Origin of the sequence: Flavobacterium cheonhonense (assembly GCF_035671315.1) — a bacterium.
Classification (GTDB): Bacteria; Bacteroidota; Bacteroidia; order Flavobacteriales; family Flavobacteriaceae; genus Flavobacterium; species Flavobacterium cheonhonense.
Window position 1 is genome coordinate 115,344 of sequence record NZ_JAXAVY010000002.1, and the last position, 461,373, is coordinate 576,716.

Genomic DNA, 461,373 nt, shown 5'->3' on the forward strand with positions numbered 1-461,373 from the left:
TTAGTGTCAAGTGCACACAAGTTCCACGGACCTAAAGGCATTGGTTTTGCATTTGTACGCAAGAGTTTGGTTTTGCAACCGTTGCTTTTCGGCGGCGAGCAAGAAAAAGGCTGGCGTGCCGGTACCGAAGCTGTACACCAAATAGCAGGAATGGCGAAAGCGTTGGAATTGGCGCATGAACATTTAGAAGAAGAAACCCGCTATATCACTGATTTAAAAACTTATTGCTTAAGCCAATTGCAAGCGGCTTTTCCCGATGTAAAGCCTAACGGTAGTAATACTTTTTACAACATCTTAAACGTAGCTTTGCCTTTTTCGCCTGAAAAAACAGCGATGATTTTATTCAATTTGGATATGAAAGGGATTGCGGTTTCTCGTGGTAGTGCTTGTCAGAGTGGCAGTATCAAACCGTCTCACGTTTTGGCTGAAATGCTTTCGGATGCCGATTTGGCTAAACCGAGTTTGCGTATTTCTTTCAGTCACTACAATACTACAGCAGACATCGATTATTTAATTAAAGCTTTACAGGAAGTTTAACTTCCGGTTTGATTTGTTATATTTGAGTTACTTAAACAATTAACTATGAGAAAAATATTTTTAACAGCAGCGTTAGCTTTAGGTTTCACCGCTGTAGTAGTTGCCCAAAAGAAAGGCGATGTTGAGTTTGGTCTCAATATAGGATATAACAATTCAACGATTTCCAATTCGGATGTTTCTGCCGATTCGGCTATTGGATTTAACGTTGGTGGTTCTGTGGATTATTATTTTTCAGATCGTTGGAGCATTAAAGGAAAGTTGATTTACGATCAAAAAGGTTGGGACAACGGTTTTATTGAAGACAGCGATGGATTTAGTTATGTAACCGATTTTAACGTTAATTACTTAACTGTACCGGTAATGGCCAATTGGCATTTCGGAAGCAAGAGAAATTGGTTTTTAGAGTTTGGTCCGTACATGGGATTTTTGTTAAATGCTGAAGATGTTCGTTTCGGAACTGATGTAACGGATGGTTTTAGTTCAACCGATTTTGGTTTGGCATTAGGTATAGGCGTAAAGATTCCGGTTTCCGACAAACTTAAATTGTTTTTTGAATACGAAGGCCAAGGCGGAGTAAGTGATATTTTTAAAGTCAATGAGTTTTCGAGAGTTACTAATAGCCGCTCGAGTTTGAATGTTGGGCTTAACTTTTTACTGAAGTAATCAGCATTATATATTAAAAAAAAATCTGCTGTAGGGCAGATTTTTTTGTTTATGATTTTCCGGCAGCTGCTTTCTTTTTGGCTTTTTCCTTTTTTTTAAAATAACCGCGGAATAAGAAATTACTTTTCAAAGCTTCTAAATTTTCATTTAGTTTTTGACTGGCTTGGTTGATGTTGGTCATCGTCGAGTCGATTTGCTTCACCAGTTTCGGATTGTTAGACAAATAATTGATGGCGCCTTTTCCGTCTTTTGCATTGGAAATTGTAGTGTTTAAATTTGCCACAACTTTAGTAATCTCTTGGCTCGATGAATCTAAATTGGTCACTATATGTCTTATTTTATTGCCCACTACGGTATCTTTTAAAACGCCAATTACATTGTCTTTATGATCTAAACCGGCTATTTGTCGGTTCAGATTATCCATGGTTTGACTGGTTTTTTCGCTGGTAATTTTCAGGTTGTGAATGGTAGTTTTCAAATCGTTTGCCATAGCCGAGTCGCGAAGCAGCACGCCAATAGTTCCTTTGCCTTTATTAATGTCGTTGGTAATTTTGAGTAAATCGGCTGTCAGTTGTGCGGCATTTTCGTTGGTGACGTTTAAGGTACTCAACATGTCGTCGGTGCGGATTCGGTTATTGGATTTGATGATGTCTCCGGGTTGCACCGGAAGTGCTTCACCTTTACCGGGAATGATGTTAATGATAACACTGCCTACCAATCCATCGGAACCAATAGTGGCCACCGCATTTTTTTTGATGTGCGGAAAAACAGTTCTGTCAATTTCCATCTCAACATTGATGGTAGAATCGTTTACAATTTCAATACCTCGTACCGTACCGACATTAATACCTGAATACCGAACATTATTACCCAATTGCAAACCGGATACATTGTCAAAAACAGCAGTTAAGGGTTCGGTTTTACCAAACATTTGTTGCTTGCTGCCAATAAAATAGATGGTCAATACAAATAAAGAAAGACCAATAATAACGAACAGACCAAGGCGGATTTTTTGAGATGCTGTTTTTTCCATAGGGCTAATTTACTTAAAAAAGGCTTTAATTTTCGGATCTTCTGAAGCGGATAGTGTTTCAAAAGTACCTTCGGCATAATTAATACTGTCTATTAATAATATCATACGGTTGGCAATCACCCGCGCACAATCAACATCATGGGTAATAATGATGGAAGAGGTGTTGTATTTTTTCTGAATCGACATCATTAATAAAATAATTTCTTTGGAGGTTATCGGATCTAATCCGGTAGTTGGTTCATCATATAAGATGATTTTCGGCTGTAAGATTAAGGTCCGAGCCAAAGCAATTCTTCGTTTCATTCCTCCGGATAATTCGCTGGGCATTAAATCGATGGCGTGCGCCAAACCTACATTCTCCAAAGCTTCCATGACCATAGGAGTAGTATCTTTGATGATGCCGAATTTTTTGGTATGACGGCGAAGCGGAAACTCTAAATTTTCTCTCACCGACATGGAATCGTATAAAGCACTGCCTTGGAACAAAAATCCGATTTCAGTTCGGAGTTCGTCCAATTCGGCTTGCTCTAATTGGTTGATGTTTTTCCCCATTACGGTTATGGTACCGCTGTCGGGTTCTTCTAAGCCAATCAAACATTTGATCATGACCGATTTTCCCGAGCCTGATTTGCCCATAATCACTAGGTTTTCACCTTCGTATAATTGCATGTTGAAACCATCGAGGACACAATTGTCGCCAAAACTTTTGTGAAGGTTTTCAATAGTGATGATTGGTTTTTTCTCCATGGTTTAACTGTAAAAAATATTAGTGACAAATACAGCAATAAAATCAATGATAAACAACAACATTGAAGTGTATACCACGGCAGAATTGGCCGCTAAACCAACGCCGGCGGTTCCTTTTTTACAATTGTATCCTTTGTAGCAACCTACCAATCCGATGGCAAAGCCAAAGAAGAACGTTTTGAAGGTTGTTGGGATTACATCGCTGAATTGCAAACTGTCGAATACCTGATTGAAATAGAGCAGGAAAGAAACATTACCTTTCATATTTTCTACCATAGCTGATCCGAAAATGGCAATGGCATCACCAAAGAAAACCAAAATAGGTAACATAACTGTGGTGGCTAAAATTCGGGTTACCACTAAATATTTATAGGGATTGGTACCTGAAACTTCCATGGCGTCAATTTGCTCGGTTACGCGCATCGAACCTAATTCGGCGCCAATCCCCGAACCAATTCTTCCGGCACAAATTAAAGCGGTGATAATAGGCCCGATTTCTCTAATAATAGAAATACTCACCATAGAAGGCATCCAAGATACGGCGCCAAATTCTTCCAAGGTTGGACGAGATTGCAGCGTAAATACTAATCCGATGATAAAACCGGTTACACTCACCAACAATAACGAGCGATTACCCATGTTGTAACATTGGCGCCAAAATTCTTTGAATTCGAAAGGAGGATTAAAGAGCTCTTTGAAAAACCGAGCCGTGAAATAGGAGAGTTCACCAATTTCAATTAAAAAATTTTTAAATGAGGTTACCACTTTGGAATCGTTTTCCATAGATTGAAATTAAGTAAAGTCCTTATCAAATATAGCGAATTATACTGATAATGACTACTTATTATCCGTAAAAAAAATCCACTCTCTCAAAATGATAAAGTGGATTTTTGATGTTGGTTGAAACGTAGCATTTATTTTTCTAAAACCAAATATTCCCAAGGTTTAAGGGTAAATACATCATCGCCATTCAAGGTAATTTTTTTCCCTGAAAAAACCTCGGTATAATCGCCTTTCAAGTGATTGGAGTTGAGTTTTACCGTTACCGGTTTGTCACTGTAATTGATAATAGGAATGACCCTGTCTTTGTCTTTGGTTCGTGAAAAGGAAATCACTTGTTCCATTTTGTCGTTGTAAATCCTAACCATAACGCCGCCTTCTTTACCATTCCATAAGGCATGATTGCGGTGTTTTACATCGAAAAGTTTTTTAAATAAACCTTCATAAGGCATTTGACTCCAATCGATTAAATCTTTTTCGAAAAAGGCAAGCGAACGATCTAAACCGGCTTCTTGTCCGCCATAAACCAGAGGCATTCCGTTAACAGTTCCGGTTAAAACGATAGAAGCTTCCAAGCCGTTTCCGAAATTATAAACCATGTTTTTGTTCCATGAATTCATATCATGGTTGTCGGTAAAAAGCATGCGGTAACCATCACGCGGGAATGTGCTTACATCGTGTGCCATGTATTCCACCAAACCGCTAATGCTTTTTTTATCTCGGGTTACAGCGGCCATTTTGTCCCAAAAAGTCCAGGAGTAAGTCATATCGAAAGCTTTTTGATGCAAATCTCTTGATTCCCATTCAGCCAACATAAAAACGGGTTTAACTGAGTCCATTTCTGCTCTGGCATTGTTCCAAAAATCGGTTGGAATAAATCCAGCCGTATCACAACGGTATCCGTCTATATTGAAATCTTTTACCCAATACACCAAGGCTTCGGTCATGTATTTTCGAATGCCGGGCTTGTCGTAATCAAAGTCGATTACATCATCCCAATCATACCATGGTGTAGGTTGAAAATTTCCTTCTTCGGTTTTGGTGTACCAATCCGGATGCTCTTTGGCCAACGGATTATCCCAGGAAGAGTGATTGGCAACCCAATCTACAATGACATACATACCCATGCTGTGGATTTTATCTACCAGGTGCTTGAAGTCGGCTTTTGTTCCAAATTCAGGATTGATACCGTAATAATCTTTCACCGAATAATAACTGCCTAAAGTACCTTTTCTTTTTTCAAAGCCTATCGGATGAATCGGCATGAGCCAAATGATATCGATTCCCATTTTTTTTATTCTGGGTAAATGTGCTTCAAAAGCTTTAAAAGTACCTTCCGGGGTAAATTGTCGCACATTCACTTCGTAAATGGTAGCATTTTTGCTCCATTCAGGATGTTTAACTTCAACGAATTCTTTGGGTTGGTAACGATCTTCGGCGTTATCATTGTTTTTTTCTTTAAAGCAACTCACCAGAACTAAACTAAGCGCAAGAATTGAAATTTTGTGAATAGGTTTCATTTATAAGGGATTAGGAAACTAATGTAATAAAAAAAACAAAACAAAAGTTTTGGTTTATATAATTTTCTTAATGACGCGCAATCGATGGGTGTGTCGGTTTTGTTCTGCGTTATAAATTCCTAAATGGTCTAAGCGATCAATTCTGACTTTCCCGCTGGCGTGGATGATGTAGTTGTTTTCCATCATGATGCCGACGTGGATGATTTTGCCTTCATCATTGTCGAAGAAAGCCAAATCTCCGGGTTCACTTTCTTCAATAAAACTCAGCGCATCGCCTTGACCGGCTTGTTGTGAAGCATCGCGAAGCAAATGATAGCCGTTGAGTTTGTATACCATTTGCGTAAAACCGGAGCAATCAATTCCGAATGGCGTTTTGCCGCCCCAAAGATAAGGCGCATTTAAATATTGGTAAGCTGTGGTGATCAAATCGGATTTGGGTTTGATACCACTGGTTTTTAATCCTTCAAACTGAAAGCCTTCTGTATTGATTTCGCTGTGGTTTAAAAACGATAGCGAAGCGCCAAGCGGAATCGGCAATAGCATGTTTTTGGCATTGGTGACGTATTCCACCAAATCAGCATTTAAAATGATGGCTTCTTTGGATAAATCGTTGAAATTCTTCTCTGAAATAATTTGGTATTGTTTGGAATCAACCCAGCCTTCATAACCGTCGAACTGCAACTTGATTTTAGCCCATTGGTTTTGTCTTTCCAAGATTTCAAAATGCTCACCAAACAACACCTGCGAAACGATTTCGCTTCGATCACTAGACTCGGCTCGTAAAGGAATTATGGCAAGGTTACAAATGGCAAACATCTCAATTAATTATGAATTATAAATCACGAATTATGAATTGTTTCGTAATTCATAATTCGTAATTCGTAATTTTTTTAAGCTCTTTCGATTACAATAGCAGAAGCGCCACCGCCACCGTTACAGATAGCTGCTGCTCCGATTTTAGCATTGTTTTGCTCTAATACATTAATCAGAGTTACAATAATTCTGGCTCCTGAACAGCCCAGCGGATGTCCTAAAGAAACAGCACCACCGTTCACATTGATTTTATTGTTGTCTAAGCCTAAGATTTTAGCATTAGCCAAACCAACCACTGCGAAAGCTTCGTTGAACTCGAAATAGTCTACATCGGCTATCGAAATTCCGGCTTTGTCTAAGGCTTTTGGCAACGCTTTGGCTGGTGCGGTGGTAAACCATTTTGGTTCCTGAGCGGCATCAGCGTAGGATTTGATATAAGCCAATGGTTTTAAGCCTAAAGCTCGTGCTTTTTCTTCGCTCATTAAAACTAAAGCTGCAGCACCGTCATTAATAGTAGAAGCATTGGCCGCCGTTACAGTTCCGTCTTTAGTAAACACAGGATTTAAGGCCGGGATTTTATCTAATTTCACGTTGGTGAATTCTTCATCTTTAGCAAATACAATCGGCTCGCCTCGACGTTGCGGGATTTCCACCGGAACTACTTCGTTGTCGAACTTACCTTCTGCCCAAGCTTTAGCAGAACGCTCGTAAGATTGGATAGCAAAAGCATCTTGTTCTTCTCTGGTAATACCATATTCTGAAGCGCACAAATCGGCACAAACCCCCATAGCATTGTTGTCGTAAGCATCGGTTAAACCGTCTTTCTGCATACCGTCAACCATAGTGGTTGGACCGAATTTCACGCCGTTTCTCAAATGCACATAATGTGGAATCAAACTCATGTTTTCCATACCACCGGCCACAACGATTTCGGCATCACCGGTCATGATGGCTTGTGCACCTTGCATTACGGCTTTCATGCCGGAAGCACATACTTTATTTACAGTAGTAGTAGGAACAGTATTGGGCATACCTGAGAAAATAGCGGCTTGAGTAGCAGGAGCCTGGCCAACGCCGGCTTGTACTACATTACCCATTAATACTTCATCTACTAAAGTTGGATCTAAATTGATTTTATTTAAGGCGCCTTTGATGGCAGCGGCACCTAATTGTGTGGCAGTCACAGTGGATAAACTTCCCATAAAACTTCCGATAGGAGTTCTCACAGCTGATACGATAACTACTTTTTTACTCATGATGTTTAGTTGTTTGTCTCTCGGCAAGTGTGAACTTTACCTAGAGTGTTTGCCTTGCAAATCTAAACTTTTATTGTAAAATAATGAATTGTAAGCCCAATAAATCTTTGTGCGCAACGCTTTGCAAGAATTATCGATTTTGTAGTGCATTGATAGTGAAGTTATTTTGGAATAATTTACTTGAAATGCTAAAAAAAGAAATGAAATAGTTGTAAATTATAGAATGATAAATTACATTTGCAACCGCTTAAAGAAAATGTTCTTTTACAATATTGGAAATTATAGGAGAGGTGCCGGAGTGGTAACGGAGCAGATTGCTAATCTGTCGACGGGTAACCGTCGCCAGGGTTCGAGTCCCTGTCTCTCCGCTCTCGGGGTGTAGCGTAGCCCGGTCATCGCGCCTGGTTTGGGACCAGGAGGTCGCAGGTTCGAATCCTGCCACCCCGACAATTTTCAAGACATTTTCTTTGCATGGTCTCATAGCTCAGCTGGATAGAGCAACTGCCTTCTAAGCAGTAGGTCGAAGGTTCGAATCCTTCTGAGATCACGAATAAAACAAAAAACCAGAATAAAAATCCAAGTTTACTTGAGTTTTTATTCTGGTTTTTTGTTTTTCAATCCCGAAGCTTCGGGCGTAGCTTTGAAGGATGTTGCGCAGCAAAATACTAACTGCTAAACCCTTCAGAATTGCTCATTTTCTTCTTCTCTGAAAATAAAAATCACAATTCCTGCATCTTTTTCGAATCTTTCCGGTCTTACTGATAGAAACATTAAAAATTTAATTATCATGAGAACAAAAAAATCAAATAATTGTGGATGTGCTAACGGCGGGACATGTAATTGTGTTAACTGTCAATGTACAAATTGTAGCTGTCAAAGTTGTAAATAAAAAGCAACCCAACCTCTAAAAGGGTTGGGTTTTATTTTGTATCTTTATTTACCAAAATCATTATGAAAACAACAAAAGACATACCAACATTATTGACTTCAGAAGAAGTTTGGATTAGCTATTCAACCGAAGTAAAGCGCTACATCAGAAGCAAAGTCAAAGATTCGGAAATGACTAATGATTTATTACAAGAAGTATTTATCAAGGTACATCTCAATCTGCAGAAAGTACAAAAAACAGAAAGTTTACGCTCTTGGATTTTTAGTATAGCTTACAATACGGTAATGAATCATTTTGCAAAACCTACCAACATGTCTTTGTATGGCAATTTGTCTGAAGAAGCTACCACTGACGAACACCACAGTCCGATGAGTTGTTTATTGCCAATGATTAAAAATTTGCCGGAATTGTATCGGGAACCCTTAATCCAAAGTGAAATTAACGGAAAAAAACAGGCAGAAGTGGCTGAAATTCTTAAGATGACATTACCGGCTGTAAAATCTCGTATACAAAGAGGAAGAAGATTGTTGCAGGAGGGTTTTATGGAATGTTGCCATTATCGGTTAAATGACAAAGGCTTTTTAGTAGGCGAGCATCAGGAAAAAGAGGATTGTCGAATTTGTGGAAAATATTAGTTATTGGACTTCTTTTCCTTTATAATAATTCACCAATAAATCCACAAATTTACTATAGCTGTCAATGCCTTCTTCTTGTTGGTTTGACTTTAAATATTGGTCGTAAAAAGCATGAAAAGCCTTGTCAATAAAAGTATCGTATTGTTGCCAAAAGGTTTCGCTTTCTTGGTAATTTTTAATGATACCCGGATTGATTTTTACCTTTAATCGGTCGAATTCTTTTTCGTTTTTCATTCCTATGTTCGACATACAGTAACGTAAAGCATTGGATAAAGCCGAGTACTGAAAATACAAATCTTCGTTTTTAACGCCGGCTAAAAAACCAATGAAGTTGCATTCGCTTTCGCTGCCAAAACCAATTTGATGCGCCATTTCGTGGCAAACTACATTCGGAAAACCGTACATCGGCAACTTGTCATTGACTTGCGCTTCGTTGGTAAACGGATTCAAGTAACCGCCAAATCCCATGTAGGTTAAGGGTAAACTCAACAGCGATTTTTTCTGACTGGGAATTTTATACTCAAAATAGGCATGTTCTTTCGCCAGTTGATCGTAACCGTTTTGGGTCAGTTTAAAAATGCTGTCCTGACTGTAAGGATTAACAACCTTTTTTAAACGGTCTTTGGTGATGGCTTTGTGAACAGCATTCGTTTGGGTAATCAATTTTTCTGTGAACAACACCAATTCTTGTTCGGTGTATTCTCTTTTGATTTTCATCTTTTCAAACAACGGTACTCGGTAGTAATTGAATGCCCATAGCAAATGAAATAAAAAGTAGGCTACCGACACAAAACTCAATATCGACCAAACCTTGACTTTCCATTGTATTTTCCGATTTTTATACAGCCAGTATAACGCATAAAACCCCACAAAACTGTAAACAATATCGCCTACAGAAAAAGGAATACTGCCTAATATCCATCGCGAACATTTTGATAGCCATAGGTATAACCCATTGCTGTAAAAACGTTCTACTGATTCCGGAAAAAAGGCTAATATTTTCAGCAGTACCAGCTGAATCAACAAAAACAAAGGAAGTATATATTTACGTTTCAAAGTATCTTTTTAAAATGTAAATATAATCACAATTCAATTTCTAAAGTAGTTAAACTTTGTAACTTTGCGGTACTGAGTCGCTGAGTGACTGAGTCGCTGAGTAACTAAGTTATTATGTGGCTTATAACGAGGCTAAAAAACTCAGTAACTCAGAACCTCAGTAACTTAGAAACTTAAAAAATGAGCCAAGACATCAGAAACCTGGAACCCAAAGTCCTTTGGAACAAGTTTGCCGACTTAAATGCGGTACCGCGTCCGTCTAAAAAAGAAGAGCGCGTCATAGAATTCATGAAAAATTTCGGAAACAGTTTAGGATTAGAAACTTTTGAAGATGATATCCGAAATGTCATTATCCGTAAACCGGCTACTCCTGGTATGGAAAACCGTAAACCTATCGTATTGCAAGGGCACTTAGATATGGTACATCAAAAAAATAATGATACCGAATTCGACTTCTTAACCCAAGGCATCGATATGTATGTAGATGGCGATTGGGTACGCGCTAAAGGAACTACTTTGGGAGCCGACAATGGTTTAGGTGTAGCTGCGATTATGGCGATTTTAGAAAGCAAAGATATTCCGCATCCTGCTATTGACGCCTTGTTTACCATAGATGAAGAAACCGGAATGACCGGTGCTTTGAACTTAAAAGGCGGTATTTTACAAGGGGAAATTCTACTGAATTTAGATACAGAAGAAGACGATGAAATCGACATCGGTTGTGCCGGTGGTATCGACGTAACGGCTACCAGAACTTACCATGAGGAAGAAACTCCGGAAGGTTCTGTGGGTTACACCATTACCGTAAAAGGCTTGAATGGCGGTCACTCGGGTATGGACATTAACAAAGGATTGGGGAATGCCAATAAAATCATGAACCGTTTGTTGTTTGACGGATTTGAAAACTTCGGATTGCAAATTGCTGAAATAAACGGTGGCAGTTTGCGCAATGCGATTCCGCGTGAAAGTGTGGCCAAAGTAATTGTAGCAGGTATGTACGACGAGGCTTTTGTGTTTGATATGCAGGAAATTATCAACGATATCAAAACCGAATTCAAAACGACAGAACCCAACTTAACCATCGAAATTGTAAAAAGCGATTTACCGGCGAAAGTCATGGATCTAGGCGTGCAAGAAGGTTTGTTGCGTTCGATTTATGCTGCTCATAACGGCGTATATCGTATGAGTGCCGATATGGCTGATTTGGTAGAAACCTCCAATAATATTGCCAGAGTAGTGGTGAAAGACGGACAAATTTCTATCCAGAATTTGACGCGTTCCTCAGTAGAAAGTTCTAAAATGGATTTGGCCAATGGCTTGCGTTCGGCTTACGAATTGTTTGGTTGCGAAGTAGAATTCGGCGGTAGCTATCCGGGTTGGACACCGAATGTGAACTCTGAAATCTTAAAAGTTTTAGTCGACATTTACGAAAAACAAAACGGCAGTAAACCCAATGTAGTGGCTTGTCACGCCGGATTGGAATGCGGTATTTTAGGGACTAACTACCCTGGAATGGACATGATTTCTTTCGGACCAACGATTCACGGTGCGCACAGTCCGGATGAAAGAGCGTCGATTCAATCGTCTCAAAAATTCTGGAAATTCTTTTTGGAAATTTTAGCAAACATTCCTGTGAAAAATTAGATTGTTAGACATCTTAGAATATTAGATTATTAGCAACCCGTTCCATACTGAACGGGTTTTTTAATTTATCATTTTTCGAAATTCACTGGGCGTCATACCGGTTTGTTTTTTAAACAACCTGATGAAGTAAGCATAATTTTCAAACCCCAAATTATCAGCAACTTGATTAATCGTTTTTGAAGCGTCAATTAATAGCCTTTTGGCCTCCAAAATTATTCTTTTGGCAATCAGCTCAGTGACGGTTTGGTTCAGTATGTCTTTGCAAATTCGATTGAGGTGTTTGAGTGTAATATTCATTTTTTCGGCATAAAAAGAAGGCGCTTTTTCGGTAGTAAAGTATTGCTCCAATAGTTGCTCAAAATGCTGAATTTTATAATTGTACGAATGTGAGGTATGATTGGATTCGGCTAAGTATTTTCCGGAAATCTCAATGTGAATGCAATCCAGTAAATTCAGTAGTTTGTCTTGTTTATTAGAATTTGCGCTTTGACTTTCCTGAATCATCAGGTCGAAATACGGTAGTAGCGTTTGCAATTCTTCTTTTTCAAAAACAATAGCCGGTTGGTTTCTTACCGATTGGTAAAAGGGATAATCCTCTATTTTTTTCTGTGCAAAATAGATATTATACACTTCTTGCGAGTAAAAGAAGATATAGCCTTCAATATCCTCGGAAAGTTCCCAATGGTGTATTTGTCCCGGTTGTAGTACAAATAAGCTGCCCGGTTTTATGGCGTAATTGGTAAAATCAATTGCATGATTTCCGCTGCCATTGGTGAATAAAACCAAAAGATAAAAGTTATGTCGATGTGGTTTTTCAATAAAACTGTGCGCTTTTAAATGATTTTTAAAAGTGTTGATGTACAGCTCTTTCTTCCCAAAATCGGCTTTAAAATTGTCAATATTGTAAACCGGATTCTTTTTCAAAATGTCCTAATTGTGCTATTATTAGCGAAGATACTAAACTATTGATGATGGCAAACTATTTATCTTTGTCAAAAATTGTATCATGCTACAAAGTCTCTATCATATTTTTCGTAACGAATGTCCCAATTGCCACAAAGGCAAAGTGTTTGCCGACAAAAGTTTTTTCTTCAGTTTGGGTTTCCCGAAGATGAACCAATACTGCAGTCATTGTAACACTAAATTTGAAAAAGAACCGGGTTATTTTTTCGGCGCTATGTTTGTGAATTACGGTTTAACCGTAGGACAAGGAATCATTACTTACGTTATTGCGAGTACGTTTTTTGACAAAACCTTTGATTTGAGAATCATTCCGATTATTGCCACTGTAATTGTTTTGCTCAGTTGTTTTAATATCCGATTGTCGCGGATGATTTGGATTTATCTGTTCAAAAATTATTCGCGTTAGACACCGCTTTTATTGCGCTTGCCGTACCAAATTAAAAAACCGGTCACGGGTAAACTCGCAATCAACAAACTAATCAAAAAGGCAAAAACTTTTCCGGGTAAACCCAATATAGCTCCGGTATGAATGTCATAGTTCATTCGGATGAGTTTATCGGAAGCTGTAGCGTTCGCTAACTTTCCGTAAATGTGTTTCACCTCTTTTTCTTTTAAAGTATATTGATCAAAATAACGATAGTCGGTTTTCCAATAAGTGCCTTTGTCTAAGTTCGCGTTGGCAGCTATCGAGCTCGAATCGGTTTCGGGCGGATGCACTTCAATTGATTGGGCATCGGGATAGTCTTTTTGCATCATGAACCACACTTTATCCAGCGGTTTCTTAATGTCAGAAACTGAGATTTCTTTTTGAGATATCGGATCTTCATAGACCAATGATTTTTCGCCGCCGATTAAAGTATAATAGCTGTAAGCAAACCACGGAAATCCCCAAACTAATCCTGTAATGGCAAAGATTAAAGCGATAGCCATTACGTAAAATCCGGTAATATTGTGCAAATCATAGTTTTTACGTTTCCATTTTATCCCGTCTTTCCAACGAAACCAAAAGCGTTGTTTGGCGGCTTTTTTGTTTTTGGGATACCAAAGAATCAAGCCTGTAATTAACATTAACAGAAAGATTAAGGTCGCCGAAGCAATTACTGTTTGCCCGATTTCATGCGGTAGCCAGAGGTAAAAATGACCGTCCAAAACCCAACGGAAAAAGCCCGAATACATATCGGCTACTTCCAAAATTTCTCCGGTGTACGGATTGAGGTAAATGATGTGGTAATAATCGTTTTGTTTGTTTTGGTCGTCGTGACTGAAAAAAATGGCTTCGGCAGACTGACTTTGGCCATTGTATTTGATGGCGTGCAGCGATTCCTGCGGCAATTCGGCACGGGCTATTTTTTCTAATTCTGAAGGTAGGAGGAAAGCTTTGTTTTGCTTTTCCACAAAGCGATAGGTTTCGGTGATGTTCTGAATTTCTTCCTGAAAGGCGTACAAACAGCCTGTAATAGCGATGATGAAAACGATACTGCCCGATGCCAATCCCAACCAAAGATGGATATTTCTGATGATTTTTTTAAAGCCTACTTTTTTCATTGACTAAGATTAAAAACTCCTCACCGAAATGAGGAGTTCCATTAAACAAACAAAAACCAAATTTTAATCAGGATTAAAATTTATACGTTAATCCGGCGGTTAAACTTCGCAAACGTTGAGGCGTAACGGTTGACCAACCGGTATAATATTTTTCGTTGAACAAATTGTTCACTTTTAAAGTAATATTGAATTTATCGTTGTTATAGGATAGCGCCGAGTTCAAAATAGTGTAATCCGGTAAGGCAAAAGTCCCGATATTGGCTCTGTTCAAGGTTTTGTGCTCGCTCGCATGGTTTCCGCCGATACCCAAACCGAAACCTTTCAATTTTCCTTCGGTAAAGAAATAATTCGCCCACAAATTCACTAAGGTTTTCGGACCGGCTTCTTCCGGACGCAAGCCTAAATAGCCACTATCGGTATTGTCTTTGGTCACTTCGCTGTCATTGTAACTGTAGCCACCGATGATGTTGAAACCTTTAATCGGATTTACCGTTACACTTAATTCAACGCCTTTGCTTTCTACTTCGCCACCTTGTACAGAAGCGTTCGGGTTGGTAGCATCGGCCATTAATCGATTTTTTACATTGATATCATAATAGCTCAAGGAAGCCGAAATGATGTCTTTGTACAAATTAGTTTTCAAACCGAATTCGTATTGGTTTGCTTGTTCCGGATCGAAAGTGGTGGCTACGGTATTGGTTGGTCCGTCTGCTCTTTGTCCGGGTTCAATATTTTTAAAACCATTCATATAATTTCCGAAAACCGAAACTTTATTTTCAATAATTTGGTATACGGCTCCGAATTTTGGTGAAACCGCAATCTGACTTTTGACTTCTTCAGCGGCGTAAGCCGATGTTTTTCCTCTGAATTCATCCACACGCAAACTCGCTATCACCGATAGTTTATTGGTAATATTGATGACATCTGATACATAAGCACTCACCACTTGCGATTCGGTATCCGAATTGGGTTCGAAAGTACCGGCTAATAAGTTATCGATACCGGCTTGGGTTAAATTGGCTGCACCCGAATCGGTTTGGTTTACCAAAGAAATCGTTCCGGCGCCCACCCAGTTATTACTGGCGTTTAGAATATTTTGGGCGTAATAATCGATACCGATAACCATGCGGTTTTTGAGGTTACCGATTTTGAAATCGCCGATAAAGTTTTGTTGGATATCGGTGGCAAGGGTTTGTCCGTTTCGTTTAGAGATAAAACGCGTAAACTCGTCGCCATTAGCTGAATCCCACAAATAGGAGTAATAGCCATTGGTTTTGCTGTTGCTTCTGGATAAAACGGTTTGTGAAGTCCAGTTGTCCGACAATTTGTAAAGCATTTGCGCTTGTAAATTGAAGGTCGGATTGCTGATGGTTAGCTCGTTTGAAGTGTATGATTTTTTATAATTCTGTTCAAATAAGTCGATCGAATTGAATGATAAAGGCGAATAACGACTCAAGAAAATCATGGGTGCATTGGCCGAAGTTCTGTTAGTGAATTCCGTATTAATTAAAAATGATAACTTATCGTTTACTTTATAACTTAGTGATGGCGCTACGAAAATGGATTTAGAAAATCCGGCATCTTGAAAAGAGTTTTCGTTTTGGTAAGCCGAAGTAATGCGTACCGCAACGTCTTTATTCAGCGGCACATTGACATCGGCTGTGATGCGATCCATACCGTAAGTTCCGGCATTGTAACCGATTTCACCACTGAAGTTTTGGTGCGGTTTTTTGGTTACGATGTTGATTAAACCGCCGTATGAAATTAAACTGCTGCCAAATAAGGTTCCCGATGGACCTTTGATAACTTCAATATTGTCGACATTAATTGGGTCTATGCTTCCGTTATTGATGCCCGGTAATCCGTTCACCATAGTTGGCTGTACCGAAAATCCTCTCATGGTATAAAACTCGGCACCATCGCCGCCACGACCGGTAGATTCCCATAGACGCGTTACTCCGGTTGCGTTTTTCAAGGCGTCGTTAAAGTTGGTGACTACTTGTTCTTTGAGTAATTCGCTCGTAACGGTATTGTACACTTGCGGATTCTCGATGTTGTTGAGTGGCATTTTGGAGACTGTAGTACTTTTTTCTCGTTTGTACTTGTATTTGTTGTTGTTGATTTCAACTTCTTTTAAAGCATTGATGGTATCTTTTTTGGTTTCTTGTCCAAAAGCTGCCATCGACACTAAAAAAGCAGTAGCTAGGGTTGTTATGGTTTTCATCCTTATTTAGATTAAATTAAAATAATATTGCAAATCTATAAAGACGAAAACAAATAACAAAACTTATTTAGACTAAATATAAATAATATTTTTTACCGAATTGATTTACTTACGTTTAGACATAAAAAAATCCCGCGGGTTAGGCGAGATTTGATGAGATTTATTAAGAATTATTGGGTTATTTCTTTTGCATCGGATAACTTTCGGTACTTGGTTTGCCTTGTTGTTTTCCGGAAATGGTGGCCACTAATGACTTTTCGTTGACCTTTTTATAAACAATTTTTTGAGGATAATCATGTTTCGGATTTTCGAAAGTAAAGTTGTTTTCTGCTTCTGAAGTGAGTTTAAAATCAACCGGTTCGTCGTTGTTTTGTCCCTTTACAGTTGGGCGATAAATCAAGTCATCATTGACTTGAGTCAACACTATACTTTCGTTGTGTACTGTGTCTTTTTTATTGATAATAAAATAGGTTTGACCCGAAAAAGTACTGTCATTGGTTTTGGTCCAGGTTTCAGTTAAATAACCTTCCGGAGTAGTATTCTCCCATTGGCCAATAAGCCAATTCATTTTTTCGAGTTTCTCAAATTGTTTGTCGGATTTGTTTTGGCAGGAACCGAATACAACAATAGCTATAATAAGGATTGATTTTTTCATAATAGTGCATTAGTATTGCAATAGTACAAAAAAAACGCAAGAGTCACTAGCCCTGATGGTAGCGAAAATCCTTTTTGCCATTGGTCATGTTGTAACGCTTATGGTTTAACGTTGTGGCAAAAAGATTGCAGCGTACAGCAGGGCACGAGCGCAGCGACTGGCGCAGCAAACAGCTCCAAAAAAAATAAAATTTATTGCTTTATTTTGCCTAAATTTGCACACTTTTAAAAGAAAACTGCAACAATGTTAGAGAGATTACAATATGTAAAACAGCGCTTCGACGAGATTTCGGATTTGATTATTCAGCCCGATGTAATTGCCGATCAAAAGCGTTACGTACAGTTAAATCAGGAATACAAAACCTTGAAAGCCCTTATGGATAAACGTGAGGAGCTGATCAACGTGACCGGAAATATCGATGAAGCCAACGAAATTATAGCCGATGGCTCGGATGCCGAAATGGTGGAAATGGCCAAAATGCAGTTGGATGAAGCCAAAGAGCGTTTGCCGCAATTGGAAGAAGAAATCAAGTTCATGCTTATCCCGAAAGATCCGGAAGACGCCAAAAACGTAATGGTGGAAATCCGTGCCGGTACCGGTGGTGATGAAGCTTCCATTTTTGCCGGCGACTTGTACCGTATGTACACCAAATACTGCGAAAGCAAAGGCTGGAGAACTTCGGTTGTGGATATGAACGAAGGTACTTCGGGCGGTTTTAAAGAGGTTATTTTTGAAGTGACCGGAGAAGATGTTTACGGTACTTTAAAATTCGAAGCCGGTGTTCACCGTGTGCAACGCGTACCGCAAACGGAAACCCAAGGAAGAGTGCATACTTCAGCAGCCACCGTTATGGTGTTGCCAGAAGCTGAAGAATTCGACGTGCAAATCGATATGAACGATGTGCGAATCGACTTTTTCTGTTCCTCAGGACCGGGCGGACAATCGGTAAATACTACCAAATCGGCCGTGCGTATGACGCATATTCCTACCGGATTGGTAGCCCAATGTCAAGACGAAAAATCACAACATAAAAACAAAGACAAAGCCTTAACCGTATTGCGTTCGCGTTTGTACGAAATGGAATTGGCCAAAAAGCAAGAGGAAGATGCTAAAAAACGTAATTCTCAGGTGAGTAGTGGCGACCGTTCGGCTAAAATTCGCACCTACAATTATGCGCAAGGCAGAATTACCGACCACCGAATCGGATTGAGTATTTTCGACCTTGACGGCTTCATGAATGGTAACCTTCAAAAAATGATTGATGAACTTCAATTGGTTTCCAACACTGAAAAATTAAAAGAAAGCGAAGTTTTCTAAGATACCGGGCCTCATTCATTGAGGCTTTTTTTATGTCGGAAGCGAATGGCTCGGGCTTTATCCGGAATGGCAGTTCCCGCTGTCCGCGCTACCCCGAAGGTTCGGGGGTAGCTGCTCCCATCGGGGCTAAAGAGGGAACTATCGGAGGGCTTGGGTGATTTTTTACAACCAACATTGCAAAAACTTTGCGAACTTTGCGCACAAACAAACTATAATGACAACAACACAACTTATTCAACAAATTCAAAACAAAAAGTCCTTTCTCTGCATAGGTTTGGACGTCGATTTACAAAAAATACCATCGCACTTATTAACGCTGGAAGATCCGATTTTCGAATTTAACAAAGCCATCATCGACGCAACGCATGACTTATGCGTTTCCTATAAACCCAATATGGCTTTCTATGAAGCCCACGGATTAAAAGGCTGGACATCGCTCCAAAAAACCATCAACTATATCAACGAAAACTATCCTGAAATCTTCACCATAGCCGATGCCAAACGCGGTGATATCGGGAATACCTCTACCATGTATGCCAAAGCCTTTTTGGAAGACTTAAACTTCGACAGCGTTACGGTTGCGCCTTACATGGGCAAAGACAGTGTAGAACCTTTTTTGGCTTTCGAAAACAAACACACCATATTGTTAGCGCTGACTTCCAACGAAGGCGCTTTCGATTTTCAAACGCAAAATGTAAACCACGAAGCGTTGTACCAAAAGGTAATCAAAACCTCAAAAACTTGGAAAAACAGTCAAAATTTGATGTATGTAGTTGGCGCCACCAAAGCCGAATATTTTGCCGAAATCCGAAAAATTGTACCCGATAGTTTTCTGTTGGTTCCGGGTGTAGGCGCGCAAGGCGGTAGTCTTTCAGAAGTTTGCAAATACGGCATGAACGAAGCCGTAGGTTTATTAATCAACTCCTCCAGAGCTATAATTTACGCTTCTAATGGTGCTGATTTCGCCGAAAAGGCTAGGGAAGAAGCATTGCTATTGCAACAGGAAATGGAAGGAATTTTAAAAATTAATTTATGACCAAACGCGATTTATTTAGAATCTTAATTAAGGCATTCGGACTCTACTCCGGAATTTTAACCATTTTTACAGTCATACCTTCCAATACAGTTAATTTAGTGTATCAGTTTGATACTCTTTTATTGTTGGTAATATTGAGTGCCGTTTTGGTTTCATTGGGTCTATTTATCACTTTGATTTTTAAGACAGATGCTATTATAAGGTTTTTTAAGCTCGACACTGGTTTTGACGATGAGAAGATAGATTTAGGAAGTCTTACTAATGAGAGTATTTTGAAGTTGGCTGTTGTAATTATTGGCGGGTTTCTTATTATAGATAATGTCCCCGATGTGCTTTATTACACTGTGGCTGAATTCAGAAATAGGGTTAATCAATTTGAGAATACCGCTTTTTCTGTTAATTATGTGAATTGGATTATCAGTGTGATTAACGTTGTTATCGGGTTGCTGTTTGTTAGCAACTATAAAAAAGTAGCTCTTTTTTTAAATAAGGATTAGCACTGTTCATGACCGAAAAGACTCTTACCGATCAAATAGGAACTTCTCATACTTTCAAAAGCACGCCCAAGCGTATTGTTTCGTTGGTGCCTTCTTTAACGGAGTTGTTGTTCGATTTAGGATTAGAAGAACAAATTGTTGGGATTACCAAATTCTGTGTGCATCCGTTTCATTTCAAATCGACCAAAAAAATCATTGGCGGGACTAAAAATGTCCATGTTGAAAAAATACGTTTGTTGCAACCGGATATCATTATCGCTAATAAAGAAGAAAACACCCTCGAGATAGTGGCACAATTGGCTGAAATTTGTCCGGTTTGGGTTACCAATATCATCACTTTGGAAGATAATTACCAAATGATAACCGACTTCGGACAGTTGTTCAACAAAAGAACCGAAGCGCAGAAATGGAACGATAAAATTCAGTTTGTACAGCGTGATTTTCAGCAGTTCATCCAAGACCAATCTTCGTTTAAAGTCGCCTATTTTATCTGGGCGAATCCTTATATGGTAGCCGGTGGCGATACCTTTATCAACGAAATGTTGCGTCTGAATAAATTTCAAAACATCTACGAAAACAACCCTAATGTTACAGGCAGATATCCTGAGGTTGAAATTAAAAAAATCCGTTTGCAAGGCGATCCCGATTTGGTCTTGTTGTCTTCGGAACCGTTTCCTTTTAAAGATGAACACGCCTTTGAATTAGGCCGATTTACGCATCACGCCAAAACTTTTTTTGTGGATGGCGAAATGTTCTCTTGGTATGGCAGTCGCTTGGTCAAAGCCTTTACCTACTTCAAAAAACTACGTGATAAATTAGCATAAAAAAAGCCGATGCTTTCCCAAGCACCGGCATTTTTTAACTAACCTAACCAAATAATAAAAAAACCAATTTTATTACACTACAAAGATAAGTCTCGATTTCAAGTCCTTGTGTTAAGGTTTTGTTATTCTTATGTTATTGATTTCTAAAAAATTAAGGTTTTTTGTCTTGTAACGCAAATACTTTCTTCAATAATGGAGAAGTTCTGGCACTCAATTGCGTTCTAATGTCTTTCTCTTCCAGGGCAATCATTGTAAACACGCCTTGTAGGGCTTTGTTAGTCGTGTAATCTGTCAGATCGGGATTAATCTTGGTAACCAACGGAATACTGTTATACTTTTTGATGATGTTAGCCCAAACTTTATCGGCACCCACTTTGGCTAACGAACTTTGAATCACCGGACTGAATTTGGCATACAGCGGATTAGTTGTAGTGGACTGTAAATAAGTGGTAGCCGCATTTTCATTGCCCATTAAAATATTTTTGGCATCGGTAAAGCTCATGTTTTTAACAGCGTCTACAAATATCGGAGTTGATTCTTTTACGGCTTCTTCAGCGGCGCGATTCAATAGTAAAATGCCTTCATCGGCCAAATTACTCATGCCCATTTTGCGGAGTGTTTTATCTACTTTTTGTAATTCTTCCGGTAGTAAAATTTTGACCAATTCGTTTTTGTAAAAGCCGTCGGTTGCGGTTAATTTGCTGACTTGCTTTTCAATGCCTTTATTCAAAGCTTCTTTCAACCCTTTGGAAATATCGGTGGACGTGAGCGAACCTAAACTTTGTGAACTTTTAGTAGGTACCTTTTTTTTGAAATCGTCTAAAATTTTAATTTGGGAAATTCCTAAAAACGGAACGAGTAGGAGTAGCGCAACTTTTGTTTTCATAAGCAGTTTCTTTTTTTCAAAAGTAAGCAATCTTCGTGCCGAAAAATGGCAAATAAATGTTAATTCAACGTTTCTGGATTTGTCGCATTTAGGCTTTTTATTTTTCCGATTTTAAATGGGAAATTTTTAATAATTCTGTAAATTGCACCCTCAAAACAGACACTTATTTAACAATGGTTCAAGAACAGCCCTATATTCCTAAAAATAAAGTAAGAATTGTTACTGCAGCTTCCCTTTTCGATGGTCATGATGCGGCCATCAACATTATGCGTCGTATTATCCAAGCCACCGGTGTAGAAGTAATACATTTAGGTCACGACCGCAGTGTAGAAGAAGTGGTAAATACTGCCATTCAGGAAGATGCCAATGCGATTGCAATGACTTCCTATCAAGGTGGTCACAATGAGTACTTTAAATACATGTACGATTTGTTGAAAGAAAAAGGCGCCGGACACATCAAAATTTTTGGTGGTGGCGGAGGCGTAATTTTGCCTTCGGAAATTTCAGAATTGCACGAATACGGCATTACTCGAATCTATTCACCGGATGACGGCCGCGCCATGGGCTTGCAAGGCATGATTAACGATTTGGTAAAACAAGCAGATTTTCCGGTAGGTAACGAACTCAACGGTGAAATCAATCACTTAGAGGAAAAGAATCCTACGGCGATTGCCCGTGTAATTTCTTCGGCAGAAAATTTTCCTGAAGTGGCTAAAGAAACACTAGATGCCATCCATAAGAAAAATGAAACGACTCACATTCCTGTTCTGGGAATTACCGGAACCGGCGGTGCAGGAAAATCGTCTTTGGTAGATGAATTGGTGCGTCGATTTTTAATCGACTTCCCGGAAAAAACCATCGGATTGATTTCAGTTGATCCGTCAAAAAGAAAAACCGGAGGTGCTTTGTTGGGCGACAGAATTCGAATGAATGCCATCAACAATCCAAGAGTTTATATGCGTTCATTGGCAACACGCCAGTCGAATTTGGCCCTGTCTAAATATGTAAACGAAGCCATTCAAGTATTAAAAGCTGCTAAATACGACATCATTATTTTAGAAACATCGGGTATCGGACAAAGTGATACGGAAATATTAGAGCATTCGGATGTTTCCTTATATGTAATGACCCCTGAGTTTGGTGCCGCCACGCAATTGGAGAAAATCGATATGTTGGATTTTGCCGATTTGGTGGCGATTAACAAATTCGACAAACGCGGGGCGCTGGATGCGATTCGCGATGTAAAAAAACAATACCAACGCAATCATAATTTGTGGGATGTGAATCCGGATGATATGCCGGTTATCGGAACCATTGCTTCACAGTTTAATGATCCGGGCATGAATACACTCTATAAAAAAATCATGGACAAGATTGTAGAGAAAACGGGCGCCGATTTACAATCGACTTTCGAAATCACTCGTGAAATGAGTGAAAAGATATTTGTCATTCCGCCACACAGAACAAGATATTTATCGGAGATAGCCGAGAACAATCGCAAGTACGACGAAACGGTTTTAACGCAAGTGGAAGTGGCTCAAAAGCTTTATGGCATTTACAAAACCATTGAAAGTGTGGCCAAAAAGCAACCGCAAATTGACAAGTCGGGAATCGAATCTAACAGTTTGAATTTCAATGATGATAACAAAGAGTTTTTAAACTTATTGTTGAAAGAATTTGACCGCGTTAAAATGAACTTAGATCCGTTCAACTGGGAAATCATCCACACATGGAACGACAAAGTCAATAAATACAAAAATCCGGTTTACAGCTTTAAAGTACGCGACAAAGAAATCAAAATTCAAACGCATACTGAAAGCTTATCACACTCGCAAATCCCAAAAGTAGCTTTGCCAAAATACCAAGCTTGGGGCGATATTTTAAAATGGAATTTACAAGAAAACGTGCCGGGAGAATTCCCGTTCGCTTCCGGTTTGTATCCGTTTAAAAGAGAAGGCGAAGATCCAACGCGCATGTTTGCCGGAGAAGGCGGACCGGAAAGAACCAACCGTCGTTTCCACTATGTGTCATTAGGTATGCCGGCCAAGCGTTTGTCAACGGCTTTTGATTCGGTTACCTTGTACGGAAACGATCCGGATTTGCGTCCGGATATTTACGGTAAAATAGGTAATGCCGGTGTTTCTATTTGTTGTTTGGACGACGCTAAGAAATTGTATTCCGGTTTCGATTTGAGTCACCCAATGACCTCGGTGTCTATGACCATTAACGGTCCGGCGCCAATGTTATTAGGATTCTTCATGAATGCGGCCATCGACCAAAACTGTGAAAAATATATTATTGAAAATAACCTTCAAGTAGAAGTAGAAGAGAAAATCAACGAAATCTACAAGAAAAAAGGTTTACCAAGACCAAGATATAACGGCGAATTACCACAAGGTAACAACGGCTTGGGATTGATGTTGTTAGGCGTAACCGGTGATCAAGTGTTGCCAAAAGAAGTGTATGACGACATTAAAATCAAGACTTTGACGCAAGTCCGGGGTACTGTTCAAGCCGATATTTTAAAAGAAGACCAAGCGCAAAACACTTGTATTTTCTCTACCGAGTTTGCACTGCGTTTGATGGGTGACGTTCAGGAATACTTTATCCAAAAGAATGTCCGCAATTTCTATTCAGTTTCGATTTCCGGTTACCATATAGCCGAAGCGGGAGCCAACCCAATTACGCAATTGGCGTTTACTTTGGCGAATGGTTTCACTTATGTAGAATATTACCTAAGTCGCGGCATGAACATTAACGATTTCGGTCCGAACTTGTCGTTCTTCTTCTCGAACGGAATCGATCCGGAATATGCCGTGATTGGTCGTGTAGCCCGTAAAATTTGGGCGAAAGCCATGAAAAACAAATACGGCGCTAACGAAAGAGCACAGATGTTGAAATACCATATTCAAACGTCCGGTCGTTCGTTACACGCTCAGGAAATTGACTTTAACGATATTCGTACCACGTTACAAGCCTTGTATGCGATTTATGACAATTGTAATTCCTTGCACACGAATGCTTACGACGAAGCCATTACCACGCCAACGGAAGAATCAGTGCGCAGAGCGATGGCCATTCAGTTGATTATCAACAAAGAATTAGGATTGGCTAAAAACGAAAACCCAATACAAGGTTCTTTTATTATAGAAGAATTAACCGATTTGGTAGAAGAAGCTGTGTTACAAGAATTCGACCGCATTACAGAACGCGGTGGCGTTTTAGGCGCTATGGAAACCATGTACCAAAGAAGTAAAATTCAGGAAGAAAGTTTGTACTACGAAACCTTGAAACATACGGGTGAATTTCCAATCATCGGTGTGAATACTTTCCTCAGTTCCAAAGGATCGCCAACGGTAATTCCGGCCGAAGTGATTCGCGCTACGGAAGAAGAAAAGCAATTCCAAATAGCCACGTTGCATAACCTTAAGCTAGCAAACACCGGCAAAGAAGAAGAGCAAATCAACGGGTTGCAAGAAGCGGCGATTAACAATAAAAATTTGTTTGAAAAATTAATGGAAGCCACGAAGTATTGTTCGTTAGGACAAATTACTTCCGCTTTGTTTGAAGTTGGTGGTCAGTACCGACGTAATATGTAAGCTGAACTACAATTATAAAATGATAAAACCTCACTATTAGTGAGGTTTTTATTTATCATCCGGATTTTGATTAAATTTTCGCACCATCGATTTCAGCAAAGCAGCGCGTTCGGCTTTCTTAGCTTTTTCCTTATCTTGTGCTTTGTGTAGCTTGTCGTTATAGGTTTTTATATTTTTAGCATTCTTTCGGCTCATGGGTCAAAGTTATAAAATTATCTTAAATTGAAAGTTTGGCATTAATATTGAACTGCAGAAAATATCATCAACCATTTAAATTATTATGTTATGAAAAAAATTACCCTTGTTTTAGCTTTTATCGGGATGATAACGCTACAAAGTTGTACTGTTAATGAAGACACCGGAAACGGTATAGATAACGACACCATAGGTGAAGTTTTTGAGTATACTAATGTTAACTTTTTACCAAATAGTTATACGGTAGTATTGGAATTTCCACATAGCATTTACAGTTCTGATATGGTTTTGGTTTACAGGCTAACCGATGTTTTTCAAGGGGAAAATGTTTGGAAGTTATTGCCTGAAAGTTATTACTTCAATGATGGAACTTTAGACCATAGATACGATTATAATTTCACTAGATTTGATGCTGAAGTATACTTAGAAGGATATGATTTGGCTGGTTTGTCTTCCGCTTCACGGTTAAATCAGAGATTGCGAGTGTTAGTAATTCCTGCTGCTTTTGGAAAGAATGGCACCATTGATTACAACGATTATAAGTCGGTTGTCAACGCTTACAACATAGATGAAAGTAAAATCATCAAGATCCAACAATAAATAATTTTACAGCATAAAAAAACCATCCGGTTTAGGATGGTTTTTTTTATGTTTATCAGGTATATTCTTAAGAAACTTCAATCGAAGTAACTTCTGTATTATGCCATATTCTCAACATTAGCTTCAGCCAATTTAGCATAAGTTCCGTTCACCAATTTTTCTCTAATAGCCTCAAAAGCCGATAACGTTTCATTGATATCTGCTAAAGTATGAGAAGCTGTTGGAATCATACGCAACAAGATAATGCCTTTCGGGATTACCGGATAAACTACAATTGACAAGAAAATACCATAGTTTTCTCTTAAGTCGTTTACCATCACCATGGCTTCCGGAATGGAACCTTCTAAGTATACCGGTGTTACACAAGTGTTGGTGTCGCCAATATTGAAACCTCTTTCTTTTAAGCCGTTTTGCAACGCATTTACGTTTTCCCAAAGTTTATCTTTCAAGCTGGGATTGTCTCTCAACAATTGTAAACGTTTTAAAGCACCAACGGTTTGAATCATTGGCAACGCTTTGGCAAACATTTGCGAACGCAAGTTGTATTTTAAATAATCGATAATGTCTTTATCTCCGGCTAAGAAAGCGCCGATACTGGCCATAGATTTGGCAAAAGTGGAGAAATACACATCAATACCGTCTTGACAGCCTTGTTCTTCTCCGGCGCCGGCTCCTGTTTTACCCAGTGTTCCGAAACCATGAGCGTCATCTACCAACAAACGGAAATTGTATTTCTTTTTCATTTCCACAATTTCTTTCAATTTACCTTGTTGACCACGCATTCCGAATACGCCTTCGGTGATGAATAAAATACCACCGCCGGTTTCCAAAGCCATTTTGGTTGCACGTTGCAAGTTTTTCTCCATGCTTTCCAAATCGTTATGTTTGTAGGTAAAACGTTTACCCATATGCAAACGAACACCATCAATAATACAAGCGTGTGCATCAACGTCATAAACGATAATATCATTTTTGGTGACCAAAGCGTCGATAGCCGACATGATACCTTGGTACCCAAAATTCAATAAGTAAGCAGCTTCTTTTTGTACAAAAGCAGCCAATTCTCTTTCTAATTGTTCGTGAGCATCGGTGTGACCACTCATCATACGAGCGCCCATTGGGTAAGCCGCGCCGTATTGTGCAGCAGCATCGGCATCGGCCTTACGTACTTCAGGGTGATTAGCCAATCCTAAATAATCATTCAAACTCCAGTTCAAAATGTCTTTGCCGTGGAATTTCATTCTCGGCCCTAACTCGCCTTCCAATTTTGGAAATACATAGTAACCTTCTGCTTGTGAAGCCCATTTTCCTAAAGGACCTTTATTGTTTTGTATTCTTTCGAATAAATCTTTTACCATCGTAAATGTATTTAAAAACGAGGCAAAAGTAGGCATAAATTTAGTTTACTCCTAATCATAACAGGGGTAAATTTTGAACCGTTTATTGTTGAAAAGCCAAATATTATCTAGCTTACCAATAATTTTACGATTTCGAATAAAGTGTCTTTGTCAACGGGTTTCGACAAATATTTGTTCATCCCGATTTCGATGACGCGCGTTTTGGTACTTTCCATCACATCGGCGGTTAAGGCGATGATGGGAATTTCTTTTTTATGTTCGCCGGCTTCTCCGTTTCGGATGGCAATAGTGGCTTCGTAGCCGTCCATCACCGGCATTTGTAAATCCATCAAAATAATGTCGTAATCGTTTTCGGTTAGTTTTTTCAAGCCTTCTTCACCGTTATTGGCAAATTCTACGGTAGTATTCAACCATTTTTTGGTAATCATTTTGATCACCATTTGGTTCATGGCATTATCTTCGACTACTAAAATGGTTTTTCCTTGCAGGTCGTATTCCAATTCGTTGCCCGGAAGCGAAGCTTTTTTAGGCACTTCGACGGTTTCGTAGGTCAGCTCAATTTCGCACACCGTTCCTAAGTCGACTGTGCTGTCAATTTTGATTCGCCCGTTGTGCAAGTTTATCAAATGCTTAACGATATATAGGCCAAGACCTAAACCACCAAACTTTCTTTTATTATTGATACCTTCTTGGGAAAAAGAATCGTAAATGCTGTTGATTTTTTCTTTAGAAATTCCAACACCGGTATCGCTTATCGTAAATAGGAAACTCACTCGATTGTCTTTTTCTTTTCGGGTTTCCAATTTGAATTTGACAAAACCTTCATGGGTAAATTTCAGAGCATTACTTAATACATTGTGCAAGATTTGATTTAATCTGGCAACATCACCATTCACCATTTCAGGCAAATCTTCACCTTTTTGGAAAGAGAAGTCGAGGCCTTTGTCGGCTGCTTCTCTGGCAAAATTATTGGCAATATGTTCAGTGGTTTTAACCAAATCAAAGTGCGCTAATTCTAATTTGATTTCGTTTTTCTCGATTTTGGAGAAGTCTAAAATGTCGTTGATGGAACTCAGCAAACTATGCGTTGAATATTTAATGATTTGACTGCCGTTCTGAATTTGCTCGTCTTTACAGTCTTTAGCCATAGATTTGGCGGTGTTCAAGATGGCATTTAAAGGTGTTCGCAACTCGTGACTGATGTTAGATAAGAAAAACGATTTGAGTTCGTTCATTTCTTCGGAGCGTTGGAGCGCCAAAGTTTGCAATTGCTCGCGTTCGTTTTTGAGATTTCGGATCAAGTTGGCCATTGAAAGCGAAAGAAAAATGACTTCCATTCCGGTACCTAATTTCGAACCGTTTTCTGTCCAAAAATTAAGCGGCAACAAACTGAAGTTTTTCAGAATAAAAACAACGAAACCGGAGACTAAAAAGAAAATACCTGTAGCAAAAAAGCGATCTAGCTTTTGGGTTTTTCTGTAAATGGCAATTTGTGACGCGATGATTAAACTGAGCACAATCAGACCCAATCCATTGGCAATAGGATAGGAGTGTTCAAAGGAGTTCGGAAAGATAAAAAGCGATAAAAACAAAGTTGCATTCAGCACATAAAGTGTGTAAAAGGCATAGGTAATGGTTTTGTTGTATTCCTTAATCTTTAAGAAAACTTGGGCATACCTGCCCAAAAAGAAATTGGCAATGCAAGCAAAAATAATTACAGCATGCAATGAAAGCCAGCCGGATTCCGGAGTAATTAATTGGTAAAAATAGCCGTCAATAGAGAACTGCAACAGACCGATAAAAACCACATACATGCTGTAATAAAAAAAAGTTTTATCGCGCATCGCAAAGAAGAAGAACAAGTACAAAATGGCGGCTATGATTAGAATACCATAGAAAAAGCCAAAAACAAACTGCTCAAAAGAAGTGGTTTGAATTAAAGCTTCCATAGAATAGAGAATCATGGGCATCGATAACATTTCGCCATCACTTTTTACATGCAAATAGAACTGTTGGTGTGTTTTGGGTTCCAATACAATTTTAAAAATCGTCTTGCGATGATCGAAATTTCTTTCGTGATAGGGAATGGCATCACCGCTGCGATATTTTCGTACTTTGTTAGAGGAGTCAATCACAAAAAGTTCTGCTACATCGGTTATTGGACGAGCAGTTTCGAAGAAGTAGACCTCTTTTTCCTCAGTCGTATTTTTGAGTTGGAATCGAACCCAAATGTGATGTGTAGTAAAACCAAAATCAGTATTCTCGTTGGGCATTGGAATAAACTGTAAGGTTTTGGATTGTCGCACTTCTTCAAAACTGAGTGCTTGGTTTCCTAAATCAACATATTGGGCTAATTGATGTATAGATTGTTTACCGGAATCGGTTGCTTTTTGTAACAAATACTGGCTGTAGGCTGAGTTTGTGTTCAAGCACAAAAAAGCCAATAGCCATAAGTATTTGAAACAATGAAAGATTGGGCTGTTTCTCGTCATTGTTGGGTTTTGTTTTTGTTTGCGAAACTATGTACGCAAAAGATTGTTTTTTGGTTTTTGGTTTACAAGTTTATTTTAATAAAATGACACTTTAATGGTTTTTCTATTTTTAAAATTGATGGCTCTATAAATTAAATACCTTTGTCATTTATAAAAAGAGATTATCATGCAACTTGTTTTCGCTTCAAATAATGCCAATAAAATCAAAGAAATTCAATTGTTATTGCCCGAAACCATTCAGGTTTTGAGTTTGGAAGACATTGGTTGTTTTGACGATATACCGGAAACGGCAAATACCATTGAAGGCAATGCAATTTTAAAAGCGAATTATGTGACCGAAAAATTTGGTTATGCCTGTTTTGCCGATGATACCGGTTTGGAAGTGGCCGCTTTGAATGGTGAACCGGGCGTTTTTTCGGCGCGTTATGCCGGTGAGCAGAAAGATTCGAATGATAATATGGACAAGTTGTTGGCGAATTTAAAAGGCAATAACAATCGAAAAGCACATTTTAAAACGGTGATTTGTTTGAATCTCAATGGCAAGCAACAGTTGTTTACCGGCATCATTAACGGACAGATTACTACAGCAAAAAAAGGCAATAACGGATTTGGTTATGATCCGATTTTTATAGCCGATGGATATACCCAAACTTTTGCCGAATTGTCTATGGCGGAAAAATCAGCTATCAGTCACCGTGGCTTGGCGGTAAAGCAGTTGGTGGATTTTTTGAGTCACTGATTCCCGTAGAAAAGATTAGTTCCTTTAGCCCCGACAGAAGCAAACTACCGAGTAGTGCGGATGGCGGGAGCAGTGGTGCTGAGAAAAGAAATGGTTCCGCTCCTAAACCTTAAAAATCTACTCAAAATAGTGGCCCAACTCAGTTACTCAGCGACTCAGAAACTCAGTTACTTTGTTAAGCAAAAGTTAACTTATTAATTTTCAGTCACTAACAAATTAGCGTATATGGTTTTTAAAGACTACCTTTGCCCCAAATTTTAAAACTTTATATGAATAAATTTGAACAATTAGGTCTGAATGAATCGTTACTGCTGGCGATCAAAGATCTAGGATTTGAGAATCCGTCAGAAGTCCAGGAAAAAGCGATTCCGGCACTATTGGAACAAAACACAGACTTGGTTGCCTTAGCGCAAACAGGAACAGGGAAAACCGCCGCTTTTGGTTTTCCGCTTATTCAAAAAATTGATGCCGAAGACAGAAGTACGCAAGCGTTAATTTTATCACCAACGCGTGAGCTATGCTTACAAATCACCAACGAGATTAAACAATACTCAAAATATGTAAAGGGTTTACATACAGTGGCAGTTTATGGTGGTGCAAGCATTACGGAACAAGCCAGAGAAGTAAAGCGTGGCGCACAAATTATTGTGGCCACACCCGGTAGAATGCAAGACATGATTAATCGTGGGCTTGTGAATATTAAAAACATCAATTACTGTATTCTTGACGAGGCAGATGAGATGTTGAACATGGGATTTTATGACGATATCGTTTCGATATTATCAGATACTCCAGATGAGAAAAACACTTGGTTATTTTCGGCTACTATGCCGGCAGAAGTGGCGCGTATTGCGAAGAAATTTATGGCCAATCCGGTAGAAATCACCGTAGGACATAAAAACTCAGGTTCTAAAACCGTGTCACACGAATTTTATGTAGTGAATGCTCGTGATCGTTACGAAGCTTTGAAACGCTTGGCCGATGCGAATCCGGATATTTTTTCCGTAGTATTTTGTCGTACCAAACGCGATACGCAAGCGGTAGCGGAAAAATTAATTGAAGACGGTTACAACGCAGCTGCTTTGCACGGCGATTTGTCGCAAGCACAACGTGACGGTGTAATGAAATCGTTCCGTGGCAGACAGATTCAAATGTTAGTGGCCACAGACGTTGCGGCTCGTGGTATTGACGTAGACAACGTAACGCACGTAGTAAACTATCAATTGCCGGATGAAATTGAAACGTACAATCACCGTTCAGGCCGTACCGGTCGTGCCGGAAAATTGGGAACGTCTATTGTAATCATCACTAAAAGTGAGATTCGCAAGATTCATTCGATTGAAAAAATCATCCAACAAAAATTTGAAGAGAAGACTATTCCAAGCGGCATCGAAATTTGTGAAATCCAATTGTTACACTTGGCTAACAAAATCAAAGACACTGAAGTAGACCACGAAATAGATAACTATTTACCGGCTATTAATGAAGTTTTGGATGGGTTGACCAAAGAAGAATTAATCAAGAAAATGGTGTCGGTTGAATTCAATCGATTCATTAATTACTACAAAAAGAAACGCGATTTATCGGGTGAGAAATCAGACAGAGGTTCTTCGGAACCAAGAGAAATCAGAGCCGGCGATCCGGTACGTTATTTTGTAAACATTGGTGCTCGTGACGATTTCGATTGGATGCAGTTGAAAGACTTCTTGAAAGAAACGTTAGATTTGGGTCGTGATGACGTATTTAAAGTAGATGTAAAAGAAGGTTTCTCTTTCTTTAATACCGATGGGGAACACACTGATAAAGTAATGTCGATTCTCAACGGATTTGACCTTAACGGCCGTCGCATCAACGTTGAAATTTCGAAAAATGAAGGTGGAAGTCGCGACAGACGTGACCACAACGGAAGAAGTGGTGGCGGAGAAAGAAGAAGCTCAGGCGGATTCGGAGGAAGAAGCGGTGGCGGAAGTTTCGGACCACGAAAAGAGGGCGGTTTCAGAAGTGACAGAAGTTCAGCTCCAAGAGAAGGTGGCTTCAGAAGCGAAAGAAGTTCAGACAGATCAAGAAGAGAACCCGGTTCTTTTCAAAGAGAAGGCAGCGCACCAAGACGTTCTTCTGAAAGCAATTCCGACAGACCGGCAGGACGCTCGTTTGAAGCGGCTAAAAACCGTAGACCGAGAAGAAGCTAGTATTTTACGAATTTCTTATTAAAATAGACAACTCCGTTTTGCTTTGGTAAAACGGAGTTTTTTGATTTTACCCTATTGAAAATTGCGGTGAAAATACTTTTTTCTGAGGTGTTTGGTTGTATTTGTTAATTTTCTTCTAATTCTGTGTCGTAACCGTCCGTTTTCTTAAAAGAGTTTCATACTTTTAAACCATCAAAAACAGCTATGAAATACTTTTTACTTTCTATTCTTTTTTTACTAGCCTTTACCACTTCGGCTCAGGTTAATACGGTGTCTCAAAAAGTTTCCGGTACCATTGTGAACGATAATAGTTTGTTACCGATTCCGAATGCTAACATCATTAATATCAACAAAGTCAAAGGGGTAACCACTAATACCAGCGGTTATTTCGAGATGGAAGTCAGCGTTAGTGACACTTTGCACATCTCTATTTTAGGCTATCGCTCGTTGCGCGTTCGTGTGACCAACGATTGGATTAAAAACGGTACGGCTAAAATTTTAATGACCGAAAAAGCCATTGCTTTGGAAGAAGTGATAGTACGCAAATATGATTTGACCGGTTACTTAGAAGTCGATTCTAAACTCATTCCTGAAAAAGAAAATTACCGTTACAGCATTTCCGGATTGCCGCAAGCTTATGAAGCCGGGGAAAGTTCTCCCAATGCTTTTAGTCGCGTATTGGGTTCGATTTTCAATCCCGCCGATATGCTGTACAATTTCTTTGGCAACAAACCCAAAGAGCTCAAAAAGCTGAAAGCGATGAAGAAAGACGATACCGTTCGGAATTTATTGGAATCGAAGTTTGACCGCGAAACCATAGCAGTACTTTTGGGTGTAGATAAAAAAGACATAGCCGAGATATTGCAGCGTTGTAATTATTCGGAATCTTTTATTCAAACGGCCAACGATTTACAAATTATGGACGCTATTAGTTCTTGTTACGAAGAATACAAAGTATTGTCGAAAAAACACGAAAAATACATCAAGGAATAACTATAGTTCTGCGTAATAGCGCTCTTCAATGCGCTTGATGTCTTTGATCGAATTTTTAGCCCATAGCAACCTTTTTTCCAGAATTTCTTCCGGACTTAATTCCCAGTTCAAATCCGATTGGCGAAGGCGAGTGGTGATGTCTTGAATGATGATAGCCGCTGAAACCGAAATGTTCAAACTCTCCGTAAAACCGACCATAGGAATTTTTAAGCAACCGTCGGCTTGTTCAATTACCTCGGGAGATAAGCCTTGTTTTTCTGTTCCGAAAAAAATAGCACTTTTTTTAGTGATATCGAATTCGTGTAAATAACAAGAATCGTTGTGCGGTGTAGTGGCGATGATTTGATAACCTTTGTCTCGTAGGGAATCGATACAGTTTTGCATCGAGTTGTATCGGTTGATGTCGACCCATTTTTGAGCGCCCATCGCAATTTCGGTGTCGATTCGTTTGCCGAATTTTTGCTCTACTACATTGAGTTCCTGAATCCCGAAAACTTCACAACTTCGCATAACCGCACTGGTATTATGCAGTTGATAAACATCTTCCATAGCAATGGTAAAGTGATTGGTTCGGTTTTTTAATACTTCTAGAAAGCGTTGTTTCCGACTGTCGGTTAAAAAGCCTTCGAGGTATTTCAAGTAATCAAGGTCAATCATAAAAATTGTTTTGCCAAAAATAGCAAAAATGCGTAGCTTTAAAATCAAATAATCCTTCAAAATAATTTTAAAACAAGATTGTGGAAAAAAAGAAAGTAGTGGTTTTAACCGGTGCCGGTATTTCTGCCGAAAGCGGTATCAAAACCTTTCGCGATGCCGATGGTTTATGGGAAGGTCATGACGTGATGGAAGTGGCTTCGTATGACGGTTGGCTCAACAATAAAGCGTTAGTGCTCGATTTTTACAACCAACGTCGTCGACAATTGCATGAAGTGAAACCCAACTTAGGTCATTTTACTTTGGCTGAAATGGAAGCTGATTTCGACGTTCATATTATTACCCAAAATGTCGATAATTTGCACGAACAAGCCGGCAGTAAAAAGGTTTTGCATTTGCATGGTGAATTATTGAAGGTCCGAAGTGATCATTCGCACGCTATTGAAATCATGGATTGGAATAATGACTTAACAATTGGCGATGTCGATTCGAAAGGCTGTCAGATGCGTCCTCACATTGTTTGGTTTGGAGAAGCTGTTCCGGCCTTAGACGAAGCTGTCAGTATAGTAACGCAAGCAGATATCTTGGTCGTTGTCGGCACTTCGTTGCAAGTGTATCCCGCGGCCGGGTTGATACATTATGCTCAGAGTAACATTCCTGTTTTTTATATCGATCCGAGACCGGCCACGATTTATGATTTACCCAATCCGTTGGAAGTTTTTTCCTTGAATGCTACCGAAGGAGTTCCTTTAGTAAGAGATAAATTATTGCAAAAAACTCATGACTCATAACTCATAACTTACAACTAATAACTATTTTTGCACCTTGAAACAACAACATACAACTACATGTCATTAACTACTTTAAACGCCATTTCTCCTGTAGACGGCAGATACCGCAAAGCCACCAAACCGTTAGCTGCTTTTTTCTCGGAAGAAGCCTTGATTAAATATCGTGTTTTGGTTGAAATTGAATACTTCATTGCTTTGTGCGAAAGTGATTTACCACAATTAAAGAGTGTAAACAAAAGCAATTTTGAAGCACTGAGAGCTATTTACCAAAACTTTACGACTGAAGATGCTCTAGTCATCAAAGAAACTGAGAAAACAACCAATCACGATGTAAAAGCCGTAGAATATTTTATTAAGGATAAGTTTGAAGCGCTTGGTTTGAGTGCTTATAAAGAATTTATTCATTTTGGTTTGACGTCTCAGGATATTAACAATACCGCTATTCCGTTATCGACTAAAGAAGCTTTTGAAAAAGTGTATATGCCGAGTTTGATTGCCTTGATTGCCAAGTTGAAAGAATTGAGCATGGAGTGGAAAGATGTGCCTATGTTGGCCAGAACGCACGGTCAGCCGGCTTCACCAACTCGTTTAGGTAAAGAAATCTTGGTTTTTGTAGAGCGACTGGAAGAACAATTACGTTTGTTATTCAATATTCCATTTGCCGCCAAATTTGGTGGTGCGACCGGAAATTTCAATGCGCATCACGTGGCTTATCCTAATGTCGATTGGAAGCAATTCGGGACTTCATTTGTGGAAGAAGTTTTAGGATTGCAACATTCTTTCCCAACAACCCAAATTGAACATTACGACCATTTTGCTGCTTTTTTCGATGCTTTGAAACGAATCAATACCATCATCATCGACTTAGATCGTGATATTTGGACGTACGTTTCTATGGATTATTTCAAGCAAAAAATCAAAGCCGGAGAAATTGGTTCGTCTGCGATGCCGCACAAAGTAAATCCAATCGATTTTGAAAATTCAGAAGGGAATTTGGGTATTGCCAATGCCATATTCGAACACTTATCGGCCAAATTACCTATATCCAGATTGCAACGTGATTTAACCGACAGTACGGTTTTAAGAAATGTAGGCGTTCCTTTCGGTCATACCATTATTGCTTTCGAAGCCACTTTAAAAGGCTTGAATAAATTATTATTAAATGAATCTAAGTTTGCCGAAGATTTAGAGAAAAACTGGGCCGTAGTAGCCGAAGCCATTCAAACCATTTTACGTCGTGAAGGCTATCCGAATCCTTACGAAGCTTTGAAAGGTTTAACACGAACTAACGAAGCCATGACAAAGGAATCCATTCATGCATTCATCGGCACATTGAATGTGTCTGAAGATATTAAAGGCGAATTGTTAAAGATAACACCTAGTAATTATTTAGGGATTTAGATTTTAGTATTTTGATAAAAAAAAGAAGGCATAAGATTCAACTTATGCCTTTTTTGTATTAACGAATCAGAATTTCAATCTCATTAATGTTTTTTGATTTCTGGCTTCGACCCAAAATGACTGAATTTAATCGGTTTAAAATTGAAAATGGAAACAAATCAAACACTTCCAATATTGAATCCTTAATTATTATGTCTTCATAATTATGGGCTGTAATTTTGAATTTGCCATATTCATTTATTTGGAATTCATAGAATTTTACTGCTTTCTTCCCGTTTTTAAAATCTCGAGCTTTGGGCCATTTTTCAGTTAACTCAATGTCTTCACCTGTAGTGATATTTTCAATTTGCATGAAAAAATCAGGATTAGTTTTAACATGATGACCGCCAAGAATATAAATAGTATATAAACCGTAATAAAGTTCGGTTTCAATGGTTTGATTGATATTAAATCTTAATTCCATTGATTTACCTCGAATAATTCGGTGCTTCTTTAGTAATCGTCACATTGTGCGGATGACTTTCCCCAATACCACTGGCAGTGATGCGAACAAAGCGACCGTTTTCTTGTAAATTCGGAATGTCTTTAGCACCACAATAACCCATACCGGCTCGTAGTCCGCCAATAAATTGTTGCATGCTCTCGTTTAATTCGCCCTTGTATGGAACGCGTCCTACAATACCTTCCGGCACTAATTTTTTAATATCGTCTTCCACATCTTGGAAATAACGGTCTTTCGAACCTTCTTGCATGGCTTCAACAGAACCCATTCCGCGGTAAGACTTAAATTTTCTACCTTCAAAAATAATGGTTTCACCAGGAGATTCTTTGGTTCCGGCGAGTAATGAACCCAACATAACACTGTCGGCTCCGGCAGCAATGGCTTTCGGAATGTCACCGGTGTAGCGGATACCGCCATCGGCAATTACCGGAATTCCGGTACCTCTTAAAGCAGCGGCGACTTCCAAAACAGCGGAGAATTGCGGAAACCCGACACCGGCTACTACACGTGTGGTACAAATTGAACCTGGTCCAATACCAACTTTAACTGCATCGGCTCCGTTTTCAACTAAGTATAATGCGGCTTCAGGAGTAGCTATGTTTCCAACCACTACATCTAATTCGGGGAATTTGGCTTTGACTTCTTTTAAAACACTCACGACGCCTTTGGTATGTCCGTGAGCAGTATCGATAATTACCGCGTCAACTCCGGCATTAACAAGTGCAGTGGCTCTTTCAATGGCATCGGCAGTAACTCCTAAAGCGGCGGCAACTCTTAAGCGACCGAATTTGTCTTTATTGGCTATTGGTTTTTGAGTGAGTTTCGTTATGTCACGGAAAGTGATTAAACCAACCAATTTGTAGTTGGCATCTACGACCGGTAATTTTTCGATTTTATTTTGTTGCAAAATGCCTTCTGCTTCTTGTAAAGTTGTACCAACAGCCGCAGTAACTAAGTTTTGTGACGTCATCACTTCTGTGATTGAACGCGAGTTGACTTTTTCAAAACGCAAGTCACGGTTGGTAGCAATGCCTTTCAAAATTCCGTTTTCATCTACCACAGGAATACCACCGATACCAAATTCTTTCATCGCCATTTTAGCATCGCCAACAGTTGCGGTTAGGGGTAAAGTTACCGGATCGAGTATCATCCCGGCTTCGGCACGTTTTACTTTACGAACTTTAGCGGCTTGTTGCTCGATGGTCATGTTTTTGTGTAACACGCCAATACCGCCTTCTTGCGCCATCGCAATCGCCATAGCACTCTCGGTTACGGTGTCCATAGCAGCAGAAACAATAGGAACATTCAACGTAATGTTCTTCGAAAATTTCGACTGTATGTTAACTTCGCGTGGTAAAATTTCGGAGTAATTCGGAATAAGCAATACATCGTCGTAGGTTAAACCTTCCCCAACGATTTTGGAGTTGTGTGCTTTCATGTTGCAATTTGTAGTTGTAGTTAAATTGCGAGCAAATATAGTAAAAAATCTCTATACTTTAACGGCTTAGTCTTTCAAAAATGAAATGATGAATTCGGTCATTTCTCCTTCTATACTTTTGATGTTCAGTTGCCCTTTGTTGTTGATTAAAAACTGTTTTACTAACAGTAATCCGAGTCCGGTTCCTTCTTCCATAGAAGTGCCTTTTTCAGAGGAAAGACGGCGGTTAAAACTTAAAATTTCTTCAATTTTTTGTTGATTGAGTCCATTACCAAAATCTTTGATGTGTATTTTTTGGTAATGGTTATCAGAAGAATAAAAAATTTCGATATGGCTGTTTAGCGGTGCAAATTTTACGGCATTGGCAATGATGTTTTGTATGATGATGCGCGTTTGACCTATATCGGCTTTGATAAAGATGTCGTTGTTGTAACTGTGTTCGAACGACACTTTTTTCTTGGCTACTTCGGCATAAAATGAACTGATGGATTCTTCAGCAATTTGGTTGAGAGCTATTTTTTCAAAAATGATACTTGTTCCATCAATTTGTGAATTGGCCCATCGCAACAAATTGTTCAAAACCAATGCGGTGCCTTCCACTTGTTTTTGCAGTTTTTCAAAGACAAACAATTGTTCTTCTTTGGTTAAATCATTTTGTTTGTTGAGTTCAATGACTTGAATCAGTGAGTTAATAGGCGTTTTCAAATCGTGTGATAAGATTGAAAAAATTCTGTTTTTGGTTTGATTCAATTCTTCCAACACTATATTTTGGGAAGTAATCAACGATTGTTGGCTTTGAATTTCCCGATTTTTGATATCGATTTCTTTGTAGAACTTTCCTCTTTGTTTGTTGTACTTGTAGTAGTAATAGGTGAAGATGGAAAGCGATAAAAACAACAAGATGATACATCCTACAAAAATTCGGATATTGTTGAGTTTTTGCTGTGCTGTTTCTGCTTTGGCTTCTAATTTTTCATTTTCAGCTTCTTTGGCTTCTAATTGCAAAATGTTGACTTCCCTGATTTTGGACTCGGCAAATAATAAATCGTTGTATTTTTTGTTGATCATTAAATAGTGATACGCCGATTTGAAGTTTTTTTGCCGGAAGTAAACTTTTGATAAAATTTCAGAAGATCGAGCAATATCCCATTTAGCACCAACCATTTTAGCCGCTTTAAAACCTCGCAAGCCATAATCTTCCGCTTGGGTATAATTTCCCGCTTTAAGATATGTTTCCGATAGTCCGGATAAAGCAAATGCTTCTTCCCATAAATTCGGCTTTTGGGAATCGTTTATTACTTTTTGATAGTAATATGTGGCAGAATCTAAGTTGTTTTTGATGAAATGGATGTTGGCCAATTTGTTTCGAGCCATTTGAGAATCATTCGTCAGTTGGTATTGTTCCCCTAATTTGAGTGATTCCAAGAAACTGCGGTAGGCTTCATCAAATTGACTTAAATTGCTTTGTGAAATACCAATGTTTAATAGGTTTTTGACGGTATACTGCGCATCGTTTAGGACTCTGCAAATGGCGATTGATTTTTTAAAATTTTTCAAAGCTTCTTTGTCTCTACCATACACTTGCTGTATTAAGCCTTGTCCCATTAAAGCTTTTGCAAGTCCGAGTTTGTTGTTCTCTGTTTCACAAATAACAGCTGCTTTGATATAGTTTTTTAAAGCGATATCATAGGAACCGTTAATGTAATAGTTAGCGCCCAACTGCAGCATTACATTAGCAATACTGTTTTTGTCTTGGGCCAATCGAGCTATTTTATCGGCTTTGTACAAATAAAGTTTGGCTTTTTGAAAATCGGTGTAAGAATATTTTTTGGATTCTTGTAGGTAATAATCAATAGAGTCTTTAGGTGAAAAGGCAGCAAATACTTGGTTTGGGTAGGCCAACAAGTATATCAATAACGCTATCGAAAGTTTTATGATTCGAGGCAAAGTGATTATTTTTAGGATTCGGGTTTATAAAAATACAAAAAACATTGACATAGCCACTATGAATCAATGAAATTTCCCAAATAGTTTTGTAGCCTCATTATAAGCACTTTCAAAACTCATGGGACTGGTGTTGGTGTTTTCTTTTTGAGCCGTAAAAAACGAGAGTAGTTTTTCAGTAGGCATATTCCCGGTCAAGTCGTCTTTAGCCATCGGACAACCACCAAATCCTTGAATTGCACCGTCAAATCGACGACAACCGGCTTTGTAAGCCGCATCAATTTTTTCATGCCATTTTTCGGGCGTAGTATGCAAGTGTGCGCCAAATTCGATTTCAGGGTATTTCGGAATCAAATTTGAAAACAAATAATCAATTACTTCCGGGGTTGAGCTACCAATGGTGTCGGATAACGATAAGATTTTGACGCCCATTTTTGCTAGTGTTTCGGTCCATTCGCCTACAATTTCAACATTCCACGGATCACCATAAGGATTCCCAAATCCCATAGAAAGATAAGCCACCACTTCTTTGTCTGCGGTATTGGCAATGTCCAAAATTTCTTGTAAGGTAACCAAACTTTCCGCTATGGTTTTGTGTGTGTTCCGCATTTGGAAGTTCTCCGAAATAGAAAACGGAAACCCTAAATACTGTATTTCTTTGTGTGCAGCAGCCATTTGTGCGCCTTGCGTATTGGCAATAATGGCCAATAATTTGCTGGTGGTTTGGGATAAATCTAATTGAGCCAAAACATCAGCTGTATCTTGCATTTGCGGAATGGCCTTAGGCGATACAAAACTCCCGAAATCTATAGTATCAAAACCCACGCGTAGTAACGCCTGAATGTAGTTGACTTTCTGTTCGGTTGGAATAAAAGTCTTAATGCCTTGCATGGCATCGCGCGGACATTCTATGATTTTTATGGGCTTCATATTCGTTTTCAAAGATACTAAAACCGCTCTCTTTTCAAAAGAAAAACCGCTAAGATTACATTATAAAATCAAGGCAATCCAAAAAATTACGATTTGCTTTTTTCCAATAGTTTCTGATTGATTTCCTTAATCAATGCCGGACCTTCATAAATAAATCCGGTGTACAATTGCACCAAACTCGCGCCGGCTTCCAGTTTATCTATGGCGTCTTGAGCAGAATGAATACCACCAACACCAATAATAGGGAAGGCCTTATTGCTTTTTTCGGATAGAAAACGAATTACTTCTGTCGAACGTTCGGTTAAGGGTTTACCGGATAATCCGCCGGTTTCTGATTTGTTTGCCGATTGTAAACCATCGCGGGAAATGGTAGTATTGGTTGCAATAACGCCCGCAATTTTAGAATCGTTTACAATGTCAATAATGTCTAACAATTGCTCGTCGGTCAAATCGGGTGCGATTTTTAATAAAATCGGTTTTGGATTTTGGTGTAATAAGTTGTGCGATTGCAAGGTGTTGAGCAGTTCGGTTAACGGTTCTTTTTCCTGCAACGCTCTTAAATTCGGTGTGTTTGGCGAACTTACATTGACCACAAAATAATCTACGTAGACAAACAAAGCGTCAAAACAAAGTAAATAGTCTGCAGTAGCATTTTCGTTCGGCGTCACTTTGTTTTTACCGATGTTGCCGCCAATCAAAACGCCTTTGTTTTGTTGTAAACGAAGTACAGCTGCTTCCACACCGCCATTATTGAATCCCATTCGATTAATAATAGCGCTGTCTTCTTTCAAGCGAAACAATCGTTTTTTCGGATTGCCATCTTGAGGTTTTGGCGTTAAGGTGCCGATTTCAATAAATCCGAAACCAAAATGCGATAACTCGTTATATAACTTGGCATCTTTATCAAAACCTGCGGCCAAACCAACGGGATTTTTGAATTTTAAACCAAAGACTTCTCGCTCTAAGCGTTGGTCTTCGACTTCGTAAATCGACTTAAAAAGCTGAGGCACAAAGGGAATTTTGCAAAGAAATTTAACTAACGAAAAAGTGAAATAATGCACTTCTTCCGGATCAAACCAAAAAAGGATTGGACGAATAAGTAGTTTGTACATGGGTTGTGTTGTTGTGCTGCAAAGGTAATATTTTATTTGATTGTTAGAAACGCCCTTTGGGCTTTAGACATGCTTCGCTCTTAGATAATTAGAAATGTCAAAATTTCTAACAATCTAAAAAGTCTAATAATCTATTAATCTAAGAGGCACAGCCGTATCTAAAAATATATTATTTTAGCCAAACAATACCAATTCCATGATTTCAGAAGCACAATTCCAAAACGAACTCAACTTAATCATTCAAAATGGCATCCGCGAAGACATTGGTCCGGGCGATTACAGTTCACTAGCTTGTATACCGGATACGGCGCAAGGAAGCGCTAAATTGCTTGTTAAAGACACCGGAATTATCGCCGGAGTTGCCTTTGCCCAAATGATATTTGAAAATGTAGATCCAACGTTGCAAGTCGAAGTTTTTATTCAAGACGGAACGCCGGTCAAACATGGAGACATTGTTTTTCACGTTTCAGGCAGTTCACAATCCATTTTAAAAGCCGAACGTTTGGTGCTGAATTCCATGCAGCGCATGTCGGCTATAGCCACAAAAACCAACAGTTATGTACAATTGTTGGAAGGTACAAAAACTAAAATTTTAGATACACGTAAAACCACACCGGGTTTCCGCGCTTGCGAAAAATGGGCGGTCAAAATCGGCGGTGGCGAAAACCATCGCTTTGCGTTGTACGATATGGTGATGTTGAAAGACAACCACAACGATTTTGCCGGTGGTATAACCAATGCCATCAACAAAACCAAAGCCTTTTTGAAGCACCATAACCTCGATTTAAAAATCATAGTCGAGGCCAGAAACTTAGCCGAAATTGAAGAAATTCTCCAAAACGACGGCGTGCATCGCATCTTAATTGATAATTTCAATTTTGAAGACACTAAAAAAGCGGTAGCCCTTATTGGTAATCGTTGTCAAACTGAATCTTCCGGTAACATCAACGAAAAAACCATTCGCCAATATGCCGAATGCGGCGTGGATTATATTTCTTCCGGTGCTTTAACGCATTCGGTTTATAATATGGATTTAAGTCTGAAAGCCTTTTAAGATGAGCATCGAGATAGAGGACAAACTCAAAAAAATACCCATTGTCAGAACTTTGGTGTTGCTGTTGCAAAAAATTCCTTTGCCATGGCTACATGGTTTGTCGCTTTACGATTTGATTGAACATTATATCATCGGAATTGTCGAAGGCGCCATTTCCTATCGTGCGGCAGCCATTGCTTGGAGTTTCTTCATGTCGCTGTTTCCGTTTGCGCTTTTTATCCTCAACTTAATTCCGTACATTCCTATTCAAGGTTTTCAAGATGATTTTCTCGGGTTTGTGCAACAAAGTGTGCCGCCAACCACTTACGAAGCCATTTATAAAATCATCAATGATATTTTGCACAACAGTAACTCGGGTTTAATTTCGACCGGATTTTTTATGGCGATTATTTTAATGACCAATGGTGTGAACGCTATTTTAGGAGGTTTTGAAAATTCACACCACATCGATTTTTCACACAAGCGCAAGTTCCTGCGCCAGTATTTGGTTTCGTTGGCGCTTTCCATACTATTGGCATTTTTGTTAATTGTAACCGTAGCCGCCATTGTAATTTTTGAGGTAATTATCCAAAAAACCAAAATTCAAGATGTGCTTTCCGACAACATTCCGCTCATCGAAATGGGGCGTTATGCTTTTGTGATTTTAATGATTTTGTTTGCCACTTCGTTGTTGTTTAAATTCGGCATCAAACGTGATTCGAGACGTTCATTCATCTCCATAGGTTCCGTTTTTACCACCATTTTGATTATACTATCGTCTTATACTTTCGGGATTTGGGTAATTAAATTTTCTAAATACAACGAATTATACGGTTCCATCGGAACGCTGTTGGTGATTATGTTTTACATTTGGATCAACTGTATGATATTATTGTTAGGCTTCGATTTAAATGCCTCGATTAATAAAATTAAACGCCAAAAAGAAAAAGAATTAGCGTCAGAATGAAAACTTATTTTATACTCGGATTTTTATTGATTTCACAGAGCAGTTTTTCCCAAACAATTTTAGGGAAATGGACAACTATTGATGACGAAACCGGAAATAAAAAAGCGGTTGTTGAAATTTTTGAGGAACAAGGAAAGTTATTTGGCAAAATCATTGAAATCCTTGAAGCTGACAAGAAAAAACAAAGGTGTACTAAATGTGAAGGTGCTGATAAGGACAAACCCATTTTAGGATTAACGATAATCAAAGGTCTGATTAAGAATGGAAGTAGTTATGAAGGCGGAGAAATAACCGACCCCAAAAATGGTAAAACATACCGTTGTAAAATTAGTTTGGAAGGTAAAGATAAATTAATCGTCCGTGGCTATTTAGGTATTTCTCTTTTTGGCAGATCACAAACTTGGGTCAGACAAAAATAATTATCCTTGATGAATTATTATATTGAAGTTATTATTCCGCTTTCTTTACCTAAAACCTTTACGTACAGGGTTTCGGAAGCCGAATTTCAATACATTCAAAAAGGCATGCGCATAGCCGTACCATTTGGCAAAAACAAAATTTATACGGCTTTGGCTATCGACCTTCATCAAAACGCTCCGACACTCTACGAAGCCAAAGAAATTCACCAAATACTCGACGAACAGCCGATAGTTAACGAATTTCAAATCAATCATTGGTTTTGGATAGCGTCTTATTATATGTGCAACATCGGCGATGTATACCGCGGTGCTTTGCCTTCAGCTTTGTTGCTGGAAAGCGAAACCATCATTTCCCAACAAAAAGATACGGTAATCAACGAAAGCGAACTTACCGACGACGAGTTTTTAATCTACGAAGCCTTGCAACACCAAAGCTCGTTGAAAGTACAAAATATTATGGATATACTGAATAAGAAGTCCGTTTTGCCCGTCATTCAAAAGCTTATTCATAAAAACATTATCACATTAGAAGAAGAAATTCAGGAAGTTTACAAGCCTAAACTCACGCGTTACATCAGGTTGCATTCGCACTACCAATCCGAAGAAAATTTGATTGCCTTGTTGGATACTTTCAACAAAAACGCCGGCAAACAAAAAGAATTGGTGCTGCAGTATTTTCAACTGCAAGCCCAAGAACGCAAACCTATTTCGGTGAAACAACTCACCGAGACAGCCAATATCTCTGCCGCCGTCATCAAAGCATTGGTAGATAAAGGTGTTTTTGAAACCTATTACATACAGGAAGACCGCGTTAATTTTGCTCAAAACCAAAAGGAAAACCAACTCGACTTAAGTGAAGCCCAACAAAAAGCACACGATCAAATTGTAAATACATTTGCCGGTAAAGACGTTTGTTTGTTGCAAGGGGTTACTTCTAGTGGTAAAACCGAAATTTACACCAAGCTCATCGAACAATACATAGCGCAAGGCAAACAAGTGTTGTATTTATTGCCGGAAATTGCTTTAACTACACAATTGGTTTCGCGTTTGACCAAACATTTCGGGAATAAAGTCGCTGTTTTTCATTCTAAATACAGCAATAACGAAAGGGTAGAAGTATGGCAAAATGTTTTGCAGCAATCTGAGAAAGCGCAAATTGTTATAGGAGCGCGTTCGGCTTTGTTTTTGCCTTTTGCCAATCTCGGCTTAATTATAGTTGACGAGGAACATGAGCCGACTTTCAAGCAACAAGATCCGGCGCCTCGATATCATGCCCGTGATGCCGCTATTGTTTTAGCCAATGCGCATCAATCAACCCGAGCCAACGGCGAATTGGGCGGAGCCAAAGTCTTGTTAGGTTCGGCTACGCCTAGCATTGAGACCTATTACAATGCGACTTCAGGGAAATTCGGTTTGGTTGTTTTAAAAGAACGTTTCGGCAAAGTGCAAATGCCTGAAATAGAATTGGTGGATTTAAAGGACAGTTATTTCCGCAAAAGAATGAAAGGCCATTTTAGTTTGACACTGATAGATCAAATCACCGAAGCTTTTTCCAATAACGAACAAGTAATTCTATTTCAAAATCGTCGTGGCTTTTCACCGGTATTGGAATGTTTAACTTGTGGTCATGTGCCGCAATGTCCACAATGCGATGTAAGTTTGACGTACCACAAATACAAAAACCAGTTGCGTTGTCATTACTGTGGTTATAATATGGCTAAGCCTACGAATTGCCATTCCTGTTCCAGTGTCGATTTAGAAACGAAAGGTTTCGGAACCGAGCAAATAGAGTTAGAATTGGCTTCTTTGTTTCCCAACAAAAACATCAAGCGCATGGACCAAGACACCACGCGCGGCAAATACAGTTTCGAAAAAATCATTGACGGTTTTAAGAATCGGGAAATCGATGTGTTGGTGGGTACTCAAATGTTGGCCAAAGGTTTAGATTTTGACAATGTTTCTTTGGTAGGTATCATGAACGCCGACAATATGCTATACCATCCGGATTTTCGCGCTTTTGAAAGAAGTTATCAAATGATGACGCAAGTGGCCGGACGTTCCGGGCGTAGCGAAAAACGCGGGAAAGTGGTGATTCAAACCTATAATCCGTTGCACAATATCATTCAGCAAGTGACGCACAATGATTACGAAGGCATGTATAAAGAACAACTATACGAAAGAAAGATTTACTATTATCCACCGTTTTATCGTTTGATTCGCTTGACCTTAAAACACCGTGATTTTGAAAAATTGAAAGAAGGTTCAATGTGGTTGTATCAGGTGTTAAAACAAAACTTATCGATTCCTGTATTAGGTCCGGAAGAACCGGCGGTGAGTCGCATTCGCAATGAATACATCCGTACTATAATGGTTAAAATTCCGAGTGATACGTCGTTGCAAGGCACAAAAAAAACTATCCAGAAAGTACTGAATAGTTTTGAAGTGGTAGCGCAATACAGAACCATAAAGGTTACTGTAAACGTTGATTTTTATTGAGTAAATCTAAGCAATAGCTAACGCTTTAATTAAATCTTCTTTCTTGTTGCGACTCAATGGAATTTTAGTCATTCCGATTTCAGCAAACTTACTATTGAAGCGTTCTACTTTATCTATATTAATAATATAGGACTTGTGTACGCGAATGAATTTCTCTTTCGATAAATCCTGTTCGAAAGATTTCATCGTAGAAAGCACCAAATTACTGTCGTCTTCCGTAACTACTTTTACATAATCACCATAGGCTTCAATCCATTTGATTTTATTAGTGTAAACCTTCAATTTTTTGAGGTTACTCTTAATAAAGATGTGTTCACCTTCTTCTTCCTGGTTTTCTTTCTTAAGCATATGGAACTCCATAGCTCTTCGAACAGAAGCATTGAAACGATCTAACGCGATAGGCTTTTGTAGGTAGTCTGTAGCGTCATAATCAAACGCTTTCATAGCATATTCCGCCTTGGACGTGATAAAAATAATTTGGGGTTTTACTTTTAATCCGTCTAAAAAATCAAATCCACTGATGACCGGCATCTCGATATCGAGAAAAATCAAGTCAACCGTGTGTACCGACATGCAATTCTTAGCTTCGATTGCATTAGAAAAATCACCTACTAAATGTAAATTCGGGTGATTATTTACTAGCTTTGCAATGATCATTCTTTGGATCGAACTATCATCAACAACAACACAATTTAATTTCATACTTTTTATTTATTATAGATTTGGTTTGGTAAAAATAGATAGTTTTTTTTTATCCACCTAACATTTCGTCGATTTTTTTTGCTTTTAAACGATATTTTTTACATTTAGACGATTTGTGATGTTTTGCGATTGGTTATTGAAAAGTATTTTATATCTTCGCGCCCAATTTAAAATTTAACAAAATTTATTATGAATCATTACGAAACTGTTTTCATCTTAAATCCCGTTTTATCTGAAGTTCAGGTAAAGGAAACAGTAAGCAAATTTGAAGATTTTCTTACTACAAGAGGAGCAAAGATGGTATCTAAAGAGGATTGGGGCTTAAAAAAATTAGCTTACGAAATCCAAAACAAAAAAAGTGGTTTTTACCATTTGTTTGAATTCCAAGTAGCTCCGGAAGTCTTAATTGCTTTCGAAACTGAATTCAGACGCGACGAAAGAGTGATGCGTTTCTTAACTGTTAGTTTAGATAAACACGCAGTAGCTTGGGCTGAAAGAAGAAGAGAAAAATTAAAAGTAAAAGCGTAAGTAGTATGTCAACAATCGAACAATCTGCAAAAGGAAAAAAAGACGGAGATATCAGATATTTAACGCCTTTAAATATTGAAACCAACAAAACTAAAAAGTATTGTCGTTTCAAAAAATCAGGAATCAAATACGTAGACTATAAAGATCCTGATTTCTTATTGAAATTCGTTAATGAGCAAGGTAAAATTTTACCACGTCGTTTAACAGGAACTTCATTAAAATACCAAAGAAAAGTGTCTGTAGCTGTTAAAAGAGCTCGTCACTTAGCTTTAATGCCATACGTGGCCGATTTATTAAAATAATATTTAAACAATAGTTGTTGTCTCGTTGTGTTGCAACGAGACTAACTTCTCTAATAAAGGACAACAACATGGAATTGATCTTAAAACAAGATGTTCAAAATTTAGGTTTTAAAGACGATGTAGTAACTGTAAAAAACGGTTACGGTCGTAACTACCTAATCCCGCAAGGTTTTGCTGTTTTAGCAACACCGTCTGCTAAAAAAGTTTTAGCTGAAAACTTAAAACAAAGAGCTTTCAAAGAAGCTAAAATTGTTGATGATGCTAAAAAATTAGCGGAAGCTTTAAAAGCATTAGAAATTAAAATTTCTGCTAAAGCCGGTGGCGAAAAACTTTTCGGTTCTATCACTAACATTGACATTGCTGCTGCTTTAGAAGCTGCCGGTCAACCAATCGATAGAAAATTCATCACTTCAGGTGTGGTAAAACGTACCGGTAAATACGCTGCTAGTGTAAGATTACACAGAGAAGTGGTTATCGAATTGCCATACGAAATTGTAGCTGAGAAATAATATTTCGATATACAGTATGAAAAGTCCCGATGTAAGTCGGGATTTTTTTTTACTTCGTCAGTTCGCTTCGCTCGTGTGAAGCTTTTTCCCGCTATACGTTGCAATCTTTTTATTTTTAAAAAAATAAAAAGGATTTCCACTGCAAACACGAAGTGTTCATCGAACTCAGATAAAAAATAAGAATATTGTGAGATAATCGGGGCTAGGCTATAGCAATAAAACAAAACCTCAGTAACTCAGCGACTCAGTCACTCAGCAACTCAAAAAAAATGAAGTACAAAAGACTCACCAAAGAACAATTCGAAGCCTTACACCAAGAATTTAGCAACTTTTTGGCGACGCAATCTATAGACAAAGCCGAATGGGATTCGATTAAAACCAAAAATCCCGAAGTAGCCGAACAAGAATTAGACGTGTTTTCCGATTTGATTTGGGAAGGCGTACTTGCCAACGCGCAGTATTTAGAGCATTTTTCTAAAAACCACATTTTCCTTTTTCATTGCCAGGAAACACTAATTCAATCGATAGTCCTAAAATCCTTAGAACCGGAAGTTGATTTCATGCAAAAAGAAGGATTACAATGGCTAAGCGACAACCTATTTACCGATGCAGTAGAAATTCATCTCGGCAAAAAAGAATACGAACAGGAGCGCAATATTGCCATATTCGATTTAATCACCCAAGGCGCTATCTTGAGTGACGGACAATTGTATTTGCAAATCAATGGGATAATTCAGTCGTAAACCCTACTGTTTTTCCAAAATATTGGCTATTTTAGTGCGCATTATTTGCCACTAGTTTAGCCAATTTTTTTATGGATGTTCACAAAATAATACAAGACTTACGCGACGAACTCAACCAACACAATTACAACTATTATGTGTTGGACAATCCTACCATATCCGATTTTGAATTCGATCAAAAACTCAAGCAGCTTCAAGAATTAGAAAGCCGGCATCCTGAATTCTTTGACGACAATTCGCCCACGCAACGTGTTGGCGGAACCATTACCAAAAATTTCCAAACGGTTGTACACGATTATCGCATGTATTCGTTGGACAATTCCTATTCCAAAGAAGATGTAATTGATTGGGAAAATCGCATCCAAAAAGTATTGGGTAACGTACCGTTGCAATATACTTGCGAACTCAAATACGATGGCGCTTCCATTTCCATAACGTATGAAAACGGCAAACTCAAACGCGCGGTCACACGTGGTGATGGTTTTCAAGGTGATGATGTGACCAATAATATCAAAACCATCAAGTCAATTCCGTTGCAATTGAAAGGGAATTTTCCGGAGCGATTTGACATTCGGGGCGAGATTGTCTTGCCGTTTGAAGGTTTTGAAAAGATGAATCAAGAGCTTATCGAAATAGGTGAAACACCATATTCGAACCCAAGAAACACGGCATCGGGAAGTTTGAAATTACAAGACAGTAGCGAGGTTGCTAAACGACCTTTGGAATGTTTGTTGTACTTTATAGTGGGCAATAATCTCAATATCAAAACCCAATTTGAAGGTTTGGAATCGGCCAGAAATTGGGGATTTAAAGTCCCGAAAGAAGCCAAGTTAGCCAATTCATTAAATGAAGTTTTCGACTATATTAACTATTGGGACGAACATCGCCACAAGCTTCCGTATGAAACCGATGGTGTGGTAATTAAAGTCAATAGTTTCCAACACCAAGATGAATTAGGTTATACAGCCAAATCGCCGCGTTGGGCTATCGCTTATAAATTCAAAGCCGAACAAGTTTCTACCCGGCTTAATTCGATTTCCTATCAAGTCGGTCGAACCGGTTCGATTACGCCGGTAGCCAATTTAGAGCCGGTACAATTGGCCGGAACTATAGTAAAAAGAGCTTCGTTACACAATGCCGATCAAATAGAAAAGTTAGACATCCGAATAGGAGATACTGTTTTTGTAGAAAAAGGAGGAGAGATTATTCCGAAAATAATCGGTGTTGATTTGGCTAAACGAAATGAGGAAGCCTTGCCAACACTATACATTACGCATTGTCCGGAATGCCAAGCCGAATTGGTGCGCAACGAAGGCGAAGCGAATCATTATTGTCCGAATTTTTATGGCTGTCCGCCACAAATTATTGGTAGAATTCAACATTTTATCACCCGAAAAGCGATGGATATTGAAGGATTGGGTGGAGAAACGGTTGCTTTGCTTTATAACAATGGTTTGGTAAAAGATTATGCTGACTTGTACGAGTTAACAGTTGACCAAATTCTACCCTTGGAACGAATGGCTCAGAAATCGGCTGAGAATTTAGTCAACGGTGTCCAAAAATCAAAAGAGGTTCCATTTGAAAGAGTGTTGTATGCTATCGGAATTCGCTATGTGGGTGAAACGGTGGCGAAGAAGTTAGCTAAACATTACAAATCGATTGACGCGATTCGTAATGCCTCCCTGATGGATTTGATTTTGGTGGATGAAATAGGAGAGAAGATTGCCCAAAGTGTTATCGAATTTTTTGATAATCCAGAAAACGTCCGAATCATTGAGCGCTTAAAACAATACGACGTTCAAATGGAATTGGTTGAAGTGCATAATCCAAACGCTACCAACAAATTAGCCGGAAAGACCTTTGTAGTGTCCGGAGTTTTTGAAAAATTCTCTCGCGATGATTTGAAGAAGGCTATTGAAGACAACGGTGGCAAAGTAGGCAGTTCCATTTCAGCCAAAACGGATTATGTAGTAGCCGGTGATAATATGGGGCCGGCAAAATTGAAAAAAGCCAACCAATTAAAAATTTCTATCATTACGGAAATTGATTTTTTAGCCATGATTTCAGACTAATATTTCTTACTTGTTTGTAATATTGTTAAAAATTTTAACAATAAATTATTGAGTTGTGAAATATTAGTTTAATTTTATTTCTCTAAAAAGCAACCACTTAAATAAACAGATGGGTAGTAACGAGTATTTGAAGCGATGGAGTAGTAATAAAATTGCCAGTATAATATTGACTACTTTTTTTATTGTTTCTTTCATAGAAATCACGGCTGAATTCAATGAAGATAAGGTGCTGGTTTGGCTAACAAAACCACTTATTTTACCGCTGCTGATCGGGTATTACATTAGACGTTCAAATAAAATCAATCCCTATTTTTTGATAGCCTTCTTTTTTTGTTGGATAGCCAATTTGCTTTTTATTGATAATACTTGGAATTACATTCTTTTCGGAGTAGCTTGTTTTTTAGTTTACAGAATATTGGTCATCATTATAGTGTTGAAAAAAGTAAAGATGCCTGATTTACTGCCATTGTTTTTGGGCAGTATCCCATTTGTTTTTATTTATGCATCTGTTGCTATTTTCACGTTTAGTACCATTGGTGATAGTTTATATCTCTTCCTGATTCAAGGGGTTTTTACTATTTTTCTGGGAGGTTTGAGTCTGGTAAATTATGTGTTGACTTCCAATAAAGCGAATAGAATTCTCTTTGTCAGTACCTTGTTATTTGCTATCAATCAATTCGTTTTTATACTGCGTTTTTATTATGAAGAGGCTAATTTTTTGCAAGCTATAGCCATGGCATTTTTTGTTTGGGCTCAGTTTTTACTAACGCAATATATTCTCTATACAGAAAAGCAACGAAACCGCTATCTTATTGTTAATAAGTTAAATGAAGTTGTTTAATCTAAAGTGATAAAGTCTCTATGCTTCAAAAAGGAAAAATAGTACAATACTTGACGATTGGCTTCTTTGCTGTAGGCATACTTGAAGTTGTTTCAGAGTATCTACAGAATAAATTACTTATTATTAGTTTAAAACCACTGATTCCACTCTTATTAATCGTAATATATACTATCGAATCTGAGTACAAAAACAAACTATTCGTGTTAGTCTTGCTTTCTTCCATGCTAACCAATATACTGTTTATTCCAAAATCCACCGAATATTTGCAATACGCTTTAGTAGTCTTTACCATTCACCGAGTTTTGGTGGTATCAATGGTGTTGCGTTTGCAAAAAATCAAAGATTATATTCCTTTTTGTATAGCAACATTGCCCTTTCTGTTGGTCTTTTTTTATCTGTTTATGGAGACCGCCGAAATTCCGCAAAGAAGTTATCTATTGTTGTTAACCCAAAACATTTTGATTTCCGTATTCTCGGGTTTGGCTTTGTCCAGTTATGTGATGAACGACAATAAACAAAATTCGGTATTGTTGATTGCGGTTTTGCTTTTTGTGATGTTACAATTCACAGTCTTTATCGAAAAATACTTGTTGATTAACGAGTTTACGAATATTTTCCGACCATTAGCCATGACTTTTAATGTGTTGGCTTTTTTCTCCTTGTACAAATATGTGGTAGTGGCCGAGCAATCAAACTACAATTGATTTTCCATTGGAAATTACAGCGGTATCATCATCAAAGTAAAAATCAATTCGGCCCAAATTAATCCCGTAGCATCCAACTTGATTTACCAATACATCTTGACCAACACTATTTTTCAAAACAGTTGGTTTGTCTAAAAATGTATGTGTATGACCGCCAATGATTAAATCGATATCTTTGGTTAATGTGGCTAATTTAGTATCGCAAATTTTGTCCGGTTCGTCTTTGTATTTATAACCCAGATGCGACAAACAAATCACCAAATCGCATTTTTTTTCTTGTTTTAAAAGTCGGGCCATGTCTTGAGCAACTCCCACTGGATCTAAATAAATGGTCTCTTTATAGTTTTTCTTGTCTACCAAACCGTCTAAGCCAACGCCTAAACCAAAAACGCCGACTTTAATGCCGTCTTTGTTGATGATTTTATAAGGTTTTACGTGGCCGTTCATGACCGTATTTTTGAAATCATAATTGGCCGACACAAATTCGAATGACGCATGCGGTAATTGCGCGTACAAACCTTCAATACCGTTGTCAAAATCATGGTTGCCGATGGTGGCTAAATCGTATTGCATCATACTCATCAACTTGAATTCCAATTCGCCGCCGTAATAATTAAAATAAGGCGTTCCCTGAAAAATATCTCCGGCATCCAACAGCAAAACGTTTGGATTTTCTTTTCGGATACTTTCAATCAAAGCCGCTCTTCTGGCCACGCCGCCCATATTAGGATTTTTGGGATGATTCGCCGGAAAAGGGTCTATATAACTGTGCACATCGTTGGTATGCAAAACCGTCAAATGTTTGGTGTTTACTGATTTGAAACTGCTCAATGAGAATCCTCCCAATCCTAACAATGCTGATGTAGCAGCCGTTTTTTGTATAAAATCTCTTCTTTTCATTTTACAATTCTTTGCTGATTCGTTGGTCTTTCTCGGCTTTGATTACTTTATTGGCTTTGAAATAGTCAATAATAATATTGCGAAGCTTATATTCTAGGTCGTAACGCTCGGTCGCTTTTTTAAAGAAAATCATGTTGTCACCGCCGTTCACTAAATAGTCTGAAGTCACTACATAATAGATTTTGGCATTTTCTAAAGGTTGTCCATTAACCAAAATGTCTTTAGGTTGGTTGTCTTTGCCGATAGTAAAAGTCAATCCTTTTAACGGATGTGGTTTTTTCTCGGATATAATGTATTTTGCCATCTCCAAAATCTCTTCGCCTTTCAAGCCTACCACTATAGCAGAGTTTTCGAACGGCATAATCTCGTAAGCATTGCGAGCAGTGACATCACCTTTGGAAATAATGGTACGAATACCACCGTGATTGAGCAAACAAATATCAATCGATTTGTGTTCTCTTTGCTTAAAAACAATGTTGGATTTTTCAAAGGTAATGTCTGATAAAAAATTACCCATAGGGGTTTGCCATTCTCCTGATTTATCAATGGTTTCCGGAGCATTGGCCAAAACCATACTTAAATCTTTATCAATGTTGTCACGGTAAGGTTTGATGAAATTTTCAATTTGCTGAGCCGATTGTCCGGCAGTAGCATTCGCTGTTTCAGCAGGTTGGGTAATTCCGATTTCTTTGCCTTCAATTCGGGTGACGTAGAATTTTTTTTCAGCACAAGATGTAAATGCGGCAAATGTTAATAATAAAACAAAAAGTTTCGTTACAACGTTATAGTTTTTTAGATTTACCATCGCTTTTGGCTCTTATTTTTAGTAATATTGCAATTCAAGTAAAAGTAGTATGTTTTTAAATTACTTAAAGGATTTTTCAACAAAAAAAATAGTTAAAAAAAGGTTATCAAATGTAAAGCATTTGACCTCAGAGGGTAAAATAAAAACGGTTGGAATTATCTTTGACGAATCGTATTTTAAAGAGCGAGAAGCTTTAGTTCAGGAGCTAATCCAAAACGGCATTGCTGAAAACGCGGTTAAAGTATTGGTTTTTAAAGATAAAATCAAAAAAAACGAATCGTTCGATTATCCTACTTTCAGCTACAAAGATTTGAGTTGGCACGGGACAGTTGATAAGAAAGAAGTTGAGGATTTTATAGCTGAACCGTTTGATTTGTTAATCAACTATTACGATACTGAAAAGGTAGCACTGCTGTTGGTGTCCAACCTATCAAAAGCTATTTTTAAAGTTGGTTTTGCTTCCATCGATAAAAGGCTTAATCATTTCATGATCAATACAAATGCAGAGAATTATAAAGTCTTTGCTGAAGAAATGTTCAAATATTTAAGAATTCTAAACAAAATTTAAAATGCAATCATTAATTGGTACCGGAGTTGCGTTAGTTACCCCTTTTAAAAAAGATTTTTCTGTAGACGTTGAAGCCTTAAGAAAGATCGTGAATTTTCAAATTGACAATGGCATAGATTATCTAGTGGTTTTAGGCACTACAGCAGAAAGCGCTACTTTGTCTAAAGAAGAAAAAGAATTGGTAATCAAAACCGTAGTCGAAGCTAATAAAGGAAGATTGCCTTTGGTATTAGGAGTGGGCGGAAATAACACGCAAGAAGTCGTGGCCGAGTTGCAATCAAGAGATTTTAGTGATTTCACTGCTGTACTCTCCGTGTCGCCTTATTATAACAAACCAACGCAAGAAGGGATTTACCAGCATTTTAAAGCAGTGGCTGAAGCTTCACCTGTTCCTGTAATTCTTTATAATGTTCCAGGTCGTACAGCAAGTAACATGTTACCTTCAACAGTAATACGTTTGGCCCAAGATTTTAAAAACATTGTGGCCATCAAAGAAGCTGCAGGCGATATAGTACAAGCCATGAAGTTAATCCAAAACGCTCCTAAAGGTTTCCTGGTGATTTCAGGGGATGATATGATAACATTACCAATGGTGTTAGCCGGTGGTGCCGGAGTAATTTCGGTTATCGGAGAAGGTTTTCCGAAACAATTTTCAGAGATGGTTCACTTAGGATTGAACAGAAAAGTAGACGAAGCTTACCAACTTCATTACCTTTTAGCGGATTCTATCGATATGATTTTTGAACAAGGTAATCCGGCCGGTATAAAAGAAGTTTTCAAAACCTTAGGTTTAGCAGAAAACACAGTTCGTTTGCCTTTGGTTAATGTGGATGAAAATTTAGCCATCCGACTCAAAGATTTTACCAACAAAATCTCGAGTATGTAGTTTTTGCTCACCCAAAAAAAATATTTTTTCGTAAACAATTAATAACTAAATTTGTCCCCTATTTCTGGGACTGGTTTAAAGTCGGAAATGACTTAAATATCAGTAATCTTTTACATACTAATGAAGAAATTTTTAGCCCTTATAGCCATTGTTGTTTTCTTTGCTTCTTGTAGTGAATACCAAAAGGCATTGAAATCCGAGGACATCGCGGTAAAGTTTACCATGGCAACCAAGATGTACGAAGCCAATAAACACAACAAGGCCATTCGATTGTTTGAACAAATAGCGCCTAGTTATAAAGGGAAACCTCAAGCGGAACGCCTATTTTATATGTACTCACAATCGCTTTACAAAACCAATCAATTTTATCTGGCCGGTTACCAATTTGAAAGTTTTTCTGCCGGCTATCCAAAAAGTGAAAAGGTTGAAGAAGCTTTGTTTTTAGGTGCTAAATGCTTTTCAAAACTATCTCCGGTGTACAGTTTAGATCAGGTTGATACTTACAAAGCCATTGATAAGTTACAAAACTTTATTGATGTTTATCCTAATTCAACCTATCTGGCAGAAGCCAATAGCTTGGTTAAAGTCCTTAGAGAAAAATTGGAAAAAAAGGCTTTTGAAAATGCCAAACAGTACAATACTATATCGGATTATAAAGCGGCTATGGTAGCTTTTGATAATTTTATCATTAATTATCCCGGAACGCCTTACAAAGAAAAAGCATTATTTTACAAATTTGATTCGGCTTACAACTTAGCCATCAATAGTGTTTCTACTAAAATGGAAGAACGATTAAACGCCGCTATAGCTGCTTATCAAAGTTTAATTAAGTTCAAACCGGATACCGAATACAAAACTAAAGCTGACGAAATGTTGGCTCGTATTGAAAACGATTTAAAACAATTTTCTAAATAATAAGTCATGGATTTAAAAAAGACGAATGCACCGGTAAACACAATTACCTACAACAAAACGGTAATTGAAGAGCGCACCGGTAATGTTTATGAGGCAATTACAATAATGGCTAAAAGAGCAAATCAAATCAATTCTGAAATCAAAAAAGAATTGACTGAAAAATTAGAAGAGTTTGCTACTTACAACGATAGTTTAGAAGAAATCTTCGAAAACAAAGAACAAATCGAAGTATCTAAATTTTACGAGAAATTACCAAAACCTCATGCATTGGCCGTTCAAGAATGGTTAGATGACAAAATTTATTACAGAGATACTACAAAAGACTAATTCCTATGTCTGTTTTAAGCGGTAAAAAAATACTACTCGGTGTCTCCGGAGGAATTGCTGCTTATAAAACGGCGACATTAGTCAGATTATTTATAAAAGCCGGTGCCGATGTCCAAGTGGTCATGACACCGGCTTCTAAGGATTTTGTTACACCGCTAACCTTATCCACACTTTCCAAAAATCCGGTTCATTCTACTTTTTACAACGAAGAAGATGAGGACGCGAAATGGAACAATCATGTTGAGTTAGCACTTTGGGCCGATTTAATGCTGATTGCTCCTGCAACCGCCAACACCTTGTCTAAAATGGTTAATGGGAACTGCGACAATCTTTTAATTGCTACATATTTGTCTGCCAAATGTCCGGTTTACTTTGCTCCGGCCATGGATTTAGACATGTACAAACATCCGTCAACATTAGCCAGTTTTCAAACCCTGAAGCAATTCGGCAATACTATTATTCCGGCAGAAAGTGGTGAATTGGCCAGTGGTTTATCCGGAGAAGGTCGTATGGCGGAACCGGAAAATATAGTAGCTTTTATTCAACGCGATTTGGAAAACCAATTGCCTTTGAGAGGAAAGCAGTTTCTAATCACAGCCGGTCCAACTTATGAAGCTATCGATCCCGTTCGGTTTATAGGCAATCATTCTACCGGTAAAATGGGCTTTGATATTGCAGAATGTGCCGCACAACTCGGTGCAACCGTAACCTTGATTTCCGGTCCAACAACTTTACAAGTTCAGAGCAAAAATATTGCTTTGGTTCGAGTGACTTCGGCTGCCGAAATGTATGCGGCTTGTCATCAATATTATCCTGAAGTTGATGTAGCCATCTGTGCTGCTGCTGTAGCCGATTACAAACCTAAATTTGCGGCCGATCAAAAGATTAAAAAAAGCGAAAATACACTTACTTTAGAACTCGAAAAGACGAAAGATATTTTAGCCTCGCTTGGACAAAGTAAAGAAAACCAGTTTTTAATCGGATTTGCTTTGGAAACTGAAAATGAAATTGAAAACGCTAAGTTGAAAATTCAGAAAAAAAACTTAGATTTGATTGTTTTAAATTCGCTGCAGGATAAAGGCGCCGGTTTTGCTACAGCAACCAATAAGGTGACATTTATCGATAATAATTTCGATATTGAAGCCATGCCTTTGAAGTCGAAAGAAGCTGTAGCGACCGACATCATCAACAAAGTAATATCGCATTATGAAAAAAATAGCTAGTTTTCTTTTTTTGTTTTTTATCGGTTTAACCCAAGCGCAACAACTGAATTGCACTGTTCAAGTTATTTCCGATAAAGTAACCAATGCCAATACCCAGATTTTTAAGAATTTGGAAAAGTCTGTCAGCGAGTTTGTCAATAAAACCGATTGGACCGGAGAAGAATACAAGCAACACGAAAAAATCAACTGTTCAATGGTAATTACGGTGAACAGCTACGACTCTAATCAGTTCAACGCTACTTTGCAAATCGAATCTTCGCGTCCGATTTTTAATTCTTCCTATGCGTCACCGGTTTTTAATTACAACGATAAAGACTTTAATTTTCGCTATATAGAGTTTGAGAATTTAATTTTTAATCCGGCCAGTTTCGACTCGAATTTGGTTTCCGTTTTGGCTTTTTACAGCTACATGATTTTGGGTTTTGATGCCGATACCTACGCTTTGAATGGCGGAAGATCATGTTTTGATACAGCCCAACAAGTATTGTCGGTAGCCCAACAAAGTGGATACAAAGGTTGGTCTCAGGCCGACGGTAACCAAAACCGTTACTTTTTAATCAGTGATTTGTTGTCCGGAACTTTTGATGCGTTCAGAGAATCGATGTACCAATACCACAGAAACGGGTTAGACACTATGACTAAGGATAACAAGGTCGCCAAAGAAGCAATTATTACCTCCATCAATACGCTAAGCTCTATTTACAGTGTGCGTCCGAATGCTTTCTTGACTCGCGTTTTTTTTGATGCTAAAGTGGATGAAATTGTATCCATACTTTCCGGCGGACCAAAAGTGCCGGTATCGGATGCCATCGATACTTTGAACCGAATTTCACCACTTAATTCAGCCAAATGGGCTACAATTAAGTTGTAATTTTTTGTTGCCATACCTTATCCTCATTCCGCTATTATGATTACGTCACTGTCGATTGAAAATTTCGCTTTAATTGAAAAATTGAATATCGATTTTTCCAAGGGTTTTTCAATTATTACAGGAGAAACCGGAGCCGGAAAGTCAATACTTTTGGGTGCTTTGGGTTTGGTTTTAGGAAAAAGAGCCGATTTGTCTTCCTTGAAAAATAAAGAGGAAAAGTGCATAGTGGAAGCCAATTTTGAGATTGGCGCCTACAATTTGCAATGGTTTTTTGTTGAAAATGATTTGGATTATGAGCAGGAAACCATCATCAGAAGAGAAATTTTGCCTTCGGGAAAATCAAGGGCATTTGTCAATGATAGTCCGGTTAATCTGCAGCAATTACAAGATTTGAGTCAGTTTTTAATCGATGTGCATTCCCAACACCAAACCTTAGAGTTGGCTGACGAAGCTTATCAGTTTAAGATTATAGATGCCATTGCTTCCAACCAAGAACTTATTGCATCTTATGTTACTAAACTGAAGCAATACCGCACGGCTAAGTCTGATTTAGAGTCAAAACAATCGTCCTTGTCAAGCATCTTGAAAGAGAAAGATTATAATGAGTTTCTTTTTAATGAATTGCAAGCAGCCAATCTGAAAGCAGGAGAATTAGAAGGGTTGGAGAAAAGTTATGAGGCTTTAAACAATGTCGAATTGATCAAAGACAACCTTTCCATGTTATTGGCTTTGGCTAATGATGAGCAATTCGGATTGTTGAAAAACTTAAAAGAATTTAGAGCCGTACTTCAAAAAAACAGTGGTTTTTCTGCCGAATACCAAGCCTTGTCCGAAAGAACGCAATCGGTTGTTATAGAGTTGGATGATATAGTCGCCGAGTTGGTAAAAGAATCCGATTCCGTTTTTAGTGATCCCGAAAAGTTAGAGCTCGTCAACCAAAAGTTACAGCTCATTTATACTTTACAAAAGAAACACCAAGTCCTAACAGTAGAGGAATTAATTGCTATCCAAAATGAACTGGAATCTAAAGTAGTTTCTGTGGTTAATTTGGAGGAAGAAATGATTGCTTTGCAAAAAACTATTGAGGATATCGAAGCGGAATTGGATGTGATTTCTGTCCAAATTTCCTCAAGTAGGAGAGAAGCTATTCCGGGTTTGACCCATCAATTGGTTCAAATTTTAGCCCAATTGGGCATGCCTAATGTCCAATTTAAAATAGAGATTTCTGCTTCCGGCAGCTACCGTAATAACGGTAAAGACGATTTATTGTTTTTATTTTCGGCCAACAAAGGCACTGATTTCGGAGTGTTGAAAAAAGTGGCTTCCGGAGGTGAAATGTCCAGAATCATGTTGGCAGTGAAGTCGGTTTTAACACAATATTCAAAATTGCCAACCATCATTTTCGATGAAATAGACACCGGTGTATCAGGTGAAATTGCCAATAAAATGGGTGAAATTATGCAACAAATGAGTAAAACCATGCAAGTTTTTGCGATTACCCATTTGCCACAAATTGCCGCCAAAGGAATTTCCCATTACAAAGTTTACAAAACCGTTTCGGGCGAAAGTACGGTTTCAGAGTTGAAACTGTTGTCTGCAGAGGAACGCATATATGAAATTGCAGAAATGCTTTCCGGTAAAGACATCAGTGATTCGGCATTGAATCATGCCAAAGCTTTACTAAACTAACCGTTTAAATTTGTTACTTTTGTGCCACTTTTAATTTAATACAAGAACTTAATTACTACAGCATATGATTATAGAACCAAGAATGCGCGGCTTTATTTGTTTGACAGCTCATCCCGATGGATGTGCTCAAAGCGTTAAAAATCAAATCCAATATGTGCAATCAAAAGGTGCCATTGATGGCGCAAAAAAAGTTTTGGTCATTGGAGCTTCAACCGGTTTCGGATTGGCTTCTCGTATCACCAGTGCTTTTGGCTCAGGTGCCGCTACTATTGGCGTTTTCTTTGAAAAAGAGCCGGCAGAAGGTAAAACAGCAACTCCGGGTTGGTACAACACAGCCGCTTTTGAAACAGAAGCTCACAAAGCCGGACTTTACGCAAAAAGTATCAATGGCGATGCTTTTTCTAATGAAATCAAACAAAAAACAATCGATTTAATAAAAGCCGATTTGGGTCAGGTAGACATGGTGATTTACAGTCTAGCATCACCCGTACGCATGCACCCGATTACTGGCGTTTTACATCGTTCTGTATTGAAACCCATAGGCGGTACTTTTACCAACAAAACGGTTGATTTTCATACCGGTAATGTAACTCAAGTTTCGATTGAACCTGCTAATCAAGAGGATATTGACAATACAGTAGTCGTTATGGGTGGAGAAGATTGGGCTATGTGGATGGAAGCTTTGCAAAAAGCCGGAGTGTTGGCCGAAGGAGTTTCCACAATCGCTTACTCTTACATTGGTCCTGAAGTTACCGAAGCGGTTTACAGAAAAGGAACTATAGGAAGAGCCAAAGATCATTTGGAAGCCTCAGCTTTTGAAATAACCGATAGTTTAAAATCGATTAACGGTAAAGCTTATGTTTCGGTTAACAAGGCATTAGTAACCCAAGCCAGTTCGGCTATTCCGGTTATTCCGCTTTACATTTCATTGCTTTACAAAATCATGAAAGCGGATGGCGTACATGAAGGTTGTATTGAACAAATTCAACGTTTATTTTCAGAAAGATTGTACGCTGGTAAAGATGTGCCAACTGATGAACAAGGCAGAATTCGCATTGATGATTGGGAAATGCGAGAAGATATACAAGAGAAAGTTAAGGCTTTATGGGCTACAGCTACTACGGAAAATCTTCCTGAAATTGGAGATTTAGCAGGTTATAAACAAGACTTTTTGAATTTGTTTGGTTTCGGATTTGAAGGTGTTGATTACAATACAGAAGCAAATGAGATGACTTTGATCCCAAGTATTATCAATAGTTAAAATCATTTCATGTTTTTAATTTAATTAAACTCACAAAAATTTGTGGGTTTTTTTATTTTTTATATCTTTATAGCAATTAACTTTAATCTTTAACAAATGAAAAAAATTACTCTATTGCTGATGTCTTTTATCAGTTTTGCTGCTTTTGGGCAATTTCCTGCGCCCTATTGCGGACCGATGACTTTCACGAGCAATGTGGAGCCAATTACTTTGGTCAATTTTGCAGGTATTAACAATACCAGTTCTGCAACAGTGGGTCAAAATGACGGCACTACCATTATTGCTCATGAAGATTACACTGCGCTAACCGGTAATGTGTTAGCAGGAAGCACTTATCCAATTACACTCAAAGGAAATACGGATGGAAATTTTACCACAAGGTTGAGAGTGTTTGTAGATTGGAATGCTGACAATGATTTTGATGATGCTGGAGAATCTTACGATATTGGAAATATTGTTAACTCTACCGGAGAAGACGCTATCGAATTAGTAGGCAGTATTACTGTACCTGCGAATGCATCTGCAGGTTCTAAAAGAATGCGCGTAGTGAAGCGTTTTAATGCTTTCGGTACGGCTTGCCAAACAGGAGCCGGTTACGGTCAAGCAGAAGATTATACTCTAAGTGTTTCTTTGCCTGCTTGTGCTGTTCCTACTGCTGGTGTTGCAACTGTTACTTCTTCAACTACAGCTGATTTATCTTGGACTTCAGGCGGTGCTGCTAATGCAGAAGTAAAAATTCAACCTGCTGGAACCGGAGTTCCTGCAACCGCTAATGATACAGGTGTAAACGTTTCTGGAAATACTTATGCTGCAACTGCTTTGTCTCCAATGACTGCTTATGAGTTTTATGTAAGAGATGAATGTTCAAGCGGAACTAGCTTTAGTACTTGGGCAGGACCTTTTACCTTCAATACTACTATTGCTCCTGGTTGTGCTAGTAATTTAGTGCCTGTTAATGGCTCAACAACTGTTTCACCGGGAACTGTAACTTTCTCTTGGGATGCTCCAACAACCGGTGACCCTGCAACCTCTTATGATTTATATTATGGTTTAACAGCAGGTAATGCTACTATTTTAGTTGGTAATTTCACGACTACTTCAACACCTATTAATATCACAGGATATAACACAACTTTCTATTGGAAAGTAGTTCCTAAAAATGCCGGTGGTTCAGCAGTAGGTTGTGCTGAATCAAGCTTTACAACAATTGCTCCTCCTGGTTATTGTTTAACTTCACCAAACGGTCAATGGCCGGGTGGTACGGCTGGTTATACTCCTGGAACTTGTGATGGTCTTACAGAGAATACAATTACTACAGCCGGTTATGCTGGTGAATATTCTTTGGTAAATGTTGTTTCAGGTGAAACTTATACATTCAAAAGTTCATTCGCAACTGATTTGATTACTATTAGTGCTGACGGTGGTGCTACTGCTGCTGCTTTCGGAACAACTCCTGTTACTTGGGTTTCAACTCTTACCGGTCAAGTACGTTTTTACACTCACGCTGATACAGATTGTACTGATAACACTGATAACAGAACTAGAATTTTAATTTGTGGTGTTCCTTCTACAGATTCTCCTGATTATGTTAGTTTACAATGGCCACCTACAGCCACTATTACTCAAGGAGGTACTGTTACTGTTTACGGTCAAGTTTACGAAGGCGGATTAACAGATGTTGCTCCAAATATCGACGGTCAAGCTCCTGGAATTAATGCATGGGTAGGTTATAGTACTACTAACACCAATCCAAATACTTGGACTACTTGGGTTGCGGCTACTCACAACGCCAATTCAATTGGAAATAATGACGAATACGAAGCCAATATTGGTGCTACTTTAGCACCGGGTACTTACTACTATGCTACTCGTTTTAACTTAAACAACGGTGCTTATGTATACGGTGGTATTAACCAAAGTTCTCCAAACAATGGTAACTTCTGGGATGGCACAACTTTCGTAAATGGTATTTTGACAGTAACTCCTCCACCGGCTCCTGCTAATGACGAGTGTAGTTCAGCTACAGCTTTAACTGTTGGAGGTACTTATTCAGCTCAATTAACAAATGGTACAACCATAGGAGCTACTGATTCAACACAAGCTGCACCAGCAACTTGTTTCGGATTTGATGGAGGTGATGTTTGGTATAGCGTTGTAGTTCCTGCCAGTGGAAGTTTAACAATTGAAACCGGAGATTCAACAACTGGAGCTACAGGTTTAGATACTGTAATCACTATCTACTCCGGTGATTGTGCCGTGTTAACTCAAGTTGATTGTGATGATGATGGAGCTTCAACAGGAGGTTACTCTTTCAAAAGTTTAACTAATTTAACTCCAGGTGCAACCTTATACATCAGAGTTTACGAATACAACAATGACAATACTGGTGGTTTCGGTATCTCTGCTTACGATGCTTCTTTGAGCAATGGTTCATTTGATAATGCCAACTTTACTTATTATCCAAACCCGGTTAAGAATGTTTTGAATCTTTCTTACAACCAAGAAATTACTTCAGTTGAAGTATTCAATATGGTAGGACAAAAAGTTAGTAGCAACAACTTGGATGCAACTTTGGGTCAAGTAGATATGTCTCAATTGCCTAATGGTGTTTATTTGGTAAAAGTAGCAACAGCTAACAACCAATCAAAAACTATCAGAGTAATCAAAGAATAGTTTTTCTATAAAATTAAATATTGAAAGGCCACCTAAATTTAGGTGGTCTTTCTTTTTTATAATATCCTATCTTTGTTAAAAATTACCAGATGTTTTTTTCAATCATTATACCGGTTTACAATCGTCCCGAGGAGATAAAGGAGTTGCTGGATAGTCTCTTAGCGTCTAATTACACTAAACCTTATGAAATTGTTGTGGTAGAAGATGGTTCATCCATTCCGTGCCAAGATATAATCGAGTCTTTCCGCTCTAAATTAACTATTTCTTACTATTTTAAAGAAAATAGCGGCCCAGGTGATTCTAGAAATTTCGGAATGAGGAAAGCCCAAGGCGATTACTTTCTAATCTTTGATTCGGATTGTATTATACCTCAAAACTATTTGTTGGAAGTGGAAGCGGAACTCGAGACAGAATTTACAGATTGTTTTGGCGGTCCTGATGCTGCATTGGATTCTTTTTCTAAGATTCAAAAAGCAATCAATTTTGCAATGACCTCTTTTTTAACAACCGGTGGCATCAGAGGTGGCTCTGAAAAAATAGGAAAATTTCAACCCCGAAGTTTCAATATGGGGATTTCTAAAAAGGCGTTTGAAGCCTCCAATGGCTTTGGGAATATTCATCCCGGTGAAGATCCGGATTTATCCATTCGATTATGGAAAATGGGATTTCAAACGCGATTGTTTCCTAAAGCTTTCGTCTATCACAAGCGCAGAATTGATTGGCAAAAGTTTTCTGTTCAAGTATCCAAATTCGGGAAAGCACGACCTATTTTAGACAGTTGGTATCCTGAATACCAAAAACCAACTTTTCTCTTTCCTACACTCTTTATATTGGGATTTGTTTTCTCCATTGCAGTGTTACCGTTCGGGTTTGTTTTCCCTATAGCTTGTTATAGTATTTACTATTTATTGCTCTTTATTTCTGCAACTATTCAAAGTAAAAGCATTGAAATTGGTTTTTTGGCATTGATTGCAGTAACCAAACAATTTTGGGGTTACGGACTCGGATTCTTGCAATCATTTATCAAAATCAAATGTTTGAAACAGCAACCGCAAAAAGCTTTTCCTGAACTTTTTTTTAAAGTGAAATCATGACAAAAATCATCGGATTAACCGGCGGCATCGGAAGCGGTAAGACTACTGTGGCTCGGTATATAGCGGCGCAAGGCATTCCGGTTTATATTGCAGACGAGGAAGCTAAAAAAGTTATGAATACTCCTGAAGTGCTGTCTTTAGTTGCCAAGACTTTCGGAGACAGTGTTATCGAAAAAGGGGTTATCAATCGACAAAAGTTAGCCCAATTGGTTTTTAATGCTCCTGAAAAATTGCAAGAACTCAACAACATCATCCACCCAAAAGTTAAACAAGATTTTGAAAATTGGGTTAAAAAACACCACAATCATCCGTTTGTAATTAAAGAAGCTGCAATTTTATTCGAATCGGGCAGTTATCAATTTTGTGATAAAATTATTACCGTTACAGCTCCGGAAAATGTTAGAATACAAAGGGTTATGCAAAGAGACAGTGTCACGGAAGACCAAGTGCTTGCCAGAATGCAAAACCAATGGAAGGAAGATGAGAAAATTGCACTAAGTGACTATGTAATCCAAAATGTCAATATCGAACACACTAAAATTCAAGTAGATAATATTCTTAAAACATTGAAAAAAAATCAGTAATGACATAAGTTGTTAATGTTTGGTTAATGTATTTATTGTCTAAATGTTAAAATGCTAAATTTGTTTAATGAATAAATTGTTTTTCCGAATTCTTGTAGTCTTAATGAGCTTGTCCCTGATAGGTATCATTTTGGTACAAGTTTATTGGTTCGACAAGTCTTTTGAAAACAACGAAGAACAATTTAAATTTCATGTAAAGCAAGTTCTGGGTAATGTAGCTAATAAACTTCAGAAATACGAGGCTTATACTTTCTACGAAAAATACAATCACGTTAAAGACAGTATTGGAAAAGCCCCTGAAAAAAGTGATTTTTTGGAATTTGGTTATTTTCAAAGAGACTCCAGAACTAACGAAACTATAGTGTATTCTAACAGTATAATTTCAGAAGATTACGGAATCTCACCTTCGTTCTTTGATAAAAAACTCGACAGTTTAAAGGGAATTAAAAATTTTTCAGCCAATCGGAAAACTGAGGTGTACTCTGATGGTGTCGATAATTCATCCATCAAGCAAAACAGTTCTCCTGATGTGAAAATTGAAAAAACAGGTTCTTTAGATTTGTTGAACAACTACCAATTTGAAATGTTTTTTCGTGATATCGCCGCTATGCGACCAATACAAGAAAGAATTTCAAATGAGATGCTGCAGAAGATGTTATCAGAAGAGCTAAAAGAATACGGTGTAAAAACACCTTTTGAGTTCAACGTTTACAGTAACGGATTAGCGACTAAAGTAAAATCGGAAAATTTTAAATACGATAAAGCTTCAACTTATTCTATACCAATCTTTATTGATAACGACGGCAACAATAAGTACCAATTGCTCATCACTTTTCCGCAAAAGAAAAAGTTTTTGTTTTCCGAGTTGATTGCCATCTGCGTGTTGTCCATCATTTTTACGTTAATCATCATCATTGCTTATTCTAGTGCTTTGAGTCAATTGATCAAGCAACGTCAGATTTCAGAAATCAAAACTGATTTCATCAACAATATGACGCACGAGTTCAAAACACCTATAGCTACGATTAACTTAGCGTTAGATGCGATCAAGAATCCAAAGGTGATTGAAGACAAAGAAAAAGTTCACCGCTATCTGCAAATGATTCGCGACGAAAATAAGCGAATGCACGCTCAAGTAGAAAACGTATTGCGCATTTCAAAGTTGGAGAAAAAAGAGCTTGACATTAGCAAAGACAGCAACGATATACACGGAATTATAGAAGACGCTATCGAACACGTTAACTTGATTATCGAAGACCGTGAAGGTAAAATTACCACGCATTTCGATGCTACCAGAACTACGGTATTGCTCAATGATGTTCACTTTACCAATGTTATAGTAAACATCCTGGACAACGCCATCAAATATTCGCCTTTAGCGCCTATTATTGATGTCTATACCGAAAACGTAAAAGAGTTTGTCATCATTAAAATAAAAGACCAAGGCGCCGGAATGTCAAAAGTCGCCCAAAAAAGAATTTTCGAAAAATTCTATCGCGAGCATACCGGTGATTTGCACAATGTTAAAGGCCACGGCTTAGGTCTGGCTTATGTTAAACGAATACTTGACGACCACAACTGTCAAATATTTGTAGAAAGTGAAAAAGGAAAAGGAAGCACATTTATAATTAAAGTCCCACTCATAAATTAAAATAGACTATGGAAACAAATAAAAAAATACTTTTAGTAGAAGATGACCAAAACTTCGGTATCGTATTAAGAGAATATCTCACCCTTAACGATTTCGACGTCACCTTGGCCAAAAATGGGATGGAAGGTTTTGAAAAATTCAAAAAAGACAATTATGATTTGTGCATTCTAGACGTCATGATGCCTTATAAAGACGGCTATACTTTGGCCAAAGAAATCAGAGAAAAAAACAAAGATGTGCCTTTGATTTTCTTGACCGCCAAGTCCATGAAAGAAGATGTAATGAAAGGGTACAAAGTTGGTGCCGATGATTATTTGAACAAACCTTTCGACTCCGACGTTTTATTAATGAAAATCAAAGCCATCATCCAAAGAAAGGCGACTGAAAACAAAAACGAACCGGCCAAATTTGAATTCCAAATCGGCAAATTCATGCTCAACTCAAAGTTGCGTTTCTTGAAATTTGAAGATCAAGAGCCTATCAAATTGTCGCCAAAAGAATCCGATTTGTTGAAAATGATGGCCATCTACGAAAACGATTTGATGCCGCGTGAATTGGCTTTAACCAAAATCTGGAGAGAAGACAACTATTTTACTTCCAGAAGTATGGACGTTTACATCGCCAAATTGCGTAAATACCTAAAAGACGATCCAAACGTGGAAATTTTAAACATCCACGGAGAAGGTTTCCGCTTGGTGGTAAAGAAATAACTAACATCCCTGTCATTTGACGGGGATTTTTTTTAGGAGCTAGTGTCCGGCTTTACGTTCCAATCTTTTTAAATTGCCGAGGCAAATTAAAAAGGATTTCCTCTGCAATCCGGGCTAGGGTAGTAGTGTTTATTGAAAGTTAAGTTGTACCGCACAACAAATTTTGTCATTGGCGGTAAGGGTAAAAGTAGTAGTAGCCTCAGATTCGTTTTTCCCAATAGCTACTGCATCGTTTAACGAAACTTCCTTTAGGTAATTAATTTCAAAACTTTTAAGTTGTTGCTCCAGCAGTAGTTTTGGCGCTACATTATCCAAACACCATTCTAAGTATTTGATGCTATTGGCGTGATTCACTATATCCAAGTCTGATAACAATACCTTTTTTTCAACAACCAATTCGGTCGTTAGCGTAGTGTCAATTTTAGAAAAGCTTTCTGCAGTGGCCGACTCTTTCGGATATTTTTCAAAATGCTCGTGTGGTAAGGCCAAAGCTTCCGGTCGGCGACTTTTAGTATTAAAAACAGCCCAAAACGTTTCGCATCCTGCCAACTTTTCATCACCTAAATACAATTCCAAACAACGAATCGACCGCGAGTTTTCTAACGATTGAATCCAAGTTTTTACCGTAACTACATCACGCCATTTGGGTAAACGGTTTACTTCTACACGTATTCGGCTCAACACCCAAGCCTGATGATGTGCCTGCATATCGCTAAAACTAATCCCGCCCAATTCGGCATGTAAGGCAGCCGTTAATTGCAAAATGTTACACAAATCGGTGTATTTTAAATAACCGTTCGGATAACACTGCAAAAAGTTGATTTCCCAGTCTTGGGTTAGTTTAGAAGTGAAATTCGGTGCAATGGGCATTTTTACAATTATGAATTATGGATTATGAATTGGCTTTCTATGTGTTCAATAATGGCTGTTCTGTCGGTTTGATAGTCAAACCACTTAGCGTTTTCTGTTCTTTTGAACCAAGTAATCTGGCGTTTCGCAAAGCGTCGTGTGTTCATTTTAATGTTTTCAACGGCTTGGTCTAAAGTCACTATACCGTCAAAATACTCAAACAGTTCTCGGTATCCAACGGTTTGTAGTGCATTCAATGCTTTGTGCGGATATAATTGTTCGGCTTCTGTCAATAATCCTTCTTGTAACATTAAGTCAACACGTTGGTTGATTCGGTCATACATTACTTCTCGTTCGGCTTCTAATCCAATGACAATAGGAGTGAAGTTCCGACAGTTTTTCTTTTGTCCGATAAAGCTCGAATACGGTTTTCCGGAACCGATACTCACTTCTACAAAGCGTTTCATCCGCTGAGGATTTTGCAAAGTTTGCGGATTTTCCAGGCTTAGTTTTTGGTAATAATCAGGATCATGTTTTTTTAACTCTTGCTGTAGATAAGTAATTCCAAATTGCTCAAAGTCAGCGTTAATTTGTTTCCGAACATTTTCATCTATCTCCGGAAAATCATCAAAACCTTTCAATACGGCATCTACATACAAACCGGAACCGCCAACCATGATTTGGATGTTACTTTTTTCGAATAAGCTATCGAGTTTGGCAATGGCTTCTTGTTCAAAATCGCCTACCGTATACGATTCAAAAATGGATTTGTTTTGGATGAAATGATGTGGTGCTGATTGTAGCTCGGTTGCTGTTGGCACTGCAGTTCCAATGCGCATTTCTCTAAAAAATTGTCGGCTATCGCACGAAAGAATATCACAACGGAAATGTTGGGCCAAAGTGATGCTTAAGGAAGTTTTTCCTATAGCAGTTGGTCCTATTATGGTAATTAAGTAGTTCAATGCACTATATTTTAGCCCCGATAGTCCCGAAACTTCGGGAGAAATCCTCGAAGAGATTGGAACGAATAGCGGGAAACGGCTTCAAATTAAAATTTTATAATTCGTATGACCTTATGTCGGCGCAAATAGCCTTGAATAATGGTTCGTGTATCGCGGTTGTTTTGCATCGGTATGATGATGTTTTTCAGGATTTCAATATTGTTGATTTGGTAATTCAAATCGAAGAAACAATAGCCTTTGTAAACTCCATTTTCGATTAGAACCGCACTGCGTTCGTTGACACTTCTGCCTCGGTCGATAATGACCATATTGTTGTTGTCAAACTTCATTTCGCTGATGAATTCCTCCACGCGTTCGTTGTATTCTTCCGTAGGTTCTTGGTTCAAACAAGCGCCTTTACATTCTTTGATTTTGAGTTGAAAACAACCGTTTTTGGTTTCGTATAAGCCATTAATCTTCTGACACAATTGGTATTCGGCGGTGATTTTATGCAACAAATTTTTACCTTCTTGGATAGAAGTAAAAGAGGTGATTTCCTTTTTACGCCCGTCGGCTTTTTGGACTCTCAACGCTAAATAACCATTGGCATCTTTTTCAGCATACAAGGCATATTGGAAAATAGTTTTGCGTTGGGCTCGGTTGTAAATGGGTTTGTTGATTTTGATTTCTTCACTTTCTTTGAGCAACGCAATCAATTCGCTACCGGTTTCTTCATAGGTTACCGCAAAAACATCGCGTTGGATTTTTTTGCTTTTGCCTGAAGTTCCTGTAAAATGTTGGTTGATACGCTTCTTGATGTTCTTGCTTTTGCCAATGTAGATCAAATCGCCTTTTTCATTGTGGATGTAATAGATTCCGGTTCGTGTCGGCATACTTTCAACAATATCCAGCAGTTTAGGCGATAACCCTTTTTTGATTTCGGCTTTGATTAAACCGATTAGAATTTCTTTGGAAACATCTTTGTCCAAAATCATTTTGAACAACTTTACGGTGGCTAAGGCATCGCCGCTGGCCCGATGTCTATCGGTTACCGGAATCCCGAGCGAGCGAACCAATTTTCCCAAACTGTAAGAAGGTTGTCCCGGGATGAGTTTCTGCGACAATTCAACCGTACAAAGCGTTGGTCGAACAAAATCGTAGCCTAGGCGACTGAATTCCGTTCGCAAAATGCGGTAGTCAAACGAGGCATTGTGCGCTACTACGATACAGTTTTCGGTAACTTCAATAATGCGTTTGGCTATTTCATAAAACTTCGGAGCCGAGCGCAACATGGCATTATTAATCCCGGTTAACTTCACCACAAAAGGCTGAATCGGTTTTTCGGGATTGACCAAACTGATAAACTGATCCACCACTTCATGACCGTCAAATTTGTAGATGGCAATTTCAGTGATGCCTTCTTCGTTGAATTGGCCTCCGGTGGTTTCTATGTCGAGTATGGCGTACAAATAAGTGAATAGTAATTAGTGAATAGTGATTAGCTTTTTATCTGCTTCCAAATATACTACTTCCAATGCGAACCATAGTACTACCAGATTCTATAGCGATTTGGTAATCGCCGCTCATGCCCATGGATAGGGTTGTTGGTTGTAAGTTTTGAGTTGTAGGTTGGTTTTTTAGAGCATCAAATATCTTTTTTAAATGATTGAATTCTCTTTTGATTTGGGCTTGATTATCGGTAAAAGTTGCCATTCCCATTAAACCAACGATTTTGATATTATTCATTTCCTTGAATTCATCGGAGTTCAATAAGGTATCGAGTTCATTTTCATCTAAGCCGAATTTGGTTTCTTCCTCGGCGATGTGAATTTGCAACAAACAATTAATGTTTTTTCGCCAGCGAACGGCTTGACGGTTGATTTCTTTCAGTAATTTCAAACTGTCCACGCCGTGAATTAACTTTACATAAGGTACCATGTATTTCACCTTGTTGGATTGTACATGGCCAATCATATGCCATTCGATATCCTTGGGCATTTGTTGCCATTTTTCGGTCATTTCCTGGATTTTATTTTCACCAAATATGCGCTGACCGGCTTCATAAGCTTCCATCAAATCAGACACCGGTTTGGTTTTGGAAACCGCGACCAAGGTTACGTTATCCGGTAACGAAGATTTTATATCAAGAAGGTTTTGTGCTATAGACATTTTCAAATTTTCAAAATTGACTCATTTTCAAATCATAGTTCATAAACCATCAATCCGCTGCGGAATTTAGGTTCTATATAAGTACTTTTTGGCGGCATGATCAAATGGTTATCGGCCAAGGCTTTGATTTCGGAAATATCCGAAGGGTAGAGCATAAACCCAACTTCAAACTCGCCTTCGTCAACCAATTCTTTGATGGTCGCTACCGATTGTTTTCCGGGAATATACTCAATGCGTTCATCGTTTCGCAAATCTTCAATACCTAAAAGCGGTTGCAACACTTTATCGTATAGAATTTGAGCATCTAAATTCTCTAAAATGTCCCTCGACTGCGCTCGGGATGACAATTCGCTACTGTTGGTTTGCTTGTAAAATAAGGCATAAAAATTCCCGTCGAGATACATGCCAAATTCGAATTTGCTTTGGGGTTTCCACAATTCTTGTTCTTTGTCTTTGATGATGAAATACTCGGCCAGTTTTTCGAGAAAATCTGCTTTGGTGTAACCGTTTAAATCGCGGATAATGCGATTGTATTCGTAGATTTTTACGTTGCTTTCCGCAATCAGAAAACTCATGAAATAGTTCAAATTTTGATTGCCCAAATGTTGGTCTTCGTCGAATAACAATTCTGCCGAAGCCGAACGGTGGTGGCCATCGGCTATATACAACTCGGGTATGTTCTCGAATTGTTGTGTCAGCCATTGGATTTCGCTATCGCTCTCAATTTTCCAAAGTTGGTGCTTTTCTTTATTGGTAGTCGAATAGTTGTATACCGGTGCGCTTTTTTTCTTCTCGGCTATCCAAGCATTCAGGGTTTCGTTATCAGGGTAAGTAATTAAAACCGGTTCGGTATTGAAACCCGTTTGGTGTAGATAATCCTTGAAGTATTCTACGCGGTATTGCAAGGTGTCTTCGTGTTTTTTGATGACGTTATTCTTGTAATCTTCAATTGAAGTTCCTGCCACTATACCGGTGAAAGACTGTGTTTTTGTTTGGATTTCATACAAGAAAAAAACCGCTTTTTCTTCCTGCATAAAAATACCATCATCTTTAAAATCCTGGTACTTGTGGGCAACACCTTTAAAGCGTTTGTCTAAAGTAATTTTTTGCGAATACATGTAGGCTGGATGAATCACGTGCAAGAACGAATACGGATTAAAACTCAACCAGGCGGCAAGCTCAGCTGAACTATAATCGTCGTAATTGCGGCAAGTCACCAACGCTACTTTATCCGGCGTAGGACGAACGGCTTTGAAAGGGATTATTTTGCTCATTTTTTTGGGGTTGTATGTTGTGTGTTGTGAGTTGTAAGTTGGCTTAGATCTAACTTTGAACTTACAACCTGGAACCTACAACTTTTAGATAAACTGCTTCGAAACTTTCTCTGCTTTTTTAGATTCTGAATAGTCGTAAAAACCTTCACCTGATTTTACGCCTAGTTTTCCGGCCATCACCATATTCACTAATAGTGGACAAGGCGCGTATTTCGGGTTTTTGAAACCGTCGTACATTACGTTAAGAATAGACAAGCAAACGTCTAATCCAATAAAGTCGGCCAGTTGTAATGGTCCCATCGGATGTGCCATTCCTAATTTCATTACAGTATCAATTTCGCTTACACCGGCAACGCCATTGTATAAGGTTTCGATGCTTTCGTTAATCATCGGCATCAGGATTCTGTTGGCCACAAAGCCCGGATAATCGTTAACTTCTGTTGGGGTTTTACCCAATTTAACCGATAACTCCATGATGATTTTGGTTACTTCATCGGAAGTATTGTAGCCGCGAATGATTTCGACCAATTTCATAATCGGCACCGGATTCATAAAGTGCATTCCGATTACTCTTTCCGGATGAACTACTTGAGCAGCAATTTGTGTGATGGAAATTGAAGAAGTATTTGTGGCTAAAATCACGTTGTGGTCGCAAACCTCACTTAATTGTTTGAAGATGTTCAATTTTAAACCTACGTTTTCCGTTGCCGCTTCAACTACCAAGTCACAACCAACCACACCGTCTTTGATATCGGTATAAGTAATAATGTTGCCTATGGTTTTGTGTTTGTCGTCTTCGGTAATGGTTCCTTTGGTTACCATTCGGTCAAGGTTAGCAGCAATCGTTGCCATACCTTTTTCCAACGATTTTTCAGAGATGTCAATTAATTTTACGGTAAATCCGCTTTGTGCAAAGGTATGGGCAATTCCGTTACCCATAGTTCCGGCACCAATTACAGCTATTGTATTCATTATATTGGTTTAGTGTTTGTTTATTTTCCTAGTAAATTATAGAATTCCAGATAACCTAAATAACTTAAGGTTAAAAATACGGTATCGATTAATCCGTGAATAATTATGTTGACCCAAATATTTTGGTATTTGCTGTAAATTAATGCAAATGCAATTCCAAATAGAAATGTCATGATCAATCCGGAAAGTCCTTGGTATAAGTGAGGCAATGAGAATAAGACAGCGGAAAGCAAAATAATCAAACCTTTTTTATCGCCAAATATTTTTTGGAACTGAAAAAAAGCATAGCCCCGAAATAAAAGTTCTTCCCCAAATGCAGCACTTATCCACATATATAACAAATATTTGAAGTACATTCCGATATTGCCTTTAATGCTCTCAAATGTAGAATAATCAGCTGGTTCATTACATAACCAACTCACTGTTGGTTGGAATAGAAAATCCATTACGAGTTCAAGTCCTACATACACTAATAGTATAGCTTTTAACTCTTTTAAACCTAACTTTTTAAAATTTAATCTGTTTAGATTACCCTCTTGAAGATAGGTTGTGACAAGGATAAAAAGGACTATAACACAAAATGTATACGGAAATTTGGTCAACGGATTATATATCAAAGAAAAAGCGATTGCTAAGAAAAGCAGTGCAAACCATTTGTTGTTGAGTATGTTGATTGTTTTATTCACTCTAAAAAAATAAGATTTTATTATTTTTCCATCGAATCAATAATCATATAAGCTACTCGTAAGGCTTCCGTTCCGTCTTCCAAAGTTACTATCGGTGTAGTATTGTTATTGATAGCATTGGCAAAAGTTTCTAATTCGTCCAATATGGCATTGTTAGGTGCTACATCAGGATTGTTGAAATAAATTTGCTTGCGTTCGCCTTCGGCATTTTGCAGAATCATATCAAAATCGCCCGGTACTTCGGGAGCGTCTTTCATTTTTACGACTTCACAAATCTTATCGAGATAATCCACCGAGATGTAAGCGTCTTTTTGGAAGAAACGCGATTTGCGCATGTTTTTCATGGAAATGCGACTCGAAGTAATATTGGCCACACAACCGTTTTCAAATTCGATACGGGCATTGGCAATATCAGGTGATTGGCTCAACACCGAAACTCCGCTGGCGTGTACCGATTTCACCTTCGATTTCACTACACTTAAAATCGCATCGATATCGTGTATCATTAAATCTAAAACCACCGGAACGTCAGTCCCGCGCGGATTGAATTCGGCCAAACGATGCGTTTCAATAAACATCGGATTGTCGATTTGATTTTTTACGGCAATGAAAGCCGGATTGAATCGCTCCACATGACCCACTTGACCTTTTACATTATTTGCTGCGGCCAAAGCGATGATTTCCTCCGCTTCTTCCACAGTAGTGGCAATCGGTTTTTCGATGAAAACGTGTTTCCCCGATTTGATGGCTACTTTAGCACATTTGTAATGAGAAAGCGTTGGCGTAACAATGTCAATCACATCAACAGCATGGATCAACTTAGCAATGGTGTCAAAACGCTTGTAACCAAACTCGGCTGCAATTTTTTCGGCATATTCATGGTTTTCATCGTAAAAGCCGACTAATTCATATTTTTCAGATTGTTGTAATAATCGCAAGTGTATTTTTCCAAGGTGACCGGCACCTAAAACGCCAACTTTTAGCATAAAAATAAATTTTATCAAAAGTAGCATTTTAGTTTAAAGTTTAAAAGTTTAAGTCCCGAAACTTCGGGATAAAAATTTATCGGGAATCAGAATTTGTTTATTGGATTTTTTACTTCTATTTTTACCCGATAAATCATTACCCCAATTGAAAGATACCGCTAAACATCAAGGATTGCGAAATAAACTGGCCAAGTTGCTGGAAGAAAAGGGCATTACCGATAAAAATGTATTGGAAGCCATAAAGCGTATTCCTCGACATTTGTTTTTGAATTCCGGTTTTGAAGATTTTGCGTACCAGGATAAGGCGTTTCCCATTGCCGCCGGGCAAACCATTTCACAGCCTTATACCGTGGCTTTTCAAACCCAATTACTACAAGTTAAAAAAGATGATAAAATTTTGGAAATCGGAACCGGTTCGGGTTATCAAACTGCCGTTTTGGTGGCTATGGGCGCCAAAGTATATTCGGTAGAAAGACAAAATGAACTCTTTAAAATTACTTCGGCTTTGCTGCCTAAGTTGGGCATTCGCCCGAAGCATTTGTCTTTTGGTGACGGTTATAAAGGGTTGCCTAATTTTGCGCCTTTCGACAGCATCATAGTTACAGCCGGAGCACCAATTATACCAAAACCTTTAATGGCGCAATTAAAAATAGGAGGCAGGTTGGTGATTCCTTTGGGCGAAGGCGAACAAATTATGACGATGTTGATTCGCAAAAACGAAACCCAGTTTGAAAAACACGAGTTTGGAGAATTTCGTTTTGTTCCTTTATTGGAAGATAAAAATTAGAAGGATTTTTTGATTCGGTCTAAATCACGCTTTACATCTTGCTCTTTTAAACTTTCTCTTTTGTCGTAGGTCTTCTTTCCGCGGCAAAGACCTATATCTAATTTGGCCAAACCTTTTTCATTGGTAAACAATTTTAAAGGAATAATGGTCAATCCTTTAGTATCAATACTTCTCTCGAGTTTTCTAAGTTCTCTTTTGTTGAGCAACAGTTTTCGTTCGCTCTTGGCTTTGTGGTTGAATTGATTCCCATAAAGGTATTCATCAATTTGGGTATTGATGGCAAACAATTCTCCGTTGTGAAATTCACAGAAACCTTCTGTGATATTGGCTTTTCCTAAACGAATTGATTTGATTTCCGTTCCGGTTAAAACAATACCAGCCGTATAAGTTTCGATTATTTCGTAATCAAACTTGGCTCTTTTATTAAATATGTTAACGGTTTTCAACATAGGATGGCAAATGTATAAACAAAAGCGGAAATGTAGTAGTGAAAAAGGGTGAAATTATCAATAAAAAAAATGTTTAAACTATGATTTATATCAGTTTTTGGCTGAATTCTTCCCCTTAATTTTGGGGTATAATTTTAAACTAACAATCAAAATGAAAAAATTATTATTAGTAGCAGGATTAGCATTTTTTGGTTTAACTGCTCAAGCACAAGAAAAAAGTAAAGGATTAGAAGGCGCTTGGTGGGCCACTTCACAGTTTGGTTACCAACAAACTAAAGAAGGTGATACAAAAGGAACCAATTTAACCGTTTTACCTTTGGTTGGTTATTTCGTTTCTCCATCGGTTACTGTTGGTGCCGGTGTTGGTATAGTAAACATCAAATCTGAAACAGGTTCTACTACAAATGCTAACACTAATTTAGTAGTGGTTGAACCATTAGTAAGAAAGTATTGGAATGTAGCCGGTAACTTCTATTTCTTTGGTCAATTAGCAACGCCAATTATCACAGGGAAAGAAAAAGAAGCTAACACCAAAGTAAACCAATTCGGAGTGGCTATGTCAGGAGGTTTTGACTACTTTGTGACTAAAAACTTTAGTGTTGAGTTTTCATATAACTTGGCTAGTTTTACCTCTACTACTATTAAACCTGATGGTGGAGATAAAAAGACCATCAATAACTTCTCTGTAGCTCATGTTGCTTCAGTAGACCCAGCTTACATTAGTGCTTTGGGCGGAAGTGCTCCGAATTTAACTACACCATTATCATTCGGATTTAAATTTGTGTTTTAATTTTATAGTTAATAGTTATAAGTTAGTCCCGATTTAATCGGAGTTTAAACCGCTTGTGTTGTGACAGGCGGTTTTTATTTTTACCTTTACAACATGAAAAATAAACAACCCAACAATCCGCTACACGGCGTTACCTTACAGCTTATGTTAGAGCAGTTGGTGGCGTATTACGGTTTTGATACTTTGGGGGAATTAATCAAAATCAGGTGTTTTAACAATGATCCCAGTATTAAGTCGAGTTTGACTTTTTTGCGCAAAACCGAATGGGCTCGAAAACAAATAGAAGCGCTTTATATTAAAACCTTGCCTAAGTTCTGATAAGTTAAGGTTTGAAGTTTCTTCTTAGCAACGAATAGATTACGGTATCCCAAAACTTGCCTTCCCACAATTCGTTTTCCAATATATGTGCTTCTTTGACGAAGCCGTTTTTCAGTAATACTTTTTCTGAGGCTACATTTCCGGGATCAATTACGGCTTCTATGGAGTGTAAATTCATCTGCTCGAAACCATAAGTCACTACCGCTTTTATAGCTTCAGAGATGTAACCTTTACCATTGTATTCGGGCAGCGACATATAGCCGATTTCCGCGCGATGGTTTTCGGGTTGGATGCGATAATGACCAATGATGCCCATAATGGTCTCTTCACCTTTTACCGTGATGCCCCAGTTGATGCCGGTATTGTTGTCGATTTTTTCATTAATCATTGTAATGTGCGCCAAGGCATCTTCTTTGGTTTGAGCTAGCGGACGAGGAATATATTGCATCACTTCCGGATTACTTCGCATGGCGAATACTTCTGCTACATCGTTAGGATTTAGACGACGTAATAATAGTCGTTCGGTTTCGAGGTTTTGGAAAGGATGGAAATTGATGGTAAGCATGACAATCGTTTTTTGGTAAATTTATACAATTTCTATACTAAAACTAATTTCTTTTTCCGAATTAGCTTCCAATAGCGTAATGCCTTCTTTTTCCATCAGATTTCCATTAGCGGCAATGGTGTCGGCATAACCCAACCAAGGTTCTAAGCAAATGAATGGCGCACCGACTTTCGTCCAAAGCCCGAAATGAGGAAAATCACGGTATTTGAAATTGAGAATAGGCACATTATTTTCCAGGAGTTGTATTTGTTTCGATGTCATACTTTTAAAGACTAAAGCATCTTTTTCAAATAATGCATAACTTAATGGTAGTAGGTTTTGCTGTAGCGGCACAATTGCTGTTTTATCCGAAATCAAGTCGTTATCTAAACTATAACTAGTTAAATTTTTTTCTTTTTCGAATCTCAAACTATAGTCGGTAAAAGCATTTTTTAACGCAAAAGCCGGATGCCCGCCAATGGAAAATGGCATGGTCATTTGGTTGTTATTTCGGATCAGATAACGCACCACCAATTCATTTTTAATTAAAGTGTAACCGACTTGCAACTCAAAATCAAAAGGATATGCCGCTAGTGTTGCCGCATTTTCTTGTAAAGAAAAAATGACTTTATCCGATTCTTGACTTATAACTTTAAATTCATAATCTCTCGCAAATCCGTGACGCGGTAAAGTATAATTTTGTCCATTGAAACGGTAAGCGTTGTTTTTTAAAGTACCCACAATAGGGAAAAGAATAGGGGAGTGTTTGCCCCAGTATTCGGGGTTTCCTTCCCAAATGTATTCGCGTTTGGTTTGGATGTTTTGGATAGAGATGAGTTCAGCTCCTTTGCTGTTTATGCTGACAGATAGTGTTGAATTTGAGAGTGTTGCAATCAATTTGTAAAATATTTTTTTTGTTTTTTTCTTGGAAGGCAAAGATATTTTATTACTTTTAATCTACCCATAAATCTATTCACTAACTTAACACTAATAGTATGAAGCCAAATTTCGAAACTATTTCCAAAGAAGTTATCCATCTTCTTTCTTTTCCACAAGCTGATGTTTTAGCCACTCGTGAAGAAGTGCAGCAACGCCAATTAGAATTGGACAGGGCATTAGCGCTTGGTAATTTAGAACATTCAAAAATCAGAATTTATTTTGAAGACAATGAATCCAAAAAAGTGGTAGAAACTACTGTTTGGGCTGTTACTGACCAGCGGGTTATATTAAAACAAGGTCATTCCATCCCGATTAACAGAATTTATAAGTCGGCTTAAACTATTTCGACTCTTTGAAAAACCACTCCGATCAGAGTGGTTTTTTTATGCCTTAAAAAAACATCGACGAAATGCAATAATGTAGGAATATATCTTATACAAAAGAATAAAAAGTGTATTTCATCGATTTTATTTGTATTTTAATCGGTGTTTTTGGTAATATTGTTTAACCAAATCAAACAATACGTTCTTATAATAAAAATATATAAAGTGTTTGCCCCACATCTACTTTATTTCAATCTGTCATTATTAACCAATAAAGTGTTTGCCCCACATCTACTTTATTAAAAACTTAACCTACTACTATGAAAGCAAAAATGTTTAGAGCATTGTTGCCGTTAGCAATTCTGTTCACTATGGTATCTTGTTCTTCTGATTCCTCAGAAGCCGCTGCTGAAGACAAACAAGTTGTAACAACCTACAATTACAACGAAACCGAGTCGAAATTGATTACCCTAATCAACGATTACCGTCAAAGCAAAGGATTAAACCCGTTAACAGTTATCAATCACATCTCTTACAAATCGGAAGAGCACAACTTTTACATGATTGACAACAGTGTGGTGAACCACGATTACTTCCAACAACGATCTGACAACCTGGTACGTGTACTGGGCGCTGAAAAAGTAGGCGAAAATATTGCTTACAACTATCAAACGGCTGAGAGTGCCATGAGCGCTTGGTTAAACAGTCCGTCGCACAAAGCCAACATTGAAGGTGATTATACCCACCTAGGTATCTCTGTAACCATTAACCCTGATAACGGAAAAAAATATTACACCAACATGTTTATAAAAAAATAGTTTGATTATTGTTTTGTTTGATTTTGACAGATCTCGAAAAACCCGGCTCTAAACCGGGTTTTTTACTTTTTATAGGGTAATGACATTAGTTTTAACTACTGCAATTTTTCCTTTGAAATGAAGGATTCTAGCCCGGATGGAAACGGCATCCTTTTTTACGCTTGTGGCGGTTTTTCCGCGGCAAGCGTGAAAAAGATAGAGTGGACAGCCGGAATAGCTTCTTGTAAAAACTGCTTAAAAATTGTGGATAACCCGTTTGATAAAATGTGTGCAGTTTTTTGGTAAGCCCGATTATTACGCTTACATTTGCTTATAATTCAAAAAATTCCGGAAAACATGTTTGAATTTCAACAGTATCTAGGTTTCTTAGCTTTCTTGACAATCTTAACCATTGGTTTTTGGTTGATGATTTTCTTGATTACTGCGATTATCCCTTATTGGGTTTTTGGTGGTGTAAGAGAGTTTTTGCAAGAGAAAAAAGCTAAAAGAGAAGCCGAGCAAGCTGAATAATTTTTTCAGTTTGTTGTAAAAAAAAGCCTCGATATTTCGAGGCTTTTTTTATGCTTTGATTATCCCGGGAAATCACCGCCGTCATCTTGTTGACCGCCTCGATTTCTTCTCTCTTTTTCTCTTTCGTTTTTCTGTACGTTGAAGCGGTAGGTGAACGAGAAGTTGATTTGGCGTTCTCTCCACTGCATTTCTCCGTAAGAGTCAACAGCCCCAGCAATATAAGTTTCCATCAATCGCTTTCTGGAATTGAGTAAGTCACTCACGTTTAAAGAAAGCGTTCCTTTGTCTTTTAAAATGTCTTTGCTGAAAGCCAAGTTCATACTAAAAACCCCTAAACTGCGACCTTGCGCGTTTCTTTGTGGTCCGTTGTAAGTGGCATTGGTTTGCCAATCAATTTTATAAGGTAGATTGATTTTTGAAGTCAAACGTGTAAACCATGCTATGGTACTGTTATCAAAATTTTGAACAACCTCATTTCCATTGAAATCCGTATAAGTAAAATCACCATCCGTTTCATTGTAGAAGAAGTTAAAGTTACTGTTCAATTTCCACCATTTGTATGGAGAATAATTTAAAGTGAATTCGAATCCTGTTCTGTACTCGGTAGCCAAGTTGATAGGTGAACTGATAATAATTGGAATACCGTTTTGGAAATCGCCGCTTTCTCTGCGCACAAATTGGAACGCACCGGTAGTTTTGTTTCCGTACAATGACGTGTTAAAAGTGAGTTTGCTCCAACGTTTGATGTAACCAATATCGACTGCATCGGTAAATGCCGGATCTAAATCGGGATTCCCTACAAAAATATTTACGTTACTTGATAGGTTGTTGAACGGATTCAATTGACGGCCTCTCGGGCGTTGGATACGGCGACTGTAACTAATAGACGCGCTGGTTTGTTCACCCAATTCGTAAGTAAAAAAGGCACTCGGAAAGAAGTTGTCGTATTTTTTGTTGTTGAAGTCGCTGGTAGCCAATTGGTTGACTTCGATATTAGAATCTTCCCAACGCATACCTAACAAGAATGAGAATTTTTTGATTTTAGTACCGTAGCTGGTGTATAAAGCATTTACGTATTCTTTGTATTCCAATATGTTGGTGAATTGCGGAAACGGAACACCGTTGGTTACCACACTGTAGTCGCTGATATTTTTTAAGAATTCGCCTTTGTAACCAAACTCAATCTGACTTCCTTTGGCAAACGGATACACATAATCGGTTTGGATCAAATTACGGTTTTGTTTTTGCAGGTTAGTGGTTTCATCTAAGGTTACGATAGGCGTATTGGTAGCAGCATCGGTAATAAAGGCGATGTTTTCATCTGTATTTTTAGAAAACGAACCGTCAATGGTAAGTTTGTGGCCCTCTTTTTTGAAGTTTTTAGTAAAGTTGGTGGTGTATTCTATGTTTTTGCTCTTACTGTCCTCTGCGTTGATACGATTTCTTTCGTATTGGTAGGCAAAGTTTACATCGTAGTATTTTTGTAATACATCGTCAATGTTATTTCCGCTGTTTCTTCTGTAATTTACAGTATTGGTCCAAGTTAGGCTTTCGCTTAAAAACCAATCAAATCCGAAATTTCCGTTATAAGATTTGTTAGCTCTTTCATTTTCGCGGGTTTCGTACATGTAATCACGAGTAGAATTGTCATCGTTTAAATATCTCGAATTGGTTAAGGCATTTCCGGGATTTTCTCTCTGGCTGTAACCTTGCGTAGTAAACAAGTTGAACTCTTTGGTTTTGTAGTTTACAGTACCACTTACCCCATTGTTTTTAGGATATCCTGTAGTTCCGATAAAGGTTCCGTTGATGCCTTGGTTTTTACCTTTTTTCAAGATGATGTTAAGCAAACCGCCACCACCTTCAGCGTCGTAACGGGCAGATGGATTGGTAATTACTTCTACTTTTTCAATAGCATCGGCCGGAATTAATCGCAGTGCTTCGGTAATGTTAATGGCACTGGAAGGACGACCATCAATTAAAATTCGAACGTTGTCATTGCCTCTTAAACTCACGTTTCCTTCTACGTCAACAGAAACAGAAGGAATGTTATCTAATACATCACTAACCGTTCCGCCTTTGACCATTAAGTCTTGTCCAACGTTGTAAACTTTTTTATCCAGTTTAATCTCTACGGTAGTTTTTTCGGCTCTAACCACCACTTCGTTGAGTTGGGTAGCATCTTCCTCCAAGGCGATAGTTCCTAAATTGGTACTTTCGTTGAGGCGTTTTTGTTTGATTTCAGTAGGTTTAAAAGAAATGAATTCGATGATGATATCGTAGACACCGGCACTGGCTTCTACATTAAAGTTTCCTTTGTTGTCGGTAATTCCACCAAAAACAGCTTTTGGATTTTGAGTGTTTTTTAAGGTAATTGTTGCGTATTCTAATGGAAGTTTACTGGTTTTTTCCACCACATTTCCGGTAATGATTACTTTGGCTTTTCCGGCATTGGGTTGGGCAAAAGTGGCCATAGAAAGACAACATAAAATTAGGGCAGTGATAATTTGAATTTTTTTCATCTAAATGTTTTTGATTCATGCTTTAGAGTGCAAAAATACGCTTTGGTTTAAGTGACAATTCCCAAATCTTTGTTAAAAGTAATGCGATTTTTCAGATGAATTTTTGTAGCTTTTCAAGGTCTCTTCCAATGATAGCTTCATTGTTTTTAATCACAATTGGTCGTTCAATCAGAATAGGATGCTCGCTTAGGGCTTTAATTATTTCGTGGTCTGTAAGCGACTTATTTTTATAGTTTTCAATCCAAATCGTTTCTTTTTGGCGAACCAATTCTAGCGGATTTAAGTCGAGTTTTTGTAACAACTCTTTGATTTCTGCTTCTGATAGAGGGTTCTGTAAATAAGAAATAATTTCAAAATCTTGGTTGGCTTCGGTTAAAAAAGCCAGACAGTTTCTCGATTTTCCGCAGCGTGGATTGTGAAGGACTTGTAACATATTTTTTGACGCAAAGTAATAGATATTTGTATAAATGAAGTAATTTAGGCGAAATTAAAATTTTAAGATTTATGTTTTTAGAAAACAAGGATAATGTTTCTAAGTCGGCACTCAAGTACTTGTTGGGTTTTGTCGTAATCAGTTTGTTTTACATTTTAGGTCAGATTCCGTTTGGCGTTGCTGTAGTGACTAAGGCCATGTCGTCCGGTAAAGGTATGCCAACTACCGAGGCCGATATGATGAACGTCTTTAGTCCCAATGTAACCTTGGCTTTGATGCTACTCATTTTTGTCAGTACCATGATTGGAATCATCTTAGTGGTGAAATACATTCACAAATTGAGGATGATTGACATTACTACTACTCGAGCTAAAGTCGATTGGAAACGTATTTTTTTCAGTTTCGCATTGTGGAGTGTTATGAGTGCTGTTTTGACTATAGCTTCTTATTTTGGAAGTCCTGAAGATTTTGTGGTTAATTTTAAACCGATTCCTTTTCTGATTTTAGTGTTTATTTCTTTTACATTGTTGCCAATACAAACCAGTGCAGAAGAATATATTTTCAGAGGGTATTTGATGCAAGGATTAGGATTGTTGGCCGGTAACCGATGGTTTCCTTTAGTTATCACTTCTGTGATGTTTGGCTTGATGCACATTATGAATCCCGAAGTAGAGAAAATGGGTTACATTATTATGATTTATTATATCGGTACCGGATTTTTCTTGGGTATTGTTACCTTGATGGATGAAGGTATGGAGTTGGCGCTTGGTTTTCACGCGGCTAATAATATCGTTACGGCTTTGTTGGTGACCTCAGAATGGTCGGCGCTGAAGACCGAATCGGTTTTTAAAGACATCTCGACGCCTTCTGTTGGCTTTGAAGTTTTGGTGCCTGTGCTGATTATTTTTCCTTTGGTATTATTTGTTTTCAGTAAAAAATACAATTGGACAGACTGGAAAGGAAAACTTACCGGAGATATCCAAACTCGAATTGTTCCATCCTCTATAAATTTTGATGATCATGTATAATCCAACTTACGAAAATGTTCACAACCAGTTCAAGTTGAATGGCTTTCATTTGAACCGAGAAGACTTGTGTCGTGTGGCTTACAGCTTTATTAAAGAAGGCGAAGATTTTGAAAAACCGGTAGGTGATTTTTTATTGGATTGGTTCGATGACAAGCCCTATATCGAAATGCAAACCTCCGGTACTACAGGAACGCCTAAGTTAATATCTGTCAGCAAACAAGCTATGGTTGAGTCTGCTTTAGCTACCGGTGATTTTTTTGAATTGCATCCCGGCGATAAAGCTTTGCAATGCTTACCGGTTAAATACGTGGCGGGAAAAATGATGCTGGTTCGTGCCATGATTTTGGGATTGGATTTAGAATTTGTAGCGCCAAGTTCACATCCGTTAGACCATGTTGATATGGACTTTGATTTTGTGGCTATGGTGCCGTTGCAAGCTCAAAATTCGTTAACCGAACTCAAAAGAGTTAAAAAGATGATAGTCGGCGGTGCTGCTGTGAACAAAAACTTAGAAAAACAATTGCTGCAATTACCGACTCAAGTTTATGAAACTTATGGTATGACTGAGACAATTACGCATATTGCTGCCCGAAAATTAGGAGAAAAGGCCTTTACGGTTTTACCTGGCGTAACCATTTCTTACGATGACCGAAACTGTTTGGTGATTCACGCACCGCGTATTTCCGATGAAGTAATAGTTACCAATGATTTAGTAGAATTGCTCAACGAAAATCAGTTTGTTTTTGTGGGTAGAGTCGATAACGTCATCAACAGTGGTGGCATTAAATTGATTCCGGAACAAATAGAGGAGAAGTTGTCGCACCAATTGACACAACGATTTTTTATCGCTTCTAAACCCGATACAGAATTGGGAGAGAAAGTGATCTTGGTTATAGAAGGCGAGGCTTTTGATTTGGCCGATGACCTTTACAAAAACTTAGACAAATACGAAAAGCCCAAAGAAGTTGTTTTTGTGCCTAAGTTTAAAGAAACGGCGACCGGAAAAATCATGCGAAAAGAATCGCTTCAATAATAAAAAACGCACTATACCAGTGCGTTTTTTTTATGGCTAAGTTTCCGTATTATTTTTGCATTTTGAAGTAATAATCGGCTGAGTGTTTGCCGCTGCCGTAAACCGTGTAAAACATACTCAGTCCTAAAGTTAAGGTTGACAGCAAAAGATTCAGCGCATTCATATCGCCTAAAAAATTAATCAATACGGCTCCGACTAAAATTGGCAATTGCGCAAGTAAAGCCCATCGCGTCAGCAATCCGAACATAATCATAATGCCGCCCATGATATGCGCCGAAGCTACATAGTGAAACGCAAACATACCGCCTAAAAAATTACTGGCCGGTGCTATCAAATCTTCAAACGCTCCGCTGTTACCAATAAAGGTAGTCCCTTTATAAAATAAAAAGGCGCCCAATAAAATTCGGAAAGCATCAAACCAAATGGTAGAATGAGCATTGGCCCATTTGTTCAAACCTTTTACTGAAGTATCCATAATAAATATGTTTAAATTTTAATCTAATTTACTAATTATTAATGAGATACGGTTTTGTTTTTGTTTTTTTTTACAAGAGTTTGTATTCAATATAGAATTGATTGAGCTTGGGAGCCACTTCTGTGATGTTCTTTACCTTCACTTTTGTGGTTGTCCAAGTGCTTTTGGGTTGGATTCTAAAGGTTTTATTTTGATAGGTTAGCTCAATCGGCATGGTAAAATTATCATTTACATTGCTCCATCTGGCAGCTAATTTCCCTTTCACAGTTTTTAATTCCAATTTCGGAATGGTGGTTTTTTGCAAATAATGATTAAAAATCGGTGTTAAGTTCTGTCCGCTTTCTTTGTTAAAATAAGCGATAACGGTTTCTGAATCTATGATTTGATGTTTGAAGGTATTGGCATAATCCAACAACAGTTTCCACCATTTGACATCGTCATTAATCACATGTCGTAGTGTGTTTAATAACAAAGCGCCTTTCGGATACATATCACCCGAACCTTCATTATTTACGCCGTAATTCCCAATAATCGGACGATCGTTCTTAACATTCTTCTTTAAACCATTGGTATAAGTCATGGCTTTTTCATAGCCTTGTTGGCATTCCACATAAACGATTTCGGAGTATTGGGTAAATCCTTCGTGTATCCACATATCGGCGATGTCTTTGGAAGTGATGCTATTGCCGAACCATTCGTGACCGGTTTCATGGATGATGATAAAATCGAAAGACAGTCCAACTCCGGTCCCGGACAAATCACTTCCTAAATAGCCTTTGAGGTATTTATTTCCGTAGGCTACAGCGCTTTGGTGTTCCATACCTAAATAAGAAGTTTCGACTAATTTGTACCCGTCGCTTTTAAAAGGATATTCTCCAAACTTACTTTGAAAGCAATCCATCATCGGTTTGACTTCTTCAAAATGAATTTTGGCTTTGGCTTCATTATCTCTTAATACATAATAATCCAAATCCAAACCTTTGTAGTTTTCATGCAGTAAAACATAATCACCTACATTCACCGTAACGTCATAAGTGTTGATAGGATTTTTTACTTCCCAATCCCAGCGGGTGTAACCGTTTTTCAAATCTTCTGAGCCCAAAAAACGCCCATTGGAAATATTCATCAGTCCGTTAGGTACAGCAACTTTTATAGTAGCGCCATAGTCCGGTTCGTCGGTTTGGGTATCTTTCACCGGATACCACAAGCTGGCTCCGGTACCTTGAACAGCAACTCCAATCCAATCTTTACCGTTATTATCCTGTTTAAATACAAAACCGCCATCCCAAGGCGCATGACGTGCAATTGTAGGTTTTCCGGAATAATAAAAACGAATGGATTTTTCCGTGGTCTCTTTCTGAATTGGATTTGGAAAGTTGATAAAAACCGCATTGAATTCTCTTGAGTAGTTGAGTTTTTTATTTTGATAAATGATACTGTCAACTTGCATGTTTTCAAACAAATCTACTTGAATGGTCGAAGTCCTTTCCACAGTTTTGAAAGTGATGTCGTTGTAACCTGTAATTGATTTTTCTTTCGGATTTATAGTGATGTTCAAATCGTAGCGCAATACATCATACGCAGTGCGTTCAGGCCTTAATCCGCCTTGCAGACTGTCTTTACGGCTAAAATTTGCTTGTCCTGATATAGTTTGGACAAAGCCGATAAACAACGCGAAACCGAGAATTTTTTTCATAAATGGACATTTTGAAATGGGTTGAGCAAAGCCCAATATTGTTTCCTACTCAAAATCAGCCGCCACAGTCACCGTTATGGATTCTTTTGAAACAGGATGATTAAAAGTAATACTTTCGGCGTGCAAATGCAAACGATTGGCTTTGGTTCCATATAAATCATCACCAACAATAGGAGAGTTTAATCCCAATTGGTGTGCAGCATGTACGCGAAGTTGGTGCGTTCGACCGGTAATCGGGTAGAAGTGTACCAAGGTTTGATTACCTCTTTTTTCCAACACTTCCCATTCGGTTTTGGCGGGTTTTCCGTAATCAAAGCAAACAATTTGGTTTGGGCGATTGTCTAAATCTACGCGCAACGGTAAATCGATTACACCTTTGCTTTCGTTTACATTACCATCGAGTAGGGCAACGTAGCGTTTTTTGACTTTTCTCTGTATGAATTGGGCTTGCAGGTTTTTGTATACTGTGGCCGACTTAGCAATCAGCAACAAACCGGAAGTCGACATGTCTAAACGATGCACGATTAATGGACCGCTCGCATTGGGATAAAGTAATTTAACGCGACTCCAAACGGAATCCGTAATGTCTTTTCCCGGTACCGATAAAAATTCGGCGGGTTTGTTCACCACAGTCAAATAGTTATCTTCATATACAATTTCCAAAGTTTTCCCTTCCGCCGGATTGGTTTTAAACGGATTGTCTTCTAACGGAATATCTTTGAGCATGTGTCTTAGTATCGGTTCGCATTTTCCGGTACAAGCGGGATAAAACTGTTGGTGCTTTCTAACTTCGGATTTAGGCGATTGTCCCCACCAAAATTCGGCCATCGCAATGGGTTTTAAGTCGTTTTGAAAAGCGTAGTGTAGGAGTTTTGGTGCTGCGCATTCTCCAGCTCCGGCAGGAGGATTGCCATTAAAAATTTCTCCTAAGCTTTTCAGTTCTTGGTACTGATTGAGAAAGGCGTATTGTTCAAAAAGTTGCTGTTGGAGTTCCGCCGATTTTTTACGGCGTTCTTCTTTGAGTTGGTTAATTGTCGAAGTAAAATCAGCCACAGTTTCCTCAGCAGCGGTGATGTGATGTTTCCAATACAGCGTCATTTTTTTGAGTAAGATGCCTTCTTCCTGACTTTCTTTGTTAAGTTGCTCTACATCGGCTTCCGGATTGTTTTGACGAAGTGCTGCTCTGCGTTTTTTGCCGATTTTAATCGTTTCTTTTTGCGCCTGAATTTCTTTTTCTGCTTGGATTTTGGTTGCGCTTAATACTTGAATTGACTTTAGGTAAGTGTAATCATTTTCAAGTAGTTCAATTTTTTTATTATAATTATTTAAGATAACTTCTTCTTGCTTGAAAAAACTTTTTTCTTCCAACATGTCAAACACAGTTGGCACAAAAAACGGGTGGTGGTTGCGCTCTGCCAGTTTACCCGAAAACGCCCAAAGATAACCCAATCGACCTTCAGTATTTTGTACTACTAAAACGCCGAACATTTTGCCTATGGCTAAACCGTCTTGTGTATCATCTAAGCCGAAGTTATGTTCGAAATCGGTTTGTGTTTCGAGATAATCCTGCAACGCTTTAGCTGCTATTTTACTCAAATCGTGCGGTTCGTAGTAAAACGGAAAAGTGAATTTTTCCGGTAGGGTAATACCTGAAATGTCTTGTTGAAAAGCGATAAAATGAGCGGCCTTTTTCATCGCTGCAAAGCTATAAAGGAAAAGTAAATTATTGGCTAATTAATGATTTTATTCCTTCAATAAAAACTTCAAGTTTTCTATGGTACGAATTTCAGATTTGTAGAATTGAAGTGCTGTCGGCACCACTTTGTCAGAAGTATCACGAGCCGATTTTTTGACAATACGGGCGGTAGTTCCACTGAAATTCAAGGTATATTCTTGGTTTAAGTCGGTCGCCTCTGTGGTGAACTTTATAATTTTATTTTCAACTTTCCATGTACCTTTTCCCTTTTTATGGGTATCGTGATTACCTCGTATATCAACTACTCGGTTAAAACTTGTAAAATCAAACGTTTGATCGGCATTGAGTTGTATTATATAGTCAAGAATACTTCCGTCTTTACCTTCAATTAAAAAGAAATAGCTTCCGGTGTAATCTTCGGCTTGGGCATTGCCTTTATAACTACAAAGTAAAATAAGGAGAAAGATAAGCTGTTTCATAGATGACCATTTAAACTTGTATTACTCCCAAATTAAATGGCTTTTCAATCGGCGCGTGATTAGCAGCTTCTATTCCCATAGAAATCCAAGTTCGGGTTTCCATCGGATCAACAATCGCATCGGTCCATAATCGGGCTGCTGCATAATAAGGGGAAACTTGTTCGTCATAACGCGCCTTGATTTTATCAAACAACGCTTGCTCGGTTTTTTCATCTACAGTTTCGCCTTTGGCTTTCAAAGAAGAAGCTTCAATTTGGGCCAATACTTTAGCAGCTTGGGTTCCGCCCATTACCGCGAGTTCGGCACTTGGCCAGGCAAAAATCAATCGCGGATCGTAGGCTTTACCACACATAGCATAGTTTCCGGCGCCGTAGGAGTTGCCGACTACTACTGTAAACTTCGGTACAACCGAATTGGAAACAGCATTGACCATTTTGGCACCATCTTTAATGATTCCGCCGTGTTCACTTTTAGAACCTACCATAAAACCGGTTACGTCTTGCAGAAAAACGAGCGGAATTTTCTTTTGGTTACAGTTGGCTATGAACCGCGTGGCTTTATCGGCTGAATCTGAATAAATGACACCACCGAATTGAATTTCACCTTTTTTGGTTTTAGAAACGGTACGTTGGTTGGCTACAATACCCACAGCCCAACCGTCAATTCGGGCATAGCAAGTGATGATGGATTTACCATAATCCGGTTTGTACATGTCCATTTCGGAATTGTCTACCAAACGCTTGATGATTTCCAGCATGTCGTATTGTTCCGCTCTGGATTTGGGTAAAATACCATAAATATCTTTTTCGTCTAAAGCCGGTTTTTGTGGTTTTTCGCGATTAAAACCTGCCTTTTCATAATCGCCTATTTTCCCGACTATACTTTTGATACGGTCCAAAGCATCTTTATCGTCTTTGGCTTTATAATCGGTTACCCCGGAGATTTCACAGTGTGTTGTGGCACCGCCGAGAGTTTCATTATCGATATTTTCTCCAATAGCGGCTTTTACCAAATAGCTTCCGGCCAGGAAAATACTTCCTGTTTTATCCACTATCATTGCTTCATCACTCATAATAGGAAGGTAAGCACCACCGGCTACGCAACTACCCATCACAGCGGCAATTTGAGTAATACCCATACTGCTCATAATCGCGTTATTTCTAAAGATACGACCAAAGTGTTCTTTGTCGGGGAAAATTTCGTCCTGCATGGGCAAATACACTCCGGCAGAATCCACCAAATAAATAATAGGCAATCTATTCTCTATAGCGATTTCTTGTGCTCGTAAATTCTTTTTAGCCGTAATCGGAAACCAAGCACCGGCTTTTACGGTAGCATCATTGGCCACGACTATGCATTGTTTGCCTTTGATGTAACCCATTTTAACCACCACGCCACCCGAAGGACAACCGCCATGTTCTGCATACATGCCGTCACCCACAAAAGCGCCGATTTCGATACTTTTGACTTTGTCATCCAATAAATAATCAATGCGCTCGCGTGCGGTCATTTTTCCTTCTGCATGCAATTTTTCAATGCGCTTTTCGCCACCGCCCAATTTTACTTTAGCCAATCGTTGTTTTAATTCAGATAGTAAAAGTTTGTTATGATCTTCGTTTTTATTGAAGGTAAGGTCCATAAATTTGTAGGGTATATAACGATTGTGTGAATTGGTTGCTAAACTACGAAAACGTTTTCAATAACTGAAATCAGATGTACAATTGACCATGCTAATTTTATGTTAACAAATTGTAAATTTCAATTCAATTGCATCAACTATATTTAATATTCACTTAACATTAGAGTCATACATTTGCATCAAATTTTAACACTATGTCTATCAACAACATTTTCCAGTTTTTAGTTCCAAAAGATAAAAAATTCTTTCCTCTTTTTGAACAAGCCACCTCAAATTTAGTGATTTTAGCTGAAACCCTTCATGAAGCTGTCAATGCCCCAAAATCGGAGCGTGAGGATTATTTCAGAAAGATTGAGGAATTAGAAGCCACCATTGAAGAGATTACCCATAAAACACATTTGGAATTAAGCAGAAATTTCATCACTCCTTTTGATAGAGAAGACATTCACGCTTTGGTAAAAGCCATTGATAACGTAGCTGATTACATGCACGGTGCTGCCAGTAGAATGCGTTTGTACCAAGTAGAAAAGATTACAAAGTCCATTCGTAAATTAACAGAAATTAATTTAGAAGCTTGTCAGTTAATCAATGCCGGTGTAAAGCAATTGAAAGACATGAAAGACCACAAGGCTATCAAAGAAACTTGTAAAAAAATCAACAAATTAGAGAGCAAAGCGGATTCGGTTTTTGATAAAGCGGTTGCTGACATTTTCGAAAATGAAACCGATGTTAAAAACATTATCAAGTATAAAGAAGTACTTTCTGCTTTAGAATCTGCTTCAGATAAATGTAAAAGTGTTTCCAACGTAATGGAACAAATTTCAGTAAAACATTCATAAACAGTTTAATATAAATCAACTTTTATGGATTTTACTTTATTGTTAATCATCATATTCTTAGCGCTGGTATTTGACTATATCAATGGTTTTCACGATGCAGCCAACTCCATAGCAACCATAGTAGCGACTAAGGTATTGACGCCTTTTCAAGCGGTATTGTGGGCAGCGCTTTTTAACTTCATGGCTTATTGGGTTTTTGGTTTCGGTGTTGCTGATACTGTTGCCAAAACCGCACATACCAGTAGTATTGACCTAACGGTGATTTTGGCCGGGGTCATTGCAGCGATTATTTGGAATTTAATTACTTGGTGGAAAGGTATTCCATCTTCATCTTCCCATACCTTAATTGGTGGATTTGCCGGAGCAGCCATTGCACACGGTTTTCGCGATGTCACCGATCCTGAACATGCCGGATTTAAAATTGTAAACTGGTTAAAAGAAGCCAAAGAGGGAGAATTATTACCATCGGGTGTCTTTATTGTCATCTTGTTTATTGTATTCGCACCATTGTTGGGTATGATAATCTCTTATTTCATTTCGCTTTGGTTGATGTACTCTTCAAAGAAAAATGTTTGGCCTAAAGTATTAACTGTAGTGTTGATGTTGTTGGTTGGATGGTTTTTATACTCCGTTATGGTGCCATACGAAGACATCAAAAAACCAAGATTTGAAAGTGAATTTTGGAGTGTCGTTACAGAGCCTCATAATATAAAATGGTTCTTAGTTGCTTTTATTTTCTATAGTTTGGCCATATTCAATTTATTATTCAGCAGTTTCTCTACTGCAAAAGCTGAACGAGTATTGAAAAAAATGCAATTACTGTCTTCCGCAGCCTTTAGTTTGGGGCACGGTGGAAATGACTCCCAAAAAGTAATGGGAATTATTGCCGCGGCTGTAGCGGTTTATATCAAATCCAATCCTAACATCGATTTATCAGCGGGTTGGTTAGATTTGAATGTAGTCTTGCCTTCCGAAAAAGACGGCGTTAAAATAGACGGTGTTATGCCGGGATGGATTCCGCTTACCTGTTACACCGTAATTGCATTAGGAACCTTGAGTGGCGGTTGGAAAATTGTAAAAACAATGGGTTCCAAAATTACCAAAGTAACTGCTTTTGAAGGCGTAGTAGCCGAATCAGCCGGAGCGTTAACCTTGTTTTCTACAGAGCACTTTAAAATTCCGGTTTCAACCACACATACCATTACAGGTTCTATTATTGGGGTAGGCGTAACCAAAAGGGTTTCAGCAGTTCGCTGGGGTGTTACGGTTAAATTATTGTGGGCTTGGATTTTAACCATTCCAGTTTCAGCAGTTTTAGCCGCCTTAGTATATTATTTATTGAAAATATTTATCTAAAAAAAATAATTTTACAAAAGCCGACTGTTAAGGTTGGCTTTTTTTATAACTACTTTCTAATCGTTAATAAAAGGTTTTTTTAACATCAAAAAATCATTAACAACACAACACACAACTACAATGAAAAAACTATTACTAATAGGTGCTTTACTGGCATCAATTTCAATATCCGCACAAATTACAATTGAGCAAACCAAACACGATAACGATGTTAAGTTGTCAGCCTTGCCCTATTATAGTTTTGGTAAGGGAATTGGTATGACTTCTCCTGATAGTATCTTCCAACTCAATATCCGCTTTCGCATGCAAAACAGAGCAACCTATTTGGATGAAGATGGTGAAGCAGGCGCTTATGATGGTCAAGTGCGTCGTTTGCGATTGCGTTTTGATGGTTATGTAGGGAATCCTAAATTTCTATATGCTATTCAACTTTCTTTCGCACCGGGCGATGTGGGTGAAGTGAAAGAAGGTGAAAATATCAACATCATTCGCGATGCCGTCGTTTTTTACCGACCGAATAAGCACTGGAATATCAGTTTTGGACAAACCAAATTACCCGGAAACCGTCAACGCGTTAACTCGTCCGGAGGTTTGCAGTTAACCGACAGAACCATTAATAATGCTAAATTTACTATTGATCGTGACTTTGGGTTTCAAGTGCACAATATGAATGAGTTTAAAGACAAATTCTCTTATAACTTCAAAGCGGCATTATCGGGTGGAGAAGGCCGAAATCAAACCGGTAAAGCAGATGACGGTGTAGCTGTAACCGGTAAAATAGAAATAATGCCATTGGGTGCCTTTTCTAAAGATGGTACTTATTTTGAAGGCGATATTTTACGCGAAAAGAAACCTAAGTTGTTATTGTCCGGGGCTTTTCAACAAAATAACCACGCGCAACGTACGCAAGGACAATTGGGGAATGATTTGTTTGAGAGACGAACCATGAAGTCGGTTTTACTTGATGCTATGTTCAAATACAACGGTTGGGCAGCCATGATGAGTTATATGTCGAGAACGACAAATGAAAACGCTATCACCGTTAATCCGGAAGATGTTACCGAAAGTAATTATGTATTTGTCGGAAACGGGTTTGATTATCAAGCGAGTTATAATACCAAATCGAACTACGAATTCATCGCTCGTTATTCTATCCAGAATGTTGGAAATGATATTGCAGCTTTGGCGCCTAATGTCCGAGAATATTCTGTGGGCATAACCAAATACATTTGGGAACACGCTTTTAAACTGCAAGCTGAAGTCAACTACGATACTCTAAATTATTTTGACGGTACTTCCAAGAACAATTGGTATGTACGTTTTCAGGTTGAAATAGGAATTTAACATAATAAAATTCGGATATTTTTTTTTTGTTTAGGGAAAGAATCTATTTTTGCGATTCAATAAAATAATCACAATGAAAAAAATCCTATTACACACCATTTTATTTGTTTCACTTCCAATCTATTCTCAACAAATAGGGAACGGAATGTCAATTATCACTGCCAAACAACGCCTTGATCTTTCTAAAGGCAACGACGTTGACGAAAAGAATATTGAAGGAAGTCCATATTTTACAACAACATTTTTACCCGCTACTGTTACCGGTTATGAAGGAATGTTTTTACTTCGATATAATGCTTACAAAGATGAGATGGAATTTCAAAGCGAGGGAAAAATCCTTTTTGTGATAAAATCAGACAGTATGGAGGTTAATTTTACCAACAGCAAGAAAAACTACAAATACACACTATACAACTCTGATAAAGGAAATGTCAAAGGATTTTTGGTAAAGCTATCTACCGGAGAAAAAGTTTCTTTATTCAAGAGAGAAAAAGTGAAACTAATTCCAAAAGTAGAACCTGCGAATAGTTATGCTAGTGAAGTTCCTGCTCACTATGAATTTCAGAAAGAAACCTTTTATATAAAAAAAATGGACGGAATAGTTACATTCCCGAAAAACAAAAAAGAATTGGTAAAAATGTTTCCTGACAAAGAAAGCCAAATAGTAGATTTCTTAAAAAACAACAGCATCTCTTTTTCAAAGGAGTCTGATTTGGTTACCCTTGTAACGTTCTTAAATTCAATTTAAGCTTCATAGTAGCTTGTTTTTCTATTTCAATTTTATCTCAATCCGTTGAGAAAATATTAAATATGATATTAAATCATCCAATATAACTAAAACCTCTTCGGAGGTTTTTTTATTTTTTTAACGTTTGTTCCGATGCCGATTAGTTAATTTTATATCAAAATCACATTCTATGAAACTCAAAACAATATTTCTAGTAACAATTATGTCCGGTCTGTTGACTGGCTATGCACAATTAGTACCAATGGATTACAAAGACGGTGAACAAAAGCTCAGTGGCTTCGGTGTAAAACCTCAAAACGGACTCAAAGAAAAATCGGGTGTACTCATTTTACCGGCCTGGATGGGCATTGACGAACATTCTAAAGAAAGTGCTGCCGAACTCTCCAAACTAGGCTATTATGCTTTTGTAGCCGATATTTATGGTGTAGACAAGCGACCGAAGAATGCTGCCGAAGCCGGAAAAAATGCCGGTTATTACAAACAAAACTTTGCCGATTACCAAAGACGCATTCAATTGGCTTTAGACCAGTTGGTCAAGCTTGGTGCCAATCCGGATAAAATTGTAGTCATGGGTTACTGCTTTGGCGGAACCGGTGCTTTAGAAGCTGTTAGAGGCAACTTAAAAGTGCAAGGAGCCGTTTCTTTTCACGGTGGTTTAGGGAAAGACGCTTCTCGTGCGGTAAACAAAATCAACTCCAAAGTTTTGGTGCTTCACGGTGCCGATGATCCTTATGTTCCCAAAGCAGAAGTCGATGCTTTTCAAGAAGAAATGAAAAGTTCTGGTGCCGATTGGCAAATGGTGTTCTACGCCAATGCCGTTCATGCTTTTACGCACAAAGATGCCGGGAGCGACAACAGCAAAGGTGCCGCTTACAATGAACTAGCCGAGAAACGTTCGTGGATAGCTTTCAAAAATTTTTTGAAAGAGGCTTTATAAAATCCAACTTTCTTCAAATAACAAAGCCCAAAACAGTCCGCTGCTTTGGGCTTCGTTATTTCTATAAAATACAAAAGCCGACCTGGAGCGATCGACTTATGCGGTGAGGTGTAACTTCCTTTACGGAATCCTCGTGGCAAATGTAATTGTAAATTCTCAATAGTAAATGGTAAATTGAAATTATTTTCAAAATAATTCATCATTCATCATTCTTCTGTCCCATCATCATCAAATAGGCTTTCAAAAACTCGTCTAAATTCCCATTCATTACGCTATCAACATCACTGGTTTCATATCCTGTGCGAACATCTTTTACTAATTTATACGGATGCATTACGTAATTGCGGATTTGCGAACCCCATTCGATTTTCATCTTTCCGGCTTCTATATCGCTGCGCATTTCCTGACGCTTTTTCAACTCAATTTCGTACAACTGCGATTTCAACATCTGCATCGCCCTTTGACGGTTGTCTTGCTGTGAGCGCGTTTCCGAACACTGAATCTGAATCCCGGTAGGTTTGTGAAATAACTGTACTTTGGTTTCTACCTTGTTTACGTTTTGTCCTCCGGCGCCGCTCGAACGAGAAGTTATGATCTCTATGTCGGCCGGATTGATTTCAATTTCTATTGTATCATCGGCTAAAGGATATACATATACAGAAGCAAACGAAGTATGGCGCTTGGCATTGCTGTCAAATGGCGAAATACGCACTAATCGATGCACACCGTTTTCGCCTTTTAAATACCCAAAAGCAAAATCGCCTTCAATTTCCAAAGTCACCGTTTTAATACCGGCCACATCGCCTTCCTGAAAGTTCAGCTCTTTAACCTTATAGCCTTGGTTTTCCGCCCACATCAAATACATACGCATCAACATCGAAGCCCAATCACAGCTTTCCGTACCACCGGCACCGGCTGTAATTTGCAATACCGCACTCAAACTGTCACCTTCGTCCGAAAGCATGTTGCGGAATTCCAGATTCTCAATATGTGTATTGGCCAGTTCGAACTGATGGTCAAGTTCTTCCTCAGTCGCATCACCTTCTTTAAAAAACTCGTAGGTAATTTGCAATTCTTCGGTTAAACTCTCCGCCTTGTTAAAGTCTTCCACCCATTTTTTCTTAGAGCGCAGGTTTTTCACAATAACTTCAGCTTCCTTGGCGTTATTCCAAAAGTCGGGCGCAAAAGTTTTTTCTTCTTCGTTGGTAATTTCAATCAGTTTGGCATCAATGTCAAAGATACCTCCTCAACGCACCAAGGCGTTCTACAATACCTTTTATTTGTTCGGTATTTGTCATAAATAATGTAGTTTTGTGTTTTAATTTTTAGAAGCTGTTTCCCGTCTCGTCATACTGACGAGAGGGCTAGCCTTAATTGCAAAAATAGACTATCTGACTTTCATATGGAAATAAATTTAATCAGCGATACCGTTACCAAACCGTCACCCGAAATGCTGCAAGCCATGTTCAACGCCAAAGTAGGCGATGACGTGTTCAAACAAGATCCTACCGTAAACGCTTTTGAAAAAATGGTAGCCGATTTGTTTGGTATGGAAGCCGCGTTGTTTTTCCCATCCGGTACTATGGCCAACCAAACCGCTATTAAATTAAATACCAATCCCGGTGACCAAATTATTTGCGATAAATGGTCGCACATCCATCTCTACGAAGCCGGTGGAGCATCATTCAATAGTGGCGTGAATTTCAATTTGCTCGATGGCCAGCGTGGTATGATTACCGCTGAGCAAGTCGCCTCTGGGATTAATGATCCCGAGTTCTATCACGCCCCTTTATCCAAAATGGTCAGCATAGAAAACACCACAAACAAAGGCGGTGGCGCTTGCTATGACATAGCCGAATTACAAAAAATCAAACAAGTTTGTGTTGATAATAATCTCAAATACCACTTAGATGGTGCGCGTTTGTGGAATGCTTTGGTAGCCAAAAAGCAACATCCGAAACAATACGGCGTTTTGTTTGATACCATTTCGGTTTGTTTTTCTAAAGGATTGGGCGCTCCTATTGGCTCAGTTTTAGTGTCTGATGCCGAAACCATGCACAAAGCCTTGCGCATCCGAAAAATATTTGGTGGGAATATGCGCCAATCCGGTTATTTAGCGGCGGCCGGAATATTCGCTTTGCAAAACAATATCAATCGATTGGAAGACGATCACCGTAGGGCTAAAGAGTTGGGACAGCTGTTGCAACAATTGCCTTGGGTTGCCAATGTGTCGCCGATAGAAACCAATATTGTGATTTTTGAAGTCAAAAAACCACTGACCGAGAAGCAAGTCATCGACACCTTAAAAGCCAAAGGCATACTCATCAGTTCCATGGGACAAGGCAAATTACGCATGGTAACGCACCTCGATTACAAGCAAGTTTTACACGAATATGTATTGGAAAATTTAGGTAAAGTGCAGTTCTAAGTCAAAAACTGTTTTCCTATAGAAATCAAGCCAATAAGTAAAATTAAAACCAGTGAAATCATCCTGAATTTCACTTGTGGAATGTAGTCTAACAATTGTTTGCCCAAATACGAACCTACCAAACCGATGACAAAGAGAAACGGCACGTAAACCATATCGTGTTGGTGGATAAATCCGTTTTGGTAATATACAACGGTTCGGGTCAAATCAATCATCATATCGATGGCCGCCGAAGTGGCAATAAAAACGCTTTTTTCCAAATTAAAGGCTGCCATAGTTAATCCTCTAATAGCACCGCCGGTTCCTAACAAACCGGCTGAAAAACCTGAAAAAACGCCACCTAATGTGGCATTTTTTTTATTCGGTGGAATGATTAAATCTTTTTTGATCAGGAAAACCAAACTCATAGCCACCAGGAAAATACCTAAAAGTATTTCCAGCCAATAGCTTTGTAAGTATTTTGATAGTATGCCACCAAGAATAACAAATAGGGCAGAAGGTAGTCCGATATAAAGCAATAACTTTTTATCTAATCCTTTTCGGAACAAGGCTATTTTACTGAGGTTACTCGACAAATGAAAAACGGCTGTCAATCCAAGTACCGAATGGAAATCGAAATAAAAATTACCTATCGGCACAAAAAATACAGAAGAACCAAAGCCACCGACTGTACCAATAATTTCAGCCAATAAGGCCAAGAGTAAAAATGGGTAGCTGATGTTCATGTTTTATTTAAATAAATCCATGCCCGGAATATTCGGCATGCCTTCTTTGGCTACAGCAGCCAACTCAGCCTCGTTAACGTTCGTAGCCTTTTCGATGGCTTTGTTTAAGACCAAAATCAGGTAATCTTCCAATTGTTCTTTGTCTTCTAACAAACTTTCATCTATGGTAATCGAACGAATTTTTCGATTGGCGGTGATGGTTACATGTAGCAAGTTGTCGTTGCTTTTTTCGTCAATCAATACGGTGTCTAAACGTTGTTTTGTAGCTTCAATTTTTTGCTGGGTTTCTTTGAGTTTGCCCATCATGTTCATCATGTCTCCAAACATAAACTATCATTTAAATTAAAGTGCTAAGGTAACAAATACTGTTAATTTCTAAGTGCATAACTTCCGAAGTTTTGTCAAAGTTATGCAGGCATAATACTTATTTTTGTGGATAATAATTTTACGATACTAATGTCAAACGCCATACAACCACCTAAAGCTAAAATAATTCCCAAAATTCTGGAAAAGCACGGTCATTCGAGAACCGATAATTACTATTGGTTGAATGAAAGAGAAAATCCTGAGGTGATTGATTACCTTAACCAAGAAAACGACTACTACCAAAAATCGACTGCCCATACTAAAGATTTCCAAAACAGTTTGTTCGAGGAAATGAAAGCCAGAATTAAGGAAGACGACGAATCGGTGCCTTATTTTTACAACGGTTACTACTACATCACCCGTTTCGAAAAAGGCAAAGATTACCCAATCCATTCCCGAAAAAAAGGCAGTTTGGAAGCGCCCGAAGAAATCATGTTTGATTGCAACGAAATGGCAAAAGGACATGCCTATTTTAACTTAGCCGGCTTGAGTGTAAGTGAAGACAATGTTTGGGCCAGTTTTGGTGTTGATACGGTTTCCAGAAGACAGTACACCATTCAAATCAAGAACTTGCAAACCGGAGAAATTCTGCCGATTAAAATAGAGAATACGACCGGTGGCGCGACTTGGGCAGGTGACAATCAAACCTTATTTTATTCACGTAAAGATGAACAAACCTTGCGTCCGGATAAAATTTACAAACACAAATTGGGGACAAGTCCCGATAAAGACGAATTGGTTTTCTTTGAAAAGGATGAAACTTTTGATGTTTCGGTTTACAAATCGAAATCGAAAAAATATATCATTATCAACTCCAACAGTACCATGACCACGGAATACCGTATGGTTTTATCGGCTACACCGGATGCGAAGTTCACAGTTTTCCAAAAACGAACTCGAGGTTTGGAGTATTCGATGTCGCATTTCGGAGATCATTTTTACATCGTAACCAATAAAGATAAGGCAACCAACTTTAAGCTGATGAAAACGCCGGAAAACACGACAGGCAAAGAAAATTGGGTAGATGTGATTCCGCACCGCGAAGAAGTGTTGCTGGAAGATATTGATATTTTTGCGGCGTATTTAGTGGTTACCGAGCGATACAATGGCCTGAATCAAATTCGAATCATGCCGTGGAATGGGGAAGGAGACTATTATTTGCCTTTTGACAGTGAAACTTTTACGGCTTATACAACTACCAATTTGGATTTTGATACCGAAATACTGCGTTATGCTTTTCAATCATTGGCTACGCCTTCGTCGGTAATCGACTTTAATATGCGAACCAAAACCAAAACGGTTTTGAAAGAGCAAGAAGTTGTTGGAGGTACTTTTGATAAAAACAATTACACTGAAGAACGCGTTTGGGCTACAGCGCAAGACGGAACGCAAGTACCTATTTCGATGGTGTATCGCAAAGGTTTGCAGCAAAACGGGAACAATCCGACTTTGTTGTATGCTTACGGTTCGTATGGGGTTACTATGGATTGCTATTTTTCAACGGTTCGCTTGAGTTTGTTAGACCGTGGCTTTATTTATGCTATTGCGCACATTCGAGGCGGCGAAGATTTAGGTCGACCGTGGTATGAAAATGGCAAACTCTTAAAAAAGAAAAATACTTTTACGGATTTTATCGATTGTTCGAAATTTTTGATTGACCAAAAATACACGTCAAACCAACATTTGTATGCTGAAGGCGGTTCGGCTGGTGGTCTTTTAATGGGCGCTATTGTTAATATGGCACCGTCTTTGTACCACGGCGTAATCGCACAAGTACCTTTTGTAGATGTAGTGACCACGATGTTAGACGACAGTATTCCGCTTACGACCGGTGAATACGACGAATGGGGTAATCCGAATGTGAAGAAGTATTACAATTATATGTTATCATATTCGCCTTATGACAATGTTACGGCTCAGGCGTATCCGCATATGTATGTGTCTACGGGTTTACACGATTCACAAGTGCAATATTGTGAGCCGGCCAAATGGGTGGCCAAACTCAGAGTCTTGAGAACAGACAACAATCAATTGTACTTGGATACTAATATGGACGCGGGACACGGCGGTGCTTCTGGAAGGTTTGAAGCCATCAAGGAAATCGCCAAAGAATACAGTTTTTTGTTAGATTTAGAAGGAATAAAAAAATAGTTTAAAATATTTTATTAAATTTGCAACGTTTGGTAGTCTGTTAAAATGACTTCATAACTACGCCTTGACTAATTTATTTTATGAAAGAAGATATAAAAGCTTACGATAATGTATTAAGTTTAATAGGGAATACTCCGCTGATTAAACTCAACAGAATCACAGAATCTTTACCTGGAAACTTCTACGCTAAAGTGGAAGCTTTCAACCCGGGTCACTCCACTAAAGACAGAATTGCATTATATATTATTGAAGAGGCTGAGAGACAAGGAATTTTAACGCCGGGTGATACCATCATCGAAACCACTTCCGGAAATACCGGTTTTAGTTTGGCTATGGTAAGTATCATTAAAGGATACAACTGTATTTTAGCCGTAAGTTCTAAATCGTCTAAAGATAAAATAGATATGTTGCGCAGTTTGGGCGCGAAAGTATACGTTTGTCCGGCTCACGTTTCTGCCGATGATGAGCGTTCTTACTACAATGTAGCCAAGCGTTTGCACGAAGAAACCAAAGGTTCGGTTTACATCAATCAGTATTTCAACCAATTGAATATTGATGCTCATTACAAAACGACCGGTCCTGAAATTTGGGAACAAACCAACGGGAAAATCACCCATTTAGTGGCTTGTAGCGGTACGGGCGGAACCATTTCCGGAGCAGCTAAGTTTTTAAAAGAAAAAAATCCGAATATCCGAATATTAGGGGTTGATGCTTTTGGTTCAGTTTTAAAAAAATACCACGAAACCAAAGAGTTTGATGCCAACGAAATTTATCCATATCGCATAGAAGGTTTAGGGAAAAATTTAATCCCAACGGCTACTGACTTTGACTCTATTGATCATTTCATGAAAGTAACCGATGAGGAAAGTGCACACACTACTCGTGAGATTGCCAAGAAAGAAGGCTTGTTTGTAGGTTATACTTCCGGAGCGGTTGTGCAAGCGATCAGACAATATGCTGAAGAAGGAGAATTTAACGAAAACAGTAATGTTATTGCTATTTTCCCGGATCACGGATCTCGTTATATGAGCAAAGTATTTAGTGATGATTGGATGAATGAGCAAGGTTTCTTTGACAGTGTTAATGTAGAAGAAACACAAAAAGTGGAATTTATTAAATAGATTGTTAGATTTTTAGATGGTTAGACTTCTTAGAAAGTTAGACTATTAGATATAGAAAACGCCGAGTTTTGCTTGGCGTTTTTGTTTTTATGCTATCGCGCATCGTTTTGTTAATGTCTTTTTCATCATGCTTTGCCTTAAAACGTTTGAGATTGTCGAGATTGATTTCGCCTTTAGCGTCAATTACTTTTTCTTGAATCAATAGGGCGATTAGGAAATCCCATTTTTGTTCGCTGAAGTTTTTGGATTGAATGGTAATATTTTGTTGGGCAAAAATGATTTTCTTGCTGTCGTCGACTTTGCTCTCAGTCTTATTGTTGTCTACAACTATGTTCAGTAATTCTTCTTTTAGTATTGAGTTTGTAAACATACAATTCTTTACCCATCGACTTTTTGGCGAAGTTAAAAGCCGCTGTTTACCCATAATTGATTAATATTGTTTTTTAATTTCACTTCTTGTGCGACGATTGTTGTTGCGGTTAGAAGTAGCGCTGCTATATAGTGTAGAGGTTTCATGGACTTGTAATTTGTTACTAAGTTATGAATTTAATAGGTAGGATTGCAAATTCATGCTATCTAGTCGGATTTAAACTATACTTTAATATATTTTTCTATAATCATATACGGCATTTCAAAATTGTATTTTACTTGTTTGATTAGATTATCCTGCTCGACACGAAATTCTCCCCATTCTTCTTTAATTATTTTTTCTATAAATTCCTTGTGTTCAATTAATTTATCTTGGTCTTCTTCTCGAACGATATTTTTAACACTAAACCTAAAATTTAAGCTAATAAAACCATCACAATCAGGTAACCTACCAGATAGAGAATGACCTTCATGATGAAATTTAATTTCAGAATTTTTTTTCAAATATTGTTTTAATTCCCTTATTGTAAAGAACTCGTAGTTATTATTCTTTTTTGTTAATGTAATAGGTAAATTATCGTCAAAAAAGTTGAATGTTAACAATAGACCTAAATGACTTAATGTATATAAGTTTTTTGCAGGACTTGATTCAATATAAAGTCTCTGCTGTTCTGCCCATTTTTTAATAACATCATATGGAATTAATTTTGAGAATGAATCTCGTTTAATTGAGATTACATCATCAGTGATTATGTAACCAGCAAAACTACCTACTTCATTAATACGAATGCCGTTTGAGAGCACGACAGAAGTTGAGGACAAACCAATGTTTCCGATTTGAGGAAGTATCGTTAATTTGCCATAAAGCCTAAAATCATCTTTGATTTCAAATAATTTAAGATCAAGGGTTTTAAATAAATTTATTATGCCCGTATGGTCTATGTTACTTTCTTTAATAATATGAATATAGTCTATGAAATCATCAAAATTTAAATCATCTATCGCGTTAGGTTTAATTGTATTGATTTTTCCATCCAATTCTTCAATAGTTATTTTAACGTTAGGAGAAGGAATGAAATACTTTACCAATGAAAATAATGTATTTTCATGAAATTGAGAATTGCCAATAAAACCATTCAAAGAAAATGGGTTCTCACTAATTTTAATTGTTATAGAAGTTCCTCTATCAATTACTAAACTTTTTTCAATTTCAGTTGGCTCTCTTAAAATTGGATTTGAAGATAATCCATCATAAAAGTCTAAGGTTTTCATATTGCTTATGGCTTCACCAAATTTCCAAGAAGTAACCGTAATTTTTTTACCTAACATAAAAGTTGAAAAAAAACCAATTCCGAATTTTCCAATAGATTCAAATCCTTTTGTGTGAATACCTTGAAAATCATATTTAAAACGATTACTTTTCCAATATGACCCTCCAAAATCAAGAAGCTCATTTGTCATAATTGTTTGACTCATTCCAATACCATTGTCTGTTATTGTCAAATAAAAATCATCTTCACTCTTTTTTATTGATAATTTAATCTCACCAACATTAGTATTGTTTTGTCCTGTATGAATGCGATACAAATTAATTGCATCTAAACTATTTTGAATTAATTCCCTTAATGCAATATTTATATTTCCGTATAGTTTTATTCCTCCTAATTCAGAAGCAATATGTACAGGATTTGTGACTTTAATTTGAGTGTCAATAGAGTTCCATCCAATTGTTCTAATATATTTTTTTCCAAGTTCAAGTGTGTCGTTAATTGATTTAACACCTCTTGCTGAAAAACCTTCCAACTGATTTACATCAAAATATTCGTTAGCATTTTTCAATTCTTTATCCAATACCTGTAATGCTTCATAACAAAACCACCAAGCTTTTTGTTCAGTTGAAGAAAATGGAGTGTTTGTAGAATACATTAATAATCCATCATTCGATAATTGTGGAAAACCTAATTTCTTTTGAAAAGTCCAATGCTCTTTTGATATACCTTGAATTTCAGAAATCATTCTATTAGTTTTGGGAGTTCTCAAATTATCAATATGAGCTGCATCAGCAGTTCGTAATATAAATGATAGTTTTTGACAGTCTATTGACCAATCTGTTGGAAAGTTGGGATTTGAATACTTAGGGCCGAATTCTCTTTCAATATAATTAATGTTACAAGTATGGCTTTTAGCAATTTTACCTATAATTAGCCCTAATTCCTCTCTTAAATTTATATCAGAAATTAGATATTCACCTTCACGCAGTGAATCAGTTGCAATGCGTAATGCAAAGTCTCCATGCCTTTGTCTAATTGTGTAGAATAAAGCTTCATCTTTAACTGCAGGTGAGTTTTCATTCTTAATAATAAAATCAGTATAAAGTGGGTCTTTTTCTATTTCATTTTGATTATTTAGAACAGAATAACACATGCCTGCATCATGTACTAAAAAGACAGTGTGCAAAACAAATGCCTCTAATGGATTTATAAAATCTTTTTTTTCGCCGATAATTATACTAGCATAGTTCCATAACATTCTTGAATGAACAATAGAATGATCAGTTAAATATGGAAAGTCATCAGTAATACTTTTTAAATAATTTTGGATAGTATATTCTATTAAAGTAAGATTTGACTTTAACTCATCAATCTTAGTTTGATTTTTCCATATTGAAACATCAAAGGCATTATTAAAAAGTTGATTTTCTATTGTCATTTTAAAAAATTCACAGTTTTGATTACGATCTCAATTTTATGCATTTAATATTTATAATAATACTTGCATAGTAAAAGTAGCAAAATTCCTCTTACAAAAAAAACGCCAAGCAAAATGCCCGGCGTTTATATTTAAAATTTGATATCGAATATCAAATATTACTCTTGCATGGTGTGGTAAACGTTCATCACGTCGTCGTCTTCCTCAATTTTTTCCAATAGTTTTTCAACATCGGCTATTTGATCTTCGGTCAACTCTTTGGTGATTTGCGGAATTCTGTCAAAACCGGAAGATAAAATCTCTAAACCGCGGTTTTCTAATTCTTTTTGGATGGCACCAAAGCTTTCGAAAGGCGCATACATCACGATGCCGTCTTCCTCATCGGCAAAAATTTCTTCTACACCGAAATCAATCATTTCCAATTCTAATTCTTCTACATCTTGTCCGGCAGCCGGAATACGGAAGTTACAAGTGTGGTCGAACATGAATTCTACCGAACCTTGCGTTCCCAAAGTACCGTTACATTTGTTAAAGTAGCTTCGAATATTGGCTACTGTACGGTTATTGTTGTCGGTAGCCGTTTCGATTAGGACAGCGATTCCGTGTGGTGCATAACCTTCAAACAATACTTCTTTATAGTTGGCTGTATCTTTATCAGTGGCTTTTTTAATGGCACGTTCTACGTTTTCTTTCGGCATATTGACCGCTTTGGCATTTTGCATAACAGCTCTCAAACGTGAATTAGCTTCCGGGTTTGGTCCGCCTTCTTTTACTGCCATCACGATATCTTTTCCGATACGAGTAAACGCTTTGGCCATAGCTGCCCAACGTTTCATTTTTCTTCCTTTTCTAAATTCAAATGCTCTTCCCATTGCTGATAGAATTTGTTTTAATTTGAGTGCAAAAATAAGGTAATAATCGATTAATGCAAATGATAGTCGTTACAAATTATCCCACCGGAACATGACTTGAGATAAAGGTTTCTCCCGTGTTATTCCACTGGTCTATTATGGCGTTTTTTTCTTGAAAATTGGCCGAATTGGTTTTGTTATAGGTGTCGATTTCTTTGTTTACCTGTTTTACCATAGTGTTGTAATTATCGATTTCCTCTTTGGTTCGGTCTTTATCGGATTTGGATTCAAGCGATTTTTTAGCTGCTTCAAATTTTTCGTTGAACATCATAAAAGCCACTACTTTCGGGGCGAATTGTTCTCCTTGTTTTTTGTAGAATTCCAAAGCTTTTTTAGTAATCAAAACCATCGAATTGTCCGTACCGAAAGGTTTTACAGTTTTCAGCTTTTCCAAGCCTTCATTGGCATATTGTACCAAAGTAGCTGCATTTTGTTGGATGCCGCCGATGTCGTTTTTTTCTATCGCATTAGACAAATACAAATCGGTTACATTCGCTTTAAAGAAGATTAGGTATAGCTCGGTATGGTAGGCAAAAACTTCGTTAGAGATTTTGATTTTTTGTCCCAATTCACTGGTGTTTTCCGACAGTGTAATGTTGTATTTAGCGCAGAAATTCTTTTGGGCTAACTCGGCTTTCTCGTTTTCGGCATCAATTTTTTTATTGACCAAATCACGTGTCATGATGTACGCTTCCATCGCATCATAGGATTGCTCGGCCACTTCTTGCATGTCGATAATTTTATCGTATTCTTCGTTGATGTTTTTTTCTGAAATACTTAAGTATTCCAAAATTTGGTTGCGGTATTCCACATCGCCTTGGTAGCCGTCTTTTAAACCGGCAATTTTTTTACTGGCCGTTTGGATGCTTTTTACCAATAGTTTTCGGGTGTTGTCAATGCGACGTGCGCTTTTGGAATGTGCCACGGCCGAAGTGTATTTCCACATGCTTCTGGAAATGTTTTCTTGTTCTTTGCCGATATAATTCAAATAGTCTACCGGTGTTTTAAATTCCTGTGCTTGCAAACTGATGCTGGCAAAAAACACTAAAGTGATAAGCAGTCTTTTTTTCATAAGTTAGGGTTTAAGGGTAAGGCAATCGGATAAAATGTTCAACGCTTCGGCGATGTGATAATTTTGTTGAATTTCTTTGCTTCTTTCCAGGTTGGTACTTTTCAGGTATTCGTCAAATTTTTGATTTTCAAGATCGATGGAGTTTTGAACGATGGTAATGTCTTGCGCTGTTTCTCCGGTCTCTTTAATAGTTTTCCAAAGCGCATTCATTTTATTGACATCTTCAAAAACATTCGAGAATTGTAATGTTATTGGCGGTAAATCACCTTCATACAATGGGTTGATTTTGTTGTTAAGTGCTATGACTTGCTTTGCATAAACATTATTTTGAATGCGAATTTGACTCTGTTGGATCACTTTTGATTTTGACCCGTCTTCCGGTAAACGATTGTATTTTAGACTAACGCTGAGCACATCGTTTTTTAAAGCCGTTTTATTGCTGTCTTCTCGCGGCATTTGCTTGTCGAATAACAGCGGAATTTCTACATCGGGTGTAATACCAATGTATTGATTGCTCTTTCCGGTAATGCGATAGAATTTTTCTAAAGTCAGCTTTACGAACTCCTGATTTTCTTCATCAATAGGAATAATGCGCTGCATCGAAGCTTTGCCTAAAGATCGATTGCCTATAATGATCGCTCTGTTATAATCTTGCATGGCATTGGCAAAAAATTCGCTGGCCGAAGCCGAAAAGCCGTTAATCATCACAATCATCGGTCCGTTGTAAATGGTACCGCGATTTTGATCTTTGAGTATTTCACGCTTTTGCTTGCCATCGCTCATTACGGCTAACGGACCAACATCGATAAATAGTCCACTTAAACGAATGGCTTCTTCCATCGAGCCGCCGCCATTGTTTTGAATATCGATTATAATACCGCTAACACCATCTTCTTTAAGTTTATAGACCTCTTTGGCTACATCATTACTTACGCTGGATTTACCATTTTCAAACGTCGCATAAAAACTCGGAATTCGGATGTATCCAAAATAAGCTTCGCCTTTTTTGAGTTTGAAACTGTACACGTTATTCTGATAGTCTTTCATGACTTTTTTCCGTAAACGAACACTGTAGATTTCTCCGCTTTTTTTCCTAAAGGTAAAATCAGCTTCTTGGTATTCTTTGGAATTGATGATTTCCTCGATTTTTTTTAACGAAGAACAGGCAATATGGTATTCGCTGTTTTGATGGGCGACTTTAAGCAGTTGATCGCCTTTGTCGATTTTTTCACTGAAATAAGCCGAACTGCCGGGTATGATTTCTTCCACAGTCATTTCATCTTTGTCAGACATCGCCATATAAAAACCGAAAGTCATGTTATCGGAACTAACCGTAGCATAGAAAGACGATTTGTCACTTTCGGAAAAATAATCAGTATGCGGGTCAAAATAGGAGCAGAAGGTGCTGAAAAACAAGCTGTAAAATTCACTTTTCGTTAAAACGTAACTTTCGGATTTACACTCGTATTGCTCCATTACTTTGTCTTTACTTTCGTTGGCTAACTTGTCAAAGTGTTGTGTAAGCGAATCTTTGTTAGTGCTCAATTCGGCCACTTCTCGCAACACATTGAACAGCAATCGCTTTTTGTAAAGATGTTGTAATTCTTTTTCGTCTTTGGCATACGGGAAAGCCTTGCGGGAAAATTGCACTTGTTCGTTGCTGCTTAGTGGAAATGGTTCTTTTTTAATAGCTTCCAATAGCCTTTTGTAACGCTCAGTTGTTTTGGTATAAGCCGAATAAAAGTCGGTTAAAAACGCACAATTATTATTGTTTAAATAATCGTCAATTTGGTATTGATGCTTTTCTAAAGCTTTGATTTCAGGCGCAATAAATAAGCGATTGTCTTCGTCTAAGCGACTCAAAAAAGTTTTAAAAACATAAACCGATAAACTGTCGTCTATCGGTTTAGGCTTGTAGTGAAAATCCTGTATGAGCTTGTTGATTTTTGCCACTGTTTCACATGGATTCTTTTCGGTTTGCCCAAAGAGAAAAAAAGGAAAAACTAAAGCGGCTAATAAGGATTTGGTCACACGGTTATTTTTTGTAGAAAGGCATTTTAACTACTTTGGCCTTTACTTTATTATTTCTGATTTGGATAAAGATTTCCGAGTCAACGCCGGCAAATTCGGTGGCAACATAGCCCATACCGATACCTTTGCCCAATGACGGCGCCATAGTTCCGGAAGTTACAATACCGATGTTGTTTCCGTTGGCATCCACAATTTCGTAATCGTGTCTCGGAATACCTCTTTCGATTAATTCAAAACCGATAAGTTTGCGCGTTACGCCGGCTTCTTTTTGTTTTTTCAGATTTTCCGAATTGGTGAAGTCTTTGGTGAATTTGGTAATCCAACCTAAACCGGCTTCAATAGGCGAAGTCGTGTCGTTGATATCGTTGCCATACAAGCAGAATCCCATTTCCAAGCGAAGTGTATCGCGTGCTGCTAAGCCAATTGGTTTGATACCGAATGCGGCTCCGGCTTCAAAAACTTTATGCCAAACTTGTTCTACTTCTGAGTTCTTGCAATAGATTTCAAATCCTCCCGAACCGGTATAACCCGTAGCGGAGATGATTACATTGTCGATTCCGGCAAATGGTCCGACTTCAAAGTGGTAATATTTGATTGCTGCTAAATCAACATTGGTTAAGGATTGCATAGCTTCAACCGCTTTTGGTCCTTGGATAGCCAACAACGAATAGTCGTCGGATAAGTTGCGCATGTCAACACCCAAATCGTTGTGTGATGAAATCCAATTCCAATCTTTGTCAATATTAGAAGCATTAACGACCAATAAATATTGATCTTCTTTCATGCGATACACAATCAAATCGTCTACAATACCGCCATCATTATTGGGCAAGCAAGAATATTGTGCACGACCAATTTCCAAAACCGAAGCGTCGTTTGAAGTCACTTTTTGGATTAGCGCCAAAGCGTTTTCACCGGTTAGTAAAAATTCTCCCATGTGGGAAACGTCAAAAACGCCAACACCGTTTCTAACGGTTTCGTGTTCGGCGTTCACACCTTCATATTGTACCGGCATATTGTAACCGGCAAACGGCACCATCTTGGCACCTAAACTCTCATGAATGTGTGATAAAGCTGTATTTTTCATTGTTATTAGTGTAATTTATTTAAAATTTAGTTGTTGTTGTTGTTGTTGTTTTATTTTCTTTTTGTTGAAAGGTTATTTTCTAACGAATGGTGGTAGAAGCTTAGTGCTCACTTCACCAAAACCAATACGAATTGAACTGTTTTGACAATGGCCTTTGATGGTTACCGTGTCATTATCGTTGATGAATTTACGTTCAGTGCCGTCACTCATAGTTAATGGATTTTTGCCACCCCAAGTCAACTCCAACATAGAACCGAAACTGTCTGGTGTCGGACCCGAAATAGTTCCGGAACCCATCATGTCACCCGAATTTACCCGACAACCGTTGGAGGTATGATGCGCCAATTGTTGTGACATTGACCAATACATGTATTTGAAATTGGATTTGGAAACCAATGTCGGTTGAGCGTTTTCAGGTTCTATATAAACTTCCAAGTTGATATCGAAAGCGTGTTTTCCTTTTTGTTGCAAATAGGGCAGTGGTGTTGGTTCTTGAACCGGACCTTTGCATCGGAAAGGCTCTAAAGCATCCATGGTAACAATCCATGGAGAAATGGAAGAGGCAAAGTTTTTGGCTAAGAACGGTCCAAGTGGCACATATTCCCATTTCTGAATGTCGCGCGCACTCCAATCGTTAAGCAACACCATACCAAAAATATAATCTTCCGCTTCTGTAACCGGAATGTTTTCTCCCATTATATTGGCATCTGTAGTGATGAAAGCCGTTTCTAATTCGAAATCGACTAAACGTGACGGACCGAAAACCGGAGTTGATTCGCCATTTGGTAAGGTTTGTCCCATTGGTCGGTGCACCGGAATGCCAGACGGAATAATGGTTGAACTTCTACCGTGATAGCCAACGGGAATGTGCAACCAGTTCGGCAACAAAGCATTGGCAGGATCACGGAACATTTTACCCACATTAGTGGCGTGTTCTTTACTGGAGTAAAAATCAGTGTAATCACCAATTAAAACCGGCAATTGCATTTCTACTTCATCCATAGTGAAGATGACAATTTCTCGGTGTTCCTTATTGTCTCTGAGTTTAGGATTGTTGCTGTCGAAAATATCACCAATGCGATTTCTTACCAAACGCCAAGTTTTTTTGCCGTCTGAAATAAAATCGTTTAAGGTGTCTTGCATGAACATATCATCGGTCAAATCGATGCCTTCGAAATAATTCAATTGTTGTAAAGCGCCTAAATCGATAGCGTAATCACCTATACGGGTTCCGATGGTAATGACATCATCTTTGGTTAGAAAAACACCGAACGGAATATTTTGAATAGGGAAGTCACTGTTCTCGGGAACGTTAAGCCATGATTTTCGATTGGGATCGTTGGTTGAATTTGGCATGATGCTGTTGATTTAGTTGTTGAAAAATTAGCAATCAAATATATCATTAACTATTAATTTAACAAACGATTTTCGTAATTTTGACCTCAATTTAACGAAATATATTGAAATGCAACGCGACGAACAAATTTTTGACTTAATCCTTGAAGAACAAGACAGACAAATTCAGGGAATTGAACTCATTGCTTCTGAGAACTTTGTGAGTGATCAAGTAATGGAAGCCGCCGGTTCTGTGCTTACCAATAAGTATGCTGAAGGCTATCCCGGAAAAAGATATTACGGTGGTTGTGAAGTGGTAGATGTGATTGAGCAAATTGCCATCGACAGAGCCAAAGCTTTGTTTGGTGCCGAATATGTAAATGTACAGCCGCACTCCGGTTCACAAGCCAATACTGCTGTTTTTGCTGCTTGTTTGAAACCTGGCGACAAAATTTTAGGATTCGATTTGTCTCACGGCGGTCACTTAACACACGGTTCACCGGTAAACTTTTCCGGAAAATTATACAGTCCGGTATTTTACGGAGTAGACCAGGAAACCGGTGTATTGAACTACGACAAGATTCAGGAAATCGCCACCAAAGAACAACCTAAAATGATTATTGCCGGTGCGTCGGCGTATTCTCGTGACATGGATTTTAAACGATTCCGTGAAATCGCAGACAGCGTTGGTGCTTTATTGTTGGCCGATATTTCGCATCCTGCCGGTTTAATTGCCAAAGGATTAATGAACGACCCAATTCCACATTGTCATATCGTAACCACTACAACGCACAAAACTTTGCGCGGTCCAAGAGGCGGAATGATTATGATGGGGAAAGATTTCGAAAATCCGTGGGGATTAACCACTCCGAAAGGAGAAATCAGAATGATGTCGCATGTTTTAGACATGTCGGTTTTCCCGGGTAACCAAGGCGGACCTTTAGAGCATATCATTGCTGCCAAAGCAGTTGCTTTTGGTGAAGCTTTATCAGATGAGTTCTTCACTTACGCTTTACAAGTACAAAAAAATGCCAAAGCCATGGCGGAAGCTTTTGTAAAAAGAGGTTATAACTTAATTTCGGGTGGAACGGATAACCACATGATGTTAATCGATTTGAGAAACAAAAACATCACCGGTAAAGAGGCTGAAATCGCTTTAGGTAAAGCTGAAATCACGGTGAACAAAAACATGGTGCCTTTTGACGATAAATCACCTTTCGTTACTTCCGGTATTCGTGTTGGAACGCCTGCCATTACCACTCGTGGTTTGGTAGAAAGCGATATGGAAACGATAGTCGATTTGATTGACCGCGTTATCAACAATGCTACCAACGATGAAATGTTGGAATCTATAGCTGATGAAGTAAATGAGATGATGAGCGAAAGAGCGATTTTCGTTTACTAAACTGAGATTTAAATTTGATACTAAAAACCTTCAAGAGCTATTTTAAAGGTTTTTTTATTTGACCACTATATCGTATTTCTCCAACAATCCTTTTAAGCCATCTGTACTAAAGATGGCTTTTTTGATTTTGTTTTTTTCCGGATCAAAAGCATAATCATAACTGGTCGAAAAATCGGCTTTGTTGGCAATGGTGTCGATAAATACAGCTCTTCTCAAATTACAGTTGTCGAATAGTACTTCGGTCAAATCACAGCCCATAAAATCTACGGCTATCATACTGCAATTGATGAATTGCATTTTGCGGAGCTTTAACGCATAAAATTTTGCATAATCCAGTAAACAATCCTTGAAGTGAAATTCATAAATCACTTGATCTGTCATAGCAAAATTGACATTGGTAAAATTGCATTTATTGAACCAAACTCCTCGCAGAGAGACGTAGTTGATTTTAGCATCTTTGAAATTACAATCGAAAAAAGTACAATCGACAAACGAAATGGTTTTGAAAGTGCAATTCGTAAAGTCGCAGTGACGAAACGTACAATTCTCAAACTCTTTGTATTGGGTATTGTCGTCATCAAAAATGTCAAACTGAAATTCTTGATCCAAGATATAATCGGAAGCCATAATGGAAATTTTAGCGGTAAATCTACTAAATAAAATACCAAATCTCAGCTAACCAGTGTTGATAAAATTTAAGCGATTGCTTTCGTTTTTAAACCAATTCAGAAAAGATAATAGTACATTTGGTTGCCTCCAAAACAATAAAGTTTTCTCTAAAATTTAATCATGACAGCAGGTACTAACTTTTTTAATTATTGTCCGAGTTGCAGCTCGACAAATTTTGAGTACAACAACAATTTCAAATTTTATTGCTATGATTGCGACTTCGTATTGTACCACAACATAGCGGCGACAGTTGCCTTGGTTTTTACATTCGATAATAAAATTTTGTTTACGGTCAGAAATGTCGATCCGGACAAAGGCAAGCTCGACTTACCCGGTGGCTTTATCGACCCGAATGAAACTGCAGAGGAAGCGGCTTGCAGAGAAATTGCAGAAGAGTTAGGGTTAAAAATCAAGCCAAGTGATTTAAAATATATAACCACTTCACCAAATAATTATTTGTATAAAAATGTGGCTTATCGAACGCTGGATATTTTTTATGAATGTCGATTAACTAACGATGCAATTACCATCAATGCCAAAGATGAAATTCAGCAGTTGGTGTGGTTGAAGCGTGATGCAATAGATTTGGATGCCATCGGTTTTATCTCTATCCGAAAAGTTATACAAGACCATTATCTTATAAATTAATAGTGATTTGACACACTATTTCTTTTAAAAACTTATTTTTGATGACAATAATCCATCAATCATTATGTCATCTAATCAAAACAAACTCTTCAGGCTTTTTAAACTTATTAAGCAATCGCTCAAAGGAGAAGAGCACGATTATACCCAAGGCAATGTAAAAACGGCCATACTGTTGCTTGCTGTTCCTATGATTTTGGAATTGAGCTTGGAATCGGTATTTGCGGTGGTTGACATTTATTTTGTTGGGCATTTGCCTAATGCCGATGTTGCTGTGGCTACCGTAGGTTTAACCGAAGCTGTAATTTCTTTGGTGTATACTTTAGGTATTGGGTTGAGTGTGGGAGCCACTGCTATAGTAGCACGTAGGGTAGGTGAAAAAGATTTTACAGAAGCTTCTAAATCAGGAGCTCAAGCCATATGGGTTTCTATTTTGATTGCTATAGCGGTTGCTTTAGCCGGTGTTTATTTCGCTGCTGATATTTTAGCTTTAATGGGAGCAAAACCGGAAGTAATCTCGGAAGGAAAAGTATTTGCTCAAATCATTTTTGCCAGTAGTCCGGCGATTATTTTGTTGTTTTTAATCAACGGAATTTTCAGAGGTGCTGGCGATGCTGCTATGGCTATGAGAAGTTTATGGTTGGCCAGCATTATTAATATTATTTTATGTCCGCTTTTAATTTACGGTTACGGTCCGTTTCCCGAATTAGGATTGAAAGGTGCGGCCATCGCTACTGCAGTAGGCAGAAGCATCGGTGTTTTATACCAATGTTACCATTTGTTCTTTAAAAACAGAACGATACAAATTTACCGTCATTATTTTAGGCCTAATATGGAAATTGTCTCATCACTGTTGGGTATTTCGATGCCGGCTATGTTGCAATTTTTTATCCAAAGCGGCAGTTGGATAGTACTCACTTATATCGTTTCAATCACCGGCAGTACTGATGCTAGTGCCGGTTATCAGATAGCGATACGAAATGTGGTATTCTTTATTTTACCGGCTTGGGGTTTGAGCAATGCGGCAGCCACTTTAGTAGGTCAGAATTTAGGCGCTCAGCAGCCGGAACGTGCCCAGCAAAGTGTGATGTTAACCACCAAATACAATGTGATTTTTATGAGTGTGGTGACCATACTTTTTGTAGTGTTTTCAGAATGGATTATCAGTTTTTATACTGCTGATGAAGTTATATTGGCTTACGGAAGCAAAGCCTTACGGATTATCGGATTTGGATATGTTTTTTATGGTATCGGAATGGTAATGATACAAGCATTAAACGGTGCCGGTGATACCAAAACCCCTACATGGATTAATGTATTTTGTTTTTGGATGATACAAATTCCGTTGGCTTGGTTTTTGGCGGTTTATTCAGGATTGGGTCCGGTAGGTGCATTTATTGCCATTCCAACAGCCGAAACAGTATTGGCATTATTGGCTTATTATTTTTTCAAAAAAGGAAAATGGAAAGCCGTTAAAGTGTAGTAGCTTTAATAACCAGTCAGTTGCAATTTTTTGTCATCTTTTTTGATTTTTAAATCATTTTTGATTTGCAAGTTTATCAAATATCCCTATATTTGCACCCACAAAAAGGCCTCGTGGCGCAACTGAATAGCGCATCTGATTACGGCTCAGAAGGTTACAGGTTTGAATCCTGTCGAGGTCACAACAATCATCCCGAAACACTTCATTTACAAGGTTTCGGGATTTTTTGTATCTGTAATGAAACAACAATTAATTATCCAATGCTTTACAGGTTACATAATACCGCCAAGCCAATATAGCCAATTGCCATTTTTTAGCTTTGGCCGGATCTAATCTTTGTTTGGTAAAGCTGGGTAAGAGGATTTTATTTAATTTGGCTAAGACTTTATACATGTGGAAATATTTGTTGCAAAAATAAAAAAAACCGCCTTAAGCGGTTTTTATCTTCTATACCTTTTGTGTTTTCAAACTCGATTTGGTTTTTTTGAGTTCTTTTCGGGCTTCTTCTAATTCTTTTTTGGCTTTTTCCAGTTCTTTTTTGGAATCTTCTAAATCCTTGTCGGTTGACTCTTCATTTTCCAACTTGTTGTGTTTCATCAATCGGTCAATTTGTTCTTGCATTTTTTTCATTTGCTCCGCCATATCGTCATTTCCGTTGAAATTAAAACCGGGAAATTCTCTTTTCGAAAACAAGTCATTTTGGTTATTTTTCTGAATTTCATCTAATTCTTCTTGGGTATAGTCTTCGCCGCCTTCAATTACTTTACCGTCTTCAATTACCAGTGGCTTTTTGTCATCTCTTAAGATTTTGATTCTGGATTTCATTTGCCCGAAAGTTTGTTCTTCCGGCATTTTGAATTCAAATTCATCTACCGATAAACTGTCATTGTCAAAATTGAATTGGAATTTTTTCATCAAATCATCGCCTGAAAAACTGCTGATGAAAGGGGTATTGCCAAAACTATTTTCAGGATCACCAAATCCCATAGTTTCACCTTGTTTGTAGAACTTAATGGTTGGTATCGGTTTGGGCGAATTGTAACTCAAATTCCCTTTACTGCCGCTTTGGTCTTCAAAAGTAACTTCTATAGCGGTGATCTCGTTTTTATCATTGCGCTTGACATTATTGTATTTAATGGTTACACCATACTCTTTTAACGCTTTGATATCGTCTTTCATTTCTTGCTCGGGCGTATTTTTGTTCCAAGTCATTACAACATTGTCTTTAGCCGTTTTATCGCTTAAAGAAAATGATTGACTTTTGGTTTGAGCTACAGTAAATAAAGAAGTTAACAACAACAGGGTTATTAGATTAAACAACTTTTTCATACAGTTTAAAAATTTATTTAATGGTTAAACGATTTTAAATCAAACTTATAAACTTGTGTCATTCAAGCGGACGAGATTGACAAAATTTTAACTTTTTTGACTGGTCTTTTTCAAATCAGCTTTGGCTTTTTCCAATTCGGCTTTGGCCTTGATCATTTCTTCCTTGGCTTTCAGCATTTCTGCTCTGGCCTTTTCCATTTCGGCTTTCGCTTTTTCCATATCGGGTTTTGACAATTCCATTTCACGACGCGCTCTTTCCATTTCCGGTTTGGCTTTTTCCATTTCCTCTCTGGCACGAAGCATTTCTTTGCGCACAAGTGCTCTGCTTTTGATTAATTGTTGGCGCATTTCCGGTTTCATTCTTTGGATTTGGATTTGTGCGTTTTTCATAGCATTGCCTCTGATTTTGGCTATGTCTTCACCATTGATGAATACTTGTTTGTCTTCGCCGTCGCCATCAGTTTCAATCTTGATATTAAATTCGCCTTTAGCTTCCGCTTCCTCAATGGCTTTTTCAATTTCACTATCATCAGAAATCACTTTGCCATTGATGATAACCAAAGGTTTTTGGGCACCTTTGCGAATTAAGATATTGGCTTTATCCACATCGTGCCAAGCAAAAGCTTCCGGTAATTCGGGCATTTCGGGCATTTCCGGAAATTCAGGATGCTCAGGCATTTTGAAATCGAAGTCAAAATTAAAATCACTCACCTCGGCCAAGCTATCACCGTCAAAGTGAAATACAAAAGGTTCTTTGTCATCCGTCTTCATCCCGGGAACATTGGCATATACGCGCATTCCTCTTGGCTTGCCAAATCCGATTGCATCCTCGTTTTTATAAAAATGAATAGGACTAATAGGTTCATTTCCGGCTACTTGCGACACCCCTTTGTTGCCCTTTTTGTCTTTGAATTCGACTTTAATTCCGGTAATTTCACCATTTTCATTGCGTTTGATTTTGGAATATTTCAAGGTTACACCGTGCTTTTCTTTTAAGCGTTGGGCTTCTCTTTTAAGGTCGGCATCAGAGGTGTTTTTGTCAATTACCAAACGCACTTCTTCTTTAGGATTGGTTTGGCTTAATACGGTATTACCCATTTTTTCTTGGGCAATGGTTTTGATTTGGAAAAGCATCACAAAACCGATTAAAACGGGTAAGATGATGGAATATTTCCAGACATTTCTTTGTTGGGATTGATTGGTGTTTAACATAACGATTCGTTTTTTGATTAATGATTGATAAAAATTATTGGTAATTGAGAGGCAATTTTGATTAGAAATTGCTTTGAGTAATGCCATTTGATACACTTTAGGATTTTCCAATTGCTGTACAGCTTTGTGGTCGGCTATGTATTCCAAGTTTTGGATAATGGCTTTTTTGTAAAGCCAAACAAAAGGATTGAACCAAAAAATGATACAGAACAATTTGGCCATCATAACATCGAAGGAATGCTTTTCTCGACTGTGTACTTTTTCGTGCAACAGTATGCTTTGCAATTCTTCGGGTGTGTACAGTGAGGAGTTGTAAACAATGTAATTGAAAAATGAAAAAGGGGCTATATTTTGGTTTAAATCAACAAGGGTAAAATCTTCTTTCTTAGTTTTTTGCTGATTGTATAGCATTCGAAACAATGAAGTAAAATTGATTACAATTCGGGCCAACAAAAACAAAGTAATGGCCAAATAACCAAACCAAACTAACAACATCCAATCGAAAGGTTCAGGAGTTGCAACTCGTGGTGTAGCCACCATATTTTGAGAAGAATAGGCCACTAAATCAGCTAACGCCATTTTAGGCTTTTCAACATAAACTACTTTGGTGATATTAAACCAAGGCAGTAGGAGCGCAGTAAACAAGCCGGTCAACAAAAACCAACGATTGCTGTTGAAAAAAGTCTCTTTGCGCACCAAAAAATGATAGGCCAAATAAAAAGCAGCTATCAGTGCGCTCGACTTTATAAGGTTGATGAATAAGGTTTCCATATCATTTCTTTTGTTCGATGATGGCTAAAATTTCTCTGAGTTCCTCGGCCGAAATTTTTTCTTCTTCCGCAAAAAAGGAAACCAAGTTTTTATACGAGCTGTTAAAATAATTTTCAATCGCCGTATTCATAAATCGTTTTCGGTACTCTTCCATTTTTACGATAGGATAGTACTGGTGTGTATTGCCAAAAGCAGTATGGCCAACAAAACCTTTGTCTTCTAAGTTTCTGATAATCGTAGAAAGCGTGTTGTAGTGCGGTTGGTCTTCGGTGATTTCGGCTAAGACTTCTTTCACGAAAGCCTTTTTCAGCTTCCACAAAATTTGCATGATTTCTTCTTCCTTGTTGGTTAACTTTTGCATAGTTATGGTTTTAATCGTTTTATCAAATGGACAAAACAAACCTATAACTATTTTTGTAGTTACACAACTAAATTTATAGTTATTTAACTAAATTTTAAGTTTTATAGTGAATTTTAGGGAGAAAGTGATTGATTTACAATGGTTTGTTTTCAGCTTGAATGAGTTTGTATACCCAAAAACCACAGGCCGTTCCCAGCAATCCGAATGTTCCCATGTAGAGCCAATTCATTTGATAGCCATCGGTTTTATAGTATTCAATAATTTCCATACCAACTTTGGCACTGAGGATGTGAGCCAAACTGAAACTCATGGTATAAATGGCCATATAGCGGCCTTCGTGCCCCTTTGGAGCGCGACTCAAAGCTACCGAATTGGAGAACGGAAAAGCAAACATTTCTGCGAAAGTCATAAACAACATCATAATAGTTAATATGCCAACCCAAGTATTGATAAGCATCAAAAACATACTGATGGCCATAAGCAAACAACCTAAAGTAACCATCTTTACTTTGTTGATTTTCTTTCTCTCTACATAACTTACTATCGGCATTTCGCAAAAGAAAACCAGTAAACCGTTCATGGTGAGTAATAATCCGGTTTGGAATTCGGACAAATTAAATTGTTCTCGGTGGTAGAGTGGAATAGTGGTAAAAACTTGAAAAAACAATATCCCCGAAACCAAGCAAGTAAACAAAAACAACCAAAAAGGTTTGTCTTTAAAAACCGAATGGGTCAATATTTCTCCCGGATGTTCTTTGTCGGTGAAAGCCGATTTTTTCTTCTCTTTTACTTTGAGCCAAAAAATTGAAATGGCTATGATACAGCTCAAACCGTCGACCCAAAACAAGCCTTTATACCCAATACTCATTATGATTAAGCCTCCTAAAGCCGGACCGGCAGCGAAACCTAAATTAATGGCCAAACGAACTAAAGTTAATGCACGTGTACGATTTTCCGGTTTGGCATAAGCTCCAATAGAAACAAACATCGCCGGTCGGTACATATCGGCAACCGACATGATTACGAACATACTGATGCAAAGTCCGATAAAACTGGTGACAAACTGTATCGCCAAAAACAACAAACCGCTGGTGAGCAAACTGAAAATCATGATTTTATAGAATCCGATTTTATCCGAAAGTTTGCCGCCCAACCAAGAACCTAACATCGAACCAACGCCAAAACAAACCATAATCCATCCGACTTGTCCGTAGCTAAATCCTAAATCTTCCTTTAAATATTTAGACAAGAAAGGCAAAACCATGGTTCCGGCTCGATTGATAAAAGTAATCAAGGTTAGTATCCAAATTTCTCTGGAAAAACCTTTGAAGTTATCGATATAGCGTTGGAAAGCCGTTTTGAGCATGAGAATCGATTGATGCTGTAAAGGTACGAAGTTCCTGCTTTTTGGAGCCAACAACTTTCTGAGTTTCCCAACATTTTTTGTGTTATTTTTGTTGAAAAGTGTCCGATGAAAAAACTACTTTCTTTTTTATTGTTAATGTATGTTTCTTTGGCGATGTCACAAGAAACTGCTGAAGAATTTCAAGCCAATCTCAACAAAGAATTTGCCAATCGCGAGGAAAGTCCGCTCACCGATGAAGATTTCAAAATATTCCAATCGCTGGATTTTTATCCTATTGATGAGAAGTTTACAGTAGAGGCTAAATTTGTCAGTACGCCTAAAGAAAAGGTTTTCAAAATGAAAACGTCAACCACTCGTTTACCGGAATACAAGAAGTATGGCGAATTGTTTTTCCAGATTGACGGAAAATCATTTAAGCTAAATGTTTACCAAAACATCGAATTGAGTAAAAAAGAAGGCTATGAAGATTATTTGTTTTTGCCATTTTCTGATTTAACCTGCGGCAAAGAAAGCTATATAGGCGGTCGCTACATTGATATGCGTATTCCCAAAACCAAAACAGTGACTATCGATTTTAACAAAGCGTACAATCCGTATTGCGCTTACAATCATAAATATTCTTGTCCGATTGTGCCTTTGGAAAACGATTTGACTATCGAAATTTTAGCAGGCGTTAAAAAGTTTCACGACTAATGTTTTACAACTTACATACGCATCGCTTCACTAATGATTCGGAAATAACCGAATTGGTAAACCAATATCCTTGGGATTTTGTAGCAGACATTCCGCAATATTCTATCGGGATTCATCCTTGGTATATAGTGGAAAACCGATTGGAAAGCGATTTGCAATTCATGGAAAAAAAGTTACAATTACCCGAATGTTGGGCATTGGGTGAATGTGGCCTAGACAAGCGAATCGATATTCCTATGGCCTTGCAAACCGAAGTTTTTAAAAAACAAATTGCCTTGGCTGAAAAGTACCAAAAACCTTTAGTATTGCATTTGGTCGCGGCTTATCAGGAATTGATTGCTATTCATAAAAAACGACCTATCAAAGTACCGGTTATTTTACACGGATTTTCTAAAAATGAGCAAACCGCAAAGTCCTTATTGGATTGTGGTTTTTATTTGTCTTTTGGGAAATATTTGTTGCGGAATCCCGAATTGGTAGCTGTGTTTCAATCGGTGCCCAATGATCGCTTTTTTTTGGAAACAGATACCATAGAGGAAACATTAATGGAAGTTTACGATAAAGCTTCAGTCATTAAAGCTCTTAGTTTAACTGAATTGAAAAAACAAGTTGCTTCAAACTGGAGCAAAGTTTTTAAGTTATAAATCTTTTTTACAAAGACATTCTACTTTTTACACTACGTATTTTTCCTTATTTTTGCCGCTTTAAAATCGTATTTCATTAATTCGCATTACAATGGCAAAGTGGCAGGAAAGAGCTGAACTATTATTTAAAGAAGAAGGATTAAATCGTTTAAAAAAAGCGAATGTTTTGGTAGTTGGATTGGGTGGCGTTGGCTCGTTTGCAGCTGAGTTTTTGGCCAGAGCCGGTGTAGGAAACATGACCATAGTAGATGGCGATGTAGTTGATATTACGAACATTAACCGACAATTACCCGCTTTGCATTCTACGGTGGGATTGCCCAAAGTGAGTTTGATGGCTGCGCGTTTGATGGATATTAATCCCGAGTTGAATTTAACTCCCGTACAAGAATTTCTCTCTCCCGAAAGAGCCAACGAAATAGTTACCGCCGATTTTGATTACGTATTGGATTGTATCGATAGCGTAACGCCGAAATTGAATTTAATCATGGCGGCCAAAAGAAAAGGCGTAAAAGTCATCAGTAATATGGGCGCCGGTGGCAAATATGAAGCTTCTAAGGTAAAAGTGACCGATATCCGTAAAACCGATTATTGTCCGCTGGCGAAAGTGGTGCGAAAACGTCTTAAAAAAGAAGGCATTTCGAGCGGCGTGAAAGTTGTTTATTCTTATGAAAGACCTGATGAAAGCAGTGTAAAAATGACGGATGGAACCAACTTCAAAAAATCGTTTTACGGAACCAACAGTTGGATGCCTTGTTTGTTTGGATTGCATGCTGCTGAAACCGTGGTGAAATATTTGCTTAAAAAAGAAAATTAAATGGCAACCTCAGACCGACCGATTCTAAAACTTTCCTTGACGCCTTTCGACCGAAGTGTTGAAGTGTTAGGATTGTTGGTGTTGATTGGCTTTTGGATTTTTACCATTAATTATTATGGGTTACTTCCTGAAGTCATTCCAACCCATTTTGGCGGTGGCGGTAAACCCGATGGCTTTGGTTCCAAAGAAGCTATTTTAGGATTGCCTATAGTGTCAACAGTTTTATATGTGATGTTGACTGTTTTTAGTCGGTTTCCACACAAAATGAATTATACGGTAACCATTACCGAAGCTAATGCTGAAGTACAATACCGAATCATGACCAGAATGATTAGGGTATTAAAAGTGTTTGTCTTATTTGTCTTTTTTACATTGGATTACAAAACAGTACAAATCGCTCTAGCTTGGCCGGATGTGTTGGGAAGATGGTTTTTGCTCTTACTGTTTGCAATGATTTTCGGTCCACTATTTTATTTTTTAATCCAATTGTCTAAAAACTCTTAACCCGATTATCTCAGCTCCTCAGAACCTTATCATGATACATACTGTAATTTTCGACATGGATGGCGTAATTGTAGATACCGAACCGGTACATCATTATGCCTATAACCAACATTTTAAAAAGCTAAATATTGAGGTTAGCCCCGAAATGTATGCTTCGTTCACGGGTAATTCGACTAAAAATATTTTTGAGCGTTTGAAAGTAGCATTCAATCTGCAAGAAGAGGTAACTACTTTAGTTGAAACCAAGCGCGAATTATTTAACGCAGCTTTTGATCAAAAGGAAGATTTGTACTTGTTGGAAGGCGTTGAGGATTTAATAAAAGAGTTATATGCCAATGGAATGCAGTTGGTTCTGGCTTCCTCATCGGCTACCGTAACCATCAACAGGATTTTCAATCGATTCGGATTGCATCAATATTTTTCCCATATTGTTTCCGGAGAAGATTTTCCGAAGTCGAAACCCCATCCGGCCATATTCCAACACGCAGCTTTTTTAGCGCAAACACCTGTGGAAAATTGCATAGTGATTGAAGACAGTACTAACGGAATATTAGCAGCCAAAGCAGCCGGAATTTACTGTATCGGTTACGACAGTTTTCACTCCAAAATGCAAGATTATTCTAAAGCCGATAAAGTAATAAAACACTTTAACGAGCTGAGTTACGACAGTATTAAATCGATTACAACCAGTTAGTTAACTTTATTCTCTATCAGGCAAAGTATGTTTGGTTAAAACCCTTTTACTGTCTGACTTTACAGAGGCTTCTTTTCGCATACCCCAAAAAAAATCGGATGATTTCTTTCTGGCTTCTTCTAAGTTAACAATCGGTAACGGATAGTTTTTACCCGGTATGAACTCATGAAAAACTTGCTCAATGGGTGTTAACTTCCAGGGTTCATGGACAAATGGAGTAGGCAAGTGAGCCAATTCAGGAACCCATTTTTTGATAAATTCACCTTCCGGATCGTGTTCTACAGCATTTTTTACCGGATTGTAAACACGTAAAGTATTGATTCCCGTTACGCCGGCTTGCATTTGAATTTGCGGATAATGAATGCCGGGTTCAAAATCTAGGAACTGTTGGGCAAGGTGTGGACTGCAATTTTGCCAAGGTTGAAACAAATGATGGGTGTAAAACGAAACTACCAAAGCGCGCATACGAAAGTTTAAATAACCGGTTGTATTGAGGCAACGCATACAAGCATCTACAATTGGTACTCCGGTTTTACCCATAGCCCAAGCCACATGCCAATCTTCACGAACGAATTGCTTTAAGTTTCGGTAGCCTTTGTTCACCGCCACAAACTCCATTTCACATTCCATTTCAAACTTCTGAATAAAATGAGCTTGCCATCGTAAACGAGAAGCAAAATTGGCAATTTGACGTTTGTTTTTACCGCTTTTGGCTTTTAAACCGGCAGCTTGGTATACTTGTCGTACCGATAAATTCCCCCAAGCTATGTAAGGTGAAAGTCGACTGCAACCTTTGCGAGCTGCTTCGGGTTTGGAGATGTGTCGACTGTAGTTTTCAACGCGTTCTTCTAAAAACGAGGTCAAATAACGCCAGCCGGTTTTAGTACCTCCTTTTTGAAAAGGTGAGTTTTTGTCTGTTTTTAAACTCGGTATGGTAAAGTAATTTTCTATGGCTTCTAATTCGCGATATTTGATAAAACTTCGGCTATCGGCTTTGAACGGAAAACAAGGTTTCTCCATAAAATCGTACCAATCTTCTTTCCAGTGTTTGCGATTTTGCAATCCGCGAATTACGCCGTTTGTTATAAATTCATGCCAAGGAATACCATGTTCTTTCAATATCTCGGCTACAGCCAAGTCTCGATCATAAGTAACTTTAAGACCGGTTTCCTGATGAGAATAAACACCGCGAACAGAAAATGATTCAATTAATTTTTTGAACACGGTTTCGGCTTCTTCTTCTACTATAAGTATTTGGGTATGATAAGGCAACAGTTCGGCTTGTAATTCTTCTAAAGATTGTTTGATAAAATCAAAATGCCGCTGACTGTAATGCGAATCGTTTTGCAATGAGGGTTCCAAAATATAAAGTAAAAGAGCTTTCCCCGGCGCCTCTAAGGCACGGTACAGCGCTTCGTTATCGTGCAAGCGTAAATCTCTTTTGAACCAAACTATATTCATTAGCCGACAGCTTGTTTATAAACAATCAAACATTTTTCTCGGGCTGTTTTATGGTCAACTACAGGTTGTGGATAGGATAAACTATTCAGTTCCGGTATCCATTTCTTGATGTAAAGCAAATCTTTATCAAACTTTTTAATTTGTTCCGTCGGATTGAAAATTCTGAAGTATGGCGCGGCATCAACACCACTGCCGGCTGCCCACTGCCAATTGCCTACGTTGCTGGCTTGTTCGTAATCCAATAGTTTTTGAGCAAAGTAAGCTTCGCCCCAGCGCCAATCAATAAGTAAATGTTTGCACAAAAAGCTGGCAGTAATCATTCGCACACGATTGTGCATGTGACCGGTAGCGTTGAGTTCACGCATGCCGGCATCTACGAATGGATAACCGGTTTTGCCTTCACACCATTGTTGGAATAAGGATTCATTATTATCCCAGTGAATTTCATCGTATTTCGGTTTGAAACTTTTATTGACTGTATGTGGAAAATGCCACAGAATTTGCATGAAAAATTCACGCCAAATCAGTTCTTTCAAAAAAGTTTCATTTTTGCTTTGCAATGCTTTGGCGACCATTTGACGCACCGATACAGCTCCGAAGCGCAAATAAATTCCAAGATAAGATGTCTTATTCATTGCCGGAAAGTTGCGCGTAGCTTCGTAGTTATCGATAAGCGATTCGGAAACATCAAAAGGAGTGACCGCAATACTTGATGGCTCAAAACCAATCTCATCCAAACTTAAAAACGGATAGGAGTGAAGTGCTATTTTTTGTAAATAAGCTTCAGAATTGTAATGGGTTAAGCTTATTTTTTTGAAATTTTCCTTCCACTTATTAGAGTAAGGTGTATACACTACATAAGGTGTTCCATCGTCTTTTACGACTTCGCTTTTCTCAAAAATAACCTGGTCTTTGCTGGTTTTGAATTCGATATTGTATTCTTTGAAAAGTTGATACAATTCTAAATCGCGCTTCCTGGCATAAGGTTCGTAATCGTGGTTGGTATAAACCTTTTTTATACTGTTTTCAGACAATATCCTGTTGTAAACTTCGAACGGATCGCCGTAAAAAACCGCTAATGATTTGCCGATTTTTTGAAGTTGACTTTGTATTTTCGATAGTTGATCATGTATGAATGTTACTCTCGCATCGTTTTTAGGCAATTGCGAAAGTATGTTTTGATCAAAAATAAAAATAGGCAACACTTCCTGATCGCTTTGTAAAGCGTGAAAGAGTCCGGCGTTATCCTCTAATCGCAAGTCACGTCTGAACCAGAATATATTCATTAGCTTAATCTTGTTAAACTTTAATTATTTACCAACAAAGTCGACATACCGCCATCAACATGGAAGATTTGTCCGGAAATCCATGAACTGTCTTCGCTAAGTAAAAATTTGGCGGTTTTGGCCATGTCTTTGGCAGTGCCAACTCTTTTTAACGGATGGCGTTGGGCCGATTTTTCTTTTTTTTCTTCGTTACTTAGGAATTTTTCAGCCAATGGCGTATCCGTTAACGAAGGTGCTATGACATTCACTCTGATTTTCGGAGCGTACTCGGCTGCTAAAGCTTTGGCAAAACCTTCAATAGCTCCTTTGGCCGCGGCAACACTAGTGTGAAAAGGCATTCCTATTCCGGCTGCCACTGAACTAAATAAGACAACACTCGATTGGTTCGCCGCTGATAAATTAGGCAATACACTTTGAAGCACTTTGATCATACTTATAAAATTAATTTGCAAATCGCTTTCAAAAGCTTCCGGTTTTAATCCGCGAAACGGGCGTAAATTGATACTGCCCGGACAATATACAAATCCGTCAATGACTTCAGGTAAAACTGCAGTATCAAGAACATCAGTTGCTGCATCAAAAGGAATGTGAGTAACATTCATATCGCTTATCGCTTCGTTAGTTCTTGAAGCGACGAACACTTTGTTTTCGTATTGCAATTCTTTAGCAATCGCTAAACCGATTCCGTAAGAACCACCTATGAGTAAAATATTTTTCATCTTATTGCGTTTTGTATTCTCCAAATAGTTCAACTAATTTTTTATGACGGTAATCGAAGATTTCCTTTAACTTGGGTTTTACCAAAAACGGATGTAACAATTGTCCGATAAAGCCCATCGGTACTTTGTAATCCACAATATCTTCCATCTCTACACCACCCGGAATTTCTTTCAAAAAGTGCTTGTGATGCCATAGTGCGTATGGACCGAATCGTTGTTCATCAACAAAATATTTTTTGTCCACTACATGTGTAATTTCGGTTACCCATTTCATTGGAATACCCAAAACCGGTGTAACTATATATTGAATTATTTGACCCGGAAACATGGGTCTGTCATCACCTGATAAGGTTTTGAATCCCATATAATCCGGCGTAATGGTTTTTAGATTTTTTGGGTCGGATAAAAATGCCCAAGCTTCGTCTAAAGAAATGGGCAAGTTTTGTTTGGTATGTAAGGTATAAATTTTCATGTTGATGTAACTTTGGTGTAAAAATACAAATTGTTTAAAGATAAAAGATAAAAGTTAAACAAAAATAATTTCATTTAAGTTTTAATTAACATTTGAAACTCACACAATTTGTAAATTTGAACAAACTAAATAAAACATCATGAGAAAAATTATTTTAGCATTGGCTGTATTGATAGCCAATTTTACGATTGAAGCCCAAGTGAAAACGCCGCAACCAAGTCCTAAATCTACTTTAAACCAAGTAGTTGGTTTGACTGATGTTACGGTAGAATATTCCAGACCAAGCGCTAAAGGAAGACCTGTTTTTGGAGATTTAGTACCATTTGGTCGTCTTTGGAGAACTGGTGCTAATCAGAATTCAATAGTTAGTTTTAGTGAAGATGTTGTGATTAAAGGCAATACTTTGAAAAAAGGGAAATATGCTATTTTCACAACACCAAAAGCTGACATGTGGGAAGTGGTTTTCTATACCGATACAGACAATTGGGGAACTCCTGAAAAATGGGATGAAAACAAAGTCGCTTTACGAACTAATGTAGATCCGATTGCTTTGGGTAACAACGTAGAAACTTTTACCATAGCCATCAATAATTTAACCAATGACAGTGCAACTTTAGATATTTCATGGGAAAAAACAATGGTTTCCGTTAAGTTTGAAGTGCCAACGCAAAAAGCCGCTATGGCCAGTATTACTAAAGTATTAGCCGGTCCAACAGCTGGCGACTATTTTTCATCAGCTCAGTATTTATACCAATCAGAAGGCGATTTAAACAAAGCTTTAGAGTATGTGAATAAAGCAGTATCTATGGCTAAACCGGATGATATTCCTTTTTGGCATTTGCGTTTAAAATCGTTAATCCAAGCTAAAATGGGTAACAAATCAGGCGCTATCGAAACCGCTAAATTATCATTAGCCGGTGCGGAGAAAGCTAATAATGCTGATTATGTTAAGATGAATAACGACAGTATTAAAGAATGGGGTAAGAAATAATCGATACCAAACTAAAAGATTAACCACGAATCCAATAGAATTCGTGGTTTTTTTATGCAGTTATTTTTTGTTTGCTACGACTTAAAGTTTGCAACATTAATGAGAGTACTATGGTTAATGACGCACCAATAAAGTTAAGCCATAAATATCCCAGTTTTTCCTGTCCGGTAGGATAAATATGAATCGCATAATAGTAAATGAAAAATATGGTAGTCTGACTGATTACAGCGCCGTAAAAAATTGCATTGGCTTTGACATATTTGATGTAGAAACCAACCAAGAAAACGCCTAATACCGTACCGTAGAAAATGGAACCGACAATGTTAACCAACTGAATAAGGTTTTCAAACAAGGTGCCGACACAAGCAAACAAAATAGCAATTACACCCCAAAGCAAGGTGAAGTATTTGGTCGCATTGACAAAGTGTTTCTCCGATTTTTCGGTTTTGATATTTCGTTTGTAAATGTCAATCGCCGTAGTGGATGCCAAAGCCGTTAACCCTGAAGCGGAAGACGACATCGCGGCTGACAGAATTACCGCCAACAACAAGCCAATCAATCCGGAAGGCAGATAGTTTAAGATAAAATATATGAAGACATAATCTTTATCGTTGGTTTCGGCCTTACTGTCAACTTTCGCAATAATTTCTTTGGCTTGTTCGTGCAAATCTTTTTCCTTGGCAGAAAGCGAAATCAATTTGTTTCTCAAAATCGGATTGTCATAATTTTGATTGAGGTGATCTATGTATAACAAATTAAACTCTTTCTTTTCTTCGGAAAGTTGTGCTAATTGTTTTTCTAACGAATTGTATTCTTCGGCGTAAATTGACTTTTCAACGGCATCTTTGTTTATTGGATTAAAATGTAACGGTACCGGATTGAACTGAAAAAACACAAAAACCATTACGCCGGTTAGTAAGATGAAAAACTGCATCGGTACTTTCAAAAAACCGTTCATGATTAATCCCATCTGACTTTCGCGATCTGATTTTCCGGACAAATAACGTCCTACCTGTGATTGATCGGTTCCGAAGTATGACAGCATCAAAAAGAAACCACCGGTAATGCCACTCCAAAACGTATAGCGGTTTTCAGGATCGACGGAAAAGTCGAGTATGTTCATTTTGTCGTTCGCCCCGGCAATGTGCATGGCGTTTGAAAAAGTCATGTCGTTAGGCAACAAATGCAGTATCAGAAAAAACGTGATAAACATACCGCTCATGATGATAAACATTTGCTGTTTTTGGGTAACGTTCACTGCTTTAGTCCCGCCGGCAAAGGTGTAAATGATTACCAAAATCCCGATAATGATATTGAGCAAAGTCAGATTCCAACCCAAGATAGACGATAAAATAATCGAAGGAGCATAAATGGTCAACCCGGTTCCTAAACCTCTTTGAATTAAGAAAAGTATGGCTGTGAAGGAACGTGTTTTTAAGTCGAATCGCTGTTCGAGGTATTCATAAGCGGTGAAGACTTTTAAGCGATGGTAAATCGGGATAAACGTCATCGATATCACCACCATGGCAATCGGTAAACCGAAATAGAATTGCACAAAACCCATTCCGTCATGATACGCTTGGCCGGGTGTAGAAAGGAAGGTAATCGCGCTGGCTTGCGTAGCCATAACCGACAAACCAACCGTCCACCAAGGCGTTTGTTTGTTGCCTAAAATATAATCTTCTACATTTTTACTGCCCTTGGTTTTGTATACGCCGTAAATAACAATAAAAAGCAAGGTTACCGATAAAACAATCCAGTCGAGTTTTTGCATCTTAATAAAACAATTGCATTAGTAAAAAGAAGATTAAAATGTAGATGCCGTTTGCCACTAAAACCCAAGTGTAACTGTTTTTCCAACGGTCTTTGTTTTCTGTTTCCATATTATTTTCCTAAAGCTATAATGTTGGCTAGTAATCTGAAAGCACCGGGAACACCTTCGGGTAATTCTCTGAAGAAACTTAAACCGGTGTAAACATAATTTCCTTTCCCGTATTTGGCTACCAATAACGCTCCGTTTTTTGGTTTTTCACCTTGGTCGTTGGCGGAAAGAATAGGAGTGAAGTTGGCATCCCACTCACTTGGATAATATAATCCTTGCTCTTGTTTCCAACCTTTAAAATCGTCAGCAGTTATTTTATTCGGATAATTCAGTACAGGATGATTGGGTGCTAAGAATCGGACTTCTGCATTTTCTTCGGTTACACGATCGCGGGAAATTTTGAGTGGGAAAGGAGACATGTCTTTGGTAACCAACTCGTCCATAGTGTTGTATTGAACAATCATTGTTTTGCCGTTTTGAACAAAATCCAACAACAATCTTTGTTTGTAAGCCAAGGCGTTAACTACATTGTAGGCTCGGATTCCGGTCATCACTACATCAAAATTCTGTAAGCGTTCGGCGCTGATTTCTTCCGGTTTCAGAATGGTAACTTCGTAGCCCATTTGCGTTAAGCTTTTCGGTACTTCATCACCGGCGCCCATGAGGTAAGCGATTTTCTCGTTTTTGGTTTTGATTTTAACGCGAATGGCTTTGGCTTCGGCCGTTTTTAAAACCATTTGCTTGTATATGTGAGAATAATTAATGTCGATTTTCTCTTTGTCAAATTCCCGGTCGCCTATTGTAATTACACTTTTGATACTGATTTCAGAAGCTTCGGAAGAAGGCGTGACTGTAAAAACCGCCACAGTTTCTTGTCCTTTTTTATCGATGGTGAACGGTATTTCTGTCGGTGTTACCTTCCAATTTTGCGGTACTTCTAATTTGGCATTACCACTAATATTGTCCTTTCCGGCTTTGATTTTTACCGAAACCGTTTTACTTCGGTCGCTATTAAAAATGTAGACTTTCTCGGCTACAGAAGATGTAACTAACGGCACGATGTCCAGAGGTTGGTAGACTTCGCCTTTTACATCATCGTTGAATTTGTAAACTACATTGCGTTCATAAGGTATGGTAACATCATTAATATTGATCCAAAAACCAACTTTTGCATAACGAATCACATCGGGCAATCCAATATTTTCTTGGTTGTCAACGCGGTACATACCGTTCGTCCCGGTTTGATTCAGCCAATACGCATTGGTCAAATCGAAATTATTCGGAAGATCTAAGGTAATGGTTTCGGTTAATGAAACGTTGGTTTGTAAAGGTCTGATTTTTTGTTCGCCCTGATGTTTGTAAACCGGAACAGCACCTATTCCCTTTAAATTCATAACAATGTCACTTCGGTTGATGGCTTCCCATTTGACTTTTAAAGTGCTACCGGGTGTGATTTCCTGTACATCGGTTACAGCTTCAAGATATAAACCGGTGCAAGCGGCAATGATTTCCTTTATTTCTTCTAATTTAACAAACTTCCAATGTTTGTCTTCTAATGTTTCAATCAAACTGTAAGCTTTGACTAGTTCGGCTACGCTAGCTGCTGGATTCTTGAAATCGAAGTTTTTTTCCACGGCATATAAAATATCTCCAATGGCTTTCCCGCCTTTGATGCGATTCCAAGTTGTGTCGATGCCTTCAAACAAATTAGTTTTGTCTTTGGGCATTTCGCCTTTTAAAAACTCGATATATTCGTCTTCTTCACCACGTGTTCCGGTGGAACCGAAGCCTTGCGATTGGTGACGACTTCTGCTCAAGGCTGCAATTTCCTGATTGGACTTGCCCAAAGCAGCATAGTAAGTGCCGATTTTGAGATTGATTAAATTGGTTTTATCTGCGACTTTAAACTTCTCTTGACTACCGTAAAACCACCATGAAGTATTAAAAAAAACTCGTTTAGGTTGCCAAGTGGAAACGTATTGTAATTGATTTTGAAATTGATTGGCATCACTAGCCAAATCGAAAGCTTCCATACTCAACATAGCCGAAGCGGTGTGATGACCGTGTGTGGTTCCAGGTGAACGATGGTCAAAACGATTGATAATGATATCCGGTTGGAATTTTCGAATAGCCCAAACCACATCACTCAATACCTGATTTTTGTCCCATATTTGCAAGGTTTCTGTCGGATTTTTGGAAAAACCAAAATCGTTAGCCCGAGAGAAAAACTGCTCTCCGCCATCAATTTTTCGAGCCTCAATGAGTTCCTGAGTTCTGATAACCCCCAATAATTCTCTAAGATCCGGTCCGATTAAATTTTGTCCGCCATCGCCGCGAGTTAATGACAGGTAAGCTGTCCGTGCTTTTTTATCGTTGGACAGATAAGAAATAAGGCGAGTGTTTTCGTCATCCGGATGCGCCGCTATGTACAATACCGAACCTAAAAAATTAAGTTTTTGGATTTGATGGTAAATGTCAACTGAATTAGGTTTTACGGGTTGTTGGGCCCAAACAGATTGGGAAAACGCTATGAAAAAGGATAAAAGAAGTAAGTAAAGCTTTTGCATTTTTTATGGTTATAGCAATAGCTTCAAATATAAACATTATATAAAACACAATGTTTTATTTAATTCGTTTTTAACAAATGAATAAACTCAGCATTAATCAGCAGAAGCTGTTGTATTGGTGTTGAATCTTCCTTTTGAGTTGTAGGGAAATCTCTTTTTGTGAATTGGCAATAATTCATAAGGTCTTTCATCATCAAAATCATTAATTACTACTCTTACTTTATTGTAAATTGAGTAACCTCCATAATTTACAGGCAATTCAGGAGCAGTAATCCATTCACCGCTTTCTTTAAAATAGTAAACCATATTTAAGTTGTCAAAATAGGCCTGTAAATTCGGATAATAATAGTATCGAATATAACAATTCGTTTTTTTATCGATAGGCAAACTTTCTTTTTTTGGTGGGGTTTCTTGTGCGTAAGTTTGTGAAACTAAAAGAAACACCATCACCTTAAGTAGTGATTTAAGTGTCTTCATGATTTTGTAAATTTGGGGTTAACAAAACAATCATCAAATGATAATGATACAAATTTAGTAAAAAATTATCTATTAAACGAAAATTTAATCGGTGAAATGCACTTAAATGTCTGTCAAACAGTTTTTTTTTAAATTTAATTGGTCGTTTTCTATAAAACAAAAGACTAAGTTTAATACTTAGTCTTTTGTATGTTAATCGTGTTCTTTTCGGTGACCTTTACCGCGGTGTCCGTGAGATTTGCCTTTGTAATAATGGTCTTTTTTCCATTTTCCGTTGCCTTTGTATTTTACCCTATGTGTTTTGTAATAGGAGTAAGGTCGGTCACCACGATAATCGGTTAAATAAACAGTTCTTCCGCGTCGTAAGTCATAACCCCTGTAAATTCCGGGTAAAGACGCGGAACGAATCCATCTTCCGTTGCTCAAATAAATGTAGTTTCTAGCCGGAACATCATAATAAACTTCAATATCAGGAAGATAATAAAAATGAACTTCAGCCGGAGCATTAGGCGCCCAAACCGGTGGAGTTCCAACATTGATGTTAACCGATACTTGTGCTTGGGTCTTCAACGCTAACCCTATCAAAGCGCTAAGCAGTACTAATTTCATTGTTTTCATAATTACTGGGATTAAATTACTATTAGTCTGATTAACTAACGTAAAAACAATGTCAAGCTGTATCCTGAAAACAAAGTTTACCAAATAATTAACAGTTTAGAGTCTTACTGTTTTGGGAAGCTAATCGGTGAATTCTTGGTCTTCGAACCTAGGTTTTACAATAGAAATACCTTTTTGGAGTAGTAGGTTATTCGGATAAACCAAACGTTCTCCTTCTTTGGTAATTAAATCAGTGTGAAAGGCGTTAATATCTATAATCTCACCTTCAAATGGAAAATCCTTGTCGTGTACTTTAATCACGTCACCAATTTTAAACGGAAAAGAAAAAAACAGTATAACTCCGGAAGTGATGTTGCTCAAAATCGACCACTGAGCAAACATTGCTACACCGACTACAGTAGCAATAGAGGAGAGTGTAATCATGATGTCATTTTTTTGAACACCCCAAATTACAATCAAAGAAATGACTGCCAAAATGTTAATCAACAAATGAATGTATTTAATGACTAAGTTGGTTCTTTTCTCAATTCCGGTATGCGATTTGGAATACTTTTTAACGGCTTTGCTAACAATAACGCGCAACAAGATGACCGTTAGAAAGACTAATCCGGTCGCAAATAATTCTTTGGTATACAATTCAAAAAAACGCATCATTCAAAAATTATAAGTTGGTTAAGTATTCAAAAACAACATCGGTTGGCATTCCGACTACATTAGTGTAAGAGCCTTCAATTTTGGCAATGCCGATTAACCCAATCCATTCCTGTATGCCGTAAGCACCGGCTTTGTCGAAGGGTTTGTAATTTTCTAAATAATGATGAATTACTTCGTCTGACAGGTTTTTAAAAGTGACTTTGGTGACTTCAAAAACGGTTTCTGTTTTCCGATTGGTTTTAAAACAAACTGAAGTAATAACTTCATGTGTTTTACCCGACATGGCTTTCAGCATTGCAAAGGCATCTTCATAATCTTTAGGTTTTCCCAAAGCTTTATTTTCAAACCAAACAATGGTATCGCTGGTTAGTAACACTTCTTGGTCTTCAAGTGTGCCTTCAAACGCATTCGCTTTGAGTTGTGCTAAGTAGTTCGTGATTTCTACACCTTGCAAATGATCAGGGTAAACTTCAGCTACCTCCTTGAGTCTGATTTCGAAATCGAACTGTAAGTCTCTCAAAAACTGTTGCCTTCTGGGCGAACCGGAAGCCAAAATGATTTTATGAGTGCAAAATTGATTACCCATTTAATTTGATGTTGTAATTAATGACTACGACTGATAATACTCCGAATAAAATAACGTATTTCAATACTTTGCTTAACAAAGCAAAATCTTCTTTGGTTTTAGCATTCCAAATTTTAACCAAGAAAAAAATCATAGGACCAATCACAAGAACCAAACTGTAAATTACAGCAGGATAGAGTTGGTTATTCATCAAATGGTCGTTGATATACCAAGCTAAAAGTCCTATTGCAATTAGCGCTAGACCGAAAATAACTTTGGTGGTTTTTGCGATACCGATGATTACCGGTAAAGTACGGATGTCCTCGGTTTGATCGCCTTCAATGTCTTGAGCATCTTTTACTAATTCTCGTATCAGGTTAATGACAAAAGCAAAAATGGCATAATCGGTTATAATCGATAAGATAATTTTCATATTGGCCCAAAGTTCCATACCGGCATAATTCATCATAGGAAGTACATCAAAAAGACCAACAACAATGACTGAAAACGCCAGAACCAAAGCCACTATAATGTTGCCTACTATGGCGATTTGTTTTAAACTGGTAGCGTACAAATACAATAGTGCAGAACTGATTATAAAAATACCGAAGAACGAGGTTTTGTTCACAAAATCTGCCAAATAATACCCCAACAACATTCCCACGATATTGAATCCGAAATACCAATTGTAAGCCACTTCCTCAGTAATGCTTTTGCCTACCACAACTTTTTCGGGTTTGTTGATGGCATCCGTTTCTTGATCCATGATATCGTTAATCACATACCCGCCTGCGGCTATACAAAGAGTAGCTAAAATCAATAGCCCGAATTGCCAATCAGATAAGGTAAGCGGAATGTTTTGAAATTGTAAAAAACCGTATCTTAAAACCAGTTGCATTAAGGCAATGAGTAGTAAATTTTGGTATCGAATAAGTTTTAAGAATTTCATAAGTCTGGTTAAAGTTTGTAAAAAGGTTAGGTTTAATCGTGTTGTCCGTTGTAGTACAAATGCCATTTGTTTTGCACTTTCATCACTTGTTCTATCACTTCACGAACAGCGCCTTTTCCGCCGTTTTTATGGGAAATGTATTTGGAGATGGCTTTGATTTCCGGACTGGCATCTTGCGGACAAGTGGGCAATCCTACCAACTGCATTACGTGATAATCCGGGATGTCATCGCCCATATATAAAACTTGCTCCGGCTTGATGTTATAAGACCCAACATATTCATTGAAAGTAGCCACTTTATCCGGTGAAGCCAAATGAATATCAGTTATTCCTAAGTTTTTCAAGCGGATGCGAACGCCTTCGTTGTTGCCACCCGATATGATGCAAACATTATAGCCACTTTCAATAGCTGCTTTCATGGCAAAACCATCACGAATATTCATAATTCTCAACATTTCACCATTAGGCGCCACATGAACCGAACCATCGGTTAAAACACCGTCAACATCAAATATGAAGGTGGTAATTTGATTCATGATTTCTTTATAACTTTTTTCCATGGTCGATTATAGATTTGGTCAGCAATTTATAGATTTCTTTTTGGTTTTCCGCGGTCAAAAATGCTAAGTGTTTGTTAATGGTTTGGGTGTCTTTGCGTTTGGCCGGACCGGTTTGTGCAGCTTCAGGGCTAAGTGTTGCTATTTTTTGAGCCGTTTCCTGAATCAAAGGTTTTAGGATATCAAACGGCAGATGATTTTCAATACAAATCTCAGAGCCAATTTGGTACAAATGATTGGTGAAATTACAAACAAAAACCGCCGCAACATGTAACGCTTGTCGCTGTTGTGAGTTGACAGCATATGTGTACTCTGAAATCGATTTTGCTAAAGTTTCCAAAATTTGGAAATCATCCGCTGTTTCTGCTTCTATACAAATAGGAACGGAGCGGTAGTCGATGGCTTTGGCTTTGGAAAAGGTTTGCAAAGGATAAAAAACGCCTCGACGGTTTTTGTCGTTCAAAGCGCTAAGAGCAACGCTGCCGGAAGTGTGCACCACCAACTGACAGTTTAGCGGAATGTGTTCGGAAACGTTGGCTATAGCATCATCAGATACCGCAATGATTATAACATCAACATTTTTTAACAACGACCAATCCTCAATCACTTCGACGTTCGGATTCGTTGTTTCAACGGATGTTTTTTTTCGGGCAAATACTTGAACCACTTCTACTTCCGAAGACGCACCGAAAGCTTTCAGTAAATGATGTGCAACATTTCCCGAACCAATGACAGAGACTTGTACCATGGGGCAAAATTATTGAAAATAACTGTTACAATCCGCATTTTGAAACAAAGAAATCCACAAGTCTTAAAAATGTATTAAAACCCCAATTTTATCCATCATATATCTATTTATTTACCCTATTTTTGTATCGCTTTTTTAAAAAAACAATTCCAAACTCATGGAAAAAAAACTATACGCTTTTCTATCTTCCACTCGTTTAATGGCTTTCTTATTTATCGCGTTTGCTGCGGCTATGGCTGCGGGAACCTTTATTGAAAGCAATTACAATACAGATACTGCCCGAATTATGATTTACAACGCATGGTGGTTTGAAGCCATCATGTTGGTTTTTATGATCAATTTCATCGGCAACATCAAACGATACCAATTGTACAAAAAAGAAAAATGGGCTACTTTATTGCTGCATTTGTCTTTCATTTTTATCATAGCCGGTGCTTTTATCACGCGATACATCAGTTACGAAGGAATGATGCCCATCAGAGAAGGCGCGACTTCCAACCAGGTTTTTTCTGAAAAATGCTACCTGACTGTTTTTGTAGACGGCGATTACAAAGGTAAAATGATGCGAAGAATTTTTGAAGAACAGCTCTTGCTTTCTCCGGTAACGGATAATCATTTTGCCATCAACGAAAAGTTTGCCGATATTCCGTTCGAGATTGAATACCAGAATTTTATATTAGATGCCAAAGAAGTTATCAAAGATGATCCGAAAGGCGACACTTACCTGAAATTGGTAGAATCCGGTGACGGCACACGCCACGAACATATGCTGAAAGCCGGCGAAGTACAAAACATCCACAATGTTTTATTTGCCTTAGACAAACCAACACCGGGCGCTATTAATATCGATTCCAAAAACAATACTATTTCGGCGCCGTTTGATGGTCAGTTTATGCGAATGGCCGATAAGTTCCAAGGTAAAGTAGTGAAAGATGTGGCCCAACCTTTAATGTACCGTTCTTTATACAACTTGGGCGGCAGTCAGTTTGTATTGCCCGAATTGCCTAAAAAAGGAATTAAATCTTACCAATCAAGCGGCGATTTCAAAGCCAAGAAAGGCGAGGATGCTTTAGTACTTAAAGTGAAAACCGGAGGCAAAGAGGAAACCATTACTTTAATCGGCTCAAAAGGCAAACAAGGTGAACCTAAAGCTTTTAAATTAGGCAATTTAGAGTTTACTTTTACTTATGGTTCTAAAGTATACGAGTTGCCCTTCAGTTTAAAACTCAACGATTTTATCGCTCAAAAATATCCTGGAACGGAAAAGAGTTTTTCCTCTTTTGAAAGTCAGGTTACCCTAATCGACGGCAATGAAAAGAATGACCATCGTATTTATATGAATCATATTTTAGACCACAAAGGATACCGCTTTTTTCAAGCTTCATTTGATCCGGACGAAAAAGGAACAGTACTTTCGGTTAACCATGATTTTTGGGGAACTAACATTACTTACATTGGTTACTATTTGCTGTATTTCTGTATGATGGCGATATTATTTACTAAAAATACTCGTTTTGCCGACTTAAAGAAAAAGTTAGCTAACGTGAAAAAGAAGAAATCTCAGCTAGTTGCTCTTTTCTTTTTACTGTTTTCACTACACGGTGTAGCTCAACATGGTTCGCACCAACAAGCCTTACCAACGCAAAATCAAATCGATTCCATCATCAACAAATACAAAGTGTCTGAAAAACACGCGGCTCAGTTTGGCCGATTGATTATTCAGGACGATGGCGGACGTATGAAGCCTATCAATACGTTTTCATCTGAATTGTTGCGAAAAGTCAGCAAAAGCGATACCTACAAAGGCTTGAACTCGGATCAGGCGTTTTTATCGATGACGCAGTTTCCAACGGTTTGGTTTGAAACACCTTTGATTTACATCAAAAAAGGCAACGACAGTATTCGCAAGATTATTGGCATTGAGGCTGATGCCAAATACGCTACGTTTCGTTCGTTTTTTGATGAAAGAGGGAATTATAAGTTGTCACCTTATTTAGACGAAGCCTACAAAGCGGCTACACCCAACCAGTTTGAGAAAGATTTTATAGAAACGGATAAAAAAGTGAATTTGTTGAATTCGGCACTTAGCGGAAAAATCCTCAGAATCTTCCCAATACCGAATGATCCGAACAACAAATGGGTTTCGTTTTTAGAAATCAATCACGCTACCGGAACGTCATTAGATACTATCAAAAGTGCTTTGCCGGTGTATTTAGATGCGCTCTTGAAAGCTTCTGACAGTAAAGATTATACTCGTGCCAATACCTATTTAGTTGGTATCGAAGATTATCAAAAACTATATGGTAAAGCTGTCAGACCTACCGATGATAAAATTGATTACGAGATTTTATACAACAAATACGACGTCTTCAAAAACTTGTTTTGGTTGTACATGTTAACCGGTTGCTTGATGTTGACTCTAGTGATTGTTAACATATTCTTCGACAAAAAGTTACTTCGTTTTGCCATCAATATTTTCCATATTTTTATTGGATTACTGTTTGTTTTTCACACCTTAGGTCTGATAGCACGCTGGTATATTTCCGGTCACGCGCCTTGGAGTGATGCTTATGAGAGTATGATTTACGTAGCTTGGGCGACAATGTTCTTTACTTTAGCTTTCGATGTTAAATCAAAGTTAACCGTAGCTTCAGGCACTTTTGTGGCGTCTATGATTTTGATGATTGCGCATTGGAATTGGATGGATCCTGCCATTGCCAACTTACAGCCGGTGTTAAATTCGTATTGGTTAATGATACACGTAGCAGTGATTGTGGCGAGTTACGGTCCATTTACTTTAGCGATGGTTTTGGGTATCGTTTCCCTTATTTTAATGTTGTTTGTGAACGACAAAAACAAAGCGAAAATGGACCTCAACATTAAAGAAATCACTTATATCAACGAAATGGCGCTAACTATTGGTTTGGTGATGTTAACCATCGGAAACTTTTTAGGCGGTCAATGGGCTAACGAAAGTTGGGGAAGATATTGGGGCTGGGATCCGAAAGAAACTTGGGCTTTAATCAGCATTATGATTTACGCTTTTGTAATTCACGCTCGTTTTGTTCCGGCTTTGCGTGGGAAATGGGTTTACAATGTAATGGCCGTTTTTGCCTTCTATTCAATACTTATGACGTATTTCGGAGTGAACTTTTACTTGACAGGTTTACACTCTTATGCCAGTGGTGATAAAGTAGTTACGCCTTCGTTTGTGTATTATTCGGTAGCCATTATTTCAGTATTGGCAGTGTTGTCTTATTTCAAACACAAAAAATATTTAAGCAAATAAACATCGCCAATTCACAAGTTATAAACCTGTATGAGATAATTTTTGTTTCTCCGAGTTGTACAAAATAAAACACCGCAAATTCTACTAATTGTAAGCGAATTTGCGGTGTTATTTTTTTATGGAATCTTTGTGTTATACTTTTCCTAAAGTATACAATTTTTCGAGCGTTGGCGATTTGCTTCCGCCTGCCGGTTCTAATGTGATTCCGAAGGCTTCGGCGCCTGCGTTATTCTCAACTTTAAAGATAGCATTATCAGCCGTAAAATTCTCCAACAAACCAATACTTGTAGGCGTTAACGGATTGAGTTTTAAAGCCCAAACTTGATACACCATACCTTCCGGTGGTTTCGGTAAACCTGCGGCGTCTACATAAACCGTTTGTTGCTCTTTGTTCCAATATACTTTAGCCGAAGCTGTAGGGTCTATAGCTTGACCGGCCAATGGAATTACACTTGTTTTGGTATCTCTGATTACATTTAAAACGGTTGTAGTTTCTTTGTTCTTCGATTCTAATTCAACCACTGTTTGCTCCAATTTTGATTTTTGAATTTCAATAGATTGGATTTGGTTTTGGGTGTTGCTCAGTTTGTTGTATTGGAATCCGATGCCAATTAACAAGGCTGCAGCGGCGGCCCAACCTATGTAAGTAGCTGTATTACTTCTCGATTTTAGGTCAACTACTTTTCCGTGTTTTAACTCCAATTGCGCTTTAATTTTTTCAAACTGACTGTGCGAAATAAAAGGAGCAAAACTACTCGACAAATTGATGATGGCTTTTTCAATTGACACAATTTCGGCTTTGACTTCCGGATGTTTATTGGCCATGGCATTTACCTGATCGTTTTCTGCTTCGCTCAGCAAACCATACACATAAAGCTCTAAGATGCCTGATGCTATATATTCTTTTGTTTCCATTATACTTTCAAAAAATTTCTAAGGTCGTTCATACACATTCTGTTTTGGGTTTTAACGGTACCCAAAGGGATTTCCAATTCTTCAGAGGCTTCTTGCTGTGTATAACCTTTAAAAAAGAGTAAGTCGATAATTTGAATACATTTCGGTTTGAGTTTTTTGACAAACTCTAAAATTCCGATGGTATCAATTCTATTGGTCAGTTTGCTGTTGTCGTCTAACAGATGTACGAAATTATCAGCTGAGAGGTTTTTTTGACTGTTGTTAAAACCTTTCGAACGCAGTTTATCAATGGCTGTGTTTCGGGTAATGTTGAGCATCCAAGTATACAATCTGCCTTTGCTTTGATTGTAAGTATCGATGTTCTTCCATATTTTGACAAAAACTTCCTGAAGTACATCTTCGGCTTCTTCTTGGTCTTTGATCAAATTGGTGATTACGCTGAACAAACTCTTGGAGTACATATCGTACAGCGCAGTAAAAGCCCTTTCTTCCTTCCTCAAAAGCAAGGGCAACAATTCTTCTTGTGTCATACCTAATTTTTTATAATCGTAAATTTAACGAAACAATTTCCATTTTAACCAACTATTTAAGTAGAAATACCAATTTCTGTAAATCCAAAGCCAATCTTCTTTCGTATATGCAAACAGGGAAATCAAATTTGAGATTTGATTTAGGTTTTTTGTTTTGATAACAGAATAGTTTTCTGTTATGTTTGTTGAAAGTCCGACGATGTTATGTTGTCGGGCTTTTTAATTAGTAAAACTTTAGGAATTGTATAACATCAAGCTGATCAATAATGATTAATTTTATAAAAATTTAAAAGAATGAAGCACTATTTAATTTTAGCCTGCAGCGTTATGTTGCTGGTGAGTTGTCAAAACAATGCGCAAACGAAAACCGTTGCCGTTAATACTAATACTTCAACTATGACTACAGTAACCAAACAGGAATCCATACATCAATTTAAAGTAATTGATTTGTACGGTAAAGAATTTGATTTTTCGACCTTAAAAGGAAAGAAAATCTTAATTGTAAATACCGCTTCGGAATGTGGACTGACGCCTCAATACAAAGATTTGGAATCCATTTACAGCAAATACAAGGATAAAAATTTTGTGATTGTTGGTTTTCCGGCTAATAATTTTGGCGGACAAGAACCGGGCAGCAACCAAGAAATTGCCAAGTTCTGTCAAATGAACTACGGCGTGTCTTTCCCAATGATGGGTAAAATATCCGTAAAAGGCAATGATATGCATCCGTTGTACCAATTTTTGACACAGAAGAATAAAAACGGTTTACAGGATAGTGAAGTAGAGTGGAACTTCCAGAAATACTTGTTGGATGAAAACGGACATTTGGTAAAAGTGCTTTCGCCCAGAGTATTGCCAACAGATGATGCAATTGTGTTATGGATTAACGGAAAATAAACCCGATTACTCTTTTAAAATAAACAAACCCGGTGGAGAAATTCATCGGGTTTTTATTTGAAAAACATCGACCAACTTCACGTGTCACGTGGTTTAAAGATTTTTTTTTCCGTTTAACGATTTTAAAATGTTAGCTTAACAATACTTCTTAGTTTTGAAATGAATATCAAATACCACAATGATAATTTATGAAAAATAACATTTTCAATCCACTATACCGAGAAGACTATATTGAAGGTTATTCTAACGGTTCAAATCCACACCTAAAATTAGTGGAAGAAAAAAGCGAAGCCTATAACTTCGGTTTTGAACAAGGAAGAGCCGACTACGAACGAATGAACGGAAAAATAGCGTATGGAATTCCACAATTAATAGTCACCAACAAAGTATTAGAAGATTTTTTACTCGCCGGTATGTTGGGGATGGATATCGATTCGGATGGTTATAACTCCTTTCAAATTGACGTCATCCAAAAATGGTATCAAAGCGGAGTCGAAAAATATGATCCCAGCCAAAGCAGTTATCTGCACTCTATTTTAGAGGAAAATGGCATTGAACTAGCCTGACAAATACCCCTGAATATTTGGTAAAGACTGATGGAAACATTGGTCTTTATTTTTTTATTCTAAAACCAATTGCATGAATTGCGAATGCAGCCAACGATTGAATTTAAATCCGGTTTCTTTTAATAGGCCAACTGTCTCAAAACCGAATTGCTCGTGAAAAGCAACACTGCTTTGGTTTTCTGAATCAATCACAGCAATCATCGTGTGTAATTTTTGTTGCTTGGCTAAATCGATTAGTGCTTGCATCAGTAATTTACCTATGCCTTTTCCGTGACAATCTTGGGCTACATAAACCGAATGTTCTACTGTAAATTTATAGGCTTCCCGAAAACGAAATTCACTGTAATATCCAAAACCAATCACTTTACCGTTTGTTTCCGCAACTATAACCGGAAATCCTTTGTCGATTTTTTCCTGAAAAATAGTCTCTTGTTGCGCTACTGTTCTCGGGTGATAATCGTACAAAGCCGTCGAATGAAGTATGTTGTAATTGATAATGTCAACGATGGCCTGACAATCTGCAATTTGATAAGGTCTGATTTTGATTTCCATGGCATTAAAGTGTCTTCAAAAGTAATAAAACTATCTTAAAGTGTTGAAAAACCTACACAAGTTTGTACATTTGTAAGACATAAAAAAAGACAATGCTTTATCCTAAAATACCTTTGGCGCAAAGCATCATAGAAATTTGTAATGCCAAAGGAGTTCACGATATTATAATCTCACCCGGTTCCAGAAATGCACCGCTAACAATTGGTTTTACCAATCATCCGGACTTTACGTGTTATAGTATAGCCGATGAGCGTTGTGCCGGTTTTTTTGCGCTGGGTATTGCCCAACAAAAGCAAAAACCGGTTGCCGTAGTTTGTACTTCAGGGTCGGCCTTACTCAATTATTATCCGGCTTTGGCAGAAGCTTTTTACAGTCAGATTCCTTTTGTGGTAATCTCTGCCGACCGACCGCATGATAAAATTGATATAGGCGACGGGCAAACCATCCGTCAGGAAAATGTATTTCTGAACCACTCGTTATACAACGCCAATTTACTGGAAGATGCTTCGGAAGAAAACGATGTCTTTATTAACGAAGCCATCAATGTGGCCATTGCTCACAAAGGTCCGGTGCATATTAATGTGCCTTTCGAAGAACCTTTATACCAAACCACGAATAAATTAGCTGTAGATGTTAACGTAACCGGACTTTTTAAATCGGAGTCATCCGTTAGGGTAGAAGACATCATTGCGTTTTCTACGTTGTGGAATTACAGTCAGAAAATATTGGTATTGGTAGGCGAGTGCAGGCCGAATACTATCGACCAACAGTGGATAGACGAATTGGCTTCGCATCCTTCGGTAGTCGTGTTGACCGAAACGACGTCTAACTTGCACCATCCTGATTTTATCAACAATATAGATACACTAATTACGCCCTTTACGGATAAAGAGTTTGCCGAGTTGCAGCCTCGCGTTTTAATTACGTTTGGTGGTATGATAGTGTCTAAGCGAATCAAAGCTTTTCTACGAAAATATAAACCTCGCCACCATTGGCATATTGATGAGTTAAGAGCTTACGATACGTTCGGTATTTTGACCAAACACTTTACGGTAGCTCCGAATCAGTTTTTCAAGCAGTTTTTACCACATGTAAAACAGGTTGAAAGCAATTACAAAGCTTTTTTTAAAGCCATTCAAGAACAAAGGAAAAGCAAACACAACGACTATTTGGCCAAAGTTCCGTTCTCAGATTTAAAAGCTTTTGAAAGTATTTTAGCCGCTTTGCCCGGGAATACGCAGTTGCAAGTTAGCAACAGTTCTGCCATTCGCTATGCGCAATTGTTTGACATCAATCCGTCTGTAGAAGTTTTCTGCAATCGCGGGACAAGTGGTATCGATGGCAGTACTTCAACCGCTATCGGCGCTGCTGTAGCCAGTAACAAACAAACGACCTTAATTACGGGCGATATCGGATTTTTATACGATAGTAATGCGCTTTGGAACAATTACATTCCGAAGCATTTCAAAATCATTCTAATCAACAACGGTGGAGGCGGCATTTTCAGAATCTTACCCGGTCATCAGGAAAACGAAACTTTCCATACTTATTTCGAAACTTCTCATTGTTTGACCGCTGAACATTTGGCGAAAATGTATCGTTTTGACTATTTGACGGCCGCGGACGAAACCACTTTAAAAGCCGGTTTGAAACAATTGTTTGCTAACAACGACCAACCTGCTATATTGGAAGTTTTTACACCTACGCGCGACAACAATAAACTGTTGTTGGACTATTTCAAAGCTTTGGTGTAAATTTATATCTTTACCAAAATCGATTTTACTGTGAGTCAAACCAATAAATTAAAAATATTCAACGACCCGATTTACGGATTTATTACCATTCCGAATTCGTTGGTCTACGATTTAGTGCAACATCCTTATTTCCAGCGATTGCGACGCATTTCCCAAATGGGATTGTCGTACTTAGTCTATCCGGGAGCGCATCATACACGTTTCCATCACGCACTTGGCGCTATGCACATGATGCAACAAGCAGTGGAAGTATTGCGTTTTAAAGGCGTTGATATTTCCAAAGAAGAAGAAAATGCACTTTACATCGCTATTCTTTTGCACGATATCGGTCACGGTCCGTTTTCCCACGCCATGGAACACAGTATAGTGGAAGAAGTCAACCACGAAGCCATTTCGCTGTTATTCATGAACCAATTGAATCATGAGTTTAACGGACAATTGAGCTTGGCGATACAGGTTTTTAAAGGCGAATACCATCGCAAGTTTATGTTGCAATTGATTTCAAGTCAGCTCGATATGGATCGCATGGATTATTTGAAACGCGACAGTTTTTATTCGGGCGTAGCCGAAGGAAATATCAATTCTGATCGTTTGATTCAAATGATGAACGTGGTAGATGATGTTTTGGTGATGGAAGAAAAAGGCATTTATTCGATTGAAAAATTCCTAATGGCACGACGATTAATGTATTGGCAAGCCTATTTGCATAAGACGAGTTTGGTGGCCGAATTGACTTTAACCAAGACATTACAACGTGCCAAAGAGTTGCTTCAAAAAGGAATTTCCATAGAGTGCAGTCGTCCGCTAAAATACTTTATGGAGCACAAAGTGACTCTTGAGAATTTCTCCACTATCGATTTAGATACTTTTGCGCAATTGGATGATTTTGATATTATTAGCTCTTTAAAGAATTGGCAATACCACTCCGATTTTATTTTGAGTAGTTTGAGTAAAATGATCATCAATCGTGACCTGTCAAAAGTCAGACTCAACAGTGAAAAATTTCCGGCAGAAGTACTACAGGAAATGTCGGCTGCCTTTGCCAAAAAGCACAACATAAGTTTACAGGATACTAAGTATTTTATCTTTAAAGGAAAAATCAAGAATCAGGCTTACAGTAAAGATGCCGAACCGATTCGAATTCTGAAAAAAGACCGAACCATAGAAGATGTAGTGGAAGCTTCCGACCAGTTGAATTTGAAAGCCTTATCGAAACCCGTGACCAAGTATTTTATTTGCTATCCAAAACAACTTTCGGAAATTTAACATTAAATCTTTTTTTTATACTTTTGTCGCAATGAAACCAGCTAATACTCTTTTGATGCAATTACCAAAAAATGACTATAGTGACTTTCATCTTAAGTTCATTTCTAATAACTAACACTAGATGAAGTTTACAGCAGCTCAAATAGCAGGAATTTTAGAAGGCGAAGTGGTGGGAAATCCCAACGCCGAGGTATTCAAATTATCTAAAATTGAAGAAGGCACAGAAGGTTCGTTGACCTTTTTGGCCAATCCTAAATATGTCAATTATATTTATTCGACTAACGCTACCATTACCATAGTCAATTCGACTTTTGAACCGGAGAGTGAGTTAAAAACCACACTCATTAAAGTGGAAGATGCTTACCAGTCGTTTTCTAAATTATTGGAATACTACAACCAAGTAAAGTTAATGAAATCAGGCATCGAGCAACCTTCGGTGATATCTGAAAATGTTACTTACGGGGAGAACCTGTACTTAGGAAGCTTCTGTTACATTGGTAAAAATGTAGTGATTGGTAAAAATGTAAAGATTTATCCGAATTCATTTATAGGTGATAATGTGACGATTGGTGACGATTGTATTTTCTTTGCCGGCGTCCGAATTTATTCGGAATCCGTTATCGGCAATAATTGTGTGATTCATTCCGGAACCATTATCGGTTCAGACGGATTTGGTTTTGCACCGCAAGAAGACGGAACATACAACAAAGTGCCACAAATTGGTAATGTTATTTTAGAAGATAATGTAGAAGTTGGTTCATGTACAACCATCGATAGAGCAACCTTAGGTTCAACCATTATCCGAAAAGGTGTAAAACTCGACAACCAAATTCAGATTGCACACAATGTCGAAATTGGCGAAAACACTGTAATTGCCGCTCAAACCGGTGTTGCAGGTTCAACCAAAATCGGTAAAAGCTGTATGATTGGCGGTCAGGTTGGTATAGCCGGACATTTGACTATCGGAAATAATGTTCGTGTTCAGGCGCAGTCAGGCATCGGAAGAAATATTCCGGATGGCGAAACCTTACAAGGTTCTCCGTCCTTCAATTACAGCGATTGGAACAAGTCGTATGTGCATTTCAGAAACTTGCCGAAAATTGTAGCAGAATTAGAAGAATTAAAGAAAAACAAGCCCAATTCGTAATCGGAATTCCTACTGCGAATTTGTAATAAACTAAACTAAAAAAGCATACCAATGGTTAAACAAAAAACCATCCAGAACGAAGTTTCCCTTACCGGTGTTGGTTTACATACCGGGAAAGAAGTAAAAATGACTTTCAAACCGGCGCCAATCAACAATGGCTACACTTTTGTCAGAGTTGATTTAGAAGGCAGTCCAATCATAGAAGCCGACGCCAATTATGTGGTAAATACCCAACGCGGTACCAACCTTGAAAAATTAGGCGTTAAAATTCAAACCTCAGAGCACGTTTTAGCGGCTTTTGTAGGTTGTGATGTAGATAATGTGATTATCGAGTTGAATGAATCAGAACCGCCTATTATGGATGGTTCTTCGAAGTTTTTTGTGGAAGCTATTGAGAAAGCAGGTATTGTAGAGCAAGATGCCGAAAGATGTTACTACGTGGTAAAAGAAGTGATTTCTTTTATGGATGAAGCTACCGGAAGTGAAATCTTAGTGATGCCTGCCGATGATTACCAAGTAACTACTATGGTTGATTTCGGAACTAAAGTCTTAGGTACTCAAAACGCTACCTTAAAAAATATAGCCGATTTCAAAACGGAAATATCCGATGCCAGAACGTTTAGTTTCTTGCATGAATTGGAAACTTTATTAGACAACGGTTTAATTAAAGGCGGCGACTTAAACAATGCTATTGTTTATGTAGACAAGGAAATCTCCGAAAAAACCATGAACAATTTGAAAGTGGCTTTCGGTAAAGAAAAAATTTCGGTGAAACCTAACGGTATATTAGACAATTTGACTTTGCATTATCCTAATGAAGCAGCGCGTCATAAGTTGTTGGATGTGATTGGTGATTTGGCTTTAATCGGTACTCGCATTAAAGGAAAAGTAATTGCCAACAAACCCGGACATTACGTAAACACACAGTTTGCTAAGAAATTATCCAAAATCATTAAGATAGAACAACGCAATCAAATTCCGGTGTACGACTTACACAAGGAACCTTTGATGGATGTGAATAAAATCATGGCCATGTTGCCGCACCGTCCGCCATTTTTATTGGTAGACAAAATTTTGGAAATGTCAGACAATCATGTAGTAGGTTTGAAAAACGTAACCATGAACGAAGACTTTTTCGTAGGACATTTTCCCGGCGCACCAGTGATGCCAGGCGTTTTAATCGTAGAAGCGATGGCACAAACCGGAGGAATCTTAATTTTAAGTTCGGTTCCGGATCCGGAAAACTACCTGACATATTTCATGAAAATCGACAACGTAAAATTCAAGCATAAAGTCTTACCAGGAGATACCTTGGTATTTAAATGTGATTTAATTTCACCAATCAGAAGAGGTATTTGCCATATGCAAGCCAATGCCTATGCCAACGGTAAATTAGTTGCGGAAGCAGAATTAATGGCACAAATTGCCAAAAAAAATTAAATAGTTACTTATGAACCAACCATTAGCCTATGTACATCCCGGAGCGAAAATCGCGAAGAATGTCGTAATAGAACCATTTACAACCATACACAATAATGTAATTATCGGAGAAGGAACTTGGATAGGTTCTAACGTAACCATCATGGAAGGCGCGCGTATCGGTAAAAACTGTAACATTTTTCCGGGTGCTGTTATTGCTGCAGTACCGCAAGATTTGAAATTCGGAGGCGAAGATTCCTTGGCCATTATCGGCGATAATTCTACCATACGTGAATGCGTAACCATAAATCGCGGGACTATCGCATCGGGTCAAACCGTAATCGGTAAAAACTGTTTGGTGATGGCTACGGCACACATTGCACACGACTGTCATATTGGTGACAATGCCATTATAGTAAACGGCGTAGCTTTGGCCGGACACGTAACAGTTGGTAATTATGCTATCATCGGTGGTTTGGCGGCGATCCATCAATTCATACACATCGGAGATCACGCTATGATTTCAGGTGGTTCATTGGTTCGTAAAGACGTTCCGCCTTATACCAAAGCGGCAAAAGAACCGCTTTCCTATGTTGGGATTAACTCTGTAGGCTTAAGACGTCGCGGATTTACTTCTGAAAAAATCAGAGAAATTCAAGACATTTACCGAATTTTATACCAAAAAAATTACAACACTTCCCAAGCGATGGCCATCATTGAAGGCGAGATGGAAGCAACACCGGAGCGCGATGAAATTTTAGATTTCATCAGAAACTCTTCGAGAGGAATTATGAAAGGTTATTCAGGGTCTTACTAAGAATTAACAATTCACCACAAATCATAAACAATAAATATAAAAACATAAATTACAATGGCATCTACAGCAGATATTAGAAACGGATTATGCATTAAGTTTAACCACGATATTTATAAAATTATCGAATTTTTACACGTTAAACCGGGTAAAGGTCCGGCTTTCGTTAGAACCAAATTGAAAAGTTTAACCAACGGTAAAGTATTGGACAATACTTTTTCTGCCGGACACAAAATTGATGTGGTTCGTGTTGAAACGCATACTTTCCAATATTTATATGCTGAAGGGAATGATTTCCACTTTATGAATACAGAATCTTACGAACAAATCACCTTGAACAGAGACGTATTAGATGCTCCGGATTTGTTAAAAGAAGGGACTAACGTAATGGTTCAAATCAATACCGAGACTGATATGCCGTTAGCGGTAGACATGCCGGCTTCTATCATTTTAGAAGTAACTTACACAGAACCGGGTGTAAAAGGAAACACCGCTACCAATGCCACCAAACCGGCTAAAGTAGAAACAGGAGCTGCGGTAAATGTTCCGTTATTTATCAATGAAGGTGACAAAATCAAGATTGATACGGCTACCGGTAAATATATGGAAAGAGTTTAAATCCAGTTGGCAGTATTCAGTAGTCAGTATGCAACGACTACTGAACACTGAATACTGAACACTGATCACTAAAATATGAAGTTCCCAGGTATACATTCTCTTAAAGAAATTGCTGAAATCATCGGGTGTCACTATGTTGGTGCCGATGATTTTGCGGTTCATGGCATGAACGAAATTCACGTGGTTGAACCGGGTGATATTGTTTTTGTTGACCATCCGAAATATTACGATAAAGCCTTGCAATCGGCGGCAACTATTGTTTTAATCAACAAAGAAGTAGATTGTCCGGAAGGCAAAGCATTATTGATTTCCGACGATCCTTTTCGCGATTTTAATGTGCTAACGAAGCATTTTCGCCCGTTTGTAGCGGCCAATGTCAGTATTTCAGCTTCTGCTCAAATAGGCGAGGGAACAGTCATTCAACCCAATTGTTTTATCGGAAACAACGTGAGCATCGGCAAAAACTGTTTGTTACACGCCAATGTAATTGTTTACGATAATACGGTAATAGGTGATAATGTCATCATTCACTCCGGTACTGTATTAGGAGCAGATGCATTTTATTATAAAAAACGCCCGGAAGGATTCGACCAATTGTTGTCCGGTGGACGAGTAGTGATAGAAGACCATGTCGGAATCGGAGCATTGTGTACCATTGACAAAGGTGTTACCGGAGATACAACTATCGGTGCCGGTACCAAAATCGATAATCAAGTGCACGTGGGCCACGATACCGTAATCGGTAAAAAATGCTTGATTGCGTCCCAAACCGGTATTGCCGGTTGTGTGGTTATTGAAGACGAAGTTACCCTTTGGGGTCAGGTCGGTACCACCAGCGGCATCACTATCGGCGCCAAAGCTGTGGTGTTGGGACAAACCGGAGTAACCAAATCTATCGAAGGTGGTAAAAGCTATTTCGGTACGCCGGTGGAGGAATCTCGTGAAAAATTAAAACAATTGGCCAACGTAAAACGTATCCCTGATCTATTAAACAAATTGAAATAAGTTATGGGCGCTAAAACTATCGTTCAAAATTTTTACAAATCCGATGTTTTACTGGAATCGGAAAAAGTTAATGCTTTATTGCATCCCGAGGTTATCTTAGAATGGCACAGCACCAAAGGCTTTTTAAAACTCAACAAAGATCAAATGATTGAGTTGAGCGAAGGTCTCAGTAAAGCCTACGTTCGCTCTAAAACCCGAATAACACATATTCTTTCAGAAGGTAATACGGTGAGTGTTCGTTATTCACATTATGTAAAAACTATTGAAAATCCGAGAGAGGAAATGTTACTAGCCCATTTTATGGTGATTTGGGAAGTTAAAGACGATAAACTGTATCGCGGTTACCAAATGAGCCAACTATAGTAATTTTACAAAAAACTGTAAACGGAACACGAAACACTGAATACTATTTCATACTTTTGCAACACATAAAATAAACACAAAAAAACAAACACAAACATGAGCGTTTTAGTCAATAAAAATTCAAAAATAATAGTTCAAGGTTTTACCGGAAGTGAGGGAACTTTTCACGCTTCTCAAATGATTGAATACGGTACCAATGTCGTTGGAGGTGTTACACCGGGAAAAGGTGGTTCTACGCATTTAGACCGTCCGGTTTTTAATACCGTTAAAGACGCCGTTGAGCAAGCCGGAGCTGATACTTCAATTATTTTTGTACCACCGGCCTTTGCTGCTGATGCTATTATGGAAGCTGCCGATGCTGGCATCAAAGTAATCATTGCTATTACTGAAGGTATTCCGGTGGCGGATATGATTAAAGCATACAACTTTGTGAAAGGAAAAGACTGTCGTTTGGTTGGTCCTAACTGTCCGGGTGTTATCACTCCTGAAGAAGCCAAAGTGGGTATCATGCCGGGCTTTGTATTCAAAAAAGGAAATGTAGGTATTGTATCTAAATCGGGTACTTTGACATATGAAGCTGCCGACCAAGTAGTAAAACAAGGTATGGGAATTACCACTGCAATCGGTATTGGAGGTGATCCAATTATCGGAACTACTACCAAAGAAGCAGTTGAATTGTTGATGAACGATCCTGAAACTGAGTGTATCATCATGATTGGTGAAATCGGAGGTCAGTTAGAAGCTGATGCTGCCAGATGGATTAAAGCTGACGGAAACCGTAAACCGGTAGTTGGTTTTATTGCCGGTGAAACTGCTCCTAAAGGAAGAACTATGGGACATGCCGGAGCTATTGTTGGTGGTTCAGATGATACCGCTGAAGCCAAAAAACGCATCATGAGAGAATGTGGTATCCACGTAGTAGATTCTCCTGCTGAAATTGGTAAAAAAGTAAAAGAAGTAATGGGATAATTTAATCCTCAAGATATATTATAAATGAAAAGCCTCGAGAAATCGGGGCTTTTTACTTTGGCACTTTCTTTGCTTCATTATGTAGCAATAATACTGTAGCATTTTAAATTGCTACAAAAAAAATGCTACAGATGAAAAAAAGCACCTACCTCAGAAATGAATTGAATCTTACGCAATGCGAAATGGCTGAGTTATTTAACATTACCCGAAGTCAATTGTCACTTTTTGAATTGGGATTGCGAGAATTACCAACAACTGCTTTGATAAGAGCATCACAAATAGGAAACTTTATGGCCACAGCTAAAGTACCTGAAGCAAAAGATTTTCCTCAAATTGCTGATTGGGAGGAAGAAAAAGAAAAATTTCTCGAGAAAGCCTTAGCCGATTGTAAACATTATCAGTCGACCATCATTCGGAAGTTACCCAAGATGGAAGAAGCATATCAAGCCACACTAAAAACACTCCAACTCATTGACTATTTAAAAGAGCAGGCTCATAAAGAGGACGCATTACATCAAGGAGCCATATTCATTTTGGAAGATAAAGCAAGGAAAAGTTTGAAAAAATGCGGTCCGAAGGAATTAGTAAAACAGCAGTATCAACTATTACTATTGCAAAAACAAGAAGAGTGGTTAAACGATTTGATAGCGAATGATAGGATAGAATAATAAGTGTTGGTATACTATAAAAAATAAAAAAACTCCCGAGATTATCGGGAGTTTTTGTTTTAATTCGGAAAAGGATTAGACCATTTCACATCGGTATACACATTGGTCCCGGATAAAGTCCTTAGAAAGGCAATCACAGCATTCACTTCTTGCGCATTCAAATGCAATTGTTGACCAAAACCATTCGGACGTAATTTAACATCTAAATTGGTATTGCCCGGCGCTAAATTGATGGTGCCGTAATGACCAACAGCTGCTTGCAAAGTAGTTATCACTCCGGTATGCATCATCGGTCCGTTGGGTGTTCCGTCAGTTTTTACTAAATCGCGTAAAGATGGCGCGCGAGTGTTGGTAATGTCTATACCATTGCCATTTATGGTGCCTATAATACCATTATTACCGCTTAGCGGATTGATATCAAATTCCGGTGCCGCATGACAACCGGCACAACCCAATCCACCGGAAGTTCGGTTTCCGGTAGCGTCAAATACCGGAGGCGAGAGAAATAAATTTTTACCTTGATTTTCCTGAGTTGTAAAGTTTGGAAATGGCTGTCCGTCATTAGCTACCTGCGCTCTGCCAATATCGTACTTACTGTCAAACGACTGTATGCTGCGAACGAATTGTGCCAAAGCCAATTGAATTTTGTTCTCTGTAATTTCCTCAGAACCGTAAGCAAACATAAAAAGCTCTTTGTAATATCCAATGTTGCTCAGTTTTGTAATTAAGTCGTTAAAGTTTTGATCGCCATTGGTACCGCTGAAGCCCATTTCACCGTGGTCTTTGATAGGCATAGTGGTTTGGGTTTCTAAATTTACAGCGCGTTCATCCCAGAAAAAGCGCGTCTCATTAGCAAATCGAGTGTTAATCAATCGCATCGAATGCCTGCCTGTAGTGCCATTAACTCCTGTACTGGCAATATTCGTATCTCCAAAAGCATTCGCTTGTTGGTGACAACTGGAGCATGAAATAGTATTGTTGGATGACAAATTTTTATCATAAAATAATACTCTGCCCAAAGTGGCGCCTTTATTTGTAATTGAATTGGCGGCAGTATTGTCTTTGGTAATGTAACCGGGAATAGTTTGATTGGCGTAATTGTACAAACTTTCCGGATTGATGTTGCCCCCGAAAGTTGCGGTTATAGCGGCATAAGGATCTATTTCAACATAGTTGGAACTATCATCGCTACTGCAAGAATAGGCAATTGCCACAAGGAACAAAAGGCTGGCTTTTTTATACATAATTTGGTTGGTTTAGGTATTGGTTAATTATTTTGGATAGTGACTTTTTTTATCTTTCTTCATGTCTTGGTCGGTGTGGTCTGGGAGCAAAAATTCTCGACAATTCTGTTGTCAGTGCCATAAAATCTTCTTGTTGATTAGGCTTGCAAAGCTTTTTAATGTCTTCAAAATGCTTGAAATGCGTTTCTTCTACTTGTTTTTGGTAGGCATTTAAAAGTGCAATCAAACTGTCTTTGGTTTTGATATTGAGGTTACTTTCTGATAAACCCGAATACAATTTATTCTTGGTTTGCCGAATGGAATCGTCCAATTGATCAATTTCTTCTCGGTGCCAACGAATTAGTTTTTCGTACTCCTTTTGTTGGTTAGCATCAAAGTGCAATTTTTCTATGATGATTGTTTTGGGTTGTCGTCTTCCTTCGTGTGGCATTTCGCCCGGTTTGGGACCGTTTAGAAAAAGAAAACCTAAAGTTGCCAGGTTAATCAAAAACAGTCCAATGACCGTAATCGTTAATAATTTTGTTCGTTCCATGATTAATAAAGCTGATTGCTTTGGTTTAAAGTGTGTTCTAAATAACTACTGGTGGAATTGACTCTGGTTTTAGCTTTTTGAAGCAGCGCAACATTTAAAGTCAGCAAAACTGCAATGGATGCGGCAATCCACCAAACCGTAGTTGGTGTTACTTTTTCCTGCTGTTTGATTTTCAGCTGAATTATAGCCAACAAATCGTCACTCGGCGTCACTGCTGATATTCCGTTGGTACTGTTCATTACAGTCTGAATCCATTGATCTTTTTCCATAATAGCTTAGACGAAGGTTATTTTTATTTCTTGCGGTACTCGTTAAATTTTTTTGACAATTTTTCCTGAAGCGAGGCTTTTGCTCTGAAAATCAACGATTCAACTGCTGAAATACTCATTTCCATGATTTCGGCAATTTCGGGATTGCTCAAGCCATCCAGTTTTGATAGGAGGAAAGCCGTTTTTTGATTTTCTGTAAGTGTATTTATTACCGAAAACAATTGGGCGGCTGCTTCTTGGTTTTCCATCAAAATGCCGGGATGTTCAAAGTTTGTCGTGTTTAAGTACTCGCGTTCGTTTTCGCTTTTTTGGCCAAAGAGATAGAGGCGTTTCCGACTGTTTTTCTTCTTGGTAAAATCCAAGCATTGGTTGATGGTGATTCGGTAAATCCAAGTCTTATAAGATGATTTTTGTTGAAATTGTGCTAAAGAATGGTAGACTTTAACAAAAACATCCTGAGTCACTTCTTCCGCATCTTCAATATTTTGCAAATAAAGCAACGCCAAATTGAAAACCATGACTTTAAATTCATGATAAATGGGTTCGAAAATGACGTTTTGTTTTGGCATGCTGGAATTTTAAGATTTCTTTAAGACATTCAAAAATTGAAATGGTTTAAATGTAAAAGTATCTTTTTTCAACCTGTAAAATATTCCTATATTTGACCTTTCATTAAACATAGGAAGATTACTGTTGGAAGCAACAGTACCAAATTATTTAATTTTTACACCATGAAATTATTAGAAGGAAAAGTAGCCATTATCACCGGAGCCAGTAGAGGAATTGGAAGCGGAATTGCTAAAGTTTTTGCCCAACACGGCGCTAATGTAGCTTTTACATACAGTTCTTCTGCCGAAAGTGCTTTGGCATTGGAAAACGAATTGTCAGCTTTAGGCATCAAAGCCAAAGGATACAAATCAAATGCAGCTGATTTTAACGAGGCCCAACAATTAGTAGATGATGTTATGACTGATTTTGGTAATGTTGACGTTTTAATTAACAATGCCGGTATCACCAAAGACAACCTTTTAATGCGTATGAGTGAGGAAGATTTTGATAAGGTAATCGAAATCAACTTGAAGTCGGTTTTCAATATGACCAAAGCCGTTCAAAAAATCATGCTGAAAAATCGCAAAGGTTCAATCGTAAATATGAGTTCTGTTGTTGGAGTGAAAGGAAACGCCGGTCAAGCCAACTATGCCGCCTCAAAAGCCGGTATGATTGGATTTACCAAATCGGTTGCGTTAGAATTAGGGTCGAGAAATATCCGTTGTAACGCTATTGCACCGGGATTTATTGAAACAGAAATGACTGCCAAATTAAACGACGATGTGGTACAAGGTTGGAGAGATTCTATTCCGCTAAAACGCGGCGGTACTCCGGAAGATGTAGCCAATGCTTGTTTGTTCTTCGCTTCAGACATGAGTGCTTATGTTAGCGGACAAGTATTGAATGTTTGCGGAGGAATGCTTACTTAATTAGCAATTACGAATTAGGGATTCTAATCGAGACACTTAAATGACGACAAACACTATTTTACTGATATTGCTTTCATTAGGAATAGCGTTTGCTGTGTCATTTTACCAATATTTATATAAAGCCAAAAGCCGGTCGAAAGCGACTTTGCTTTTGGCTTTTTTGCGTTTCTTTTCGGTTTTTGCCTTGTTGCTCTTGCTGATTAATCCGATTATTTCACGGAAGACGATAGAAACTATTAAAACGCCATTGCCTATTGTTATTGACAATTCCGCATCTATGGCCGATTTAAAGTCGGATAAACTAGCTTTGGAATTGTTTGATAAGCTTAAAAACAATTCGGCTTTAAATGAGAAGTTTGAGGTTCAAACGTACCAATTTGATGCCGATTTTTTACCTTCGGATACTATCGACTTCAAAGGGAAACAATCCAATATAGATGCGGTGGCTAAAAACCTGAAGAACATCTACAAAAATCAAACGTTTCCAACGGTTTTAATTTCGGATGGTAACCAAACTTCGGGTGAAGATTATGTTTTCGGATTCAACCCTGCCAACAAAGTTTTCCCTTTGGTGGTAGGCGATACTATGACTTATTTGGATTTGAGAATAGCGCAACTCAACGTGAACAAATATGCTTTTCACAAAAATAAATATCCGTTAGAAGTGTTTCTCAATTACGCCGGAACCAAAAGCCTGAATGCTACTTTTAAAATTACCCAAGGCAATACGGTTTTAAATGAACAAACGGTCGCTTTTTCGCCTTCCAAAAAATCGGCTACTCTGAACATCTTGTTGCCGGCAGACAAAGTAGGACTCCAACTTTTAAAAGCGACTGTATCTTCCAAAGAATCGGAAAAAAACAGTTACAACAACACCAAGAATTTTGCGGTTGAAGTCATTGACCAAAAAACAGCCATCGCTTTAATTGCTGATATGGCTCATCCGGATTTGGGTGCTATTAAAAGAAGTATCGAAACTAATGCACAACGAAAAGTAACGATTGTTAAGCCGAATCAAATCAGTAGTTTAGAAAATTATAATGTTTTGATTCTATACCAGCCAACTGTCGCTTTCAAATCGGTTTTTGAGAAGAATGCCAATGCAAAAATCAGTACTTGGATCATCACGGGTAATGACACAGATTTTAATTTTCTGAATCAAAATCAATCGCAATTTGCGTTCAAAATGAGTTCGCAAAAAGAAGACTATTTGGCTTCGTTTGAGACACAATTCAATTTGTTTGCACTCGACAACATCGGTTTTGAACAGTTTCCGCCTTTGGAAAATCCTTTTGGAACTATTACAGCTAATGGCAATAGCAATGTGTTATTGTCATCAACCATTCGTAACATTCCAACCAATCAACCTTTATTAGCTTTTAACGAAACCCAAGGCCAACGTTCGGCCTATTTGTTTGGTGAAAACATCTGGAAATGGCGCGCCGATTATTATGTGAACAAAAAAGATTTTGTTGATTTCGATATTTTCTTAGACAAAACCATCCAGTTTTTGGCTTCAGATAATGCGCGAAAGTCTTTAGTAGTCAACCATGAACGTTTTTACAATTCGGGAGAAGCTATCGAAATTACTGCGCAGTATTTTAACAAAAACTACGAATTAGATGAAAAAGCCCGCTTGACTATAGCGGTAACCAATACCAAAACCAAACAAGTTAAGAACTACGATTTGTTGCGTACTTCCAATGCTTTTCAGGTGAATTTAGACGGCTTGACAGCCGGTAATTACAAGTTTACAGTGAAAGAACTCAATTCGAATGCCTCGTACTCCGGTGGTTTTGAAGTATTGGATTTCGACATTGAAAAACAATTTGTGAATCCAGATTGGAATAAGTTGAATCAATTGGCTATCCAAACCCAAGGGAAAGCTTATTTGGCCAATCAAACAGATGCCTTAGTAAAACAATTGCTTGATGATGAAAGCTATAAAGCGATTCAAAAAACCATAGTTAAAAAATCACCTTTAATTGATTGGATTTGGTTGTTGGTATTGTTGGCGGCTTCATTGGCCACCGAATGGTTTGTGCGTAAGTACAATGGCCTATTGTAATTGTTTCGGTTTGTTGAAACGATTTTCTACTATAATTACGATTAGTATACCGGAGATGTATGCCAGCATATCTTCCCAAGAAAATGAAGTTCCGATAACCGTTTTAGCCACAGTATTGTGCTGTAGCTTCATTTTTTCGACTAGCTTGAAATATTGCAAAATTTCTATGCAGAAAGCAAAAAGTAAAACCCCGAGAGCTGCCTTGTGAACCGAGATTTTGACCAACGATTTGACAAAGCAGTATATCAGAATTACTACTAAAACATCTCCCAAATACGGCCGAATAAATTGATCTTTGATGAAAAGCGCAATGGCTACTTCAATCAAAAATAAAATCACCGTTATTATGAAGTAAGTCTTGTTGAAATGCCACATATATGTTAGTGTGTTTTACGAGTAATGGAGAAAAACTTTAAGCGAAGGTAATCGTAAAACAAGGCTATAATCAATACAAAGGATGCGATTAACAAGGTCTTGATTTTAAGATAGCCATAAGCAAATCCACCCAAAACACAGCCGGTAAAGAAAAATGAAATGATGGATAAGCGCAAGTAAATATTCGACTTCAACTTGATTTGTTGTTCCGGTTTTTTGTAGAAAAACAATTGAGAGAGTTCGATGCCTAGATCGGTAAACAAACCGGTCAAATGCGTAGTTCGGACCGTAGATTGCGATACCTTGGTTACCAAAGAATTTTGCATTCCCATAGCAAACAGCAACAAAAAAGCTTCCGTTTTCCCATGCCAAGCATAAATATCTGAATTACCGAAAAACAAGGCAACACCAACTAATATCAGTACTTCTATGGCAATAGGAACTACGTGCGCCAGTCTCGGACGCTTCTGCAAAACAATTTCAACCACAGTATTTGCAGTAAACGATCCCAAAAGAAAACACAAAGTAAAAACCAAGAAAGTAACGGCAATAGCATAATCTTTCCTCATTATTTCTTCGGCAAAGTAGGCAAAATGACCGGTTACATTGGTAGTAAGTGTTTTCAAAGCCAAAACGCCCGTAATGTTTACAATTCCGGCTACTAAAGACAATAAAGCTGCCAAGCGCAGGTTGTGTAAAAAAGTTCTTGCTTTTCCTTGGTGTCTAAACATACCTTAAAAGTAAGGATTATTACTATAGCTAACCATTCGTAAATACTTTTTTTTTACAACCAAAAAAACTTTATAAAATCCGTTAAACAAACAGTATATCATAGGGTTAATTCGGCTATATTTGGCGAAAAATAACCTAACCATGAAAAAAATACTCCTAGCATCTTTTTTGCTTATCGGATTAGCGGCTTCAGCACAGTCAACCGACTTAGATCCGTTTGACATTAATTATTCTTATGTCAACTTACCTTCTAAACCAATTGTAGACAAAAAAAATCGTACTTATTCTTTTGTGACCAACATTGATCGCAATTTGCAGTATAACAAACCCCAATATTTTATTGAAAACCAAGTTACCATTAACGGTTTTGAAAAAAAACAAAAAAATGGATATTTGAGTGTTGAAGTAGTATTGCAAAATCCTGCAATCACCAAAAAAGAAATCACCAATCGCGTGAGCTCTTCTAAAGACAAAAACGGCAGAGTAACTAACAAGTACTATTACACAGTAGTGTATTCGTACACGCAAGACGGTAATGCGAAGGTAGTGAGTAGTGATGGTAAAGTGAGTAAAATAATCAATTTTACCGCGCAACGCAGTGCCAAGAGTCAGGAATACGAAAACTATTCCCAAGCGGAAAGCTTTCAATACGGTATCCAAAATTTAATCAGAAACAATTTTACTACTGAGGTAATCAACACTTTGAACAACGAGTTGAATGATGAATTTGGTTATCCCGTTAAGTCAGGTACTGATAAACTATGGATTTTAGCCAACAAAAAACACCCGGAACAAATGGCAGAATACAACGCTTATTTGACGGTGAAAAATGCTTTTGACAAAATGAACTTTGCGGAGCCTACGACTGATATTGCGAATGAAGTTAAAGACGCAATTGCTTATTTCGAATCGTTGCCGACAAAATACAATGAAGATGAAAAAGCACATCGAAAAATCAGATACAGTGCTTATTTTAACTTGGCTAAAATTTATTATTTGTTAGACAATCCGGCCAAGGCCAGCGAATATTGTCAGAAATTAATCGCCAACGATTATGATAAATCAGATGGCGAAACTATGTTGAAAGCCAACAATGAATTACAGTTGCTTTTGAAAGCTAATCAACTTACCAATCGCCATTTTGCGGTGGAAACCAAGAATTTCATTTTTGAAGAAAAGCAACCGGTTTATTCCGGATCTACTTCGAGTGCGCCTGCAACCAATGCACCTTACAGTATAGAAACTGACCAAAACTATATTTTGGCTTATATGTTAACTGTTAAGAAAGATACCATAGCCGGTTATTTACACAAAAGCAGAGCCATGAATTTAAGCGAAGCCGTTACGGTTACCGTAAAAGATTTCCAAGGAAAATTTTCAGAGAGAAATATCAAAGCCAATGAGGTTTCAAGATTGATTTTAAGTAATGGTGAAGAATATGCTACTGTTTCTTTTAAATTGTCAGTTGACAACGGCGGTATGACTATTGCTGCTGCCAGCAAAAAGTTTGTTAAAGAAATGTTTGTAGGCAAAAAGATTGGCGTTTACCAGTATTTTAACGGCGAAGTTATTCTGAAAATGGCCAATGAGTCTGAAGGAAAATCTAACGCCTCAGCCAGTTGGATGTTAGGTCCGAAAAAACGCTTTGAAGAAATGGCCAAAGGTTGTCCTTTGTTATTGGAAAGGGTCGAGAAGAAGGAATTTAAAAATAACCTCGAAAGCATACTTTCCTTTGCTGAAGCACTGGAAGCTTGTAAATAAAAAAAAGTCTCTCATTCGAGAGACTTTTTTTTATCCTTTATTTATTGAGTTTTTTAGTCTTTAATAAGTGAGCCGCTGTTTGATAATAGGCAATGGTTTCGTTTACCAAAACGGTATTCAGTTTTGCCATCGGCTGTTCTTTGTAATGGATTTCAAATTCGGGTTTCAAACCGTTTTTCTTTTCCTGAATCAGTTGGTATTGTTTGACTTTCTTTACCGGAGAAATTAGGGTCAGCACATTATCTTTTATCAAACCTAAATCTTGATAAGTAGCCACAAAAGCTCTTGGTTCGTAATTTGGACTGAATACATCCTGACCGTAAAACTTACTTTCATAAGAAAAATGCAATAGGCCCATAACGGTCGGCATTAAATCGATTTGCGACATTAAAGTCGGAACTTGCTTTGGTGTCACAAAGCCAGGCGCATAAACCATCGCAGGAATGCGGTACTTTTCCAAAGGCAATTCTGTTTTACCCGAGCTGGAAGCACAATGGTCGGCGACAATCACAAAAACAGTATTGTTAAACCACGATTGCTTTTTGGCCATAGCAAAGAATTGTTTCAAAGCATAATCGGTATACTTTACGCCACCGCTTCTGGATTTTGACTTTCCTGAAATATCAATTTTACCTTCAGGATAAGTAAAAGGACGATGATTACTCACCGTCATAATGTGGTTGAAAAACGGACGATTTTGAGTAGCTTCAGCATTCATTTCCTTAATGGCCTTGCGATACATATCTTCATCACAAACACCCCAGATATTTTGAAAGGTTATTTCGTCCTTATTAAAAGCTTTTTTATCTACAATGTCATAACCGTTTCCACCAAAAAAATCTTCCATATTGTCAAAAAAGGCATCACCACCGTAAAAGTATTTCACGGAATAGCCTTTCTTTTTGAAAACAGAACCCGTAGAGAATTTATTCTTGTTGTCTTTTCGTTTTACGACACTTTCAGCAGCACTTGGCGGTAAACACAAGGTTACCGCTTCTAAACCTCTTACGGTTCGGTTACCCACAGCATAAAGATTAGTAAACTGTAAGCTTTTTTGGGCTAACGAGTCCAAGAATGGTGTGATGTGTTTTTGATTTCCATACTCAGTCATAAAATCGCCACTCAAACTTTCTACGGTAATCAATACTACATTTTTGGCTAGGGCAGTACTGTCGCCGGTAATTTTTCGGGTTGTACTTTCACCTTTAGTTCCTGAAATTTTATTGTTTAAAATGGCAAAGGCTTTATCTTCAGGTAAGGTTTTGTAATAGGTGTCAAAATCCAATTCACTGCTTTCAAACGCTACTACAAATTTATAGATACCATTCGCCTGCAACTCGTTTGCAAATACATTATCACTATTGGCCTTTTGCGCCAAATACGGAATCCCGAAAAGTGAAATAAGAAAGGCAAAGCCATAAATACCGGTACTTTTTAGTTTTTCATTGAAATCCGGTAGTTTGTCCAAATAGGATTTAGTTCGTTTTACAATCCAATAGGTAATACCTATGGTAATGATGCCAACGCCTAAAAATAAAGGTACAACTGGATAAGATTCCATAATGTTTCCGATAACAGTATTGGTATAAACCAAGTAGTCTACAGCAATAAAGTTGTAGCGAACCCCAAACTCATTCCAAAAGAAAAATTCGCTCATTGCATTTTGCACTATAATCAATACAAACAAGAAGACCGTGAAGGAATATAAACCCAATCGAATTTGCTTTCGGTGTTGTGGTAAAAACAATAACAAACCAAAACAAAGTGTTTTAATGGCTATAAAGGCGATGCCAATCTCAGGCAAAGAACCGCCGTATTCATCCAAAATTGTATTGAAAAAGGAAACATAAATCAAGAGCAAAACCAATACAGCAAAGACAATATATCCGTTAGGTGTTTGGTATTTTTTATCAGATAAGAACAAAAGATACAGCCATAAAAAAGCGCTGCCAACCACATATATCATTATGTCAGACAAACCGCCCAGCGCATACATTTTGATAATTTCTGCAATGTTGAATTCCGATTGTGTAATAGGATGGAACAGTAAAACTGTTCGTAAAACGGCATTGATGACAATAAATAATAAAAGGAGTTGAAGAAACGGAGAATTCTTTTTAAACAATTTCATAAATTAAAATTAGTATTTTTATAACAGATTATTCCTAAAATACCCTAATTGCCTATAAAGTTAAGATTTCCTTAAGAAAAAAAAACAAGTTAAAAGGAATCTTTAAAACTATAATTTTACAAAGGCGTAGGGTACACTTCCGTTTAATTGTTTTATCAGAAAAAAAACACATGAAAAAATCCATCACAATAACTTTCTTATTCTTGTCCTCATTGGGATTTGCACAGAATTGGTCGACTAATATTGAAGAAGCCAAGGCCAAAGCTACGGCTGAAAACAAAACCATAGTGTTGGTTTTTTCGGGTTCGGATTGGTGTGCTCCGTGTATTAAATTGGATAAAAATGTTTGGCAATCAGAAGAATTCAAAGCGTATGCCGCTGAAAAATTAGTTTTGGTACGTGCCGATTTCCCGAAAAAGAAAGCCAACGTTTTACCTGAAGCGCTTCAAAATGCTAACAAAGCTTTAGCTGAAAAATACAATCAAGAAGGCTATTTCCCATTGGTGGTAGTGTTGAATGCACAAGGAAAAGTAATCGCCAAAAAAGGCTACGAAAACCAAAATGCGGCCAAATACGTAGCTGAATTACAAGCTTTAATCAAGTAAAATGAAATCATTCCTTTGTTTGTTGGTGTTAACTCTTGGTTTGTCGGCTAACGCCCAAATCATTCACAAACGCAAGTTGAGTTTGTTGGGCAGCCCTTTTGAAATAACAGTGGTAGCCAAAGACAGTCTTGAAGCCAATGGATATGAAGATTTAGCTGTGGCCGAAGTGAAGCGAATAGAAAACTTAATTTCGGATTGGATACCAACCACTCCTTTGTCTGAAATCAACAAAAATGCCGGAATAAAACCGGTAAAAGTACCTCAGGAATTGATTGATTTGATTGAACGTTCTATTAAAATATCGAAACTAACCGACGGTGCTTTTGACATCAGCTATGCGTCGATGGACAAGATTTGGAAATTCGACGGCAGTATGAAAGAAATGCCATCGCCTGAAGCCATCAAGAAATCGGTAGCTAAAGTTGGATATCAAAATATCATCATTGATCAAGAACAGCAAACTGTTTTTCTGAAATTAGATGGAATGAAGTTGGGTATGGGTGGCATTGGTCAAGGCTATATCGCCGATAAAATCAAAGCGCTTTTGCTTTCAAAAGGATGTGTTGCAGGTTTGGTCAACGTTTCCGGTGACATAAGTACATGGGGCAAACAACCCGACGGTAAACCTTGGAAAGTTGGGATTAAAAATCCGATGAACAAAAATAAAATTTTCGCCACTTTTCCTCTTGAGGATACTGCGGTAGAAACCTCAGGGAGTTACGAAAAATACGTTACCTTTAACAGTGTAAGATACTCTCATATTATTGATACCAGAACCGGTTATCCCGCTACAGGTTTAATTAGCGTGAGCGTTTTTGCCAAAACAACTGAACTGGCAGATGCCCTGGCTACAGGTGTTTTTGTATTGGGTAAAGAAGTCGGAATGGACTTAGTAAACCAATTACCCGGTATAGGTTGCATTATGGTAGATGAAGAAGGAAAAGTAATTACCTCAAAAAATATAGACATTAAAAATTATCAAAATGAATAAAGTTTTTAGCCTTATTGCGGTGTTGTTCGTTTTGTCTTCTTGCACAGCCGTGAAAGAATACGAAAAAGAATACATCAACGATCCCGAAATGAAATTATCTGCCAAGACAGCCGAACGCTATGAAGTAACCTTCCAAGTGTATCGTGAAGCGGCAGCCGGCGCTAACGGCGGAAAAACCGGTGGTGGCTGCGGATGTAATTAAAAAATCAAATGAAAAAGTACCTATTTATATTTGCCTTACTCAGTGCTTACCAATCTTTTGCTCAACAGAAAGATTCAACGGCGACCTTTAAAAAGAGAGTTTTAGAAGCCACAGAAGTCGATTTTTTAATCAGTTATTACAAACAAGACGGAGTACATTCTGCGGTCTCCGGCGGTATGGGTTCGGAAAAGTTAACCGACCTTGCCTCCAATATCGTGGTGAGTATGCCCATGAGTGCCGATGCCATTTTAACCGTGGATGCCGGACTTTCAGCTTACACTTCAGCCTCTTCGAGTAACATTAATCCATTCAATAGCAGTGGTGCTTCAGGTGGCGATGACGACGATGACAAGGCAGGAACTGAACCTTACGGAACGCCTTGGTTGGCCTCCTCAGGAGCTTCAGCGCAAGATGCCTTAGCTAGTGTGGTAATCAACTACAGTCACAGTTCCGATGATCGAAATTTTATATGGAATGCCGATGTGGCTTTCTCTAACGAATACGATTATACTTCTATTGGTTTTGGTGGAGGCGTTGCGAAATTGTTCAATCAAAAGAATACTGAATTGAGTTTAAAAGCCAACGTTTATTTAGACCAATGGCGTCCGATATTGCCAACAGAATTGCATGAGTACGATAAATACGGAAGCTCATTCCTGAACAACGGATATTTCAGCGGAGTAACGGTTTATGACCAAAACGGATTGGCTTCTAATGCTTATTTGCCATCACAATTTAAAGACATTCAATCGGTGAACAGAAACTCTTATTCATTGTCTTTTTCGTTCTCTCAGATTTTGACTAAGAAATTGCAATTGTCCTTATTTTTTGATGTTTTGCAACAAGAAGGATTATTGTCAACGCCTTATCACCGAATTTACTTTGCCGACAAAGCTAACTATTACATAGGTCAAACCCAATACATTCCGGTATATGAAACCACTGAAAATGTTGGTGTTTACCGATTGGCTGACGACATCGAGCGCTTGCCGAAATCGCGTTTCAAATTACCGATAGGGGTGAGATTGAATTATTATATCAATGAAACTTTCAAGTTACGCACCTATTACCGTTATTATACTGACAATTGGGGAATTTCGGCGCATACCGCTAACATTGAAGTGCCTATCAAGTTAAACGATAACTTTACAGTCTATCCGATGTATCGTTATTACACACAAACGGAATCTAAGTATTTTGCACCGTTCGAAACCCATGTGTCAACTGAAAAATATTATACCTCTGATTATGATTTGTCCACCTTCAGTGCTAATCAGTATGGAATTGGAGCAACGTATGTAGATATTTTTACCAAAGCACGTATATGGAAATTCGGCTTGAAAAATATTGATTTCCGTTACAATCATTACGACCGTAGTGATACTTTGAGTGCCGATATTGTTTCATTGGCCTTCAAGTTTGTCATGGACAAATAACCTAAAATCTGAATATTAAAAAAGCAATCTTAACGGATTGCTTTTTTATTTTCTAAGAATCTTTTCTAAGGCTTTTCCTTTGGCCAATTCGTCTACAAGCTTGTCGAGGTAGCGAATCTTTTGCATCAGCGGATCTTCAATTTCTTCTACACGATAACCGCAAATGACTCCGGTGATTTTGGAAACATTAGGATTAAGTTGTGGTGCCTTTTCAAAAAAATCCTCGAAACTGGTTTTGTTGTCCAACAGTTTTTGTAAAGCAACAACGTCATAACCGGTTAACCAAAAAAATACGGCTTCAAGTTCTTGTTGGCTTCGCCCTTTTGATTCCACTTTTTTCACATAATGTGGATATACACTGGCCAAGGGCATGGCGAATATCTTTTCTTTTTTCATTTTGAATGTCCGGTTTAAAATGGATTCTATATTTTCTTTTTACTTCAAAAGAACCAATTATCTTATAAAACTAAGCAAATTAATTTTCACTTAAAACCCTATCTCGTTCGAGAACTTAAAACGGAAAAAGTAGTACCTTAGCTATCGTTAATTACAAAGTTATGAAACATCTTTTAATTGTTGAAGACGAAGAAGGCATTGTTCAATTTTTGAAACAAGGATTGGAAGAAGAAGGCTATCAAATAACTGCAGCCACTAACGGTAAAGCGGGTTTAGAGGCTTTTAACGACGGAAAATTTGATTTGTTATTGCTCGATTGGATGTTGCCCAAAATGACCGGTTTAGAGTTATGCAAAGCCATCCGACAAATGAATACCAAAGTCCCGATTTTATTCTTAACCGCCAAAGATACCGTCCAAGAAACGGTGGAAGGTTTAAAAGCCGGCGCTAACGATTATATTAAAAAGCCTTTTAGCTTTGACGAATTGGTAGAACGCATCAAAGTGCAATTGAGAGACCAACCTGAAGAGGAAATCTTACAGTTAGGCCCCATTGAAATCAACCTTCAGAAACACCAAGTTACGGTCGACAAAAAAGAAGTTTCCTTTACCCAAAAAGAGTTTGATTTATTGCATTATTTGGTCAAAAATAAAGGGAAAGTCTGTTCAAGAACCCAAATCATTCAAGACGTTTGGGATATTCATTTTGAATACGATACAGGAGTGATTGATGTATTTATGAATGCCATCCGAAAAAAACTTAATTTAAAAGTCGAAGAAGATTTTATCAAAACCATTCGTGGCGTAGGTTATATAGCCAACGATGAATCCTGATTATGCAACAACTTTCGTTTAAAAACAGAATAGCTTCTAACTATATCATCACCACAGCTTTATTAATTTTTGTGGTATTTTTTGCTATTTACTCAATTGTAAAATTCAGTATTTACATTAGGGTAAACAACGAAATTAAAAAAGAAGTTACCGAGCACTTACAAGAGATTGAAGTCATTGAAAATTGTGTACTCCTAATCGAAGAAGAAGAGTGGAAACTGAGTCAGTTTAATAAAGTAGAAGTCAGCCCGGCCTTTATACAGTTTGTTGACGAATTGGGAACTATGGTAGAAAAATCACCTAATTTGAAGCAAAAACAACTGGTTTTCAAACCCGATGCGCCGGTTAATGAATTGTTCGATACCAAATTAGAAAACATTTCAGTCAGACAAATACAAGTACCTTTATACCAAGGCACCAAAATTATCGGATACTTAATTGTAGCGATGTCTTTGGAAGATTCCGTTATGGTATTGAACAACTTGTTTAAAATTATGTTGTTGGCCTATCCTTTAATTTTGTTGGTATTGTTTCTCATTGCCCGTTTCATAGCCGGAAGAAGTATAAAACCCATCAGCGCTATTATCGAAACTTCCAATGTTATCACAAAAGACAATTTAAAATCGAGGATTCCGCTACCGCAAAACAGAGATGAATTGTTCATCTTGTCTAAAACCATCAATAATTTATTGGATAGGGTAGAAAATGCCATCGAAAGAGAGAAGCAATTTACTTCCGATGCTTCACACGAACTAAGAACACCATTAGCTGTTATTAAAGGAACTTTAGAAGTGCTTATACGTAAACCTCGTGATCCTGAAGAATATAAAGAGAAAATTGCATTTTGTGTAAGTGAAGTCAACCGACTGAATCATTTGGTAGATGAGTTGTTGTTGTTGGCGAGATTTGAAAATCAGAAACAAACCTTAAAACTGGAAAGTGTTTCGCTAAACGCCGTGTTTTTAGATGTTATCTCGAGAAATTCAACAATAATAGCAGAAAAGAAATTGAAATGTCAGGCTCATTTTGCCAAAGATTATTACGTTACAACTGATACTTATTTGTTGGGAATTATCGTCAATAATATTCTGACTAATGCTGTAAAGTATTCCAAACCCAACGATACCATTGTTTTTGAAATTGCCGAAACACCGTCGGGAACAATCTGTTCTATTGCGGATAACGGCATTGGAATCGCACAAGAAGATTTGCAAAAAATATTTGATCAGTTCTATCGCTCAAAATCTAACCAACATCCTGAAATAAAAGGAACAGGATTAGGATTATCTATCGTAAAAAGATTATCTTTATTACTCCAAATAGAGCTTCAAATTGAAAGCGAAGAGCACAAAGGAACTAAAGTAATTTTAAAATTTTCTAACTAAAACCAATAACATATGAATGATGCACATTTACACATGGTAGTGAATCATTTTCCTATCATCGGAACCATTTTAGGAGCCGGAATTTTATTAGCAGGAATCTTATTCAAGAACAATACAGTTAAAAACGTTGCCTATGTTCTTTTTGTAGTGGCCGCTGTTTTTGCAGCCGTTAGTATGGCAACCGGAGAAGGTGCTGAAGAAATGGTGGAAGATATGCCAACCGTTGGGCACGACATTATTCATGAACACGAAGAGATAGCCGAAAAATTAGCCTTATCACTTTATGTTTTAGGTGTGGTTTCGCTTTTCGGGTTGTATGCCAATATCAAAAAAATCAGTCAGGCTAAATTAGCGGCTATTTTAACCTTAGTTATTAGTGTAATAGCTATTTATTTTGCGCAATTAACCGGAACAACCGGAGGAGAAATCCGTCACACTGAAATCAGAGACAATGCTACGGGAGCTGAAGCAACAACCAATGCGGCTTCAGAAACTAAAACAGATCACGAAGATTAAAAACACCATACTTAAATTAGGTAAAGCCCGATAGTATTTATCGGGCTTTTTCTTTTTAATTCTCTTAAAGCTATTGATTTCCGATTACTTATCGACTATCTTTACGAATCATATAATTAATTTTCTCTAAATCCTACTAGATTTTTAGTTCAATAATATGGGTAAAAAGACTTATGCACGCCACAACTTTCATTCCCATACTTTTTGTATTTGGAAAGAAGTGCCTTTTTCAGCGATTAGTGAATTAAAAGTAAATTACACTAGTCAATCCGGAAGCCAATATATTTTTACCGCAGCGGGTTTGTATCGCATATCCAATCATTGGGGAAGAGTAGCCAATTGTCATTGGCGTTTGGTTCCGTTAGCCGAGTTCAAAAACCAATATACGACGGTTGCCTATGCAAATTGGACCGATTTTTATTCCAATGACGATACCGCAAAACTCTTTTTTATTAAAGTTGATTGGTTGACTCGAGAAGTCAACTTTTATCACAAACAAACAGCTGATTCCAACGAAAAGGTAATTTTTCGCAATGCTAAAGAAGTTGCCAAAACCATTCGTACCATAAAAGAAGTACTCAGTCAAGAGGATTGGGCCAAGTATTTGAAATATGACGATTTGGAATCTTTAAGAGAAAAAGTAATAGCAGAACTAGTTGGTACTTCTAAAACATTTTTAGAAGTAAAAAAGGCCTATTTGTAGTAAGTTAATCGTTCACTTCTATCAGTTGCAGCTGACTTTTCAAGCGTTCAATCAACATATTCATCATTCGCTTGTTTAAATTGGAGGAATTCTGAATGTATTCGGCGTATTCTTCTAAAGTAAAAAAAGCAATCACCATACCTTTGAGCGAGTTTCTGAATTTGATATCTCTTTGAATAACATTTTCAATATAAACCAATTTCTTTTCAGGTGTCAACGAAAAAAACACTCTTTTTTGCTTGATGGCATAGTTGATGAAAACCTGAACAAACAAATCATTTTGCAACTTTAGAATAGGGCGTAGTGTACGGTTTTGAAATATTTCTTCTGAGGAAGACTGACTGCTAATTGTTCCTAAAGTTTCGCCTCTCATTTCAAGAACGGTATTGTCTCTGGTTTCCATGTGGTTGTCGATTAAAGATTTTGCCTAAAAACAGTAGTGAATTACAGTCAGAAAAACAGCTTCTCTGACTTACTTTAAATGTATAAAAAAACCTCTGTCGTGAAACAGAGGTCATTTTATAGTTATTAATAATCTAATGTTAATTAGTCAACTTGAAAACTACTTTGCGAACTAGGCGTTTAGCGTATTCAGAGTTTTTGTCCACTGAACTGTCAATACCGGCGCCTTTAGCAGTAAGTCTGGATGGATCAATACCGGCTTTTACTAAGATGTCCTTGATGTTTTCAGCTCTGGCAGCGGCCAATTTTTGATTTTTAGTATCATTTCCAACTTGATCTGCATAACCTGAAATTTCAACTTTAGCAGTCGGATTGTTTCTTAAATAATTTAAGATAAAACCAATATTATCAGATGAACCCGGTGTTGGTAATGAAACTGATTTGTCGAAGTATGCAGCAATATAACCGTCATTGATTAATTGCTCAATCATGCCTTTCGACATTACAGTATTGTTGTTATTGGTTATGGAGGTATCGATATACTTCTCTAACTCGTCAGGTACACCATTGTTATTTTTGTCAACCATTCTACCTTTTGTATCAACCGCTACACCTGCTATAGAATTGTTCTCCACATCAAGATAATCTGGCACACCATCTTTATCAGCATCATTCATTAAAGTCTCAATCTCACCGATTCTGCTGTTTAGCGCTTCTATTTCTTTGTCTTTCTTATCTTTTATGATAGCCCAATCACCATGTATTTTTTCATTTCCAAATGAATAGGAAATACCGAAAGTTGTCGTTATTAATTGACCTGATAAATTTTCTGATCCAACAGCATAAGAGCCATCCCAATTTAAGTGCTGTTTGAAATTATTAAACACACTTACATCTAACAAAAGTGAAATGGAATTCGAGATTCTGTATTGAGGCGCAAAACCTACTACTAAACCACCGTTAAGCTCATCTTTATTTACTACATCTGAATGCATTCTTGCCATTTGAACACCACCATGTAAGAGCAATCCAAATCGACCTAACGACTCTTCTAATCCAAAAAGACGAACGGCATTGGCAACACCTTGCAATCCTACACGGTATTGATAAGTTTCAAATGGTAAACTACCACTACCGCTTTGTTCCGTAAATTTATCATAGTTTAAATCAAACTTAAAACCAAACTTAGGGCTTAACATGTAACGCGCAGCAGCACCAAAAGAATTTATTTGAGCACCAAAGTACTTTGTGGGGTTACTGGAGTAGTAACCTGTGGCATATGGTTTAATTCCTTTTGCTTGCCCTGCATAAACATCTATAGTCCATCTGTTAAAACCTTCGCCCAGTGTTCCTGTTGTGTCAACGGCAACTTGCGCATCGGCAGTGTAGACAGCAAATAATGTTAATAATGATAGTAGGCCTTTTTTCATATATGAAATATTTGTTTACTAAAAAGAAATGTTAAAACTATGCAAATATAGACGTTTACAATTAATAATCAACTTTTTTGACCATTAAAACAGCTTGTAATTTCACCTGAAAAGACTACATTTTTTTAAGCAATCGTTTTCGGTTAAGAATATATTAAATCAATGTAATCAATATAATTATGATGTAACTTTGAATTCAAATTTTTAAAAATATGCGATTCCATACCAGAAAATGGGTCAAACCGGAAGATTTGAACCCTAACAGCACTTTGTTTGGTGGCAGATTATTGGCTTGGATTGATGAAGAATTGGCTTTGTATTCCATCATCCAACTCGAAAATCCCAAAATTGTAACCAAACACATGTCGGAAATCAATTTCAGAAGCTCGGCCAAACAAGGCGATATCGTAGAAATTGGAATAGATGTGGTGAAATTTGGTCAAACCTCTATTACGCTGACTTGTCAAGTAAGAAATATGATGACACGAGATATTATCATCAGTATTGATACGATTACTATGGTAAGTTTGGGTGCAGACGGAAAGCCAAAAGCGCACGGCAAAACCCAAATAGAATATATCAAAGACCGATTGGGCGATTAGTTTACAAAATCGTTTTTACCGGACGGCATTTCGTAAATTTCTAAATCGAAGTAAGGAATAGCGGCAAAGATATGATCAAAAATATCGGCCATGATGTATTCGTAGTTTTCAAATCGTTTGTCATTGGAAAACGTATAAATCTCCAGCGGAATCCCTTGCGGCGTTGGTTGTAATTGTCTACAAAGTAAAATCATGTCCTTGTTTAAGCCGGGATACTGACTCAAATACTGCGTAATATATTTTCGAAACAACCCGAAATTCGTCATGTTCCGACCATTTATTAGCAGACTTTTATCGATGTTGTGGCCAACATTAAACTTAGTGATTTCTGATTGACGGTTCTCAATGTATTTGGCAATTAACTGAATTCGTTTCATTTCATCCAATTCGCTTTCCTTTAAAAAACGAATACTTTGTGCCTTAATCAGGATGTGTCTTTTAATGCGTCTTCCTTTGGAATCTAACATACCGCGCCAGTTGCGGAACGAGTCGGAGATCAAGCTGTAAGTTGGAATGGTAGTGGTTGTATTGTCAAAATTGCGCACTTTAACGGTAGCCAAATTAATTTCAATCACATCTCCGTCGGCACCAAATTTGTCAAATGTAATCCAATCGCCAATCCGCACCATGTCGTTCAAAGAAACTTGAACACTGGCCACAAATCCCAAAATGGTATCTCTGAAAATTAAGATAATAATAGCCGAAACAGCTCCAAAAGTTCCCAACATTGCATTGGTACTGATGTCGAATATTTTAGAAACAATGATTATAAATCCGAATATCCACAACACTATCATAATAACCTGAATGTAGCTGTCGATAGGCTTGTCGCTAAAGGACGGATTGGTTTTTAAATGATCTCGGAACGCATGTAAGATGGTTTTGATGATCCACAGCCCCAAAAGCACAATGTAAATGGCAATCATCTTCCCAAAAACACCTTCCCAATACACAAAGTTTTCCAAGATAATAGGTACTGATTTGTAAACAAAAAGTAGCGGGATAAGGTGCGAAATATATTTAGCGGTTTTGTTGGATACCAGTAAATCGTCAAAGCGGGTTTTGGTTCTTCGGGCTGTAACAATCAAGGCACGCACCAAAACGTATCGGAATACGGTAAAAATAAAATAGGCTAAAATAGTCAGCAAGATGATGTTAATGGCCAAGCTGGCATATGCCGACAAGGTTTCGCCAAAGTCCCATTTTTGGAACATCGGATAACTCCAACCGAATATTTTTTCGACAACTTTATGCATTCGTCACATATTTTTTCTCTACATAAAAGGTTGCGAACGGCAATAGAGAAGCCAATTGAACTATGATGAAATCTTTCCATTTCCATTGTTGGTCTTCGCGTATGAGTATAGCCAACAACACATAACCCATAAATAATAATCCGTGAGCCATGCCAACCGGAAACAATAAGGCTTTGTATAACCCTAAATCGTTTGGCTTGATAACCAGCATGTTAAAAAATAGAACCAAATAGGAAATGCCTTCTGCAACGGCAACGAATTTGAATAATCTTGTCATAAGTAACAGCAATTTTCCACAAAATTAAGCAATAACAATTTAAACCACCCAAAAAGAGGTTACATTTGTTTTTTATCCCAAAGATGAGTAAAAGAGATTTAAAAAAATACCTATCCGAATTATCAAAAGAACAATTGGAAGATCAGCTGATAGCCCTTTATGACAAGTTTAGCGATGTTAAAGTGTATTACGATTTTGCATTCCATCCCAATGAAGACAAACTGATACGAGAAGCCAAATTCAAAATCTCCAACGAATATTTTCCCGTTAGAGGCAAAAAGCCGAAAATGCGCCGGTCGGTAGCTCAAAAATTCATCAAACACTTCAGAACGTTAGGCGTAGATGTTTTTTTAGTGGCCGATTTGATGTTGTATAATCTTGAAATTGCCCAAACGCTATCGGCAGAAAAACCTATCAAACAAGAAGTGTTTTATAAAAGCATGCTTTCGTCTTTCCAACAAGCTGTTGCGTTTCTGATTGAACATGGTATTTTAAGCGATTTTCACGATAGAGTAGTGGCTGTTAAAGAAGAAACTGTGACTCAAAATTGGTTCAATCAATATGATTTTACGGCAGTTACAGAACGACTCGAATATTAAATTTTAGTTATTTACCGTAATTCATGATGTGATAACTCTTTTTTAGCTGTACTTTTGCAAAATTGTACAAAATGCTATGTCTCAAAAAGATTTAAAGGTAGAAATTGAAGAAAAAAAGGAGCTTTACGACTACCAAAAGGGAGATATTGACAAAATTTTTGAACGTTTGGATAACGCGCCAAACGATTATCATTTGTTGTACCAATTGCCAACCGGCGGCGGAAAGACAGTAATTTTCTCCGAAATTGTCCGACGCTATTTGTCCAAACACAACAAAAAAGTTGTAGTACTGACGCATCGAATTGAGCTTTGTAAACAAACTTCTAAAATGCTCAAAGGCTTCGATGTCAAAAACAAAATCATCAACAGTAATATAAAAGAACTACCGGATCAAGACGAGTATTCTTGTTTTGTGGCGATGGTGGAAACGCTCAAAAATCGCTTAAACGATGAAAAGTTGATGATTGATAACGTAGGCTTAGTAATTATAGACGAAGCGCATTACAATTCCTTCCGAAAATTATTCAGTCAGTTTAAAAATTCTTTTATTTTAGGCGTTACCGCAACGCCATTGAGCTCGAATATCAAGTTACCGATGCATCAAAATTACAACGAATTGATAGTGGGCGACACCATACAATCGTTAATAGATAATGGATTTTTGGCCCGAGCTACCACGTACAGTTATGATGTAGGATTGACATCACTTAAAGTCGGAATTAACGGCGATTACACCGTAAAATCGTCTGATGATTTGTACATGAATATGGTCATGCAGGAAAAATTGTTGCATGCTTATACTGAAAAATCTTTGGGTAAAAAGACTTTGATTTTTAATAATGGTATCAATACTTCTTTATATGTTTATGATACTTTCAAAGAAGCCGGATTTCCCATTAAACATCTGGATAATACAACGTCAGCCGAAGACCGCAAAGATATTTTGCAATGGTTCAAGAAAACACCGGATGCGATTTTGACTTCGGTAGGTATTTTAACCACCGGATTTGACGAACCTACGGTAGAAAGCATTATATTGAATCGCGCTACCAAATCGCTGACACTTTATTTTCAAATGATTGGACGTGGTTCTCGTAAATTGCCGCATAAAGATGAATTTACAGTAATCGACTTGGGTAACAATGCCTTGCGATTCGGTTTGTGGAATGATCCGGTCGATTGGCAACACATTTTCAAATCGCCCGAATATTACTTAGAAAGTTTGCGTGATGATGTCGAGATTGAGCTGAATTTCAAATATACTATGCCAGAAGCCATTCGTAAGATGTTTGCCAAAACAGCCGACGTCACGATGGATATTGAAGCCGAGTTTAAAAAAATAACAGCTCAAAATTTGCGTTCCAAAGAAGTCATCGAACGCTCTATAAATCAGCATGCGTTAATGTGTGTTGAAAATGCTGAAGATTTATATGGCGCCAAAATGTTGTCAAAATTATTAAACGATGACATTGAAAGTCGCGTAAAACGTTATGTGAGTTGTTTGGGCAAAACCAGCAAAAACTATCGTGAATGGTTGATTGACGATTACAAGACCAAATTAAGTTTGGCTATCGGTAAAAAATTCAGAGCGTTAAATTTCTAAAACAAAACTTCATTTAGTTTAATTTAAGTAGTTGTTAATCATTAGTTTAACATTAATTTACTTATTTATTAATTATTATTACTTTTTAAACTATAATTTATATTATGTAAAATAGATTTTTTCAAATTCTGTTACAAAAATATCCTAATTTTTGTTTTCAAATCTTTTTAACAATTGCCCTATCATGGAGAAAGCTTTAGTATTTTTGTAACGGTATTTGTGTTTCCTAAAAATGTTTTTATGAGTAATTCTGTCGCTGAAAATATTGCTAATTTTCTAAGAGAATATCCGCCGTTTAATTATTTACGTCACGACGAATTGATTCAAGTCGCGACCAGTATTGGCGTGGTTAGTTTGGACAAGCACAAAACTTTATTCAAAATCGATGATAAATTACACGATAGTTTTTACGTCGTTGCATCCGGAGTCATCAATCTTTCTGTTATTGCCGATGCTGAAGAAACATTGCTTAATAAATGTTATCCGGGAGATGTATTTGGTTTGCGTCCTTTCTTTGCCAAAAACAACTATATGATGACCGCCAAAGCGCGCGAAGACAGTATAGTATATGCTATTCCAATTGCTGTTTTTAAACCTTTTGTTGCTCAAAATCCACAGGTTTTAGACTTCTTATTGGAGAGTTTTGCTACCAATACACGCAATCCGTTTGATAAAGAAAATCGCAGTAAACTTATTACTGATAATGTTTACACCGAGAATCAATCGAATGAAATTCAATATTTTCAGTCGTTGTCCTACAACAAAATGCCACTAAAAGTAACCGCCAACACAGCTGTTAAAGATGTGGCGCAACTCATGACCGAAAATCTGATAGACAGTGCTATCATTATCGATCAAAACTGTCCGGTAGGCATTGTAACCGATACGGATTTCAGAACCAAAATTGCCAATGGTCGCTTTCCTATTACTGTTGCAATTGATAAAATCATGTCAGCTCCGGTAATTACAGTTCCCGAAAATGTATCAGTAGCCGAAGCCCAATTGTTATTACTGAAACACAATGTAAGTCACCTTTGCGTTACTACCGATGGCTCGGATAAATCTGAAGTTAAAGGTATCATCTCGGAGCACGATTTGATTGTAGCTCAAGCCAATAACCCCGGTGTATTAATTAAAGAAATCAAACGTTCTTTATCGCCAAAAGAATTAAAATTGGTAAGAGAAAAGTTAACCGATTTGATTCAGAGTTCCATTGCTAAAAATATACCGCTGCCTCATATTTATAATATTACCGGTGAAATTATTACCGCTATAATCAGACGCTCAGTAGAATTAGCAATTTTGGATTTAGGTTCTCCTCCATCTCGATTTGCTTGGTTGAGTATTGGTAGCCAAGGGCGAAAAGAACAACTATTATTAACGGATCAAGACAGTATTCTGATTTTTGAAGATGTCGCTCCGGAAAAATACCGTGATGTTAAAGATTATTTCTTAAAATTAGCAAAAAGAACCACGACCATTTTAGAAAAAGTTGGTTATCAATTTTGTCCTAACGGCCACATGGCCAGTAATATGCTTTGGTGTAAATCGATGAGCGATTGGATCAAACAATACAACAATTGGATGAAAATGCCGGGTGAAAAATCTAACGATATCAGTAGTATCTTTTTCGATTACGAAATCGCTTTTGGAGAAGGAAAAATTGAAGATACTATTTCGGATTTGATTGTCAGCAATACCAAAAACAATGCGCTCTTTTTTGACTATCTCGGCAATGACACTTTGCGCAAAAATCCGCCATTGAATTTCTTTAAAAAATTCAATGTGGAAGAAGAAGGCGAATACAAAGGAAAATTCGATATCAAAAATAGAGGCATCATGCCTTTGGTTGACGGTGCAAGACTGTTTGCGTTGAGTTTAAATTTACGCGGTATCAATAATACTCATGCTCGATTCAAACAATTGGCTTTGGTAGATCCAAAATTTTCTGAGATTTACTTGAATTGTGCCGATGCCTTTCTGATTTTGTCCAAGTTCAGAACATTGGAAGGCTTGAAAAACGACAATTCGGGCGACTTCATCAATATTGAAGAATTGAATAAAGCTGAACGCGAACGACTTAAAAATGCTTTGTCTCCGATGAAGGATTTGGAAGAACTGATTAAAGATAAATTTCAATTAACACAATTCTCCTGACATGCTGGATTGGATTAAAAATATCAATAAAGAATACCCGGATTTTTGGAAAGCCTATTTGGCCAAATTTGAAACCAAATCTAATCGTTATGTGGTTTTAAGCACTGAAACTACCGGTTTAAACCCAAAGAAAGACGTTGTCCTATCTTTTGGCGCTTTTGGTGTAGTGAATGATGTGATTAAAATTGGTGACAATTTTGAAGTGGTGATTTTACAATACAAATATTTACACGATAACGGTTTGTCGAACGAGTTTTTGATTGAAAGCAAATTGCCCAAACTGGCCGAACCTCAGGCGATGCAGGCATTAGTAGAATACATTGGAAACTCGGTTTTAGTTGGTCATCGCATTCATTTTGATATTGAATTGATTAATGAAGCCCTAGAAAAAATGTCGTGTGGCAAGTTAAAGAATGAAGCGCTTGATATTGAAATCATGCACCAAAAGTATTTGGATGTGACCAATAAATCGTTTTCTATTGAAGATATGGTAAAGCATTACAAACTGCCCTTAAGCGAAAAAAACTCTGCCTCCGATGATGCTTATGCCATCGGTTTGCTGTTTTTAAAACTCAAAACCTTATTAGGATTCAAATAAAAAACCCGGTTTAGAGCCGGGTTTTTCGTGATCTGTCAAAATCAAACAAAACAATAATCAAACTATTTTTTTATAAACATGTTGGTGTAATATTTTTTTCCGTTATCAGGGTTAATGGTTACAGAGATACCTAGGTGGGTATAATCACCTTCAATGTTGGCTTTGTGCGACGGACTGTTTAACCAGGCGCTCATAGCACTCTCAGCCGTTTGATAGTTGTAAGCAATATTTTCGCCTACTTTTTCAGCTCCCAGTACACGTACCAGGTTGTCAGATCGTTGTTGGAAGTAATCGTGGTTCACCACATTGTTGTCAATCATGTAAAAGTTGTGCTCTTCCGATTTGTAAGAGATGTGATTGATAACTGTTAACGGATTTAATCCTTTGCTTTGACGGTAGTCGTTGATTAGGGTAATCAACTTCGATTCAGTTTCGTTGTAATTGTAAGTGGTTACAACTTGTTTGTCTTCAGCAGTGGCTTCTGAGGAATCAGAAGAACAAGATACCATAGTGAACAGAATTGCTAACGGCAACAATGCTCTAAACATTTTTGCTTTCATAGTAGTAGGTTAAGTTTTAATAAAGTAGATGTGGGGCAAACACTTTATTGGTTAATAATGACAGATTGAAATAAAGTAGATGTGGGGCAAACACTTTATATATTTTTATGCGTAAGAACGTATTGTTTGATTTGGTTAAACAATATTACCAAAAACACCGATTAAAATACAAATAAAATCGATGAAATGCACTTTTTATTATTTTGTATAAGATATATTCCTACAATATTGCATTTCGTCGATATTTTTTAAGGCATAAAAAAAACCACTCTGATTGGAGTGGTTGTAACTTATAATTAGTTTTTAAAATCTTTAAGGCGATAACCTATCGATTTGCCAACTGTAATCTTCCGATAATTTATAACGTATTCTGTCGTGCAGGCGGTTTGGACGACCTTGCCAAAACTCTACTTCCACCGGGCGAACCAAAAATCCGCCCCAATAGTCAGGTCGTGGTATCGGTTTGCCTTCGAAAGTTTTTTCCAATTCCTTTAATTTTTCGTCTAAATAAGCTCTGGAAGGGATGACTTCGCTTTGCGCTGAAACTATGGCGCCTAATTTACTGCCATCCGGACGGGAATCAAAATAATTATCAGATACAGTTTCCGAAGTTTTCTCGGCTATTCCTTTGATAATGACTTGACGTTCCATGCTGTGCCAGAAAAAAGACAAACAAATGTTGGGATTGTTCAAAATGGCTTTCCCTTTTTCTGATTGGTAATTGGTGTAAAAAATAAATCCTTCCTCGTTGAATTTTTTGAGTAGCACTACCCTACTCTTCGGGAAACCGTCGGAACCGATAGTTGACACCGTCATGGCATTGACTTCCTCGGTGGTACTGAATTCCTCCATTTCGTAGAACCAACGGTGGAATAAATTGATAGGATCTTCAGTAAGGTTTTGCTCTAAAAGCTCACTTTTCTCATAAGATTTTCTGTAATCGCTTAAGTCTTTCATAGCATGAAGGATTGATTGGGTAAAGTTACTAAGTTTTCAAGATAAAACAGGCATTGCCATCACTCATAAATTCAAAGTCTTTCTCCCCTATTCAAAATCAAAAACTTTACCGTCGTCACCCAATAAAACACTCGGAAAAATAGTTTCGGCTTCTTGTTGGAATAATTCAATACTGCTGTAACGCGTGCTGTAATGACCCAAAACCAAATGCTTCACGTTGGCCAGTTTAGCAATAGTGGCGGCTTGTTTGGCGGTGCTGTGCATAGTTTTCTCAGCTTTGTCAGCCTCTGATTCCAGAAAAGTAGCTTCGTGGTACAACACATCTGCGTTTTGAATAAGCGGAACGATGGCTTCGTTGTAAATGGTATCGCTGCAAAAAGCGTAACTCTTGGTTGGTTCGGGATCAAAACTGAGTTCAGCATTGGGAATGATTTGACCGTTATCCAGTGTAATGTTACCGCCGTATTTGATTTTTCGGTAATAAGCTTTATCGATTTGGTACTCTTCAACGGCTGCTACATTTAGTTTGCGTTCTTTGGGCTTTTCCTGAAATAAAAAACCGTTGGTATAAATTCGGTGTTGTAGCGGAATGGTTTTAACGATTACTTTATCGTCTTCAAAAATAACTTCGCTTTCTTTTGATTCCAGTTCGTGGAAATACAAATTGTAACCGGTAAACGAATTGGAATAGCGCAATTGCAGTAAGATGATTTCTTTGATACCTTTTGGTCCGTACACGTGCAAATCTGTTTGGCGATTGAGCAACATAAAAGTAGAAATCAATCCAACTAATCCATACATATGATCACCGTGCAAGTGCGAAATAAAGATATGGTTGATTTTGGAAAACTTGAGTTTGTTTTTACGGAGTTGGACCTGAGTTCCTTCGCCGCAATCGATAAGAAACATGCGGTTGCGAATTTCCAACACTTGTGACGTTGGATTAGTAATGGTTCTTGGCGTGGCTGCATAGCAACCCAATAGGGTTAATTTCATAAAACTAGAATCCTAAATCGCGCTCAATTTCTTCCATTTCAATAATATCGTGTGCTTCCAAAATTGTAGGCACCAAAATAATATTCTTTGGTATAGCATTAAAGTTAACACTATTGGCTACCAACACAACCGATTTCTTTTGCTTTTGGTGTAGCTTGATAAAGTCGGAAAACGATTTAACGGTTTCTAATGTCAGACTTTGGTTGTGAGACAAATCAAGTATCAAATTGCTGTTTTTAAAACTATTGTGTTCGTGGGTGATTTTCATTAAAAACGAAGCCGTATCACCTTGGGTGTCTTTGAGAATGGCTGTATGGCCTTTGTGTTCAACTTTCATGGTTAGGGGAACTGAATTAATTCGAAGCTAATTTAGGAAGATTTTGGCATTTTTTGGTCATACAACTACTCTTTCTCGAATTGATGTTGCAGTTCACAGAAAAAATTGGTTTTTCATCGATGAAATGCACGTTTTTTTAACATTTCATAGACGAACTGCACGAAAAAAACGCTGAAACCCCCCGAATTCATTGAATTTGTCGATTAAACGACTTTTGAGGTTAGTTATCGAAAAAATTTCAGTCACCCACACTCTTGAAGTAGTTTTGACCCAGAAATAACAACGAAACCAAAATTTAAGATATGACAACAAATAACTCAATAGCTCAAAAAAATGTAACTAACGTTAGATTATTTGTTTTATTCGTTTTATTAGTTTTATCAAGCAACGGAGTTTTTGCTCAAGCTAAAGAAACTGCTACTGCTCCAATCGCTACTACTGAGGTTTCAGTTGTTAAAGAAAATGCTATCGAAGTTACTACTGTTTCTTCAGTAGCTTCAATGGATTTCGCTATCTGGTTTATGGGAACTCAAAAAACAACTTCTGAGTCTCAATCAAAATCAGCTTCTTTCAGCAAAAAAGCGTTAATCAACTCAGGTATTAAAACCAACAGCGTTTTAATCCGTTCTATCTTGAAAAAAGTAAGTACTCAAGAAAGCAGCGTAGCATAATTATCCCAAGAGTTAAGTTAGGATTACATTATAAATTAGGTTAGTTTTGAAAAAATAAAAGTCCCGAGTTAATCGGGACTTTTTTATTTGGTGTTTTGTTTGAAGTAAACTTCTGTGGCGCCTTGCCCGTATTTTTGATAATTAGCGTCTTGAAACGTTAGGTTCTCATAGCGCCCCAACATAAAGTCGAGTTCCGATTTCAGTATGCCTTCTCCCACGCCATGAATAAAAACAATTTTCGGGATTCGATTTCGAATCGCAAACTCGATGTGTTTTTTGGCAGTTTCACTTTGTAAAGTCAGGATTTCATAATTACTCATCGATTTGTAGTTTTTGACTAACTTTTCGATGTGTAAATCAAACTCGGGTACCGGAACTTCTTTTTTCGACTTCTTTTCCTTATTAATATAGTTAGGTTTTTTGACTTCTTTCTCGGCAATAATGTGGTTTTTATTGAAGTCGATTCGCAGTTCACCTTGATTCATTTTCAACAATTCACCGGGTTTAAAAGTGAGGTGAAAACCATCGGTGGTTTCAATCGTGATTTCGTTGGCCTTAACTTCGATTACTATACCGTCGATGGCGTCGTCTAAAACGGTTACTTTATCGCCTTTATTGAGTGTCATCTTGGTCTCTATTATCGTTTTCTGAATCTTTACTTGGAATTTTTTCGCTGAGTTTCATCAAACCAAACATCAGCAATACCATAGCGGCTATTAATTTAAACACATTGGGTTGGTCTTGGGCTTGTTCGTAAATTCCGACTGCAATAGCCAAAACCATTATCAAAAGGAAAACTTTTTTCATAAACTAGAATTGTCTTTTCAAAATTAAGGAAGTTTAGCCGATTTACACCACAAAAAAAAGCACCTTCTATGGAAGATGCTTTTTTAAAGGTTTTATATCAATTATCGCATAGCGCTAAATCCGATTACCATTACAATGGCAGCCAAAATATAAAGTGAAATAATAATGATGGCCGCAATCCCTAAAAATTTATGGTGCGATTTTAAAGCGCCAAAAGCGTCCGTCAATAGAGCAGAATCTTTTGCATAGGTAGCCTTTTTGGCATTGCTGGCGTATCGATACAAATAATAAACAGGAAATAAATAAACAAGAGCAATCACTAAATAAAAAATAGAAATAATTCCCTTTACAGCGCCGAAAGGTCCGGGCGTATCAGGCATAGCCGACATTACCGAAGTCATAATAATGGCCATAAGAGCCAAAAATCCGACGCCAACAAATCCGAGTATGGCTAAAAACATTGACCATTTAGCACTTTCGCGCAAATAATCTAAAGCAGTTTGGTTTAAATGCAATTCAAATGAATCAAATTGCGATTGGTTTTCGTTTTCCATAAAATAGTTTTTGGTTGGTTATTAATTGGTTTGGTTACAGTTCAAATGCTTTCAGCGTATTGATGATAATGGTAATACAATCGCGTAATTGTTCTTCTGTCATCACTAATGGTGGTGCAAAACGAATGATATTTCCGTGCGTTGGTTTGGCCAACAAACCATTTTCGGCCAATTTTACACAGATGTTCCATGCAGTTTCACTGTCTTCAGTATCGTTAATCACAATAGCATTCAGCAATCCTTTACCGCGAACTAAGGTAACAATATTGGAAGTTTCGATATATTTAGCCAATTCGGAACGGAAAATTTGACCTAATTTTCGAGCGTTTTGTGCCAAATGTTCGTCGGTTACCACATCCAAGGCTGCCATAGCCACAGCGGCTGCCACCGGATTGCCGCCAAAAGTGGAACCATGTTGTCCGGGTTTGATGACATTCATAATCGGATCATTAGCCAATACGGCAGAAACCGGATACGCGCCACCTGAAATAGCTTTTCCTAAAATTAAGATATCCGGAGTTACATAACCGTTTTGTTTTTCACAATGATTTTCGCAAGAACAATTCCCGCAAACCGCCAACAACGAACCTGTTCTGGCAATTCCGGTTTGAACTTCATCGGCTATAAATAAGACGTTATTAGCTTCGCACAAGGCTTTGGCTTTGGTCAGATAATCTTCGCTTGGCACATATACTCCGGCTTCTCCTTGTATAGGCTCTACCAAGAAACCGGCTATGTTTTTAGAAGCGCTAATGGCTTTTTCCAAAGCCTCAATATCATCGTATGCAATTTTGATAAATCCGGCGGTGTACGGACCGAAGTTTTTACGTGCATTTTCATCGTTAGAGAACGAAATGATAGTGGTTGTTCTTCCGTGGAAATTGCCTTCGCAAACAATAATTTGAGCTTCGTTTTCCGGAATTCCTTTCTTTTCATAAGCCCATTTACGACAAATTTTTAAAGCCGTTTCCACTGCTTCTGCTCCGGTATTCATCGGTAATACTTTATCAAACCCAAAATACTTAGTGATGTATTCTTCGTAAACGCCTAACTTATCATTATAAAAAGCACGAGAAGTTAAAGTTAATGTTTGGGCTTGCGCGATCATAGCGCCTACAATTTTAGGATGACAATGTCCTTGGTTTACGGCCGAATAAGCGGAAAGGAAATCGTAGTATTTTTTGCCTTCGACATCCCAAACGTATACGCCTTCTCCTCTATTCAGTACTACCGGTAGCGGATGATAATTGTGTGCACCGTATTGGTCTTCTAAAGCAATGGCATCAGCGGAAGTTAATTTTTCTAAAACTGACATGAATGTTGTAATTTAAATTCTGTAATCTCAATTCCTTCTTAATGGAGAGAAATCATCCTAAGTGACAAATGTACGAAAAGCAAACTTCAGTTTATAATGCGCTATTATTTCTTTATCCGTTCCAAAATATCATTCATCATTTCAATTTGAACTTTCTGTATTTCAATCAATTCTTGTTGTTGGTGCATGATTAAATGATCTAATTTTTCATCGAGCATTCTAATTTCCAACTCCGATTTTAAATTAATCATATAATCTTTCTTGGCGCGTTCTCTATCCTTTTCTTCCTGTCGGTTTTGACTCATCATAATCACCGGCGCTTGCAACGCTGCAATACAAGACAATATTAAATTGAGTAAAATAAACGGATACGGATCGAAACCTTTGTTCAATAATATAAATACATTAGAACCTATCCATAGCGCAATAAAAATAAAGAAGGCTATGATGAAAGTCCAACTTCCGCCAAAAGCCGCCACTTTATCGGCAACTACTTGGCCAATGGAACGGTTATCTTCCTCTTCTTCTACTTTAGCCACAAAGGATTTGTCATCGTTGAGAGCTTGGATCACATTTTTTTGGAGTTTGGACAGTTGGCTGATTTCAGTATTCAAGTATTTGGAGATGTATTTTTCTCGGTAAACATTCAACTCAGCATTAGCCAAACAATGTTCTGCTGAAAAATCGGGATGTTCTGTTTTGATCAAATTGAAAATAGGCAAACGAATAGCACTTCCGTTGACTTTTTCTTTGACAGGAAACTCAACTCCCGACACATCGCTTTTAAAGGTGTTTTTTGAACTCATTTTAGGATTTAATATTTTTTGAAAAGAGCAATCAGTTAAACATCTCCAACAATTTATTGACCGTATTCCAATTGCGCGTGGTAGAAATCACGTTCATGCTTTTTTCTATCCATTTATTGTCTAGTCTGGTTTTGGCCGGCGAAATGTCGTACTTTAAATAAATTCTTTTACCGTCAAGTTGTATTTCATCGGGCTTGATGAAGTTTAAGTTGAGTTGGGTAATCATATTCTCCGGTAATTCGGATGAAATAAATGATACGTAGAGTTTCTTCAAATCGACTCCTTCATCGTTAAGAAACAAATTTCGGTCTAAACATGCTTGTAAATCTTCTTTTCCAATCACAATAACCGGAACATCGTGACCAAACTGTTTAAAAATCTCTTGCTTGATTAAAAAACCAACTTTACCCGGACTTTCTTCTTCTGTATCAACAAATACATTGCCCGATTGGATGTAAGTTACTACATTGGTAAACCCAATATTTTCCAAGGATTTTTTCAACGCTTGCATATTAATCATTTTATGTCCTGAAACATTAATACCGCGAAGAAGTGCTAAATGGGTTGGCATAGCTATAATTTTCCACTAATTTATATTTTTTTCTTAAATCCCGTTTAAGTTTTAGCCAATAGTTTATTTTTGCGCTATGGGAAGAAAACAAACCAAGAAAGTTATTTTTGAAAATATTACCGTCTTAGATGCCGGCGCCAAAGGTGTTTCGGTAGCCAAAGCACCCGAAGGCCAAGTGATTTTTATTCCGAATGTGGTACCTGGTGACGTAGTAGATGTACAAACCTTTAAAAAGCGTAAAGCCTATTTTGAAGGGAAAGCCATTAAGTTCCACCAATATTCGTCAGATCGTGTTGCACCGGTTTGCCAACATTTTGGTGCTTGCGGAGGTTGTAAGTGGCAAAACATGCACTACGACAAACAGTTGTTTTACAAAAATCAGGAAGTTTATAACAACCTGAAACGCATCGGTAAAATTGAATTACCGACCTTCGAGCCCATTTTAGGTTCGGCCAAACAGTTTTTTTACCGCAACAAAATGGAATTCGGTTTCTCAGATTCGCGTTGGATGACTGATGCTGAAATTCAGTCCGGTACTGAAATCGAAAACAAAAATGCTTTAGGTTTTCACATTCCGAAAATGTGGGACAAAATTCTCGACATCTCCAAGTGTCATTTACAAGAAGATCCGTCCAATGCCATTCGCAATGAAATCAAACGATTTGCTACTGAAAACAATATTACTTTCTTCAACGCCAGAAACCATACCGGTTTGTTGAGAACACTTATGATTCGTACGGCTTCAACAGGAGAAATTATGGTATTGCTGCAGTTTTTTCAAGAAGACAAAGCGCAACGAGAATTGCTCTTAAATCATATCTACGCTACTTTCCCGCAAATTACTTCATTGTTGTATGTGATTAATGGCAAAGCCAATGATACGCTGTACGACCAAGACATCAAATTGTATCAAGGACGCGATTATATTTTGGAAGAAATGGAAGGCTTACATTTCAGCATTAATGCGAAATCATTCTACCAAACCAATTCCGATCAAGCTTACGAATTGTATAAAATCACCCGTGAATTCGCCGGATTAACCGGAAATGAAGTGGTTTACGATTTGTATACCGGAACGGGAACTATTGCCCAATTCGTTTCCAAACAAGCGCAAAAAGTCATAGGAGTTGAAGCCGTTCCTGAAGCCATAGCCGATGCCAAAGAAAACGCCAAACGCAACAACATCAGCAATTGTGAGTTCTTTGTAGGCGATATGAAAAACGTGTTCAACGACGAATTTATTGCTCAACACGGCCAACCGGATGTCATTATTACTGATCCGCCGCGCGATGGTATGCACAAAGACGTAGTCGAACAAATCCTAAAAATAGCCCCTGAAAAAGTGGTTTACGTAAGCTGCAATTCGGCTACCCAAGCCCGCGATTTGGCTTTAATGGATGAAAAATACAAAGTTACTCGTGTGCGACCTGTCGATATGTTTCCGCAAACGCATCACGTGGAAAATGTTGTACTTTTGGAAAAAAGATAAGCCAGTAAGATTTGAAATCTATGAAAAAAATAATATTGCTTCTTTGTCTCGTTATGGCATTTTCCGGCTGTGAGAAAGATGATATTTGTGTGGACGAAACTACACCGCAATTGGTGATAGAGTTTTACGATATCTCTAATCCTGCCGTACTGAAAAACGTGGTTAATTTAAAAGTTACCGGCGAAGGCATGACCGAAGCTTTGAATACCTTTAACGGAGTAAGCAAAATTAGCCTTCCTTTAAAGACTAATGAAGATGTAACGAAATATCATTTGTTGCTCAACAGCAATAGCAGTACGGCTTCTAATGAAGATGTATTGGAATTCAATTACACGCGCCAGAACGTTTATGTTTCCAGAGCTTGCGGTTATAAAACAGTTTTCGAATTAAATACCGCTAACGGTTTTGATTTAACAGATGCCACCATAACCGACGGTTTATGGATACAAGATACCAACCTACAAACCAATTCAATTATTACCGAAGATGAAGTACATCTCAAAATTTACTTTTAGCATAGTGTTGGTATTGCTTTCGTTTTCAGGCAATGCCCAAGAAGCTAAATCCGCAACAAAAGACAGTGTAGCGCCTAAAACAGAGCGTTACGGATTGCGTGTTGGTGTTGATTTGTTCAAACTTACACGTTCTTTTTATGAAAAAGACTATCGAGGTATTGAGTTGGTAGGCGATTATCGTTTGACTCGCAAACACTATTTGGCAGTTGAATTGGGTAATGAAAACAAAACGGTAGATGACGACCAAGTCAATTTTACCACCAAAGGCAGTTATCTTAAAGTTGGTTTTGATTTCAACTCATACCAAAACTGGCTCGACATGGAGAACATTATTTCAGTTGGATTACGTTACGGTGTGAGCAGTTTTAGCCAAAGGTTGAACAGTTATGAAATCTACAACCCAAATCAGTATTTCGGAGAAAATCCTGTTGTAATTGCCAGTGATGAATACAGCGGCTTATCGGCACAATGGATAGAAGTCGTTGCCGGTATGAAAGCCGAGGTTTTCAATAATGTTTTTGTGGGTTTCAGTTTCCGTTTGAACCGATTGGTCAATCAGAAACTGCCGAGTAACTTTGACAACCTATACATTCCGGGATTTAACAGAACTTATAATGGTGATTTCGGCGTTGGTTTCAACTATACTGTTTCTTATTTCATTCCGATTTACAAAGCCACAGTTAAGGCGAAGGCTAAAGCAGAAAAATCCAAATCTAAGTCGAAAAAGAAATAATTACACTTCTCTAATCCCTTTTAAAAACAACCATTTCATAAATACTTTTTCACCTTCTTTGGTGTTCACGGCTTGGAATTTAGGGGCTAATAATGTTCCGATTACAAAAGCAGTCAACGGTAACCAAAATCCGGTTAAGTGCGTGTAAATCACCAACAAAAATCTGACAGCAACAAAAATGGCCGCAAAACAAAAAAGGTTGTATAATAAGGCTTTAGTCTTTTTACTCATAGGTTGAATTTTATGCTCCAAATATAAGTATTTCGGTAAAGTTTAAAGCTATTAAAAGATTACAAACTCAATTCTTTTTTAGATACAATTAACACCGCTACTATCGCTCAATCAACTGCAAAACAGCTTTTTAGAACAAAAAAGCCTACAATTGTTAATAAAAGGTGGCTATGTTTTTGTTAATTAACATTTATTTTAGTTCATAAAGTATACCTTTGCTTTACCCAAGTTTACAATAAATTAAAATACGATCGCTATGGAGAAGTATTTCAACTACAGCATTCATTTAAAAAATGAAGGCACCAATCGTGAGACTATAGTGCTCAAACAAATTTCAGAAAGTAATACGATTAACAACATTCTGGAATTCCCTAAATCAGATATTGATATGGTTATCGAAACCCTCTTCAAGTCCAAAAAGGACATTTTTGATGAAGAAATCGATTTACCGAACGAGCAGGAAATCAACCCTATGATTTTAGATACTTTGGTTGAGTTGTTTTTTTCCGGAATCAGTATAGCCGACTTAGCGACGCAATACAATTTACCGGAATCTATGATCAAGCAAAATTTAGAACGGAAAGGCATCGTGTTGTTCGATGAATTTTAAACAAAAAACACCTCATTAACGAGGTGTTTTGTTTTTTAAGGAAAGTTTAAAAATCGACTTCATACAGTTGGGAAAAATAGATTATTTTTGAAATCTTAAATCCATAAAATTGACGTATGAAGAAAGTATTGATTGCTTTAGCCTTGTTTCTCTCTTCTTTTAGTACCCAAGCACAATCGGGTTACGAAATTACTATCGATTTAAAAAACTGTAACGATACTTTAGCGTATCTTACTTTTTATCGCTTTGATAAAACCCTAATCAAAGATACTTGTACGACTATCAAAAACGGTCGCATTATTTTTAATGGTAAAACCAAACTTCCCAAAGGTATTTACTCTTTGGTAAGCCAACAAAAATCAATACTTTTTGATTTTTTTATAGATGATGATACTCAAAAGCTACAATTAAAAAGCGAGTATGGTCCTAATATCAGTAAGGATTTGACGGCTTTAAATTCGGATCGCGAAAATGAGTTCTTTAATTACATACGATTCCTGGGCGATCAAAACAAAGCTTTTATGGAATACAAGCAAAGCCATCCCTTAGCCACTAAGAAAGACTCGCTGGATTTGACCGACAAACAAAACGAGTTGGAACAACGTATAGCCGATTATGAAAATCAGTTCATTAATCGTTTCAAAGGGACTTTCATAGCCGATGTGGTCAATTTGAAAACTGAGAAAAAGCAGAAAGACATCCCCAAAAAAGCTGACGGAACGCCCGATTATGACGTTTCCTATAAATATTACAAAGACAATTTTTGGCGCAATGTTGATTTAAAAGACGAAGGCATGGTGCACAATCCGTTTTTATTCAACAAATTGAAGACGTATTTGGATAACGTGGTGGTCAAACACCCGGATTCTGTATGTGTTGAAATTGATAGAATTCTGGCTAAATCCAAACCGGAAACCTTGATTTATAAGCTTATGTTGGCGCATTTGACTTATACTTACGAAACCTCTAAAATCATGGGATTCGATAAAGTGTTTGTGCATTTGTCTGATAATTATTTTAAAACCGGAAAAGCTAAGGGAATTTATGAAGATGATGATGTAGTGCAAAGAATCATCAAACGAGCCGACAAACTCAAACCCTTATTGATTGGTGCTAAAGCCATTGATCTATCTATGATTCGCGCAGAAGACTTTCCGAAAATGAAGGCAATGGGATTTGAAGACGCCAAAAACAGTGAGGAAATGACCAAAGTGTTTTATAAAAACGTCAACGAGGTTAACAAAATGTGGGTTAAATTAAGCGATGTTAAAGCCGAATATACCATTTTGGTTTTTTGGGATGTGGATTGCGGTCATTGTCAGAAGGAAATCCCTAAATTGGTTACCGCCTACAACGAAATGACCCATGAAAAAAAGGATGTCAAAGTCTTCAGCGTTTACATGCAACATGAAGGTGATAAGTATTTGAAATATATAGCCGATAACAAATTGCCTTTCATTAACGTTTACGATGGCGCGCACTATAACAATGCTATCGAAAAATATGATGTCTACTCTACTCCGGTGATTTATATTTTAGACAAAAATAAAGTTATTAAGGCCAAACGAATCGAAGCGGAAAAAGTGAAAGAAATTATACAATCGCTTGAGAAAGAAGCCAAAAAACAATCTTAATCCTTCATGAAAAAAATTACCATTCTCCTTTTGCTGGGCTTGAGTTTATCGGTTTACAGTCAGGATAAATTCGGCGCTTTCACCGGATTCAACTATTCTTATTTTACCGATGGCATAGCCGGTCAAGTATTGGCCGAAGAATCCTTTGGTTTGCAATTGGGAATTGTGTATGAAAAAGAACTATCGGCTAAAGTACATTTTCGTCCGAAATTGGCTTTTTCCCAACAAGGCGACCGAACCCAAACTGAAGGTGTAATCAATTTTGATCCGATTGTTGGCGGCGATTTTGAAATAGATCAAATTGACACTAAACTGACTTACATCAACTTGCCGTTGGATTTTAAGTTTTGGAATAAAATTTATGTCATAGCCGGACCGCAATTGGGATTTCTGGTACAAGAAACGCAAATGAATCAGTTTAACCAAAAAGCCAAATCGAGTGTTGATTTCGGATTTAACTTAGGCGGTGGATTTACTGTTAATAAACTCTTTTTTGAAGTCGGCATTTACCAAGGTTTTACCGAAGTATATCGCTATAACTATTTCTACACCGGCAACAGTGTGAAAGCGCACAATGGCTTCGCAAAATTTACGGTTGGCTATATGTTTAAATAAACTTATTGGCCTTAATCACGTGGGTTGAACTTGGTTCGCTTGCTGCCTTCGTACATTTCGTATTTCACCAAACGCGCTTCTAAACTTCCGTTAAAAAGCTTTATTTTTCGCGATGGTCGCAAGCCCACAAACTTCAAGGCTTCTAAATTGGCTGTGATAAACCAAGCATTCGTATTCGGATAGTTGTTCTTTAAGGTATCGCCTAATTCGCGGTAAAATCGTTCCAAATCGATATCCAAACGTTCACCGTAAGGCGGATTGAATACCATGTGCAACGGACCAACAGTTTCTTTTTGGGTATCGAAGAAATTCGCTTGGCTAATCGTTACATAGTCTTCTAAATTAGCATTAACGATATTGTCTTTGGCTTTGTTAACCGCACTCGGTGCTTTGTCGTATCCGATGATTTTATAGTGAAACTCTTTGGTGCGTTTCATCAATGAATCGATAATTTGGTCGAACAAATCGTTGTCCCAATCGTTCCATTTTTCAAAAGCAAATTCTTTGCGATTGATGTTAGCAGGAATGTTACAAGCAATCATCGCTGCTTCGGCTAGAATTGTTCCTGAACCACACATCGGATCTAAAAAATCAGAACTGCCGTCCCAACCCGAAAGCAACAACATGCCGGCGGCTAAAACTTCGTTAATCGGCGCAATATTGGTGGCACTGCGATAGCCTCTGTGGTGTAAAGAAGCGCCCGAAGTATCTAAAGAAACCGTACATTGGTCACGGTCGATGTGAATGTTGATTCGCAAGTCCGGGAAATCTTTATCGATGCTTGGTCGTTGGCCGAATTTTTCTCGAAACTGATCTACTATAGCATCTTTGGCTTTTTGCGAAACAAATTGCGAGTGTTTAAAATTGTCGGAATGAATGGTCGTGTCAATCACAAAAGTCTGACTGGCATTGAGGTATTTACTCCAATCGATACCCTGAATACCCTTGTACAAACTTTGGTCGTTAAACGCTCTGAATTGGTAAATAGGTTTTAATATTTTTAAAGCAGTTCGCAACGACAAATTGGCCTTGTACATAAAACCTTTATCGCCTTTAAAACTAACGGCGCGCGTTCCTATTTCCACGTCTTGCGCACCCAATTGCTGTAATTCTTTGACTAATATTTCCTCAAAACCAAAAAAGGTTTTGGCTACCATTTTAAAATTTTCCATTTTCAATACAAATTGTAATCACAATATCAATATCGGACATTGTCATAAGTTCGGCAAAAATACACTAATTTTGCGGGTGAAGAATTCATTTGAAAAGAATAAATGGCCGAAAGTTTACATCCCGAAACCCACAATACAAAACCAGTGAACGATACTTGGTACGCCTCTTGGTTTGACACGCCTTATTATCACATACTGTACAAAGACCGCAATTACCGTGAAGCACAAATTTTCATGGACAATTTGACACATTATTTGAACTTGCCTGAAAAGGCCAAAGTGCTTGATTTGGCTTGTGGCAAAGGCCGACACGCTATTTACCTAAATCAGTTAGGTTATGATGTGATTGGTGCCGATTTATCGGAAAACAGTATAGCCGAGGCCAATAAAAATGCCAACGAAACGCTTCATTTTGTGGTTCACGACAAACGCATACCTTTTGAAGAAAAGTTCGATGCGATTTTTAATTTGTTTACCAGTTTTGGGTATTTTGAAGCAGAAGAAGACAACTTAAAAACATTGATTGCCATCAAAGAAAGCCTTTCGGATTATGGCTTTGCGGTAATCGATTTTATGAATGTACATACCGTATTGGAAAATTTAATTCCGGAAGAAACCAAAGAAGTCGACGGTATTGTTTTTCACATCAAACGCTATTTGGCAAATTCCTTTATCATTAAAGAGATTGATTTTGAAGACCAAGGTCAAAAATACCATTTTGAAGAAAAAGTCAAAGCCTACACCTTGGATGATTTTAAAAGCATGATGGACCAAGCCGGTATTTATTTGTTGGACACTTTCGGTGATTATAAATTGAAGAAATTCCACAAAAACACCAGCGAACGATTGATTATGATTTTTAAATAAGAGTAATCCATCTCAAGATTTTCAAAGACTTTATCCATTCAACTTTCCCTAAAAATGAACTATATCCTTCCTTTATTATCGGTTTTAATAGGTTACGCTATAGCGTTGATTATAAAGCCGAAAAAGAAGAAAAATTTAAAGCTTTTATTGGCTTTTAGCGGTTCTTTTTTGTTATCGTTAACGGTGATGGATTTGTTGCCCAAAGTTTACGAAAGTCACAACCATAGCATTGGTCTTTTCATCATGGTTGGGATATTATTTCAAATAATTTTAGAGTTCTTTTCCAAAGGTGCTGAACATGGCCACGTTCACGGACATGACAAAATCAACAGTATGCCTTGGCTATTGTTTGTTAGTTTGTGTATCCATGCCTTTTTGGAAGGATTTCCTGTAGGCCATCACCATGATTTAGCCTACGGCATTGCAATACACCACTTACCTATCGCCATCATCTTAACAACATTTTTTTTGAATGCAGAGCTGAATAAAACCGCACTATTTGTCTTTATGGTTTCTTTTGCTTTGATGACACCACTTGGGACATTGGTTTCCGATTCGGCACCGGCTTTTACACAATATTTTACGGAGATAACCGCTATTGTTATCGGTATTTTATTCCATATTTCTTCCACTATTATCTTTGAAAGCAGCGAAGGTCACAAATTTAATATTGCTAAAATCTCGATGATTATTTTCGGAATTTTATTGGCGAGTTTTATTTAAAAATCTGAAGGAATCTCAGTATCTTAGCCACTCAAAACCTTAGCATCTTTAGCATGTCTTTCACCAAAACAACGGAGCAATCCTCACATTATGATCGTTTGGAACAAATGTCGGTCCACGATTTACTAACCAATATCAACAACGAGGACAAAACCGTCCCTTTGGCCGTTGAAAAAGCCTTGCCGCAAATTGAAGCCTTAGTGACACAAATAGTCCAAAAAATGAAAAATGGTGGTCGACTGTTTTACATAGGCGCCGGAACTTCAGGAAGATTAGGGATAGTCGATGCTTCGGAATGTCCGCCTACTTTTGGTGTTCCGTTTGATTTGGTCAACGGTATTATAGCCGGTGGCGACAAAGCGATTCGCAAAGCCGTAGAATTTGCCGAGGACGATAAAGCTCAAGCTTGGAAAGATTTGGTTGCCGAAAATATTTCCGATAAAGATGTAGTGATTGGCATTGCCGCTTCGGGCACTACGCCTTATGTAATTGGTGGTTTAGAAAAATGTCACGAAAACAATATACTTACCGGTTGTATAACCTGTAACGAAGGAAGTCCGTTAGCTTTAACAGCACAGTTTCCTGTGGTAGTGGTAGTTGGTCCGGAATTCGTAACCGGAAGTTCTCGCATGAAAGCAGGCACCGCTCAAAAACTGGTGTTGAATATGATTTCTACTGCTACTATGATTCAACTTGGTCGTGTTAAAGGCAATAAAATGGTCGATATGCAGCTCAGCAACGTTAAGTTAGTTGACCGTGGTGTGCGAATGATTATGAGTGAAATACCGGTGAGTTACGAAGAAGCTTCGGCTTTGTTGGAACAAAACGGTAGTGTGCGTAAAGCAGTAGAATCATACAAAGGATAAGATGAAAAAAGCGATTCAAATGTTTGTATTGTTGTTGCTGGTTTCCGGTCTGGGCTATTATACTTATAGAAATACCGCAAGAGCTTCTGTAATTACATATGAATCAAACAGAAATGCTGCTGACTATCCGAAAACATTAGATAGTATCCGACTAATCAGAAAAGCATTGCACAGGAAAAGTCAAGCTGAAATCGCCAAAACCTTTACCCATCAACTCACTGAAAACATCTTTCCCTATTGGTACGGCACCAACTGGGATTTCAACGGAACAACTCAAAAACCAAACGAAGGCAGTATTGCTTGTGGTTATTTTGTGACTACAACTTTAAGAGATTTGGGAGTGAATATAAACCGTGTTAAATTAGCACAATGTGCTTCGGAACAAATGATTAAGAGTTTGGTTTCTGAAGTTAACATTGAAAGGTTTTCAAATAAAAACATACAAGAATTTGAACAAGCTTTAAAAACAAAAGGCAATGGACTTTATGTGGTTGGACTAGATAATCACACCGGATTTTTACATATAGCTGACGAAGGTAACTTCTTTATTCATTCCAGTGGCGCTCGTCCGTTTAAAGTAGTTAAAGAAAAATTCTCTGAATCTGCTTTATTAATAAAATCAAAATACCGAGTTGTGGGTAAATTATCGGCAGATAAGAAATTACTAAACAATTGGACCAAAATATAAAAGCATTACAATGAAGAAATTACTAACCTTAAGTTTATTACTTGTATCACTTCTCTCCTATTCCCAAACTATGACCTTGGAAGGCAGTCGTTTTTATATTGACGGAAAGCGTTTAGAAACCCGCGAAGCTCGTCAATTATTGAATACTAATTATCAATCGGCTTCGCTCTTCAAAGAAGCTAAAACAAAGGAAGCTGTGGGAGGTTTTTTGTTAGGTTTTGGTATCGGGCTCACTGTAGGTGACTTGGCTGTTGGATTGTTTTCCGACGCTAAATACCCCGGAGTTATGACTTATGTTGGTGTAGGCTCAATAGCTGTTTCAATACCTGTGCTGTCCGGAAGAAAACAACGCTATTTGAAAGCGGCTGAGATTTACAATAATGACCATAAAAACGGTAAATTAGGAGCTGTACAATCCAACTTAGAACTGCAGCTTGTTTCCAACAAAAACGGTATGGGCTTTCAACTCAAATTTTAAGTTTATGGCCATCAATAAAACCCTGTTAGACAAAGGAATTAAATACTTGCTTTACGCACTGCCTTTAATGTTTATCGGACCGAGTGTAATGTATAATGCTTTCATCAACAAACAAAATGTTTGGCATTGGTTGGTTTTAGCTGTAGGTATAACACTTTCCGGTTTTGCTGTTTATTTTATGTTTAAAGGAGTCAAAGCCATAACCGATGCTTTGTTTGAAGATAAACCTTAACAAAATAATTGGCGTATTGAATTATAGCCGATCTATCATTTATATCATTAAAAAATGAAAAATATAACATTATTTTTAGTTGCTTTATGCTTAGTTTCATGCTCTCAAAAAGAGCGCAAATGCACCGATTTTAAAACTGGTACTTTCGAGTTTGTGCAAGAAATTAACGGAAAGAAATTCACTTCTACCTTTACCCGTACCGAAACGCTTCAAATTGAAACCTTTAACGGAAAAACCGATACGGCTTCGGTTCGTTGGGTAAACGATTGTGAGTTTGTGTTACAAAAATTGCATCCCAAAACCATGAATGAGCGCAAAGCAATTAGCATGACCATATTGTCTACAGAAGGAAACACTTATACTTTTGACTATTCCTTTGTAGGCGATGCTAAAAAACAACGCGGTACTGTAACTAAAATCAATTAATCCCGTACAACCGATAAAATTTAATTTATAATCCATGGAAGTATTTTTAAATCCCGATGCTTGGGTAGCGCTTTTAACCTTAACCTTTTTAGAAATTGTATTAGGTATAGACAACATCATTTTTATCTCTATCGTTACCGGAAAATTACCGGTAGAAAATCGAAAAAAAGCCACACAAATTGGTTTGTTCTTAGCCATGTTTATGCGTATTGGGTTGTTGTTTGGCATCACCTTATTAATCGCAATGAAAGAACCACTATTTAGTATCGATTTCGGTTGGTTTAGTGCTAACTTTACCGGACAAGCTTTAATTTTATTGTTGGGAGGAATCTTCCTGATTTACAAGAGCACCAAAGAAATTCACGAAAAAGTAGATCACAAAGGCGAAGAAGAAAAAGACTTAAAAACTTCGGCTGCCAAGTCTTTTGGGAATGTGATTGTGCAAATTCTTTTAATTGATTTGATATTTTCAATTGATAGTATTTTAACCGCTGTAGGAATGACCAACGGTGTTGAAGGTGCTTTGTATATTATGATTACTGCTGTGGTAATCTCTGTTGGCGTGATGATGTTGTTTGCTGTACCGGTAGGTAACTTTGTCAATGCTAATCCATCGATACAAGTACTAGGTTTGGCATTTTTAATCTTGATTGGATTTATGTTAATAACCGAAAGTATGCACTTGTCGGAAGCACAATTAGCCGGACAACATGTTGGTGTTGTGCCTAAAGGTTATTTGTATTTTGCTATTGCTTTCTCTTTGGCAGTGGAATTCATCAATATGAAGATGCGCAAGAAGAAATCTTAAAGCGCATAATTCTCAACAAAAAACTCTCCAAATGCGGGGAGTTTTTTTATTGCAAATAATTGGTAATAAGCAAGCTGTGATTTAAATCCCTATACATGACGATTATCATATTTATGCTCGATGCTTTACAATACCTTTGTCTCAGTTATAGAGGTATGGCTAATTGTAAATCGGGGGCTTATGGAAAAAAAAATTACTTTCTTAAAAAGATTTTCATCTTTTAAAATTGTTCTAATCTACGCTGTGGTTAGTGCGGTGTATATTTTCACGTCAGATTATTTTTTGGAACTTTTCATTCATGATTCGGGTTTGATTTCTAAACTTCAAACTGTAAAAGGCTTGCTATTCATTGTAATTACTTCGGTCTTGTTGCATGTTTTGATGACTATGAATATCAATAAATTATCCAATTATTATAGACAAATTATTGATTTTAAATTAGTTTCAGAGGAAAAATCAAAGCTGTCAAAACAAGAGTATATCGACCTTTTTAATCATAGTCCGGTTCCTATGTGGATTTTTGATGCAGATACATTAAAGTTCTTATTAGTGAATGAAGCAGCTAGCAACCATTACGGATTTTCCCAGGAAGATTATCATTCGATGACCATAAAAAACATTCGCCCAAAAGAAGATTTGGCAATGTTTGAAGAATTTCTCTCCTATTCTTTGCTAACAGACAGTTCGTTATCGACCACATTACGACATCAGAAAAAAAATGGTGATATTATTAATGTGAAAATTAAAACTACTTGGGTGAATTTTGAGGGTAGAAAAGCTCGACTAGCTTCGGCTGTTGATATTACAAACGAAATGAATACCCAAAAAACCTTACTTGAAACCAATACACGCTTAAAAATGGCTTGTGAAATTGCTAGTATGGGTTATTGGACTAATGATTTGAATACTTCGGAAATCATTTGGTCTGATGAAATGTACAAAATCTTTGAAACCAATCCTGAAACTTTTGCATTGACTATGGATAATATTAAGAGTCGATTTCATCCTGAAGAACGGCATAAGTTAAATACAGCTACCTTTTCAAATTTCGAAATCAATGAAATCGTCGAAAGTGAACAAAGAATCATTACCGAATCCGGTAAAATAAAATGGATTTTAGAAAGAATTCATCTTATAAGAGATGATAACAATTTGCCGATAAGATTAGAAGGTATTGCTGTTGATATTACTAACAGAAAACTTCATGAACAAGAAATTTTTGAAAGTAATGAACGGTTCAAAATATTAGCCAAAGCCACTGTTGAAGCTATAATTGATTGGGATCTTATCAACGACACTATTTTTTACGGAGAAGGATTTAATACCATGTTTGGCTATGAAACGGGCGTGGCCAACAAAAACTTATGGCTCAAAAATATTCATCCCGATGATAGTAAAAGAGTAAAAAGGGATTTGAGGAAAGCCACGAAAAACGCCCAAAAAGAGTTTTTTAATGCCGAATATCGTTTTGTAAAAGCCAATGGCGATATGGCTTACATCCAACATAAGGGAATCTTTATTCGTAACAATGATGGTGAAGTTGCCCGAATTATAGGCGCAATGGTTGACCTAACCGAATCACTCGAAAATATGAATACCATTGAGCAACAAAACAAAACTTTAAAAGACATTTCTTGGACACAATCGCATGTGGTTCGTGCACCACTGGCCAACCTCTTAGGCTTAATCAATTTACTGAAAGACAATAAAAAAATGGGGTATACCGATGACAGATTGATAGATTACATAGGCGAATCGGCGACTAAACTGGATCATATCATCCACGAAATTGTTAAAAAGTCAAGTCTAAAAGACTTAAATTGAGTTTATCCTTTTTGCACATCTCAAAGTATAACACCTATTAAATCAAACACAATAATCAAAAAAATCTCGCTCTTTCGGGCGAGATTTTTTATTTACTTTAAAACAATTAAAAGTTATATAGTAAGTTCCATTATTCTAAACTCAACGTTATTTGACCGTCATCATCGGTTTCAGTTTGGATGTCTTCGGTTAGGTTGCTTTCACCGCTGACTTCCATTTCTTCCGGCTCAACTTCTTCCGGTTCTTCAAACGGTAAAGGTTCGAGTAAGCTAATTTGTTTTAATTTGTCTGCTGTCAATTGGTTACCAAGTGCTTTAATCCCTTTAACGGCTATAAACTGTTCCAAGTCGACTGTAATCGTATCTTTTTGAACACCTCTTACTTTGGCAAAAACCACTTCAGCTACAGGACGCCAATCGGTTGATACAATCTCCAATTGCGATTTTTCGTGTTCGGTAATGAAAATCTCTTCTTTGTTTTCGTTTTCCACCAAAAAGCGTTTGATGAAATAACGCTCTTTTTCGCCATCATAATAAATGGCTGAAATTGGTTTCTTCGGATACCACTTTTCCAGTACAATCATGCCTTCCTCGAAATGCGTGGTCAATTCCGGAATAATCGTTTTCAGTTTACCGTTTTGGTTGATAATCAACAAGCGATCGTTCGGACGGAATTCGCCTAACAATTCGCCTCTACCATCTACATTCAAGCGTTGCACGGTATCGTCGAACCAAACTTTACGCGGACGCAAAGTAGAAATGCCTTTTTCCTTTAACTCTATTTTCTTAATCGGATATTTAGTCACCGTATTTCCGCGCGAAGCTCTACCTTTAATAGCAATTTCGGAAAAATCAACATCCCATTTCAGTTTCTTAACACTGCCTATTTGACGGAGTAAAATAGTAACTGTTTCCGCTTCTCCATTAGGATTGGCTGAAAAATATAAGACTTGACTACCGGCTTTTTCTTGTGTTAAATCGTAAAATTTATCACGAGTAATTCCGGATACGTTGAATCGTTTGATAAAAGCGGAACCGTTTTTACCATCGCGATAAATCATATTGTAAATCGTGCGTTTGTCGTTTTTGTCGAATACGGCAATGTGAATAATATCTTTGCCAACAAACTTCTTTTCGTCAACTTTAGAGACCATCATTTTACCATCTCGTAAAAATACAATTACATCATCGATATCAGAACAATCGGCTACGTATTCGTCTTTTTTCAATCCGGTTCCAAAGAAACCTTCTTCCTTATTGACGTATAGTTTAGTATTTCTCAAAACCACTTTGGTGGCTTCAATAGTATCAAAACTCCTCAACTCGGTCAAACGTTCTCTGCCTTTACCGAATTTGTCTTTCAAATTTTGGAAGTAAGCAATGGAGAAGTCGATAATGTTGTCCAAATGGTGTTTCACTTGCTCCATTTCAGCTTCCAATTTAGCAATGGCGTCATCGGCTTTGTCTGAGTCGAAACGCGTGATACGAATCATCGGAATCTGCGTCAGTTTTTGTAAATCGTCGTCGTTAATCTCACGCACAAAGGATTTGGCAAACGGTTTGAAACGGTCGTACATATAAACGTTAAGCGATTCCCTGTCGGAATACAACTTAAAGTCGATGTACATCTCTTCTCGAATAAAGATTTTTTCCAAAGTCGAAAAATGCCATTTGTTTTCCAACTCATCCAACTGGATTTCCAATTCGCGTTTAAGCAAGTCAACCGTTCTGTGTGTGGAAATTTTCAACATATCCGAAACCCCGATAAAACGCGGTTTGTGGTTTTCAATCACACATCCTAAAGGTGCTACCGACGTTTCACAAGCCGTAAACGCATACAAAGCATCGATGGTTTTATCCGGGGAAACACCAGGCGGTAAGTGAATTACAATTTCCACTTCGGCAGCAGTGTTGTCCTCTATTTTTTTGATTTTGATTTTCCCTTTTTCATTGGCTTTCAGTATACTGTCAATGAGTGTTGAAGTATTAGTTGAAAACGGAATTTGGGTAATCACCAAAGTTTGTTTGTCGAGTTGGCTGATTTTAGCACGTACTCGAACGCGACCGCCACGCATACCGTCATTGTAATTCGACACATCGGCTATTCCGGCTGTCGGGAAATCGGGATACAGGGTAAACGGTTTGTTTTTTAAGACTTTAATCGAGCAATCGATGAGTTCAATAAAGTTATGCGGCAATACTTTTGTCGATAAACCAACAGCGATTCCTTCAGCGCCTTGGGCTAACAATAGCGGAAACTTCACAGGAAGGTTGATCGGTTCTGCCCTACGGCCGTCATAAGAAACACCCCAAGTGGTAATTTTAGGCGAATAGAGAATTTCGTGTCCGAGTTTAGAAATGCGCGCTTCAATGTAACGCGAAGCCGCAGCACCGTCTCCGGTTAGGATATTTCCCCAGTTTCCTTGCATGTCGATGAGCAAGTCCTTCTGCCCTATTTGCACTATGGCGTCGCCTATGCTCGCGTCACCGTGCGGATGGTATTGCATCGTATGCCCAACAATGTTGGCCACTTTGTTGTAACGACCGTCATCCAACTCTTTCATCGAGTGCATGATACGGCGTTGTACCGGTTTAAAACCGTCTTCTATGGCGGGAACGGCGCGTTCCAAAATTACATAAGAAGCGTAATCGAGAAACCAATCCTTGTACATACCGGTTACTTTGGTAATAGTGTCTTCGGGATTCTCATCGTTTTCATAAAAATGACTGCCGGTGGAAGGGCGAATGACATCGTCAAAACCTTCGTCATTGTTTTCATTTCCTGAAGCGTTATTTAACTCGTCGTTGTTTTCGTCTTCGTCTTTCATTTACTAGGTATGTTAGAAGCTGAATTTTTCTCTACAGATATGCTTGCTTTCCTGAACCACATTTCCGCTGGCGTCTTTGGTTATTGTAGTTTCTGTAGAACATTCTTTATGATCGTTTGAATAGCGAATAAAAAATAACCCTACAATGGTAAAAACAATTACAATGCTAACGGAATAAATACTTTTTTTCATAATTAAACTTATTACTGTCGCCTTATTCTTCCACCACATCCAATTCCACTTTCAAGTTGTTGATGATGAAATCTTGTCGGTCAGGCGTGTTTTTGCCCATATAAAACTCGAGTAAGGTTTCGATAGACGTTGCTTTGTCTAACATTACCGGATCTAAACGGATGTCTTGTCCAATAAAATGCTTGAACTCGTCCGGTGAAATTTCTCCCAATCCTTTGAATCGGGTGATTTCCGGTTTGGGTTTGAGTTTTTCGATAGCGTTTATACGTTCTTGTTCGGAATAGCAATAGATGGTTTCCTTTTTGTTACGCACACGGAATAATGGTGTTTGCAAAATGTATAAGTGTCCGTCTTTGATTAGCTCCGGGAAAAACTGCAAAAAGAATGTGATTAACAACAAGCGAATGTGCATACCATCGACATCGGCATCGGTAGCGATTACAATGTTGTTGTAACGCAAATCGCCCATGTCTTCTTCGATGTCTAAAGCCGCTTGTAATAAGTTGAACTCTTCGTTTTCGTAGACAATTTTTTTGGTCATGCCATACGAGTTTAACGGTTTACCGCGCAAACTGAAAACCGCTTGGGTATTCACATCGCGTGATTTGGTAATCGAACCCGAAGCCGAATCTCCCTCAGTAATAAACAAAGTGCTTTCTAAGCTTCTCGGATTCTTAGCATCAGTTAAATGCACGCGACAATCGCGGAGTTTTTTGTTGTGTAAACTCGCTTTTTTTGCACGCTCTTTGGCCAATTTACGGATTCCCGATAATTCTTTACGCTCGCGTTCGGCTTGGAGAATTTTGCGTAGAAGTAAATCGGCTGTCTCCGGATTTTTATGTAAAAAGTTGTCTAATTTAGTTTTGATAAAATCGTTGACAAACGTTCGCACCGACGGACCATTCGGACCAATCTCAGTAGAACCCAACTTGGTTTTGGTTTGCGATTCGAATACCGGCTCTTCTACTTTAACCGAAATAGCGGAAACGATGGATTTACGTATATCGGAAGCTTCAAAATTCTTGTTGTAAAACTCTTTAATCGTTTTAACAATAGCTTCTCGGAAAGCCCCTAAATGCGTTCCGCCTTGCGTGGTATTTTGACCGTTTACGAACGAATGGTATTCTTCGGAATATTGTGATTTACTGTGTGTGATAGCCACTTCAATATCGTCACCCAACAAATGGATGATTGGATATTGCATGTCTTCTTCAACGATGGTTTCTTCTAATAAATCTTTTAAACCATTATCAGAATAATACTTTTCGCCGTTGTAATAAATGGTTAATCCCGTGTTGAGATAACAATAGTTTTTGAGCATGCGAACCACATACTCGTTACGGTATTTGTAGTTTTTAAAGATGGCATCATCAGCCACAAAGGCCACTTTGGTTCCTTTGCGTTTGGTAGTTTCTTGTACGTCTTCTTCTGAAGTTAAATTACCGGCTGAAAATTCGGCAGCTTTCAATTGGTTGTCTCGCACCGATTCGACACGGAAATAATTGGATAAAGCGTTTACTGCTTTGGTTCCGACACCATTCAAACCAACGGATTTTTTGAAGGCTTTAGAGTCGTATTTTCCACCGGTGTTCATTTTGGAAACGACATCAACCACTTTCCCGAGCGGAATACCACGACCGTAATCACGTACGGTAACCATTTTGTCTTTGATGGTCACTTCAATGACTTTACCGGCGCCCATAACGAATTCGTCGATACAGTTGTCGATTACTTCTTTGAGTAAGATGTAAATTCCGTCATCGGGTGAAGAACCGTCGCCGAGCTTTCCGATGTACATTCCGGGACGCATTCGGATGTGTTCTTTCCAATCGAGGGAACGGATATTGTCTTCGGTATATTGATTTTGTTCGGCCATTTTAAAAATAACGATTTTCCGCTAATATAGTGGAATTCGGCTGATTTTTAAAAGGATTTTCGTCAAAGTTATTAAGAATGATATTGACAAAAAATAAGTAGAAAATGGGTTGAATTATTATGAAAGCAAAACACTTTTTTTCGATTTTACAGGCGTTACTTTGAGAGTTAGAATGACGCTTAAAAATCTAATCGATATCTTTCAGCATATCAATTTTTAAAGGTTTATTAAAGTAGTTTTTAACGAACGGATATTGCATCGAACGTTCTACATCATGCTTGTTTACAGAAGAACTCAACATAGCTATAAGACATTGTTGTTGGCTGATTTTGGGAAAATGAATTGCTTCGTTTAAAAATCCGAAACCATCCATTAAAGGCATAGCAATATCTAAGAAAATGAAATCAGGAAAATTTTCAAAATCATCTTTCAATGCATCGAGGTATTCCAGGGCTTCGATGGCGGAAGTCATGGTTGTGATTTTATCTGCCACTGCCGCTTTGGTGAGGACATGATGGGTGATAAAATTGTCAATATCATTATCATCAATCAGCATAATGTGTCTTTTTTTCATAGCTATTGTGTTGAAAGTGAATTGATCATGTTTGGAATTTCAATATCAAAAGTAGTCCCTTGATTTTCCTCAGAGGTTACTTTGATAGAACCTTTTAACTTTTGAAGTGTTTCTTTTACAATATACAAACCTAATCCGGAGCCATTTGACAAAACGGTTGCTCGGTAAAACATATCGAAAATCTTGTCCAATTCGGATGCCGGTATACCAACGCCATTATCTTCTATTTTAATGTTGATGTTTTCTGAATCGCCAGCCAAGGTAAACTTGAGGAATGATTTTTCTTTGGTAACATCACAATATTTGTAAGCGTTAGACATGATATTATTGAGTATGACTGTGAGTCTTTTGGCATCGGTTGCGACTTGAGTTTTCATGTCATCTTGCACAATCAGTTCAATCGTTTTATTCGCATTTGAATATGCAAAATTAGCATGTATCTCCTGAATCAGATTCTTAAAATCGATTGCTTCGTACTCTAATTCCAATCGAGCATTACGGGAATAATTGAGAATGTCTTCTATAAAATTATCCAATTTGGTTACGCTGCGATTTAGCATTTGAAAGCGATGAATCAAAACGTCTTTTTCACATTCATCAGCCTCATTCAATTCATTTTCTGTGATGTCTATTAATCCGAGCATCGATTTTAACGGCGCTCTCAAATCGTGCGAGGCACTGTAAACAAAACGATCTAACTCGGAGTTGGCTTTTTGCAATTCTTGATTGTAATGGATTAAATCATTTTCAAATTTTTTACGATCGGAGATATCACGCATAATTTTTGACGCTCCGATTATACGTCCCGAATAATCTTTAATAGGTGAAATAGTCAAGGAAACATAGATGACTTCTTCATTTTTTTTCATGCGCTGCGTCTCGTAATGGTCAACTGAATTTCCTATTTTAATTTGACTCAAAATTCTTTCCTCTTCGCCTTTGAGCATTTTCGGAATCAACATAGAAATATGATTACCGATAGTTTCTTCCGGATTGTATTGCAGCAACTTTTCGGCGCCTTTATTCCAAGATGTGATAATGCCGTCCAAAGATTCACTGAGAATAGCATCATCAGAAGTATTGACAATGGAAGCCATAAAGGCTTGCTGTTCTTCTAATTGTTTTCTATCTGTAATATCACGGTAATTGATGATTATGGATTGGATGTTATTGTTGTCTAATAAATTAATTGCGGTACCTTCAACCCAAATGATATTGCCCAACTTATCAATGATGCGAAACTGATTGTTAATCGGTTCATTGGGCGAGTTTAGAACAATCTCTAAAAATTCTTTCGCTATGTCATAATCTTCCGGATATACAAATTCGGCTATTTCCCTAGATTCAACTTCTTCAAAACTATATTTAGAAATTTTTTCGGCAGTTGGACTATGAAAAGTAATTTTTAATTTTTCATTAATCAATATGATAGCATCACTTATGTTTTCAGTAAGTGCTCGGTATTTTTCCTCACTACGTATAATTTGTTCTTCTACTTTTTTTCGTTCGGTGATATCAGTAGCAAAGATTAAAATATGGGTTACGATTCCGTTAGTTTGAAGCGGAACCATTCGGGAACGTGCATAGCGACCATAAGTGAGTAAATTTTCTATCTCTTGTTTTTCACCGGTTTTAAAACAAATATCTAAAGTGTCCTTTACAAGCGTTCTTGCTTCTTCAGGCAAGATACTGATACAATCAAGTCCGACTAAATCATCTTTTGATCTGCCATCAGGTGTTCCTCGATTAATGGCTTCTATTTTATAAAACTTGTTGATGTATAAAATAGTATCCGGAGAATTTTCGAATTGGTTTTTGAATCGCTCTGTGGCTCTTTTACGCTCGGTAATAATTTCGGTAAAGATGATAATACCACCAATTTCATTAGAAGCTTTGTACCATGGATGTACTTCCCATTTCAGCCATTCTACTTTGCCGTCATCTGTAATAAAGAAATCTTCTTCACTTTTTTCAATAGCACCTAACATACAACGTTGATGCACTTCCCGCCATTCTTTACTTACATTAGGAAAAATGTCGTAATGTATTTGATTGTTAACATCTTTTCCTATCAAATTGTAATCTAACTTCCATTGCTTACTGGTGGCTATATACCGCATTTCTTTATCAAACATAGCCAGAGCAACAGGACTGTTTTCAATAAAAAGATTCAATTGTGCTTCCCTCTCGATGAGTTTGTTTTCGGCGGTTACTTTTTCTGTCACATCGTTTGCCAGTGATAGAATTGCTTTACGGTCATTGTAAAGAATCTTATGAGAAGCTATTTCCATAAGCATTTCTTCACCGTTCTTTTTAAAATGACGCCAATACCTTTTGGCTATGGGTTGATCGCTGTGAAGCATAAATTGCGCGAATTCTTTGATTTTATCGTATTCTTCTTTCGGACGATAATCCAAAACAGTCATTGTCTTCCATTCTTCCGGACTGTAGCCGTATTTTTGAAGAACTGTGTCATTGATTTCTAAGATTTTAAGCGTTTCTAAATCCCAAATAATGATGAAGGCCGGGCTATTATTAAACAGATAACGGTATTTGGCTTCGGATTCTTTAATCAGCATTTCATTTTTTTTGCGTTCGCTGATATCTCGAACTATAGAGAAAAAACCTTTATCCTCCATGATGCGTTTAGTGATTTCGACCTCAATCAAACTCCCGTCTTTTCGCATCATTTTTCGATTGATAATGGCAATTTTGTTCTTTTTGACATTTGTAATGTTGTCACGGTGATTGTTAAAATCATTAGGAGCAATTAATTTGGAAGTTGAAAGACCTATAAGTTCGCTTCTTTGATAGCCGAAAAGCTTACAAGCTAATTCATTTACATCAACAATCTCGGTTTTTTCATTGAGAATTAAAATGGCTTCGCCGGCATATTCAATGAGATTGCGGTAGTTCTCTTCGGTTAAGTGTAATTTGGTACGACCTAAATTAAAGTTTTTAATAATTCTGGAATTTTTTCTGATTATATAATAAGAAAATGGCAAAGTCAGCACCAGAACAATAAATAAAGTTGAATAAAAAATTTTGAGATGTCCTTTGTAAACTTCTATGTTGGACAGATAGTTTTTTTGACCGATTTTTACTTGTAAATCCAGTAGGACGCTCACTTTTGCTTCAAGTACTTTCAAATCCTTGAGCAAATTATTCACATGCAATTGACTTAATTTAGTTTTATCGGTTTGGATCTGAGCTAATTCTAAATCGGTTATGGCTAATGATATTTTTTGTAAAAGTGGTTTTACCTGATTTATGATTTCAATTTCTTCAGCGGTTAGATCCGTTTTCAAATAGTTAGCCCAATTCAAATTAATCTTGTCGTGAGCAGCTTTAATTTTGGTAAAAGGTTCACTAAGAATTATTTGATTTTCTTTGGCTTGATGAAAGGTAGCACTAATTAAAGAGGCATTATAACGTACATCACTCAATTGATCCATGGGAATCAATTGGTTGTTGTAAAGTTCTTTGGATTTATTGTTTATTACCTTAATTTCTGTTATAGTGTAAAACCCTATACCGATAATCAAACAAGACAAAACAAAAATAAGCGAGGTAAGTTCTAAGGATGCTTTTATCTTATTTACCATAAACAGCTATCTTAACTACGGTTAGGTGAAAATGCATAATTTGCATTACGCTCAAATTTAAGAAAATTTTAGGAAAATTACATTAAATAATCAAAGATGTTTTTTTTTAAACCATAATCGGTTTCATCCCAAATTAAGTTAAGAATCCTGGTGTTATGTAGTTCGTTATATTTGCTGGCAAATATTGAAAAAAAGCCTACTTGTAAATAAACCAAAAATCATATTAAACCGAAGTTTTGAAGTGTTTTCTTAACTTCAAATTGAGTTCTTTAGGATTAAATGGTTTTAAGATGTATTCGTTAATTCCGATAAGCATGGCTTTTTCTAAATAGCCGTATGATGCTGAGGCAGTTAAAGCAATAATCGGAACGCTGATATCACGGAAACGAATATTGATGGTCGCTTCATAACCATCCATAACCGGCATGGCTAAGTCCATTAAAATGATATCGTATTTGCCGGACTCGTACATTTGTGTGGCGATTAAACCATTTAAGGCAACTTCCACATGAACGTTCCATTGCGAGAGTATTTTTTCGGCTACTTTTACATTGATTAGATTATCTTCTACCAAAAGAACACGCAAACCATCTAAGTTTTCCTCTATGTAGTCATGGTAAAGCATATCATTATTTACAGTACTATTATCAGATAAATAAGGCACACTCAATACAAAGCTGAAATTTGATCCTTTCCCTACTTCGCTTTCCAATTCGATATCGGAATCCAAGAGTTTTAGTAGCTTTTTTGAAATCACTAAACCTAATCCGGTGCCGCCAAATTTTCGGGTAGTTGTATTCTCGGCTTGTTCAAATTTTTCAAAGATTTGCTGGAACTTTTCAATGGCTATGCCAATACCGCTGTCGATGACTTCAATTTTAAATTTAGAATGATATTGGTCTTGTTCCAGTTGCGTGACTCTGACTTTGATAGTACCTTCTCGAGTGAATTTAATACCATTTGAAATCAAATTGGTTAGGATTTGCCCAATTCGCAATGGATCGCTGACAATATTGCCTTTAAAATTTTTATCTATTTCAATTTCGATGGTGTCATTATTTTCTTCAGCTTTGATGTGAAGCGACTTGACAATTTGTTGGATTAATTCCGGCAAATCGAACGGAATATTTTCGAGCTCTACTTTACCCGCTTCAATCTTACTGAAATCAAGAATATTGTTGATTAGAAGATATAGATTTTGTGCCGAATACTTTAATACTTCAATGTTTTCCTGGAAACTCGACAACGTATTTTCTTTTTCCATGATGTAAATCAGACCGATGATGGCATTGAGCGGTGTTCGGATTTCATGACTCATCACTGATAGAAAATCTGATTTGGCTTCATTCGCCTTTTCTGCATTGGATTTGGCCAAATACAACTGACGCTGGAATTCCTTTTTTAAGTCGATTTCCTGATTTAAAACATTGAGCAGTTCAATAAGGTTACCATCTGCACCAACTTTTACTTTTTTGTCATTGAGTTGGTTAATCGCATAGACTAATTTTTGATGGATTTCTTCTTTCTTAACTAATTCAGCCTTTAATTTTTGATTGATTTCCGAATACTCAATATCGTTTAAACGAGTCGACTGCTCCACCAATTCGGCATCTTTCTCATAATTCTGATAAGACAGATTGACGACTTCAATAAACTTTTGAAGCTCCGGATGGTCAGCCACTAAGTTTTCCGGCAAATATTTGCTGATTTGTCTCTGAAGCTGTCTGTGAATCGTAGTTTTATCCATGATCATCAAGATTCGTAAAGTGTTGTTATCGTCATGGTTTGATTGTGTAATTCACAAGCCACATTGTTGAGTGTCGGAGAAATTTCACCGTAAGAATAAAAGCCACAAACCAATAAATTCGGACCAAAAACTTCTTTTACAGCCTCGATTTCTTCTTCTATTCGATTGCCTAATACTATTTTCCGACCAACACAACTAACCAATAGTGCCAACTGCGGGTTTTGTTGTTGTTGTTCTTTAATTTCATGAGCAGCTTGGTAAGACGCATCAACCAATTTATCAAAGTTGCCTTTCATCAATCGAACTTTGGAACCTACAGGTATATTCCCGGCAAATGTCATGGATTTACTTTTTTCATCTATTGAAAGTATGGTTCTGACAACAGGTTTTGAATGACTATTTTCCTTCATCGATAGCGGAAAATACAAAGAAGAACCCGGCAATTCATCGGCATACTTACCCAAATATTCTTTATAAAGGTCTAAGGCGAAACGGTCGCCAATTTTATACAACACATTTTTCTCGGATTGGGTCACTTCACGTTCCGGTCCGAAATCGCTCCAGCCGCCTTCTGAAGCAAAACCAAAATGAATGTGTTCACCGTAAAAGCCGATTACTACAATTTTACCTTGAGAGGCATCTGCATTGAGTCCGACTATGGTTTTTTCAAAATGATACTCGTCGCCTGCTAAACCGCCGAAAATCGGAACAGCATTGTTGGTTTGCCGAATCAACTCGGTAATCAATTCCGTTCCGTTAACAAAACTACCTTCAGAAATAACCAAAATTGATTTCAAATCATCTGAAAACAATTCAGATTTAATGGTATTGCCTAAAGATAGAATATCACTGTTTAGTTCAATATCGGCTTGAGCGGTTTTGATGGCTGTTTTTTCAAATGACAAGCCAGTGACTACCAAACTATTTTCTACCAATCCGCAATTGGCCATTTGTCCGGATGTGGAACAAATAACAATCGTACTGTTGGGATATCGCTTTTTTAAAAACGAATAAGGTTGGTTATTTTCTAAAAAAGTTCTTTCGCCAAAAGCCAAGACCAAATTTGCCTCACTTTCTTGAAATCCATCCGAAGTAAAGAGCAAGCTTGCTTCACCTTCGGGATTTAAAGTTAATTGTTGAAGTTTCATAGTATACTGATTTTGGGCTAGTTAAAATAAAGTCTTTTTTTTGTAAATAACAAAAAAAAAGCTACTAAAATTACTTAGTAGCTTTGTTTATATAAGTTATAGCGTAAGATGCTACACGTTAAATCGGAAATGCATTACATCTCCATCTTTAACCACGTACTCTTTTCCTTCTACTCTCAATTTTCCAGCTTCTTTAACTTTGGCCTCCGATCCATAATTTGCAAAGTCTTCGTAAGCGATAACTTCAGCACGGATAAATCCTTTTTCAAAATCGGTGTGAATTACTCCGGCAGCTTTAGGCGCGGTATCTCCAATGTTGATAGTCCAAGCACGAACTTCTTTAACACCGGCAGTAAAATAGGTTTGTAATTTTAATAACTTATAAGCAGCGCGAATCAATACAGAACTTCCCGGCTCAGTCAACCCTAAGTCCTCCAAAAACATTTGACGTTCTTCATAAGTCTCTAACTCGGTGATATCGGCTTCAGTACCAACAGCTAATACGATTACTTCTGCATTTTCATCTTTTACCAATTCACGCACTTGGTCAACGTAAGCATTTCCGGTAGCAGCGGCTTCTTCATTTACATTGCAAACGTACAATACGGGTTTGGTGGTAATTAATTGAAAATCTTCCATTAAAGCTTCTTCCTCGTGGTTTTGAGGTACAACAGTTCTGGCTGATTTGGCTTGTAAAAGAGCTTCTCTAATTCGGTCTAACAAGGCTTTTTCTGTTTGTGCTTCTTTGTTACCGGTTTTGGCAGCGCGGTTGACTTTTTCCAAGCGCTTTTCAACTGTTTCTAAGTCTTTTAATTGCAACTCTATGTCAATAGTTTCTTTATCGCGAATCGGATTTACATTACCGTCAACGTGAACGATATTATCGTTATCAAAACAACGCAATACGTGGATAATGGCGTTACACTCTCTGATGTTGGCCAAGAATTGATTTCCTAAACCTTCTCCTTTACTGGCGCCTTTCACCAACCCGGCGATATCAACAATATCAACGGTGGCCATTTGTACGCGCTCCGGTTTAACCAATTCTTCTAGTTTGTTGATTCTCGGATCAGGAACATTTACCACTCCAATATTGGGTTCAATGGTACAAAACGGAAAGTTTGCACTTTGTGCTTTCGCATTAGACAAACAATTAAATAAAGTTGATTTCCCTACGTTTGGTAATCCTACAATTCCTGCTTTCATGAATGAAGTATTTTAAAAGTGCGCAAATATAGCGCAATAAAACCAAGTAACAAAGTACAAACTAAGCTCAAGGTTTTCGATCCTGCAAGTCATTAATGATGGTTTGCTCTTCATCCGTAGTACTCAACCCGGAAATATCCCAATAAGGAGACAGAATGACATTTTTCTTATTGTACAATGTTTTATCTTTAAAGACTTCACTTTCTTTATAACTGTAATTTTGATTGCTGAAATTGGTGGTTACAAAATAATTTCTGACTTCAATATCAGTGGTTTTATTTTTTTCAACTCGCTCAAAACCAATTTCTTCTTTAGAACTGACTAAATAATAATTTTCACCTTCCAAACGGTAAATCGCTTTGAAAGTCGACTTATAAATATTCTTGGAACCAACCGCTTTTTTCTCTTTTACATTGGATAATGTTGTTGGCGATACTGTGGTATTGATTTCAATGATGATTTTCTTCTTCCAATCATAAATAATCTTGAAATCATCCCGCAATGATTTTGTATTATCGATTGGCGTAACAATCATGATGTTGAAATCTTGATTGGCTGAATACGATTTAATAACGTAGTCGTATTTCTTTTTCCCGCCAATATCTGTAATGGGATCTATGTATTTGAAATTATAGTAATTCTCCATGATATCGTTGAGATTGTATCCCAAAACATCACTGTTAATTTGATCATAAACCAGACCGAAAGCCCTGTTTTGCTCAACTAGAATATTGCTTTTAAAGTTTTTATCTTTTCCAAACAATTGAAAATTCATCAATCCGTCGTTGTAATAGGTGTAATTCCCATCCATTTTAAAAAACTCTCTCGTATAGACTTTCAAGCGCGCCGGAACGGTTAACTTTTTTATAGAATTATCCACCAAATTCTTCAATATCTTTTGCGGATGTTGTTTGGTCACAATAATTTCATCCAAATCATTTACTGTACTTTTTAAGTAAATAACATTGTCTGTTTTGAGCAAGGCTGATGACCGTACAGTCACTTTAGCATAGGAAGAATGGGTAACCTGAATGTTAGACGAACCATTTAGAACGAAAGTCACTTTACCTTCGCTGTTGCTCAACAATGATTGCTTGGTTTTTAAAACGAAAACGGTAGCGTCTTCAACCGGTAAATTGGTATCGGCGTCTTTGAGTATTATTGCTATCTCGACGTTTTGTGCCGAAACTGTCCAACCAAAAATCAGCAAAAAAAGAAGGTAGTAATGTTTCATTCTCAGATTGGGTTTGAGCAAATTTAATCAAAATTATTATATTTTATAAAAACCTTTATTTGTTAGTTAATTTGTTAAAATAGTTTTAATAAAAATGTTAAAAGAGCAACTTAAAAACTGTAAATTGCAGCTATTAACCTCTAACCAAACTCTTATGAAAAAAATTACCCTTTTATTATTCTCACTGCAATTTGGGTATTTGGCGGCGCAAGACAAACCTAGTGCATCGTCAAACGACTCAACCAAAGTGAATCAACTCCAAGAAATTAAAATTGTAGGTTCACGAAATTCCAAAAGAACGGTAGTGAATTCGGCGGTTCCCATTGACATCATCGATGTTAAAAGTGTAACTACGCAAAGTGGTAAGTTGGAAATCAATGAATTGCTACAATATGCGGCACCTTCGTTTAATGCCAACAAACAATCAGGTTCTGATGGCGCAGACCACGTGGATCCTGCTACGCTGCGTGGAATGGGACCGGATCAAACGTTGGTGTTAATCAATGGCAAAAGAAGACACCAATCGTCTTTGATTAACTTGTTCGGAACTCGTGGTCGCGGTAATACCGGAACCGATTTGAACGCTATACCAGCCAGTGCCATCAAAAGAATCGAAATCTTGCGCGACGGGGCAGCGGCTCAGTATGGTTCTGATGCGATAGCCGGAGTTATCAATATTGTTTTGAATGACAACGTAGACGAATTGACCGGAACCATAAGTTACGGGGCATACAGTACCAAAGCTGACGGCAATTTCCCGGCAGGCACACCTAACACCGGAGACAACTTTTTAGACACCAATGCCGATGGCAATAAGTTAGCCGACGGCAGAAGTTTTGACGGGAATTCCATCAAAGTAACCACCAATTACGGAACTAAAATTGGTGATAACGGAGGGTTTGCGAACTTTACCGCCGAATACATTAACAAAGACAAAACCTTGCGTCCGGGTTTTGATTTCAGAAGAGGTTTTGGAGAAGCGGCTATCGAAGGCTTTAACTTCTTCGTCAATGCAGCTATACCGGTTTCCGACAAGGCTAAATTCTACGCTTTTGGTGGAAGAAATTTCAGAAACACTGATGCTTATGCGTTTACCAGAAACAATCCTTCACCGAGAATTGTTACCGATATTTATCCTAATGGATTTACGCCAAGAATTACTTCCTTAATTGTTGATAATTCGATTTCTGCCGGATTCAGAACCAAAACTGCCGGCGGTTGGAATGTGGATATCAGCAATACTTTCGGTAAAAACAGCTTCCATTATTTCATCAAAGGTACTTTGAATGCTTCATTGGAGGAAGCTTCGCCTACCGAGTTTGATGCGGGTGGCCATACGTTGAGTCAGAATACGGTAAATTTGGATTTATCTAAAAACTACGACAGCATTTTAAACGGTTTTAACTTGGCCTTTGGTGCCGAATACCGCACGGAACAATTCACCATATTTGCCGGTGAAGAAGGTTCGTATGCCACGTATGATGTAAACGGTCAACCTATCACTGATCCGCTTAACCAAACCATCCCAACCGATCCGAATACCGGCGATCCAAGACCGGGCGGTTCACAAGGATTTCCCGGATACAGTCCGGATAATGTCGTAAACAGAAGTCGTTCCAATGTTTCTTTGTATGCCGATGGCGAGTTGGATGTGAGCGATAATTTTATGGTATCTTCTGCTTTACGCTTTGAAAACTACAGCGACTTCGGAAGTACTTTAAACGGAAAAATTGCAGCTCGACTAAAAACAGGCGGTAATGTTAACTTTAGAGGTTCTATCAGTTCAGGCTTTAGAGCACCTTCTTTGGCGCAGATTTACTATAACTTAAGATTTACTAACTTCTCCTCCACCGGTGCTTCAGAGATATTATTATCTCCTAATAACAGTCCGGTTACCCAAGCTTTCGGTATTGGCAAGCTTAATGAAGAAAAAGCCATCAACGGCTCTTTGGGTTTTACTGCTAGTTACGGAGATTTCACCGCAACAATTGACGGTTATATGGTGAATGTAAAAGACAGAATTGTATTGACCGGCTATTTCGATGCTTCGGCTTTGAACATTGGCGTAGATCAAGCCCAGTTCTTTGTGAATGGCGTTGATACCAAAACAACAGGATTGGATGTGGTAATTGCTTGGAAGAAAAAAATCGGCGATAATTCTTTTGGTGCTACTTTAGTTGGTAACATTAACAATATGAAAGTAGACGCGGTAAATAATGGCACTTTAGACGAACAGACTTTTTTCGGTGAAAGAGAAAAAGCTTTCCTTTTAGCTTCTGCACCGGACAACAAATTCAGCTTGAATTTGAATTATGCTCGCAAATGGTTTGACGCCGGTTTGGCATTTACCCGTTTCAGTGAAGTAAAATTGTTGGATTACCAAATGTATGAAGACGTAGCCGATTACGGTTCGTTCGCCAACCAAATCAAAGCGGCTACCGATACTTATGGTGTGAAAATTGTAACCGATTTGACTTTGGGATTCAATTTATCTAAAAACACCAAATTGATTGTGGGAAGCAACAATTTATTCAATGTATACCCTGATCAACAAGACGACTGGGTAGAAGCCGGTGGCTATTGGGATGCGGTACAAATGGGATTCGGAGGTGCCTTTTATTACGCTCGTATGAATTTCAGATTCTAAAAACCAAAAAAAAATCCTGAGTTTAAGCTCAGGATTTTTTTTATTCGTTATGCAAGAAAGATTGACGATTTAATAAAGTCTCTTCACTTTCTACATGATTGTCATCAGGAACACAACAATCCACCGGACAAACCGCGGCACATTGTGGTTCTTCATGGAAACCCTTACATTCTGTACACTTTCCGGGTACGATGTAATAAATATCATCGGAAATAGGAGTTTGTGCAGCATCAGCATCTACTTCGGTACCGTCTGGTAAAACAACTTTCCCTCTTAGCTTAGTCCCGTCTTTGTAGCGCCAATCATCGGCACCTTCATAAATTGCGGTATTCGGACATTCCGGTTCACAAGCCCCGCAGTTAATGCATTCGTCAGTTATTATGATAGCCATCTTTTTGTAGTTTGGAGTTTGTAGTTCAGAGTTCAGAGATTTTTGAGCGAGGCGTTTTAAAATTACTCCCAACCCAACACTTCCTACTCATTACTTTTTCACTAATTTTGCACAAAATTACAATCAAAACCATTCATAAACAAGTCACTCATGTTACAAATCGAGAAAAAAAATTGTTTTATCGCATTAGGTCAGTTTTTGAGTCAATTTAATGTAGACCAAAATCAAAAAAAAGAAGGCGTATTGCACAACGATTTGTACTTCGATGCGTTTGTGGATTTGATTCAATTATCCCAATCACATAACGGTTGGTTTACACCGGAACAAGTGTGTCATGCAGTGCAATCTTGGGCCAAAGCCTTAACAGAGGACAATTTAAATACTTGGTTGTCACGATACGATTTCTCTACCATCCAACCTAAAACTGTAGGTTTGATTTTGGCCGGAAATATTCCGCTGGTAGGTTTTCACGATTTCATTTCGGTTTTGATATCAGGACATAAAGTGTTGGTCAAAACTTCTTCTAACGATCAACATTTGATAAAGTTTTTAGCCCAATATTTGGTAACTGTATCACCGGAAATGGACAACTACATCACTTTTACCGACGGAAAATTGGAAAATTTTGATGCCGTAATCGCTACCGGGAGCAACAATACTGCCCGTTATTTCGAATTCTATTTTAAAGACAAACCGAGTATCATTCGCAAAAACCGCAATTCGGTAGCGCTATTAACCGGGAAAGAAAGACATGAAGATTTAGTGCATTTAGGCGAAGATATTTTCCGATACTATGGCTTAGGTTGTCGCAACGTTTCCAAACTTTTTGTACCGAAAGACTACGATTTTCAGCCTTTTTTTAAAGCCATATACGAATACAAAGATGTTATTTTTTACGAGAAATATTCCAATAACTACGACTACAATAAAGCTGTTTTCCTGATGAGTAATTTTAAATTACTCGATAACGAATTCCTTACCTTGAAAGAAGACAGCAGCTACGCCTCTCCTATTTCCTCTGTTTTTTATGAATACTACGATGATTTAGAACAGATAAAGCTGAGATTGGAAAATGATAAAGAGCAAATTCAGTGTGTGGTTTCCAATGGTTTGACGCCTAACAGTATTCCGTTTGGAAAAACCCAGCAGCCGGAACTTTGGGACTATGCGGATAATGTAGACACTTTACAATTCTTGATTAAATTATAGTTTTTTCTTACTTTAATAAAAATGTTTTTTAAATTTGATTTAAAATCAATTTTTTATGAAAAACATTTGGTTACTACTATTTTCACAACTCATTTTTTCACAATTACAAGTGAGTTCCTTTTATCCAACTTTTGGTGCAAGTGGCAATTATTTTGGCCGGAAAGTTGAGATTAACAACAATGATGTAGTTGTATCAAGTGGCTATAACAACTCCTTTAATCAACTTGGTAAAGTTTATGTATTTGACTTTACTGATAACAATTTAATACAAACTGATGTATTAATCGAGTCAGATGTTAGTGGTCCGGATAAGTTTGGAAGTTCAATTTCTAAAGAGAATGATAAAATAGCTATCGGAGCACAAAACCAAGGAGCAAATAATTCAAATTTAGGCGCTGTTTATCTTTACAAAAAAATAAATGGAAATTATCAGTTTCATCAAAAAATAACATCTGTAAACAATACAGCTAATGATAATTTCGGCCGCTATGTAAAATTATTTAATAACAGGCTGTATATTTCATCTAAAAATAATGTTTACGTGTTTGATTTGGACAATAACGTTTGGACCTTATCACAAACGTTATCAGTAGCAAATGAAACCGACTTGGGAACAAAAATTGAAATTGCTAACAATCAGTTATTAATTTCTTCCGGACACTACAACGGATATAATAGCACCAAAATCTATAGTTTCAATATGGTAAATAATCTTTGGAATTATCAAAGTACCTTTAATTATAATCCAAATCAAATATTCAATTTCAAATTATATAATTCCCAATTGTATATTGTAGATGATACATCCGGCTTGGTATCAATTTATGATTTCAGCGATAATAATTGGGTTTTAAACTCTTCGTTTCAAATACCTTTGAATGACCAAATTTATGATGAAATTGTTGTAAACAATGAGAATATATTTTTAGGTTCCAACACCTACATACTTCAATTGAGCAGAAAATTTGCATTGCTACACTATAAAAAAGTTAATGGTATCTGGACGAGTCAAGCACCAATCTACAGCAATGAAACTAATGCTCAGATTGACGATTATTTCGGTTCTTCTTTGGCATTGGAAGGCAGTAACTTAATAATAGGTTGTCCGGGGGAATTTAGCCCAGGTCCTACACAAACCGGAAGAGCTTACTATGCTGACACAACTTTGAGTTTAGAAGAAAACTTTTTGAATTCATTTTATTTTTATCCCAATCCAACAAAGGACATTTTACATATAGAAAATGATTTTATTGACAAAATAGAAAACGTTTCTATTTTTCAAATTGACGGAAAAAAGATAGCTACAATTAAATCCAATTTTGAAACAATTGATTTAACAAATTTAACTAAAGGTGCTTATTTTTTTAAAATTTTATTTCATAATAATGAAATAATCACAAGGAAAATAATTAAAAAATAGCTTTTAGGTAATTATCAACTAAAACGTTTTCGTTAATAACATCACCTTATTATTGCGGAATTCTAACCGCTTATTTTAACCCTATTTCCGAAATTTGCGCTTTAATTTTTTGGAAATGCTATTATGAAAAAACACAACTACAGCGCCGGTCCTTGCATATTACCTCAAGAAGTTTTTGAAAAATCGGCTCAAGCCGTATTAGACTTTAACCACTCGGGGTTGTCTATCTTGGAAATTTCCCACCGCAGTAAAGATTTTGTAGCCGTTATGGAAGAAGCCAGAGCTTTGGTTTTGGAACTTTTAGGCTTGGAAAATAAGGGCTATCAAGTGTTGTTCTTACAAGGTGGTGCGAGTTTGGAATTTTTGATGGTACCATACAATTTGATGAAGACGGATGGCAAAGCCGCTTATTTGGATACCGGAACTTGGGCGAACAACGCCATCAAAGAAGCTAAATTGTTTGGTGAAACGATAGTTGTTGCATCTTCTGCAGCTCAAAATTACAATCACATCCCAACAGATTACAGCATCCCGACTGACGTGGATTATTTTCATTGTACCAGTAACAATACCATATTCGGAACCCAAATGAAATCGTTTCCTAAAACGGGTGTTCCGGTGGTTTGTGATATGAGTTCAGACATTTTTTCACGTACCTTGGATTTCTCTCAATTTGACTTGATTTATGCCGGAGCGCAGAAAAATATGGGCGCCGCAGGAACAACCTTGGTTGTAGTCAAAGAAGAAATTTTAGGCAAAACCGGTCGTGCGATTCCAAGTATCTTAGATTATCAAAAACACATTAAAGCCGAAAGCATGTACAATACACCATCGGTTTTTGCAGTATACACTTGCTTGTTAACCTTGCAATGGTTGAAAAACCAAGGTGGCATTGCCGCCATTGAAAAAGTAAACGAAGCGAAAGCCAATTTGCTCTACAATGAAATAGACAGAAATACCATGTTTAAAGGTACCGCTGCGGTAGCTGACAGAAGTTTTATGAATGCGACTTTCTTGTTGGAAAATCTGGAACTTCAGGAATCATTCGACAAAATGTGGAAAGCAGCCGGCATTTCCGGAATTACAGGACACCGTTCGGTAGGCGGTTATCGCGCTTCGATGTACAATGCACTGCCGCTGGAAAGTGTTCAAGTGTTGGTAGATGTGATGAAAGAATTTGAATCGGTTTACAGCAACCAGTCGCAGTTAGCACAATAGCCCTAGCCCGGATTGCCCCGAAGCATCGGGGTGAAATCCTTTTTTTTTTTCTTTAAAACAAAAAGATTGGAACGAAAAGCCGGATTAAGCTTCCCAAAAAACAACATACAACTTATAACATACAACTAAAAATGAAAGTATTAGCCAACGACGGAATTTCAAAAAGCGGTATCAAAGCTTTAGAAAGAGGCGGATTTGAAGTGATTACTACTAAAGTGGCGCAAGAACAAGTGGCCAATTATATCAATGCCAACGATGTTTCGGTATTGTTAGTGCGCAGTGCTACTAAGGTTAGAAAAGATATTATTGACGCTTGCCCGGGTTTAAAGATTATTGGTCGCGGCGGTGTTGGAATGGACAACATTGATGTAGCTTATGCCCGTTCTAAAGGTGTACATGTGATTAATACACCGGCCTCTTCATCGGAAAGTGTGGCCGAATTGGTGTTTGCGCATTTGTTTACCGGTGTTCGCTTTTTACACGATTCGAACCGAAATATGCCTTTGGAAGGCGATTCTAATTTTGATGGTTTGAAAAAAGCCTATGCTAACGGCATTGAATTGCGGGGAAAAACCTTGGGTATTATTGGTTTTGGCCGAATTGGGCAAGCCGTAGCTAAAATGGCTTTAGGGTTAGGCATGAAAGTGATTGCCGCAGATAAATTTGTAGATAAAGCTGAAGTTAGAGTAGATTTTTACAACGGTCAATTTATCAACGTTGAATTTGAAACTGAACCTATAGAAGAAGTATTCAAACATGCCGATTTTATTACGCTTCACGTTCCGGCTCAGGAAGGTTACGTGATTGGAAAAGAAGAATTAGCGATGATGAAAGATGGCGTTGGCATCGTGAATTGTGCCCGTGGTGGTGTGATTGATGAAGTGGCTTTGGTGGAAGCTTTAGACAGCGAAAAAGTATTGTTTGCCGGTTTGGATGTGTTTGAAAAAGAACCTACTCCGGAAATTCAAATATTGATGCATCCGAAAATTTCGTTGACGCCACATATTGGCGCGGCGACTTTGGAAGCGCAAGACCGAATTGGTACCGAATTGGCAGAACAGATTATGAGTCTGCTACAATCGGAAAAAGCATAAAAATGAAGCCATACTAAAAAGTGTGGCTTTTTTATTTTAACATCTTTAAAACAATTAGTATGGATGAATATGCTTAACTTTATATCAAATTGAGTGTATGAAAACTTTAGTTGCTGTTATCGGTTTGCTTTTGATTATCATTGGTTGTAATAGCACCAAAACAGTTGCTGATACTCCCGGAAATCCATTGGCCAAAGTATCGGACACGGTTAAAATTGCCAACGACAGTTTAGAGTACGAAGTGATTATTATTGATCCGGGATTCAGTTCTTGGTTGGCCGGAAGAGCGCGACCAAGAGGCTATTATTCGGAAAGTTTTTTGGAAATTAAAAACCAAATGTATGTCGCCGAATGGAACCTTCGGGCTTCACAACCGTTGCGGTATGATTCAAATTTATACATGATGACTATTGATTATCAGCCTACTATACATTATGGTTATGAAGTTAATTATTTGATTTACAATTACTTTATTTATTTTCAAAATCGATACAATCAAAGACTTGGCGGATTTGTTCCCGTTCAATAAACTGTTATCTTTACCAAAAATTACCTTATGGCAAGTTTTAAAGAACGCTGGAACATCAAATCGAATTGGCAGGTATTTGTCATTATCGTAGTGTTTGCTTTAACCGGTTCTTCTGCGGCTTATCTTTCTAAACCCTTTTTACAGTTTTTCGGGATTGTAAAAGGCGAAGTTTCTAACTGGATTTATTATCCGCTTTACATAGTACTCATCTTCCCTATTTACCAAGTTTTGTTAGTTACTTACGGATTTATTTTCGGGCAATTCGCTTTCTTTTGGGCGTTTGAAAAAAAGATGCTTAAAAGCATGGGCTTGGGTTTTTTATTTCCGGACAAAAAAAATCCCGAGTAAAAATTACCCGGGACTTTTACCCAAAAAATACTTAATTAACTAAAAATCTATTTCTCCTTTATTAAGTTGAAGAAATCATTGCGGTTATCTTTATCGTTAAAAATACCTCCATATTGTATGGTTGAAGTGTAGCTGCTCTCATCTTCGATGCCACGACTGGAAACACACAAATGCTTAGCTTCCATTACTACAATAACGCTTTCGGTATCTAAAACGGTTTTTAATTCGTTAAAAATTTGCATGATCAAACGCTCTTGCACTTGCGGACGACGAGCGTAATAATCTACAATGCGATTCAATTTTGACAAACCGATTACTTTTCCACTGGAAACGTAACCAATATGAGCTTTACCAATGATAGGTAAGAAATGGTGTTCGCAAGTTGAGTTAAAACTAATATCGGCTTCCACCAACATTTTATCGTATTGATAAGAGTTGTCAAAAACAGATATCTTTGGTTTATTCGCCGGATTCAAGCCAGAGAAAATTTCGTCAATAAACATTTTGGCCACACGATGTGGCGTTCCTCTTAAACTGTCATCGTTCATATCTAATCCCATTTCCTGCATTATTTGGTGGAAATGGTGCTCAATTACTTTTTTCTTGTCAGCATCTGATTTATCGAAAGCATCAGGTCTAAGCGGTGTGTCTGCAGAAGTCATTTGATGATTGTCGCCTATCAGTTCAAATAATTCTTTTTCAATGGTAGTGTTCATAAGAATTAATATTTTGTTCAACAAAAGTACGAAATGATTAAACAGAAAAAAGTAATTAACATAACTTTATTACTTATTCAACGATAAAAAAAATTGATTCAAAGTTTATAAAGCAAAATACTTTGTTACTTTGTGAAAAATTCGACTGATGATTACGGCCAAAAACATCCACAAATATTACGACAATTTACAGGTGCTGAAAGGTGTTGATTTACACATTAAGAAAGGAGAAATTGTTTCCATAGTCGGCGCTTCCGGTGCCGGAAAAACAACCCTATTACAAATCTTAGGCACCTTAGACAATGCTACAAAAACCAACAATACTTCACTTGAAATAAACAATGAAAACGTTCTGAAAATGAACGACAAAGAGCTTTCTAAATTCAGAAATCTACACTTGGGTTTTATTTTTCAATTTCACCAATTGTTACCTGAATTTACGGCATTGGAAAACGTTTGTATTCCGGCTTACATAGCAGGTAAAGATAAAACCGCTACTGAAGCCGAAGCTGAAAAATTATTAACCTATTTAGGATTGGCCGAAAGAAGTCAACACAAGCCTAACGAACTCTCCGGTGGTGAACAACAACGCGTGGCTGTAGCTCGTGCCTTGATCAACAAACCAGCAGTGATTTTTGCCGACGAACCTTCCGGAAATTTAGACACGGCCTCTGCCGAAAACTTACATCAATTGTTTTTCAAGTTGCGCGATGAGTTCGGACAAACCTTTGTAATTGTCACACACAACGAAGATTTGGCTAACATGGCCGATCGTAAACTAGTCATGAAAGACGGCTTAATTGTTTGATGTTATGGCGCTTATCCTGTTGAGTTGGTTGTTTATTTTTGTCACTGCTGCAAGTTTAGGAATAAGCTTTTCAAAACTATTGGGAATTCCGGTGCGAAACCTCACCATTACCACTGTATTAGGATTGTTTGCGGTAACATTATTAGCCAGTCTTTGGGCTATTTTCGGACCAATCAGCTTAGGATTTACGGTTATTTTAACCACTATCTCTTTAATTTCGGGTTATTATTTTAGAGTCGATTGGCAGTTGTTAGGGAAAACAAGCGTTAAATCATTGAGTACTTTTTCTATACCGTTGAAATCATTCTTTACACTGAGTAGTATTTTAATATTGGCCCAATCTGCTACTTCCCCATTTATAGTTGACAATGAAACCTACTACATCCAAACGATAACATGGCTGAACGAATACGGTTTGGTTCCCGGTTTGGCGAATTTGCACTTATTTTTTGGACAAACCAGTGGTTGGCATATTGCCCAAAGCGCGTATTCACTGTCTTTTCTGTACAATAACTTCAACGACTTAAATGGCTTTTTACTGTTACTAATGAACTTTTGGGCTTTTGAAAGACTTCACTCTTATTGGGTAACCCAAAACAAAATTGACTTGGCTTTCGGATTGTTGCCTTTGAGCTACCTGTTTTTATTCCAATTTGTCAACGCGCCATCACCGGATTTAGCGGTTTACAGCATCGCTTTCTTGGCGTTTTTTATTTACACTTCGGCAGAAAATCCTACTGAAAAACTCAAACTCCTGAGTGTATTACTATTGTTTGCTACCTACATTAAAATAACAGCGTTTGTTCTTTTGCTTTTGCCGATTATCGTTTGGATCAAACATTACAAACAAATCAACAACCAACTCATTGCCATCCGATTGCTCGCTGGATTGGTATTATTTCTGTTTGTGATTAAAAACAGTATACTGACGGGTTACCCTTTGTATCCGCTAACATTCTTACCCTATTCCGATGCGGATTATATGTTACCGAAAGACATCCTGTCATATTTTTTCAGTCACGGCATGATGCATTCTTTTTATTTACCGTTTGGCACTTTCGAACAAGCTTCATGGTTAAACATTTTGAAGCACTACTTTTGGCTAAACGGAATTGATAGTCTTATTGGAATTACAACAATAGTATTACTCATCATAACACCATTTATCCTCAAAAAATATTATCCCAAACAAGGTTTAACACCTATTTATTGGGTATTTATTGTACTTTTAATTTTGTTGATGCTGAGTTCGCCTCAATACCGATTCTACGTGTATTTCACTATTTTCTTCGGATTGTTAGTACTTGCTGCGCTCTTGTCTAAAGAAAAAATAATCTTGTCCTTGTTGGGTTTAAGTTGCCTTGGTTGTGCTGTTTTAGTGTTAGTTCCGATGTCGTTCGGCAGCTTGACCAACAATACCATGCTAATGCAAAACAACACCTTTGAAGCGGAGAATTTTATTTTTCCGAAACCAAATAGTAAGAGTAACATCGCATACACCACCGAAACCAAAGGCAATTTAAACTACAATACACCGCAAAACACCGAATTGTTCTGGATAACCGGAAATGGTGCTTTACCAACGGTCAGCAAAGCACAATTGGATTATTTCCAAACTTATTTTCACGTGATTCCGCAAAGGCGTGGTCAAACCTTAAGTGAAGGTTTTAAAGCTCAAAAAGTAAAATGACATGACTAAATCAGAACTCAAAGATTTTTTGGACGAGAAAGTCGTGCTTTACAATAATCCTAAATTCATAGAAAGCGATCCAATTCAGATTCCGCATCAATTCATCCATAAAGAAGATATAGAAATTGCCGCTTTTCTCACAGCAACCATCGCTTGGGGCAATCGCAAAATGATTATCAACAATGCCAATCGAATGATGGATTTGATGGGCAATTCGCCTTACGACTTCGTCATGAATCATGAGGAACATCACTTAGAAAACCTGATAACATTTGTGCACCGAACCTTTAACGGGATAGATTTTAAAACTTTTGTTATTGGTTTACAACAATTGTATCAGAATCAAGGTGGTTTGGAACATTTTTTTACCCAGCATCAGGAATCCGATTCCATGCAAAATGCCATTGCTGCTTTCAAAAAACAGTTCTTCTCTGTGCCACATTTACCTCGAACTACTAAGCATATTTCAGATCCGACACAAGGTTCTGCTGCCAAACGTATCAATATGTATTTGCGATGGATGATTCGAAAAGACAACAATGGCGTTGATTTTGGGTTATGGCAAAACATTCCTACTTCCGTTTTATCTTGTCCGCTCGATGTACATTCCGGGAATGTGGCAAGAAAATTAGGTTTGCTTAACCGTAAACAAAACGATGGCAAAGCTTTAGCAGAATTAGATACTTCGTTACGCCAATTAGACCCTATAGATCCGGTGAAATACGATTTTGCCTTATTTGGCTTAGGCGTTTTCGAAGGCTTTTAAGGTTTATTTTCAATTCCGTACCTTTGCCCGAAATTCACTAAGCCATGAGCACTTTCGAGCTATTCAATCTTCCGAAATCATTACAAAAAGCCGTTGACGAATTAGGGTTAACTACACCAACACCCATTCAGGAACGTGCCTTTCCCGTAATTATGTCGGGACGCGATGTGATGGGAATTGCCCAAACCGGTACCGGAAAAACTTTTGCGTATCTGTTACCCATATTAAAACAATGGAAATTTGCCGCTACCGATACGCCGAGAGTTGTAATCATAGTACCAACCCGTGAATTGGTAGTACAAGTAGCCGCCGAAGTCGAAAAACTCAGCCAATACATGTCGGTTCGTACCTTGGGCGTTTACGGAGGTGTGAACATCAATACGCAGAAAACCGCAGTTTATCAAGGTATTGACATTTTAGTCGGTACTCCGGGAAGAATCATGGATTTGGCCTTAGACAATGTGGTTCGCTTTGACAATTTGCAGAAATTAGTCATCGATGAGTTTGATGAGATTCTGAATTTAGGTTTTCGCTTTCAAGTCACTTCCATCCTAACCATGCTCAAAGGCAAACGCCAGAACATCTTATTTTCGGCTACAATGACCGATGACGTGGATGAAATGCTGGAAGAATATTTCGATTTTCCGGAAGAAGTTTCCTTGGCACCGAGCGGAACACCCTTGGAAAAAATAGAACAATTGGGATACAAAGTGCCTAATTTCCTGACTAAAGTCAATTTTATAGCCGATTTGCTTCAAGACGAAGCTTTTGAACGCGTGTTGCTTTTTGTGAATAATAAAAAGACAGCCGATTTGTTAGCCGATAAATTGGAAGAAATTTATCCTGAGCAATTTGGGATTATTCACTCTAATAAATCACAGAATTATCGTTTGCAAACTATGGCCAATTTCAGAGCCGGTGAAATCAGAGGTATAGTCACGACCGATGTTATGGCGCGTGGTTTGGATATATCAGATATTACGCATGTCATCAACGTAGAGTTTCCGGAAGTTCCCGAACAATACATTCACCGTATCGGTAGAACCGGTCGTGCGGATAAATCGGGTATTGCCATCAGTTTGATTAGTCCGAGAGAAGAAGAAATCATGATTGAAGCCGAAATGTTGATGGAAAAGGAAATCGAATTCATCGAATTACCGGATACTGTTATCATAGCCGAACGCTTATTGGAGTTTGAAAAAGACAAGAAAAAGAAAATGAAATTCTTGTTGAAGAAACCCAAATTAGAAGGCGGCGCTTCCTTTCACGAAAAGAAAGAGAAGAATAAAAAAGTTAATTTAGGCGGACCTTCTAAAACTAAAAAGAAAACCAATTCTTCGGTGAATCGGAACATATTGAAAAACCGAGCGGCCAAACGTAAAAAGAAATAAAAGTACCGCTAAAATTGTCTTAAACACTTAGGTAAAATCATAAAAAGTGCTATTTTTGATAAACTTTTACTAAATGCAATTCAAACACCCGGAAATCCTATATTTTCTCTTTTTATTGGTGATTCCAATTTTGGTGCATTTATTCCAATTGCGACGTTTTAAAAAGGAGTATTTTACCAACGTACAATTCCTGAAAGAGCTTTCCATACAAACCCGCAAGAGTTCGACCATTAAAAAATGGCTGTTGCTTGTTACTCGTTTACTCTTATTGGCCTGCTTGATCTTAGCATTTGCACAACCTTTTTTTACCGCCAAAGAAAGCGCAAAGGCAACTAACGAAATGTACATCATTTTAGACAATTCGTATAGTATGCAAGCCAAAGGCCAGCAAGGCGAATTGCTCAAACGTGCCGTACAAGAGTTATTGGAACACACGCCGGAATCGCAGAATTTCTCATTGATTACCAATTCGGAAACCTTTTGGAATACCGATATTAAATCGATTCAGAAAGAGTTGCAGGATTTAAAATACAGCGCAACGCCTTTCCGATTGGATAACTTGATTGCTAAAGTCAATGCTCGGAAATCGGCTTTCAACAAAGACATAGTAGTGATTACCGATGCCGTTGGTGTACAAGCCAATGAATCGAAAAGTTTCAAAAAAGAAGACAACGTTTATTTCATTATACCGGAAGCCGAACAAAAAAATAATGCTTCAATTGACAGCATTTACATCCAACAAAACTTAGACAGTTTTTATGAAATCGCCATCAAGTTATCGGCCAATGGCGAAATTTCTTCGTTGCCGATTGCGCTTTACAATCAGACTAAATTGACGGCTAAAACTGTGGTGAATTTTGATGGCGATGCAAAGAGTCAATTGGTTAAATTTACCATTCCGAAAGAAGATTTTCACGGCCATGCTTCAATTACCGATAAAGGTTTGGAGTATGACAATACGTATTACTTCAGCATTTCAAAACCCAGCAAAACCAATGTTATCAGCATAGGTGATAATGAGAAAAGTAATTTCTTAGCGCGAATTTACACGGCAGATGAATTCAACTACACCAATTTCCCGTTGGCGAATTTGGATTATAATTTACTGGAAAAACAAGACGCCATAGTCCTCAATGAATTAAAAGACATACCGCAAGCTTTACAAACTACCTTAAAATCATTTGTCAATAAAGGTGGAAATGTGACGGTTATTCCGGCGCAAGAAAGCAATTTAACTACTATGAATGCTTTCTTGTCAAACTTCGGTGCCATTCAATTGAAAGCTTTGACTAGTGGTGATAAAAAGGTGACAAAAATCAATTTCAATCACCCCTTGTTTAGCAATGTGTTTGAAAAAAAGGTGGATAATTTTCAATATCCTTCTACCAAATCAGCTTTTAGTATTAGTAGCAATACTCCGGCAATATTGACTTACGAAGATCAAAGTGCTTTCTTGACATCTATCAGTAATCCGTTGTCTTCCGTTTATGTTTTTGCAGCACCAATTGCTAAAAGCAATAGTAATTTCCAGAATTCGCCGTTAGTAGTACCGACTTTCTACAATATGGCGCAAAGCAGTCAGAAATCGGGCGTGACGGCTTTGACTATAGGCGAAAATCAGCCGTTTGTAGTGGAAACATTATTATCGAAAGATGAAATTTTGACCGTTAAAAACAAAGACGAAAGTTTTATACCGGTGCAACAATTGTTGAATACCAAAGTAAAAATGACCTTTGCTGAACAGCCTGTACAAGCCGGAAATTTTGGTATTTTTAACGGTACAAATCCGGTTGAAAACATCAGCTTTAATTACAATCGCACCGAAAGCAATTTGAGTTTAGCCAATCCGGATATTACAGTTGGTTATCAAAATAGTGACGATATCGAATCGGTGTTCAACACCATTCAAACCGATAGAACCGATACGCAAATCTGGAAATGGTTTGTGTGGCTCACCCTACTCTTTTTAGTCTTAGAACTGCTCATTCAAAAATTTGTCAAATGAACTTAGTCATCCGAAAAGCCAAAATTATTGACCCTAAAAGTCCCTTTCACAACCAAACTGTTGATGTAAAAATTACGAATGGCGTCATTGATGCAATTGGCAATTCGGTCAGTAATGATGCCAACTATCAAGAATTCCAACAAGAAGGTTTACACTTGTCACAAGGTTGGTTTGACACCAGTGTTTCCTTAGGCGAACCTGGTTTTGAAGACCGAGAAACCATTGCTAACGGATTAATAGTAGCGGCCAAAAGCGGTTTTACCGGAATTGCGCTTCAACCCAACTCACATCCGATAATTGACAACCAATCGCAAGTACATTTCGTAAAACAGAAAGCGGTAAATTCAGCAACTGATTTATATCCGATAGGTGCTTTGACCAAAAACAGCGAAGGCAAAGATTTAGCCGAATTATACGATATGAAAAATGCCGGAGCAGTGGCTTTTGGCGATTACGGCAAGAGTTTGTCTAATGCGAATTTGCTAAAAATCGGATTACAATACGTACAGGATTTTGACGGATTGGTAATCGCTTTTGCACAAGATGAAACCATCAAAGGTAATGGTGTAGTCAATGAAGGTGTTGTTTCAACTCGATTAGGATTGAAAGGCATTCCGAATTTAGCCGAAGAATTAATCATCGCTCGTAACTTATTTTTACTCGAATATACCGGAGGGAAATTACACATCCCAACAGTTTCAACGGCCAAATCCGTAGCTTTGATAAAAGAAGCCAAAGCCAAAGGATTGGCGGTGACTTGCAGTGTGGCGGTTCATCATTTAGTATTGACTGATGAGAAATTAGACGGTTTTGATACTCGATATAAAGTCAGCCCACCATTACGCACCGAAGCCGACAGACAAGCTTTGTTAACAGGAGTTTTAGACAATACTATTGATTGTATTACCAGCGATCACAATCCAATCGATATTGAGCACAAGAAGATGGAATTCGACTTAGCCAAAAACGGAACTATCGGATTAGAAAGTGCTTTCGGAGCGTTATTGACTGTTTTACCTTTGGAAAAAGTAATTGAAAAATTGACTTCCGGTGATATAGTTTTAAATATTGAAAAACAAGTTATTGACATTAATTCAAAAGCGAATTTAAGTCTGTTTGAAATCGACTCTAATTGGACATTTTCGAAAGAGGCAATTTTATCCAAGTCGAAAAATAGTGCCTTTTTAGGACAACCTATGCAAGGCAAAGCCTTAGGCATTTACAACAACGGAAAATTAGTTTTAGCATAAAAAATACCAATATGGAAAATCAAGATAAATCAAAAAACACGGCTATAATTGCTTACTTAACTATTATTGGAGCTGTGATTGCTATTTTTATGAATCAGGAAGATAATAAATCAGCTTTTGCTTCCTTCCATATTCGTCAAGCCTTAGGCTTATTTTTATCATTCTTCTTGTTAGGCTATTTTGTGGGTTATGCCGATAGCTGGACTGTAACTTCCGCTTTTTATCTATTCTATTTTATTTTGTGGATTTACGGATTTTTAGGAGCCGTTCAAGGACAAATGAGAGAGTTGCCGGTAGTTGGTGCTTTTTTCCAGAATCTTTTTAAAACATTATAATGGAATTATCGTTATACCATTTGGTCAGAGAACCAAAAATCAAAAAAGAGAAAAATCCTTTACTCCTATTACTTCACGGCTACGGCAGTAATGAAGAAGATTTATTTTCATTTGCCTCAGAATTACCCGAAGATTATTATGTGGTTTCGGCTCGTGCGCCATTTGATTTATCTTATGGCAGTTACGCTTGGTATGCCATCAACTTCGATGCGGATGAAAACAAGTTTTCCGATATTGGTCAAGCCCGTGCATCGCGAGATATTATTGCCCGCTTCATAGATGAATTAGTAACTAATTATGCTATAGATGCTGAGAATGTAACCTTAATTGGTTTTAGTCAAGGTTGTATTTTAAGTTATGCCGTAGCGGTATCGTATCCGGAAAAAGTACAACGTGTAGTTGCCATGAGTGGCTATTGGAATCCGGAAATTGCGGTAGATGACTATTTGGAAAACGACTGTAGTAAACTGCGCATTTTTGCTTCACACGGAACAGTTGATCAAGTAATACCGGTAGAATGGGCCAGAAAATCGATTCCGGCTCTGCAAGTTTTAGGAATTGAAATCGTTTTTAAAGAATACATGGTCGGTCATGGCGTAGCACCACAAAACTTTTTTGATTTCAAGCATTGGCTTACCAAATAAAACAAAGAAAACTACTGTTCTTCCGTATCGCTACCGGTAATTTTTTTACCCGGCATACCATCACCTGAAAATTTGTTTTCGTTTCCTTTCTTCAGTACATAGCCTTTCCATGGCACGAGCTGCCAATCTTCAAAAATCCATGGCTTGCCTTCAGCAACTCTGGTTAGTACAATCGACTTTGTATCGTTTGGTAAAAATATTTCGGCTTGGTTACCATCTTCACTAAACAACGCATAAGCGCTTAGAGATTCGTCGTCACTATTGGGATTAGCAATCGGATTTAATGGAACTCCGGTAAAAGCCTTAATACATTCTTTGTTAATTTTAGACCAAACATAACCTGCCGTAGCCAAGCAACCGTGTTCGTCCTTATCATTAACCACAGAAGAATCTTTAACCGCTTCATTGCCTACAACTTGTTCTTCTCCGGACGGTTGATCAGTGAGTTTACAAGATACCAAAACACTGCAAAACAGCAGTAAGTAAAGTGATTTTTTCATAAATGTGATTTAGTGTAGGCTGCTAATTTAATTCTTTTGAATATAAGTAAGAGTTCATAACCTCAAAAGATACAGTTTGGTCTTCATTAATAAAATACTTCAATAAGACTTCTCCCCATAATTCTCCGTTGCTGTAGTTGGCAATAATCCAGCGATGGTTGAGCAATTTCACCTTATTGATGATGAATTTTTGCTCTCCCATTTTGGTCTGATCGGTGTATTTATTACCTTCTTTGTCGTCGTTATAAGCCAATAAAGCTTGTTTTACTTTTTCAGAAAAAGCGTTGATATCATTTTGATTCAAATAATTCATTGCTCTGTCATTATATTCCAAAGAAAAAACATTGGCTTCATACAATTTGTTTTCCAAATCGGCTATTTTCAGGGAATCGTTTTTAACTGAACCTTCTGATTTTTCTTCCGTGGCTTGCATGCTCTTCTCTTTACCGGTAAAATACTTGTAAGTAAAAAGATTCATCAACACGGCGATAATAAAAAGATAAAGAAACAGTGATTTTTTCATGGTGTTATATTGTGATTTTTAAATTGTCGTAAGCCAAATAAACATTTTTCGGCAATCTTTGTTGTACTTCTTCATGAAATCCAAGCAGATGACTGATGTGCGTTAAATAGGCTGTTTCAGGTTGAACCAAATTTATAAAATCTAACGCTTCTTGCAAATTAAAATGTGAGTGATGCGATTCTTCCCGCAAGGCGTTCACCACCAACACTTTCACACCTTTTAATTTCTGTATTTCTTCATCTTGTATCGTTTTAACATCGGTTAAATAGGCAAAATCCTGAATTCGGAATCCGAAAACTTGCACATGACCGTGATGTACATTGATGGGAATAACCGGAGTTGTTCCTATCATAAAGCTTTGTCCATTTATAATTTCAATCGGATGCACACTAGGCGCGCCGGGATATTTGTTTTCATTCTCGAAGATATAGTCAAATCGCTTGCTTAAATTTTGCAAAACGCGTTGGTGACCGTAAACCGGAATTGGCGAACCTTGTTTGAAAAAAAATGGTCGAATATCGTCTAAACCCGCCGTATGATCGGCATGTTCGTGGGTAAACAAAATGCCGTCCAATTGGGTACAACCACAGTTTAACATTTGTTGGCGAAAATCGGGACCACAATCCACTACAATAGAATGGTTTTCCCAAGTAATCCAAACTGCAACGCGCAATCGTTTATCTTTAGTATCGTTGCTTTTGCAAACCGAATGTTGACTTCCGATAACCGGAATACCTTGAGAAGTTCCTGTGCCTAAAAAATAAACTTGCATACTAGCATGATTTTTGTGATTGAGCTGAAAAATAATGACTTTAAAAGTAATTATTTACAAAAATAGACTTAATTCTCTTTTTATAAAATAGCTATTTTACTAACTTTGCCAAGAATACAATCTACCATGGACAAAACAGTTTCAAATATAAAGCTTAAAGGCGACAAAGCCATCGAACAAATTCCGGCTATTAAAGACAAAGCTTTGCGAATTAACTTGAATGAAAACATTTACGGTACATTCGCGGAAATTGGAGCCGGTCAGGAAACAGTAAGACACTTTTTCAGAGCTGGAGGTTCATCAGGAACCATTGCGAAAGCAATGTCTGCTTACGATAAAGACTTTAGTGATGCGATTTACGGAATTGAAGATGACGGTCGTTACGTAACCGAAAGTCGATTAAAAAAGATGTTATCTCATGAAGTAGAATTGATTGAGCAACGTTTGAAAAGAGACAAACATCCTAACAAAATGTTCTTTAGTTACGCCAATACAGTAGCTACTATTGATTTTGCCAAACAATTTAAAGGCCACGGTTGGGTTGGTATCAAATACCAAGTTGAACCTGATGAAGATTACAACGAAATCATTTTACACATTCGTTTTAAAGAAACCGATGCTCGTTTGCAACAAGAAACCTTAGGGATTTTAGGGGTGAACTTGATTTACGGTGCCTATTACAAATACAATGATCCAAAGAAATTGTTACGCTATCTATACGACCACTTGGATAAAGACCAATTGGAAATAGACACCATTAACTTTTCCGGACCGCGCTTTGCCAATGTTGACAATCGATTGATGAGTTTGCAATTGGTTAAAAACGGCATGACCGATGCAGTAATGTTTGGACCTGATGGTAAAAACGTATTGCCGGCTTCCATCTTATACAAGAAAAACATTTTGGCTTTGCGAGGTAGTTTCCGTCCGGTGACTCAGGTGAACATGGACATGTATGAGAAATCTTTGAAAATGTTTTTAGAAGAAAGCAAAGTTGACAAAGACAATACATTGGTGATTTTCGAAATTACCCTTTCTAACTTGCGTTCTGAAGGTGAAATTGACGAAAGAGATTTTATGGACAGAGCGGAATTGCTTTGTTCCTTAGGGCAAACCGTAATGATTTCCAACTTCCAGGAATATTATAAAGTAGTAGAGTATTTTTCTAACTATACCAAAGCTCGTATGGGATTGGCAATGGGAGTAAACAATTTAGTAGACATTTTCGATGAGAAATATTACCGTCATTTGAGCGGTGGCATTTTAGAAGCTTTCGGAAAATTATTCTACAGAGATTTAAAAGTGTTCTTGTACCCTATGGAAGGCGAAGATGGAGAAATCATCAACTCGCAAAACTTAAAAGTACACCCGCGCATGAAAGAATTGTACAAATTCTTTGCTTACAACGGTAAAGTAGTCGACATCACCGAATTTGACAAAAACCACTTAAAAATATTCTCCAGAGAAGTATTAAAAATGATCAACAACGGTACTCCGGGTTGGGAAAAAATGCTTCCGCAAGGTATTGCTGAGATTATCAAAAAACACCGTTTGTTTGGATACGATCCGAATAAAATTTTAGAAAAAGTATAAAACAAAAAAGCCGAGATTTTACTCGGCTTTTTTTATTTTAATATTTGTACGGCATGCGCTTTTGTTTTTACATCGGTAATAACATCGTCTATAATTCCTTCTTCATTAATCACAAACGTTGTACGGTGAATACCATCGTATTCTTTGCCCATAAACTTTTTCGGACCCCAAACACCAAACGCTTCAATAACCGATTTGTCTTCATCGGCCAAAAGCGGAAACGGGAAATCGAATTTATTTTTAAAATTGGCTTGTGCTTTGGCACTGTCCGCGCTTACTCCTAAAAGTTCATAATTATTGGCTTTGAAGCGATCATAATTGTCCCTTAAATCACAGGCTTCTGCGGTACAACCCGGCGTGTTGGCTTTAGGATAAAAGAAAACTACCAATTTCTTTCCTTTATAATCGGCCAATGTATGCGGGTTTCCGTCTTGGTCATTTCCTGAGAAATGGGGTGCTTTGTCCCCTTTTTTTAATGTTGTCATATTTTAGATGCTAGAGTTTTGAGGTTAAATTTACTATTTTTACCAATCAAAATTAGGTAAAATGACCAAACAAGAACGTGCAACATTCGTTATAAATACGTTAAAAGACTATTATCCCGAAATACCAATTCCGTTAGACCACAAAGATCCGTACACTTTATTAATTGCTGTATTGTTATCTGCCCAATGTACTGATGTCAGGGTCAACCAAATTACGCCGATACTATTTGCAAAGGCTGACAATCCCTACGATATGGTAAAACTAAGTGTCGAAGAAATCAAAGAGATTATCAAACCCTGCGGATTATCACCGATGAAATCTAAAGGCATTTATGGTTTGTCTAAAATTTTAATTGAAGAGCACAACGGAGCAGTGCCGCAAAGTTTTGATGCGTTGGAAAGATTACCGGCAGTTGGTCATAAAACGGCAAGTGTTGTTATGTCACAAGCTTTTGGTGTTCCTGCCTTTCCGGTTGATACGCACATCCATCGCCTAATGTACCGATGGAATTTATCGAACGGAAAAAGTGTACAGCAAACGGAAAAAGATGCCAAAGCTATCTTTCCGAGGGAATTATGGAACGATTTGCACTTGCAAATTATTTGGTATGGCAGAGAATACTCTCCGGCCAGAGGTTGGAATTTGGAGAAAGACATCATCACCAAAACCATAGGCCGAAAATCAGTTTTGAATGAGTACTTAAAAAAAACATCCCGTAGCGTTTGATACGATACGGGACGTTAATTAATTAGCAATATTTTCGAAGTTCATGTTGCCTACTTTGATAATATTCAATGCACAAGAATATTGAAGTATCAAACGAATTGTTTCTTTTTTGGGTAACATTTTTGGTGTTGCTAATTTGCGTTTAGAGTAAAGTTTTGCCATATAAAAATCACTTGGTTTGATTGTTTATAAGATAACGCAAAAAATTACTTTTTATTATCTAAGAAGGCAAATAAATTTTATTTTTTTCAATCACCTTTCTCATATTGGTAATTGCATAACGCATTCTACCCAAAGTGGTGTTAACGCTAACACCGGTATAATCGGCTATTTCTTTAAAACTCATATCTAAATAATAACGCATCATGATTACTTCCTTTTGGTCATGCGGTAATTTTTCGATAATGGTTTTGATATCCACTTCAACCTGATTTTTAATCAACTTGCGTTCTGCATTTAGAGAATCATCCGTAATTCTGGCAAACACAGACAGCTCATCCGTATCCCGGTTCATCGGCATTTTTTTATCGCTTCTGAATTTATCGATAATCAAATTGCTGGCGATACGCAATACCCAAGACAAGAACTTACCTTCTTCGTTGTAGTATTTGCGTGATTTGAGTGTGTGAATAACCTTGAAAAAGGTTTCTTGGAAAATGTCTTCCGTAATGTCTCTATCCAAAACTTTGGAATAGATATACCCGTAAATTTTCGATTGGTGTCTGTTAACCAAGATTGCCAACGCATTTTCATCGCCGGAAATATACTTGTCAACTAATACAGCGTCTGGAAGTTGAGATTTAGCCATAACAATACCTTTTAGTAACGGTTAAAAAAATAATCTATAATCTAAAAAGTAATGTTTCTGTATAGGCAAATCGTTTTGTGAATAATTAATAAATCAAATTTAACACAATTTTTATTTAAAAAACAAATAAAAATTGAAAAAAGCTTTAAGAAAAGTTAAAAAAAGCCATTCCTTATTGATAAACTCTAATGTAATCAATTATAAATTCTTGCGGAAAAATACTATTGTCTACATCATGACCGCCAAAGTTTCCGCCTACTGCCACATTAATGAGAAAATAAAACGGTTGGTTGAAAGGCCAAATATTTTCGTCTTTATTATCCGGACTAAAAACATACACTGATTGGTTGTCTACCAAAAACTCAATCTTATCTTTGGTCCATTCGATAGCATATAAGTGAAAACCTTCTTCAATATTGTCAATTTGCGTTTTTTTGGTATTGATCGTATTACCGTGACTGTCTTGAGTGTGTAACGAAGTGAATACTTTATGTGGTTCACGACCAACATATTCTAATATATCAATTTCGCCACATTTAGGCCAACCTACTTTGTTGATGTTAGCGCCCAGCATCCAAAAGGCCGGCCAAATTCCTTTACCGGTTGGAATTTTGGCTCTCGCTTCCATCCTACCGTATTGGAATTCTTGCTTTCCTGCCGTAGTGATTCGTGTTGAAGTGTAGCCGCCATCATCATTTTTAAGCACATTGATTACTAAATACCCATTTTTAAGGCTATGATTATCTTTGGTGTAAACTTGTTTCTCATTATTTCCCCAGCCACAAATGTTAGGACAACCATCTCCTAATTCAAAATTCCAATCGCTTTCGTTTAAAGTAGTTCCGTTGAATTCCTCTTGCCAAACCAATTTACGATCTTTAGGCTGTGCCCAAGCAATACCAGATGACAACAATGCTATAAACAGTATTTTTTTCATAGTAACAATATTAGGGAATTAATTCGAAGTTGGCCGATAATCGAATGTCTGAAGAAGACGATCCTATCATTAAATTGAATGCTCCCGGCTCCGACTTAAATTCTAAAGCTTGGTTGTAAAATGCTAACTTTTCATTATCAATGACAAAGGTCAACGTTTTGGTTTCTCCCGGTTGTAATTTAACTTTTTGAAAATCTTTTAATTCGATAATAGGTCTTACTACTGATCCAAACTTGTCTTGAAGGTACAACTGCACTACTTCTTCTCCTGCCAATTTTCCGGTATTGGTTAATGTCATTGAAACTTCCAAAGTTTCAGTGTCTTTCATCTTGGTTTTAGATAACTTTAAATCACCATAGCTAAAGCTTGTGTAACTCAACCCATAACCAAAAGGAAACTTCGGAGAATTTGGCAAGTCAATGTAGGCCGACTTGTATACTTTATCTTCGTTTATAGAAGGTCTACCAGTGCTAAAATGATTGTAATAAATTGGAATTTGACCTTCTGACCTCGGGAAAGACATCGGCAATTTACCGGACGGATTGTAATCTCCAAAAAGCACATCGGCTATTGCATTTCCAGCTTCTGAACCCAACCACCAAGTGTAAACAATAGTTGGCATATTATCGGCAGTCCAATTAAAAATTAACGGCCTTCCGGCATTGATTAAGATAACTATAGGCTTTCCGGTTTTCTGCAATTCTTTGATTAAATCCTCTTGTACACCCGGCAACTGTAAATTACTGCGGCTTTTAGCTTCGCCACTCATATTCCATCTTTCACCTATACTTAAAATTACCACATCGGCTTGATTGGCCGCATCTATAGCTTCTTGAAAACCGGCTTTGCTCATATCTTCAACTCCACATCCTCTGGCATACAACAATTTGGTTTTCTTGCCCACTTTATTCTGTAAGCCTTCCCATTGTGAAACGATATAAGTAGAATCAACATCTTTTAAATCCACTGCCCAAAATCCGTGATTAATGCGTTTAGGTTTTACCATTGGTCCGATAAAGGCAATGGTTTTAGTTTCTTTAGAAAGTGGTAAAATTTGATTATCATTCTTAAGCAAAACTATACTTTTGGCGGCCACATCACGGGCAATTTTGGCATGTTCCGGATTATTTAAAGCTTTTTCCTGACGCTCTTTGCTGCAAAATTTGAACGGATCATCAAACAATCCCAACTCGAATTTCTTACGTAAAATTCTCTTAACCGCCTCATCTACAACACTCATCGGAACTTTATTTTCAGCAACCAGTTGAGCTAAGTTAAAACGATAAGCGTTGCTTTCCATATCCATATCGCTTCCGGCTAAAATGGCTTTTTCAGCGGCTTCTTTGTTGTCATTGCAATAGCCGTGAGCAACCATTTCACCTATCGAACCCCAATCGGAAACCACAAAACCTTGGTAATTCCACTTCCCTTTTAAAATATCTCGTTGTATGTATTTATTGGCCGTTGCCGGAATACCGTTAATATCGTTAAAAGCATTCATAAATGTAGCCACATTAGCGTCAACAGCTGCTTTGAAAGGTGGCAAATAAGTTTCCCACAACATTCTATCGCTCATGTCCACAGAGTTGTAATCTCTTCCACCGGAAGCAGCTCCATAAGCTGCAAAATGTTTAGCACAAGCCATGACTGCATCTAAATCGCCCAACTTATTCCCTTGAAAACCTTTAACACGAGCAAAGGCAATTTTGGAACCCAAATAAGTATCTTCACCGGCACCTTCCATAACCCTTCCCCATCTCGGATCGCGAGAAATATCAACCATAGGAGCAAATGTCCAATGAATTCCGGAAGCTGCGGCTTCTGTTGCGGCTATACGTGCGGAAAGTTCCATAGCTTTTAAATCCCAACTCGCTGCTTCAGCCAACGGCAAAGGAAAAGTAGTTTTGTGTCCGTGAATCACATCTAAACCAAACAAAAGTGGAATTTTCAAACGGGATTGCATGGCTAATTCTTGGTATTGACGGGTGTATTTCCAACCAATAACGTTGAGCATAGAACCGATTTTTCCCTCTTTAATTTCTTGTTGTTTATTAGGATTAATAGTCAACGGTCCAGTAACTGTATTGTCGCCGGTATATTGATTAAGCTGACCTATTTTTTCTTCTAAAGTCATTTTTTTCATCAACTCGTCAACCCTTTGGTCAATTGATTTTTGTTGGGCAAAGCCGATAAATCCTGTAACTAGGAATAAGACAGTCAGTAGTTTTTTCATTTCAAAGTTATTTTTTCGGGACATTAAATTCGATATAATTCAGGTGAGCACCGCCTTTTTCAAAGACAATTCTGAGTTTGTTTTCACCTTGGTTAAAAGCTATTTTTTCTAAAATAACCGTAGTCCAATTAGTGGAACCGGTTGCTGATAATATTATTGTTTTGGAAATTTTGTTGCCTTTTGCATCAGTCAAATAAATACTACTGTTATTATTGTCGGCAGTATATCTCAATGATACTTCAAAAGTTTGGGCTTCGGAAAGCGTGAAAGTGTATTGCAGCCATTCGCCATCTTCTGTATCCACCACGGCAAAACCATTGGTTACTTTATCATTGCATTTTTGAATATCTACACCGTCATTTCTCATTTGATTTCCGGAATTCCAATCGGTTTCTTTTCCGCCGTTAGACACCCAATAATTGGCAACAACCTTATCAGAATAAGCAAAATTTAAAGGTCCTAAATCGTATTCGGTAGCGAAAATTTTGCCCGGCAGCAAATGCTTTTTATATGGCTTGGTATCGTTGGAATGTATTTGTCTGAACATGGCATCAATCACATCATACTTGACTGTTACATTTTCCATTTTGTAATTTTCTGCTAACTGCATTAATGTTGCTTTTGCTGCTGCTGCGGTTGGTTTGTTAGTACCGTCTTTCCAATAACGCAATAAATTTTCATACTCCGGACTCATCGTTACAGAAGTCACGCCGGCAATATTGTCGATTTTTTTCATCGGCCAAAAAGCCCAACCGATATTATTAGCTTCGATTAAAGTGATGACATCTTTGAACCAAACGTTGGAATTCTCACCCGTTTCGCCTAACCAAATTGGGACATTCCATTCGTTTCTGTAATTGACAATCTCTCGTATAGTAGCCATATCGTTATAGCTCCAATACTTGTGAAAACTCAACGCCATATTATCGTCCCAAAGCGGAAAGATACCTTTATAGTTATTGCCCCAACAGTTCCCTTCGATGATGATTAAGTGATTGGTATCGACTTCTCGGATGGCTTTGGTGATGTTGATTTGCAAGTTTCGTAACGGTTCGTTTTTAGTTTCATCACAACCGTTTTTATTGGTTCCTGAAAAATTCCAATTGGGTTCATTTATAATATCGTAAGCACCAATCCAAGGTTCGTTCTTGTAGCGATCAGCTATTTTTCGCCAAAAAGCAATCATCTTATTTTGATTTGCTTCGCTTTCCCACAGCGATGGCTTTGCTTCGTCGTAATCAGAAATATTAGCATCTTTCCCTTGACCGCCCGGCGCAGCATGTAAATCTAATATGAGGTACATATTATTGGCGGCACACCAATCCAATAAATCATCCGTCATTTTAAATCCTTCTTCCAACCAAGTATTTTGCCCTTTAACGGGTTCATTCTCGATGGGCAAGGTGTAAAGATTGTAATGCATCGGCAGCCGAATTGAGTTGAAACCCCATGCGGCTAACGAATCCACATCTCTTTTGGTCAAGCCATTTTTTCGATAGGCTTTATAGAATTCCTCAGTAGCTTTTGCACCGATTAAATCGGTTATTTTTTGTTTGATTTGGTGTTGAGGTCCGGCAAAATCAGCTGTTTTTAGCATATAGCCTTCCTGCACCATCAATCCGCCAATACCAAGACCTCGCAACAAGACATTATTGCCTTTCGCGTCTACAATCTTTTGGCCGTTTCTTTTTAAAAAACCCTGACTAAAAACAGCGGTCGATAACAATAGAAAAAATAACAACTGTTTCATTCGTCAACAATTTGGATATGATGTTTAGTAAACTAACGTTTGGATGGCGTTTGGTAAGATAGAAACCTCAGTTGCTGTAGTGCCAACACACAAGAAGTAATTAACTGTAAGATTGCTTTGATTCATCACTACAGTCACTACCTTTCCGTCGCCATTGATAAACGAAGTCGTTAAAAGCTGACTTCTGCTGGCCGAACTGCTAACACGTTTGGCTCCTTTTTCAATAAATTTTGAAAAGTGACCGATGAAGTAATAGCTTGGCGTATAAATCAATTCGCCAGTAGTAGTATCTGCGTGTAATGGTGCAAAACAGAAGTTTTTCACATGATTTGGTCCACCGTTTTGGTCTAATAAAATATTCCAATCGGTCCAAGCCACCGTGCCGTTATTAAAATCATTAATCATCGATTTTCCGTAACGTTGACCATTTTTCCAAAGCTGGTATTTTTTAGCATCAAATTTTTCTACACAACCTTCGGTAAACATTAAGTTTTTGGTAGGATATTGTTCGTATACCTTTCCAACATTTTCATACATTTGTTCACCTCCACTCCAGCTTTCGTACCAGTGGAATCCTATTCCCCAAACGTATTTGTTGGCAGCAGGATCGTCTAAAATGGTATTGGCTCTTTGCACTAATAAATCTCGGTTATGGTCCCAAACCGTAATTTTTTTGTTCCTTAATCCTGCTTTCTGTAAAGTTGGTCCAAGATAGTTTTTAAGAAAATCTCTTTCCTCTTCCGCTGTAAAAATGCATGATTCCCAAATTTGTTTGGCCATCGGTTCGTTTTGGATGGTCAATCCCCAAACCGGTAGTCCTTCTTTTTCCAATGCATTGATGTATTTCACATAGTAATTAGCCCAAGCCTGACGGTATTCCGGTAATAGTTTTCCGCCATACAACATATTTTTGTTGTCTTTCATAAATGCCGGTGGTGACCACGGACTGATATAAAAGGAAGCTTTATTGCCAATCATGGCCATGGCTTTTTTGATTAATGGAATCTTGAACTGTTTGTCGGGTTGGATATTGAATGTCTTTAATTCTTTATCGCCTTCTTGAATATAAGTGTATGAACCCGAACTAAAATCACAACTGTTCATATTAGTTCGTACCAAAGTATAGCCTATTCCTTTGTCTTTAGAAAAATAGGCATTCAAAAACTCTTGTTGTTTTTCCGGGGTTAATTTGGCAAATACTTCGGCACTGGCATCAGTGATAGCACCTCCAATTCCCACAAAAGTTTGAAAAGTTTTGTCAGGATTAACAAAAACACATAATTGAGTCTCTAAAGGTTGGCGTAACTCTTTAAACTGAAGGTCCGCTGTCTTAGTTAATCGCAAATCGGAACTGTCTGCAGAAGTATAAACAGTCACTGTTTTATTTTGGGTCGAGAATGGTACTGATTTTTGCTTTTTTTGGGCAAAACCCGACAAAGAAATCAATGCCACTGCTACTATAATTTTTTTCATTCTGAACTGATTAAATAATTAATTACCAGATAAATGTTCCAACAGCACCGGCTTCTAAAGAAACGGCTACCCATTTACCATTATACTTGATGTTGAAAACAGATGGAGCAGAACCATCATTTAAGGCAATTAAAACCTTCTTACCTTCCGGAGTTTTGAAAGCAACATTGTACAAACTTCCTGATTGGGAAGAAGCAATTCTAACCGAACCTGCCGGCACAAACTTAGAGGCGTGGGCAATAATGTAGTAGCCTACATTTCTTTCATAATTAAAGCTACCATTTACCGTAATAGCGCCTTTACAAGTGTTACATCCCCCATTAGTATGTGGACCAAAAGAAGCATCGTTAGCCAAGTTCCATTCCAATGCCGTTTTACTCCAATTGCGCATTGAACCAATGATAACGTTTTTGAGATGCCACTTTAAATCGCCGTCGAAACTACCGGTTGAGGAAGTGTATTGTTCAGTGAAATATAAGTTTTTAGTTGGATAAGCATTGTGTACTGTACTCAAAGCCGATATATCACCGGCATACAAATGAAAAGCGGAACCATCAATAAATGGATTAGCTGCTGCATCTGCTAGTACCGACATTGGGTATTGCGGATTGTCACAATTGTGATCGTAGGTCACGATTTTTGTGGTAATCCCCGCAACTTGAAAGGCTGGTCCTAAATGATTTTTAATAAAATTAGCTTGTTCTGTAGCCGGCATTAATAAACTTGGATTGTTGCCGGGATGTAAAGGCTCGTTTTGCGGTGTTATGGCGTCAATTCTGATTCCTTGAGCCTGCATGGCCTGAATGTATTTTACAAAATATTGAGCATAAACTCCGTAATATTGTGATTGCAAACTTCCTCCAACGGTACTACCGTTGTCTTTCATCCAAACTGGTGGAGACCAAGGAGTAGCCATTATTTTTATATTGGGATTGATTTGCAGAATTTGTTTCAAAAGTTGGATTAAGGCATTGTCGGGTGCCAGACTAAATTGGGTCAAATTGACATCTGTTTGGCCTGACGGTAAATCATTATAAGAATAAACAGTGCTGCTTAAATCGGAAGCACCGATACTTATTCTCAAATAACTAACCGAAATAGCATTCGCAGAAGCACCAAATAATTCTTGTAGTAGTTCTTGCTTTTTTGAAGCGCCTAATTGGTTGATAACCTCTACACTTCCACCGGTTAAAGTGTAGCCAAATCCGTCAATAGTTTGAAAGGTTTGATTGTCGTTTACGTCAACATTAGGATAAACATTCGTTGAAGTATTAAAACTGAGGATGGTATTTTGTTTTACCAATTTCACAGTTCCGTTTGCTTTGGTAAGCCAAAACGCAACATCATTGGTTATTGGAGTTGGTTCCGGATTCGGATTTGAATCTTCGGAAGACTGAGCACAACCGGATAATATCCCTAATACTAAGGAAAAAAAAACCGGTTTTATTTGAGTAAGTTTTATCATAGGTAAAAAAAGGGAAAATGCATTTTTGAGCGTAGGGCTTAGTCAGGAATCAGTAACAGTAGTAGATAAGCAGCGTCCTCTAAAGCTTCTGTCTTGCACAAACAGAAGCTAAAAGGACAACTAATTTTAACTAAACAAAATATTAATGATAAACATGAACATAGTCAACTTCAAGTGTGGCAGCAGTAAAATTAGGGTCGACAGCGCCGCCGAAATTTCCTCCCATTGCACAATTGAAGATAAAGAAGAATGGCTTATTGAAAGGTAAGCTGTTGTTATTGAGAAATGTATAATACAATACATTATCAACATAAAACTTAATTGTACTAGCTGACCATTCACAAGAATATACGTGGAATTCCGTAGTGGCATTATTGATTAGTACACTACCGCCGTCGGCATTACCACCGGAATGTCCGGGATGATGTAGTGTACCATAAATTCTGTTGAGGTTGTTCCCAACGTGTTCCATGATATCTATCTCACCACAACCCGGCCATGGATTCGTATTAATATCCGAACCTAACATCCACAATGCCGGCCAAGTTCCGCCACCCGCAGGCAATTTGGCGCGTATATCCACTCTTCCGTATTGAAATTGGTATTTGTTTTTGGTAACAATTCTCGCCGAAGTATAATTACTGCCGTTGTATTGTTCTTTGATTAAATTAATCTTTAATACACCGTTTTGAACAATTACATTTTCAGGTCTGTTAGTATAATGTTGTAATTCATTATTTCCCCAACCACCGGCTCCTGTTTCATAACTCCACTTAGAGCTGTCAGGTGCGCCATCAATATTAAATTCATCCGACCAAGCTAAAGTAGCAGTTACATAAACGGTCACTGCAACACTGGTTGAAATGAACTCAGCACCGTTATAAGCCGAAACATAAACGGTATAGGTATTGGTGCCTGATTGCGTAAAAGTGTAACTGAAAATACCAGTAGTAGAATTAATCACATCGCTACCGATCAAAATTTTATAAGATGTAGCATTGTCGGCAGACACAGTAAAGTTAACTACACCACTTCCGTCTCCGTTTGGAGTGGAAGGTGTTGTACCTACTATAACCTTATTGACTACGAGATTGGTAGGTTTTGAATCAGTATCTTCACCTCCACCTCCACTGCTACAACCGAGCAGTAGTAAAACAGCCATTATGGAAAAAAGCTTTTGTCCGAAAGCGGCGCTGAATAACTCAAAATTATTTCTCAAAACAAATCCGTTTTAATTGTTAGTAATGAAACCGACAGGAGGTAATGAAACCCCTGTCGGTTAAAATATGATTTAGTTTGCCGGTACTAATTTTAAATACCAAGCATTACCTGTTTCAGTACCTTGAACTCTCAAGTACATGTAATTTTCTTCAATAACCATTATTTCATATTCTTTTTGCAAAGCGCCATAACCGATAAAAGTAGTAGCACCCGACAATAAAATACTGGTTTGAGTTGAAGGAGTATCAGCAGAAATTCCGGAATTTGAAGGAATAAACGAGAAAGCCGTTGTACCTCCACCATAACCATAACAACCTTCATCACCTGCACCCGGAATACCAGGAATAGAAGCTAATGAGCCTGTTTTAGTAAATGCTCCGTCCGGTGTAGCCGATTGGATAGTGAATGAATTTGAAGAAGCTACTTTAGTAAAAGTAAATGTTGCTGTATAGAAACAGTTACAACAAGCTACTTTTTCATTGATAGCAGCTGACCACCAAATTGGTGAAGAAGCGCCAATCCATGGACCAACACCAAAGTGACCCGGTACGCTTTTATCAACTCTCCATGCTTTTGAAGCATCATTCGTTAAATAAGTTACAATAGATGGATCCGGTGTAAAGTTACTAACTACTTGCACTTCAGCAGTAGCAGTAGTTGAAGAACCGCCTCTACCATAAGCTACTACAGTAATTCTATAGGTGTGTAATCCTAAAGTAGTGAACTTTTTTTGAATGGTACCTGTAGGCAAACTATTCTCGATAGTAGTTGGAACACTTACAAAATCAATATCAGCATTTAAATCGGTTACGTCGTGGTATCCGATTTTGAATGATAAAGCATCATTAGCCGTTACTTTGATATTCACTTTTCCTGAACCATCTCCATTAGGATTTTCAGCATTTTGACCTACTACTTCGGTTTCAATAACCAAATTGCTCGGTGTTGTTAAATCTCCCAATGAATAGTTATCTTCTTGACAGCCTACGAATAGTGAGGCGATCAAAAGAAAACTCAGTGATAAATATTTAAAATTGTTTTTCATAGTATCTTAATTTGATTGTCTAATATTGTCTATATAAATAACTTCACCCAATCCATCAGTAACGTCGTTGTAACGGAATACCAATTGACGGAAAGAAGTACCTGCAGGAATTCCGGACGCTCCGAAATCAAAAACTAATTCTTCCCATTGGTTAGCAACGGTTGAAGCCACTTTCAATACTTGATTAGGAATACCGTTATCGGCTTGCTCCAATTCTACATTCAACATTTTACCAACTTCGGTAGAATACACCAAAACTTTGATTTTATTTCCGTTATCCATATTGATTGGAACTGAATTTGGAGTTGACATTGGTGTCCAAGTACCACTCCAAAAAGCAGCACCGGTTGGTTTTGTATATCTCCACACATTGGTACTAGTGTTAAGACCGCCTGGGAACGGATTAGCAACAACAGCTACACCAACACCACCAAAAGTACCGCCGATTCCATAATTTTGAATTGGACTTTCATAGGTAATTGGCAAAGCAAAAGGAGCGTAAACAGTTACGGGATAAGTAGCCGTTGTTGTAGCAGCACCACCACTTAAAGCCGTTACGGTTAAAGTGTAAACACCAGGAGCATAAGTATGCGCCGGTACAGTAAAAGTTTCTCCTAAAGCACCAGTCATAACAGTAGGCACTTCGTTGGCACCACCATCACCCCAAGTAACCAACATACCGTTAGCATAATTAGCCGTAGCTGTTATGGTTAGAGTTGTTCCGGCAAAAGTTTGCGATACACTAATATCTGTAGGAGCCACATAAGTTACCTGTAACGGGTAAGTGTTGGTTGTGCTGTTACCAGCCAAATCATAGGAAACGATAGTTACTGTATAACTTCCTTCAGGATAATTGTGTGTGGTACTTTCGCCGGGATTAAGCGTAATTTCACCATCACTACCGTGACCTAAAGTTACTACCGATTTTGAAACACCTTCCCCTATTGGAGTAACTCTTACAAGTCCTGAATTATCAGTACTAACATCAAAAATTCTATCAAAATTTGCGGCAGTAACAGAATTCAGTGATGATACATCTGAGTCAATTCCGTCCGGCGTACTACAACCAGTAAACGCCAACATGGAAAGAACTGCAAAACTTAAAATTATTTTTTTCATATGGATCATTATTAATAATTAGGATTTTGAACTATTTGTGTACCGGCTAGTTCTGAGGCAGGAATAGGCAACACTTCATGCTTGCCGGCAACAAATCCTCTTGAAGCTAAAGCTGTTGGAGCATCTCCCCAACGAACCAAGTCAAACCATCTGTGACCTTCTCCGGCTAATTCTCTTCTTCTTTCATTTTTGATGGCAGTCATAGATACCGGAACAGAAGGTAATCCTACTCGGCTACGAACAGCATCTAATAAGGCTTGTGCTCTGGTTCCTGTTCCGCCTAAAGCTTCTGCTTCCATCAAATAAGTATCAGCCAAACGGATTGCATAGGTATTTTGTCTATAATTCAATACCGCATCACCAGGACCTGAATATACATCAGCCTGTTTAGGCATGAACTTGTTCAAAAAGTACCCTGTATCTTGGTAACCACCAATATAATCAGCATGACCAGCTGTTTTCAATGCATTCAAGTTTAAAACCGTAGCATTTAACCTAGGATCTCCTTGCATGAAAGTGAAAAAATCCTCAGTAAAAACGTTAAAGCTCCATCCGGAAGGAAGATCCGGTGCGAAAGCACTATTCAAACGCACGTAGCTTCTCGGACCAACCATAATATTTACAGTATTTCCTTCATCAGCGTTTCCTCCCCAGATTCCCCAGTAAGAACCTTGAGCTGAATGAGAAACCTCTAATACAGACTCTGAATTAAACTTGTTAGAAAAATTCCATAAGTCGTTATAGTTTGCCACCAAACTGTAACCATATTGACTTACGCTACCCGGAGTACCGTTCACTTGAGCGAACTCGGCAGCCGCTTGAGAATTTTTACCTTGGTACAAGTAAACTTTACCTAAAATGGCACGTGTAGCCCCTTGGGTTAAACGACCTCCATCTGTGTCTACGTTCACAGTCATAGGTAAATTGTCGATAGAACTTGTGATATCCGACTCAATTTGAGCATACACATCAGCAGGATCAGCTTGTGTTACAGAGTAATATTGTGACGGAGAAAGCGGCTCTAAAATAAGCGGAACATTTTTAAACATTCTCACTAAATTAAAGTAATAATAAGCTCTCAATACTTTGGCTTCCGCAGTAAATCTGGCTTTAGTAGTTTCATCCATCGGAACTCCAGGAAGTTTAACCAACATTAAGTTAGCTCTGTAAATTCCTCTGTAATAATCACTCCAAAAACTTCTCGGAACGGTATTGGTATTGATGGTGTAATTTGAGAAAGATTGAATCCCTGCTCCATCTGAAGAACTACCACCTCCGGCGAATTGATCATCCGACCCAGCATTAAACATGGTGATCATATTTTCAAATCCACCGGAATTTTTTCTAACCATATCATACACTCCTACCAAACCGGCGAACGCTTCGGATTCGTTTCTGTAGTAATTAGTTTCAACATTTAATCCGCTAGGATCTACCTGCAAAAATTCTTCACTACATGAGGTAATCATTAATGAGCTTAATGCAGTTAACGCTAAAATTTTAATATTTCTTTTCATCTTATTTTTTTTTAGAATTGTAAGTTAGCACCAAACATAAAAGAACGAGCTTGTGGATAGTATCCTCTATCGATTCCAAAAACATCTCCTCCGATTTCAGGGTCATATCCTGTATATTTAGTTAAAGTTAATAAGTTTTCAGCTGTAATATACAAGCGAACTTTTTGCATACCGATTTTGTTGATGATGGTAGATGGCAATGTATACCCTAATTGTACCACCTTGAATCTCAAGTAATCTCCGTCTTCTAAATAGAAATCAGACATATTGGTAAAGTTTCCGTTATTGTCGCTGCTTGAAACTCTAGGATAAGAATTAGAAGTTCCTTCTCCGTTCCATCGGCTTAATACTTCTGTAGAGTAATTGGCATTACCGATATCCAAACGACGTAATCCTTGGAAAATTTTATTTCCGGCAGCACCTTGAGCAAAAATCATCATATCAAAACCTTTGTAATCCATGTTGATGGTGAATCCAAAAGTCATTTTAGGAAGCGGACTGCCTAAGAATTTTTTATCATCGGCTGTGATAGTTCCGTCGCCGTTAACATCTTTCCATCTAAAATCTCCAGGAACAGCGTTAGGTTGTATTAAACCACCGGATGCGTTAGTGTAAGCATTGATTTCTTCTTGGTTTTGGAAAATACCGGCAGTTTGATACCCGTAGAAAGAGTTATAAGCTTGGCCTACTTGTGTTCTGGTAACAGGTCCCATAGACTGGAAGCCAGGTCCGTTGTAATAAGGTACAGGTCCTAAATAATCAACTTCGTTTTTGATTGTGGCCATGTTAGCATTCACAGACAAATTAAAATCGTTGATTCTTTTTTTGTACCCTAACTCAAATTCTAAACCTGAGTTATGCATTTCTCCAATATTTTGGAATGGTGGCGCTTCATTACCAACATAACCAGGTAATTCAGGATCCAATAAAATACCGGAAGTTTTCTTTTTGTACCAATCAAATGTAAAAGTGAAATCATTCAATAACTTGGTATCAAAACCGATGTTGGTTTGAGTTGTTTCTTCCCATTTTAATTCAGGGTTGGCAATTCTTCCCGGAGTAGATCCGGAAGTTACTACACCTGAATTACCGAAAGTATAATTTCTTCCTCCTTCAATAATAGCTTGATAAGCAAAGTTTGGAATTCTACTGTTTCCGGTTACCCCGTAACTGAAACGTAGTTTTAAAGTGTTAATGATTTTGTTTTCTTTCCAAAACTCCTCTTTGGTTGGTACCCATCCAAGAGAAACTGAAGGGAAAGTTCCGTATTTGTTATCCGGACCAAACTGCGAAGAACCGTCTCTTCTGATCAATCCACTGAACAAGTATTTTTCTTTGTAATCATAGGTTACACGACCAAAAAGAGAAGTAGTAATTACAGCTGGAACATCATAAGCATAACCAACTTTGTTGTCTTGAGTAACCGTACCGTCATTAAATGAAGCTTCGGAATAATCGTTGGTACTTAAACCAAAGTGAGTAGCACTAGTTACTTTGAAAAACTCATTGTTTTTGTAAGCTCCTTGACCTAATAATACCGTAAAGTTGTGGTCTTTGATATTTTTTGTATAGGTTAATGTGTTTTCTGTATTCCAGTTGAAAGCTCTGTTTTCAATTCTGGATAAGTTGTTTAAAGTAGTGTTGTTAACCGTTGGGCTCAAATAAAACAAAGGTGTAAAACCTTGTCCGCCCCAGTAAGCTAATTTTGCTCCTAAAGTAGAACGTAATTTCAGATTTTTCATCAACTTCACTTCAGCAAATACATTGCCGATGAAATCATCCGACCAGTTGTATTGTCCGCCTCTTGTTTTAGCATAAGCGATTGGGTTAGTCATTTCTTGACCTACAACACCCGAAATTCCGTAAGGATTACCATTGTTATCTCTGATAACATAAGGGTTACTGTAAGTAATACCGTTTGCCAAAATCGGATCTGTTTCAACTATCGGGGTAATCGGATCTAAGTTGATTGCAGAGGCCAATGGCCCGCCGTATTCACTGTTAGTATTTCCGATACCAATTGTTTTTTGATGGGTGTAACCAATGGTTTGACCAATGGTAAGCCAATCTTTAACTTTATGAGTCGAATTCAAACGAATGTTTTTCTTGTTGTAATTTGAAATCTCAGGCATTACGATACCTTCTTGACTTTGAGTTCCAAAAGAGAAATAATAATTGGAAACTTCTCCGCCTCCACTCATACTTACTTCATGTAAATAACGACGAGCGCTATCACTGAAAACAGCATTCTGCCAATCTGTGCCTTTACCTAAAGAACCTAAATCAGGATAAGGCACACTTCCTGTACCACCACCATTAATATAGCGCTCATTCATGATGGCACCGTATTGAGTTGCGTTAAGTAAGTTAAGCATACGCTCCGGTGAAGAAACTCCTTCAAAACCATTGTAGTTTACAGTTAACTTACCGGATTTACCTTTTTTAGTGGTTACCAATATAACCCCCGCAGCTGATTGTGCTCCATAAATAGCAGCACTCGCTGCATCTTTTAAAACTTCAATAGATTCAATATCGGATTGGTTCAAAGCTCCAAGAGCTCCCGGGTCAACAGCTACACCATCAACAACCCACAAAGGATTGTTATCATTTAATGTAGTGATACCTCTGACTCTAACCGTAGATCCGGCTCCGGGTTGACCTGCATTCATAGCAATAGTAACCCCGGCTGTTCTACCTTGTAGGGCTTGTTCAACCCTTCCGTTTGGAACATTCTCTAAGTCTTTTGCTGTTACTTTAGAGATAGCTCCGGTAACAACACTTTTCTTTTGGGTTCCGTACCCTACGTTGATAACAACTTCTTCCAAGGCATTGCTTTCCTCAGACAATTCAATAGTCATGTTACCATCAGTAATTGCTACTTCTTTAGTAGTGTAACCTACAAAAGACACCACTAACTTGGTAACATTTTCAGGAACTTTAAGGGTAAATTTACCGTCAATGTCGGTTGACGTCTCTACCGATGCTCCTTTGGCGGCAACATTAGCACCCGGCAACGGAAGTCCACCTGAGTTCACTGTTCCGTTCACCGTTTTTTGTGCTTGTGCTGACACTATAAAGACAAAAAACATAGACATTAGGAAAACGTTTCTCCTAAATCTTTCAGAAAATAGCTTTAAATTCATAAGCGATTAATATTATTTGGTTTTGGTTATTTTAAGACACTTTTTGTGCCTTGTTAAAGTGTTGTTAAATTATTTATTTAAAAAACACCATATCCACAATCAACCACAACAAAAAATATACATAGTGAAATTTTTTAGTAGTGAAATTGAGAAAACTACAAAACCATCAATAAATCATGGCAAATTTGATTTAGTACTATACAGAACTACAAGCAGTAATTTTAAAAAAAACAGTTACGAAAAGGTTTTTGTTGTGGTAATGTTGAGTTTTGAACCCCGAAAATTGTATAGTTAAATACTAAGAATATAGTTTACTAAACCGTCATCATGGAGTAAATTGAGCTTTTTTCGCAAACGATATCGTTTTATCTCAACACTTCGAATAGAGATATTTAACATCGGAGCAATCTCTTTTGAAGTTAAATTAAGACGCAAATAGGCACAGAGTTTCAAATCGCTTGGCGTTAAACTCGGATGGGCCGCTTTGATCTTCTTTAAGAAGTCTTTGTCGGCATTATCAAAGGCTTCTTTAAAGACTTTCCAAGAATCTTTCTCGGCTATATTACTATTAATAGTTGAAATAACCGATTTAATATTTCGACCGCTGTTTTCTTCGGAAGATTTCTTTAAGTCTTCCTTGATAATGTTCAATAGCTCGTTTTTCTTTATCAAACTCATGGTAGACGCTGCCAACTCTCTGTTTTTGGCATCTACATCTTGAGACAGTTGTTCGTTTCTCAATTTCATCAATTGCTGTTCATTTTCCAGCGCCGCAATTTCTAAGAGTAAGTTATTTTCTTCAATTAACTTTTCCTCCTGCTTGCGGTAATAGTTTCTGTAAGCTTTATTGATGTAGAATGCCAACGTAATGAATAATAACATATAGCAAATCCAAGCGAAATTGGTAGCATACCAAGGTTTCAAGATGGTAAACTTATACTCTACTGTGTTTTCGGGTGACGAATTGGCGATTTTTGCCCTAACTTTAAAAACATAATCGCCGGGTTCCAAATTCTTAAAATTAATACTCGATTTTGTACTCCATTCACTCCATTGCCCTTGCAATCCTTCCAACATATATTGGTATTCCACATCTATAAATCGGTTGTACTGCGGGACGGTATAATTGAAAATTAAGTTGTTTTCATCGTGGGTTAACTCGCCCGGCTCAGAGATTGACAAATTCACTATCGGTTCACTCAATTTATTCACACTAACATTACTCAAAATAATGTTATGTGTTTTCACTCTGAAGTCAGTCAAATTGATTACAAAATACCCGTCGGTTTTGCCTACTAAATATTCATTATCCGATATTTGTGTAATGCTTTCATACCCTATCATCGGATTTGTGATAGAAAACGGTATTGAGATTTTGTGTTTCTTAAGTTCTTTATCAAAATTCCCTGAAGTGAAATAATAAATGTAATTTTTGGTAAACAACCACATTTTGTTCGATCGATCAACGTTTAGTTTACCGGAGATGTATTCATCATTTTTTAAAATACTGCTTAAACTATTGTCTTTTTTAAACACACCCGATTTTGCATCTAAACTGAAGATACCGCTTCTGCCGGCATAGTATATCGTTCCGTTGTATTTGGCCAAGCTGATGTGCTTTCCTTTAGTAGGCGATTTTAAAATATCAAACTTTTTAACGCTCAAAAAGTCGGGCGCAGGCGTAACTTTTAAAATTCCTTTGTATTCATGGCCAACGTAGATTTGGTTTTGTTTGGTTAACTCAAAATAACGTGAAGAAATATCAAATCCTTCTAATTTATTGCGGAAAGTCCAAGTTGCGCCTTTCTTTTCCAAAATCGAAAGACCATTGTAATTGCCTTGCATAATCAAATTCGGATGGTTGGGAATGCTGTTAAACTTCCAAGTTCCGGATTGTTTGAAAATAAGTTGCGCTTGACCGGAATTGATGAGAAATGTTCCTAAATCATGCCCGCAAAACAATTGACCTTGATACTCAAATAAAGTCCATACTTGTCCTTTGGTGCCGCCAATCAAAGTAAAACTGTCATTAGAATCTGCCGTTTTATAAAACAAACCTTGATTGGTTCCGACATACAATTTTCCGTTACACTTGATGGAAGCATAAACAGTACCTAAAAAGCCCGAATCGTCTTTAAAACTTCGGATGGGCGATTGCAAATTGATACAATCAATACCGTTATCCAAACCCAGCCACAAGTTATTGTCGTCGTCTTCATTAATAGACAAAACCGTATTGTTACTCAATCCGCTGTTTTGAGTGATGTGGTAACGAATCTTTCCGGAACGGTTGAGAATGTAAATTCCGTTAGAAATAGTTCCTAAGGCAAAACCGCCATCTGACAACATTTTGGCGCAAAAAACCGAGTTTTGTCGCAGTTCACTATCGGATTCAAATAAATAAGGTGTAATCGTTTTTTCTTTTAACTGAAATACTCCGGCGCGTTCTGTTTGCAACAGCAGTCCTTCTTCTCTTTTGTAAATCTCTACAATACGGTTGTATTTAATTCTTTCATCGTTGCTGACCAATAAACTTTTACCGTTGATGATTTCATATAAACCTTCGCCTATGGCTTGGAAATAAACTGAATTATTGATTTTATAACATCTGAAAATGTAGGAATGTTTGTCGATAAATTGAAACTTTCCGTCTTTAGTATTGTACACGTAAATTCGGTTGAAAGACTGAAACAATACCCAGTGATCAAAGCTGATGATGTTCCAAAAATGCTCGTCTTCAATTAACTTATTTTTGATTTTCTGACTCAAAGAAGTATATTTCAAAAACCCATTGGCTTGTCGTTTCCAATAGCCAAATTCCATATAACAACCGGTGTATATTTTATCGCCGACTACTTTTACCGAACGGATAATCGTTTCATTTGGAGAAGGATAGATGTTCCAATTTGAACCATTAAATTCCAACAAACCCTCATTATTGGCAAAATACACAAACTGATTTTTATCGTGAGTTGCCATCCAGTTTTGGTTGCCTGCACCATAAACTGTAGAACCAAACTTTACAATGGGCGGTAATTCTTGCGCGGCAACTGAAAACACCATTAACAAAGCAACAACAACAAAACGTAGAGAAAATTTATAGGAAGACATAGCAGCGTTTACATTTAATAATGAAGTAAAAATATCGTTTCATTTTGAAGTAGTCAATATAAAAACCAAAAAAATGTCATTCTAACGTTAGGTGTTCTCATTTCAGAAATGATTACCTTTGCTAACATTTTTTCAATTGCTATGAAAAGTACCGAAATTGCTACGTTAGAACCGAAAAAAAACATCCTAATTAAAGGCGCTCAGATTCATAATCTGAAGAACTTAGACGTTGTAATTCCACGCAACGAATTGGTAGTCATCACCGGACTTTCAGGTTCCGGAAAATCCAGCTTGGCTTTTGATACACTTTATGCCGAAGGGCAACGTCGCTATGTGGAAAGCTTGTCATCTTACGCGCGTCAGTTTTTGGGCCGATTGGACAAACCGAAAGTGGAATACATTAAGGGAATTGCACCGGCTATTGCCATAGAACAAAAGGTAAACACCACCAATGCCCGGTCTACAGTTGGCACCTCTACAGAAATTTACGACTATCTAAAATTACTTTTTGCCAGAGTCGGGAAAACCTTCTCTCCTATTTCGGGTAATGAAGTTAAAAAAGACACGGTAACCGATGTAGTCAATGAAGTCAAAAACTTGTCTCCCAACAGCCGATGGTTACTTTTGTCGCCGATTCATTTGGAAGAAGGCCGACAATTGGAAGACAAACTGAAAGTCTTATTGCAACAAGGTTTTGCCCGAATTTTAGTGGATAACGAAATGGTGCGTTTGGACCAAATTGACCAACATTCGTTAGATCATAAGGACATACTTTTAATTATTGATCGTATTGTTATCAACGACGAAACTCTGGAAGACGAAGACTTTTACAATCGATTGGCCGATGCGGTGCAAACAGCCTTTTTTGAAGGTAAAGGCATTTGTTATTTACAAGATGCAGACACTAAAAAACGCTTGGATTTCAGCACTAATTTTGAATTAGACGGAATGACTTTCCTGGAGCCGAATATTCATTTGTTCAGTTTCAACAATCCGTACGGTGCTTGTCCCAGTTGTGAAGGCTACGGCAACATCATCGGAATTGATGAAGAATTGGTAATCCCGAATACTTCCTTGTCCATATACGAAAATGCCGTATTCCCATGGCGAGGCGAAAGTATGTGTTGGTACCGCGACCAATTGGTGAATCACGCTTATAAATTCGATTTTCCTATTCACAAACCTTACTTCGAATTGACCGATGAGCAAAAAGATTTGGTGTGGAAAGGCAACAAATTCTTCACCGGTTTAAACGATTTCTTCCAAGAATTAGAAGAGAAAAACTATAAAATTCAAAACCGTGTGATGTTGTCACGTTATCGCGGAAAGACAAAATGTACGACTTGTAAAGGCAAGCGTTTGCGCAAAGAAGCCAATTATATTTCGGTTGGCGGCAAAACCATATCCGATTTGGTTGATATGCCTATCAAACGCCTGATTCCTTTCTTCAAAGAACTGCAATTATCCGAATACGATGCAAAAGTAGCTAAACGTTTGCTCATCGAAATCAATAATCGCTTGGCATTTTTGAGTGATGTTGGCTTAGATTACCTAACCTTGAACCGAAATTCTGCTACATTGTCGGGCGGCGAATCGCAACGCATCAATTTGGCTACTTCCTTAGGAAGCAGTTTAGTAGGTTCGATGTATATTTTGGACGAACCAAGTATTGGTCTGCATCCGAAAGACACGGAACGCTTAATTAAAGTCTTGCAAAATCTCCGCGATTTGGGCAATACTGTCATAGTAGTAGAACACGACGAAGACATTATGAAAGCGGCCGACAGGATTATTGATATTGGTCCGGAAGCCGGTAGTCACGGCGGACAATTGGTTGCAGAAGGTTCGTTTGCAGAACTACTGGAAGCCGATTCGTTAACCGCGAATTATTTGAGTGGCAAACTAGAAATTCCGGTGCCGAAAAAGCGCAGAAAATCGAATAACTATATCGAAATCAAAGGCGCACGTGAAAATAATTTACAAAACATCGATGTAACATTTCCACTGGAGAGTTTAACCGTAATAACCGGCGTATCGGGTAGCGGTAAAAGTACGTTGGTGAAAAAGATTTTGTTTCCTGCCATGCAAAAGAAGCTGGAAGGTGTTGGCGACAAAGCGGGACAATTCAGCGAGTTATCCGGTAGTTTTTCGCATATCAAACACATCGAATACGTAGATCAAAATCCGATAGGCAGAAGCTCTCGTTCCAATCCGGTAACTTACATTAAGGCTTACGATGACATCCGAGATTTGTATGCCAAAGAAAAGCTATCGAAAGTACGTGGTTATCAAGCCAAACACTTCTCGTTTAACGTTGACGGCGGTCGCTGTGAAACTTGTAAAGGCGAAGGTTCAATTAATGTTGAAATGGTATTTATGGCCGATGTTTCCCTTCCTTGCGATACTTGTGGCGGCAAACGCTTCAAAAAGGAAGTTTTAGAGGTTACTTTTGAAGGCAAAAACATCGACGATATTTTATCGATGACGATAGACGATGCGATTGCTTTCTTCCAAAATCATAAGCAAACTAAAATCATCCAAAAACTACAACCTTTACAGGATGTTGGTCTGGGTTATGTACAATTAGGACAATCTTCGTCTACGCTATCCGGCGGAGAAGCACAGCGCATCAAGTTGGCTTCATTTCTGGTTAAAGGCGTAACCAAAGAAAAAGCCTTGTTTGTGTTTGATGAACCTACAACAGGTTTGCATTTTCACGACATCAAAAAACTTTTGGCTTCGTTTGATGCTTTAATCGAAAAAGGCCATTCGATTATAGTGATTGAGCACAATTTGGATTTAATCAAGTGTGCCGATTGGATTATCGATTTAGGACCGGAAGGCGGAGAAAATGGCGGACAACTTTTAGCTGTCGGAACTCCGGAGGAAATTATAAAAAACAAAAAATCGATTACCGCAGCTTATTTGAAAGAGAAATTATAAAGAAAAAGCCTTCCGTATTGGAAGGCTTTTTTTGTTTACTCTATTATTATTTTTTTAGTCAATCGTTCTTTAGAAGTTTCGAATACCGCCAAATACATTCCTTTAGACAATCCGTCTAAACTGACCGTTTCAATCAGTTGCGGATTTTCGATAGTCTGTTCCAGAACCTTTTTACCGTTTAAATCAATCAAAGAAAAAGTATAAATCGATTCATTCAAACTTCCCATGCTGATGTTCAAGTAATTCTTGGCCGGACTTGGATAAAAATTGACCTGATTAGCAAGAGGTGTTTCTTTAGACAAAGTGGTTGCTGCAACAGCAAAATGCAACATAGCTCCTGTGGCAGCTTTGGCAATATTGTAGACATAAACCGGATCCATGTTCACTAATAAATCGGTTGCCGTATGTCTGTGCGGTGTTTCATTGGTTTCAAAAAAACCGGTAATCACTTCGTTATTGTCTTCAAAAGGCATATAATCCGAAGCATAGGCATAAGACAAATAAGTATTTAATGGTGAGTACAATTGAACGCAGTTAATCAACTCATTGGTAACGGTATTAGAGGCAGCATTATTAGAAGTCGGACTTCCGGTATCGCGCTCACAAGTAATCGTATTGTTAACCATATTGGCTCTTCCGCCTACTTCATCAATATTAAAGACCAATTTGATATTCATTTTCGGATTGGTAGCGTTCACCACCGTAGAAACAAAATGTTGGCTTCCAATCAAACCGTCTTCTTCTCCACTAAAATTTATGAATTTGATGGAATATTCTGTTGGAATGTTTTGCAATAAACGGGCGACTTCAAAAATAGTTACTACGCCACTTCCATTGTCGTTTGTTCCTCTTCCGGTAATGGTGTCATAATGGCCACAAATAATGACATAGGTATTCGGATAAAGTGTCCCAACTTTGGTCACCACTAAGTTTTTACAAGTTGTGGTACTATTAGTGAAACTATATTCTTGCATTTGTGCAGCCGTATATCCATAACTTAAATATTCGGCTTTTAACCAGTCTAAAGTATTTTGTAAGGCCGGCGTTCCTCTTCTTTTTACACCTAAGTTTTCAAACTCCGTCAAATTATTCAAAATATTTGAAGAAGATACTTGATCTACAACCGATCCGTAAAAAGGAACATATTGTTGGGCAAAAGAGCTGTATGTTAATAGGCAAAAAGAAACGTATGCTAGTAGGTTTTTCATTGAGATATTAGTGGTATTACTCGATCATCTATAAAAAAATGATAGCAAATGTACTAAAATTTTAAAGATTTCAAACTTATCTATCAAATTTTAAAAATCAAAAAAAACAAATATAAACCACTATATATCTGAGTGTTAGCCCATCTTAATCAAACCTTAAGAATTTGTTTTTTGGTTTTGGCACACCAATTGGAATACCGATAACAACAGTAATTATTACTGTTCGAAGAAGCTGAAAATCGGAAGAGTAAGCAAAACTCAAATTTGTATTGATTATGAAAAAAATTACCTTATTAGTAGCTACTGTTTTACTGGTTGGAAACTTAGTGAATGCAACAGAAGTGAACAACACTTTTGGTGAAGAAAGAAGAGCGAGATATAGCTTTGATGAGCCAATCTCATTTGTAGAAAGAGGTATTGAGTTTTTTGTTTTTCCAAATGGAGACTTTGATTTTAATACTCGTCCACAAGATAGTCAAGGTGGCTATTTCTATAAAACTGCCGGAAAACGCGGTGCCGATGCTACAGCTCGTGGGACTTTTAACTATGGCGTAAGAATTGAACATGACAGTTTTGGTAGAGTTAGAAGAGTTGGTAACACCTTTATCAACTACGACAGCAGAGACAGAGTTAGCCGCATCGGAAGTGTATATATGAGATACAACCGATTTGCCCTAACACAAATTGGAGGCTTGCAAATTATATACAACCGCAGAGGTGACATAGTAGATATGATTGGTAGTATTAAAGGTTACAGAAATCAAGGGTATGTATATTACAACAACCACAACGTTTACAGTTACCAAGCTAGCAATGACGATGACTACTACTATTACAAAGAAGACGGAACTAAAGCCTTGATAGAAGAAAAAAAATAAATTGGGTTAGTTGATTTTTGGTTAGGTTTTGATGAAAAAATCCCGCAAAGTTTACACGATGCGGGATTTTTGATTTTTTATTGAGATGGATTAATGTCCGCCACTTACTTTTTTATCAAAGTCGATTCCCTGACTCTTCAAGATACCGGAAACTTTCCAGGCATAAAAAGCTAAATAAGCAAAACAAAGTACTCCAACGATATAACTAGTGTGAATAGAAGTAATATCAGCGACATAACCTTGTAACCAACTTACTAATCCACCTCCCATAATCATCATAATCAAGAAACTACTTCCTTGACTGGTGTGTTTACCTAAACCACTGATGGCTAGAGTAAAGATACAAGGCCATAGTGTACTACAGAACAATCCAACACTGGTAAAGGCATAAACGCTTACCATACCGTTAGTTGCCATTCCAACCAGTAAAGCAGCAATTCCCAAAACAGAGAAAATTAATAACATTCTGGCCGGATTTCCTTTGCTGGCCATATCGGCAAAAATCAAAACCAAAATGATTAACGCATACACATAAAATGGAGTCAAATCGTGGTTCATGAATTTGTTCACTCCTAAGAAAACACCAAAAGCCAAATAAGGCGCTACAAAACGCAATATCTTTTGGGTATTCATATTATCAGTAAAAGCTTCTACCGCTCCGGTCCAACGACCAATCATCAAACTGGCCCAGTACAATGAGATAAACGGCGCAATGTCTTTGGTATCAAATCCCAAATCACTTTCCATATAAGCCGGTAAATTACTGGCGGTTGACACTTCTACTCCAACATAAACAAATATTCCAATCATTCCCAAAATCAATTGCGGATAGCTTAAGGCAGAATTTCTAGTACTGGTTGCAACACCTTCTTCTTCCACTACAGCAGCCGGTTTGTCGGGTAACGAAGAAAACTTCAACAAAACCGCTACCAATAAAAAGGCAGCTCCTAATACCAAGTAAGGGATTTTCACGCTTTCAATGCTCATATCAGTATCTCCGGAAGTCGCCGAACCAAAAATGGCAAAACTCACAATCAACGGTCCGATGGTCGTTCCTAAGTTATTGATTCCACCGGCCATTGTCAAACGCTGAGAACCGGTAGTTATCGGTCCGAGTGCAATCGCTAAAGGATTGGCAACCGTTTGTTGTAAAGAGAAGCCCAAGGCCACAATAAATAAACCGGATAACATTAAAGGAAATGAACCGGTATTAGCGGCAGGATAAAACAATAAAGTACCTAAGGCAGAAATCACTAAACCTAAGGCCAATGCATTTTTATAGCCAATTCGATTGATTAAATCGCCTTTGGTTAAAAAAGAAATAATCATATAAATGATAGATCCGACAGTATATGCCACGTAAAAAGCAACCGATACTAACTGACTTTGCCCTTGGGTTAAATCAAAGGCTTTCTTGAAAACCGGAATTAAAATATCGTTACTGGCCGCCACAAATCCCCAAAAGAAAAATACGGTGACTAAGGGAATAAATTGTGCCCAATTGGTTTTTAAATTTTGTGTGCTCATAGATAATAGTTTTGGTTTGGTTGTTATAAGTTGTTGTTTATGTAAAAAATGGGTCGTTACATTATCAAATCAATAGTTAATTCGACAAACTCCATTGTATAAATATACATTTATAAGTAAAACGGTAAAAGTAAGTATGAATTAGTTATTAACGAAATCGATTTCTTAAATGCATTTTTGCGAATTTTTCAAAAAATTACAACGTTTTCGCTTGTTGATAACGCAACCTATTCTGCCTTTTTAATGTCACTTCTAGGTCCGATTCCATTATTGTTGAACGCTTCTATCTGAAAAAAGTAAATGTCAGATCGGTCCAAACCGTTAAAATAGTATTCCGTTTTGCCGTAAACCATAATAGAACCATACAATTTATCGGGTGATTTGCCGAAATAAATCACATAACCATCAGCATTAGGTTCTTGTTGCCATTTAAACCATACGTTTCTGCGTTCGCCTTTTACTTTCGGACCGGAACGTAGGGGCACAAAATTCTTAACAGCTCCGGGTTTTTCCCCACTTCCTGTTCCGAAAACCCTAAATCCGCTGATGGCAAATTTACCGGTTGGCATGGCTACATTTTCCAATTTTAAAAATCGAGCTTTAACAGGAGTAGCTAACTCAATGTACTCATGTGGAACATCTTTGGTGCTTTTGCTTTTATCTACTAACACTTTCCAATTTTTGCCGTCATTTGAGGTGTAAAGTATGTATTTATGTCCGGTAGTCGTATCCGGTTTTCCCATCAACTCGGCATCCTGATCGGCATAATTAATTTGAATAGCATTAATAGTACTCAATTCCCCCAAATCGGAAATCAAGTATTCTCCTTTATTCGCAGTTTTAGCCGACCAATAGGTTTTAATGTCTTCGTCTACGGCCAAATTCGGTTGAAAACCACCTAAAGTAGAGGAAACTTGAATCGGCTTGTTGTAATTAAGCAGCATCCAACCCGTAAAACTTCCGGATAAATGATCGCGTTTTTCAGAAGGTAAATAAGTCGGATAATCACCATAGGCTGTATTGGAATATAAAATATCATCTTTATCAAACCCGGCCGGCCAAATCCCTAAACGGCGTTCAAAGTTATTCTTCACGCAAATCCCGATAGTAGATACATGCCAATATTGTTCGAAAGCATCCGTAAAAGTAGCGCCATGTCCGGCACCACGCGCAAAACCTCCGGGTTTATAGGAAAACGGATTGTGAGATTGGTATTCAAACGGACCTAAAGGACCGGAACCTACATAAACCCCATCGGCATAACCGCTAAACTCGGTTCCCGGTGCGCCGTATTGCAAATAGTATTTTCCATTGTACTTGGTCATAAATGCGCCTTCAGTAAAAGGTTGCAGAAAGGTATTGTCGTTGTGTTCGCCAAAGCGTTCCCAGCCGTGTTCGTCATCATTGAGAGCTAAAACCGGAATCCTCTCGCCTTCCGGTTGGAATGTTTTGCGATTGAGTTTCATGCCGTACAAAGGATACAAATTGCTTGAACCATAATATTCATATACTTCATCGGTGTCTTTATCCCAAAAAATTTGCGGATCCCAAGCTGCTGCTTCCGATTTGTGAATGAGTTCCTTCCACTCGCCTTTCGCCGGATTGGTACTCATCCAAAGGGGAAATTCTTTGCCTTGTGTTGAGCCAACCACCAGCAAAGTATCATTCACAAAAGACAACGATGGCGCACACAATTCGTCATAGACTTTGTGTTCGGGACGCAAAAACTTTCGGGAGATAAATTGCCAATCGGACATGTCTTTGCTATGCCAGTAACCCCATTGGTTGGTGGAAAAAAGGTAATATTCTCCCTTAAAAAAAGTGATTACAGGATCAGCTGTTGCGCGGTGTTTGCCTTGTTTGACAAAATCGGGAATCGGACAATAACCGTAATCAATATTAATCGGATTGCAATATGTTTTTTGTTGGGCAATGCCATAATTTGAAATAAATAACAATAGCAGTAAAGCAATCCGATGTTTCATATAAATTGATTTAATTGATAGGTGTAAAACTGATAGCTGTTCCGCCTCCCGCCGCTAAATTTAATTGGATAAAATCTTTGTAGGTAACTGTTTTTGTAATGATTTCATAATTGATAGGATTTTTTTCCCAATGTGCAGTTTTACCGTCTTGGTAAATTACCGCTTTGTATTTTTTGCCCGGTGTCAAGAAACTCAAATTGATTTTGGTCTTTCTGGCATTCTCATCAGTGATGGCGCCTAAAAACCATTCCTCTTTACCCTTGGCTTTACGTGCAACTGTCAGATAATCTCCGGGTTCGGCTTCCAAATAATTACTATCATCCCAATCGGCTGCCACGTCTTTGATAAACTGAAAAGCATCCGGATATTTTTCATAGTTCTCCGGTAAATCGGCTGCCATTTGTAAAGGCGAATACATGGTTACATACAAGGCCAATTGCTTGGCTAAAGTGGTGTGAACTTGCTCTTTTTTATTTTTATCGTACACACTCATTTTGATTTCAAAAATACCCGGTGTATAATCCATCGGACCGCCTAACAATCGGGTAAAAGGCAGAATGGTTTCGTGCATAGGCGGATTGCCCACACTCCAAGCGTTGAATTCGTTTCCGCGTGCTGCTTCAGCAGCTATGTAATTCGGATAGGTTCTGTGGTAACCGGTTGGACGCGAACTTTCGTGTGAGTTGACCATCATTTTGTAATCGGCAAATCTTCGGGCTACAAAGTTGAAATGATTCACCATAGTTTGCCCGTCGTGAAATTCTCCGCGTGGAATAATGCGACCTACATACCCTGATTTAGCAGCAGGATAACCATATTTTTTCATCAATTCCAGAGCGCGATCCAAATGTCTTTCGTAATTCGCCACTGAACCTGAAGTTTCATGGTGCATGATCATTTTAACGCCTTTAGATTTCGCATAAGCATTAATTTCGGCCAAATCGTAATCCGGATAAGGTGTGGTAAAATCGAACACATCTTCTTTCCAATTGCCAAACCAATCTTCCCAGCCTACATTCCAACCTTCAACCAAAACACCGTCAAATCCGTGTTTGGCCGCAAAATCGATGTATCTTTTGGTATTGGCTGTAGTGGCACCGTGTTTACCGCTGGCAATTAATTCTCTCGATTCGGTGTTTTGGGCATTCTGACTTCCGGCATAATCCCAAGTAGATTTACCCACGTGCATTTCCCACCAAATACCAACATATTTCATAGGTTTAATCCAAGATGTATCGTCAATTTTAGAAGGTTCATTTAAATTTAATATCATTTTAGAACTTACTATATCACGAGCATCATCACTTACCATTATGGTTCTCCAAGGCGAAACACTAGGCGTTTGCAAATACGCTTTATCGCCTATGGCATTCGGAACCAAATGAGAGGTTAAGGCAAAAGTGGTCGGATTTAAGTCCAAATGCATCACCGGATAATTCACTACCGCTGCTTCAAAAATATTGAGGTACAAATTGTCGGCAGACTTCATCATCAAAGGTGATTGCACCATAAAGTTACCGGCGATTGATTTCAAACCGATACCGTTATTCATATCGATTTTAGCCGAATTTACCTCAGACAATAAGGTTTCGTTGTAGGCGTATTCCTGACTATCGAAATCGCCGGGAATCCAAAATGTTTTGTGGTTTCCGGCCAAATTGAATTCTGATTTTTCATCAGAGATAATGAAATAATTCAGATTTTGTTGTTTTGGAAATTCGTATCGAAAAGCCAAGCCTTCATCATAGAGTTTAAAAATGATATTCACCCTTCTTTTACTTCCGGTTTGTGATAGAGCTGCCGTTAATTGATTGTAATGATTTACTATCTTAGATTGCTCTCCCAGAACAGGTTTCCATGATTCATTGAAAGTAGTCATTCCAATGCTGTCAATTTTAAAATTAGAGGCCAGGTCGCTATCGCCTTTGAGATAAACACCTAACAAGCTGTTTAACACAACCGGCTTGTTCTTGTAGGTTAACGAATACGAAGGTTTGCCGTTTGGCGTCAATTGAAAATTGAGTTTAAGCGCTTTGGAAGGTGATTCAAGCACTTGAGCGTTCAAGCTGTTAAGGATAAATAAAAGCGAAAGCAATAGTATTTTTTTCATGTTAGATATTTTTGCTAAAGATAGAAATTACTATTTACTTTAAAAAAACCCTTTAGTCATTACATACCAAAGGGTTTTTCTTCGAAGTAAACATTAAACTAATTAACCAAATCAAATTCTATTTTATCGGTGGTATCGGAATTGGTTCCGATGAATAGTTGAAATCTTCCCGGCTCTGCTACAAACTGCAAATCGGAGTTATAGAATTTCAAATCTTCTACTGTAATTTCGAAGGAAACGGTTTGCGTTTCGCCTTTCTTTAAGCTTATTTTTTTGAACCCTTTTAATTCTTTAATCGGTCGTGTAACCGAACCTACCAAATCTCTGATGTATAATTGCACAACTTCTTTACCATCGAAATTTCCGGTATTGGTAACATCAACAAACGCTTGAAGCTTATCATTGCTCTTCATCGTATTGGCAGACAATCTTAAATTTGAATATTTGAAAGCCGTATAGCTCAATCCAAAACCGAAAGGAAACAAAGGTTCGTTGCGCTCATCTAGGTAATTAGATCTGAATTTTTCAAAATTTCCTTGTTTATTTCCTAATGGTCTTCCGGTATTTTTAGCGGCATAATAAATCGGAACTTGTCCGACACTTCTTGGGAATGTAGCCGATAATTTTCCGGACGGATTAACATCGCCAAACAGCACATCGGCTATGGCGTAACCGGCTTCACTACCCGGAAACCAAACGTTTAAAATGGCTGGAACAGCTTTATTTTCTTCGGTTATTACCAACGGACGCCCGTCAAACAAAACCAATACAACCGGTTTTCCTGTTTTAATCAGCTGTTGTAACAAATCTTTTTGCGCTTTTGGGATTTCCAAATTGGTTCGGCTACTGGATTCCCCGCTCATTTCGGCAGATTCTCCCAAAGCAGCTACAATTACATCGGACTGATTAGCTATTTGCAAGGCTTCTGCTAAAAGTTGTTCATTGGTTCTTTGATCTCTGTGTAGGGTTTTGCCAAACATGGTAGCTCTTTCTTCATAAGCCGCATCATAATCTAAATTACTGCCTTTGGCATAAAGGATTTTGGCCGAGTTGCTTACAACCGACTTCATACCATTGAACAAAGAAATCGAGTTTTCTTGCTTGGTAGCAACACTCCAAGTACCGGCCATGTTTTCTTTAGCCTCAGCCAAAGGGCCAATTAGAGCAATAGTTCCCGATTTTTTAAGCGGTAGCAACTGGCCTTCATTTTTAAGTAAAACCAAGGATTCTGCGGCTATTTTACGAGCCTCGTTTCGATGTGCTGAGGTGAAAATTTCTGTTTTAGCGCGATTGGTATCGCAGTATTTGTAAGGATCGTGGAATAAACCTAAATCGTATTTGGCATTTAAAATCAACGTGACAGCTCGGTCAATTTGAGCGATAGTAACCTTGCCTTCAGCAAGTGACTTTTGGAGTGTTGTTAAAAAACCTTCGCCTACCATATCCATTTCTACTCCAGCGTTTAGTGCCAAAGCCGATACCGTTTGCAAATCGCCCATGCCGTGATCCGTCATTTCGTTGATACCGGTATAATCGGTCACCACAAAACCTTTAAAACCCCAATCTTTTCGGAGTAAATCTGTCAACAACCATTTATTTCCCGTAGCCGGAATACCGTCAATTTCATTGAAAGAAGCCATTACGGAAGCTGTTCCGGCATCAACAGCTGCTTTGTAAGGCGGCAGGTAATCGTTGTACATTCTGATTTTACTCATATCTACAGTGTTGTAGTCACGTCCTGCTTCAGGCGCACCATACAGCGCAAAATGCTTCACACAAGATAAAATGGTATTGTTTTTCATTAAGTCATCCCCTTGGTAACCGCTCACCATTGCTTTGGCAATCTGGCTTCCCAAATAAGGATCTTCACCGGAACCTTCGGAAATTCTGCCCCATCTCGGGTCGCGAGAAATGTCAACCATGGGTGAAAATGTCCAGTTGATGCCATCGGCACTGGCCTCATGAGCAGCAATTTGGGCACTGCGTTTAATCAAATTCATATCCCAAGTACAAGACAATCCAAGCGGAATTGGGAAAGTGGTTTCGTAGCCGTGAATTACGTCCATTCCAAAAAGAAGCGGAATTTTCAAGCGACTTCTCTCTACGGCAATTTTTTGTACCTCTTTAATTTTTTGCACCGATTTTATATTGAACAAACCTCCTACTTTGCCTTCTTCTATTTTTTTGGCGATGTTGGAACTATTGGCTTGACCGGTAGTAATATCGCCGGAAGTGGGTAAGTTCAGTTGGCCGATTTTTTCTTCTAAAGTCATCTTTGCCAAAAGCTGAGAAACGAAAATTTCCTTTGGAGCAATAGTAGGCTTAGCCGTTTTCTTCTGCGCAAATGTTACAGAAGTAATTATTAATAAGGAAAATATGAGGTTGTTGTAAAGTCGCATCCGAAAATTTAATTTTATTTGTGTTGGGCCAATAACCATTCGTAAAACTTAGGGTTAGAATAAGTCGAATCCCAACTGTTGTGATTGTCATTTGAAAAAAGAATCAGCTCTGCCGTTTTATTAATTCCTTTTAATTTTTGATACATTTCGATTGAGTCTGTTGGCAGCACTACATCATCTAAAGCACCGTGATAGATTTTAAGCGGCATATCTTTCAGTTTATCGGCGTTAATCAGCATCATTCTGTCGACAGGAGCACAAATAGGAGCTATGGCCGCAAACAACTCCGGGTGCTCTTCTGCGAGTTTCCAAGTTCCCCAGCCGCCCATACTAAGACCGGTTAGATAAATCCTTGACTTATCTATATTGTATTTTTCGGATATATCCAAAATCAATTGGTATAGAGCGGTTGAATCCCACCAAACATTTTCCGGACATTGCGGCGCCAATATGGCTACCGGTGATGGAATTAAATGTTGATAAGTAAAAGGACTATGGTTTTTAACCAACTCCAAATCCGTTCCTCTTTCACCCGAACCGTGAAGAAAAACCAGCAAAGGGAATTTTTCTTTTTGGTTTTCAGGGAGTTGCAAGATGTAGTTCAAAGACAACTTAACTTTGACTTCTTTAGCAAACGAGCCTTTAGTTTCCTGAGCAAAAGTCATCAAAGAAAAACCTAGGGCTATAATAATTTGAATTGTTTTAATTCTCATAGCTCTTTAAAATCCGTGTTGTGTTGAGGTAAAGCCTAACGTTTGCAATCCGCTTTGCACTTCCGGAGCTTGCATGAATAAATTCCACAAAAAGCCTGTCCTGTAATTTTCTATCATGGGAACGATGGTTCCTTGGTCGATAGCCAAATATCTTTTGGTAACCCAATCATGATGCGGAGAAAAAGCATCATACGGTCCGGCCACTCCAACATAGCGATCCCTTTTTTCATTATACAAGTATCGCAAAAATTTGAACGACTCATCCGGTGTATAAGGAAATGAGGAAAGTGCTGCAGTTGGTGAAATAACCCCTAAATCATTATTAGGTTGATGCGCTGAGTAACCGGTAGAACCATCATTGTTTCGGGAATAACTGGCTGTCAATCCCCAACATTTTTCAGAATAACCGTCCCAACCTTGTGGATTTGCTATACAATATTTATTAATAATTTTGGAATGGTTTACATTGAGATTCCAATAGTTGGCATATTGGTCGGTCAAACCTCTGGGATCGAGACCCAAGTAGGAATAATGAGCCCAAAATAAAGGTCCGACATTACCGTTGGCTCCATTGTGATTAAAAATCACCGGATATCCGTACTGAGACGCACTATTGACAATTTGACCGTTTCTGGCCCAAGCCTGATGGTATGCAGTGGCAGGCACCGTATAATCCGGAGAGGCAGCAGCCATCACATAAGTGAGTAAACATTCGTTGTAACCTTCTAATTTAAAATTCATTTGCCAACCATAATTGGGTGACCAATGCCAATATAGAGCATTTTCCCCTTTGGTATACCAATTCCATTCGACTCCTTTCCAAAGCAAGTCGGCTTTCTGAGCCAATGCTTGTTCGGTACTACTGCCGTTTTTAAAATATTCTCTAATACAAATTAATCCCTGACACAAGAAAGCAGTTTCAACCAAATCGCCACCATTATCAACATTCCCGAAAGGAATAACATTTCCGGTAATTCCATCCATCCAATGTGGCCAAGCGCCGTGAAAACGGTCAGCAGTTTCTAAAAAATTTAATGCTGTTGTTAGTCGAGAAACAGCTTCTGAACGCTGTACAAAACCTCTTTCTATACCAACCAAAATAGTCATCAATCCAAAACCTGAGCCACCGGTAGTTACAATATTGGCATCATAATTAGGATCATCAACCAAGTATCTTTCTCGGGCTAATTTTGAAACGGGATGTGCCATATCCCAAAAATATTTAAACGAATCTCTTTGGACTTTGTCGAGCAATTCGGTATCCGTGAGTGGTGTTTGACTAGTTGTTGGTAAGGGTGTTCCTGTTGAACTTTCACTTGGTGTTGAAGAAGAACAACAACAGAACAAAAGTCCTACCCAAAAAAACGATATGCTTTTATTCATAATTTTAGTATTTTTAAAATATACACCCAGTCACTAAACCGGGTGTATATTTAGATGGGGCAATTTTAATGTATTATCTGTTATCGCTCTCTAATAGATATAAAGAACGTACGTCAGTATCAGACAAAGCTTTGTCATAAATTCTGAATTCATCAAGCAAACCGGAATAATGCAACATCCAACCGTCGGCAGCACCCCAAGGCGCACCTAAATGTTGTTGGAATCCGCCTATTACAAATTTTGAAACATCAGAATTGGCTAAATCACCATAAGGTAATCCGCCAGCAGCAGGATCATTGGTATATCTTTTGGCTATCGAATTAGGTAAATTCAAATTTTGACCATTAACATACATGCTGTAAGTTGAAGTAGCGGCATCGTAAGTCCAAACCAAATGTTTCCAGTTGCCAAACATATTGGTCAAAACATTAGAACCGTCATGAACCAACCATTGGCCAGACCAAGGAATACTTGGCGTGACATCTTTTTGCAAATGATTCTTAATCAACATGGTATCGGCCGGACCTGTTCCTTCAATAAGAGTAAAAATATTACCCCAAAAATCAGAAGTTTTAGGCAACATAAACAAACATTGAGCGCCACCGGTATGAGGATCGGTTTTAATCCATGCAGAGACCGTGATGCTTTTTACATTAGCCAAAGCCGGAGAAACGGTATTGTATCCGATAAAAGCTGAAGAAGAGCCTTTGTAGGCTTTTCCTTTTACGCCGTTTTCATAAGTAACATTGGTTCCGTTACCATCACTGATACCCGATTTTGAATCGGTAATATTCTCTTCAAAGCTACATTTAACAATCAGGTTATCCGCTGCAATATCATCTGAATTTTCATAACCTCCAATTGGTTCATATGGTATAGCTGTATTGGTTTCATCAATAGTATCCTGATTACAGCTGATAAAAAACTGCGTCGCTAATACCGACAGACACAAGTACAGTATTTTATTTCTATTCTTCATAATTAATTTTTTAATATTAGTAATTAGGATTTTGAGCTGATAAACCATCAGCTTCATTAATAAACTTTTGTGGTAATGGGAAAACTTCATGTCTACCTACCACAAACGTTTTTCCGTCTGCAGCAAAGGCAGCTTCGGCTTGACCTGTTCTTACCAAATCAAAAAAGCGATCGTGCTCAAAAGCCAATTCAAGTCTTCTTTCTTTCCAAATTGCCAATCTCACATCGGCTTGAGACGTTGCAGTGGTATTGCCTAATCCGGCTCTGTTTCTAATTTGGTTGACTAAAGGAATCGCATTTGAAGTTTGTCCCAATTCGTTCAAAGCTTCTGCTTTCATCAATAAAACTTCAGCATAACGAAGGTATTTTATATTGACATCGGTTTCCCAGCCATCAGTAAAGGCAGAAGAATAAGCTTTCATATTGTATCTTGGGTTTTCAACTGTAAGCGGAACAAATCTGCCATCGTATAAAGTAGAACCAGCAAAAATAATAGTCGCTTCTCTTCTTGTATCACCCGATTCATAGGCGTTGGCCAAACTTTCTGAAGGTGTGTTGAAACCCCAACCCCAGCCTCCGGCACCACGAGCACCTTGAGAAGCTGAATACCCTTGAATTCCTTTAGCCGGTGAAGAGCCTATTCCTGAAATTTCGAAAATTGACTCGCTATCGAATTCGCCTGATACTCTGTATTGAGAAGCATAATCAGTAGCTAATGAATATCCGGTTACGGCATCACAATTATTGATTACCTCTTGCCATTTCTCTTGGTAAAGAGAAACTTTCGCCAAAAGCGCTCTGGCAGCACCAACAGAAGCTCTGCTTCTTTCACTTGGAGCATAAGATCCTCTATCCGGTAAAGCAGCAATAGCATCATTTAAATCTTGCTCGATAAAGGCATAGACTTCGGCTTTAGTTTTACGCGTTAATTGCATTACTCTGTCGGCTTCTGAAGAAGGATTCGGAATATGGTCAACGATTGGTACTCCGCCATAACACTTTACCAAAGTAAAATACATGAAAGCTCTCAAGAATTTGGCTTCTCCGATAAGACGAGCTCTTAAATTTTCATCGGCATTGTTCAATTGCGGAATATAATACAAAGCCTGATTGCAACGATTGATTCCTTGGTAATAGGCTTCAAAAACTTCTTGTACCGAAATACTTGAAGCATTGTAAGTCAATGCATCCATTAAATCTTTATCGGTTCCGGTATCGCCGGGAGAAGAACCTTTATCAGCATCATCTGAGGCAATACTTGACATTCCGTTCCAAGAAAAAGAAGACATGTTCCAATCTAAAAACTTGGAATAGATTGAAGTGACAAAACTTTTGGCTCCTTCATCGTTATTGAATAGCGCCAAGTCAGCTGTTGATATGGTCTCAGTTTGGTCTACCTCCAAAAAGTCGTCTGAACAACCGTTGAAAAACAGCGCCGATAAAACAAAGACAGATAAATATACTTTTTTCATAATAATTTAGAATTTAAGGTTAATACCAAAAACAAATGATTTAAGCGTTGGATACGCGTCTAACTCTACGCCTTGGCTTCCGTAAGGATTTCCATCACCGTTTAATTCGGGAGAAAAGCCTGAGAATTTTTTAGTGATAAAAGGATTAATGGCGTTAAAATAAATTCTGGCAGAAGAAATAGCATCGAATGTTTTTGGTAATTTGTATCCGATAGTTATGTTGTTAATTCTCCAGAAATCACCTGATTCAAGATAGTAAGTTGAAGCCACAGGAACTTGATTGAAAGCACCGGGATTTCCGGCATTCGTGTTAGATGGTGTCCAGAAATCAGAGGCCAAAGAGTTTTCAATGTTTTCCCCTGAAAAACGTTGGGCTTTTTTACCGTTATACACTTTAGATCCTAAAGTTCCGTAGCTGTCCATAGACACATCGAAGTTTTTATAAGTAAAGCCTAATGATAAGCCGTACATGGATTTAGCCAAAACAGAACCGAAATATTTTCTGTCTGCTTCCTCCAATCCACCTTGAGTAGTGGTTGTCCCGTCGGCTTTGTAATATAACATTTGACCATTAGTTGAATCATATCCTGCATAGTCATACAAATAAAAGCTTCCCAATGGTTTACCAACTGATGATTCACCTAACAACTTAGTGTATTGCCCGTTACCAAGTCCGCCACCTTGAATATCAGGAAGATTTGAACTGTTCAATCTTTCAAGAGCATTTTTGTTGTTTGAAAAATTACCACTTACATAGTAAGTCCAATTATCATTTATTTTATCATTCCATTTTAGAGAAAGTTCAAATCCTTTGTTTGATACTTCACCCACATGAGCTGGTGATTGTTGACTTGAACCGGCAGTGATATATGGTCTGGTGTAAAGAATTAAATTGTTGGTGTTTTTATTGTAAACATCAAATGTACCGGTTAATCTGTTGCTTAGAAATCCGAAATCCAAACCAACAGAGGTTTCTTCGGTAACTTCCCAAGAAAGACTTGGATCTACTTGAGAATCGACAGTAATTCCGGTTAAGTAATTCGGAATGTAATAATCTAAACCTGAAGAAAAAGCCTGACTGTTTAAAGGCACATTTTGGTTACCGAGTTTACCCCAACCACCTCTTAATTTTAACAAATCAACACCTTTCAAATTTTTAGCAAAATCTTCATTGGTAATAATCCAACCCAAACCTACCGAGGGAAAAGTTCCCCATCGGTAATCTTCACCGAATTGTGAAGAACCGTCGCGTCTTACCGTAGCAGTCAATAGGTATTTATTCATAAACTTGTATTGTACACGTCCGAAATAAGACGCTAATTTTACTTCATTGTAGAGAACATCATTATAGCTTATCACATTAGAAGCATAATCAACTCCGTTTAAAGACCAATAATTAGAATTAGCGTTTACATTTCTTCTAACCACTTTACTGAAACTTCTTGGTCCTCTGCTTGAGGCTTCGATACCACCGGTTAATTCAACATCGTGAATATCGGCAAACACCTTGTTAAAAGTAAGATAGTTAGACAAATTCCAATTGAAATAACTGTCGTTAGATCTGGTCAACAAATTAACATTTGATGTTGATGGATAATCGGCTTCTTCACGAGTAGGATCGGCAGCCAACCAGATATTTTTGGTGTCTTCGTAATTGTAACCTTTCCATGTGTAATATTCACCATTGAAAACAGAGGAATATTTTAAGCCTTTCAAAATGTCAATATCTAATTTCAATCCACCTTGAAGTGTTATGCTTTTTTGTTGCTCATCAAAGAAATCAAGCTGAGCAACAGGATTACCCACATTGTTAAAAGAAGAACCTGTTGGAGAAGCAAAACCGTCATCTCCCACAAAGGAAACACCATATTGTCCAGAGGGGAAATAAACCGGAACAATTGGTGATTGTTTGTAAGCATTTGTAAAGGCAGAGAATGGCTTAGGATTTACCTTTGAATACGAAACACTCAAGTTTTGAGATAACTTAATCTTGTTGGAGACTTTGTATTCATTGTTATTTCTGAATGTTAATCTACTGTAATCCATTCCGTTAAGAATTGCTTCTTCATCGTAATAGCCTGCACTAAAGAAGTATTTTATATTTTCACTACCTCCAGAAAGCGATAGGTTGCTTTGTGAATACTGACCGGTTCTGGTGATTTCTTTAAACCAATCCGTGTTAACCGGTTGGTCTTGAGAAAATGTAGTTGAACCAAGAGCCAAATTGGTATAGTATGAAAACTTATTACTTCCGGCCATTTTCACCACACTTAAAGGACTTCTGAAACCGGTAAACATTTCGAATTCAACAGCCAATTTGCCTACTTTTCCTTTTTTAGTCTCGATGATGATGACACCGTTGGCGGCTCTGTTACCGTAAATGGCTTTAGCAGTAGCATCTTTTAAAATCTCATACGATACAATATCATTTGCATTGATATTGTTGATGTTATCCGCCGGCATACCATCAACCACAAAAAGCGGTGTTCGACCGCCAATTGCAGTTCCTAATCCACGAATAATGACACTAGGTGTTGAACCCGGGGAATCTGAAGCAATAACCTGAACTCCGGCAGCTTTACCCTGAATAGCTTGGGAAGCATTTAAAACCTTGGTTTTGGTTATTTCTTCGGCTTTTAAAGAAGTAATAACCGAAGTGTTATCCACCTTTTTTCGGGTACCGTAACCAATGATTACAACATCTTGAAGCTGGTTAACTTCTTCTTTTAAAGTAACCTGCATTCCTTGAGTTGCCTCTACGGTTTTGGTCTCAAAACCAATCATGGCGACTTTAATCTTGTCACCAACATTAGCATTGATCTTAAATGCACCTTCCATGTCAGAAACCGTACTTGAATTCATGGTGGTATTTGTAATGTTAGCTCCTATGAGCGCAATACCTTTTTCATCAACTATTTTCCCTTCTATGGTTTGTGAAAAAGCAAAGATTGGGAAAAACAGTAACGAGAGTAGTACATAAATGTTTTTCATAAATTGTTTAGGATGAGTTAATACTTCAACAAATTTATCTATTACATCGTTATAGTTGCAGTTAATAAAACACTACAAAACTACATCATAAATTAAAATATATTTTTTAATTAACTATTATTCAGCAATTTAAAATGTTAAAAAAAAACAAACAACTTATCAATATAAAAGGCAAATGATGTACTATTGATGAAGTAGCACAGAATAACAAATCGACAAAATTTAAAGAAAAAAAATGCAGATAATGAAAAAAAAAGGTTTTGATTATACCATATTCATAAAAGAAGAAAGATTGATATCTTGTTGTAAATCAAGCTTTTTCCTTAATCGGTAACGGTGAAGCTCTACGCCTCTGAAGGAAATATTCATCAAAGGTGCGATTTCCTTAGACGACAAACTCATTTTCAGATAAATACATAGTTTTATGTCTTTGGAAGACAATTTAGGATACCTTGACGTAAGTCTTTTTATAAAATCTTCATGGCTTTTGTATAGGTTGTTCTCAAAAGTTTCCCATTCCTTTTTATTGATTGAATTAAGCTTAATGGTTTTCTTGATGTTGTTTTTAAGAGAAACAATATCACTCTCTTTTTCAAGCAGTTTCTGTATGCTTTCAATCATTTCCGATTGTTTGGCAATGGACAGCGATTTTCCGGCAACCTCAGAAGCTTTTGCTTGTATTTGTACTTCCAAGATATGTTTATCGTATTCCTGTAATTTTAATTTGTTTTGGGCTTCTAGCTCTAAGTGTAAAATTTCCTTTTGATGCTTTAGCTCTTCTTCCTTAAGTTTTAACTTTTCGATATATCGAATTTTGTTCCATTTGTAATAGAGATAAAACAAAGCAGAAATGATGCTGAGGTAGATTAAAATCATCCAAAACGAAATATACCAAGGTCTTTCCACGTGAAAGTTCAAAGAAGACAATTGTTTGTATTGATCGCCTTCGTTGTAGTAAACAACCAATTCATGACTACCGCTGGACAAATTATTCAGTACAATGTTAGAATTTTTTAGTGCCAAATAGTCCGAGTTATTATCCAACGTATAAAAAAGCTCTTGTTTGTTATAACCGAAATATTCGGATATGACCTCAATACTAATCGATTTATTATAAGCAATAACAACATTATCACCGCCAAATTTACCGTCAACATAAGCTTCCAACACGACACTCCTACTGTGTGGTTTTGGCTTTGGTTTTTGTATTTTGAAAGCAAAAAAACCATCATCCAAATTGAGCAAATAATGGTCGTTGTTTTTGAAAACCTTGGTATCCTGATTGATGATTTTCCCTTCATAATACTTCTCCGGAATTAAGCGCCAAATAAATTTACCATCGATTAGATTGATAATGTAAAGCGCTTTGTCTTTGAGTACAACAAAATTATTTTCATCTACCGGAATCAGTTCAGAAACACCTGAAAATGAACGGTTAAAAAAACTATTCAATTCAAGTTTATTGGTGATAGCATTGTAATTGTACCACTTGGCATTAATGTAAAAAAGGACTTCATTGTTAAAATTGATCATCTTAACGGCAAAATCATTCTGAATTTTATTCTTCTGCGTAACATTCTCCAACTGTTTAATCTTAAAAGTATCATCAAACAGTATCCGATACAATCCTCTGTAATTATCAACAGCCCATAACTCGTTTGGCTTGTTTTGAAGGATGTTTTTGATTGGTTTAGTTAAGTTATCTATTCGCTTAAAAGCGCTCAAATCGTTCGGTTGGTCAAAAATGACTATACCCGAATAATGGGCCAAAAAGAAGTTGTTGTGAAAATTACTTTTCAAAAATTTCCAGCCGCCACTAACTTGATTGACACGCTGCAGTTGCTCATTTTGATACCTATAAGTTCCATCGTTATGACCAATCAAATAAGCATCGCCTTCTTGAAGTATGTCCCAAACTTGCCCTTGAGAATTGGGCAATAAAGTCAGCGTCTTATTTTGATACTTGAAAACACCGTGATTAGAACCCAACAACAAGCCGTTTTTGTATGACGCCATAGTATACACTGATCCCAAAATACCGGTATTATCTGAAAAAATTTGGTAAGGAGAATTGATTTCGACGTGGGCAATCCCATTATCCAAACCAAGCCACAAATCATTTTCTTTGTCTAAGCCAATGCTTAGAATAGAATTGTTTTTAAGCGCATTTTTACGACAGATATTATTGTAGCTGTTGGTTTCTAAATCGACCAAATAAACGCCTTGAAAAGCGGTACCGATAACCAATTTAGTATCAGATATCACTTTTGCGGTAATGATAATCTCTTTCTTTAAAAAATCATTTAACGGATGTGTCCAAGGCTGTAATTCATTTTTGTTTTCTACAAAAACACCATTCTTTTGGGTAAAAACAAAGGTCTTCCCTTTGGCTTTCTCTATGGCGTGGATAATGTTGTTACGCACCAATTGCCAAGATTCTTTCTTTTTAAAAACGGCATCTTCAAAGAGATACACACCATCTTTTACTGAGGCAGCATAAATCTTGTTGTCTACTAAAAAACAATACGAAATTTGAAAAGGAATCCTAATCTTATTGATTTTAACGCCATCAAAAACATAGAGTTCGTTAAAAGATTGGAAATAGATTTTATTATCGTGTTTGAAAATTTTCCAAATTTCTTCGTTAATAGATTCACCGATAAAAAAGTTCTTGCCTTTGGTTAAGGAATTATATTGCAATTGGCCGTTGACTCTTTTCCAATAGCCGAATTCATTGTAAGAACCGGAATAGATTTTGTCTTCATCGGCAAAAACAGATCGAATAATGGTTTTGTTGGGTAAACTGTATTTTTCCCAATGCACGCCATTGTAGCGAAGTAAAAAATGATTATTGGCAAAGTAAATGGCGTTGTCATTTCCTTGGGCGACACTCCATACTTGGTTATCACCATTGTAGTTACTCTTTGTGAAATTCTCAACAAAAGGCAAGAGCTCTTGTGCGTTGGTATAAACGAAGCAAAATAAAAAGAGATGTAACAGTAAACGTTTCACTTTTGGCGAATTAATAACCAAAAATAAAAAACTTATACCATTAAAACGAAAGATGGCTTACTTTCCGTCCACGTAATCCTGTAAATAAGCGAAACGAGGTGTCAATTTACCGTTTTCAGTAATTTTAGCGCGTTGTAAAATGCCGTCTTTGTCTCCGTTAAAGAAAGCCGGAATTACATATTTCATGAACATTTCTCCGAAACCTTCACTGGCGTCTTTAGGCAATTCACAAGGTAAATTATCCACCGACATCACCATTATAGAGCCCGGATGTGTGTAAGGCACTTCTTTGTGTTCACCCGGCAAATAACCAAAAAATGGTTCCGCTATGGTTGAAGCTTTAATAGTACAAGCAATCGGACCATCAACATCACAAGAAATATCGGCCACTACTTTTATTTTGCAGTCTGCGGCTTTCAACATGTCCTGTGTTAAAATATCCGGCGCATTGTTCCCATGGAAATGTCCGGCCATAAAAATATCAGCTACTTTGGTAAAACGCTCAAAATTGGAAGTATAGGCTTGTGGATTGTTGTAAAAATCTTTATTATCCAGTACTTGACCATCTATACGCTTGTTGTAATCCAATACATCAATTTGCGTGTAAACCGGTTGCGAGTAGACTTTGTTCAAGAAATCATCAACAGAAACTTGTTTGATTTTCATCCCATCCAAAATCTCTTTAGCGCCCATACCTACTTTACCGTGGCCGGTTAAAACGATTTTGAGATTAGGGAAAATTTGTCTTCTTAAACGAACAACCAAATCTTCCTTGCTGTTTAACGTTTCGGCCTTGGGCAAATTGAACAATTCGTACTTGATGCCGAAAGCTCTAAAACCGTTGTAAGCGCCAACAATTCCGGCATAGCGTCCGAAACCAATCAATCGTTTGTTATTGGCATCAACTATCGTTTCATGATCGTATAATTCAATATTTTTCTCCAAAATGGCTTGCAACAACTTTCTGTTGTAAGGTTGCTTTTTTATAGTATGCGAAAAGAAAAAGTACTTTTTATTCGGAATCAAATAATCAACCGGAATTTCCTTTACTCCAAAAAATACTTCACAATCCGAAATATCTTCTGCCACTTCAATACCTAATTTACTATAATCTTCGTCAGGGAAAACTCGGATATCCGAACTTTCAACTTTCACAAGTGCATCAGGATAATCGCTTTGCAATCGCACCAATTCTTCTGGTGTAAAGACAACTCTTCTGTCGGGCGGATTCTTTCTTTCTTTGATGATACCGAATTTCATGGTTTGTTATTTAATGCCCCAAAAGTAGTAGTAACGAAATCGTTTTCAAAACTTTTTCCGGAAAATAACTATTGTGAAAAAACTGTTGATAGCTTTCTCAAAAAGTCAATTCGCTACCACTCTGAATAATTATATTTGTGGTTCTCTAAATCTCAAAAATGAAATTCAAAAACATCCGATATATCTTCCTCAGTTATTGTCTGATTGCCACTTTTTCATCTTGCTCTAAACAAGAGAAAACAGAAGACGGCGTAATCAAGGTCAATGAAAAAGGCATACCCGTAATGCAACCTTTACAAGAAGCATTACCCGAATTAAGCGCTGCATTTATCAAAGAAAAAAAATACGCTGTTTCCATGTTCTTCGAAAAAACGTGGTCTGAAAAAAATGACAACGTGAGTTTCTTGGTGGCTAAAAATGGGCAAATCATTTACGAAAACTATATGGGTTTTGCTAACAAGCGTACTGATGAACAAATCACCAAAGACACACCATTGCATATCGCATCTGTAAGCAAGGTATTAACGGCAACTGCCACACTGATGCTAATTGATGCCCATAAAATTAAGTTAGACCAAAAGGTCAATACCATTATTAAAAACTTTCCGTATCCCGATGTAACGGTACAAACGCTTTTAAACCACAGAAGCGGCATGAAGAATTACGCTTACTTCACCTACGAAAACAACAATTGGGATAAAAAAGTAACACTAACCAACGAAGACATCATTAAAGTGATGGTTGACAAAGAAATTCCGTTGGAATCCAAAAGCGACACTCGTTTCAGCTACTGCAACACCAATTATGCAGTTTTAGCACTCATCATTGAAAAGGTAACCGGTATGAAATTTCCCGAAGCCATGAAGGAAATGATCTTCACACCGCTGGGCATGACCAATACTTATGTTTGCGATTTTAAAAAAGACCACGAGAATATAGTACCATCCTACAAAGGCAACAATGTAGAAATCGGTACCGATTACTTAGACGGTGTGTATGGTGACAAAAACATTTATTCCACTCCAAGAGATTTGCTCAAGTTTGACACTGCTCGTTTTGCACCTTTCTTCCTCAATCCCGAATTGCTCAAGAAAGTATACAAAGGCTACAGTTATGAGAGCAAAGGACAAAAAAATTATGGTTTAGGCATTCGTATGGTGGAATTTGAAGAAGGTGAACCTTTCTTTTTCCACAACGGTTGGTGGCATGGTAATACGTCTTCTTTTATCAATTTGAGAAAAGAAAAAGTAACCATTATCACCCTTTCCAACAAATACACCAAAAAAACCTACCAATCCAAAAAACTGGCTTCCTTGTTTGGTGATTATCCTTTCAAGTTGAATGAAACTGACGAATAAATCCTTACTTTTGTGGTCTGATTTTTGATAATTAGAAAAACAAACTGGGGTCGACTGGTTTTGACAGCAAGTCGAATTGAACAGTAAGCACGTCGAGCAAGGTACCAATTGCTCGTAAATCCACGGGTACGAACTTATAAACGGCGAAAATAATTACGCTTTAGCTGCTTAATCCGAAGTTTAGTACGATTAGCCAAGTCCCGACAAGGTCGGGAAGCTGGATTCTCCTCAGAAGCCTTGGTTTATGGCGGCTGGTTTAGGGGAACCGTAAAAGTAAACCTAGGAAAGGTAATGTTCTGAATCCTTTCTGACACTGATAGAGCTAAGCAACAAGTCGCTGTCTTTGGCATAGCTTGTTGTCGAAAATCTAATCAAAGACTAAACGTGTAGAAAGCTCTTTAGTTGCTTGTTTGGACGGGAGTTCGACTCTCCCCGACTCCACACCAAGCGCAATTTTATTGCGACTTTAAATAAAAGAAATCCACCTAGTTTACTTGAGTGGATTTTTTATTTAAAGGCGACAGCTTCATTAAAAGCTGTTAAATTGCATTTGCAACAACGGAACGATGGAGTTGAGCAAATGCTACTCTCCCCGACTCCACAAATTTTAAAGAATACGTCTCAACTATTTTGAGACGTTTTTTTTTTAGGAGCGTACGTTTGATCTTTCTTTCACTCCTGCTCCCACTATCCGCGCTACTCGGTAGCTTGCTACACTCGAGCGAAGCGACTGCCGAAGGAATCGGGGCTAACTACACCCTCATTTTCCTTTTGAACTATATTGTCTTTGCCATTGCTATTGAACTTTGAAATTGCTATTGCAAAAAAAAACACCCGCTCATCAGAACGGGTGTTTTTTTGTATTTATGCGATTGTTTTATCGTTTCAAACTAAAGTGCGCTTTAAACTGCTTCATCACGCCATTTTCAGGGTAGTCTACCGTAAACCAGTAATCCGTTGACGGTAATGGTTGTCCGTTGTACGTTCCGTCCCAACCATCGCCCGAAGCACTCAGTTGTTTGAGCAACTTACCGTAGCGGTCAAAGATGTAAATCTTGGTTATCGCGGCAAAGTTTTGCAAGCCTGTTACATTCCAAGTCTCATGGAAACCATCACCGTTTGGTGTAAAGTATCTCGGGTAATCTATCACTTGTACATTCTCGATTGAAACCACACCACATGAATAACCATCCGGACTTCTAACATCCCATACATAAATCGTATGACTGCCCAACGATACGTTTTCAAACACATTGCTCGCCTGTCTTGGTCCGTCGTCTAAACTGTATTCATATATCCCGTATCCATCGTTGGTCACGGTAATGATTTGGTTTTCTTCAAAAGCATTGGTCACTGTATACGTAATGTTTGCTGCCGAACCTGAACGAACCACTTCAAAGGTTGATGCGGCTGTGATAACAGACACACAGCCCAATAGTGGTGGATTAACACTCACAGCCTCTACCGTGTAAGTCACGCTATCCGCATTAATATCCGTTACCGGATACGTTGCTGAGTTGGCTCCCGGAATCAAGTTGCCGTCAGCATACCAGTTAAAGGTATAGTTCGGTGCCGTGATACCGCTGTCTAAGATTAAGTTGTTGTTCACTGCCGTTTGGTTCCAATTCACACAAGCGATATTGCTGCCCGTGTTGCTGGTAATTACCGGCTCGGCCAATTTCTCTATCACTACCTCAAAAGAATCCAATTGGTAACAACCCGTTACTGTGTTGGTTACTCTTATCCAATATGTACCGGTTTGTACTTGGTAAGTATCTAAGTTGGTCAGCGCGTTGGCTGAGTTGCCTGCTTCGGCATCCGCCTGACTGTTATAATAGAACTCTACTATGAATGTCGGTGCCGTTTGCGCTGCTCCTAAAATATCATCCACATAACCCGCTAAGCTTGATTGCGCATTGGTCGGGTTTTGCGTGTACAACATCAAGCCGTCGTTCACCCCATCGTAATCACACTCCAACATATCAGCCATCACAATGTTGATGGTTGGTTTCGGATTCACCAAGATATTGAACTGTCCTACTACACTGCGACACGTGGTAGCATCATTAGTGATTTGAACATAAATCGTTTGCGGATTAGTAAGGTTGGTATAGGTACTTGCATTGTTGATTGGAATGGTCAACGCGGCATCTTCATAGAATCTTACCGTATATGTTGGTGGTGTTGGGTTATTGGCCATCAAGGCGGTGATTTGACTGGTTAAATCGAATACCTCAAAGCCGTCATTTACTCCCGATGGATCTGCCTCACAGATTTGGTAATCAGCAATAGCAGCTACTGTTGGTAAAGGATTCACCGTGAGTGGTTGCTCTACTAGTACATAACAGTTATTCCCTAAATAGTCTACTCGGTTATTCTCTACTCTAATCCATACGCTTTGCTCATTCGGATCAACATCACCTACTAAAGCATTGGTTGGGCTTAGAATTGGGTTAACTTGGTTAATCGCATCCGCTTGGCTGTTGTAGTATTCTAATGTTAAGTTAGGGTCGTTGTTTAAGATGTAAGCCGCATTCACCGTTAAGTTAAAGTACTCCAACATATCGCCGGGGTTGTTGTAATCACACTGTACACCCAAACTCGGTGGATTGGTGTTTGGTGTTGGAATTGGCAGTACCCTGATGTCTAAAGTCGTTACACTGTAACAACCCGCGGCACTCGTTACACGTACCCCTAAGGTTTGAACTGCCGGTTGAGTGTTAGTATAGTTGGTAAAATCGGCAATGTCACTCGCTCCTCCAACTTGTGCCAAAGCATACGTTGAATAGTAAGTCACAGTATAGCCTGATAATCCTTGGGTAATCATCACATCTCTCACTGTCAAATCAAAACTGTGGAACTGGTTATTCGGATTGGCATCATCGTCACACAAACTAAGTGGTGTTGGCGTGGTTAACAACAATGGAATATTGATGATAACATCAAACGATCCGATGTTGTAGCAACCCGTGTTGTTGTCTTCTACTCTAACCCAAATTTTTTGACTTGTGGTCACATAATTTGTAGCCGGAATAATTGGTGATGTACCTTGCTGCGCTGCCGTTGAACTCGTGTAATAAGTCACCGTATAATTGCTTGCTGCTAAAGGTTGTTGGGCCAAAACATCAGCTGTACGAACCGTTAAATCAACGCCTGTTACTGCATTTTGGGTATTGTTGTCTTGGTCACAAACTTCGATATTATCCAAATTAATCGGAGCAATCGGACTCGGATTCACGCGTAAAACTATAGGCATTACCGTTACACAGCCGGTGTTAGGGTCAACTGCTCTAACGTAAAGCGTTTGGGTAAAGGCATACAAGTTATCATACAACACTGTAGTATCAATGGCTGAGCTACCCGTTTCTGCATCGGTAAACGTTTCGTGATAGGTAATAATGTATGGAGCTCCTTGTAATATATCTGTTGTTAAGGTATTCAAATCAAATCCGGCAAAACCATCCTGATTGTCATCGCAAATGGTGTAAGGTTGTGTTGGCGGTATAGGCGTTGGTAGCGGCACTACGCGAATATCCATAGTAGAGATTACATAACAACCCGTAATGCTGTTGGTGATACGAATACCCAAGGTTTGTACATAAATGTCTTGGTTTTGGTATTGTAAGGTGGTAATCTCATTGGTGTTGTTTTGCGCATCATTCAAACTCGGATAGAAGCTTACTGCCATACCGGTTTGACCTAATAAGATGTTATCTACTTGGTCGGCTAAGTTAAACACTTCAAAACCTACTGCGCCGTTGTAATCACACAAAGTGTATTGCGGATAGTTCGGCTGGGTTGCGTTTGGTAGCGGATTAACGATTAAGTCTAAAGTAACTATATCAAAACATCCGGTATTGTTGTTCTCTACTCTAACATACAATGTTGTAGTAGCCGTTACATAGCCGATGATGTTTCCGATAGCACCAATATCACCTTGAGCATCTCCCAAACTGGTGTGGAAGGTTACCGTATGCGTTGACGGATCAATACTGCCCAAAATTTGGGGTACAGTCGTCGTTAAATCAAAACTCTCAAAGCCTACGGCTCCGGTGTAGTCACACAACTCGTAATCATCAGGCTCTGTAGCTTCAGGAGTTGGATCTACAATTAATTCCAATTCCACATAATTGGCACAGCCCGTTAAAGTATAGAATACTCTAACATATATCGTTTGGTTCCAATCGTTGATGTTTTCATACGGGCTCGTTAACGGGTTCCCGCCTATCAAAGCATCTGTCGGTGTTTCGTGGTAAGTAACCGAAACCCCGGTTTGAGCGGAACCGCCTTGGATAGCCAAAGTAGCGTCTTCTAAGTTAAACACACCAAAGCCATCGTTGTTCGGATCACAATAATGAAGTGCCGGTGGGGTCAAGGCCAATGGCCCTTGGGTAACTCTTAATAATTGGGTTGTAATGGAGAAACAACCTGTAGTGATGTTTTCTATTCTGATGTAAACCGTTTCATTGTCGGTACCTAAATAAGACAGTGCATCCAAAGCGCCTATTTCGTTTTGGGCTTCTGCCAAAGAATTGTGATACGTAACCACAACACCTCCTGCACCTCCGGTTGATACCGTTTCATTAACCGTTAAATCAAAAATAGCTTGGTTGGAAACACCATTACTACATTGGAAAATAGGATCAGGCGTAACAGCAACCGGTAATGGATTTACAACCAAGAAGAATGAACTGATAGAGTTACATCCGGTAACCGTATTGGTAATAACAATCCAAATCTCTTGTGGGCTACTTATGTTAGGATATAAGTTTGGTAAAGCTCCGGTTTGGGTTTGCGCATCAGACAAACTCTCATAATAAGCAATACTTACATTACTTTGACCGTTGGCTATCTCTGCATCTTTACTGTTTAACGTAAATATTTCCACACCATCACCCGGATTTGTATAATCACACAATTCGTAATTGCTGATAACCGGATTGGCCAATGGCAACGGATTAACAATCAAATTGAAAGTGGTAGTGCTAAAACAGGCTGGTGATCCATTGTTGTAGGCTCTTACATAAATCGTTTGTAAGCCCGGATCGATATTACAATAAGGACTCGCTATCGCAGATCCACTAGTGGATGTCTCGAAAAACTCAACAGTAATGTTTGGATCGCCTCCCGTAATTTCAGCGATTTTTGTACTCAAATCAAAACCGCAATAAAATCCATCGTTGTTGTAACTGTCATCACAAACCACATAATCCGTAGGCGTGTTTATCGTTGGAGCCGAATTAATCGTAACCGTTGCCGAACCCGTTTGGGTTTGGAAACAATTTGTACCACTAGCATCTTGAACGCTAACCAAATCATAGGTAAAAGTACCGGTGGCTGTTGTAGGAACATTAATAATTAAGGAATTTCCTGAACTTGGAGCCGTAACCGGTAAACTACCATTAAGTGTATAAGTGAATGTGTAAGGCGCTGTTCCGTTAGCCCCTGTCAAAACAACTTGTGGCTCTGCATCATTTAAACATACTGATACGGTTCCGGCAATAGTTGCTGTAGGCAAAGGATTTACCGTAACAGTAGCAGTACCTGTTTGATTTTGTGAACAAGACGGTGTCCCTGAACTTTGAACATCTAACAATTCATAATCAAAAGTACCTACTACATTGGTTGGCGCAGCAACAGTAACACTATTTCCGGAAACTGTTGTTACTGCTGGTTGAGCAGTACCATTAATAGTATAATTAAAGGTATAAGGTGCAGTACCATTGGCACCGGTAAATGTTATGGTAGGACTTATTGCATTTTGACAAACAGCAGTTGTTCCAGAAACTGTAGCAGTAGGTAACTGTCTAACAGTGATAGTAGCCGAACCGGTAACTAATCTTCCGCAAGTTGTGGTAGTATTTACAACACTTACCAAACTATAAGTTGAATTGGTAGTAAGAGCAGGACTTGTCACCGAGTTGGTTCCGGTAGCATCTAAAACTATCGTTTGGTTCGTTCCGCCATCTACAGTGTATGTTACCGTAGCATCCGGAGTTCCGTTAAAAGTAATTACCGCAGTTGAACCGGAACAAATAGTTGTAGAACCGGTAATAGTTGCCGTTGGCAAAGAATTAACTACTAATTGGAAAGTGGTAGTGCCGTAAGTTAAAGGATTCGCATTTTCTTCCAATCTTACATAAATAGTTTGGCCATTCGTTCCAATAACATTATTCGGACCAATAGCTCCTGTATCATTGTCGGCATCATTTTGTGTTAAGTGATAAGTAACCGTATAATCGGCTGCAGAATTCGTACCTAATACAATTGGTGTTTGAGGGGCAAAATTGAAAACCGCAGTACCACTCCCTAAACTACTTTCACACAGAGTTAATGTTGGTGGTGGATTGGGTGTAGCCGAACATGTTATCAGACTTGTATCAAAAGAAAATACAGATACACAACCACTGGAACCTGGTCCGTTATCAGTTAAGGAGATATAAACTGGACCACCAGTTCCACCCGGAGAATAGTTCGCGGGATTAGGTATTGAGTTGTCTATATTTTGTGCTCCAGTTGGAGTGGTATGGAAAAAAACCTCAAAATCTCCTGGATTTAATGGTGTTCCGTTAAAAATATCTGCTATAGCATCGTTAAGGTTAAAACTTGGCAAATTAGAACATTGCTCTAAATCTACCGGAGGGTTAATCGGTGGTGCTGCATAATAAGAAACCGTTGCACTGTCAGTAGCATTGGCCACACATCCCGGTTTATTAACAACTACCGTATATGTTCCGGGTTGAGAGACAGTTATTGATTGGTTATTTCCAGCTATAGGACCACTTGGACCAGTCCAAGCATAAGTAGTTGCACCACTTATGGTTGCAGTCAAAATAGCTTGACCACCAACACAAATCACTTGATCATCCAGGGAAAGAGGACAAACAATATTACAGTCAGTAGCACCGGCACCCGCTTGTCCGGCATTGGTTTGAGTCACTGTAATATTACCAGCTTGACCACTGTAATTGGTTAATAAAACAACATATATTTGACCTACTTGAGCATTCGTTAAGGTGAAATTTTCTACTGCTGCTGCAGAAAAACTACAACTCACACTTGTAGTTGGATTAAGGTTAGCAGCGCCACACGTAGGTGTTGCAAACGGCCCCCATACAATGTAATCCACGTCAATTGGAGTTCCTCCGTTGGTCGCTTGCGAAATTTGAAAACTGATATTACCTGAAATACCAATTTGCATATAAAACCAGGCAGGATTGGGTTGAGAACCCAAACATTCATAATCGATGCCCGTCTCAGAAGTGGTACCGGTCGAATTCTGAAAGGTTAATGAGGATCCTCCGGCACAAAAAGCTTCAGATCCGGCACAATTCGCACCCTGCGAAAAACCTGCTTGGATTGTAAATAAACTAATTACAAGTAAATAGAAGTAAATTTTTTTCATTACTAGTGACAATTTTTAGGCACGAAATATACGTATTTTTAGCAAATTATTAACGTTAAAATCAAATAATTTCAAATATTAACAGTATTGAGCTGCTTTTAATTTTAATTATTTATCTTTGCTACTCGATTTTTAATCCCAAATTAGTTACGAATTTAATGACAAAAAACGTGGTAAATAATGATGAATTAGGTGAAAACCACATCGCTACAAGTGCTCAAAATCCGGTAAGAAATGATGCCTTCGATTTAACAGACGAACAAAAAATTGAAGCCATCAAAAAAGATGTAGAAAGTATTTTAAATACTTTGGGAATGGATTTGACTGACGACAGTTTAAAAGGCACACCTAACAGAGTAGCCAAAATGTTTGTGAAAGAAATTTTTGGTGGATTGAATCCCAACAAAAAGCCTAGTTCTTCTACCTTTAAAAACAACTACAAATACGGGGAAATGTTAGTAGAAAAAAACATTACGGTTTATTCTACTTGCGAACATCACTTATTGCCTATCGTTGGCAGAGCTCATGTGGCATACATCTCAAACGGAACTGTAGTGGGCTTATCGAAAATGAATCGAATTGTAGATTATTTTGCCAAAAGACCTCAGGTTCAAGAGCGATTAACCATGCAAATCGTTCAGGAATTACAACGCGTTTTGAACACTGAAGATGTGGCTTGCGTGATAGATGCCAAACATTTGTGTGTGAATTCCAGAGGTATTCGCGATATTGAGAGCAGTACCATAACCTCGGAGTTTGGGGGAAAATTCAAGAATGACACCACCAAACGTGAATTTTTAGATTACATTAAGTTAGAAACCAGTTTTTAATAGCCCGGATTGCAGTGAAAATCCTTTTTTAAAATACCGTAGTGGCAACGAAGGAATTTAAAAAAGATTGTAACGTAAAGCCGGAAATAGCTCCAGAATAAATGCAACTTTACAAAAATCATACGCTAAAAATTTACAACTCTCTTACAGGAGAAAAAGAACTTTTCAAACCGGTACACGAAGGAAATGTCGGGATGTATGTTTGTGGCCCTACTGTATACAGTAATGTACACTTGGGTAATGTACGTACTTTCATGTCGTTTGATATGATTTTCCGCTATTTGCTTCATTTGGGCTATAAAGTGCGTTACGTGCGGAACATCACAGACGTAGGTCACATAGTAGATGATGTAGATGACGGCGAAGATAAAATTGCCAAAAAAGCCAGAGTGGAACAGTTAGAGCCAATGGAAATTGTGCAACGATACACCGTTGATTTTCACGATGTTTTAAACCAATTCAATTTTTTACCGCCAAGCATTGAACCCACGGCAACCGGACACATTATTGAACAAATAGAAATTGTCAAACAAATTATTGACAAAGGTTTTGCTTATGAGTCTAACGGTTCCGTGTATTTTGATGTAGTGAAGTTTAACGAAACCCATCACTACGGAAAATTGAGCGGCAGAAACATCGAAGAAATGCTAGCCAATACCCGTGATACCGACGGACAATCGGACAAGAGAAATCCGCAAGATTTTGCCTTGTGGAAAAGAGCAGAACCGGAACATATTATGCGTTGGCCTTCGCCTTGGGGCATTGGTTTCCCGGGCTGGCATTTGGAATGTACTGCTATGAGCACCAAATATTTAGGCGAAACATTTGATATACATGGTGGCGGAATGGACTTGAAATTTCCGCACCACGAATGTGAAATTGCCCAAAACGAAGCTTGTACCGGTCACAGTCCGGTAAACTATTGGATGCACGCCAATATGCTGACTTTAAACGGCAAAAAAATGTCGAAGTCAACCGGTAATAATATCTTACCAAGTGAAATTTACAACGGCGGCAGTCCGTTTTTAAGCAAGGCCTTCTCCCCTAATGTGGCGCGTTTCTTTATGATGCAAGCGCACTACCGCAGTATCCTTGACTTTTCTAATGACGGAATCTTAGCTGCCGAAAAAGGCTTTACCCGATTGATGGATGGCTTAGAATTGATTAAAGATTTGAAGCCGAATGCCGTTTCTTCAATTGATATTGCCACTTGGAAGCAAAACTGTTATGAGGCGATGAACGACGACTTCAATACGCCGATTTTAATTGCGAACTTATTTGAAGGCATCAAATATGTGAATTTGGTGAACGACGGTAAAGAAACCTTGACCGCTGCTGATATAACTGTTTTAGGCGAAACTCTAAAAAGCTTTACCTTCGATGTGTTAGGCATTAAAGATGAAAAAGCGGTTTCCAATCAAACGGATAAATTAGAAGGCGTAGTTGAATTATTGATTAACATGCGATTGGAAGCACGAGCCAATAAAGACTTTGCGCTTTCAGATCAGATTCGAGACCAATTGTTAGCCTTAGGCATACAGTTGAAAGACGGTAAAGAAGGAACAACTTTCAGCATACAATAACCATGTTGCGAAAGATACTCATAGCGCCATTATTATTACTGATTTGGTTCTATAAGATTGTACTTTCTCCGCTATTACCGGCTACTTGTCGTTTTCAACCCACTTGCTCCACTTATTTCATTGAAGCCCTAAAGATTCACGGATTATTTTACGGAAGCTACTTGGGTTTCAAAAGAATTTTGAGTTGCCATCCTTGGGGAAAAAGTGGTTATGACCCGGTGCCCGAAAAAAAGTGCTCACACTAAAGAAAGGTTAATTTTTTCTCAGTTAGAAACATTTAATTACTTTTACACTAAATCCCCAAAAATAATAAATTATGGTTTGGAATCCTTCAGAAGGTATTGATATTGGCTTTTTTATCATTCGCTATTACAGCTTGATGTTTGTTATCGCATTCGGTTTAGGCTGGTATATCATGAAAAAGATTTATGAAAGAGAAAACGAGTCGATTGATAAATTAGACACTTTATTTATTTGGACTGTAATCGCAACGCTTTTGGGTGCGCGTTTGGGTCAGGTATTTTTCTACGATTGGGAATATTTCCGAAACAATCCTACTGAGATTTTATTGCCGTTTAAATTCCACCCCGAATTTGAATTTACCGGATTCCGTGGATTAGCCAGTCACGGTGCGGCCATTGCCATCATCATTACCATGTATTTTTACAGTAAAAAAGTAATTAAAAGACCTATTCTTTGGGTGTTGGACCGAGTGGTAATTCCGGTAGCCAGTGGCGCTATTTTTGTGAGAATCGGAAATTTTTTCAACTCGGAAATCGTTGGAAATGTTACAGATTCGGCTTTCGGAATCAAATTTGTCCGCGATTATTATTCTGCCAAAGATGTGATGAACATCACTAAACTTCCCAATGTAAACGACGCCTATCACGCCATAGCCACTGATCCGCAATATGCCGATTTATTAGCTAAAGTTCCCATGAAACATCCGGCGCAATTGTACGAAGCCTTTTTGTACATATTTGTTTTCTTTACTTTGTACTTCTTGTATTGGAAAACCAAAACAGCTGAAAAACAAGGTTTGTTGTTCGGTTACTTCTTAGTAATGTTATGGTCTGTGCGTTTTGCGGTAGAATATGTTAAAGAAAGCCAAGGCGGTATCGAAGAAAGTTTCGGATTATTGAGCACCGGACAATGGCTCAGTATTCCGTTTATACTAGTCGGCATCTACTACATCTTTATGGCCGAAAAGCCAATAGAAGATGATTTATAAAATAAAAAAGTCCTGATTAAATCAGGACTTTTTTTATGCTTCTTCGTCATTAACCTCCGCATGAGATTTGGAGTAATTGCGCCATTTCTCTATACAGTCTTTCATATCCTCAGGCAATTCGGTATCAAATCGCATGTATTCTTTAGTAACCGGATGTTCAAATCCGAGTGTTTTGGCGTGTAATGCTTGTCGCGGCAATGTTTTGAAACAATTGTCGATAAACTGTTTGTATTTCGTGAACGTTGTTCCTTTTAAAATCAAATCGCCACCATAACGCGCATCATTGAACAAAGTGTGACCAATGTATTTCATATGGACGCGAATTTGGTGTGTTCGTCCGGTTTCTAATTTGCAAGACACCAAAGTTACATAGCCAAATCGCTCTAAAACTTTGTAATGCGTAACGGCATGTTTCCCAACATCGCCTTCGGGATAAACGGCCATTTGCATGCGGTCTTTCATATGACGCGCAATATTACCTTCAATGGTACCTTCGTCTTCTTTGACATTGCCCCAAACTATAGCGATGTATTCCCTTTCGGTAGTTTTGTCTTCAAACTGTTTGGCCAAATGTGTCATCGCGGCTTCGGTTTTGGCAATAACCAAAAGACCGGAAGTGTTTTTATCGATGCGATGCACCAATCCGGGACGTTCACTCGAATTGAGCGGTAAATTGTCGAAGTGAAAAGCTAGAGCATTGACTAAAGTTCCGGTATAATTCCCGTGACCCGGATGCACCACCAATCCAGGCGGTTTGTTGATGACTAATAGAGCATCGTCTTCGTATACAATATTCAACGGAATATCTTCAGGAATAATATGATTCTCAAAAGGCGGATGCTCGAGCATTACCCGAACCACGTCAAATGGTTTTACACGGTAGTTGGATTTTACCGGTACATCATTTACCCAAATATTGCCTTTTTCGGCAGCTTGTTGGATTTTGTTTCGGGTGGCGTTTTCTATCAATTGCATCAAGAACTTATCGACACGCAACAAACTTTGACCTTTAGGCGATACAAAGCGATGGTGTTCGAATAATTCCTCTTCTAACTCGAAATTATCGTTGGTATTATTCATTTACAGGCATTATATCAGTAGAATCTACCGCAGTAGAATCAATAGTCGTATCATCAAAAACCACTTTTCCGTCGCCCAAAACCAAATCGATTTTAGAAGACTTCAACACTTTGTCGCCCGGTTTTACTTTTTTACCGTTCATGCGCATTTCCAACACCATATCTTTTCCTAAATACGGTTTGTAAGTGATGTTTCCTTCTTTTAAACCAACCGCTTCCAATGTCGGCACGGCTTGGCGATACGTTTTCTCAATCAAATCGGGCACGGCAACCATAGTATAGGTTGATGCATTGATTTTTAAATAAATTTTTCGGCCTTCTTTCACTTTAGCGCCGGCTTTCGGCTCTTGTTCTACTATGGTTAACTTTGGAAATTCGGGACGAAAATCAACCGTATCCAAAATGATGTAATCCAAATCTAAAGCATCCAATTTTTCTTCCGCTTGTTCAGCAGACAGTTTACTCAAATCCGGCACCGTAATTTCCTGACCGTGATTGGTTGTGTAAGTTATCCAATGAAAAAATAGAAAAGCTATTACAGCAAAAATGGCCATAGCGGCTAATACTTGGGCAAAAAACACCTTACTGGTTAAATATTGGCGTAAACTCATAAAGAAATATTATTTAAGCAAAGATATAAAAAAGATACGCTTCGCTATTAGAATTTTAGATAGGCCTTTCAGGCGTTTAGATGCGCTTCGCTATTAGACAGTTAGACACGCCTCAAAGGCGTATAGATGCGCTTCGCTATTAGATAATTAGAAAGAATAATATCTAAGAAGTCTAAAAATCTAAGAATCTAACAATCTAAAATGTCTAACAATCTAAAAATCTAAAGACATAGCCTTATCTAAGAAAAAAAATGATAATTTTGTTACTACTTTAACACCAACCTAACTCCTACTACTAATGAAAAAAGTAGCCATCATTATGGGCGGATATTCCAGCGAATATCAAATTTCTCTCAAAAGCGGCAACGTGGTTTATCAATTTTTAGACCAAAATTTATACAAAGGCTATCGCATTCATATCTTAAAAGACAAATGGGTTTATGTAGATGAGCAAGACAACGAATTTCCGATAGATCGGAATGATTTTTCTGTAACAGTAAACGGAGAAAAAATAACTTTTGATGTAGTGTTCAATGCCATCCACGGTACGCCGGGCGAAGACGGTTTGATGCAAGCCTATTTTGAATTGTTAGGTATTCCACAAAGTTCCTGCGATTATTACCAAGCGGCTTTAACTTTCAATAAACGTGATTTATTGTCGGTATTGAAACCTTATGGTATTAAGACAGCGACTTCCTATTATTTAAATCAAGGTGATGAAATCGACGAAGAAGCCATCCTAAAAACAGTTGGTTTGCCTTGCTTTGTGAAACCCAACAAATCGGGTTCGAGTTTCGGCATCTCCAAAGTAAAAACCAAAGATGAATTGGCTTATGCCATTGTCAACGCCTACAAAGAAGACAACGAAATCATCATCGAAAGTTTCTTAGATGGCACAGAAGTTTCGGTTGGCGTGATCAATTACAAAGGTAACATCACCGTATTACCTATTACAGAAATTGTATCCGAAAACGACTTCTTCGACTACGAAGCCAAGTATTTAGGCAAGTCACAAGAAATTACGCCGGCCCGAATTTCTCCGGAAATGACTGCCAAAGTATCGGCTGTAGCCAAAAAAGCCTATGAAGTTTTAAAAATGAGTGGCTTCTCCAGAAGTGAATTTATCATCGTAAACGGTGAACCACATATGTTGGAAATGAACACCATTCCGGGTTTAACCACCGAAAGTTTGATTCCGCAACAAGCCAAAGAAGCCGGAATTTCTTTAACCGACTTGTTCACGAACGCTTTAGAATTGGCCTTAAATAAATAAAGGTTGTGAGTTGTAAGTTATAAGTTGTAGGTCATACAGCTTTTAACTTACAACTCACAACCTATAACATACAACCATATGAAAAGAAAAGCAATATTTCCCGGTTCCTTTGACCCGATTACTTTGGGACATTATGATATTATTAAAAGAGGTGTTTCGCTTTTCGATGAAGTGATTGTGGCTATTGGTATCAATGCCGATAAAAAGTATATGTTTTCTTTAGAAGACCGAAAACAGTTTATCGAGGAAGCTTTTAAAGAGGAACCGCGGGTTACTGTAGTCACTTATGAAGGTTTGACTATTGATTTGTGTCGGAAACTGGATGCCGATTTCATCCTGCGTGGCTTGCGCAATCCGGCCGATTTTGAATTTGAAAAAGCCATTGCACACACCAACAGAAAGCTATCTCAAATTGAAACTGTGTTTTTACTTACGGCCTCCAAAACTTCCTATATCTCTTCCAGCATTGTTAGAGATGTGATCCGAAACGGCGGCGATTACACCGTTTTGGTACCGGATAGCGTAGTAGTTAAAAAAGAAAAGTAATGAAAGTCCTTTCGCTTTTATTACTGTTTGCACTTACTTCATGGGCGCAAAAAAACGACTCTTATGCCACTTTTTTTGAAAAAGGCAACGGCAACCAATCGGCTGATTATACAGAAGTATTGCGATTTTACCAACAACTCGATGCCGATTTTGAAACCATCAAAGGGCAAACATTTGGTTTAACCGATAGCGGTGAACCTTTGCGAGTAGTGATTTTTGATGCCGATAAAAAGTTTGACTACAAAACCAAAACCGAAAAGCTTTTCCTGCTCATCAACAACGGTATTCACGCCGGCGAACCCGATGGCATTGACGCGTCTATGCAATTGTTTCGGGATTTGGCTTTGCAAAAAATAACTGTTCCGAAAAACGTCATCGTCATTGCCATTCCGGTCTATAATATTGGTGGTTTACTCAACCGAAATGCAACTTCCAGAGCCAACCAAAATGGCCCGGAAGAATACGGCTTTAGAGGCAATGCGCGGAATTTCGACTTAAATCGCGACTTCATCAAAACCGATACTCGAAATACTCAAGCGTTTACCCAAATTTTCCATTACTTTTCACCTGACATCTTTATTGACAATCACGTGAGCAATGGTGCCGATTATCAGTACAAACTCACCTACATCATGACCGAACCCAATCGTTTGGGCAATACGTTAGGCGAATTTATCAAAACCGAAATGACGCCTGACATCGTTAAAGATTTACAATCGAAAAAAGTCGAAAGCACTCCGTATGTCAACGTTTGGCATGGTACTCCTGCTGATGGTTTTGCACAATTTAGCGATACGCCTCGGTATGCTACGGGCTATACTTCTCTATTCAACTCGCTTGGCTACGTGGTGGAAACACACATGTTGAAACCGTATGCAGAACGCGTGAAAGTAACGTATGATTTTATGGTGTCGACGCTGCAATATGCTGATAAAAATGTGACACTCATCAAAAACAAAAGAGCGGAAAACGGCAAGCAATATCAAGTGGGCAACTCCTATCCTATCCAATGGACTATCGACAGCAGCAAAGTAGAAAAAATAAAATTCCTCGGCTATGAAGGCGATTATAAGAAAAGTGAGGTAACTACCGGAAAACGATTGTACTACGACCGTAACAAACCTTACACCAAACAGATTCCGTTTTACGGGACTTACAAGGCGCTGAAAAATATTAAAATCCCGAAAGCTTACGTGATTCCCCAAGGGCAATGGAAAGTGATTGAATTGCTAACCAACAATCAATTGGCTTATACGCGCCTCGAAAAAGACAGCGTAATTTCAGTGGAAAGTTATCGCATAGCCGATTACAAAACGGCAAAAAATGCTTACGAAGGTCATTATCCACATTCGAATACTCAAGTTGTTGTTACCGAAACCAAAGTAAATTTCAGAAAAGGCGATTATATCTTTACAACACAACAAGCCGGTGTGAAATATTTATTGGAGACTTTAGAGCCCGAAGCGGTTGATAGTTTTTTCAATTGGAATTTTTTCGACACCCTACTCCAACAAAAAGAAGGCTATTCCGATTATGTGTTTGAAGATACCGCGGCGGAATATTTAAAACAACATCCGGAAATTAAAGCCAAATTGGAAGAAAAACGCAATCAAGACAAAACCTTTGCTGATAATCCGGAAGCGCAATTGGATTGGATTTACAAAAATTCGCCTTGGTATGAAACGGCGCATTTGCAGTATCCGGTGTATAGAATTTTGGAATAATTTACTTTAAAAGTTTTTCCTCTTCAAACAACAATTTTATATTCTCGTAAGAGTTTTTTAAGGCTTCTTTAATTTCGGCAGGACCAAGCCAAGCAACTTTTTCAATCCCTTCATTGGCTTGCGGTTTAGGTGTTCCGTTAAAGTCGGTGCGCATTTCGTACCAATGGGTTACTTTGAGTTTGTATTTCCCGCCGCGTTTAAAAACGTGATAGGTTTTTTGGAGTTTGTGGGTAATTTTTAAATTGGTTACGCCGGTTTCTTCTTCAACCTCACGGATGGCAGTGTCTTCTATTTCCTCTCCCTTTTCGATACCGCCTTTGGGTAAATCCCATTTTCCGTTTCTGAAAATGAACAAAACATCGCCGGCTTTGTTGTAAACCAACCCGCCGCCGGCTTTGCAAACGGGAATTTTCTCTTTGACTTTTTTCAGTATCGCTTTTTCATCCGGATAATACAAATACGCTTTTTGGATTTTGTTTTGGAACATTTTGATAATGACCTGCTCAATATCAACACTTTCCAACAAAAACAACTGAAAATCGGTTTCCTTGGCAACCTCGTTGGTTAAAAAAAGTGGTTTATCGTTGACAAAAACTTTATACATTTGTACTATGATTTTTAATAAAGACACAGCCGAAAAAACAGCCGAATTGCTTTTACAAATAAATGCAATTAAATTGAATCCTAAAAATCCTTTTACATGGGCTTCAGGTTGGCACTCTCCTATTTATTGCGATAACCGTTTAATTCTCTCCTTTCCGGCCATTAGAAATTTTGTTCGTGAAGAATTCGCCAAGCATATCGAAAAACAATTCGGAAAACCCGATGTGATTGCAGGGGTAGCTACCGGTGCCATCGGAATTGGGATGTTGGTAGCAGAATACATGGGATTGCCGTTTGTTTATGTTCGTCCTGAACCTAAAAAACACGGACGCCAAAACCAAGTGGAAGGCTTTTTGCAAAAAGGGCAAAATGTAGTGGTGGTTGAAGATTTAATCAGTACGGGCAACAGTAGTTTATTGGCTGTTGAAGCACTCAAAGAAGCCGGCGCACACGTTAAAGGAATGGTGGCTATATTTACTTACGGTTTTGATGTGGCGGTAGACAATTTCAAAAATGCTAATGTGGAATTGAATACCTTAGCCGATTACGAGCATTTATTACAGTTGGCTGTGGCCAAAAATTATATAACCGAAAAAGAATTAGCTACTTTACAGGAATGGCGTAAAAGTCCGTCAACCTGGAATGTATAATGGCAAGTTACAAGTTCAACCCGAAACCTTGAACCCGAAACCTTAAAACCTAAAAAATGAACTTAGAAAGTCCAAAAGTTACCGTAGACCAATCAGCTGAATATTTATTCAACGCCTTGTCTGATGTAAAAAACTATGAAAAATTAATGCCGGAAAACATTGCCAAGTTTGAAGTTTTGGGCGATGATATTTTCAATTTCGGTTTGAAAGGTATGCCGGAAATCAAATTGCGTTTGAAAGAAGGCAATCCGCATACTAAAGTCAACTTGGCTGCAGCAAGCGATAAGTTACCGTTTACCCTAACAGCTAATTTGGAATCGGTTTCAGCTAATGCAACGGCGGTACAATTGCATTTTGAAGGCGAATTCAATCCGATGATGGCCATGATGATTAAAGGTCCGATTTCGAAGTTTATTGAGACTTTAGCTCAAAACATGAATAAACTGTAAGATTTTAGATTGCAGAGTAACGATTTTTGATTTGTGATTTAAATCTGCAATCTTAAATTGTTATTCTTCATTCGACAATCAGCAATCATTTCAAATTAGCCAATCGTTTATATCAGCTACTCTTTCTGCATCATCTTGGATTATAATGTAAGATTTTAGATTGTAGCGTAACGATTTTTGATTTGTGATGGAAATCAGCAATCTTAAATCGTTATTCTTCAATCAGCAATCAGCAATCATTTCACCGTAGTCAATCGCTTATCTACCACTCTTTCCATATAATCCTGAATAAACGCTTTGCAACGCAATTCCAACGCATTCATCTCAGCATTGCGGTTTTTGATCAAATTCTTTTCCATTCCTCTATCGTCTTTGTCGTAAAAGCCAACCGCTTTCTGACCGTCGAATGTACAAATGTAATTGCCACTCATAAATTGGTACACCTTAGCACCGTATTTCACAGCAAATGGTGGTACGCGCTTTTCGCTGATTAAACTCCTTCCCCAACTTCTGAACGGTTTTTGATACCCAATCATATCCAGTAACGTAGGATAAATATCGATTTGCTGCGCTAAGTCGTTGTTCACACCTACATATTTTTCATTAGGCGAAAAGAATAAAATCGGCACCGTATTTCTGTTGAACTCTTTGCGGTATTCATCATAGGCAATCGTATTGCCATGATCGGCAACCAATACAAAAATGGTGTTGTTGTACCAAGATTGTTTTTTGGCTTCAGCAAAAAATCGTTTCAAAGCATAATCGGTATAGCCGATGCACTCGTTGATATTGACTTTCCCTTTCGGAAATTTGCCTTCATATTTTTCCGGCACTTTATAAGGTTCGTGTGAAGAAACCGAAAACAAGGTCGCCATAAACGGTTCTTTCTTTTGCGTCAATGTTTTATTGAAATACTGGAAAAACGGTTCGTCCCAAATACCCCAAACACCATCAAAATCGGCGTCGTTGTTGTATTCGTTTTTACCGTAATAATGGTCAAAGCCCAAGATATTCCCAAAACCTAAAAATCCCATAGAACCATTCGGCGCGCCATGAAAAAACGAAGTGTTATAGCCAACACTTTCTAAAGTAGACACTAATGATTCTATTTTTTGCTTTGGATAAGGCGATGACGTAAAAGCATCTTTAAAAGACGGAATTCCGGCCAAAACCGAAGACATGCCGTGTATGGATTTCCAACCGTTGGCATGCGCGTTGGTAAAGATTAAACTGTGCTGTGCTAAGGAATCCACAAACGGAGTATAACCTTGATAATCGGGGATTTTAGTACCTTTATTGAAAGCTCCGTTGTATTCTCGGGCAAAACTTTCCAAGATAAAAATAACAATATTCGGTTTGGTAGGTGTATTGTTGTTGTATTGCTTAATAGGAATTAGCAAACTATCCACCGTAGCTTTAGGAACCAAATTAACTTTCTTAAACGTATTGGTATTCCAAGTTCTGATGATGGCGAAAGGCGTATTCAAAACCACATCTGCTTGTCCGGCATTTTGCACATAACGACTGGCGTCTAACATATTAATCGGACGGGTACTCTTTTTAAAATCGCCTCGAATGCCACCTATGCAAAGCGCAACTATAATTAAAAAACCGGCAATAGAAGTAGCAAAGTACTTTAAAGTTGGCTTCTCACTCACAGGCTTAACTTTGGTCCTTTTATACAGTAAAATCCATACATAAGCCAAGGCAAAAAACAGTAAAAACACATGCCAATAGTTCAGTAAAAAATTAAAGAACAATTCGCTCTTATTGCTTTCGTTCTCTAAGGTATCTAAGGAAGCTCTGGTACTTCGACTAAAGGTGTATCGGTAATAAATGAAGTCGATGAAATTGGCCGAATACATCAACAAATTGGTTGAAAAGTACAAGTAAAATAATCCTTTCTGATAATTTTTGCGGGTATTTACCAACAACGGAAAAACAGAAAAAAGGATAAATAAACCATTGGTGTACAAAATGGTAGTGGTATCAAAAGCCAGTCCGTGGTAGCATAACTTCAGAAAATCATAGACACTGTCAACACTGATTAAATTCTGATTGTAAACATAAAATAAGACACGGGCAATAAAATAAAAAAGGTAAGCCAACAATAATCTGACAACCAAAATTTTATATTCTGAAAATCGGGGAAATTTTTTCATCTTGAGCTTAAAAACAAACGATGCAAAACTACATATTTCAGCGCTATCTCGGTCATATTTAAAATTAATATTGTGTTTGAAAACAATAATCCTTAATTTGCAACAAATTAACGGACTACAATGACAGAGATCACACGCCTTTTTGATTTTGCCTACTATCAGCTGAAAAAAAATAACCTTCCTAATTGCCTCGTTACCAAATATAACGGTCAGTGGGTTGCTACCTCTACACAAGAATATGTAGATAAAGCCAATGCAATTTCCAGAGCATTGCTTCGATTGAATCTTCAAAAAAATGATAAAATAGCCCTCATTTCTTCGAACAACCGAACAGAATGGAACATTATGGATGTTGGTGTTTTGCAAGTTGGCGCACAAACGGTGCCGATTTATCCAACCATTGCGGCTGAAGATTATGCCTACATCTTAAACCACTCGGAATCCAAATACTGCTTTGTTTCCGATGAAGTGGTTTACCAAAAATTGATGGCGGTTAGGTCGGAATTACCGCTTTTAGAAGAAGTGTATTCTTTTGACAAAATTGAAGGCTGTAAAAGTTGGCTCGAACTCCTGGAATTAGGGCAAGACCAAAGCAATCAAGATGTGGTGGAAGACCGAAAAAACAACGTCAAACCGGAAGAATTGGCGACCATCATTTACACTTCGGGAACTACCGGAAAGCCAAAAGGTGTAATGTTGTCACACAACAATATTGTTTCCAATGTTTTGGATAGTTCGCCACGCATTCCTTTTGAAGAAAGTACTAGTGTAGCCTTAAGTTTCCTTCCGATTTGCCACATATTCGAACGCGTTATTTTATACATCTACCAATACTATTCGGTGTCCATTTACTTTGCCGAATCCATTGAAAAGTTGTCCGATAATATTAAAGAAGTTAAACCGACTGTTTTCTCAGTAGTACCAAGACTATTGGAAAAAGTGTATGACAAAATCATCGCCAAAGGAGAAGAATTAACCGGAATTAAAAGGAAGTTATTCTTTTGGGCCATCGACTTAGGTTTGCGTTACGAACCTTACGGTGCTAATGGTTGGTGGTATGAATTCCAATTAAAAATAGCCCGAAAACTGATTTTCAGCAAATGGAAAGAAGGTTTAGGTGGTAACTTAAACGTAATGGTTTCCGGAAGTGCAGCCTTGCAACATCGTTTGATTCGCGTGTTCGCCGCCGCCGGAATGCCGGTTATGGAAGGCTACGGTTTGACCGAAACTTCTCCCGTTATTACTGTAAACGACCAAAGAAACGGTGGTTTCCGAGTAGGTACTGTAGGACGTGTAATCAATAATGTAGAAGTCAAAATTGCCGAAGATGGCGAGATTTTGTGCAAAGGACCGAATGTGATGATGGGCTACTACAAAGACCAACAACTCACCGATGAAGTGATCAAAAAAGGCTATTTCCATACCGGAGATATTGGTGAAGTGGACAAAGACGGTTTCTTAAAAATAACCGACCGTAAGAAAGAAATGTTCAAAACTTCGGGTGGAAAGTATATCGCGCCTCAGCTCATTGAAAACGCCATGAAACAATCTTTGTTCATTGAACAAATTATGGTAATTGGGGATGGCGAAAAAATGCCGGCCGCTTTTATCCAACCAAGTTTTGATTTCATACAAGAATGGGCCAAACGCAAAAACCTAAACGTTGGTAGTACTCCAGCAGAAATAGCTTCCAACTCTGACGTGATTGATCGCATAGCTAAAGAAGTGGAAAAAATCAACGAACGATTTGGCAACTGGGAAAAAATCAAACGCTTCGAATTAACACCCGATGTTTGGTCTATCGATGGCGGTCACCTTACACCTACGCTCAAGTTAAAGCGTAAAATTGTTATGGAAAAATACAAAGACTTGTACCAAAAAATATACGGTTAATCTAATGCTACGCATCATGAAAATAAAACTATTGCTTTATTCATTACTGACATTTTTTTTATTTTCCGGATGTAAGGAAAACAAACCAAATACCGTAAAAGAAAATTACCTCGACTACTCGCAAAGAGATGATCAGTTTACCGGTGGCATCAAAATGATTCCGATTAAAACACCTGCTGGTGAGTTTAAAGTTTGGACCAAAAGAGTGGGTAACAATCCCAAAATCAAAGTGCTTTTGCTTCATGGCGGACCGGGCGGAACTCATGAGTTTTTTGAGAGTTTTGACGGTTATTTTCCGCAAGAAAGCATAGAGTACATTTATTATGACCAGCTAGGTTCTTACTACAGCGACCAACCCAACGACAATAGATTATGGACCATTGACCGATTTGTGGAAGAGGTCGAACAAGTGCGCAAGGCCTTGAAATTAGACAACTCTAACTTTTATTTGTTAGGACAATCTTGGGGCGGGATTTTGGCCATGGAATACGCTTTGAAATACCAAAAAAACCTCAAAGGACTAATTATTTCAAATATGATGGCGAGTGCTCCGGCCTATAATAAATATGCTGAGGAAGTTTTAGGTCCGCAACTCGACCCTAAAGTTTTTGACCAAATCAAAACGTTCGAAAAAAATAAAGATTACGCCAATCCGAAATACATGGAATTGCTGTTAAACCACTACTATACAGAACACATCTTACGTTTTCCCGTAGCGGAATGGCCGGAATCCATCAACAGGGCTTTTAAACATTTAAATCCTAATGTTTACGTCTACATGCAAGGACCGAGTGAATTTGGTATCACCGGAGATGCTACTTTAAAAAATTGGGACATCACTTCTCAATTAAAAACATTAACGGTTCCTACCCTATCCATTGGAGCCAAATACGACACCATGGATCCCAAACACATGGAATGGATAGCCAATGAAGTCCAAAACGGACGATTTTTGTTTTGTCCCAACGGCAGCCATTGTTCTCAATACGACGACCAAAAGCATTACTTCCCGGGCGTTATTCAGTTTTTAAAAGACGTGGATAACGGCACTTTCAACACCAAAAAATAAGGTTGTTTTACGAGATAGGTTATTAACAACCTATTGCTGTATTCGGTTGATAATTAAATAGTTGTTGACTTATTATCTTTTCAATTAAATTTTAATTTTAAAGTATTAACCAATAAAACTATTAATTATGAATGTCAAAAACTTTCTGATCGGAGGTATCGTTGGTGGTATCGCCGATTTTCTGATGGGTTGGCTGCTTTACGGTATGCTGTTAAAAGATTTCTTTCCTAAACCGGAAGGTGCAGCAGAAAACCTCACATTTATCTTTTTGGGTTGTATGTGTTTTGGTTTTATGATGTCTTTCATTTTTAACCAAGGTGAAGTCATTAGTAAATGCGTACCCGGTGTTAAATTAGCCATTGGAATCGGACTGTTCATGTCGCTTTCCATGAGTTTCTTTAACGGAATGTACAGTGCCACTCTAAATTGGCAATTGGTTGCTGTAGATGTTTTGGTTTCAGTAGTCATTGCAGCAATCGTTGGTGCAGTCATAGCGGTAACCAACGGAAAACTCAAATAAATTACTTTACATCATAATGCAACGCTCGAGGAAACTCGGGCGTTTTTTTATGTGAATTATGTAAATTAAATGTAATATTATACTATTTCTTTAGGATTATAAGTACAATATTTGAGGGTTACCTTTTATACAATATTCCAATCTTAAAATCTTCATACAATGAATCTAAAACGAATTTTTGGTGCCATACTTACTATATTGGGAATAGTCAGTCTTATTTATGCCGCACAAGTTTTTCTAACAGCTACCGAAAACACCAGAGATATCAGAACATTGGTAATTTATGGCATATTGGGACTCCTTTTCTTTGTGTCAGGAATAAGTTTAGTAAAAACAACAAAAGATGAGTCCTAAAAAGGGAACAGTTGTACTGATAACAAGCTGTGATTTGACTTTTAATCATTAATCCCATTTATTAAGTGGTAATCATTTTAAAGTGCCTACCTTTATCAGATACGATTTCATATTCAAATAATGTTTATGAAGTATCTATTTAACCAATTTTACTAAATAATCATGGACATTACTGAACTCGAAAAAGCTAAATCTCATATCATTGTTGAAATTATTCAATACATTCCTAATGCTGTAGTAAGCAAAACCATCATTAGAAAAACGACCGGTAACATCACGGCTTCGTCATTTGATGCCGGTGAAGAACTCCAGGAAAAAACATCTCCCTATGACAATTATATCCAAATTATTGACGGAGCTGCCGAAATCACCATCAAGAACCAAAAACACAAACTAACCTTAGGCGAAGGAATCATTATACCGGCTCACGCAAGACATAGTTTTAATGCCAATGAGCAATTTAAAATGATTTCAACTATTATCAAAAGTGGCTATGAAGATTAAAGGCTAAAACAAATAATATACCTGTTTACTTCATAACAAAAAGCGGTATGTAGTATTACTTTAAACGACCTCAGTATGAAACTTTACATAAAATATATGGTCAGTTTGCGTTGCAAAATGTTGGTTAAAGAAGAACTGAAAAATCTTGGTTTACATTACACATCCGTAGAGCTTGGGGTAATTGATATTAGAGAAAACATTACACCGGAAAAAAGGGAAAAATTAAGAAAAGTACTTTTAATGTCGGGGCTCGAATTAATGGAAGATAAAAAAGCTAAACTTATCGAAAAAATAAAGATTGTGATTATCGAGATGGTCCATTACAGCGAAGAACTTCCCAAAGTAAAATACTCTGAATACATCAGCAATATTTTAGGTCATGATTACACTTATTTGTCTAATATATTTTCCGAAGTAAAAGGCAGTACTATTGAACATTACATTATTGAACATAAAATAGAAAAAGTCAAAGAACTACTGCTGTACGATGAACTCAACCTCACGGAAATTTCATATAGAATGAACTACAGCAGCGTAGCACATTTATCTTCTCAATTTAAAAAAGTTACAGGCCTAACCCCTACTTTTTATAAAAATTTAGCTGAAAAAAAAAGGAGAAATTTGGAAAATGTGTGAATTATAACAACTATCCGGTCAATCCTGTAAGAGCTTCACAAAGAAAAGCATTGATCTTTGTTTGTACAAAACTTTTAACCGATGCATAATGAAAAACAATATACCCCAAAAGTTGTCCAAGCCCTACTCAAACCAAAGTAACAAAACAATACTCTTTAATAAAACTAAAGAAAATTGGGATGAAAAAGAATTGTTAATGAATGAATTAAAAGAAGTTTATTGGCATGAAAAAGAGCTCTTGATTGCCATCCCAATGCTGATAAGTAATGCAACTACTTTTGAATTGGTTGAAATGCTGACCATCCATATAATCTATACAAGGAATCATATAGAAAAGTTAGAAAAAAGAATACCTTCCATAATAAAGCTTAACCAATCCATTATCAAATAACGATTTTGTTCTAAATAAATGCTGTACTAGCTTCTTTACAGCATTACTACACTAAAAACTAAATAACGATTTGTTTTGGTTGGTTTAATAAATGTGAAACCATTTATTAGAGTCCTGTTGTTCATACTCAACAGGACTTTTTTTATGTGTGAATAACACAAACTATAACAATTGTTGTATAACAACATCGCCAACAAGGTGTATGACCTTTGTACTTAATATTTAAATAAATACAACATGAAAAAACTACTACTATTATGTATGTGCTTGGCATCTGCAATCGGAACAAAAGCCCAAACAGAAGATAAAAAATGGAACATCGGGCTCTACGGCGGTATCATTCAATACCATGGAGATTTAGGAAGAGATTGGTACAAAACAGACAAAACTATGTATGGCTTTGGAGGCATTACGGTTTCAAGATATTTATGGAAATATATAGACTTAAACCTATTGTATACCCGAGGAACGTTGGGTTATGACAGCGGTGTCACCGGTTATAAAAATGATTACAGTTCAGCGGCGGTCGATTTAAGACTTAACCTTTTCGGCCCTGAATATTTCGTCAGACCATATATGTTTGGAGGAATTGGGGTCATTTTGTTCGACAGCCAATTAAATTTTCATAAAGAAAAGATTGACACCACTTTCCCAGTCGTTGGTGGAGGAATCAATTTTCGATTGTCACCCGTAGTTTCATTAAACCTTCAAGAGAGATTTATGTTTACCAATAACGACAAAAGAGATGGTGCCGTTGCCGGTAAAAATGATGACTATCTGATGCATATGGCCGGATTAACATTCAATCTTGGAGAAAAAAAAGATGCTGATAATGATGGGGTTTCCGATAACAACGATAAATGTCCGGATACACCAACCGGAGTTGCTGTAGATAAAAAAGGATGTCCATTGGATAAAGACAATGATGGCGTAGCCGACTATTTAGATGCCTGTCCCGATGTTTCTGGAAATGTATTAATGAATGGTTGTCCGGATCGAGATAATGATGGCGTAACCGACTTGAGTGATCGTTGCCCCGATACCAAAGGTACTGCAACCCTAAAAGGTTGTCCGGATACTGATGGTGACGGAGTAGCTGATTTAGATGATAAGTGTGCCAATACGCCACCGGGAAATAAAGTAGATAGCAATGGTTGTCCTTTAGATGATGACAAAGACGGAGTTATGAATGACACCGATCGATGCCCGAACGACTATGGTCCATCAAGTCTAAAAGGTTGTCCTGATGGCGATGGTGATGGTGTCCCTGATATTGATGACCGTTGTCCCAATACTAAAGGAACAATAGAAAACAAAGGATGTCCCGAAATAGCCAAACAAGATGCAGTAAGAATTACCTACATCGGTAGTAAAATTTTCTTTGAAAACAACAGTGATAAACTTAAAGTTGCCTCTCTGGTCTTACTGGATGAGTTGGTTAAAATTCTAAACAAATACGAAGGAGCCAATCTGTATATAGACGGTCACACCGATAGCAACGGATCGGATGAGTTCAATCAGTTATTATCGCAAAAAAGAACCAATGCTGTTAGAATCTATTTAATTGAAAAAGGGATTGCTGATAGTCGGATAACCGCAACCGGATTTGGTGAAAGCAAACCAATTGCAAGTAATGAAACCGCACTGGGGAAAGCAAAAAACAGAAGAGTAGAATTAAGAACAACTTATTAGTGTTTATCTTTTGAACTCAAATGTTTGTAAAAGGCTGTCTTGACGACAGCCTTTTTATTTTGTCGCATATTAAAGTAAATATGGGAATAATATAAGTTTAAAAAGCTTTTTTATAAGCAGTTTCAAACAAAACAGCCTGACCTTTAGTATGTATTTTAACAGGTATAAACATGAAAAAAAAACTGTTACCAAAGGTCTTTTCCAAAATCCATTCGCATAGTACTAACCTATACTTCGGGGCGATTTTAATCATCATTTTTTTATTGATTTTAACCCTATAACCCAATTATCGTCAATGATTAAAGTTATTAAAGAAGGTATACTGCTTCAAAAAACCAATCATGCCTTTGAAAATGAAGGCGTATTAAATCCGGCCGCTATAAGGGAAGGTAACTTTGTCCACCTGCTCTACAGAGCAGTTCGTGAAGGCAATCACTCCAGTATTGGATATTGCAAACTCAAAGGCCCATTATTTATAGAAACTCGAAACGAAGAAGCGCTATTATCTCCTGAATTTGATTATGAAAGTCAAGGCATAGAAGATCCAAGAATTGTAAAAATTGAAGATACTTACTATCTGACATTTACGGCCTATGACGGTGTGAATGCTTTGGGTTGTTTGGCGACTTCAAAAGACTTGATTCATTTTGAGAGAGAAGGCATAATTGTTCCGCAAATAACCTATGAAGAATTCAATGCATTAGCGGCTAGCAAAGGAATGATAAACGACAAATACTTCCGGTACAACCAACATGACAGAATTCCTAAAAAAGAGGGAGAAACAATGCTTATTTGGGATAAAAATTTGATTTTCTTTCCAAGAAAAATAAACGGTAAATTGTTGTTTTTACATCGAATAAGACCGGAAATTCAATTAGTAGTTGCTACAGAAAAATTGACCGACTTGACGCCGCAGTTTTGGCGAGAGTACTTTCTTCATTTTAATGAATACATTGTTCTCCAACCAAAATACAAACATGAAGTCAGCTATATCGGTGGCGGTTGTCCTCCTATCGAAACAGCATTCGGATGGCTTCTTATTTACCACGGTGTACACGATTCATTAGAAGGCTATGTTTATGCTGCTTGTGCCGCCCTATTGGATTTGGAAAACCCTCAAAAAGAATTGGCTCGTTTACCCTATCCTCTTTTTGTACCCGAGTTTCATTGGGAACTTAAAGGAGAAGTAAACAATGTATGCTTCCCAACCGGAGCTGTAGTCTTTGAGGATACACTTTACATTTATTACGGAGCTGCCGATGAAAGAATTGCTTGTGCCTCAACCAGCTTGTCGGCATTACTTGCAGAATTAATGCTAAATAAAATTTAAAATGAAAGAAACAAACCCAAAAGCCGTTCGTCCGGAAATCGTTATATTCACCACTTATCCACCCCGAGAATGTGGCATAGCAACCTATACACAAGATTTGATTGTTGCCCTCCAAAACAAGTTTAAAAAAACTTTCCGAATAAAGATTTGCGCACTGGAATTGTCGACAAAAAAACACATTTATTCAAAAGAAGTTGCCTATGTTCTTCAAACTGACAATCCTGCTTCATACAATGAAGTTGCACTGAAAATTAAACAAAATCCAAACATTGAAATTGTTGTGATACAACATGAGTTTGGCCTTTTCAGAAACTTCGAGTCAAATCTGTTAGCATGCATAACGCAAATAAACAAACCGCTATTAGTGGTTTTTCATACGGTTTTACCTAAACCTAATGAGGCAATAAAACACCTGGTTAAGAATATAAACAATATTGCTCAAGGCATCATTGTAATGACACAAACCTCGTCCGAAATTTTGAAATCAGATTACGGAATAGATAAAAGTAAAATTGATGTTATTCCTCATGGGACGCATTTGGTGACCCATTTAAACAAATCCGTTTTAAAAGAAAAATATCATTTGGGCGACCGAAAAATATTGGCCACATTCGGACTCATAAGTTCCGGAAAAGGAATAGAAACAACAATCAATGCTTTACGTTTGATTGTAAAAAGATATCCTAACGTATTGTTTTTAATCATAGGAAAAACGCATCCCGCCGTGGTCAAAGAAGAAGGTGAACAATACAGGGAAACTTTGAAAGCCAAAATCATTGCACTGCATTTGCAAGAGAATGTACTTTTTATGAATGAGTACTTACCCTTGAACACTTTATTAGAATATTTGCAATTAACCGATATTTATCTCTTCACTTCAAAAGACCGAAATCAAGCGGTTAGTGGCACTTTTTCTTATGCTTTAAGTTGTGGCTGCCCTATCATTTCAACACCAATACCGCATGCAATAGAAGTATTACAACAAGAAACCGGAGTTATTGTAGATTTTGAAAATCACAAACAGTTAGCGAGAAAAGTCATTCAGTTATTGGAAGATGAAGAATTATGCGCTACTATTTCAACCAACGCTATCCATAAAATGGCACCAACAGCATGGGAAAATACCGCAATCGCCCATGCCTTTGTTTTTGAAAAAATAACAAAAAACAGATTGTGTTTTAAATACAAAATGCCGAAAATCAATTTGAATCACTTACAAAGATTAACAACCGATTACGGGATGATTCAATTCTGCAACATCAATCAACCGGATATTGGCTCAGGATATACACTCGACGACAACGCCAGAGCTTTAGTGGCTATTTGTCAACATTACAGAAGTTATAAAAACAAATCCGATCTAGCATACATTACCCTATATTTCAACTTTATTAAAAACAGTTGGATTGACAAAGGATCGTTTTTGAATTACCTTGATGAAGGTAAAAATTTCACCGATCAAAACAATGAAACCAACCTCTCCGATTCCAACGGGAGGGCTATTTGGGCGTTAGGGTATTTAATTTCTAATACTGATATACTGCCAAAAGAACTGATTTTACAAGCCAAAGCTGTGTTACAGTTAGCGCTTTCTAACGTTATGGATATTCATTCTCCCAGAGCAATGGCATTTATAATCAAAGGTATCTACTACAGTAATCAACCGGAAGAAAAACCATCATACACTGACTTAACCAAACATTTGGCTGATAAATTGGTTCAAATGTACAAACATGAAAGCAAAGTGAAATGGCAATGGTACGAGAGCTATTTAACCTATGGAAACAGTATACTGCCCGAAGCCATGCTTTGTGCTTACCTAACATTGGGAACCAAAGCCTATAAAGAAATTGCTTGTACATCTTTCGACTTTTTACTATCCGAAATATTTTCCGAAAACAGTATTAAGGTTATTTCAAACAAGGGCTGGCTTCATAAAGACGCTGATAGGAAAAAAGAAATCATTGGGGGTGAACAACCCATCGATGTAGCTTACACAATTTTAGCTTTAAGCAAATTCTATGATACTTTTAAAAACGAGGATTATAAACAAAAAATGGAAATTGCATTCCATTGGTTTTTGGGAAAAAATCATCTAAACCAAATTGTTTATAATCCCTGCACCGGTGGCTGTTATGATGGTTTAGAAGAATTCAATATCAATTTAAACCAAGGAGCCGAATCTACAGTAAGCTATTTAATGGCCCGAATGACGTTAGAGGAAAACAGAAAAAAAAGAAGGCTGAACAATCTTAAAACTCAAAAAAGCTCTCGGATAAAATCCCTTAAAATAAACCCTCAAAAACAAATTGAATTCATCAGAGCATATAATACCCAATAAAGAATACAAAATGAGAATAATACAACTCAAATATTTAATTGTATAATCCATTTAAATCTTTGAATATTAACTTTATACTGATTTTAAGAACCAATTAAAAACATAAATTATGAATAATCTTTTATACACCTTTGCTGTCATACTAATCATTTTATGGGCTATTGGATTTTTTGCCTATAGTGCAGGAAACATCATTCACATTTTATTGGTAATTGCAATAATCGCTATTATATTAAGAGTAATACAAGGAAAAAAAATATAAATATTAATAAATTAAAAATTATCATGAACACAAACAAAGTAGTTTTAGGGTTAATAAGTGGTTTAGCTATTGGCGCACTCGCCGGAGTTTTATTTGCACCCGCCAAGGGATCAAAAACCAGAAAAAGAATCATGAAAAAAGGAAGCAATTACACCAAGGAAATTAAAGATAAGATTGAAGAGTTTTACAATACCGTAGCCACTAAATATGACAATGTATTGGAACAAGCCAAAGAAATTGTCACAGATCATCAAATCAAATAAATGATCTTTTTTCAAAAATGTAACGCTCGGGGAAACTCGGGCGTTTTTTGTTTTACAACATTATATTATTGTTACTACATTAAATATTTTTTAAAAATAGTATGCGCGCATAATATATTTTATTATCTTTGAATTCAGAACGAAATCGTTTTAGTGCTATTAATTAGGTATGAAAGATAAAACTATAGATTATATACTTCGTGCAACTTGGCAAGCGGTAGCCCGAATGTACAACGAAGAAGCCTCGAAATTTGATGGTTCCATGGCTATCGGATTTGCGCTGTTAAGTATAGATAAAGAAGATGGTACGCCGTCAACTTATATAAGCTCCCGAATGGGAATGGAAGCCACCAGCCTAACCCGAACTTTAAAAACACTGGAAGAAAAAGGATTGATCTACCGCCAAAAAAATCCGGATGACGGTCGCGGCGTTCTCATTTACTTAACCGACTTAGGAAAACAAATGAGAGAGCAATCGAAAATCACAGTATTAAAATTCAACGATGTGGTTAAGCAAAACGTACCTGAAGAAAAACTCCAGCACTTTATGGAAGTCGCCGACATCATCAACGAATTGATTACTGAAAAGAAGGTTTTTTAGAACAAAAACAAATAATAATACAATTGTCACACTGAGCTTGTCGAAGTGTTCATCCCATAAAAGATTTTCTACAAGCTCAAACAAACATAATTATAAAGAACAAAAAACATATGAAACGAACAATTAAAAAAGTGGCTGTAATCGGTTCGGGAATCATGGGTTCCGGAATTGCTTGCCATTTTGCCAACATTGGTGTCGAAGTATTGCTTTTGGACATTGTGCCCAATGCTTTAACCGAAGCCGAAGAAAAGAAAGGATTGACCTTAGAAAGCAAAGCTGTTCGCAACCGTTTGGTTAACGATCACTTGGCTAATGCGCTAAAGTCGAACCCATCGCCCATTTACAGTCAGAAATTCGCCTCCCGAATTACTACCGGAAACACTACCGATGATATGGCCAAAATAGCCCATTATGATTGGATTATCGAAGTGGTTGTGGAAAGACTGGACATCAAAAAATTAGTTTTTGAACAAATCGACAAATACAGAAAACCGGGAACGCTGGTAACCTCTAACACTTCCGGTATTCCGATTCAGTTTATGAGCGAAGGCCGAAGCGATGATTTTCAAGCCCATTTTTGTGGCACGCACTTCTTTAATCCGGCACGTTACTTAAAATTGTTTGAAATCATTCCCGGACCAAAAACCAGTAATGAAGTATTGGATTTCTTGTTCGACTACGGTTCTAAATTCTTAGGAAAAACATCGGTTGTTGCCAAAGACACTCCGGCTTTTATCGGAAACCGTATCGGTATTTTCGGAATCCAAAGTTTGTTCCATTTGGTCAAAGAAATGGATTTGACCATTGAAGAAGTAGACAAATTAACCGGTCCGGTAATCGGTCGTCCAAAATCGGCTACTTTCAGAACTGTTGATGTGGTAGGCTTAGACACTTTGGTACACGTGGCCAATGGTTTATACGAAAACTGCCCGAATGACGAAGCCCATGAGTTGTTCAAATTACCGGATTTCATCAACAAAATGATGGAAAACAAATGGTTAGGAAGCAAAACCGGTCAAGGATTCTACAAAAAAGAAGGTAAAGAAATCCTATCACTCGATTTAAATACTTTAGAATACAGAGCTGCTAAAAAAGCTTCATTTGCCACTTTAGAATTGACCAAAACCATCGACAAACCGATAGATCGTTTCAAAGTTTTGGTTAAAGGCAAAGACAAAGCCGGCGAATTCTACAGAAAGAACTTTGCGGCTATGTTTGCTTATGTATCCAACAGAGTACCTGAAATTACTGATGATTTCTATAAGATAGACGATGCCATGAAAGCCGGATTCGGTTGGGAAAACGGTCCGTTCGAAATTTGGGATGCCATCGGTGTACAAAAAGGAATTGAATTGATGGAAACAGAAGGTTTAAAACCGGCTGCCTGGATAGGCGAAATGATAGCTTCAGGCAACACCAGTTTCTACACTATTAAAGAAGGTGCGACATACTACTACAACATTCAAAGCAAGTCGCAAACCAAAATTCCCGGACAAGACAGCTTTATCATTCTAAACAATATCCGAGAAAGTAAAAAAGTTTGGAGCAACAGCGGTGCTGTAATTCACGATTTAGGTGATGGTATCTTAAACCTTGAATTTCAGAGCAAAATGAATACTATTGGCGGTGATGTTTTAGTCGGTATTAACAAAGCCATAGACTTAGCCGAAAAACAATACAACGGATTAGTAATCGGTAATCAAGCGGCTAATTTCTCTGTCGGAGCCAATATCGGAATGATCTTCATGATGGCCGTCGAACAAGAATATGACGAATTGAATATGGCCATCAAAATGTTCCAAGATACCATGATGCGTTGTCGCTACTCTTCTATTCCGGTTGTGGTAGCACCACACGGTATGACCTTAGGCGGTGGTTGTGAAATGACCATGCACGCCGATAAAGTAGTAGCTGCGGCTGAAACTTATATTGGTTTGGTGGAATTCGGAGTAGGCGTTATCCCCGGCGGTGGTGGTTCTAAAGAAATGACTTTGAGAGCAGCGGATTTGTATCGCAAAAATGATGTAGAATTAAATACCTTACAAGAATACTTTTTAACGGTAGCTATGGCTAAAGTAGCCACTTCAGCTTATGAAGCTTTTGATATGGGCGTTTTACAAAAAGGGAAAGACATCGTTGTTGTAAACAAAGACCGACAAATAGCCGAAGCCAAGAAACACGCTTTATTAATGGCCGAAGCCGGTTACACTCAGCCTATCCCAAGAAAAGATGTCAAAGTGCTTGGAAAACAAGCCTTGGGAATGTTCTTGGTTGGAACTGACCAAATGGTAGCCGGACAATACATTTCGGAACACGATCAAAAAATCGCCAACAAATTAGCTTATGTCATGGCCGGAGGAGATTTGTCTGAACCGACACTAGTTTCAGAACAGTACTTATTAGATATTGAAAGAGAAGCTTTCTTATCGCTTTGTACCGAAAGAAAAACATTAGAGCGTATCCAATTCATGTTAACCAAAGGAAAACCATTAAGAAATTAATCAGATGAAAACAGCATATATCGTAAAAGCATACAGAACTGCCGTCGGCAAAGCACCCAAAGGCGTATTCCGCTTCAAAAGACCCGATGAGTTGGCTGCAGAAACCATTCAGTTTATGATGAATGAACTGCCTGATTTTGACAAAACCCGTATCGATGACGTCATGGTGGGTAACGCCATGCCGGAAGCCGAACAAGGTTTAAATGTAGCGCGTTTGATTTCCTTAATGGGATTAAAAGTGACCGATGTTCCGGGTGTAACCGTAAATCGCTATTGTGCCTCAGGTTTAGAAACCATCGCTATGGCGACCTCAAAAATCCAAAGCGGAATGGCCGATTGCATCATTGCAGGTGGAGCTGAAAGTATGAGTTTTATTCCTATGGGAGGCTACAAACCTACCCCAGATTACCGTGTAGCCGCAGAAGGTCACGAAGATTATTATTGGGGAATGGGACTAACCGCAGAGGCTGTGGCTAAACAATTCAACGTGTCCAGAGAAGACCAAGATGAGTTTGCCTTAAACTCTCATTTAAAAGCCATCAAAGCACAAGCAGAAGGCAAATTCGACAAGCAAATTGTACCCATTACGGTGGAGCAAACTTTCATCAACGAAAACGGTAAAAAGGAAACCAAATCCTATACTGTCACTAAAGACGAAGGTCCCAGAGCCGACACCAATGCCGCTGCTTTAGGAAGGTTAAAACCAGTTTTTGCCGCTGATGGTAGTGTGACGGCTGGGAATTCTTCACAAATGAGTGACGGAGCGGCTTTTGTACTCATCATGAGCGAAGAAATGGTAAAAGAATTGAACCTTACGCCTATCGCGCGCATGGTAAGTTATGCCGCAGCCGGTGTTGAACCGAGAATTATGGGAATCGGACCGGTAAAAGCCATTCCGAAAGCCTTAAAACAAGCCGGATTAAACTTGAACGACATCAACTTAATTGAATTAAACGAAGCCTTTGCTTCCCAAGCCTTAGCGGTTACACGTGAATTAGGCATCAATCCTGATATCATTAATGTAAATGGTGGCGCAATTGCGTTAGGACATCCACTAGGTTGCACCGGAGCTAAATTATCAGTACAGTTATTTGACGAAATGAAACGTCGTGGAGACAAATACGGTATCGTTTCTATGTGTGTCGGAACCGGTCAAGGCGCTGCAGGAGTTTACGAATTATTATAAACAACAACTAAAAAAACATATACTATGAGCGATATCACTCGTGGAGGTCAATTCCTCGTAAAAGAAACCAAGTGCGAAGACATCTTCACTCCGGAAGATTTCACCGAAGAACAAATCATGATGCGCGATTCGGTAAAAGAATTCGTCGACAAAGAAATTTGGCCAAATAAAGATCGATTTGAGCATAAAGACTATGCTTTCACCGAAGAAATGATGCGCAAAGCCGGAGAAATGGGCTTTTTAAGTGTAGCGGTTCCTGAAGCTTACGGCGGTATGGGAATGGGATTTGTGGATACTTGTTTGGTATGCGATTATATCTCAGGAGCTACCGGATCTTTCTCTACAGCTTTCGGAGCGCACACTGGAATTGGTACTATGCCGATTACCTTATACGGAACCGAAGAACAAAAATTAAAGTATGTACCGAAATTAGCTTCAGGTGAATGGTTTGGCGCTTATTGTTTAACCGAACCGGGTGCAGGTTCGGATGCGAATTCGGGTAAAACCAAAGCCGTACTTTCAGAAGATGGTAAATATTATAGCATCACCGGACAAAAAATGTGGATTTCCAATGCCGGATTTTGTTCGCTATTCATCGTTTTTGCTCGCATTGAAGATGATAAAAACATTACCGGATTTATTGTAGAAAACGATCCGAGTAACGGCATCACTATGAATGAAGAAGAGCATAAATTAGGTATTCGTGCCTCTTCTACCCGACAAGTTTTCTTCAACGAAACCAAAGTTCCGGTAGAAAATATGTTGGCCGGTCGCGGCGAAGGTTTCAAAATTGCTATGAATGCCTTAAATGTTGGGCGTATCAAATTGGCTGCGGCTTGTTTGGATGCACAACGTCGTGTGACTTCTAATGCCATTCAATACGCTAACGAAAGAGTACAATTCAACACGCCGATTTCTAGTTTTGGTGCCATTCGTTACAAAATAGCCGAAATGGCCACTTCCGCTTATGCCGGAGAAAGTGCTACCTATCGTGCTGCCAAAGACATTGAAAATCGCATCAAAATTCGCGAAGCCGAAGGTGCCAGCCACCAAGAAGCCGAATTAAAAGGTGTGGAAGAATTTGCTATCGAATGTTCTATCTTAAAAGTTGCCGTTTCTGAAGATGTACAAAACTGTGCCGATGAAGGGATTCAAATTTACGGTGGTATGGGATTCTCAGAAGACACGCCAATGGAAAGCGCATGGAGAGATGCTCGTATTGCCCGTATCTACGAAGGAACCAACGAAATCAACCGTATGTTGTCTGTGGGTATGCTAATCAAAAAAGCCATGAAAGGACACGTAGACTTATTAGGTCCGGCCATGAAAGTGCAAGAAGAATTGATGGGCATACCGTCTTTTGAAACACCGGATTATTCTGAATTGTTATCGGAAGAAAAAGAAATGATCGCCAAATTGAAAAAAGCGTTCTTAATGGTCGCTGGTGCTGCCGTTCAAAAATATGGTATGGACTTAGATGCACATCAGCAATTGTTAACCGCAGCGGCTGATATGTTAATCGAAATTTATATAGCTGAAAGTACTATCCTTAGAACCGAGAAATTGGCCAAAAAACAAGGTGAAGACAAATCCAAAGAACAAATTGCCATGGCTAAATTGTACTTGTACAAAGCTGTAGACATCGTTACCCAAAAAGGAAAAGAGAGTATCATATCTTTTGCAGAAGGCGATGAACAACGCATGATGTTAATGGGCTTACGTCGCTTTACAAAATATACCAACATGCCGAATATTGTTGGTTTAAGAGAAACTATTACCGCTAAACTAGTGGCGGAAAATAGCTATTGTTTTTAGATTTTTAGTTAAGTTAATTGTGTTGAAAACCACCTATTTAGATAGGTGGTTTTTTTTTATTTTTAATCACATCACACAAAGAAAATTAAACAAATGTTAAACATTTAACACTTTTAAAAAATATACATGAAATTATTTACTTAAATTTGATGAAAACCTTTAAATCCAAGTTAAGCAAAATGAGTTAAAATCGAGTAATAATTGTTTAGGTATGAGCAAAAAAAAAGGAGATGAGTTTGAACTTCTTAAAAAGATCAAAGAAATCTCCGATTACAAATATGCACTTGATGAATCGTCCATTGTAGCTATAACAGACCAAAAAGGGATTATAAACCATGTCAATGATAACTTTTGTAAAATATCTAAATATTCTCGGGAAGAACTATTAGGGAAAGACCATCGAATTATTAATTCGGGTTATCACAAAAAAGAGTTTGTTAAAAATCTTTGGAGAACGATTGCACAAGGCAAGATTTGGAAAGGAGAACTCAAAAACAGAGCAAAAGACGGCACAATATATTGGGTTGACACTACTATCGTTCCCTTTTTAGATAGTAACGGTAAACCATATCAATATGTTTCAATCCGTTATGATATCACAGAGCGAAAGATTGCTGAGGAAGAATTATTAAAGAAAATTAAAGAGATTTCAGATTACAAATATGCTCTTGATGAATCTTCAATAGTTGCCATCACTGATCAAAAAGGAATCATTACACACGTCAATGACAATTTCTGTGAAATATCAAAATACAGTAGAGAAGAATTATTAGGACAAGACCACAAGATTATTAATTCTTCTTATCATTCAGCAAGTTTCATTAAGGAACTATGGCAAACCATCGCCAAAGGAAAAGTTTGGAAAGGTGAATTGAAAAACAAAGCCAAAGACGGAACTGCCTATTGGGTTGATACAACCATAGTACCTTTCTTAAACGAGCATGGAAAGCCTTATCAGTATGTAGCTATTCGTTCAGATATTTCAGAGCGAAAAAAAGGAGAAGAAAAAATAGCTAAAATGCTGATTAACACCGAATATCAAAACAAACAATTGGTTGATTTTTGCAACATAGTTTCTCATAATTTGAGAGCTCCATTAGTAAACATTTCCATATTATTAGATTATATGGAATCCTGTGATGATTTAGATGAAAAAAATGAAGTGCTCCATAAAATTCAACCTGTAATCAATCATCTAAGCGGTCTTTTAGACGAATTAGTTGAATCTTTACAAGTAAGGCAAGATACCGATATAGAATCAACATCAATAGACTTGAATGAAACCACAAGAAAAATTTTAAACGGATTTGAAGGTCAAATACAAATGTACAACGCCAAAATAAACTGTGATTTTAATGAAATAAACACCATTTCTTATCCTCAACTTTACATAGATAGTATTCTAACCAACTTAATTAGTAATGCTTTAAAATATAAATCGCCAAACAGAAACATAACAATAGATATTAAAACTCAAGTTGATCCGGATGGAACCATACTCTCCATCTCTGACAACGGACTTGGAATTGATTTGGAAATGCACAAACACAATATGTTTAAAATACGAAAAGTATTCCATAAGCATCCGGATGCAAAAGGATTCGGGTTATTTATGACCAAAACACAAGTTGAAGCTATGGGTGGCAAAATATGGATTGAGAGCATTCCTGATAAAGGCAGTACATTTTATATACTTTTTAAATCCCAAATAACATGAGAAAAATCGAACTACTTGCCCTGGTTGATGATGATGACACTTTTGTGTTCATTACCAAACGAATCATCGAAAAAACAGATTACGTCAAAGAAATTAAGGTGTTTAGTAACGGACTGGAAGCCTTGAACTACTTAAAAGAAAACCTCAATTCCGAGTATAATTTACCCGATGTCATCTTTTTAGACTTGTCTATGCCCATCATGGACGGCTGGCAATTTCTGGATGAATTCTCGCATTTGGAAAGCGAAAGAACACAAAAAATTATCATTTACATTTGTTCATCTTCCATATCACCCCATGATTTGATAAAAGCAAAAAAAATGAGTTCAGTGAGTGATTTTATCATAAAGCCGGTAACTAAAGATAAATTCTCCGAACTGGTAATGTCATTATAACCAAAAATTCATTCCATCAAATTTAAACAATAGCCTAAACACCGCTGTAAGTTCTCAGCGGTGTTTTCTTTTTTAAAAGATATTACTATTTTAGTGGCTCATTAAAACAATAAAACATGAAACTTTTAGGAATTGGCTCAAGAATAAATCATGCAGAATATGGCAAAGGTGTGGTTACCAACGTATCATCCAAAGAATATTGGGTAACTTTTATAGATGGCGGATTAGAAACCATCGCAATTGACAGTGAGTTTGAAGTGATAGAAGCTGCCGAAAACGAGGTAGACACCGTTAGTTTTTACGATGTCGAACAAAGTTTATTATCTATACTAAAAAAATGGAACGGTTTGGGCGAACCGGTAGCTATTGGCGACAAATGGAAAGGCGGTAATATGAGATTAGAACCCGGACAACCCGGATTGGCTGCTAAAGATGTGCCTATTGATACTTTCTTTCACAAAATTGTGATGCTTCGTGATCGTTTGCGTGTAATGGAACAAAAAATCAATGCCAGTAAATTGGAAGAAATAGAAAAAGTCGAGTTACAACAATACATTACCCGCATTTATGGAAGTTTGACGACTTTCAATGTGCTTTTCAAATCTCAAACTGATTATTTTGTCGGAGAAAAATCTAAGTAAATTTTAACCCTTTGTGTAAAGAGTAACTCAACCGATATGGTTACCTTTAAGCATTAAAAAAATTACCTCATGAAAAAAATAGTCTTAGGAATAATTGCTGCCGGATTAGTCATATTTGGTTGCAAAAGCTCGGCAACCCCGGATAAAAGCAAAACGCTGAATCTTAATTTTGAATCGAAAAGTGGTAGCCATGTCACTGGTACCGCTGTATTTACAGAAAAGAATGGTGAAGTGATTTTTACCGCCAAACTATCAGGCTTAAAGCCTGGTGTTCATGCCATACACATCCACGAAAAATCGGATTGTTCTGCCGCAGATGCTACTTCAACAGGAGGTCATTGGAATCCTACCTTTAAAAAACACGGTAAATGGGGAGATGCCGAATACCATAAAGGCGATATCGGAAACTTTACCGCAGATGCAGAAGGTAACGGTACTATCACTATGACAACCAATGAATGGTGCATTGGCTGTGGAGATGAAACCAAAGACATTTTAGGAAAAGGCTTAATTGTACACGACAAACCGGATGATTTTGTAACCCAACCTACCGGTAATGCCGGAGCAAGAGTAGCTTGTACTGCATTAATCAAATAAATTTATTTGGAAGAACAAGAACATCTTTATTTCAGGAATGCCCAAGAATGGCGCCAATGGCTGCACGATAACCATCAATCGGCAACCAAAGTCTATTTGATTTTTTATAAAGTCGGCTGTGGCATCGAAAGCATGCGTTGGGAAGAAGCCGTGCAAGTTGCTATTTGCTATGGTTGGATTGATTCTACGGTTAAAAAGTTAGATGAAAACCGCCGCAGGCAAATGTTTACACCCAGAAAAGATAAAAGTGTTTGGAGTAAACTCAATAAAACCTATATCGAAAAACTTATCGCCGACAATTTAATGCACGAAAGTGGCTTACGGAAAATAGCAATTGCCAAACAAAACGGTTCTTGGGAATCCTTAGATCAAGTCGAAAATCACATAATGCCGGAAGATTTAATCCAGGCTTTCGAACAAAATCCATTGGCCTTAGAAAATTATAACAATTTCAGTCCATCCTATCGAAAAAGCTATTTATATTGGTTAAATCAGGCTAAAAGAGCCGAAACACGGGCCAACAGAATAGCGGAAATCGTCTCTCTTTGCGAACAAAATATCAAATCCAGAGGTACCTATTAAATTTGGTTACAAAACCATAACCTACAACTCTTAAAAATAAATTAGTTTTGTGCTGAAAATGACAATGAAAGATGATTAACCCTTCAGTACCCGGTTGGATAGACAAGTTTTTTGCAGAGCAAAATCGGTCGTCACATTCGTTTCCGAAAGACGAAGAGGATTTTTACATTCGAACAAGAAATACCGGTTTCATTTTTGGTCATATTGTTAGTTTTGATGCCTCAATACCGATTGAAACAGAAGATCGGCTTCCGCAGGAAATCTCCAAAATCGGCATGCTGAATACCCTTTTTCAAATGTACCGATTGGTCAGACAAAACAACAACAATACTGCTTTTGTTGAAGAAACGGTTGCCTTTTACAACACCATGATTCCAAAAGGATTCAATCCTCTGAAAAAGGTTTTAGAATCGAGTTCATACTCTAGTAAATTGGAAAAAATTGTACACGAAAGAGTGCAAACCAATGAAGATATTTTCAGCAAAAATTTTTCACATGTCATTACCAATGCCTTGTTATTTATTGATGTTTTGGCTTTCAAACAATACTTGGAAAAAGGCAATGTACCCGAAAAGTACTCTACTATCATTGAAGATATTGTCATCAGTATAGTGTCACTTTCGCTTAAATCAAAAACCGGTATTTCGCCTCACGATGATTTACTGGCCAAGCTGTTTGAATCTTCTGTACGCTATAATAAATACAACAATAACAATATCAATACTATTGAAGATTTAGATTTAAGTTACTTATCCAATAAGCTTGAAAAATACTATGTTATCGATCTAGCAGGAATTAGTTTATGGAGTGATGCCAAGGTGGAAAATGAAGAGCGTTACTTTATGTTCAAATTAGGAGAAATACTCCATACAGACGACAATAAAGTTCTGGAGAGTATTCATTTCATTAACAACTTTATCATTACTTACAAGGCCGAAATTCCGTATTTCAATTTTTCCAACCCTGTTAAACATTTTTACGATCAAACGACAGAAAGTGTAGCTATTCTAATTAACAGAAACAAATCGAGGTTGCTGAAAGAAATTTCAGAAAGCAAAGAATTGATGCAGCTTTTAGCCAAATCTACTCGGAAAGATTTGGACAAAGATGAAAAGAAGAAAGTCAAAAAACAGTTGTTAGATATTTGTAAAACGATACCTTCACTTACTATTTTTTTGTTACCCGGAGGCGGTTTGTTATTACCTATTTTAATCAAGTTTATCCCTACCCTGTTGCCGTCATCTTTCAACGAAAATATAGACGACTAATAGCTGTCAATCCATGAAAACGAGGCCAACTTTATGCTTTCGTTATTGTCTTTTATATATTGCAAAAAGGCGGCAGCTACCGGACTCATGGCCTTTCCTTTCAACCAAATCAATCTCCAATTGGTTACCAAAGGCAAACCCTCAGCCGGTAAAATCACCACATCTCCTTTTTCCAATTCGTTTTTTAAACCTATCAACGGCATAACCGAATATCCCAAACCGGCAATAACGGCTTGTTTAACGGCTTCGTTTGAAGTCAACTGTATGCGCATTTTCGGACTGATACCATAACGCTTCAGATAACTTTCCATGGAATTTTTAGTTGCCGAACCGTCTTCTCTGAAAATCAAAGGTACTTGGGTTAAAAAAGAAGAACTTACCGCTAAATTCACAAGATTGGTATTTTTATGCCCAACTAAAAACAGTTTATTCTCCATTAAAACCTCAGATTCGAGCGCAATATCATCGGGTAATATAGAAACTAAAGCAAAGTCAACTTCGTTATTCTTCAAACTCTTAATCACTTTGGTCTTATTGTTTACATCCATTTCCAACTCAATACCGTTATTCATTTTCATAAAATCAGCCAAAAAATAAGGAATCACATACTTCCCTGTTGACACCACAGACAATTTCAACTTGCCTGACAAAATCCCTTTGTATGCCATTGTTTTGTAATTAACAGCATTGACTTCATCTATAATTTTTTGAGCCGCTAAAGCTATTTCCTTCCCAAAATCGGTTACATACAACTGTCTGCCTATAACTTCTGTTAGTGGAATATCAAACTGATCTTGGAAGTTTTTCAACTGTATGGAAACCGCAGGTTGTGTTAGAAACAATTCCTCAGCTGCTTTGGTTATGCTTTTGGTTTGGGTGATTTTCAAAAAAATTTGAAGTTGGTGCAATGTAAAGTTCATAAAAATAATTTATGTATTTCATTACAAATATAAATAAAAATATATGAAATATAATTTTGAATTTTGCCCTGTCAAACTTTAAAAAACAAAAAACAACATGACAAGAATCACTGTAGCCAAAGGAGACGGAATTGGTCCGGAAATTATGGATGCCACCCTCGAAATCATCAAAGCGGCCGGAGCCCAACTTGAAATTGATGAAATTGAAGTAGGAGAAAAAGTGTATTTGTCCGGAAACACTTCAGGGATTGCTCCTGAATCATGGGACATTATCCGCAAAAACAAAGTGTTTCTAAAAGCGCCCATTACTACACCGCAGGGAGGCGGTTATAAAAGTTTGAATGTTACCACACGTAAATTCTTAGGATTGTATTCAAACGTAAGACCTTGCATGAGTTTGCATCCTTTTGTGGAAACCAAACACCCTAAAATGGACATCGTAATCATACGAGAAAATGAAGAAGATTTGTATGCCGGAATTGAGCACCAACAAACCGATGAAGTGGTACAATGCTTAAAACTTATCAGTCGTCCTGGTTGTGAAAAAATTATCCGCTATGCTTTTGAATACGCCAAAGTTTACGGCAGAAAAAAAGTAACCTGCTTTACCAAAGACAATATCATGAAACAAACCGATGGCTTATTCCACCAAGTGTTTGATGAAATTGCCGCCGAGTATCCTGAAATTGAAAATGAACACTGGATTATTGACATCGGTGCCGCAAAAATGGCCGATACACCGGAAGTTTTTGATGTGATTGTAACCTTAAACTTGTACGGCGATGTATTATCAGATGTAGCAGCTCAAATTGCCGGTTCTGTCGGATTAGCCGGTTCAGCCAATATAGGCGAAGAATGTGCGATGTTTGAAGCCATTCACGGTTCTGCACCAAGAAGAGCAGGACAAAATGTAGCCAATCCATCAGGTTTGTTAGAAGGCGCAGTAATGATGCTAAACCACATCGGGCAAACCGAAATAGCCGAAAAAGTACAAAACGCTTGGCTTAAAACCATAGAAGACGGAATCCATACCTACGACATTTACAAAGAAGGTGTGAGTAAGCAAAAAGTTGGTACTAAAGAATTTGCTCAAGCGGTAATAGCCAACTTAGGACAGAAACCCAAATTACTCAAACAAGTTTCTTATGCTAAAGACGCCGTTTTGAGTCTCCCAAAATACGAAAAGAAACCCGCGAAAAACAAAGAATTGGTTGGCGTTGACTTGTTTGTGCATTGGAACGGCACTGACCCTAATGAATTGGCAACCAAACTAGAAAGCCTCAATACCGAAAACAAAAATTTAATGATGATTACCAATAGAGGTATCAAGGTTTGGCCTGATGGTTTTAAAGAAACCTACTGCACCGATCACTGGCGTTGTCGTTTTAAACCTACCAATGGCAAATTGTTGCACCAAAATGAAATCATCAATTTGTTGTCTAAAGCATTAGATGCTAAAATCGATGTCATCAAAACAGAGAATTTATATGAATTTGATGGTAAACCGGGCTATTCTTTAGGACAAGGTCAATAATATGATACTATGAAAAAGTTTTGCTCTCCTAAAACTGTATTCAAATTTCAATTGGTTTTTTGCTTATTGACATTATCGATTGGCCTTTATCTCAGTTTTACCAACAATGCTATTGTGGACAATGCCATTTTAGGCTTAGGCATTTTAGCCACCAATCATACTTTCAACAATCCTTTAAATCAGTAAAATGACCAATATAAAAGAGTATACACTAATTGACGGTACATTTTCCGTTGAAGATGCCGACCAAATTTTAACCGCATTATTAAACTATAAAATAGATTATCATAACAGAGAAGATTTCAGCAAACATATCCGATTTAATCGTGATATCGAGCATTCCAAAAAACGTATTCAAGAGCTTATAGCAACAAAAGAAGCAGTCAAGAATTTGATAGCTGAGACAGAATCGAACAAATTTAATTTGGTTATTAATAGTACGATTACCATAAGACTCGAAGAAGCCTAATGTTTGGAGGAAGAAATCTTCTCATTGCTACCAAGCATCGGAAAGAAACAGTGATTGCTCCGTTGTTTAGTGACGCATTCGGAGTACACTGTTTCATTTCTGATGAAATTGACACCGATAGTTTGGGTACATTTTCGGGAGAAATTGCCAGGAAAAAGAACACTATTGAAACCCTACGCGATAAATGTGACCTCGCTCATAAAACTGTCGGTGCCGACTTGGTTGTAGCAAGTGAAGGAACATTCGGACCACATCCGACACTTTTTTTTGCGCATGCGGATGACGAGTGGATGATGCTTAAAGATTACCGTAACAACCTTGAAATTGTAGTTAGAGAAATCAGTACCGAAACCAATTTCTACGGAGATAACATCAACAACATAAGAGATTTGGAAGCTTTTGCCTTCAAAGTGCAATTTCCTTCTCACGGAATCATACTCAAACCTGCGGAAAAAAACTTTAGTAAAATTGTAAAAAACATCCAAGATCGGGAAGAACTCCAGCAGCATTTTAATAGTATGATGAACGAATTCGGAACAGCTTATGCTGAAACTGATATGCGTGCGATGTACAATCCTACTCGGATGAAAGTAATTGAAAAGGTTACCAACAAACTAATCACTAAAATTAAGACCGCTTGTCCTGTCTGTGATTATCCGGGATTTGACGTAAGTGAAATAAAAGCAGGCTTACCCTGCAATAATTGCCTGCTTCCTACTCGCTCTACCTTAAGTCATATTTACCAATGTAAAAATTGCAATCATACCAAAGAAAAAAAGTACCCGAGAAATATCCACTACGAAGACCCAATGTATTGCGACCATTGCAACCCTTAAATCATGAACAATATTTCAACCGACATCCGCAAAGCTAAAACCATACTTGAACAAGATAACTTGGTAGCCATTCCTACTGAAACCGTTTACGGATTAGCCGGAAACGCCTTCAGCGAAACTGCTATCAAAAAAATATTTGAGACCAAAAACAGACCGTTGTTCAATCCGTTAATTGTTCATATACATTCCAAAGAATTACTCAATAATATAGCCGAAAATATACCGGCTAAGGCTTACCAATTGGCTGAAGCATTTTGGCCGGGTTCACTGACCTTAGTGGTAAAGAAAAAAGGGAATGTCCCTAACTTAGTTACTGCCGGGAAAAATACTGTAGCCGTTCGTGTGCCCAATCATCCGCTAACACTGTCGCTGCTGAAATTGCTCGACTTCCCCTTGGTAGCACCAAGTGCCAACCCTTTTGGGTCTATTAGCCCGACAGCAGCTGAACATGTAGCCCAATATTTTAAAGACAGCTTGCCTTTAATTTTAGATGGTGGTTTATGTGAAAGCGGCATAGAATCGACGATAATTGGGTTTGAAGAAGATGAACCTATAGTGTATCGATTAGGCGCTATTGCCATTGAAGCGATTGAAGCTGTTGTAGGTAAAGTAAAAGTAATGAACACCAATGAAGCTGCTCCCGAGGCACCGGGTATGTTGCTGAAACATTATGCGCCCAAAACCAAAACAATTTTGGTTGATGACTTAGATGACTTTCTAAATGAAAATACCTTACCTAAAATAGGAAGCATCGCTTTTTACAAAAGAACAGCAAACCCCAAAGTGATGCACCAAGAAATTCTGTCGGAGCGCAAAGACTTTAAAGAAGCGGCTGCCAACTTATATCAGGCCATGCACCGATTAGATAAAATGAACTTAAACTTAATAGTAGCCGAACGTTTTCCTGATGAAAACTTGGGAAAATCAATCAACGACAGATTAAATCGTGCTACGAAATAAACACTTATGAATTTAGATTTACTATTAGACAATTTAACCAATCCTGCCCTATTATTTTTTATCTTAGGAATTGTTGCCGCTCGTTTGAAAAGCGATTTGGAAATTCCGCAAAACACTTCCAAATTCATTTCGCTTTACTTACTTTTTTCTATTGGTTTTAAAGGCGGACAAGAGTTGGCGCATAGTCATTTTGACATGGAAATCATTTGGTCAGCCTTGTTTGGTGTTTTCATAGCCATTATAATTCCCATATATTGTTTCTTTATTTTGAAACAAAAATTCAGCGTTGAAAATTCGGGCGCCATTGCTGCAGCTTATGGTTCGGTTAGCGCCGTAACTTTTGTAACAGCTGTTTCTTTTTTAGAAATTCAAAAATACCATTACAGCGGACATATGGTAGCCATTATGGCCTTGATGGAAGCTCCAGCGATTATCGTTGGTGTCATTTTGATGAGAATGTACGATAAAAAAACAACTGTCAAAGCGAAATTAAGTCCGGTAATACGACACTCGCTCACCAACGGTAGTGTACTTTTAATCTTGGGAAGTTTGGTAATTGGCTATTTAGCCAGTGATCAACAAGCGATGGGAATCAAACCTTTTACCACCGATATCTTCAAAGGATTTTTAGCCATATTTCTGTTAGACATGGGTATTATCAGTGGTAAAAAACTGGATGTGTTTTTCAGAAGCGGCTGGTCGCCTGTGGTGTTTGCCTTTGTGATTCCACTTATCAACGGTGTGTTGGCTTCAGTAGCCAGTCAATGGGTAACTGAGGAAGTCGGCAACCGATTCATCTTAGCGATATTGGCGGCAAGCGCCTCTTACATTGCTGTCCCTGCGGCTATGAAAATAGTAGCACCCAAAGCCAATCCGGGCTTATTTCTCCCGATGGCTTTGGCGGTAACTTTTCCGTTCAATATTACTTTCGGAATGCCGATTTATTTGACCGTAATTCTAAATACGTAATGTTTTTAGTTGGAGAATTTCAAGCGATACACTTCGTCTAAATCCCCATTTGAACTCATATTTACATCTAAATCGGTCACGTAACCGGAATTCAATCCGTAAGTCCAACCGTGAAGTGTTAAGTCTTGTCCGTTGCGCCAAGCACCTTGGACGATAGAAGTTTTGGCCAAATCAAATACTTGTTCTTGTACATTAACCTCTACAAACTTGTTAAATCGCTCATCTTCATCGGTGAAAGAATTCAGGTATTCTTCGTGCAAACGATATACATCTTTGATGTGGCGAATCCAATTGTCAATCAAACCAATGGATTGATTCCCCATAGCAGCTTTCACACCACCACAACCATAGTGTCCGCATACGATAACGTGTTTCACTTTTAAAACATTAACAGCGTAATCTAATACACTTAACATATTCATATCGCTATGAATGACCATATTGGCAATGTTTCTGTGCACAAAAACTTCTCCCGGTTTAGCACCGATAATTTCATTGGCAGGAACCCGACTGTCCGAACAACCTATCCAAAGCAATGGTGGTTGTTGCCCTTTGGCTAAATCTTTAAAATATTCTTTGTCTATGGCTAGTTGAGATTCTACCCAATTTTTGTTATTGTCTAAAATCTTTTTATAAAAATCACTGCTCATGGTTATTATTGGTTAAGTGTTAAGTCTTATTGTTTAAGTACAGGTTCCATTTTGCGTTTCATTACATTGTAACGATGCTCAATAGTAACCGTGTTTTTGTTGCCCTCGGAATTCTCGAGCTTGTATGCTTTTTTAAAGCCAACTAAGGTAATATTTATATTCATTTCTTTGGCTTTAATTTTTTTAAACTCTTTAATTAAATCCAAGATATCATGAGCAATGTAAACTGTATCGGTAGCATTAATAATCACTATTGAGTTTTCAGGTATCTCATTCAGAGTGGATTTGATGGCCGATTTGTTCAAAAAAGAAACCTCCTGCGCCAAATCAATATGAATAACATCGCCTTCTTTGTATTCCTCTTTTCTAAAACGATACGCTCTTTTCGAGTTGCCTATCAATACAAACACTATGTTGACAATCATTCCCAGAGCAACACCTTTGAGTAAATCGGTAAATACCACTGCCACAAAAGTCAGTACAAAAGGAATGAATTGGTAAATCTTATCTTTTTTCCAAAAATGTTTGATCGTTTTGGGATTAGCCAATTTGTAACCTACTAACAACAATACCGCGGCCAAAGTTGCCAAAGGGATTTTATTCAACAATGCAGGAATGGCTAAAACACTTATCAGTAACAGCAACCCGTGTAGTATAGCAGACATTTTTGATTTGGCACCGGCATCACTATTGGCCGAAGTTCTCACTACTACTGAAGTCATGGGTAAACCGCCTAAAAGCGAACTGACCATGTTCCCGATTCCTTGTGCTTTTAATTCTACATTAGTATCCGTATATCGCTTTTGAACATCCATTCTATCGGCTGCTTCAATACACAACAATGTTTCTATGGATGCTACTACAGCTATGGTAGCACCTACTATCCAAACTTTAACATTGGTAAAAGCTGAAAAATCTGGTAAGATAAAAATATTTTGAAACTCTTCGAAAGAAGTCGGGACCGGCAACGTAACCAAATGTTCACCACTTATGGCTAAACTACTACCACTTCGAATAAAAAATTCATTGATTAGTATACCTACAACAACGGCTACTAAAGCCGGCGGAACCAACTTGATGCGTTTTAAAAAATCTATTTTGTTCCACCCTATCAATATGGTAAGCGAAATAGCAGTAATAATAAATGATCCCAGCTGAATGTGATCGAGTAAAGAAAATAGTTCTGTAAAGGTGTTTTGACCGTCAGATTGCACAAAAGATTCATCGCCTTCAAAATCTTTATCGTATCCGAAGGCGTGCGGAATTTGTTTTAAAAAGATAATTACACCAATACCCGCCAACATGCCTTCAATAACATTATTAGGAAAGAAATTGGATATAGAACCGGCTTTTAAGAATCCCAGTAACAACTGAATTAATCCGGCAATGAAAACAGCAGTCAAAAAAATATTGAAAGCGCCTAAATCGGTTATAGCCGTTAATACGATGGCTGTTAAACCGGCAGCCGGACCGGAAACACTTAAATGTGAGGTGCTCAAATAGCCTACAATAATTCCGCCAATCACTCCCGAAATAATACCCGAAAAAAGCGGCGCACCCGACGCTAAGGCAATTCCCAAACACAAGGGTAAAGCCACTAAAAACACCACTAAACCTGATGCAAAATCAGATTTGAGGTTTGCCAAAAGATTGATTTTTTTTGTCATTCCAATAAATTAATTTAATACACAATATCCTGCCATAGCAAGACTGAAAAACGCAGGTATTAAATTAACTCGGGCGGCGGAGAGAAAATTTCTTCCGCTACATTGTCGTGACGCGATAAATTTTCAGAAATGATTTTAGAATCCGATTGGAGTTCGGTTTCAGTAAACGGATAATCGAAACAAGTTTTTAAAGATTTCACTTCTTTGATATCCTTATGAATTTCTTCTTCGGAAAAACTGTAAAACATAGAAACATCTGTACCTTTCTTAATCAACGTCACTACAGTAGGTGTTGACAAAAAAGAAACAAAGATGACTAGTATGAATCCCGCAAGCAATTTCATGGAGTAAAATTAGTAAAGTAATTGAATTATGAGAGTCACAACAGAAAAAAAAGCAATTAAATTATCATTTCCTACAAGGTATTCCAAAATGTTGGTTGTAATTTATTGCTGTAAGTTGTTGATTTTTGTATCTAATCGTCAAAATATAATACGCATTCTTAATAAGGTAAATTGATAGTTTTTATCTTTGTATCAAATTTTACTATAAATGACCATCACACAACTAAAATATGTTTTGGCAGTAGCCGAACACAAAAACTTTACTTTAGCCGCCGAAAAATGTTTTGTAACTCAGCCTACGTTGAGTATGCAAATTCAAAAAATTGAGGAAGAATTGGGTGTTCAAATTTTCGACAGAACCAAAAAACCGATTCAACTTACGGAAATAGGATTGAAAATTGTAAACCAATCCAAGAACATTGTCAACGAAGCTGACCGAATTCAAGATATAGTAGATCAACAAAAAGGATTTATTGGTGGTGAATTTCGATTGGCCATCATTCCAACAGTGATGCCAACTTTACTCCCGATGTTCCTGAATAATTTCATCAAAAGATATCCAAAGGTTAAACTGATCATTGAAGAACTTAACACAGCTGAAATCATCACCAAATTAAAAAATGGTCATTTGGATGCAGCCATCGCTGTAACGCCATTGGAAGATGAAAAAATCAAAGAAGTTGTTTTGTATTACGAACCATTTGTGGCCTATATTCCTGAAAATCATCAATCATTTCACAAAAAAGAAATTGAAGTAAGTGATTTGAATGTGAACGAGATATTGCTGTTACAAGATGGCCATTGCTTTAGAGACGGCATTTTAAACCTGTGCAAAAACTTAAATCCGGAAGACAAAAATACTTTTCAAATACAAAGCGGCAGTTTTGAAACACTGATAAAACTGGCTGATGAAGGATTGGGCACAACCCTATTGCCTTACTTGCATACTTTGGATTTGAATGAGAAAGACCAAGCCAAGTTAAAGCACTTTACAGAACCTAAACCAGCGAGAGAAGTCAGTTTAATTTATCCGAAAAACGAACTGAAAATACACATTATTGACGCTTTACGCGCTACTATTTCTGGTGTGGTGAAAGGTGCTATTACCTTTCAAAACGTTCAAATCATCAGTCCGATACAAAAAAAATAAGGAGCCTTGCACAAAAGCTCCTTATTTCTAAACAAACTCAAAAAACTACTAATTAACAACCTTTAAACATTGTTCTAATTCCGGATGCTCCTGTGTAAAATACTGAAGCCATTTTTTTAGCTGTTCGATTTCATAAGGCAACAAATTTTTAATTGCTTTCTTCAATTCTTTAGCAAAAAGAACGGGATCAAAACTCACTCTTTCGAGTACGGATTTAGTGTAATCATATATCATTCTAGGCATAACGGTTAAGATTTGGGGTTATCTTATTGTAAGAACGTTGAGTAAAAGTAAAATAAAAATTCTATTTACACTACAAAAATTTCAAAAAAACAACGTTTAAATACCATAAACATCGATAAAATGCATTTTTTTTAATTTTTACAAAGTGTAATCTTATATTTAAATCGATAAAAATAAAAAAAGGAGCCATTTAAGCTCCTTTAGTTTTATAGGTTATTTAATACGTAATAAGCAGTGTTGCAATTCCGGCTTCTCTTTAGTGAAATTTAAAAGCCAGCGAGTTAACTCTTCCAGTTCATAAGGCAATAGAACTTTGCAAGCTTTTTCGAGTTCTTTGCAAAATAATCCGGTATCAAAACTTACTTTTTTCAACACTGATTTGGTGTGGTCTAACATGCTTTTAGACATAAAAGTAATGTATTTATAAGTTATGTATTGGGTAAGAACGATGATGAACTCAAAAATAAAAAAAGGAAATGGAGTTACTTTAAAATAAAAGTTAAAAATATCCGACTTTAATGTTAAAGTTTGAACGCCCGCAACATTTCTCGCTTTCCGGGAGCACCGGGTAACTTCTCAACTTTAAAACCAACAGCTAACATGGCGTTCTTGATTACAGAACGACAAGCATAGGTAACCAAAACACCGCCGGGTTTCATAGCTTTGTACATAGTGGCAAATACTTCCTCTGTCCACAACTCGGGTTGTACTTTAAAACCGAAAGCATCAAAATACACTAAGTCAAACTGGCTAATATCTTGAATATCCTGAAAAAACTGTTTTCTTTTGGTTAAGCTAAAAACTGGTGTTAACTGTGTAGGCTTTTCCCATTCGGCTGAATGTAACTGTTTGAATACCGCCTCGGATTCGGGCGAAATTGATGCCGCATAATTCATTTGGATTGCCTCGTCAAAAGCCACCGGATAAGCTTCTACACCAACATAATTCACAAGCTGTTCACTTTTAACGGCTTCCAAATACGTTATAAAAGCATTCAAACCGGTACCAAAGCCAATCTCTAAAACAGTAATGGGCTTTCCCTGAAAGAGAGAAAACCCATTTTTGATAAATACGTGATAAGCTTCTTGAACGGCGCCGTGCTTGGAATGATAAGATTCCTCCCATTCCGGTAGATAAATGGTTGTGGAACCGTCTTGTGTTTGGATAATTTCGCGCTTCAAAATTACTCCTTGATATACAATTTTTTTATGCGTGGAATCGGTCCGCCACATTTTTGTTGATGGCACTGAATACAAGCGTCAACTCCATTATTGAAATGCGTTTTGGCATTTTTAGGATCTTTGTAAATCAGTTCCTGAGCCTTGATAAACTTAGCGGCTTGTTCTTTGAAAAAAGCATCGTTATCTGTTTCATCAGTCATCACTGCTTTATGAATCTTCATAAAATGTTGCGGAAATTGTCCGATAGTATCTCCTTTAATGATACGCTCTTTCAACCTTTGATTGTCGACATACATTTGCTCCATCAAAGCAGCCATTTCTGACATTTGATACATTTCCAACTTTTTCTCGGTTTTAGGCTCGCACTTTTCCTCGCTGGCTTTTTCTTCTTTCTTCTGACAAGAAAGTACCGACAACGCTAAAAAGAGCAACACTAAAACAACTACTATAATTTTCTTCATAGTAGATTATTTTCTGATGTAAACACCGGTAGCCAAAAAAGAATAAGTCACTTCAGGCTTAGTAATTTTGGCTATCTCTGCAGCCGATTTGCCACCGTCTTTAGCATAGTGCTTAAGCTCGTCAACCGAAACCACATCTACAAAAGCTTTACCATAAACAATAGCTTGGCTGTTGTCGGCATTTAAAGGAACGAAAAAGCCGTAATCTTTGAATTTTACAAATGAAGTATCATCACCGGCCAAATCCATTTTCATCCAGCAGCCTTTTTTCTTGCAAACCGATTTGATATTCGATTCAAATTGAACCATGATGGTATCGCCTTTTTTAAGGTTTTTATATTTTTTAAGCATTTGTTCTTTGGTTAACACTTTTGCCACTTTGAATTTTTCACCAAAAGCAGCGTAGTCTTTGGCATTAAAAGCTTTATCAGCCGATTTGGCTTTGGACTGAGCCATTACATTGGAGCCTACGAATAACAGGCAGGCTAAAATAATTAGGTTTAATTTTTTCATGTCTTTTGTATATTAATACCACAAAAATAAACAGATTAACAATTGTTCATACAATTCGGCTAAATTATTTATTGTTTTAATGAAAAATTAAGCTGGAAAAAGGAGTAAAAAGGAGAATTTGTGAAAAAGTATTCAATATCGTTACGGGTTGCAAATCACAAATATTTTTTTATTAGTTTTACAAAAATCTAGCAACACAACTATTACCCTGACTGAAAAACTAACAAGTACTTATTTATCAAACACTTGGGTGTTTTCGACTTAAAACAACTTTATCAATGATATTAAAATCACCTTCCGAAATCGATATAGTAAAAGCTTCGTCTAATAAAATTAATGGTGTCGATTTTGAAAATTTAGCCTTCGGAAATACATTTACAGACCACATGTTGATTTGTGACTTTAAAGAAGGAAAATGGCAAAAACCAATCATCAAACCTTACGAACCTTTCCTAATTGATCCTTCTGCCAAAGTATTTCACTATGGCCAGGCTATCTTTGAAGGAATGAAAGCTTATAAAGACACCAACGATGATGTTTGGCTCTTTCGTCCAGACCAAAATTTTGACCGATTCAACAAATCGGCTGTCCGTATGGCAATGCCTGAAGTTCCGGAAAACATCTTTTTAGACGGATTAAACACTTTATTGGACATCGAAAGAGAATGGGTTAAAAAAGGACAAGGCAACAGTTTGTACATCCGACCTTTTATGATTGCCATCGGATCGGGCGTTATAGCGCAACCTTCAACACAATACCGCTTTATGATAATTCTATCGCCTGCTCGTTCCTACTACTCCGGTGAAGTAAAAGTAATCATCGCAGAACATTACAGCAGAGCGGCCAATGGTGGCATCGGAGCAGCCAAAGCAGCCGGAAATTATTCGGCTCAGTTCTATCCGCAAAAGTTGGCCCAAGAGCAAGGATTCCAACAAATCATCTGGACCGACGATGCTACGCATACCAAATTGGAAGAAGCCGGCACGATGAATGTTTTTTTCAGAATTAACGATACTTTATACACGGCACCTACCAGTGAAAGAATTTTGGATGGCGTAACCCGTAAAAGTTTAATTGAGCTGGCAAAACGAGAAGGCATTAATGTAGAAGTACGCTCGATATTGGTAGACGAATTAGTAGCCGCAGCCAAAGACGGTAGTTTGAAAGAAATTTTCGGCGCAGGAACCGCAGCTGTGGTCAACCCTATTGTAGGATTTCAATACAAAGAAGATTATTTTGAGCTTCCTAAACTGGAGCACTCATTTGCACTAGACTTAAAAGACAAATTGACCAAAATCCAATACAAAATGGCCGATGATACTTTTGGCTGGACAGTAAAGGTATAAATACAACTTTTAAACAACGAAAAAACTCTCAAATTATTGGGAGTTTTTTTTATGCAGTTTTTTTGTGTAGGATTATATCCTTCATACGTTCAAAGAAGCTTAAAATAAACTAAAAATACTGTGCAATACCGTTGCATTTGTTATAATTGTTCTAAATTTGGAATTACAAATACCACAAATAATGATTCGTTTATACCCAAATGAAGTCTTTCGAGAAGTCGAAATAGACTATCCTTTGCAGATGCGCTATGCCGTATCAAACAGAGGGAGATTAATCAGTTTTACCAACGAGTTTAGAGACGGTAGGGAGTTAAAAGGCGGCGTGGCTGACGGCTACAGAACTATGCGTTATAAGATGCGTAAGGATGGAAAAGTAACCGATAAAACACTTTACATTTACAAGTTGGTTGCCGAACTTTTTATCCCGAAAACTTCAGAAGATCAAGTGCACGTGATTCATTTAGACCACAGCCGTGATAATGATGTTGTCTCTAATTTAAAATGGGTTAACTATGAAGAAAAGTTAGTACATTATCGAAAAAGTCCGGCCGTAATCAAATCTAAACTAAAACTGATTGAACACAACATCAAATCTGACGGACGAAAACTCACGTCAACCGATGTTATTCGTTTAAAGAAAATTTTAAACAAACCCAACCGCAAAACCCGTATTAAAATACTGGCCAAGCAATTCGGCATCAGCGAAATGCAGATCCACCGTATTAAAACCGGGGAAAACTGGGGACATATTAAGGTGTAATTACCTTAATATGTCTTCAAAATTGGGTTTAAAATAGTTCGGGCCTTTCATTACTTTCCCGTCTTCTCGATAGATAGGTTTTCCGTCTTCATCGAGTTTACTCATATTGCTTCTTTGAATCTCATCAAAAACGGCTTCAATTTTGTGTTGCAAACCGTGCTCTAAAATCGTACCGCAGAGAATGTAAAGCATATCACCTAAAGCATCGGCAATTTCAACCAAATCGTTATTTTGAACGGCTTCCCAATACTCTTCATTTTCCTCTTTCATCAAATTAAAACGAAGGGTGTTTTTTTGTTCTCCCAAACAAGCTTTCATTTCCTGGCTAACGCCTAGTCCAAAAGCGGTATGAAATTCTTTAACGGCATTGAGTTGTTTTTGCATATTCTTTAAAATTTATTGACGATGCAAATTACAACAATCGGGAACATTTGAGTAAATTTGTTGAAAATTAGAAAAAAATGTTCACAACAGGTCAATTGATTTTTGCTGCTTTTTTTGTTGTTGCTTTTGTAATAGCCATGTATATCGCTTACGGACGCGATAAATCGTTGCATCAAAAAATGTATAGGGGAAGTTATAAAGTGCTGATTGGCTTCTTTTTGTTTATCGCATTATTGTTTGTTATCAAAATATACTTGAAACACTAATTTCGCTCAAGTTAATACGCCTTGAAGAAGGTCATGTTCCTTTATTAATCGACTCATGAGAATACTGAAATACCTATTCCTTTTAATTATGTTGCTCTTTATCGGAGTAACCGTTTACATTGCTACTTTGAAAGGCGACTTTAAGGTCAAACAATCCGCTGTGATTCACTCTCCTCGAGGCGTCGTATTCGACTATGTAAATGATTATAAGAATTGGGAAACTTTTGGTTCTTGGATGACTAAGGAACAGGGCATTACCTTTACCTATCCGGCAAAAACCATGGGTACGGGCGCTCAATTTTCGTGGGACAATGGTTCAGATAAAGGCTTGATGAAAACCTATTTTGCCAAAGAGAACGACAGCATCCAACAAAAAGGAAATTTTAACGGTACCACCGCCGAGGTGTATTGGAAATTAAAAGATACTGTTGGCGGTACCAAAATTACTGTGGAAGCACGCGGCAAAATGGATTTGTTAACCAAAATCAGCAGTTTCTTTAGCGGCGGGTTCAGCAGTATGGCTAACGATGCTTTGGAAAAGAGTTTCCGAAATTTGGATAAAACATTGGCGTATGAAATGAGAACATACAGCATAAAAGTCAATGGTATCATACAACGAAACTCCGGATTTTGTTTGAAACAAACGGTCACTTGTCGCATCAAAAGTTTGCCGAAAAACATCAAAATCATGATGCCGAAAATGCTTCACTTCTTTAAAAAGAACAACCTAAGCATGTCGGGCAAACCTTTTATACTATACGATCGATACGACAGAGCGAATGATATAGTTACTTTCTCAGTTTGTGCGCCGACTAGAGAACAAATATTCATTACATCAGGTAGCGAAATCACTTCGGGTGAAATTGTACCGTTCACTTGTCTCAAAACAACTTTAACGGGTGATTATTCGCATTTAAAAGAAGCTTGGACCAAAGCCGAAAATTATATCCGTGACAACGGTTACACTCCGAATTTTGCCGGAAAATATGCAGAAGTATACATCAAAACCATCGATGATGTCAAACAACCGTCAAAATGGATAACTGAAATTCATATTCCGGTTTTCCCGAAAGCAGCGCCAACGCCAACCGCTGTTGCGGTTCCGACTACTACTGCGCCAACTACTCCATCGCCAGCGCCAACTGTTACACCGTAATTTTTTTTGTATTGGAATTAAACCTTTTCACTTAACTTTATTCCAACTACCAAAAATAAAACTTTGCAAGACGAAAAGGATTTTATTGGGGAATTATTGGATCCGAGAACGCAAAATACAGCGTTTCAAAAACTCTTGCGCGAGTACCAAAGACCTTTGTACAATCATATTCGCAACATCGTTTTAAATCACGACGATGCTGATGATGTAGTGCAAAATACCTTTATAAAAGTGTTTCAAAACCTGAAAAATTTTAAAGGTGAAAGCAAACTCTTCTCTTGGATGTATCGCATTGCTACCAACGAAGCCATCACTTTTATCCATCAAAAAGCCAAGAAAAACGGCATCACCAGCGAGGCATTACAAAATAAGATAGTAGATAATCTAAAAGCCGACGTCTATTTTGACGGTAATGAGATCCAGATCAAACTGCAAAAAGCCATTGCTATTTTACCGGAAAAACAACAATTGGTCTTTAAAATGAAATATTTTGAAGAAATTAAATACGAAGATATGTCAGAGATACTCGGTACTTCCGTTGGCGCTTTGAAAGCGTCTTACCACCACGCCGTAAAAAAAATTGAAGATTTTATGAATACCCATTAAACCCTTACCGCTTAAATTTGTCAAAACCATATGAAACCATTTACCCTAAACGATAACGAAGCTAAAATTACTACCGGTTTTAAACATCCGGAAGGCTATTTTGAGGCATTGGAAAGCAAATTGTCGGCTCAACTTCCGACTAACGATCCCAAAGTTATTGCTTTTTACCAACGAAAAACTACTTGGCTATATGCCGCAGCCGCTGTAGTGATTCTGTTCGTCTCAATTCCGATCTACCAAAACGTTTATCATTCTTCTACCGAAGTTGATGCTTTAGTTTTAGAAGATTACATTGCCACTCATGCCGATATTTCAGCGGAAGATTTGGCCACTGTTTTAGAGAAAGAAGATTTGGAAAAAATCAAACTCGAACTCAATCTAGGTGAAGAAGCCATAGAAGATGTTTTACTGAACAACAACGATTTAGAACAATACATGTTAGACTAAAATTATGAAAATCAACAACATATTAATAGCATTCGCACTCCTGGTATCCATTAATTCCTTTGGACAAGACGGCAGATTACTTAGAGAGAAAAAGGAACAAATTAAAGCGATGAAAGTGGCTTACATTACTAGTGAATTGTCACTGACTCCGGAAGAAGCTGCAAAATTTTGGCCTTTGTATAATGCCTTCGAGGACAAACAACACGAAATCAGATCTCAAAAACTCAAAGGCTATTTGGACCGCATAGACGATGATTCGTTTGATAATGTATCTGAAAAAGAAGCTGCGACTTTACTGGCGCAAATGGAAAGCACCGAAGACGAGTTACACCAAGCCAAGAAAAAATTTATAGCCAGCTTGAAAGGAGTTATTTCTCCACTCAAAATTTTAAAATTGAAAAAAGCAGAAGAAGGTTTCAATAGAAAACTTTTACAACAATACCGAAATAAAAGATTAGGTAGATAAAAACAAGAGAGTCTAACGGCTCTCTTATTTTTTGAACTCTATTTTCACAATTTTGTCTTTACCGGACGCCAATGCTGTATCCGAATCTAAAAATCTAATCGTGTACAATGTTGTATCGGTTAAAAACTGTTGCCAACTTTCTCCTCCGTCAGACGAATAAAACAAGCCTTGTGCTCCTACAGCCACTAGAGATTTTGCTCCTGAATTCGGCACAAACTGCACACAAGAAGCATATCCGAAACCTTGATTTTCAGCTACTAATTTCCATGTTTTCCCACCATCAGTCGTAATGGCTTTGTTCTGATAGTTTTGCATTGGTTTTTCATAGTTTCCTCCTGCTATAAAACCAATTTGTTCATTGTAAAAATCAGCTGTAAAAATGCCGGTCATGGATTCGCCCTGTACTATCGGTGTTTCAAATACTTCCCAAGATATTCCTTTGTCAGCCGAATGAAAAACGCGAGCTTTTTTACCTCCTGACACTATCCAAGCGTGATTGCCTTTTAAAATAAGGTTGGTATTGCTGGCTGCAAACGCCGCTTCTCCATCAGCCAATTTAGGCAATACCTCACAGGATAATTTTTGCCAGGTTTGTCCACCATCACGGGTAATGATAATCGAAAAACAATCAGCGGTCGGATCACCAATCGCCATGCCTTCCTTTTCATTCCAAAATTGCATGCTATCATAAAACACTTTTTCATGATTTTCTTGGTACACTAATGTTCTATGGGCTAAATCTTTCGAAAACTTATACAATCTGGCCGGATTGCCAATGGATAATGCGAAAAAGTTTTTGCCATTGGTAGCCAAACTTCTGTATTCATAAACCAAAGTATCGCTTACAATTTCGGCATTAATCCTACTATCATCTTTGGGAAACAGTACATAGCCTACCCTACTTTTGTCGCCGGCGAAATAAACTTTACCGTCAGTTACTACAATAGCTCTAACGCTGATTTTATCCATCAAAAGGGTATCAATTGTAACCGTTTGAAAGGGTTGCGCATTTACGTTGGCTCCCAAAATCAAAAAAAATACAGCCAAAAGAAAGAATTGATTTTTCATTATAAATACGGGGATTTAAGGCGAATATACAACTTTTAAAACAGTTAAGATTGCGTTAAAAAAGTTCAAAAAAATCCTGTGGCACAGTAATTGGAAAGTTCAAAAAAAACTATTCCACTTTAAAACATAAGATTATGAAAACTAAAATGATACTAGGATCGGTTTTGTCGCTGTTGAGCCTAACTACTATGGTTGCTCAAGACAGAACAACAGTTTCAGCTTATAATGCTGAAATCAGTGATAACTTAGATTTGAGAGCGGTGGCTTCTATTTTTGGCGACTCTAAAGATCTTGCCGATTTTGAAAGAAGATTAAACGATCCGGAAATTCAAATTTCCAATTTGGATTTGAACAATGACAATCAAGTAGATTACTTACGTGTGATTGAAACCGTGGAAGGCAATGCCCATTTGATTGTGATCCAATCGGTTTTGGGCCGAGATACTTATCAAGACGTTGCTACTGTTGAAGTGGAACGCGACCGAAACAACAGAGTTCAAGTACAAGTTGTTGGTGATGTTTATATGTACGGTCCTAATTATATTTACGAACCTGTTTATGCTTACACACCGGTTATTTACTCCTCTTTTTGGATAGGCAATTATCGTCCGTACTGCTCTTCTTGGTATTGGGGATACTACCCTAGTTACTATTATGCTTGGTCGCCTTGGCCGATTTTCCGTTACAGAAATCACATTGGCATCACCATCAACTTACACCACCATTACAATTATGTAAATTACAGAAGATGTGGCGTAGTATACAACAACTACTACCGTGGCGGAAGAAGAGGCAACGGTTACGAGGTGCGCTATCCGAACCGTTCCTTCCAACATCGCAACAGTGGATATGCAAATCGCTACGAATTGGATCAAAACCGAAACATCAGAACGGTAGGAAACCGAACTGATAACGCGGCTCATCCGAGAGGTAATTATGTTGATGCGAGTCCGAGAGGCAATGGCCCGGCGAGAAATGAATCGCCAAGAACCGTAAGAACCCAAGAAGCATCGCCAAGAGTTGCTGTAAGAACCGATGAAAGTCCGAGAGTGAGAAATACCGCTGAGGCCTCGCCAAGAAATACACCGAGAAGCTACGATTCGCCGAGAGTTTATAACGAACCCAAAGCTACACCAAGAGCTACTACGGAAACCTATGAATCGCCACGAAACATGAATACACCACAAGCCTCGCCGAGAAGCACTCCAAGAAGTTACGAAGCACCAGCACGTGAACTGGCCAGTCAATCACCGCGCTCTGTAGCCCCGAGAAGCAATTCGGCACCAAGAGAAATGTCGGCACCCAGAAGTAATTCCGGCGGACAAAGAGACATGTCAGGCCAAAGAAGTGGCTCCTCCAGAGGGAATAACGGCGGCAGAGAAAATCGAAGAGGTTGAGTTTTATAATTATAGTTTAGTTGTTAGCAAAGGCATCGTTTAGGCGATGTCTTTTGTTTTTTAAAAATAATTGACTGTGAAAGAATCAGATATTTCAAAAAGACATAAATTTGCACTCTTTAACATTTTATTATGAGTTCGCATAACCACAGCCTTCACAGCAAACTTTCTATAGGAGGATTACTTGTTACATTAGGAATTATCTACGGAGATATAGGAACCTCTCCACTATATGTAATGAAGGCCATACTCGGCGTTCATGAAATTTCAAGAGACATTGTTTTAGGAGGAATTTCATGCGTCTTCTGGACACTTACGTTACAAACTACCATCAAATACGTTATCATAACACTTAGTGCTGACAACCATGGTGAAGGTGGAATTTTTGCGCTCTTTGCCTTAGTAAAAAGAACTAAAATTAAATGGTTAATCATACCGGCGATAATTGGAGGAAGTGCCTTACTGGCCGATGGTATCATCACCCCGCCTATTTCGGTTTCTGCAGCGGTAGAAGGGATTAACACCTTCTATGCCATGGAAACCCAAACGATTCAAATAATCGTAATCTGTATCTTGTTTGTACTCTTTACCATTCAGCAATTCGGGTCCAAATTAGTTGGAAAGTTCTTTGCCCCTATGATGTTGATTTGGTTTTCTATGTTAGGAATATTAGGAACGCTTCAAGTAATTAATGATTTTTCTGTTTTCAATGCCATAAATCCTTATTATGCCTACGAGTTGTTGTTAATTCATCCGGAAGGTTTCTTTGTATTAGGTGCTGTATTCCTTTGTACTACCGGAGCCGAAGCGCTTTATTCAGACATGGGTCACTGTGGCCGAAAAAACATCCGAATCAGTTGGATATTTGTGAAAGCCATGCTTTTATTGAACTACTTCGGACAAGGTGCTTATCTTATTAGCCACGAAGGCCAAACCTTGGAACAACTGGGCGGTAAAGACGGAAATCCTTTTTATTTGATTATGGCCGATTGGTTCCAACCTATTGGTGTGGTTATAGCCACTTTAGCGGCGGTAATTGCCTCGCAAGCATTAATCAGTGGTTCTTTTACCCTAATCAACGAAGCCATGCGCTTGAACTTTTGGCCTAAAGTAAAAATAAAATACCCTACAGAATTAAAAGGTCAACTTTATATTCCATCCATTAACTGGTTGCTCTTGTTAGGTTGTATCGGAATCGTTTGGTACTTTGAAAAATCAAGTGCGATGGAACATGCCTATGGTTTGGCCATTGTACTTTGTATGATTATGACTACCATCTTACTTAATTTCTATTTGATTATGAAAAGAGTAAAATGGTATATCATAGGAGCGCTGATTACGGTTTATCTTGTTATCGAATTTAGTTTCCTTGCGGCAATCTTACCTAAATTCATTCATGGTGGTTTTGTGACATTAATTATTGCCTCTGCACTTGTAGGCGTAATGGGCACATGGTATTTGGCCAAGCAAATCAGTAAAAACTACACTAAAATCGTTAAAATTGACGATTACAAAAAAGTATTGGCAGAACTTAGTGTTGACTTATCCATTCCGAAATATGCCACGCATTTGGTGTACATGACCAACTCCAATCGCAGTGATGAAATCGAGGAAAAAGTAATGTATTCCATCTTACAAAAACGCCCTAAACGTGCCGATTTATATTGGTTCATACACGTAAACATCCTGAGCGAGCCTTATAAAAAAGAATACCGAGTAACGGAAATTGTGAAAGACGACATTTACCGAATCGACTTCTATCTTGGTTTCCGTGAACCAACCAAAATTAATTTGATGTTCAAGCAAGTCATCAAAGAAATGGTGGATCGCGGTGAAGTAGATATCACCAGCCGATACGAATCGTTGAATAAAAACAATATCATTGGCGACTTCAAGTTTGTCTTGTCTGAAAAATTCTTGTCTAATGACAGCGACTTGACTTTCTTCGAGAAAATTATCATGAACACCTATTTCATAATGAAAAAGCTGAGTTTGTCAGAAGAAAAAGGATTTGGCTTAGACAGTAGTTCGGTAAAAATAGAACAGTTCCCGTTGGTAATTCATGCGCCTGAGAAGATTGAAATGCGTCGAATTGAACGCGATTGCAATCCGGTCTAATTGTTTACCCAACAACTTTTCCTATAAGATTGACCTCAGAAATTAAGTTTCCTTTTTTAACGTGTTAATTTTAAGATTACATAATAAAAAAGGAATATCTTTGCACGCTTATTTTTTACCCAATGCGATTACACAGAAATTTAGTTTACACCACAATCGATTCCTTAAACGCTATCTTTAACGAAGGCGAATACGCCGACAAAGTGGTAGCACGTGCCTTGAAAAAAGACAAACGTTGGGGCAGTTCCGACCGCAAATTTGTGGCCGAAACCATTTATGAAATTGTACGTTGGAAACGACTTTACATGGAAATCGCCGATGTAAAAGAACCGCTCAATCGCGATGAACTATGGCGTATTTTTGCCGTTTGGGCTGTATTGCGCGGGTATCCTATTCCCGATTGGCGACAATTAGAAGGCACTCCGGAACGAAAAATCAAAGGTCGTTTTGACGAATTGTCTAAAATCAGAAAAATGCGCGAATCCATTCCGGATTGGATGGATGAATTGGGTGTCAAAGAATTGGGCGAAGAAGTATGGACCAAAGAAATCGCGGCACAAAACAAACAAGCACAAGTGATTCTTAGGGTAAACACGCTAAAAACTACCAAAGAAAAACTGCGTGCCATTTTAATGGATTTAAACATCGAAACCGAGTTTTTAAAAGACCAACCCGATGCTTTAGTGCTTAAAGAAAGAGCCAACGTATTTTTAACCGATGCTTTCAAAGAAGGATTATTCGAAGTTCAAGACGCTTCTTCTCAGTTAGTAGCCGCTTTCCTCGATGTAAAACCCGGAATGCGCGTAGTGGACACTTGTGCCGGAGCCGGTGGTAAAACCTTACACATGGCGTCCTTAATGGAAAACAAAGGCCAACTGATTGCCATGGATTTGTATGAAAGTAAACTCAAACAACTCAAATTAAGAGCCAAAAGAAATGGCGCTTTCAATATAGAATACCGCATTATCGACTCGACTAAAGTCATCAAAAAACTCCATGAAAAAGCCGACAGAGTGCTAATCGATGCGCCTTGCAGCGGATTGGGCGTGTTAAAAAGAAACCCGGATTCCAAATGGAAATTGCAACCGGAGTTTATAGACAACATCAAAAAAGTACAGGCAGAAGTATTGGAAAACTATTCTAAAATAGTCAAACCCGGCGGCAAATTGGTTTACGCTACTTGTTCAATCTTACCTTCTGAAAATCAGGAACAAGTTAAGCGTTTTTTAAGCACCGAAACGGGAAAATCATTTACCTTTGTGAAAGACGTGAAGATTTTGGCGCAAGACACCGGATTTGACGGTTTCTATATGGCCTTACTCGAACGCAAATAAGAAATTCAATACCACATGAAAAAAATCTTTACTTTATTTTTTTTAAACCTCGCCTTTTTAGGTTTAGCCCAACAAACATTATCTGTTAATGCTATTCCAGCCGGATATTACAATACGGCAACTGGTACCGGATATACTTTAAAAACGCAACTTTTCAACATCATTAACGATCACACAGATCGTGGATATTCAGGTTTGTATACTACTTATTTGACTTCTGACGTTGATAATTATTACGAAAACAACGGTACCATGCTCGATATGTATACCGAAAAACCTACCGGAAGCGAATGTGAATACGTTTATGGCGGTGGTTTGCAAGATGACGGAACTTTAGGAAATGCAGAATGCGATCGATACAATCGCGAACATTTGATTCCGCAATCGGTTTTTGGACAAAACAATTTCCCAATGTATTCTGATGCTCATTTTGTAGTGCCGTCTGATAAATATGTCAATGCACAAAGAGGTGATTTACCATTCAGTAAAGTAAACACACCTAATGCAACCTATTCTAACGGAAGTAAAAGAGGTTCCAATTTAAACTCAGGGTATTCAGCCGGTTATGTAGGTACAGTGTTTGAACCTATAGACGAATTTAAAGGTGATATTGCTCGTATGCTATTGTATTTTGCAACTCGCTACGAAGACCAAGTAGCCAGCTGGAGTTACACTATGTTCAACGGAACAAGCACGCAAGTATTCACCAATCAAGCTTTAAACGTATTATTGACTTGGAACGCTCAAGATCCTGTAAGTCAAAGAGAAATCGACAGAAACAACGCTATTTACGCCCGTCAAAACAATAGAAACCCTTACATCGACAACAACAATTATGTAACTCAAGTTTGGGGATTACCGTTGTCAAATCCAACTTTTTCAGATTTAAACAGCGTAGCGGTGTATCCTAATCCAACTACCGATATCATCAATATTCAATCGGAGGTGACTTTGGAAGAAATTGAAATCATCACCATCAACGGTCAAGTGTTGCAACAAATCAAACAACCGGTTTTAAACGACAACACTTACACCATCAGCAATTTGCCAAAAGGATTTTACTTTATCAAATTGGCCAATGCTTCCCAATCAGTGACCAAAAAAGTCTTAGTGAACTAGACTCAAAAAATACTATCATTTCAAAAAACGCTGTTGTAACCCAACGGCGTTTTTTTTATGGTCGCCGTTCGGCTCGTCGGTTAAATCAACAAATAAGCCTTATTTGCTTTGAATTGTAACGCTCGTTTAGTATCTTTCGCCCTATTAATGTGTAACCCTTAAACATTTACAAAAATGTTAGAAGAAAAGAATGATAACCTGCAAGACGCAGATGGAAATGTAGTTAACGACTCATTGGAAACAACCGCTGCTGAAAATCAAGAAATTACCACCGAAACTACTGAAGAAGTTGAAGCGGTGGCAGAAGTAGCTCCCGAAGCTGTAACTGAAGAAACGGTAGCCGTGGAAGAAGCAACAGCAACTGTAGACGTTGTAGCAGAAGTTGAAGCAGTAGCCGAAGCTCCTGAAACAACAGTAGAGGAAACTGCTGAAAACGTAGTGGAATTAACCGATGAGCCAATAACCGATGACAGTCCGGCCTCTGAAAACGATACCGTGATCAGTGCCATTCAAGAAGTCAATGCCGAAGAAAGCGAAGACGAATCCCTGAAAGACCGTCACGATATTCCGATGTTGGATTACGACACTTTATCGATGGAACAACTGGTAGCTGAATTAGGCGACTTGGTTGTGGTAGACAAAGTAATGTCGGTGAAAGACCACGTGGAAGAATTGAAAAAGGCCTTTCTCTCTAAATACTATCATTTTATCGATGAGAAAAGAGACGAGTTCCACGCCGAAAATCCGGATACTACAGAAGAATTCCATTATCATTTTCCGTTGAAAGTGAAGTTTGACCAACTTTACTCGCAATACCGAGATAAAAAGAATGCGCATTTTAAAAGCTTACAAAACAGCCTACAAACCAATCTGGAAAACCGTTTGGCTATAGTGGAAGAACTGAAAAATTTGGTACACAGCCAAGACAGCATTCCGGTTACCTTAAAAAAATTCAACGACATTCGCGACCGCTGGAAAGCAGCCGGTCCGATACCGAAAGACAAATACAACCACGTTTGGAACAACTACCACTTCCACTTGGAGAATTTCTATGATATTCTGCACTTAGACCGTGAAGCGCGTGACTTAGATTTCAAACACAACTTAGACCAAAAACTAAAAATCATCGCTCGTGTAGAAGAGTTGATTCACTTAGAAGACATCAACAAAGCCTTCCGTGAGTTGCAAGATTTACACCGCATTTGGAAAGAAGAAATCGGTCCCGTTTCCCGCGACAAACGCGAAGAAATTTGGAATCGTTTTAGCGAATTGACCAAACAAATGCACGACAAACGCGAGAGCTTATACGAGCAATTGCGCGCCGTAGAAACCGTTAATTTGGAGAAGAAAAAAGAAATCATCGCCCAAATTGAAGTGCTTGCCCAAGAAAAAGTAAACGCACATTCGGCTTGGTTAACCCAAATCGAAAAAGTAGAAGCTTTACGCAACCAGTTTTTTGCAGCCGGTAAAGTGCCTGCCGAAGTTAGTGAAGATACTTGGGCTGCTTTCAAAAATGCCGTGAGAAACTTTAATGTATTGAAAAACAGTTTCTATAAAGAAATCAAGAAAGACCAAAACGATAACTTGTCGAAAAAGCAAGCCTTAGTAGCCAAAGCGCAGGAATTAAAAGAAAGCACTGATTTTGCTGCTACTACGCCGTTAATGAAACAAATTCAGGAAGAATGGAAAACCATCGGTCACGTGCCGAGAAAATTCTCCGATAAATTGTGGGCTGAATTCCGTGCCGCTTGTAACGAGTACTTCGAAAAACTGAAAGAACAAAAATCTGAAGTCAACGTTGAAGAAGTAGAAGCTTTCGAAAAGAAAAAAGCCTACTTGGAAACCGTAAGAGCATTTGAAATGACCGGCGACCACAAAACCGATTTAGACGGTATCAAAGCGCATATTGAAATGTGGAAAAGCTTTGGCAAAGTGCCGTTTGCTCGTCGTCACATCGAAGGGAAATTCAACAAAATTTTGGATGCCTTATTCGAAAAACTAAGCGCCAGCAAAAAAGAAAACGAAATGACGCGTTACGCCAATCGTTTAGACAACTTGGCCAACAACGATACGCGCAAATTAGACAACGAAAAAGTGTTCTTAATGCGTAAAATTGACGAAGTACAAGGCGAAATCTTCCAGTTGGAAAACAACATCCAATTCTTTGCCAATGCCAAAGCGGATAACCCAATGGTGAAAGAAGTGAAGAAAAATATCGAATTGAAAAAAGAAGAGTTGGCCATGCTGAAAGAAAAGCTAAAACAACTCAGAAACTTAAAAGCTGAATAACAAAAAAGCCTCGAGATTTCGAGGCTTTTTTTATGGTTGTAATTTAGAGGCTAAGAGGTAAATCACCGCCATGCGAACGGCCACACCGTTTTCGACTTGGTCGAGAATAACCGATTGTTGCGAATCGGCTACGTCGGAAGTGATTTCTACCCCGCGGTTAATCGGTCCGGGATGCATGATGACGATTTCTTTGTTGAGCGAGTCCAACAAGGCTTTGTCTACTCCGTATTGCTGTGCATATTCTCGCGTTGACGGGAAATAATTCACGTCCATGCGTTCGTTTTGCACGCGCAGCATATTCGCCACATCGCACCATTCTAACGCTTTTCTCAAATTGGGCTCAACCGTTACACCAAGGCTTTCGATGTATTTCGGGATTAAGGTTTTCGGTCCGCAGACTTTCACTTCGGCACCTTGCATTTGCAGCGCGTAGATGTTGGATAAAGCCACTCTCGAGTGCAAAATATCGCCTACAATAACTACCTTCTTCCCACCTACTTCGCCCAGTCTTTCTCTTATAGAATAACTGTCGAGTAAGCCTTGCGTTGGGTGTTCGTGCGCGCCATCGCCGGCATTGATGATACTGGCTTTTACGTTTTGCGACAAGAAATACGCCGCACCCGGATGGGAATGACGCATCACCACCATATCTACTTTCATCGACAAGATGTTGTTCACGGTATCTATTAGCGTTTCCCCTTTTTTAACCGAAGATTGCGCTGCCGAAAAACTAATCACATCGGCCGACAAGCGCTTCTGCGCCAACTCGAATGAAAGTTTTGTACGCGTACTGTTTTCGAAAAAGATATTGGCAATGGTAATGTCGCGCAAAGAAGGCACTTTTTTAATCGGGCGGTTAATCACTTCTTTAAAATGATCAGCCGTTTCAAAAATCAAATCGATGTCTTGCTTTTGCAGGTATTTTATGCCTAGTAAATGGTTGACGGTTAGTTCAGACATTTTGTTAGTTGTAAGTTGTATGTTGTGTGTTGTATGTTGTTGTGTCTACTAAAGTTCTCTTATCCCTTTTCCCTTTTCCCTTTTCTCTAAACCAAATACACCGCATCTTCTCCATCCTTTTCACTCCAGCATACTTTTACTTTTTCATCTTGGATGGCGTCTACTTGACGACCGCGGTAATCGGGTTGTATGGGCAAATGACGGCTGAATCGGCGATCAATGAGTACCAACAATTCTACTTCCGAAGGTCTTCCGAAAGATTGAACCGCAGTCAAAGCCGCATTGATGCTTCGGCCGGTGAACAAAACATCGTCTATAAAAACGACTTTTTTGTCTTCGACTAAAAAATCAATCTGGGTTTTATTGGCCTCCAAGGTTTTCTCGCCACGGCGAAAATCATCGCGGAAAAAGGTAATATCGAGAAAGCCCAACTGTAAGTTATTGATGTGATAATCGTTTTCTAAAAGGTGTTGGATGCGTTTGGCCAAATAAGCACCGCGGGGCTGAATGCCTATCAAAACGGTATTGGAAAAATCGAGGTGGTTTTCGATTAACTGACAAGCCAAACGATGGAGTATGATATTGACTTCTTTGGAAGTGAGCAATACTTTTTGACTCATGGTAGTGTTGTTTGGAGTGTAAAAGTAGTGTTTTTTTGGTTTAATTTCAAATTAGTTGTGAGTTGTCGGTTGTGGGTTGTGGGTTTCGGGTTTCGGGTTTCGGGTTACGGGTTTAAATAAGTTACACAGAGAGACATAAAGGTTTAGCGCTACACGGAAGCACAAACAATAGGTTAACTGTCACCATAGTGGGCTTAGGATGGGCTTTGGGTAGGCTTAGGTATGGAGTAGCTAGCGGGTTGCGGGTTTAAATAAGTTACACAGAGATTGTGGAGATTCACAGAGAGTAAATAATCAACAACTTACAACCTTTCTACTCCTTTCCATCGTCTTCTTAACCCTTTCCGCTGGCGGGAAAGACCAACCAAGCTACGCTCAAAGCCAAACCACCGGCGGACGACTGTAACACCCCCAAAGCAACAATAAACCCGACCAAAAACCAAAAAAATCGACGAGTGGCTTTTTTTATAGATAGATGGATTAGAATTAGTACGATATTGGCTATATTTGAAAATTAACCGATACAAATAGTATTAAAACTATATAACCGTTACTTTAAAAGCGTTTGCCTTAATTTTAAATCCTAAATATAAATATCATGAAAAAAACATTATCTCTATTAGCACTCCTTACATTTTCAAGTTTTGTTAGCGCGCAAGAAGTTAAGCTTAAAAAGAAGAAAGTTCTATTTGATGGAATAGAAGTTTTAAGTTATGAACGCGAAGATGCTGGTGTCTTTCAGATACATTTTTATGACTTAAAGAGTAATGATGAAATTCTCTTTTTAAAAAGAAATAACAATGAAACACCGGCATACTATGAAGATGATTACACCCAGATTAAATTTATTGGATTAAAAAAGGGCTTAGAGGTTAAACAACAAAAATCTTGGACTGCATATTTGGAATGGTTAGTAAAAAACAAAGTTCTTAATAGTGATGGAACACTAAATGAGGAGAAAGTGGATGCATTAATCCAAAATTATGATGAGAATATAACGAAGCGAACCATTCGTTAAAACTGCTGAGAATAGCTATAAATCAGCTCATAACAGTTTTTTTAAGTTATTACACTCCCCCTCTACCGCACGAAATAAAATTCGACGAAGTCAATCCCTTCGCGTGGTTTTTGTTGATTAATAGTCCAAATAAAATTTATGAAAAAAAGCATTATAATTTTAGTAAGTTTTTTAATAAACACCAGTTATATTACTGCACAAACCCCAACACTTCAATGGCAGAAGACATTGGGAGGAACTTTTGAAGATATGGCTTCGACGATTATACAAACATCGGACGGAGGGTATTTAACAGTTGGCTATTCTTATTCATCCGATGGAAACGTAACGTTAAACCATGGTGTTCAAGACTACTGGGTTGTTAAGCTTAATGCCACCGGAACTATCGAATGGCAAAAGTCTTTTGGAGGGTCTGATGAGGACACTCCTACCAGTGTTGTTCAAACAACTGACGGTGGTTATGTTGTTGCCGGTTTTACAGCTTCTACGGATGGCGATGTAACGGGCAATCATGGAGAGTATGATTATTGGATTGTGAGATTAAATTCGGCCGGTACTATACTTTGGCAAAAAACATATGGAGGAACAAACAATGATATGGCATATAGCATTGCTCCCACCTCTGATAGTGGATTTATAGTTGCGGGTCTTACTACGTCATACGATGGTGATATAAATGATAATAATGGTGGAGGCGATGTCTGGATTGTTAAGATTAATTCTTCAGGTGTTTTACAATGGCAAAAAACTCTTGGCGGTACTGCTTCTGACCAAGCAAAAAGTATCAGCCAAACAGCCGATGGAGGTTACGTAATGGCCGGTAAAACGTATTCCAATGATTTGGATGTGTCAGGAAATCACGGTGATTATGATTTTTGGGTGGTAAAATTAGACAGTGCCGGAACCATTCAGTGGCAAAAAGCTTTAGGAGGAACTAATGAAGATGAAGCTATAAGTATAATTAAGACCACCGATGGCGGTTATGCTGTAGCCGGCATTATTTATTCTAATGCAAGTAATGGAAACATTACAGGACAGCACGGAGAGCATGATTTTTGGGTTGTTAAATTAAATTCGTTGGGCACAATACAATGGCAAAGACCATTAGGCGGTAGTAATTCCGATAGAGGCTACTCCATAGTGCAAACCAATGATGGCGGTTTTATTGTTGCCGGGAGTTGCCAATCTTATGATGGCGATGTAGTGACGGGCAATAATGATAACGGTGGCGTGTGGCTTGTAAAATTGAATACAGCAGGAGTTGTTCAATGGCAGAAACCTTTTGGTGGTTCTGAGTATGAAGAAGCCTTTTCTTTAATTAAAACAACTGATGGCGGATTTGCAGTGGCTGGCTTTACTTATTCTAATGATGGAGATGTATCAGGAAATCATGGCGACAGCGATTTTTGGATTTTGAAATTGAGTGGAGAGAATTTAGGGACTACTGATTTTCAAAGAAATGCTATCATTGTATATCCAAACCCTGTTACTGATGTATTACAGATACAAGGAGTGACCGAACCAATAACAGCTATTAAAATCATAGACCTCACAGGAAAGACCGTTTTGGAACAAACAACAAGCAATCATTTTTTTGATGTTGAACTACTTCCGCAAGGTATCTATCTGCTTGAAGTTTATACAGAAAAATATAAGCATACTCATAAGTTTACAAAACAGTAGTTATATTCTTTATTCTTCTAATATTTCATGATATCCCACACTCCCTCAGACTGCCAAGCGAAATGAAATTCGACGAAGTCAATCCTTTCGAGTGGTTCTTGTTCCAGCCCTTTTTAAGATTGTGGAAAAAGGTTGTCAGATGTTCAGATTTTCGGATGATGGATAACAGACAACTTCACGTTTAGACAAGTTACACAGAGATACACAGAGTTTGTGGAGATTCACCGAGAATACAGGTTCAGATTTTCGGATGACGGATAACTTACAACCAACAACTCTTTGAACCTTCGACCCTTCGACAACCCTTCGACAAGCTCAGGGTGACATCTTGTGTTTAGTTGGGATTTGTTTAAATAGAAAATTCCAACTACTACCACAAACAATACAAAACGCTATTGTCAGTCTGAGCCTGTCGAAGACCCATTATCTTGTTGAGAACCATATTGAGTGTAGTTTTTAGCATGTAAAACTAACTTATCCCAATCTTCTTTAATCAAGGCTTCTTTCTTTCTACGTGTCCAACCTTTTATTTGCTTTTCTACCGCAATGGCGTTGAGTACATCATTAAAGGTTTCAAACCACACCAAATCCAAAGGCCTTTTATCAAAAGTGTAACAGTCTTTGTTTTTACCTGTGTGATGTTCCATCATTCGTCTTTCTAAGTTATTGGTAAAACCGGTATAATAGGAATGATCGCTACATTTTAAGATATAAACAAAATAAGTCTTCATTGTTTTTTTGTAATAAAATTACTAAATTTTAATACATTATACTTTTGCTGTAGAACTTTATTTGGTACTTTGTTATGATTTACTACTTCTACCCTTCGACCGCCCTTCGACAGCCCTTCGACAGGCTCAGGGTGACAAAGTGCGTACTATTGGCATTGGTTTAAATTGAAAAATTTCAAATACTACCACAAACAATACAAAACGCTATTGTCAGTCTGAGCCTGCCTGTACTGAGCGATGACGAAGTATCGAAGACCTTTTGCTTAATAGCATCAACCCTTCGACAACCCTTCAACAGCCCTTCGACAAGCTCAGGGTGACAAAGTGCGTACTATTGGCATTGGTTTAAATTGAAAAATTTCAAATACTACCACAAACAATACAAAACGCTATTGTCAGTCTGAGCCTGCCTGTACTGAGCGATGACGAAGTATCGAAGACCTTTTGCTTAATAGCATCAACCCTTCGACAACCCTTCAACAGCCCTTCGACAAGCTCAGGGTGACAAAGTGCGTACTATTGGCATTGGTTTAAATTGAAAAATTTCAAATACTACCACAAACAATACAAAACGCTATTGTCAGTCTGAGCCTACCTGTACTGAGCGATGACGAAGTATCGAAGACCTTTTGCTTAATAGCCTCAACCCTTCGACAGCCCTTCAACAGCCCTTCGACAGGCTCAGGGTGACATCTTGTGTTTAGTTGGAATTTGTTTAAATAGAAAAATTTCAATTACTACCTTAAATAATACAAAACGCTATTGTCAGTCTGAGCTTGCCTGTACTGAGCGATGACGAAGTATCGAAGACCTTTTGCTTAATAGCATCAACCCTTCGACAACCCTTCAACTACCCTTCGACCGCCCTTCGACAGGCTCAGGGTGACAAAGTGCGTACAATTGGTATTGGTTTAAATTGAAAAATTTCAATTACTACCTTAAATAATACAAAACGCTATTGTCAGTCTGAGCCTGCCTGTACTGAGCGATGACGAAGTATCGAAGACCTTTTGCTTAATAGCATCAACCCTTCGACAACCCTTCGACTACCCTTCGACAGGCTCAGGGTGACAAAGAGCGTACTATTAGCATTGGTTTGGAGAGAGAACAACTACCCAAGTAAACCTAAACTGTCGGAAACCTTAGGAATCTGAGTTAGGTTAAAAAAGCCATTGCGGATCAAAAACCAAAATGGCTTTAAACCCGCAATGCTACTCTACCTTTTACTATGGTTACTTGTTTCCGTACACTTGTTTTAGGAAATCGGTTATAGGTAACGGTGGTCTTCCCAACAGTTTTACTAAATCCTGGCTCTCGTTGTCTAACTCGCCTTGGGCTTGGGCTATGGCAAAACTCGAGAAAACACCGATGGCTTCTTCCGGTAGGCCGTGATGGCTCAGTACGGTTTTATAATCTACTTCGGAAGGAGAAATGTAATTGATTTTTTTACCTGAAACGGCCTCTATGGTTATGGCTATCTCTTCGTAAGACAAGGCTTGGGTATTGGTGAAATCATAGGTTTTGCCTTCGTGGTTCGGCGTAGTCAAAATAGTAGCAGCTGCTTCGGCCATATCCGAACGCAATACCGCGCCTACTTTACCTTGTCCTGCCGGCACATACAAAACGCCGCTTTCCAATACATTCTCCCCTATAAAGCCGGGTAAAAAATCCATGTACAAATTGTTTTTCAAAATGGTGTACGCCATACCGCTCTGCTCCAACCAACGCTCGGTTTGGATGTGCGATTGTGCCACTACCCATAAAGGGGAAGTTTCGGTTTCGTTTTTGCGCTGAAAGCTGGTATACACTACGTGCTTAACACCGGCATCTATGGCCGCATTAATAACATTTTCATGCTGTGTAAGCCTTTTCAATAGATCGCTGCCCGAAATAAAAAGCAGTTTTTCTATACCTGTAAAAGCGGCAACCAACGAGGCATAGTCATCATAATCGGCTATGGCGGTGTTGAGGCCTTGGGCTTTAAAATCGGTGGCGGCGGTTTCGTTTCTGACTAAGGCGGTGAGTTGGTGCGCCGGTATGCCTTTAGCCAATAGCGCTTGGAGGGTTGCTTTACCGAAATGTCCGGCAGCTCCTGTTACTAAAATCATTTTTTTTGTGGTTTTAAAATTAATATTTACTTTTGTTACGCAAAGTAACTAATAATAGTTTTTAAAAGTAACAAGTTACCTTTGGGTAACCTAACAATAAGTAGTAACGCTATGGTAACTAATACGCCAAAAATCAACGAAACCAATTGTCCGGTAAGTGCCATGCTGGCCTTAATAGGCGGTAAATGGAAACCTGTAATCTTATATTGTCTCCGCAACGACACCAGACGCTTTGGGGAATTGGCCGCCCGAATCCCAACCATCTCCAGAAAGGTATTGACCGAGCAACTCAAAGAACTCGAGCAAGACCAACTCATCATCCGCCAACAATACAATGAAATCCCACCCCGAGTGGAATACTCCTTATCCGACTTGGGCAAAAGCATGGCGCCGGTTTTAAATGCCATGGAACAATGGGGATTGGAAAATATTTTGTTGAAAAAATAGAAAGGATGTTTGGATAACTTATAACTCACAACCCACAACTTCACGATTAAAAAAAGTTACACAGAGATACACAGAGATTGTGGAGATGCACAGAGAACAGATGTTCAGATTTTCGGATGACGGATAACAGACAACCGACAACTTCCACATTTCCGTAATTCCTAATTCCTAATTCATAATTCATAATTCCCTTATCCCTAAAATTAACACAATAGCGCCGAACAGAAATTTTAATTCAAAAAAACTGTTCGCAAAAACCGAACAAAAATTTAAAAATAAAAATCTTGTTCGCAAACCAACAACACTCTTCCCTAATCCAAGTACTCATCAAAACTCATAACCCTTACAATTACCCCTTCCCGGTTAAACTTCTCAGGACTAACAAAATACTTTCAATCAAACTCTTTTTATTACATTTTTTCTTACCTTGCCACGACTAAGCTAAGCCGCAGTAGGTTTGCCGCTTTTAGTAAAAAAGCCATTGGTGAAAATTAATTTTTAACCTTTATGAAATCAACCCTACTTTTTATTTTCCTAGCCTTAGCGCCTCTTGGTTACGGCCAAACCATCAATTTTCCCGATGCCAATCTCAAGACAAAACTGTTGAGTGCTTCCACTTCCAATGGTGTAGCCACCGGCCAAGTCTCAACCTACAATATGAATTCAGACAGTTGGACGCCCAATCAAACGCCCTACTATACGGTAATTGATACCAATGGCGATGGTGAAATACAAGTCTCAGAAGCGTTACTCATCAAAGGCTTGATCTTAAACTCGGCCAACATCACGGATTTAACCGGAATTGAATATTTTAGCAATCTGCAGTATTTAAAGTGTGGGAGTAATCAAATTCAAAGTTTGACTTTTACCACTCCCAATACGTTACAGTATTTGAATTGTGACTATAATCAAATAACCTCCGTAAACTTATCGGGTTTAACCAATTTACGAACGCTAAAGTGTTCCGGTAATCTATTAACGACTATAAATACGAGCAATTTGCTGAATTTAAACTGGCTACACTGTCTCGGTAACGATATTACCAGTTTGGACCTTAGTTCCAATAGTCAACTCACTTCCATAAACTGTGGCGGGAACGAATTGACGACGCTCGATTTAAGTAATCAACCTTATCTGAGTGCGTTGTATTGCAGCAGCAATCATTTGACCGGTTTGGATCTCAGCCACTGTGATATGGAAAACGGATTATTTGCTGATTACAATGCGTTGACTTTTTTAAATTTAAAAACCGGCAATTACAGCTGGGACTATCTTCAATTTAGCAACAACCCCAATCTTCAGTATGTGTGTTGTGATGAAGAAGATTTAGATTTGGTGGCCGCAAAATTATCCACTTACGGCTATACCGGTTGCCATACCAATACCTATTGCAGTTTTACACCCGGAGGAAGTTATAACACTTTAACCGGAACCCTTTCGATTGATTTTAACAACAACGGTTGTGATGCCAACGATATTGTTCAACCTTTTGTCAGGGTTAATATTTCCGATAATTCGTCATCAGGAACAAGTTTTACCAATAGTAATGGCGTTTATCATTTTTATATGCCTTGGGGTAACTATACGGTAACCCCTCAAATGGAAAATATCGATTACTTTGTTTTGAGTCCACCAACCGCAATCATCAACGCCAACAGTAGCAATGGGACTTTTACCCAAAATTTTTGTGTTGTTCCCAATGGTGTCCACCCTGACTTAGAAGTATTTCTCATACCGGTAAGTATTGCAAGGCCGGGTTTTGATGCTCTATACAAGTTGGTTTACAAAAACAAAGGCAACTCCACACAATCGGGTACAGTTCAGTTGTCATTTGATGATGCTGTTTTAGATTTTGTTTCAAGTAACACGGCTTTTAGCAGTCAATCCACAGGGAATATAACTTGGGATTTTACGAATTTACAGCCTTTTGAAAGTCGGGTAATCAATCTTGTTTTCAATCTAAACTCACCCATCGAAACACCCGCTTTAAACAGTGGTGATGTTTTACATTACACCGCTACCGTTGTGGGTCAAACCGATGAAACGCCCAATGACAATACCCTTGTTTTCCATCAAACTGTAGTGAACGCTCTTGATCCGAATGATAAAACTTGTTTAGAAGGAACAACGATTGCCCCTGCTATGGTGGGCGACTATGTGCATTATTTGATTCGCTTTGAAAACAATGGTACCGCTAACGCTGAAAACATAGTGGTAAAAGACATGATAGACACGACCAAATTCGACATTACTACTTTACTCCCTTTGACGGCAAGTCATACTTTTGAAACAAGAATTAGCAATACCAACAAAGTAGAATTTATTTTTGAAAATATAAACCTGCCTTTTGATGATGCTAACAACGATGGTTATATAACGTTTAAAATCAAAACCAAACCAAATTTAGTGCTGGGTGATACCTTTAGCAATACAGCCAATATTTATTTTGACTACAATTTCCCTATAGCAACCAACAATTATCTGACAAGCGTTCAAAACCCGTTAAGCGTTACAGAAAATGAAAGCAGTACTACAATGATTGCTTATCCGAATCCTGTGAAAGACGCGTTGCAATTTGAAACCATCAAACCAATTCTAAAAGCCGAAATCTATGACATCAGCGGTAGAATTATAGTTGCCATGGGGGTAACCAACAACACCTTAGACTTAACAGCCTTACAAAGAGGAAACTATGTGGTAAAAGTATTTACGGAAGACGGTGTATCCTATAGTAAAATTATAAAAGACTAATCATCATCAAGTTTGTAAACAAAAACGCTCGCCATTGACGGGCGTTTTATTTTAAGAATACCTCTTCGTTCTCATTTACTGTCTTTTCTCATCTTTCAAATACTCGTTTAACGTCATGCAGCGGTAAAGAACCCTGCTGACTACTTTTCGTTATCTACAACCATGCACTCAACTCATAACTTATCACTCCCTTTTTACTCCGCGCCGTACAGTTCGCCTTTCAGGCTCGAGTTCCTATTCCCTTATCCCTTTTCCCTTTTTACTCCGCTTCGCTTAGTACAGTTCGCCTTTCAGGCTCAAGTTCCTTCGTACTTCCCACTTCGTACTTCCCACTTCGTACTTTGTACTTCGTATTTAATAACTCGTTCAAAAACCCTAAAAACCCGACCAAAAAACATAAAAAATCGATGATTGGATTTTTTTTATAAAAATTTATTGAGGTTTTGGGGGATTGGGTATATTTGGGGAGAAACGAGATCAAGTCGTTTACAATAGCGACTATATATCAGTTAGCTGTAATATTTATCAACTATGAGTATTTTTAGAACAATTAAAAAAAACAAAGATGGTACTTTTGGTCCGACGAGTAATAGTAATTATTACAAACCAATGTATTATCACAATAAAACTGCTAAAAAAAATAAAGACAAAACTAAATGGATAATAAAACAGAATGAACAATACTGTACTTTTGAACTTAGTGATGATAATAATTGGAAGTGCCTTGCGCAAAATGGCTTTTTTTCAATTTTGGAAAATGGTAACGTAATTTTAGGCTCTAACGAAGAAGTATTAGGTTTTTTTCCAGAAACCATCAACGATTCCGATCCATATCACGGCTATCCAGTTACAAGTTCTGAATATGAAATTTCAGATAAACTGTTAGAGAAGTGGCTAAATGATAAGGTAATTGACAGCCGTATGCATGTTAAGTTATTAAAGTGTCAAATATGAGAACTATAAAATTCAACTTAAACATTGAGGTTTTTGACTGTTATATATATAGTGGTCATATATTTCTGTTCCTAAAAACTGGCGAAATTGGATGTGTTAATTTAAATAAAATTTATCATAATCTCTATGTTCAATATCCTGATTATGTCGATTTTTTTAGGATAATATTTCAACGAAATGACTATTTTAAAAATCAACAAGGAGAGTTTTTTTTCAAGATACAAGAGTTAAGAAATACTTTCGACGGTTTATGGAAAAAAATAAGTACTAACATAAATTTCGAATACTTTATTAATGATGAACTATTAATATTAGCTAAAATTCCAGAAAATGACTTGCCAATACTTGATGTCAAAATTTATGGCATGAAAATTTTCGTCGCAACACTTAAAGGCGTATATGCAATGAAGCTATCATATAATTCAAAGTATGAATTTCAAAAAGACAAAAATATTAGTAAATATTTTGATTCTAAATCAATTTCTTTGAATGCAAAGTGCGGTTCATTAGCGATATCAACAAATAATGATGGATTATTTTATGGATCAATTCATGATGAATCAGTTTTAAATGTAACAGAAAAAGAAGTGTCAAATAAATCAATTCGAACGTCTTGGGTTAATTATGACATAATTAATTATGAAAATAATCATTCATTTGAGTTTTTGGAAAACATCATTAATAAAGACAATAATAACAATGATTATTCATTTTATGACGAAAAAAAAGAAAGAAAAATTATTAGTGGATTCGGATTAAATAAAATTTCAAACGAAGAACTCACTAAAAATATCTTATTGGAAGATGAATCAATAAAATATGCTTTCAACAGTTCTTCTAAATCTTTTTTTATAACTAACAAAGGAAAATTTTACAACTCTAATATTCTTATTGATAACAATTCAGACAGTATTTTATCCTTGTTAGGATTGGAAAAGAAAGAAAAAAACACATCTAAAGAAGTAAGAATTTCTCGTTCATATTATGAATTGCCATTGGTGGGAAATAAAAAAATGCTACGTCCTTTATCTTCAAACATTATAGAAAATGGATGTGTACTTGAATTTATGGACAAAGTCGTTTTATTTAAAAATAATAAAGCTGAAATAATTGATAAAGAACCTAGTACTATAGTTAGAAGTTACCCGAGCTCTATACGCTATAAAAACCTTTTGACAATAACAAAAAATGACAAAATAACTATTCATTCTATATATCCTTTTTAAAATACTACAGCTAACAGTGGTTTTGCGCTATTGCTGGTTTTTACTTGAGTTGTTCTTATTTCTTCACGTAAAAACTTTTATCTTAGTTGACAGTACGCAGTTCGCTGGATTCGCAACAGACGCAAAGCCGCGGAACGTTGGCGGTAATTTTAACGAAAATGCAGAGTTTAAAAATAATTTAAAAGAAATGAATTTTACAGAAAATAAAATAGCAATTAAGGATTTAAATTTATGGGACGAAAACGCTCGTTTCCCTGATCAATTTTACAACTCTGATGAGAAAGAATTGATTAAATATTTTCTGTCTAAGAAGAATTTTAAGATTAAAGAATTAGTTGACGAAATTGTAAATGACTTTGACTTGCCACAACTCGAAAAAATTGTCGTTTGGAATACTGATGAAAATCTTGTAGTACTTGAAGGAAATCGAAGATTAACAGGATATAAACTATTAGCTAATCCTGCATTAATAGTTGACATTGATAAAAAACTATTTAAGCATATTTCAGAGATTAAATCAAAAATAAATATTGATAATACTTTTAAACTAGAGTGTTTAATTTCAAGTGATAAAGACCAATGTTATAGATATATAGACAGGAAACATTCTAAAGGAAACAATCAAGTGAATTGGGTAGAACCTGAACGTATAAATTATTCAAATAGACGAGGAATAGAAAGCCAAAATGCAAAAATAAAAATTGCTATCACAAATTATGTTAGAACACTAAATTTACCTATTGAAATAATAAATGAAGTCTTGGGTCAAGGGTACGTAACAACTTTTTATCGTTTTGTTGCAACTGGCCCTGCAAAAGAAACCTTTGGTCTAAGCACAAATAAAGATGGAAATTTAACTTTTACAGACAAAGATTTTCCCGAAAAGCTAAAAGTAATTATTCATAATGTGCTTAAAAAGAAAGATTTTGATGGCAATACTGTCGATTCTAGAGAGTTAAATAAAAATCCTCAAATAAAGCAGTTCCTTGAAAAAATAGATCCTGAAAATTCAAAAAAAGTAGATAAAGAAATTCAAGAAGGTAAAAGCAAAAACCTTTTTGGTCAGGAGTCGAGTAAACTCTCGAAAAGTAGCTCTAAAGCATCTAGTTCTTTAACAACAAGAAAAACACCAAAAACTAAGGAAAATAATATTTTGTTTGGCAAATCACTTTCTTTAAAGTCGGGTAAAGTAAATGATTTGTATAGAGCAATTTTGAATATATACGAAAAAAATGAAAATGACTTTACTGTATTGCCAATAATTGGAATGTCAATGAGATTAATTACAGAAGTTGCGGCAAGAGTGTATTTTGACAATACTGACCCTGAAAAATCTAATAAAGATCAACTATATAATGACTTTCTGAAAATAGCAAAAAAGGAAATGAGTTTAGAAAAAGAATCAAAGAATTTTTTGTCATTAACAACAGATTGGCTTGACGGAAGTAATAATTTAGAAGCAATACTTGCTAAGTATGCTCACGGGAATATAACAACTTCTAAAGATGGAATTTTAAAAAGTTCTTTTATTATTGGAGAAGTTTTAGAACATTACTTTAAAAAATAAAAATGTTTTATTCACCATTAAGATACCCAGGCGGAAAAAACAAACTTTCTGCGTTTATAGCAAAAATTTGTATTGACAACAATATCAAAGGACATTATGTTGAACCATATTCAGGAGGCGCATCAGTTGCACTATTTTTACTAATTGAAGGATTTGTCAAAAAAATAACAATAAATGATAAAGATAGATCGATTTATGCCTTTTGGTATTGTGTACTAAATAGGACTAATGAATTATGCAATTTAATTGAAAATGCTGAATTAACTGTTGAAGAATGGAAAAGACAAAAGAAAATTCAGTCCAACAAAAATAAAGCTAATCTTTTAGATTTAGGTTTTTCCACTTTCTACCTAAATAGAACAAATCGTTCTGGTATAATAAATGGCGGGATTATGGGGGGAAACGAACAAAACGGTAATTATACAATAGATTGTCGCTTTAATAAAAATGAGCTAATTGAGAGAATAAAAAAGATTGCTAAACACAAAAAAAATATCAGATTATATAAAAAAGATGCAATAAAACTCATTGATAAAATCCAAAGTGAGGCTAATGATGATAACGTAGTCTTTTATTTTGACCCTCCATATTATCTCAAAGCAAGTACACTATACATGAATCATTATGAAGATAAAAATCATAAAAAGGTTAGTGATAAAATTAAAGCAATCCAAAACATTAAATGGATTGTTTCTTATGACAATGTTCCTGAAATTCAAAAACTTTACTCTGAATGTCATAAGAAAGAATTTTCATTTAAACATACAGCGTACGAGAGTAGAACTGGAAAAGAAATTATTTTTTTCAGTGATAATTTGAAACAACCAAAAATAAAAAATTACAATCCGACAAAATTTAAAAAAGAAAAAAAATCTTCCAACATTATTTATTTGAAATAGTAGATTTAGTGTAAAAAATATTTACCCCCCCCCGCTACCGCGCGAATCCCTTCGCGTGGTTCTCATTCCTACCCTTATTATAATATAGAAAAAAGGTTGTCAGCTGTAGTTAATTTTTTGTCTTTTAAGTTGTAGTAATATTTACCAAACGAAAGCATTGACTTCGTCGAATTTCATTTCGCGCGGTAGCGGTGGTTTCACTTAAACTATTGTAGCACTTTTTTTGTAGCATTTTATTTTGCTACAATTTTTTTGCTACAACTTTTTCACGCAAACGTTTCAGTTGTAAATGTCAACTGGGAAATGTTTAAATCTAAATAAAACCAACTTTCTTTTCGGTTAATTTTTGAGTGAAATGAGCAAAAGAACATTTACATGGGTTTTAACACTGACTTCTAATTGTTATAAAACAAAAAAACCGCCCACCGGCGGTTTTTCTATGAATACATTTTCTTTCTCATTTCCTGTATCTTCTCGTCTTCCAAATACTCGTCAAACGTCATGTAGCGGTCAATTACGCCGTTGGGTGTAATTTCCAATACACGGTTGGCAACGGTTTGGGCAAACTCGTGATCGTGCGTGGTGAACAGTACCGAGCCTTTGAAGTTCTTCAACGAGTTGTTAAAGGCCGTGATCGATTCCAAATCCAAGTGGTTGGTCGGTTCGTCTAACATCAACACATTGGCACGAATCATCATCATGCGCGAGAGCATACATCGCACTTTTTCGCCTCCGGACAATACCGTACATTTTTTCAAGGCTTCTTCGCCCGAGAAAATCATTTTTCCTAAAAAGCCACGTACGTATACTTCGTCGCGTTCTTCTTCGGTTTTTACAAATTGGCGCAACCAATCGACCAAGTTCAAGCTGCCGTCGGTAAAGTATTCGCTGTTGTCATTCGGCAAGTACGATTGCGTGGTGGTGATTCCCCATTCAAACGTACCACTATCGGGTTGTTGTTTGCCGTTTAAAATTTCGTAGAAAGCTGTGGTAGCACGGGAATCTTTAGAAAACACCACTACTTTATCGCCTTTGGCCATGTTTAAATCGACGTTTTTAAACAATACTTCACCGTCTATAGACGCGGCTAAGTTTTGTACGTGCAGGATTTGGTCGCCGGCTTCTCTTTCTACATCAAATATAATGGCAGGATATCTACGGCTGGACGGTTTGATTTCGTCGAGGTTTAATTTTTCAATCATTTTTTTACGGGAAGTCGCTTGCTTCGACTTGGCCACGTTAGCACTAAAACGACGGATGAACTCTTCCAACTCGGCTTTCTTCTCCTCTGCCTTTTTGTTTTGTTGTGCTTTTTGACGCGCCGCTAACTGGCTCGACTCGTACCAAAAAGTATAGTTTCCGGAATAGTGGTTGATTTTCCCAAAGTCGATGTCGGATATATGCGTACACACCGAGTCCAAAAAGTGACGGTCGTGCGATACTACAATGACCGTGTTTTCATAATTGGCCAAGAAGTTCTCCAACCACGAAATGGTTTCGAAATCCAAGTCGTTCGTAGGCTCATCCATTACCAATACATCCGGATTGCCAAATAAAGCTTGTGCCAATAACACACGCACTTTCATCTTCCCTTCCATTTCGCTCATGAGCGTGTAATGCATATCGGAACCAATCCCTAAGTTAGACAACATGGCACCGGCATCGGATTCGGCATTCCAGCCGTTCATTTCTTCAAACTGTACTTGGAGCTCGCCTATGCGGTCGGAATTTTTATCATCGTAATCAGCATACAAGGCGTCCATTTCCGTTTTTACGGCATACAATACTTTGTTACCCATCATTACGGTTTCCAACACGGTATGCTCGTCGAACATATTGTGATTTTGGTTCAAGACCGACATGCGTTTGCCCGGTTCCAGGAATACTCTTCCTGAGGTTGGGTCGATATCGCCGGCTAAAATTTTAAGGAAGGTAGATTTTCCGGCACCGTTGGCACCAATCACACCGTAGCAGTTGCCTTGGGTGAAGGTAGTATTTACTTCATCGAATAAAATTCGTTTACCAAATTGTACCGATAAGTTAGAAACTGTTAACATGAACTATAGTATTATAAATTTTGGTGCAAAAGTAGTGAAAATAGTGTAGAAATTTAGAATGATTTTACTTTAAAAATGTTGGTTTTTTTAGCAGAATACCACATATTTACACCCTTTATATTTAACTATTGATTAACAGTAAAATCCAAATCATCTAAATATTTTTGTTAGCTAGTTTCTATTCAATGCACACGTACAGAAATTTAAAAGTTATTGTTTTTCTATTCCCATTGCTGACCTTATTGAGCTCGTGTAAAAACGAATTCAAGGGGAATGATTATGTGGCTTACTTTGGGGGAGAAATTGTAAACCCCAACAATCCTTATGTCCTTTTTTGCAAAGACAATGAAGTGATTGATTCTATCCCGTTAGACAAAAACAACCGCTTTTTTGTACAATTTGACTCCTTAGCACCGGGTTTGTATACTTTTAAACACGAACCGGAATACCAATATGTTTACTTCGACAAAAACGACAGTTTAATGGTTCGAGTAAACACACGCGATTTTGACAACTCGGTTATTTTTTGCGGTCGTGGCGATCAAAAAAACAACTTTTTGATGGAGCAATACCTCAAAACAGAAAAAGCGAAAGACGCGATTTTTGAAGCCTTTAATGAAGACATTAACCGCTTTACCAAAACCATCGATTCTACGCATCAAGTCGCCACAAAGTTTTACGAGGCCAAGAAACAAGAATTAAAGTGGAGCGATGAGTTTGATGTATTCGCGAAAGCGGCGGTGGATTATCCGTTTTATTCGGGTAAAGAATTGTATCCGATGGTGCATAAAATGAGAACGGGTAATGATGTGTATGAAAGCATCCCGACCAACTACTACAATTTCCGCAAAAACATCGATTGCAACAATGCCGCACTGTCCGACTATTCGCCGTTTGTGATGTATTTGTCGCATATGTTGAACAATATGGGTTCCATCAACTATCACAATCATTTTACCGAAGTGGATTTGGCTTTGAAAACCAACATCAACAAAATGAACATCGCCGATACGTTGATTAAAAACGAAAAGGTAAAAAACACCATCCTCAACAACATTGCTTTTACGTATTTGTTGGAAGACCAAAACATGGTGAATAACCAAACCTTTTTGGCTACGTACCACAAAATTTCAACCGATAAGAGTCAGAAAAACGAGATTACCAAAATTGGTGATGCGATTCAATTGTTGACAAAATCGAAAACTTTACCCAATGTTGCTTTAGAAGATATCAATGGCAAACCGGTTAACTCTTCATCGTTTACCAATACAAAAACGGTTATTTTCTTTTGGACATCGAGTTCGATTTCTCACTTTGAAGCCGCCCACAAGAAAATCATCGACTTTAAAAAGAAACATCCGGAGTACCAATTTGTTGGTATTAACCTGAATGATTCGCAACAAGAATGGAAAGGCATCTTATCTAAATACAAATTCAGCGGTGTAACCGAATTGCGTTGCGCTGATTTTGAAGATTTAAAATCGAAATGGGTGATTACTAAAATCCACCGTACCATCATTTTAGGCGATAAAGGTTTGATTAAAAATGCGTTTACGAATATTTTTGAATTGAACTTTGAAGAAGGATTGTAGGTTGTTGGACTTGTTAGACTAGTTAGACTTCTTAGAGTAGTTAGACACTTAGATTCTTAGCCACTCCAATAAAAAAAACGTCCCGAATAATCGAGACGTTTTTTTTATGATGATAGTTGCTGACAACTCTCTTTACTGGTTTCCTTTGGCGTAATCGGCTAAGAATTGAGCCAAACCGATATCGGTTAACGGGTGTTTTAATAAGCCTAAGATAGACGATAATGGTCCGGTCATGACATCGGCACCGATTTTGGCACAGTTAACCACGTGCATGGTGTGACGTACTGAAGCCGCTAAGATTTGTGTTTCAAAACCATAGTTATCATAAATCTCTCTGATTTCTTGGATCAGGTTTAAACCATCGGTTGAAATATCATCCAAACGACCTAAGAACGGCGACACGTAAGTCGCGCCCGCTTTAGCCGCCAATAAAGCTTGACCGGCAGAGAATACCAAAGTTACATTGGTTCTGATGCCTTTGTCGGAGAAATATTTACAAGCTTTGATACCGTCTTTGGTCATAGGCAATTTAACCACGATTTGCTCGTGTAATTCGGCCAACTCCTCGCCTTCTTTTACCATACCGTCAAAATCGGTGGCAATGACTTCGGCACTTACATCGCCGTCAACAATAGTACAAATGTCAACGTAATGTTTTAAGATGTTGTTTTTTCCGGTAATGCCTTCTTTGGCCATCAACGACGGATTGGTAGTAACACCATCCAAAACGCCTAACCCTTGTGCTTCTTTAATCTCGTTCAGGTTGGCTGTGTCAATAAAAAATTTCATAGTGTAGTATATTTAAATAAAGTTGTGTTTTTCACTTTTGTGATGCAAAATTACGATTATTTTTAAGTTACTGAGTAGCTGAGTGGCTAAGTTTCTGAGTTTTTTCTCAGGACCTTAAAGCTTATAGTGCTTCATCAGCATACGTTCGTAAACCCTATCCGGTAAGAGTCGTTTTAAAACGATGGAGAACTTTTGCATAAATGCCCCTATTTTGTAGTGCAGTTTGGGTTGTTTGGTATTGATGATTTGGTAGATGGCCATGGCCATTTCGTTGGGATTGCTACCGCTGTCTACGTGTTCATCCATTTGCTTCAGCGTATTGCCGTAAGTCACCTCATAAGCCGAACCCTGAATTACAGGAGCATGATAGCGTCCGGAAGCAATATTGGTGGCGAAATCGCCCGGTGCTACATTAACCACATGGATACCGAAAGGTTTGACTTCCATGCTGATGGCTTCGGTTACAATTTCCAAAGCACCTTTGGAAGCCGAGTATACGCCGCGGTACGGCAAGCCCATATACCCAGCGATGGAAGTGATATTGATGATTAAGCCCGAATTTTGTTCGCGCATTTGCGGTAAAACGGCTTTGATGACTTCAATCGGACCAAAAAAATTAGTTTCGAAATTGTTTTTGATTTCGGCCGTAGGGATTTCTTCTATCGGACCGGTTATGCCTACGCCGGCATTGTTGATGACTACGTCTATTCTTTTTGAGATTGAAATCACTTTATCCACCGCAAGTTGAATGCTCTCGGCATTTCGAACATCCAGTGCAATTAACGGAAATAACGAATTGGTTATTTTTTCCGGATTTCGGCTGGTGCCGTAAACCGTAAAACCTTTGTGAAAAAGAAACTCGCCTATCGCCTTTCCTATGCCGGAAGAACCACCGGTGATTAAAACTACTTTGTTCATTAAATATTAGATTTCAGATATTAGATATGAAATATACAGTTGGATGCTATAAAGATAAATGCTTTTAAATTATTTTGATTCCTAAACCGGGATTTTCGGTTAGCTGAATGTTACCATTAACAATATGGCTGCCTTTAGCGATGTCGTTGGCGATTAGATTGGCGCCGTCCAAATCGGCATAATCACACAAAGGCGCTAAAACCGCTCCGGCGGAAATTCCGATAGTCGACTCTGTCATGCAACCTATCATGATTTTAAATCCCAACTTGCGCGCTTCAGCTATCATTGCCAAAGCCGGTGTTAGGCCGCCGCATTTGACTAATTTGATGTTGATGCTTTTGTAATGTGGCAGTAACTTTTCAAAATCGGCACTGCTTTGACAGTCTTCATCCGCCATCCAATTGGCCAATGTGTCGGAATGTAAATTCGAATATTGCTCCGCTCCTTTTTTCATGGGTTGTTCCAGATAAGTAAAGTTGGCCACCTCAGGATAATTTTCCAACCAAAGACAATCTTGGGCTGTGAAACTTCCGTTGGAATCTAAAGCAATATTTAGGTTTGATTCTGATAACTTACGGATATCGCTTTCGTTAAAATGATTGCATTTTACTTTGAAATAACGCCAATCCGATTGGGCTATTTTTTGGAGTTGTTTGTCTATCGAATCAACACTAATGGTGATAGACGATTCCGGCAACTGCTGAAAGTCGACTTGATTCAACGCTAAAAAACCTCGCCGTTCTAACTTCCCAAACAAATCCCAATAAGCACAATCTAAGGCCGAACGCAAAAAACTCGGCAATTCCAGCGTGAGCAGAAAAGTGTAAAATTCGGCCGGATGGACTATGCTTTGCTTTTCAATCACCGATTGCAGGCGATTCAAAATGGCTTGAAAATCGTTTAAGTTGATGCCGTAATAATCTATGGCAGTACATTCGCCATAACCCTTTTCTCCGTGGCTTTGGAGCGATACAATCAAAGCTTCTCTGAAGGTATAATTCCCATACGCAATGGCAAAGGTTTCTTTGAGTTGGAGTTGGACTATTTGCCAGTGTAAGATCATGGTGTAAAAATAAAAAATCCCGCTTTGCTGTAACAACCAAACGGGATTCTTTTTTTGAAAAAAATGGCAAGCGACCTACATCGCACCGCTACAACCACATACCTTTGCTATGTTCCCATCCTGGAGGATTTTGTAGGAGCTGGTCGTGTAGGACTTGCCGCTGCAAATATACAATCTTTTTATTTTTTTGCAATAATTTAAGACCATAATAAATATATTTGTGAGAGAAAATTAGATTGAAAAAAATGAAATTACATAACCTATTCATAACCACATTTTTAGCCCTTAACCTAGCAAGTTGCGGCGACAGTCAAGCAGAGAAAGAACGCTACTTCAGCTTTGATGAGAGTCAGCTAAAATCGATGTACCAAGCCACAGACAAAGTCGATTTTACCCTATTGAACAACGGAAACAAGACCATTGACAGTGTGGTTTATTTTTCCAATGGCGAACGATTAGCATCGGTAAAAGGGAATGAGAAATTTTCATTGGATTTGAATGGTAAGAAATTGGGGTACCATCAGCTTAAAGCCTTGGTGTATTTTGAAAACGATACTGTTTCTACTAAAACACGTATAGAAGTTGCCTCCGGAGTGGTGCCGAAATTACTGAAATATACCGTAGTGAATAGCTATCCGCACGATGTGAATGCTTTTATTGAAGGCTACGAATTTTACAATGACACACTTCTTGAAAGTACCGGACTAAAAGGCAAATCCTATTTTGCCAAAGTAGATTATAAAACCGGTCAATCGTTTAAGAAAGTTGACCTTGATGCGCAATATTTTGGCGAAGGTATTACCATTATCAATGATAAAGTATACCAATTAACCTGGGAAAACCAAGAAGGTTTTGTATACGATGCCAAGACCATGAAAAAGATAAAATCTTTTAAATATGACAAACCGGTTGAAGGTTGGGGAATGACCAACGACGGCAAAGTGATTTACCATTCCGACGGCACCGAAAAGATTTGGACATTAGATCCGGAGACTTTTAAGTTGACTGACTACATTAATGTATACACTAACGACAGTAAAATTAAAAGTGTCAACGAATTGGAATGGATTAACGGAAAAATTTACGGCAATATTTGGCAAAAAGACGCTATTGCAGTCATTAATCCTACCACTGGTGCGGTAGAAGCGGTTTTAGATTTATCGGCTTTGCGAGCGCAAGTAACCAATAAAGAAGCTGAAGTACTTAACGGTATTGCTTACAGAAAATCGACCAATACCATTTTTGTGACCGGAAAAAATTGGAATAAAACTTTTGAAATTAAGGTTATACCATAATTTTTTATTCTCATTCCAACCTTTTATGCCATAAGAGCCTCTTTGTATAAAAAGACGATTCTTATGAGTACGAAAATCAACATCTCCATTCCACAACCTTGCCATGAAAATTGGGAAGGAATGACCACAATTGACAAAGGCAAATTTTGCGCCTCCTGTCAAAAAAAGGTATTCGATTTTACGCGAGCCAGTGATCGAGAAATCATAACGGCTTATGAGCAAAATCAAAATCTTTGCGGTCGATTCTTAAATACACAACTCCATCGTGATTTGACAAAACAGAAGGAAAAAAGTTCTGTATGGATTGCGGCTACAACTGCTTTTATTAGCTTTATCAGTATAGGAAGTCATGACGCCATTGCACAAACGCAACCTATAAAAACCGAGCAAACTGACCAAAGGATGTTGGGCAAATTCTTAGTTACAAAGCCTGCTGAAATAGAAGTTTCCGGTACCGTAAGTGACAAAACCGGTCCTTTACCGGGTGCCAGTATTTATATAAAAGGCACTGAGGTTAATGTCAGCTCTGATTTCGATGGTAATTTTACCATTAAAGCCAAAAAGAATGACATTTTAGTGGTAACCTTTATGGGTTACGACTCCAAAGAAATTGAAATCATTAATGAGCGTAAAATAAATGTCTCGCTTGAAGAAAATGTACTGTTAGGAGAAGTGGTAACCGTTGGAGGTATATATGGTAAAAAGCGTACCTTCTTCGGTCGTATCTTTCATGCCATCGGTAATTGGTTCAGGTAAACATTTCAGTTTACTTCTTCACCACATATTCCATTTTTACAGTATCATAGATCCATTTGATGTCTTGCTTTTTTCCTTTTTGAGTAACAGAACCGTCGGCATTTAAAATGAATTCGAAACCGTCTTTGCGCATTTTTTCTCGGGTTTCACTGGCTGTTTTGTTTTTGTCTAAAAATACTTTCTCCACGATATGAGTGTTGGATTGCGTATTGGAAAAGACTTGCTTTTTAGAAGCTATTTCATAAATAACACTGTAATTAGTAGTAGTGTCTTCCGTTTTTAAATCGGTTTTTTGTTGGGTCACTTCGGTCCAGGAGAGCAAATACAATTTGGTCCCCGAAGCGGTTACAACGGTCAACTTACAATTGGTTGGCTTAAAATTAGCATCCGCCGGTTTGATGATGATGGCATCTTTCTCTTTACCGTTTTCGGTAATGGTGAGTTGGAAGTTACCCTTTTTGACTTCGGCTACCAGGTTATCAACTTTAGCTAATCCGGCAGCAGCGGTTGGTTTAGCGGTTGTTTTAGCTCCGCTCCGTTCGGCTTCACCTCGGGTCTTTTTCTGACTGTAGGTGTTAAGACTCAACAAAGCCATAAAAGTTAAAATCACAATTTTTTTCATGAGTGTTGTTTTGGTTAGGAATTCGGTAACCAATATACAAAATATTCATTTCGAGGCGTGTTAAATAAAAAAGCCGATTTGTTACAGTAACAAACCGGCTTTTCCAATCAAGAAACTAAAACTAATCTTTGGTTGATTTCACTGCCAAGTTATAAATCACCAAACCGAATCCGATTTTGTTGATAGCATCAGCAATGTTATAAGCTACGTCAACATTTCCTTTTCCTAAAAGGCTTGTATACCATCCTTCGGTTCCTAACATGTATCCTAACGGATAAATGGCCCAACCTACTAACACAAACCAACATAAGATTTTGTGCGCGGACAACACTTCACCTCCGGCAGCTTTAGCCAATTTAGAAGCTTCGCCTAACCAAATTTCATAGACAATAGCAAAGTAAGCTACCCCTGAAACTAATCCCCACAACCATGCATTGGTAGGATCAACAGCTTCTCCGAAATAACCAGTTACTAACATTACTAAAGAGTAAACAATCATTTTCCATAAAAGAGATTGTTTGGCTCCTGCAATTTTCAGAATTAAATAAAACTCCAAACACATTAAAGGCACTGTTAAAACCCAGTCAACATAACGGAAGAAAGTGGGTGACTCTCCGAAGCTAGCCCAATAATCTCTCATGTAGAAGTAGTGTACTGCGGCAATGAACGTAATTAAACCGGAAACCAATACTGAAACACGCCACTTCTTGTCAAATTGACTCAGTGACAAAAAGAAAAATGCTGATGCAGCCATCATGGCCATACATCCGATAAAAAAAGTAAAACCAACGTAGTCGGTTGGCAACATCTTAGAGATGAGCGCGGTAGAAGATAATAAATTTGTCATAATAAATGAGGTTTTAGAATTTTGTTTAACCAAATTTAAATAAGATTAAACAATAAAAATAATTCTGTTTAACTTTATTTTTATATCTTTAAACAAAATAAACACCTTATAAAATGACAAATTCTAGCAATATTGGGATTGTATTGAGCTTTTTAGCTTTGTGGATTGCCACTTATTTTTCTGTTGAATATCAACAAATTACGGGATTTGTAATTATATTCTTATTCGGAATACTGCATGGCGCTAATGATTTACGTTTGATTTCAAAAATTAAGAACGAAAATTCAATCAGTAATTATAAAAAAATACTCATTTACTATCTCACTTTTGTCACGACCGGAGTACTTTTATTCTATTTATTACCCGAATGGGCATTAGTAATCTTTATATTAGTCAGTGCCTATCATTTTGGAGAACAACATTGGAACCAACTGTCAACGGAAAAAACCCCACCAATCATATCATTGTTTCAATTGGTATATGGATTATTCATTTTTGAATTATTATTTTATTTTCATCAGAAAGAAGTTGCCGTGATTATAGGAGAAATTATCCATAGTTCGATGAACACTTTTAATTTTACTTATATGCTGCAGTTTAACGGATTAGTATTAATTGTACTGAGTTTAGTTATGCTGCGAAAAAATACTATTTTCAAAAATCAATTACCGGTTAACCTCGTCTATCTGCTATTATTTGCCATCATTTTCAGAAACTCAAATCTAATATGGGCTTTTGCAATATACTTTATCATTTGGCATAGTTTACCTTCTATTAAAGATCAAATTTGCTTTTTATACGGACAATATACTTTTCAAAACTTTGTACAGTATTTTAAAGCGGCATTTGGCTATTGGTTTCTTTCCTTAACAGGCATTGCCCTACTCTACTTTTTATTTAGAAAAGAAGCCGTTTTTACTGCTTTGTTTTTTTCCTTCTTAGCAGCCATTACTTTTCCTCATGTTTTGGTCATTATGAAAATGCAAAACAAAATCAAAGAACATTGATCGCATAAAAAAACCGAGCCATTACTGACTCGGTTACTTCGTACTTATATTTATAAAAGGCCAATGCGCCTCCTGGCTACTTCACTTCTTCGAATTCTACATCCTGAGTGTTATCACCTTGGTTTTCGGCTTGTGGTTGCGCTTCTTGGGCTTGACCTTCGCCTTGGGCTTTGTACATTTCTTCGGAAGCATTTTTCCACGCTTCGTTGATTTTGTCTAAAGCCGGTTGAATGGTAGCAATATCTTTGGTTTCGTATGCTGTTTTCAACTCGTCTAAGGCCGTTTGAATGGCAGTTTTGTTACCTTCGGATAATTTATCTCCGAACTCACCCAACTGTTTCTCGGTTTGGAAAATCATGCTGTCAGCTTCGTTCAACTTATCGGCCTTTTCTTTAGCCAAACGGTCGTTCTCTGCATTCATTTCAGCATCTTTTTTCATTCTTTCGATTTCTTCCGGCGTCAATCCTGAAGAAGCTTCGATACGAATATCGTGTGATTTTCCGGTACCTTTATCTGTAGCTGATACTTTGATAATACCATTGGCATCAATATCGAAAGTTACTTCAATTTGAGGCACACCTCTTGGGGCCGGTGGAATACCGTCTAAGTGGAAACGTCCAATCGTTTTGTTATCAGCGGCCATCGCTCTTTCTCCTTGCAATACGTGAATTTCCACACTTGGTTGGTTGTCCACTGCCGTCGAGAATACTTGTGATTTTTTAGTCGGGATAGTCGTGTTGGACTCGATTAATTTAGTCATCACGTTACCCATCGTTTCAATTCCTAAAGATAAAGGTGTAACGTCTAACAACAATACATCTTTTACATCTCCGGTTAAAACACCACCTTGGATAGCAGCACCAATCGCCACAACTTCATCCGGATTAACGCCTTTAGAAGGTTTTTTACCAAAGAATTTTTCAACTTGTTCTTGGATTACCGGGATACGAGTAGAACCACCTACTAAGATTACTTCGTCGATATCTGAAGTTGATAAACCGGCATCTTTTAAAGCTTTAGCAACCGGTTCCATAGAACGTTTTACCAAGCTTTCGGCCAATTGCTCGAATTTAGCACGAGTTAAGGTTTTTACCAAGTGTTTCGGTCCTGAAGCGGTAGCCGTCACATAAGGCAAGTTGATTTCGGTTTGTGTAGAAGAAGACAACTCGATTTTAGCTTTCTCAGCTGCTTCTTTCAAACGTTGCAATGCCATTGGGTCTTTGCGTAAGTCAACCCCTTCTTCGCTGTTGAATTCGTTAGCCATCCAATCGATGATAACTTGGTCGAAGTCGTCTCCACCCAAGTGCGTGTCACCGTTGGTTGACAATACTTCGAATACGCCATCGCCTAACTCTAATACAGAGATATCGAAAGTACCACCACCTAAGTCGTATACCGCAATTTTTTGGTCTTTACCTGCTTTATCCAATCCGTAAGCCAAGGCAGCTGCTGTTGGCTCGTTGATGATACGCATTACTTTTAAACCGGCGATTTCTCCTGCTTCTTTGGTAGCTTGACGTTGGGCATCATTAAAGTAAGCCGGAACCGTAATAACGGCTTCAGTTACTGCTTGACCCAAATAATCTTCGGCTGTTTTTTTCATTTTTTGAAGTGTCATTGCTGACAATTCTTGTGGGGTGTACAAACGACCATCGATGTCTACACGAGGTGTATCGTTGTCGCCTTTGACCACTTTGTAAGCTACTGTTGAAGCTTCTTTAGCGCTTTCAGTATACTTGTTACCCATAAAACGTTTGATAGACGCTATGGTTTTGGTTGGATTAGTCACTGCTTGTCTTTTAGCAGGATCACCTACTTTAATCTCACCGCCTTCTACGAAAGCGATTACAGATGGTGTTGTTCTTTTTCCTTCTGCGTTAGCAATTACTACCGGTTCTCCACCTTCCATAACGGCCACACAAGAGTTGGTTGTACCTAAGTCGATACCAATAATTTTTCCCATTTTATTTTCTCCTTTTTTGTTTATTTTTTGATTATTCCTCTACGAGTGAATAGTACTTTGTGTTGTACGGTTTGCGAAATGACAACTATTATGCCATGGGAGAATTGGGCATAAATTGTCAGTTTTTCAAGAATTTTGCTGACAAGATGACATTTTAAGTACGAAGTTAGAAGTTAGAAGTACGAAGTTATGTCTTGATTTTATTGGGCTTTGAATAATAGAACAGCAACATATTAGTCGCCAAAAAAGCGTAATAACCCCATTTGATTTGGCGGAAGTGTTCGAAAGAACTTTCTAAAAAAATGATGTACAAAAGAGTGAATAAGATTAATATAGTGTTAGCCAGAGCCAAATTATTAAAAAGCCTAATCCTGTCAGCAAAAGTCAAAAGAATCAAACCGAAGGAGATTACAATGATAATATCAAATACAAATGAGATTACTATTCCCAAATCTTTATACCACTCTTCTTTTTTGAATGCATTAGAAACTTCTGCTTTAAATTCTTTGAAGGTTATATCTTGAACACCATAGATGGAAAAACTGGCTATTTGAAATCCATTAAAGGATAATTCATCTACCACAACATTGTAGATGTTTTGAAAAAAAGTTTTCTCTATTAGTTTTCCGTTTGCGTCATATTCATCATAGGATTTTAAAAAACTATTTTTCCTGTTATCACAAGAATCATAAAACGGTGCCATCAATAATAAAAAACCTAATAAGGATAACAATCGGAGTCTTTTGGTAGTTTTCATAGGATAAAATTTAAAGGTTCTTAAGACAATCTTAAGACAACTTACCAAAGCGTGTGCCAAAAAAAAATCCCAACTGTTATGTTGGGATTTCCTATTTAATCGTTCATCGAAATCAGGAACTCATCGTTGTTTCGAGTCTTCTTAATTTTATCATTAATGGTATCCATAGCTTCTACCGGATTCATATCGGCTAAGAACTTGCGCAATATCCACATGCGTTGTAGTGTTTTTTCGTCGAGCAACAAATCGTCACGACGCGTGCTGGAAGACGTTAAATCGATAGCAGGGAAAATTCTGCGGTTGGCAATTTTTCTGTCCAATTGCAACTCCATATTACCGGTACCTTTAAATTCTTCGAAGATTACCTCGTCCATTTTTGAACCGGTTTCGGTTAAGGCGGTGGCTATGATACTCAAGGAACCTCCATTTTCTACGTTACGAGCGGCTCCAAAGAAACGTTTTGGTTTTTGTAAGGCGTTAGCATCTACTCCACCCGACAATACTTTACCGGAAGCCGGTTGTACTGTATTGTAGGCTCGTGCCAAACGCGTAATCGAATCCAATAAAATTACCACATCGTGTCCGCACTCAACCAAACGTTTGGCTTTTTCCAAAACAATATTGGCAATTTTTACGTGTTCTAATGGTTCTCTGTCGAAAGTAGAAGCAATCACTTCACCTCGAACGCTACGCTGCATGTCGGTTACCTCTTCCGGTCTTTCGTCAATGAGTAAAACCAACAAATATACTTCCGGGTGATTGGCTGCAATAGCGTTGGCAATGTCTTTCAACAACATTGTTTTACCGGTTTTAGGTTGCGCGACTATCATACCGCGTTGCCCTTTACCAATTGGGGAAAACAAATCTATTACTCGAGTGGAAACACTGGCTTGTTTATCGGCTATGTTGAATTTTTCTTTCGGGAAGATAGGCGTTAAATGTTCAAACGACACTCGGTCTCGCACCACTTGCGGATCATGACCGTTAATCTTTAATACTTTAACCAACGGGAAAAACTTCTCGCCTTCTTTAGGCGGACGCACTACACCTTTTACAGTATCTCCGGTTTTCAAACCGAACAATCGAATTTGGGAAGTCGACAAATAAATATCATCCGGCGACGCTAAATAGTTGTAATCGGAGGAACGTAAAAAGCCGTAACCGTCAGGCATCATTTCCAAAACGCCTTCGCTTTCAATAATACCGTCAAATTCGTAATCGGCATCGCGAAAGTTGTTTTGTTTTTTTCCTTTAAAATTGGGGTTGTTAGGATTGCCGTTACCGTTGTTTTGCGGTTTATTCGAAGCATTGTCGGCAGTATTGTGAGAAGGATTCTGATTTTTGTGTCGGTGTTGACGGTGTTCGTCGGAAGAAGGTTTGGCTTGATTTTCGGTAGCTTGATCTTCTGTTGTAGGAGTAGTTGTTTGTTCTGATGGTATTACTTCTGATTCGTCAGCAGCGTTATTGTGTCTAGGATTATTTTTCTTTTCAAAAGGCTTTTTGAACTTACTTTTTTTGCCTTCGAAGGCCGGTTTTTCCTCAGCTACTGCAATAGGCGCTGTCTCTTGGGAGAACAAATCGTTTGAAGTGGAATCCGTTTCTTTAGGCGTGGGCGCGATGCGCGTTCGTTTCGACTTGGTCTCTTTGGCTTGTGGCGCCTCGGGTTCCAACTGATTTTTTGAGGAAGCCGTTTTGTTTTGGTGCTCTAAAATTTGTGCAATCAATACGTCTTTTTTGGCACCGGCAACTTTAATGGTTTTAGCCAACTTGGCTATTTCTTGAAGCTCAGTAAGCTTCATTTCTTTTAAGGCGGAAATATCAAACATCGATAGTGTTGTGAATAAAATTAAATTTTCAGGAGAATACTAAAAAAATGTGGGTAGAAAATATGGTATAGAAATATCCGAAGATGAAGTACTTGCGGATTTGCAATGCAATAATACAAATAATATTTTACGATGCAATAGTATTTTTTAAAAAGAAACTTTATTTTTGTGCACCTATTTCAAGATTATGTTTAGAGTACAGACGTATTATTTAATCGCCAGCTTATTGATCACCGGAGTATTGCCGTTTATTTTCCCACTGTGGACTATAGCGGAAAAACCGTTTTACTTTATGGCGGATATCGTTTACGTGAGTTTGTTTGGCTTAAGCACCACACTCTCGTTACTCAGCATTTTATCTCACACAAAAAGACAACAACAATTTGTCATGGGCAGATTGAATATCATATTGAATTTAATTTTATTAGGATTATTGGTGTATCGAACACTAAACGCATCTGGAGGAACTACTGCTGTTCCTGAGAAAGGTGTTGGGATGTTCTTACCTATTTTTTCTATCGTATTCTTGGTTTTGGCCAACAAAGCCATCAAAAAGGATGAAGATCTTGTAAAATCTGTGGATCGATTGCGATAAACCTATAAACTTAGTTTTTTAGTGCTGCGAAAAACCCGTCTAGTTAAACAGACGGGTTTTTTATTTTTAGCCATATAGATCAGATTTTAATATGGCACAGATTAAACTGAATAAACTTATTTAAGCAGATTAAAGAAAAACGATTCATTATACTATTGGTTTTAGCACACGGATGACACGGATTGGACTGATTAAAACAGATAAAAAGAATCCGTGGAAATCCGTTTAATCCGTTTAATCTGTGGCTAAACTAATATCTGTAGCGGTTGCTGAATACTACTTCTTCCCTAACTCGATAATCTCCAAATTTTGGATTTTATCGCCATCAATTTCAAAGCGCAACATGGTTCTGACTTGGTGAAAGCCATAAATCCCGCAAGCACCGGGATTCATGTGGAGTAAATTCAACTGCTTATCAAACTGGACTTTCAAAATATGTGAATGGCCGCAAATAAAAAGCTTTGGTGGATTGCTCTGTATTTCTGCTCTAATGGCTTGGTTGTACTTCCCGGGATAACCGCCGATGTGGGTAATCCAAACATTAACGCCTTCACACATAAAGCGGTTGTGCAACGGAAATTCCATTCGGGCTTTGTCATCGTCTATATTCCCATAAACAGCACGCAAAGTTTTGAGGGCTTTAATGGTATCGGTCACTTGCAAATCGCCTATATCGCCGGCATGCCAGACTTCGTCGGCTAAACGAACGTATTTTAGGATGGATTCGTCTATATGACTGTGCGTATCGGAAAGGAGCAGGATTTTTTTCAAATTAAAAAGGTTCTAAGGCACTAAGGTACTGAGATGCTGTGACTGCAAATATAAGTAACGAAATTATGAAAACTTTAAACATCAAATTTAAAATCCTTTGTACCTTTACGCCCCAGACTCGAGCCATGTAATGGCGAACTGATATTTTCATAAATTTAGGACAGTCAAACTTGAGATATTTTATTGAATTAGCATACAGAGGAACCAACTACCACGGATGGCAATACCAACCGGACGCTAATTCCGTACAAGAAACCCTCAACAAAGCCTTATCGGTTTTGCTAAAGAAAGACATTGACATTGTTGGTGCCGGGCGAACCGATACCGGTGTGCATGCCAAAAAAATGTACGCACACTTTGACCATGAAACGGCAATCGACGGGCCAAAATTGGTGCACAAACTCAATTCCTATCTTCCGAAAGACATTGTAATTTACAAACTCATCCCGGTTACTGATGACGCTCATGCCCGATTTGACGCGACCAAAAGAACCTATGAATACCATATTCACACGTTCAAAGATGCGTTTGAAACCGACGGCAGTTGGTTACACCAATTACCCCTCGACATTGCTAAAATGAATGAAGCCTGTCAGATTTTGTTTCGACACAAGGATTTCGAATGCTTTTCTAAAACCCATTCCGATGTCAGAACATTTAATTGTGTTATTTTTGAAGCCCATTGGAAACAAATCGGAACTAAACTAGTCTTCACCATATCGGCTGACCGTTTTCTGCGCAATATGGTACGTGCCATAGTCGGCACGATGATTAACATTGGTTTAGGCAAAATAAATCTGGACGATTTTGAAAAAATAATTGAAAGCAAAGACCGCGGAAAGGCAGGATTTTCAGTTCCGGCTCACGGTCTTTACTTAACCCAAATTGAATACGACTATATCCCATAAAATGCAAGCAAAAGCTTTCGACACCCATTTATTCAAACGTATTTTAAAGTACACCAAGCCTTATAAAAAAAGGTATTACGGTGTGGTGATGTTTGCCATTTTACTTTCGGTTTTTGCAGCTCTAAGACCATATTTACTTAAACAAACCGTAGATGATTATATAGCGCCGAAAGACGAACATGGTTTATTACTTTACATCAGTATGATGGGTATAGTGTTGCTTTTGGAAACCTTGTCCCAATTTTACTTTGTGTACTGGGCCAATTGGCTCGGACAAGATATTATTAAAGACATCAGAACCAAATTATTCCAACATATACTGAGTTTCCGAATGAAATATTTCGACCACGCTCCGGTGGGACAATTGGTTACCCGTTCTGTATCCGATATTGAGCAAATAGCCCGTATTTTCAGCCAAGGATTGTTTATGATCATCAGTGATATACTGAAAATGTTGGTAGTTTTGATTTTCATGTTCTACATGAACTGGCGTCTGACTTGGATTGTAATTTTAGCCATGCCGGTTCTGGTTTATATTACCCGTATTTTCCAACGCAAAATGCAAGTGGCCTTTGAGGAAGTTAGAAATCAGGTGGCCAATATGAATACTTTTGTGCAAGAGCGTGTTACCGGGATGAAGATTGTCCAACTTTTTAACCGTGAAGCCATTGAATACGAAAAGTTCAAAGACATCAATCAGAAGCACAACAAGGCTTGGATTAAAACCATCTTGTACAACTCCATCTTCTTCCCTATTGCGGATATCATTTCCTCTTTAACCTTGGGTGCTGTAATTTTATACGGTGGTTTCCATATTTTAGATGGCGATAAGTTCACCACTTTCGGTGATTTGTTTTCGTATACTATGTTTATCGGCATGTTGTTCAACCCATTGCGTCAAATTGCCGATAAATTCAACGAGATGCAAATGGGAATGATAGCGGCCAATCGTGTCTTCGATATTTTAGATTCTGATAAAGATGTTCAAAAAGACGGTACGGTCATCGCTTCACATTTAAAAGGAAACATTCGTTTTGAGAATGTGGTTTTCAGTTATAACGACAAAGAAAATGTGTTGAAAGGCATCAATTTAAAAGTCAACGAAGGCGAAACCATTGCCATAGTTGGTGCTACCGGAGCCGGAAAATCGACGATTATTAATTTGCTGAATCGTTTTTACGAAATCAATTCCGGTGCTATTTACATCGACGAGCAAAACATCAACGAATTTCAAATGGAAAGCCTACGCCAACAAATTGCCATTGTATTGCAAGACGTTTTCTTGTTTGCCGATACCATTCACAATAACATCACACTCAACAATCCAAATATCAGTCGGGAAGCCGTGATTGAAGCCGCCAAGAAAATCGGTGTTCATAAATTCATCAAAACCTTGCCGGGCGGATACGATTACGATGTAAAAGAGCGCGGTGTGATGTTGTCATCAGGACAGCGACAATTGATTGCTTTCCTAAGGGCTTATGTGAACAATCCGAGTATTTTGATTTTGGATGAAGCAACTTCATCTATCGATAGTTACAGCGAGGAATTGATTCAGAAAGCCACCGAAAAAATCACAAAAAACAGAACATCTATTATTATTGCGCATCGTTTGGCTACCATCGTTAATGCCAATAAAATTATTGTAATGGACAAAGGTCAAATTGTAGAAGAAGGTACACACCAAGAACTATTGAAACGTGAGCAAGGCTATTACAAAAATTTATACGATTCACAGTTTGCCTTGGAAAGCTAAGTTTTCAAAATAAATCCTTAAATTCGCAATCTCAAAATAAATCAAAATGTTACTAGCGTAAGCGACGGCATTTAATCAATTTAAAATAATCTTTTTAAAAATGAAATACGATATTATTGTTTTAGGAAGTGGTCCGGGCGGTTATGTTACAGCCATTCGTGCTTCGCAATTGGGTTTTAAAGTAGCCGTAATTGAAAAAGAAAACCTAGGTGGCATTTGTTTGAATTGGGGTTGTATTCCCACCAAAGCATTATTAAAATCGGCTCAGGTTTTTGACTACCTAAAACATGCTTCAGACTACGGTTTGACCGTTAAGGAATTTGACAAAGATTTCAATGCCGTTATTGCCCGTTCGCGCAGCGTCGCTGACGGTATGAGTAAAGGGGTTCAATTCTTAATGAAGAAAAACAAAATCGACGTTATTGACGGTTTCGGAAAAGTAAAACCGGGCAAAAAAGTAGCCGTTACTGCTGCCGATGGTAAAGTGACTGAATACAGTGCCGATCACATTATTATTGCTACAGGAGCTCGTTCCAGAGAGTTGCCAAACTTACCGCAAGATGGTGTAAAAGTAATTGGTTACCGTCAGGCGATGACTTTACCTAGCCAACCGAAAAAGATGATTGTAGTAGGGTCAGGTGCCATTGGTGTAGAATTCGCGCATTTTTACAATTCGATGGGAACTGAAGTTACTATCGTTGAGTTTATGCCGAATGTAGTTCCGGTAGAAGACGAAGACATCTCAAAACAATTTGAGCGTTCGTTGAAAAAATCAGGCATCAATGTGATGACCAACTCTTCTGTAGAAAAAATCGACACCAGCGGAAATGGTGTAAAAGCTTTTGTAAAAACGGCTAAAGGGGAAGAAATTTTGGAAGCTGACATCTTGTTATCAGCCGTTGGTATTAAAACCAACATCGAAAACATCGGATTGGAAGAAACCGGTATCAAAACCGATAAAGATAAAATCTTGGTGAACGAGTTTTACCAAACCAATGTAGCCGGTTACTATGCTATTGGCGATGTAACTCCGGGACAAGCTTTAGCACACGTAGCTTCTGCGGAAGGTATTTTGTGTGTGGAAAAAATTGCCGGTTTACATGTGGAACCTTTAGATTACGGTAACATTCCGGGTTGTACTTATGCTACGCCAGAAATTGCTTCTGTAGGTTTGACAGAAAAAGCGGCTAAAGAAAAAGGATATGAATTAAAAATCGGGAAATTCCCGTTCACGGCTTCAGGAAAAGCCAAAGCAGCCGGAACTCCGGATGGTTTTGTAAAAGTTATTTTCGATGCTAAATACGGCGAGTGGTTAGGTTGTCATATGATTGGCGCCGGTGTAACCGATATGATTGCAGAAGCGGTTGTGGCTCGTAAATTAGAAACTACAGGTCACGAAATTTTGAAAGCAGTTCACCCGCATCCAACAATGAGTGAAGCGGTGATGGAAGCAGTAGCCGATGCTTACGGAGAAGTTATTCACTTGTAATTCCGAAAAACTATAAAGCATAAAAAAACCATCCGAATCGGATGGTTTTTTTATTGGTAAACAATATTATTGTTTTGCTTTTAAAGCTTTGTATTTGTCGGTCATTTCAAGTGCATTGTACACACTCATCAATGTTTTCTTAGCAGCATCATTATCCGGTTGCAACTCGTAAGCTTTTTCTAAATACGGTAAAACCGCTTTGAAATTTTTCTCACGCTCTGCTTTTAATACCTCATAACGTTTGTTGTCTTTTTCAGAAGTTCCCAATTTGTTCATTTCATTGACAAACTTCTCATCAGCTCTTAACAACAATTCCGCTAAGTTTAAATTCGCATTGAAATAATTAGGATTGATTTCTAAGGCTCTTCTATAATACTTCTCAGCATCTGCAACTTTATTAGCATTACCTGAAATCACGCCAAGATTGTACACCAAATCAACATTATTAGGATCATTGGCTAAAGCTTGATTGACCAACTTAGTATAAGTGTCAAAATCATTCACTTTTAAATACAAATCAGCTTCCGTTAAAATTAAAGAACTGTCTTCAGGATTCGCATTTCTGGCTTCAGTAACAGCGGCTTTGGCTTCCTCAACTTTACCTTTTTCAACCAAAATCAAAGCGATGTTTTTGTAGATTTCACCTCTTTTAGAAGGTGTTTTCTCATCTCTTGGTTTTTCGTGCGTACCCGATTTGATGAAAATTTCTCTTTCACTCTTAGAGTTAAAGGTTTCTTCCTGTTTTGAAGCCTTGTTGTAAGCCCAAAATACTGTAGTTTCTCCGGTATAATTGATTTGTTTTAATTCATAATAATATACCAAAGCACTGTCATAATCACGAGCGTTTACTGCAAAACTGGCCGCATAAAACAACTTATCCGGATCGTTTTTATCCATTTGATAGGCGGAATACAATACATTTCCGGCTTCTTTATACTTTTTCTCTTCCCCTAAGCCTACAGCATAGTTAACAATGAATGGCTTGGCTTGCGCTACACCATCATCTATAGATTTGGTCAACAAAGCTTTCCCGGATTTCTTTTCAAACTCTTTAACAGCATTTAAGTTTTTAGCCAACAACTCTATTTTCTCAGGAGTAAAATAGTTGTTAGCTAATTTGGCGTTGCCGGCATTTTCCGGTTTGGTGTAGGCCACTTTCATCTCCAAAAACGGAGCCACCGCTTTGTAATAATCAAAATACACTTTATCCGATTCGGCTGCAGCGGTCATCAAAGGCTCTGCTTTAACTAATGTAGCTTTGTACTCAACAATATCTTTATCGGTTAAAGCCTGTTTGTCGTAAATCTTTTTCAATCCTTTCATCTCATCCTTTTGAGCGAAAGAGGAAAAAGAAACTATCATGGCCGAAGCCAATACTAGGTGTCTAATTTTCATGTGGTATTATTTTAAATTATTCTTCAGATGCAGAAGTTTCCGTTGAAGTTTCGCCTTCATTCACCTCATTGATGTCAGCATCAGTATCTTCTTCAGATTCTTCTTCTTTCATTACTTTAGTTACGGCTGCGATCGAGTCATTGCCTTTGATATTGATCAAACGAACACCCTGCGTAGCTCTTCCCATTACTCTCAAATCGGAAACTTCCATACGGATAGTTAAACCAGATTTGTTGATAATCATCAAATCATCAGCATCGGTCACCGCGTTGATGGAAATAAGTGCTCCGGTTTTTTCTGTGATGTTCAAGGTTTTTACTCCTTTTCCACCGCGGTTGGTGATTCTGTAAACATCTTCTCCGTCATCATCTACCAATTTGGTACGTTTACCGTAACCGTTTTCAGTTACGACTAACAATTGGGTTTCGTTGATGTCATCTTTGTTTACAGAAACCATACCGATCACTTCGTCTTTGTCATCGGCTAAGGTAATACCTCTTACCCCGGAAGCTGTTCTTCCCATCGGACGGGTTTTTTCTTCTTCGAAACGAACCAATTTACCGGATTTTACAGCCACTAAAACCTGACTGTCTCCGTTGGTTAATTTGGCTTCTAACAATTCGTCGTCTTCTCTGATGGTAATGGCGTTGATACCGTTTTGACGCGGACGAGAATATTGCTCCAATGGCGTTTTTTTCACCTGACCTTGTTTGGTCGCCATAATTACGTAATGGCTGTTGATGTATTCTTCGTCTTTTAAATCTTGCGTACAGATAAACGCTTTTACTTTATCGTCTTGTTCGATATTGATTAAGTTTTGAATAGCACGACCTTTGCTGGTTTTACTACCTTCCGGAATTTCGTAAACGCGCATCCAGAAACATTTTCCTTTCTGGGTAAAGAACAACAAATATTGGTGGTTGGTTGCTACGAACAAATGCTCTAAGAAATCCTGATCGCGAGTTCCGGCACTTTTTTGTCCGACACCACCGCGGTTTTGGGTTTTGTATTCCGATAAGTTAGTACGTTTGATATAACCGGCATGCGAAATGGTAATTACCACATTCTCATCGGCAATCAAATCTTCAATACTTACATCGCCACCGGAATATTCAATTGTAGAACGACGTCCGTCACCGTATTTATCTCTGATTTCGATTAATTCATCTTTAATCAATTGCATTCTTAATTCTTTACTTGCCAATAAATCTTTCAAGTGTTGAATTAACTTCATGATTTCTTCGTACTCCGCTCTTAACTTGTCTTGCTCTAAGCCGGTCAACTGACGCAAACGCATTTCAACAATAGCGCGCGCTTGGATATCGGTTAAGCTGAAACGCTCAATCAATTTGTTTCGGGCTTCGTCTCCGTCTTTAGAAGAACGAATCAAGGCAATTACCTCGTCGATATTGTCTGAAGCGATGATCAAACCTTCTAAGATATGCGCTCTTTCTTCGGCTTTGCGCAATTCAAATTGGGTTCTTCTTACCACTACATCATGACGGTGTTCTACGAAATAATGAATCAAATCTTTCAAATTCAACATTTGTGGTCTTCCTCCCACCAAAGCAATGTTGTTAACACTGAAAGACGACTGCAATTGGGTGTATTTGTAAAGTGTGTTCAACACTACATTCGGCACTGCATCGCGCTTCAATTCGTATACGATACGCATACCGCTTCTGTCCGATTCGTCACGGATGTTCGAAATACCTTCGATTTTTTTCTCGTTAATCAAATCGGCGGTTTTCTTAATCATTTCCGCTTTGTTCACTTGGTACGGAATCTCAGTAACGATAATCGCTTCTTTACCGTTCACTTCTTCAAAGTTCACTTTGGCACGGATAACGATTCTTCCTCTACCCGTTTTGAAAGCTTCACGAACACCTTCGTATCCGTAAATTACACCACCGGTAGGGAAATCCGGTGCCTTGATGTAGTTGATTAACTCATCAATTTCAATATCATTATTGTCGATATAAGCCAAAGTTCCGTCCACTACTTCGGTTAAGTTGTGCGGCGGCATGTTAGTAGCCATACCAACAGCAATACCGGAAGCTCCGTTAATTAAAAGATTCGGTACACGGGTTGGCATTACTTTCGGCTCGTATAAGGTATCGTCAAAGTTCAATTGGAAATCCACGGTTTCTTTGTCGATATCTGCCATAATGTCTTCTGACATTTTTTTCATTCTGGCCTCAGTGTAACGCATCGCTGCAGGACTGTCACCGTCAACCGAACCGAAGTTCCCTTGCCCGTCAATTAACAAATATCGCAAACTCCACTCCTGTGCCATACGAACCATGGCATCATACACTGAAGTATCACCGTGCGGGTGGTATTTACCCAAAACTTCTCCAACAATTCTTGCGGATTTTTTGTGCGCTCTGTTAGAAAAAACGCCTAAATCATACATTCCATATAACACTCTTCGGTGAACAGGTTTTAATCCGTCACGCACGTCAGGTAGCGCTCTTGAGACAATTACAGACATCGAATAATCGATGTATGCTGATTTCATTTCATCTTCGATGTTAATTGGAATTAACTTTTCTCCGTCAGACATATATTATAAATTATTAATAAAAATTAGTTCAAATTCAAAACGTGCTAATATAGGATATTTATACTGTTTGGCGCCAATTTTAGTCCACAAATTTCAAAGATTTATTAACAAAACAGGGGCTTTTTTTGGTTAATAAAATAGTTCTTTAACGGCTTTTATTATTGCCTTTTTTTTTGTCAATTAGCTGACAGTACTTTTAGGCGGAATGATTTTTGTTAGAATGACATCATATCACTAAATTTACAATAGCAACAATACACTATTATGGACGATAATTTTTCACCAAGAGTTAAAGATGTAATTACCTATAGCAAAGAAGAAGCATTGCGCTTAGGGCATGACTTTATCGGAACGGAACATCTGATGCTTGGTATCTTGAGAGACGGAAACGGTAAGGCGATTGCTATCTTAAATAATTTGTCGGTCGATTTAGATCATTTGCGCAAAAAGGTCGAAATCTTAAGCCCCGCCAATCCCAATACCGACATCAGCAACGAAAAGAAAAACCTCCACTTGACGCGTCAAGCGGAGCGCGCATTAAAAACCACATTCTTAGAAGCCAAAGTATTTCAGAGTTCCTCTATCAGTACTGCCCACTTACTGCTTTGCATTTTAAGAAACGAAAACGATCCCACAACCAAACTACTGCATCGTCTGAAAATAGACTATAATGTAGTCAAAGAACAGTACCTAAACATGACACCAAACGAAGAAGATTTCACAGATAACCTGCCGAGAAACGAATCGTATAACGACGATTCCGGTCAGGATGACAGCCTAAAAGAAGGCAGTTTCAACAATCCGGCCAACAAAACCAACAAAAAATCTAAAACTCCGGTGTTAGACAATTTTGGACGCGACTTAACCGAATTGGCAGAAGAAGGCAAACTCGACCCGGTTGTAGGTCGCGAAAAAGAAATTGAGCGCGTGTCTCAAATTTTAAGCCGCAGAAAGAAAAACAATCCGCTACTTATTGGAGAACCGGGTGTTGGTAAATCAGCCATTGCCGAAGGTTTGGCCTTGCGCATCATTCAAAAGAAAGTATCGCGTATTCTCTTCAACAAAAGAGTGGTGACTTTGGATTTAGCCTCATTAGTAGCCGGAACCAAATACCGCGGTCAGTTTGAAGAAAGAATGAAAGCCGTGATGAATGAATTGGAGAAAAACGATGACATCATTTTGTTCATAGATGAAATCCACACCATAGTGGGTGCCGGTGGCGCTACCGGTTCGTTAGATGCTTCTAACATGTTTAAACCGGCCTTAGCCCGTGGTGAAATCCAATGTATTGGTGCTACGACTTTGGATGAGTACCGTCAGTACATCGAAAAAGACGGAGCGCTCGAAAGACGTTTCCAAAAGGTAATTGTAGAACCTACTTCGGTGGAAGAAACGATTACTATCTTGAACAACATCAAAAACAAATACGAAGACCATCACAACGTAATTTATACCCCTGAAGCGATTGAAGCTTGTGTGAAGTTAACCAACCGCTACATGTCGGAGCGTTTCTTGCCGGACAAAGCGATTGATGCTTTAGACGAAGCGGGCTCAAGAGTACACATCACCAATATCGACGTGCCGAAGCAAATTTTGGATTTGGAGCGTCAGTTGGAAGAAGTACGCGAATTGAAAAACTCCGTCGTTAAAAAACAGAAATACGAAGAAGCTGCCAAATTGCGCGACGATGAAAAACGTTTGGAAAAAGACTTAGCTATCGCTCAAGAACAATGGGAAGAAGAATCGAAAAGCAATCGAATTCGCGTAACGGAAGACAACGTTGCCGATGTAGTTTCAATGATGACCGGTATACCGGTGAATCGTATTGCCCAAACGGAAAGCAATAAATTGGCACACTTGCCGGAGTTAATCAAAGGCAAAGTGATTGGTCAAGACGAAGCGGTAACCAAAATTGCTCGCTCCATCCAACGCAATCGCGCTGGATTAAAAGATCCGAATCGCCCGATTGGTTCGTTTATTTTCCTCGGGTCAACCGGTGTTGGTAAAACACAATTGGCGAAAGTATTGGCGAAAGAATTATTCGATTCAGAAGATGCGTTAATTCGCATTGACATGAGTGAATACATGGAAAAATTTGCCATTTCTCGTTTAATCGGAGCGCCTCCGGGCTATGTAGGTTACGAAGAAGGCGGACAATTGACCGAAAAAGTGCGCAGAAAACCATACTGTGTGGTATTGTTAGACGAAATTGAAAAAGCGCATCCTGACGTTTTCAACATGATGTTACAAGTGTTAGACGATGGTTACTTGACGGATAGTTTGGGTCGTAAAATCGACTTCAAAAACACCATCATCATCATGACCTCTAACGTTGGAGCGCGTCAGTTGAAAGATTTCGGGCAAGGCGTTGGTTTCGGCACTTCTGCTAAAGTAGCACAAGCCGACGAACATTCGAAAAGTGTGATTGAAAACGCTTTGAAGAAAACCTTTGCGCCTGAATTCTTGAACCGAATCGACGACGTAATTGTGTTCAATCCGTTAGAGAAACACGACATCGATTTGATTATCGAAATCGAATTGAAAAAATTATATGCTCGCATCGAAGAGCTAGGCTACAAGTTGAATTTATCCGACAAAGCCAAAGCGTTCATCGCCGAGAAAGGTTTCGACAAACAATTTGGTGCGCGTCCGTTAAAAAGAGCCATACAGAAATACGTGGAAGATGCTTTGGCCGAAGAAATCATCACTTCGAAAATTGCCTCCGGAGACGAAATCTTTATGGATTTAGATGAAATTGCACAAGAGTTAACCGTGACGATTAACAAAGCGGAAAAACCGACTAAATAAGACTGTTTAATCTTTTACAAGCCACAAATCACAAGAATTCCCGCCTTTTATCCGTGTGAATTTCTGTAATTTGTGGCTTAAATTTTTATAAAATGCCACAAAATAAAATCATTTTAGGTTCAGAAGAATGGTGTTCGTTTCCGGAACTTGGTATTCCGGCCATCAAAGCCCGTGTGGATTCGGGTGCCAAAACTTCGGCTTTACACGCCATCAATATCGCGCCTTTTGTAAAAGAAGGCGAAAATTGGGTGAAGTTCGACATCAATCCGATTCAGAACAACCTAAAAACCGTTATCCATTGCGAAGCCAAACTTATTGACAAACGCATTGTAAAAAGTTCGAGCGGTTTTCGCGAACAACGCTATGTGATTCAAACACAGCTTAAAATTGGCGATGATGTTTGGACCATAGAAATGACGTTAACCAACCGAGATTCTATGGGTTTCCGTATGTTATTGGGTCGCGAAGCTATGAGTGGCAGGATTTTAGTCGATCCGGAACAAAAATATTTACTGGGACAAACTACCACCGAAAGTCTGAAAGATTTATACCAAAATGCCATCGCCAACAAATCCGGTTTGCGCATTGGTGTTTTAGCCAGTAATCCGGAATTGTACAGTAACAAACGTATTATGGAAGCAGGTGAAATGCGAGGACACGAAATGCATTTCCTAAACATTAAAGAATGTTATATGAAACTCGATGCCATAAAGCCTGAAATTCATTACCGCGGTGGAAAAATCTTGGATAATTTCGACGCTATTATTCCTAGAATTCGACCAAGTATTACCTTTTACGGTTGCGCCTTGACACGACAGTTTGAAGCGATGAAAGTTTTCTGTTTGAACTCCGCTGCCGCTATTACCCAATCGCGTGACAAATTGTTTTCCTTGCAATTATTATTGCACCACGGCGTGGACATTCCGACTACCGGTTTTGCCAATTCGCCCTTAGACACCGATGATTTGATTAAGATGGTGGGCGGTTCGCCTTTGATTGTAAAGTTGTTAGAAGGAACCCAAGGAAAAGGTGTGGTTTTGGCCGAAACCAAAAAAGCGGCCGAATCGGTAATTAATGCTTTTAAGAGTTTGAATGCTAACATTTTAGTACAGGAATTCATCAAAGAAGCCAATGGGAAAGATTTGCGTTTGTTTGTAGTAGACGGGAAAGTTGTGGCTGCCATACAACGTGAAGCGGCTGCGGGTGAATTCAGAGCCAACATTCACATGGGCGGCACGGCATCTGTAATCAAGCCTACTCCTGAGGAAAAGAAAATCGCCATCAAAGCTGCTAAGGCTATGGATTTAAAAGTGGCCGGTGTAGATATCATTCGTTCTTCGAAAGGGCCATTATTGTTGGAAGTGAATTCTTCTCCCGGATTGGAGGGTATTGAAGGCGCAACCAACAAAGACATCGCCGGAGAAATGATTAAGGCGATTGAGAAGAATTTTAAGCGATAGTTAACAGATACAGATGACAGATTTTAAGATGACGGATAACAGACAATTTTATGAATAAAAACCGACTTGAAGCCTTCAGCGATGGTGTATTGGCCATTATCATCACTATCATGGTATTGGAATTTAAAGTGCCGAATGACACTACTTTTGCATCAGTTATTCCGTTGTTTCACAAGTTTCTGAGTTACATCTTGAGTTTCATTTATGTTGGTATTTATTGGAACAACCACCATCATATGATGCATACCGTGAAACGCGTTAACGGTACTATTCTTTGGGCGAATTTACATTTATTGTTTTGGTTATCGTTGATTCCGTTTACCACGGCTTGGATTGGTGAACATCACTTTGCTCCTTTCCCTATGATGTTGTATGGAGTGATTTTATTGATGAATGCTATCGCCTATTCTATTTTACAAAGTGTAATTTTAAAACATCATGGCAAAGATTCGTTACTTTCAAAAGCCCTCGGAAAAGATTACAAAGGAAAAGCTTCGATAGTATTATATATCATAGCCGTATTAGCCTCAAAATATTACACAGAAATCTACGGAGCGATTTACATTTTAGTAGCGCTGATTTGGCTGATTCCGGATAAACGCATTGAAAAAATCTTTAGTGAAAACGAATAACAAGATACATGAACACAATCTCTCAACTCATCATCGGATTTATAGCTTTCGTACACCTCTACATCTTATGGTTGGAAATTTTTGCTTGGACAACTCGCGCCAAAAAAGTATTCAAAACCATACCCGAAGACCAGTTTGAGAAGACCAAAGTATTGGCTGCCAACCAGGGTTTGTACAACGGCTTTCTCGCTGCGGGATTGATTTGGTCGTTACTGATTGGTGAGGCAACTTGGAGTAAAAACGTAGCCATCTTCTTCTTAGGCTGTGTACTTGTGGCCGGCATTTACGGCGCGTTAACGGCTTCCAAAAGAATATTTTTTGTACAAGCCGTTCCTGCTATTTTGGGATTGTTGAGTTTACTCTTCTAAATCAATCGCAAAACTCTCCAAAAACGCTACGGAATTTTCAATGTCGTAGTGTAAAATTCGATCTTCCGTTACCAACGGCACTTCTTCTCTATAGGATTTGACAAAGCTTTCTAAAAATTCACTCGATTGTAACGGTCTGCGATATTCTAAGGCTTGAGAAGCATTCATCAGCTCAATCGCCAAAATACGCTCTACGTTTTCCATAATCTTCAAACACTTTGTAGCCGCATTGGCGCCCATACTCACGTGATCTTCTTGTCCGTTAGACGAAACGATACTATCTACACTGGCAGGAGTTGCCAATTGTTTGTTCTGGCTGGCAATGCTGGCCGCAGTGTATTGCGGAATCATAAAACCGGAATTCAAGCCCGGATTATCTACCAAAAACGCCGGTAAACCACGCAACCCTGAAATCAATTGGTAGGTTCTTCTTTCGGAGATACTACCCAATTCAGACAAACCAATACTTAAAAAATCTAATGCCATTGCTAAAGGTTGGCCATGGAAATTCCCTCCTGAAATAATTAAATCTTCGTTTTTAAAGATATTCGGATTATCAGTAACCGAGTTGATTTCAGTTTTGAATACTTTTTTCACGTATTCGATAGTATCTTTCGAAGCACCATGTACTTGCGGAATACAACGGAACGAATACGGATCTTGTACGTGTTCTTTGTGGCGTGATATTAACTGACTGCCTTCTAACAATTCGGTCATTCGGTTCGCTGTTACAATTTGCCCTTTGTGCGGGCGAACATAATGAATCAGCTCATTAAACGGTTCTATTCTTCCGTCAAATCCTTCTAAAGAAACGGCAGCAATAACATCGGCTAAATAGGAGTATTTCATTGCTTTAAGCAAAATGAAACAGCCATAAGCACTCATAAACTGGGTTCCGTTTAGCAATGCCAAACCTTCTTTCGATTGCAATACAATCGGTTGCCAACCCATTTTCTCCAAGACTTTTTTGGCCGGTTGACGGAATCCGTCGTAATATACTTCGCCTTCACCTAACAGTGGTAATGACAAATGGGCTAAGGGCGCTAAATCGCCACTCGCTCCCAAAGAACCTTGTGTATAAACTACGGGTAAAATATCGTGATTGTAAAAATCCACCAAACGTTCAACCGTTTGCAACTGCACACCGGAATGCCCGTAACTCAAGGATTGGATTTTGAGTAACAACATCAGTTTAACGATTTCCTGCGGTACTTCTTCACCGGTTCCGCAAGCATGCGACTTCACTAAGTTTTCCTGAAGCTGAGACAAATTTTCATTAGAAATTTTCACATTACACAACGACCCAAATCCGGTATTGATGCCGTAAATCGGAGTTTCATTAGACGCCATTTTTTGGTCTAAATAATCACGACATTGTTGGATGTTGATTTTGGCTTCTTCTGAAAGGGCTAAGGTTTTGTGCTCAGAAATGATCTCTTGTAAAGTCTCTAATGTCAACACATCGGTGCTGATGTAATGCGAATGCTCCATTTTGGTTAGGATTTAAGGCTCAAAATTCAGCAAACGAGGCGTAAAAAGCAACTATTTAACCGAGTATTTTTTGCTAAATTATCAAAATCATTGTTAAATAATTTAAAATACAAATATTACACAGGAAAATAGCCTTTATTATTAAAATATTCTCAAAAATTTAAGAAAAGCTTTTTTAAATTATAAAAATTTATACTTTTGACACATGATGTTATCAACCAACACACACTCATTCTCTCCTACAACCACCACTATGGTTGCGGTTTTGGTTACGACTACATCAACTACCACTACCCCGTTTGGGGTATAATTTTCACATATAATCCGAAATTTAAGGACTCTCGATTGAGGGTTAATTTATCATCTACAATTCACATTAAAAATCATGATTGTATTAAAATTTGGCGGTACTTCTGTAGCCAATGCCCAAAACATCAATAAAACCCTAGACATTGTTGCTCAAAAAAGCAAAGAAAACAAACTGGCCGTTGTGGTTTCTGCCTTTAGTGGTGTAACTGATTTGCTGATTTTAGCCGGAAAAACCGCTTCAACCAAAGACAAAGCTTACAAAGACATTGTCAGTCAATTAGAGCAAAAACACAAAGAAGCTATAGACGAACTGGTTCCACTAAGTGAACAAAGCGACATTATCGATGCGATTAACCACCACATTAATCACCTAAAAACCTTGTTGGACGGCTGTTATCTTTTGGGAGAATTATCAAGCAGAACCGCTGATATAGTAGCTGGTTTTGGCGAATTATTATCGTCTCAAATTATTGCTGTGGCGCTAAAGCAAAAGGTCAGCAACTCGACTTTTAAAGACAGTCGGGAATTGATTAAAACTAATGCCAATTTCGGTAAAGCGGCAGTCGATTTTTCTATCACTAATACTTTAATCGCTGATTATTTCAAAAATAACAACGCCCAAGTTACATTGCTTCCGGGTTTTATCGCATCGTCATCTGACGGCAATACCACTACTTTGGGACGCGGCGGTTCCGATTATACTGCAGCTATTATTGCAGCAGCCGTGAAAGCGGAAATCTTGGAGATTTGGACCGATGTTAACGGTATGTTTACGGCCAACCCTAAAAGCGTCAAACAAGCGCAACCTATCGAAACCATCTCCTATCAGGAAGCGATGGAACTGTCGCACTTCGGGGCTAAAGTATTGTATCCGCCTACGATTCAGCCGGTATTGAAAGACAACATTCCGATTTTTATTAAAAACACTTTTGAACCGGAAGCTTACGGTACCTTAATTTCCAATTCAACCGAAAGCTCAAGTAATCCGATTAAAGGAATTACACACATCGACAATATTGCATTGCTTACACTCGAGGGCTCAGGAATGATTGGTGTTGCCGGTTCCTCTAAGCGTTTGTTTGAGGTATTATCCAACGAAAACATCAATGTGATTTTCATTACACAAGCGTCTTCTGAACACTCTATTTGTGTCGGGATTTTAAGTTCTGATGCGGACAAAGCTAAAATCGCCATCGACCAAGCGTTTGAAATGGAAATCGCTCAAGGTAAAGTTGATCCTTGTATTGTTGAAAAAGGATTGTGTATCGTGGCTTTGGTGGGCGAAAATATGAAAAACCACCAAGGTATCAGCGGTAAAATGTTTAGTACTTTGGGCAAAAATAATGTCAATATCCGAGCCATTGCCCAAGGCGCTTCCGAGCGAAACATCTCAGTAGTCATCAATGAAAAAGATGTCAAGAAAGCACTGAATACCTTACACGAACGATTCTTTGAAGACAATACCAAACAGTTGAATTTGTTTGTAATGGGCGTTGGAAACGTAGGTGAAAAATTCATCGATCAAATCAGTCAACAAAAGAAATTCTTGAAAGAAAACCTGAAAATCAATGTGCGTGTTATCGCTTTATCAAACTCTCGCCAAATGGTATTTGATGAAGAAGGATTGAACTTGAAAGATTGGAAAGAGACGTTAAACCAAGGCGAAACGGCGAATCCAAAGGACTTTATTACACGTGTAAAAAAGTTAAATTTACGCAACAGTATCTTTGTTGATATTACAGCCAATCATGAAATAGCCGGTATTTATGACCAATTCCTGAGTCAGAATATTGCGGTAGTGACATGTAATAAGATTGCCTGTTCTTCAGAATACAATCATTATAAAAACCTCAAAAATCTGTCCCGAAAATACAATGCCCCGTTCTTGTTTGAAACGAATGTAGGAGCCGGATTGCCTATCATCGATACCTTGAAACACTTGATTGCTTCCGGCGATAAAGTCAACCGAATCAACGCTGTATTGTCCGGCAGTTTGAACTTTATTTTTAATAATTTCAGCGATAGTTATAACTTTCACGACGTCGTAAAAGAAGCAGGAGTTCAGGGATTTACGGAACCCGACCCGAAAATTGATTTAAGTGGTGTAGATGTGGCCAGAAAGATATTAATCCTCATTCGCGAAAGTGGTTATCAAATGGAAATGGAGCAAATTGAAAACAACTGTTTCCTACCGGATGAATGTATGCAAACCACCAACAATGATGACTTCTTTACTTCACTAATCAAGCACGAAAATCATTTCAATCAGTTACTCAAAGAAGCGCAAGCAAAAGATTCTCGTATTAAATTTGTAGCCAGTTTCGACAATGGTAAAGCTGCTGTAGGCTTGCAATTCATCCCGAAAGAAAGTCCGTTCTACAACTTAGAAGGAAAAGACAACATTGTAGAGTTTTATACTGATCGCTATGTAGACCAACCTTTAATCATCAAAGGAGCCGGTGCCGGTGCTGCGGTAACTGCTTCAGGGATTTTTGCGGATGTGGTTAGGATTGGAAATGTTTAACTAAGTTACTGAGTAACTGAGTGCCTGAGCAACTAAGAAAAACTCAGTAACTTAGCTACTCAGACACTCAGCAACTCAAAAAAAAATGAACGAAATTAAAATATTCTGCCCGGCCACTATCGCCAACCTCAATTGTGGTTTTGATGTCTTAGGACTTTGCCTTGAAGGTATTGGCGACGAAATGGTGATACGCCAAACAACCGAAAAAGGCATTCGTATTACCAAAATCACCGGAGCCGATTTGCCTTTGGAAACAGCAAAAAACGTAGCCGGTGTTGCTGCTTTAGCTTTAGTAAATACAATTAACCCTGATTGCGGATTCGAAATTGAAATCCACAAAAAAATCAAAGCCGGAAGCGGTATCGGGAGCTCTTCAGCAAGTGCGGCGGGAGCTGTGTTTGGAATAAATGAGCTTTTAGGCCGACCGTTCACCAAACCTCAACTGGTTGATTTTGCCATGAAAGGAGAAGCTTTAGCCAGTGGTTGTGAGCATGCCGACAATGTAGCGCCTTGTGTTTTAGGCGGCTTTACTTTGGTTCGCGGTTACAATCCATTAGATGTGATTAAAATACAAAGCCCGAGTGAATTGTTCGCTGTGGTATTGCATCCGCAAATTGAGCTCAAAACTTCCGATTCCAGGGCTGTTCTTCCGAGTGCTGTTCCATTAAAAGACGCCATAACGCAATGGGGTAATTTAGGCGGATTCATAGCCGGCTTGTATACTAGTGATTATTCACTAATTAGTCGTTCCTTACGAGATGTAGTCATTGAACCGCATCGCCACAAACTCATACCCGGATTTGAAAACGTCAAAAATGCTGCACTGGACGCCGGTGCTTTAGGCAGTGGAATTTCAGGTGCCGGACCTTCAATTTTTGCCTTGTGCAAAGGACAAGATAAGGCTGAAAAAGTAGCATATGCTATGAGTAGCAGCTTTCTCGATACCGGAATTGCTTTTGATTTTCATATTTCAAAAGTAAATGATGAAGGCGTAAAAACAATATAAGAAGTATAAGTAGCGAAGTACATAGCGAACTGTCTTTCGCACTGCCAACTTCGTAAATCACACTTAAAAAATGCAATATTTCAGTTTAAATAAAAATGCGCCCAGAGTGGGCTTTGAAGAAGCGGTAATTCAAGGATTAGCCCCTGACAGAGGTTTATATTTCCCGGAATCCATCACGCCGCTTCCCCATTCTTTTTTTAAAAACATCGAGAACTTAAGCCGAGAGGAAATTGCTTTTGAAGCCATCAAGCAATTCGTTGGCGATGAAATTCCTGAAAACGAACTCAAACAAATCATAGCCGAGACACTTTGCTTTGATTTCCCTTGTGTGCCGGTTGAAGAAGACATCTACTCATTAGAACTTTTTCACGGACCAACGATGGCTTTCAAAGATGTCGGCGCCCGATTCATGTCGAGATGCTTGGGCTATTTCAATCGCCACAGCGATAAAAAAGTCACTGTTTTAGTAGCCACTTCCGGCGATACAGGCGGTGCCGTTGCCAGCGGATTTTTAGGTGTAAAAGGTGTTGAAGTAATTATACTATATCCTTCAGGTAAAGTCAGTGAAATACAAGAACGTCAACTTACTACGTTAGGAAAAAACATCAAAGCTTTAGAAGTTGACGGTGTATTTGACGATTGCCAGGATATGGTTAAAAAAGCCTTTTTAGATGATAGCCTAAAACACAAAAATCTGACATCAGCCAATTCCATCAACATTGCCCGTTGGTTGCCGCAAATGTTCTACATCTTTTTTGCTTACCAACAATTAAAAAAGCACAACAAACCACTCATATTATCCTGTCCGAGTGGCAACTTTGGCAACATTTGTGCCGGTATTATGGCCAAACGATTGGGTTTGCCTATTGCCCATTTTGTGGCTTCAACAAACGCTAACGATACTGTCCCGCGATTTTTAGCAGCCGGTAACTACGAGCCGAAACCCTCAGTAGCTACTATTTCTAATGCGATGGATGTGGGCAACCCGAGTAATTTTATCCGAATCCAACAGTTGTACCGTTTCAATCTAGAGGAATTTGAAAAAGACTTCACCTCCCACTCGTTTTCTGATACAGAAACCGAAAAAGCCATACAAGACATTCACCATCGAACGCAATATATAGCCGAACCTCACGGTGCTGTAGGTTATTTGGGATTGAAAAAAGAAATGGCTAAACAGTCTGATAGCCTTGGTGTTTTCCTCGAAACAGCCCATCCGATAAAATTCTTAGATGTGGTTGAACCGTTACTGGATTTGAAATTACCGATTCCGAAACAAATAGAAAGTGTTTTGGATAAAGAAAAAATTTCGGTAAAGATTAAGACTTACGAAGATTTGAAAACGTTTTTATCTTAATTGCAAAATGAAAACAAAGGTCAATCTATTAGCTCTAGTGTTATTTTTTGGTCATTTCATGATGGCTCAAAATGATAGCATCAAAACTGCTAAAAAGATTTTGGTAGCCTCGGATTTGAATATCATCACTTATCTAACAGAAAACGATAGCACTATTTTTTACAATGAAGACGAGCCTTTAACTAAGTATTTCAATCTTGAATTAATTGACAAAAAGTTGTATCACGACAAAAAGAAAAGGGCCGTTTCATTCCTTTTAGCCAATACTACTGCACACAAAAAAGTGGACGGCACCATTACTTTACCTTGCCAAAAAAAGACCGTTACCTTTACTGATCTTCCCTCTGAAGAAGAAACCCATCGCATGTATGAGTACATCGGAGAAATAACTGTGCTCAACTCCTATGTGGTTTACGGAATGTATTGGGAAGATCATGACTATAAATTAATCGATAAAACCAGCGGAGAAGAAATTAAAGTCTTTGTTGACTTCCCAAACATTTCAGCTGATAAGCAAAAAATTCTTTGTCTTGGCGCCAATATCTATGAGAATACGGCCGATTTGGATTTTTATACAATCGACAAGAAAAAGATGGTCCAGAAAATGAATGCCGCCTTTAAGTATTGGATGCCTGCAGGCGAAGTTACCGATATGTTTTGGAGTACTGATGGCTACTTCTATTTACCGATTGTAGCTTCAGCAAATTATTGGAAACCCGATGGTAATTTGAATGACCAATGGCAATACATCCGAATTAAACCTTTGCCATAATTCAATTACGATTTAGAATCGCCGTTTAACAAAAAGTGATTTCACTTATATTTGTCCAAAATCTTACCCAATGAAAAAAACAATCTCTTTATTAGCCTTCTTTCTCATCTTATCTTCTTGTGGTGTTCGCCAAACCCGTGACTTGTTGACTTCAGGAGATTATGACGCTGCCATTCAAAATGCTGTAGAAGGTTTGCGTGGTAACAAAACCGCTAAAGGCAAACAAGACTATGTGTATATGCTTGAAGAAGCTTTTGCCAAAGCCAAAGAACGCGATTTACGCAACATCAATTTGTGGTTCAAAGATGCTAATCCGCAAAACTTAGAGAAGATATACGAGACTTACGTCCAACTCAACGCGCGTCAAGAAAATATCAGACCATTGTTGCCCTTAAAATTGTTGAAAGAAGGTCGAGATGCCATTTTTCCTTTTGACGATTATTCGGATCAAATTGTAAGCAGTAAAAATGCTTTGGCCAAATACCTGTATGACAATTCTAAAGCGCTTTTAGCCAATAAAGACAAAATGGTTGTGCGTCGTGCTTATGACGATTTAATGTATTTGAAAAATTTAAGTCCGAACTTCAAAGACACCGACAAACTCATTGAAGAAGCGCGTATCAAAGGAACTGATTTTGTAAGTGTGTATACGAAGAACGAGACCAACATGGTCATTCCGGTACGTTTGGAAAATGACTTATTGGATTTCAGCACCTACGGTTTGAACGACAAATGGACAGTGTACCACAGCAATCGCGTTAAAGGCATTAATTACGATTACGGTTTGGTGGTGAACTTCCGACAAATCAACATCTCGCCGGAACAAATCAAAGAGCGCGAACTGCAAAAAGAGAAAGTGATTAAAGTTGGTCTCAAAAACCTACTCGACGCCAATGGCCACGTGGTAAAAGATAGTTTAGGCAATCCGATTAAAGTAGATGATATGCGCACTATACGCGCTACGATATACGAATTCTCGCAATTCAAAGCTTGTCAGGTAACAGCTAAGGTAGATTACATCGATTTCAACACCAATCAATTGTTGCAAACGTTTCCTTTAGCCAGCGAATTTACTTTCAACTACATGTACGCCAAATACCGTGGTGACAAACGCGCTTGTGAGCAGGATTATTTTCAATATTTCGATCGAAGAGCAGTGCCGTTTCCGTCTAACGAACAAATGGTATTTGACTCCGGCAACGATTTAAAAGCCAAACTAAAAGACATCATCACCCGAAACCGATTCAGGAGATAAAAAAAGCCGTCAATTAAGACGGCTTTTTCATTATATGTTGCTGCTAGATAAAATCCACTAACTTGGTAGCATCAATGCTTTCGTGTGAACGATCATATATCGCTTTACCGTCTTTAATTAGAATCAATTGAGGCGATTGGTGATATACACCGAATCGATTGGCTATTTCATTGGAAATGTCGCGATGTTCTAATAAGTCTAAATAATACGGCACTACTTTTTCTTCTAAATCAAACTCTTGCTCAAACTGACGCAGCGCCATACGGCTGATACTGCAGCGGGTGCTGTGTTTGAAAATCACCACCGGTTTTTCCGTAGATTCATTTACAATCTCGTTCAGCTGACCTAAATCGGTCAACGCTCGCCATGCCATGTTGCTTTCCTTTTCCGGTTCACCTGAGCCACCAAACATATTTTTAAACAAACTCATATCTTAACCTTTTTAACTCATTATCAAGACATAACGTCATCAAGAACGTCAAACTGTCCTCTATAAGGACAAAGATAACCAAAAAAAGCAGTCATTTTGTCCGTTTCAACACAATGGAATATAAATTGACGACTACAACCTGAAGTTTTCAAAACTTTTATTCCAAACAACAACACAAAGGAGAACAATACAATGAATACAAACAATTTTACTATTAAATCACAAGAGGCCATTCAGCAAGCGCAGCAAATAGCGCAAGGCTTTGGTCACCAACAAATCGAAAACGAGCATATCCTTAAAGGAATCTTGGAAGTCGATGAAAATGTGACGCCTTTTATTTTAAAGAAACTCAACGTTAATGTCGACTTATTCAAAAAAATACTCGACAGTACTTTACAAAGCTTTCCAAAAGTTTCGGGGGCCGATTTGATGTTGTCCCGCGAAGCTTCTACTGCTTTGACCGAGGCGAATATCATTGCCAAAAAAATGAACGACGAATTCGTTTCGATTGAACATTTGCTCTTGGCCATTTTTAAATCGAAGAGTAAAGTCGCCCAAATCTTAAAAGACCAAGGTGTAACTTATAACGGTTTAGAAGCGGCTATAGCCGAAATCCGTAAAGGCGAAAGAGTCACCTCAGCTTCTGCCGAAGAAACATATAACTCACTAAACAAATACGCCAAAAACCTCAACGAATTGGCCCGAACCGGCAAACTTGATCCGGTGATTGGTCGCGATGAAGAAATCAGACGCGTATTGCAAATCTTAACCCGTAGAACCAAAAACAATCCGATGTTGGTGGGTGAACCCGGCGTGGGTAAAACAGCTATAGCCGAAGGTTTGGCCCATCGTATAGTAGACGGCGACGTACCGGAAAACTTGAAAGACAAAATCGTTTACTCGCTCGATATGGGTGCGTTGATTGCCGGTGCCAAATACAAAGGAGAATTTGAAGAGCGCTTGAAATCGGTCGTAAAAGAAGTAACTTCTGCCGAAGGCGATATCGTCTTATTTATTGACGAGATTCACACGCTTGTAGGAGCCGGCGGTGGCGAAGGTGCTATGGACGCTGCCAATATCTTAAAACCGGCTTTGGCTCGTGGTGAGTTGAGAGCTATCGGGGCAACAACTTTAGACGAATACCAAAAATATTTCGAGAAAGACAAAGCGTTAGAACGTCGTTTTCAAAAAGTAATGGTAGATGAACCCGATACTGAAAGTGCGATTTCCATTTTGCGCGGAATTAAGGAGAAATACGAAACCCATCACAAAGTACGTATCAAAGACGATGCGATTATAGCTGCGGTTGAATTATCGCAACGCTACATTACCAATCGTTTCTTGCCGGATAAAGCCATCGACTTAATGGACGAAGCGGCTTCTAAATTGCGCATGGAAATCAATTCCAAACCCGAAGAGCTCGACGTCTTGGATAGAAAAATCATGCAATTGGAAATCGAAATTGAAGCCATTAAACGCGAGAATGACGAAGTAAAATTGAAATCGTTAGGCTTAGACTTGGCCAACTTAAAAGAAGAACGCAACGAAATCTTTACCAAATGGAAATCGGAGAAAGATGTAGTCGATAATATCCAAACCGTAAAACAAGAAATTGAAGACTTCAAACTAGAAGCCGAACGTGCCGAGCGCGATGGTGATTACGGTAAAGTAGCCGAAATCCGTTACGGTAAAATCAAAGAAGCCCAAGAACGATTAGAAGCATTACAAACGCAATTGGCCGAAAACCAAGCCGGCAGTTCTTTGATTAAAGAAGAAGTGACTCGCGAAGATATAGCCGAAGTGGTTGCCAAATGGACCGGCGTTCCGGTGACCAAAATGCTCCAAGGCGAAAGAGAAAAACTCTTGCGTTTAGAAGACGAATTACACCACAGAGTAGTCGGACAAGAAGAAGCAATTGAAGCCATTAGTGATGCCGTACGCAGAAGCCGTGCCGGATTGCAAGACATGAAAAAACCGATTGGTACTTTCCTATTCTTAGGAACTACGGGCGTTGGTAAAACCGAATTGGCGAAAGCGTTGGCTGAATATTTGTTCGACGACGAAAACGCCATGACGCGTATCGACATGAGTGAATACCAAGAACGCCATAGTGTGAGTCGTTTGGTTGGTGCGCCTCCGGGATACGTAGGTTATGACGAAGGCGGACAGTTGACTGAAGCCGTGCGCAGAAAACCGTATTCGGTGATTTTATTAGACGAAATTGAAAAAGCGCATCCGGATACCTTCAACATCTTGTTGCAAGTGTTAGACGAAGGACGATTGACGGACAACAAAGGTCGCTTAGCCGATTTTAAAAATACAATCATCATCATGACTTCTAACATGGGAAGTCACATCATACAAGAGAAGTTTGAGAACCTCAAGGGCGGAATTGAAGCGGCTACGGAAACGGCTAAAACGGAAGTATTAGGCTTATTGAAACAAACGGTTCGTCCCGAGTTTATCAACCGTATCGATGAAATCGTGATGTTTACACCATTAACCGCTGCCAACATTAAGCAAATTGTTGGATTACAGTTGCAAAGTGTGACCAAAATGCTGGCACACCAAAACATTACGATGGATGCCACACCGGAAGCCATTGCTTACTTAGCTGAAAAAGGTTATGACCCGCAATTTGGCGCCCGTCCGGTAAAACGTGTCATCCAACGCGAAGTACTGAACCAATTGTCTAAGGAAATATTAGGCGGCAAAGTGACTACAGACAGTATCATCTTATTGGATTGCTTTGACGGACAGTTGGTGTTTAGGAATCAAGGTATTTAAGATACTAAGTCTTTAAAGTTAGAATATAAAGGTTGGTTGATTTGAAAATCCCTGACAGTTGTTTTTACTGTTGGGGATTTTTTATTAAAATTTCCCTCAAGCCATTTCAATATCAACTGATAAACATATGGGGTATATCTTTTCGAAAAATAAAAACCAAAGCTGTTGTTTTTTCGAATATAGGTAAATTGTATCGTATTTATTGAGAATACAACAGCCGTTTCCTAGCAAGTTAAATAGCGTCACAGCTTATCAACAACCAAAACACGACCTATGATTGACCTAATCAACCAACTCATCGCCATTAACTTACAGTTGTTCCACACTGCAGAACACAACCAACTCAAACTTAAAGATTTCAGAGATTGTGAGGGAAGACAAATCAGCGGTGCTAAACTATTGGCCGACATCATGCTAAATAAAGAATTGATTCAACCAAGCGCTACCGAAAAAAACACTTACCAACTGACCGAATTCGGCTATAATATCTGTTTGTTTGGTGGTTGGGAAAAGCACTTGGAAAATGAAAGTAAACTACAAGCTGTGATAGATGAACACACTGTACCAATAGTTAGTAAGACATCGAAAGAAATTCCAACGATCATCCTTTCGGTTATTGCAATCGTGGTTATTATACTCACTCTTTGCACACTGTAACATTGTATTTTAAAGTCAAAACAGTTCTTTTTGATGATTTTTTTTCATCGGCTATCCTATTGATTTCCAGTTTTAAATAAAAAAAATGTGCTTTTAGTACTTTTTTTAGGTAGGGAATCTTAAAGCCTAATGGTTTTAAAGATAACTTAAAACTATTTATTACTATGAAAAACATGAAAAAAACTTTGGCTTTATTTGCTGTCCTGGCGGTAATGGCTTCTTGTTCGAACGACAGTGGAAGTGCAGACAGTTCAATGAAAATTTTAGCACGTGGTATTTACAACCCAAATGCTGCCAATAGAAATGCGAACGGGGTAGCCTTGAACAGCGATGTGGTTTTATCGTCTTTTAAAATTAATTTAAAAGAAATCGAATTCGAATTTGCTGAAGGTTATGATGATGATAATGAAAATGGCGATGATGATTCTTATGATGATGACGGTTTTTACAATGGTGATGACGAATTCGAATTGAATGGACCATTCGAATTGGATTTGTTAAACCAAAATGCAGTAGTAACCACTGTTACTATTCCTAACGGCACTTACGAAGAAGTAGAATTCAAACTACACCGTAACACCAACAGCAGTTCTCCTATGTTCAACAAATCGATTGAAATTACGGGAACTATCAACGGAACTCCTTTTGTATTCTGGCATAATATCGATGAAGATTTTGAAATTGATTATGAAGATGCTAACCAAAATTTAGTGGTAAGCAACAACTCTTACGATATTGTATTCAACTTCGACTTAAACCAAGTGTTGAGTATGGTTGATTTAAGCAGTGCTGTAGACGGCGATGGCGATGGTTTGATTGAGATTGGACCGAACGATACCGATGGCAACCAAGCTTTGGCCAACCAAATTGCAAACAGCATTGAAGATTCTTGTGACTTAGATGACTAATGTTTATTTTTGAGATCTTTGTTATGAAAAGCCTCAACCGTTAAAGGTTGGGGCTTTTTTTTTATCTTAGCTTCAACCAAAATTATGTTATGAAAAAGATAGTCCTATTAATACTACTGTTGATTAGTTCAGTCAATACTTACGCCCAAACTATAGCGGAAACCGACTTAATCGGAACTTGGAAAGTCAAAAAGGCAACTGCTTTAAAAGACGCAGACAAACCCGAAACCAAGGAATTAGTTAGCGGTTTCCAAAAAGCGACTTATACCTTTAATGCCGACCATAGTTTTATTTTTGACACCAAAAGCAACAGCAAAATGATGCTGCAATTGGTAAAAATGTTCCAAAAAAACCAATGGATATTCGATAAAAAGAAAAAGCAACTCAAAGTCGGATTTAAAAAAGAAGGCTATTCGAATATTACTTTTATCGTAAAACAAGACGGTAAAAAAATTCTTTTCCTCATAGAAGATGCTCAAATTGAAATGCTGATGAAAAAAGCCTAAAATCAAACTTAGCTGATGAAATCATTAAAACCATACCAAGAGTTTATTCGCTATATCACAGTGATAACAGTGTTGCTTTTACTGCTTTGGTGGATGGAATTTAGATTTCTGGTAATACAAAGCGATTATGAAATCTATCTTTCCTTTTTGGCGGTTTTCTTTCTCTTTTTCGGGATTTGGGTTGCCACCAAAATCAACGTTCAAAAAGCAAAAACCATAATCATTGAAAAAGAAATCCTGATGCCCGAAAAAACGTTCGTGCTGAATGAAACCGAACGCCAACGAAGAAATATCAGCCAAAGAGAATTGGAAGTATTGGCCTTAATGGCGCAAGGAATGAGTAATCAGGAAATAGCCGACAAACTGTTCGTTTCTTTAAATACTGTCAAAACACACAGCGCCAAACTCTTCGAAAAGTTAGAAGTAAAACGAAGAACACAAGCCATAGAAACTGCCAAAAAACTACAACTCTTACCTCCTACTTTAGCGTGATATATTCAAAATCATCCGAAAGTATGAGTCGAAAAACAATACAATTACCAACCTTTGCAACCTAATCCAAAACAATTTATTATGAAAAACACTATTGTTAAATACGGTCTAATAGCCGGACTCATTGTAACTGCTTTCATGGGCATCGGTGCCGGTGTTTATATGTACAATCCCGAATACGATTTGGGAATGGTATTTGGCTTTGCCGGTATGTTGGTAGCCTATACGTTTGTCTTTTTAGGCGTAAAAAATTACCGGGACAAACAAAACGGCGGATTTATTACTTTCGGAAAGGCGTTTAAAGTGGGCATGCTGATGTCACTCATCACAGCCACCATTTATGTCGGCACTTGGATGGTAGAACACCATTTTATTTTTCCTGACTTCATGGAAAAATACGCTGAGAACTCAATTATAGCTTTAGAAAAACAAGGTCTTCCGACAGCAGAATTTCAGGCAGAAAAAGAGAAAATCCTTTATTACAAAGAGCTTTACAAAAATCCGTTGTGGATCATCTTATTTACTTATATGGAAATCATGATTCCTATTGGTTTACTGGTTCCGGTAATCAGTGCTGCTATTTTAAAAAGAAAACCAACCGAAACAGCATCGGCATAAACAGATTTCCCACAAACAACATAAAAAATCCTCAACTTTGTTTGGGGATTTTTTTATATTTATAGATTCGAAATTACCAGTATGGGAACCGACATTCAAAATTACAACCACCAACAAACGTACGAGGAGCAAAAGATTTGTCAGCAGTTGGCGGAAATCATCCAGCAAAATTTACCCGAAGCCGAAAGCAAAATATGGCACGCGCATCCGGTTTGGTTTATTAATGGCAATCCGATTGTGGGTTATAGCAAGTTAAAAAAAGGTATTCGACTATTGTTTTGGAGTGGTATCACTTTCGAAGAAACAGCCTTACAACCGGGAACCGGAAAGTTCAAAGATGCTTCTATTACTTACACTGCTGTTCAACAAATTAACCAAAGTGATTTAAATCGTTGGTTGCAAAAATCAAAAGACATCCAATGGGATTACAAAAACATCGTGAAGCGTAAAGGCGTTTTGGAACGACTGCTATAAAACTACTATGAAATCAATTCAAATGAAAATTATTTTCACCCCAATTTTACTGTTACTATTTATCAACTTCAATTATGCCCAAGTAAAAGAATGGGCCAACTTAAAGAAATACGAAGCCGAAAACCAATCAGTTAAACCAATGAAAAATGCTGTGGTCTTGATGGGCGATTCTATTACCGAGTTTTGGAAAACCAATAGTCCCGATTTTTTTGCCAACTATCCGTTAATCGATCGCGGCATTAGCGGACAAACTACTTCGCAGATGGTAGTGCGATTTGAACAAGATGTAATAGCCTTGAAACCCAAAACAGTAGTTATCTTAGCCGGTATCAATGACATAGCCGAAAATACAGGTCCGATTACTTTAGAAGCCGTTTTTGACAATATCGAAATCATGGTGAATAAGGCCAAAGCTCATAAAATCAAACCTATATTGTGCTCAGTACTACCGGCTAATAAGTTTTGGTGGAATTCAAAAATTTATCCTGCAGACAAGGTAATCGCTTTGAATAAGATGATTAAAGCCTACGCTTTGAAAAATAAAATCACTTATGTAGATTACTATTCCGTTATGGTTGATACTGATAAAGGATTGCAATTCCAATACGGCGAAGACGGTGTGCATCCCAATCCCACCGGTTATAAAATTATGGAGCGCTTGCTGTTAAAAGCCTTGTACTAATAAAAAAAACGCCAACTCTTATAGAGTTGACGTTTTTTTTATTTTATAATTTAGAACTATTGAACGGCTAACAAAGCGTTGATATTGCCATATCCGTATTCAGAATTTTTGGCAGGATAATAGGTTGCTGATTGGCGTAATTTATTCAATACTTGCGTTCTGGTCCATGTTGGATTTTTAGCCCAAACCAAAGCTGCTATTCCGGCTGTAGTAGCTGTAGCTACAGATGAACCACCAACGTAATCCGATTGGTTATCGTAGTAACTGGTTACCGGAACTGTATTCCCGGAAGCGTTGCGTTGCATGGCTACCGTAAATTCAATTTTACTACCGGTATGACAAACGTCACAAGCTTGGTTTGAAGTACCTTCTTTCACTCCGGTTACCGCCACTGTTTCGGCCATAGATGCCGGAAAAATAACGCCAACAAAAGTGGTAAAACTGGTTGAAGTACCGCCCGCACAAAAAATCAACTTGCCTTTGTTGTAGGCATATTTCACACCGTCTGAAATTTTACCAACGGAGAAAATATGACCCATCGACATGGAAATAATTTTCACATTGTTGTTATTACCCAAAGCGGTAAACGCATTTTTAACACCGTTTTGCTCGTGATAACCGTCAAGCACCACATTAGAGGCTGCTCTGTATGTCACTAAATTAGCATTATAAGCCACACCTACCGGCAATCCGTTGTCGTTGCGCGGTGCAGCAGCTACCGAAGCCATGCTGGTTCCGTGACCACATTGGTCGTTTGGCCCGTCGGTTCCTGTAGACCAAGGCCAAATAGAATCAACATACACGCCAAACTTTTGAATAGTTCTACCTGAAGATAATCCGTCATTAAAGTTACTGCCTAACAAAGTTTGATTGGGAGACGTTCCGGTATCTACTATTCCTATGGTAACACCGGCACCGGTACTGTAATTCCAAGCACTCGGTATGTTGTGTTGGTAAAACGTCCAAGGTGCTTTGGCGTTAGGCGTTACGGTAGTGTAATCGGAAACGTTTAATGTAGTTGCATCAAATCCGCAACCCGAACTGGTCCCTGAAGAATCCGATTTTTCAATACTGCCGCTCAAGGCAAAATATTTAAAATCACCCGGTTCAATGTAACGGATAAATTTGCTTTGTCGGAGTGCAATTAAGGTTTCTTGGTTCTTAATCACTACATCCATCAAATTCAAATACGGGTCGGCGTTAATGAGTATTTCAGACAAGGCTTGTCCTTCATACTGTTGAATAATGGTCAACAATTGCTTTTGAACCGCAGCATTATTAGTACTTTTACTTCTGTCGAAATCATTGCTGTTGTTACCAAAGCCGATAGTAATTATGTTTTGTCCATGCACTGATGCGCTCCATAACATATGCGTTGAAGCGTCTTTCCAATTAAAAGAACCCTTAGTTTGCAAGGATTCGTCTATTTTGTGTTTTACTTCCATGGCCGACATTGGGGTGCGCTGTGCTTCGCTAATCACAATATTGCTTTCGTTCAAGCTTTCTTCTTTGCTACAAGAAGCCATTAAAAACAATAAAAGAAAGGTAGTTTTTAGTAATCTGTTTAGCATATTTATAAATTTTTAATAATACAATTACGAATATACCAAATTAAGCTACTGATTATCGGATTGTTAATAAATAAAAAAACCTGCAACAACTGCAGGTTTTTACAACTAACTTTAATTAATAACTATTATAACTTACCATTTTTAATTTCTTCCACTATCTCCGGATTTAATAAGGTTGTAATGTCTCCGAAGTTCGAGAAATCACCTTCCGCTATTTTTCTTAAGATTCGTCGCATGATTTTACCCGAACGTGTTTTAGGCAAGCCGGATACAAACTGAATTTTATCCAATTTAGCGATAGGTCCGATTTGATCGGAAATCAACTGGTTGATTTCTTTGGCCAAGTTCTCTTGGTTTCTGCTTTCTCCCACTTCTTTCAAAATCACAAAGCCGTACAAGGCATTTCCTTTAATATCATGTGGGAAACCAACAATAGCACTTTCTGCAACCGCCGGGTGTTCGTTGATGGCATCTTCAATTGGTGCTGTTCCTAAATTATGACCCGAAACAATGATTACATCATCTACTCTACCCGTAATTCGGTAGTACCCAACCTCATCACGCAATGCGCCGTCTCCGGTGAAATATTTACCCGGGAAAGCCGTGAAATAGGTTTCTTTATAGCGTTGGTGATCGCCCCAAATGGTTCTGGCAATAGACGGCCAAGGGAATTTGACACACAAACTACCGGTTACTTGATTGCCTTCGATTTCATTGCGTAATTCGTCCATTAATACCGGTTGAATACCCGGTAACGGCAAAGACGCATAAGTCGGTTTGGTTGGTGTTACAAACGGAATTGGTGAAATCATAATGCCTCCTGTTTCGGTTTGCCACCAAGTATCTACCAGCGGACAACGCTTGCCGCCAACGTGATCGTTGTACCAGTGCCAAGCTTCTTCGTTAATTGGTTCACCTACGGAACCAATCACTTTTAGAGAACTTAACGGGTATTTTTGTACGTAATCCAAACTCTCTTTGGCCAACGCACGAATTGCGGTAGGCGCTGTGTAGAATTGGGTTACGTTATGTTTTTCAATGACTTCCCAAAAACGACTGAAGTTAGGATACGACGGTACACCTTCAAAGATTACAGTGGTTGCTCCGTTCAACAATGGTCCGTACAAAATATATGAGTGTCCGGTAATCCAACCAATATCGGCAGTACACCAATACACATCGTTTTCTTCGTAGTTGAAGATATTTTTAAAGGTATAAGCGGTGTACACCATGTAACCGGCCGTGGTATGTACCATTCCTTTTGGTTTTCCGGTTGAACCCGAAGTATATAAGATGAATAGCGGATCTTCTGCATCCATGATTTCGGCTACGTTATTCGGTATAGCTTCGTCTAATAACGGCTGCAACCAATAATCGCGACCTTCTTTCATGGTTACTTCGGTATTTGTTCTTTTTACCACAAATACTTTTTCAACGGTTGGACATTTCTCCAAAGCTTCGTCTACTATGCCTTTCAGATCGATAGATTTATTACCGCGGTAACTACCGTCAGAAGTAATCACTACTTTACACTCACAGTCGTTAATACGTGCTGCTACAGCCGAAGAAGAAAATCCGGCAAATACCACCGAGTGAATCGCACCGATTCGGGCACAGGCCAAAACTGCCACTGCCAATTCCGGTATCATCGGTAAGTATATACAAACACGGTCACCTTTTTGAACGCCTTGATCACGCAATACGTTGGCTAATTTTGATACTCTGGCGTATAAATCGTTATAAGTAATATGTTGTGCCGGTTCATCGGGATTGTTCGGTTCAAAGATGATGGCCGTTTTATCGCCGCGTCGGGCCAAGTGTCTGTCGATACAGTTTTTCGTGATATTCACTTTAGCATCCACAAACCATTTGAACTGGGCTTTTTGGAAATCAAATTCAAATACTTTATCCCATTTTTGATACCAAGTGAAATTTTCATCAGCAATTCGGTCCCAGAATTTACGTGGCTCGCGAACTGATTTTTTATACATTTTGAAGTAGTGCTCCAAATTCAGTATTTTGTAATAACTCATTGTAAATCTTCTTTTATTATCATTTTGTTATGTAAATATAGCTATTCTGTTAGTCCAACGTTAATTTTTCTTGCTAAATAAGTATACACATTAACTTTTGTCCTTTTCAAGTAAGAATCACACCGTCTTTCATTTCAATGATGCGGTCGCTTTTTTTAGCAAAGTCATCATCATGCGTAACGGCTATAATAGTTTGTCCGAAGTTTTGCGTGAGTTCCTGAAAGATATCAAAAACGATGGAAGTATTTTTACTGTCCAAATTCCCTGTTGGCTCATCGCCCATAATAATCAGCGGATCATTAATTAAGGCTCGGGCAATAGCTACTCTTTGCTGTTGTCCGCCCGAAAGTTTGCTGGCCGGTTTAAGGGCTTGGTCTTTCAACCCTAGCATTTCCAGTTTTTGATAAGCACGCTGTTCTATTTCGCTGTCCGACCATTTGCCCAACTTGAGCGCGGGTATCATCACATTACGCAAACAAGAAAACTCAGGGAGCAAGTAATGGAACTGAAATACAAAACCGATTTTTTCGTTTCTGATTTCGGCTAAAGCATCTTTGCTCAAACCGGTCATCAGTTGGTTGTCGATATACAATTCTCCACTGTAATCAGTATCCATAGTAGAAAGCACGTATAGTAGCGTTGATTTACCACTACCGGATTTACCAATCATAGAGAGAAATTCTCCTTTTTTGACTTCAAACGAAATGTTTTTCAACACTTGAAAATCAGTCGGCTGATGAAAAAACTTATCGATATTTTTGGTTTCGAGGATGTTCATGTTATTTTCTTAAAATGTCAACCGGATCCACATTGGCGGCTTTTTTCGCCGGTATGTAGCCCGCAAAAAAGGTAATAATCAATCCGATGACTATGCCTTGTACAAACTTCTTCATTTCGTAATCAATCGGAAAATAACCAATATCGCCACCTACGTATACTCGCTTCAAAAGTGTGATTAAAATAGTCGCCAAAGTCACGCCGCCAATTACGCCCATCACGCCAATAGAAACTGCTTGGGTTACAAAAATCCGAATGACATCTTTGCCTTTAAATCCCATGGCTTTCAAAATGGCAATGTCGTTTATTTTTTGGGAAACCGTCATGTTCAATATGTTGTAGATGCCAAATCCCGCCACCAGTAAAATGGTGAGTGAGACAAAGGTGATGATCATCTTTCGCATTTTATTGGCTGCCATCAAAGTTTCGTTGGCTTGCTTCCATCCTTCGGCCTTGTAGCCACAGAGCGCTTCTAATTTTTGGGCTACAGCTTCTGCATTTTCAGGATCGGTTATATTAACATTGATGTCGGTTATGTAACTCGTTCCTTCTTTTAGCAATTGTTGCGAAGCAGAAATATTGATATAAGATTTTGTCTTATCCGTATTGGAATTGTTGGTTTTAAAAATACCGATAACCTTAAAAGTGCGGTTTACACCCTTGGAAGACGTTAAACTAAGATTGTCATTGACTGCCAGATTCATCTTAGCGGCTATACCGCTACCGATGACAATGCCGTTCGGATTGGATTTAAGCAATTCAAAATTACCTTCTACCATAAACGATTTGATATTGTACATCAAATTGGCTTCATCGGGTTTGATGCCTACAGCGATACCGGAGATTTGAGATTTCCCGTTATTGTAAAACACGTTCGAATTTACCTGAGGCGTTACTACAGTTACCTCCGGTTGCTTTAGTATCGTTTCAATGACTAAATTGGGATTGATGATAGTATTGTTCACCGGTACTACCTTCGGATTGATGATAATGGGTGTTGCGGATTGCCCCAGTGTTAAAGGCTTACTGATTTCGTCGTCTTTGTAAACGCGAATGTGACTGGTGGTTTTAAAAATAGAGGCATACGAACTTTTATCAAAACCCACCATCATGCTGTTCATGAAGATGTAAATAGACATACCCAAAACCACACCCAAAACCGCAACCGCAGTAAGCTTTTTGTTGGAAACGATATACGTTTTGGCGATGACCGAATTGATATTCATGACTAAGGTTTTAAGGGTAAAAGCACATCGGTTTCGGATAGTCCATCTAAAACTTCTACATAATCGGTAGAGATGATACCGGTTTTCAAAATCACGTTTTCCTCTTTACCCTTTACGTTCACTTTGTTCCCAAAACCCATATAATTGCGAGGAATGAGTAAGGCGTTTTTCTTTTCAGCCACTAAAATGTTAGCTTCCAATTGGGTGCCGAATAATGATTGTGCTAAAGGTTCGTTGAAAGTAACTTTACAAATAAAGGACTGCGACTGTACATCGAAGGCCGATAAAATCTCGGTGACCTTACCGTTGTACACTTTCGATTTCTCGGTGTTGAGTTTAACATAAACGGTTTGCCCTAATTTGATTTTACCGATACTATTTTCGTCTACATTGAGCACTGCCTCTACTTTTTGTTGGTTACCGATAGTTGCAATAATGTCGCCTTTCTTAACGTAGTCGCCTTGGTTCTTGAACTTTTTTACTACCGTTCCGCTTTCCGCCACTACAACCGAATTGTAGCCTTGCAACACCTTGTTGCTTTTGAGTTGCGCTCTGGAGGCAATGAGTTGTTGTTGCGCTTGTTGCTTCAATACATCATATTGTTTTTGAAGTGCCTTTAGATTGGCCAATGAATTTTTAGCCGCCAATTGCGCATTTTCATATTCTACCTTAGAGCCTATATTGTTTTGCTGCAAACGCTCATATCGTTCGGCTTGCTTTTTATCTTGCTGGTATTTGCTTTGGGCGAATTGGATATTTTGTTCCAATTGCAACAAGGCCGGAGCATTGGCCGTAACGTTTTGATTGGAAATCACCAATTGTTCCTGAGCACTTTCGGCGTTGACTTCGTTGACTTTATTATCAATGGATGCGATAATCATACCTTTGGTAACAGGTTGTCCGACTTCAAAAACTACTTTACCCAAAACGCCGTCAGTTTGGGCTATCACATTGTATGAATCATCCCATTCCAATTGCCCGGAAGCAAAAACCAACTCTTGAATGTCTTGTCGGAGGGGTTTCACTTCTTCGTTTTTTCCGCACGATAGGAATAATAAAACGAGGGTTAGCGTTGCGAACTTTTTCATGCTTTCATTAAATTAAAATTGGTGGCCATGATGGCGTTACCTTGTTGAATTAAATCGATTTGAAATTGGGAGAATTTCCACTTCAGCATCATCATTCTAAAACAGCCTACCGTAATATGCACCATATCTGCGGTGGTCAATTCTAACTTGAATTCCTTTTGTTGTTTACCTTCTTCAAACAAGTTCGCTATCAATTGGGTTTTGTAATTCACCAATTGCATGATGGCTAGATTGATTTTTTCTGACTCGTCGAACAAACCCTCCGACAATATGGCTACTACATAATGTGGGTTTTCGGAAAAAAAACGAAACTGACTATTAAACACTGTTGTCAATTTTGCTGTAGCCGTAGCTTCACTTTGGGCAATTGCATCTAAACGCATTTTCATAGAAGACGCCAGATGTTGCAACAACAAAACCACGATGTCTTCCTTGTTGGTAAAATGCCTGTACAAGGCACTTTCGGAAAAACCCATTTCTTGCGCCAAGTTTTTAGTAGTAAGGCCTTTGATACCCTTTTCCATTAACAATTTCCCGGCGGATGCTATAATTTCATGTTGGCGTTTGGAAGCTGAATCTGTCATGTTTGAATAAGTTAGTGAATATTCACTATGCAAAGTTATACAAAAAAACCAATCACGAATAAAACGGATTGGTTTAGTTATGAACTTTATTTAAAACTGCCTATTTTGGCCAACTCTAACACTTCTCTCACCTCGCCTATAATCGCTTCATCATCAATAGTTGACGGAATTTGGAAGTTTTCCCCGTCGGCTATGCTGCGCAATAGTTTACGAAGAATTTTACCCGAGCGTGTTTTCGGTAATCGATTCACCACCACCACATCGCGTAATGACGCTACGGCTCCGATTTGTTCGCGCACCAATTTAACGACTTCATGTTGCAATTGGAAATGTTCGATTTCTTCTCCTAATTTGGTTACTACTAAGGCTAGCGGAATTTGCCCTTTCAATTCATCATTGATACCAATTACTGCACATTCGGCTACGGAGTGATGCGAGGCAACTATTTCTTCCATTTCGGCTGTAGACAAACGGTGTCCGGCTACGTTAATCACGTCATCTACCCTACCGGTGATATAAATGTAACCGTCTTCATCTTTGTAACCGCCATCGCCAGAGAAATAATACCCCGGAAATTTATTCAAATAGCCGGCTTGAAAGCGTTCGTTGTCGTTCCAAATATCCAACAAAGTTCCCGGTGGCAATGGCAATTTGATTACCACATAACCTTCCTCATTGGGTGCTAACTCCTGACCGTTTTCGCCTAAAATCATGATGTTGTAGCCTGAAACGGCTTTCCCGGAAGAACCCGGTTTGATAGGCAAATATTCAACCCCCATCATATTGGCAATCATAGGCCAACCCGATTCGGTTTGCCACCAATGGTCGATAGCCGGAATTGGAATATGCTCGCGGTACCATTCTAAGGTGGCCACGTCACAACGTTCCCCTGCCAAAAACTGAGTGCGCAAACACGACAAATCATATTGCTTGATGAACTCACCGTTCGGATCTTCTTTTTTGATGGCTCTAATGGCCGTTGGCGCCGTAAACATAACACTGACTCTGTGTTCAGCTATTACACGCCAAAACGTACTGGCATCAGGGGTTTTGATGGGCTTACCTTCAAAAACTATGGTGGTATTTCTGTTTAATAACGGACCGTAAACTATATAACTGTGACCAACAACCCAGCCCACATCGGAGGCGGCCCAGAATACTTCACCCGGTTGTACACCGTAGATTTTTTGCATCGAAAACTGTAATGCCGTAACATAACCACCGGTATCGCGCACGATACCTTTGGGTTTTCCGGTGGTACCTGAAGTGTATAAAACGTATAAAGGATGGGTAGATTCCACCGGCACACAATCTACCTCTTCTGAACCATACACTAAGGCGTCGTAATCCACATCGTATTTTTTAAACGGAATTCTGGCACCCAATTTTCTATTCAGCACCACTACTTTTTTCGGTTTGTGCTCGGCCAATTCAATAGCTTCATCTACTAAAGGTTTGTAGGCAATTAAGCGGTCAATCTCAATTCCGGAAGAAGCGGTAATAATCACTCGAGGTTTGCAATCGTCTATGCGGATGGCCAATTCATGTGGTGCAAAACCTCCGAAAACTACGGAATGGGTTACGCCTATTCGGGCACAAGCCAACATGGCAAAAGTGGCTTGCGGAATCATCGGCATATAAATTACAGCAGTATGGCCTTTTTTTAAACCAAGAGAAACCAAACCTCCGGCGAGTCGGGCGACTTCCGATTTGACTTCGTTATAAGTGTATTTTTTTACGGTTTGGGTTACGGGCGAATCGTATATGAGTGCTATTTCTTCGCCAAAACCATCGGCTATGTGTTTGTCGAGTGCCAAATAACAGGCGTTCAAACTGCCGTCTTTGTACCACATTGGGTAACCGTTTTCGTCTTCAGACAGTATGGTTTGCGGTTGGGTAAACCAATCCACTTGACGGGCTTGCTCAGCCCAAAAAGCTTCCGGGTTTTGAATGCTTTGGTTGTATAATTCTTGGTAATTCATGGATAAGGTTAGGTTGATAACAGTTTAATTAACAGTCTAAAAGTAACCATTATTCCCTTACCTTTTCCAACTTTATTGCTAAATAGCTATATATGTTACTCTGTAAAAAAAGAAAAATTATTTCAACTAAAAATACTCATTATCAATATAATACCAATCAAGTAGCGACTATACGACTACGCTAACAACTCGTTGACCTGTTCTACTACTTTTTTAATGGAGAACGGTTTAGTTAGGTAGGCATCTGCACCCAGTGCCATTCCCTTTTCGATATCGCTTTCTTTGTTTTTGGCAGATAGAAACATCACTTTGCAGTGTTGGAGTCTTTCGTTTTTCTTAATTTGCTCTAAGGTTTCAAATCCGTCTACCAAGGGCATCATCACGTCTAAGATAATCACATCGGGCAATTGATTTTGTAATATATCCAAGGCTTCCTGTCCATCTCGGGCGATAAACACTTCAAAGTTGTTCTTTTTAAACGTGTATTCTAACGACATGACGATGTTAGGCTCATCGTCTACAATTAAAATCTTTCTCATGCTTGTTGTTTTTTGGGTAACGTAAAGGTTAAACACGCGCCGCCGGTAGCATTGTTAGCGGCCCAAATATTCCCTTTGTGGTGTTCTATAATTTGTTTGCAAATGGCCAATCCTAATCCGCTGCCGATAGGCTTTTTGAAATTCTGATTGGTGGATTGGTAAAACTTGTCGAATATGTTTTCAAAATCGGTACCGGCTATGCCTTTACCATTGTCGCTTACTTCTACTTGCACAAAATCAAACTTATCGTAAACCGCTAAAGTAATCAAACCATTGGTATCCGGACAAAACTTAATGGCATTCGACAACAAGTTAGTCACCACCTGCACTATGCGGTCTTCATCGTATTCGGCTTTGAGATTGGCATTGCCCTCCAAATGCACATGTATGTTTTTGTTGGCAATTAACTGCTGTAACGGTTCAATGGAATTTTCCAGCGTTGCCATAATTTTGTGTTGGGCTACATGCAATTTTTGGCGACCGGTTTCAAATTTCTCCAAATCCAAAATCTTATCAATCAAACGGTTTAATCTATCCGATTCGGAAATAATGTTTTGCAAAAACTGTTTGCGCAGTTCGTCCGGTATCTCATCATCGTCGAACAAAATCTCACTCGATGCCCTGATGGCCGTAATTGGTGTTCGCAATTCGTGGGTAACCGTATCGAGGAATTCATCTTTTTGTTTGTCTTTAATCATCAGCGACTGGTTGGCTTCCTGCAATTTAGCTGATATTTCTTTAAGCTCGTTAGAGGTTTCGGTGAGTTTTTTGTTGATGATGATGTTCTCTTTGGATTCTTCTAATATCTTTAATACTTCGGGCAAAGTGATTTTTTCCTCTTTCACCACGCTTGAGATGAGGATTTTAGCCGAAGCCGTACCAATATGACCGGTCAGTAGGTTTTCGGAGAATTTAATCAAACGCGCATCGGCCAACTCTTCGTTTTTATCTACGTTGTATTTAACGTTAAAGATGTTCATGGCGCGCTTGGTTCTATCTTCGCCTAAAAACTTAATCAACACTTTTTCAATATCATTTCGATAAGCTGTTCCTTTCCACACAAAAGCATTTTCGTGCATGTTGATGTATTTGTTAATGTCGAGGAACATCTCAGCATAATTGCGCTCGCGATAATTGCCTTTAAAACTAACCGATACGGCGATATACGTCATAAAGTTGAACAACAAACTCCAAAACAAAGCATGCGGCACCGGTTGCAAATAATCCAGGCCAAACAGTTGTAACGGTCGCAATAGTTCAATCCCCAAAAAGCCATTAGTTATAAAAGAAGTATCAGATGAAGTAATTCCCAGAGCATACGGAATAAGCAAAGTGTACAAACAAATCACAAAACCAACAATTAAGCCTGAAACGGCTCCGGTTCTTGATCCTCTTCGCCAAAACAGTGCTCCGAAGAAAGACGGCGCCAATTGGGCAATAATTACAAATGCCACCAAACCAATGGAAAACAAACTATAATCTAAAGCAAAATAGCGGTAAATAAAGTAAGCGATGATAATCAGCGAGAATATCCCAATCTTACGGATATTGACAATTTTTTTGTTGATGGTGGTTTGTTCGTTGTGTTGCAATCGGCCCAGTAACCCATAAGGAATAATCAGGTTGTTACTCACCATGGTGGACAAACCGATAGACGAAACGACGATCATAGAAATGGCTGCCGAGAAACCGCCTAAAAACACCATTACGGTAAGCGTTTTATTATCAAAAAACTGCGGAATTAAAAGCGAATAAGTATCGGAGTTTACGCTTTGCCCTTCGAATAAAATATTACCACCCCAAGCTATTGGGTATACAAAAATGTTGAACAATAACAAATACAACGGAAACAACCAAACTGCGGTGTTTACATGATTTTCACGTGTGTTTTCTATAACCGACACCTGAAACTGTCGCGGCAGTAAAAAGATGGCAAACAATGATAACACACACAAGAAAAACCAGTTGAGCGCTTGTGGCAATCCGCCTATAGTGTTTTTTTCTTGGAAGTTCTCCAGCAAGGAAGCTTTGGCATAAATATCATCAAAGCCGTCAAAAACGAAGAAGGTAACGTACACCCCAATGATGATAAAGAATACCAGCTTCAGCACACTTTCTAAAGCAACCGCTGTAACTATTCCTTTTCGTTTTTCGGAAGCATCTACATAGCGCGTACCGTAAATAGAAGCAAAAATCGCCAAGGCAAAAGCCACATAAGTGGTGCTGTCATCAAATATATTAGAGTTAGACGGCGTTTGGGTAACCAAGTGAAAAGTTTCGGAAATAGCTTTTAGTTGGAGTGCGATGTAGGGTAAGATCCCAAACAGACAAACGATAGTTACCACCGCTCCTAAAAACCTACTATTTCCGTAACGAAGCGAAATAAAATCGGCTATACTGGATACTTTATTTACTCGGGAGATGCGGATGATTTTCTTTAAAATAATCATCCAGGCCGGAATAATGATAATCGGACCTAAATACACCGGCAAGTAATTCAAACCCGAATTAGCAGCTACGCCTATACTGCCGTAATACGTCCAAGCCGTACAATACACCGCCAAGGATAACGAATAAACATACGGATTGTTAGCCCAACGCGAACTTTCTTTTTTCTCTGCCCAATGCGCTATGAAAAACAATACGCTTAGGTACAACCCTAAAATGACTAATAAAGCTATACTATTCATGGTATCTTTTTATGATGAGTAATGAAAGTAAGGCCGAAAACAACCACACCGAAAAAATGTAAATGTAAATCACCGGAAAGCCCAATAAACTATCAGCGCTGTCAAACAACAACACTATGGGAAGGTTTAAAGCAATGAGCAATACCAGGGAAATAATGACTAATTTTTGCTGATGACGTTGTTTCATAAACTATTTTGCTTTAAAAACACCAAAAGCCCTTACAATGTAAGAGCCCTTGGTTACCAATAAACTATTTATACCTGTTAATCTTCATATTCATCGGTGATGGCATACCATCCAAAGATAGTTAAGCCGGTTACAACTAACGGTAATAATATGAAAAATATAATTATTCCGAAAACTAAATCGTCTTGTTTTCCTGAGGTTAATTTACCTCCGAAAATCCCGATTGCGAAATAGGCAACAGCCACGGCTAAAGCTATCCAAGCAATCCCTAAAAATTTCTTTAATGCGTTCATAATATTGGGTTTTAGTCGTGAAGAGTATTAATTTTTCTATCAATGTAAATCATTCCGATGACAAAACATACGGCGGCAATTCCAATAGGATACCATAATCCTTCCAAATAAAACTCAGGATCGCCGGCATCTTTGGCAGTTGTCACAAAGTACGTTGAAATAGCCGGAAGCAATCCCCCAAATATACCATTTCCAACGTGATACGGCAACGACATCGATGTATATCTGATTTTTACCGGGAACATTTCTACCAAGAAAGCCGCAATTGGTCCGTAAACCATCGTTACAAAAATTACCTGTACAAATACCATGAATACTAAGAACCACATATCGCCGGAGTTGATTTTTTTGGTGACTTTGGTTTCGATTTTGTCTTTTCCTTTGTCGTCTATCATCAACTTACCGTTTTCAAAATGTTTGGTTTTGATTTCTTCTACCGCAGTACCATCTGTGTAAGCTTTGGTAGTAGTGTAAATAGAATCCATTTTAGTAGCATCTACCTCTTTCATTGAAGGCACTACTTTAGTTTGTTCTACGATTTCGGTTTTATTGGCTAAATCGGTCGTAGCATACATAGCGCGGTAAATTGGTCTATACAATAAGATAGCCAACAACATACCTGCCATCATAATTGATTTTCTTCCCCATTTATCACTCAACCATCCAAAGAATACAAAGAAAGGTGTTCCTAAAATTAAGGCAATCCCTAACAACATGTCTACTTGTGAAGAGTCGATGCTTTGTACAGTTTTAAGGAAGTTCATCGCATAAAACTGACCGGTGTACCATACAACTCCTTGCCCCATAGTAGCTCCGAAAAGTGCTAACAAAACAAATTTTAAGTTGTATTTGTGTCCGAAACTTTCTTTTAACGGATTGGTTGATGTTTTACCCTCTGATTTCGCTTTGGCAAATACCGGAGACTCGTCCATGTTTTTACGGATCAAGTACGATACATATACCATTAGGATAGATACCCAAAACGGTACTCTCCATCCCCATTCATCAAAAGATTCTTTAGACATAGAGGCTTTGGTAATCAAAATCACCATCAAGGAAATGAACAAACCAACAGTAGCTGTAGTTTGAATCCACGATGTCCAGTAGCCTTTTTCGCCTTTAGGCGCGTGCTCGGCCACATAGGTAGCGGCACCACCATATTCACCTCCTAAAGCCAAACCTTGCAACAAACGCAAGATTAACACCAATACCGGAGCAGCAAAACCAATGGTTTCATAACTCGGAATACATCCGATGACAAAAGTGGCTCCACCCATTAACATTAGGGTTACCATAAAGGTGTACTTTCTTCCGATTAAGTCGCCTAATCGGCCAAAGAATAAAGCTCCGAACGGACGTACCACGAAACCGGCGGCAAAGGTGGCTAAAGTAGACAAGAAAGCCGCTGTAGGGTTGTCTGTTGGGAAAAACTTGGTAGATAATACTACGGCCAAACTACCGAAGATGTAAAAATCATACCACTCGATCATGGTCCCCATGGAGGAAGCGGAAATCACTTTCCAAATTCCTTTTGTTTTTTTATCGCTCATACTGTATAAAGATTAAATTGGTTTATTAGAAACTATAGCAACAAGAAACCATTGCTCTGAAATTGCCTACTTTTTTGTTGTTGCCGTCAAAAGTGGCATCCGGTTTTAAATCGCCCCAAGTGGCTCCGGTGTATTCAATTTCAGGGGTTACTCTGAATTTATTTTGTTTGAAATCGACACGAGCCGAAACACGCATTACGTTATCAACACCGCGAGTACCGCCAAAACCTCTACCGTATAAAGTTGTTGGATTGTCTTTGCTCACGCCATCGGTTTTAGTGTAACCAAAGAATAAGCCCGGGGCAACACTTTTACCATTTCCGGCAATATCTACCCACATAGCGGTGGTTTTGATACCTTCGTAAGTTTCCACTTGTCCGGGAACAGTATAGCCTGCAAAACCGCCCAACATTACTAAGTTGTACAAGTTTTTACCGCTAATTCCGTAGGCTTTGATGTGAAATTTATCGTTGTTGTATTTAAAGTATCCTACTACCGAAGTGGTGTTTACTTTTTCTTTAGAAGCTAAACCATTGCTTACGGTTAAAGGTTGTAATGATTTGTATTCAAATCCTAAACCGGCAATCCAAGTTTTGTTTTTAAATTGTAACTGACCGTGTACTGTAGGCAGTGGTGAGTTGAACGAAGCCGAGTTTTGCGTACCACCGGTAGCGGTAGCGGTAGTAAACTCTCTTTCTTTGTAAGCGGTAAAGGCAAACGACAATTCTTTAGTCAAATTTTGCTTAATGCGCGCTTGCGATACCCATCCAAACGGGTTAAACATAATACCGGTGCTGAAGTTGGCTACACCGGGAAACACCTCCGGTATAAAAGTTGGATACCAAGTTTGTCCCAACGTTAAAGTGGTTTTTTCCCACTCCATGTTTACATAAGCGTGGCGCAAACGGAACAAACCGATAGACGCTTCGGTATTGCCAAAGAAATCACCTTCTAAGGTTCCGGTAGTTTTGGCTCCCCATACATCCGGTCCTTTAGCTTTAACGCCCAAACGCGATACTACTGAAAGGAAGTTGGAAGCGCCGGCATCGTTTAGATCGTCGCCGTTGGCATCCAGTTGCTCATCTAAAGGATAGAGGTTCAAGTTGTACTCGCGTACTTGTGCAGAACGACGGGTATCCCAAATATAATCGGTTCGAACAAAACCGTAAACGCTCACATCCCACTCTTTAGCGGCCGGAGCGGCAGGTGCAGCTGGTGTTGCGGCTGCTGGTGTTTGCTGTGCATAACCTGATAAAGAACAGGTGGCAAACGTTAACATTAGTAATTTTTTCATAATTCAAATAATTGGTTTTGGTTATTTTTTGTTCAGCCAAATTCCAATATTTAACGAATGAAAAAAATTACGATATATATTGTTGTAAAATACTATAGTTAATCTTTGAAACGCTCCCATTTTATGAGCATGAACTTATCTCCCAATTCGGTGATAATCATCCCGGCGCCTTTCAAAACTTCTTTATTTTTAAGAAATTCCACCAATTCTAAGTGGTTGTATATCTTGTACGTAGGATGGTAATCGGTATGATTGGGTTTGGAGATTTTAAACTCCTTAACCCAGTTGCTTACGGTAACATGCGAAACCCCGATAATACGCTCTATTTCGCGGTAACTCAAGCCTTCCAGATACAGTTGCAAGGCCTTGGTGACATAGTAACTATCAATCTTTTTCCCCAGTTTATTTACGGTAAAGTAGTAATTACACTTTTTACACAAAAACCTTTGCCTGTCTTTGATGACACCACTTTTTACTATCGCATCACTTTGGCATTTGGGACACGCTATAATCTCCATATATATAAATTTTGCATAAATATACTTATTTAGCAAATATACAAAAGCATTTAATGCATTTTTTTTGTCAAAAAATTACATAAAGCACAATTTTATTCCATTTTAATTGTAGTATTTGTAATTTTTTTGCATTCGAAACCCATACAGAAAAGGCAGTACACTATTTTTTACCGGGTAAACGCAAAAAAATAACAGGCAACGCAACAGGCAATACTAAATTTTCTTACTTTTAAGGAATCAATACCCATTGACTACCACCACAAGACGCAGATTCTGAATTATCATTGACCGTAACGCTTTAATTTTTCTAACTATGAAGTGGAAATTACATTTTAATTTGGCCGTTGCAGCATTTGGTACCGCCCTAGCCTTACTGGTATTTATCAATGTTTTATTATTTGTGAGTCTTGATAAAAACACCCAACAAGACCGGTATGTAGTGCACACCTACCGGGTTTTAAAAACAAGCAATGCTTTATTCTCTGCCATAAAAGATGCCGAGACGGCGCAACGCGGGTACATCCTTACAAAAGACACCTCTTTTTTAACCCCTTATCATCATTCGATTGCCGCAAAAAACAGGTTATTAGTGCAGCTGGATAAACTTATTAAGGACAATAAAGTACAACAACAAAGGCTGAAGCACATCAAAAGCCTTATCCACCAAAAATACCGTTTTATAGAAAAATCCCTTTCTACCTTACACCAATCAGGAAGTGAGCAGACTATTGATTTGGTGAACAAAGGCGAAGGTAAAATGATTATGGACCAACTGCGATTAGCGTTCCAAAAATTCAATACCCATGAAAACCGTTTATTAAAACAACGCACTTATGAAGCCCAAAAATCGGTAAATACCCTCAAATTCACCCTAGTTTACAGCGTTCTGATCTCTATCCTTATTTTTGCCATCACTTTTTACAAGCTGTTTCAAAAAATAAAGGTACAACACCAACAAGAAGAAGCCTTGTTTGTTCAAAATGAATGGTACCGGCAAACCATGTACAGCTTGGGCGATGGCGTTATTACCACCGACGTTAACGGCAACATCACTTTTATCAACCGTTCCGGACTGCACATTACCGGTTGGCTCTTTAAAGACGCTGTAGGCCAACCTATAGAAACTGTTTTTAATATAGTAAACCCCGACGCTCCCGAAAAAAATGGTAACCCGGCTTTGATGGCCATGAAGGAAAACAAAATTGTATTTCTGGCAAAAAACACCCAACTCATCCAAAAAAACGGCACTACTATTTATATAGACGACAGTGGCGCACCTATACACGACAGCGAAGGCCATATTATAGGTTCGGTATTGATTTTTAGAGACATTACCGAAAAACGCAAAACCGAGGAAAAACTGAATTTAATTTACAACCAGTCGCTCGACATGATAGGCGTGGCCAACAAAGAAGGGTATTTTATCAGCATTAATCCGGCCGTAACTAAAATACTAGGCTATACCCAAGAAGAGTTTTTGGCTCGAAGTTATTTTGATTTTATCCATCCGGATGATATTGACAGATCAAACAACGAAAAAGAGATTGTTTTTGAAAAGAATCAGACGCTTAACTTTATAAACCGCTACCGCAGCAAAGACGGCACCTACAAATGGATTGAATGGAATGTTACCATGGTAGACGATCTTAAGTATGCCATTGGTCGAGACATTACCGAACGCAAAGAGGCTTACGAAATGATTGCGGAAACGTATAAAAAATTCTATCAAGTCCTCGAATCCAGTCCGGTTGCCATCATTATCACCGAAATTGAAAACAGAAACATCCTGTATGCCAATGAGGCGTTTTGTATGCTGTCGGGTTTTGACCAAAAAGCGTTGGTGGGCAAAACACCCCTCGAATTGGATACTATTAAACCCGAAGAATCCGAAAAAATCCGAAAAAACCTTAAGGAAGAAGGCGGCAGTAAACGCGGTATAGAATCGCAACTCAAATGTTTTGACGGTACCATCATAGACGTGCTTTTCTCAGTAGAAAGCATTGAATTGGATAATAAAATGTGCTACATAGGCACTTTTGTTGACATAACCGAACGAAAAAAATCGGAAATCAATACCCAACGCATGAACCTGGAACTGGAAAAAAGGGTGAAAAAAAGAACGGCTCAAATTGAAAAACAAAAGCAATTTACCGATGAAATTTTAAATAAAATCCCTACCGAAATAGCGGTTTATGACAGTAAAGAACAATACTTGTACGTGAATCCTAAAGGCATAGAAAGCCAAGAAATAAGGGATTGGGTGATTGGGAAAACCGATTTCGACTTGTGTAAACTTACCGGTTTAGATCCCACTTTGGCCGAGAAAAGACAGTGGTCGTTTCAAAACATCAGCAAAAACGACAGTGTAGAGTGGATAGACGAAATCCCTCAAGAAGACGGCAGTACCAAATACATGTTGCGCATATTGCACCCGCTCGATAAAAAGAAAAAATTCATCATAACCGGCTACGACATCACCCAGCTTAAAATAGCCGAAAAAGAAAAAACAGCATACATTAAAAGCTTAGAGGAAATGATGTTTATGACCTCGCACAAAGTCCGCCTGCCGATAGCCAATATCATAGGCATAGCCGACTTGCTGGAATATGACCTTGACAAAGAAGAGCTTGGCGAGGTAGTAAACAACATGAAAGCTTCTATCAACGCCCTAGATGCCTTTACCCGAGAGCTGACGATGTTTATTCATAATGTGAAGAAGAAACTTTGAAAGGAATTATGAATTAGGAATTACGAATTAGGAATTAGGAATTACGAATTACGAATTAGGAATTACGAATGGAATGAGTAGTGAAGACGACTGAAATCATAAATAGAAATTACGAATTACGAATTACGAATGGAATGAGTAGTGAATATCACAAATAGCCCTCTGTTTAATAACTCATATTAACTCACTTTACTATTGTTTTAATTTCCTAATTACAATAATAGAAGTACTAACTACATTAATTCGTAATTTATTCCGCTGCGCTCCGATTATTAATTTTTCTTAATATCAAATGCCTCGGGTCGTAATTCGTAATTCATAATTCGTAATTACTAACTCACCGTTACCGCTCCCATATACACACTAGTCGCATACGCTTTCCCATCGGCGGCGGCAAAAGTAATCCAGCTTTGTACCTCTAGGCCGTTAAAAAAGGCAGGCAACTGCACCTCAGCCGTGGCATCATCGCGAAAAGCAGCGTTTAGGGTGGTAAAATACAGGTTCTCGGCCGGGGCATATACCACCACTACCAATTGATCGGTAGGCTTGGCCGCTCCCTGCCCCGAGTTGTCCTCCCAGGTATACGCCAGCTTATTGGTAGGCGCAGCCGCAACCGTTGGGTTTTGCACCCCGGTTAAATCGCCTTTACTGATAAGCACTTTGTTGTACAAAATTTCAAAAACAGGGTCGGCATAAGTCACCGCCTCTTTCATGTGGTAGGACATGGCCTGGTTGCGTCGGGTGAGTTCCCCGCTGCCGCTGCCAAAGTACAGCGAAATCACATTGCTCATAGGCGTTAGAAAATCGCTTACGGTGGTAAACTTTAAGCGTTGCAGCATTTGCACCTCGGTAGGGGTGCGATCGGTTTTTTTTGGCAAAGAGCGCATTACGTCTTTACCGCGCCAGCTGGCTCCTACTACTGTACCAACTTTTCCTGAAAACGGGCCTAAAATGCCCTTGTTGTAAGTTCCCATAATTTTAATTTTTTAAAGGGTTACTATTTTAAGCATCAGCCCATTACGGTAACTGATTAAGGCCAAAGCTAGTACACCCTTTCCTCCCCAACAAGCCCGCCGCCAAACATGACCGGTGTTGACCGGTTATGACTACTATTGACTATTGTTGACTACTCCTGACTGGTTTTGACCGGTATCTTCACACCCGTCTCCCACTCTCGTTCGGGTTTGGTTCGGGTTTGGTTCGCAAATGGGGTACTTTTTGCGAAGGAGAGCCGAAGGAAGGTGGAGGGTTGTGGGTTGTGGGTTGTGGGTTATGGGTTATGGGTTGTAGGTTGTGGGTTGTGGGTTGTGGGTTTTAGGTTATGGGTTGTAGGTTGTGGGTTGTGGGTTGTGGGTTATAGGTTGTGGGTTATAGGTTGTGGGTTATGGGTTATGGGTTGTGGGTTGTGGGTTGTGGGTTATGGGTTGCGGGTTATAGGTTATGGGTTATGGGTTATGGGTTGTGGGTTATAGGTTGTGGGTTATGGGTTGCGGGTTGTGGGTTGTGGGTTGCGGATAACTCCTAAGTAGAGACTTTGAACTCGCAACCCGTAACCGACAACTTTACCCCTTTTTTTGTATTTTTGACAAAATTAAACTGCACTATGTACCGTATTGTTTTGTATGCTTGGCTTTGTATAGCGTTTTTGTGTCCTCTGGCTTTGGTTGGGCAAACGCTTAGCCATTACAAAGGCTCCTACCAAAATGGGCAAGCTAATTATACCTATTACGAAAACGCTAACTTAGAGCGCATTATGCACGGGAAGTTTAGCTATACGGCTAAGCTAACCGATTACAGCCCTGTAACTTACCAGCTTACAGGTGCCTATGAGCACAATGCCAAACACGGCGTGTGGGAATGCCAAACCATTCGCACGGTTACCGATAAACGGGTGGGTACCGTAAACATTACCGAAAGCTTTACGGGTACTTTTACCCAAGGCCAACGCCAAGGCGTGTGGACCTATACCAAAACCGTACGCGAACAAAAAAACAGTAAAACAGCACCCACTACTACCAAAACAACAGCGCAATTTAATTTTGTAAACGACACCCTAACCGGCCATATTGATTTTGATGGGATTAAAGGCCAACTCAGCCCTGATGGTTTGTTTACAGGCAATTGGCAATTACAACATAAAGACTGGCGTAACGATACCGAATACTTGGCCTCGTTTTACCAAAATACCATAACCGGGCTTACCCTAAGGCAAATGGCTACCGGACAAATTAACTACCAATACCGTGAGCCTAATGTGGTAATGGCTTTGCCTAACCATACCCAAGCCATACAAACCCACAACGGCCAACAATACCAATTGGTTCCCCTACCCAAGCTGGATCCTAACTGGGGCGAAGCCAACGACCAATTTTTTATTAGCTTTTACACCCTACTCACCACTAAGCTCCAAGCTTTAGACACCGCCTTGCAACAAGTACCCATAGGCAGTAACCCTTTTACAGTAATTGCCCCGCTAAAGCTTACTGTAGTTACCAACTAAAAAGTGGTTTGAAACTTTGTTGGTAATTACGGAAAACCATAAAAACACTACCCTCCTATTCCTTACCTTTAAACCCAAACCTAAGGTTACTCACCGTCAAAGTTTAAGAATTTATCCCCGAAACTGGGTGTTAAAATCCCTATCAATGGGGATTGCAAGTGTGAGAATTTTTCTTTATGTTTGAAAATTACCCTAACCCTTAAAATAGTGCATGCTTTATGGCTAAAACTACTGTAAAAGCCGATATTAATTTTGAACAAGAACTTTGGAAAGCTGCTAATGAGTTGCGAGGCGCTGTAGCTGAGAACCAATATAAAGACTATGTGCTACCCATGATTTTCCTAAAGCACATGAGCGAACGCTATGAAATGCGCAAGGAAGAACTGGTAGCCTTAACCCAAGACAAAAACTCTTCTTATTACACCAATGACCAAGAGGAAATTAACTATGTGCTGGAAGATGCCGACGAGTACTTGTCTAAAAACGTTTACATCATTCCCAATGAAGCCACTTGGGAGTATTTAAAAGCCAATGCCGAGCAAGACAACATTAAGGTTATTGTAGATGATGCTTTTGACATACTAGATGCCACTTTGGCTAAGTTTAGACCCGATTTAAAAGGCATATTACCCCGTATTTTTATAAAAAGCCAACTCACAGCCCGACAAGTAGGCGGACTAATTAATTTACTCTCCAACCCTAAGCTCTCGCAAAAGGAAAACCCTGAGAGTGATGTATTAGGGCGCGTTTACGAATACTACATTGGCAAGTTTGCCTTGGCCGAAGGCAGTGGTGCCGGACAGTTCTTTACACCCGGCAGTATAGTGCGTTTGATGGTAGAAATGATTGAACCCTACGAAGGGAAAATATTTGATGCGGCTTGCGGTAGCGGTGGTATGTTTGTGCAATCGTTAAAATTCCTGCAGTCCCACGGAGGTGATAAAAAGAACATTGCCATTTACGGGCAAGAGCGTTACGACGGTACTTTGCGTTTGTGTAAAATGAACCTAGCCCTGCGTGATTTGTCGTTTGATGTGCGCTTGGGCGACTCCTTACTACAAGACAAGTTCCCCGATTTAAAAGCCGACTTTATCATTGTAAACCCACCGTTTAATGTAAGCCAATGGCACCCGGAGGACTTACCCGAGAACGACCCACGCTTGTTTGGGCCGAAAGAAGAGTTTACTACCCATGGCAATGCTAACTATATGTGGATGCAAACCTTTTGGAGCCATTTGAGTGATAAAGGTACTGCCAGTGTGGTAATGGCCAATGGTGCCATGACCTCTAATAATAAAGGCGAGAAAAACGTGCGGGAGTTTATGGTGAATAACGATATGATTGATTGTATTGTGCGCCTACCCGACAAACTGTTTTTAACCACCGGCATCCCGGCCTGTATTTTTATTTTGAGCAAAAACCGCGATGGTAAAGACGGCCAACACCGCAAACGCTTGGGCGAAATCCTGTTTATAGACACCAGTAAAATGGGCACCATGGAAAGCCGCAAACTGCGTGTGTTTACCGATGCTGATATTGACAAAGTAGCCGCTACTTACCACGCATGGCGCAATGTCTCCTCAGATTTGTCATCCCGAGCGCAGTCGAGGGACGGTGAGCCTTACCAAGATATTGAAGGCTACTGTTATGCTGCCACCCTTGCCGAAGTACAAAAGCAAGACTATAAACTAACCCCGGGTATTTATGTAGGTACCGAAGAAGTGGAAGACGACGGGATTGCCTTTGAAGATAAAATGGAAGCCTTAAAAACACAATTGCAAGCACAGTTTACGAAAGGGAATGAATTGCAACAAAAGATATTGGAGAATTTTGAGAAGTTATAATAATCAATATTCTATGTAATAACTATAAACTTATAAGATATCTTATTAAAATTATGATTAACTGGGAAGCGATAAAAAAAGCAATTTTTGAAGAAACTAAAAAGATTTTCAAAGATTATACAGAAGAACAATTAATGGAATTAATTCAACTGTTTGAACTTTGTCTATCAGTTAAATTAAATAATTCCGATCTTAAATTAGACGGTATAGAATCCCGAATTTCAAATGCTCTTCAAATTATTTTAGTAGACGATGTAGGTAAACCAAAAAAAACTGCACTTTTTACAGATTTTGCAAAAATTGAACCTTTTTTTAGAAAGGTACTATACTTAGTTAACCAAGGTAAATATGAGAAATTTGATAAAGAAAAAAAAGGTCTTTCCGCTTTAATTGGTGCGCTAAGTCTTAATCCAGGCAATATAGATTTTGAGATTGAAGATGCAGAAAAATTAAAAACTACAAATTTTAAAGCTTATCATCTATTAAAAGCTTATAAATTAAGAAATTTAGAGAGCCATTTATGTGAAAACTGGTCACTAAAAGAGCTTTATGAAAATATAGAAAATATATTAATAGTATATATACTCGTTGTCGACAGATGGAAAAATGAACTTGCAGAAATTATAAGCAATGAAAATTTACAAAAAGAGCAAGATTTTAAACCTTATCTTAACTCTGTAAAGGAAGATTTTAAGTCTCGTATCGGTCGCTTTGTTCACATTAAAGGACATGAAGACATAAGATTATCACACAATCTTGTAATAGAAAATGGTATCAATGATCAAGAAAATGAAAGGATAGAAAGAAGAGGTTCAGTAAATGATTTAAGAAAATCAAGTGTGCCTGAAAAGAGAATGTTAATTTGGGGTGATGCTGGTATGGGTAAAAGTACAACCTTAGAGTATTTAGCCTACGTAGATGCTGATAAAAAGCTAAAAGACCCATTAAACAATATTCCTGTTTATATATCTTTAGGTTTATTGACTGACAAATCTGTATCTATTAAAAATACAATTTTTTCTAAAATTGGAGTTGATGAAGTTTTAGGTGAGCGTATGCTTGTGGAAGGTAGAATAAATTTATTTTTAGATGCAATTAATGAGATTCCACGAGATGACAGTAACCAATTAAAAACGATTAGGCTGCGCGAGATTCAGAGTTTGGTTAAAATCTATAAAAAATGTTTTATTATTTTATCAAATCGCCCACAAGATGAAAATATATTCAAAGAAGTTCCTGTTTTTCAGCTTCAGAAAATGGATATTGAACAAATTGAAATTTTTTTAAATAGAAATACTGACAGTAAAGCCGAAGCTCAGGCAATTTTAAAGAATATTAAAGAAGATGATAGATTAGAAAAAATAATCAGAGTTCCGTTAATGTTGTCACGCCTAATTGAAATTTATAAGGTCAGCGGGGAAATACCCAAAAGTGAAGGTGAAATTATTGGCAAGTTCATTCAAAGTCTTTATTTGAGAGAAATAGAAGAAAAAAAAGATGGAAATTTTCATGTTAAGACCATCCATACTTTATTAAGACATTTAGGTTACTGGAGTTTAGAAAATAAAGATACAAATTCTGGTATGCCAGAAAACGAGGTTTTAAATTATTTTTTAGAAAGTAAACAAAAATATGGTTTAACTATTGACATTATATATGTCTTGGAAATAGTTACTCAATTAGGTATTTTAGAAAAGAGAGATAACCTTTATACATTTGCTCATCAGGCATACCAAGATTACTTCCATTCTCAAGAAGAAATTGCAATTTTAGGATTATGATGAAGGACTTAAATAATAAGGCAAACTATGAAAAGTACTTTCAAAGTATTCGTTTCTTTTATCATAGTCTTCCAATAGAGAAAAAACATGATTTTTTAAGACAAGTAGCTTTTTATAATATTTATTTAGCTGCACAATGTGTTATGTCTTCGCAAAAAGATGAAATTATTGAAGAAGAATTAATTTTAAAAGCTGAATTTTTAGCAAAAGATTTTAATGACCCTAACAACTCAGCTAGAGGTTTCTTAGCATTAGCTGAGTTTGAACAGTTTATCCTCATTTCAAAACTTTTAAAAAATGTTCAAAAACCTACGAAACAACACTTAACAATATTTAAGAAAATTTTTGAAAACAATAATGGGCAGGAAATTTTTTTCCAATTATTAGATGTATTACTCGATTTACGCAATATTCAGCTAATTTCTTATTGTATAACTACTTATAATGGAACAATAGTTGTAAATTCAGAAAACCAAAAAATCATTAATATCTTATTATTGTTTTTATTTGAAAATGGCAATTATGGTTTAGCTAAAATTATTATTGAAAAATATGACCTTTATAATGACATCAAACTTATATTCGATGTTGAACCTTTAAAAATCGTAGAGGATTTATTAAAAGCTAATAGAAAAAAACTTCAAGCAATTAAATTAGCTTATGAAATTTACAACCGCTATAATTTGATAAAACATATTAACGCAGAAGATTTTATTAATGTAATAGTTGGTAGTGATAAAGGATTAGTTACTGCAATTAGTATTGCAACTAGACAACATATCAATAGTAAACAAGTAAATGAAAAAATTTCAAATCTATTAAACCCTAAAAGAGGCAACCAAAAAGCAATTAATAGATTACAAAAAAAAGTTACTCAATTAATTAACAATGGTCTTTTAATATATATTTCAAGGAATGTATCTCTTTCTGAACAATTCGATAGGTTTAAAGAAGCTCTTAATTACGATTATGATAAGAAAAAAAGTTTGCTCGAAATTCCAATTCCAATTTTTATAAGTACCGAATATTCTATTTATGATGATAATGTAGAAATTCCTCTTAACAAAACAATAGAGGAAATAGTTGATGATTATTTTAAAATGAAAAAGAAACCTTACCTTGAAAATTTAGTAAATATGCTTAGTTTTCACTTTAAGGCATCGTTCAAAGAAATATCTCATGTGTTAAGAAAATATGAGTTATCAGGTAAAGTTAAAGTTGCGTTAGATTATGGGTATTACGTTATGGGTGAAAATATTGAAACCAAAAGTTTATTTTTCCTTCATCCAGCACAAGCATTTGAAATAAATGACATTTATAATCATTTGGATGAAGGAAGTAATGTTGATTTTAGAATTATAGGAATAAATAGAACTACTTTAAGATTTAATATTTCTAGATTAAAAGAATTTCAAATTTGATAATATTTTTATTCTGAGAGACTACTAAAATAAAAACCTAATGCCAAACAACTGGAAAACACATAAACTCGGAGATATTGCAGAAATTAAAGGTGGTAAAAGATTACCGAAAGGAGATGTTTTAATAAGCAATATTACAAATCATCCATATATAAGAGTTACCGACATGGGAACTCGAAATATACCTATTGAAAAAGTTCAGTATGTCCCTGAAGATGTTTTTCCAAAAATATCAAGATATATAGTAAATACAAATGATTTAATTCTTTCAATTGTAGGTACTGTTGGTTCAGTTTCTATAATTGACAAAAAATTAGACAATGCAAGTTTAACTGAAAACTGTGTAAAAATTACTAACCTAAAAGAGGTTGACTATTTGTTCCTTTATTATTATTTAATATCTGATATCGGTCAATTTGAAATAAGTAAAGGAATTGTTGGTTCAACGCAACCAAAGTTACCAATTTACAACATTAATGATTTGGAAATTGTTTTACCCGAAAAAAAACAAGAACAACAATCCATAGCCTCCATCCTCTCCGCCATAGACGACAAAATAGAAAACAACCTTGCTATTAACAAAACTCTCGAGGAAATGGCCATGGCGCTATACAAACACTGGTTTGTAGATTTTGGACCGTTTCAGGATGGGGAATTTGTGGAAAGTAAATTGGGGATGATTCCTAAGGGTTGGGAGGTTAAAAAAATAACAGAGTTAATTGAAGTTAAAGACGGAACACATGATTCTCCAAAAAGAGTTGAAGAAGGCCATTTTTTAATAACATCTAAACATATGACTGGAAATAGTATTGATTTTTCTAGTGCATATAAAGTAAGTTTTGAAGATTTTACTAAAATTAATAAAAGGAGTTTAGTAGAAAAAGGCGATATTTTAATGACAATGATTGGAACTGTAGGTAATTTTTATTTTGTTAATGAAGAACCTAATTATGTAATAAAAAATATTGGTTTGTTTAAAACTTCAAAAGCACCAGAATTGCAGTCATATTTTTATTCTTATTTCAAATCTAAAATTGGTCAAGAATATATAAAAGCACAAATGACAGGATCAACTCAACAATATGTTACTCTAAATACATTGAGAAATTTTGATATTATTATTCCAAATAAACAAACATTAACTAGTTTCAATCAAGTAACAAATGATTATTTTGAAACAATAATGTTAAATACAAAAGAAAACCAAACCCTAACCCAATTGCGAGATACCTTATTACCTAAGCTTATTAGTGGTGAGGTACGATTAAAGGAGTTTAAAGAAAACTAATTGTAAAGAAAAATGACCACCGAAGCGTTAATAGAACAAGCCACCATAGACTGGCTAACCGATTTGGGATACCAGCACATAAAAGGGCCTGACTTGCCCGAGAATGCCAATGCGGTTATCCTAAAAGGGCCACTGTTATCGTTTATCCAAAAGCAATACCCGCACTTGCCCGAGGAATTGCAACACTTGGCTGTGGCCGATTTTTGCAATAACCAAGGCGCTGATATAGACTATTGCAACAGAGCGTTTCATTTAAAACTCACCAAAGGGTTAGATTACGAATACAAAGATGCCCAAGGCAACGAAAAGGCAGTCCACCTCTACCCGATTGATTTTCAACATCCGGAAAATAATACCTTTTGGGCAGTCAATCAGTTTAGTATCGTAGGTAAAAACAAACGCCGCCCTGATATTATTATTTACATCAACGGGATTCCGCTGGTGCTGTTTGAACTTAAAAACTGGTTCGACGAAAACACCACCATAGCCGAAGCTTTTAATCAAATAGAACATTACAAAAAAGACATTCCGTTATTGTTTGAATACAATGCAATTTCCATAATAAGCGACGGCAACGAAGCCCAACACGGTATGTTTAATGCCCCGGCTGAATGGTACGCCGCTTGGAAAAGTATAGACGGCACTACCATTATAGAAGACGATTTTCAGATGCATACCCTAATACACGGGTTGTTTCCCAAAGACCGCTTGCTCAACTATATTAAAAACTTTGTGTTTTTTGAAGACCACAACGGCACCTTAATTAAAAAAGGGGCTAAATACCACCAGTATTTTGGCGTTAACTTTGCCGTTGCAGCTGCCAAAAAAGCCATTAAGCCCTATGGCGACGGTCGTATTGGGGTTATATGGCATACCCAAGGCAGCGGTAAAAGTATTTCGATGGCCATTTATGCGGGTCTCTTGCGTAGTTTGCCCGAATTGAAAAACCCAACCATAGTGGTACAAGTAGACCGCAGCGATTTGGATTTTCAGTTGTATGAAAACTTTGTGTTGGCCAAGGACTTGGTAGGCGATGTACAACATGCCGACTCCACCGATGACTTGCGCCGTTTGTTAGCAGCCGGAAGTGGCGGTGTAATTTTTACCACCATAGAAAAGTTTCGTCTAAAAGCCGGAAACGACAACCAACTGGGCGAAACCGAACACCCTATCCTATCCGAAAGAGAAAACATTATTGTGATGGCTGATGAAGCCCACAGAACCCAATATGGGTTATTAGACGGCTTTGCCTCTAACTTGCGCAAAGCCTTACCCAATGCCTCTTTTATAGGCTTCACCGGTACACCGGTTGACAGCAAAGATGCCGATACACAGGAAGTATTTGGTCAAACCATACATATATACGACATTAAACAAGCGGTAGACGATAAAGCTACCGTGCCCATTTACTACGAACCACGCCTAGCCAAGCTACACTTGTGGAACGAAAACTTAGACGCCGAAGTAGAGGCTATTACGGCTGAAGTAGAAGACGACAGCAACCTAAAATGGGCAGCCATTGAAGATGCCGCCGGAGCCGAAGAACGAGTAGCCAAAGTAGCCGAGGACATTATGAAACACTTTAAAAACCGTACCAATACCTTACCAGGTAAAGCTATGGTCGTTTGTATGAGCCGACGCAACAGCGTTAAAATGTACAATGCTTTAAAAGCCATAGAAGGCTGTCCTGAAATTGCGGTAGTCATGACTGGGAATATCTCGACCGATCCTATTGAATGGAACGAGCACTTGCGCACCCAAGACGCTACCGAAGCCTTAAAGAAACGTTTCCGCAATCCGAAAGACCCGTTGCAAATCGTTATTGTTCGCGATATGTGGCTGACAGGATTTGACGCGCCTTGTGTGCATACGATGTATGTAGATAAAATTATGAAAGGTCATAACTTAATGCAAGCCATTACTCGCACCAACCGCGTGTTTAAAGACAAACCGTCGGGCGTTATTGTGGATTACATCGGTATTGGCGATCAATTGAAAACAGCTACCAGTAAATACACCGGTGGTGGAGGCAAAGGCAAACCAACTATTGATATGGAACAAGCATTGAATATGTTCTTTAATCAGGTTGCCCTTTGTAAATCGTTATTACCGGAAGGCATAACCTACCAAGATTGGAAAGGCTTACGCGATGGTGATAAATTGTTATTGGTTAGAAAAGCCTTAAACGACATCATTAAAAACGACGAGGAATCAAACCAGTTCATGCTGGAAGAAAAAAAGCTTACGGGTTTACTTTCTATTGTAAAGTCGCAACCTCAAATTCAGGAATACTCAGTAGATGTATTGTTTGCACAGCACTTGTCAAAAGCCATCCGCAATGCTAAATCGGTAAAAAGTAGCCGAGGCAATCAGAAAGAGCAAATCAAAGAATTAATTAGCCGCAGTATAGAATCAGAAGACATTGTAGATGTATTTGCCATGGCAGGTTTAGAGCGTGCTGATATTTCTATTTTGAATGAAGAATTCCTTTTGGGTGCCAAAGAAGAAAAAGACAGTATTGATATCAAAATAGCGTTGATGCGTTCCATTTTGTTGGATGAAGTAAAGCTACGTTTGCACAAAAACATTAGAAAATATACTTCGCTAAAAGAAGAACTGGAAAAAGTGATAGAACGATATCATTTGAATGCCATTGACTCCTATACCACCATAGCCGAACTGATAGAACGCGCCAAGCAACTGCAGGACGAAGACCACCGAATAAAAGAGTTGGGATTAAGCGATGAGGAATTGGCGTTTTATGATATTTTGGCTTCTAAAAAAGAAATCATCAACGAAAGCGGACCTATTCAAGACATAGTCCACGGCGTAGTAAAAGCCGTTAAAAGCAACCTTCAAATTGATTGGATGAATAAAGAAGATGCCAAAGCAGCCATCCGCTTAGCGGTAAAAAAAGAACTGCGGGGTAAAGTCAGTATCAGTGAACTGAACACCATCTTACAAGAAATCATGGAACAAGCTGAAGGGCAGTTTAGTGAGTGGAGGGCGTAGTTTTAATAGATTAAATAACAATGAATGGAAGATAATCAAAATAAAAAAAAGAGTAATCCTATATATACTGTATTAATGATTACAGTTTTAGTTTCTTTACTATGGGGAGTACCCAGTATGATTCATGGTAAAGGTTTTTTAAACGGAATTATAGAAAATATTGAAGCTTTGATAAACTTTATCATATTAATAATTGTTGGCTATGTTATATACAAGATATTTTCAAAATAAATAATTTTTACCAATAAAGATTTACAACTATTAACATCACCGCTACCACACGAAATGCAATTCGACGCAGTCAATCCCTTCGCATCTCAATTAAAAAAAATGTTTGAACTGTAGTAGTTTACAAAATTTGTGGATTGATAAACCTCACAGAACCAACGACTACACTGAAAAAACTTATGAAATATCACGCCTCTTCAAAGACAAAGGCATGATGCAAAAAAATAGTGCCATTGGATTTTAACAAACCAATGCCGCAGCCAATGAATTTAAAATAATATAAAAATGTGCCACTCCACCACCACCCTAAGACTCTGCACTTGCGCAACCAACGCACAAGACCTGCCGCATTACTGGGTGTTGTACCGTTACCATCCGGATACGGGTGTGATGGTAGTGGGGCAATTGTTGCTGGCGGATTACGGGTTTTACCTCTCGGAGGGTTTGGAACCCTCCGAGAGGTAATTGACAGGCAACAAAGTATATTGGAGCAACTCACCACCGGAACACCGTTTGACCAACCTATGGCCTTAGAAGATAACGATGTGTTAGCCATAGTACTCAACAACCACCAGGCCACCCAAAGAATGGTGTTTTATTATAGCTACCAACAAGGTACTTGGGAAATCACAACCACCGACTGTTTTGAGTTGGAAAGCCATTATGACGAGTTGGTGCAAGGGAAAGCGGTTTACCTCTCGGAGGGGTTCCTACCTCTCGGAGGGTTTTGAACCCTCCGAGAGGTGAAACCCCTACTCGATAACCCAATCCGCAATCCCCGTCAAGTCCTGCTCCTGCTCATGGTAAGCCACAAAGGCGGCCTTAGAACCATAGGCCTCCAGCACTGCCTGACGGTTTAACAAAGTAGGTTGTTCGGAAATTATGGTACCATAAGAACTCCACGGATACAGTATAGCGTTATGGGTTATACCATGGTGTACCGGGTTGTGGTGTATGTAGTAAATAAGATTGTTAAAATACTGTTGGTTATCAACCAGTTTGCGCTCAAACCTACTTTCGAACAAACTGCCGGTGCGTTGGTAACGCTTATTGATACTTTGGGTATAGGCATTAAACAAATGCGAGAACTGACGAGAAGCGTCTATAGTTTTCGGTTTATCGTGTTTGGAATAAGTAAATTTCATTACGTCTATTTCAGCCAAATCTTTTACCCTAATTAAAAAATGAAAATGATTTTTCAGCAGGCACCAAGCATAAGTGTCGGCTATGGGATGGATGTACTTGGCGTATAGTCGCAAAAAGTGGTAATAGTTTTCCGGTTCAAAAAAAATAGGCGCGCTGTTGTTACCCCTGTTATATACATGGTAACAATTTCCAAAAGAAAGCGGCTCCTTAACTTCCATACGAGTCAAATCGCTTAGACGGATCTTCCTGCACTATACTCCTAATGACTTCCTGAGTAAAAAACTTTTTAGGATACAAATACCTACCGCCTACCAGCACGCAAGGGATGGCGCCGCTTTTGCGCAGGCGGTACAGTTTAGAAGGGCTGCAACGCAGCAGGCGTTCCATACGGTGACTGTCTAAAAACTCCTCGTCATGGGGGACCGCTTGTTCCATCCTGAGGTGTTGTCTCACTTCGTTAATGGCCTGCATCAACAGGCGAAATTCTTTACTTCCCATAGGTTAAAATATTGGTTAGGAATGCTTTACTATGGTATTTGTAAGCTAATATATACAAATTATTTTTGTTTTGCAAGAAAAGTTGGGGTTGATGTTAGATAAGGGATAAGGGATAAGGGATAAGGGATAAGAGATAAGGGATAAGGGATAAGGGATAAGGGATGAGGGATGAGAGATGAGAGATAAGAGATGAGAGATAAGAGATGAGAGATAAGGGATGAGAGATGATGGACTATAGTTCTCTGGACTTCCTGATTAGCATTAGGGATACTCGAACTGACGGTATAGTAGTAACCCGGATCCTACTTTAAAACAATAGGCCTGTAAACTCGAAACCCACAAATGCATTTTAAAAATTAAGATTTTTTTTATACAAAAAGCCTTTAAATTGAAAGATATTATTTATTTTTGATAAAATACAATATTGACTATCTGTTAGTTACCTACTCAAAAAAAACAATACATAATAACATAACTTTACTCTTTTAACTTATGAAAAAAAGTCTCTTCCTAATAGCTATGTTGTGCTCAACAGTTCACATGGTGGGACAAAAAGGATGGTTTACGCTTTACCAAGACTCGACTATGTTGGTTAAGGATGCCGAAAAAATAACTACCGCTTTTAAAAATGACATCAAAAGACTCAGTCCTAATACCAAATATGAGATTAAAGCCGTACTAAACACTACGCCATTTCTTATTTATTATGACAACAGAGACCTAACAGCTAATTTACCCTTATGGGAGCAGGTTATACCGGAGCAAAAAAGTTTCTTTTATGAAGTAGCCGGCAATGAATCGGAGGGAAAAGAAATATTTGGACTGTTTTTTAATGGTTTTTATTTGCCCCATGAACTGGCTCATGCGTTTCAAGATGCAACAAGTAAAGGTGAAGTGGCCCTTTCGTATCAAAATGAGTATTTGGCCAATACCATAGCCATACTGTGGTGGCGAAAACAACTAAAAGAAGAAGACTTACAAAAATGTTATGCGTATGCTAAAAAAATAGCGGCTAAACTACCCAATCCGGTACCTGAAGGCATGACTGAGGAAGCGTATTTTACTAAAAACTATGAAGCGGCTTCCCAAAATCCGTACATCTACGGCTACATGCAGTTTAGGCAATTTATCAAAATATATGAAGATAAAAGTTTGCCCGATTTTGATACTTTTGTAAAAACCTATCTAAAACAAACCCAATAAATCAGATTGATAAGGTAAATGCTTTAACACCATTACAACAATGCTTTACAAATTAACAGCCTCTTTTTTAAGCAGTGTGTTACAAACCATTTTGTATGGATTACTTTTAGTATTGGCTTATTATTGTTGGAGTATTCCTAATGCCAGCCTCATTATTGGAACGGCTTTCCCAATAGTTATAGTAGTGTTTTTCTTGCTGGTATTCCTGCAAAACTGGATCACCTTTACCGCAAAAAAAAAGATTGGTTTTATAGTCTTCGCAGTCCTTACGCTTTTTTGGGTATTGCCTTTTGTAACCAACTTCACTTGGTTATCGCCGCTCCTTGTGGCTTGTAATGCTATAATTTTATACTTACCGATACTACTGAGAAAAAAAGTTACTCAAAAGCAACAGTTAGGATAAAGATTATTGATAACCGATAGCCCTCTGTGCATCGCTACTTCTCCGTGAGTTTCTGTGCAACCCGTAATTATATAACTATGTGTTAAAACAACAAAAAGCCCTACTACACTACAGCAGTAATCATTAAAAAATATTCAAAATAAAATTATTTTTGATATTATTTTTTTAATAAATTTTATTTTTTATTGAAATATCAATAATTAAGACTACCTTTACCCAATATTAATACAATATTTATTATGAACGAAGGAACTATTAAGTTTTTCAATGAAGCCAAAGGTTTTGGTTTTATTACCCCTAACAACGGAGGTCAAGATGTTTTTGTACACGTAACAGGTCTTAACGGCACTGTACGTGAAAACGACGCTGTGACTTATGCTGTTGAAAATGGCCAAAAAGGCCCACACGCTGTTAATGTAAACGTTATCTAAGATATATTTACCTTTGCCAACTAAGCCGGTCTTTAACGAGATCGGCTTTTTTATTGGTATACATCGGATGTTCAGATACTCAGATTCTAAGACAAGCAGCTACCGCGCAAATCCCCTCGCCTGACCATTAAATAAAAATTAAAAAAAATTATTGATACGCTATTAGTTTTAAAACTTGGTGGTTGATAATCACGTGAAGGGATTGATTGCGTCGAATTTCATTTCGCTCGGTAACGGGGGAAATTCGTAATTGTTCATTCGTAATTCGTAATTGTTCATTCGTAATTTATTGCGCTACGCTCCATACAGTTCGGCTGTCCCTCGGGTCGTAATTCCACTCCACTCTGTGCACCTCCTTTTGCTCTGTGTAACTCGCCTCTTAAAAACGTCAATATTTAGAGCTTAATTATTCTCAAAGAAAGAAAAAAAATAGTATTCATTTTTTAACAAAAAAAATTATATTAGCAGAAATTTAATACAATTTGAAATATACTACTTTAATTAAGTAACTAATATAAAATGTCGGAAATACCGAAACAGCGACAAAAAATTCTGAAAGTAGGTCATCCCTTAAAATTAATTACATATGAGAAAAAGAGTTTTTATGTTAACCGGTTTATTGAGTATGAGTTTAGTATTCAATAGCTGTGGTGTTATGTTTGGCGGTAGTAAATACAACGGTACTATCAAAGTAAAAGACAAACCTAATGCTGAAATATTTGTTAACGGACAAAAACTAGGTAACGGACAAGCAACCAGTTTATTTTCAAGAGACCAACCTTTGGTGGTAGAAGTTAAAGAAGAAGGTTGTCCTACCAAAACCCAAACATTTGACAAATCATTCAGAACCGGGAACTTTATCCTTTCCGTTTTTTCATGGGGTCTTGTTGGACTTGCTGTCGACTTAGGAACCGGAGCTTCCTACAAACCGGCACACCGATCTAACTCAGCCATCAAAAAAATAAGCGATAAAGACTATGAGTTTGAAGTTGACTATTCTGAATGCAAAAAATAACAACCTAAATCCCAACAAAAAAGCCCCAACCGGGGCTTTTCTTATTTTAAACTGTTTAAACTTTGCTCTATCGTGGCAATCTTGGCTAAGGCATCGGCCTCTTTTTTGCGTTCGTTGGCAATCACTTGCTCCGGCGCACCGGCTACGAATTTCTCGTTGGCCAATTTACCTTGTACACTGCGCAGGAAGCCTTGAGTGTATTTAAGTTCCTCAGTCAGCTTAGCAATTTCCGCAGCAATGTCGATGTTACCGGATACCGGTATAAAGTACTCATTCGACTTCACACGGTAGGTTAACGCACCATCAACTTTATCGGTAACATAGTCCAAATCGGATAAGTTACCCAATTTAACAATTATGCTGTCAAAGTAAGTCGAGGCGTTTTCGTGGTTTACCACTTTTAAGGCTACGGCATCTTTCATAGCAATGTTTTTGTCCTTGCGAATGGTTCGGATACCGGCTATGACTTCGGCAGCCAACTCAAAATCGGCTATTAACTTTTCGTTGTAAGCGGTTAGCGTTGGGTACTCGGCTATAATTAAGGCTTGCTCCGGTGTTCTTTCGGCTATGTGTTGCCAAATCTCCTCGGTTAAGAACGGCATAAACGGATGCAACAGCTTTAAGTTGGCTTCCAACATTTCAATGGCTTTGTCAAACGTGGCACGGTCGATTGGCTGTTGGTAACCCGGTTTAATCATTTCCAGGAACCACGAACAGAAGTCGTCCCAAACCAATTTGTATATCGCCATCAAGGCGTCGGACAAACGGTATTTTTCAAAATGGTCTTCAATTTCCGCTAAAGTTTGTTGCAACTTGGCTTCGTACCATTCGATAGCTACTTTGGCACTTTCCGGTTGCGGAAGATCGGCTACTTCCCAACCTTTAACCAAACGGAAGGCATTCCATATTTTATTGGCAAAAGCTTTACCGTTGTTGCACAACTCTTCGTCAAACAAAATGTCGTTTCCGGCCGAGGCACTCAACAACAATCCTACTCTAACCCCATCGGCACCAAATTTTTCAATCAGTTCCAACGGCTCAGGCGAGTTGCCTAACGACTTCGACATTTTTCTTCGTTGTTTGTCGCGCACCAATCCGGTTAAATATACATTGGTAAACGGCTTTTCGCCGGCATATTCGTAACCCGCAATAATCATACGCGCTACCCAGAAGAACAAAATGTCCGGTCCGGTTACTAAATCGTTGGTAGGATAATAATATTTAAAATCTTCGTTTTCCGGGTCTAAAATACCGCCAAACACAGCCATAGGCCACAACCAAGAGGAGAACCAAGTATCCAAAGCGTCGGGATCTTGCTTGAGGTTGTCGGTTGTAAGTTGTGGGTTGTTGGTTTTGGCTCTCGCAAGCTCGAGCGCAGTTTCTATATTTTCAGCTACTACAAAATCTTCTTTGCCGTCGCCGTAGTAGTAGGCCGGAATTTGTTGTCCCCACCACAATTGGCGCGAGATGTTCCAGTCGCGGATGTTTTCCAACCAATGACGGTAGGTGTTGTTAAAACGCGATGGGTACAATTTGATTTCTTCGGTTTCCAATACCGCTTTGATGGCCGGTTTTACCAATTCTTCCATGCTAAGGAACCATTGGTCAGACAAGCGAGGCTCGATTACGGCTTTGGTGCGCTCTGAAGTCCCTACTTTATTCAAATGCGTTTCGGTTTTGGCTAAAGCGCCTAAGGTTTCTAATTCGGCTGCAATGGCCTCACGCACTACAAATCGGTCTTGGCCTTGGTAGTGCAAGCCATAGGAATTGAGCGTTGCATCTTCGTTAAAGATGTCGATAATTTCCAGGTTGTGTTTTTCGCCTAAGGTTTTATCGTTCACATCGTGTGCCGGCGTTACTTTTAAACAACCGGTTCCGAATTCCATATCTACATACTCGTCGAAGATAATCGGGATTACACGGTTGCAAATCGGCACAATAGCTTTTTTACCTTTTAGGTGAGCGTAACGCTTGTCCTCCGGATGGATACAAATAGCAGTATCACCCAGTATGGTCTCAGGACGTGTTGTAGCGATGGTTACAAACTCGTTAGTCCCTTCGATTTGGTATTTTAAATGATAGAGTTTGCCTTGGCGCTCTTCGTAAATTACTTCTTCGTCAGACAAGGTAGTTTTGGCTTCCGGATCCCAGTTTACCATGCGGTAACCGCGGTAAATGAGTCCTTTGTTATACAAATCTACAAACGAACGAATTACGGAAGCCGACATGTCGGGATCCATAGTAAACTTGGTTCTGTCCCAATCGCAAGAACAACCCAATTGTTTTAACTGCTCTAAGATGGTACCGCCGTATTTGTTGGTCCAATCCCAAGCGTGTTTGAGGAACTCCTCACGAGTTAAATCGTTTTTGTTGATGCCTTCGCTTTTCAACTTAGCCACTACTTTGGCCTCGGTAGCAATCGACGCGTGGTCGGTACCGGGTACCCAACACGCATTAAAGCCTTTCAAACGGGCACGACGAATCAACACATCTTGTATGGTGTTGTTTAACATGTGTCCCATGTGCAAGACTCCGGTCACATTGGGTGGCGGAATGGTAATGGTGTACGGTTTGCGGTGGTCTGGCTTGGAATGAAAATAGTTGTTTTTCATCCAGTAGTCGTACCATTTTTTTTCTACTTCTTGGGCGTTGAATTGCGCTGGAATCATATGATAGATTGTTAGACTTCTTAGATTATTGGACTTCTTAGATTGTTAGCTTACAAAAGTGCGATACGATTCTCTTTTAGCCCCGATTGCAGTGGCGCCTTGCAGAACGTAAAGCGGGAATATGGATAACAGACACACACTAACCATTGCTTCGCCAATTCGTTTCACTCGTGCCGCTCCTAACCCTCTGGCACAGCTTTTGTAAACTGAATTGCAAAAGTAACTAATAAAGACTTTAGAAAAAATTAAGAATTAAATTTTTGTGTATTAATTTAAACCCAGTATTTTTACTAACCAAATGCAACGTTTGACCTATGAAAAAAATAATACTTATCGCAACTATATTGTTTAACACAATGGTATTTGCACAAGACGGTCCTAAAATTGAGTTTAAAGACAAAGACAACACCATAGATTACGGTAAAGTAACCAAAGAAGAGGATAGTGGTTTGCGTGTTTTTGAATTTACCAATACCGGCAATCAGCCCTTGTTGATTAAAGATGTGAAAAGCAGTTGTGGTTGTACGGTGCCGAGTTTTTCCAAAGACCCGATTATGCCGGGCAAAACCGGAAAGATTGAGGTGAAATACAATATGAATCCGGGGCCTATCAGAAAAACCATCACAGTGGAAAGTAACGCGGTGAATGTAGACGAAGGTAGAATAGCCTTAAAAATAAAAGGCGAAGTGATTATCAAACCGGTAGAGAACCTGCTGGAAAAAAAGACAAAAAGTCCGTTAATGCAATAATAGAAACTCCCGAATGATCGGGAGTTTTTTTATAGGATACTTTTGAGTTGGAACTTGTAGGTTAACTGCACGCCTTTGCGTTCTACAGTGATTACAATGGTTCTACCGTCTTCGGATTTAAGGAGTTCGTTGATTTTTTCGATGGTTAAATAATGGGCATTCTTGCCGTTAAGACTGATTATGCGATCGTCTTTTTGCAAACCGGCGGCTTGTGCCGGCGAGCCTTCTCTAACATTAAAAATTCGGAATACCGGCTTTAACTCAAACTTGATTTTTAAGTTGTCCTGTACATGGCCCATATTGTCTTGCCTAGCGGTATAAACCGCTGCTGTACCACCTCGTTCTTGATAGGTTTGAGTGACCCATTCCAAACCATCGTGTTGGACTTCGAGACCACTCATGTTAAAGTTAAACGGCATCGAAATTTTGGCACCGGGTTTAGCATAGATACAACTGCCCGGATAATCAAAAAAGATAGAGAAACGCGACAATACACCACCACCCAAAGAACCAACTCTATCCTGAACAAAACTTACACTACTGACAGACGTTGAATCCGGAAAAGTACCTATCGGATTTTTAAAATTGGTATCGCCAAAAGTGAAACTTTGCATTCTGGCCCTTTGACCATATACATTGCCACTAAAACCCCTACCTA

The 461,373-nt window shown here is 38.1% G+C and carries 418 protein-coding genes, 4 tRNA genes and 2 other RNA genes (2 of these 424 running past the window's edge); 232 read left to right on the forward strand and 192 right to left on the reverse strand.

What is annotated here, in order from left to right:
• Positions 1–537 carry the 3' portion of a cysteine desulfurase family protein gene (locus SK086_RS06385; RefSeq protein ID WP_324690522.1) on the forward strand. 585 nt of this gene lie to the left of the window's left edge, so only the last 537 of its 1,122 coding nucleotides appear in the window; its start codon lies off the left edge, out of view; its stop codon occupies positions 535–537.
• A gap of 45 nt (positions 538–582) precedes the next feature.
• The gene (locus tag SK086_RS06390; RefSeq protein ID WP_324690523.1) at positions 583–1,200 is read left to right on the forward strand and encodes a porin family protein; all 618 of its coding nucleotides are present in this window, start codon (positions 583–585) and stop codon (positions 1,198–1,200) included.
• A 49-nt stretch (positions 1,201–1,249) separates the two neighbouring features.
• Here the strand turns inward: SK086_RS06390 and SK086_RS06395 are convergent, their stop codons facing one another.
• From SK086_RS06395 to SK086_RS06420, 6 genes are all read right to left on the reverse strand, one after another.
• Entirely contained in the window at positions 1,250–2,233 is a 984-nt protein-coding gene (locus SK086_RS06395) for an MlaD family protein (protein WP_324690524.1), read from the reverse strand.
• A 9-nt stretch (positions 2,234–2,242) separates the two neighbouring features.
• Complete coding sequence (locus tag SK086_RS06400) at positions 2,243–2,980, reverse strand: ABC transporter ATP-binding protein (RefSeq protein WP_290871996.1); 738 nt, start codon at positions 2,978–2,980, stop codon at positions 2,243–2,245.
• Positions 2,981–2,983: 3 nt separating this feature from the next.
• Complete coding sequence (locus SK086_RS06405; protein WP_324690526.1) at positions 2,984–3,763, reverse strand: MlaE family ABC transporter permease; 780 nt, start codon at positions 3,761–3,763, stop codon at positions 2,984–2,986.
• 131 nt (positions 3,764–3,894) lie between these two features.
• A complete protein-coding gene (locus SK086_RS06410) occupies positions 3,895–5,280 on the reverse strand; it encodes an alpha-amylase family glycosyl hydrolase (RefSeq protein WP_324690527.1) in 1,386 nt (461 codons plus the stop codon).
• A 54-nt stretch (positions 5,281–5,334) separates the two neighbouring features.
• A complete protein-coding gene (locus tag SK086_RS06415; protein WP_324690528.1) occupies positions 5,335–6,096 on the reverse strand; it encodes a C40 family peptidase in 762 nt (253 codons plus the stop codon).
• 74 nt (positions 6,097–6,170) lie between these two features.
• On the reverse strand, positions 6,171–7,349 hold the full coding sequence (locus tag SK086_RS06420; protein WP_324690529.1) for an acetyl-CoA C-acyltransferase: 1,179 nt from the start codon (positions 7,347–7,349) through the stop codon (positions 6,171–6,173).
• Between the two features lie 284 nt (positions 7,350–7,633).
• Between SK086_RS06420 and SK086_RS06425 the strand changes: the two genes are divergently transcribed.
• From SK086_RS06425 to SK086_RS06440, 4 genes are all read left to right on the forward strand, one after another.
• A tRNA-Ser gene (locus SK086_RS06425) sits at positions 7,634–7,717 on the forward strand.
• A gap of 4 nt (positions 7,718–7,721) precedes the next feature.
• A tRNA-Pro gene (locus SK086_RS06430) sits at positions 7,722–7,796 on the forward strand.
• Positions 7,797–7,822: 26 nt separating this feature from the next.
• Positions 7,823–7,896 (forward strand) — tRNA-Arg (locus SK086_RS06435).
• 404 nt (positions 7,897–8,300) lie between these two features.
• Entirely contained in the window at positions 8,301–8,873 is a 573-nt protein-coding gene (locus tag SK086_RS06440) for a sigma-70 family RNA polymerase sigma factor (RefSeq protein WP_324690530.1), read from the forward strand.
• Here SK086_RS06440 and SK086_RS06445 read toward each other — a convergent pair whose 3' ends face one another.
• Positions 8,874–9,929, reverse strand: a complete 1,056-nt coding sequence (locus tag SK086_RS06445; RefSeq protein WP_324690531.1) for a DUF3810 domain-containing protein — start codon at positions 9,927–9,929, stop codon at positions 8,874–8,876.
• Between the two features lie 180 nt (positions 9,930–10,109).
• Here SK086_RS06445 and SK086_RS06450 point away from each other — a divergent pair, with 180 nt between their 5' ends.
• On the forward strand, positions 10,110–11,573 hold the full coding sequence (locus SK086_RS06450; RefSeq protein ID WP_324690532.1) for an aminoacyl-histidine dipeptidase: 1,464 nt from the start codon (positions 10,110–10,112) through the stop codon (positions 11,571–11,573).
• 60 nt (positions 11,574–11,633) lie between these two features.
• On the opposite strand, the gene SK086_RS06455 is transcribed toward SK086_RS06450, so the two are convergent.
• Positions 11,634–12,497, reverse strand: a complete 864-nt coding sequence (locus SK086_RS06455) for a helix-turn-helix transcriptional regulator (RefSeq protein WP_324690534.1) — start codon at positions 12,495–12,497, stop codon at positions 11,634–11,636.
• Between the two features lie 82 nt (positions 12,498–12,579).
• Here SK086_RS06455 and SK086_RS06460 point away from each other — a divergent pair, with 82 nt between their 5' ends.
• Positions 12,580–12,942 carry a DUF983 domain-containing protein gene (locus tag SK086_RS06460; protein WP_324690535.1) on the forward strand — a complete coding sequence of 121 codons (363 nt, stop codon included), beginning with the start codon at positions 12,580–12,582 and terminating at the stop codon, positions 12,940–12,942.
• On the opposite strand, the gene SK086_RS06465 is transcribed toward SK086_RS06460, so the two are convergent.
• The 3 genes from SK086_RS06465 to SK086_RS06475 all read right to left on the reverse strand — a co-directional run bounded on the left by SK086_RS06465 (position 12,939) and on the right by SK086_RS06475 (position 16,960).
• Positions 12,939–14,081 carry a PepSY-associated TM helix domain-containing protein gene (locus SK086_RS06465; protein ID WP_324690536.1) on the reverse strand — a complete coding sequence of 381 codons (1,143 nt, stop codon included), beginning with the start codon at positions 14,079–14,081 and terminating at the stop codon, positions 12,939–12,941. The two genes, SK086_RS06460 and SK086_RS06465, sit on opposite strands and share 4 nt — an antisense overlap.
• Positions 14,082–14,154: 73 nt before the next feature.
• On the reverse strand, positions 14,155–16,305 hold the full coding sequence (locus SK086_RS06470; protein ID WP_324690537.1) for a TonB-dependent siderophore receptor: 2,151 nt from the start codon (positions 16,303–16,305) through the stop codon (positions 14,155–14,157).
• Positions 16,306–16,483: 178 nt separating this feature from the next.
• Entirely contained in the window at positions 16,484–16,960 is a 477-nt protein-coding gene (locus SK086_RS06475; RefSeq protein ID WP_324690538.1) for a DUF6265 family protein, read from the reverse strand.
• A gap of 243 nt (positions 16,961–17,203) precedes the next feature.
• Here SK086_RS06475 and prfA point away from each other — a divergent pair, with 243 nt between their 5' ends.
• From prfA to SK086_RS06495, 4 genes are all read left to right on the forward strand, one after another.
• Positions 17,204–18,277, forward strand: coding sequence for a peptide chain release factor 1 (gene prfA / locus SK086_RS06480; RefSeq protein ID WP_324690539.1), 1,074 nt, complete (start codon positions 17,204–17,206; stop codon positions 18,275–18,277).
• A gap of 214 nt (positions 18,278–18,491) precedes the next feature.
• Complete coding sequence (gene pyrF, locus SK086_RS06485) at positions 18,492–19,313, forward strand: orotidine-5'-phosphate decarboxylase (RefSeq protein ID WP_324690540.1); 822 nt, start codon at positions 18,492–18,494, stop codon at positions 19,311–19,313.
• Positions 19,310–19,810, forward strand: coding sequence for a hypothetical protein (locus tag SK086_RS06490; protein ID WP_324690541.1), 501 nt, complete (start codon positions 19,310–19,312; stop codon positions 19,808–19,810). Before pyrF ends, SK086_RS06490 begins: the two co-directional genes overlap by 4 nt.
• Positions 19,811–19,818: 8 nt before the next feature.
• A complete protein-coding gene (locus SK086_RS06495; RefSeq protein WP_324690542.1) occupies positions 19,819–20,634 on the forward strand; it encodes an ABC transporter substrate-binding protein in 816 nt (271 codons plus the stop codon).
• Between the two features lie 151 nt (positions 20,635–20,785).
• On the opposite strand, the gene SK086_RS06500 is transcribed toward SK086_RS06495, so the two are convergent.
• A complete protein-coding gene (locus SK086_RS06500) occupies positions 20,786–21,520 on the reverse strand; it encodes a DUF4197 domain-containing protein (protein ID WP_324690543.1) in 735 nt (244 codons plus the stop codon).
• A 173-nt stretch (positions 21,521–21,693) separates the two neighbouring features.
• Here SK086_RS06500 and SK086_RS06505 point away from each other — a divergent pair, with 173 nt between their 5' ends.
• Positions 21,694–25,119 carry a methylmalonyl-CoA mutase family protein gene (locus SK086_RS06505; RefSeq protein ID WP_324690544.1) on the forward strand — a complete coding sequence of 1,142 codons (3,426 nt, stop codon included), beginning with the start codon at positions 21,694–21,696 and terminating at the stop codon, positions 25,117–25,119.
• A gap of 48 nt (positions 25,120–25,167) precedes the next feature.
• Here the strand turns inward: SK086_RS06505 and SK086_RS06510 are convergent, their stop codons facing one another.
• Positions 25,168–25,314, reverse strand: coding sequence for a hypothetical protein (locus SK086_RS06510; RefSeq protein ID WP_324690545.1), 147 nt, complete (start codon positions 25,312–25,314; stop codon positions 25,168–25,170).
• A gap of 90 nt (positions 25,315–25,404) precedes the next feature.
• On the opposite strand from SK086_RS06510, the gene SK086_RS06515 reads away from it, so the two are divergent.
• Positions 25,405–25,914: a hypothetical protein gene (locus SK086_RS06515; protein WP_324690546.1), complete on the forward strand. Its 510-nt coding sequence runs from the start codon at positions 25,405–25,407 to the stop codon at positions 25,912–25,914.
• 98 nt (positions 25,915–26,012) lie between these two features.
• Here the strand turns inward: SK086_RS06515 and SK086_RS06520 are convergent, their stop codons facing one another.
• Positions 26,013–27,272: an aminotransferase class I/II-fold pyridoxal phosphate-dependent enzyme gene (locus SK086_RS06520; RefSeq protein WP_290874597.1), complete on the reverse strand. Its 1,260-nt coding sequence runs from the start codon at positions 27,270–27,272 to the stop codon at positions 26,013–26,015.
• A 107-nt stretch (positions 27,273–27,379) separates the two neighbouring features.
• Positions 27,380–29,764, reverse strand: a complete 2,385-nt coding sequence (locus tag SK086_RS06525) for a hybrid sensor histidine kinase/response regulator (protein ID WP_324690547.1) — start codon at positions 29,762–29,764, stop codon at positions 27,380–27,382.
• Positions 29,765–29,930: 166 nt separating this feature from the next.
• Between SK086_RS06525 and SK086_RS06530 the strand changes: the two genes are divergently transcribed.
• The 3 genes from SK086_RS06530 (at position 29,931) to SK086_RS06540 (ending at position 33,685) form a co-directional block, all read left to right on the forward strand.
• Entirely contained in the window at positions 29,931–30,503 is a 573-nt protein-coding gene (locus SK086_RS06530) for a non-canonical purine NTP diphosphatase (RefSeq protein WP_324690548.1), read from the forward strand.
• A gap of 269 nt (positions 30,504–30,772) precedes the next feature.
• Positions 30,773–32,692, forward strand: coding sequence for a DEAD/DEAH box helicase (locus tag SK086_RS06535; RefSeq protein WP_324690549.1), 1,920 nt, complete (start codon positions 30,773–30,775; stop codon positions 32,690–32,692).
• Positions 32,693–32,896: 204 nt separating this feature from the next.
• Positions 32,897–33,685: a carboxypeptidase-like regulatory domain-containing protein gene (locus SK086_RS06540; RefSeq protein ID WP_324690550.1), complete on the forward strand. Its 789-nt coding sequence runs from the start codon at positions 32,897–32,899 to the stop codon at positions 33,683–33,685.
• On the opposite strand, the gene SK086_RS06545 is transcribed toward SK086_RS06540, so the two are convergent.
• The gene (locus SK086_RS06545) at positions 33,686–34,342 is read right to left on the reverse strand and encodes a TrmH family RNA methyltransferase (protein WP_324690551.1); all 657 of its coding nucleotides are present in this window, start codon (positions 34,340–34,342) and stop codon (positions 33,686–33,688) included.
• An 80-nt stretch (positions 34,343–34,422) separates the two neighbouring features.
• Here SK086_RS06545 and SK086_RS06550 point away from each other — a divergent pair, with 80 nt between their 5' ends.
• Complete coding sequence (locus tag SK086_RS06550) at positions 34,423–35,130, forward strand: SIR2 family NAD-dependent protein deacylase (RefSeq protein WP_324690552.1); 708 nt, start codon at positions 34,423–34,425, stop codon at positions 35,128–35,130.
• Between the two features lie 57 nt (positions 35,131–35,187).
• Positions 35,188–36,531 carry an adenylosuccinate lyase gene (gene purB / locus SK086_RS06555; RefSeq protein WP_324690553.1) on the forward strand — a complete coding sequence of 448 codons (1,344 nt, stop codon included), beginning with the start codon at positions 35,188–35,190 and terminating at the stop codon, positions 36,529–36,531.
• Positions 36,532–36,589: 58 nt separating this feature from the next.
• Here the strand turns inward: purB and SK086_RS06560 are convergent, their stop codons facing one another.
• The 5 genes from SK086_RS06560 to SK086_RS06580 all read right to left on the reverse strand — a co-directional run bounded on the left by SK086_RS06560 (position 36,590) and on the right by SK086_RS06580 (position 42,457).
• Positions 36,590–36,994 carry a hypothetical protein gene (locus SK086_RS06560; RefSeq protein WP_324690554.1) on the reverse strand — a complete coding sequence of 135 codons (405 nt, stop codon included), beginning with the start codon at positions 36,992–36,994 and terminating at the stop codon, positions 36,590–36,592.
• A 4-nt stretch (positions 36,995–36,998) separates the two neighbouring features.
• Positions 36,999–38,471 carry an IMP dehydrogenase gene (guaB, locus tag SK086_RS06565; protein ID WP_324690555.1) on the reverse strand — a complete coding sequence of 491 codons (1,473 nt, stop codon included), beginning with the start codon at positions 38,469–38,471 and terminating at the stop codon, positions 36,999–37,001.
• A gap of 66 nt (positions 38,472–38,537) precedes the next feature.
• Positions 38,538–40,418 (reverse strand): tetratricopeptide repeat-containing sensor histidine kinase, encoded by a 1,881-nt coding sequence (locus tag SK086_RS06570; RefSeq protein WP_324690556.1) that lies wholly within the window; start codon positions 40,416–40,418, stop codon positions 38,538–38,540.
• 63 nt (positions 40,419–40,481) lie between these two features.
• Entirely contained in the window at positions 40,482–41,345 is an 864-nt protein-coding gene (locus SK086_RS06575) for a hydroxymethylglutaryl-CoA lyase (protein WP_290875803.1), read from the reverse strand.
• 86 nt (positions 41,346–41,431) lie between these two features.
• Positions 41,432–42,457: a quinone-dependent dihydroorotate dehydrogenase gene (locus SK086_RS06580; protein WP_324690557.1), complete on the reverse strand. Its 1,026-nt coding sequence runs from the start codon at positions 42,455–42,457 to the stop codon at positions 41,432–41,434.
• Positions 42,458–42,653: 196 nt separating this feature from the next.
• On the opposite strand from SK086_RS06580, the gene nadC reads away from it, so the two are divergent.
• From nadC to priA, 4 genes are read left to right on the forward strand one after another with little or no spacing between them, the layout of a single operon-like run.
• Positions 42,654–43,511: a carboxylating nicotinate-nucleotide diphosphorylase gene (gene nadC / locus SK086_RS06585; protein WP_324690558.1), complete on the forward strand. Its 858-nt coding sequence runs from the start codon at positions 42,654–42,656 to the stop codon at positions 43,509–43,511.
• Between the two features lies 1 nt (position 43,512).
• A complete protein-coding gene (locus SK086_RS06590; protein WP_324690559.1) occupies positions 43,513–44,457 on the forward strand; it encodes a YihY/virulence factor BrkB family protein in 945 nt (314 codons plus the stop codon).
• Complete coding sequence (locus SK086_RS06595; protein ID WP_324690560.1) at positions 44,454–44,876, forward strand: DUF2147 domain-containing protein; 423 nt, start codon at positions 44,454–44,456, stop codon at positions 44,874–44,876. Before SK086_RS06590 ends, SK086_RS06595 begins: the two co-directional genes overlap by 4 nt.
• A 9-nt stretch (positions 44,877–44,885) precedes the next feature.
• Positions 44,886–47,372: a replication restart helicase PriA gene (gene priA, locus SK086_RS06600; protein WP_324690561.1), complete on the forward strand. Its 2,487-nt coding sequence runs from the start codon at positions 44,886–44,888 to the stop codon at positions 47,370–47,372.
• A gap of 6 nt (positions 47,373–47,378) precedes the next feature.
• Here the strand turns inward: priA and SK086_RS06605 are convergent, their stop codons facing one another.
• Positions 47,379–48,074 carry a LytR/AlgR family response regulator transcription factor gene (locus SK086_RS06605; protein WP_324690562.1) on the reverse strand — a complete coding sequence of 232 codons (696 nt, stop codon included), beginning with the start codon at positions 48,072–48,074 and terminating at the stop codon, positions 47,379–47,381.
• A 189-nt stretch (positions 48,075–48,263) separates the two neighbouring features.
• Here SK086_RS06605 and rpsF point away from each other — a divergent pair, with 189 nt between their 5' ends.
• The 7 genes from rpsF to SK086_RS06640 all read left to right on the forward strand — a co-directional run bounded on the left by rpsF (position 48,264) and on the right by SK086_RS06640 (position 53,773).
• Positions 48,264–48,602, forward strand: coding sequence for a 30S ribosomal protein S6 (gene rpsF, locus SK086_RS06610; protein ID WP_324690563.1), 339 nt, complete (start codon positions 48,264–48,266; stop codon positions 48,600–48,602).
• Positions 48,603–48,607: 5 nt separating this feature from the next.
• Positions 48,608–48,904, forward strand: a complete 297-nt coding sequence (gene rpsR / locus SK086_RS06615) for a 30S ribosomal protein S18 (RefSeq protein ID WP_020211613.1) — start codon at positions 48,608–48,610, stop codon at positions 48,902–48,904.
• Between the two features lie 68 nt (positions 48,905–48,972).
• Complete coding sequence (gene rplI, locus SK086_RS06620; RefSeq protein WP_324690565.1) at positions 48,973–49,413, forward strand: 50S ribosomal protein L9; 441 nt, start codon at positions 48,973–48,975, stop codon at positions 49,411–49,413.
• Positions 49,414–49,682: 269 nt separating this feature from the next.
• A complete protein-coding gene (locus tag SK086_RS06625) occupies positions 49,683–50,156 on the forward strand; it encodes a DUF6495 family protein (RefSeq protein ID WP_290877616.1) in 474 nt (157 codons plus the stop codon).
• Between the two features lie 71 nt (positions 50,157–50,227).
• Positions 50,228–52,228, forward strand: a complete 2,001-nt coding sequence (gene ligA, locus SK086_RS06630) for an NAD-dependent DNA ligase LigA (RefSeq protein ID WP_324690566.1) — start codon at positions 50,228–50,230, stop codon at positions 52,226–52,228.
• A 109-nt stretch (positions 52,229–52,337) separates the two neighbouring features.
• Positions 52,338–53,069 (forward strand): lysoplasmalogenase family protein, encoded by a 732-nt coding sequence (locus SK086_RS06635; protein ID WP_324690567.1) that lies wholly within the window; start codon positions 52,338–52,340, stop codon positions 53,067–53,069.
• Positions 53,070–53,089: 20 nt separating this feature from the next.
• The gene (locus SK086_RS06640) at positions 53,090–53,773 is read left to right on the forward strand and encodes a hypothetical protein (RefSeq protein WP_324690568.1); all 684 of its coding nucleotides are present in this window, start codon (positions 53,090–53,092) and stop codon (positions 53,771–53,773) included.
• Here the strand turns inward: SK086_RS06640 and SK086_RS06645 are convergent.
• Positions 53,759–54,673: a bifunctional metallophosphatase/5'-nucleotidase gene (locus tag SK086_RS06645; RefSeq protein WP_324690569.1), complete on the reverse strand. Its 915-nt coding sequence runs from the start codon at positions 54,671–54,673 to the stop codon at positions 53,759–53,761. The genes SK086_RS06640 and SK086_RS06645 overlap by 15 nt on opposite strands.
• A gap of 1 nt (position 54,674) precedes the next feature.
• Positions 54,675–55,478, reverse strand: coding sequence for a 5'-nucleotidase (locus tag SK086_RS06650; protein ID WP_324690570.1), 804 nt, complete (start codon positions 55,476–55,478; stop codon positions 54,675–54,677).
• A 49-nt stretch (positions 55,479–55,527) separates the two neighbouring features.
• Between SK086_RS06650 and SK086_RS06655 the strand changes: the two genes are divergently transcribed.
• From SK086_RS06655 to SK086_RS06715, 13 genes are all read left to right on the forward strand, one after another.
• A complete protein-coding gene (locus SK086_RS06655) occupies positions 55,528–56,046 on the forward strand; it encodes a DUF6913 domain-containing protein (RefSeq protein ID WP_324690571.1) in 519 nt (172 codons plus the stop codon).
• A gap of 1 nt (position 56,047) precedes the next feature.
• Entirely contained in the window at positions 56,048–56,932 is an 885-nt protein-coding gene (gene dapA / locus SK086_RS06660) for a 4-hydroxy-tetrahydrodipicolinate synthase (protein ID WP_324690572.1), read from the forward strand.
• Positions 56,933–57,052: 120 nt separating this feature from the next.
• On the forward strand, positions 57,053–57,847 hold the full coding sequence (locus tag SK086_RS06665) for an outer membrane protein assembly factor BamD (RefSeq protein WP_324690573.1): 795 nt from the start codon (positions 57,053–57,055) through the stop codon (positions 57,845–57,847).
• A gap of 6 nt (positions 57,848–57,853) precedes the next feature.
• The gene (locus SK086_RS06670) at positions 57,854–58,174 is read left to right on the forward strand and encodes a DNA-directed RNA polymerase subunit omega (protein WP_290877120.1); all 321 of its coding nucleotides are present in this window, start codon (positions 57,854–57,856) and stop codon (positions 58,172–58,174) included.
• A 5-nt stretch (positions 58,175–58,179) separates the two neighbouring features.
• Positions 58,180–59,397 (forward strand): bifunctional phosphopantothenoylcysteine decarboxylase/phosphopantothenate--cysteine ligase CoaBC, encoded by a 1,218-nt coding sequence (coaBC, locus tag SK086_RS06675; protein WP_324690574.1) that lies wholly within the window; start codon positions 58,180–58,182, stop codon positions 59,395–59,397.
• Positions 59,381–60,268 (forward strand): type IX secretion system protein PorD, encoded by an 888-nt coding sequence (gene porD / locus SK086_RS06680; RefSeq protein WP_324690575.1) that lies wholly within the window; start codon positions 59,381–59,383, stop codon positions 60,266–60,268. The genes coaBC and porD overlap by 17 nt, the downstream gene beginning before the upstream one ends.
• Before the next feature lie 36 nt (positions 60,269–60,304).
• Complete coding sequence (recN, locus tag SK086_RS06685; RefSeq protein WP_324690576.1) at positions 60,305–61,957, forward strand: DNA repair protein RecN; 1,653 nt, start codon at positions 60,305–60,307, stop codon at positions 61,955–61,957.
• A 64-nt stretch (positions 61,958–62,021) separates the two neighbouring features.
• Complete coding sequence (fabV, locus tag SK086_RS06690; RefSeq protein ID WP_324690577.1) at positions 62,022–63,218, forward strand: enoyl-ACP reductase FabV; 1,197 nt, start codon at positions 62,022–62,024, stop codon at positions 63,216–63,218.
• A gap of 96 nt (positions 63,219–63,314) precedes the next feature.
• Complete coding sequence (locus tag SK086_RS06695) at positions 63,315–65,891, forward strand: T9SS type A sorting domain-containing protein (protein WP_324690578.1); 2,577 nt, start codon at positions 63,315–63,317, stop codon at positions 65,889–65,891.
• 89 nt (positions 65,892–65,980) lie between these two features.
• A complete protein-coding gene (locus tag SK086_RS06700) occupies positions 65,981–66,985 on the forward strand; it encodes a glycosyltransferase (RefSeq protein ID WP_324690580.1) in 1,005 nt (334 codons plus the stop codon).
• Entirely contained in the window at positions 66,982–67,569 is a 588-nt protein-coding gene (gene coaE / locus SK086_RS06705) for a dephospho-CoA kinase (RefSeq protein ID WP_324690581.1), read from the forward strand. The genes SK086_RS06700 and coaE overlap by 4 nt, the downstream gene beginning before the upstream one ends.
• Before the next feature lie 67 nt (positions 67,570–67,636).
• On the forward strand, positions 67,637–69,220 hold the full coding sequence (locus SK086_RS06710) for a sensor histidine kinase (protein WP_324690582.1): 1,584 nt from the start codon (positions 67,637–67,639) through the stop codon (positions 69,218–69,220).
• A gap of 8 nt (positions 69,221–69,228) precedes the next feature.
• A complete protein-coding gene (locus SK086_RS06715) occupies positions 69,229–69,930 on the forward strand; it encodes a response regulator transcription factor (RefSeq protein WP_290876222.1) in 702 nt (233 codons plus the stop codon).
• Between the two features lie 129 nt (positions 69,931–70,059).
• Here the strand turns inward: SK086_RS06715 and SK086_RS06720 are convergent, their stop codons facing one another.
• The 8 genes from SK086_RS06720 to SK086_RS06755 form a co-directional block, all read right to left on the reverse strand.
• On the reverse strand, positions 70,060–70,800 hold the full coding sequence (locus tag SK086_RS06720; protein ID WP_324690583.1) for an acyl-[acyl-carrier-protein] thioesterase: 741 nt from the start codon (positions 70,798–70,800) through the stop codon (positions 70,060–70,062).
• An 8-nt stretch (positions 70,801–70,808) separates the two neighbouring features.
• Positions 70,809–71,741: a tRNA (adenosine(37)-N6)-dimethylallyltransferase MiaA gene (gene miaA, locus SK086_RS06725; RefSeq protein WP_324690584.1), complete on the reverse strand. Its 933-nt coding sequence runs from the start codon at positions 71,739–71,741 to the stop codon at positions 70,809–70,811.
• An 86-nt stretch (positions 71,742–71,827) separates the two neighbouring features.
• Positions 71,828–73,189: an exonuclease domain-containing protein gene (locus SK086_RS06730; protein ID WP_324690585.1), complete on the reverse strand. Its 1,362-nt coding sequence runs from the start codon at positions 73,187–73,189 to the stop codon at positions 71,828–71,830.
• A 37-nt stretch (positions 73,190–73,226) separates the two neighbouring features.
• The gene (locus SK086_RS06735; RefSeq protein ID WP_324690586.1) at positions 73,227–73,889 is read right to left on the reverse strand and encodes a YggS family pyridoxal phosphate-dependent enzyme; all 663 of its coding nucleotides are present in this window, start codon (positions 73,887–73,889) and stop codon (positions 73,227–73,229) included.
• Positions 73,890–73,921: 32 nt separating this feature from the next.
• Entirely contained in the window at positions 73,922–75,163 is a 1,242-nt protein-coding gene (locus SK086_RS06740) for a DUF1015 domain-containing protein (protein ID WP_290876231.1), read from the reverse strand.
• An 84-nt stretch (positions 75,164–75,247) separates the two neighbouring features.
• The gene (locus SK086_RS06745; RefSeq protein ID WP_290876234.1) at positions 75,248–76,135 is read right to left on the reverse strand and encodes a 3-hydroxyacyl-CoA dehydrogenase family protein; all 888 of its coding nucleotides are present in this window, start codon (positions 76,133–76,135) and stop codon (positions 75,248–75,250) included.
• A gap of 20 nt (positions 76,136–76,155) precedes the next feature.
• Positions 76,156–76,821, reverse strand: a complete 666-nt coding sequence (locus SK086_RS06750) for a CPBP family intramembrane glutamic endopeptidase (protein WP_324690587.1) — start codon at positions 76,819–76,821, stop codon at positions 76,156–76,158.
• Between the two features lie 20 nt (positions 76,822–76,841).
• A complete protein-coding gene (locus SK086_RS06755; RefSeq protein ID WP_290876238.1) occupies positions 76,842–77,807 on the reverse strand; it encodes a Gfo/Idh/MocA family protein in 966 nt (321 codons plus the stop codon).
• 145 nt (positions 77,808–77,952) lie between these two features.
• On the opposite strand from SK086_RS06755, the gene SK086_RS06760 reads away from it, so the two are divergent.
• Positions 77,953–78,594: a protein-L-isoaspartate(D-aspartate) O-methyltransferase gene (locus tag SK086_RS06760; protein ID WP_324690588.1), complete on the forward strand. Its 642-nt coding sequence runs from the start codon at positions 77,953–77,955 to the stop codon at positions 78,592–78,594.
• On the opposite strand, the gene smpB is transcribed toward SK086_RS06760, so the two are convergent.
• Positions 78,591–79,043 (reverse strand): SsrA-binding protein SmpB, encoded by a 453-nt coding sequence (smpB, locus tag SK086_RS06765; protein ID WP_324690589.1) that lies wholly within the window; start codon positions 79,041–79,043, stop codon positions 78,591–78,593. The genes SK086_RS06760 and smpB overlap by 4 nt on opposite strands.
• Positions 79,044–79,194: 151 nt before the next feature.
• On the opposite strand from smpB, the gene SK086_RS06770 reads away from it, so the two are divergent.
• Positions 79,195–79,833 (forward strand): outer membrane beta-barrel protein, encoded by a 639-nt coding sequence (locus tag SK086_RS06770; RefSeq protein ID WP_324690591.1) that lies wholly within the window; start codon positions 79,195–79,197, stop codon positions 79,831–79,833.
• A gap of 93 nt (positions 79,834–79,926) precedes the next feature.
• A complete protein-coding gene (locus tag SK086_RS06775; RefSeq protein ID WP_324690592.1) occupies positions 79,927–80,151 on the forward strand; it encodes a VF530 family protein in 225 nt (74 codons plus the stop codon).
• Positions 80,152–80,155: 4 nt separating this feature from the next.
• Here the strand turns inward: SK086_RS06775 and SK086_RS06780 are convergent, their stop codons facing one another.
• Entirely contained in the window at positions 80,156–80,716 is a 561-nt protein-coding gene (locus SK086_RS06780) for a GNAT family N-acetyltransferase (protein WP_324690593.1), read from the reverse strand.
• A 21-nt stretch (positions 80,717–80,737) separates the two neighbouring features.
• Positions 80,738–81,592: an aldose 1-epimerase family protein gene (locus tag SK086_RS06785; RefSeq protein WP_324690594.1), complete on the reverse strand. Its 855-nt coding sequence runs from the start codon at positions 81,590–81,592 to the stop codon at positions 80,738–80,740.
• A gap of 98 nt (positions 81,593–81,690) precedes the next feature.
• Between SK086_RS06785 and SK086_RS06790 the strand changes: the two genes are divergently transcribed.
• The 4 genes from SK086_RS06790 to SK086_RS06805 all read left to right on the forward strand — a co-directional run bounded on the left by SK086_RS06790 (position 81,691) and on the right by SK086_RS06805 (position 83,285).
• Positions 81,691–81,972 carry a hypothetical protein gene (locus SK086_RS06790; protein WP_324690595.1) on the forward strand — a complete coding sequence of 94 codons (282 nt, stop codon included), beginning with the start codon at positions 81,691–81,693 and terminating at the stop codon, positions 81,970–81,972.
• A 305-nt stretch (positions 81,973–82,277) separates the two neighbouring features.
• Positions 82,278–82,775 (forward strand): CAP domain-containing protein, encoded by a 498-nt coding sequence (locus SK086_RS06795; protein WP_324690596.1) that lies wholly within the window; start codon positions 82,278–82,280, stop codon positions 82,773–82,775.
• Positions 82,776–82,892: 117 nt separating this feature from the next.
• The gene (locus SK086_RS06800) at positions 82,893–83,060 is read left to right on the forward strand and encodes a hypothetical protein (RefSeq protein ID WP_324690598.1); all 168 of its coding nucleotides are present in this window, start codon (positions 82,893–82,895) and stop codon (positions 83,058–83,060) included.
• 51 nt (positions 83,061–83,111) lie between these two features.
• Positions 83,112–83,285, forward strand: a complete 174-nt coding sequence (locus SK086_RS06805) for a hypothetical protein (protein WP_290876418.1) — start codon at positions 83,112–83,114, stop codon at positions 83,283–83,285.
• A 59-nt stretch (positions 83,286–83,344) separates the two neighbouring features.
• Here SK086_RS06805 and SK086_RS06810 read toward each other — a convergent pair whose 3' ends face one another.
• Positions 83,345–85,807 (reverse strand): TonB-dependent receptor domain-containing protein, encoded by a 2,463-nt coding sequence (locus tag SK086_RS06810; RefSeq protein ID WP_324690599.1) that lies wholly within the window; start codon positions 85,805–85,807, stop codon positions 83,345–83,347.
• Between the two features lie 91 nt (positions 85,808–85,898).
• Positions 85,899–86,240, reverse strand: a complete 342-nt coding sequence (arsC, locus tag SK086_RS06815) for an arsenate reductase (glutaredoxin) (RefSeq protein ID WP_290876414.1) — start codon at positions 86,238–86,240, stop codon at positions 85,899–85,901.
• Positions 86,241–86,311: 71 nt separating this feature from the next.
• Between arsC and SK086_RS06820 the strand changes: the two genes are divergently transcribed.
• Together SK086_RS06820 and SK086_RS06825 are read left to right on the forward strand one after the other, a co-directional pair.
• Positions 86,312–87,268 (forward strand): CPBP family intramembrane glutamic endopeptidase, encoded by a 957-nt coding sequence (locus SK086_RS06820; RefSeq protein WP_324690600.1) that lies wholly within the window; start codon positions 86,312–86,314, stop codon positions 87,266–87,268.
• Positions 87,261–88,301, forward strand: coding sequence for an AMP-binding protein (locus SK086_RS06825; protein ID WP_324690601.1), 1,041 nt, complete (start codon positions 87,261–87,263; stop codon positions 88,299–88,301). Before SK086_RS06820 ends, SK086_RS06825 begins: the two co-directional genes overlap by 8 nt.
• Positions 88,302–88,350: 49 nt before the next feature.
• On the opposite strand, the gene SK086_RS06830 is transcribed toward SK086_RS06825, so the two are convergent.
• The 5 genes from SK086_RS06830 to SK086_RS06850 all read right to left on the reverse strand — a co-directional run bounded on the left by SK086_RS06830 (position 88,351) and on the right by SK086_RS06850 (position 94,286).
• On the reverse strand, positions 88,351–88,776 hold the full coding sequence (locus SK086_RS06830; protein WP_324690602.1) for a DoxX family protein: 426 nt from the start codon (positions 88,774–88,776) through the stop codon (positions 88,351–88,353).
• A gap of 70 nt (positions 88,777–88,846) precedes the next feature.
• Positions 88,847–90,472, reverse strand: a complete 1,626-nt coding sequence (locus SK086_RS06835; RefSeq protein WP_324690604.1) for a M1 family metallopeptidase — start codon at positions 90,470–90,472, stop codon at positions 88,847–88,849.
• A 45-nt stretch (positions 90,473–90,517) separates the two neighbouring features.
• Positions 90,518–92,167 carry a pseudouridine synthase gene (locus SK086_RS06840; RefSeq protein ID WP_324690605.1) on the reverse strand — a complete coding sequence of 550 codons (1,650 nt, stop codon included), beginning with the start codon at positions 92,165–92,167 and terminating at the stop codon, positions 90,518–90,520.
• A 48-nt stretch (positions 92,168–92,215) separates the two neighbouring features.
• The gene (locus SK086_RS06845; RefSeq protein WP_324690606.1) at positions 92,216–92,647 is read right to left on the reverse strand and encodes a hypothetical protein; all 432 of its coding nucleotides are present in this window, start codon (positions 92,645–92,647) and stop codon (positions 92,216–92,218) included.
• A gap of 10 nt (positions 92,648–92,657) precedes the next feature.
• On the reverse strand, positions 92,658–94,286 hold the full coding sequence (locus tag SK086_RS06850; RefSeq protein ID WP_324690607.1) for an acyl-CoA carboxylase subunit beta: 1,629 nt from the start codon (positions 94,284–94,286) through the stop codon (positions 92,658–92,660).
• 194 nt (positions 94,287–94,480) lie between these two features.
• Between SK086_RS06850 and SK086_RS06855 the strand changes: the two genes are divergently transcribed.
• The 5 genes from SK086_RS06855 to SK086_RS06875 all read left to right on the forward strand — a co-directional run bounded on the left by SK086_RS06855 (position 94,481) and on the right by SK086_RS06875 (position 99,510).
• The gene (locus SK086_RS06855) at positions 94,481–95,125 is read left to right on the forward strand and encodes a DUF47 domain-containing protein (RefSeq protein WP_290877031.1); all 645 of its coding nucleotides are present in this window, start codon (positions 94,481–94,483) and stop codon (positions 95,123–95,125) included.
• A gap of 24 nt (positions 95,126–95,149) precedes the next feature.
• On the forward strand, positions 95,150–96,481 hold the full coding sequence (locus SK086_RS06860) for an inorganic phosphate transporter (protein ID WP_290877034.1): 1,332 nt from the start codon (positions 95,150–95,152) through the stop codon (positions 96,479–96,481).
• A 120-nt stretch (positions 96,482–96,601) separates the two neighbouring features.
• The gene (locus SK086_RS06865; protein ID WP_324690608.1) at positions 96,602–97,825 is read left to right on the forward strand and encodes a porin; all 1,224 of its coding nucleotides are present in this window, start codon (positions 96,602–96,604) and stop codon (positions 97,823–97,825) included.
• A 73-nt stretch (positions 97,826–97,898) separates the two neighbouring features.
• Positions 97,899–98,573: a hypothetical protein gene (locus tag SK086_RS06870; RefSeq protein WP_324690609.1), complete on the forward strand. Its 675-nt coding sequence runs from the start codon at positions 97,899–97,901 to the stop codon at positions 98,571–98,573.
• A gap of 169 nt (positions 98,574–98,742) precedes the next feature.
• The gene (locus tag SK086_RS06875) at positions 98,743–99,510 is read left to right on the forward strand and encodes a dienelactone hydrolase family protein (protein WP_324690610.1); all 768 of its coding nucleotides are present in this window, start codon (positions 98,743–98,745) and stop codon (positions 99,508–99,510) included.
• 199 nt (positions 99,511–99,709) lie between these two features.
• Here SK086_RS06875 and prfB read toward each other — a convergent pair.
• A protein-coding gene (prfB, locus tag SK086_RS06880; protein WP_324690611.1) for a peptide chain release factor 2 occupies positions 99,710–100,808 on the reverse strand; the annotation gives its coding sequence in 2 pieces (ribosomal slippage) (positions 99,710–100,744 and positions 100,746–100,808; 1,098 coding nt in all).
• 104 nt (positions 100,809–100,912) lie between these two features.
• Between prfB and SK086_RS06885 the strand changes: the two genes are divergently transcribed.
• Positions 100,913–101,938, forward strand: coding sequence for a threonine aldolase family protein (locus SK086_RS06885; protein WP_324690612.1), 1,026 nt, complete (start codon positions 100,913–100,915; stop codon positions 101,936–101,938).
• Here SK086_RS06885 and SK086_RS06890 read toward each other — a convergent pair.
• The gene (locus SK086_RS06890) at positions 101,935–102,663 is read right to left on the reverse strand and encodes a sulfite exporter TauE/SafE family protein (protein ID WP_290875847.1); all 729 of its coding nucleotides are present in this window, start codon (positions 102,661–102,663) and stop codon (positions 101,935–101,937) included. The genes SK086_RS06885 and SK086_RS06890 overlap by 4 nt on opposite strands.
• A gap of 3 nt (positions 102,664–102,666) precedes the next feature.
• The gene (locus SK086_RS06895; RefSeq protein WP_324690613.1) at positions 102,667–102,990 is read right to left on the reverse strand and encodes a YbaB/EbfC family nucleoid-associated protein; all 324 of its coding nucleotides are present in this window, start codon (positions 102,988–102,990) and stop codon (positions 102,667–102,669) included.
• Between the two features lie 129 nt (positions 102,991–103,119).
• Between SK086_RS06895 and SK086_RS06900 the strand changes: the two genes are divergently transcribed.
• Positions 103,120–105,180 (forward strand): S9 family peptidase, encoded by a 2,061-nt coding sequence (locus SK086_RS06900; protein ID WP_324690614.1) that lies wholly within the window; start codon positions 103,120–103,122, stop codon positions 105,178–105,180.
• Positions 105,181–105,260: 80 nt separating this feature from the next.
• On the forward strand, positions 105,261–106,301 hold the full coding sequence (locus SK086_RS06905) for a PLP-dependent cysteine synthase family protein (protein ID WP_290875852.1): 1,041 nt from the start codon (positions 105,261–105,263) through the stop codon (positions 106,299–106,301).
• A 37-nt stretch (positions 106,302–106,338) separates the two neighbouring features.
• Here SK086_RS06905 and SK086_RS06910 read toward each other — a convergent pair whose 3' ends face one another.
• The 7 genes from SK086_RS06910 to fahA form a co-directional block, all read right to left on the reverse strand.
• Positions 106,339–106,671, reverse strand: a complete 333-nt coding sequence (locus SK086_RS06910) for a hypothetical protein (protein WP_324690615.1) — start codon at positions 106,669–106,671, stop codon at positions 106,339–106,341.
• A gap of 221 nt (positions 106,672–106,892) precedes the next feature.
• Complete coding sequence (locus SK086_RS06915) at positions 106,893–109,379, reverse strand: HD domain-containing protein (RefSeq protein ID WP_324690617.1); 2,487 nt, start codon at positions 109,377–109,379, stop codon at positions 106,893–106,895.
• A 158-nt stretch (positions 109,380–109,537) separates the two neighbouring features.
• A complete protein-coding gene (locus tag SK086_RS06920) occupies positions 109,538–110,251 on the reverse strand; it encodes a YebC/PmpR family DNA-binding transcriptional regulator (protein WP_324690618.1) in 714 nt (237 codons plus the stop codon).
• A 76-nt stretch (positions 110,252–110,327) separates the two neighbouring features.
• Positions 110,328–111,362 (reverse strand): LIC11966 family surface protein, encoded by a 1,035-nt coding sequence (locus SK086_RS06925; protein WP_324690619.1) that lies wholly within the window; start codon positions 111,360–111,362, stop codon positions 110,328–110,330.
• A gap of 3 nt (positions 111,363–111,365) precedes the next feature.
• Positions 111,366–113,393, reverse strand: a complete 2,028-nt coding sequence (locus SK086_RS06930) for a S41 family peptidase (RefSeq protein WP_324690620.1) — start codon at positions 113,391–113,393, stop codon at positions 111,366–111,368.
• Between the two features lie 4 nt (positions 113,394–113,397).
• Positions 113,398–114,480, reverse strand: coding sequence for a glycine cleavage system aminomethyltransferase GcvT (gcvT, locus tag SK086_RS06935; RefSeq protein WP_324690621.1), 1,083 nt, complete (start codon positions 114,478–114,480; stop codon positions 113,398–113,400).
• A gap of 72 nt (positions 114,481–114,552) precedes the next feature.
• Positions 114,553–115,836, reverse strand: coding sequence for a fumarylacetoacetase (fahA, locus tag SK086_RS06940; protein WP_324690623.1), 1,284 nt, complete (start codon positions 115,834–115,836; stop codon positions 114,553–114,555).
• Positions 115,837–115,945: 109 nt separating this feature from the next.
• Here fahA and glyA point away from each other — a divergent pair, with 109 nt between their 5' ends.
• Positions 115,946–117,220: a serine hydroxymethyltransferase gene (glyA, locus tag SK086_RS06945; RefSeq protein WP_324690624.1), complete on the forward strand. Its 1,275-nt coding sequence runs from the start codon at positions 115,946–115,948 to the stop codon at positions 117,218–117,220.
• A 54-nt stretch (positions 117,221–117,274) separates the two neighbouring features.
• Here the strand turns inward: glyA and SK086_RS06950 are convergent, their stop codons facing one another.
• Positions 117,275–117,847 carry a pentapeptide repeat-containing protein gene (locus SK086_RS06950; RefSeq protein WP_324690625.1) on the reverse strand — a complete coding sequence of 191 codons (573 nt, stop codon included), beginning with the start codon at positions 117,845–117,847 and terminating at the stop codon, positions 117,275–117,277.
• A gap of 162 nt (positions 117,848–118,009) precedes the next feature.
• Here SK086_RS06950 and SK086_RS06955 point away from each other — a divergent pair, with 162 nt between their 5' ends.
• The 3 genes from SK086_RS06955 (at position 118,010) to SK086_RS06965 (ending at position 120,198) form a co-directional block, all read left to right on the forward strand.
• Positions 118,010–118,537 carry an NUDIX hydrolase gene (locus SK086_RS06955; RefSeq protein WP_324690626.1) on the forward strand — a complete coding sequence of 176 codons (528 nt, stop codon included), beginning with the start codon at positions 118,010–118,012 and terminating at the stop codon, positions 118,535–118,537.
• Between the two features lie 64 nt (positions 118,538–118,601).
• Positions 118,602–120,017 carry an MATE family efflux transporter gene (locus SK086_RS06960; protein WP_324690627.1) on the forward strand — a complete coding sequence of 472 codons (1,416 nt, stop codon included), beginning with the start codon at positions 118,602–118,604 and terminating at the stop codon, positions 120,015–120,017.
• 107 nt (positions 120,018–120,124) lie between these two features.
• Positions 120,125–120,198 (forward strand) — tRNA-Arg (locus tag SK086_RS06965).
• A gap of 68 nt (positions 120,199–120,266) precedes the next feature.
• Here SK086_RS06965 and SK086_RS06970 read toward each other — a convergent pair.
• The 5 genes from SK086_RS06970 to SK086_RS06990 all read right to left on the reverse strand — a co-directional run bounded on the left by SK086_RS06970 (position 120,267) and on the right by SK086_RS06990 (position 125,056).
• Positions 120,267–120,410 carry an SsrA-binding protein gene (locus tag SK086_RS06970; RefSeq protein ID WP_324690628.1) on the reverse strand — a complete coding sequence of 48 codons (144 nt, stop codon included), beginning with the start codon at positions 120,408–120,410 and terminating at the stop codon, positions 120,267–120,269.
• Positions 120,411–120,464: 54 nt separating this feature from the next.
• Complete coding sequence (locus SK086_RS06975; protein WP_324690629.1) at positions 120,465–121,346, reverse strand: hypothetical protein; 882 nt, start codon at positions 121,344–121,346, stop codon at positions 120,465–120,467.
• 87 nt (positions 121,347–121,433) lie between these two features.
• Positions 121,434–123,329 carry a M56 family metallopeptidase gene (locus tag SK086_RS06980; protein WP_324690630.1) on the reverse strand — a complete coding sequence of 632 codons (1,896 nt, stop codon included), beginning with the start codon at positions 123,327–123,329 and terminating at the stop codon, positions 121,434–121,436.
• A gap of 1 nt (position 123,330) precedes the next feature.
• Entirely contained in the window at positions 123,331–123,690 is a 360-nt protein-coding gene (locus SK086_RS06985; RefSeq protein ID WP_290871835.1) for a BlaI/MecI/CopY family transcriptional regulator, read from the reverse strand.
• Positions 123,691–123,823: 133 nt separating this feature from the next.
• Positions 123,824–125,056 carry an MDR family MFS transporter gene (locus tag SK086_RS06990; RefSeq protein WP_290871838.1) on the reverse strand — a complete coding sequence of 411 codons (1,233 nt, stop codon included), beginning with the start codon at positions 125,054–125,056 and terminating at the stop codon, positions 123,824–123,826.
• 105 nt (positions 125,057–125,161) lie between these two features.
• Here SK086_RS06990 and SK086_RS06995 point away from each other — a divergent pair, with 105 nt between their 5' ends.
• The 5 genes from SK086_RS06995 (at position 125,162) to SK086_RS07015 (ending at position 128,405) form a co-directional block, all read left to right on the forward strand.
• A complete protein-coding gene (locus SK086_RS06995) occupies positions 125,162–125,749 on the forward strand; it encodes a DUF1684 domain-containing protein (protein ID WP_324690631.1) in 588 nt (195 codons plus the stop codon).
• Positions 125,749–126,393 carry a TatD family hydrolase gene (locus SK086_RS07000; protein ID WP_324690632.1) on the forward strand — a complete coding sequence of 215 codons (645 nt, stop codon included), beginning with the start codon at positions 125,749–125,751 and terminating at the stop codon, positions 126,391–126,393. The genes SK086_RS06995 and SK086_RS07000 overlap by 1 nt, the downstream gene beginning before the upstream one ends.
• Before the next feature lie 91 nt (positions 126,394–126,484).
• On the forward strand, positions 126,485–127,207 hold the full coding sequence (locus SK086_RS07005) for a tRNA threonylcarbamoyladenosine dehydratase (RefSeq protein ID WP_324690633.1): 723 nt from the start codon (positions 126,485–126,487) through the stop codon (positions 127,205–127,207).
• The gene (locus tag SK086_RS07010) at positions 127,208–127,711 is read left to right on the forward strand and encodes a DUF1648 domain-containing protein (protein ID WP_324690634.1); all 504 of its coding nucleotides are present in this window, start codon (positions 127,208–127,210) and stop codon (positions 127,709–127,711) included. It abuts the gene before it with no gap.
• A gap of 31 nt (positions 127,712–127,742) precedes the next feature.
• Complete coding sequence (locus SK086_RS07015; RefSeq protein ID WP_324690635.1) at positions 127,743–128,405, forward strand: HAD family hydrolase; 663 nt, start codon at positions 127,743–127,745, stop codon at positions 128,403–128,405.
• A gap of 6 nt (positions 128,406–128,411) precedes the next feature.
• Here the strand turns inward: SK086_RS07015 and SK086_RS07020 are convergent, their stop codons facing one another.
• The 4 genes from SK086_RS07020 to SK086_RS07035 are packed head-to-tail and all read right to left on the reverse strand — an operon-like array spanning position 128,412 to position 132,343.
• Entirely contained in the window at positions 128,412–129,866 is a 1,455-nt protein-coding gene (locus SK086_RS07020) for a deoxyribodipyrimidine photo-lyase (RefSeq protein ID WP_324690636.1), read from the reverse strand.
• Positions 129,866–131,152: a cryptochrome/photolyase family protein gene (locus SK086_RS07025; protein ID WP_324690637.1), complete on the reverse strand. Its 1,287-nt coding sequence runs from the start codon at positions 131,150–131,152 to the stop codon at positions 129,866–129,868. The genes SK086_RS07020 and SK086_RS07025 overlap by 1 nt, the downstream gene beginning before the upstream one ends.
• Positions 131,153–131,172: 20 nt before the next feature.
• A complete protein-coding gene (locus SK086_RS07030; RefSeq protein ID WP_324690638.1) occupies positions 131,173–131,871 on the reverse strand; it encodes an SDR family NAD(P)-dependent oxidoreductase in 699 nt (232 codons plus the stop codon).
• Position 131,872: 1 nt separating this feature from the next.
• The gene (locus SK086_RS07035) at positions 131,873–132,343 is read right to left on the reverse strand and encodes an SRPBCC family protein (RefSeq protein WP_324690639.1); all 471 of its coding nucleotides are present in this window, start codon (positions 132,341–132,343) and stop codon (positions 131,873–131,875) included.
• A gap of 139 nt (positions 132,344–132,482) precedes the next feature.
• On the opposite strand from SK086_RS07035, the gene SK086_RS07040 reads away from it, so the two are divergent.
• Positions 132,483–133,334, forward strand: coding sequence for a DUF2911 domain-containing protein (locus SK086_RS07040; protein WP_324690641.1), 852 nt, complete (start codon positions 132,483–132,485; stop codon positions 133,332–133,334).
• A gap of 52 nt (positions 133,335–133,386) precedes the next feature.
• Here SK086_RS07040 and SK086_RS07045 read toward each other — a convergent pair whose 3' ends face one another.
• The 9 genes from SK086_RS07045 to SK086_RS07085 form a co-directional block, all read right to left on the reverse strand.
• Positions 133,387–135,108: a sodium:solute symporter gene (locus tag SK086_RS07045; protein ID WP_324690642.1), complete on the reverse strand. Its 1,722-nt coding sequence runs from the start codon at positions 135,106–135,108 to the stop codon at positions 133,387–133,389.
• Between the two features lie 110 nt (positions 135,109–135,218).
• Positions 135,219–137,723, reverse strand: coding sequence for a PIG-L family deacetylase (locus tag SK086_RS07050; RefSeq protein WP_324690643.1), 2,505 nt, complete (start codon positions 137,721–137,723; stop codon positions 135,219–135,221).
• Between the two features lie 93 nt (positions 137,724–137,816).
• Positions 137,817–138,200, reverse strand: coding sequence for a hypothetical protein (locus SK086_RS07055; protein ID WP_324690644.1), 384 nt, complete (start codon positions 138,198–138,200; stop codon positions 137,817–137,819).
• 192 nt (positions 138,201–138,392) lie between these two features.
• Complete coding sequence (locus SK086_RS07060; RefSeq protein WP_324690645.1) at positions 138,393–138,809, reverse strand: hypothetical protein; 417 nt, start codon at positions 138,807–138,809, stop codon at positions 138,393–138,395.
• 129 nt (positions 138,810–138,938) lie between these two features.
• A complete protein-coding gene (locus tag SK086_RS07065; RefSeq protein WP_324690646.1) occupies positions 138,939–139,472 on the reverse strand; it encodes a mechanosensitive ion channel domain-containing protein in 534 nt (177 codons plus the stop codon).
• Positions 139,473–139,479: 7 nt separating this feature from the next.
• Entirely contained in the window at positions 139,480–140,058 is a 579-nt protein-coding gene (locus SK086_RS07070) for a Maf-like protein (protein ID WP_290871883.1), read from the reverse strand.
• A complete protein-coding gene (locus SK086_RS07075) occupies positions 140,051–140,986 on the reverse strand; it encodes a geranylgeranylglycerol-phosphate geranylgeranyltransferase (RefSeq protein WP_324690647.1) in 936 nt (311 codons plus the stop codon). Before SK086_RS07075 ends, SK086_RS07070 begins: the two co-directional genes overlap by 8 nt.
• A 32-nt stretch (positions 140,987–141,018) precedes the next feature.
• Positions 141,019–141,546, reverse strand: coding sequence for a KdsC family phosphatase (locus SK086_RS07080; protein WP_290871888.1), 528 nt, complete (start codon positions 141,544–141,546; stop codon positions 141,019–141,021).
• Complete coding sequence (locus SK086_RS07085; RefSeq protein WP_324690648.1) at positions 141,530–142,291, reverse strand: Rossmann-like and DUF2520 domain-containing protein; 762 nt, start codon at positions 142,289–142,291, stop codon at positions 141,530–141,532. The genes SK086_RS07080 and SK086_RS07085 overlap by 17 nt, the downstream gene beginning before the upstream one ends.
• Positions 142,292–142,448: 157 nt before the next feature.
• Between SK086_RS07085 and ccsA the strand changes: the two genes are divergently transcribed.
• The gene (gene ccsA / locus SK086_RS07090; RefSeq protein ID WP_324690649.1) at positions 142,449–145,580 is read left to right on the forward strand and encodes a cytochrome c biogenesis protein; all 3,132 of its coding nucleotides are present in this window, start codon (positions 142,449–142,451) and stop codon (positions 145,578–145,580) included.
• 132 nt (positions 145,581–145,712) lie between these two features.
• Here ccsA and SK086_RS07095 read toward each other — a convergent pair whose 3' ends face one another.
• Positions 145,713–146,495, reverse strand: a complete 783-nt coding sequence (locus SK086_RS07095) for an anti-sigma factor (RefSeq protein WP_324690650.1) — start codon at positions 146,493–146,495, stop codon at positions 145,713–145,715.
• A complete protein-coding gene (locus tag SK086_RS07100) occupies positions 146,495–147,025 on the reverse strand; it encodes an RNA polymerase sigma factor (protein ID WP_290871898.1) in 531 nt (176 codons plus the stop codon). The genes SK086_RS07095 and SK086_RS07100 overlap by 1 nt, the downstream gene beginning before the upstream one ends.
• Before the next feature lie 294 nt (positions 147,026–147,319).
• Between SK086_RS07100 and SK086_RS07105 the strand changes: the two genes are divergently transcribed.
• Complete coding sequence (locus tag SK086_RS07105) at positions 147,320–147,922, forward strand: glutathione peroxidase (protein ID WP_324690651.1); 603 nt, start codon at positions 147,320–147,322, stop codon at positions 147,920–147,922.
• A gap of 188 nt (positions 147,923–148,110) precedes the next feature.
• A complete protein-coding gene (locus SK086_RS07110; RefSeq protein WP_290871903.1) occupies positions 148,111–148,488 on the forward strand; it encodes a hypothetical protein in 378 nt (125 codons plus the stop codon).
• Positions 148,489–148,542: 54 nt separating this feature from the next.
• On the opposite strand, the gene SK086_RS07115 is transcribed toward SK086_RS07110, so the two are convergent.
• The gene (locus tag SK086_RS07115; protein ID WP_290871906.1) at positions 148,543–149,040 is read right to left on the reverse strand and encodes a GNAT family N-acetyltransferase; all 498 of its coding nucleotides are present in this window, start codon (positions 149,038–149,040) and stop codon (positions 148,543–148,545) included.
• A gap of 92 nt (positions 149,041–149,132) precedes the next feature.
• Here SK086_RS07115 and menD point away from each other — a divergent pair, with 92 nt between their 5' ends.
• The 10 genes from menD (at position 149,133) to SK086_RS07165 (ending at position 159,063) form a co-directional block, all read left to right on the forward strand.
• Entirely contained in the window at positions 149,133–150,794 is a 1,662-nt protein-coding gene (gene menD / locus SK086_RS07120; protein WP_324690652.1) for a 2-succinyl-5-enolpyruvyl-6-hydroxy-3-cyclohexene-1-carboxylic-acid synthase, read from the forward strand.
• 30 nt (positions 150,795–150,824) lie between these two features.
• On the forward strand, positions 150,825–152,060 hold the full coding sequence (locus SK086_RS07125) for an HD domain-containing protein (protein WP_324690653.1): 1,236 nt from the start codon (positions 150,825–150,827) through the stop codon (positions 152,058–152,060).
• A gap of 121 nt (positions 152,061–152,181) precedes the next feature.
• Complete coding sequence (gene lpxD / locus SK086_RS07130; protein WP_324690654.1) at positions 152,182–153,207, forward strand: UDP-3-O-(3-hydroxymyristoyl)glucosamine N-acyltransferase; 1,026 nt, start codon at positions 152,182–152,184, stop codon at positions 153,205–153,207.
• Between the two features lie 51 nt (positions 153,208–153,258).
• Entirely contained in the window at positions 153,259–154,647 is a 1,389-nt protein-coding gene (locus SK086_RS07135; protein ID WP_324690655.1) for a bifunctional UDP-3-O-[3-hydroxymyristoyl] N-acetylglucosamine deacetylase/3-hydroxyacyl-ACP dehydratase, read from the forward strand.
• A gap of 10 nt (positions 154,648–154,657) precedes the next feature.
• The gene (gene lpxA, locus SK086_RS07140; RefSeq protein WP_290871919.1) at positions 154,658–155,443 is read left to right on the forward strand and encodes an acyl-ACP--UDP-N-acetylglucosamine O-acyltransferase; all 786 of its coding nucleotides are present in this window, start codon (positions 154,658–154,660) and stop codon (positions 155,441–155,443) included.
• 54 nt (positions 155,444–155,497) lie between these two features.
• The gene (gene efp, locus SK086_RS07145; RefSeq protein ID WP_290871921.1) at positions 155,498–156,058 is read left to right on the forward strand and encodes an elongation factor P; all 561 of its coding nucleotides are present in this window, start codon (positions 155,498–155,500) and stop codon (positions 156,056–156,058) included.
• A gap of 75 nt (positions 156,059–156,133) precedes the next feature.
• Complete coding sequence (locus tag SK086_RS07150; protein ID WP_324690656.1) at positions 156,134–157,063, forward strand: UDP-3-O-(3-hydroxymyristoyl)glucosamine N-acyltransferase; 930 nt, start codon at positions 156,134–156,136, stop codon at positions 157,061–157,063.
• Between the two features lie 3 nt (positions 157,064–157,066).
• Positions 157,067–157,426, forward strand: a complete 360-nt coding sequence (locus SK086_RS07155) for a nuclear transport factor 2 family protein (RefSeq protein ID WP_324690657.1) — start codon at positions 157,067–157,069, stop codon at positions 157,424–157,426.
• A 96-nt stretch (positions 157,427–157,522) separates the two neighbouring features.
• On the forward strand, positions 157,523–158,395 hold the full coding sequence (sucD, locus tag SK086_RS07160) for a succinate--CoA ligase subunit alpha (RefSeq protein WP_324690658.1): 873 nt from the start codon (positions 157,523–157,525) through the stop codon (positions 158,393–158,395).
• 131 nt (positions 158,396–158,526) lie between these two features.
• The gene (locus SK086_RS07165; RefSeq protein ID WP_324690659.1) at positions 158,527–159,063 is read left to right on the forward strand and encodes a helix-turn-helix transcriptional regulator; all 537 of its coding nucleotides are present in this window, start codon (positions 158,527–158,529) and stop codon (positions 159,061–159,063) included.
• A 59-nt stretch (positions 159,064–159,122) separates the two neighbouring features.
• Here SK086_RS07165 and SK086_RS07170 read toward each other — a convergent pair whose 3' ends face one another.
• From SK086_RS07170 to SK086_RS07185, 4 genes are read right to left on the reverse strand one after another with little or no spacing between them, the layout of a single operon-like run.
• Positions 159,123–160,307, reverse strand: coding sequence for a cytochrome-c peroxidase (locus SK086_RS07170; protein WP_324690660.1), 1,185 nt, complete (start codon positions 160,305–160,307; stop codon positions 159,123–159,125).
• A 49-nt stretch (positions 160,308–160,356) separates the two neighbouring features.
• Positions 160,357–160,839 (reverse strand): hypothetical protein, encoded by a 483-nt coding sequence (locus tag SK086_RS07175; RefSeq protein ID WP_324690662.1) that lies wholly within the window; start codon positions 160,837–160,839, stop codon positions 160,357–160,359.
• A gap of 2 nt (positions 160,840–160,841) precedes the next feature.
• A complete protein-coding gene (locus SK086_RS07180; protein ID WP_324690663.1) occupies positions 160,842–161,108 on the reverse strand; it encodes a hypothetical protein in 267 nt (88 codons plus the stop codon).
• Between the two features lie 23 nt (positions 161,109–161,131).
• Positions 161,132–161,677 (reverse strand): RNA polymerase sigma factor, encoded by a 546-nt coding sequence (locus SK086_RS07185; protein ID WP_324690664.1) that lies wholly within the window; start codon positions 161,675–161,677, stop codon positions 161,132–161,134.
• 162 nt (positions 161,678–161,839) lie between these two features.
• Between SK086_RS07185 and fabG the strand changes: the two genes are divergently transcribed.
• Positions 161,840–162,586 (forward strand): 3-oxoacyl-[acyl-carrier-protein] reductase, encoded by a 747-nt coding sequence (gene fabG, locus SK086_RS07190; RefSeq protein ID WP_324690665.1) that lies wholly within the window; start codon positions 161,840–161,842, stop codon positions 162,584–162,586.
• A 40-nt stretch (positions 162,587–162,626) separates the two neighbouring features.
• Positions 162,627–164,654: a hypothetical protein gene (locus tag SK086_RS07195; RefSeq protein ID WP_324690666.1), complete on the forward strand. Its 2,028-nt coding sequence runs from the start codon at positions 162,627–162,629 to the stop codon at positions 164,652–164,654.
• Here SK086_RS07195 and SK086_RS07200 read toward each other — a convergent pair.
• Together SK086_RS07200 and SK086_RS07205 are read right to left on the reverse strand one after the other, a co-directional pair.
• The gene (locus tag SK086_RS07200; protein ID WP_324690667.1) at positions 164,646–165,029 is read right to left on the reverse strand and encodes a ribosomal maturation YjgA family protein; all 384 of its coding nucleotides are present in this window, start codon (positions 165,027–165,029) and stop codon (positions 164,646–164,648) included. The genes SK086_RS07195 and SK086_RS07200 overlap by 9 nt on opposite strands.
• Positions 165,030–165,034: 5 nt before the next feature.
• The gene (locus SK086_RS07205; RefSeq protein ID WP_324690668.1) at positions 165,035–165,760 is read right to left on the reverse strand and encodes a YoaK family protein; all 726 of its coding nucleotides are present in this window, start codon (positions 165,758–165,760) and stop codon (positions 165,035–165,037) included.
• A 142-nt stretch (positions 165,761–165,902) separates the two neighbouring features.
• Between SK086_RS07205 and SK086_RS07210 the strand changes: the two genes are divergently transcribed.
• Positions 165,903–167,522, forward strand: a complete 1,620-nt coding sequence (locus tag SK086_RS07210; RefSeq protein ID WP_324690669.1) for a hypothetical protein — start codon at positions 165,903–165,905, stop codon at positions 167,520–167,522.
• 37 nt (positions 167,523–167,559) lie between these two features.
• Here SK086_RS07210 and SK086_RS07215 read toward each other — a convergent pair whose 3' ends face one another.
• Positions 167,560–169,653: an LTA synthase family protein gene (locus tag SK086_RS07215; RefSeq protein ID WP_324690670.1), complete on the reverse strand. Its 2,094-nt coding sequence runs from the start codon at positions 169,651–169,653 to the stop codon at positions 167,560–167,562.
• Positions 169,654–169,823: 170 nt separating this feature from the next.
• Here SK086_RS07215 and SK086_RS07220 point away from each other — a divergent pair, with 170 nt between their 5' ends.
• From SK086_RS07220 to SK086_RS07235, 4 genes are read left to right on the forward strand one after another with little or no spacing between them, the layout of a single operon-like run.
• Positions 169,824–170,258: a thioredoxin family protein gene (locus SK086_RS07220; protein ID WP_324690671.1), complete on the forward strand. Its 435-nt coding sequence runs from the start codon at positions 169,824–169,826 to the stop codon at positions 170,256–170,258.
• Position 170,259: 1 nt separating this feature from the next.
• Complete coding sequence (locus tag SK086_RS07225; RefSeq protein WP_290871961.1) at positions 170,260–171,249, forward strand: FAD:protein FMN transferase; 990 nt, start codon at positions 170,260–170,262, stop codon at positions 171,247–171,249.
• A complete protein-coding gene (locus SK086_RS07230; protein WP_290871964.1) occupies positions 171,242–171,451 on the forward strand; it encodes a DUF4266 domain-containing protein in 210 nt (69 codons plus the stop codon). Before SK086_RS07225 ends, SK086_RS07230 begins: the two co-directional genes overlap by 8 nt.
• An 8-nt stretch (positions 171,452–171,459) precedes the next feature.
• Entirely contained in the window at positions 171,460–172,887 is a 1,428-nt protein-coding gene (locus tag SK086_RS07235) for a DUF3570 domain-containing protein (RefSeq protein WP_290871967.1), read from the forward strand.
• Positions 172,888–172,932: 45 nt separating this feature from the next.
• Here SK086_RS07235 and SK086_RS07240 read toward each other — a convergent pair whose 3' ends face one another.
• Positions 172,933–173,283, reverse strand: coding sequence for a DUF2200 domain-containing protein (locus SK086_RS07240; RefSeq protein ID WP_324690672.1), 351 nt, complete (start codon positions 173,281–173,283; stop codon positions 172,933–172,935).
• A 161-nt stretch (positions 173,284–173,444) separates the two neighbouring features.
• On the opposite strand from SK086_RS07240, the gene SK086_RS07245 reads away from it, so the two are divergent.
• The 4 genes from SK086_RS07245 to SK086_RS07260 all read left to right on the forward strand — a co-directional run bounded on the left by SK086_RS07245 (position 173,445) and on the right by SK086_RS07260 (position 176,720).
• Complete coding sequence (locus tag SK086_RS07245; RefSeq protein WP_290871972.1) at positions 173,445–174,116, forward strand: response regulator transcription factor; 672 nt, start codon at positions 173,445–173,447, stop codon at positions 174,114–174,116.
• A gap of 2 nt (positions 174,117–174,118) precedes the next feature.
• Positions 174,119–175,501: a sensor histidine kinase gene (locus SK086_RS07250; protein ID WP_324690673.1), complete on the forward strand. Its 1,383-nt coding sequence runs from the start codon at positions 174,119–174,121 to the stop codon at positions 175,499–175,501.
• A 12-nt stretch (positions 175,502–175,513) separates the two neighbouring features.
• On the forward strand, positions 175,514–176,017 hold the full coding sequence (locus SK086_RS07255) for a hypothetical protein (protein WP_290877254.1): 504 nt from the start codon (positions 175,514–175,516) through the stop codon (positions 176,015–176,017).
• 157 nt (positions 176,018–176,174) lie between these two features.
• Positions 176,175–176,720, forward strand: coding sequence for a hypothetical protein (locus SK086_RS07260; protein WP_290877258.1), 546 nt, complete (start codon positions 176,175–176,177; stop codon positions 176,718–176,720).
• A gap of 4 nt (positions 176,721–176,724) precedes the next feature.
• On the opposite strand, the gene SK086_RS07265 is transcribed toward SK086_RS07260, so the two are convergent.
• Both SK086_RS07265 and SK086_RS07270 read right to left on the reverse strand, forming a co-directional pair.
• Positions 176,725–177,123, reverse strand: coding sequence for a glyoxalase (locus tag SK086_RS07265; RefSeq protein WP_290877261.1), 399 nt, complete (start codon positions 177,121–177,123; stop codon positions 176,725–176,727).
• 139 nt (positions 177,124–177,262) lie between these two features.
• Entirely contained in the window at positions 177,263–178,552 is a 1,290-nt protein-coding gene (locus SK086_RS07270) for an OmpA family protein (RefSeq protein WP_324690674.1), read from the reverse strand.
• A gap of 212 nt (positions 178,553–178,764) precedes the next feature.
• Between SK086_RS07270 and SK086_RS07275 the strand changes: the two genes are divergently transcribed.
• The gene (locus SK086_RS07275) at positions 178,765–179,154 is read left to right on the forward strand and encodes an acyl-CoA thioesterase (protein WP_324690675.1); all 390 of its coding nucleotides are present in this window, start codon (positions 178,765–178,767) and stop codon (positions 179,152–179,154) included.
• Here SK086_RS07275 and SK086_RS07280 read toward each other — a convergent pair.
• A complete protein-coding gene (locus tag SK086_RS07280) occupies positions 179,151–180,410 on the reverse strand; it encodes a mechanosensitive ion channel family protein (protein WP_324690676.1) in 1,260 nt (419 codons plus the stop codon). The two genes, SK086_RS07275 and SK086_RS07280, sit on opposite strands and share 4 nt — an antisense overlap.
• Positions 180,403–180,687 carry a DUF3817 domain-containing protein gene (locus SK086_RS07285; protein WP_324690677.1) on the reverse strand — a complete coding sequence of 95 codons (285 nt, stop codon included), beginning with the start codon at positions 180,685–180,687 and terminating at the stop codon, positions 180,403–180,405. The genes SK086_RS07280 and SK086_RS07285 overlap by 8 nt, the downstream gene beginning before the upstream one ends.
• A gap of 83 nt (positions 180,688–180,770) precedes the next feature.
• On the opposite strand from SK086_RS07285, the gene SK086_RS07290 reads away from it, so the two are divergent.
• From SK086_RS07290 to SK086_RS07305, 4 genes are all read left to right on the forward strand, one after another.
• A complete protein-coding gene (locus SK086_RS07290) occupies positions 180,771–181,286 on the forward strand; it encodes a DUF6155 family protein (RefSeq protein ID WP_290877224.1) in 516 nt (171 codons plus the stop codon).
• A gap of 76 nt (positions 181,287–181,362) precedes the next feature.
• Complete coding sequence (locus SK086_RS07295) at positions 181,363–182,889, forward strand: DEAD/DEAH box helicase (protein ID WP_290877227.1); 1,527 nt, start codon at positions 181,363–181,365, stop codon at positions 182,887–182,889.
• A 240-nt stretch (positions 182,890–183,129) separates the two neighbouring features.
• Positions 183,130–185,046 carry a DUF294 nucleotidyltransferase-like domain-containing protein gene (locus SK086_RS07300; protein ID WP_324690678.1) on the forward strand — a complete coding sequence of 639 codons (1,917 nt, stop codon included), beginning with the start codon at positions 183,130–183,132 and terminating at the stop codon, positions 185,044–185,046.
• A 1-nt stretch (position 185,047) separates the two neighbouring features.
• Positions 185,048–185,644 (forward strand): 3'-5' exonuclease, encoded by a 597-nt coding sequence (locus SK086_RS07305; RefSeq protein WP_324690680.1) that lies wholly within the window; start codon positions 185,048–185,050, stop codon positions 185,642–185,644.
• A 62-nt stretch (positions 185,645–185,706) separates the two neighbouring features.
• Here the strand turns inward: SK086_RS07305 and SK086_RS07310 are convergent, their stop codons facing one another.
• The 4 genes from SK086_RS07310 to SK086_RS07325 form a co-directional block, all read right to left on the reverse strand.
• Entirely contained in the window at positions 185,707–186,204 is a 498-nt protein-coding gene (locus tag SK086_RS07310; RefSeq protein ID WP_290876833.1) for a CAP domain-containing protein, read from the reverse strand.
• 312 nt (positions 186,205–186,516) lie between these two features.
• Complete coding sequence (gene pdxH / locus SK086_RS07315) at positions 186,517–187,161, reverse strand: pyridoxamine 5'-phosphate oxidase (RefSeq protein WP_324690681.1); 645 nt, start codon at positions 187,159–187,161, stop codon at positions 186,517–186,519.
• Positions 187,162–187,248: 87 nt separating this feature from the next.
• Entirely contained in the window at positions 187,249–188,157 is a 909-nt protein-coding gene (locus SK086_RS07320) for a ribonuclease Z (RefSeq protein WP_324690682.1), read from the reverse strand.
• A gap of 4 nt (positions 188,158–188,161) precedes the next feature.
• Complete coding sequence (locus SK086_RS07325) at positions 188,162–188,494, reverse strand: ribonuclease Z (protein WP_290876838.1); 333 nt, start codon at positions 188,492–188,494, stop codon at positions 188,162–188,164.
• A gap of 302 nt (positions 188,495–188,796) precedes the next feature.
• On the opposite strand from SK086_RS07325, the gene SK086_RS07330 reads away from it, so the two are divergent.
• Positions 188,797–189,165: a hypothetical protein gene (locus tag SK086_RS07330; protein ID WP_290876840.1), complete on the forward strand. Its 369-nt coding sequence runs from the start codon at positions 188,797–188,799 to the stop codon at positions 189,163–189,165.
• An 83-nt stretch (positions 189,166–189,248) separates the two neighbouring features.
• On the opposite strand, the gene SK086_RS07335 is transcribed toward SK086_RS07330, so the two are convergent.
• The 6 genes from SK086_RS07335 to SK086_RS07360 form a co-directional block, all read right to left on the reverse strand.
• Positions 189,249–189,791, reverse strand: coding sequence for a Smr/MutS family protein (locus tag SK086_RS07335; RefSeq protein ID WP_324690683.1), 543 nt, complete (start codon positions 189,789–189,791; stop codon positions 189,249–189,251).
• Positions 189,778–189,972: a hypothetical protein gene (locus tag SK086_RS07340; RefSeq protein WP_290876844.1), complete on the reverse strand. Its 195-nt coding sequence runs from the start codon at positions 189,970–189,972 to the stop codon at positions 189,778–189,780. The genes SK086_RS07335 and SK086_RS07340 overlap by 14 nt, the downstream gene beginning before the upstream one ends.
• Before the next feature lie 101 nt (positions 189,973–190,073).
• Positions 190,074–190,526: a DUF5362 family protein gene (locus SK086_RS07345; protein WP_324690685.1), complete on the reverse strand. Its 453-nt coding sequence runs from the start codon at positions 190,524–190,526 to the stop codon at positions 190,074–190,076.
• Positions 190,527–190,560: 34 nt separating this feature from the next.
• Positions 190,561–191,841, reverse strand: coding sequence for an ornithine--oxo-acid transaminase (gene rocD, locus SK086_RS07350; protein ID WP_324690686.1), 1,281 nt, complete (start codon positions 191,839–191,841; stop codon positions 190,561–190,563).
• A 104-nt stretch (positions 191,842–191,945) separates the two neighbouring features.
• Positions 191,946–192,647 (reverse strand): DUF1003 domain-containing protein, encoded by a 702-nt coding sequence (locus SK086_RS07355; protein ID WP_324690687.1) that lies wholly within the window; start codon positions 192,645–192,647, stop codon positions 191,946–191,948.
• A gap of 31 nt (positions 192,648–192,678) precedes the next feature.
• Entirely contained in the window at positions 192,679–193,218 is a 540-nt protein-coding gene (locus SK086_RS07360) for a DUF1697 domain-containing protein (protein WP_324690688.1), read from the reverse strand.
• 76 nt (positions 193,219–193,294) lie between these two features.
• Here SK086_RS07360 and rlmD point away from each other — a divergent pair, with 76 nt between their 5' ends.
• The 3 genes from rlmD to SK086_RS07375 are packed head-to-tail and all read left to right on the forward strand — an operon-like array spanning position 193,295 to position 195,955.
• Complete coding sequence (gene rlmD, locus SK086_RS07365) at positions 193,295–194,707, forward strand: 23S rRNA (uracil(1939)-C(5))-methyltransferase RlmD (RefSeq protein ID WP_324690689.1); 1,413 nt, start codon at positions 193,295–193,297, stop codon at positions 194,705–194,707.
• Between the two features lie 20 nt (positions 194,708–194,727).
• Complete coding sequence (locus tag SK086_RS07370) at positions 194,728–195,222, forward strand: DUF6452 family protein (RefSeq protein ID WP_324690690.1); 495 nt, start codon at positions 194,728–194,730, stop codon at positions 195,220–195,222.
• Entirely contained in the window at positions 195,194–195,955 is a 762-nt protein-coding gene (locus tag SK086_RS07375; RefSeq protein ID WP_324690691.1) for a DUF6048 family protein, read from the forward strand. The genes SK086_RS07370 and SK086_RS07375 overlap by 29 nt, the downstream gene beginning before the upstream one ends.
• On the opposite strand, the gene SK086_RS07380 is transcribed toward SK086_RS07375, so the two are convergent.
• Positions 195,956–196,186: a hypothetical protein gene (locus SK086_RS07380; protein WP_324690692.1), complete on the reverse strand. Its 231-nt coding sequence runs from the start codon at positions 196,184–196,186 to the stop codon at positions 195,956–195,958.
• A gap of 256 nt (positions 196,187–196,442) precedes the next feature.
• Here SK086_RS07380 and SK086_RS07385 point away from each other — a divergent pair, with 256 nt between their 5' ends.
• From SK086_RS07385 to SK086_RS07395, 3 genes are all read left to right on the forward strand, one after another.
• Complete coding sequence (locus SK086_RS07385; RefSeq protein WP_324690693.1) at positions 196,443–196,796, forward strand: hypothetical protein; 354 nt, start codon at positions 196,443–196,445, stop codon at positions 196,794–196,796.
• 116 nt (positions 196,797–196,912) lie between these two features.
• Entirely contained in the window at positions 196,913–198,430 is a 1,518-nt protein-coding gene (locus SK086_RS07390) for a redoxin domain-containing protein (protein ID WP_324690694.1), read from the forward strand.
• 6 nt (positions 198,431–198,436) lie between these two features.
• A complete protein-coding gene (locus SK086_RS07395; protein WP_324690695.1) occupies positions 198,437–199,045 on the forward strand; it encodes a porin family protein in 609 nt (202 codons plus the stop codon).
• Between the two features lie 11 nt (positions 199,046–199,056).
• On the opposite strand, the gene SK086_RS07400 is transcribed toward SK086_RS07395, so the two are convergent.
• Positions 199,057–200,217 carry a THUMP domain-containing class I SAM-dependent RNA methyltransferase gene (locus tag SK086_RS07400; RefSeq protein ID WP_324690697.1) on the reverse strand — a complete coding sequence of 387 codons (1,161 nt, stop codon included), beginning with the start codon at positions 200,215–200,217 and terminating at the stop codon, positions 199,057–199,059.
• A gap of 102 nt (positions 200,218–200,319) precedes the next feature.
• On the opposite strand from SK086_RS07400, the gene SK086_RS07405 reads away from it, so the two are divergent.
• The 9 genes from SK086_RS07405 (at position 200,320) to SK086_RS07445 (ending at position 207,129) form a co-directional block, all read left to right on the forward strand.
• Entirely contained in the window at positions 200,320–201,084 is a 765-nt protein-coding gene (locus tag SK086_RS07405; protein WP_324690698.1) for a class I SAM-dependent methyltransferase, read from the forward strand.
• Positions 201,085–201,138: 54 nt separating this feature from the next.
• On the forward strand, positions 201,139–201,807 hold the full coding sequence (locus SK086_RS07410; protein ID WP_324690699.1) for a ZIP family metal transporter: 669 nt from the start codon (positions 201,139–201,141) through the stop codon (positions 201,805–201,807).
• Between the two features lie 53 nt (positions 201,808–201,860).
• The gene (gene murQ / locus SK086_RS07415) at positions 201,861–202,673 is read left to right on the forward strand and encodes an N-acetylmuramic acid 6-phosphate etherase (RefSeq protein WP_324690700.1); all 813 of its coding nucleotides are present in this window, start codon (positions 201,861–201,863) and stop codon (positions 202,671–202,673) included.
• Between the two features lies 1 nt (position 202,674).
• The gene (locus SK086_RS07420; protein WP_324690701.1) at positions 202,675–203,361 is read left to right on the forward strand and encodes a hypothetical protein; all 687 of its coding nucleotides are present in this window, start codon (positions 202,675–202,677) and stop codon (positions 203,359–203,361) included.
• 10 nt (positions 203,362–203,371) lie between these two features.
• On the forward strand, positions 203,372–203,839 hold the full coding sequence (locus tag SK086_RS07425; protein ID WP_324690702.1) for a hypothetical protein: 468 nt from the start codon (positions 203,372–203,374) through the stop codon (positions 203,837–203,839).
• Between the two features lie 4 nt (positions 203,840–203,843).
• Entirely contained in the window at positions 203,844–204,071 is a 228-nt protein-coding gene (locus SK086_RS07430) for a DUF6095 family protein (RefSeq protein WP_324690703.1), read from the forward strand.
• Positions 204,072–204,125: 54 nt separating this feature from the next.
• The gene (locus tag SK086_RS07435; RefSeq protein ID WP_324690704.1) at positions 204,126–204,497 is read left to right on the forward strand and encodes a DNA topoisomerase IV; all 372 of its coding nucleotides are present in this window, start codon (positions 204,126–204,128) and stop codon (positions 204,495–204,497) included.
• Between the two features lie 34 nt (positions 204,498–204,531).
• On the forward strand, positions 204,532–205,305 hold the full coding sequence (locus SK086_RS07440) for a TerC family protein (RefSeq protein ID WP_324690705.1): 774 nt from the start codon (positions 204,532–204,534) through the stop codon (positions 205,303–205,305).
• Between the two features lie 180 nt (positions 205,306–205,485).
• Positions 205,486–207,129 carry a PAS domain-containing protein gene (locus SK086_RS07445; RefSeq protein ID WP_324690706.1) on the forward strand — a complete coding sequence of 548 codons (1,644 nt, stop codon included), beginning with the start codon at positions 205,486–205,488 and terminating at the stop codon, positions 207,127–207,129.
• Positions 207,130–207,259: 130 nt separating this feature from the next.
• On the opposite strand, the gene SK086_RS07450 is transcribed toward SK086_RS07445, so the two are convergent.
• From SK086_RS07450 to SK086_RS07490, 9 genes are all read right to left on the reverse strand, one after another.
• Positions 207,260–209,956 carry a DNA gyrase/topoisomerase IV subunit A gene (locus tag SK086_RS07450; RefSeq protein WP_324690707.1) on the reverse strand — a complete coding sequence of 899 codons (2,697 nt, stop codon included), beginning with the start codon at positions 209,954–209,956 and terminating at the stop codon, positions 207,260–207,262.
• A gap of 12 nt (positions 209,957–209,968) precedes the next feature.
• On the reverse strand, positions 209,969–210,148 hold the full coding sequence (locus SK086_RS07455; RefSeq protein WP_324690708.1) for a hypothetical protein: 180 nt from the start codon (positions 210,146–210,148) through the stop codon (positions 209,969–209,971).
• A gap of 22 nt (positions 210,149–210,170) precedes the next feature.
• A complete protein-coding gene (locus tag SK086_RS07460) occupies positions 210,171–212,024 on the reverse strand; it encodes a DNA topoisomerase IV subunit B (RefSeq protein ID WP_324690709.1) in 1,854 nt (617 codons plus the stop codon).
• 187 nt (positions 212,025–212,211) lie between these two features.
• The gene (locus tag SK086_RS07465; protein WP_324690710.1) at positions 212,212–212,598 is read right to left on the reverse strand and encodes a response regulator; all 387 of its coding nucleotides are present in this window, start codon (positions 212,596–212,598) and stop codon (positions 212,212–212,214) included.
• A gap of 2 nt (positions 212,599–212,600) precedes the next feature.
• Positions 212,601–216,203 (reverse strand): PAS domain S-box protein, encoded by a 3,603-nt coding sequence (locus tag SK086_RS07470; RefSeq protein ID WP_324690711.1) that lies wholly within the window; start codon positions 216,201–216,203, stop codon positions 212,601–212,603.
• A gap of 223 nt (positions 216,204–216,426) precedes the next feature.
• Positions 216,427–217,950 (reverse strand): ATP-binding protein, encoded by a 1,524-nt coding sequence (locus SK086_RS07475; RefSeq protein WP_324690712.1) that lies wholly within the window; start codon positions 217,948–217,950, stop codon positions 216,427–216,429.
• Between the two features lie 5 nt (positions 217,951–217,955).
• The gene (locus SK086_RS07480; RefSeq protein WP_324690713.1) at positions 217,956–219,098 is read right to left on the reverse strand and encodes an FIST signal transduction protein; all 1,143 of its coding nucleotides are present in this window, start codon (positions 219,096–219,098) and stop codon (positions 217,956–217,958) included.
• 111 nt (positions 219,099–219,209) lie between these two features.
• On the reverse strand, positions 219,210–220,304 hold the full coding sequence (gene ychF / locus SK086_RS07485; protein WP_324690715.1) for a redox-regulated ATPase YchF: 1,095 nt from the start codon (positions 220,302–220,304) through the stop codon (positions 219,210–219,212).
• Positions 220,305–220,371: 67 nt separating this feature from the next.
• Positions 220,372–221,538, reverse strand: a complete 1,167-nt coding sequence (locus SK086_RS07490) for a hypothetical protein (protein ID WP_324690716.1) — start codon at positions 221,536–221,538, stop codon at positions 220,372–220,374.
• A 154-nt stretch (positions 221,539–221,692) separates the two neighbouring features.
• Between SK086_RS07490 and SK086_RS07495 the strand changes: the two genes are divergently transcribed.
• Complete coding sequence (locus tag SK086_RS07495) at positions 221,693–224,185, forward strand: TonB-dependent receptor plug domain-containing protein (RefSeq protein ID WP_324690717.1); 2,493 nt, start codon at positions 221,693–221,695, stop codon at positions 224,183–224,185.
• A 40-nt stretch (positions 224,186–224,225) separates the two neighbouring features.
• On the opposite strand, the gene SK086_RS07500 is transcribed toward SK086_RS07495, so the two are convergent.
• Positions 224,226–224,576 carry a 4Fe-4S dicluster domain-containing protein gene (locus SK086_RS07500; RefSeq protein WP_290876462.1) on the reverse strand — a complete coding sequence of 117 codons (351 nt, stop codon included), beginning with the start codon at positions 224,574–224,576 and terminating at the stop codon, positions 224,226–224,228.
• A 150-nt stretch (positions 224,577–224,726) separates the two neighbouring features.
• On the opposite strand from SK086_RS07500, the gene SK086_RS07505 reads away from it, so the two are divergent.
• The 6 genes from SK086_RS07505 to SK086_RS07530 all read left to right on the forward strand — a co-directional run bounded on the left by SK086_RS07505 (position 224,727) and on the right by SK086_RS07530 (position 230,394).
• Entirely contained in the window at positions 224,727–225,785 is a 1,059-nt protein-coding gene (locus SK086_RS07505) for an acyl-CoA reductase (RefSeq protein ID WP_324690718.1), read from the forward strand.
• A gap of 55 nt (positions 225,786–225,840) precedes the next feature.
• Positions 225,841–227,205 carry a T9SS type A sorting domain-containing protein gene (locus SK086_RS07510; protein WP_324690719.1) on the forward strand — a complete coding sequence of 455 codons (1,365 nt, stop codon included), beginning with the start codon at positions 225,841–225,843 and terminating at the stop codon, positions 227,203–227,205.
• A gap of 123 nt (positions 227,206–227,328) precedes the next feature.
• Positions 227,329–228,423, forward strand: a complete 1,095-nt coding sequence (gene serC, locus SK086_RS07515; protein ID WP_324690720.1) for a 3-phosphoserine/phosphohydroxythreonine transaminase — start codon at positions 227,329–227,331, stop codon at positions 228,421–228,423.
• 131 nt (positions 228,424–228,554) lie between these two features.
• Positions 228,555–229,517: a D-2-hydroxyacid dehydrogenase gene (locus tag SK086_RS07520; protein WP_324690722.1), complete on the forward strand. Its 963-nt coding sequence runs from the start codon at positions 228,555–228,557 to the stop codon at positions 229,515–229,517.
• Positions 229,518–229,614: 97 nt separating this feature from the next.
• Positions 229,615–230,046 carry a DUF6146 family protein gene (locus SK086_RS07525; protein WP_324690723.1) on the forward strand — a complete coding sequence of 144 codons (432 nt, stop codon included), beginning with the start codon at positions 229,615–229,617 and terminating at the stop codon, positions 230,044–230,046.
• Positions 230,047–230,073: 27 nt separating this feature from the next.
• Positions 230,074–230,394, forward strand: coding sequence for a DUF6787 family protein (locus SK086_RS07530; RefSeq protein WP_324690724.1), 321 nt, complete (start codon positions 230,074–230,076; stop codon positions 230,392–230,394).
• Between the two features lie 47 nt (positions 230,395–230,441).
• Here the strand turns inward: SK086_RS07530 and folE (SK086_RS07535) are convergent, their stop codons facing one another.
• Positions 230,442–231,110 carry a GTP cyclohydrolase I FolE gene (gene folE / locus SK086_RS07535; RefSeq protein WP_290872346.1) on the reverse strand — a complete coding sequence of 223 codons (669 nt, stop codon included), beginning with the start codon at positions 231,108–231,110 and terminating at the stop codon, positions 230,442–230,444.
• Positions 231,111–231,258: 148 nt separating this feature from the next.
• Here folE (SK086_RS07535) and SK086_RS07540 point away from each other — a divergent pair, with 148 nt between their 5' ends.
• The 8 genes from SK086_RS07540 (at position 231,259) to SK086_RS07575 (ending at position 239,999) form a co-directional block, all read left to right on the forward strand.
• On the forward strand, positions 231,259–231,918 hold the full coding sequence (locus SK086_RS07540; protein ID WP_324690725.1) for an ABC transporter ATP-binding protein: 660 nt from the start codon (positions 231,259–231,261) through the stop codon (positions 231,916–231,918).
• A 4-nt stretch (positions 231,919–231,922) separates the two neighbouring features.
• The gene (locus SK086_RS07545; RefSeq protein WP_324690726.1) at positions 231,923–233,608 is read left to right on the forward strand and encodes an LIC_10190 family membrane protein; all 1,686 of its coding nucleotides are present in this window, start codon (positions 231,923–231,925) and stop codon (positions 233,606–233,608) included.
• Position 233,609: 1 nt separating this feature from the next.
• A complete protein-coding gene (locus SK086_RS07550; protein ID WP_324690727.1) occupies positions 233,610–234,374 on the forward strand; it encodes a TIGR02757 family protein in 765 nt (254 codons plus the stop codon).
• Between the two features lie 44 nt (positions 234,375–234,418).
• Positions 234,419–235,765 (forward strand): DEAD/DEAH box helicase, encoded by a 1,347-nt coding sequence (locus SK086_RS07555; RefSeq protein WP_324690728.1) that lies wholly within the window; start codon positions 234,419–234,421, stop codon positions 235,763–235,765.
• Between the two features lie 73 nt (positions 235,766–235,838).
• Positions 235,839–237,770, forward strand: coding sequence for a vWA domain-containing protein (locus SK086_RS07560; RefSeq protein ID WP_324690729.1), 1,932 nt, complete (start codon positions 235,839–235,841; stop codon positions 237,768–237,770).
• Entirely contained in the window at positions 237,767–239,020 is a 1,254-nt protein-coding gene (locus SK086_RS07565) for a dihydroorotase (protein ID WP_324690730.1), read from the forward strand. The genes SK086_RS07560 and SK086_RS07565 overlap by 4 nt, the downstream gene beginning before the upstream one ends.
• A gap of 11 nt (positions 239,021–239,031) precedes the next feature.
• Positions 239,032–239,355 carry a hypothetical protein gene (locus SK086_RS07570; protein WP_290872324.1) on the forward strand — a complete coding sequence of 108 codons (324 nt, stop codon included), beginning with the start codon at positions 239,032–239,034 and terminating at the stop codon, positions 239,353–239,355.
• Positions 239,355–239,999, forward strand: coding sequence for an alpha/beta hydrolase (locus SK086_RS07575; protein ID WP_324690731.1), 645 nt, complete (start codon positions 239,355–239,357; stop codon positions 239,997–239,999). Before SK086_RS07570 ends, SK086_RS07575 begins: the two co-directional genes overlap by 1 nt.
• Before the next feature lie 11 nt (positions 240,000–240,010).
• Here the strand turns inward: SK086_RS07575 and SK086_RS07580 are convergent, their stop codons facing one another.
• The 3 genes from SK086_RS07580 to SK086_RS07590 are packed head-to-tail and all read right to left on the reverse strand — an operon-like array spanning position 240,011 to position 241,794.
• A complete protein-coding gene (locus SK086_RS07580; protein WP_324690732.1) occupies positions 240,011–240,499 on the reverse strand; it encodes a hypothetical protein in 489 nt (162 codons plus the stop codon).
• A 22-nt stretch (positions 240,500–240,521) separates the two neighbouring features.
• On the reverse strand, positions 240,522–241,022 hold the full coding sequence (locus SK086_RS07585; RefSeq protein WP_324690733.1) for a hypothetical protein: 501 nt from the start codon (positions 241,020–241,022) through the stop codon (positions 240,522–240,524).
• A gap of 4 nt (positions 241,023–241,026) precedes the next feature.
• Entirely contained in the window at positions 241,027–241,794 is a 768-nt protein-coding gene (locus SK086_RS07590) for an MBL fold metallo-hydrolase (RefSeq protein ID WP_324690735.1), read from the reverse strand.
• 126 nt (positions 241,795–241,920) lie between these two features.
• Here SK086_RS07590 and SK086_RS07595 point away from each other — a divergent pair, with 126 nt between their 5' ends.
• Positions 241,921–243,387, forward strand: coding sequence for a TonB-dependent receptor (locus SK086_RS07595; RefSeq protein WP_290872309.1), 1,467 nt, complete (start codon positions 241,921–241,923; stop codon positions 243,385–243,387).
• 32 nt (positions 243,388–243,419) lie between these two features.
• On the opposite strand, the gene bcp is transcribed toward SK086_RS07595, so the two are convergent.
• Complete coding sequence (gene bcp, locus SK086_RS07600) at positions 243,420–243,872, reverse strand: thioredoxin-dependent thiol peroxidase (protein ID WP_290872306.1); 453 nt, start codon at positions 243,870–243,872, stop codon at positions 243,420–243,422.
• A 61-nt stretch (positions 243,873–243,933) separates the two neighbouring features.
• Between bcp and SK086_RS07605 the strand changes: the two genes are divergently transcribed.
• Entirely contained in the window at positions 243,934–244,599 is a 666-nt protein-coding gene (locus tag SK086_RS07605; RefSeq protein ID WP_290872303.1) for an endonuclease III domain-containing protein, read from the forward strand.
• An 18-nt stretch (positions 244,600–244,617) separates the two neighbouring features.
• Here SK086_RS07605 and SK086_RS07610 read toward each other — a convergent pair whose 3' ends face one another.
• From SK086_RS07610 to SK086_RS07670, 13 genes are all read right to left on the reverse strand, one after another.
• The gene (locus SK086_RS07610) at positions 244,618–244,761 is read right to left on the reverse strand and encodes a hypothetical protein (RefSeq protein ID WP_290872300.1); all 144 of its coding nucleotides are present in this window, start codon (positions 244,759–244,761) and stop codon (positions 244,618–244,620) included.
• A 58-nt stretch (positions 244,762–244,819) separates the two neighbouring features.
• Positions 244,820–245,407, reverse strand: coding sequence for an RNA polymerase sigma factor (locus tag SK086_RS07615; RefSeq protein WP_290872298.1), 588 nt, complete (start codon positions 245,405–245,407; stop codon positions 244,820–244,822).
• Positions 245,408–245,579: 172 nt separating this feature from the next.
• On the reverse strand, positions 245,580–246,344 hold the full coding sequence (locus SK086_RS07620; RefSeq protein WP_324690736.1) for a glycoside hydrolase family 16 protein: 765 nt from the start codon (positions 246,342–246,344) through the stop codon (positions 245,580–245,582).
• Positions 246,345–246,354: 10 nt separating this feature from the next.
• Positions 246,355–248,577 (reverse strand): beta-glucosidase BglX, encoded by a 2,223-nt coding sequence (gene bglX / locus SK086_RS07625; RefSeq protein ID WP_324690737.1) that lies wholly within the window; start codon positions 248,575–248,577, stop codon positions 246,355–246,357.
• A 7-nt stretch (positions 248,578–248,584) separates the two neighbouring features.
• On the reverse strand, positions 248,585–250,327 hold the full coding sequence (locus SK086_RS07630) for a cellulase family glycosylhydrolase (RefSeq protein WP_324690738.1): 1,743 nt from the start codon (positions 250,325–250,327) through the stop codon (positions 248,585–248,587).
• 24 nt (positions 250,328–250,351) lie between these two features.
• Positions 250,352–251,800 carry a glycoside hydrolase family 30 protein gene (locus SK086_RS07635; RefSeq protein ID WP_324690739.1) on the reverse strand — a complete coding sequence of 483 codons (1,449 nt, stop codon included), beginning with the start codon at positions 251,798–251,800 and terminating at the stop codon, positions 250,352–250,354.
• A 22-nt stretch (positions 251,801–251,822) separates the two neighbouring features.
• On the reverse strand, positions 251,823–253,265 hold the full coding sequence (locus tag SK086_RS07640) for a glycoside hydrolase family 30 protein (RefSeq protein ID WP_324690740.1): 1,443 nt from the start codon (positions 253,263–253,265) through the stop codon (positions 251,823–251,825).
• Between the two features lie 142 nt (positions 253,266–253,407).
• Positions 253,408–254,484, reverse strand: a complete 1,077-nt coding sequence (locus SK086_RS07645) for a glycoside hydrolase family 16 protein (RefSeq protein WP_324690742.1) — start codon at positions 254,482–254,484, stop codon at positions 253,408–253,410.
• A 72-nt stretch (positions 254,485–254,556) separates the two neighbouring features.
• On the reverse strand, positions 254,557–255,531 hold the full coding sequence (locus SK086_RS07650; protein ID WP_324690743.1) for a hypothetical protein: 975 nt from the start codon (positions 255,529–255,531) through the stop codon (positions 254,557–254,559).
• Between the two features lie 6 nt (positions 255,532–255,537).
• The gene (locus tag SK086_RS07655; protein ID WP_324690744.1) at positions 255,538–256,650 is read right to left on the reverse strand and encodes a hypothetical protein; all 1,113 of its coding nucleotides are present in this window, start codon (positions 256,648–256,650) and stop codon (positions 255,538–255,540) included.
• A gap of 11 nt (positions 256,651–256,661) precedes the next feature.
• Positions 256,662–258,167: a RagB/SusD family nutrient uptake outer membrane protein gene (locus SK086_RS07660; protein ID WP_324690745.1), complete on the reverse strand. Its 1,506-nt coding sequence runs from the start codon at positions 258,165–258,167 to the stop codon at positions 256,662–256,664.
• Positions 258,168–258,178: 11 nt separating this feature from the next.
• Positions 258,179–261,262, reverse strand: coding sequence for a SusC/RagA family TonB-linked outer membrane protein (locus tag SK086_RS07665; protein ID WP_324690747.1), 3,084 nt, complete (start codon positions 261,260–261,262; stop codon positions 258,179–258,181).
• A gap of 339 nt (positions 261,263–261,601) precedes the next feature.
• The gene (locus tag SK086_RS07670; protein ID WP_324690748.1) at positions 261,602–264,421 is read right to left on the reverse strand and encodes a triple tyrosine motif-containing protein; all 2,820 of its coding nucleotides are present in this window, start codon (positions 264,419–264,421) and stop codon (positions 261,602–261,604) included.
• Positions 264,422–264,562: 141 nt separating this feature from the next.
• Here SK086_RS07670 and uvrA point away from each other — a divergent pair, with 141 nt between their 5' ends.
• A complete protein-coding gene (gene uvrA, locus SK086_RS07675; protein ID WP_324690749.1) occupies positions 264,563–267,364 on the forward strand; it encodes an excinuclease ABC subunit UvrA in 2,802 nt (933 codons plus the stop codon).
• 35 nt (positions 267,365–267,399) lie between these two features.
• Here the strand turns inward: uvrA and SK086_RS07680 are convergent, their stop codons facing one another.
• Entirely contained in the window at positions 267,400–268,572 is a 1,173-nt protein-coding gene (locus SK086_RS07680) for a M28 family peptidase (RefSeq protein ID WP_290872259.1), read from the reverse strand.
• A 275-nt stretch (positions 268,573–268,847) separates the two neighbouring features.
• Here SK086_RS07680 and SK086_RS07685 point away from each other — a divergent pair, with 275 nt between their 5' ends.
• On the forward strand, positions 268,848–269,450 hold the full coding sequence (locus SK086_RS07685) for a hypothetical protein (protein ID WP_290872256.1): 603 nt from the start codon (positions 268,848–268,850) through the stop codon (positions 269,448–269,450).
• A gap of 90 nt (positions 269,451–269,540) precedes the next feature.
• Here the strand turns inward: SK086_RS07685 and SK086_RS07690 are convergent, their stop codons facing one another.
• The 11 genes from SK086_RS07690 to SK086_RS07740 all read right to left on the reverse strand — a co-directional run bounded on the left by SK086_RS07690 (position 269,541) and on the right by SK086_RS07740 (position 289,280).
• Complete coding sequence (locus tag SK086_RS07690) at positions 269,541–270,977, reverse strand: MFS transporter (protein WP_290872253.1); 1,437 nt, start codon at positions 270,975–270,977, stop codon at positions 269,541–269,543.
• Positions 270,978–271,204: 227 nt separating this feature from the next.
• A complete protein-coding gene (locus SK086_RS07695) occupies positions 271,205–272,962 on the reverse strand; it encodes a family 43 glycosylhydrolase (RefSeq protein WP_324690750.1) in 1,758 nt (585 codons plus the stop codon).
• A 10-nt stretch (positions 272,963–272,972) separates the two neighbouring features.
• Positions 272,973–275,072, reverse strand: coding sequence for a glycoside hydrolase family 97 protein (locus SK086_RS07700; protein WP_324690751.1), 2,100 nt, complete (start codon positions 275,070–275,072; stop codon positions 272,973–272,975).
• Between the two features lie 98 nt (positions 275,073–275,170).
• Positions 275,171–277,471, reverse strand: coding sequence for a beta-glucosidase BglX (gene bglX, locus SK086_RS07705; RefSeq protein WP_324690752.1), 2,301 nt, complete (start codon positions 277,469–277,471; stop codon positions 275,171–275,173).
• A 14-nt stretch (positions 277,472–277,485) separates the two neighbouring features.
• Positions 277,486–278,184 (reverse strand): carboxylesterase family protein, encoded by a 699-nt coding sequence (locus SK086_RS07710; RefSeq protein ID WP_324690753.1) that lies wholly within the window; start codon positions 278,182–278,184, stop codon positions 277,486–277,488.
• 6 nt (positions 278,185–278,190) lie between these two features.
• Positions 278,191–279,567, reverse strand: coding sequence for a glucoamylase family protein (locus tag SK086_RS07715; RefSeq protein WP_324690754.1), 1,377 nt, complete (start codon positions 279,565–279,567; stop codon positions 278,191–278,193).
• A 73-nt stretch (positions 279,568–279,640) separates the two neighbouring features.
• Complete coding sequence (locus tag SK086_RS07720; RefSeq protein WP_324690755.1) at positions 279,641–280,546, reverse strand: LamG domain-containing protein; 906 nt, start codon at positions 280,544–280,546, stop codon at positions 279,641–279,643.
• 16 nt (positions 280,547–280,562) lie between these two features.
• Positions 280,563–282,017: a RagB/SusD family nutrient uptake outer membrane protein gene (locus SK086_RS07725; RefSeq protein WP_324690756.1), complete on the reverse strand. Its 1,455-nt coding sequence runs from the start codon at positions 282,015–282,017 to the stop codon at positions 280,563–280,565.
• A 6-nt stretch (positions 282,018–282,023) separates the two neighbouring features.
• Positions 282,024–285,008, reverse strand: coding sequence for a SusC/RagA family TonB-linked outer membrane protein (locus tag SK086_RS07730; RefSeq protein ID WP_324690757.1), 2,985 nt, complete (start codon positions 285,006–285,008; stop codon positions 282,024–282,026).
• Positions 285,009–285,272: 264 nt separating this feature from the next.
• Positions 285,273–288,020 (reverse strand): helix-turn-helix and ligand-binding sensor domain-containing protein, encoded by a 2,748-nt coding sequence (locus SK086_RS07735; protein WP_324690758.1) that lies wholly within the window; start codon positions 288,018–288,020, stop codon positions 285,273–285,275.
• Between the two features lie 57 nt (positions 288,021–288,077).
• Positions 288,078–289,280, reverse strand: coding sequence for an NAD(P)-dependent oxidoreductase (locus SK086_RS07740; protein WP_324690759.1), 1,203 nt, complete (start codon positions 289,278–289,280; stop codon positions 288,078–288,080).
• Between the two features lie 158 nt (positions 289,281–289,438).
• On the opposite strand from SK086_RS07740, the gene SK086_RS07745 reads away from it, so the two are divergent.
• Together SK086_RS07745 and ssrA are read left to right on the forward strand one after the other, a co-directional pair.
• Positions 289,439–290,638 (forward strand): serine hydrolase domain-containing protein, encoded by a 1,200-nt coding sequence (locus SK086_RS07745; RefSeq protein WP_324690760.1) that lies wholly within the window; start codon positions 289,439–289,441, stop codon positions 290,636–290,638.
• Between the two features lie 46 nt (positions 290,639–290,684).
• Positions 290,685–291,082: a transfer-messenger RNA gene (gene ssrA, locus SK086_RS07750) on the forward strand.
• Positions 291,083–291,515: 433 nt separating this feature from the next.
• Here the strand turns inward: ssrA and SK086_RS07755 are convergent.
• Positions 291,516–298,043, reverse strand: coding sequence for a T9SS type B sorting domain-containing protein (locus SK086_RS07755; RefSeq protein WP_324690761.1), 6,528 nt, complete (start codon positions 298,041–298,043; stop codon positions 291,516–291,518).
• Positions 298,044–298,201: 158 nt separating this feature from the next.
• Here SK086_RS07755 and folE (SK086_RS07760) point away from each other — a divergent pair, with 158 nt between their 5' ends.
• The 4 genes from folE (SK086_RS07760) (at position 298,202) to lgt (ending at position 301,687) form a co-directional block, all read left to right on the forward strand.
• Positions 298,202–298,873, forward strand: a complete 672-nt coding sequence (gene folE / locus SK086_RS07760) for a GTP cyclohydrolase I FolE (protein WP_290876218.1) — start codon at positions 298,202–298,204, stop codon at positions 298,871–298,873.
• Positions 298,874–298,974: 101 nt separating this feature from the next.
• Complete coding sequence (gene cysS, locus SK086_RS07765; RefSeq protein ID WP_290876216.1) at positions 298,975–300,456, forward strand: cysteine--tRNA ligase; 1,482 nt, start codon at positions 298,975–298,977, stop codon at positions 300,454–300,456.
• A 2-nt stretch (positions 300,457–300,458) separates the two neighbouring features.
• Positions 300,459–300,701 carry a membrane protein insertion efficiency factor YidD gene (gene yidD, locus SK086_RS07770; RefSeq protein ID WP_290876214.1) on the forward strand — a complete coding sequence of 81 codons (243 nt, stop codon included), beginning with the start codon at positions 300,459–300,461 and terminating at the stop codon, positions 300,699–300,701.
• Positions 300,702–300,772: 71 nt separating this feature from the next.
• The gene (lgt, locus tag SK086_RS07775; protein ID WP_324690762.1) at positions 300,773–301,687 is read left to right on the forward strand and encodes a prolipoprotein diacylglyceryl transferase; all 915 of its coding nucleotides are present in this window, start codon (positions 300,773–300,775) and stop codon (positions 301,685–301,687) included.
• A gap of 33 nt (positions 301,688–301,720) precedes the next feature.
• Here the strand turns inward: lgt and SK086_RS07780 are convergent, their stop codons facing one another.
• Together SK086_RS07780 and SK086_RS07785 are read right to left on the reverse strand one after the other, a co-directional pair.
• Complete coding sequence (locus tag SK086_RS07780) at positions 301,721–302,767, reverse strand: RluA family pseudouridine synthase (RefSeq protein ID WP_324690763.1); 1,047 nt, start codon at positions 302,765–302,767, stop codon at positions 301,721–301,723.
• Positions 302,760–303,377 carry a PASTA domain-containing protein gene (locus SK086_RS07785; RefSeq protein ID WP_324690764.1) on the reverse strand — a complete coding sequence of 206 codons (618 nt, stop codon included), beginning with the start codon at positions 303,375–303,377 and terminating at the stop codon, positions 302,760–302,762. The genes SK086_RS07780 and SK086_RS07785 overlap by 8 nt, the downstream gene beginning before the upstream one ends.
• 298 nt (positions 303,378–303,675) lie before the next feature.
• Between SK086_RS07785 and SK086_RS07790 the strand changes: the two genes are divergently transcribed.
• The 3 genes from SK086_RS07790 (at position 303,676) to SK086_RS07800 (ending at position 306,920) form a co-directional block, all read left to right on the forward strand.
• Positions 303,676–304,650: a D-alanine--D-alanine ligase gene (locus tag SK086_RS07790; RefSeq protein ID WP_324690766.1), complete on the forward strand. Its 975-nt coding sequence runs from the start codon at positions 303,676–303,678 to the stop codon at positions 304,648–304,650.
• A gap of 78 nt (positions 304,651–304,728) precedes the next feature.
• Complete coding sequence (coaD, locus tag SK086_RS07795; RefSeq protein WP_290876204.1) at positions 304,729–305,196, forward strand: pantetheine-phosphate adenylyltransferase; 468 nt, start codon at positions 304,729–304,731, stop codon at positions 305,194–305,196.
• Complete coding sequence (locus SK086_RS07800) at positions 305,196–306,920, forward strand: M14 family metallopeptidase (protein WP_324690767.1); 1,725 nt, start codon at positions 305,196–305,198, stop codon at positions 306,918–306,920. Before coaD ends, SK086_RS07800 begins: the two co-directional genes overlap by 1 nt.
• Before the next feature lies 1 nt (position 306,921).
• Here the strand turns inward: SK086_RS07800 and SK086_RS07805 are convergent, their stop codons facing one another.
• Entirely contained in the window at positions 306,922–307,524 is a 603-nt protein-coding gene (locus SK086_RS07805; protein WP_324690768.1) for an NUDIX hydrolase, read from the reverse strand.
• A 7-nt stretch (positions 307,525–307,531) separates the two neighbouring features.
• Here SK086_RS07805 and pyrE point away from each other — a divergent pair, with 7 nt between their 5' ends.
• On the forward strand, positions 307,532–308,173 hold the full coding sequence (pyrE, locus tag SK086_RS07810) for an orotate phosphoribosyltransferase (protein WP_290875728.1): 642 nt from the start codon (positions 307,532–307,534) through the stop codon (positions 308,171–308,173).
• Between the two features lie 56 nt (positions 308,174–308,229).
• Positions 308,230–308,622, forward strand: a complete 393-nt coding sequence (locus SK086_RS07815) for an SRPBCC family protein (protein WP_290875730.1) — start codon at positions 308,230–308,232, stop codon at positions 308,620–308,622.
• Positions 308,623–308,858: 236 nt separating this feature from the next.
• Here the strand turns inward: SK086_RS07815 and SK086_RS07820 are convergent, their stop codons facing one another.
• The gene (locus SK086_RS07820; protein ID WP_324690772.1) at positions 308,859–310,784 is read right to left on the reverse strand and encodes an LTA synthase family protein; all 1,926 of its coding nucleotides are present in this window, start codon (positions 310,782–310,784) and stop codon (positions 308,859–308,861) included.
• A gap of 120 nt (positions 310,785–310,904) precedes the next feature.
• On the opposite strand from SK086_RS07820, the gene SK086_RS07825 reads away from it, so the two are divergent.
• The 21 genes from SK086_RS07825 to SK086_RS07925 all read left to right on the forward strand — a co-directional run bounded on the left by SK086_RS07825 (position 310,905) and on the right by SK086_RS07925 (position 333,342).
• Positions 310,905–312,677 (forward strand): AMP-dependent synthetase/ligase, encoded by a 1,773-nt coding sequence (locus SK086_RS07825; RefSeq protein WP_324690774.1) that lies wholly within the window; start codon positions 310,905–310,907, stop codon positions 312,675–312,677.
• Between the two features lie 16 nt (positions 312,678–312,693).
• A complete protein-coding gene (locus SK086_RS07830) occupies positions 312,694–313,746 on the forward strand; it encodes a proline iminopeptidase-family hydrolase (RefSeq protein WP_324690776.1) in 1,053 nt (350 codons plus the stop codon).
• A gap of 127 nt (positions 313,747–313,873) precedes the next feature.
• Complete coding sequence (locus tag SK086_RS07835) at positions 313,874–314,266, forward strand: hypothetical protein (RefSeq protein WP_324690777.1); 393 nt, start codon at positions 313,874–313,876, stop codon at positions 314,264–314,266.
• Positions 314,267–314,782: 516 nt separating this feature from the next.
• Positions 314,783–315,124, forward strand: coding sequence for a cupin domain-containing protein (locus tag SK086_RS07840; protein WP_324690778.1), 342 nt, complete (start codon positions 314,783–314,785; stop codon positions 315,122–315,124).
• A gap of 75 nt (positions 315,125–315,199) precedes the next feature.
• Entirely contained in the window at positions 315,200–315,760 is a 561-nt protein-coding gene (locus tag SK086_RS07845) for a helix-turn-helix domain-containing protein (RefSeq protein ID WP_324690780.1), read from the forward strand.
• A gap of 88 nt (positions 315,761–315,848) precedes the next feature.
• Positions 315,849–316,151 carry a DUF892 family protein gene (locus SK086_RS07850; RefSeq protein ID WP_324690782.1) on the forward strand — a complete coding sequence of 101 codons (303 nt, stop codon included), beginning with the start codon at positions 315,849–315,851 and terminating at the stop codon, positions 316,149–316,151.
• A 237-nt stretch (positions 316,152–316,388) separates the two neighbouring features.
• Positions 316,389–317,843: an OmpA family protein gene (locus SK086_RS07855; protein WP_324690784.1), complete on the forward strand. Its 1,455-nt coding sequence runs from the start codon at positions 316,389–316,391 to the stop codon at positions 317,841–317,843.
• A gap of 295 nt (positions 317,844–318,138) precedes the next feature.
• Positions 318,139–319,173 (forward strand): glycoside hydrolase family 130 protein, encoded by a 1,035-nt coding sequence (locus tag SK086_RS07860; RefSeq protein WP_324690786.1) that lies wholly within the window; start codon positions 318,139–318,141, stop codon positions 319,171–319,173.
• A gap of 1 nt (position 319,174) precedes the next feature.
• Positions 319,175–321,514, forward strand: a complete 2,340-nt coding sequence (locus SK086_RS07865; RefSeq protein ID WP_324690788.1) for a glycosyltransferase — start codon at positions 319,175–319,177, stop codon at positions 321,512–321,514.
• Between the two features lie 109 nt (positions 321,515–321,623).
• Positions 321,624–321,776: a lmo0937 family membrane protein gene (locus tag SK086_RS07870; protein WP_324690790.1), complete on the forward strand. Its 153-nt coding sequence runs from the start codon at positions 321,624–321,626 to the stop codon at positions 321,774–321,776.
• A gap of 23 nt (positions 321,777–321,799) precedes the next feature.
• Positions 321,800–322,039, forward strand: coding sequence for a YtxH domain-containing protein (locus SK086_RS07875; protein ID WP_324690792.1), 240 nt, complete (start codon positions 321,800–321,802; stop codon positions 322,037–322,039).
• Between the two features lie 169 nt (positions 322,040–322,208).
• Entirely contained in the window at positions 322,209–322,640 is a 432-nt protein-coding gene (locus SK086_RS07880) for a MarR family winged helix-turn-helix transcriptional regulator (RefSeq protein ID WP_290875738.1), read from the forward strand.
• A 110-nt stretch (positions 322,641–322,750) separates the two neighbouring features.
• Complete coding sequence (locus SK086_RS07885; protein WP_324690795.1) at positions 322,751–325,141, forward strand: 3-hydroxyacyl-CoA dehydrogenase/enoyl-CoA hydratase family protein; 2,391 nt, start codon at positions 322,751–322,753, stop codon at positions 325,139–325,141.
• A gap of 4 nt (positions 325,142–325,145) precedes the next feature.
• Positions 325,146–326,327 (forward strand): acetyl-CoA C-acyltransferase, encoded by a 1,182-nt coding sequence (locus SK086_RS07890; protein ID WP_324690797.1) that lies wholly within the window; start codon positions 325,146–325,148, stop codon positions 326,325–326,327.
• Positions 326,328–326,351: 24 nt separating this feature from the next.
• Positions 326,352–328,142: an acyl-CoA dehydrogenase family protein gene (locus SK086_RS07895; RefSeq protein WP_324690799.1), complete on the forward strand. Its 1,791-nt coding sequence runs from the start codon at positions 326,352–326,354 to the stop codon at positions 328,140–328,142.
• A gap of 211 nt (positions 328,143–328,353) precedes the next feature.
• On the forward strand, positions 328,354–329,859 hold the full coding sequence (locus SK086_RS07900; RefSeq protein WP_324690801.1) for a PAS domain-containing sensor histidine kinase: 1,506 nt from the start codon (positions 328,354–328,356) through the stop codon (positions 329,857–329,859).
• Positions 329,856–330,254, forward strand: a complete 399-nt coding sequence (locus SK086_RS07905; protein WP_290876043.1) for a response regulator — start codon at positions 329,856–329,858, stop codon at positions 330,252–330,254. The genes SK086_RS07900 and SK086_RS07905 overlap by 4 nt, the downstream gene beginning before the upstream one ends.
• Before the next feature lie 116 nt (positions 330,255–330,370).
• Entirely contained in the window at positions 330,371–330,895 is a 525-nt protein-coding gene (locus SK086_RS07910) for a hypothetical protein (RefSeq protein WP_290876041.1), read from the forward strand.
• Between the two features lie 69 nt (positions 330,896–330,964).
• Positions 330,965–331,492, forward strand: coding sequence for a superoxide dismutase family protein (locus tag SK086_RS07915; protein ID WP_290876039.1), 528 nt, complete (start codon positions 330,965–330,967; stop codon positions 331,490–331,492).
• A gap of 6 nt (positions 331,493–331,498) precedes the next feature.
• Positions 331,499–332,074, forward strand: a complete 576-nt coding sequence (locus tag SK086_RS07920) for a YdeI/OmpD-associated family protein (RefSeq protein WP_324690802.1) — start codon at positions 331,499–331,501, stop codon at positions 332,072–332,074.
• A gap of 71 nt (positions 332,075–332,145) precedes the next feature.
• Positions 332,146–333,342, forward strand: coding sequence for an LETM1-related biofilm-associated protein (locus SK086_RS07925; RefSeq protein ID WP_324690803.1), 1,197 nt, complete (start codon positions 332,146–332,148; stop codon positions 333,340–333,342).
• Here SK086_RS07925 and SK086_RS07930 read toward each other — a convergent pair.
• The gene (locus tag SK086_RS07930; RefSeq protein ID WP_324690805.1) at positions 333,339–334,262 is read right to left on the reverse strand and encodes a LysR family transcriptional regulator; all 924 of its coding nucleotides are present in this window, start codon (positions 334,260–334,262) and stop codon (positions 333,339–333,341) included. The two genes, SK086_RS07925 and SK086_RS07930, sit on opposite strands and share 4 nt — an antisense overlap.
• Positions 334,263–334,359: 97 nt before the next feature.
• Here SK086_RS07930 and SK086_RS07935 point away from each other — a divergent pair, with 97 nt between their 5' ends.
• Genes SK086_RS07935 through SK086_RS07960 form a run of 6 tightly spaced genes read left to right on the forward strand, consistent with a single transcriptional unit; the run spans position 334,360 to position 339,030 of the window.
• Positions 334,360–335,796: an NADP-dependent isocitrate dehydrogenase gene (locus tag SK086_RS07935; RefSeq protein WP_324690806.1), complete on the forward strand. Its 1,437-nt coding sequence runs from the start codon at positions 334,360–334,362 to the stop codon at positions 335,794–335,796.
• 9 nt (positions 335,797–335,805) lie between these two features.
• Positions 335,806–335,982 (forward strand): hypothetical protein, encoded by a 177-nt coding sequence (locus tag SK086_RS07940; protein ID WP_324690808.1) that lies wholly within the window; start codon positions 335,806–335,808, stop codon positions 335,980–335,982.
• A 1-nt stretch (position 335,983) separates the two neighbouring features.
• Positions 335,984–336,265, forward strand: a complete 282-nt coding sequence (locus tag SK086_RS07945) for a hypothetical protein (protein WP_324690809.1) — start codon at positions 335,984–335,986, stop codon at positions 336,263–336,265.
• Positions 336,265–337,101: a DUF6671 family protein gene (locus SK086_RS07950; RefSeq protein WP_324690810.1), complete on the forward strand. Its 837-nt coding sequence runs from the start codon at positions 336,265–336,267 to the stop codon at positions 337,099–337,101. The genes SK086_RS07945 and SK086_RS07950 overlap by 1 nt, the downstream gene beginning before the upstream one ends.
• Before the next feature lie 3 nt (positions 337,102–337,104).
• Positions 337,105–338,061 carry an L-threonylcarbamoyladenylate synthase gene (locus SK086_RS07955; protein WP_324690812.1) on the forward strand — a complete coding sequence of 319 codons (957 nt, stop codon included), beginning with the start codon at positions 337,105–337,107 and terminating at the stop codon, positions 338,059–338,061.
• A 6-nt stretch (positions 338,062–338,067) separates the two neighbouring features.
• Positions 338,068–339,030 carry a sodium-dependent bicarbonate transport family permease gene (locus tag SK086_RS07960; protein WP_324690813.1) on the forward strand — a complete coding sequence of 321 codons (963 nt, stop codon included), beginning with the start codon at positions 338,068–338,070 and terminating at the stop codon, positions 339,028–339,030.
• Between the two features lie 5 nt (positions 339,031–339,035).
• Here SK086_RS07960 and can read toward each other — a convergent pair whose 3' ends face one another.
• The 3 genes from can to SK086_RS07975 are packed head-to-tail and all read right to left on the reverse strand — an operon-like array spanning position 339,036 to position 341,691.
• Positions 339,036–339,680, reverse strand: coding sequence for a carbonate dehydratase (can, locus tag SK086_RS07965; protein WP_290876019.1), 645 nt, complete (start codon positions 339,678–339,680; stop codon positions 339,036–339,038).
• Between the two features lie 26 nt (positions 339,681–339,706).
• Positions 339,707–341,347 (reverse strand): SulP family inorganic anion transporter, encoded by a 1,641-nt coding sequence (locus SK086_RS07970; protein ID WP_324690814.1) that lies wholly within the window; start codon positions 341,345–341,347, stop codon positions 339,707–339,709.
• Positions 341,348–341,406: 59 nt separating this feature from the next.
• Positions 341,407–341,691, reverse strand: coding sequence for a hypothetical protein (locus SK086_RS07975; RefSeq protein WP_290876015.1), 285 nt, complete (start codon positions 341,689–341,691; stop codon positions 341,407–341,409).
• Positions 341,692–341,899: 208 nt separating this feature from the next.
• Between SK086_RS07975 and SK086_RS07980 the strand changes: the two genes are divergently transcribed.
• Entirely contained in the window at positions 341,900–342,841 is a 942-nt protein-coding gene (locus SK086_RS07980; RefSeq protein WP_324690815.1) for a LysR substrate-binding domain-containing protein, read from the forward strand.
• A 48-nt stretch (positions 342,842–342,889) separates the two neighbouring features.
• Here SK086_RS07980 and SK086_RS07985 read toward each other — a convergent pair whose 3' ends face one another.
• The 5 genes from SK086_RS07985 to SK086_RS08005 form a co-directional block, all read right to left on the reverse strand.
• Entirely contained in the window at positions 342,890–343,084 is a 195-nt protein-coding gene (locus tag SK086_RS07985; protein ID WP_324690816.1) for a hypothetical protein, read from the reverse strand.
• A 213-nt stretch (positions 343,085–343,297) separates the two neighbouring features.
• Positions 343,298–343,492: a hypothetical protein gene (locus SK086_RS07990; RefSeq protein ID WP_290874204.1), complete on the reverse strand. Its 195-nt coding sequence runs from the start codon at positions 343,490–343,492 to the stop codon at positions 343,298–343,300.
• 113 nt (positions 343,493–343,605) lie between these two features.
• On the reverse strand, positions 343,606–344,265 hold the full coding sequence (mnmD, locus tag SK086_RS07995) for a tRNA (5-methylaminomethyl-2-thiouridine)(34)-methyltransferase MnmD (protein ID WP_324690817.1): 660 nt from the start codon (positions 344,263–344,265) through the stop codon (positions 343,606–343,608).
• A 2-nt stretch (positions 344,266–344,267) separates the two neighbouring features.
• Complete coding sequence (locus SK086_RS08000; protein WP_324690818.1) at positions 344,268–344,726, reverse strand: hypothetical protein; 459 nt, start codon at positions 344,724–344,726, stop codon at positions 344,268–344,270.
• 6 nt (positions 344,727–344,732) lie between these two features.
• Positions 344,733–345,239, reverse strand: coding sequence for a DUF4920 domain-containing protein (locus SK086_RS08005; protein ID WP_324690819.1), 507 nt, complete (start codon positions 345,237–345,239; stop codon positions 344,733–344,735).
• 278 nt (positions 345,240–345,517) lie between these two features.
• On the opposite strand from SK086_RS08005, the gene SK086_RS08010 reads away from it, so the two are divergent.
• Positions 345,518–346,585 (forward strand): branched-chain amino acid aminotransferase, encoded by a 1,068-nt coding sequence (locus SK086_RS08010; protein WP_324690820.1) that lies wholly within the window; start codon positions 345,518–345,520, stop codon positions 346,583–346,585.
• Between the two features lie 181 nt (positions 346,586–346,766).
• Complete coding sequence (locus tag SK086_RS08015; protein ID WP_290874189.1) at positions 346,767–347,345, forward strand: NUMOD4 domain-containing protein; 579 nt, start codon at positions 346,767–346,769, stop codon at positions 347,343–347,345.
• Here the strand turns inward: SK086_RS08015 and SK086_RS08020 are convergent, their stop codons facing one another.
• Complete coding sequence (locus SK086_RS08020; protein ID WP_290874186.1) at positions 347,346–347,729, reverse strand: nucleoside triphosphate pyrophosphohydrolase family protein; 384 nt, start codon at positions 347,727–347,729, stop codon at positions 347,346–347,348.
• Between the two features lie 77 nt (positions 347,730–347,806).
• Between SK086_RS08020 and SK086_RS08025 the strand changes: the two genes are divergently transcribed.
• The 5 genes from SK086_RS08025 (at position 347,807) to SK086_RS08045 (ending at position 350,670) form a co-directional block, all read left to right on the forward strand.
• On the forward strand, positions 347,807–347,995 hold the full coding sequence (locus tag SK086_RS08025; protein ID WP_290874183.1) for a hypothetical protein: 189 nt from the start codon (positions 347,807–347,809) through the stop codon (positions 347,993–347,995).
• 55 nt (positions 347,996–348,050) lie between these two features.
• The gene (locus SK086_RS08030; RefSeq protein WP_324690821.1) at positions 348,051–349,151 is read left to right on the forward strand and encodes a transcriptional regulator; all 1,101 of its coding nucleotides are present in this window, start codon (positions 348,051–348,053) and stop codon (positions 349,149–349,151) included.
• 63 nt (positions 349,152–349,214) lie between these two features.
• Complete coding sequence (locus tag SK086_RS08035; protein WP_324690822.1) at positions 349,215–349,757, forward strand: RNA polymerase sigma factor; 543 nt, start codon at positions 349,215–349,217, stop codon at positions 349,755–349,757.
• 30 nt (positions 349,758–349,787) lie between these two features.
• Positions 349,788–350,204, forward strand: coding sequence for a hypothetical protein (locus SK086_RS08040; protein WP_324690823.1), 417 nt, complete (start codon positions 349,788–349,790; stop codon positions 350,202–350,204).
• Positions 350,205–350,208: 4 nt separating this feature from the next.
• On the forward strand, positions 350,209–350,670 hold the full coding sequence (locus SK086_RS08045; RefSeq protein WP_324690824.1) for a sensor of ECF-type sigma factor: 462 nt from the start codon (positions 350,209–350,211) through the stop codon (positions 350,668–350,670).
• A 24-nt stretch (positions 350,671–350,694) separates the two neighbouring features.
• On the opposite strand, the gene SK086_RS08050 is transcribed toward SK086_RS08045, so the two are convergent.
• Complete coding sequence (locus tag SK086_RS08050; protein WP_324690825.1) at positions 350,695–351,738, reverse strand: WD40/YVTN/BNR-like repeat-containing protein; 1,044 nt, start codon at positions 351,736–351,738, stop codon at positions 350,695–350,697.
• A gap of 134 nt (positions 351,739–351,872) precedes the next feature.
• On the opposite strand from SK086_RS08050, the gene SK086_RS08055 reads away from it, so the two are divergent.
• The 5 genes from SK086_RS08055 (at position 351,873) to SK086_RS08075 (ending at position 359,995) form a co-directional block, all read left to right on the forward strand.
• Complete coding sequence (locus tag SK086_RS08055; protein WP_324690826.1) at positions 351,873–353,135, forward strand: hypothetical protein; 1,263 nt, start codon at positions 351,873–351,875, stop codon at positions 353,133–353,135.
• A gap of 132 nt (positions 353,136–353,267) precedes the next feature.
• A complete protein-coding gene (locus tag SK086_RS08060) occupies positions 353,268–355,253 on the forward strand; it encodes a KUP/HAK/KT family potassium transporter (RefSeq protein WP_324690827.1) in 1,986 nt (661 codons plus the stop codon).
• A 122-nt stretch (positions 355,254–355,375) separates the two neighbouring features.
• Positions 355,376–356,587: an RsmB/NOP family class I SAM-dependent RNA methyltransferase gene (locus tag SK086_RS08065; RefSeq protein ID WP_324690828.1), complete on the forward strand. Its 1,212-nt coding sequence runs from the start codon at positions 355,376–355,378 to the stop codon at positions 356,585–356,587.
• Between the two features lie 15 nt (positions 356,588–356,602).
• The gene (locus tag SK086_RS08070) at positions 356,603–357,706 is read left to right on the forward strand and encodes an endonuclease (protein ID WP_324690829.1); all 1,104 of its coding nucleotides are present in this window, start codon (positions 356,603–356,605) and stop codon (positions 357,704–357,706) included.
• A 174-nt stretch (positions 357,707–357,880) separates the two neighbouring features.
• The gene (locus SK086_RS08075) at positions 357,881–359,995 is read left to right on the forward strand and encodes a DUF349 domain-containing protein (RefSeq protein ID WP_324690830.1); all 2,115 of its coding nucleotides are present in this window, start codon (positions 357,881–357,883) and stop codon (positions 359,993–359,995) included.
• Between the two features lie 30 nt (positions 359,996–360,025).
• Here SK086_RS08075 and SK086_RS08080 read toward each other — a convergent pair whose 3' ends face one another.
• Both SK086_RS08080 and pyrR read right to left on the reverse strand, forming a co-directional pair.
• Entirely contained in the window at positions 360,026–360,955 is a 930-nt protein-coding gene (locus SK086_RS08080; RefSeq protein WP_324690832.1) for an aspartate carbamoyltransferase catalytic subunit, read from the reverse strand.
• A gap of 86 nt (positions 360,956–361,041) precedes the next feature.
• Positions 361,042–361,575 carry a bifunctional pyr operon transcriptional regulator/uracil phosphoribosyltransferase PyrR gene (pyrR, locus tag SK086_RS08085; RefSeq protein WP_324690834.1) on the reverse strand — a complete coding sequence of 178 codons (534 nt, stop codon included), beginning with the start codon at positions 361,573–361,575 and terminating at the stop codon, positions 361,042–361,044.
• A gap of 598 nt (positions 361,576–362,173) precedes the next feature.
• On the opposite strand from pyrR, the gene SK086_RS08090 reads away from it, so the two are divergent.
• Both SK086_RS08090 and SK086_RS08095 read left to right on the forward strand, forming a co-directional pair.
• Positions 362,174–362,593 carry a hypothetical protein gene (locus SK086_RS08090; RefSeq protein WP_290874143.1) on the forward strand — a complete coding sequence of 140 codons (420 nt, stop codon included), beginning with the start codon at positions 362,174–362,176 and terminating at the stop codon, positions 362,591–362,593.
• 138 nt (positions 362,594–362,731) lie between these two features.
• The gene (locus SK086_RS08095; RefSeq protein ID WP_324690837.1) at positions 362,732–364,276 is read left to right on the forward strand and encodes a T9SS type A sorting domain-containing protein; all 1,545 of its coding nucleotides are present in this window, start codon (positions 362,732–362,734) and stop codon (positions 364,274–364,276) included.
• 398 nt (positions 364,277–364,674) lie between these two features.
• Here SK086_RS08095 and SK086_RS08100 read toward each other — a convergent pair whose 3' ends face one another.
• Positions 364,675–365,007, reverse strand: coding sequence for a GIY-YIG nuclease family protein (locus SK086_RS08100; RefSeq protein ID WP_324690838.1), 333 nt, complete (start codon positions 365,005–365,007; stop codon positions 364,675–364,677).
• Positions 365,008–366,239: 1,232 nt separating this feature from the next.
• Positions 366,240–367,115 carry an SDR family oxidoreductase gene (locus SK086_RS08105; protein WP_324690840.1) on the reverse strand — a complete coding sequence of 292 codons (876 nt, stop codon included), beginning with the start codon at positions 367,113–367,115 and terminating at the stop codon, positions 366,240–366,242.
• A gap of 111 nt (positions 367,116–367,226) precedes the next feature.
• Between SK086_RS08105 and SK086_RS08110 the strand changes: the two genes are divergently transcribed.
• The 6 genes from SK086_RS08110 (at position 367,227) to SK086_RS08135 (ending at position 374,959) form a co-directional block, all read left to right on the forward strand.
• Positions 367,227–367,562 carry a winged helix-turn-helix transcriptional regulator gene (locus SK086_RS08110; protein ID WP_290874207.1) on the forward strand — a complete coding sequence of 112 codons (336 nt, stop codon included), beginning with the start codon at positions 367,227–367,229 and terminating at the stop codon, positions 367,560–367,562.
• 507 nt (positions 367,563–368,069) lie between these two features.
• Complete coding sequence (locus SK086_RS08115; RefSeq protein ID WP_324690842.1) at positions 368,070–370,313, forward strand: DUF7619 domain-containing protein; 2,244 nt, start codon at positions 368,070–368,072, stop codon at positions 370,311–370,313.
• A 531-nt stretch (positions 370,314–370,844) separates the two neighbouring features.
• A complete protein-coding gene (locus SK086_RS08120) occupies positions 370,845–371,267 on the forward strand; it encodes a hypothetical protein (RefSeq protein ID WP_324690844.1) in 423 nt (140 codons plus the stop codon).
• The gene (locus SK086_RS08125) at positions 371,264–372,493 is read left to right on the forward strand and encodes a hypothetical protein (RefSeq protein WP_324690846.1); all 1,230 of its coding nucleotides are present in this window, start codon (positions 371,264–371,266) and stop codon (positions 372,491–372,493) included. The genes SK086_RS08120 and SK086_RS08125 overlap by 4 nt, the downstream gene beginning before the upstream one ends.
• A gap of 16 nt (positions 372,494–372,509) precedes the next feature.
• Positions 372,510–374,060, forward strand: a complete 1,551-nt coding sequence (locus tag SK086_RS08130) for a hypothetical protein (RefSeq protein ID WP_324690848.1) — start codon at positions 372,510–372,512, stop codon at positions 374,058–374,060.
• A 2-nt stretch (positions 374,061–374,062) separates the two neighbouring features.
• On the forward strand, positions 374,063–374,959 hold the full coding sequence (locus tag SK086_RS08135; RefSeq protein WP_324690849.1) for a DNA adenine methylase: 897 nt from the start codon (positions 374,063–374,065) through the stop codon (positions 374,957–374,959).
• Between the two features lie 437 nt (positions 374,960–375,396).
• On the opposite strand, the gene SK086_RS08140 is transcribed toward SK086_RS08135, so the two are convergent.
• Entirely contained in the window at positions 375,397–377,016 is a 1,620-nt protein-coding gene (locus SK086_RS08140; protein ID WP_324690851.1) for an ABC-F family ATP-binding cassette domain-containing protein, read from the reverse strand.
• Positions 377,017–377,201: 185 nt separating this feature from the next.
• Between SK086_RS08140 and SK086_RS08145 the strand changes: the two genes are divergently transcribed.
• Positions 377,202–378,608 carry a TlpA family protein disulfide reductase gene (locus tag SK086_RS08145; RefSeq protein ID WP_324690853.1) on the forward strand — a complete coding sequence of 469 codons (1,407 nt, stop codon included), beginning with the start codon at positions 377,202–377,204 and terminating at the stop codon, positions 378,606–378,608.
• Positions 378,609–378,740: 132 nt separating this feature from the next.
• Here SK086_RS08145 and fsa read toward each other — a convergent pair whose 3' ends face one another.
• From fsa to ffs, 4 genes are all read right to left on the reverse strand, one after another.
• Positions 378,741–379,397 (reverse strand): fructose-6-phosphate aldolase, encoded by a 657-nt coding sequence (gene fsa, locus SK086_RS08150; protein ID WP_324690854.1) that lies wholly within the window; start codon positions 379,395–379,397, stop codon positions 378,741–378,743.
• 114 nt (positions 379,398–379,511) lie between these two features.
• Entirely contained in the window at positions 379,512–380,315 is an 804-nt protein-coding gene (locus SK086_RS08155; RefSeq protein ID WP_324690857.1) for an SDR family oxidoreductase, read from the reverse strand.
• A gap of 64 nt (positions 380,316–380,379) precedes the next feature.
• A complete protein-coding gene (locus SK086_RS08160; protein WP_324690858.1) occupies positions 380,380–381,378 on the reverse strand; it encodes an enolase C-terminal domain-like protein in 999 nt (332 codons plus the stop codon).
• Positions 381,379–381,440: 62 nt separating this feature from the next.
• Positions 381,441–381,538, reverse strand: an RNA gene (ffs, locus tag SK086_RS08165) — signal recognition particle sRNA small type.
• 85 nt (positions 381,539–381,623) lie between these two features.
• Between ffs and SK086_RS08170 the strand changes: the two genes are divergently transcribed.
• Both SK086_RS08170 and SK086_RS08175 read left to right on the forward strand, forming a co-directional pair.
• Complete coding sequence (locus SK086_RS08170) at positions 381,624–382,673, forward strand: glutaminyl-peptide cyclotransferase (RefSeq protein WP_290876501.1); 1,050 nt, start codon at positions 381,624–381,626, stop codon at positions 382,671–382,673.
• 63 nt (positions 382,674–382,736) lie between these two features.
• Positions 382,737–383,429 (forward strand): carboxypeptidase-like regulatory domain-containing protein, encoded by a 693-nt coding sequence (locus SK086_RS08175; protein WP_324690860.1) that lies wholly within the window; start codon positions 382,737–382,739, stop codon positions 383,427–383,429.
• 10 nt (positions 383,430–383,439) lie between these two features.
• Here SK086_RS08175 and SK086_RS08180 read toward each other — a convergent pair whose 3' ends face one another.
• Together SK086_RS08180 and SK086_RS08185 are read right to left on the reverse strand one after the other, a co-directional pair.
• Positions 383,440–384,051: a hypothetical protein gene (locus SK086_RS08180; protein WP_324690861.1), complete on the reverse strand. Its 612-nt coding sequence runs from the start codon at positions 384,049–384,051 to the stop codon at positions 383,440–383,442.
• Positions 384,052–384,172: 121 nt separating this feature from the next.
• The gene (locus SK086_RS08185) at positions 384,173–384,898 is read right to left on the reverse strand and encodes a bacteriorhodopsin-like (RefSeq protein WP_290876507.1); all 726 of its coding nucleotides are present in this window, start codon (positions 384,896–384,898) and stop codon (positions 384,173–384,175) included.
• Positions 384,899–385,011: 113 nt separating this feature from the next.
• On the opposite strand from SK086_RS08185, the gene SK086_RS08190 reads away from it, so the two are divergent.
• Complete coding sequence (locus SK086_RS08190; protein WP_324690862.1) at positions 385,012–385,905, forward strand: Brp/Blh family beta-carotene 15,15'-dioxygenase; 894 nt, start codon at positions 385,012–385,014, stop codon at positions 385,903–385,905.
• Positions 385,906–385,981: 76 nt separating this feature from the next.
• On the opposite strand, the gene dnaK is transcribed toward SK086_RS08190, so the two are convergent.
• The 3 genes from dnaK to rho all read right to left on the reverse strand — a co-directional run bounded on the left by dnaK (position 385,982) and on the right by rho (position 390,451).
• Positions 385,982–387,868, reverse strand: a complete 1,887-nt coding sequence (dnaK, locus tag SK086_RS08195; protein ID WP_290876511.1) for a molecular chaperone DnaK — start codon at positions 387,866–387,868, stop codon at positions 385,982–385,984.
• A 187-nt stretch (positions 387,869–388,055) separates the two neighbouring features.
• On the reverse strand, positions 388,056–388,625 hold the full coding sequence (locus SK086_RS08200) for a hypothetical protein (protein ID WP_324690863.1): 570 nt from the start codon (positions 388,623–388,625) through the stop codon (positions 388,056–388,058).
• 95 nt (positions 388,626–388,720) lie between these two features.
• Entirely contained in the window at positions 388,721–390,451 is a 1,731-nt protein-coding gene (gene rho / locus SK086_RS08205; protein WP_324690864.1) for a transcription termination factor Rho, read from the reverse strand.
• A gap of 184 nt (positions 390,452–390,635) precedes the next feature.
• On the opposite strand from rho, the gene SK086_RS08210 reads away from it, so the two are divergent.
• Positions 390,636–391,046, forward strand: a complete 411-nt coding sequence (locus SK086_RS08210) for a DUF4293 family protein (protein ID WP_290877090.1) — start codon at positions 390,636–390,638, stop codon at positions 391,044–391,046.
• A gap of 276 nt (positions 391,047–391,322) precedes the next feature.
• On the opposite strand, the gene SK086_RS08215 is transcribed toward SK086_RS08210, so the two are convergent.
• Positions 391,323–391,817 carry a metallophosphoesterase family protein gene (locus tag SK086_RS08215; RefSeq protein ID WP_324690866.1) on the reverse strand — a complete coding sequence of 165 codons (495 nt, stop codon included), beginning with the start codon at positions 391,815–391,817 and terminating at the stop codon, positions 391,323–391,325.
• Positions 391,818–391,987: 170 nt separating this feature from the next.
• Between SK086_RS08215 and truA the strand changes: the two genes are divergently transcribed.
• The 3 genes from truA to lpdA all read left to right on the forward strand — a co-directional run bounded on the left by truA (position 391,988) and on the right by lpdA (position 395,970).
• On the forward strand, positions 391,988–392,725 hold the full coding sequence (gene truA, locus SK086_RS08220; RefSeq protein WP_324690867.1) for a tRNA pseudouridine(38-40) synthase TruA: 738 nt from the start codon (positions 391,988–391,990) through the stop codon (positions 392,723–392,725).
• Position 392,726: 1 nt separating this feature from the next.
• Positions 392,727–394,481, forward strand: coding sequence for an ABC transporter ATP-binding protein (locus tag SK086_RS08225; protein WP_324690868.1), 1,755 nt, complete (start codon positions 392,727–392,729; stop codon positions 394,479–394,481).
• 100 nt (positions 394,482–394,581) lie between these two features.
• A complete protein-coding gene (gene lpdA / locus SK086_RS08230; protein WP_290877518.1) occupies positions 394,582–395,970 on the forward strand; it encodes a dihydrolipoyl dehydrogenase in 1,389 nt (462 codons plus the stop codon).
• A gap of 66 nt (positions 395,971–396,036) precedes the next feature.
• Here the strand turns inward: lpdA and SK086_RS08235 are convergent, their stop codons facing one another.
• Positions 396,037–397,365 carry a tetratricopeptide repeat protein gene (locus tag SK086_RS08235; protein ID WP_324690871.1) on the reverse strand — a complete coding sequence of 443 codons (1,329 nt, stop codon included), beginning with the start codon at positions 397,363–397,365 and terminating at the stop codon, positions 396,037–396,039.
• A 16-nt stretch (positions 397,366–397,381) separates the two neighbouring features.
• Positions 397,382–399,931, reverse strand: coding sequence for a DNA gyrase subunit A (gyrA, locus tag SK086_RS08240; RefSeq protein WP_324690872.1), 2,550 nt, complete (start codon positions 399,929–399,931; stop codon positions 397,382–397,384).
• 264 nt (positions 399,932–400,195) lie between these two features.
• On the opposite strand from gyrA, the gene SK086_RS08245 reads away from it, so the two are divergent.
• The 4 genes from SK086_RS08245 to SK086_RS08260 all read left to right on the forward strand — a co-directional run bounded on the left by SK086_RS08245 (position 400,196) and on the right by SK086_RS08260 (position 405,199).
• Entirely contained in the window at positions 400,196–402,739 is a 2,544-nt protein-coding gene (locus tag SK086_RS08245; protein ID WP_324690874.1) for an ATP-dependent Clp protease ATP-binding subunit, read from the forward strand.
• Positions 402,740–402,831: 92 nt separating this feature from the next.
• Positions 402,832–404,199, forward strand: coding sequence for a 30S ribosomal protein S6--L-glutamate ligase (gene rimK / locus SK086_RS08250; RefSeq protein ID WP_290873488.1), 1,368 nt, complete (start codon positions 402,832–402,834; stop codon positions 404,197–404,199).
• Between the two features lie 50 nt (positions 404,200–404,249).
• Complete coding sequence (locus SK086_RS08255; RefSeq protein ID WP_324690875.1) at positions 404,250–404,831, forward strand: TMEM175 family protein; 582 nt, start codon at positions 404,250–404,252, stop codon at positions 404,829–404,831.
• An 8-nt stretch (positions 404,832–404,839) separates the two neighbouring features.
• The gene (locus SK086_RS08260; RefSeq protein ID WP_324690876.1) at positions 404,840–405,199 is read left to right on the forward strand and encodes a DUF1304 domain-containing protein; all 360 of its coding nucleotides are present in this window, start codon (positions 404,840–404,842) and stop codon (positions 405,197–405,199) included.
• On the opposite strand, the gene hutH is transcribed toward SK086_RS08260, so the two are convergent.
• Positions 405,188–406,690, reverse strand: a complete 1,503-nt coding sequence (gene hutH, locus SK086_RS08265; RefSeq protein ID WP_324690878.1) for a histidine ammonia-lyase — start codon at positions 406,688–406,690, stop codon at positions 405,188–405,190. The genes SK086_RS08260 and hutH overlap by 12 nt on opposite strands.
• 385 nt (positions 406,691–407,075) lie before the next feature.
• On the opposite strand from hutH, the gene thrA reads away from it, so the two are divergent.
• The 5 genes from thrA (at position 407,076) to SK086_RS08290 (ending at position 413,913) form a co-directional block, all read left to right on the forward strand.
• Positions 407,076–409,523: a bifunctional aspartate kinase/homoserine dehydrogenase I gene (thrA, locus tag SK086_RS08270; protein ID WP_324690879.1), complete on the forward strand. Its 2,448-nt coding sequence runs from the start codon at positions 407,076–407,078 to the stop codon at positions 409,521–409,523.
• An 85-nt stretch (positions 409,524–409,608) separates the two neighbouring features.
• Entirely contained in the window at positions 409,609–410,529 is a 921-nt protein-coding gene (locus SK086_RS08275) for a homoserine kinase (protein ID WP_290873504.1), read from the forward strand.
• A 70-nt stretch (positions 410,530–410,599) separates the two neighbouring features.
• Complete coding sequence (gene thrC / locus SK086_RS08280; protein ID WP_324690881.1) at positions 410,600–411,886, forward strand: threonine synthase; 1,287 nt, start codon at positions 410,600–410,602, stop codon at positions 411,884–411,886.
• Positions 411,887–411,893: 7 nt separating this feature from the next.
• Positions 411,894–412,658, forward strand: coding sequence for a hypothetical protein (locus SK086_RS08285; RefSeq protein WP_324690883.1), 765 nt, complete (start codon positions 411,894–411,896; stop codon positions 412,656–412,658).
• A 70-nt stretch (positions 412,659–412,728) separates the two neighbouring features.
• On the forward strand, positions 412,729–413,913 hold the full coding sequence (locus SK086_RS08290) for a hypothetical protein (protein WP_324690884.1): 1,185 nt from the start codon (positions 412,729–412,731) through the stop codon (positions 413,911–413,913).
• Between the two features lie 43 nt (positions 413,914–413,956).
• Here the strand turns inward: SK086_RS08290 and ytxJ are convergent, their stop codons facing one another.
• Entirely contained in the window at positions 413,957–414,343 is a 387-nt protein-coding gene (gene ytxJ, locus SK086_RS08295; protein ID WP_324690885.1) for a bacillithiol system redox-active protein YtxJ, read from the reverse strand.
• A 192-nt stretch (positions 414,344–414,535) separates the two neighbouring features.
• On the opposite strand from ytxJ, the gene clpB reads away from it, so the two are divergent.
• From clpB to SK086_RS08335, 8 genes are all read left to right on the forward strand, one after another.
• Positions 414,536–417,130 (forward strand): ATP-dependent chaperone ClpB, encoded by a 2,595-nt coding sequence (clpB, locus tag SK086_RS08300; RefSeq protein ID WP_324690886.1) that lies wholly within the window; start codon positions 414,536–414,538, stop codon positions 417,128–417,130.
• Positions 417,131–417,403: 273 nt separating this feature from the next.
• The gene (locus SK086_RS08305; RefSeq protein ID WP_324690887.1) at positions 417,404–417,787 is read left to right on the forward strand and encodes a hypothetical protein; all 384 of its coding nucleotides are present in this window, start codon (positions 417,404–417,406) and stop codon (positions 417,785–417,787) included.
• A 173-nt stretch (positions 417,788–417,960) separates the two neighbouring features.
• Positions 417,961–418,695: a hypothetical protein gene (locus SK086_RS08310; RefSeq protein ID WP_324690888.1), complete on the forward strand. Its 735-nt coding sequence runs from the start codon at positions 417,961–417,963 to the stop codon at positions 418,693–418,695.
• Positions 418,696–418,784: 89 nt separating this feature from the next.
• Positions 418,785–419,201 (forward strand): DUF5004 domain-containing protein, encoded by a 417-nt coding sequence (locus SK086_RS08315; RefSeq protein WP_324690889.1) that lies wholly within the window; start codon positions 418,785–418,787, stop codon positions 419,199–419,201.
• A gap of 15 nt (positions 419,202–419,216) precedes the next feature.
• Positions 419,217–419,693, forward strand: coding sequence for a response regulator transcription factor (locus SK086_RS08320; protein ID WP_324690891.1), 477 nt, complete (start codon positions 419,217–419,219; stop codon positions 419,691–419,693).
• A gap of 81 nt (positions 419,694–419,774) precedes the next feature.
• Positions 419,775–420,311, forward strand: a complete 537-nt coding sequence (locus tag SK086_RS08325; RefSeq protein ID WP_324690892.1) for a DUF4199 domain-containing protein — start codon at positions 419,775–419,777, stop codon at positions 420,309–420,311.
• Positions 420,312–420,392: 81 nt separating this feature from the next.
• On the forward strand, positions 420,393–420,785 hold the full coding sequence (locus SK086_RS08330; protein WP_290873537.1) for a DUF1801 domain-containing protein: 393 nt from the start codon (positions 420,393–420,395) through the stop codon (positions 420,783–420,785).
• A 7-nt stretch (positions 420,786–420,792) separates the two neighbouring features.
• Positions 420,793–421,467, forward strand: coding sequence for a GDSL-type esterase/lipase family protein (locus SK086_RS08335; RefSeq protein ID WP_324690894.1), 675 nt, complete (start codon positions 420,793–420,795; stop codon positions 421,465–421,467).
• A gap of 56 nt (positions 421,468–421,523) precedes the next feature.
• Here the strand turns inward: SK086_RS08335 and SK086_RS08340 are convergent, their stop codons facing one another.
• From SK086_RS08340 to SK086_RS08405, 14 genes are all read right to left on the reverse strand, one after another.
• Entirely contained in the window at positions 421,524–423,038 is a 1,515-nt protein-coding gene (locus tag SK086_RS08340; protein ID WP_324690895.1) for a S8 family peptidase, read from the reverse strand.
• Positions 423,039–423,163: 125 nt separating this feature from the next.
• Positions 423,164–425,071, reverse strand: coding sequence for an acetate--CoA ligase (acs, locus tag SK086_RS08345; protein ID WP_290873546.1), 1,908 nt, complete (start codon positions 425,069–425,071; stop codon positions 423,164–423,166).
• Positions 425,072–425,177: 106 nt separating this feature from the next.
• Complete coding sequence (locus SK086_RS08350) at positions 425,178–425,849, reverse strand: ABC transporter ATP-binding protein (protein WP_324690897.1); 672 nt, start codon at positions 425,847–425,849, stop codon at positions 425,178–425,180.
• A 1-nt stretch (position 425,850) separates the two neighbouring features.
• Complete coding sequence (locus tag SK086_RS08355) at positions 425,851–427,074, reverse strand: ABC transporter permease (protein ID WP_324690898.1); 1,224 nt, start codon at positions 427,072–427,074, stop codon at positions 425,851–425,853.
• A 2-nt stretch (positions 427,075–427,076) separates the two neighbouring features.
• Positions 427,077–428,162, reverse strand: a complete 1,086-nt coding sequence (locus tag SK086_RS08360; RefSeq protein WP_324690900.1) for an efflux RND transporter periplasmic adaptor subunit — start codon at positions 428,160–428,162, stop codon at positions 427,077–427,079.
• Positions 428,159–428,746, reverse strand: a complete 588-nt coding sequence (locus SK086_RS08365; protein ID WP_324690901.1) for a TetR/AcrR family transcriptional regulator — start codon at positions 428,744–428,746, stop codon at positions 428,159–428,161. The genes SK086_RS08360 and SK086_RS08365 overlap by 4 nt, the downstream gene beginning before the upstream one ends.
• 86 nt (positions 428,747–428,832) lie before the next feature.
• Entirely contained in the window at positions 428,833–430,728 is a 1,896-nt protein-coding gene (locus SK086_RS08370; protein WP_324690903.1) for a propionyl-CoA synthetase, read from the reverse strand.
• 176 nt (positions 430,729–430,904) lie between these two features.
• Complete coding sequence (locus SK086_RS08375; RefSeq protein ID WP_324690905.1) at positions 430,905–431,267, reverse strand: response regulator transcription factor; 363 nt, start codon at positions 431,265–431,267, stop codon at positions 430,905–430,907.
• Positions 431,264–433,957 (reverse strand): ATP-binding protein, encoded by a 2,694-nt coding sequence (locus SK086_RS08380; RefSeq protein WP_324690907.1) that lies wholly within the window; start codon positions 433,955–433,957, stop codon positions 431,264–431,266. The genes SK086_RS08375 and SK086_RS08380 overlap by 4 nt, the downstream gene beginning before the upstream one ends.
• Positions 433,950–434,144: a hypothetical protein gene (locus tag SK086_RS08385; protein ID WP_324690908.1), complete on the reverse strand. Its 195-nt coding sequence runs from the start codon at positions 434,142–434,144 to the stop codon at positions 433,950–433,952. Before SK086_RS08385 ends, SK086_RS08380 begins: the two co-directional genes overlap by 8 nt.
• A gap of 77 nt (positions 434,145–434,221) precedes the next feature.
• Positions 434,222–434,437 (reverse strand): DUF6814 family protein, encoded by a 216-nt coding sequence (locus SK086_RS08390; RefSeq protein WP_324690909.1) that lies wholly within the window; start codon positions 434,435–434,437, stop codon positions 434,222–434,224.
• 11 nt (positions 434,438–434,448) lie between these two features.
• Positions 434,449–435,987 (reverse strand): MFS transporter, encoded by a 1,539-nt coding sequence (locus SK086_RS08395; protein WP_324690910.1) that lies wholly within the window; start codon positions 435,985–435,987, stop codon positions 434,449–434,451.
• A gap of 25 nt (positions 435,988–436,012) precedes the next feature.
• On the reverse strand, positions 436,013–437,281 hold the full coding sequence (locus SK086_RS08400; protein ID WP_324690912.1) for a hypothetical protein: 1,269 nt from the start codon (positions 437,279–437,281) through the stop codon (positions 436,013–436,015).
• A gap of 98 nt (positions 437,282–437,379) precedes the next feature.
• Positions 437,380–437,799 carry an IS1/IS1595 family N-terminal zinc-binding domain-containing protein gene (locus tag SK086_RS08405; protein ID WP_290873581.1) on the reverse strand — a complete coding sequence of 140 codons (420 nt, stop codon included), beginning with the start codon at positions 437,797–437,799 and terminating at the stop codon, positions 437,380–437,382.
• Between the two features lie 313 nt (positions 437,800–438,112).
• Here SK086_RS08405 and SK086_RS08410 point away from each other — a divergent pair, with 313 nt between their 5' ends.
• Positions 438,113–440,527, forward strand: coding sequence for a PAS domain S-box protein (locus tag SK086_RS08410; RefSeq protein ID WP_324690914.1), 2,415 nt, complete (start codon positions 438,113–438,115; stop codon positions 440,525–440,527).
• Between the two features lie 332 nt (positions 440,528–440,859).
• Here the strand turns inward: SK086_RS08410 and SK086_RS08415 are convergent, their stop codons facing one another.
• On the reverse strand, positions 440,860–441,501 hold the full coding sequence (locus SK086_RS08415; protein WP_324690916.1) for a DUF6266 family protein: 642 nt from the start codon (positions 441,499–441,501) through the stop codon (positions 440,860–440,862).
• Between the two features lie 629 nt (positions 441,502–442,130).
• Here SK086_RS08415 and SK086_RS08420 point away from each other — a divergent pair.
• The 8 genes from SK086_RS08420 to SK086_RS08455 all read left to right on the forward strand — a co-directional run bounded on the left by SK086_RS08420 (position 442,131) and on the right by SK086_RS08455 (position 453,332).
• Positions 442,131–443,027, forward strand: coding sequence for a hypothetical protein (locus tag SK086_RS08420; protein WP_324690917.1), 897 nt, complete (start codon positions 442,131–442,133; stop codon positions 443,025–443,027).
• Positions 443,028–443,245: 218 nt separating this feature from the next.
• Positions 443,246–444,871 carry a type I restriction-modification system subunit M gene (locus SK086_RS08425; protein WP_324690919.1) on the forward strand — a complete coding sequence of 542 codons (1,626 nt, stop codon included), beginning with the start codon at positions 443,246–443,248 and terminating at the stop codon, positions 444,869–444,871.
• A 53-nt stretch (positions 444,872–444,924) separates the two neighbouring features.
• Positions 444,925–446,652 (forward strand): NACHT domain-containing protein, encoded by a 1,728-nt coding sequence (locus SK086_RS08430; protein WP_324690920.1) that lies wholly within the window; start codon positions 444,925–444,927, stop codon positions 446,650–446,652.
• Positions 446,649–448,073: a hypothetical protein gene (locus SK086_RS08435; RefSeq protein WP_324690921.1), complete on the forward strand. Its 1,425-nt coding sequence runs from the start codon at positions 446,649–446,651 to the stop codon at positions 448,071–448,073. The genes SK086_RS08430 and SK086_RS08435 overlap by 4 nt, the downstream gene beginning before the upstream one ends.
• Before the next feature lie 40 nt (positions 448,074–448,113).
• Positions 448,114–449,361, forward strand: coding sequence for a restriction endonuclease subunit S (locus tag SK086_RS08440; RefSeq protein WP_324690922.1), 1,248 nt, complete (start codon positions 448,114–448,116; stop codon positions 449,359–449,361).
• Positions 449,362–449,373: 12 nt separating this feature from the next.
• On the forward strand, positions 449,374–452,373 hold the full coding sequence (locus tag SK086_RS08445) for a type I restriction endonuclease subunit R (RefSeq protein WP_324690923.1): 3,000 nt from the start codon (positions 449,374–449,376) through the stop codon (positions 452,371–452,373).
• Between the two features lie 24 nt (positions 452,374–452,397).
• Positions 452,398–452,604 carry a hypothetical protein gene (locus tag SK086_RS08450; protein WP_324690924.1) on the forward strand — a complete coding sequence of 69 codons (207 nt, stop codon included), beginning with the start codon at positions 452,398–452,400 and terminating at the stop codon, positions 452,602–452,604.
• Positions 452,605–452,921: 317 nt separating this feature from the next.
• Positions 452,922–453,332: a hypothetical protein gene (locus SK086_RS08455; protein WP_324690925.1), complete on the forward strand. Its 411-nt coding sequence runs from the start codon at positions 452,922–452,924 to the stop codon at positions 453,330–453,332.
• Between the two features lie 21 nt (positions 453,333–453,353).
• On the opposite strand, the gene SK086_RS08460 is transcribed toward SK086_RS08455, so the two are convergent.
• Both SK086_RS08460 and SK086_RS08465 read right to left on the reverse strand, forming a co-directional pair.
• The gene (locus SK086_RS08460; protein ID WP_324690926.1) at positions 453,354–453,965 is read right to left on the reverse strand and encodes a hypothetical protein; all 612 of its coding nucleotides are present in this window, start codon (positions 453,963–453,965) and stop codon (positions 453,354–453,356) included.
• Positions 453,955–454,182: a helix-turn-helix domain-containing protein gene (locus SK086_RS08465; protein WP_324690927.1), complete on the reverse strand. Its 228-nt coding sequence runs from the start codon at positions 454,180–454,182 to the stop codon at positions 453,955–453,957. The genes SK086_RS08460 and SK086_RS08465 overlap by 11 nt, the downstream gene beginning before the upstream one ends.
• A 555-nt stretch (positions 454,183–454,737) precedes the next feature.
• On the opposite strand from SK086_RS08465, the gene SK086_RS08470 reads away from it, so the two are divergent.
• The 4 genes from SK086_RS08470 to SK086_RS08485 all read left to right on the forward strand — a co-directional run bounded on the left by SK086_RS08470 (position 454,738) and on the right by SK086_RS08485 (position 457,297).
• Complete coding sequence (locus tag SK086_RS08470) at positions 454,738–455,448, forward strand: hypothetical protein (RefSeq protein WP_290876184.1); 711 nt, start codon at positions 454,738–454,740, stop codon at positions 455,446–455,448.
• A 40-nt stretch (positions 455,449–455,488) separates the two neighbouring features.
• Positions 455,489–455,851 (forward strand): hypothetical protein, encoded by a 363-nt coding sequence (locus SK086_RS08475; protein ID WP_324690928.1) that lies wholly within the window; start codon positions 455,489–455,491, stop codon positions 455,849–455,851.
• 239 nt (positions 455,852–456,090) lie between these two features.
• On the forward strand, positions 456,091–456,282 hold the full coding sequence (locus SK086_RS08480) for a cold-shock protein (protein WP_290876188.1): 192 nt from the start codon (positions 456,091–456,093) through the stop codon (positions 456,280–456,282).
• Positions 456,283–456,868: 586 nt separating this feature from the next.
• The gene (locus SK086_RS08485; RefSeq protein ID WP_324690930.1) at positions 456,869–457,297 is read left to right on the forward strand and encodes a hypothetical protein; all 429 of its coding nucleotides are present in this window, start codon (positions 456,869–456,871) and stop codon (positions 457,295–457,297) included.
• A 41-nt stretch (positions 457,298–457,338) separates the two neighbouring features.
• Here SK086_RS08485 and SK086_RS08490 read toward each other — a convergent pair whose 3' ends face one another.
• A complete protein-coding gene (locus SK086_RS08490; protein ID WP_324690932.1) occupies positions 457,339–459,966 on the reverse strand; it encodes a valine--tRNA ligase in 2,628 nt (875 codons plus the stop codon).
• A 314-nt stretch (positions 459,967–460,280) separates the two neighbouring features.
• Between SK086_RS08490 and SK086_RS08495 the strand changes: the two genes are divergently transcribed.
• Entirely contained in the window at positions 460,281–460,715 is a 435-nt protein-coding gene (locus tag SK086_RS08495; protein ID WP_290876192.1) for a DUF1573 domain-containing protein, read from the forward strand.
• Between the two features lie 29 nt (positions 460,716–460,744).
• Here the strand turns inward: SK086_RS08495 and SK086_RS08500 are convergent, their stop codons facing one another.
• On the reverse strand, positions 460,745–461,373 hold the 3' end of the coding sequence (locus SK086_RS08500; RefSeq protein ID WP_324690934.1) for an aspartyl protease family protein. The gene runs 706 nt beyond the window's last position; 629 of the gene's 1,335 nt are visible here — the last part of the coding sequence; its start codon lies beyond the right edge, outside the window — the gene reads right to left on this strand; its stop codon occupies positions 460,745–460,747.

Bases quoted from the DNA above. Each gene is read 5' to 3' on its own strand.
- SK086_RS06390 (WP_324690523.1), top strand. From the start codon at position 583: ATGAGAAAAATATTTTTAACAGCAGCGTTAGCTTTAGGTTTCACCGCT.
- SK086_RS06395 (WP_324690524.1), bottom strand. From the start codon at position 2,233: ATGGAAAAAACAGCATCTCAAAAAATCCGCCTTGGTCTGTTCGTTATT.
- SK086_RS06400 (WP_290871996.1), bottom strand. From the start codon at position 2,980: ATGGAGAAAAAACCAATCATCACTATTGAAAACCTTCACAAAAGTTTT.
- SK086_RS06405 (WP_324690526.1), bottom strand. From the start codon at position 3,763: ATGGAAAACGATTCCAAAGTGGTAACCTCATTTAAAAATTTTTTAATT.
- SK086_RS06410 (WP_324690527.1), bottom strand. From the start codon at position 5,280: ATGAAACCTATTCACAAAATTTCAATTCTTGCGCTTAGTTTAGTTCTG.
- SK086_RS06415 (WP_324690528.1), bottom strand. From the start codon at position 6,096: ATGTTTGCCATTTGTAACCTTGCCATAATTCCTTTACGAGCCGAGTCT.
- SK086_RS06420 (WP_324690529.1), bottom strand. From the start codon at position 7,349: ATGAGTAAAAAAGTAGTTATCGTATCAGCTGTGAGAACTCCTATCGGA.
- SK086_RS06440 (WP_324690530.1), top strand. From the start codon at position 8,301: ATGAAAACAACAAAAGACATACCAACATTATTGACTTCAGAAGAAGTT.
- SK086_RS06450 (WP_324690532.1), top strand. From the start codon at position 10,110: ATGAGCCAAGACATCAGAAACCTGGAACCCAAAGTCCTTTGGAACAAG.
- SK086_RS06460 (WP_324690535.1), top strand. From the start codon at position 12,580: ATGCTACAAAGTCTCTATCATATTTTTCGTAACGAATGTCCCAATTGC.
- SK086_RS06465 (WP_324690536.1), bottom strand. From the start codon at position 14,081: ATGAAAAAAGTAGGCTTTAAAAAAATCATCAGAAATATCCATCTTTGG.
- SK086_RS06470 (WP_324690537.1), bottom strand. From the start codon at position 16,305: ATGAAAACCATAACAACCCTAGCTACTGCTTTTTTAGTGTCGATGGCA.
- SK086_RS06475 (WP_324690538.1), bottom strand. From the start codon at position 16,960: ATGAAAAAATCAATCCTTATTATAGCTATTGTTGTATTCGGTTCCTGC.
- prfA (WP_324690539.1), top strand. From the start codon at position 17,204: ATGTTAGAGAGATTACAATATGTAAAACAGCGCTTCGACGAGATTTCG.
- pyrF (WP_324690540.1), top strand. From the start codon at position 18,492: ATGACAACAACACAACTTATTCAACAAATTCAAAACAAAAAGTCCTTT.
- SK086_RS06490 (WP_324690541.1), top strand. From the start codon at position 19,310: ATGACCAAACGCGATTTATTTAGAATCTTAATTAAGGCATTCGGACTC.
- SK086_RS06495 (WP_324690542.1), top strand. From the start codon at position 19,819: ATGACCGAAAAGACTCTTACCGATCAAATAGGAACTTCTCATACTTTC.
- SK086_RS06500 (WP_324690543.1), bottom strand. From the start codon at position 21,520: ATGAAAACAAAAGTTGCGCTACTCCTACTCGTTCCGTTTTTAGGAATT.
- SK086_RS06505 (WP_324690544.1), top strand. From the start codon at position 21,694: ATGGTTCAAGAACAGCCCTATATTCCTAAAAATAAAGTAAGAATTGTT.
- SK086_RS06510 (WP_324690545.1), bottom strand. From the start codon at position 25,314: ATGAGCCGAAAGAATGCTAAAAATATAAAAACCTATAACGACAAGCTA.
- SK086_RS06515 (WP_324690546.1), top strand. From the start codon at position 25,405: ATGAAAAAAATTACCCTTGTTTTAGCTTTTATCGGGATGATAACGCTA.
- SK086_RS06520 (WP_290874597.1), bottom strand. From the start codon at position 27,272: ATGGTAAAAGATTTATTCGAAAGAATACAAAACAATAAAGGTCCTTTA.
- SK086_RS06525 (WP_324690547.1), bottom strand. From the start codon at position 29,764: ATGACGAGAAACAGCCCAATCTTTCATTGTTTCAAATACTTATGGCTA.
- SK086_RS06530 (WP_324690548.1), top strand. From the start codon at position 29,931: ATGCAACTTGTTTTCGCTTCAAATAATGCCAATAAAATCAAAGAAATT.
- SK086_RS06535 (WP_324690549.1), top strand. From the start codon at position 30,773: ATGAATAAATTTGAACAATTAGGTCTGAATGAATCGTTACTGCTGGCG.
- SK086_RS06540 (WP_324690550.1), top strand. From the start codon at position 32,897: ATGAAATACTTTTTACTTTCTATTCTTTTTTTACTAGCCTTTACCACT.
- SK086_RS06545 (WP_324690551.1), bottom strand. From the start codon at position 34,342: ATGATTGACCTTGATTACTTGAAATACCTCGAAGGCTTTTTAACCGAC.
- purB (WP_324690553.1), top strand. From the start codon at position 35,188: ATGTCATTAACTACTTTAAACGCCATTTCTCCTGTAGACGGCAGATAC.
- SK086_RS06560 (WP_324690554.1), bottom strand. From the start codon at position 36,994: ATGGAATTAAGATTTAATATCAATCAAACCATTGAAACCGAACTTTAT.
- guaB (WP_324690555.1), bottom strand. From the start codon at position 38,471: ATGAAAGCACACAACTCCAAAATCGTTGGGGAAGGTTTAACCTACGAC.
- SK086_RS06575 (WP_290875803.1), bottom strand. From the start codon at position 41,345: ATGAAGCCCATAAAAATCATAGAATGTCCGCGCGATGCCATGCAAGGC.
- SK086_RS06580 (WP_324690557.1), bottom strand. From the start codon at position 42,457: ATGTACAAACTACTTATTCGTCCAATCCTTTTTTGGTTTGATCCGGAA.
- nadC (WP_324690558.1), top strand. From the start codon at position 42,654: ATGATTTCAGAAGCACAATTCCAAAACGAACTCAACTTAATCATTCAA.
- SK086_RS06590 (WP_324690559.1), top strand. From the start codon at position 43,513: ATGAGCATCGAGATAGAGGACAAACTCAAAAAAATACCCATTGTCAGA.
- SK086_RS06595 (WP_324690560.1), top strand. From the start codon at position 44,454: ATGAAAACTTATTTTATACTCGGATTTTTATTGATTTCACAGAGCAGT.
- priA (WP_324690561.1), top strand. From the start codon at position 44,886: ATGAATTATTATATTGAAGTTATTATTCCGCTTTCTTTACCTAAAACC.
- SK086_RS06605 (WP_324690562.1), bottom strand. From the start codon at position 48,074: ATGAAATTAAATTGTGTTGTTGTTGATGATAGTTCGATCCAAAGAATG.
- rpsF (WP_324690563.1), top strand. From the start codon at position 48,264: ATGAATCATTACGAAACTGTTTTCATCTTAAATCCCGTTTTATCTGAA.
- rpsR (WP_020211613.1), top strand. From the start codon at position 48,608: ATGTCAACAATCGAACAATCTGCAAAAGGAAAAAAAGACGGAGATATC.
- rplI (WP_324690565.1), top strand. From the start codon at position 48,973: ATGGAATTGATCTTAAAACAAGATGTTCAAAATTTAGGTTTTAAAGAC.
- SK086_RS06625 (WP_290877616.1), top strand. From the start codon at position 49,683: ATGAAGTACAAAAGACTCACCAAAGAACAATTCGAAGCCTTACACCAA.
- ligA (WP_324690566.1), top strand. From the start codon at position 50,228: ATGGATGTTCACAAAATAATACAAGACTTACGCGACGAACTCAACCAA.
- SK086_RS06635 (WP_324690567.1), top strand. From the start codon at position 52,338: ATGGGTAGTAACGAGTATTTGAAGCGATGGAGTAGTAATAAAATTGCC.
- SK086_RS06640 (WP_324690568.1), top strand. From the start codon at position 53,090: ATGCTTCAAAAAGGAAAAATAGTACAATACTTGACGATTGGCTTCTTT.
- SK086_RS06645 (WP_324690569.1), bottom strand. From the start codon at position 54,673: ATGAAAAGAAGAGATTTTATACAAAAAACGGCTGCTACATCAGCATTG.
- SK086_RS06650 (WP_324690570.1), bottom strand. From the start codon at position 55,478: ATGGTAAATCTAAAAAACTATAACGTTGTAACGAAACTTTTTGTTTTA.
- SK086_RS06655 (WP_324690571.1), top strand. From the start codon at position 55,528: ATGTTTTTAAATTACTTAAAGGATTTTTCAACAAAAAAAATAGTTAAA.
- dapA (WP_324690572.1), top strand. From the start codon at position 56,048: ATGCAATCATTAATTGGTACCGGAGTTGCGTTAGTTACCCCTTTTAAA.
- SK086_RS06665 (WP_324690573.1), top strand. From the start codon at position 57,053: ATGAAGAAATTTTTAGCCCTTATAGCCATTGTTGTTTTCTTTGCTTCT.
- SK086_RS06670 (WP_290877120.1), top strand. From the start codon at position 57,854: ATGGATTTAAAAAAGACGAATGCACCGGTAAACACAATTACCTACAAC.
- coaBC (WP_324690574.1), top strand. From the start codon at position 58,180: ATGTCTGTTTTAAGCGGTAAAAAAATACTACTCGGTGTCTCCGGAGGA.
- porD (WP_324690575.1), top strand. From the start codon at position 59,381: ATGAAAAAAATAGCTAGTTTTCTTTTTTTGTTTTTTATCGGTTTAACC.
- recN (WP_324690576.1), top strand. From the start codon at position 60,305: ATGATTACGTCACTGTCGATTGAAAATTTCGCTTTAATTGAAAAATTG.
- fabV (WP_324690577.1), top strand. From the start codon at position 62,022: ATGATTATAGAACCAAGAATGCGCGGCTTTATTTGTTTGACAGCTCAT.
- SK086_RS06695 (WP_324690578.1), top strand. From the start codon at position 63,315: ATGAAAAAAATTACTCTATTGCTGATGTCTTTTATCAGTTTTGCTGCT.
- SK086_RS06700 (WP_324690580.1), top strand. From the start codon at position 65,981: ATGTTTTTTTCAATCATTATACCGGTTTACAATCGTCCCGAGGAGATA.
- coaE (WP_324690581.1), top strand. From the start codon at position 66,982: ATGACAAAAATCATCGGATTAACCGGCGGCATCGGAAGCGGTAAGACT.
- SK086_RS06710 (WP_324690582.1), top strand. From the start codon at position 67,637: ATGAATAAATTGTTTTTCCGAATTCTTGTAGTCTTAATGAGCTTGTCC.
- SK086_RS06715 (WP_290876222.1), top strand. From the start codon at position 69,229: ATGGAAACAAATAAAAAAATACTTTTAGTAGAAGATGACCAAAACTTC.
- SK086_RS06720 (WP_324690583.1), bottom strand. From the start codon at position 70,800: ATGCCCATTGCACCGAATTTCACTTCTAAACTAACCCAAGACTGGGAA.
- SK086_RS06735 (WP_324690586.1), bottom strand. From the start codon at position 73,889: ATGTCTATAGCACAAAACCTTCTTGATATAAAATCTTCGTTACCGGAT.
- SK086_RS06740 (WP_290876231.1), bottom strand. From the start codon at position 75,163: ATGAGCAAAATAATCCCTTTCAAAGCCGTTCGTCCTACGCCGGATAAA.
- SK086_RS06745 (WP_290876234.1), bottom strand. From the start codon at position 76,135: ATGAATACAATAGCTGTAATTGGTGCCGGAACTATGGGTAACGGAATT.
- SK086_RS06755 (WP_290876238.1), bottom strand. From the start codon at position 77,807: ATGCTAAAAGTTGGCGTTTTAGGTGCCGGTCACCTTGGAAAAATACAC.
- smpB (WP_324690589.1), bottom strand. From the start codon at position 79,043: ATGTTGAAAACCGTTAACATATTTAATAAAAGAGCCAAGTTTGATTAC.
- SK086_RS06770 (WP_324690591.1), top strand. From the start codon at position 79,195: ATGAAAAAATTATTATTAGTAGCAGGATTAGCATTTTTTGGTTTAACT.
- SK086_RS06775 (WP_324690592.1), top strand. From the start codon at position 79,927: ATGAAAAATAAACAACCCAACAATCCGCTACACGGCGTTACCTTACAG.
- SK086_RS06780 (WP_324690593.1), bottom strand. From the start codon at position 80,716: ATGCTTACCATCAATTTCCATCCTTTCCAAAACCTCGAAACCGAACGA.
- SK086_RS06790 (WP_324690595.1), top strand. From the start codon at position 81,691: ATGAAGCCAAATTTCGAAACTATTTCCAAAGAAGTTATCCATCTTCTT.
- SK086_RS06795 (WP_324690596.1), top strand. From the start codon at position 82,278: ATGAAAGCAAAAATGTTTAGAGCATTGTTGCCGTTAGCAATTCTGTTC.
- SK086_RS06800 (WP_324690598.1), top strand. From the start codon at position 82,893: ATGAAGGATTCTAGCCCGGATGGAAACGGCATCCTTTTTTACGCTTGT.
- SK086_RS06805 (WP_290876418.1), top strand. From the start codon at position 83,112: ATGTTTGAATTTCAACAGTATCTAGGTTTCTTAGCTTTCTTGACAATC.
- SK086_RS06810 (WP_324690599.1), bottom strand. From the start codon at position 85,807: ATGAAAAAAATTCAAATTATCACTGCCCTAATTTTATGTTGTCTTTCT.
- arsC (WP_290876414.1), bottom strand. From the start codon at position 86,240: ATGTTACAAGTCCTTCACAATCCACGCTGCGGAAAATCGAGAAACTGT.
- SK086_RS06820 (WP_324690600.1), top strand. From the start codon at position 86,312: ATGTTTTTAGAAAACAAGGATAATGTTTCTAAGTCGGCACTCAAGTAC.
- SK086_RS06825 (WP_324690601.1), top strand. From the start codon at position 87,261: ATGTATAATCCAACTTACGAAAATGTTCACAACCAGTTCAAGTTGAAT.
- SK086_RS06830 (WP_324690602.1), bottom strand. From the start codon at position 88,776: ATGGATACTTCAGTAAAAGGTTTGAACAAATGGGCCAATGCTCATTCT.
- SK086_RS06835 (WP_324690604.1), bottom strand. From the start codon at position 90,472: ATGAAAAAAATTCTCGGTTTCGCGTTGTTTATCGGCTTTGTCCAAACT.
- SK086_RS06840 (WP_324690605.1), bottom strand. From the start codon at position 92,167: ATGAAAAAGGCCGCTCATTTTATCGCTTTTCAACAAGACATTTCAGGT.
- SK086_RS06845 (WP_324690606.1), bottom strand. From the start codon at position 92,647: ATGAAACAGCTTATCTTTCTCCTTATTTTACTTTGTAGTTATAAAGGC.
- SK086_RS06850 (WP_324690607.1), bottom strand. From the start codon at position 94,286: ATGGACCTTACCTTCAATAAAAACGAAGATCATAACAAACTTTTACTA.
- SK086_RS06855 (WP_290877031.1), top strand. From the start codon at position 94,481: ATGTCTATCAACAACATTTTCCAGTTTTTAGTTCCAAAAGATAAAAAA.
- SK086_RS06860 (WP_290877034.1), top strand. From the start codon at position 95,150: ATGGATTTTACTTTATTGTTAATCATCATATTCTTAGCGCTGGTATTT.
- SK086_RS06865 (WP_324690608.1), top strand. From the start codon at position 96,602: ATGAAAAAACTATTACTAATAGGTGCTTTACTGGCATCAATTTCAATA.
- SK086_RS06870 (WP_324690609.1), top strand. From the start codon at position 97,899: ATGAAAAAAATCCTATTACACACCATTTTATTTGTTTCACTTCCAATC.
- SK086_RS06875 (WP_324690610.1), top strand. From the start codon at position 98,743: ATGAAACTCAAAACAATATTTCTAGTAACAATTATGTCCGGTCTGTTG.
- SK086_RS06885 (WP_324690612.1), top strand. From the start codon at position 100,913: ATGGAAATAAATTTAATCAGCGATACCGTTACCAAACCGTCACCCGAA.
- SK086_RS06890 (WP_290875847.1), bottom strand. From the start codon at position 102,663: ATGAACATCAGCTACCCATTTTTACTCTTGGCCTTATTGGCTGAAATT.
- SK086_RS06895 (WP_324690613.1), bottom strand. From the start codon at position 102,990: ATGTTTGGAGACATGATGAACATGATGGGCAAACTCAAAGAAACCCAG.
- SK086_RS06900 (WP_324690614.1), top strand. From the start codon at position 103,120: ATGTCAAACGCCATACAACCACCTAAAGCTAAAATAATTCCCAAAATT.
- SK086_RS06905 (WP_290875852.1), top strand. From the start codon at position 105,261: ATGAAAGAAGATATAAAAGCTTACGATAATGTATTAAGTTTAATAGGG.
- SK086_RS06910 (WP_324690615.1), bottom strand. From the start codon at position 106,671: ATGTTTACAAACTCAATACTAAAAGAAGAATTACTGAACATAGTTGTA.
- SK086_RS06915 (WP_324690617.1), bottom strand. From the start codon at position 109,379: ATGACAATAGAAAATCAACTTTTTAATAATGCCTTTGATGTTTCAATA.
- SK086_RS06920 (WP_324690618.1), bottom strand. From the start codon at position 110,251: ATGGGAAGAGCATTTGAATTTAGAAAAGGAAGAAAAATGAAACGTTGG.
- SK086_RS06925 (WP_324690619.1), bottom strand. From the start codon at position 111,362: ATGAAAAAAAGACTGCTTATCACTTTAGTGTTTTTTGCCAGCATCAGT.
- gcvT (WP_324690621.1), bottom strand. From the start codon at position 114,480: ATGAAAAATACAGCTTTATCACACATTCATGAGAGTTTAGGTGCCAAG.
- fahA (WP_324690623.1), bottom strand. From the start codon at position 115,836: ATGCCAAATTCAACCAACGATCCCAATCGAAAATCATGGCTTAACGTT.
- glyA (WP_324690624.1), top strand. From the start codon at position 115,946: ATGCAACGCGACGAACAAATTTTTGACTTAATCCTTGAAGAACAAGAC.
- SK086_RS06950 (WP_324690625.1), bottom strand. From the start codon at position 117,847: ATGGCTTCCGATTATATCTTGGATCAAGAATTTCAGTTTGACATTTTT.
- SK086_RS06955 (WP_324690626.1), top strand. From the start codon at position 118,010: ATGACAGCAGGTACTAACTTTTTTAATTATTGTCCGAGTTGCAGCTCG.
- SK086_RS06960 (WP_324690627.1), top strand. From the start codon at position 118,602: ATGTCATCTAATCAAAACAAACTCTTCAGGCTTTTTAAACTTATTAAG.
- SK086_RS06970 (WP_324690628.1), bottom strand. From the start codon at position 120,410: ATGTATAAAGTCTTAGCCAAATTAAATAAAATCCTCTTACCCAGCTTT.
- SK086_RS06975 (WP_324690629.1), bottom strand. From the start codon at position 121,346: ATGAAAAAGTTGTTTAATCTAATAACCCTGTTGTTGTTAACTTCTTTA.
- SK086_RS06980 (WP_324690630.1), bottom strand. From the start codon at position 123,329: ATGGAAACCTTATTCATCAACCTTATAAAGTCGAGCGCACTGATAGCT.
- SK086_RS06985 (WP_290871835.1), bottom strand. From the start codon at position 123,690: ATGCAAAAGTTAACCAACAAGGAAGAAGAAATCATGCAAATTTTGTGG.
- SK086_RS06990 (WP_290871838.1), bottom strand. From the start codon at position 125,056: ATGCTCAAAACGGCTTTCCAACGCTATATCGATAACTTCAAAGGTTTT.
- SK086_RS06995 (WP_324690631.1), top strand. From the start codon at position 125,162: ATGAAAAAACTACTTTCTTTTTTATTGTTAATGTATGTTTCTTTGGCG.
- SK086_RS07000 (WP_324690632.1), top strand. From the start codon at position 125,749: ATGTTTTACAACTTACATACGCATCGCTTCACTAATGATTCGGAAATA.
- SK086_RS07005 (WP_324690633.1), top strand. From the start codon at position 126,485: ATGGCAAAGTGGCAGGAAAGAGCTGAACTATTATTTAAAGAAGAAGGA.
- SK086_RS07010 (WP_324690634.1), top strand. From the start codon at position 127,208: ATGGCAACCTCAGACCGACCGATTCTAAAACTTTCCTTGACGCCTTTC.
- SK086_RS07015 (WP_324690635.1), top strand. From the start codon at position 127,743: ATGATACATACTGTAATTTTCGACATGGATGGCGTAATTGTAGATACC.
- SK086_RS07020 (WP_324690636.1), bottom strand. From the start codon at position 129,866: ATGAATATAGTTTGGTTCAAAAGAGATTTACGCTTGCACGATAACGAA.
- SK086_RS07025 (WP_324690637.1), bottom strand. From the start codon at position 131,152: ATGAATATATTCTGGTTCAGACGTGACTTGCGATTAGAGGATAACGCC.
- SK086_RS07030 (WP_324690638.1), bottom strand. From the start codon at position 131,871: ATGAAAAATATTTTACTCATAGGTGGTTCTTACGGAATCGGTTTAGCG.
- SK086_RS07035 (WP_324690639.1), bottom strand. From the start codon at position 132,343: ATGAAAATTTATACCTTACATACCAAACAAAACTTGCCCATTTCTTTA.
- SK086_RS07040 (WP_324690641.1), top strand. From the start codon at position 132,483: ATGAGAAAAATTATTTTAGCATTGGCTGTATTGATAGCCAATTTTACG.
- SK086_RS07045 (WP_324690642.1), bottom strand. From the start codon at position 135,108: ATGCAAAAACTCGACTGGATTGTTTTATCGGTAACCTTGCTTTTTATT.
- SK086_RS07050 (WP_324690643.1), bottom strand. From the start codon at position 137,723: ATGCAAAAGCTTTACTTACTTCTTTTATCCTTTTTCATAGCGTTTTCC.
- SK086_RS07055 (WP_324690644.1), bottom strand. From the start codon at position 138,200: ATGAAGACACTTAAATCACTACTTAAGGTGATGGTGTTTCTTTTAGTT.
- SK086_RS07060 (WP_324690645.1), bottom strand. From the start codon at position 138,809: ATGAAATTAGTACTGCTTAGCGCTTTGATAGGGTTAGCGTTGAAGACC.
- SK086_RS07065 (WP_324690646.1), bottom strand. From the start codon at position 139,472: ATGATGCGTTTTTTTGAATTGTATACCAAAGAATTATTTGCGACCGGA.
- SK086_RS07070 (WP_290871883.1), bottom strand. From the start codon at position 140,058: ATGGGTAATCAATTTTGCACTCATAAAATCATTTTGGCTTCCGGTTCG.
- SK086_RS07075 (WP_324690647.1), bottom strand. From the start codon at position 140,986: ATGAAATTCTTAAAACTTATTCGATACCAAAATTTACTACTCATTGCC.
- SK086_RS07080 (WP_290871888.1), bottom strand. From the start codon at position 141,546: ATGGAAAAAAGTTATAAAGAAATCATGAATCAAATTACCACCTTCATA.
- SK086_RS07085 (WP_324690648.1), bottom strand. From the start codon at position 142,291: ATGGTACAAGTCTCTGTCATTGGTTCGGGAAATGTTGCACATCATTTA.
- ccsA (WP_324690649.1), top strand. From the start codon at position 142,449: ATGGAAAAAAAACTATACGCTTTTCTATCTTCCACTCGTTTAATGGCT.
- SK086_RS07095 (WP_324690650.1), bottom strand. From the start codon at position 146,495: ATGGAAACAAAAGAATATATAGCATCAGGCATCTTAGAGCTTTATGTG.
- SK086_RS07100 (WP_290871898.1), bottom strand. From the start codon at position 147,025: ATGACACAAGAAGAATTGTTGCCCTTGCTTTTGAGGAAGGAAGAAAGG.
- SK086_RS07105 (WP_324690651.1), top strand. From the start codon at position 147,320: ATGAAGCACTATTTAATTTTAGCCTGCAGCGTTATGTTGCTGGTGAGT.
- SK086_RS07110 (WP_290871903.1), top strand. From the start codon at position 148,111: ATGAAAAATAACATTTTCAATCCACTATACCGAGAAGACTATATTGAA.
- SK086_RS07115 (WP_290871906.1), bottom strand. From the start codon at position 149,040: ATGGAAATCAAAATCAGACCTTATCAAATTGCAGATTGTCAGGCCATC.
- menD (WP_324690652.1), top strand. From the start codon at position 149,133: ATGCTTTATCCTAAAATACCTTTGGCGCAAAGCATCATAGAAATTTGT.
- lpxD (WP_324690654.1), top strand. From the start codon at position 152,182: ATGAAGTTTACAGCAGCTCAAATAGCAGGAATTTTAGAAGGCGAAGTG.
- SK086_RS07135 (WP_324690655.1), top strand. From the start codon at position 153,259: ATGGTTAAACAAAAAACCATCCAGAACGAAGTTTCCCTTACCGGTGTT.
- lpxA (WP_290871919.1), top strand. From the start codon at position 154,658: ATGAACCAACCATTAGCCTATGTACATCCCGGAGCGAAAATCGCGAAG.
- efp (WP_290871921.1), top strand. From the start codon at position 155,498: ATGGCATCTACAGCAGATATTAGAAACGGATTATGCATTAAGTTTAAC.
- SK086_RS07150 (WP_324690656.1), top strand. From the start codon at position 156,134: ATGAAGTTCCCAGGTATACATTCTCTTAAAGAAATTGCTGAAATCATC.
- SK086_RS07155 (WP_324690657.1), top strand. From the start codon at position 157,067: ATGGGCGCTAAAACTATCGTTCAAAATTTTTACAAATCCGATGTTTTA.
- sucD (WP_324690658.1), top strand. From the start codon at position 157,523: ATGAGCGTTTTAGTCAATAAAAATTCAAAAATAATAGTTCAAGGTTTT.
- SK086_RS07165 (WP_324690659.1), top strand. From the start codon at position 158,527: ATGAAAAAAAGCACCTACCTCAGAAATGAATTGAATCTTACGCAATGC.
- SK086_RS07170 (WP_324690660.1), bottom strand. From the start codon at position 160,307: ATGTATAAAAAAGCCAGCCTTTTGTTCCTTGTGGCAATTGCCTATTCT.
- SK086_RS07175 (WP_324690662.1), bottom strand. From the start codon at position 160,839: ATGGAACGAACAAAATTATTAACGATTACGGTCATTGGACTGTTTTTG.
- SK086_RS07180 (WP_324690663.1), bottom strand. From the start codon at position 161,108: ATGGAAAAAGATCAATGGATTCAGACTGTAATGAACAGTACCAACGGA.
- SK086_RS07185 (WP_324690664.1), bottom strand. From the start codon at position 161,677: ATGCCAAAACAAAACGTCATTTTCGAACCCATTTATCATGAATTTAAA.
- fabG (WP_324690665.1), top strand. From the start codon at position 161,840: ATGAAATTATTAGAAGGAAAAGTAGCCATTATCACCGGAGCCAGTAGA.
- SK086_RS07195 (WP_324690666.1), top strand. From the start codon at position 162,627: ATGACGACAAACACTATTTTACTGATATTGCTTTCATTAGGAATAGCG.
- SK086_RS07200 (WP_324690667.1), bottom strand. From the start codon at position 165,029: ATGTGGCATTTCAACAAGACTTACTTCATAATAACGGTGATTTTATTT.
- SK086_RS07205 (WP_324690668.1), bottom strand. From the start codon at position 165,760: ATGTTTAGACACCAAGGAAAAGCAAGAACTTTTTTACACAACCTGCGC.
- SK086_RS07210 (WP_324690669.1), top strand. From the start codon at position 165,903: ATGAAAAAAATACTCCTAGCATCTTTTTTGCTTATCGGATTAGCGGCT.
- SK086_RS07215 (WP_324690670.1), bottom strand. From the start codon at position 169,653: ATGAAATTGTTTAAAAAGAATTCTCCGTTTCTTCAACTCCTTTTATTA.
- SK086_RS07220 (WP_324690671.1), top strand. From the start codon at position 169,824: ATGAAAAAATCCATCACAATAACTTTCTTATTCTTGTCCTCATTGGGA.
- SK086_RS07225 (WP_290871961.1), top strand. From the start codon at position 170,260: ATGAAATCATTCCTTTGTTTGTTGGTGTTAACTCTTGGTTTGTCGGCT.
- SK086_RS07230 (WP_290871964.1), top strand. From the start codon at position 171,242: ATGAATAAAGTTTTTAGCCTTATTGCGGTGTTGTTCGTTTTGTCTTCT.
- SK086_RS07235 (WP_290871967.1), top strand. From the start codon at position 171,460: ATGAAAAAGTACCTATTTATATTTGCCTTACTCAGTGCTTACCAATCT.
- SK086_RS07240 (WP_324690672.1), bottom strand. From the start codon at position 173,283: ATGAAAAAAGAAAAGATATTCGCCATGCCCTTGGCCAGTGTATATCCA.
- SK086_RS07245 (WP_290871972.1), top strand. From the start codon at position 173,445: ATGAAACATCTTTTAATTGTTGAAGACGAAGAAGGCATTGTTCAATTT.
- SK086_RS07250 (WP_324690673.1), top strand. From the start codon at position 174,119: ATGCAACAACTTTCGTTTAAAAACAGAATAGCTTCTAACTATATCATC.
- SK086_RS07255 (WP_290877254.1), top strand. From the start codon at position 175,514: ATGAATGATGCACATTTACACATGGTAGTGAATCATTTTCCTATCATC.
- SK086_RS07260 (WP_290877258.1), top strand. From the start codon at position 176,175: ATGGGTAAAAAGACTTATGCACGCCACAACTTTCATTCCCATACTTTT.
- SK086_RS07265 (WP_290877261.1), bottom strand. From the start codon at position 177,123: ATGGAAACCAGAGACAATACCGTTCTTGAAATGAGAGGCGAAACTTTA.
- SK086_RS07270 (WP_324690674.1), bottom strand. From the start codon at position 178,552: ATGAAAAAAGGCCTACTATCATTATTAACATTATTTGCTGTCTACACT.
- SK086_RS07275 (WP_324690675.1), top strand. From the start codon at position 178,765: ATGCGATTCCATACCAGAAAATGGGTCAAACCGGAAGATTTGAACCCT.
- SK086_RS07280 (WP_324690676.1), bottom strand. From the start codon at position 180,410: ATGCATAAAGTTGTCGAAAAAATATTCGGTTGGAGTTATCCGATGTTC.
- SK086_RS07285 (WP_324690677.1), bottom strand. From the start codon at position 180,687: ATGACAAGATTATTCAAATTCGTTGCCGTTGCAGAAGGCATTTCCTAT.
- SK086_RS07290 (WP_290877224.1), top strand. From the start codon at position 180,771: ATGAGTAAAAGAGATTTAAAAAAATACCTATCCGAATTATCAAAAGAA.
- SK086_RS07295 (WP_290877227.1), top strand. From the start codon at position 181,363: ATGTCTCAAAAAGATTTAAAGGTAGAAATTGAAGAAAAAAAGGAGCTT.
- SK086_RS07300 (WP_324690678.1), top strand. From the start codon at position 183,130: ATGAGTAATTCTGTCGCTGAAAATATTGCTAATTTTCTAAGAGAATAT.
- SK086_RS07305 (WP_324690680.1), top strand. From the start codon at position 185,048: ATGCTGGATTGGATTAAAAATATCAATAAAGAATACCCGGATTTTTGG.
- SK086_RS07310 (WP_290876833.1), bottom strand. From the start codon at position 186,204: ATGAAAGCAAAAATGTTTAGAGCATTGTTGCCGTTAGCAATTCTGTTC.
- pdxH (WP_324690681.1), bottom strand. From the start codon at position 187,161: ATGAAAGACTTAAGCGATTACAGAAAATCTTATGAGAAAAGTGAGCTT.
- SK086_RS07320 (WP_324690682.1), bottom strand. From the start codon at position 188,157: ATGAAATTAACCCTATTGGGTTGCTATGCAGCCACGCCAAGAACCATT.
- SK086_RS07325 (WP_290876838.1), bottom strand. From the start codon at position 188,494: ATGAAAGTTGAACACAAAGGCCATACAGCCATTCTCAAAGACACCCAA.
- SK086_RS07330 (WP_290876840.1), top strand. From the start codon at position 188,797: ATGACAACAAATAACTCAATAGCTCAAAAAAATGTAACTAACGTTAGA.
- SK086_RS07335 (WP_324690683.1), bottom strand. From the start codon at position 189,791: ATGACACTCAATAAAGGCGATAAAGTAACCGTTTTAGACGACGCCATC.
- SK086_RS07340 (WP_290876844.1), bottom strand. From the start codon at position 189,972: ATGAAAAAAGTTTTCCTTTTGATAATGGTTTTGGCTATTGCAGTCGGA.
- SK086_RS07345 (WP_324690685.1), bottom strand. From the start codon at position 190,526: ATGGAAAACGAAAACCAATCGCAATTTGATTCATTTGAATTGCATTTA.
- rocD (WP_324690686.1), bottom strand. From the start codon at position 191,841: ATGTCAGTTTTAGAAAAATTAACTTCCGCTGATGCCATTGCTTTAGAA.
- SK086_RS07355 (WP_324690687.1), bottom strand. From the start codon at position 192,647: ATGAGTTCAAAAAACACCTTTAAAAGCGATGTGTCGGGAGTTGAGTTT.
- SK086_RS07360 (WP_324690688.1), bottom strand. From the start codon at position 193,218: ATGCCAACCCATTTAGCACTTCTTCGCGGTATTAATGTTTCAGGACAT.
- rlmD (WP_324690689.1), top strand. From the start codon at position 193,295: ATGGGAAGAAAACAAACCAAGAAAGTTATTTTTGAAAATATTACCGTC.
- SK086_RS07370 (WP_324690690.1), top strand. From the start codon at position 194,728: ATGAAAAAAATAATATTGCTTCTTTGTCTCGTTATGGCATTTTCCGGC.
- SK086_RS07375 (WP_324690691.1), top strand. From the start codon at position 195,194: ATGAAGTACATCTCAAAATTTACTTTTAGCATAGTGTTGGTATTGCTT.
- SK086_RS07380 (WP_324690692.1), bottom strand. From the start codon at position 196,186: ATGAGTAAAAAGACTAAAGCCTTATTATACAACCTTTTTTGTTTTGCG.
- SK086_RS07385 (WP_324690693.1), top strand. From the start codon at position 196,443: ATGGAGAAGTATTTCAACTACAGCATTCATTTAAAAAATGAAGGCACC.
- SK086_RS07390 (WP_324690694.1), top strand. From the start codon at position 196,913: ATGAAGAAAGTATTGATTGCTTTAGCCTTGTTTCTCTCTTCTTTTAGT.
- SK086_RS07395 (WP_324690695.1), top strand. From the start codon at position 198,437: ATGAAAAAAATTACCATTCTCCTTTTGCTGGGCTTGAGTTTATCGGTT.
- SK086_RS07400 (WP_324690697.1), bottom strand. From the start codon at position 200,217: ATGGAAAATTTTAAAATGGTAGCCAAAACCTTTTTTGGTTTTGAGGAA.
- SK086_RS07405 (WP_324690698.1), top strand. From the start codon at position 200,320: ATGGCCGAAAGTTTACATCCCGAAACCCACAATACAAAACCAGTGAAC.
- SK086_RS07410 (WP_324690699.1), top strand. From the start codon at position 201,139: ATGAACTATATCCTTCCTTTATTATCGGTTTTAATAGGTTACGCTATA.
- murQ (WP_324690700.1), top strand. From the start codon at position 201,861: ATGTCTTTCACCAAAACAACGGAGCAATCCTCACATTATGATCGTTTG.
- SK086_RS07420 (WP_324690701.1), top strand. From the start codon at position 202,675: ATGAAAAAAGCGATTCAAATGTTTGTATTGTTGTTGCTGGTTTCCGGT.
- SK086_RS07425 (WP_324690702.1), top strand. From the start codon at position 203,372: ATGAAGAAATTACTAACCTTAAGTTTATTACTTGTATCACTTCTCTCC.
- SK086_RS07430 (WP_324690703.1), top strand. From the start codon at position 203,844: ATGGCCATCAATAAAACCCTGTTAGACAAAGGAATTAAATACTTGCTT.
- SK086_RS07435 (WP_324690704.1), top strand. From the start codon at position 204,126: ATGAAAAATATAACATTATTTTTAGTTGCTTTATGCTTAGTTTCATGC.
- SK086_RS07440 (WP_324690705.1), top strand. From the start codon at position 204,532: ATGGAAGTATTTTTAAATCCCGATGCTTGGGTAGCGCTTTTAACCTTA.
- SK086_RS07445 (WP_324690706.1), top strand. From the start codon at position 205,486: ATGGAAAAAAAAATTACTTTCTTAAAAAGATTTTCATCTTTTAAAATT.
- SK086_RS07450 (WP_324690707.1), bottom strand. From the start codon at position 209,956: ATGAAAGACGAAGACGAAAACAACGACGAGTTAAATAACGCTTCAGGA.
- SK086_RS07455 (WP_324690708.1), bottom strand. From the start codon at position 210,148: ATGAAAAAAAGTATTTATTCCGTTAGCATTGTAATTGTTTTTACCATT.
- SK086_RS07460 (WP_324690709.1), bottom strand. From the start codon at position 212,024: ATGGCCGAACAAAATCAATATACCGAAGACAATATCCGTTCCCTCGAT.
- SK086_RS07465 (WP_324690710.1), bottom strand. From the start codon at position 212,598: ATGAAAAAAAGACACATTATGCTGATTGATGATAATGATATTGACAAT.
- SK086_RS07470 (WP_324690711.1), bottom strand. From the start codon at position 216,203: ATGGTAAATAAGATAAAAGCATCCTTAGAACTTACCTCGCTTATTTTT.
- SK086_RS07475 (WP_324690712.1), bottom strand. From the start codon at position 217,950: ATGGATAAAACTACGATTCACAGACAGCTTCAGAGACAAATCAGCAAA.
- SK086_RS07480 (WP_324690713.1), bottom strand. From the start codon at position 219,098: ATGAAACTTCAACAATTAACTTTAAATCCCGAAGGTGAAGCAAGCTTG.
- ychF (WP_324690715.1), bottom strand. From the start codon at position 220,304: ATGAAAGCAGGAATTGTAGGATTACCAAACGTAGGGAAATCAACTTTA.
- SK086_RS07490 (WP_324690716.1), bottom strand. From the start codon at position 221,538: ATGAAACATTACTACCTTCTTTTTTTGCTGATTTTTGGTTGGACAGTT.
- SK086_RS07495 (WP_324690717.1), top strand. From the start codon at position 221,693: ATGAAAAAAATTACCCTTTTATTATTCTCACTGCAATTTGGGTATTTG.
- SK086_RS07500 (WP_290876462.1), bottom strand. From the start codon at position 224,576: ATGGCTATCATAATAACTGACGAATGCATTAACTGCGGGGCTTGTGAA.
- SK086_RS07505 (WP_324690718.1), top strand. From the start codon at position 224,727: ATGTTACAAATCGAGAAAAAAAATTGTTTTATCGCATTAGGTCAGTTT.
- SK086_RS07510 (WP_324690719.1), top strand. From the start codon at position 225,841: ATGAAAAACATTTGGTTACTACTATTTTCACAACTCATTTTTTCACAA.
- serC (WP_324690720.1), top strand. From the start codon at position 227,329: ATGAAAAAACACAACTACAGCGCCGGTCCTTGCATATTACCTCAAGAA.
- SK086_RS07520 (WP_324690722.1), top strand. From the start codon at position 228,555: ATGAAAGTATTAGCCAACGACGGAATTTCAAAAAGCGGTATCAAAGCT.
- SK086_RS07525 (WP_324690723.1), top strand. From the start codon at position 229,615: ATGAAAACTTTAGTTGCTGTTATCGGTTTGCTTTTGATTATCATTGGT.
- SK086_RS07530 (WP_324690724.1), top strand. From the start codon at position 230,074: ATGGCAAGTTTTAAAGAACGCTGGAACATCAAATCGAATTGGCAGGTA.
- folE (WP_290872346.1), bottom strand. From the start codon at position 231,110: ATGAACACTACCATTGAAAAAGAATTATTTGAACTGATAGGCGACAAT.
- SK086_RS07540 (WP_324690725.1), top strand. From the start codon at position 231,259: ATGATTACGGCCAAAAACATCCACAAATATTACGACAATTTACAGGTG.
- SK086_RS07545 (WP_324690726.1), top strand. From the start codon at position 231,923: ATGGCGCTTATCCTGTTGAGTTGGTTGTTTATTTTTGTCACTGCTGCA.
- SK086_RS07550 (WP_324690727.1), top strand. From the start codon at position 233,610: ATGACTAAATCAGAACTCAAAGATTTTTTGGACGAGAAAGTCGTGCTT.
- SK086_RS07555 (WP_324690728.1), top strand. From the start codon at position 234,419: ATGAGCACTTTCGAGCTATTCAATCTTCCGAAATCATTACAAAAAGCC.
- SK086_RS07560 (WP_324690729.1), top strand. From the start codon at position 235,839: ATGCAATTCAAACACCCGGAAATCCTATATTTTCTCTTTTTATTGGTG.
- SK086_RS07565 (WP_324690730.1), top strand. From the start codon at position 237,767: ATGAACTTAGTCATCCGAAAAGCCAAAATTATTGACCCTAAAAGTCCC.
- SK086_RS07570 (WP_290872324.1), top strand. From the start codon at position 239,032: ATGGAAAATCAAGATAAATCAAAAAACACGGCTATAATTGCTTACTTA.
- SK086_RS07575 (WP_324690731.1), top strand. From the start codon at position 239,355: ATGGAATTATCGTTATACCATTTGGTCAGAGAACCAAAAATCAAAAAA.
- SK086_RS07580 (WP_324690732.1), bottom strand. From the start codon at position 240,499: ATGAAAAAATCACTTTACTTACTGCTGTTTTGCAGTGTTTTGGTATCT.
- SK086_RS07585 (WP_324690733.1), bottom strand. From the start codon at position 241,022: ATGAAAAAATCACTGTTTCTTTATCTTTTTATTATCGCCGTGTTGATG.
- SK086_RS07590 (WP_324690735.1), bottom strand. From the start codon at position 241,794: ATGCAAGTTTATTTTTTAGGCACAGGAACTTCTCAAGGTATTCCGGTT.
- SK086_RS07595 (WP_290872309.1), top strand. From the start codon at position 241,921: ATGGACAAAACAGTTTCAAATATAAAGCTTAAAGGCGACAAAGCCATC.
- bcp (WP_290872306.1), bottom strand. From the start codon at position 243,872: ATGACAACATTAAAAAAAGGGGACAAAGCACCCCATTTCTCAGGAAAT.
- SK086_RS07605 (WP_290872303.1), top strand. From the start codon at position 243,934: ATGACCAAACAAGAACGTGCAACATTCGTTATAAATACGTTAAAAGAC.
- SK086_RS07610 (WP_290872300.1), bottom strand. From the start codon at position 244,761: ATGGCAAAACTTTACTCTAAACGCAAATTAGCAACACCAAAAATGTTA.
- SK086_RS07615 (WP_290872298.1), bottom strand. From the start codon at position 245,407: ATGGCTAAATCTCAACTTCCAGACGCTGTATTAGTTGACAAGTATATT.
- SK086_RS07620 (WP_324690736.1), bottom strand. From the start codon at position 246,344: ATGAAAAAAATACTGTTTATAGCATTGTTGTCATCTGGTATTGCTTGG.
- bglX (WP_324690737.1), bottom strand. From the start codon at position 248,577: ATGAAAAAACTACTGACTGTCTTATTCCTAGTTACAGGATTTATCGGC.
- SK086_RS07630 (WP_324690738.1), bottom strand. From the start codon at position 250,327: ATGAAACAGTTGTTATTTTTTCTATTGTTATCGACCGCTGTTTTTAGT.
- SK086_RS07635 (WP_324690739.1), bottom strand. From the start codon at position 251,800: ATGAAAAAAATTATAGTAGCAGTGGCATTGATTTCTTTGTCGGGTTTT.
- SK086_RS07640 (WP_324690740.1), bottom strand. From the start codon at position 253,265: ATGATAAAACTTACTCAAATAAAACCGGTTTTTTTTTCCTTAGTATTA.
- SK086_RS07650 (WP_324690743.1), bottom strand. From the start codon at position 255,531: ATGAAAAACAATTTTAAATATTTATCACTGAGTTTTCTTTTGATCGCC.
- SK086_RS07655 (WP_324690744.1), bottom strand. From the start codon at position 256,650: ATGAAAAAAATAATTTTAAGTTTTGCAGTTCTTTCCATGTTGGCGTTT.
- SK086_RS07660 (WP_324690745.1), bottom strand. From the start codon at position 258,167: ATGAAAAGAAATATTAAAATTTTAGCGTTAACTGCATTAAGCTCATTA.
- SK086_RS07665 (WP_324690747.1), bottom strand. From the start codon at position 261,262: ATGTCTATGTTTTTTGTCTTTATAGTGTCAGCACAAGCACAAAAAACG.
- SK086_RS07670 (WP_324690748.1), bottom strand. From the start codon at position 264,421: ATGTCTTCCTATAAATTTTCTCTACGTTTTGTTGTTGTTGCTTTGTTA.
- uvrA (WP_324690749.1), top strand. From the start codon at position 264,563: ATGAAAAGTACCGAAATTGCTACGTTAGAACCGAAAAAAAACATCCTA.
- SK086_RS07680 (WP_290872259.1), bottom strand. From the start codon at position 268,572: ATGAAAAACCTACTAGCATACGTTTCTTTTTGCCTATTAACATACAGC.
- SK086_RS07685 (WP_290872256.1), top strand. From the start codon at position 268,848: ATGAAAAAAATTACCTTATTAGTAGCTACTGTTTTACTGGTTGGAAAC.
- SK086_RS07690 (WP_290872253.1), bottom strand. From the start codon at position 270,977: ATGAGCACACAAAATTTAAAAACCAATTGGGCACAATTTATTCCCTTA.
- SK086_RS07695 (WP_324690750.1), bottom strand. From the start codon at position 272,962: ATGAAACATCGGATTGCTTTACTGCTATTGTTATTTATTTCAAATTAT.
- SK086_RS07700 (WP_324690751.1), bottom strand. From the start codon at position 275,072: ATGAAAAAAATACTATTGCTTTCGCTTTTATTTATCCTTAACAGCTTG.
- bglX (WP_324690752.1), bottom strand. From the start codon at position 277,471: ATGCGACTTTACAACAACCTCATATTTTCCTTATTAATAATTACTTCT.
- SK086_RS07710 (WP_324690753.1), bottom strand. From the start codon at position 278,184: ATGAGAATTAAAACAATTCAAATTATTATAGCCCTAGGTTTTTCTTTG.
- SK086_RS07715 (WP_324690754.1), bottom strand. From the start codon at position 279,567: ATGAATAAAAGCATATCGTTTTTTTGGGTAGGACTTTTGTTCTGTTGT.
- SK086_RS07720 (WP_324690755.1), bottom strand. From the start codon at position 280,546: ATGAAGAATAGAAATAAAATACTGTACTTGTGTCTGTCGGTATTAGCG.
- SK086_RS07725 (WP_324690756.1), bottom strand. From the start codon at position 282,017: ATGAAAAAAGTATATTTATCTGTCTTTGTTTTATCGGCGCTGTTTTTC.
- SK086_RS07730 (WP_324690757.1), bottom strand. From the start codon at position 285,008: ATGAAAAACATTTATGTACTACTCTCGTTACTGTTTTTCCCAATCTTT.
- SK086_RS07740 (WP_324690759.1), bottom strand. From the start codon at position 289,280: ATGAAATTCGGTATCATCAAAGAAAGAAAGAATCCGCCCGACAGAAGA.
- SK086_RS07745 (WP_324690760.1), top strand. From the start codon at position 289,439: ATGAAATTCAAAAACATCCGATATATCTTCCTCAGTTATTGTCTGATT.
- SK086_RS07755 (WP_324690761.1), bottom strand. From the start codon at position 298,043: ATGAAAAAAATTTACTTCTATTTACTTGTAATTAGTTTATTTACAATC.
- folE (WP_290876218.1), top strand. From the start codon at position 298,202: ATGACAAAAAACGTGGTAAATAATGATGAATTAGGTGAAAACCACATC.
- cysS (WP_290876216.1), top strand. From the start codon at position 298,975: ATGCAACTTTACAAAAATCATACGCTAAAAATTTACAACTCTCTTACA.
- yidD (WP_290876214.1), top strand. From the start codon at position 300,459: ATGTTGCGAAAGATACTCATAGCGCCATTATTATTACTGATTTGGTTC.
- lgt (WP_324690762.1), top strand. From the start codon at position 300,773: ATGGTTTGGAATCCTTCAGAAGGTATTGATATTGGCTTTTTTATCATT.
- SK086_RS07780 (WP_324690763.1), bottom strand. From the start codon at position 302,767: ATGAATAATACCAACGATAATTTCGAGTTAGAAGAGGAATTATTCGAA.
- SK086_RS07785 (WP_324690764.1), bottom strand. From the start codon at position 303,377: ATGAGTTTACGCCAATATTTAACCAGTAAGGTGTTTTTTGCCCAAGTA.
- SK086_RS07790 (WP_324690766.1), top strand. From the start codon at position 303,676: ATGAAAAAAGTAGCCATCATTATGGGCGGATATTCCAGCGAATATCAA.
- coaD (WP_290876204.1), top strand. From the start codon at position 304,729: ATGAAAAGAAAAGCAATATTTCCCGGTTCCTTTGACCCGATTACTTTG.
- SK086_RS07800 (WP_324690767.1), top strand. From the start codon at position 305,196: ATGAAAGTCCTTTCGCTTTTATTACTGTTTGCACTTACTTCATGGGCG.
- SK086_RS07805 (WP_324690768.1), bottom strand. From the start codon at position 307,524: ATGTATAAAGTTTTTGTCAACGATAAACCACTTTTTTTAACCAACGAG.
- pyrE (WP_290875728.1), top strand. From the start codon at position 307,532: ATGATTTTTAATAAAGACACAGCCGAAAAAACAGCCGAATTGCTTTTA.
- SK086_RS07815 (WP_290875730.1), top strand. From the start codon at position 308,230: ATGAACTTAGAAAGTCCAAAAGTTACCGTAGACCAATCAGCTGAATAT.
- SK086_RS07820 (WP_324690772.1), bottom strand. From the start codon at position 310,784: ATGAAAAAATTTCCCCGATTTTCAGAATATAAAATTTTGGTTGTCAGA.
- SK086_RS07825 (WP_324690774.1), top strand. From the start codon at position 310,905: ATGACAGAGATCACACGCCTTTTTGATTTTGCCTACTATCAGCTGAAA.
- SK086_RS07830 (WP_324690776.1), top strand. From the start codon at position 312,694: ATGAAAATAAAACTATTGCTTTATTCATTACTGACATTTTTTTTATTT.
- SK086_RS07835 (WP_324690777.1), top strand. From the start codon at position 313,874: ATGAATGTCAAAAACTTTCTGATCGGAGGTATCGTTGGTGGTATCGCC.
- SK086_RS07840 (WP_324690778.1), top strand. From the start codon at position 314,783: ATGGACATTACTGAACTCGAAAAAGCTAAATCTCATATCATTGTTGAA.
- SK086_RS07845 (WP_324690780.1), top strand. From the start codon at position 315,200: ATGAAACTTTACATAAAATATATGGTCAGTTTGCGTTGCAAAATGTTG.
- SK086_RS07850 (WP_324690782.1), top strand. From the start codon at position 315,849: ATGAAAAACAATATACCCCAAAAGTTGTCCAAGCCCTACTCAAACCAA.
- SK086_RS07855 (WP_324690784.1), top strand. From the start codon at position 316,389: ATGAAAAAACTACTACTATTATGTATGTGCTTGGCATCTGCAATCGGA.
- SK086_RS07860 (WP_324690786.1), top strand. From the start codon at position 318,139: ATGATTAAAGTTATTAAAGAAGGTATACTGCTTCAAAAAACCAATCAT.
- SK086_RS07865 (WP_324690788.1), top strand. From the start codon at position 319,175: ATGAAAGAAACAAACCCAAAAGCCGTTCGTCCGGAAATCGTTATATTC.
- SK086_RS07870 (WP_324690790.1), top strand. From the start codon at position 321,624: ATGAATAATCTTTTATACACCTTTGCTGTCATACTAATCATTTTATGG.
- SK086_RS07875 (WP_324690792.1), top strand. From the start codon at position 321,800: ATGAACACAAACAAAGTAGTTTTAGGGTTAATAAGTGGTTTAGCTATT.
- SK086_RS07880 (WP_290875738.1), top strand. From the start codon at position 322,209: ATGAAAGATAAAACTATAGATTATATACTTCGTGCAACTTGGCAAGCG.
- SK086_RS07885 (WP_324690795.1), top strand. From the start codon at position 322,751: ATGAAACGAACAATTAAAAAAGTGGCTGTAATCGGTTCGGGAATCATG.
- SK086_RS07890 (WP_324690797.1), top strand. From the start codon at position 325,146: ATGAAAACAGCATATATCGTAAAAGCATACAGAACTGCCGTCGGCAAA.
- SK086_RS07895 (WP_324690799.1), top strand. From the start codon at position 326,352: ATGAGCGATATCACTCGTGGAGGTCAATTCCTCGTAAAAGAAACCAAG.
- SK086_RS07900 (WP_324690801.1), top strand. From the start codon at position 328,354: ATGAGCAAAAAAAAAGGAGATGAGTTTGAACTTCTTAAAAAGATCAAA.
- SK086_RS07905 (WP_290876043.1), top strand. From the start codon at position 329,856: ATGAGAAAAATCGAACTACTTGCCCTGGTTGATGATGATGACACTTTT.
- SK086_RS07910 (WP_290876041.1), top strand. From the start codon at position 330,371: ATGAAACTTTTAGGAATTGGCTCAAGAATAAATCATGCAGAATATGGC.
- SK086_RS07915 (WP_290876039.1), top strand. From the start codon at position 330,965: ATGAAAAAAATAGTCTTAGGAATAATTGCTGCCGGATTAGTCATATTT.
- SK086_RS07925 (WP_324690803.1), top strand. From the start codon at position 332,146: ATGATTAACCCTTCAGTACCCGGTTGGATAGACAAGTTTTTTGCAGAG.
- SK086_RS07930 (WP_324690805.1), bottom strand. From the start codon at position 334,262: ATGAACTTTACATTGCACCAACTTCAAATTTTTTTGAAAATCACCCAA.
- SK086_RS07935 (WP_324690806.1), top strand. From the start codon at position 334,360: ATGACAAGAATCACTGTAGCCAAAGGAGACGGAATTGGTCCGGAAATT.
- SK086_RS07940 (WP_324690808.1), top strand. From the start codon at position 335,806: ATGAAAAAGTTTTGCTCTCCTAAAACTGTATTCAAATTTCAATTGGTT.
- SK086_RS07945 (WP_324690809.1), top strand. From the start codon at position 335,984: ATGACCAATATAAAAGAGTATACACTAATTGACGGTACATTTTCCGTT.
- SK086_RS07950 (WP_324690810.1), top strand. From the start codon at position 336,265: ATGTTTGGAGGAAGAAATCTTCTCATTGCTACCAAGCATCGGAAAGAA.
- SK086_RS07955 (WP_324690812.1), top strand. From the start codon at position 337,105: ATGAACAATATTTCAACCGACATCCGCAAAGCTAAAACCATACTTGAA.
- SK086_RS07960 (WP_324690813.1), top strand. From the start codon at position 338,068: ATGAATTTAGATTTACTATTAGACAATTTAACCAATCCTGCCCTATTA.
- can (WP_290876019.1), bottom strand. From the start codon at position 339,680: ATGAGCAGTGATTTTTATAAAAAGATTTTAGACAATAACAAAAATTGG.
- SK086_RS07970 (WP_324690814.1), bottom strand. From the start codon at position 341,347: ATGACAAAAAAAATCAATCTTTTGGCAAACCTCAAATCTGATTTTGCA.
- SK086_RS07975 (WP_290876015.1), bottom strand. From the start codon at position 341,691: ATGAAATTGCTTGCGGGATTCATACTAGTCATCTTTGTTTCTTTTTTG.
- SK086_RS07980 (WP_324690815.1), top strand. From the start codon at position 341,900: ATGACCATCACACAACTAAAATATGTTTTGGCAGTAGCCGAACACAAA.
- SK086_RS07985 (WP_324690816.1), bottom strand. From the start codon at position 343,084: ATGCCTAGAATGATATATGATTACACTAAATCCGTACTCGAAAGAGTG.
- SK086_RS07990 (WP_290874204.1), bottom strand. From the start codon at position 343,492: ATGTCTAAAAGCATGTTAGACCACACCAAATCAGTGTTGAAAAAAGTA.
- SK086_RS08000 (WP_324690818.1), bottom strand. From the start codon at position 344,726: ATGAAGAAAATTATAGTAGTTGTTTTAGTGTTGCTCTTTTTAGCGTTG.
- SK086_RS08005 (WP_324690819.1), bottom strand. From the start codon at position 345,239: ATGAAAAAATTAAACCTAATTATTTTAGCCTGCCTGTTATTCGTAGGC.
- SK086_RS08010 (WP_324690820.1), top strand. From the start codon at position 345,518: ATGATATTAAAATCACCTTCCGAAATCGATATAGTAAAAGCTTCGTCT.
- SK086_RS08015 (WP_290874189.1), top strand. From the start codon at position 346,767: ATGATTCGTTTATACCCAAATGAAGTCTTTCGAGAAGTCGAAATAGAC.
- SK086_RS08020 (WP_290874186.1), bottom strand. From the start codon at position 347,729: ATGCAAAAACAACTCAATGCCGTTAAAGAATTTCATACCGCTTTTGGA.
- SK086_RS08025 (WP_290874183.1), top strand. From the start codon at position 347,807: ATGTTCACAACAGGTCAATTGATTTTTGCTGCTTTTTTTGTTGTTGCT.
- SK086_RS08030 (WP_324690821.1), top strand. From the start codon at position 348,051: ATGAGAATACTGAAATACCTATTCCTTTTAATTATGTTGCTCTTTATC.
- SK086_RS08040 (WP_324690823.1), top strand. From the start codon at position 349,788: ATGAAACCATTTACCCTAAACGATAACGAAGCTAAAATTACTACCGGT.
- SK086_RS08045 (WP_324690824.1), top strand. From the start codon at position 350,209: ATGAAAATCAACAACATATTAATAGCATTCGCACTCCTGGTATCCATT.
- SK086_RS08050 (WP_324690825.1), bottom strand. From the start codon at position 351,738: ATGAAAAATCAATTCTTTCTTTTGGCTGTATTTTTTTTGATTTTGGGA.
- SK086_RS08055 (WP_324690826.1), top strand. From the start codon at position 351,873: ATGAAAACTAAAATGATACTAGGATCGGTTTTGTCGCTGTTGAGCCTA.
- SK086_RS08060 (WP_324690827.1), top strand. From the start codon at position 353,268: ATGAGTTCGCATAACCACAGCCTTCACAGCAAACTTTCTATAGGAGGA.
- SK086_RS08065 (WP_324690828.1), top strand. From the start codon at position 355,376: ATGCGATTACACAGAAATTTAGTTTACACCACAATCGATTCCTTAAAC.
- SK086_RS08070 (WP_324690829.1), top strand. From the start codon at position 356,603: ATGAAAAAAATCTTTACTTTATTTTTTTTAAACCTCGCCTTTTTAGGT.
- SK086_RS08075 (WP_324690830.1), top strand. From the start codon at position 357,881: ATGTTAGAAGAAAAGAATGATAACCTGCAAGACGCAGATGGAAATGTA.
- SK086_RS08080 (WP_324690832.1), bottom strand. From the start codon at position 360,955: ATGTCTGAACTAACCGTCAACCATTTACTAGGCATAAAATACCTGCAA.
- pyrR (WP_324690834.1), bottom strand. From the start codon at position 361,575: ATGAGTCAAAAAGTATTGCTCACTTCCAAAGAAGTCAATATCATACTC.
- SK086_RS08090 (WP_290874143.1), top strand. From the start codon at position 362,174: ATGAAAAAAACATTATCTCTATTAGCACTCCTTACATTTTCAAGTTTT.
- SK086_RS08095 (WP_324690837.1), top strand. From the start codon at position 362,732: ATGAAAAAAAGCATTATAATTTTAGTAAGTTTTTTAATAAACACCAGT.
- SK086_RS08100 (WP_324690838.1), bottom strand. From the start codon at position 365,007: ATGAAGACTTATTTTGTTTATATCTTAAAATGTAGCGATCATTCCTAT.
- SK086_RS08105 (WP_324690840.1), bottom strand. From the start codon at position 367,115: ATGATTTTAGTAACAGGAGCTGCCGGACATTTCGGTAAAGCAACCCTC.
- SK086_RS08110 (WP_290874207.1), top strand. From the start codon at position 367,227: ATGGTAACTAATACGCCAAAAATCAACGAAACCAATTGTCCGGTAAGT.
- SK086_RS08115 (WP_324690842.1), top strand. From the start codon at position 368,070: ATGAAATCAACCCTACTTTTTATTTTCCTAGCCTTAGCGCCTCTTGGT.
- SK086_RS08120 (WP_324690844.1), top strand. From the start codon at position 370,845: ATGAGTATTTTTAGAACAATTAAAAAAAACAAAGATGGTACTTTTGGT.
- SK086_RS08125 (WP_324690846.1), top strand. From the start codon at position 371,264: ATGAGAACTATAAAATTCAACTTAAACATTGAGGTTTTTGACTGTTAT.
- SK086_RS08135 (WP_324690849.1), top strand. From the start codon at position 374,063: ATGTTTTATTCACCATTAAGATACCCAGGCGGAAAAAACAAACTTTCT.
- SK086_RS08140 (WP_324690851.1), bottom strand. From the start codon at position 377,016: ATGTTAACAGTTTCTAACTTATCGGTACAATTTGGTAAACGAATTTTA.
- SK086_RS08145 (WP_324690853.1), top strand. From the start codon at position 377,202: ATGCACACGTACAGAAATTTAAAAGTTATTGTTTTTCTATTCCCATTG.
- fsa (WP_324690854.1), bottom strand. From the start codon at position 379,397: ATGAAATTTTTTATTGACACAGCCAACCTGAACGAGATTAAAGAAGCA.
- SK086_RS08155 (WP_324690857.1), bottom strand. From the start codon at position 380,315: ATGAACAAAGTAGTTTTAATCACCGGTGGTTCTTCCGGCATAGGAAAG.
- SK086_RS08160 (WP_324690858.1), bottom strand. From the start codon at position 381,378: ATGATCTTACACTGGCAAATAGTCCAACTCCAACTCAAAGAAACCTTT.
- SK086_RS08170 (WP_290876501.1), top strand. From the start codon at position 381,624: ATGAAATTACATAACCTATTCATAACCACATTTTTAGCCCTTAACCTA.
- SK086_RS08175 (WP_324690860.1), top strand. From the start codon at position 382,737: ATGAGTACGAAAATCAACATCTCCATTCCACAACCTTGCCATGAAAAT.
- SK086_RS08180 (WP_324690861.1), bottom strand. From the start codon at position 384,051: ATGAAAAAAATTGTGATTTTAACTTTTATGGCTTTGTTGAGTCTTAAC.
- SK086_RS08185 (WP_290876507.1), bottom strand. From the start codon at position 384,898: ATGACAAATTTATTATCTTCTACCGCGCTCATCTCTAAGATGTTGCCA.
- SK086_RS08190 (WP_324690862.1), top strand. From the start codon at position 385,012: ATGACAAATTCTAGCAATATTGGGATTGTATTGAGCTTTTTAGCTTTG.
- dnaK (WP_290876511.1), bottom strand. From the start codon at position 387,868: ATGGGAAAAATTATTGGTATCGACTTAGGTACAACCAACTCTTGTGTG.
- SK086_RS08200 (WP_324690863.1), bottom strand. From the start codon at position 388,625: ATGAAAACTACCAAAAGACTCCGATTGTTATCCTTATTAGGTTTTTTA.
- rho (WP_324690864.1), bottom strand. From the start codon at position 390,451: ATGTTTGATATTTCCGCCTTAAAAGAAATGAAGCTTACTGAGCTTCAA.
- SK086_RS08225 (WP_324690868.1), top strand. From the start codon at position 392,727: ATGCAAGCAAAAGCTTTCGACACCCATTTATTCAAACGTATTTTAAAG.
- lpdA (WP_290877518.1), top strand. From the start codon at position 394,582: ATGAAATACGATATTATTGTTTTAGGAAGTGGTCCGGGCGGTTATGTT.
- SK086_RS08235 (WP_324690871.1), bottom strand. From the start codon at position 397,365: ATGAAAATTAGACACCTAGTATTGGCTTCGGCCATGATAGTTTCTTTT.
- gyrA (WP_324690872.1), bottom strand. From the start codon at position 399,931: ATGTCTGACGGAGAAAAGTTAATTCCAATTAACATCGAAGATGAAATG.
- SK086_RS08245 (WP_324690874.1), top strand. From the start codon at position 400,196: ATGGACGATAATTTTTCACCAAGAGTTAAAGATGTAATTACCTATAGC.
- rimK (WP_290873488.1), top strand. From the start codon at position 402,832: ATGCCACAAAATAAAATCATTTTAGGTTCAGAAGAATGGTGTTCGTTT.
- SK086_RS08255 (WP_324690875.1), top strand. From the start codon at position 404,250: ATGAATAAAAACCGACTTGAAGCCTTCAGCGATGGTGTATTGGCCATT.
- SK086_RS08260 (WP_324690876.1), top strand. From the start codon at position 404,840: ATGAACACAATCTCTCAACTCATCATCGGATTTATAGCTTTCGTACAC.
- hutH (WP_324690878.1), bottom strand. From the start codon at position 406,690: ATGGAGCATTCGCATTACATCAGCACCGATGTGTTGACATTAGAGACT.
- thrA (WP_324690879.1), top strand. From the start codon at position 407,076: ATGATTGTATTAAAATTTGGCGGTACTTCTGTAGCCAATGCCCAAAAC.
- SK086_RS08275 (WP_290873504.1), top strand. From the start codon at position 409,609: ATGAACGAAATTAAAATATTCTGCCCGGCCACTATCGCCAACCTCAAT.
- thrC (WP_324690881.1), top strand. From the start codon at position 410,600: ATGCAATATTTCAGTTTAAATAAAAATGCGCCCAGAGTGGGCTTTGAA.
- SK086_RS08285 (WP_324690883.1), top strand. From the start codon at position 411,894: ATGAAAACAAAGGTCAATCTATTAGCTCTAGTGTTATTTTTTGGTCAT.
- SK086_RS08290 (WP_324690884.1), top strand. From the start codon at position 412,729: ATGAAAAAAACAATCTCTTTATTAGCCTTCTTTCTCATCTTATCTTCT.
- ytxJ (WP_324690885.1), bottom strand. From the start codon at position 414,343: ATGAGTTTGTTTAAAAATATGTTTGGTGGCTCAGGTGAACCGGAAAAG.
- clpB (WP_324690886.1), top strand. From the start codon at position 414,536: ATGAATACAAACAATTTTACTATTAAATCACAAGAGGCCATTCAGCAA.
- SK086_RS08305 (WP_324690887.1), top strand. From the start codon at position 417,404: ATGATTGACCTAATCAACCAACTCATCGCCATTAACTTACAGTTGTTC.
- SK086_RS08310 (WP_324690888.1), top strand. From the start codon at position 417,961: ATGAAAAAAACTTTGGCTTTATTTGCTGTCCTGGCGGTAATGGCTTCT.
- SK086_RS08315 (WP_324690889.1), top strand. From the start codon at position 418,785: ATGAAAAAGATAGTCCTATTAATACTACTGTTGATTAGTTCAGTCAAT.
- SK086_RS08320 (WP_324690891.1), top strand. From the start codon at position 419,217: ATGAAATCATTAAAACCATACCAAGAGTTTATTCGCTATATCACAGTG.
- SK086_RS08325 (WP_324690892.1), top strand. From the start codon at position 419,775: ATGAAAAACACTATTGTTAAATACGGTCTAATAGCCGGACTCATTGTA.
- SK086_RS08330 (WP_290873537.1), top strand. From the start codon at position 420,393: ATGGGAACCGACATTCAAAATTACAACCACCAACAAACGTACGAGGAG.
- SK086_RS08335 (WP_324690894.1), top strand. From the start codon at position 420,793: ATGAAATCAATTCAAATGAAAATTATTTTCACCCCAATTTTACTGTTA.
- SK086_RS08340 (WP_324690895.1), bottom strand. From the start codon at position 423,038: ATGCTAAACAGATTACTAAAAACTACCTTTCTTTTATTGTTTTTAATG.
- acs (WP_290873546.1), bottom strand. From the start codon at position 425,071: ATGAGTTATTACAAAATACTGAATTTGGAGCACTACTTCAAAATGTAT.
- SK086_RS08350 (WP_324690897.1), bottom strand. From the start codon at position 425,849: ATGAACATCCTCGAAACCAAAAATATCGATAAGTTTTTTCATCAGCCG.
- SK086_RS08355 (WP_324690898.1), bottom strand. From the start codon at position 427,074: ATGAATATCAATTCGGTCATCGCCAAAACGTATATCGTTTCCAACAAA.
- SK086_RS08360 (WP_324690900.1), bottom strand. From the start codon at position 428,162: ATGAAAAAGTTCGCAACGCTAACCCTCGTTTTATTATTCCTATCGTGC.
- SK086_RS08365 (WP_324690901.1), bottom strand. From the start codon at position 428,746: ATGACAGATTCAGCTTCCAAACGCCAACATGAAATTATAGCATCCGCC.
- SK086_RS08370 (WP_324690903.1), bottom strand. From the start codon at position 430,728: ATGAATTACCAAGAATTATACAACCAAAGCATTCAAAACCCGGAAGCT.
- SK086_RS08375 (WP_324690905.1), bottom strand. From the start codon at position 431,267: ATGAGAAAGATTTTAATTGTAGACGATGAGCCTAACATCGTCATGTCG.
- SK086_RS08380 (WP_324690907.1), bottom strand. From the start codon at position 433,957: ATGAATAGTATAGCTTTATTAGTCATTTTAGGGTTGTACCTAAGCGTA.
- SK086_RS08385 (WP_324690908.1), bottom strand. From the start codon at position 434,144: ATGAAACAACGTCATCAGCAAAAATTAGTCATTATTTCCCTGGTATTG.
- SK086_RS08390 (WP_324690909.1), bottom strand. From the start codon at position 434,437: ATGAACGCATTAAAGAAATTTTTAGGGATTGCTTGGATAGCTTTAGCC.
- SK086_RS08395 (WP_324690910.1), bottom strand. From the start codon at position 435,987: ATGAGCGATAAAAAAACAAAAGGAATTTGGAAAGTGATTTCCGCTTCC.
- SK086_RS08400 (WP_324690912.1), bottom strand. From the start codon at position 437,281: ATGAAAAAATTACTAATGTTAACGTTTGCCACCTGTTCTTTATCAGGT.
- SK086_RS08405 (WP_290873581.1), bottom strand. From the start codon at position 437,799: ATGGAGATTATAGCGTGTCCCAAATGCCAAAGTGATGCGATAGTAAAA.
- SK086_RS08410 (WP_324690914.1), top strand. From the start codon at position 438,113: ATGAAGTGGAAATTACATTTTAATTTGGCCGTTGCAGCATTTGGTACC.
- SK086_RS08415 (WP_324690916.1), bottom strand. From the start codon at position 441,501: ATGGGAACTTACAACAAGGGCATTTTAGGCCCGTTTTCAGGAAAAGTT.
- SK086_RS08420 (WP_324690917.1), top strand. From the start codon at position 442,131: ATGTACCGTATTGTTTTGTATGCTTGGCTTTGTATAGCGTTTTTGTGT.
- SK086_RS08425 (WP_324690919.1), top strand. From the start codon at position 443,246: ATGGCTAAAACTACTGTAAAAGCCGATATTAATTTTGAACAAGAACTT.
- SK086_RS08430 (WP_324690920.1), top strand. From the start codon at position 444,925: ATGATTAACTGGGAAGCGATAAAAAAAGCAATTTTTGAAGAAACTAAA.
- SK086_RS08435 (WP_324690921.1), top strand. From the start codon at position 446,649: ATGATGAAGGACTTAAATAATAAGGCAAACTATGAAAAGTACTTTCAA.
- SK086_RS08440 (WP_324690922.1), top strand. From the start codon at position 448,114: ATGCCAAACAACTGGAAAACACATAAACTCGGAGATATTGCAGAAATT.
- SK086_RS08445 (WP_324690923.1), top strand. From the start codon at position 449,374: ATGACCACCGAAGCGTTAATAGAACAAGCCACCATAGACTGGCTAACC.
- SK086_RS08450 (WP_324690924.1), top strand. From the start codon at position 452,398: ATGGAAGATAATCAAAATAAAAAAAAGAGTAATCCTATATATACTGTA.
- SK086_RS08460 (WP_324690926.1), bottom strand. From the start codon at position 453,965: ATGGAAGTTAAGGAGCCGCTTTCTTTTGGAAATTGTTACCATGTATAT.
- SK086_RS08465 (WP_324690927.1), bottom strand. From the start codon at position 454,182: ATGGAACAAGCGGTCCCCCATGACGAGGAGTTTTTAGACAGTCACCGT.
- SK086_RS08470 (WP_290876184.1), top strand. From the start codon at position 454,738: ATGAAAAAAAGTCTCTTCCTAATAGCTATGTTGTGCTCAACAGTTCAC.
- SK086_RS08475 (WP_324690928.1), top strand. From the start codon at position 455,489: ATGCTTTACAAATTAACAGCCTCTTTTTTAAGCAGTGTGTTACAAACC.
- SK086_RS08480 (WP_290876188.1), top strand. From the start codon at position 456,091: ATGAACGAAGGAACTATTAAGTTTTTCAATGAAGCCAAAGGTTTTGGT.
- SK086_RS08485 (WP_324690930.1), top strand. From the start codon at position 456,869: ATGAGAAAAAGAGTTTTTATGTTAACCGGTTTATTGAGTATGAGTTTA.
- SK086_RS08490 (WP_324690932.1), bottom strand. From the start codon at position 459,966: ATGATTCCAGCGCAATTCAACGCCCAAGAAGTAGAAAAAAAATGGTAC.
- SK086_RS08495 (WP_290876192.1), top strand. From the start codon at position 460,281: ATGAAAAAAATAATACTTATCGCAACTATATTGTTTAACACAATGGTA.